Here is a 370,626-nt window from a genome sequence, read left to right on the forward strand (position 1 = left end):
AACAAGATGGCAGCGTCGAGCGGGTAACGGTCCAGCGGCTGCAGAGTCACCTCGGTGGCGTAGTCGACGTTGGTGGCCAGGCCCATGAAGCTGCCGGCTTTGGCGCGGGTGGCGCAGTACTCGGGCAGGTAGCGGCCGGCTTGGCGCATGAGCCAGACGGGGGTGTGGTCGGTGGCCTGGCGCAGGCAAGCGCGCAGGAAGGTGTCGTTTTGGAGGGGGGCGAAGGCGGATGACGCAGCAGAGGTGTTGGAAGCCATGAAAAAACCCAAAGTCAAGTGAGCCATTGTCTCAGGCTGTCGGGTCAGGGTCCAGCATTTCAAGCGCCATGCGTGACAGCGTGTGCCGCATCACAACAGGACGTGCCGCAGCAGACCGCACAACACACAGCCGCACAACACGCGCAGCACGCTGTCACCCCTCCAAACCAAGGCCCCAAGGGCGAGGAAGGTCAGCGCGATCGCGCTCAAGTCGGGCAACATGTGCCAGCCCCCGGGCAGCCAGGTCTGGCGCGCAAACACACCCGCCAGGTGCATCATCACGCCGATGACGGCCGCCGTGATCCCTTGCAGAGGACCTGTCAGAGAGGGCATGTGCCGTGTCGATTCGACGAGCGGGCCGCCCGCCAGAATGAAAACAAATGAAGGCAGGAAGGTGAACCAGGTCACCACGCAGGCGGCCACCACGCCGCCCAGCAAAGGGTCCCCGAGCAAGGCTTGGCTGTGTCCGCCCAGAAAGCCGACAAAGGCGACCACCATGATCAGCGGCCCGGGTGTGGTCTCCCCCAAGGCCAGGCCATCCATCATTTGCGCCGCCGAGAGCCAGCCGTATTGCACCACGGCCGCCTGGGTCACATAGGGCAAGACCGCGTAGGCGCCGCCAAAAGTGAGCAAGGCCGCTTGTGTGAAAAAGCCGCCCATGTGGGTCAAGGTGTGGTCCACGCCCAAGAGCGCAGCGATCAGGCCCAGACTCAGCGCCCACAAACCCAAGCCCACGGCCAGAGCACGCCACAGCCACTGGACACGGTGGTGGGTGTGTGCGGCGGGTGCTGTCTGCTCGTCGAGCCAGGCGGGCACCTCGGTGGAGGGCCTGGCATGGCGGGTCGAAGGGATGGGCTCAGGCACTTCAGGGCGCTGGCGAGAAAGGTAAAACCCCACGGCCGCCGCGCCCGCGATGAGCACCGGAAAGGGCAGTCCCCAAAGGGTGCCGACAAAGGACAAGGCGGCCAGAACCCACAGCCACCGGCCTGTGAGCGTGCGCTGGGCCATGCGGTGGGTGGCCTGCAGAACCAGCGCGGTCACCGCGGGCTTCAGGCCCCACAGCAAGGCTTGCCCCCAAGGGTGTTGGCCCCAGGCGGTGTAGGCCCAGCTCAGCACGATCAACAACAGGAGGGATGGCAATACAAAAAGTGCACCCGCCGCAAGACCTCCGCGCGTGCCGTGCATCAACCACCCCATGTAAGTGGCCAGTTGCTGTGCTTCGGGGCCGGGCAGCAGCATGCAGTAGTTCAGCGCGTGCAAGTAGCGTTTTTCAGAAATCCAGCGGCGGCGCACGACCAGCTCCTCGTGCATCAGGGCGATCTGGCCTGCCGGGCCGCCAAAGCTGACGCAGCCCAGCCACAGCCAGAACTTCAGGGCCTGCGCCAAACTGACCGGGGCGGGTGGCTGGGCGGTGTTCAAGGGGTGTGCCATTGCTCGCGAAAGGCGTGTGCAAATGCAGGGGTGCCGCTGATGCTCAGACTCAGGGCGATTTCCTCGGTGGCCGAGGCGGGGGGCGAGAGTTCGAGTTTTTCCTGCGTGCTGTGCCAAAGGCAATGCACCGGTCTGTTGCCGCCATGCACCTGCAGGTCAAAGTCCCAATCGGCGCCGTCCTCCAGAGGGCCTGGTGCTTGCGAGCTGAAGCGGTGCGCCCAAGCCAGCAAGAGCCGCACCTCTTCCAGCAGGGCGGGGGTGTGGCGTGCAGCGGGTTGGGCCAAGGCGTCCCAGCAGACCACGCCTTGGCTGTCTTCGCTGCAGTCAAATTCGAGAAATTGCAAATCCATGGGCCTCATCCATCCCGCCAAGCGGTTTTCTTGCGGGTTTCTGTGGGGTCTGCTGGATACATGAAGTGCATTATTCGCTTAAAAATTGAGCAAATTAAGGGGTTATTAGGGTTTTCTGTATACAGCGCGGGTGGTGAAGGTGGTTAAATCCAGCTTTTCACGCACACCCCCATGCCCGCATCCACTGTACATCTGCTCGATTCTGACGCCGAAGGCAGCTCGCAAGCTGTCAAGGCGCAGCAGCGTGTGCGCGAGCTGATCCTGGCCGGTGACCTGCCAGCCGGGTCGCGCATTGCCGAGTTGGCGCTGGTCGAGCGCCTGGGCATGTCGCGCACCCCCATTCGGGCGGCGCTGATGCGTCTTGGACAGGAAGGTTTGTTGGAAGCCTTGAGTGGTGGGGGCTATGCGGTACGCACTTTTTCCGAGCGCGAGGTGGCCGATGCCATCGAGCTGCGCGGCACACTCGAAGGCCTGGCCGCGCGGCTGGCGGCCGAGCGTGGCGCGCCGGCCGCCGTGATGGCCCAGGCCTGTGCTTGCTTGGATCAAATCGACCAGCTGCTGCGGCAAGCGGCCTTGGATGACGAAAGTTTTTCCAGCTATGTGGGTCTGAACGGGCGCTTTCACAAACTGTTGGCCGACATGGCCAACAGCGATGTTTTGGCCCGCGAAATTGAGCGGGCATCTCGCCTGCCTTTTGCTTCTGCTTCCGGTTTTGTGGGCGTTCAAGCCCATACGGCCGATGCGCGCGACATGCTGGTGGTCGCGCAGCACCAGCACCGGCAAGTGCTGGACGCCATCGTGCAACGGGAGGCCGGTCGCGCCGAGGCGCTGATGCGTGAGCATTCTCGGCTGGCACGTCACAACCTCGGCTTGGTCATGCAAAACCCGCAGCAGGTCGACATGCCCGGTGTGCAACTCATTCGAAACAAGGTCTGAAACATGTTCATCAAAAACACCTGGTATGTGGCCTGTGCCATGACCGAATTGGAGGCCTTGGGCGACAAGCCGCTGGGCCGCAAGATTTGCAATGAGTCCATGGCTTTTTTCAAAGGTCCCGACGGCAAAGTGGCGGCTGTGGAAGATTTTTGTCCGCACCGCGGTGCGCCTTTGTCGCTGGGCAAAGTGTGCGAGGGCAAATTGGTGTGCGGCTACCACGGCCTGGAGATGGGCTGCGAAGGCAAGACGGTGCACATGCCAGGCCAACGCGTGCGCGGTTTTCCGGCCATCAAGAGCTACGCCGTGGTCGAGCGCTACGGATTCGTTTGGGTCTGGCCTGGCGATCAGGCCAAGGCCGACGAAGCGCAAATGCCCCTCTTTGAGTTTTTTGACAACCCCGCCTGGGCTTATGGCGGCGGGCTCTACCACGTCAAGGCGGACTACCGCCTCATGATCGACAACCTGATGGACTTGACGCACGAGACCTATGTGCACGCCAACAGCATCGGTCAGCCGGAGATCGACGAGACGCCCTGCACCACCACGGTCGAGGGCGACCAAGTCATCTTGCAACGCCACATGGAGTGCATACAGGCACCGCCCTTTTGGCAAATGGCCATGGCTGCCAATGGCCTGGACCCCCAGGCCAAGGTCGATCGCTGGCAGATTTGCCGCTTCACGCCGCCCAGCCACATCATGATCGACGTGGGTGTGGCCCTGGCGGGCAAAGGGGGCTTCGATGCCGCGCCCGAGCACAAGGCTTACAGCGTGGTGGTGGACTTCATCACCCCCGAGACCGAAACCTCGCATTGGTACCACTGGGGCATGGCGCGCCAATTCAAGCCGCACGATGCGGCACTGACCGACAAGATTCGGATCGGGCAAGGCGGCATCTTCAACGAGGACATGGAAATGCTGCAATTGCAGCAAGCCAACATCAGCCAATGGCCGGACCGCAAACTGCTGATGCTCAACATCGATTCGGGTGGCGTGCAATCGCGCCGCATCATTGACCGTTGGCTGGCCTTGGAAAACACCACCGGAGTGAGCGCATGAACAGCACAGATTTGACCCAAACCCCCATTGCTGCAGATGGCAGCTTTGAAATCCAGTTGCAAAAAAGCGGCACCATTTTGCAGGTCGGCAAAGAGCAGTCCATTTTGAAAGCGCTCCAAGATGCGGGGCATGACGCGCCGTTCTCTTGCGCCGAAGGCATTTGCGGGACCTGCTTGACCACTGTGGTGGCGGGCACGCCCGACCACTGGGACAGTTACCTGACCCCCGAGGAGCAAGCCAAAGGCGACTGCATCATGCTGTGCTGTTCACGCAGCCAGACCGCGCGTTTGGTGCTGGACCTCTGACATGGCGAACACCACTCTGGTGCTGGTGCCGGGCCTGATGTGTGATCACGCGGTTTGGTCTGGCGTGATGGCGCATTTGGGGACGCAAGCCCATGGCGCGGTGGTGCCCGACCACGGACTGTGCGATGACATCGTGGGCATGGCGCAGCAAATTTTGGCGGCTGTCCCGGGCGCTTTGGCGGTAGCCGGGCATTCCATGGGGGGGCGGGTGGCGCTGGAGATGCGCCGTCTGGCGCCTCAACGGGTGCGGCGCTTGGCCTTGTTGGACACGGGTTACCTGGCTCGCCCACTGGGTGCTGAAGGCCAAGCCGAGGCGGCCAAACGTCAGTCCTTGCTGGATTTGGCGCAGAGCCAAGGCGTGCAGACCATGGCCCGCACTTGGGCGCAAGGCATGGTCAACCCTTCGCGTTTGAGCGACACCGCCCTGATGGACGACATCGTCGCCATGTTTGCCCGGCGCACGCCAGCGCATTTCGCTGCGCAGATTCGCGCCTTGTTGGCCAGGCCCGATGCCAGCCAAACCCTGCAAAGCACGGCAGGGCCGGTTTACCTGCTGTGTGGCGCGCAAGACAGTTGGTCCCCTTTGGCGCAACACCAAGCCATGGCCCACTTGTTGCCCCAAGCGGTTTTGACCGCGATCGAGTCAGCCGGTCACATGGCGCCGATGGAGCAGCCTGCGGCCGTGGCGCAGGTGTTGGCCGACTGGCTGGCGTCGACACCTTTGCCCATGGAGTCGGTGTGAGTCAGCCCACAATGGACGAGCCCGACCTGCTTTGGCGCACGGCGCACGAGCAAGCCATTCACGCGCTCATCGTCCGCGTGGGCTGGGCCATTGACCACAGTGATCTGGCCGATTTGGCGAACTGCTTGCACCCCGATGTGGTTTTCGTCAGGCCCGATGGCCAAGCGCTGCAAGGGCCACAGGCGGTGTGTGACGCCTATGCCCAGCGCCAGCCGGACCGCATGACCCGGCACCTTTTGTCCAATGTCCATCTGGTGTGGACCTCCCCCGATCGGGTGCAGTCCAAGGCCACGGTGCTGCTGTGGACAGGGCGCCTGAGCGACGACAAGACAGCCGCCGGTCGCCCGGCCGACCCTGTGCAAAAACTCGGTGAACACCTCGACGTCTGGGCTTTTGAGGCTGGGCGTTGGGCGTTACTGAGGCGACAGTCTGAGTTTGTGTTTTTCCGTTGAGCCTGTTTCACTTCAGGCCGTTTGTTTGTTTTTTTCGATCCCCCCAACCAACCAGGAGACTTTCATGACCATTAAAAACCGATGGATGCGCGGCGCCACCGCGCTGGCGCTGGCGGCTGCAGCATCTGCACAAGCCCAAGAAGTGGTGCTCAAAGTGCACCACATTTGGCCCACCATGGCCATTGGTCACAGCCGCGTGGTGGCCCCATGGTGTGAAGCCATTGCCAAAGATTCCAACAACCGCATGCGTTGCCAAATCCTGCCTGCCATGACCGGTGGCGGTACGCCCGCGCAGTTGGTGGACCGTGTCAAGGACGGCGTGGACGATTTGGTGGTGACTTTGCCTGGCTACACCCCCGGCCGCTTTCCGATCATGGAAGCGCTGGAGTTGCCCTTCATGACCAACACGGCCGAGTCGGCATCTGCCGCCGCCTGGGACTACTACAGCAAGTACGCCACCAAAGAATTCACAGGCACCAAAATCTTGGCCACCTGGGTTCACGACGAAGGCTTTGTCAGCACCTCCAGCAAATCCATCCGAACCATGGAAGACTTCAAGGGTTTGAAGATCCGTGCGGCCAGCCGCCAATCCACCAAACTCTTGGCCCGTTTGGGCGCAACCCCTGTGGGCATGCCCATTCCCCCTGTGGCCGACGCCATGACCAAAGGCACGATCGACGGCTTCATGACCGCCTGGGAAATCATCCCGGCCTTCAAGTTGCACGAAGTCAGCAAGTTTCACACCGAAATTGAACCCAGCCGTCCTTCCATGTTCACCGCGGGTTTCGTGATGGCGATGAACCAGGCCAAGTACGACAGCTTGCCGGCAGACCTCAAGAGCGTGATCGACAAAAACAGCGGTGCCAACCTGTCGCGCACCATCGGTCGTTATTGGGATGAAGCCACAGCCACTGGTCGCAATGCGGCTGTCGCCCGCGGCAACACCTTCAACAAGATCAGCGCTGCTGAGACTGACCGCTGGATCCAAGCCTCGGCCCCTTTGTATGACGAATGGGTGGCCGACATGGACAAGCGCGGTTTGCCCGGCAAGCAGATGCTGCAAGACGCCAAAGACCTGATCAAAAAATACAACAAGTGAGGGTCGGCCAGCCCCTCGGCCTGAGGGGCTGGTTTGGCTTTATTGAACTGGAAATCCATGATGTCGTCGTCAATGCTGTTAGCGCCCCTGTGCCGGGCTTTTGGAATGGTGGGTGCCGCCGTGGCGCTGGCCACGGGCTTCCTCACCTTGGTGAGTGTGATCATGCGTGCTGTTTGGTCTCAACCCATCCCCGGGGATGTGGAGATGACGCAAATGGGCATTGCATTTGCCATTTCCATGTGCCTGCCTTACTGCCAGTTGCAAAGAGGGAACATCATTGTGGATTTCTTCACCCAGTCCAGCTCAGAAGGCACCCGCAACAGACTCGATGCCCTGGGCAACTTGTCCTTGGTGTTGCTTTACGGTTTGTTGGCCTGGCGCACCAGCATCGGGGCCCTCTCGGTCCGCGAAGCCGGTGAGACCACCATGATCATCAGCTTGCCCATGTGGTGGGCCTATGCCTGTTTGGCACCGGGCTTGGCTTTGGCCGGTTGGGTGGCATTGGTGCAAGGCCTGTTCGGACCATCCCCATCCCAGCAAGAGGTGACCGCATGATGCAGTGGGCCCCCCAAATTGGCTTGGTGATGTTTGTGGCCATGATTGTGCTCATGGCCTTGCGCGTGCCCATCGCGGCGGCCATGTTCATTCCGGGTCTGGTCGGTTACGCCCTGATGAGCGACACGGCCACCATGCTGAACTTCCTCAAGGGCAGCGCCGTGGCGCGTTTGACGGTTTATGAGTTGAGCGTGATTCCTTTGTTTTTGCTGATGGGGCAATTCGCCACACAAGGCGGACTGAGCAGAGACCTCTTCAAAGCGGCAGCGGCATTGGTGGGGCATGTGCGTGGCGGTTTGGCCATGGCCTCTGTCTTGTCAGCGGGTGCATTCGGTGCGGTTTGCGGCTCTTCGGTGGCGACATCGGCCACCATCACCCAAGTGGCTTACCCCGAGATGCGACGCCATGGTTACCAAGGCCGTTTGTCCACAGCCTCATTGGCGGCGGGCGGTACTTTGGGCATTCTGATTCCCCCCTCTGTGCCACTGGTGGTGTATGCCATTTTGACCGAGCAAAACATTGCCAAGCTGTTTGCCGCGGCCATTGTCCCCGGCATCTTGGCCATGTTGGGTTACCTGTTGGTGATTGGCCTGTATGCCCGCGCACGGCCCGATATGGCGCCGCTGACCCCGGCACTGCCTTGGGCAGAAAAGTGGGCCGCTTTGCTGTCGATCTGGCCGATCGTGGCAGTTTTTGTGGTGGTTTTTGGGGGCATTTACGGCGGCTACTTTTCACCCACCGAGGGCGCGGGTGTGGGCGCTGTGTTGACTTTGTTGGTGGGTTTGGCCAAAAAAGAACTCAAGTCGGCAGGCATGAAAGCCGCATTGCTGAGCACCGCTGAGACCACGGCGATGGTGTTCATGATTTTTTTGGGCGCGGACATGATGAACGCCACCTTGGCGCTCACGGAAATGCCCAAAATGGTGGCTTTTTGGGTGTCGGGCTTGCCCGTGGCGCCTTTGGGCATTGTCACGGCGGTGCTGATTTTGTACATCGTTTTGGGCTGCGTGATGGACGAGTTGTCCATGCTGCTCTTGACCATCCCCGTGATTTTCCCGGCGGTCATGGCCCTCGATTTGTGGGGCTTGACCTATGAACTCAAGGCGCTGTGGTTTGGCATTTTGGTGTTGATGACGGTCAGCTTTGGCTTGATTGCGCCACCGGTGGGCTTGAACGTTTATGTGGTCAACAGCCTGGCGCGTGATGTGCCCATGAGCGAAACCTACAAAGGCCTGATGCCTTTCTTGGCCTGGGACATCGGCCGCTTGGTGGTCTTGTTGATGGTGCCGTCATTGAGTCTGTGGTTGGTCGGGCAACTGTTCACGCGTTGATGCAGGCTTCTTCCATGGGTGCGGCTTTGGAGATTTTGGGCATCACCGGCCCGATTTACTGCGCCATCGCGCTGGGCTACTGGGCGACACGTCAAGGCTTGTTCACTCAAAGCGACATGCAGGTTTTTGGCAAGTTCACCCTGAACCTGGCGCTGCCCGCCTTGTTGTTCAATGCGCTGTCGCAGCGCACGGTTGCAGAAATCCTCAATCCTGCCTACCTTTTGGCCTATGCCATGGGCGCCCTGGTGGTGACGGGGGGGGCGCTTTTGTGGGCCCGCAAAGTCAAAGGTCACAGCCTGAGCTTTGGCAGCATGATGGCCATGGGGATGTCTTGCCCCAACAGCGGTTTTGTGGGTTACCCGATCATGTTGCTCAGCTTTGGCCCGGTGGCAGGTGTGGCACTGGCCTTGAACATGGTGGTGGAGAACCTCTTGATGATCCCCCTCTTGCTGGCGGTGGCGGATTCAGACGGAGGTCTGGCGGGCCGTTGGCGGGGCTTGATTGGGCAAACCCTCAAAAACTTGGCACAGAACCCCATGATTTGGGGCATTGTGGGGGGCTTCTTGTTTTCGCTTTCAGGCTGGGTCATGCCCGCACCCTTGGGCCGAACGGTGGATTTGTTTGCGCAAGCCAGCGCGGCCTTGTCGCTCTTTGTCATTGGCGGCTCATTGGTCGGGCTCCAGGTCAATGGCTTGCAAGGCACGGTGGCCCAGATTGTGGTGGGCAAGTTGCTCATCAGCCCATTGGTCATGTGGGCTGTGCTCACGTGGGTGGTGCCGATTGCCGACCCTGCACTGCGTTCAGCGGTTTTGTTGACCAGCGCTTTGCCCATGATGGGCATTTACACGATTTTGAGTCAGCGCCATGGGCACGGCGCGGTCAGCGCGGCTGCCGCGCTGGTGACGACGGTGCTGTCTTTCTTCTCTCTCAGTGGTTTGCTCTGGGTGTTGCAGCACCACCCACTTTGAACCCTTAGCCAGCGCTCAGCCAAGCCCGAGAGATGTCGTTGATCAAGGCGAGCGTGGCTTGTTGGGTCAAGGTGGTGGGGCGCAAGGAACTGATGGCCGTTGTGAGCTGAATGTTCAAGGCCGGCGCTGAGACAGACCTGACGGTGTAGGCCGAGGGGCGAACCGATCGCACGACGGCGTTGCGCGGCAAGATGGCGTAGCCCGCGCCGTCGGCCACCAAGTCCAGAATGGCACTGACGCCATCGATCTCCAGCGCAATGAGCGGCCGGCAGCCGATGGCGGCCATTTCCGACTCCACATGCATGCGGATGGCGTTGGGGCGCGTGGGGATGACCAAGGGCAGGGCGGCGACCTCTTGCAAGCGGATGGCGGGTGGGGGCGGGTCTTCTTGCAAGCCGGGTGGGCGGGGCTGCACCAGCAACAGTTCTTCTTGAACCAGAGGGGTGTGCTCGATGCCTGGCATGGGGCTGGGGTTGTAGAGCACGGCGATGTCCAAGCGGCCGTTTTGGAGGTTTTCCTGCATCGCGCTCGACAGGCCCTCACTGATGGAGAGCTGGGCCTCGGGCATCTTGGCGCGAAAGGCGCGGGTCAAGGGGACCGTGAGCATCCGGGCCACGCTGGGCGGGAGCCCGAGCGCCACCCGACCCGTGAGCCCCGTGCGCACCCGCCCGAGTTCTTCGCGCGCCCGCTCGACTTGGTGCAAGATGCCCCTCCCGTGCTCGAGCAGCAGTTGCCCGGCCTGGGTGGGCGTGGCGCCCCGCCCGTTACGCACCAGCAGGTTTTGCCGCAACTCCACTTCGAGCAGCCGCACTTGGCGGCTCAGGGCCGGTTGAGCGATGTTCAGGGCTTGGGCGGCGCGGGTGAAACTGCCCAGTTCCGCCACGCGCACAAAATATTCCAGCTGTTTGAGGTCCATGGGGGTCTTGAGGGGCTATCGTTGCAGATCATTTTGTCATATCCGCATCTTGGCTATGCGTTTTTGATCTATCTGCTAGATGCCCATGGGGAGGCGCCGTCGCCAGGTGTCACGGCACAATCCAAACCAGCAAAGGTCACCTGAGGAAGCCACCATGAGCCAAACAAAACCCTTGATCATCGACGTGCACGGCCACTACACCACCGCCCCCAAGGCGCTGGAAGATTGGCGCAACCGCCAGATCGCCGGCATCAAGGACCCCGCGTCCATGCCCAAAGTGTCCGAGCTGAAGATCAGCGATGACGAACTGCGTGAGACCATCGAGACCAACCAGCTGGCCAAGATGAAAGAGCGTGGCTCGGACATCACCATCTTCAGCCCGCGGGCCAGTTTCATGGCCCACCACATCGGCGACTTCCATGTGTCGTCCACTTGGGCCGCGATCTGCAACGAGCTGTGCTACCGCGTGAGCCAGCTGTTCCCCGACCACTTTGTGCCTGCCGCCATGCTGCCCCAGTCGCCCGGCGTGGACCCGGCCACCTGCATTCCCGAGCTGGTCAAGTGCGTCGAGCAATACGGCAACGTGGGCATCAACCTCAACCCCGATCCCTCGGGCGGTCACTGGACATCGCCGCCCTTGAGCGACAAGGCCTGGTACCCCATTTACGAGAAGATGGTCGAGTACGACATCCCCGCGATGATCCACGTGAGCACCAGTTGCAACAGCTGTTTTCACACCACCGGTGCGCACTACCTGAACGCCGACACCACCGCCTTCATGCAGTGCCTGACCAGTGATTTGTTCAAGGACTTTCCGACGCTGAAGTTCTTGATCCCGCATGGCGGCGGCGCGGTGCCTTACCACTGGGGGCGCTTTCGCGGTTTGGCCCAAGAGCTGAAGAAGCCCTTGTTGTCCGAGCACCTGCTGAACAACATCTTCTTTGACACCTGCGTGTACCACCAGCCAGGCATCGACTTGCTGACCAAAGTGATCCCGGTCAAGAACATTTTGTTTGCTTCCGAGATGATCGGGGCGGTGCGCGGCATCGACCCCGAAACCGGCCACTACTACGACGACACCAAGCGCTATGTGCAAGCCACGGCCAACCTGAACGACCAAGAGCGTTACATGGTCTACGAAGGCAATGCGCGCCGCGTCTTCAAGCGTCTGGACGATCAGTTGACCGCCAAGGGCAAATAACACGTCTTTTGTGGGAGGCTGCCCCTGCAGCCGAATGGTCACTTGCATTCGGCCGCAGGGGCGACCTCCCACAACGCAAACCCCCTATCAGGAGATAAGCATGTACGAACTCGGCGTTGTTTACCGCAACATCACCCGCGCGGACCGCGCAGCCGCTGATGGCCTGGCGGCCCTTGGCTCCGCCACGGTGCATGAGGCCATGGGCCGCGTGGGCCTCATGAAGTCTTATATGCGCCCCATTTATCCCGGTGCGCAGGTGTCGGGCACGGCCGTGACGGTGCTCTTGCACCCCGGCGACAACTGGATGATGCACGTGGTGGCTGAACAGATTCAGCCGGGCGACATCGTGGTCGCGGCCATCACAGCCGACTGCACCGACGGTTACTTTGGTGACCTGTTGGCCACGTCCTTTCAGGCCCGTGGCGCGCGAGCCCTGATCATTGACGCCGGTGTGCGCGATGTGAAAGAGCTGCAAAAAATGAACTTTCCGGTGTGGAGCAAAGCCATCAGCAGCAAGGGCTGCATCAAGGCCACCATCGGCTCGGTCAACATCCCTGTGGTGTGCGCAGGCATGGTGGTGACGCCCGGCGACGTGGTCGTGGCCGATGACGATGGTGTGGTGTGCGTGCCGGCTGCCCGTGCCGTGCAAACGCTCGAAGCGGCGCAAAAACGCGAAAGCTTCGAAGGCGAAAAACGCGCCAAACTGGCCTCCGGTGTGCTGGGCCTCGATATGTACAAGATGCGCGAGCCGCTGGCGGCTGCGGGGCTGAAGTACATCGACTGACCGCCTGTAGGTCGGCACCTTCAGGTCCGACAGGTGCGGATTGACACAGGTTCATGTCGGGGCTAAAGCCGCCGACCTACCAATTAGACATGGATAAGGCTTTCACGATGACCAAACCCACAACAGGTGATTTCACCAAAACCGCTGGCTGGATGGACTGGTACACCGGTCCCAGCCAACCGACTTTCCAACTGCCCGCTGGCGCAGTGGACGCGCATTGCCACGTGTTCGGCCCCGGCGCCGAGTTTCCGTATGCACCTGAGCGCAAGTACACGCCCTGCGATGCGTCCAAGCACCAGCTGTATGCGCTGCGCGACCACCTTGGGTTTGAGCGCAACGTGGTGGTGCAGGCCACTTGCCACGGCGCGGACAACCGGGCCATGGTCGATGCCCTGGTCAACTCCGGCGGCAAGGCGCGTGGTGTGGCCACCGTCAAACGCAGCGTGACGGACGAAGAGATCCAGGCCATGCACGACGCGGGTGTGCGCGGCGTGCGCTTCAACTTCGTCAAGCGCCTGGTGGATTTCACGCCCAAGGACGAGTTGCTCGAGATCGCTGGCCGCATTCAAAAATGGGGCTGGCATGTGGTCATTTATTTCGAGGCGGTCGATCTGCCTGAGTTGTGGGACTTCTTCACCGCACTGCCCACCACCGTGGTGGTGGACCACATGGGCCGCCCCGATGTGTCTCTGCCCGTGGACGGCCCGCAGTTCGCGCTGTTCCAGAAGTTCATGCGCGAGCACCCCAATGTCTGGAGCAAGGTGTCTTGCCCCGAGCGTTTGTCGGTCACTGGCCCCAAGGCATTGAACGGCGAGCAAAACGCTTACCAGGACGTCATCCCCTTTGCCAAGCGCATCGTGGAGGCGTTTCCAGACCGCGTGTTGTGGGGCACCGACTGGCCTCACCCCAACTTGAAAGACCACATGCCCGACGATGGCCTGCTGGTGGACTTCATCCCGCACATCGCGCCCACATCAGAGCTGCAACGCAAGCTGTTGGTGGACAACCCGATGCGCCTGTACTGGCCCGAGGAGAACAACTGATGGCACTCGACAAACCCTACACCGACGTGCCCGGCACGATCATTTTTGACGCCGAGCAATCGCGCAAAGGTTACTGGATCAACCAGTTTTGCATGTCGCTGATGAAGGCGGAGAACCGCGAACGCTTCAAGGCCGACGAACGCGCCTACCTGGACGAGTGGCCCATGAGCGAGGAACAAAAACAAGCCGTGTTGGCGCGCGACCTGAACTGGTGCATGCGCACCGGCGGCAACATTTACTTCCTCGCCAAAATCGGTTCGACCGACGGCAAGAGCTTCCAACAAATGGCGGGCTCCATGACCGGTATGACCGAAGAGGAGTACCGCAACATGATGGTCCAAGGTGGCCGCAGCATCGAAGGCAACCGCTACATCGGGGAAGACGGCGATGCGCAGGCGCACCGCCAGCCCCAAGGGGCAGCGGGTCAAACCCAACGTGCACCAGGAAAGGCAGCATAAACATGGCCAAAATCACCGCATCCGTTTTCACCTCGCATGTCCCCGCCATTGGTGCGGCCATGGACCTGGGCAAGATCCAAGAAGACTACTGGAAACCCCTGTTTGCGGGCTACGAGTTTTCCAAGCAGTGGATGAAGGACAACCCACCCGACGTGATCATTTTGGTGTTCAACGACCACGCCACGGCCTTCAGCCTGGACATGATCCCGACGTTTGCCATCGGCACGGCGCCCGCGTACCAGCCCGCTGACGAGGGATGGGGTCCGCGCCCTGTGCCGGTCGTCAAGGGTCACCCGGAGCTGGCCTCGCACATCGCCCAATCGGTCATCCAGCAAGACTTTGACCTGACCATCGTCAACAAGATGGATGTGGACCACGGCCTCACGGTGCCCTTGTCCCTGATGTGCGGCGAGCTGGACCCTGTGAAGGACGCTTGGCCTTGCCCGGTGATTCCGTTTGCGGTGAACGTGGTGCAGTACCCTGTGCCCAGTGGCCAGCGCTGCTTCAAGTTGGGGCAAGCCATCCGCAAAGCGGTCGAGAGCTTTGACGAAGACCTGAATGTGCACATCTGGGGCACAGGCGGCATGAGCCACCAACTGCAGGGTGCGCGTGCCGGGCTCATCAACCGCGAATGGGACAACGCTTGGCTGGACCAGCTGATCCACGACCCGGTGGCCGCCGCCAACACACCGCACATCGACTACGTGCGCGAAGCCGGCAGCGAAGGCATTGAGCTGGTGATGTGGCTGATCGCGCGCGGCGCGATGAGCGATGTCCAGGACGGCCAAGTGACCGGTCAGGCGCCGAATCTTGCGCACCGCTTCTACCATGTGCCTGCCAGCAACACGGCGGTGGGCCACGCCATTCTTGAAAATACCTGAGAGAGTTCACCATGAGTCAAACCATCCGAGTCGCCCTGGCGGGCGCTGGCGCCTTCGGCATCAAACACCTTGACGGCATCCAAAACATCGACGGCGTGCAAGTCGTCTCTTTGATCGGCCGTGAGTTGGCCAAAACCCAAGAGGTGGCGGACAAATACGGCATTGCTCACGTCACCACCGACCTCCATGAGTCATTGGCTCTGAAAGAAGTCGACGCCGTCATCTTGTGCACACCCACACAAATGCACGCCAGCCAGACCCTGGCTTGCCTGCAGGCCGGTAAGCACGTGCAGGTTGAAATCCCGCTGTGCGATGTGTACCAGGAGGGCCAGGAAGTTTTGCGTGTCCAACAAGCAACAGGTCTCGTGGCCATGGTGGGCCACACCCGCCGCTTCAACCCCAGCCACCAGTGGGTGAACCAGAAAATCAAGGCCGGTGAATTCAACATCCAGCAAATGGATGTGCAGACCTACTTTTTCCGCCGCACCAACATGAACGCGCTGGGCCAGGCCCGCAGCTGGACCGACCACCTGCTTTGGCACCATGCCGCGCACACGGTGGATTTGTTCGCCTACCAGTGCGGCAGTCCCATTGTCAAAGCCCATGCGGTGCAAGGTCCGATCCACCCCACCCTGGGTATCGCCATGGACATGAGCATCCAGCTGCAAGCGGCCAATGGGGCGATTTGCACCCTGAGCCTGAGTTTCAACAACGACGGCCCACTGGGCACCTACTTCCGCTACATCGGTGACACCGGGACTTACCTGGCCCGTTATGACGATTTGTTCACGGGCAAGGAGGCGCAAATCGACGTGTCCCAGGTGGCCGTCTCGATGAACGGTATTGAATTGCAAGACCGCGAGTTTTTTGCCGCGATCCGTGAAGGCCGAGAGCCCAATTCCAGCATCGCGCAAGTCTTGCCGTGCTACCAGGTCTTGCATGACCTGGAGCAGCAATTGGCCTGACACCCAGCGCATGACCCCACTCACGCCACACCTCGAGAGCCAGTACCTGAAGGTCTTGGGCTTGGCGGGTTTTGCCAGCATGGCCGCCATGCGCATTGGCGATCCCATGCTGGTCGTGCTCAGCGAGGAGTTCCAGGTCAGTACGGGAGACGCCTCGGCGGTGGTCTCGGTGTATGCCGTGGTGTATGGGTTCTCTCAGCTGCTGTATGGCCCTTTGGGGGACCGCTTTGGCAAGCTGCGTGTGGTGTCTTGGGCGGTGTTGGCCTGTGCGCTGTTCAGCGCCATCACGTGCATGTCGGCGAATTTGCCCATGCTCGTCATCATGCGCGGTTTCATGGGCATGGCGGGCGCGGGCATCATTCCCTTGGCCATGGCCTGGGTGGGCGACCAAGTGCCCTACGAAAGGCGGCAGGAAACGCTGGCCAAAATCATGAGCGCCACCGTGATCGGCATGATGAGTGGCCTGTGGTTTGGTGGTTTTGCCGCCGACGCGCTGGGCTGGCGAAGCGCCTTTGTGGTTCTGTCGGTGTTGTTTTCGGTGGCCGCTGCCATGTTGTGGCGTTTGCTGCGCCGCCACCCGCTGGCCTCAGCTTGCGATGCGCCCGGTTTATGGGCCTCGCTGCGCACGACGGGGCAATTGTTGGGCATGCCACGGGTGCGCTGGGTGCTGAGCGTCACGGCCAGCGAAGGGGCTTTGGTCTTCGGCTCCATGGCCTTCATGCCCACACATTTGCACCAGCACTATGGTTTGAGTGTGGTGGCCGCAGGCTCGGTCATGATGCTGTACGGCGTAGGGGGCTTGTTTTACAGCCAGATGGCGCGGCGTTGGCTGGCTTGGCTGGGCGAGCGGGGGCTGGTGCGGACCGGTGCGGGCTTGATCGTTTCGGGCTTTTTGTTGTTGGCCTGGGGCAGCGCGGCTTGGCAAGGGATGCTGGCCTGCACCCTCACGGGTCTGGGCTTTTACATGTTGCACAACACCTTGCAAGTACAAGCCACGCAGATGGCGCCGGCAGCGCGGGGAACGGCGGTGACCCTGTTTGCCAGTTCGCTGTTTTTCGGTCAGTCCACGGGGGTGCTGCTCATGGCCCAAAGTGTGGACATGGGCTGGCTGGCCTATGCGTTCACGGCAGCGGCCGTGTGTGTCATCGCCTTGGGCGCCGTGGTCTACCGTTTGGTGGGGCGGCACTGAAGGTCCGGGCTCATGCCTTGAAGCCGAACAAGCGTTGCGGTGTGTCCCACAACACCTGGTGTCTGTCGGCCGCATCGGGCAGCCAATCTTTCAGCCAACGCTGAAGGGGCCCGTAATCGATTCGGGCTGGAGCCCGCAAGAAGGGCCAGTCCGAAGCCCACACCAAAGCTTTCGGTGTGAAGGATTCGATCAGCGCCGCCACATACGGTCTTGCATCGACCCAGGGACAGGGCAGGGCGGAAAACTTGGCACAGCCCGACAGTTTCACGCAGGCGCGCCCTGAGTCTGCCCATTTCAGCAGGGCTTGGAAGCCAGCCTGTTGCACACCGGCTTTGACTTCAGGGCGACCGCAGTGGTCAAAGAGCACGCGGGCGCCACTGTCTTGCAACAGGGGGTTCAGAGACACGAGTTGGTTGCCTTCGATTTGCACTTGCACCCACAGGTCAAGATCGCGCAACCGTTGCAAGAGCGGCGCCGTGTTGGCATAAAAGTCAGTGCCCAGCAATGCGGCATTGAACGCCACCCCCACCACGCCCGCGGCTTGGAGGTCTTGCAGTTCGCTCAGGCCCGTGTCGTTGGGAACGACAGCGATGCCTTTGTAGCGGCCACCGCCTTGTTTCAGGGTGTCAAGCAAGCAGCGGTTGTCCAAGCCATAGCCCGAGTTCGGTCCCACCAGCAAGGCATGCTTGACATGGTGGGCATCCAAAACTTGGGCGAGCATGGCCGGTGTTCCGGTTTCTGCGGGCGTGGGCACATACCACGTGTCACGGGCATAGGGAAAGCGCAGCGGGTCAAACACATGGACATGGCAGTCAATGGCAGGTTCACTCAGTGGCATGGGGCAATTGACAGAACAAAAAGGCATTGTGACCCGGTGTCAGCCATTTGGCGCTGTCGCGGCGATAAGATCGGCAGATTGTTTGCTGGAATTCCTTATGACAGACCGTTACGCCGTGATCGGCAACCCCATCGCGCAGAGCAAGTCGCCGCTCATCCACACCGCCTATGCCCAAGTCACCGGGCATGACATCGAATACACCAAGTTGTTGGCCCCATTGGGTGGCTTTGCCGCGGCCGTGGAAACATTTCGAGCCGCAGGGGGGCGGGGCATGAACGTGACCGCGCCCTTCAAGCTCGATGCCTTTGCCTATGCCACCGATCTGGCACCCAGCGCGCAGATGGCCGGGGCCGTCAACGCCTTGAAATTCGAGGGTGACAAAGTTCATGCCGAAAATTTCGACGGTGTGGGTCTGGTGCGTGATGTGGTGCACAACCTGGGCTGCCCGTTGCAAGGGCGACGGGTCTTGATTTTGGGCGCGGGCGGTGCGACCCGGGGGGCCTTGCTGCCCATCTTGGCCCAGAGGCCGGCCGAGTTGTGGGTCGTCAACCGCACCGTGGCCAAAGCCCAAGCGCTCGCTCAATTGGCGGGCCAGCACCAGACGGGCGCGGTGCCGGTTCGGGGGATCGGCTACGCCGATCTGGGCACAGCGGCGTTTGATGCGGTGTTCAATGCCACCTCGGCCAGTTTGACCGCCGAATTGCCGCCTTTGCCCACTTCGGCTTTTGCACCCGGGTGTCTGGCTTACGAACTGGCTTACGGCAAGGGCCTCACGCCCTTTCTGCGGCTCGCTCAGCAAGCCGGTGTGACGCAGCTGGCCGATGGCGTGGGCATGTTGGCAGAGCAAGCCGCGGAGGCTTTTGAGTGGTGGCGTGGCGTGCGCCCAGACACGGCTGCCGTCATTCAACAACTGACCGTGCCCTTGGTTTGACAAGGGCCAAGGGGCCCTCACCCTGGCCCTGGCCCTGGCCCGTTTTCGTGACCCTCAGGCCTTGAAGCAGGCCCCGTCCATGACCTTCAGGGGATGGGCCATCAGCGGCACGAACGCCATCTGGTCGAGCACATCGCGCTGCAGGTCGATGCCGGGGGCCAGCTCAAAGAGTTCGATGCCTTTGGGCGTGAGCCTGAAGCTGGCGCGCTCGGTCAGGTACAGCACTTCTTGTTGGCGCACCAAACCTTGCGGCCCTGAAAAGGTGATTTGGTCGACTTTTTTGACCAACTTTTTCACCGCACCTTGCGCGATCACGCGCATCTGCCCGTCGCCGGTTTCAAGCTGGACGCCCTTGGCCGCCAAGGTGCCACAGAACACCACTTTTTTCGCGTTTTGCGCGATGTCGATGAAGCCGCCGGGGCCGACCGTGACGCCCCCCAAGCGCGAGACGTTGACCGAGCCTTCTTCGTCGAATTCGCCAAAGCCCAAAAAGGCAATGTCCAGACCCCCGCCGCCATAAAAGTCGAACTGCGTCGCGGCGTCCAGCATGGCGGTGGCGTTGCGGGCGTAGCCAAACAACACGCCGTCCATGAGCGTGCCGCCATAGGTGCCGTGTTCGATGGTTTGGTAAATGCGGTGCTGCTCGTCGCGCGCCGCCATCAGTTTGGCCACCGCATCGGGCACGCCCACACCGTAGTTGATGACGGGCCGGGTTTTGCCGGTGTTGAACAACTCCTGGTAGGCCCGTCGCGCCACCGCCTGGCGCTCGCTGAAGGCTTCTTGCGCAGCCGCTACTTCGCGGGCGTGGTCTTGGGCTTCGCTGCTCAAGCGCGCGGGCCCCGTCAACTCGCCGCTGAAGGCCGGATCGAAAGGGATGGCGTAGCTGGTGGACTGCTGCGGATCCACGACGATGGCGTCCACCCAGGCCGAGGGGATGCGCACTTCACGGGCTTTGAGGGCGCCCTTGGGCAAGCGTTCTTTGACCTGCACGATGACTTTGCCCCCGCTGTTGCGGGCAGCCAAGGCCAAAGACTGCGCATCGAGGTTGGCCGCTTCGTGTTCAAAGCTGATGTTGCCGTCCTCGTCGGCGCTGCTGGCGCGCACGATGGCCACGTGCACGGGGAAGGGTTTGTAGCGCAGGTATTCGCGGCCATCGATTTGGATGACTTCGGCCAGGTCGTCTTGCGCGGCATCGTTCATGCGGCCACCGCCGTGGCGCGGGTCGCACACCGTGCCCAGACCCACGTGGCTGATGACGCCGGGGCGGCCCGCACCGATTTCGCGCAGGAGCTGGCTGCTCACACCACCGGGCAGGATGTAGGCCTCGATTTTGTTGGCCAAGGCCAGCTGCTGCATGGCGGGCGACCACACCCAGTGGCCGCCAATGACGCGTCGGACCAGACCTTCGTGCGCGAAGCAGTTCATGCCTTTGGTTTTTTTGTCGCCAATGCCCAGCGCGTGGACGACGGTGAGGTTCTGCGGTGTTTGTGTGCTGAGGAAGCGTTCTTGCACCGCTTCAAACACATGGGTCGCTTCCATCAAGCCGCCGCCGCCGCCCATGAGGCCCACGGTGTCACCGTCTTGGATGAGTTGTGCCGCTTGTGTGGCGGTCATGAATTTGCTTTGCATTTTTTGAGTCTCTTATGGCTTGTTGACTGGCAGATTTTGGGTGTGCTGCATCGGGTGTGGCGTGGGCTTGCTGAGACTTTGTAGGTCGGAGCTTCAGCTCCGACGTTGTGCTTCGTCCAATTGCCTGTGTCGGAGCTGAAGCTCCGACCTACGCAGGCAGTTGTGCTTCGTCCACTGTCCTATGTCGGTGCTGAAGCTGCGACCTGCGCAAGCATTGGGGGTGTTCATGTCCATGCAAACCCGATGAAAGGCCGGGATGGGCGGCCGACGATTTCTGGTACCCCAGTATGAGGAGGCCGCCCATCCCGGCCTTTCATCTTGCGCAAATACACAGCACGCAAGCAGACCCCTGATCAGCGGTTCACATCAAACAGCACGGCGCCTTTTTTCATCGCACTTTTCGCGATCACCCCTCGGTGGATCTCGCTGGTGCCGTCGTAGATGCGGTAAATGCGGGCGTCGCGGTAATAGCGCTCGATGGACAGCTCCTTGCAAAAGCCCATGCCGCCAAACACCTGCACCGCGCAGTCCACCACGCGGCCCAAAGTTTCTGCGGCGTGCACCTTGACCATGGCGATCTGCTCGCGCGCGTCCATGCCTTGGTCCAGCATCCAGGCGGCGTGGTAGACCATCCAGCGGGCGGCGTTGATCTCGATCACGCTGTCGGCGATCATCTGCTGCACCATCTGGAAGTCACCGATCTTGCTGCCGAACTGCTGGCGCTCCTGGGCCCAGTTCAGCATCAGCTCGCACACATGCGTGGCCTTGCCCACGGCGCGGGCGCCCACCTGGGCCAGACGCACCACATTGAGCGCGCCCATGGCCAGCTTGAAGCCTTGGCCCGCTTCGCCCAACAGGGCGGCGTCTTCGAGTTGCACGTTGTCAAAAAACAATTCCAGGTGCGGCGTGCCGCGCAGGCCCATCATTTTTTGGTCTTTGCCCACGGTGAAACCGGCCAGGCCTTTGTCGACCATGAACATGGAGATTTCTTTCTCGCCGGTCTTGGCCGACACCAAAAAGAAGTCGCTCCACTCGCCATCGCTGATGAAGTGCTTGGAGCCGTTCAGGACCCAACCTTGTGCGTTTTTCTTGGCGTTGGTTTTGATGCCTGCGGCGTCCGAGCCCGCGCCGGGTTCGGTGATGGTGATGGCGCAGGTGCGTGTGCCCGCCACAGAGGGTTTGAGCCAGCGCTCGATTTGCTCGCCCTTGCAGTGCAGCAGGGGTTCGTACACATTGCCAAAGGCGCGGCGGATCAGGATGTCGGTGGTGTGGCCGAACTGCTCTTCGCACAGGATGCGGTCCATGTTGGACAGGCCGCCACCGCCCAGCGCTGTGGGCATGTTCATGCCGTACAAGCCCAGGGCCTTGGCTTTGTCGTGGATGGCCTGTGCTTTGCTGTTGTCCAAAAAGCCTTGGTTCTCGACCTCGTCTTCGAGGGGCTGCAGTTCTTCGGCGATGAAACGGCGCACCGTTTCGATCATCATTTTTTGTTCGTCGTTGAGGGAAAAGTCCATGGTGATTCCTTGGTGTTTTTTGTGCGTCATGCTGGACTTGCTCCGGCATTCAGATTTTCATTTGTGCAGGTCGGCGCTTCAGCGCCGACACCCTGCGCCGCCGATGCTTGTCGGGGCTAAAGCCACCGACCTACAGGAGCAGTGCGCCAGTGATGCATGTCGGGGCTAAAGCCACCGACCTACCGCAGCAGACGGCGCTTTTCAAGCGCTGCTGAACCAACGTGCGCCAAAGAAGAAGGGCAGGCGGGAGAGTTGTTCAAAAGGGGTGGGCATCGCTTCAGACTTCCACAAACGGGCGGCTCTTGGCCAGACATTCGGCGGCCCAGTCTTGGACCGAGGTGTGGGCTTCGCGGCCCAGGTTCACCACCTCCACGCTCACGGGCAGGTCGGCAGGCAGGGCCTTGAAAATGCCTTGCACATCGATGGTGCCGTCGCCGGGCAAAAGACGTTCACAGCGGGCGGTGTGGACCATTTGCTCGGTCGTGAAATGCAAACCAGCCTCTGCATCGCAAATTTGCGCATAGTGGAGCCACTCACGCGGGATGGCGCGGATGTCTTCGAGTGTGGTGCGCGAGCGCCCCACGTGCAGCGCATCGACCAAGATGCCTGCATTGGCGGGGCTGCCAGCGCCTTGGACAATGCGCAGCGCCGCGTTGGCGTCTTTCACCGCCGTCCAGGGCATGAACTCCAAGTCGGCCGTCATGCCAAAAGGTTTCATGACTTCACACAGGCGGGCGTAGTGCTCGGTCAGGCGGGCTTCGTGCGTGTCGTCCCCGGCCACCAAAATGGCCTTGGCCTTCAGGGCCGCGCCCACGTCGTACAGCGCATCCCAGGTGTGCGGATCGAACTGCTCGCCGATGCGGATGATCTCCAGATCGAACACGCCCACGCCCGTGTCGGCTTGTGCCGCCAAGGTCTCGCGCAGCGCTGCTGGCTGGCCCAGCAGGTGCTGCTGCGGCGCGCCAGCGGCGTTGGGCCACAGGCGCAGACCGACAAAGCTGTAGCCCGTTTGCGCGGCCACCCGGATGGCTTCGGCCGGGGTGCAACGGTGTGAACTCAGGTAGGCGAGGGAGTAGGTGCGGGTCATGGGTGTTATTTCAAAGGCGACACGGCCGTGGGCATGGCGATGGTCGAGACCATGTTCGTCGTCAAGTGCGCGGGACCGCCTTTGGGCGGCCAGATGCCTTGGGCCACGGCTTCGGCGCGGATCTGGCTGCGGGCGTTCAGGCTGTCGTAGGCCCAGATGTTGGTGAAGCGCAGCGGCCCGTCCAGTGCCACCATGGCCACCACGCAAGGCGAGAGCTTGTCGCGTGCCGGCACGTACTGTTCCCACAGGTCGATGGTGGGCTGCACGCCACCGGTTCGGATGCCGTAGGTGCGGATCTCGTAGACCGGGCCGGTGATGCCGCTTTCCGCGCTGGGTCGCACCGGCTTCATCCAGGGAAAGCCTTTGTAGCTGTGTTGCTCCAGCGACTGGAAGATTTCGCCGCAGCCGAACGGGCTGGCGCTTTGCTGGGTGCGCTCGCGTTCGGCCTGCAAGGCCTCGAGCGTGGCAAAGCCGCGCAGCACGGTCATTTGGTTGAGCACGCCGATGTCGCTGAACCAGCAGCCCAGCAGTTCGCCCTGGGCCTCAGGTGCCGTGGCGAAGGCTTGCACCTGGGTGGCGGCTTGGCCTGCGGTGCCAAAAGGCAGGGTCATGGTGGCAAGTTCGTAGTACATGGTTGGGGCTTTCGAGGGGGGGCTTGACGTGTGGGGGATCGGGTATTCGCAGGTGGCCGCTGGATCGCGGCCTGCGGCGTGGTGGGCGGCGATGAAGCCAAAGGTCATGGCTGGCCCCAGCGTGATGCCGCCGGCAGGGTAGTGGCCGCCCATCATGCTGCTCAGGTCATTGCCACCGGCATACAGACCGGGGATGGCTTGGCCTTGGGCGTCGGTGACTTGGGCGTGGTCGTTCACACGCAAACCGGCGAAGGTGCCCAAGCTGCCCATGACGACTTTCACGGCATAAAACGGGCCGCGTTCGATGGGTCCCATGCAGGGGTTGCGCAGGCCGCGCCGTGTGGCGTTGATGGCGTCCCCTTGAATGCGGTTGTAGGGTGTTTCGCCTTTGCCAAAGTCGCGGTCTTGGCCGTCTTGGGCCATGGCGTTGTAGCGCTGCACCGTGGCTTGCAGGCTTGGGGCGGTTATGCCGCAAGCGTCGGCCAATGCTTTCAAGGTTTGACCGCGTTTCAGGTAGCCGTTGGCCAGCCAAGGGCCCAGCGGCATGGGGGCCGGCTTGACCGCGCCCAGGCCGTAGTCGCGCAGAAACACGTGGTCGCACACCAGCCAAGCCTCGGGCGGCTGACCGGCCGGTGTGGCGGCCAGCAGGTCTTGCATGAAGTCGTGGTACGAGTTGGCCTCGTTGCCAAAGCGCAGGCCTTGCGCCGTGACGGCGATCAGGCCAGGTTTGGCGCGTTCGATCAGGTGCGGGAAATGCGCCACGCTGCCGTCCTGGCGGGGCACCAAGGACACGGGGGCCAGCGCCGCCGCTTGCACCAAATCATTCGCCACCACGCCGCCTGCGGACTCGCCCAAGCGCAGGCCGTCGCCCGTGTTGCCGCGGTGGCCAGCCGACCAGTGCTCATGGCCCGTGGGGGCATGCGGCAGCAGTTGCTGTTTGCGCACCGGGTCGTGTGGAAAGCCGCCGGTGGCCAGCACCACGCCGCAGCGGGCGTGCAGGTGCACTTCGCCCTCGGGTGTGTGGACCACGGCACCCGTCACGCGGCCTTCGCTTTGCAGCAAACGCACAGCGGGGCTGTTCAGGCGAATGGGAACGCCCAGATCCATGGCCGATTGGGCCAGAGCGCCAACCAAGGCATTGCCATTGACCAGGTGCGTGCCGCGTCGGTGCAGCAGCAGGTCACGCCCGTGGCGCAGCAGCCGTTGGGCGACATGCCAGAACGATGCAGGCTGGTGCAGCGCGTTCAAAAAATGCCGCAGATCAGCCCCCGAGGCGATGCCCATGCCCCACAGCGTGGTCTCGTGCAGCGGGGGCTTGAGCTCGTGCAGGCGATTGCCCAGTTGGCGGCCATCAAAAGGGGCCGCGCAAATCGAGCGGCCACCCAGCGCCGCATCGGGGGTGAGGCCGTGAAAGTCTGGAATGGCGTTGCCATCGATGAACTGCAGCGCGGTGTGGCGGCGAAAGAACTCGACCATACGCGGGCCGTTGTTCAGGAAGGCCAGTGCGCGGGACTCGTCGAATTGCTCACCCAGTTCGCGGCGCAGGTAGGACAGCGGTTTTTCAATGCGCTCCAGCAGCCCCGCTTCGACCGCCAGCGGGTTGCGCGGCACCCACATCCAGCCGCCGGACCAAGCCGTGGTGCCGCCGAATTGCGCGTCTTTCTCGACCACGATGACTTTCAGGCCCAAGTGCGCCGCCGTGACGGCGGCCGACAGCGCGCCCGCGCCCGAGCCCACCACCAGCAGGTCGCAGTGTTCGGTGGCAGCTTGTGCAGCGTTCATCGGCGGGCTCGCATCACAGCGCGTAAATCGGTTTGCGCCCATCGGTGGGGGTGGCGCTGCCGGTCTCGGCCGTGAGACTGAAGAAGGGCGAAGCGCCACTGGAGGCGGCCAGCTGTTGCGCGGTGCTGAGCAACTCGGGCGCCAAGGCTTGCATTTTGTCGGGGGTGAAGCGCACTGTGGGGCCCGCGATGGTCAGCACACCGAAAGCGGCTTGCCCCGCAAAGCGCACGGGCGCGGACATGGCCGACAGGCCTGCGGTGTAGGTGTCGGTGGTCAGGCTGTAGCCCCGCTGGCGGGTTTGGGCCACGGCGTCCATCACGGCTTGCAAGCTGGTGGGGGCGTCGGGGCCAAATTGGGCCGGCAGGCCCAGACCTTGTTTGGCCACCAGGGCCAGGGCCGCGTCATCGCTCATGGTCGACAGCAAGGCCCAGCCCGAGGACGAGCACGACAGTCGCGCGTCGCTGCCCATGTCGGGGTCGTAGCGCAAGCCTTGGCGGGCACCTTGGGCGCGCGCCACCCAGGTCAGGCGCTCGCCGTCCACCACCGACAAGCGCACCAGCTCGCCCGAGACTTCGGCCAAGCGGTTGAGCAGGGGCTGCGCAATGTCGACGATGCCGCTGTTGCTCAGGTAGCTCAGGCCCATGGAGACCAGCTTGGTGGTCAGCAGGTAGTCGCCGTGGCCGCGTGTCTGGCGCACATAGCCCAGGCGCACCAGATCACTCAGCAGGCGGTGTGTGCCGCTGCGCGGGATGTCCAGCCGATCGGCAATCGCCGCCAGCTCCAGGCCTTCGCCGTGTTGCGAGAGCAATTCGAGGATGCTCAAAGTCCGTTCGAGAACGCCGCTCATGTGGGATTCCTTGAAGCCGTGAAGGCCGGGCAGGTTTGACGCTGACCGGAGCGTGCCGCTTGCAGCAAAGCCAAAGTGGCTTGCAAAGTGCGCCAGCCGTCTAGGGCCGAGCAGATTGGGGTTTCGCGCCGCTCGGCCACCGCGCGGAAGTGCCGCAATTGCTGAACGTACACGTCGATCTCGTGCGGGCTGCTTTGTTCGCGGGTCATCTCGCGGTGCCAATGGCGTTCTCCGGGGTAGCGCCACAACGCCAAATCGGGCAGCGACAGCGAGCCCTGCGTGCCCGACAAAAAGTGCGACTGCACGTGTTGGCGGGGGTATTGGCTTTGCTCGCCGGCACAAAAATCCCAGCACCAGGGCGAGACGGTGGTGTCGGACACCGTCATCACCGCTTGCGTGCCGCCCGCAAACTCCAACAAAGCCGCGCCGGTGTCTTCGACGTCAAAACCGCGCACCGCGCTGGACAGGCTGCCTTGCACGGCACGCACCTCGCCCAGCAGGTACACCAGCATGTCGATGTCGTGGATCAGGTTGATCAGCACCGGCCCGCCACCGGCTTGGCGGCGCCAGGCCACATCAAAGTAGGCCTCGGGCTTGTAAACGTTGGCCATCACGTTGGCGCTGAGCACCTGGCCCAGGCGACCCTCGGCCATGATTTGACGGGCCCTTTGCAAGATCGGGTTGTGACGGCGGTGGTGGCCCACCAGCACGGGCACACCGGTGCTCTGCTCGATCTGGACCAGCCGCTCGGCAGCGGCCAGCGTGTCGGCCACCGGTTTTTCAATCAGCACCGCGATGCCGCGCGCCATGCAGTCGGCGGCCACATCCACATGGGTGGGGTTGGGGGTGGCGATCACCACGCCTTGCGGCTGGGTGGCTTGCAGCAGCGCCTGGTGGTTTTCAAAGGTGGGGACGTTGCGCTCGGCGCACCACTGGCGACCGGCCGTGCCCGGCTCGGCCACGCCCACCAGAGTGAACTCGGGTGTTTTCAGGATCCGTTCGATGTGCGTGCGGCCTATCACACCAGCGCCAATCACGGCCAGAGGGAACTTGTGCATGGTTTGTTTGCGTGTGCAGTGGGGTGCGTCGATGGGGGAGTATATGGATTTTTGGAAATAAATTCAAAAGTGGAATCGAATTCCGTTTTTATGTATCATCGCGGCCATGAACCCGACACAGCCTTTGCACCTGGACGGCGCTTCGCGCATCCATTTCATCGTGGGCGACCCGATTGCCCAGGTCAAATCGCCCTCGGGCGTGAGCCAGGCTTTTCAGGATGCGGGGCTCAATGCGGTGTGCATCCCGGCCCATGTGGCCCCGGCCGATCTGGCGCGCTGGACGGCGGGTGTGTCGCTGTCCAAAAACGTGGACGGCATCATCGTCACCGTGCCGCACAAGTTCGCTTACTTTGATCTGTGCGCCACAACCTCGGACCGCGGCGCGTTTTTGAAGTCCATCAACACCTTGCGCCGCAACCCCGATGGCAGCTGGCATGGCGACATGTTCGATGGCCTGGGTTATGTGAAAGCCTTGGCGCTCAAGGGCTGCAGCTTGCAGGGCCAAAAAGCTTTGCTGGTGGGCGCAGGCGGGGCCGGTTCGGCCATCGCGTATTCGTTGGTCACCGGCGGCGTGCGCGAGCTGGCCATCCACGACGAAGACACGGCCCGGCGCGACGCGCTGGTGCAGCGCTTGGCCGCCTTGGGCCAGTGCACTGTGGTGGCGGGCAGCAGCGACCCCACAGGGTTTGACATCGCCATCAACGCGACGCCGATCGGCATGAAAGCGGGCGATCCGCATCCGATCGAATCGGCGAAATTCACGCCCGCCATGTTCGTGGGCTGCGTGATCACCGCGCCTGCCGTGACACCGATGGTCGCCGCTGCGCAGGCGCTGGGGTGCGGCACCCTCACGGGCACGGAGATGTTTGCGCAGGTGAAAGACCTGATGGTTGACTTTTTGCTGGGGGCCTGAGATGCAGGTGCTGAAAAACGGTTTGGCGGGTGGGCAGGACGGCAGCGAATTTGACCTGGTGGTCATCGGTGCGGGTGGTGCGGGCTTGTCTGCGGCGGTGTTTGCCGCCATCGACGGGGCCAAAGTGCTGGTGGTCGAGCGCACCGAGTACGTGGGCGGCACCACCGCCTGGTCGGCGGGCACCACCTGGGTGCCAGGCACCCACCATGCTTCAGCCGTCAACCCCAGCGACAACTTGGCCGCCGTGACGACTTACCTGAACCACGCGGTGGGCTCACAAGCGCCTGCTGCTTTGCGCGAAGCCTTTTTGAAAAACGGTGCACAAGCCGTGGCCCAAATCGAAGCGCACTCGTCGATGAAATACCGGCCTTACCCCAAGCACCCGGACTACATCAGCGATCTGCCGGGTTCGACCTTGAATGGCCGCGCTTTGGAGCCCCTGCCTTTTGATGGCCGCTTGCTGGGCGATCTGTTTGCCTTGCTGCGACCACCCATCCCCGAGTTCACCGTGCTCGGCGGCATGATGGTGGACCGCACCGACATCAACCACTTGCTGGCCATGACGAAGTCTTGGGCATCGCTCAAGCACGCGCTCAGCATCCTGGGGCGTCACCTGCGGGATCGCTTGACCCATGCCCGCGGCACCCGCTTGGTGATGGGCAACGCGCTGGTGGGCCGTTTGCTGCATTCTTTGTCGCAGCACGCCCACGCCACGCTGGCGCTGAAAACCTCGGTCGATGCGCTCGAGCGTGACGCGAGCGGCCGTGTGGTGGCGGTGCGCCTGAGCAGTGCCACCGGCAAGGCCCGCGTGTTGGCCAAGCATGGCGTGGTGTTGGCCAGTGGCGGCTTCAACCGCGACCCGGCCCTGCGTTCACACAAGTTGCCCGGCATTCCCGCCGAGTGGTGCCCCGGTGCACCCGGCCACACCGGCGAGGCGCAGGCTTTGGCGCGGGGCTTGGGCGCCGCCGAAGGGCAGGGCGCGCAAAGCCCGGCGTTTTGGGCGCCGGTGTCTTTGCGCCCACGCCCCGATGGCAGCACCGCCGTGTTCCCGCACTTTGTGATGGACCGCGCAAAGCCCGGCATGATCACCGTCAACCAGGCGGGCGAGCGCTTTGTCAACGAGAGCACCTCTTACCACCTGTTTGCCCTGGGCATGCAGGCGGCCCAGCAGGCCGTCCCCGCTTACATGGTGGCCGATGCCAAAGCCTTGCGCCAATACGGCATGGGCATGGTGCGCCCCGGTGGCAAGGGGCTGGCCCCGTTCTTGGCCGATGGCTACTTGACCGAAGGCGCCAGCCTGCAAGCGCTGGCGAACAAGCTGGGCATTTCGGCATCGGGTTTGGCCCAAGCGGTGGCCGACAACAACGCCTTTGCCCAAACCGGTGTGGACCCCCAGTTCCAGCGGGGCGTGACGGCTTACCAACAGAACATCGGTGACGCCGCCGCCGGTGGCCGCAACCCCAACTTGGGCGCGATCAGCGAAGGGCCGTATTACGCCGTCAAGCTCTACCCCGGTGACATTGGCGCGGCGCAAGGCTTGCAGACCAATGAACATGCGCAAGTGCTGAATGCAGACGCTCAGGCCATCGAGGGTTTGTACGCCGTGGGCAACGACATGAATTCCATCATGGGCGGGGTGTACCCGGCCCCGGGCATCACCCTTGGCCCGGGCTTGGTGTTTGCGTATTTGGCCGTTCGCCATCTGATGGCCGCAGCGCCTGTTTCTCAGGTCTAACCCCTAATATGTTCGATCATCGATCAATTTTGCGCGATCATCGCTCGGCGTGGCTGGAAATGCTGCCGACGCCGATGAGATTAGCCACTACATTGCAAGCTCCTGCCAAGTTTGTAAAACGTTTTTCAACCCCCCTGGCCGGGCATGCTGGCCTGATTCCACCAACGAGGAGACCTCTGTGAAAGCAACTCTGAAAACCCTGGCCGTCTGCGCTGCATTGGCCGTGACGGGCGTGACGCAAGCTCAAGACATCAAAATTGCCAATATTGTTGAACTGTCTGGCCCCGGCACCACCGCCGGCACCTTGTTCAAAAACGGTACCGAGTTGGCCATCAAAGAAATCAATGCCGCAGGCGGTATCTTGGGCAAGAAAATCAGCTACACCACCGAAGACACGCAGACCAACCCGGGTGTGGCCAAGGGCCTGACGCAAAAAGCGGTCGACAACGACGTGTTTGCCATTTTTGGCCCTGTGTATTCCGGCTCCATCATGGTCTCCATGGCCGAGTCCAAGCGTGGCGAAACGCCCAACTTCACAGGCGGTGAAGCCGCTGCGATCACCGCACAAGGCAACCCCTATGTGTTCCGTACAGCCTTCGGTCAGAGTGTGTCTTTCCCCAAGCTGGCCAAGTTCATCAACTCCAAAGCCAAGACCTTGGCCATTGTTTATGTGAACAACGACTTCGGCAAAGGCGGTCGTGACACCCTGACCAAGTTGCTGGAAGGCACGTCCACCAAGATCGTGGCCGACATCTCGACCGATGCGGGTCAGGTGGATTTCTCGGCGGCTGTTTTGAAGGCCAAGCAGACCGATGCCGATGCGATCTTCGTGTACACCAACGAAGAAGAGTCGGCCCGTGCCCTGCGCGAATTCCGCAAGCAAGGCGTTAAGAAAATGCTGATCGGCGAGACCACGCTGACGGGCCAAAAAGTGATCGAGCTGGCCGGTGAATCCGCCAACGGCGCACTGGCCCACGTGGGCCTGACAGTGGACGCCCCAGCGTTCAAAGCTTTCGGTGCAAAGTACAAGGCCGAATACAAGAGCGAATCGGACCACAACGGCATCAAGGGCTACACCGGCATGTACGTGCTCAAGGCCGCCATCGAGAAAGCCGGCAAGATCGACCGCAAAGCGGCTGCCGCAGCGATTCGCAACAGCTGCTTCAGCGCCAAGCAACACCCCGGCATCCTGATGGACGTGTGTTTTGACGACAAGGGCGATCTGGACCGTGAGAGCTTCCTGATCGAAGTCAAGGGCGGCCAGCCCGTGATCAACGCGACTTTGCCGCCACTGACCGCCAAGAAGTAATTGACGTGTTGAAAACAAAGCGGGCTCCTGTGGGGTCCGCTTTTTTTCAGGCCAATCGTGTGGATTGAGCCCGTGCAGGCGGCTTTTGATGCCTGCCTCCCCCGTTTTCGGAGTTCTCCCATGACCGACTTTTTACAACTCTTTTTCAGTGGCTTGGCCACGGGCAGCATTTATGCGCTGGTGGCTTTGGGCTTCACCTTGCTGTGGCAAGCGTCTGGCACCATCAATTTCGCGCAAGGCGAATTCGTGATGCTGCCCGCCTTCATGATGGTGATGCTGCTGGGCTCCGGTTTGTCGCTGTATTTCGCCTTTGCGCTGAGCATCGTCTTGTCGGTGGTGGTTTTGGGGTGGTTGTTCAAACGCGGTTTGGTGGACCCCTTGTTCAAGTACGGCATGATGCCCATCGTCGTGGCCACCATTGGCCTGTCGATCGCCATGCGCAACGGTGTGCGGGCAGGTTACAGCGCCGAACCTCACCCCTTTCCGCAGGTCTTCCCTGACCTTATTTTTGATGTCGCGGGTGTCACCTTTTCTGCCGGTGACGTCGGCACCTTCGTCTTCGCCATGGTGCTGGTGCTGGTGACGCAGGCATTTTTGAGCAAAACCGTCACGGGCCGCGCGATGCAAGCCGTCGCACAAAACACCGAGAGCGCTTCGGTCTTGGGCATCAATGTGCCGCGCATGATTTTCTACACCTTCGCCATCAACGCGATCCTGGCCGCAGCGGCGGCCTTGCTGGTGACCCCCACCTACCTGGCCAAGTTCGACATGGGCGAGGGCTTGGGCACCAAGGCCTTTTTTGCCGCCATCATCGGCGGCTTCACCAATTCACGCGGCGCGCTGGTCGGTGGTTTGCTGGTGGGCGTGAGTGAAAACTTGGCTGCGGCCTACATTTCTTCGGCTTACAAAGATGCCGTCGCTTTGGTCCTTTTCATGGTGGTGATCCTGTTCAAGCCACAAGGTTTGCTGGGCAAAAAAGAGGAGCGCAAAGTATGAAAAAGCTCAACCTGTTGTTCGCAGTGCTGGCGCTGGCCGCGCTGATCATCGCGCCGAGTTTTCTGAAGAACTACGGCATCCACATGTTCACCACCTGGCTGGTGTTCATCATCGCCACCATGGGCCTGAACCTCACCGTGGGTTATGCCGGGCAGAAATCGCTGGGTCATGCCGCCTTCTTTGGCATCGGGGCCTACACCGTGGCCATCTTTCTCAAGGCGGGCTTGAGCTTCTGGCTCGGCTTGCCGGTGGCTGCCTTGTTCTGCTTTGTGGTGGGTTTGGCCCTGGGGTTCCCGGCGCTGCGTGTGCAGACCATCTACCTGGCCTTTGCGACACTGGGCTTCAACACCGCTTTGTGGCTGGTGATGCGCAACGAAGAGTGGCTCACAGGCGGCACCTTTGGCATCAACAACATCGCACGGCCCAGCCTGGGCGGTATCAGCTTGGATGGGAACTTGGCGTATTACTACCTGGTCTTGGGTTTCACCATCGTGCTGGCGCTGCTCTTGTGGGGCTTGCTGCGCTCGCCCTGGGGCAAAGCGTTCACGGCGCTGCGCGACAACGCCATCCGCGCCGAGAGCCTGGGCATCGACACCCGCAGCTACACGCTGCTGAGCTTCGCGATCGGAGCCGTCTATGCCGGCGTGGCGGGCGGTCTGTATGCCTCGCAAGTGGGCTTCATTGACCCCGCACTCTTCACGGTCGGCGCCTCCATCATGATGTACCTGATGGTGGTGGTGGGCGGTCCGGGTTATTTTCTCGGCCCCATCCTCGGTTCGGCGGTGGGTGTGGTGTTGCCGGAATGGTTGCGCTTTGCCCAGGCGTGGTATTTGTTTGTGTTTGGCACGGCGGTCGTTCTGCTCATGATCTGGCTGCCCGATGGTTTGCTCAGCATTCCTGATCGCATCAAAGCCCGTCGCCAATCTCGCGCAGCGTCGGCCGATCGTGCCGCCGCAGGCCAAGGAGTCAAAGCATGACCGCGCCCGTCCTCAAAGTCACCCACATGAAGAAGGCCTACGGGGCCATCCAAGCCGTCGGTGGGGTCTCTTTTGAAGTCTACCCAGGCGAAATATTTGGCGTGATCGGCCCCAACGGTTCGGGCAAGACCACCTTGTTCAACAGCATGCTGGGCCAGATCACACCCGATGAGGGCAAGATCGAGCTGAACGGACAAGATGTGACCACACTCGGTCCGCTGGCCTTGAACCGTCTTGGCGTGGGCCGCACCTTTCAGACGCTGCAGGTGTTTGGCAAGATGACCGTGCGCGACAACCTGATCGTGGCCGCGCAAGAACACCAAGGCAGCATGTTCAGCCGCATGTTCGCCCCCAGCGACTCTGGGCTGGGGGACAAGGCGGACGCGCTGATCGACCAGTTCCACATCCGCCATGTGGCCGACAAAAAGGCGGGCGAACTGAGTTACGGCCAGCAAAAACTGGTGGACATTGCGATGGCCTTCATGAGTGAGCCTGACTTGGTCTTGCTCGACGAGCCCTGCGCTGGGGTGAACCCGTCCTTGGTGGGGGGGATCAGCACTTTGCTCAAGGACTTGAACCGCTCACGCCAGGGCAGTTTCGTGGTGATTGAGCACAACATGGACTTCGTGATGGACCTGTGTCACCGCATCATGGTGATGGTGGAGGGCCAGGTGTTGGCCATCGGAACACCCGATGAAATCCGGGCCAACAAACAGGTGCTCGACGCCTATTTGGGGAACTGACATGACAGCACACACCACCGATACCTGCATTGAATTCGCCGATGTGGTCGCAGGCTACAAGGATTTCATGATCCTGAACAACCTGTCCTTCAAAGTGCCCAAGGGCTCGATCACGCTGCTCATGGGCCCCAACGGCGCCGGCAAATCCACGGTTCTCAAGACGCTGTTCGGCTTGCTCAAACCCCGCCAAGGCAAGGTTTACCTCCATGGCAAAGACATCACGGGCGCTTCGCAAAAAGCCTTGTTGGCCGATGGCATCGCTTTTGTGCCCCAGGGCCGGAATTTGTTTGGCCAACTCAGCGTTTACGAAAACTTGGAACTGGGCGGCATCACCCTCGGGATGAAGACCACGCACGAACGCATTCCGGAGGTGTTGGATTTTTTCCCGCGTGTGAAGGAGCGCATGAATTCGCGTGCCTCGGCCTTGTCGGGTGGCGAGCAAAAGCAGCTGGAAATCGGCCGTGCCTTGCTGCTGCGCCCCAAGGTCTTGTTGATCGATGAACCGTCCATTGGCCTGTCGCCCATCGTGGTGCAAGATGTTTTCAAGTTGTTGCGCAAACTGGCCGACCAAGGCACCACCGTGCTGATGGTCGAGCAAAACGTCAAGAGCGCCCTCAAGTACTCCGACCACGCCATCGCCTTGGAGTCGGGGCGTTTGGTGCTCTACAAATCGGCTGCCGAGATTTTGGCCGATCCGCAGATGGAGCGTTTGTTCTTGGGCGGAGCGCACACCACCTCGGCGGCGACCCGCACGCCCTGAACCCTGGCCAGCACTTCACCTTTGGCCCTTTCCAGGCGATCAAAGGGAAGGGCCCCTGAGTGTTTTAAAGCAGCGGTCGCAGGCTGTGTGCGGCCTCTTGGAGCACCGGCAACACCCGGTTGAGGGCGTGGTCGGTTTCTTCTCGGTTGATCGGCATGGTGATGCTGATCGCACCGAGAACATGGTTTTGTCTGTCCAGAAGTGGCACGGCAATGCCTCTGAAGTTGAGCTCCAGCTGCTGCTCTGACACCGACCATCCTTGGCGTTTGAAGCCTGTCAGGGTCTCCCTCAATTCGGTCTTGCTGGACAAAGTGAACGAGGTGAAAGCCCGCAAGTCATAGGTCTTCATCCATTCATCGATGAAGGCTTCGTCGCTGTAGGCCAGCATGACCATGCCCGCTGCCGTCACCTGCGTGGGCACGCGGGTGCCGGTCATGTAACCGCTGGCCATGTGCCGCTGCAAGCCGCTGCGGGCAATGAAAATCGTGTCGCCACCATCGAGCACGCCCAGGTAAGCGATCTCCTCGGTGCCCGCCGTGATGCGCTGCAAAAAGGGCTGAACCAGGCGCGGCAAGCGTGCCGACTCCAGATAGGCATGGCCCAGCCGCAAGATGCGCGGCATCAGCCAGTACAGCTTGCCGTCTGTGCCGACATAGCCCAGATGGACCAGTGTTTTCAAGTACCGCCTGGCCGCCGTGCGGGTCATCCCGCAGCGCTCGCCCATTTCGGTGGCCGTCAGGCGCGGGTGCGCAGCGTCAAAGGCCTCGATGATGTGAAGACCTTTTTCAAGCCCTGCAATCCAGTCGCGTGGATCAAGGGCTTCTTGGGAGCTGGACATGGGGGCTTTCTGGTTCAAACACAAATCCATTCCAATATACCCAAACTTCTTACCCGTGGAGCTTTCGCGAAGTCAGCTGCGCGCTGATTCGCCCCTATACTCCCCAAATGAACCAATTGGTACATATCCCCGTGACAGATCTTCCAAACCCCGAGTCAGCCAAAGAATCCAGCCGCACCAATGACCCGGCCCGGACCATGGCCGAGATTTTGGCTGTGGCCACACACGAGTTCGCCGACAAGGGCCTGAGCGGGGCCCGCATCGATGCGATTGCGGCCGCCACGCGCACCAGCAAGCGCATGATCTATTACTACTTCGGCAGCAAGGACGGTTTGTACTTGGCGGTGCTGGAGGAGGCTTATCGGCGCATGCGGGCCATCGAGTCTGACTTGCATCTGGACGACTTGCCGCCCACCGATGCCTTGCAAAAGCTGGTGGAGTTCACGTATGACCACCACCGCGACAACGAAGACTTCATACGCTTGGTGATGAACGAAAACATCCAGCGGGGTGACTATTTACGCCAGAGCCAGAGCATCCAACAGCTCAACTCCAAGGCCATCGAGTCGGTGCGGGATGTTTACGATCGAGGCGTGGTTCAAGGCGTGTTCAGGGCCGGCCTGGACCCTGTGGACATCCATTCGGCCATCTCGGCGTTCACGTTTTTCAATGTCTCGAACCGCCACACCTTCGGCCTGATCTTCCAAGACCGTGCCAGCCAAGACAAGGCCACCACCCTCAAGCGGGGTCATGTGGTCGACTTGATCTTGCGCTTTGTCAGCCATTCCATCCCGGCATAACTGCTAGGCCTCTGGCGTGGGTTTGATCAGGGTTTTCCCTGTGATAAAAAAACTAACCAGTTCGTACATTAGTGGGTATCTACATGAGGAGCGGTGTGTTGATTCAAAAAATCATGGACAGTTTTTCCAGCCTCTTGCGCGTGGTCATGGCCGCTTGCTTGGCGGTGATGGTGGTTTTGGTGTTTGGCAATGTGGTCATGCGCTATGCCTTCAACTCGGGTCTGACCATGTCCGAAGAGTTGTCGCGCTGGTTGTTTGTTTGGATGACCTTTTTGGGCGCCATCGTGGCCCTGAAAGAGCGCGGCCACTTGGGCACAGACATGTTGGTGAGCAAGTTGGGTCCGGCGGGCAAGAAGTTCTGCTTGGCACTGTCCTATGTCTTGATGCTTTACATCTGCTGGCTCTTGTTCAAAGGCGCCTACCAGCAAACCTTGATCAACCTGGGCAGCACCAGTGCGGTGATGGAAGTGTCCATGGCCTGGGTCTATGCGCCCGGCGTGGTGTTTGCTGTATTGGGGGGCCTGATTTTGCTGGTCGAATTGCTGCGCTTGCTGACCGGTCAAGTGCGCGATGAGGACCTAGTGATGATCCAAGAAACCGAAGAATCGCCTCACAGCGGCCACAAAGCCTGAGTGCGACGGAGATAAAAATGACAATCGCAGTTTTTGTTTTATCCCTGCTCGGTGCCATGGCCATCGGGATTCCCATCGCATTTTCTTTGTTGTTGTGCGGTGTGGCCTTGATGTGGCACCTGAACATGTTTGACGCGCAGATCCTCGCTCAAAACTTGCTCGAAGGCGCCAACAGTTTCCCCTTGCTGGCCGTGCCATTTTTCATGTTGGCCGGAGAAGTGATGAACGCAGGCGGTTTGTCCCGCCGCATCGTGAACTTTGCGATGGCCTGCGTGGGCCACATCAAAGGCGGCTTGGGTTACGTGACCATCATGGCTGCGGTGATCATGGCGGCCTTGTCGGGCTCGGCCGTGGCCGATGCGGCGGCGCTGTCGGCCTTGCTCTTGCCCATGATGGTGGCAGCAGGGCATGACCGGGCCCGCTCGGCGGGTTTGATCGCATCGGCCGGCATCATCGCCCCAGTGATACCGCCCAGCATTGGTTTTGTGATTTTCGGTGTGGCGGGCAATGTGTCCATTTCCAAGTTGTTCATGGCCGGCATCGTGCCGGGCATCATGCTGGGGGCTTCGCTGTGGGTCACTTGGTGGTGGTTGGCGCGCCGCGAGGTGGTGCAGGTGCCTCCACGGAAAAACATGGGTGAGATTTTGGTGGCCATGCGCGAAGCCACCTGGGCCCTGGTGATGCCCCTCATCGTTGTCTTTGGCTTGAAGTTCGGGGTGTTCACCCCGACCGAGGCGGCGGTGGTGGCGGCGGTTTACGCCTTGTTCATTTCCACGGTCGTTTACCGCGAACTGAGCTTGAAAGACCTGTACCCGCTGTTTGTGAATTCGGCCAAGACGAGCGCGATTGTGATGTTTTTGGTCGCAGCGGCCATGGTTTCGGCTTGGCTCATCACGGTGGCCAATTTGCCTGCGCAACTGATCGAGTTGCTCCAGCCCCTGCTCGACAGCCCCCGCTTGCTGATGTTGACCATCATGGTCATCACCATGGTGGTGGGCACGGCCCTCGACATGACGCCAACCATTTTGTTGTTGACCCCCGTGCTGATGCCGGTCGTCAAAGCGGCGGGCATTGACCCGGTTTACTTCGGTGTGCTGTTCATCATCAACAACGCCATTGGCCTGATCACCCCGCCTGTGGGCACGGTGCTCAATGCGGTGGCGGGTGTGGGCAAAATCAGCATGGACGAAGTCACGCGCGGTGTGATGCCTTTCATGATCGCCCAGTTCATCATCATGTTTGCCATGGTGGCATTCCCGGCCTTGGTGATGGTGCCCGCGCGTTGGTTCTATTGATTCCCGGGTGTGGTTGTCTGATCGGGTACGCCTGACGACCATCCCTCTCATGCACAGCGTACGTCCTTCTTTTTTCTGGAGACCCTTCATGAAACGTGTATTCATCAAGTCCTTGATCGCCACCGTGGCGCTGGCCGCCATGGGTGTGGCCTCGGCGCAAGACAGGACCATCAAGTTCGCCAACCAGAACGCGCCGGGCCACCCCATCGTTCAGGGCATGGAGAAGTTCAAGGAGATCGTCGAGAAGCAATCCGGCGGCAAACTCAAGGTCAACCTGTTCCCCGCGGGCGCCTTGGGCAGTGACCAAGCCAACGTCTCGGCCATTCAGGGCGGCACTTTGGAGATGGCCTCGATGAATTCGGGCATCTTCGCCTCGCAGGTCAAAGACTTTGCCGTTTTCGATTTCCCCTTCATGTTCGCCAGCGGTCAAGAAGCGGATGCTGTGGTGGACGGCACCTTCGGCAAGAAGATGCATGCCAAGCTGGAAGAGAAGGGCTTGGTCGGTCTGGGCTACTACGAGCTGGGCTTTCGCAACTTGACCAATGGTCGCCGTGCCATCAACAAAGTGTCGGACATCGACGGTTTGAAATTGCGCGTCATCCCCAACCCCATCAACGTGGATTGGGTCAAGGCCTTGGGTGCCAACCCCACACCGCTGCCATTTCCTGAGCTGTACGCTGCACTGGAACAAAAAGCCGTGGACGGACAAGAAAACCCTGTGGCCACCATCAACGGTGCCAAGCTCTATGAAGTCCAAAAGCACCTGGCTCTGACGGGTCACCAGTACAACCCTCAGTCGGTGGTCATCAGCAAGAAGTTCTGGGACACCTTGTCCGCGGCCGAGAAGAAAATTGTCGCGGATGCGGTGACCGAGTCGTCCAAGTTTCAGCGTACCCAGGCCCGCGCCCAGGAAGCCAGTTTGTTGGACAACTTGAAGAAAAATGGCATGCAAGTGACCACCTTGCCGGCCGCCGAAGTGGCCATCTTGCGTGACAAGATGAAGCCTGTGATCGCCAAGCACGGTGAGCCGATCGCTGCCACCGTGGCCGAGTTGCAAACCGAGCTGGCCAAGTTGCGCAAATAATGGCCATGGGTCTCGGGTCCGGTTTGCCGGATTCAAGGCCCAACACACTCTGGGTCAAATGGTTTTGACCCAGAGTTTTTCTTCTATTGGAGTTCTCATGAAAGTCTTGATGTTGCATGGCGTGAACCACAACATGTTTGGGAAACGTGATCCCAAGCAATACGGCACCATCACGCTGGATGAAATCAACGCCAGCTTGCAAACACTGGGCCGCGAGTTGGGTGCGCAAGTCGAGTGCTACCAGACCAACCACGAAGGCGACATGTGCGAGCGCATCCACCAAGCCTATTTGGACAAAGTGGATGCCGTGCTGATCAACGCCGGTGCCTGGACCCACTACAGCTACGCCATCCGCGACGCATTGGCCGTGCTGACTTGCCCCATCGTGGAGTTGCACATGTCCAACATCCACGCCCGCGAAGCATTCCGTCACCATTCGGTCTTTGCCGAAATTGTGAAGGGCCAGATCTGCGGCTTTGGCGCGGACAGCTATTTGCTGGCGCTGCGTGCAGGCGTTTCAGCCGCCCAAACCAAATAATTGAATTTTTTGCCCCCATGATCAACGGCCACACCGAGCTCATCGCCCACATCGGCTACCCCACACACACGTTCAAGTCGCCGATGATTTACAACCCGTACTTTCAGGAGTCGGGTATCAACGCGGTGGTGGTGCCCATGGGTTGCAAAAGCGAGAACTATCCGACCTTTCTGAAGTCGGTGTTCACCTTGGAGAACATTCGGGGCGCTTTGATCACCATGCCGCACAAGGTCAGCACGGTGGATTTACTGGACGAGGTCACGGCCACGGTCCGTGTCGCCGGCGCCTGTAACGCGGTCAAGCGCTTGCCCGATGGCCGTCTGGTGGGTGACATGTTCGACGGTGCCGGTTTTGTGCGTGGGGTACAGCGCAAGGGGTTTGACCCCAGCGCCAAGCGCGTGCTGGTCGTGGGCACGGGCGGTGTGGGTTGCGCCATCGCCGCTTCACTGGCCGGTGCAGGCGTGGCCGCCATCAGCTTGTTCGATGTCAACGCCGTGGGCTGCGAGGCATTGGCCCAACGCCTCCAAACGCATTACCCGCAGATCGAGGTGCGCACGGGCAGCAACGATCCTGCAGACCACGATCTGGTGGTCAACGCCACGCCCATGGGCATGAATGAAGGTGACCCGCTGCCCATGGACGTGAGCCGTTTGTCACCCGACACCTTTGTGGGTGAAGTCGTCATGAAAGCCGAGACGACAGCGTTTTTGGCCGCAGCGCAGGCGCGTGGCTGCCGCACCCAAGTGGGCACGGACATGCTGTATGAACAAATACCGGCCTATCTGGAGTATTTCGGCCTGCCGACGACCACCGCCGATGTCTTGCGCCGCTTGGCCCGCTTGAGTTATTGAGCCTTGAATGTTGAATTGAGCGATGAACTGGAGCCCCGAGATGACCCTGAACAAAGTTGACCGCGAAGCTGTCCCGGAGATGCCCAACAGGTTGGGCATTGCAGGGATTGAATTCATCGAATACGCCACCAGCCGACCACAAGTCTTGGGGCAGGTGTTGGAGAGCATGGGCTTTCGTCCCATCGCCCGACACCGCTCTCGTGAAGTCACGCTCTACAGGCAAGGCGGCATGAACCTGGTGGTGAACGCCAGCCCCGATGACGCTCGGGTCAGCGCCACCGTGGACGGTCAGCCTGTGATTTCGGCGGTCGCCTTTCGGGTTCAAGACGCACTCAAGGCGCATACACGTTGTCTGGACCTGGGGGCATGGGGCGTTGACAGCCACGCCCAAGCCATGGAGTTACACATACCGGCCATCCACGGGCCTGGCGGCAGTCGTTTTTACTTTGTCGACCGCTGGCAAGAATTTTCGATCTACGACATTGACTTCAAACCGATTCCCACCGTGGACCCCCATCCACCCGCACTGGCGGGGATGAGCTACTTTGGCGTGGTGCAGTACATCGGTGCCGCGCGAAGTGCCGATTGGCAGACCTATTACGAACACATGTTCGATTTCACCGCCATCCCTGACGAAGAGCGCTTTGGCATCTTGCCCAAAGGCAAGCTGATGAAAAGTCCCTGCGGCAGTTTTCTGTGGCAATTGATTGAGCCAGAGCCCTGGATGGATGCCGACGACAGCCCTGAGTGCTTGCAGCGCATCGGCTTTGGTGTGGCCGATGTGGGCCAAGCCGTGGTGGCACTCAAGGCCAGGGGCGTGGAGTTTGTCGAGTCCACCCGCTTGCACCCGGAAGACCGGGGCGCATTGACCCGCGCCACTTTGGGCTCGGTGGCTTTTGAGCTCGTCCACCAGTGAGCCGCGCCATGAACTTGCTGGACGGTTACGGCATGGACACCATCACGATGGCCGGCACCTTGGAGGCCAAGCTGGCCGCCATGAAAGGGGCTGGTTTTTCTCAGGTGATGCTCATGGCCCGCGATTTGGTGACGCACCCGGGGGGGGTGACGGCAGCGGTGGACGCGGTGCGCCAAAGCGGCATGCGTCCCACCGGGTTTCAGGTGCTGCGTGACTTTGAAGGCTTGTCAGGTCACCTGCACAGCTACAAGTTGGACATCGCCAAGTCCATGCTCGAGATGTGCGCGGCCACGGGCAGCCAAGTCCTCTTGGCCTGCTCGTCCACGTCGCGCCACGCGACACAGGATTTGGACCTCATTGCGGCGGATCTGAAAAAACTGGCGATGCTGGCCGTGCCTTTGGGGATCAAGGTGGCTTACGAGGCCTTGTCTTGGGGGCGCACCGTCAACGAATTCCCCACCAGTTGGGACGTGGTGTGCCGCGCCGATTGTCCCAACCTAGGGATCGGCATCGATTCTTTTCACATCTTTGCAGCGAAAACGCCGCTCGATGCCATCGAAGAGCTCGACCCGGCCAAAATTTTCCTGGTCCAGCTGTCGGACTTCATGTGGCAAGAAACGCCGACTTTTGAAGAGCGCATGACGACGGCCCGAACCTTCCGCGTCTTCCCCGGCGAAGGCGTGCACAGCGAGCAACTGGCCGATCTGGTGCTGCGCCTCGATCGCATTGGCTACCGGGGCGACTACAGCTTCGAGGTGTTCAACGACGACTACCAGCAATTGCCATTGGAGACCGTGGCTGCGCGGGCAAGAAAAAGTGCCACATGGCTGCACCAGGACGTGCTGCACAAGTCGGCCCCGCTGCCTGCTTGGACCCGCCAACAGGGCTGAGCATCTTGAGCCTGTCAGGGGGGGCGCTGAAAGCGCCGCTGCCACGAGGTCTGCACACATGGGTTTGCTGGGTTTTCTGATCGAATTGAAGACCCGAACGGCTTGACTCGGTCGGGCTATGATGCAGCGCATGAAAAACCGTCAATTGGCCTCTTTTTCCGTCAGCGCCATCGGCCTGGGCTGCATGAACCTCAGCCATGCTTATGGCGCACCCGTACCGGCCGAACAAGCCGAGCGCGTGTTGTTGACCGCCCTGGACCAAGGCGTCACCTTTTTTGACACCGCCGCTTTGTATGGCTTTGGCGCCAACGAGACCTTGGTCGGCAAAGTCTTGAAGCCACACCGTCAACGGTTCACCTTGGCCAGCAAATGCGGCATGCAAGGGGTGGCGCAAAGCGATGGCAGCAAGGTCCGCGTGATCGACGGCCGTCCAGAGACGATTCAAAAGACATGCGAAGACGCACTGCGCCGTCTCCAGACCGATGTGATCGATTTGTACTACCTGCACCGCTGGGATAAACAAGTCCCCATCGAAGACAGCGTGGGCGCATTGAGCGATCTGGTGCGCCAAGGCAAGATCCAGACGATTGGTTTGTCCGAGGTGTCAGCGGGCACCTTGCGCAAAGCGCATGCGGTGCACCCGATTGCAGCGGTGCAGACCGAGTATTCGTTCTGGACGCGCAACCCCGAGATCGCGGTCTTGCAAGCCTGCCGTGAGTTGGGCGTGGCCTTTGTGGCTTTCAGCCCTGTGGCGAGAGGTTTTCTGTGCGGCGCTGCACTCGACATTGCGGGCTTCGATGCGAAAGACATCCGCCGCAGCATGCCCCGCTTCAACCCCGAAAATTACGCGGCCAACTTGAAACTGCTGCCCGCCTACCATGCGCTGGCCCAAGAGGCGGGCTGCAGCCCCTCTCAGTTGGCGCTGGCTTGGTTGCTGCACAAAGGGGATGACATCATTCCCATCCCCGGCACCACCTCGGTGGCGCATTTGCGCGATGACTTGGCCTCGGTCGATGTGAAGCTGGACGTGGCCGTCATGGCGCGATTGGAAGCCCTGATCAACCAGAACACGGTGGCGGGCGACCGCTACAACGCGCAGGCCAACAGCGAAGTCGATACCGAGACCTTCGCCTGATCGGACCACGTGCTTGTGGGCCCAGCGCCCGCGTCGTGTTCTGCCATTGAGGGGCGCAACGCCTGTTCAGGCATCGGGTTGCGCCAGGGGCGCTGCCTGCTTGAAGGCATCGAGTTCGCCGCAAGCGTGGTCGATGGCGCTGATCAGGGGCCAGCGGTTCATGTCCACGTTGAAGCGCCGTGCGCTTTCCACTTGGGGGATCAAATACACATCGGCCAGCGTGGGCGTGTCGCCAAAGCTGAAACGGCCGCGGCTGGGGTCGGCCGCGATCAAGGCTTCGTAGGCGTCAAACCCGTCGCTGATCCAAGTGCCACACCAGGCGTTGATCGCCGCTTCGTCGGCACCGAACTGCTTGCGCAAGGTTTGCAAAATGCGGCGGTTGTTGATCGGGTGGATGTCGCACCCCACCATGGCCGCCAGGGCCCGCACATGGGCCCGCGCGTCTGCGCCTGTGGGCAGCAAGGCGGGTGTGGGGTATTTTTCTTCCAGCCACTCGATGATGGCTGGGGACTGGATCATCACCTGCTCGCCGGTGTCCAAGGCCGGCACCAAGCCTTGCGGGTTGATGGCTTTGAAGGCCTCTTTTTGCTGCTCGTCGACCCGCAAATCCACGGCCACGTAGTCGGCGGCGATGCCTTTGAGGTTCAGGGCAATGCGCAGGCGGTGAGACGTGCCGCTTCGGAAAAAACTGTACAACTTCATGGTCTTACTCCGCAGCGCCGATGGTCAGGGTCAACTCGGCCACGCCTTGCACACGGCCGGTGATTTTGTCGCCCGTGACCACCGCGCCCACGCCTTCAGGGGTTCCGGTGTAAATCAGGTCGCCGGCTTGCAGGTGGTAGTAGGTGGAGAGGTCCGCGATGATTTCGCGGATGTTCCAGATCAGTTTGTCCACATCGGACGACTGCTTGGTGGTGCCGTTGACTTCGAGGGCAATGGCGCCGCGCTCGATGACCACGCCGGGCATGGGCACGATCTCGGAGCAGACCGAGCCTTGTTCGATGTCCTTGCCCGTGTCCCACGGGCGGCCCTTGTCACGCGCGACCAATTGCAGGTCGCGGCGCGTCATGTCCAGGCCTGCGGCGTAGCCATATACCAGTTCATGGGCCGAGGCTTCGCTCACGCGAAAGCCTGCTTTGCCAATGGCCAGCACCAGCTCCATTTCGAAGTGGTAATTGCTGGTGCGGGGTGGGTAAGCCACCACAGCGGCTGAATCTGCGCTGGTTTCGACCAAGGTTTGGGGCGACTTGGTGAAGTAGAAGGCCTGCTCGACGCTCTTGTCCACGGGGCGGCCCATTTCGACGGCATGGGCGTGGTAGTTGCGGCCCACACAGAAGATGCGGTTGACGGGGAAGCGTTCCTTTTGGCCGCGGATGGGCAGGGACTGAACGGCGGGGGGATTGAAGAGGTAAGAGGTCATGAAGGGACTCAAAGGGTGGAATGGCGAAAGGGTCTCGGTGTGGGAGCGCGCCCCTGCGCGCGAATGCCCGAATCACCCAGTCGTTTTGCAAAAGACTGGGCTGATTCACCATTCGGCAGCAGGGACAGCTTCCCGCAAAAATCGGGCATCAGCATGTCCTCATGGGCCATGTTGGCAGGTGCATCAGCCGCGGTTCTCGTAGACGCCCAGCTTGCGGTGCAGGGGCGACTCGTCGGCGATGAACACGAACGCAGGCTGAGCGGCGTTCAGATTGGTCAGCGTCACAGCCTCGTAACCAGGCGCGCAGCAGGTGTCGGCCTCGGCCAGCGTGAAGGTGCTGGCCACAATCTGCGCCTGCACCGCGCCTTCAATCACATGGAAGACCTGGGCGGGCGAGCGGGCGCTCAAGCGCAGCGTCTGGCCGGGGCGCAGCATCAGGGCATAAAAGCCCAAGATGTTTTCGGCATCGCCACCGGTTTCGGGGTTGGTGTACGTGACTTGCACCTGTTCCAAACCCGCATCGTCGGCGGCCAGCGATTCGAGCGCGGCTTTGGCGTCTTTCCAGGCGTAACGCAGCATGGGGTAAGCCTTCTTGCTGCGCTCAAACACATGCGAGGGCACCACACCGCCACGGGCGTATTGCTTGTCGCCTTGGCCGGGGACCACGGTCTGGCGGTCGCCGTTGATGTGGTAGCTGGCCTCCATGTAATAGACCAGCGGCAGGTCCAGCACGTCGAGCCAGATGACAGGCTCGCTGCCGTCGTGGCCGTGTTCATGCCACAGGCCCGTGGGTGTGAGGATCAGGTCGCCTCGGCTCATGGGGCATTTCTCGCCGTCCACGGTGGTCCACGCGCCTTCGCCTTCCACCACCATGCGCACCGCGTTGGGCGTGTGGCGGTGGCTGGGGGCCCATTCGCCAGGCATGAGCAGTTGCATGCCCAAATACATGGCAGCAGAAGCCTGCATTTTGTCCAGACCGTGCCCCGGGTTGGCCAGCACCAGCACGCGGCGTTCGGCTTTTTCGATGGGGGTCAGCTCGCCTGCTTTGAGCAGCAGCGGCTTGATGTCTTGGTACGCCCAGCAAGTCGGCTGGGTCTGGCGCGTGGGCACCTTGGGCGGCAGCACGCCGCGCAGGCTGGGCCACAGGGGCACCAGGTTCACTTGGCGCAGGTCTTGCACATAGTCTGGGGGCAGGTCTTCGATTCGGCCGAGGTCGTTCATGGTGTGTTTCCGGGCAATCAGGTGTGTTGAGCGGCATCGAGGCAGTTGCTGACGTTCCAACCGTACAGCCATGCCATCGCATCATAAAAGCGCTCGGCCCCTCGGCCACGCCAAAGGTCATTGCGAACCAAACGCTCCACGCCTTTGGCGTGGTAAATGCGGCCCATCTCTCGGCTAGAGAGCACGATGCGGGCCGTGCGGGCCACGCGGGCCCGTTGGTACATGTCCAGCGCTTGGGGCCAGTCGTTGTGGTGCGTGCGCAGGGCTTCGCCCAAAGTGACGGCGTCTTCCATGGCCATGCATGCGCCTTGCGCCATGTACTGCGTGGTGGGGTGTGCCGCGTCGCCCAGCAGGGTCACGCGGCCATAGGTCCATTGTCCAATCGGTTCGCGGTCGGCGGTGGCCCAGCGCTTCCAGCTCTTGGGCAGGTCGATCAATTGGCGGGCCTTGGGGCAGATGCCTTGGAAGTAGCTTTGCACCTCTTCCTTGCTGCCTTCGGTCACGCCCCATTCTTCTTGCTGACGGCTGTGGAAAGTCACGACCACGTTGTACTGATCGCCACCGCGCAGGGGGTAGTGCACCAGGTGGCAGTTGGGCCCGACCCAAATGGCCGCGGCGTTCCACTGCAGGTCTTGCGGAAAGTCTTTTTTGTCGACCACGGCGCGGTACACCACATGGCCGGTCACGCGGGCCGGGTCGCCCACAAACTGCTCGCGCACCACCGACTTCACACCATCGGCGCCGATCAGGGCGCAGCCTTTGAAGGCCTTGCCGTGTTGGTCCCACACGGTCACGCTGCTGTCGTCTTGCGCGATGCGCACCACGCGGGTGCTGGTGTGGAATTCAACCTGGCCGGTTTCTTGTGCACCTTCGAGCAGTGACAAATGCACATCGGCGCGGTGGATCACGGCGTAGGGGTTGCCAAAACGCTGACGGAATTGGTCGCCCGTGGGGATCTTGCCGACCTGGTATTCGTCGATGGCGTCGTGCATGACCATGTAGTCGGTGTACACGGCGCGGCCACGGGCTTTGTCGCCAATGCCCAAAGCGTCAAAGGCGTGGAAGGCGTTGGGGCCGAGCTGTATGCCTGCACCGATCTCGCCGATTTCGGGCGCTTGCTCCAGCACGGTGACCTGAAAGCCTTGTCGAACCAGTGCGAGCGCAGCCGCCAGGCCACCAATGCCGCCGCCCGCGACGATGACGGGGAGTTGAGACGATGCAGTGCCCATGGAAGCTCCAGCCAAGGAAGTTGAAAAGTGGCGATATTATATGCATGCATACTAATTTTGAAAAGCCCAGGCGTTTCACGGATGGATGTGCGCGGTAAACCGACTAAAATTTCCCGACCGCCCGGTTGGTTAATTCGACGCGACTGGGTTTGCACCTCACAGAAAGCGTCTTCCCATGACCCAAGTCCTGCAAAGTTTCATCGGTGGCCAGTGGATCGGCCAGCAAGGTGCGCAAAACCTGCGCAGCGCCATCAACGGTGCCACGGTATTTCAAACCCATGCCGAGGCGATTGATTTTGGAGACGCGGTGCACTACGCCCGCACCGTGGGCCTGCCCAATTTGCTCCAGCTGGATTTTCAAGAACGTGCCCAGCGCCTGAAGGCCCTGGCCAAGTACTTGGGCGAGCACAAGGAAACGCTTTACGCCATCTCGGCCCACACGGGCGCGACACGCGCAGACAGCTGGGTGGACATCGAAGGTGGTGCGGGCACGCTCTTCGCGTACTCGGGCATGGGCAGCAACGAGCTGCCCAGCGGTAATTTGATTCACGAAGGCCCGGCTTTTCCCTTGGGCAAGAAGGGCGGCTTTGCAGGCACGCACATCCTGGTGCCGCGTGGCGGCATCGCGGTGCACATCAACGCCTTCAACTTCCCCATCTGGGGCCTCTTGGAAAAGTTCGCGCCCAGCTTTTTGGCGGGCATGCCTTGCATTGGCAAACCCGCCTCGTCCACCAGCTACCTGACAGAAGCCATGGTGCGTTTGGTCGAGCAATCGGGCATCTTGCCTGCCGGCTCGCTCCAGCTGGTGATCGGCTCCACAGGCGACCTGCTCGACCGCCTGAACGGCCAGGACGTGGTCACTTTCACGGGCTCGGCCGACACCGCCGCCATGCTGCGCGTGCACCCCAATGTGATCAAGCACAGCATCCCCTTCAACGCCGAAGCCGATTCGCTCAACTGCGCCATCCTCGCGCCCGATGTCACGCCCGACGACGAAGAGTTTGACCTGTTTGTCAAAGAAGTCGCCCGCGAAATGACCGTCAAAGCCGGCCAAAAATGCACCGCGATCCGACGCGCCATCGTGCCGCGTCAGCACCTCGATGCGGTGGCCGAGAAGCTCCAAGCGCGTTTGGCCAAGGTGGTGGTGGGCGATCCGTCGGTGGAGGGCGTGAAGATGGGGGCCCTGGCCTCGCATTCGCAACAAGCCGATGTGGCCGCTCGTGTGGCCCTGCTGCGCCAAAGCGCCGAGCTGGTGTTTGGCGGCGGCGCTGGCTTCAACCCCGTGGGGCAGGGCGTCGAAGGCGGCGCCTTCTTCCAACCCACGTTATTGCTGTGCCAAAAGCCATTGCACACCGACAGCGTGCACGACGTCGAGGCTTTTGGCCCGGTCAGCACGCTCATGCCTTACGACAGCATGGACGAAGCGCTGCAACTGGCCGCGCGCGGCCAAGGCAGCCTGGTCGGCACGCTGGTCACCAAAGACCCGAAAATCGCGGCACGCATCATCCCGGTGGCGGCCGCCTTGCACGGCCGCTTGCACATTCTGGACCGCGAGTCGGCGGTGGAGTCGACGGGCCACGGCTCGCCGCTGCCGCCACTCAAGCATGGAGGCCCAGGCCGCGCAGGCGGCGGTGAAGAGCTCGGCGGCATCCGCGCCGTCAAGCACCTGATGCAGCGCACTGCGCTGCAAGGCTCGCCCACCATGATCGCCGCCGTCACGGGCGAGTACATGCGGGGCGCCAAGTTGATCGAGACCGAGGTCCACCCCTTCCGCCGCCACTTTGAAGAGCTGCAGATTGGCGAGAGCTTGCTCACCCACCGCCGCACCGTGGGCGAAGCCGACATCGTGGCCTTCGGCGGTTTGTCGGGCGACTATTTCTACATGCACTTCGACGAGATCGCCGCCAAGGATTCGCCGTTTGGCAAGCGCATCGCGCACGGTTACTTTGTCTTGTCGGCAGCGGCGGGCTTGTTCGTTTCACCCGCGCCCGGCCCGGTGCTGGCCAACTATGGCTTGGACACCTTGCGCTTTGTCAAGCCGGTGGGCATTGGCGACACCATCCAGGCGCGCCTGACGGCCAAACGCAAGATCGACCGCCACAAGAAAGATGCCAACGGCGTCGGCCAAGGCGTGGTGGCCTGGGACGTGGAAGTCACCAACCAGCTGGGAGAAGTCGTGGCCAGCTACGACATCCTGACGCTGGTGGCCAAGAAGGGCTGAGGCACATGCGGGGATAATCGCAGGCATGAGATCCCCCATTGCCGTTGTGGACGTTGACCGTTGCGAAACCTGGACCCGCTACAAAGCGGGTCTGTGCGACACCTGTGCGGCCAATTGCTGCACCATGCCGGTCGAGGTCAAGATGGCCGATTTGGTGCGCCTGGGCATGGTCGATCCGTTCGAGGCCGAGCACGATGACCCCAAGCAGATCGCCAAGCGCCTGAGCAAAGCGGGCTTGATTGACCACTTTAATTTTAAAAACAGCATCTTCAGTTTGGCGCGTCGCGCCAGTGGGGACTGCCATTTGCTCGACGCCAAGACGCGCCGCTGCACCGTGTACGACAAACGGCCCAACACCTGCCGCTTGCACCCCCAGGTGGGGCCTCGCCCCAACCATTGCCCCTACGGCAACAAAGCCCAATCGCGTTGAGGGCCTCTTTTAAAAGCCCCCCGCTTTGGCGCTGGTGTCCATGCGCAGTCTCTGGGCGCCGCTGCTTGGCGCACTTCCTGAGCCGCGCCTCTCTGGCAAAGCTAAAATGGCCCAAACTTCTTCAGGTAACAGACCCCATGGACCCACAACATTACATCTCCAAATGTCATGCTGAGCTGCAAAGCGCAGTGGCAGCTTTGGGTGGGGATTCTTCGTCGCCTCGCCTGGCGAGCATGGCTGACTTGATCATCCAGTCGATGACGGGGCCCTGGCGGTCTTTCCACACGCCAGAACACATCTTCGAAGTCGGCGCAGGTGGGACGCCCGTGGAAGTCGTTGCGGCCCTGTTCCATGACCTCGTGTATGCCCAAGTGGATTCCGGCATCCATGTGAACTTGGCACGCTATGTCGCACCTTACGTCCGTGAAAGCGACAAAGGCTTGGTGATCGATCCGATGGAGGACGCGCCAGCGCAAGACTTGGACATGGTGATGACCCTGTTTGGCTTCGCGAGAGGGCAAGTGTTGTCGCCCTTCGCGGGTCTCAATGAGTTCCTCAGCGCCTTGTTGGCCGTGCGTGTCTTGGAAGGCGTTTTGTCTAAACCGGTGTGCGCACAAATTGCCGCGTGCATTGAAGCGACCGTGCCGTTTCGCAGCCCGCAGCCCGATGGCACGAGCTGTTCACAACTTTTGCTCGAGCGCCTGAAACAGGCCAACCAAAACCATGCGCTGGGTTTGGACGATGCCGCCTGTTTGGAAACCATCCTGATGGGTGTGCGGGTGGCCAACCGTGACATTGGCAATTTCGCCAGTGAACACCCCTCCGAGTTCTTGAACAACACTTGGAACTTGATCCCCGAGACCAACCATGATTTGGTCAGCACCAACACGTACACCGTCAAGGGCTACCGCATTTCCTTGCAAAAGATGGAAGGCTTCTTGGGCTTTTTACAGCCGGCTGCCGTGTTCCGACAGTTTGCCGATGAGCCCTCGCCCGAAGTGCACCAGCGACGACTGGATTTGACCTTGCGCAACCTGGAAGTGGCGCGGCTTTATTTGCGTCTCAAATTGTTGTCCATCACCATGCTTGAAGCCTTGTCCCTGAGCTTGGGTGAAGAAGTTTCCCTGTCTTCCATCATGGGTAAATTGCCGGGCAAGATGGATTTCCCGATTCAATTTGAGAATTACCTCCCTCATATCGCCAATCCTTACCAAGCACGTGATCGCCAAGAGGAAATCGTGATGGATTTGCTGGAAACGGGGCGATCGGCCGACTCCGTTCACGATACGCGCCACTCACCCGTGGCCAGTTATTTGGTCAAATCCTTGGGCATACCGGCCAGCATGCAATTGCTCGATCATGCCCGTGCTTACTTTGCTGGGAAACTCACCGGAGAAGCCTTGCTGGCTCAAACAGACCCCCAGGTGGTTCAGGGCCTGCGCAAGGCCATGGTCGAAGTGTTTGAGCGACGGGCTGAAATGTTTCGCACGGTTTGAGTTGGGTGAAGCCCTGGATCAAAAGCCAGGCAAACAGGCCAAAAGCACTTTGAGCCTGAACAGATTTTGGGCATCAAAAAAGCCTCCTGGCTTTGCAGCCAGGAGGCTTTGTTTTGCGTTCACGGGTCACGTCGAACTGCTTGCCCACTTCTTCCGGTGGGTGGTCAGTGGACAGCTGGATGAAGAGGACAATCCTTTGATTGCCAATAACGTTAGAAGGCCTCAATACCAGCTGTTTCAAGGCGATGGATAAAATTAAACAACGATGAAGAAGCTTTTGAACTCGGCGCTTGTGTTGATCTTTTCCCTCTCCTTGTCTGGATGTGGAGGCGGTGGTTCTTCCGATGCACCTCGGACACTGAGCGTCAACCAAAGTCGGTTTGATGCATGGATTCAAGCCGGTGTTGCACCATCACTGAGTTGGTTATTGCGTTCGCCAAATCGCAGCCCTTCCGATTACCTGTTTGCAACCGTCATTTCGGCAACCGCATCGCCGAGGGATGGGCCGCAAGTTTTGAATTGGGCACGCTTCAACTTGACCGCCACCTTGGAGCTTCCAGACAACATCAACCGCAGTGCCCAAAGAGTTTTGCACAACGGCGCGATCCGATATCGTTTGATCGACTCTAAGATTCATGCCGCTTATGTTGACGATGTCATAGAGTCTCATTTTTACGATGTAGACGGTCGGACTGTGCTTTTTGTGGAGGTGGTGGACGATGTCAGTGCACCTGTTCGGCTGTCCGGCCCTGTTGGAAACAATGACATTTTTAACCGTCAGTACGACTTGTTTCAATTGCCAGTGGCTGCCGGGATTGACCCCAACACGAACTGGAACAATGAGGCCGCGTACACCTCCATCAAAAGCTATCACCGAGATCCGATGCTGGCGGTGGTCGATTGGTCTTCACCCACCTTCGATGCCCAAGTCAATGCTTACGCAGGGCCAGAATCAGCGGTTGAAAATTTTTTTGCCACCCATCCAATTTGGTCTTATGGCGGAAACAGTTACGGGCTGAACTCCGGAACCATCGTGACTGTTCAGGGCGCGCGAGCCTGGGTGGCGACGACACCTCTGCCATCCGCCAGTTACCCTACCACGGCATACCGAGCGATGATTGAACTGGGCCAAAGGCTCTATGTGGGTATTTATTACCCTGCCAATACCCGCCTTCGCTATCGCGATCAGATCGACCCTTCTCAACAGATCGACTACCGTGTTGTGCTCAATCCTGCTGCGTTGGTGAGCATGAAACAAGCAATGTCCTTTTGATTGGCCAAGAAAAAGCCTCCTGGCTTTGCAGCCAGGAGGCTTTGTTTTTGGGCAGACCGCTTGGCTTACATCGTGTCGATGAAACTGCGCAGTTTGTCCGAGCGGCTGGGGTGCTTGAGCTTGCGCAGCGCCTTGGCCTCGATCTGGCGGATGCGTTCGCGGGTCACGTCGAACTGCTTGCCCACTTCTTCCAAGGTGTGGTCGGTGGACATCTCGATGCCGAAACGCATGCGCAGCACTTTGGCTTCGCGGGGCGTGAGGCTGTCCAGGATGTCTTTGACCACGTCGCGCAAGCCAGCCTGCAGTGCCGCGTCGATGGGCGCTGTGTGCGTGCTGTCTTCGATGAAGTCGCCCAGGTGGCTGTCGTCGTCGTCACCGATCGGCGTTTCCATGGAGATGGGCTCTTTGGCGATCTTCATGATCTTGCGGATCTTGTCTTCCGGGATTTCCATCTTCTCGGCCAAGACGGACGCATCGGGCTCAAAGCCAAACTCCTGCAAGTGCTGACGCGAGATGCGGTTCATCTTGTTGATCGTCTCGATCATGTGCACCGGAATGCGGATGGTGCGGGCCTGGTCGGCGATCGAGCGGGTGATGGCCTGACGGATCCACCAAGTGGCGTAGGTGGAGAACTTGTAGCCGCGGCGGTATTCGAACTTGTCCACCGCCTTCATCAAACCAATGTTGCCTTCCTGGATCAAGTCAAGGAACTGCAGACCGCGGTTGGTGTACTTCTTGGCGATCGAGATCACCAGGCGCAAGTTGGCCTCGATCATCTCTTTCTTGGCATCGCGTGATGAGCGTTCACCGGCGTTCATGCGCTTGTTGATGTCTTTGAGTTCGTCCAAAGGCACCACCACCTGCGATTGCAGATCCATCAGCTTTTGCTGCAGGTCCTGCACGGGCGGGATGTTGCGGCCCATCACGGCGCTCCAGCTCTTGCCTGCAGCGGCCTGCTTTTCGATCCACTTGAGGTTGAGCAACTGCGATTCCACGCGTTTGCCGTTTTTGTCACGGCCGCTGAAATCGGCGATGAAGTTGTCTTGCGGGTAACCGCATTTGTCCACAATGATGCGGCGCAGCTCGCGCTCTTTTTTGCGCACATCGTCGACTTGGCCACGCACCATGTCGCACAGTTTTTCAATGGTTTTGGCCGTGAAGCGGATGGTCATCAGCTCCTCTGACAGAGCCGATTGCACTTTCACGTAAGCCGGGGTGCCCCAGCCTTCTTTGTCGTACACCTTGTGCACTTTTTCAAAGTATTCGGTGATGCGGTCAAAGCGTTCCAAGGCCTGGTTTTTCAGTTCTTCGAGCTTTTTGGTCAAAGCCTTGGAGCCGCCTTTGCCGTCGTCGTCGTCGGCTTCGTCGAACTCGTCAAAGTCTTCTTCGGCCACATAGTCGTCGGCTTCGTTCAGGTTGGCGAAACCGTCCACCACGGTGGAGATGACGACCTTGCCTTCACGGATTTCGTTGGCCATGCGCAAGATTTCGGCGATGGTGGCGGGTGACGCGCTGATCGCGGCCATCATGTCCATCAGGCCGCCTTCGATGCGCTTGGCAATTTCAATTTCACCTTCGCGGGTCAGCAATTCCACGGTGCCCATCTCGCGCATGTACATGCGCACCGGGTCGGTGGTGCGACCGAATTCGCTGTCCACGGTGGACAAAGCGGCTTCGGCGGCTTCTTCGGCTTCTTCTTCGGTGGAGCCCGTGGGGGCGTTGTCGGTGATGATCAAGCTCTCGGCGTCCGGCGTTTGCTCGTACACCGCGACACCCAGGTCGTTCAGGGTGGCAATCACCACTTCCAGGGTTTCGGCATCGACCAGTTTGTCGGGCAGGTGATCGCTGATTTCGCCGTTGGTGAGGTAGCCGCGGGTCTTGCCCAGTTTGATCAGGGCTTTGAGGCGGTCCCGGCGCTGCTTCATCTCGGCTTCTGTCAGGACGGTTTCGTCCAAGCCGAATTCCTTCATCAAGGCGCGCTCTTTGGCCTTGCTGATTTTCATGCGCAGTGGTTTGACCTTTTCGGTCGAATCCGAACCTGCGTCAACGACCGGTTCACCTTCCAGGTCGGCTTCTATTTCCAGTTCATCTTCGAGGCTGGGCTCGGCGATGCTGCCTTTTTTCTTGGGACCGCGCTTGGCCCCGGTCACGGCTTTTTTGGCCGCTGGTTTCTTGTCTTCGGCGGGGGCGGCTTTGGCGGCCTTGGCGGGTTTCTTCACTTCCACTTCGACGGCGGCTTCTTTGGCCTTGGCGGTGGATTTTTTATCGGCGACTTCAGATTTCTTGGCGGGCACAGATGCGGCTTTCTTCACGGGCTTGACAGGAGAGGCCGGGCTTTTCGTTGCGTTGACTTGGCTTGTGACCGCTTTTTCAGCAGGCTTGGCGGCAGCTTTCGGTGCCGTTTTGGCTGCAGCGGGTGCTGCTTTCTTGGCTGGCGCTTTGGCCGTGCTCACCACGGGGGCGGGCTTTTTGGCGGGGGCTTTGGCAGTCACAGGGCTGCTGGCCTTGGGCTTGGCGACGGGCGCGGGGGCTTTTTTGGCAACAGCGGTCTTGGCAACGGGTTTGGCTTTGGCAGCGGCCTGGGCAGGCTTCTTCGACTTTTGAGCAGGCATGAGCACCTCGGAACATCAAAACAGACAAGGAAACGGACACAGTCAGCGCCAAATACATCCCGGCGCGGGCGTGGGTTAAGACACAGATCAACACCCTAGATGGGCGTCAAATCTGCAATGGCAAGATGGAGGGCGAACATTTGGAGTGCAGTCCTTGCGGAACGGTGACCTGCCCACATGGGGGCATCGCGCTGATGGCGGTGGTCTAGCCGGAGGTGCTGCTGTCGCTCTTGCCGAAAAACGTGGATTATACCGAAGTGCGGCGCTGATCAACTCGCTTGCGAGGGCCGAATGGCTGTTTTGGGGCGGAACGCCTTGCAAACCTCGTCACGGGTTTCCATGTAGGGGCCCCCGATCAAATCGACGCAATAGGGGACGGCTGCAAAAATGCCGTGCACCACGGCTTGGCCATTGGCGTCTTTCAGGCCTTCCAGCGTTTCGGCAATCGATTTGGGCTGGCCGGGCAGGTTGATGATCAGGCTCTGGCCCCGGATGACCGCCACTTGACGCGACAAAATGGCCGTCGGCACAAATTTCAGGCTGATTTGGCGCATCTGCTCGCCAAAGCCGGGCATTTCCTTGTCGGCCACGGCCAAAGTGGCTTCAGGGGTCACGTCCCGCAGGGCAGGGCCAGTGCCCCCTGTGGTCAGCACCAGGCTGCAACCGGCATCCACCAGCTCGATCAGGGTGGCGCTGATGCGGTCTTTTTCGTCGGGGATCAGGCGCGGCTCGAAATGGATGGGGTTGTGCAGGGCGCGCGTCAGCCACGCTTGCAATGCGGGCAAGCCTTTGTCCTCGTACACACCCGTGCTGGCCCGGTCGCTGATGGACACGATGCCGATCTTGACCGGGTCAAACGTGGCGTCATTCATCTTCGGATTCCTCGTCGGGGGTGTGGTCACTTTCGCCGTTGGTCAGCACGCTGCGCACCAGCTTGAACAACTCGCGGTAAGCACGGCCCTGGCGCGGTGCCAAGCCTTGCGATACCGCCGCATTGGTGACCGGCACGGCGTCTTTGCGGGCCTGGCGCACCAAGGCGCGCAGCTGTTGGATGTCGGTTTGTGGATAGTGCGCAATCCATTCACCCACCGCCGCATCGTCGGCGATCAGGCGGTCGCGCCAGGCTTCTGCCAGGTGCAGGGCTTGGGTGTCTTTGGCGCTGCCCAGGCGCTGGATGTCGAGCGCTTCGCGCACGGCTTGAAGGGTTTCGGGGCTGAGCAAACGCATTTGCTTGCCGATGAACTGCATCTGGCGGCGTTTGCCTTCAAAGTTGGTGATGCGCTTGGCTTCGGCCAGGCCGTCGACCAGTTTGTCGGGCAGGGACAGGCCCTCCATCAGGTCGCGGCGCAGGGTCAGCAAATCGGTGCCCAGTTCTTGCAGTTCGGTACTTTCGCGCTTGAGTTCGGTGCGGCTGGGGCCATCGAAGCCACCTTTGAGCTCGCGCTTGTACTCCAGGTCGAGCTCGCTGCCTTCGGCAACAAACTGACCGCGGACGAAATAGCCTTTTTTGGGTTTACGGGACATGACTGGGGGAACTCGTTCTCTGGGACAGCGCAGGGGCTGGGTGGCAAGTATCATAGCGGCCACTGCGGGCCTGGCGCCCGCCATTTTTTTCGAGACCCCCTGCGTGAAAATTTCTGTGAAAAATTCCGTGACACCCAAGACACCGGCCACCGCCTCCCATGCGCAGCCGCACGATGGCTTCAGCTACTCGCGTGACCATTTTGAAGAGCTGGTCGATATCGCCTTGCACCACGCCAAAAAACTCGGCGCGACCAACGCCGGGGCCGAGGCGTCTGAAGGTTGCGGCCTGTCGGTCAGTGTACGCAAGGGCGAGCTCGAGAACGTGGAACGCAACCGCGACAAGTCCTTGGGCGTGACGGTCTATGTGGACCACCGCAGGGGCAATGCCAGCACGTCGGATTTCTCCAAAGCGGCCATTGAGCGCACCGTTCAAGCGGCCTATGACATCGCCCGTTTCACAGCCGAAGACCCGACCGCCGGGCTGCCGGATGAGGCCGACATCGAAACCCATCAGCGTGATCTGGACCTGTTCCACCCCTGGGCCATCAACAGCGAAGAAGCCGCCCGCATTGCATTGCAATGCGAAGCCGCCGCCCTGAAAACCAGCCGCCGCATCACCAACAGCGATGGTGCCGCCGTGTCGGCCCAGCAGAGCCATTTTTTCAGTGCCCACACGCACGGCTTTCGAGGCGGTTATGCCAGCTCGCGTCACAGCGTATCGGTCGCGCCCATTGCCAAGCTGCCCGGTCGCAACGCAGAAATGCAGCGCGATGCTTGGTACACCTCGATGCGCTCTGCCGATGAATTGGCCTCGGTCGAGGCGGTGGGGCGCTACGCCGCAGAGCGGGCTTTGTCGCGCTTGGGTGCGCGCAAGATCGCCACGACCGAGTGCCCCGTGTTGTTCGAGTCGCCCGTGGCCGCAGGCTTGTTGGGCGGTTTTGTGCAAGCGGTCAGCGGTGGGGCGCTGTACCGCAAGAGCAGTTTCTTGCTGGACTCCTTGGGTAAAAAAGTGTTCCCCAAGCACATCGACATCGAAGAGGACCCGTTTGTGCTGAGGGGCAAAGGCAGCTCACCTTTTGACGACGAGGGCGTGTGCTCGGCGCGTCGTCAGGTGGTCAAAGGTGGCCGCGTCGAAGGTTATTTTTTGAGCAGCTACTCGGCCCGCAAACTGGGCATGAAGACCACCGGTAACGCGGGCGGCTCCCACAACCTGACGCTGACTTCGCGCCTGACGCAGTCCACCGACGACTTGGATGCCATGCTGCAAAAGCTGGGCACGGGCCTGTTTGTGATCGAGTTGATGGGGCAGGGCGTGAATTACGTGACGGGTGACTATTCGCGCGGGGCCAGTGGGTTTTGGGTCGAAAACGGCCAGATCGCCTACCCGGTGCACGAGATCACCATCGCCGGCAACCTCAAAGACATGCTGATGGGCATCGAGGCGGTGGGCTCGGACACCTACAACATGGGGGCCAAATCGACGGGCTCCATTTTGGTCAACCGCATGAAACTGGCCGGCAGTTAAGGCCTGCCGCGCTGTGCAGGCTGAACTCTTGGCGGCGTTGGCCGCTTTGTCGTGGGCGGTGGGCAGTTTGTTTTCTGCCGCAGCGTCCAGCCGCATGGGCGCGTTTGCTTTCACGCGCTGGCGCTTGTTTTTTGCGCTCACCTTGCTGTGGGCGCTGGCGCTGTTCACGGGTCAATGGCGCAGCCTGGACGGCTCGAGCATCGGCTGGCTGGCCCTCTCGGGCTTGATTGGCATTTTCATTGGCGACACGGCCCTGTTTGCCTGCATGAACCGGCTGGGGCCTCGCCGCAGTGGCGTGCTGTTTGCCACGCATGCCATTTTTTCCACCCTGCTGGCCTGGCTGTTTTTGGGTGAAACCCTCTGGGGCTGGACCTTGCTGGGCGGCAGTTTGCTCGTCTCGGGCGTGATGGTGGCCATCGTGTGGGGCCGACGCGAGAGTGAAACCCATGCGTGGGAGAACACCCAAGGCACTTTGTTGACCGGCGTTTTGTTGGGCTTGCTGGCCGCCGTGTGCCAGTCGGTGGCCACCTTGATGATCAAACCCTTGATGGCTTCGGGCGTGGATGCCGTGGCGGCGTCCGCTGTGCGCACGAGTGCCAGCTTTTTGGCACATTTGGCCCTGCTGTGGACGGGGGCTCAGGTGGCGCGGGTGCAAAACCCCTTGAGCGCCAAAACCCTGCTCAACACTTGGGCCAGTGCCGCAGTGGCCATGGCCCTGGGCATGACCTTGATCTTGCAGGCCTTGCAGACCGGTCAGGCCAATTTGGTGGGCATTTTCTCCTCGCTCACCCCCATCTTGCTGCTGCCCTTGTTGTGGGGGGTGTACCGCCGCCGCCCGGCTTGGGGCGCCTGGGGAGGGGCGGTGATGGCGGTGGCCGGGGCGGCGCTGATCTTGCAGGCTTGATGGCCCGGCTGTGTCAGCCTGCGAGGGCCGCTTTGACCGCAGCCGACACCTGACCCATGTCGGCCTTGCCGGCCAGTTGGGCCTTCACAGCACCCATCACTTTGCCCATGTCGCCTGGGCCCACCTTCTTGCCCATTTCTTCACCCAGCTCGGCCACGATGGCCTGCACGGCGGCGCTGACTTCTTCGGCCGACATGCGCGCGGGCAGGTAGGCCAGCAGCACGGCCATTTCGGCCTTTTCTTTGTCGGCCAGGTCCTGGCGAGCGGCTTGTTCAAATGCCGCGATCGAGTCTTTGCGCTGTTTGATCAACTTGTCGACGATGGCCACGACGGCCACATCGTCGAGTTCAATGCGCTCGTCCACTTCCTTTTGCTTCATGGCCGACAGCAGCAAGCGGATGGTGCCCAGACGCTCGGCGTCTTTGGCCCGCATGGCGTTCTTCATGTCTTCGGTGATCTGGTCTTTCAGGCTCATGGGAGGCTCCTGGTGGGTGACAAAGAGGGGGGTAGAAACAACAAAGCCCGCCTGAGCGTCCTCCAGCGGGCTTGTTTGCAGACCTTTTCAGGTCATACAAAACAGAAGATCAATACATCTTCTTGGGCAACTGCATGCTGCGCACACGCTTGTAGTGGCGCTTGACAGCGGCCGATTTCTTGCGCTTGCGCTCGGTCGTTGGCTTTTCGTAGAACTCGCGGGCACGCAGGTCGGTCAGCAGGCCGAGTTTTTCGATGGTGCGCTTGAAGCGACGCAGGGCAACGTCAAACGGCTCGTTTTCTTTCACGCGGATGGTGGTCATTGAATCAAATTTTCCAAAAATGTGCCGGCTGCGCAAACAAGGGAGATCGGGCCCTTGAAAGCCAGTTTCGGCGGTTCCCCGTCACGAACTAGTATTTGGCAGACGGGGGATTTGCCAGCAAAGCCTGAGATTATAGCGCCTGTAAACCGCTTGCGGGCCTGATGTCGGTGATCCCGGTGGATCTAATGGGCTGCGGTGGGCAATGCCTGGGCGCAAGCATGGCCGCTGGCCCACGCCCACTGAAAGTTGTAGCCGCCCAGCCAGCCGGTCACGTCGACCACCTCGCCAATGAAGTAAAGGCCGGGCTGTTTGGACTCCATGGTCTGAGAGGACAGGTCGCGCGTGTCGACCCCGCCCAGCGTCACCTCGGCTTTTTTGTAGCCTTCGCTGCCTGTGGGGGTGAGCGTCCAGTTGGACAGCGCCTCGGCCAATTTGTTCAGGGCTTTGTCGGGCACTTCGGCCGAGCTGCGTTGCAAAGCCGGGTCCTGACTGACCCAGGCTTCTGCCAGTCGGCTGGGCACCAAGGTCGCCAGCTCGTTGCCCAGCCGTTTTTTGGAGCGCAGCTTGGCCTCTTGCAAACGTTCGGGCAGGTTCACCTCGGGCGCTAAATTCAGGCGGATGGGGCTGCCCTCTTGCCAATAGCTTGAAATTTGCAACACGCCCGGGCCTGACAAGCCCCGGTGGGTGAACAGCAGGTCTTCGTCAAACTGCATGCGGTCTTTTTTCTCGCCGGTGCTGATGCCGACGGGCAAGGCCAGGCCTGCCAGTTCGGCATAAGGTGACCAGGCGGCGCCGTCGAACGTCAAAGGCACCAAGCCCGCTCGGCGCTCGACCAGGCGCAGCCCAAATTGCGTGGCCACCTCATAACCCCAGCCTGTGGCCCCGATTTTGGGAATGGACAAGCCACCCGTGGCCACCACCAGTGAGCGTGTCTGCAACGGGCCTTGTGCCGTGTCCAGTTCATAGCGGCCATCGGCCAAGTGGCGAACGGCTTGCACGCCACAGCGGCTGCGCAGCGTTACGCCGCCTGCATCGCACTCGGCCAGCAACATCCGGATGATGTCCTCGGCCGAGTGGTCGCAAAACAACTGGCCTTTGTGCTTTTCGTGAAAGGCAATGCCGTGTTTTTGCACCAAGTCAATGAAGTCCTGCGGCGTGTAACGCGACAGGGCAGAGCGGCAAAAATGCGGGTTTTGGCCGATGAAGTGTTTTTGCGGTGCCGATGCGTCCAGCAAGCGGTTGGTGAAGTTGCAACGCCCTCCGCCCGAGATGCGGATCTTTTCGGCCAGTTTGTCGCTGTGGTCGAGCACCAGCACTTTCAGTCCGCGTTGACCTGCGACACCCGCACAAAACAAGCCAGCAGCCCCGGCACCCACGATCACCGCATCCCATGTATTCATGGGTCAGGAGTGTAAGGGGCGAGCGCCCACAGGGGGCATCAGGTCAAGCGATCCGCTGAGCCGCCGTGTGTGGCTCGGCCTTTTGCCAAGCGCGTGCACCTTGCACCACATCGCCCACCACGATGATGCAGGGGCTGTGCAGGTCTTGCCCTTGCACCGTAGCCACCAGTTCACCCAGCGTGGTCAGGACTTGGCGCTGTGTGGGCAAGCTGGCGTTTTGCACCACGGCCACGGGCGTGTGGGCAGGCAGACCGCTTTGCAAGCCCTGGCAGATGTGCGCCAGACTGCTCACGCCCATGTAGATCACCAGCGTCAGCTTGGCTTGGTGGGCGGTGTGGGCCAGCAGCACCCAGTCGGTGCCGGTGTCACCGGGTTTGGCGTGGCCCGTCACAAACACCACGCCGTGCGCGTGCTCGCGGTGCGTCAGCGGCGCGCCCAGACTGCTCATGCCCGCCAGGCCCGAGGTGATGCCGTTGACCACCTCCACCTCAATGCCTGCGGCACGCAGGTGCTCCAACTCTTCACCGCCCCGGCCAAAGATGAACGGGTCGCCCCCTTTGAGCCGCACGACGTGTTCACCTTCATGCACGGCGGTGATCATCAGCTTGTCGATGAAGGCCTGCGGTGTGCTTTTGCAGCCGCCGCGCTTGCCCACATGCACGATGCGTGCGGTGGGCGAGGCATGGGCCAGCACCGCGTCGTTGACCAGATCGTCCACCAGCAGCACGGTGGCGCTGGCTATCGCGCGGACGGCTTTGAGCGTGAGCAGCTCCGGGTCGCCCGGGCCTGCGCCGACCAGTGTGCAACGCCCTGGGGTTGGGGTGCTCATGCGCTCACCTCGTGCAAGATGTGCTGCACTTGCAGCGCCAAGGGGGCGGGCACGGGCCATTCACCGCGCACGACCTGCTGGATGTAGGCCGCCGTGGCCGCAGCGTCGGTGCCGGGCAAATCGGGCATTTGAGCCAAGGCGCCTTCTTGCTGGGCTTGCACGCGCCGGGTTTGGCCGCTTTTGAAAACGTCCATCGCCGGGGTGCGCCGGGCGTCGGCCACGGGCTCGCCCTCGGTGCCGCGCAGCAGCAGGGCGTGTTGCCCGGTCAGCGCAAACGTGGCCGACATGGACTGCAAATATTCGGGGTGCGTGTAGCTGCCCACCACCAGCGCTGGGCCATCGCAGGGGTTCATGAGTTTGACGAGGCTGTGCCCGGGGTTGCGCAGGCCCACCACGCGGCGAACGGAAAGCAGCCGCTCCAGCCCAGTGCTCAAAGTGCCCGTGGGCACAAACACCACTTCGCCTTTTTTCACCTGGGCCGATGCGCCGCATGCCGCCACACCCAGCTCGGCCAGCACCGCTTGGCTGCTCACCCGCTTGTCTTCGGTGGCCGTGCCGTGCACCACCACCGCCACACCCTCGCGGGCCAGCATCAGGGCCAGCAAAGGCGTGAGCACAGGCAGTTTGCGTGCGCCGTTGTAGCTGGGCAGCACCACGGTGGGGGCGTGATGGGTGTGGACCTTGTTCAGACGTGCGTGGGTGGCGTCCAGAAAACCCGCCATCTCTTCGGGCGTTTCGCCCTTGATGCGCATGGCCAGGCAAAACGCACCCAGCTCCAGGTCGCTCACTTCTTGGTCGAGGATCTGGCCCATCAAGTCGGCCGCCTGCGCGCGGCCGAGCGCCCGCGCGCCGTCTTTGCCGCGCCCGATGTCCTTGATGTAGTGCCCGATGCCCATGCCACGCATTGTGGAGGAGTCCATCTAACTGCTGGTTATATGGGTATGGGGCTCAGGCCGCAGCCATGCCGTGCTGGCGCTTGAGCGCGTCGCACGCGGGGGATTGCCAAAAAGCCAGCAGCGCACGCATGTCGTCTGGCTGGCTGCAGGTCGCGGCCACCGAGCCCGAGAACGTGGTGATGATCTCCACCTCGGGTGGCAGGCCGCCCACGATGGTGATGCCCGCCACACCCAGCATTTCGCTCAGCTGCTGAAAGCCCAGCGCCACCTCGCCTTGGGCCACCAGCGAGCCCACGGGCACACCGGGCTTGGCCTGCACGGTGCGCGGCGCGACGGTCTCGGCAATGCCCCAGGCCTCGAACTGTTTGGCCAGTTGCACGCCACTCGGACCGGTCGAATAGCCCAAGGTGGGGGCGGCCAGGATGGCGGCCTTGAGCGCCGCTTCGCTCGAGATGTCGGGCACGGGCTGGCCCGCGGGCACGGCCACCGCCACGCCCGAGCGCACCAGGTCGGCGCGGCTGCCCGCCTGCACATGGCCGCTGGCCAGCAGTTTGTCGATGGCGTCACTGGCCAGCACGACGCCGTCCAAGGCTTCGCTCGCCTGCACACGCTTGGCGGCATCCACACCGCCGACCGACTCCACTTGAATGTGCACGTCCGGGGCTTGCGCTTGGTACAGCGCCACCAGATCGGCCAGCAGCGGCTTGGTGGCCATGGAAGAAATCAGTCGGAGTGTGGTCATGGTCTGGGCTTTGAATGGGGGACGGTTGTGGGAGCGACGCCCTCGTTGCTCGCAGCAAGGATTATGGCCAAGGGCAGGGCCAGCGCCCATGCCCCGCTTAAACTACCTGCTATGCGAATTTTGGGTATCGAATCATCCTGCGACGAGACGGGCGTGGCCTTGGTGGAAACCACGGGCGATGCGCTGCCGCGCCTTTTGTCGCACGCGCTTTACAGCCAGATCGAGATGCACCAGGCCTATGGCGGCGTGGTGCCCGAGCTGGCCAGCCGCGACCACATCCGCCGGGTGTTGCCGCTCACGCGCCAGGTCATGAGCGAGGCCGGGGTCGGTTTGCGCGATGTCGATGTGGTGGCCTACACCCGTGGGCCGGGTCTGGCCGGGGCGCTCTTGGTGGGCTCGGGTGTGGCCTGTGCGCTGGCCGCGTCTTTGGGCAAGCCGGTGCTGGGCGTGCACCACCTCGAAGGGCATTTGCTCTCGCCGTTTTTGAGCGCCGACCCACCGCAATTTCCCTTCATCGCCTTGCTGGTGTCGGGTGGCCACACCCAGTTGATGCGGGTGGACGGTGTGGGTCGCTACGCGCTGCTGGGCGAGACGATCGACGACGCCGCAGGCGAGGCCTTTGACAAGTCGGCCAAGCTCATGGGCTTGCCTTACCCCGGTGGCCCGGGTCTGTCGCGCCTGGCCGAGCAAGGCAACCCGGCCGCCTACAAGTTGCCGCGTCCGCTGCTGCACAGCGGTGACTTTGATTTTTCTTTCGCGGGCCTGAAGACGGCCGTACTCACCCAAAGCCAAAAAATCGGCCCCGCCGCGCACACCGACGGCGCGCCCGAGCGGGCGGACTTGGCCGCATCGACCCAGGCGGCGATTGTGGAAGTGCTGGTCAAAAAATCCATGAACGCCCTCAAGGCCACCGGCATGAAACGCTTGGTGGTGGCCGGCGGCGTGGGGGCCAACCGCGAGCTGCGCGCCCAACTCAATGCCGCTTGCGCCAAAGCCAAAGTGCGTGTGCATTACCCCGAGCTGCACCTGTGCACCGACAACGGCGCCATGATCGCCATGGCCGCCGCCATGCGTTTGCAGTCCGGTGCACAAGTGGCCGAGGCCCGCTACAGCTTCGACGTCAAACCGCGCTGGCCCTTGCACGAGTTGGTTTGACGCTGGCCTTTTCCCGTGTGGGAGCGAGCCCCCGCTCGCGAAGGCCGGCAAGCCACTCGGCCTTTTCAAACCGCACGGCCAGCAGGCATTCGGCCGCAGGGGCGTCCTCCGACAAAAGCCTTTTGGCTCACGCGTCAAATACCGGCTCACACAGGGCAGTTACACTGCGCCCGCTTGTGCATTTACCCGTCTGATGAGGTTCTGTTTTCAATATGCGATCGTCGTTCATTTTTCGTCGTGCCCTGGTCTCGCTGGTGGCCAGCTTGGTGTTGACGCCCGCTGGGGCGCAATCGCCAGCCCCCCTCAAGCTGGCGCTGATCGAGGGCCTGAGTGGTCCCTTTGGCAACACGGGTGAGGCGGTGGTACGCAACATCGCTTGGGCGGTGGAGCGCGTCAATGCCCGCGGCGGCGTCAAGACCGCGCAGGGCACGCGCCCCATGGTGCTCGAGCGCTACGACAGCAAGGGGCAGAGCGAAGAGGCTTTGTCTGCCCTCAAGTCGGCCATCGACGACGGGGCGCAAGTGGTGCTGCAAGGCAACTCCTCGGCCAATGCCGCCGCCCTGATCGATGCCATCAACAAACACAACGAGCGCGAGCCGACCCAGCGTGTGCTGTTTCTGAACTACTCGGCGGTGGACCCGGCGCTGACGAACGAGAAGTGCAGTTTTTGGCATTTCCGCTTTGACGCCCACGCCGACATGCGCATGACCGCCCTCATGACCGTGTTGCGTGAAGACCAAAAAATCAAATCGGTGTACCTGATCGGGCAGGACTACAGCTTTGGCCAGGCTGTGCTGCGCGAAGCCAAACGCCAATTGGCCGAGCAACGCCCAGATGTGAAAGTGGTCGGCGATGAGCTGCACCCCATGGGCCGGGTGAAAGACTTTTTGCCCTACGCCACCAAGATCAAAGCCAGCGGGGCGCAAGCGGTCATCACCGGCAACTGGGGCAACGACCTCACGCTCTTGGTCAAGTCGGCCCGTGATGTGGGCTACGAAGGCAAGTTCTACACCTTTTATGGCAACGCGTTGGGCGCGCCTGCGGCCTTGGGGGATGCCGGTGTGGACCGCGTGATCGCCGTGGCCGACTGGCTGCCCAATGTGCCGGGCAAGGCCAGCGAGGCGTTTTATCAATCTTTTCGCCAACGCTTCAGCAAGCCTTCAGAGGACTATGTGCATGTGCGCATGCAGCTGATGGTCGAGGCCCTGGCCCAAGCCGTCGAAAAGGCGGGGAGCACCGAGCCCATGGCCCTGGCTTTGGCGCTTGAAAAAGCCCGCGTCAGCATGGCCGGGCAAACCGGCTTCATGCGCGCCGAAGACCACCAGTTTCAGCAGCCCTTGGTGGTGGGCGTGATGCAGCGCCAGGGCAGCCCGGGTGTGCCCTTCGATGTCGAGGGCTCGGGCTATGGCTTCAAGGTGGTGCGGCAGATCAAGGCCGAGCAAGCCCGTCTGCCCAGCAAATGCCAAATGGCGCGTCCGGGATTCTGAGCAGGTCAGCTCCCGGGGTCTCGCAGGGCGCTCTGTCCTAGGGTTTTCGTGGAGACTTGCTGCCGGACTGCTCATCCATACTTGATTGGATGCAGCTCACCCCGCAATCTCCAGACAATCCATACCCCGCTTTGTTTTCGCCTTTGCGCTTGGGTGGGGTAGCGCTCAAAAATCGGATCGTTCACGCCTCTATTTCGACACGTTTGGGTGCCCGTGGGGCTTTGGGCGAAGGCTACTTGCGTTACTGCGAGGCGCGCGCCCGGGGCGGTGCAGCCATGCTGGTCACAGAACCTGTGGGTCTGGGGCCTTGGCAAAACCCGATGCGTTTGTCAGCCTACGACGCGGTGCATGGCGTCGCTCTTGCGCGTTTGGCGGATGCCGTGGGGGCTCACCAGTGTCATTTGGTGGCTCAAATTCAGGATCCAGGGCGGGGGCGCCACATTCCAGGCCGTGGCAGCCAGGCATTGGCCCCCAGTGCCTTGCCCGACGACCTCAGTGGCACCATGCCGCGTGCCATGAGCACCCAAGAGGTTCAGGATTGGGTGGGCATGGTCGCTGAGCGGGCCTTGTTGTTGCAGCGGGCCGGTTTCTCTGGGGTCGAGTTGTCGGCCTGTCATGGGCATTTGTTTCACTTGTTTTTGTCGCCCAGGGCCAACCGCCGCGACGATGCGTATGGCGGTGACGCCACCGGCCGCACCCGCTGGCTGGCCGAGATGACGCGGGCGGTTCGGAAGGCTTGCGGTGAGCGCTTTGTGGTGGGCATCAAATTGCCGGCCGATGACGGCTTGGCCGACAGCATTGCACCTGAGCAGGCCATCGCCATCGTGCAAGCCTTGCTCCAGCAGTGCCGACCCGATTACCTGGCCTTTGCGCAAGGCGCGCACGCGCGCTCACTCGAGATGCATTTGCCTGACATTGCCGGCCCACGCATGCCCTACGGCCCATTGATTGAGCGACTGGCGGCCCATGCCCAAGGCGTGGCGGTGATGAGTCTGGGGCGCATCACCGATCCGGCCGAAGCCCAAGCGCTGCTGCAGGCAGATCGGGTTCAATTGATCGGTTTGGGCAGGCCTTTGATCACCGACCCGCAGTGGCCCGAGAAGGCTAGGCGGGGGAAAGCCGGACTCATCCGCTACTGCGTGTCGTGCAACACCTGCTGGAAAACCATCGTGCAAGACCGCCCCATTGCCTGCGACAACAACCCCAGACTGGCGGCGCAAACAGAGGGGCAAGCGCTGCCCCCCACCCGCCAGCCCCAAAAACTGTTGGTGATTGGTGCCGGCATCGCCGGTCTTGAAGCCGCCTGGACCGCTGCGGCGCGGGGGCATCAGGTGCGCGTGGTGGGGGCTTCGGCGCAGGTGGGTGGCAAAGCCCGCCGTCTGGCCAGTTTGCCCACGCAAGATGCTTTGTCCAGCATTTACGACTACCAATTCGAACGGGCGCAGGAACACGGCGTGCAGTTTGATCTGGGCCGCCGACTGGCGCCTGAGGAGGTGGCCCAGCAAGACTGCGACGCGTTCATATTGGCCACGGGGGGCACACCGGTGTGGCCGCTGGAGTTGCCCGAGTCCCTGCGTGAGCTGGGCTGGATTCCGGACCTGCCCACCTTGTGCGCCGATTTGCCGCGTTATGGCCAGCGGCAAAAAGGCACGGCGGTGATCTGGGACCTGGACCCGGTGGAGGGAACCTATGCGGTGGCCGAACGCCTGGCGGCCTTGTTTGAGCAGGTGGTGGTGTTGACGCCGCGAGAACAAATTGCGCTGGACTGCAGCCTGGTCACGCGCCAAAGCGTTTTGCGGCGCATGCACCAGGCTGGCGTCACGGTGCATGTGCTGAGCCAGTTGCACTGGGATGATGGTTTTGAGGCGCACGGGCGATTGGCGTTCGACAGCATTTATGGTGGTCTGCGCCGCGAGATCCACGACGTGGCGCTGCTCACTTATGCCACGCCGCGCCAACCCAACACCGAATTGCTGCAAGCCCTGCAGGCCAGTGGACAACCGTTTTACCGGGTCGGTGACTGCCTTGCCGCCGGGGAGACATTGTCAGCCACCGCTCAAGGTTATGGTGTGGGGGTGTCGGTATGACGCTGCGCCCGACCTGTTGGCCATCTGCACGAATGTCCTTTTCATCAACACGGAGACTCGCATGAACGCACTGAAAACCCGTCGCCTGGCATGGGCCTCGCTCGCCGCCTTGCCTTTCTTGTGGCCCTTGAGCAGTGGGGCCCAAACCACCGATTGGCCGACGCGCCCCGTCACCTGGGTGAACCCTTTCGCGGCAGGCTCGGCCGTGGATGTGGTGGCCAGAATCATCGCCAACAAAATGGCGGCCAACACCGCGCAAGGCATGAACGTGGACAACAAAACCGGTGCGAGCGGCAACATTGGCACCGACTTTGCGGCCCGAGCCAAGCCCGATGGCTACACCTTGCTGCTCGGCTCTCCCGGCACCATGGCCATCAACCCCTATTTGTTCGCCAAGTTGCCCTACGATGCCCTGAAGGACTTCACGGCGGTCACCCAGTTGGTGTCCTTTCCTCAGGTGGTTGTGACCAGTCCCAAGCAAAACTTCAAGACCTTGCCCGAGCTGATCGCTGCCGCCAAATCCCAGCCCGATAAATTGGCCCACGCCTCTTCCGGGCCGGGCACCACATCGCACTTGGTCATGGAATTGATCAAGGCCGACGCGGGCATCAAGCTCACGCATGTGGGCTACCGGGGCGGTGCTCCGGCGATGCAGGCGGTCATGGCCGGCGATGTTCAGGCCGGTGTTGAAGGCTTGCCCTCCTTGGTCGGTCAGATCAAGTCCGGCAACATTGTCCCCTTGGCGGTGACGTCCCTCAAACGCTCCCCCCAGCTGCCGCAGGTCCCTGCGATTTCCGAGTTCATTCCTGGATTTGATGCCACAGCCTGGATCGTTTTGATGGCCCCGGCGGGCACCCCGCCAGCCTTGGTCGCACGCATTCAGGCCGAGGTGAAAAAAGCCTTGGACGATCCGGGCGTGAAGCAGCAACTCGAAGCACAAGGCGCCACGGTGGTGGGCACCAGTGCCGCTGACACCCAAGCCTTTCACCGCAGCGAAATGGCCAAGTTCAAACGGGCGGTTGAGATCTCGGGTGCCAAGGCCGAATGAGCCAAGGCCCCGGTGTCTGGCTCAGGTCAAAGCCTGAGCCAGTCGCCAGCCCAACCCAAAAGCTTGGGCCAGCCCATTGCCCGGCAAGTACCCGTCAGCGCCACGCCCTGATAAACCGGCGGCGCAGCCCCCGACGGCAAACACGTTGGGGATGGCCTGGCCTTGTTGGTCCAACACTTTCCCATCCGCGCAGGTCAGCAAGCCACCCTGGGTGTGCGACAGCGCGCCGGTCACCCAAGAAGCCTTGAACGGCGGGGCCAACACCCGCGCAAAGACCTGGCGGCGCAGCGGGTCGTGTGCTTGACCCGTGGCAAAAGTCCCCACGGCCTCCAGCGTCCGCTCCAAGGTGGGCAAATCGATCTGGGTTTGCGCGGCAAGACTGGCCAAATCGGGCGCAGTGATGACTTGCCCTGCCTTGACCGCTTGCTGGTAGGCCCCGTGGTTGCCCAATTGGGCCTCGATGGCGGCATCAAAAACCTCCAGCGCGACGCCACCGGCTTGAGCCAGCACAGCGGGGGCGAGTGCCGAAGGGCCGATGTCTTCGGCTACAAAGCGCACACCTTGTCGGTTGGCCAGAAAGCCTCCCAGTGTCGGTATGGACATGCCCAGACGGGTCGCACCGCCGGGGTTGGTGTGGCCTTGGCCCTGGTAGCCGTCCATGCCCCAGAGCTGTGCACCCCACGCGATGCCCAGGGCCATGGTGCTGCCGTCTTGCGTGGGCGAGCCATTGTGCAGTGCACCGGCCATGCCGGGGATGAAGCGGGCCACCATCTCCGCGTTGGCCCCGAAACCCCCGCCAGCCAGCACGATTTGGCGGGCTTGGATGCGATCGCTGCCGACCCGCAACTCAAAACCCGGATCCAGGCGCTGCACTTGTGCGGGCTCGGTCAAGCACCGGATGCGAGGGTATTGCGCGCAGGCTTCGCGGAACCAGCCGTGCAAAGCGGCCCCCGAGGCGGGCACCACGCAGTGAAAGCGCAATTGGCTGTGACCGGGGGCGACCATGTCGGGCAAAAAATGCAAGGGCGCAGCGCATTGCTGGAGCAAAAAATCGGTGGCCAAAGGCAGGGCATGCGCCACAGCACTGGCAATGTTTTCATTGACCATGCCAGGGGCAAATTGGCGCAAATCGTCTAACCAGGCTTGAGGGCTGTCGGCGTTGCCAGCGGCACGCTGCAGTGACGAGCCCGCTGCTGGGAAAAGACCGCCGCTGATGGCGAAGTTGTTGAGCCGGTGCGCATGGGGATCGATCAAGGCGACCTGCAGGCCACGCGCCTGAGCGGCAAGGGCCACAAACATGCCCGCGGCCCCCGCGCCCAAAATGGCGACATCGAATTTCATTGCACTGCCTTGTTGATGAAAAGCCAAGGATTGGCCCTGCCCGGGAAGGATGGTCCATGGCATTGGAAGCGCATCACGGACGACCCAGTTTACTGAATCCTGCGTTCATGGCGGTGTCTCAGAGCATGTGGATGGGCATCAAGGTTTGACTGAGCATGGCCAAAGGCCGGGCGCTGATGATGTGGGTTTGCATCTTCAGTCGCCCGAGCAAAGGATCTCGGCTCCGCAAGGACTCGATGATGTCCCAATGTTGCTGATTGGATCGACGGATGTGCACCTCCCCGGGCCAGGTGTGCTGCTTCATGGTCACCAAAGGCAACTCGATCAAAGAGCGCGCCAGGGACTGCAGTCGTGGCGACCCACTCGCTTGCAGCAAGATGTCATGAAAGCGGGTGTTGCAGGTCTGAAAGCGGGTGTATCGGTCTTCTTCCGACAGTTCGGCTTGCGCCAGTTGGCGGTCGATTTCGGTGGCGACTTCGGCCAGAGCGTCCCAATGGTCTGGCTGCCCATGGATGGCGGCCAAGGAGGCCGCATGGCCTTCCAGGACGGCCCGAAGTTGAAAGATCTCATCCACCTCAGAACTGCTCAATTGCGCCACAAAGGTGCCGCGGTTGGACTCGGTGCGCACCAGCCCTTCGGCGCTCAGGCGTCTGAGCGCGTCACGAATGGAGGTGCGCGAAACGCCGACGCGCTGCGCCAACTCTTCCTCCAACAGGCGTTCGCCGGGCTGAAAACTGCCGCGGATGATCAGTTCACGGATGGTGTTGTGGGCAAGGCTGCTGGCACGCGTCATGGTCGGTGTGAAGGGGGAGTTGGGTTTAACTTGTGTACATTTTCAAAGGCGAATGGATGTCAAGCGCGTGTTTTGAGGTTTTATTTTTGGGGGTTGTGGGGTAATCCTGCTCATTTTGTAGGTGAATTCCCTGAATCTATGAATTTTGCCAACAGGTATGAATTGACTTTGTGTACAGTTTATCCAGAGTTGTCTCTTTGGGAAAACGAATGCGCGCACATGTGTTGATTGCTGGTGGAGGGCCTGTCGGCCTGGTCAGCGCTTTGGTACTCGGCCAGGCGGGCGTGGCGGTGACCTTGCTTGAATCGTCGGCTGAACTCAATCGGGACCTGCGGGCATCCACCTTTCACCCGCCTACGCTGGACATGCTCGCCCCCTTTGGTCTCACCGCCAAACTGGTGGAGCAAGGCTTGGTGGCCCGTTACACCCAACAGCGTGACCGCAAGGACGGTGTGATTGCGGAATTTGACTTGGATGTGCTCAAGGGACACACCGATCACCCCTTTCGTCTGCAATGCGAGCAATGGAAACTGGCCGACCTGATCAAACAGGAACTTGAGCGCTTGCCCCACGTCAAGTTGCTTTTTTCAACCCGGCTGGAATCGGTTGCACAAAGCGCCGATAAGGTCTCGGCCATGGTCAACACCGAGGGGCAAACCCACCCCATCGAAGCCGATTACATGATTGGTGCCGATGGTGCCTGGAGTGCCACGCGTCGGACCCTGGGCATCGATTTCGAAGGTCTGACCTATCCGGAGCGCTTTTTGGTCATCTCCACCGACTTCGATTACGCCAGTCACTTGCCGCGTTTGTCGTATGTCAATTACTGCTCTGACCCGCAGGAGTGGTGTGTTTTGTTGCGTGTGCCCACCCTTTGGCGCGTGCTTTTTCCCACCAAGGCGCAAGAATCGGACGAGGAGGTCATGACCGACGAAGCGGTACAGGCCCGTTTGCAAAGTTTGCTGCCGCAGCCCCAGCCCTACAACACCGTGCACCGCACGCTGTACAAAGTTCACCAGCGTGTTGCCAAGACCTTCATTCAGGGCCGTATCTTTTTGGCCGGTGATGCCGCGCACATCAACAACCCCCTGGGGGGCATGGGCATGAACGGCGGCGTGCATGACGCGATGAATTTGACTCAAAAATTGCTCCAGGTCATTCAACAGGGCGCAGACATGGCGGTCATGTCACGCTATGAGCGCCAGCGCCGCACCATTGCTATCGACTACATCAACGCCAGCACCGCGCGCAACAAGCGGGAGATTGAAGAGCGCGATCCGGTGGTGCGCCAGCGGGTGCAAGATGAGTTGAGAGCCACATGCGAAAACCCAGCCAAGGCGCTGGACTATCTTCGCAAGTCATCCATGATCGAAGCGCTGGAGCGCGCAGAGTCCATCGCATGATTCACCACGACCGGGATGGGGTCAAACCCCTGCGCAAAGTGACCAGAGGGCGGCGCTGACCATGGATAAATTCGCGATTTACCGACATCAAGGTTTGGGTGGCACCAGTGGCATCGGGCGTCGGTGCGCCTTGATCTTGGTGGACTTTGTCAATGGCTTTGTCGATGCCGATCAATTGGGTGGGGCGCACATTCAGGCCGCTGCAGACCAAACGGTGGCTTTGCTGGCTTATTTTCGGGCGCAGGGTCTGCCGATCGTTCACACCCGTGTGGTCTTCTCCAGCGATGGCTCGGACGTCAATATTTTTGCCCTTCGCATACCGCCTTTGCAAAAACTCACAGAAGAGGCGAATGCTTCGCAGATCGTGCCTCAACTCGAACCCCAGCAGGGTGAATGGGTGATTCGAAAACAGTCTGCCTCCGCCTTTTTTGAAACCGGCCTGGCGGGCTGGTTGTTGCAGCGTGGGGTCGATACCGTGGTCATCACGGGTTGCACCACCAGCGGTTGCGTGCGTGCCAGCGTGGTCGATGCCATGCAGCACAACTTGCGCACCCTGGTGATTTCGGATTGTGTGGGCGACCGTGCTTTGGAGCCACATGCCGCCAACCTTTTTGACATCCAACAAAAATACGCCGACGTGATGACGCGCGATGAGTTCATCACCCAACACCAAGCCGCCAAGGCTTGCATCTGATCTATGGACCACCTCGCATACCGTCAAAAACTGGGCACCTTGGGGCCCTCGACCAACACGATCGTTCAACCCGACTTTGATGACCTGAGGCCGGTGGGCGTCACCAACCATTACAGCCGCATCGCGATTCCCAATGACCCCGTCACCGACGATGCCAGCTTTGTCAAACTGGTCAACAGCATCAACCAGGCCACCATGGAGGCTGTGGACGTTTTGCGCACGTGCGAAATGGATTACCTGGTGATGGGCATGTCTGCGGCGACCTTCTGGAACGGTCGTCAAGGGGCCGGGCAATACCTGAAAATGATGCAGGACCGGGCGCAAGTGGGGGTCTCTTGTGGCTCTTTCGCGACCGAGGCCGCTTTGAATGTTTACAAGGCCAAGCGCATCGCCTTCATGTCCCCTTACTTTGAAGTGGCCAATGCCCAAGTGCGTCGTTTTTACGAAGACTGTGGCTTCACGGTGGTGCGCGATTTGTGTTTGCAGCGGCCCAGTCCGGTGCAGATCGCCCACACCACAGACGAGATGTGCCGCCAGGCGATCTTGCAGCTCGATGGAGACGACGTCGACGCGATCGTTCAGGTGGGCACCAATCTGTCCATGATTCGTTTGGCCGCAGCAGCAGAGTTGTTTTTGGGTAAGCCGGTCATCGCCATCAACACCGCCACCTACTGGCACGCTTTGCGGGCCCTGGGGGTGCAAGACAAAAAAGCCGGGTTTGGCTCTTTGATGGAATTTCACTGACGGGCGTGCGCAACGCTTTCGTCAGCTTCTTTGTTCGTTCATCACCGAAAGGATGGGTCTATGCGCCGTCGTGAATTGCTCGTTTCCTCTGCAAGTCTGATGCTCTCGGGTGTGGGTTTGCCCGCCTTGGCCCAAGGCCAGGCTTTTCCAAGCAAGACGGTGCGCATTGTGGTGCCCGCTTTGGTGGGGAGTGCCGATGTGTTTGCCCGCGCCATGGCCCAGCGCTTGGGGCCTGCCCTCGGCCAGTCGGTCATCGTCGAGCAAAAGCCCGGGGCCGGCACCAACATCGGCAACGACTTCGTGGCCAAATCTGCCCCAGATGGTCATACCTTGCTGATCAATGGCCTGCCACTGGTGACCAACCAGGCGCTTTACGCCTCACTGCCCTACAACACCATGCGTGACCTGGTGCCGGTGATCGAGGTGGCCGAGGTCACCAATGTCGTCACCGTGCACCCCAGTTTGGGGATCAACTCGCTGAGCGAGCTGGTGCAACAGGCGCGCAACGACCCCAACAAGTTCAACCACGGCACGCCAGGGGCCGGTAGCTCGGGCCACTTGGCTGCGGAGTTGCTGGGTGTCAAGACCGGTGCCAAGTTCACACATGTGCCCTATCAGGGCAATGCCCAAGCCACCAACGACCACTTGGGCGGTACTTTGCAAGTGGGTTTTGTCAATTTGCCCGTGGCGATGCAGTTCGTCAAAGCCGGACGGTTGAAAGCGCTGGCTGTGACCGGGTCCCGCCGCTCGGCCTTGCTGCCGGATGTGCCCACGGTGAACGAAGCATTGGGTCTGAACGACTACGAGCTGGTGGGCTGGTTCGGTATTTTGGCGCCCGCCAAAACGCCGCCAGAGGTCGTCCTTCGCCTGAACGCCGAGATCAACAAGCTGATGCGCGAGCCGAGCTTTTTGGAGGTCATCCGAGGAGCCGGCGGTGATCCCTTGGGGGGCACGCCTGCCCAGTTCGAAGCCCGGATGCGCCGTGACGAAGCCCGACTGTCTGAGGTGATCCGGATTTCAGGCGCCAAAGCCAATTGATGACCCGCATGGGGTCGGCGCGCGGCTGTGGCTGGCGCGCGGACCCGGCATGACCGCATCAGGGCTTTGTGGGCCAACAGACATCAAGGTCTAAAGGGTAGATCGGCCGCCGCAGGCGTTTGAATTGCAGTTCGCTGTAGTCCGAGGTGCAGGCCCCAGCCCCCGCGCACTCCACGGTGGCGCGGGCCAAGTGGCCCAAGCCCGCGCGCCAGTGCACCCGGCTTTTGAGCACCACAAAATCCTTTTGTGTCGGGTCAATCCCCAGACTCAGCAGGGCGTTCACATCAAAGGGCTCGACATGGCGCGAGATCAGCGCCACCTCCACATCGCCCGTGTCGATCACCACGGCTTGGCCCATGTTCTGGCGGGCACCTCGGCTCATGGGGCCTTTGTTGCGGTACTTGCCGTTCGAGATCAGTTTGACCACACCGCTCAAGGCGATGGGGGCGCTGCGGTGCGGCATGAGCGGCATGGCCATCTTGCCGCCCACTTGCAATCGCACCTGTGCGCCGATGCCTGCTGCGATGGCTTCTTGCACCGCCTGCGGGTCAAAAATCGCAAACACCGCCACGTTGCGCAAGCCTTGGCGCAGCACCTCGGCCAGCACGGCGGTGGTGTCCATGGTGCCACCCGAGGCCGCGTTGTCGTAATGGTCGAGCAACATGACCGGGAACTCGGTCAAGGTTTGCGCACGGGCCACCGACGTGGCCAGGGGTTCCACCTCGTACACCCATTGGGCGCGGCTGTCCCAGGCCATTTGCATCAACTCGTCACGCAGCCGCTGGGCCAGTGCCGGGTCGTTGTCGGTCACCACCACCACCGACATGCCCGCGTTCTCGATGTCGGCGTGTGGAAAACCGGTGAACACACTGGCGCACAAAGCGCCTTCTTTTTCCATTTGCTGGGCGCGGGCCTGGATGGCGCGGTTGGGCTCGTCCAGCGAGCTTTGCCGCATGATGTGCGGGATCATGGGCAAGCGCCCCCACGCGGTGGTGGGTTGGGCCTGGCCCCGCAGCAGCTTGAGCAAGGCCGAGCCTGCCCGCATGCCGGTGTCATACATGTCCACGTGCGGGTAGGTCTGATAGCCTGCCACGGTTTGTGCCAGCTCAACCATGTCGGCATGCACGTTGGCGTGCATGTCGTAGGCCACGCCGATGGGGGTTTGGGCGTCGATGGCGCGGATGCGGCGCAGCAACTCGCCTTCGCCGTCCTCGTGGCTTTCGCTCACCATGGCGCCATGCAAATCCAGCAAGATGCCGTCAAACCCACCGCGGGCGACGGCCTGCAAGATGGCTTCACTCATGGCCTCGTAGGCCGCATCCAACACCAGGCCGCTGGGCGCAGCGTGCGCACCCAGCGCCAGCTCAAACTCAGCCCCCGCCTGCTCGGCCAAGTCAATGAACGCCCCGGTGGCCGTGCCCGTGCCGCGAAATGCTGCCACGGCAGCATCGCCTCGCGGCGGCGCTTCACCCGGGCCGAGCGCAAAGCGCTGCAGGTCGGTGGGCACAGGCGAGAAGGTGTTGGTCTCGTGCATCATCATCGCGATCAGCAAACGCATAGGGCCTCCCGTTCAACATCTGGCCATGATGGCCCCGATGTCTGGCCTTGCACAGTCACCGAGGTGCCAAGCTGAGAGAAGATCTGCGTTGGCCCGGGTTGACAGCAAGCCGTGCAGGATTAAGACTGAAGCCCCTTGACGGAGATGGCGCATGTTTCCTTGCATCGACACTGTGGGTGCCGCATCGGCTTTTGAACGCGGCCAAATCTATGGCCGCGAGGCCAAAAACCGAATCCAGCACAGCGTGGTCACTTATGCCCGTTTGTTTGCCGCCTGTGGCATCGACTGGGTCAGCGCTTGCGATCGGGCCATGCGTTTTGAGGGCGTCATTGCCCAAGTCGACGCCGACCTGATGGCCGAGTTGCGCGGCATGGCCGATGGCAGCGGCCAAACGCTGGGCAGCCTGATGGCGCTGAACTGCCGCACCGAAATCCTGCCGCCCACCTTCTTGGCGGATGCCCCAGACTTGAAAGACGCCGCCCAAGCTGCGCTGGCCGCCAACCGCGCCGCAGGCCTGCCCGACTGGCTGGCGCGAGCCGTTTGGGACCAGGCCTTGCACGACGGCGAATGCACCGCCATGGGCGTGACCGCCGCCGCCAGCCGCACAGGCCAAGCTTGGCTCGCGCAGAACTGGGACTGGATGGGCCGCCAGCGCCAAGCCCTCGTGGTGCTGCACACCCAAGGCCCGAGCGGCCAAAGCATCACCACCCTGACCGAGGCGGGCATGCTGGCCAAGATCGGCATCAACCAATCGGGCTTTGCGCTGGGCCTGAACATCTTGCGCTCGGTGCGCGACGGCAGCCGCCTGGGTGTGCCCGTGCATGTGTTGCTGCGCCATTTGCTCGATGGCGACTCGGTGGCACACGCCCGCCAGCGTTTGACTGTCCTGCAATCCGAACTGGGTCTGGGCTTTGGCGCGGCCTCGAACGTGCCCTGTGCCGATGCCCAGGGCCAGACCGCGTGTTTCGAGGTCTCGCCCGCAGGCTGGGCCGAGGTCACGCCCACCGAGGGCGTGGTGCTGCACACCAACCATTTCGTGTGCGAATCGCTGCTGGCCGAGCAGGCCCCCATGGGCCCCGGTTTGTCGAGCCAAAGCCGCCTCATCACCGCCCATCAACACACTTTGCAGCGCCCCATTGGCCAAGCCGAGCTAGAGCACTTTTTGCGCGACGAGTCGGATGGATTTTTGTCCATTTGCCGCAGCCCCGACCCGAGCGTTCCGCCCGAAAGCCGCGTCGAAAGCGTGGCCGGTATCGTCATGCACACCCAACCGCCCGCCATGTGGGTGGCTTGCGACGTGCCCAGCCGAGTGGCGTTTGAGGCCGTGCCTTTGGCCCAACCCGCGCAGCGTTAAACAGGCCCGGCCAAAAGCCGTTCGGCAGGCACCTAGCGCTGTGGGCGATGCTTTGCAGCCTCAGGCCCCCAAATGCCGCACGGCGTCTGCAACACGCATGCCCAGCTGCAAGCCTTGCGCCAGCGCCAGAGCGTTCAGGCCATTGACCACACCGTTGTCCAGACCGTCTTGTGCCTCGCCGATGCGGGCCGAGGTGTGCGCATACAAAATGGCCAGCACCCCCACGGCCTGCAACTCGTGCAGCGCCACGCGCCCGGCATCGTCTTTGCCGCCCCCCGCATCGTTGAAAGCCACCGCAAAAGGCTTGAGGGTTTGCGCCGTCACGAAATGCGAGGCCGACAAACCGCCGTGCGAGCCCGACACGATCACCGCGCCGGCATGCGTGGCGTCGACCAGCGCAATCGAGTCCAGCAAAACCCGTTGGCGCTGGCTCATCGCGTTTCTTGCGCCACATCTTGCGCAAAACTGGCCTTGTGCAGCGGGTCGCTCTCGGCCATCCAGCCGCTGTAGACGGTTTTGAAATCGGCCACGATCTGCGGCAAAGGCATGTCATCGAAGGTGCCGCGCTGCTTCACGTACTCCATGTGCCGCTTGCCTGCCTTGTCAAAGGGGTGGTAGATCGAGTCGTTTCGCCCGTCAAACACCAGCGGCAGCAGGCCGAATTTGTCACACAGCTCGATGTTGAAAGCGGGCGTGGCCTTGACCCATTGGCCGTCCAGCCAGATGTCGGTATAGCCGTGCCAAATGAACACATCGGTCTGCATGGTTTGGCGCAAGCGCTCGGTGCTCAGGTGGTTGCGCACATCGGCGTAGCCCAGCCGAGCGTGCAAGCCTGCGGCGCGGCAGGCCGCCGCCATCAGCGCCGCTTTGGGCACACACCAGCCTGAGCCTTGGGCGATGACCGAGCTGGCCCGCATGCCTTGGGGCGACAGGTCGATGCGGTAAGGGTCGTAACGAAACTGGTCGCGCACCGCCAGGTACAGCGCCACCGCGCGCTCGCGCTCGGTGGCACCTTGCGCATGCTCGCGGGCCAAGGCGATCACGTCCGGGTGGTCGCTGTCGATCAAAGCGGTGGGGGCCAGGGTGGCGGGGGAGGGCAGGTCGGTCATGCGCTTGACTGTAGCGCGCGCGCCAGCACGGGGGTGTCACGCTGGCTATAGTGGCTTGTCGCGCCTTGGATGGGGCGCAGTTCAGGAAAGGAAGCCATGGCCTCGGTGTTGAATTTTGGTGCGGTCCGCGTGCACCTGGGTGAGAAGTCCGGCAAGTACCCCGACGGCAACCAGCTCATCGTGCAGGGGGGCGACACCCGGGTGGCCTTTGACACGCCCGAGGTGGCCAACCGCATCGGTCCCGAGCTGGACACGGTGGACTTGGTCATTCTGGGGCATGTGCACGAAGACCACATGGCCGGCCTGCACCGCCTGCCGCACGCCCGGGTGCAGGTGCACGAGGCCGACCTGGCCGCCGCCCAGTCGTGGCAGGGGATGTGCCACCACTACGGTTACCCGCCAGACGTGCTGGACGCGATGCTGGCCATCGTGCAAAAGGATTTCCATTACCAGCCCCGCCCCGACGCCACCGCTTACAGCGACGGCGCGCTGTGGGACTTGGGCGGCGGTGTGCGCGTGCGGGCCCACCACCTGCCCGGCCACACCGCAGGCCACTGCGCTTTGGTGGTCGAGAGCGAGGGCCTGGCCTTCATTGGCGACATCGACTTGAGCGGTTTTGGGCCGTACTACGGCGACGCCACCTCCAGTCTGAGGGATTTTCGGCAGACCCTGAAAAAAGTGGCCGAACTCGACGCGCGCATTTGGGCCACCTCGCACCACAAGGCGGTCATCACCGATCGGACGCAATTCATGGCCGACCTGGCCCGCTTTGCCAGCAAGATCGACGAGCGCAGCGCGCAGTTGCTGGGTTATTTGCAAACGCCTCACACGCTGGATGAACTCGTCAACCGCCGCCTGCTGTACCCCGCAGGCTACGACGTGCCTTTTGTGCCTTGTGCCGAACGTCACACCATCGCCATGCACCTGGATGAACTGCTGGCGCAGGGACAAGTGGCCAAGCAAGGCGATGGCCGGTATGTGGCGCTTTGAATGGGCGCAGGGGGCAGACGCCAAAAAAACGCCCCGGGCCGCAAAGACCGGGGCGTAAATCAACAAAACTGTCAGGCAACTGCAAAAAGCATGACAAGCTCAGTATACTGTAAATATAAACAGTACTTGGCAGAAAAAGCCGCAGCCAGAGTTCAACCCTGACCATGTTCGCCCTCGATACCCCACAAGCCTTGCCGCCCGGACCTTGGTGGTTGCAAGCCTTGCCCGCCAGCATTGCCGCAGGCTTTCCGTCGCCGGCCGAAGACCACCAGGTCGAGCGCATCGACCTCATGCAGCAATTGGTGAAACACCCTCAGGCCACGTTTTACATCCGTGTGCGCGGCGAGAGCATGCGCGACGCGGGCATCCTCGATGGCTCGGTGGTGTTGGTGGACCGCGCCATCACCCCGGCGGACGGACAAATCGTGTTGGCGGTGATCGACGGGGACTTCACCTGCAAAACGCTTCGCCTGCAAGGCGAGGGCATCCGTTTGCAAGCGGCCCACCCTGACTACCCCGACATTGTTCCCAAAGATGGGCAAAGTGTGGAAATTTGGGGCGTGGTGGTCGCGACCATTCACCAGCACCAAACCTGACCCAATCTGCCCTTCACCACTTTGACATGGCCTCCATTTCTCCACGCCACCGTCGCGATGACTTTGAAGCCAGCCGGGTCTACGCCTACCCGCAGCACTTGCGCGAAGCCATTGAAGACGCGCCCACCGGCGCAGGTGTGTACACCTTCCACGGCGCAGAAGGGGACTTGCCGCTGTACATCGGCAAAAGCATCAACATCCGCGCACGCTTGCTCTCGCATTTGCGCACCGAAGACGAAGCCCGCATGCTGCGCCAGACCCAACGCATCAGCCACATCCGCACGGCGGGTGAGATCGGCGCTTTGCTGTTAGAGGCCCAAATGATCAAGGCCCAGCACCCCCTCTTCAACCAGAAACTGCGCCGCAACAAACAACTGTGCAGCCTGCAAATGACGGGCGGTGTGCCCCGGGTGGTTGATGCCAAAGACATCGACTTTGCCACCCAGCCCGACCTGTATGGCCTGTACGCCAGCCGCCACGCGGCGCTCAATGCCCTGCGGGCCGTGGCCGACCAGCACAAACTTTGTTACGGCCCCTTGGGTCTGGAAAAGTTGCCGCCTGGCAAAGCCTGCTTTCGGGCGGCCATTCGCCAATGTGCGGGTGTGTGCCGGGGCGATGAAACCCCCGAGGCACACCGCGAGCGCTTGTTCAGCAGCCTGCTGGCGCTGCGCGTGGAATGCTGGCCCTACCCGGGCGCGGTGGGCCTGATTGAACGCGATGCCGAGTTCACGCAAATTCACGTGGTCAAGCATTGGTGCTATTTGGGCAGCGCCCCCAGCGCCGAGGCGGCCCAGGCGCTGAGCCAAACAGCCAGCCAAGCGGCCACCCATTTTGATGCCGACAGCTACAAAATTTTGTGCCGCCCGGTGCTCACGCAGAGCGTCGAGATGGTGTTGTTGTGAACCAACTGGCGCGCTTTCAGCGTCGGTCGTCTCGCATGCTTTGCAGTTGTGCGCCGTCGACCGCCAAACGCACCCCCAAAGAGCCACTGCCTGCGCGCACCGGGAATTTGCGCAAACCGATGTCGAGCGCCTCGATCGCGGGGTAAGCCGCGCAGGCCTGCACGATGCGCGTCATGAGCCGCTCTTGGGTGGCGTACAGCCCGTCGGCGGCCAGTCGCTCGATCTCGATCACCAAAGGGTCGTAATCGAACACATGGGCCATACCGTCTTGGGCAATCAGCACCCGATCAGCGTGGATCCACAGCGTCAAATCCAGCGCGTGGCCATCGGGCACGGTGTCGCCGGGGGCGTAGGTGCCGATGCGGGTGGTCAGACGAAAGTCTTTCAGTTCGATGCGGCTGGCGGTCGAGGTAGGCATGGTCATGGGCGTGGGCGGGCAGGTTTTGGGGATGTGGTTCTTTGGCTCAGCGCCTGCTTTTGAGCCGCTGGCTCTTGCGGCTTTTTTCAAAAAACGCATCGGGTTTGGTTTGCACCCAACGGATGAAGCGGACCATCTCTTCGGGCTGCTTCAGGGCTTCGACCGTGGCATAGGTCCGTGCCAATTCGGTCTCGGTGAACAGCGCGTGAATTTGGCGGTGGCAAATGCGGTGCAGCAACGCTGTTTGCACGCCGCCGCGCGACTTGGGCACCCAATGGTGCGCGTCTTGTTGACTGGGTGGAATGGGGCGTTCGCACAGCGGGCACAGCACGTCGCCGCCGCGCGGTGCGGGCAAGGCTTCAAGCAGGGCTTGAATGCGCTTTTGGCGAATGCGCCCCGTCACGGCAGCAAGACTGTGTTGACCATGACCCAAGGCTACAACAGACCACCTGCGGCACATGCCTGACCGGGCGATTGATCCCGATCGCTTTCAGGGCATCAGGTCGATCAGGATTTCGTTGCGGCGGTTCCAGGGCAGGGTGAACGGGTCGTCGTAGCGGGCCACTTGGGCGCTGGGGCTGAGCTGGAGGTTTTTGGTTTTTGCCCAAGCCCGCAAGCGCTCGGTTTGTTCTTGGATGCTCGATTGCGTCGTGAAACCGCCAAAACGCACCGACACCACATCGTGTTCGGCGATGGGGCGCAGCTGGATTTGCGGGTTCAGAGGCTGGGGCAAGCTTTGCACGCTTTCGGCGGACGGCATGACAAAGTGCACGCGCCAACCTTCATCCATGGGGGTGACGGTCACGGGGGCGGTCATCGAAATTTTGCGCTGTGCGCCCAGACCGGCTTGGAGGTTGTCGCCAAAGATGTAGGCGGCGATGCGCCGAAAGCCGCTGCGACTGGCCGCGTCAAAGTCGCCGCTGATTTGGGTTTGTGCCACGGTGAAAGCGGCGTAGCGGCGCACCTCAAAAGGCGGGTCTGAGACCAGCACGGTGTAACGCGGTTCTTCAACGGCCATGGCGGCTCCACAAAAAAGAAACAAAACAGCAATCAACCAACGCATAAACGCTCGCTTGCAAAAGGGGTTTGGTCAGACATTAAAGCAAATGGGAGGCGGGCCATCGGTCCGCTGGCGCACGCTTGTGGGTCCAGCTGGCGTGGATGGGTGCAAACACTCGAAACCGCTTGTTTTGTTTTAAAAAAATAAAATAGATACCTTCTAAAAATAAAATTTTGAGAGAAGAGCATTCGGACGTGAACATTTTTAAATTCATATCCACGGCCCTGCAACTCACCCCCACCAAGCCAAGTACATCGCGCACGACCTGACTCTGCAGCACGCAGGTGGCGGTGTTTGATGGCTTGTATGCGCGGCGCTTGGGGTTTGCTGCCGCTTAAAAATCGGAGCGCCAACAGCCCATAGATGATCCATGGATTTATTCTAAAACTGGAATATCATTGGAGGCTTCAAATGAAGATGCAACCCAAACAATTGCTTTGGCTTGGCGACAGTCTGGAAGGGCTGAAGGCGTTTTCTGATGAAGCCAGACGCTCAGCAGGTCACCAGTTGGGTTTGATTCAATGGGGGCTTGATCCGCTGGATTGGAAGCCAATGGACAACGTGGGTGCCGGGGTGAAAGAAGTTCGCATCCGAGCTGAGGCCTCGTACCGTGTTTTGTATGTGGCCAAGTTCAGTGAAGCCGTTTATGTGTTGCACGCCTTCATCAAGAAGACACCCCAAACGAGCAAGAAAGACATGGACCTGTCCATCGCCCGCTACAAGGCGCTCAGCAAGGAAAGGAGTTCCAAATGACAGACCTCAAAATCACCAAAGGCAGCGCCAACGTGTTTGCGGACCTTGGCTTTGGGCCTCAGGAGTCGCAAAACCTGCTGTTGCGTTCGCAAACCATGGTCGCATTGGTGCAGTGGTTCAAGGCCAGCGGCTTGACGCAAGCGGCCGCAGCCAAGACGCTGGGCGTGACGCAGCCGCGCTTGAATCAATTGCTCAAAGGCAAGATTGAAATTTTCAGTCTCGATGCCTTGGTCAACATGGCCACCAGCGCGGGCATGCGTGTGGGCCTGAGCATTCGGCCTCAGACATCCGTCAAGGTTCGGACCGCAGCCCCTGCAAAGCGCGCGTCAAACATCAAGCAAGGGCTTCGTGGATTGGGGTGATGGGTTTGCAGGTCTTTATACTGTTCATTTGTACAGTATTTGACCATGCCCCTCCCCATGCTCGCCCTGATCGACGGCAACAACTTCTACGTTTCTTGCGAACGCGTGTTCCAGCCCTGGCTGCAAGGCCGGCCGGTGGTCGTGCTGTCCAACAACGACGGTTGCGCCATTGCCCGCAGTGACGAGGCCAAGGCCCTGGGCATCAAGATGGGCGCGCCGTACTTTCAGCTGCGCGAGCTCGAGCGCGATGCCGGCCTGATCGCGCTGTCGGCCAACTTCGCCTTGTATGGCGACATGAGCGACCGCATGATGAGCCTGGCCGCAGGCCTGGGCCACCAGCAAGAGGTGTACTCCATCGACGAAAGCTTTGTGGACCTGAGCGGCATCCCCGGTGACCTGGTGCGCCGCGCCCGCACCATCCGCAGGCGCATCTTGAAGTGGATTGGCATCCCGACCTGCATCGGCATCGGCCCCACCAAGACGCTCGCCAAGCTAGCCAACGCCATTGCCAAAAGTGCCGAACGCAAACCCGGCAGCTACCCCGCGCACCACGCACAAATCTGCCACCTGGGGGTGTGCAGCCCGCACGAGTTGGCCGAGCTGCTGCAGGCCACCGAAGTGGGCGAGGTGTGGGGCGTGGGCCCGCGCATCGCCGCGCAACTGCGGGCGCAGGGCATCCACACAGCGCAAGACTTGGCCATGATGAGCCCGGCGGCTGCGCGGGCCATGCGCTCGGTGGTGCTGGAAAAAACCGTGCGCGAACTCAATGGCACGCCTTGCATCGAATTTGAAGACGAGCCGCCAGCCAAACAACAAATTGCCTGCACCCGCAGCTTCGGCCGCCCGGTGACCGAGCTGGCCGATTTGCAGCAGGCGGTGACCGAGTTCGCCTGCCGCGCCGCAGAAAAGTTGCGCAAGCAAAAGGGCCATGCGGCGCAGGTGCTGGTGTTCATCCGCACCAGCCCGTTCAGAAAGCAAGACGCGCAGTACAGCCGCAGCGCCTGCCTGCCGCTGCCCGTGCCCACCAGCGACAGTGCGCACATCACGCAGGCGGTGATGGCTTTGTTGGACCACATTTACCAGCCGGGGTTCTTGTATGCCAAAGCGGGTGTGATGCTGATGGGTTTGCAACCGGCCACGCGCCAACAGATGACGCTGGATTTGTCGCGCCACGCAGGCGATGCCCAGCCCGCCAACCGAACGCGTTTGATGCAAGCCATTGACCAGATCAACCACCGCCACGGCCGGGGCAGCCTGAAGCTGGGCAGCGCGGGCACTGGGCAGGCGGCGCAAATTTGGCACATGAAGCAAGATTTCAAAACGCCCGCTTACACCACCGATTGGGCCCATTTGCTCTGCGTGCAAATGGACACTGTCGCGGCGCCCAAACAGTGGCCCTGAGCGCAGGGCGGTTATTCAAAATGCCCCCACATGGCCACTGCTAGACTCGTGGCCTTGAAAAATGTCAAAGTAGATCTACCGAGCGACGGGCCCATCGATGTTGTTTATCTGTGGGTGGACGGCAACGACTCGACCTGGCGGGCCAAGCGGCAAGCCGCCCTGCAGCAACTCCCCAGCGATTCCAGCGCCGCGATGGCCCGCTACAGCAACGTCGAGGGCCGCTTCCGTGACAACCACGAGTTGCGCTACAGCCTGCGGGCGCTGGAGAAGTTCTTTCCCGAGCACGGCCACGTCTACATCGTCACCGATGCGCAAGCACCCGACTGGCTGCGACCTTCGGACCGGCTGACCTTGGTGGATCACCGCGACCTGATGCCCGAGGCGTCTTTGCCCACTTTTGATTCAGGCCACATCGAGTCTTGGATTCACCACATTCCCGGCTTGTCAGAGCGCTATTTCTATTTCAACGACGATGTGTTTTTTGGGGCCCCGGTGCAGCTGAGTGACTGGTTCAGCGACGATGGATTTCATGTCACTTGGTCGGATGAGCCGTGGGTCACCGACGAAGCCATGCGCGTGGACGCCACCTCGCTCGAAAACGCCTGCCGCTTGTCGATCCAGTGGCTGACAGACAAAGCCCGCTCGGGCACACCCGCGCTGCGCGAGCAAGACCCGCTGTACCAAAGCACTTTCCGCACATTTGCGCATTCGCCTCGGCCCATGCTCAAGTCGATCTTGCTGGAATTGGAGGACACGGCGCCCGAGTTGTTTGCCGCCGTGCGCTCGACGGTGTTTCGCAGCTGGGACAAGCCCACCATCGTGTCGGACTTTGTGTTGCGCTGGGCCTTGGCACATGGTTTGGCCAGCGTTCGGTCTTACCGTCACCGCCATGTCTCGACGGGCGAAGACGACCAAAAAACGCAGTTGCAGTCCTTGCAGGCCGAATTCGGGGCGCTCGATTTCTTCTGCATCAACGACACCACCGACGATGCACACACCCAAGACCCGAGGCTGCAAAACGTGCTGAGCGTCTTGCAAAGCATCTTGCCCAAGCCGTCGGCGTTTGAAAACGACCCGCTCACGGATGCTTGTGCCGCTCGGCAAACGCATTGGGCAAAGGCGCCCACACGCGACCATGCGCTGAACGCAGGCCAAGTGCCTGTCTCGCAAAAAAGGGCGTGAAGCTTCGGGGCTGTCGCCCCCGCGTTTCGGGCAGACTCAATTCAAAGCGTCACGTTTCACGTACGTGGTGCGCACGGGGAAGTCGACCTGGCCACTGTCCAGGGCTGCTGCCCAGTCGGGCGCACTGGCCTGAAGGCCAAGCGCTTGTTGGGCGTCTTGCTTGCTGCCGTGCTTGGCTGAGCGACCGCGCACGCGCATGCGCCAAACTCTGAACGAACGTGCTTTGAGTTGGTCACGCATCAATGCGATGACCTGAGCTTCGTTCAAACCGAATTGCAAGGCAATGGCTTCAAAGGGCGTGTCGTCAGACCAGGCCATGCCGATGATGCCGGAGACCTCTTCTTGAGACAGAGGGGGGAAATCGGTTTTGCTTGTTGGCATGGTGACACTTTAATGGCGGGTTGAACGGCGCGTTGGCAACGACGCGTGCGTGTCGGCTTGTTCAAGGCAACACAGACGTAGTTTCTTGTCTGAGCATGCGCAATATTTCTTGTGCGGCTGGAGAAAGGCTTCGGTTGCGTCTTGTGACCACGCCAAGGGGCCGCTGAATATCCGGCCCCTTGAGGCGGCGCGTGGCCACGCCACCTTGCTGGACAAAGGCTGCTGCCAACTCAGGCAGTGCGGCCACCCCTAACCCAGCTTTGACCATGGCGTGGATCGTGGCGATGTGCTCTACCTCATAGCGCGGCTGAAAAGCCATGCCATGCGTCATGAAGGCGGTGTTCGCGTATTGCCGCACGCTGGCCGGCAGCGGCATGGAGATGTGGGTCAATTCGGCCACGGCCAACCAGCTCAGGGGACTTTGGGTTTTGGCCAGAGGGTGTCCCAAGGGCATGAGCAGCACAAAGCCATCGGCCGACAAGGGGGTGTAGTCCAGGTCTGCGTAATCGGGGTTGGCGGCCGTCAAGGCCAAGTCCACCGTACCGGACCGCACCAGGTCAAATGCAGGCCCTGACAAGGTGTCGTGCAGTTGCAAGGCAATGTGCGGGTATTGGGCTGCAAAGCGCGCCATGACGCGTGGCACGACAGTCGCAGCCAGTGATGGCAAGGCGGCGATGGACACTTTGCCCGACTGCACTTGCGTGATCTGCTGCACCCGCTGAACGGCCTCAAGCGTTTGGGCGCTGAGCAGTTTGGCTTGCTCGACAAACACCTGACCTGCCACGGTCAGGTGCACGCTGCGGGTGGTACGGTCAAACAAACGTGTAGCCAGAGCTTCTTCTAGCCGGGCAATCACGCCGGACACGGCAGATTGCGACAAATGTGCCTGGGTGGCGGTGCGGCGAAAACTGCCGTTTTCGGCCAGCAGCAGAAAAATGTCCAGGTCGCGGGGCGTCCAGTTGAGTTGTGCATTGATTGGCATAACGAATCAGTTTATAGAAAAAAACGGCTAGACGAACCAATGCAGTGTTCCTAGACTTCGAGAATTCTCTTGGATACCCGTTCAACGCATGATCTCTTCCCATCCTTCTCAGTCGCGCACCGTGGTGGTCGGTGGAGGCACCATGGGCATGGACGTGGCCATCGTGCTGGCCCGTGGTGGCAGTCAGGTCATCGTTGTGGAGCCCGATGCGGCCAAGCGCCAAGCCTTGACCGCCCATGTGCGTCTCAACCTGGAGCCCCTGGGGATGGCGCACCGCACGGATCGCGTGCAGGCCGTGTCCGACTTGGCCGACATCACCTGGCCAGGGGTGTCTTTGCTGATTGAATGCATTCCCGAAAGATTGCCCATCAAGCAAGCCCTTTTTTTGAAGCTGTCGCAACTGGCTGCGCCAGAGACGCTTTTGTGCAGCAACAGCTCCAGTTTTCCGATCAGTGCCATCGCAGAGGGTTTGCAGACCGCCGAGCGCATGCTGGGTTTGCACTTTTTCATGCCTGCGCACTTGGTGCCGCTGGTAGAAGTGGTGCTTGGCCCCGCGTCAAATGTGCAAGAAGCTGAGCAACTGTGCGATTTCATGCGTGGCTGCGGCAGTGTGCCGGTGTTGGTGCGCAAGGACAAGCCAGGCTTTTTGGCCAACAGGATGCAGCACGCCTTGGCGCGTGAGGCCTTCGCACTGATCGATGAAGGTGTGGCCTCGCCGGAAGATGTGGATGCGGCCGTTCGATTTGGTTTTGGTTTTCGTTTTCTCGCGGCAGGCCCGGTCATGCAGCGTGACCATGCGGGCTTAGAGGTGCACACCGCTGCAGCCGCCAGCATGTACCCCAGTTTGGCGGTGAATACGGAACCTGCCCGCGTGTTGCAAGAGCGTGTCGCCAGAGGTGATTTGGGGATGAAGACCGGGCAGGGCTTTTTCAACTGGACGCCCGAGACCCAAAAGGCTGAGCGCGAACGTTACGACCGCTTGTTACGCCAAGGGCTGAATTTGCTGGCGGCTGAGTTGCCGCCTCTTGACGCCCAAGATGGATGACCACGAAGAACCAATGAGCAAGGCATAGACATGGCTGTTTTTTCACACCCTATTTTGATCACTGTGGCGCCCAACGGCGCCTACAAGCAACGGCCCGATCACTCAGCCTTGCCCATCACGACGGCTGAATTGGGGGAAACCGCCAAGTTGTGCCTCGATGCTGGCGCTGCCATGATCCACATGCACATACGGGATGCACAAGGTCGCCACAGTCTTGACGTGCAGGGCTATCGCGACGCGCAGCAGGCGGTCAAGGCTGCGGTGGGCGATGAAATGATCGTCCAAGTCACCAGCGAAGCGGCCCGCGTTTACAAAGCGCCAGAACAAATCGCGATGGTGACTGCGCTCAAACCTGAAGCCGTTTCCGTCGGCCTGCGGGAGGTCGACCAAGCTGAAATCGGTGAAGCAGGACTCGCCCAATTTTTTGGCTGGCTGGCCAAAGAGCGCGTGATGACCCAGGTCATCGTGTACGACGTGGCCGATCTCCAGCGCTGGCAAGCCCTGCAGGCACAAGGTGTGATTCCCGATGCGCCTTGGTCGCTGTTGTTCGTGTTGGGCCGTTATTCGGTGGGCCAGACTTCAGAGGCCAAAGACCTGTTGCCGTTTGTCATGGCTCACACAGGCAAAGAGCCATGGTCCATGTGTGCCTTTGGTGCAGGTGAACATGCTTGCGCCACCACGGCCGCTGCCTTAGGCGGACATGTGCGCGTGGGCTTTGAAAATAACCTCTTGCTCAAAAACGGGCAGATCGCTCCGGACAACGCCGCCTTGGTGCGCCAAGTGGCCGACTCGGCCAGCGTGCTGGGACGCAGCATCTACACGGCCCATCAGGCACGTGAAGCCTTTTGGGCCGCCTAATCCTTTCCATTTCCTCAGGAGACACAACATGAGACGCATCACTTTCGTTGCAACATTGACCACCGCCTTGCTTGCAGCCACGGCTTTGCCCGCGCTGGCACAGGACAACTATCCCAGCAAAAGCATCCGTTTTGTCGTGCCCTACCCCCCAGGTGGCCCCACAGACTTGATGGCCCGGATGCTGCAAAGCGAATTGACCACGCGTTTGGGCGTCACGGTGATCGTGGACAACAAAGGCGGTGCGGGTGGCAATCTCGGAAGTGCCGAAGTGGCCAAGCAATCACCCGCCGATGGTTACACCTTGCTGTTGGCTGCCAGCGGCCCTATGGCGGTCAACCCCACACTCTTTCGCAGTATGCCGTTTGTGCCCATGACCGATCTGACCCCCGTGATCCAGATTTCGGCTTTCCCGCTGGTGCTGGAAGTGCACCCGAGCGTGCCGGTCAACAACGTCAAGGAGTTGATCGCTCTGGCACAAAAGCCAGACAGCAAACTCTCGTTTGCTTCTGCTGGAAACGGCACGCCTCAGCACTTGGCCGGTGAGATATTCAACACGCAGATGAACACCAACATCTCGCACATCCCTTACCGCGGCGCAGGCCCTGCGCTCAACGACTTGATCGGTGGGCAGGTTCAGGTGATGTTTGACATTCTGGGCAGCTCATTGCCCCATATTCAGGGCGGTAAGCTCAAACCGTTGGCCGTGACATCGGCCAAGCGCCACCCTTCGCTGCCGAATGTGCCGACCATGATCGAGGCCGGAGTTCCCGGTTACGAGCTGACCGGCTGGCACGGTATTGCCGTGCGTGCAGGGACACCTGCGGCCGTCGTGCAAAAACTCAACACCACCCTGAATGCGATCTTCAATGATTCAGAATTCAAGAAAAAGTGGGAAGCCATTGGCACCCCAGTGATCGGCGGTACTTCCGCTCAGTTTGGGGAGCTGATCCGAAAAGAAACGATCCGTTTGGGCCAAGTGGTCAAGAGCGCGGGCGTGACGGTGGATTGATGGCTGTGTGACGCACACCCGGTCGTGAAACCGGGTGCCGCCATCAAACACCCCCTTGTGGGTGTGTGGGGTCGATCCAGAGCACGGTTTCTGGTTTTTCTGCGGGCTCAATGTCCATGTTGACGGCAACGGCCTGGCCATCGCTTCGGCACAAGACGCACTCCAAGGTCTCGTCTGCGCTGGCATTGATTTCCTGGTGCGGCACGTACGGCGGCACATAAATGAAATCACCTGGGCCGGCTTCAGCTGTGAATTCCAGCGCATTGCCCCAGCGCATGCGGGCACGGCCCTTGACCACATAGATGACGCTCTCCAAGGGCCCGTGGTGGTGTGCGCCTGTTTTGGCGTTGGGGTGGATGTGCACGGTGCCTGCCCAAAGTTTCTGGGCGCCCACCCGCGCAAAATTGATGGCGGCCTTGCGGTCCATGCCGGGTGTCGAGGGCACATTGCCATCCAGCTGGTCCCCTGGCACCACGCGCACACCATCGTGTTTCCAGTCGGTCGGCGGGTGATCGTGGGCTGTGGGCCCGTTGTGGTCGTGGTCGTGGTGGTCGTTGTGGGTCTGCGGCATGGCGGGTGTCCTGACTGAAACAGAGATTTTCACTTTAGCATGGGGGCATGCCAGATATTGTTCAGCGCCTGCGCTGGGCTCAACTAAACTCTGACCACTGGCTTCGAAACGCAGAATTTCTTTTCGAGACACGGCGCTGGTTTTTTCTACTTCTGAATCCCCATGAAATTCAAAATGTCCGAAAAGTCGCTGTTTGCGACTTTGTTACGCGCCCCGTGGTGGGTGAGCTTTTTGGTGATGTTGGCTGTGGCCTTGGTGGCTGGGGCTTTGCTGCCTGAGGCCTACAAAACAGCGGGCATGCTGGGCGCCTTTCCCTTTTTTGTGATCGGTGTCATGGCGGCTTGGCGACAAAGAAACGCCATCTCCCCCAACCGTATCCAGGAGTTGCTTGAGCAGGCACGGGGCATGGGCTGGCGAGATTTTTCGGTGTTGGTGGAAGAAGCTCTGCGACAGCAGGGTTTTGTCGTTTCCCGTTTGAACGAGGGCCCTGCCGATTTCCAAATTGAAAAAAATGGCCGCGTCACCCTGGTCAGTGCCAAGCGCTGGAAAGCGGCCACGGTGGGCGCCGAGCATTTGCGTGAACTGCTGGCGGTGCGTGAAAGCCGCGATGCTTTTTCGTGCACCTGCATGAGTTTGGGCGTCTTCAGCCAAGCCGCCATTGATTTGGCCAACGACAGCCCCATGCAGTTGCTGGGGGCGGCCAACATCGCGCAACTCATGCACGATGGGGCCCGTGCCCTCCAAGCCTGAAAACGGGCACATTTTTCCAGCCATTTTTTCGGCGCTCCAAGGACCTCCATGACCCGACCTCTTCTGGCCGAATCGGCCATCCATCCGGCCATCCGCCAACGCATTGCCGAGCACCACTTGCCCGTGATCCAACAAGTGCAAAACGCCACCGTCCAGCATGCGGTGGTGGTGGTCGGCTTGTCCGGTAACCCGTTTGTAGGCAAAGCCCGCAAAGCGCTGGACGCTGCGGGCGTGGCGCACGCATACATCGAACTGGGCAGCTATTTCTCGCAATGGCGCTTGCGCAATGCCCTGAAGATGTGGACCGGCTGGCCCACCTTTCCCATGGTCTTTGTGCGCGGCACGCTGGTCGGTGGGGCCGATGACCTGCGCCGCCTGATCGCCAGCGGCGAACTCAGCACCTTGCTCAAAGCCTGAGCAACATGGCCGCACAGGCAAAACCCGAGTTGTGGCGGACCGAGACGGCCGATGCGGTGGCCGTGCTGAACATTCCCGGCGCATTGAAGCGGCCTCGCACATTTGACATCGATGTGAGCTTGCTGGTGCGCGTGCCCGAAGACCCTTCACAAGCTTGGCACGCACTGACACTGGAGATCGACGGCAAGCGGCAGTGGCACCGCCGCATCGCCAGCAGCTGCCCGGGCCAAACCGATGGGCTCGATTACCACTGTCGCCTGGTGCTCGAAGCCGGTCCGGCCCTGCGCATCCGTGCCGTGGCCGGCAGCCGGGGGGCGGTGGTGCAGCGCTTGCAGATCGAAGCGCGAGAAGACCTTTAGCCTCAGCCGATCACCGCCAACTCGCGCAGCGGGCGCTTGTGCAACAGGCGTTCAAAGCCCAGTTCTTCGACGGCAATGGTGGTGGACTTTCCCCGCAGCATCCACTCGGCCAACGCCAGACCCGCGCCCGCTGCATGCTGCATGCCGTGGCCCGAAAACCCGTTGATGAAATACAGGTTGCCCAGCCCCGGGTGCGGGCCGATCACGGCGTTGTGGTCGAAGGTGTTCATCTCGTAATAACCCGCCCAGGCACGCTCCACCCGCAAGGCGGCCAATGCCGGGATGCGGTGCGCCAGACAAGCCCATTGTTCGTCGTTCCATTCGGCCCAATCGGGCTCCAGCGGCAGGCCGGGCGTTGTGTGCAAAGGCTCTGCGCCGCTGATGAAAAACCGGCCTTCGGGCCGCAGCCACCAGCCGCTCGGATCGATCAGCAAGGGGCACTGCGGCAGCGGCTCGGGGCATGACAAGACAAACACCGTGCGCCGCGCCGCTTCAATGGGCAACGGCACCCCAGCCATGGCCGCCACTTCGCCGGCCCAAGGCCCCGCGGCATTGACCACTTGGCCGCAGGGCAGGCTGCCACCACTGGCCAGCCGCACCGCACTGATGTGCGTGTCGTTGTGGTCCAAACCCACCACCCGGTCGTGCAGTCGTTGCACGCCTTGCGCCATGGCTTTATTCAAGAAGGCCTGGTGCAGGGCCGGGCCGTCAAACCAACCCTCACCGCTCAAGCCCAGGCTGCCCAAGGCCACATCGTCCACGTTCAGCCAGGGGTAGCGCTGGCGCAGGGCTTCAGGGTCCAGCAAGGTGACGTCGGCGCCCGCATGTTTTTGGATCTGGTGCGCCGTGCGCAGTGCGGTCGTTTGTTCGGGTTGCGCCAGGTACAGATAGCCGGGCTCTTGCAAACCCAGCGCCACAGGGTGGTCGGGCAGACCCAGATGCTGCTCGGCCTCGCGCAAAAACGCGATGCCGTACTGGCTCAGGCGGATGTTGACGGGGCAGGTGAACTGCTGCCGGATGGAGCTGGCCGAGAGCGATGAGGAGGCTTTTTCGTAGCGCGTGTCGGATTCGACCAGCGTGACGCGCAGGCCCGGTTGCAAGCGGGTCAGCCAATAGGCCGTGGCCGCGCCCATCACGCCACTGCCCACGATCACCACATCGGCAGGGCTCATGGGCGAGCGCCTTGAGCCAAAGCCGCGCGGTACACGAGCCGAGCCGCGACGGTGTCTTCCACCGCCTGGCCCAGTGATTTGAAAATGATGGTGGTGCCTGCCGGTGGGGGCGCCACGCGGCCGCACAACACTTCGCCTATTTCGGCGGCGACCCTGGCACCCGAGAGCATCACGTCGCCCGATTCTTTTTCGGCCGCTTCACGCTGGTCGGCCACCACCCAATGCTGCATGGCCGCATCGTCCAGCTCGCGCCAAGTGGGGCGGGGCGCACCCACCGCCGCCACAAAAGCACCGGGCTTGAGCCACGCGCCGTGCAGCACCGGTTCGCTGGCGTTGGTCACGGTGCACACGATGTCGGCGCCGCGCACGGCCGCTTCGGCGCTCGCGCAGGCCACGCCGCCCATGTCTTGTGCGCACTGCTGCGCGTTGGCCGCGTTGGGGCTCCACACGCGGATTTCGGACACCTCACGCACGGCCCGCAGCATTTGCGCGTGGCTGCGGGCCAGCACGCCACTGCCCAACATGGCCACCACCTGCGGGGTGCGTGGCACCAGCGCGTCGGCCGCCACGGCAGAGGCCGCTGCCGTGCGCATGGCGGTGATGGTGTTGCCCTCCATGACCGCCTGCGTCTGGCCCGTGGCCGGGTCCATCAGCACGATGGTGCTCAGCAGCGTGGGCAAGCCCTTTTGTGCGTTGGCGGGCACCAAGGTGATGAGCTTGGTGCTCAGGGCGTCGCCCAGCTGGGCGGGCTTCAAAAACAGCAAGCCATCGGCCGATGCCTCGCCGATGGGCATGACCATGCGCAGCGGTTGCACCACCTCGCCCAGCGTCAGCGCCACCAAGGCTTCGCGCACGCCCTGCAGCAAGTCGGGCACGTTCAGCAGTTGCTGCACGCGGGCTTCGTCAAAGTAGTGAACCATGGGAGGTCTCCAGAAAGCCAGAGGCGGCCAAGCTTTATACCGTGGCAATCGGCGTGGCCGGTGAGCCAATGGCCCCGGGCAAGCGCAAGGGTGGGGCGGTGAGCAAAAAACGGCTCCGATCGTTTTGGCGCAGCCACTGGGCCAAAGGCGTGAGGTGCCAAATTTCTCCCAGGTGTACGCCCAGTTTGAACAGGCAATGCTCATGCAAGGGAAGGGCCGCGCAGCGGCCAGGGCGGGGAGTGGCGGGCAAGCCTTCCACCGCGTAGTTGTCGGCGATCAGCGCCACCAGGCCTGAGTCGGTGATCCACTGCAGCAGCCGCTCGTCGCGTCCCTCCAGCACGGCGCACGAGTTTTCAACCGCATGGGGGTCGGGTTGTTTGTTCATCTCCAGCAGCATCTGCGCAAAGCCCGTGTGCAGGCACACCATGTCCCCGGGTTCCACCACCACCTGGTCTTTCTTCAGGATGTCCATCAGCAGGTCGTAGCCCACCCGCACCCGCTCGCGGCCCAGGTGGGCATGCAAGTCGATCATGACCGCGCGGCCCTGCACGCAGCGCTCGGACATTTTCTCGATGCCCAAGGCCTTGGCCGATGAGGTCGATTCGCGCGCGATCTCCGGAAAGCCAAAAATGCCAGCCCCCGAGCCACTGCTGGGCCCCACCACATCGGTGCCTGCGCGAAAGCCGTTGTAGTACACCGGCTCGGGCACGCCGTCGCCGTTGGCGTCAAACATCGAGCCCACATGCGCCAGGCTGTCCCACTGGGTGCTGTACTGCAAATGCAGGATCACCAGGTCGTCACACACCACATCGGTGCAGGCCGGTTCGTCGCACCACAGTTGGTAGTTCATATTGGCTTTGCCCTCGCGCAGGGTGGGGCGCAGCACAGGCGGTTGGCGCCGGGGGTTGAGCACGTTGCCGCCCGGGAAATCCAGCGGCAGGCTCAGGTTGAAGGTTTGCCCCGTGCGCACTTCTTGCATGCCCTGCAGCACTTTGTCGGGCGTCAACAGGTTCATGCGACCGAACTGGTCGTCAGGCCCAAAGTCGCCCCAGTTCGAGCCCGGGGGGCGGTGTTTCCAACGGGGAGAGGTAGACATGCCAGACTCCTGTGATGACGGACCCAGCCCAAGATGGGTGCTGTGCGAGCCTCGCATCTTGTGCGCAGGGCGGCTGGCTTTGTGTCACCGATCTGACTGCGGGCGGCGTGGCCCCGACCTGGCTTGGCTTGGCTTGGCTTGGCTTGGCTTGGCTTGATCCGGGGCGTTCAGTGCTCGCTGGGGCTCAACGGGCCCTGACCTTGAAACTCGCGCCACAACAAATACAAGCCGCTGCCCACCACCACCAAGGCCCCCAGCACCACAGCCAGATCGGGCACTTGGCCAAAGACCAGCCAGCCGAAGACGGTCATGTACAGGATCTGCTGGTACAAAAACGGCCCCAGCACAGCCGCCGAGGCATAACGGTGTGCCACGGCCACAAAGTAGTGGCCAATGCCTCCACACAAACCGGCCAGCGCCATCACCAACCACTCCAGCCAGGTGGCCGGTGGTTGCCACTGCCACAGCGCCACAGGCGTCAGCACCAAGGTGGCCACCAGCGCCGAGGTCAGCTGTGTCGTGGCCGGGTTTTCGCTGCTGGCCAGGTAGCGCGTCATCATGTTGAAGAGCGCGTACAAAATGGCATTGAGCGCTGACAACAGGATCGCCGGGTGAAAGCCCTGGCTGCCCGGCCGGATGATGACCAGCACGCCCGCAAAGCCCACCGCAATGGCCCCCCATCGCTTGACGTCCAGCCGCTCGCCCAGCCACCAGGCCGACAAGAGGGCAATCAAAATCGGGACGGAAAACTGCATGGCCCCGGTTTCGGCCAGCTGCAAATACTGCAAGGCCCAGAAGTTCAAGGCGGTCATGGACGCCAGCATCAAGCCGCGCAGCAGCTGCAATCGCGGGTGCCGCCAGCGCAGCAAATCGCCTTTGACCGATGGGGCAAACACCGCAATGGAAAACAGCGAATGGGTGAGAAAGCGCATCCACACCACCTGCATCACGGGCAGCGAGAGCACCAGCCACTTGGCCGAGGCATCGAGCACCGCAAACATCAAAGTGGTCACGGTCACCAGCGCGATGCCGATGCGGCGGTGCCGGGCGCTGTCACTGAAAAGTTGGCTCATCGTGCGGGGCTCAGCGCTTGGGCGCCGCCTCCAGGCCGCCTGTGTAGAAGCGGTTGAAGGTGGGGGAGATGACCAATTCGTTGATGCAGGTGCGAGCCGGCATCTGCGCGATAAACAAGATGGCCTGGCCCATGTCTTCGGCCTGCACCATGCGTTCGCGCTGCTCGGCAGACGGCGGCACGGGCCGCTTGTCCAAAATGGGCGTGGCCACTTCGCCCGGCAAGAGTGAAGTGGCGCGGATGCCGTTCGTGCACTCCTCCATGTTGATGGATTCGGTCAGGGCCAGCACGGCGCGTTTGGTGGCGTTGTAGGCCGGGCCCGTCAGCTTGGACGCGTACAGCCCCGCCCACGAGGACACGTTGATGATCAAGCCGCCTTGTTGCTGGCGCATGGCGGGCAGGACCGCATGCACGCAATAAAACAGGCCAGACAGGTTGATGGCCACCACATCGTCCCAAGCCTCGGGCGTGACCACGTCGAAGTTGCGTTGCGTGGCATTGGTGCCCGCACTGGTCACCAAGATGTCGATGCGCCCATGTTGGTCCAGAATATGTTGCGCGGCCGCCTTGACAGCATGCTTGTCGGCCACGTCCAGCAGCAGGGCCTCGGCGCTGCCCACGGCCTGCAGCGCCGCCAAAGCGCTGTCATTGGTGGCGGCGTTGCGGCCCGAAATCACCACATGGGCCCCAGCTTGGGCCAGCGCCATCGCGCCGGCCAGCCCGATGCCGCTGCCCCCGCCGGTGATCCATGCCACTTGTCCTGTGAGTGCTGCGTTCATGTCTGTGTCCTGTTGTGGGGGTTGGGATTTTTGGCCGACAGCTCATTTGGGCAGGTCGCGGGCACCGCTTTCGGGGCGGTACATCTTGAACAACTGCTCAGGGCCGATGGTGAAGTAATCAGCGGGGCCGCCGCCCCGCAAAATGTGGCCGGCATGGGCGGTGTCGTAAATGCCTTCAGGCACCAGCCGCTTGTCGATGTGCACGCCCACCACTTGGCCAAAAACCATCCAAGTTTGGAGCTTTTGGCCTTCCAGGTTTTCCATTTGCAGGATTTGTGTACAGCGGCACTCAAAGCTCACGGGGCTTTGCGCCACACGCGGCACGCCCACGATGCGCGAAGGCTCAGGCGTCAAGCCCGCCAGCGCAAATTCGTCCACCTCAGGGGGCACCGCCTCGCAGGTCTGGTTCATCACTTCGGCCAGCTCCCGCGTGACCAGGTTCCAGACAAATTCGCCGGTGGCCTCGATGTTGTTGAGCGAGTCTTTGCGTCCGATGCTCGAAAACCCGATCAGAGGCGGCACGTAGTTGAAGGCGCTGAAAAAACTGTAGGGTGCGAGATTCAAGACGCCGTCCGCGCTGCGGCTGGACACCCAGCCAATGGGACGAGGACCCACAATCGAATTGAACGGGTCGTGCTTGAGGCCGTGGCCCAGATGGGGTTCGTAAAAGTGCATAAGGCTCCACTCGTAAAAAAACCCCTCAAGAGGGGTTTGGCCTAAAGGTCAGGAAGTTTACTTCTTGACGCAAGCGGGGTTCTTTTCATTTTCTTTCTTGGAGCAGTCGACTTTTTTGTCGTCCATTTTGCCGCCGCCGTGCGAACCTGCGAAGGCGGGCAGGGACACCAACATGAAAGCGGAAACGAGAGCGGTCATCACGAATTTCATAAAAACACCTTGGAGGAGAGAGGTTGATAAAAGGGTCAAAAAAAGTGCGCCGATGTGAGCCAACGCACAGATGCATACTATCAAGCATCAAAGGCACATGAAAACCATGGACAAAACCCATCGCCACCGCTGTGATGTTTCCACGCCGCTTTCAGGCGCGATCCTGGCCACGTTTTGGGGCTTGCTGGTGGCCGTGTCACCTGTTTCAGCGCAAGAGCGTTTGAAGCCCGCAGCGTCTGCGGTGGTCTTGTCCACATCGGTGCACGCCGCCAGTGGCCGGCCCAGTGTTTTTCGGTCTTTGGACAAAGCCTGGCGCGCCCAGCCTCAACATATGCCCTCCGCACTGGCTTATGCCCGGGCGGTCTTCACGCTGGGCCTGAGCGAGGGTGATTTGCGTTGGTACGGCTCGGCCAAGGCGGCTTTGACGCCTTGGTGGACGGCTGACGATTTGCCGGCGGAGGCTTATTTTTTGCGGGGCTTGGTCAAGCAAGGCTTTCACGATTTCCAGGCGGGTTTGCAAGACATCAACCGAGCCATCGCGCTGGAGCCTGCACGGGCCGAATTTTGGTCTTGGCGGTTTGCCTTGCACCTGCTCTTGGCCGACATGGCGGCGGCCCAACAAGACATTGACGAAATGGTCCGCTTGTTGGGCCCAGAAGAAGCCCAGGTCTACCGCGCTGTGTGGCTTTACCGCACAGGCCAGCCATGGCCCGCGGTGGACATGCTGAGCGTGGCCATTCGCTCGGCCAACTACCAAGACGCCGGCTCGCAAGACTGGCTGGGCTTCCATTGGGGCGAGGCGTTGCGCGTGGCCGGGCAGCCTGCCCGCGCTCTGGCCGTTTGGGGGCAGCGCCTGCAAGCCAGCCCGCAGTCGCACCTGATCCGCTTGTCGCTCGCCGAGTTGCTCAACCAGCAAGGCCAGTACCGCCAAGCCCAAACCATCGCCATGGCCGCCAGTGGCAAGGGCGCCCCCAGCAGCACCGCCCCAATGAGTGATGCGCTCTTGATGCAGGCGGTGTTGGCCAGTCGCGGCCTGAAGGACCCAGACGAAGCCCGCTTGGCCAGCCAGTTGGAAGCGCGGCTCCAGTCGCAAGCCTTGCGGCAAGAGGCCTTGATCGAGCGGCCCCAACTGATTTACCAAATTGCCTATGGACGCGACCTGAAAGCGGGTCTGGCTTTGTCCATCGACAACTGGCAGCTGCAAAAAGAACCGCCCGATGCGGTCTTGTTTGTCCAGGCCGCGCTGGCCTTGGGCCAAGCCCGGGCCGCCGAGCCCGTGCTCAAGTGGGCAGAGAAAACCGGCTACACCGATCCGCAATTGACGCCTTTGCTGGCCAAGCTCAAGGCGCACCCCAGCTGGACAGGGGGGCGACCCTGATGACTTCTGTTCAAAAGCCTTTGGCGCAGCGCTGGTGGGTGGCTGCGGTTTCGACCTGGCTATGGGTTTGGCTCAACCTGTTCAGTGCGCCTGTGGCCCATGCGCACGCCAGCAGCAACAGCTACCTCACGCTCAGCACCTCTGGCCCCGCGTTGACGCTGCGGGCCGATGTCCACATGCGAGACCTGGACCTGATTTTTGACCTCGATGCCAACCGCGATGGCCAAGTCACTTGGGGCGAGACACAGGCGCGAAGCCCCGAGTTGAACGATTGGCTGGCGCAAGGCATCTCGCTCACCGCAGCGGTCCAAAAATGTGCCTTGGGGCCCGCAGACCTGCAAGCCAGCGAGCACGCCGATGGCACCTACCTGAGTGCTCAGTGGGCCGTGAACTGCCCGGGGCTGTCTGCGGCGGCAGACGCCAAAGATGCCCGATTGGCGCTGCGCTATGACTTGATTTTTGCGCAAGACAGTTTGCACCGCGGCTTGCTGAAAGTCGATTTTGGCGATGACACCTTCAGCGCCTTGCTCAGCCCGGAAAGGCCCGAGGCCCAGATCAGCCGCGCCGACAACAGCCCACTGAAGGTGTTCGGTCGCTACGTCCTTGAGGGCGTTTGGCACATCTGGATTGGCATGGACCACATCGTTTTCTTGCTGAGCTTGTTGGTGCTGGCCCCCTTGCTACCTTCTCGCCAAAGGGTGGTGCATTGGCCAGCGGCCCCGCGGGCCCGGCCTGTGGTGCTGGACGTGCTGGCGGTCGTCACGGCTTTCACGGTGGCGCACTCCATCACACTGGGCTTGACCATCACAGATTGGCTCACGCCACCTGCGGATTTTGTAGAGCCGGCCATTGCCATTTCGGTGGTGCTGGCCGCGCTGAACAATTTGCTGGGTTTCAGTGCGCTCAAGCGCTGGCGCCTGGCCTTTGTCTTCGGTTTGGTGCACGGCTTTGGCTTTGCCAGCGTGCTGCTGGATTTGGGTCTGCCCGCCAGCGCTTTGCTGGCCGCCTTGGGCGGCTTCAACCTGGGCGTGGAGCTGGGGCAACTGGCCATCGTGGGGGCGTTTTTGCCTGTGGCTTGGTGGCTGCGCCACACCCGCTTTTACCGCTGGGTGGTGGTGGCGGGTGGCTCTTCGGCCATCGTGGTGCTGGGCGTTTTTTGGACGCTTGAACGCCTGGGATGGTTGGCCTAAGCCGGGTCGTGCCAGTTGATGCACTGCAGGCCCGGGACCCGAGAAAACTCGCGCACGTTGCGCGTGATGAGCGCGGCTTGATGGCGCATGGCGGTGGCCGCTATCAAGGTGTCGTGTGGACCGATGGGCGTGCCTGCTGCTTCCAAAGCGATGCGAATCTTGGCGGCCTGCACAGCACATTCACCATCAAAGGGCAGCATTTGCAAAGGGCGAAGAAATTGGGCCAAGGCGACCAAGCGAGGCTCGGCTGCTTCTTTGGGTAAGCGCATCAGTCCGTAGCGCAACTCGTACGCCACAATGGCCGGAACGCCGAGCGTGCCCGGCCTCACGGCTTGCATGCGAGGCACCACCTGTGGGTCACCTCTGAAGTAATAGCTGATGGTGTTGCTGTCGAGGATCAACATGGCCTGGCATCAAAAAATCTGGCGCGGCACATCGGCGGGCAGGCTTTGGGGCGCGTCTTCTTGCAGAGGGAAGTCTGCAAAATGCCCCGCCAGCGCCAGGCAGTCCTGCGGCCAATCGTGCGCCGCATAAGTGCGGATGATGTCCGCCACCCATCGGCTTTTGGAAACCCCATTCGCTTTGGCGGCTTCATCGACCAAGGCTTGGGTGGCATCGTCCAAATACAGCGTGATTTGTGACATGGTTCAGCTCCAGCGTGGAAAGTATATGTGGAAGTATATGTGTTTTGTGTCTGGGTGCCAAATTCAGACGGGACAAGCCAGGCCCAACATGCCGGTCCTGCACAGCCGGGCGCCACCAGCTCACAGGAAGACATGACAGCAAAAAATTTGGATGGCCACTCGGCAGCGGGTGTGGTCACAGCCGTTTGGCACAAACCACTTCCTGCGCCTGCTGCGGGCTTTGCCGTCGGGCCAGCGGACTTTGCTGCAACCATTGGTGCAGGTCATGCAGGACTTCGCGGGTTTGCAGCTGGCGCGTCAACAGGTGCCAGCCTTCGGGGTAAACCACAAAGTCCAGCGCTGTGCCGGGGGCGCCTGCCGCGTTCAGTTGGGTGAGCCAGTCGCAGACCGGCAGGGGAGGAATGATGCGGTCGCGCAGACCATAAAGCACCAGGCTGCGCTGTGGTGGCAGGGTGTTCAGGTTTTGAGCGCGCCCCATGAGTGCGGTCACCCCGGCCAAGCTGCTGACGCGGGTGGCTTTGATGAAGAGCGGGTCGCGCCCAAGCTCGCGAGAGACTTCGATGTCGTTGGTGGGGGTGATGCCCAGCGACTGCACGCCCCGGCCTGTGAAGGTCATGTCGGGCGCCACGGCATTCATGAATTGAAGGCTGAGCCGTTGGTACCAGGGCATGCTTTGAGCCCCCCAGACGGCGGGCGCTTTGAGCACAAGGTGGTCCGCAGCCAAGCCAGGCGACTCACCTGCCGCGACCCACACCAAGGCGCCGCCCATGCTTTCGCCGATCACCGTGAGTGGTAAGCCCGGGTGCCGTTGGCGCAGTTGCTTCGCAATGTGGCGCAAATCGGCCAAAAGCGCCTGTGAGCCTGGCCAGATGCCGGGTTCAGGGTTGGCCCCAAAGCCACGTTGGTCATAGGCGTAAACCGTGGCACCGAGTTCGCCCGCCAGGTGCTGCGCCAATGGCTCGAAAGCCTTGCTGTAGTCGTTGAAGCCGTGCACGCCCAGCACAATGTGCCCAGGGGCAGGCGTGGCCCAGACCCGAGCGGCCAGGCTGTCGCCCCCGGGCAGATCAAAGCGCATGGGCGTGGCCGCCAGCCCTTGGGCTGGGGTGATTTTGTGGGGTGCCAGGGGTGTGTTCTGCGGTGTCGCAGGCGCGCTGCAGGCGGCCAAAAAAAGCCAAGCGAGGGTCGCAAGCAGCCGCTGGGCACCAAAGTGGTCAAGCTTGAAAGGGCGCATCTGGGGGCCTTGTAGGCACGGGGTCCAAAGTGACAGGGATCACACCAGGACCCATTGGCTGAGCCCACGGGGTCCATGCTACCTTGGGACGGCACCGATGCCCCGGCTGGGGCTTGTCCATCGCGCACAAAAGGGTGACTTTGGGGAAAGCCATCCCCCATGACCTTGCCCCCAAACCCCGTGCCCAAAGCTGTGGATAAGTCCTTGAACAAGCCGGCCAAGGCGCATGCCTGTTGGGCTGGCGGTGAGTGCCTAAAAAAGCAGCAGTTGCAGGGTTCGCTTCAGGCTCGACCCATGCGCCTGCAAGCGCTTGATTTGCGGCTATTCTTGTTGCTTTACGCGCGATTTCCAAGCTTGGTTTCCTGTCAGCTGCCTTGACCATTCCCGCATGACCTCCTCCTTGATCGCTCCCGGCTTCATTGCCCTGCACAGCCACCGCTCCGAGGTGCTGGCCGATACCCTCACGGGCTGGCTGCGCACGCACCCTTTGCTGCCGCTCGAGAGCGAAGTGGTGCTGGTGCAGAGCAACGGCATGGCCGAGTGGATCAAGATCGAGCTGGCGCGTCAGGGGGGGGTGTGCGCCGCCACGCGGGTGGAGCTGCCCTCGCGCTTTTTGTGGCGCACTTACCGGCAGGTGCTGGGCGCGCACAACGTGCCGCCCGACTCGCCGCTTGACAAACTGCCCATGACCTGGCGGCTGATGGCCTTGCTGCCGGGGTGTTTGGCAGACCCGGTGTTCCAACCCGTGGCGGGATTCTTGAGAGGCGACGAGCCCGACCGCCTGCTGCAACTGGCCAGCCGACTGGCCGATCTGTTTGACCAATACCAGATTTACCGCCCCGACTGGCTGCAAGACTGGGCCGCTGGGCGCCATGTGCTGCGCAAAGCCGCGGGCCAAGATGCGTTGGGTGAAGACCAACTTTGGCAGGCCGAGCTGTGGCGGCGCGTGCTCGCCACGCTCGACGAGACCCAGCGCCAGGCCACCCGTCCCGCCCTGCATGCGCGGGCACTGGCGCACCTGCAGTCGGGCCAGCCCCTGGCCAGCGCTGTGGCGCGGCGCGTGTCGGTGTTCGGCATGAGCCACATGCCGGGGCAGCTGCTCGAGATGCTGGCGGCGCTGGCCGCGCACAGCCAGGTGCTGCTGGCCGTGCCCAACCCGTGCCAGTACCACTGGGGCGACATCATCGATGGGCGCGAGTGGCTGCAGGCCGAGCGGCGACGTCACGGCTACCGTGGCGAGGCGCTGGCAGGCTTGCCGCTGGCGCAGATGCACCTGCACGCGCCCACGCTCTTGGCGGCATGGGGGCGGCAGGGGCGCGACTTTATCCGCCAGCTCGACGCCTTTGACGACCTGCAAGCCGCCCAACACATCACGCAGTGGCCACGCCTGGACTTTTTTGACGATGTGCCCGGCGAAGACGGCACGCGTTTGCTCGCGCAGCTGCAGCGGCGCATCCGCGACTTGGAGCCGTCGAGCGGTGGCGCCCCAGTCCAGCCTTTGCGCCAGGGCGACGCTTCGGTCACCTTCGGCGTGGCGCACAGCCCGGTGCGCGAACTCGAAGTGCTGCACGACCAGCTGCTGCAGTGGTTCCACACCCCACTGGGTGATCAGCCTTTGTCCCCGCGTGACGTGGTGGTCATGGTGCCCGACATCGAGCGCATGGCTGCGGCCATCCGCGCTGTGTTTGGCCAATACAAGCGCAGCGATGCGCGTTTCATTCCTTATGACATTGCCGACCTGGGTGCGCAGGCCATCAGTCCACTGATCCAAGCGGTCGAATGGTTGCTGGCCCTGCCGCAGCAGCGCAGCCGCATGAGCGAGCTGGTCGAGCTGCTCGAAGTGCCTGCGCTCGCGGCCCGCTTTGGTCTGAAAGACGAACACCTGCCCACGCTCACGCGCTGGATGGCGGGCTCGGGCATCCGCTGGGGCCTGACGGCCGAGCACCGCGCGGGCCTGGGGCTGGGCGTGTGCGGCGACGACAACTCGGCGCTGTTTGGCGTGCAGCGCATGCTCATGGGCTATGCCTGCGGGGCCGACCCTGTTGACTCAGAGGGCGCCGCATCGGGCGTGTCGCCTTATGCCGAAGTCGGCAGGCTGGACGCCGAACTGGCGGGGTCGCTGGCGCACCTGCTGCAGGCCCTGATCGACTGGTGGCAAATCGGCTCCCAAAGCGCCACGCCCGCACAGTGGGCCGAGCGCAGCCGCGCCATGCTGACGGCGCTGTTCAAGCCGCGCGACGACAACGACCGCCAGGCCCTGGCAGCGCTCGACCAAGCACTGAACGACTGGGTGCGGGCTTGCGACGAAGCGGGTTTCGTGGATGAAGTGCCGCTGGCCGTGGCCCGATCGGCTTGGCTCGAAGCGTTGAATGCTCCCCGGCTGGAGCAGCGTTTTCGCGCTGGCGGCGTGACGTTTTGCACGCTGATGCCGATGCGGGCGATCCCGTTCAAGGCGGTGTGTCTGCTGGGCATGAACGACGGCGACTACCCGCGCCGCAGTCCGCGTGCCGACTTTGACCTGATGGGCCTGCCGGGCATGGCACGCCCCGGCGACCGCTCGCGCCGCGACGACGACCGGCAGCTCATGCTCGAAGCGCTGCTGTCGGCACGGCAGGTGTTGTATGTGAGCTGGAGCGGCCGCAGTGTGCGCGACAACAGCGAGCAACCGCCCTCGGTGCTGGTGTCGCAGTTGCGCGACGAGATTGACCTGCTCTGGGGCCAAGACACGGCCCAAGGCCTGACCACCGTGCACCCGCTGCAACCGTTCAGCCGTGCTTACTTTGAAGAGGGCAGTGGTTTGCAGACCTATGCCAAAGAGTGGCGGGCGGCGCAGATGGACAGGCTTGCTCAGACAGATCATTTGTGGGAGGCCGCCCCCGCGGCCGAATGTCTCGCAGCATCAGATCCAACAGACATTCGCGAGCAGGGGCTCGCTCCCACAGAAGATGGCGCTGCGTTTTGGGGTGGGAGGCCGCCCCCGCGGCCGAATGCAGGCGGACCCGATGCGGACATTCGTGCGCAGAGGCGCGCTCCCACGGGAGATGGCGCTGCGTTTTGGGGTGGGAGGCCGCCCCTGCGGCCGAATGCAGGCGGACCCGATGCGGACATTCGCGCGCAGGGACTCGCTCCCACAGGGAATTCCGGTTTGTTGCCAGTATGGGAGTCCGCCAACGGCGTACCCGTCATCACCTTGCTGCAACTGGCCCGCCTCCTGCGCAAACCTGTGGCTGCGTTTTTCCGCGAGCGGCTGCAGGTGCATTTGGAGGACGAGCGCAGCGCGCTGCATGACGAAGAACTGTTTGGTTTAGGGGGGCTGGACTTGTACCAGCTGCTCGACCACGAACTGCAGCACGTGCCTGCGGATTTGAGCGCAGATGAACTGCCCAGCCATGCAGCGCGTGTGGTGCAGCAGCTGCGTCAGGCCGGCGCTTTGCCGCTGGCCGGTGTGGGCACGCTCGAAGCCCAAAAGCTCACCCACATGTTGCAGACCCAGCTGGCCGCTGCGCTGCGCGAGCGCGCGGCCTACCCCGAAGCGGGCGAGCGCGTGCTGATCGACCAAGCCTATCCGCCGATGCACCCTCAAGTGGGTTTGCAGGACGCGCTGGGCGGCGTGCTGGCGGGCGAAGGTGGGCAACTCCTTTTGAGTCTGCGCGCCAACGACGTGGCAGACCTCCAACCCAAAAAACCTTTGGCCAGACCTGAAAAACTCATCGACATCTGGCTGCAGTCGCTGGCCGCTGCCGCCATGGGGCATTCACTGCACTGCGTGGTGGTGGGCCGCAACGCCGTTGTGCGTGTGCCCCCGCAAGACCCCGATGCGGCGCGTGCCCAGTTGCAGACCCTGCTGGCCACCTGGGCCGAGGGCATGCGTTGGCCGCTGCCCCTGCCGCCCGGCGTCGCCTTGCAGTGGCTCAAAGACCCCCACAACCTCAATGCCTTGGCCGATGCCTACGAAGGCAGCGACTTCAAGAGCGCAGAAAAAGACAAAGACCCGGCCCTGGCCCGCACCTATCCCACGGTGCAAGACTTGCTGGCCACGGGCGCACTCGAGCGTTTGGCGCAGGCGGTGTATGCGCCCCTCAAGGACTGGGCGGCGCAGGCGCATGTCGAGCTCTTGCCCGGTGCGCCAGCAGACGATGAAGGGGACGAGGCATGAGTACGGCGCACGCGCTCAACCCCCACAGCTTTCCGCTGCGCGGCAGCCACCTGATCGAGGCGAGCGCCGGGACGGGCAAGACCTGGACGATTGCCGCGCTGTACGTGCGCCTGGTGCTGGGCCATGGCGATGCGGGCAGCGCACCCATGCGGCCCATGCTGCCGCAAGACGTGCTGGTCATGACCTTCACCCGCGCCGCCACCCGTGAGCTGTCAGACCGCATCCGCGCCCGCCTGACCGAGGCGGCGCAGGTGTTCCGAGGCATCGCCAAAACGGACGACGACTTTCTGAACCAACTCCAGAGCGAATACGGCGAAGGCGAGCCGCGCGAACAAGCGGCCTATCGGCTGGCACTGGCCGCGCAGGCCATGGACGACGCGGCCGTTTACACCATCGACGCCTGGTGCCAGCGCATGCTGCGCGAACACGCTTTTGACAGCGGCAGCCTGTTTGAAGAGCAGCTGGTCGGCGACGAAGCCGCGCTGCGCCTCCTAGCCGTGCAGGACTATTGGCGTCTGCAGCTCTACCCCATGGCCACAGCGCTGGTGGCGCAGGTGCAGCGCGTCTGGCGCGACGTGCCCGCGCTCGACAAGGACATGCGGGCCCTGATGGCGGTGCCGCTGCCCGACCCCGCACCCGGCACGCTGGCGCAGGCCTTCGGTGCGGCGCTGGCCGAGCGCGATGCGCAGCTGCCAGCGCTCAAGCAAGGCTGGGTTGAAAAGGCCGACCACTTGCTGGGCTGGATCGAGGGGCAGCTGGCCCCGAAAAAACACGGCTGGAATGGCACTCTTTTGCAGCTTGGCCGATCTCAGAAATGGCTGGAATCACTGAAGACATGGGCGCAAAGTGATGGTGATTTCAAAGCGCTGAAAGATGCGATGGGCAAAGGCTGGGACCGTTTCACGCCAGAAGGTCTTCTGGCGTGCCGGAAAAATGGCGATGAGGTGGCGTGGCCTCCAGAAAGCCCGGCCTATGCGCAACTTCTGGAAGGACTTCAGGCCTTGCCCGAACCCGCACAAGCCGCCCGCCTGCACGCCCGCACGCATGTGCTGCAGCGCCTGGCCGAGCTGAAGAAACGCAGTGGTCTGTTCGGCTTTGCCGACATGCTGCAGCGCCTCGATGTGGCGCTGGCCGATCCGGACTCGGGCGAGCGACTGGCGCAGCGCCTGCGCGAGCAGTTCCCGGTGGCCATGATCGACGAGTTCCAGGACACCTCGCCGCTGCAGTTCCGCATTTTTGACCGCATCTACCGCACAGCCGAGAACCGGCAAGACGCCGCCTTGTTGTTGATCGGTGACCCCAAGCAATCGATCTACGGTTTTCGCGGTGCCGACATCCACAGCTACATGGCCGCGCGCCGCGCCACCGCAGGCCGTCACCATGTGCTGGGCACCAATTACCGATCCACCCAAGCGGTGGTGGATGTGGTCAACCGCTGGTTCCAAATCTCTGACGATGCTTTTGCTTACCGTCAGGGCGTCGACGACCCGCTGCCTTTCCAGCCCGTCAAGGCCAAGGGCCGCAGCGAAGTGTTCACGACGCGTGGGGGTGCGGTCAAAGCCATGACCTTGGTGCACGACGTCACACTGCGCAGCCAGCGCGATGCGCAGACCCATTTGTCGGCCCTGTGTGCCGAGCAGATCGTGGCCTGGCTGGGTGACCCGCAGGCCCGCTTTGTGGATCCGAAAAAGGGCGATCAGCCGCTGCAGCCCAAAGACATTGCCGTGCTGGTGCGCACAGGCAAAGAGGCCGCTGCTGTGCGCGACGCCTTGCGCGTGCGGGGTGTGGCTTCGGTGTACCTGTCGGACCGCGACTCGGTGTTTGCCAGCGACGAAGCGCAGGACCTTTGCCTGTGGCTGCGCGGCGTGGCCGAGCCGCAAGACATGCGCCGCGTGCGCGCCGCTTTGGGCACGCGCACGGTGGGCCTGTCGCTGGCCGAGTTGCACGAACTGGCCACACACGATGAAGTGCTGGACCTGCGTTCCGAGCAAATGCGCGAGCTGCGCGGGGTTTGGCAAGGGCAGGGCGTTTTGGCCATGCTGCGCCAGTCGCTGCATGTGTTGCACCTGGCCGGACGCTGGCGCGGCCAGAGCGACGGCGAGCGCCGCCTGACCAATGTGCTGCACCTGGCCGAGCTGCTGCAAACCGCCAGCAGCCAGCAGGGTGGCGAGCAGGCCCTGATCCGCTGGCTGGCCCAGCAGATCGAGGAGGTCAAGGCGGGCGGTGCAGGCGACAGCGAAGACCAGACTGTGCGGCTGGAGAGCGACGAAGACCTGGTCAAGGTCATCACCATCCATGCCAGCAAAGGCTTGGAGTACCCGGTGGTGTGCCTGCCCTTTGCGCACAGCCACCGCATGATGGAAGCCCACAAAACCCCGGTGTTGCAGCGCGATGACGGCGCGGGCGAGCGGCCTTGGACTTTGGACTTTGACAAGAACGACACAGCGGCGGCCGACCGCGACCGACTGCGTGAAGACCTGCGCCTGTGGTACGTGGGGCTCACGCGGGCGCGGCATGCGCTGTGGGTGGGTTGGAGCCCGGTCACGCGGGGCTCGGGCAAAAGCTGCGTGAACCACGACAGCGCGGCTGGCCATTTGCTGGGTCAGGGCCAGGCATTCGAGGCCGCCGACTGGTTGCCTCAACTGGCAGCCCTTGAAACCGATGCGGATGCGCAGCGCTTGTCGGTGCAACGGGTGAGCGCGAGCGAAGCGGTGCCGATCACGGTCTGGCAGCGCGCCCCCCGCACCACCGGACTGCGCGATGCGCTGAGCTGCACCGCCCGCATTGACAAGTCGTGGACCATTGCGAGTTTCTCGCGCCTGACGCGTGACCTGTCTTCGCAAGCCCTCGCGCCCATGAGCATGCACCTGGCCGCGCCGCGCCCGGCCGATGACGAACCGCCCGAAGACGCACAGACGCTGCCCACGCCTGCAGCCCCTGCGGGCTCGGTGGCCCCTTGGCACGGCTTTGCCAAAGGCCCGAGCGCAGGCAACTTTTTGCACGACCAGCTCGAATGGTTGGCGGCCGATGGTTTTGTGCTCGACGCATCCAAGGCCGAGCGCCTGAAAAAACGCTGCGACAACGCAGGCTACAAAACCCAGGCCGACGACGTGGTGCAATGGCTCACCCGAGTGGTGGCGCAACCCTTGCGCGGGCCAGCTCGCCCGCTCAATGCGCTGGGCGCCTTGCTGCCCGAGATGGAGTTCTGGCTGCCTGCCGAGCGGCTGCACGCCCGCGAGGTGGACGCCCTGTGCCAGCAGTACCTTTTGCCCGGTGTGAGCCGCCCGCAACTGCCCGACGCGCAACTGCACGGCATGCTGATGGGCTTTGCCGACTTGGTGTTCGAGCACGGCGGGCGCTACTGGGTGCTCGACTACAAATCCAACCACTTGGGTGACGATGACGCGGCTTACACCGCGCAGGCGCTCGATGCCGCCATGGCCCATCACCGCTACGAGGTGCAGGCCGCGATTTACATGCTGGCGCTGCACCGCCTGCTGAGCGCTCGCCTGGGTGAGGCCTACGATCCGGCGCAGCAACTGGGCGGCGCGGTGTACCTGTTCTTGCGCGGCATCGACGGGCCGGCAGGCGGCTGCTGCACCTTGCCTGCGCCGCTCGAATTGCTCGACGGCCTAGACGCCATGCTCCATGCCGAGGTGAAAGCATGACTTTCAAAAAGCCCCTCAGAAGGGTGTCTGTGTCGAGCGCCCAAATGGATTGGCTGAGCGACTTGCCGGCCCAAGGCCTGAGCGCCGCGCAAACGCTGCAGTGGCTGCGGCTGTGGACCGAGCAAGGTCTGCTGCGCCACATCGACAGTGCCCTCGCAGCCCAACTGCTGCGGCTCGATGGCCAGGCCAGCCCCGCGCTGCTGGTGGCGGCAGCCATGCTCGCGCAAATGGAAGGGCGGGGTCACACCTGCCTGCCTTTGGCAGACCTGTGCACACCGCCTGCAGCGCTGTTGGGCTGGCCTGCCGTGGCGGTGGAGGGGCCGCAAGGCTTGCAAGCGCTTTGGGCGCAGCTGCCCGCCACGCTGGCCGACTGGCAAGCCGCTTTGCAAAGCAGTTCAGCCCGTGCCTGTTCGCGTCTGAGCGATGCACCCGACCAAGGTCAACCGCTGGTGCTGGGGGGCAGCGTTGATGCACCGCTCTTGTACCTGCGCCGCTATGCAGGCTACGAGCAGCGTGTGGGCCGGGGTCTGTTGCAACGGGCCAGCGAACCATCGCCTGTGCCCGAGGCAGTGGCCCGCCGCTGGCTCGACCGGTTCTTTGTGCCCAAGGCCGACACACCCGTTGACACCGACTGGCAAAAAGTGGCCTGCGCGGTGGCGCTGCGCGCGCGCCTGTCGGTCATCACAGGCGGGCCGGGCACGGGCAAGACCTACACTGCTGCACGCTTGCTGGCCTTGCTGCTGGCGCTGCACGAAGGCGACAGCCCGCTGCGTGTGGCGCTGGCTGCGCCCACGGGCAAGGCGGCGGCGCGGCTCAAGCAATCCATCGACAACGCACTGACCGGCCTGCAAGAGCAGGTGCCCGAGGGCAGCGGTCTGGACTTGAACACGCTGATCGCCCGCATGGGCCCGGCGCGCACGCTGCATTCGCTGCTCGGTGCGCGGCCCGACACGCGCCAGTTCAGACACCACACGGCCAACCCGCTCGATGTGGATGTGCTGATCGTGGACGAGGCCTCGATGGTGCATCTGGAGATGATGGACGCGTTGCTGCAGGCCCTGCCCCCCACGGCTCGGCTGGTGCTGCTGGGCGACAAGGACCAGCTGGCCTCGGTGGAAGCGGGCGCCGTGCTGGGCGACCTGTGTCGCGACGCCGCCGCAGGCCGCTACAGCGCGGACACGGCGCAGTTTGTGCAGAGCGTTGCCGGGCAGACCTTGCCAGCCCCATACCTGTGTGCGGGCGCTGCGCCCTTGCTCGCGCAACAAACCGTGATGCTGCGCCAAAGCCGCCGCTTCAAAGGCGCCATCGGCCAGCTCGCCCTGGCGGTGAATGGCGGGAACGCTTTGGCCGCCCGAGCGGCTTTCCTGAACCCTGTGGGAGCGAGCCCCCGCTCGCGCATGTCTGCCGAAGCCACGCCCCTTCATGAACCCAGCGCCCTTCTCGCCCTGCAACCCTCCAGCCCCCAAGTCGTCTGCGCTTTGGCCTTGAGCACCTCGGGCCAACCGTCTTACGCCCATTACCTGCGCCTCACGCAAGACGGCCCCGCAGGGCCGGGCACTGAAACGCACGCCGCTTGGGTGCGCAGCGTGCTCCAAGCTTTCGAGCGTTTTCGCATTTTGTGTGCCGTCCACCAGGGCGACTGGGGCACCCAGGGGCTCAATGCCGCCGTACAAAAAGCGCTGACCGACAAGGGCCTGCTCAAAGTCTCGGGCGAATGGTTCGCCGGGCGGCCGGTCATGGTCACGCGCAACGATGCGCAGTTGGGCGTGTTCAACGGCGACGTGGGCGTGGTGTTGCCCCATGTCGAGGGCGCGCTCAAGGTCTGGTTCCTCGACGGTGAGGCGCTGCGCTCTGTCAGCGTGATGCGCTTGGCGCAGGTTGAAACGGCTTTTGTCATGACCGTGCACAAAAGCCAGGGCTCGGAGTTCGAGCACACCGCGCTGGTGTTGCCGCCTGGCGGCGCAGAGGTGCTCAGCCGTGAGCTGGTCTACACGGGCATCACCCGGGCACGTGAACAGTTCACCCTGATCGAAGCCGAAGCGGGCTTGCTCGAAGCGGCCATCGACCGCCCAAACGTGCGGGCCAGCGGCTTGGCGCAGTGGTGGACGCTGAACTGAGTGCACGCCAGCCCCTGCTCGCGAAGACTTGCATTCCCACACCACGCATTCGGCCGCAGGGGCGGCCTCCCACATCAGGCATTCAGCCGCAGGGGCTGCCTCCCTCATCAAAGAGGGCTTGGCCTGCCGTGGGAGCGAGCCCCTGCTCGCGAAGACTTGCATTCCCACACCACACATTCGGCCGCAGGGGCGGCCCCCCACATCAGGCATTCGGCCGCAGGGGCGGCCTCCTACATCAAAGAGGGCTTGGCCTGCCGTGGGAGCGAGCCCCTGCTCGCGAAGGCTTGCACACACCAAGGCTCTTTGGGGTCCTCTAACTGGCAAACCCTTCGCAAGCCCCCGCATTGGTCTTGCCCCGACATTCGCGCAGCAGGCGCTTGTCGCGTTCGGCCTTGCTCTCGCCCGTGCTGGGGTTGGCGGGTGGTTTGGGGGCTTTGCTTGGTTTCGGTTTTTTGGCCTTGGCCGGTGTGTCGGCTGCAGAGACAGCGGTGAAGTTGTCCGCCGCATGGCTGGTGGGCGCTGTGGCCAGCCAGACAAGCCCCCAACCCACGCTGGCGAGCGCGGTCCTCCAATGCCGTGTGTTCATGGCCGTCTCCCTGATTGTTTTTAGGCTGTTCATGATAGGTATTTGCCGTGCTTGTGCAAGGGGTGACACTTGCAGGGCAGATCAGCCCTTACGATGAGGGCATGAACCCCAACACTGCTCCTTTCATGCGCCAGGCCGTCATGGACCTGGAAGAGTCCCGCATCCGCGAAGTGGCCAACGCGGGCATGGGCCGCCCCGATGTGCTGGCCTTCTGGTTTGGCGAGTCCGACGAGGTCACGCCCGATACCGTGCGCCAGGCGGCCATCGACTCGCTGCAAAAAGGCGAGACCTTTTATTCGCACAACCTGGGCCTGCCCGAGTTGCGCCAAGCCGTGTCCGACTACATGTCATCCTTGCACGGACCCGTTGGCGTAGAGCGTTTGGCCATCACCTCGGGCGGCGTGAACGCCTTGATGCTGGCCGCGCAAGCCTTGATCGATGCGGGCGACGAAGTGGTCGCCGTCACGCCTGTCTGGCCCAACCTCACGGCGCAGGCATTGGTGATGGGCGCCCATTTGAAATGTGTGTCGCTGCGTCCGGTGGGTGGTCAGTGGAAGTTGGACATGGTGGCGCTCAAAGCCGCGATCACGCCCGCCACCCGCATGCTGATCGTGAACTCGCCCAACAACCCCACCGGCTGGACACTCAGCCGCGCCGAGCAGGCCGAGATCTTGGCGCATTGCCGCAGCACCGGCACCTGGGTGCTGGCCGACGAGGTGTATGAGCGCCTGTATTACGAAACCGACACGGCCAATGGCTGCGCGCCGTCTTTTCTGGATGTGGCCGAGCCCGACGACCGCTTGGTCGTGGTGCACAGCTTTTCGAAAAGCTTTTTGATGACCGGCTGGCGACTGGGCTGGCTGGTCATGCCGGCCGCCATGACGCCCCACATGGGCAAATTGATCGAATTCAACACCTCGTGCGCTTCGGTGTTCACCCAAAAGGCGGGTGTGGTGGCCTTGCAAAACACCGCCGACATCACGCCGCGCGTGGTGGCGCACCTCAAAGCCTGCCGCGACACCCTGGTGCCGCTGCTGCAAGCCGTGCCTGGCGTTCAATTGGCGCCCGCCAAGGGCGGCATGTACGCATTTTTCAAGCTCGAAGGGCACCCGGACGCTGTGCAGACGGCCAAGCGGCTGGTGGCCGAAGCGGGTCTGGGGCTGGCCCCCGGCGAAGCCTTTGCCCCCGAAGCAGCGGGTTGGCTGCGCTGGTGTTTTGCCTCCAAAGACTTGTCCAGGTTGACCGAAGGTGTGGAGCGTCTCCAAAGCTGGTTGGCTAAAAATCAATGGGGATCTGACTCCCATTAATTGGGATCTGACCCCAATTAATGATTGGGATCTGACCCCAATTAATGACACCAATTAAGCAATTCATTTGAGGGGTGCTGATCCCCATTGTTGGCGTCTCCGAGCCGATCCTTGCATCGGGCAAATGCCGACTGCGGGTGAAAAGGGCGCGCTTTCGGGCTATAATCCGCCTGTTTTGCGATTTGCAAAGCGCACGCCATCCGCTTTTCCGGCAGTTGGCGCAAGTCATTCACCCGCTGATATTCCTCAAGAATCCAGCGAAAACAAGGAAATACCATGATTGCATCTTCAATCAAGGCCGAGGTCGTCAAGGCCAACGCACGTGCTGCCAACGACACTGGGTCCCCAGAAGTCCAAGTGGCTTTGCTGACAGCCCGTATCAACGAGCTGACACCTCACTTCAAAACACACGCCAAAGACCATCACGGTCGCCGTGGTTTGCTGCGCATGGTGAGCCGTCGCCGCAAACTGCTGGACTACCTCAAGTCCCGTGATGCTGACCGTTACGTTGCGCTGATCGCCAAGCTTGGCCTGCGTAAATAACCGTCTCTCCAGATGAAAAGCGCCTGAGTTAGTTCACTAGCTCAGGCGCTTTATTCTTTTTTTCAGTCGGAATTTGTCAGGGCGATCTCGCGCTGTGTCATTCCACAAGACTTTCAACCCAAGGTTTTGTGGAATGGCATCGAGTTCAGAGCGTCAATTTCCGGGCCCACAGTGCAGCCTCATGCGCTTTTGTTTTCAGGAGTTCTGAACATGTCCATTTTCAACAAAGTTACCAAAACATTCCAGTGGGGCCAGCACACGGTCAAGATGGAAACCGGCGAAGTCGCTCGCCAAGCCGGCGGCGCTGTGCTGCTCGACATGGAAGGCACTGTGGTGCTGGCCACCGTGGTGGGCTCCAAAATCGCCAAAGCCGGTCAAGACTTCTTCCCCCTGACGGTCGATTACATCGAGAAGACTTACGCCGCAGGCAAGATCCCCGGCAGCTTCTTCAAGCGTGAAGCCAAGCCCAGCGAGCACGAAACCCTGACCAGCCGCCTGATCGACCGCCCGATCCGCCCGCTGTTCCCCGAAGGTTTCTACAACGATGTGCACGTGGTCATCCACACCGTGTCCTTGAACCCTGAAGTCGATGCCGACATCGCGGCCATGATCGCCGTGTCTGCCGCTTTGTCCATCTCGGGCATCCCCTTCAACGGCCCCATCGGCGCCGCTCGCGTGGGCTACATCAACGGCGAATACGTGCTCAACCCCGGCCAGACCCAGCGCAAAGACAGCGTGATGGATCTGGTGGTGGCCGGTACCGAAGCCGCTGTGCTGATGGTCGAGTCCGAAGCCCTGCAACTGTCCGAAGAAATCATGTTGGGTGGTGTGGTGTACGGCCACGAGCAGTCGGCCATTGCGATCAACGCCATCCACGAGCTGGTGCGCGAAGCCGGCAAGCCCGTGTGGGACTGGCAAGCGCCTGCCCGCGACACGGCTTTTGAAGCCAAGCTGGCCACACTCGCTGAAGAAAAACTGCGCGCGGCCTACCAAATCCGCAACAAGCAAGCCCGCACACACGCGTGCCGCGAGGCCTACGCTTCGGTCAAAGTCGCTTTGGCAGAAGAAGGCGTGGCCTTCGACGGCGTCAAGCTCGACGGCCTGATGTTCGAAATCGAAGCGCGCATCGTGCGCAGCCAGATTTTGGCCGGTGAGCCCCGCATCGACGGCCGCGACACACGCACCGTGCGCCCCATCGAAATCCGCAACAGCGTGTTGCCCCGCACACACGGCTCGGCCCTTTTCACGCGTGGTGAAACCCAGGCTTTGGTGATCACCACCTTGGGCACCGAGCGCGATGCGCAGCGCATCGATGCGCTGGCTGGCGAGTTCGAAGACCGCTTCATGTTCCACTACAACATGCCTCCCTTTGCCACCGGCGAAGTGGGCCGCATGGGTTCGACCAAGCGCCGCGAAATCGGCCACGGCCGATTGGCCAAGCGTGCTTTGGCCGCGGTCTTGCCGAGCAAAGAAGAATTCCCCTACACCGTGCGTGTGGTGTCCGAGATCACCGAATCGAATGGTTCTTCGTCCATGGCTTCGGTCTGCGGCGGCTGCCTGTCGATGATGGATGCCGGTGTGCCGATGAAGGCCCACGTGGCCGGTATCGCCATGGGCCTGATCAAGGAAGACAACCGCTTTGCGGTGTTGACCGACATCTTGGGTGACGAAGATCACTTGGGCGACATGGACTTCAAAGTGGCCGGTACCACCAACGGCATCACTGCGCTGCAGATGGACATCAAGATCCAGGGCATCACCAAGGAAATCATGCAAGTCGCTTTGGCCCAGGCCAAAGAAGCGCGCATGCACATTCTGGGCAAGATGCAAGAAGCGATGAGCGAGGCCAACACCGAAGTGTCTGATTTCGCACCCAAGCTCTTCACCATGAAGATCAACCCCGAGAAAATCCGTGACGTGATCGGCAAAGGTGGCGCGACCATCCGTGCCCTGACCGAAGAAACCGGTTGCCAGATCAACATCTCCGAAGACGGCACGATCACCATCGCTGCAACCGATGGCGAGAAGGCCGAGATCGCCAAGAAACGCATCGAGCAGATCACGGCGGAAGTCGAAATCGGCAAGGTCTACGAAGGCCCCGTGACCAAGATCTTGGACTTCGGTGCCCTGATCAACCTGCTGCCCGGCAAAGACGGTCTGCTGCACATCAGCCAGATCGCCCACGAGCGCGTTGAAAAAGTGACCGACTACCTGAGCGAAGGCCAGATCGTCAAAGTCAAGGTCATGGAAACCGACGAAAAAGGCCGCATCAAACTGTCGATGAAGGCTTTGTTGGACCGTCCTGCTCAAGGCTAAATAACGCTGGTTTCGGGTGGTCGAGGACCACCCGGCATCGCGTGGATTCACCATGAACGTCATTGAAATCCAAAGCTACGGCGCCCCTGAGGTGCTGGTGCCCGCAACCCGTCCCGATCCTGTGACCGGGGCAGGGGAGTTGCTCATCCGCGTCTCGGCCAGCGGCATCAACCGCCCCGACGTGCTGCAACGCTTGGGCCATTACCCCGTGCCCCCCGGTGCCTCGGACATTCCGGGCCTGGAAGTCGCGGGTGTGGTGGTCTCTGGCGATGCCGCAGCCATGGCAGAGGCGGGCTTGGCGGTGGGTGACCGTGTGTGCGCTTTGGTGGCCGGTGGCGGTTATGCACAACTGTGTGTGGCGCCCGTGGCCCAGTGTTTGCCCGTGCCCAAGGGCCTGACGGACACCGAAGCCGCATCGCTGCCCGAGACGTTCTTCACGGTGTGGAGCAATGTGTTTGACCGTGGTCGTTTGCAAGCGGGTGAGACCCTGTTGATTCAGGGCGGCACCAGCGGCATCGGCGTGACCGCTATTCAGATGGCCAAAGCAGCCGGTGCGACGGTGATCGCCACGGCCGGGTCGGACGACAAATGCCAGGCTTGCCTGGCTTTGGGCGCAGACCACGCCATCAATTACAAGACCACCGATTTCGTGACCGAGGCCAAACGCCTCACCGGCGGTGTGGGTGTGAATGTGATTCTGGACATGGTCGCGGGTGACTATGTGGCGCGTGAAGTGGAAGCCTTGGCCGAAGATGGCCGCTTGGTCATCATCGCGGTGCAAGGCGGTATCCAGAGTGGTTTCAATGCGGGTTTGGTTCTGCGTCGCCGTTTGACGATCACGGGTTCCACCCTGCGGCCTCGTCCCGTGGCGTTCAAAGCCGCCATTGCCCAGTCCTTGCTCAAAACCGTGTGGCCCTGGATCGAGTCGGGCCGCATCAAGCCCGTGATCCACAGCGTGTTTGACGCCATGGCGGCGGGTGGCGGTTTGCCCTCGGGTGCTGCGCAAGCCCATGCCTTGATGGAAACCAACCAGCATGTCGGCAAATTGGTGGTGACTTGGTGACAACCATGGCAGCCAAGTTGATGGTGGGCAACTGGAAGATGAATGGCAGCTTGGCTGCCAATGCGTCTTTGTTGTCCGAGGTGTTGGGTGGCATGGGCGGTGTGACTTGCCGTGCTGCGGTGTGTGTGCCTTCGGTCTATCTGGCGCAAATGCAAAGTTTGCTCGCAGGCTCTGCCATGGCCTTGGGGGCGCAAGACGTGTCTGCCCATGAGGATGGGGCTTATACCGGCGAGGTGTCGGCCACCATGTTGCGTGACTTGGCGGTGCGCTACTGCATCGTGGGCCATTCGGAGCGGCGGCAACACCACGGCGAGTCGGATCTGGTGGTGGCCAGCAAGGCCCAACGTGCCTTGGCTGCAGGCATCACTCCCATTGTGTGCGTGGGTGAGAGTCTGGCCGAGCGCGAAGCGGGCCAGACCGAAGTGGTGGTCAAGCGCCAGTTGGCCGCGGTGATCCATGCGAATGGCCATTGCATCAGTGAAATCGTGCTGGCCTATGAGCCCGTCTGGGCGATTGGCACGGGATTGACGGCCACACCGGCGCAAGCTCAACAGGTGCACGCTGTGCTGCGGGCCCAGTTGCAAGCCGCGACGGCCCACGCTGAGCGCGTGTCGATCTTATATGGGGGCAGCATGAACGCGGCCAACGCTGCCGACTTGTTGGCCCAGAACGATGTGGACGGTGGTCTGATCGGTGGTGCGGCATTGAAAGCGCCTGACTTTTTGTCCATGCTGAAGACGGCTTCGCGCTGATTTTTTGGCTGAATTTTTGATTGATTTTTGGAGATAGAGATGAGCATGGTGTTGACTTTGATTTTGGTGGTGCAGATGTTGTCGGCTTTGGCCATGATTGGTTTGATCCTGATCCAGCACGGCAAAGGGGCTGACATGGGTGCGGCTTTTGGCAGTGGCGGTTCGGGCAGCCTGTTTGGTGCGACCGGGGGTGCCAACTTTCTGTCGCGGACCACGGCTGTTTTGGCCGCGGTCTTCTTTGTGTGCACTTTGTTGTTGGCTTACTTCAGCAACGTCCGTCCAGCGGCTCCTTCGGGCAGCGTTTTGGAAGGTGCTGCCGTCACCGCCCCTGCAGCGCCTGTGGACAGCAGCCCTGCCGCACAAATTCCGGGCAACGCGCCTGCCGCGAAATCCGACAACAGCGTGCCACCGGCACCCGCCAAGTAAGCTGGCATTCAGCTTTGTTGCTCTGCACAATTTTCCCGGTTTGCGAAAGGAAATTGCGGAGTTTTCAGAGTAAACTCAGTGATTGACCTGAGAGCCAACTGCGCCACGTGGTGCACCTCTTGCAATCGGGTCAAACGTATCCAGCCGTCGTGGTGAAATTGGTAGACACGCTATCTTGAGGGGGTAGTGGCGAAAGCTGTGCGAGTTCGAGTCTCGCCGACGGCACCAGATAAACAGAAAAACCCAATCCGAAAGGCTTGGGCAATTCATTCGGTGATACCGCAAGTTCCAAAATGAACCTCGATCAGTACCTCCCCATTCTCTTGTTCATTTTGGTCGGCATTGCTGTCGGCATCATTCCCCAGGTTTTGGGCTACGTCCTCGGCCCCAACAAACCCGACGCGGAAAAAAACTCCCCCTACGAATGCGGCTTCGAAGCTTTCGAAGACGCCCGCATGAAGTTCGATGTGCGCTACTACCTGGTCGCCATCTTGTTCATCTTGTTCGATTTGGAAATCGCTTTCCTGTTCCCTTGGGCTGTGGCGCTCAAGGAGGTGGGTCTGGCAGGCTTTGTGGCCGTGGTGATTTTCTTGGCCATCCTGGTCGTGGGCTTCGTCTACGAGTGGAAAAAAGGCGCCCTGGACTGGGAATGATTTTGTCGAACACAACACCATTCAGCCTGCTGAAGGACTCAAAATGATTGAAGGCGTGATGAAAGAAGGTTTCATCACCACGAGTTACGACTCGGTGGTGAATTGGGCCAAAACCGGTTCTCTCTGGCCCATGACCTTTGGTCTGGCTTGCTGCGCGGTGGAGATGATGCATTCGGCGACAGCCCGCTATGACTTGGCCCGCTTTGGCGCTGAAGTTTTCCGCGCCAGCCCACGCCAAGCCGATTTGATGATCGTGGCCGGAACCCTGTGCAACAAGATGGCCCCAGCCCTGCGCAAGGTGTATGACCAAATGTCCGAGCCGCGTTGGGTGATCTCCATGGGCTCTTGTGCCAATGGCGGTGGTTACTACCACTACAGCTACTCTGTGGTGCGCGGCTGCGACCGCATCGTGCCTGTGGACGTGTATGTGCCGGGTTGCCCACCCACCGCAGAAGCGCTGATCTACGGCATCATCCAGCTGCAGCAAAAAATCCGCCGCACGCACACCATCGCGCGCGCTTGAAGGGAATGACGATGACCCATTTCGCCATTCGCCCCGAAGACCTGCAAGACACCTTGGCTGCGGCCTTGGGGGACCGGGTTCAAAGTATTTCCATCGCCTTGGGTGAGGTTGCTGTTCATGTGAGCGCCGCCCACTACCTGAGTGTGATGCAGACCCTGCGCGACGCCGCGGGCTGTCAATTCGAGCAACTGATCGATCTGGCGGGTGTGGACTACTCCACCTACCGCGAGGTGGGCACCGAGGGCCCCCGCTTTGGCGTGACGGTGCATTTGCTCTCGGTCAGTCTGAACCAGCGCGTGCGCGTCAAGGTGCTGTGTCCGGATGACGATTTGCCCTTGGTGGCTTCGGTCAACGAACTCTGGAACTCGGCCAACTGGTACGAGCGTGAAGCTTTTGACCTGTACGGCATCGTGTTTGAAGGCCACAACGACCTGCGCCGCATCTTGACCGATTACGGTTTCATTGGCCATCCTTTCCGCAAAGACTTTCCGCTGTCGGGTCACGTCGAGATGCGTTACGACGCAGAGCGCAAACGCGTGATCTACGAGCCCGTGAGCATTGAGCCACGCGAAATCACGCCTCGCATCATCCGCGAAGAAAACTACGGAGGCCTGAACTGATATGGCCGAAATCAAGAATTACACGCTGAACTTCGGTCCACAGCACCCGGCCGCGCACGGTGTGCTGCGTCTGGTGCTCGAGCTGGACGGCGAGGTGGTGCAGCGCGCTGACCCGCACATCGGTTTGCTGCACCGTGCCACCGAAAAGCTGGCCGAGAGCAAAACCTACATCCAGTCGCTGCCCTACATGGACCGACTCGATTACGTCTCCATGATGTGCAACGAGCACGCCTACTGCCTGGCCATCGAGAAGATGCTGGGTCTGGAAGTGCCGATGCGGGCCCAGTACATCCGCGTGATGTTCTCGGAAATCACCCGCATCCTGAACCACCTCATGTGGCTCGGCTCGCACGGCAACGATTGCGGCAGCTCCACCATTCTGATCTACACCTTCCGCGAGCGTGAAGACCTGTTTGACATGTACGAAGCCGTCTCGGGCGCGCGCATGCATGCCGCTTACTTCCGCCCCGGTGGCGTGTACCGTGACTTGCCGGACAGCATGCCTCAGTACAAGGTCAGCAAAGTCAAAAACGCGAAAGCCATCGAGCAGCTGAACAGCAATCGCAATGGCTCGTTGCTCGATTTCATCGACGACTTCACGCAGCGCTTCCCCAAGTGTGTGGACGAATACGAAACCTTGCTCACCGACAACCGCATCTGGAAGCAGCGCACGGTGGGCGTGGGTGTGGTGGCGCCCGAGCGCGCCCTGAATCTGGGCATGACCGGCCCCATGCTGCGCGGCTCCGGTTTTGCCTGGGACTTGCGCAAGAAGCAGCCCTACGATGCCTACGACAAAGTCGATTTCGATGTGCCGGTGGGCAAAACCGGTGACAGTTACGACCGGTATTTGGTTCGGATGGCGGAGATGCGCGAATCCAACCGCATCATCGAGCAGTGCGTGGCCTGGTTGCGCGCCAACCCCGGCCCGGTCATCACCGACAACCACAAGATCGCACCACCTTCGCGCGAAGGCATGAAGTCCAACATGGAAGACTTGATTCACCATTTCAAGCTCTTCACCGAAGGTTTTCGTGTGCCCGAAGGCGAAGCCTACGCAGCGGTCGAGCACCCGAAAGGCGAGTTCGGCATTTACATGGTGAGCGACGGTGCCAACAAGCCCTACCGCCTCAAAATTCGCGCCCCGGGCTTCGCCCATCTGGCCACCCTCGATGAAATGGCCAGAGGCCATATGTTGGCCGATGCGGTCGCGATCATCGGGACCATGGACATCGTTTTTGGAGAGATTGACCGATGATCTCTGAGTCAACCAAAGCACGCTTTGCGCGTGAAGTTGCCAAGTTCCCCGCAGACCAAAAGCAGTCGGCCGTCATGGCTTGCCTGTCGATCGTGCAGCAGGAACAAGGTTGGGTCAGCCCCGACAGTGAACAAGTCGTGGCAGAAGTTTTGGGCATGCCCGTGATGGCCGTGCACGAAGTGACCACCTTCTACAACATGTACAACCAAAAGCCAGTGGGCAAGTTCAAGTTGAACGTTTGCACCAACTTGCCTTGCCAGTTGCGTGGCGGTGCTCAGGCGCTGGCGCATCTGGAGCATAAATTGGGTGTGCACGTCGGTGAAACCACTGCCGATGGCTTGTTCACTTTGCAGCCCAGCGAATGCCAAGGTGCTTGCGCAGATGCGCCGGTGCTCTTGGTCAACGATCGCCACATGTGCAGTTTCATGAGCCATGAAAAGCTCGATCAACTCGTCGACAGCCTGAAGAAAGCAGAGGCCGCCTGATGAAAGTCGAACAAATTCTCAGCCAATTCCAAGCCACGGGCGTGGAAACCTGCTTCCACGATCGACACATCAACCCGCAAATTTATGCCGGCTTGAATGGTCAGAACTGGGGCATCCAAGACTACGAAGCACGTGGCGGCTATGCGGCCTTGCGCAAAATTTTGGGCAAAGACGGCAGCGCACCGAACGCCGAAACCGGCGTGGCGGGCATGACCCAAGACCAAGTGATCGCCACCGTGAAAGAGTCCGGCCTGCGTGGTCGCGGCGGTGCGGGCTTCCCCACGGGCCTGAAGTGGAGCTTCATGCCCCGCCAGTTCCCGGGTCAAAAGTATTTGGTGTGCAACTCGGACGAAGGCGAGCCGGGCACATGCAAAGACCGCGACATCATGGAGTACAACCCGCACACGGTGATCGAAGGCATGATCATCGCGGCGTATGCCATGGGCATCAGCGTGGGTTACAACTACATCCACGGCGAAATTTTTCACACCTACGAGCGCTTTGAAGCAGCCCTCGAAGAGGCCCGTGCCGCAGGCTATCTGGGCAACAACATTTTGGGCAGCAGCTTCAGTTTCCAGTTGCATGCATCGCACGGTTTTGGCGCCTACATCTGCGGCGAAGAAACCGCTTTGCTCGAATCGCTGGAAGGCAAAAAAGGCCAGCCCCGCTTCAAACCCCCGTTCCCGGCCAGTTTTGGTTTGTACGGCAAGCCCACCACGATCAACAACACCGAAACCTTCGCGGCGGTGCCTTGGATCATCCGCAACGGTGGCCAGGCGTATCTGGAATGCGGCAAGCCCAACAATGGCGGCACCAAGATCTTCTCCGTCAGCGGTGACGTGGAACGGCCTGGCAACTACGAAGTGCCCATGGGCACACCGTTTGCCAAGCTGCTTGAACTCGCTGGTGGCGTGCGCGGTGGCCGCCAACTCAAAGCGGTGATCCCTGGCGGCTCATCGTCGCCCGTGATTCCTGCCGAGTTGATGATGAAGCTGACCATGGACTACGACAGCATTGCCAAAGAGGGCGGCTCCATGTTGGGTTCGGGCGCTGTGATCGTCATGGACGAGACGCGTTGCATGGTCAAGGCCTTGGCGCGTTTGTCCTACTTTTACTCACACGAATCTTGCGGCCAGTGCACGCCTTGCCGTGAAGGCACGGGTTGGCTGTGGCGCATGGTGGACCGCATTGAAAACGGCCAGGGCCGTGCCAGCGACATCGACATGCTCGACAGCGTGGCCGGCAACATCATGGGCCGCACGATTTGCGCCTTGGGCGACGCAGCGGCCATGCCCGTGCGCGGCATGCTCAAGCATTTCCGTCACGAATTTGTACACCTCATCGAGCACAAGACCTCCATGGTCGGCGCCGATGCAACAGCGGTGAAGACCCATGGTTGAAATAGAACTCGACGGTCAGAAAGTGGAAGTTGCCGAAGGCAGCATGGTAATGCATGCGGCTGAAAAAGCCGGCACCTACATTCCCCATTTCTGCTACCACAAGAAACTCTCCATCGCGGCCAACTGCCGCATGTGCCTGGTCGAGGTCGAAAAGGCCCCCAAGCCCATGCCCGCATGCGCCACGCCCGTGACGCAAGGCATGATCGTGCGCACCAAGAGCGACCGGGCCATTGCGGCTCAGAAGTCGGTCATGGAGTTTTTGCTGATCAACCACCCGCTCGACTGCCCCATCTGCGACCAAGGCGGTGAGTGCCAGTTGCAAGACTTGGCCGTGGGTTATGGGGGCAGCACCTCGCGTTACGAAGAAGAAAAACGTGTCGTCTTCCACAAGGAAGTCGGGCCGCTCATCTCCATGGAAGAAATGAGCCGCTGCATCCACTGCACACGCTGCGTGCGCTTCGGCCAAGAAGTCGCCGGCGCCATGGAGTTGGGCATGTCGCACCGCGGTGAGCATGCCGAGATTGAAACTTTCCTGGGCCAGACCATTGACTCCGAGTTGTCGGGCAACATGATTGACATCTGCCCCGTGGGGGCCTTGACCAGCAAGCCATTCCGCTACCACGCCCGCACTTGGGAGTTGTCGCGCCGCAAGTCGGTGGCTGCGCACGATTCGTCGGGTGCCAACCTGATCGTGCAGGTCAAGAACAACCAGGTCATGCGCGTGGTGCCTCTGGAGAACGAAGACGTCAACGAGTGCTGGATCGCTGACCGCGACCGTTTCTCTTACGAGGCCCTGAACGGCGCTGAGCGCTTGACCCAGCCCATGCTCAAGCAGGGCGGCGAGTGGAAAACCGTCGACTGGCAAACCGCTCTCGAATACGTGGCCAACGGCCTGCGCAACATCCAGCGTGACCATGGTGCGGGCAGCATCGGCGCTTTGGTCAGCCCGCACAGCACCGTCGAAGAGTTGTACCTGGCTGGCGCTTTGCTGCGTGGCCTGGGCTCTGACAACATCGACCACCGCCTGCGCCACGCCGAGTTTGCAGCAGCCGAAGGTGTGCGCACCTTGGGCACATCGATTGCATCGCTCAGCACCTTGCAGCGCGTGCTGGTCGTGGGTGCCAACCTGCGCAAAGACCATCCGCTGTTTGCGCTGCGCGTGCGCCATGCGGTGCGCCATGGCGCTCAGGTGAATGTGATCACAACACCTGCGGCTTTCAGCCACGCCGACGCCTGGGCCATGCCTGTGGCGCAGGCCGTGCTGTCCGATGCTTCAGGCTGGGCGCAAGCCCTGGCCGATGTGGCCGCAGCCATTGCCGCAGAGAAGGGCGTGAGCGCTCCCGTCTCCTTGAGCACCACAAGCGGTGCGGGCAACGTCACCGCCCAAGCGCAAGCCATCGCCAAGTCCTTGATCGGCGGCGAGCGCAAAGCGGTGTTGCTGGGCAACGCCGCAGCGCACGCTTCGAATGCGTCGAGTCTGTTGGCCTTGGCCAACTGGATTGGTGAGCACACGGGTGCAAGCGTCGGTTACCTGACCGAAGCGGCCAACACCGTGGGCGCCCAGTGGGTGGGTGCCCAACCGCAGACGGGTGGCAAGCACGCGGGTCAAATGTTGGCAGGGGGCCTCAAAGCCGCGATCTTGCTCAACACCGAACCTGAATTTGACAGCGCTGCAGGCGCTGCCGCTGCCCAAACGCTGGGCCAGGCCGACATGGTCGTGACACTCAGTCCGTTCAAAGCCAACATGGCTTACAGCGATGTGCTGCTGCCGATCGCACCGTTCACTGAAACATCGGGCAGCTTTGTCAACGCTGAAGGCCGTCTGCAAAGTTTCCACGCCGTGGTCAAGCCCCTGGCTGAAACCCGTCCCGCTTGGAAAGTGTTGCGGGTGTTGGCCAACTTGCTCGACATCCCGGGTGTGGCTTTTGAAACCTCACAAGAGGTCTTGGCCCGTGCCAGCGCACAGCCCCTGTCCGCATCGAACGCCACCCGTGCCGCGATCTCTTTGACCGCCACGACGAGCGCACCCGTGAGCGCTTCGATTTACCAACTCGACGGCATCGTTCGCCGCGCGCCGTCCTTGCAATTGACTGCAGACGCACGCCAGGAGGTGACGCCATGATTGACGCTCTGTACAACGGCGGCCTGAACTTGGTGGCAGCCAGCTGGTGGGCCACGTTGGTGTGGCCTGTGCTCTGGATCTTGCTCAAGATCGTGGCCATCCTCGCGCCGCTGATGGGCGCTGTGGCTTACCTGACGCTGTGGGAGCGCAAGCTGCTGGGCTTCATGCAAGTGCGTCACGGCCCCAACCGCGTGGGCCCCATGGGCTTGCTGCAACCGATTGCCGATGCGCTCAAACTCCTGACCAAGGAATTGATCAACCCCTCTGCCGCCAGCTTGGGCTTGTTCCGCTTGGGTCCGATCATGGCCATCATGCCGGCGTTGGCCGCATGGGTGGCGATTCCCTTCGGGCCAGAAGTGGCGCTCACCAACATCAACACGGGTTTGATGCTGGTGATGGCCATCACCTCGATCGAGGTGTACGGTGTGATCATTGCGGGTTGGGCCTCCAACTCCAAATATGCCTTTTTGGGTGCACTGCGTGCGTCGGCCCAGATGGTGAGCTATGAAATTGCCATGGGCTTTTGCTTCTTGGTGGTCTTGATGGTCTCGGGCAGCATGAACCTGACCGAAATCGTTTTGGCGCAAGGCCGCGGCACCGCGGCGCACATGGGCCTCGGCATCTTCTCCTGGAACTGGTTGCCTTTGCTGCCCATCTTCATCGTGTACCTGATCTCTGGTGTGGCCGAAACCAACCGCCACCCCTTTGACGTGGTCGAAGGTGAAGCCGAAATCGTGGCCGGTCACATGGTCGAGTACTCGGGCATGGGTTTTGCCATTTTCTTCTTGGCCGAATACGCCAGCATGTGGCTCGTGTCCATCTTGGCTGTGATCATGTTCTTGGGCGGCTGGTTGTCGCCCATCGACAGCGCTTTGTTCAATGCGATTCCTGGCTGGATCTGGCTGGGCCTCAAGACCTTCTTGGTCGTGTCCATGTTCATCTGGATCCGTGCCACTTTCCCGCGCTTCCGTTATGACCAAATCATGCGTTTGGGTTGGAAGATTTTCATCCCGGTCACATTGGTGTGGCTGCTGGTGGTGGGCGTTTGGCTCCACTCACCTTGGAACATCTGGAAATAAGCGGTGCACGACATGACCACAATGACTGCTTCCTCCTTTTCGATCAAGGATTTCTTCAAGAGCTTCATGCTCGTGGAGTTGATCAAGGGCATGGCCCTGACCGGACGCTACGCTTTCGCCCGCAAGGTGACGGTGCAGTTCCCGGAAGAAAAAACACCCCTGTCACCCCGTTTCCGTGGCCTGCATGCACTGCGCCGTTACGACAACGGTGAAGAGCGTTGCATTGCTTGCAAACTCTGCGAGGCCGTGTGCCCTGCGATGGCCATCACCATCGAAGCGGGTCAGCGCGAAGACGGGTCCCGGCGCACCACGCGTTACGACATCGACCTGACCAAGTGCATTTTTTGCGGTTTTTGCGAAGAAAGCTGCCCGGTGGATTCGATCGTCGAAACCCACATTTTCGAATACCACGGTGAAAAACGCGGTGACTTGTACTTCACGAAGGACATGTTGCTGGCCGTGGGCGACCGTTACGAAAAAGAGATCGCGGCTGCCAAGGCCGCTGATGCTCCTTACCGTTGAACGCCGCACAGTCCTGAACACTTAAAAAGACAGACCTATGGACGTCAAGACCGGTTTCTTTTACCTCTTCTCGGTGGTGCTGCTGTTTGCAGCCTTCCGGGTGGTGACCGCACGCAACCCCGTGCACGCGGTGCTGTACCTCATGCTGGCGTTTTCGCAAGCCTCTGCGGTGTGGTTCCTCCTCAACGCCGAATTCCTGGCCATCTTGCTGGTGCTGGTGTATCTGGGCGCTGTCATGGTGCTCTTCTTGTTCGTGGTGATGATGCTGGACATTGGCATGGACACGGTGCGCAAGGGGTTTTGGAAAAACTTCCCGCTCGCAGCGACGCTGGGTGCGGTGGTGGCCCTCGAGATGGCCGCGGTCTTGTTGTCGGGTTTCCGCTTGACAGAGGCCCCCGCCATGGCTGCAGGCGCAGTGCAGGTGGACAACGCCAAGGCGCTGGGGATCTTGCTGTACACCGAATACGTGATGCCCATTCAGATTGCGGCAGCCATTTTGTTGGTGGCCATGGTCGCGGCCATTGCCCTGACCTTGCGTGAGCGCAAAGACAGCAAGGCCATTGACCCCTCGGTTCAAGTTCGGGTTCGGGCTGCTGACCGCATGCAGTTGGTCAAGATGACGGCGACCCAAGTCGCACCTGAGCCTGCGCTGGCCAGCGAAACAGCCTCTGAAGAGGTGAAGAAATGATGACACTGACCCTCGGACACTTTCTGTCGCTTGGCGCCATGCTGTTTGCATTGGCGGTGATCGGCATCTTTTTGAACCGCAAAAACCTGATCGTTTTGCTCATGGCCATCGAGCTGATGTTGTTGGCCGTGAACATGAACTTTGTGGCCTTCTCTCACTACCTGGGTGACATGCACGGCCAAGTGTTTGTGTTCTTCATCCTCACGGTGGCTGCGGCCGAATCGGCCATTGGCTTGGCCATCCTGGTGCTGTTGTTCCGCAACAAGAACAACATCAACGTGGACGAACTCAATTCGCTCAAGGGTTAACAAGAATATGAGTCAAACCCTCAATGCCAGCACACTGCTGGCCGTGCCCCTCGCGCCCCTGGTGGGCGCTGTCCTGGCGGGTGTGCTCGGCACCCAATTCGGTGGCAATTGGATCGGCCGCCGCCTGACCCACACGCTGACCATTTTGGGCGTGCTGGTGGCCTTCATCTTGTCGGCCATGACGCTGAAAAACGTCATCGATGGTGCCCGCTTCAACGAAACCCTCTACACCTGGATGGTGGTGGGTGGCTTGAAGATGGAGATCGGCTTCTTGGTCGATGGCATCACTGCCATGATGATGTGCGTGGTGACCTTCGTGTCCCTGATGGTGCACATCTACACCATCGGCTACATGGAAGAGGACGAAGGCTACAACCGTTTCTTCGCCTACATCTCGCTGTTCACCTTCTCCATGTTGATGTTGGTGATGAGCAACAACCTGCTGCAACTGTTCTTCGGTTGGGAAGCCGTGGGTTTGGTGTCGTATTTGCTGATCGGTTTTTGGTACAACAAGCCGACCGCCATTTTTGCGAACATGAAGGCCTTCTTGGTCAACCGTGTGGGTGACTTCGGTTTCATTTTGGGCATCGGCCTGATCGTGGCCTACACCGGCACGCTCAACTACACCGAGTTGTTTGCCAAAGCGGGTGAGCTGGCCGCCATCGACTTCCCTTGGTATGTGTTTGGCATGGACGCCATGCTGATCACCGTGATCTGTATTTGCCTTTTCATCGGTGCCATGGGCAAGTCGGCGCAGTTCCCATTGCATGTGTGGCTGCCCGATTCGATGGAAGGCCCCACGCCGATCTCTGCGCTGATCCACGCTGCGACCATGGTCACGGCTGGCATTTTCATGGTCGCGCGCATGTCGCCCTTGTTTGAGTTGTCGGATGCAGCCCTCAACTTCATCATGGTGATCGGCTCGATCACGGCCTTGTTCATGGGCTTTTTGGGCATCATCCAAAACGACATCAAGCGCGTGGTGGCTTATTCCACCCTGTCGCAGTTGGGCTACATGACCGTGGCACTGGGGGCATCGGCTTACTCGGTGGCGGTGTTCCACCTGATGACGCACGCCTTCTTCAAGGCCTTGCTGTTCTTGGGTGCTGGCTCCGTCATCATGGGCATGCACCACAACCAGGACATCCGCTGGATGGGCGGCGTGCGCAAGTACATGCCCATCACTTGGATCACCTCTTTGCTGGGTTCGCTGGCCTTGATCGGAACGCCCTTGTTCTCGGGTTTTTACTCCAAGGACAGCATCATCGAAGCCGTGCATCTGAGCACCTTGCCTGCCGCCGGCTTTGCCAACTTCGCGGTTTTGGCCGGCGTGTTTGTCACGGCCTTCTATTCCTTCCGCATGTATTTCCTGGTCTTCCATGGCCAAGAGCGTTACGACCAGAACCCGGATGCGCACCATGGCCACGATGACCACCACGGTCACGATGACCATGGCCACGACAAGCCGCACGAATCGCCTTGGGTGGTCACTGTGCCCTTGGTCTTGTTGGCCATTCCTTCGGTGGTGATTGGTTTCATGACCATCCAGCCCATGCTGTACGGCGAGTTCTTCAAAGACGTGATCTTCATTGACGCGGTCAAGCACCCGGCCATGAAGCAATTGGGCGAGTTGTTCCACGGTCCCGTGGCCATGGCACTGCACAGCTTGAGCACCGCACCGTTCTGGTTGGCCTTGGCCGGCGTGGTCACGGCTTGGTACATGTACCTCGTCAACCCCAAAGTGCCGGCGTTCTTCGCCCGTGCTTTGCGCCCACTGATCGTGGTCTTGGAGCAGAAATACTTCATGGACTGGATCAACGAGAACATTTTGGCCAAGGGTGCGCGCGGCCTGGGCCTGGGCCTGTGGAAGGTGGGCGACCGCGCCATCATCGACGGGCTCTTGGTCAACGGTTCTTGGAAAGTCGTGGGCCTGGTGTCTGGTGTGGTGCGCTGGTTCCAGTCGGGCTTCCTGTACCACTATGCCCTGGTCATGATTTTGGGTGTGTTCGTGCTGATGACGTATTTCGTCTGGCTCGCTTAACGGTTTTGAGGACAAGATAAAAATGGGATTGTTAAGCCTTGCCATCTGGATGCCGATCGCTTTCGGCGTCGTCTTGCTGGCCCTCGGTCGTGACAGCCAAGCCCGCGCCGTGCGCTGGTTGGCTTTGGTCGGATCGATCGCCAGTTTCCTGGTCACACTGCCGCTTTACTCGGGCTTTCAGCTCGGTTCGTCGGCGATGCAATTTGTCGAGAAAGCCTCGTGGATCGAACGCTTCAATGTGCACTACCACTTGGGTGTGGACGGTATTTCGCTTTGGCTGGTGCTGCTGACCGCATTCATCAACGTGATCGTGGTGATCGCGGGCTGGGAAGTCATCACCCGCAAAGTCAACCAGTACATGGCCGCCTTCCTGATCCTGTCGGGCTTGATGATCGGCGTCTTCAGTGCGCTCGACGGCATCCTCTTCTATGTCTTTTTTGAAGCCACCTTGATCCCGATGTACCTGATCATCGGCATCTGGGGTGGCCCGAACAAGATTTATGCCGCGTTCAAGTTTTTCTTGTACACCTTGCTCGGCTCTTTGTTGATGCTGATCGCGCTGATTTACCTGTATGTGGCCTCCGGCGGCAGTTTCGATATCCTGACCTGGCACAAACTGCCTTTGGCTGGTTCGGTGCAAACCTTGCTGTTCTTTGCCTTCTTTGCCGCGTTTGCCGTCAAGGTGCCTATGTGGCCGGTGCACACTTGGTTGCCTGATGTGCACGTGGAAGCCCCCACCGGTGGCTCGGCTGTTTTGGCCGCCATCATGCTCAAGCTGGGTGCTTACGGTTTCCTGCGTTTCTCCATGCCCATCGCACCCGATGCAGCACGCGAGTGGGGCATGTTGATCATTGTCTTGTCCCTGGTGGCGGTGGTCTATGTGGGATTGGTGGCCATGGTGCAGCAAGACATGAAAAAGCTGGTGGCTTATTCATCGGTGGCGCACATGGGTTTTGTGACCTTGGGCTTTTTCATCTTCAATCCGCTGGGCGTGTCCGGCGGCATTGTGCAGATGATCGCGCACGGCTTTGTGTCCGCCGCCATGTTCTTGTCGATCGGTGTGTTGTACGACCGCGTGCATTCGCGTGAAATCGCCAGCTACGGCGGCGTGGTCAACACCATGCCCAAGTTTGCGGCATTTGCCCTGTTCTTCGCCATGGCCAACTGCGGCTTGCCAGGCACAGCCGGTTTTGTCGGTGAGTGGATGGTCATTCTGGGTGCCCTCAAGTTCAACTTCTGGGTGGGCCTGTTGTCCGCCTCGGCCTTGATCTTTGGTGCGGCTTACACCCTGTGGATGTTCAAGCGCGTGTACCTCGGGCCTGTGGCCAACGATGACGTGAAAGGCTTGACCGACATCAATGGCCGCGAATTTTTGGTGATGGCCTTGTTGGCTGCTGCCGTGCTCTACATGGGCGTCTATCCCAAGCCGTTCACCGATGTGATGGACAGCTCGGTGCTGGACCTGCTCAAACACGTGGCCCAGTCCAAACTGCCTTGAGCAGGGGATGGGTCTCGCATTGCCAGATTTGAAGAATTGAAAGAACACCCATGATGGACAACTCCAGTTGGATGACGGTTTATCCGGAGATCGTGTTGCTGGTCATGGCCTGCGTCATCGCGCTGGTCGACCTCTTCGTGAAAAGCCCCAAGCGCACTGCCACCTACGCTCTGACCTTGTTGTCATTGGGCGGTGTGGCTGCGCTGCATGCGCTGTATGCAGACGCTGGGCACACCGTGTATGGCTTTGGCCGCTTGGTGGTGAGTGACCCGATGGGGCATTGGCTGCGCTGCTTTGCCACGATCGCCGTGATGGTCACCTTGGTCTACTCGCGCCCTTATGCGTTTGATCGCGACATGTTGCGTGGCGGGGAGTTGTTCAGCCTGAGCATGTTCGCTTTGTTGGGCATGAGCTTCATGATCTCGGGTCAGAATTTCATCGTGATCTATCTGGGCCTGGAGCTCTTGACCTTGTCGAGCTATGCCTTGGTGGCCCTGCGCCGTGACCACACGCAAGCCACCGAAGCGGCCATGAAGTACTTTGTGCTGGGTGCCATGGCCTCGGGTTTCTTGCTCTACGGCATGTCCATGATGTATGGCGCGACCGGCAGCCTCGAGTTGTCCGAAGTCTTGAAGGCGATTGCCACCGGGCAAGTCAACCACCAGGTGCTGGTGTTCGGTCTGGTGTTCATCGTGTCGGGCTTGGCGTTCAAAATTGGCGCCGTGCCCTTCCACATGTGGATTCCCGACGTTTACCAAGGCGCGCCCACTGCCGCCACCTTGATGATCGGTGGTGCGCCCAAGTTGGCGGCTTTCGCCATCATGATCCGATTGCTGGTGGAAGGCTTGCTGCCCTTGGCGTTTGACTGGCAGCAGATGCTGTCGGTCTTGGCGATCGGCTCGCTCCTCATCGGTAACCTCGCGGCCATCGCGCAGACAAACCTCAAGCGCATGCTGGCCTATTCGACCATCGCCCAAATGGGTTTTGTCTTGCTGGGTTTTGTGGCTGGGGTCATCAACGGCCAAACCACTTTGGCGGCCAACGCGTACAGCTCGGCCATGTTCTACATCGTCTCTTACGTGTTGACCACCTTGGCCGCTTTCGGCGTGATCATGTTGCTGGCGCGTCAAGGTTTTGAGAGCGAAGAAATCACCGACTTGGCGGGCTTGAACCAGCGCAGCCCCTTGTATGCGGGCGTGATGGCGATCTGTCTGTTCTCCATGGCCGGCATCCCGCCCATGGTGGGTTTCTACGCCAAGCTGTCGGTCTTGCAGTCGCTCTTGGTTTCGGGCCAAAGCTTCTACATGGGCCTGGCCATCTTTGCCGTGCTCATGTCCTTGATCGGTGCTTTCTATTATTTGCGCGTGGTCAAAGTCATGTACTTCGACGAACCCGTCACCGCCACCACCGTGTCCGCCGACACCGATGTGCGTGTGGTGCTGTCCATCAACGGTTTGTTGGTGCTGGTTCTGGGCATCGTGCCGGGTGCTTTGATGGCGCTGTGCGCCAATTCGGTGGCCCGCATGTTGGCCATCTGACCTGACGGCCATGAGCACCTCTTCGCAAATTGTCATCTTGGTGTTGCTGGCTTTGCTGGCCGCCAATTTGCCTTTTGCCAACCAACGCATTTTGGTGGTCGGGCCTCACCGCGAGGCCAAACCCCTTGTGTGGCGGCTGGCCGAATTGGTGCTGCTGTATTTTGTGGTCGGTGGGGTGGGCTTGGCCCTCGAAAACCACGGCGGCCAAATCGCACCGCAAGGGTGGGAGTTTTATGCGGTGACAGGCACCATGTTTGTGACCTTGGCATTCCCCGGTTTTGTTTACCGCTACCTCATGCACCGTCCACATTGAGCGGGTATCGGCCTTCTCAGCCTGCGACATTGCCCATGACCGATGCCCATCTGATCGAGCGCCAGGTCAGCCAGGAAGAGTTGCTGCGTGGCCATTTTTTGCACGCGTTTCGAGACACCGTGCGCCTGCCCAACCAAGCGTTGGCCACCCGTGAATACGTGGTGCACCCCGGCGCCGTCATGGTCATTCCGCTGTTGGAGACGCCTGAGGGCCTGAAGCTGGTCCTGGAGCGGCAATACCGTTACCCGGTGGGCCAGGTGATGATCGAGTTTCCGGCGGGCAAGCGCGATGCCGGCGAAGACCCATGGCGGTGTGCACAGCGCGAACTGCAAGAGGAAACCGGTTACACCGCAGGCCAGTGGGCCAGGGCAGGGGTCCTGCACCCGGTGATCGCTTATTCCACCGAGGTCATTGAAATTTGGTTTGCCAAAGACTTGCGCTTGGGGGCGCGTCAACTCGATGCCGAAGAGTTTTTGGACGTGTTCACCGCAACGCCAGCGCAATTGATGGACTGGTGCAGGGATGGCCAGGTGAGCGACGCCAAAACCCTCACCGGTGCGCTTTGGTTGCAAAACACCTTGTCTGGGTCATGGCCCTTGGTTTGGCAAAGTTTGGACTGAGCGCGCGACCCCATGAAAGTGCTGGATCTTCAATGTGCGCAGGGCCACAGCTTTGAAGGCTGGTTTGGTTCCCAAGACGATTACGACAGCCAGCGCGCCAGGGGCTTGGTGACTTGTCCTGTGTGCAACGACAGCGACATCACCAAAATGCTCTCGGCGCCTCGCTTGAATTTGGGCCATGGCGCCCCGCCTGCGGCTGCCACCGCGCCCAATGATGCGGCGCCAGGAGGCCAGCACCTGCCTGCCCCAGCACCTGCCTCAGCACCTGCGCCTGAGCCGGGTTCTCCAGCCGCCGCTTCTGGCCTTGCGCTGAACCCAGAGACTTTGCGTCAGATGCAAGCGGCCATGATGAAGATGGTCCGCCACGTCATGGCCAACACCGAGGATGTGGGGTCGCAGTTTGCCGAGGAGGCCCGCAAAATTCATTACGGCGAGCGTGAGGAGCGCAACATCCGCGGCCAAGCGAGCCGTGAAGAAACCGAAGCTCTCATCGACGAAGGCATCGACGTCATGCCCCTTCCCGTGCCAGAAAACCTCAAAGGCCCGCTGCAGTGAGTGCCACGGCACACCTTGTGTCACGGTTTCACAGTGCCCCACTGTGCCCTTCTCTGCCCTTGTAGGCGCGAGCCCCCGCTCGCGAATGACTTTCTCGCCACAGCATTTGTTCGGCCGCAGGGGCGAGCGCCCACCAAGAAAAGGCTGCAACATGAAACACGCCCTGCACATCGACGATGCCGAAGTTGAACTCTCGGCCATTCGGGCGCAAGGCCCGGGCGGCCAAAACGTCAACAAAGTGTGCAGCGCCATCCAGCTGCGCTTCGATGTGGCCGGGTCTGCTTTGCCCGACGACGTCAAGCAGCGTTGGCTGCAATCCGGCGACAGCCGATTGACGCAAGAGGGTGTCTTCATCCTCAAAGCCCAAAAACACCGCACGCAAGAAGCCAACCGGGTGGACGCCTGGGCCAGGCTTTACGAAACGCTGGACCTGTACGCCAAGCCCCCCAAAACCCGAAAAGCCACCAAGCCGACGCATGGCTCAGTGAAAAGGCGGCTGCAAGGCAAAGCCATCCAGTCAAAGATCAAGGCATCGAGGCAGGGCAGGGACTGAGTTTTCATGGGGGTTGGCCATGGATATGCCCTGTGAAACACCGACGGGTGCTCACCGCGGCTTGATCGGCACCATGCTCACCAAGCTGCGGGCACTTTGTGTGTAGCCCTCGGGGGTGAGGTGCAGCAGGTCGGCTTGCATCCAGCCCTTGGCCCACCAGCGTTGTGCCGAGCCCGGCCCGCCCATGGCTTTTTGCCAGTGCCAATGGGCGCAGCCCTGGGCGATGGCCAGGCGGTATTGGCTGTCGTTGATCAAGCGAACGTGGGTGGATGACTTTTGGGCATCGGGCGGGCCCATCAAAACGCAGCGGGCCCGGGGGTAGGCGGCCTTGAGGCGGGAGAGGCTCGCGCTGATCTGTTGTTCGTACACAGCGACTTTGAAGTCCGGGTCCAGCGACTCGTTGGTGCCCGATTGCAGAATCACCACGTCATAGCCCTTGCCCAGCGGGTCTTCCCGGCGCAGGTATTCAGGGTTGACGGTGCGCCAGCCTTTGGCGGTGGCGCCGGGGATGCTGAACACATCCAGAATCACCCGGCTTGGGGCCTCGTACACAGGCGCAATGCCATCGATGCGAGCGCCCCCCGCCAAGACCCGCAATTGCAGTGTGGCCCAAGGCAAGTCGGCCTGTACGCGCAGGCGCGCAGGGCCGCCCGCTGGGACTTGGACAACCGATTCGGTGCCACCGTCGACGGTGATGCCCAAGGTCAAGCCCTTGTCGGTGCTGTCTTTGGTCAAGTGAATGTCGGCCCATTTCACACGCGTTTGCGGGCTGGGGTAGCGAAAGTCCAGCCACAGAAAAGCCCCGGCTTGGGCGGTCTGGAGGGCACTGAGTGACTTGGCATGGTTGTCAGGCCCCTCTTTGCTGGTGCGGTAGGCCAGGCTCAATTGCCAATCGTCGCTCAGGCAAACCCGCCGCAGGGGGTGGCGAACCCCCTTGAGACCCCAAGTCGGGGCCATGAAACTGGGGTGGGTTTGGGCCAAGGGCAGCCGAAGGGCCTCCAGCATGCTGTCGGCAAAGGTGCCTGAAGCCGTGTGGCTGTCACCCCAAAGCCCTATTTTGAGGGCGTTGGGCTGGGCGTTGGCCGGCGGTGTGGGCATCCAGGCCAATGGCGTGAAGACGGCTTGGGCCAGCCCAGTGGCTTCGGCGATGGGGCGGCTGGCCTGTTGCCGCGCTTTGGGCTGCGGGCATTGGAGTTCCCCCGGATCGCCCAGCCCGGCCACGCGCAGCACGGCCGTGTCGGCCGCGGCCAGGGTGCTGGCTGAGCCGAAGGCGGCCACGATGACCCAGGCCAGCGTGTATTTTGGAAGGATAGCGTTCAGAAAAAGGTCCCTGCAAGCGCGGTGAGCCATGGTTTTACCACTCAAATGGGAGGATCGGGCGGGTGGATGACACCCAAGTGGGCGAAGGCAGGCCGGAACTTGGGCCTGGAAATTGCTTGAATGGATCGAACTGTGGAATAACCGTCAATTTTGAGAGCCTGAACAACGCCATCACGGTGCCCCCCTGAAGCCATGACACTGCTTGCCACGCCATTTGCCCCTGCGGCGTCCGATGCCTCGGACCGCCTGGCGGGTGCGTCTGCGCGTTCAGGCCCTTTGCCTTCATCCACGGGTGCGCAGCAAGGCGTGGCCTTTTCGCAGGCTTTGTCCAAGCTCAAACCGACAGCGGACGTGGTCACCGTCCGCCCGGGCGACACCCTGAGTGGCCTCATCCAAAAGCAGTTGAAAGACACCCATTCACCCCTGCAGCTCTCGGGGGAGCAGTTGTACCGGGTGGCGCTGAAGGTGGCCGCGGACAATGGGATTGCCAACGCCAACTTGATTTATCCCGACCAGCGCATTGACTTGTCGTCGGCGCAGCCTTTGGCCTTGGCCGAAGCGCTGAACCCCGACCGTTCGGTTACCCCTTACGCCAAAGCCCAGTCCTCCGACTTGAACACTGCGGGCCCCCATCTGGGCGGCCAGGGTCATGCCGTGGGGCAGCGCGCCTTCTTGGCCCAACATGCGCAGGCGGCCCAGCAGGCCCAAGCCACCAGCGGCATTCCGGCCACATTCATGGTGGCCCAAGCCGCTTTGGAGACGGGCTGGGGGCAGCGTGAGATCCGCTTTGAAGATGGCCGCAGCTCGCACAACCTGTTTGGCATTCGTGCTGGGGGCAACTGGAAGGGGCCTGTGGCCGAGGTTTGGACCACCGAATTTGTGAACGGCAGCGCACAAAAAGTGCGGGGCCAATTTCGTGCTTACGGCAGTTACGAAGAGTCATTCAAGGACTATGCCCGGCTGATCAGCCAAAATCCGCGCTACGCGCCCGCCATGCGGCAACTGGACAACCCGCAAGCCTTTGCCTCTGCTTTGCAGCAAGCGGGTTACGCCACGGCACCCAACTACGCCAGCGTGTTGGCTTCCATGATCGAAAAAACGCAACGCCTACAAGGCACTGCGGCGCCCACCTTGGCGGGATTGAACGCGCCAGGCAGGGCTCAGCCCATGGGCGGCATGATGCCGACCACGGCGCAAATGCTCAGCATGCGGCAAGGCGGACAGGGCACCTCTGAAGCCGCCCTGGGGCTCATGAACAGCGCGCTCAACACTTTGCCTGGGGGGCAAGGTGCCACCTTGGTGGGACTTCGCCAGTGGCGCCAGTCGCCCTATGCCGAATTGAGCCTGCCCACCCCCACACCGAACCCCTTGAACACGCCCATCCCCATCCTTCGGCCCTGAGCGGAGGGGGTCACCCTCATTGCTCGGGTGGCTTGGGCTGAGTGCCCGATGGCGAGGGGCTTGGCGAAGCCGTTGACGCAGAGGGCTGTGCGCTTGCCCCGGGTGTGCTGGAAGTACCGGATGTGCCAGATGAACCGGATGTACCGGGTGGGTTGGGGCGCTCGCCCGCGGAAGGATCGGCGGGCATCCCCTCTGGGGCCGCGGGCGTGGCCGTTGCACCCGATGGCACCGCCGTTGGGGCAGGCGGGGGCAGTTGCGGGCGTTTGACTTGTCGAAGCGAAGGCCCTGACAGGGTCACTTCAGGTTGACCCAGAGCCATTCGGATCTGTTGGTAATAGGCATGAATACCGCTGCCCGAGAGGTGGATGCCGTCTTGCACAAAGTAAGCGGGGTTGCTTTGGCCCATCTCGTGCCAGTCCACCAAGCGCACGTTGTCAAACGCCTGGCTGACCTTGGCGATCAGCGCGTTGTTGGGGCCGGTCCAGCGCCGTGCGCCATAGACATTGAGCACCACCACCGTTTTGCGGTCGGCCAGTTGTTCCAGCAAAGCCCGAAACTGTTTTTCACTCAAATAGCCATTGGTGCCCAAGTGGATGACCGTGGCGTCCCCCAGCTGCGCTTCGCTTTTCAGGCTTTGCACCAGTTTCAGGCCCTCGCTGCCTTGGCGGCCCACTTTGGCTTCGATGCGGGCCGCAGGCAAATGGCGCAGCAAATAAGGACTGGCACCCAGCAAAACCGAGTCGCCCACCAGCGTGACCCGCTGGTAAGCCGAGCCTGCCGGGTTCGGCTGGGCTGAGGCCGCGGAGACGGCCGGCTTCGATGGGGTGGGCAAAGCCGTGCGGGGGTTGGGCACGGGGGTCGTGGCCTGCACGGCGGGGAGGGGGGACGTGGTGGGGGCACTGCCGCTGAGTGTGTGCATGAAACCCAAAACACCGACATTGACGCACACCAGCGCTGCGAGACCGATCCAAGTGCGGCGCCCCCAGGCCTTGCGAGAGCCGGCGACCCAAGGCTTTTCAACCCAGCGGTAGGAGGCTTCGGCACAGGCCAGCGTCAGTGCCAAGCGGGTAACAAGGACCCCGCTCAGCTCCAGCGCATTGGCCTGCGGGGAGGGTTTGAGCCAAATCACCACAGGCCAATGCCACAGGTACAGAGAATAAGAGCGGGCGCCGAGCCACAGCATCGGGCGGGTGGAGAGCATCCAAGCCACCCAAGTGCCTTCACGTGTGCTGGCCACAATCACCAGACCCGTGAGGACGGCGACCCCTAAAAATCCACCTTGGTAGAGCCCGGGCATGCCTTCGTGGGTTTCGGCCATGGCCCAGATCAGGGTGGCCAAGGCGGCTGTTCCGGCCAGGTTGAGCACTTCGTCGCTGGTGGCGGACGTCAGGCGAAGTTTCCAAGGGTTCCACCAGGCGGCCAAGGCCGATCCGGTCAACAAGCCCATCAAGTGGGTGTCGGTGCCCAGGTACACGCGGCTGGGATCGCCGCCGTCGATCTGCGTGAGGTACAGCCAAGCCATCCAAGCCGTGCTGGCCACTGCAATGCCGGCAGCCGCCAATCCCAAACCCGTTTTGCCTGTTTTGTTCAGCAGCCCCAAGGCCAGCAGCGGCCACAGCAGGTAGTACTGCTCTTCCACGGCCAATGACCACAAGTGCTGGAGCAGCCGGGGTTGTTCGATGGCCTCGAAGTAGGACTGTTGCGCCACAATTTGCCACCAGTTGGACAGGTAGAAAAATGCGGCGGGCAGGTCTTCCGCCAAGCGCGGCAGAGCCTCCGGCAGCACCATGGGCGTGATGGCCACCAGCCACAGCAGCATGACCAAGGCGGCCGGAAACAGGCGGCGTGCCCGGCGCAGGTAAAACGCTGCAAAGTCGATGCGACCGGCTCGCGCGTGTTCTTGCAACAACAGCGCGGTGATGATGAAACCCGACACCGTGAAGAAAATGTCCACCCCCAGAAAACCAGCGGGTAAAAAGTTGCCCAGATTCAGGTGGTAACCGACGACGGCCAGCACGGCCACACCGCGCAAACCATCGAGACCGGGCAATCGGGCCAATGCGCTCATGGCGAGGCCAGGCCGAAGTCGGCCATGAATCGGTTGGCCAGTTCGCGGTATCCGGCTGGGGTGAAGTGGATCAGGTCAGGGGCCATCAGGGGCGGATTTTTGCGGGCCCAAGCGTAGGCGCTGCCCACCCCCCCCATGGCTTCTTGCATGCTCCAAGCCAGACAACCGTGTTGCGCTGCCAACTCGGTTTGGATGTGCCCGATGTGCGCGTGGATGCGGCTGTACTTCAGCAATGGGGCCGCTGGTGCTGAAGGGCCAGACCGGGTGGATGGGGTATTTTGGGCCCCTTTGCTTGGGGGCTTGGCCCCTTTTCTGGGGCTGTTTTTGCTGGATTTGGTGGTTTTGGATTTGACCACCCGGATCCCTCGGTCACCCGGGCCGATCAGCAGGCACTGGGTTTGCGGAAACACTTGGCGGAAGTTGCCCAAGGCCTTGTTCAGCGTCTCCCGGTACGTCGTTTCATTGAAACGTGGGTCATTGCCCTCGTTGGTGCCAAAGGCGATCAGGGCCAGGTCATAGGGCTGGTCGGTGAACCATGAAGCCAGATAAGCCAAGTCGCTGCGCGCCCAGCCCCCCACGGTGGCCCCGGGGTAGGCGAACAGGTCCAGGTGCAGGGGGGGTGGCGTGGGCGCTTCCGGCAGTTTGATGCCCTGGAATCGGAACTGACCGCTGACCACACGAATTTGCAGGGTGGCCAAGGCCTGGCTGGTTTGCAGCACCAGCGCGTGTGGCCCTGCACGGTTGTCCAAGCTCACCTCGGTTTCGGTTTCGTCGTCCACTCGGATGGCCAACAGCGTGGACCCTAAACCTTCGCCGTGGTAGAGCAGTTGCAAGCTGTTGTGGCGCGGCTGGCCTTGGGCGTCGCGCAGGTCCATCGCCAGTGTGGCGCCGCTGCCTTTGGCCACCAAACTGGTCATGCCTGGCCCGGGGGCCGCAGCGGCGTCGGCATGGGCATAAGCCATTTCTCTGCCCCATTCCCCCGACAAACAGGTCTTGCGAACCAGGCCTCGCACGCCACCATGACCCACGCCCGATTGAACAAAACGGCTGCTGACCAGGGTGTCAACGGGCACCAGCTTGCGTGCCAGTTGGTCGCTGAAAAAAGCCGCCGCCATGTGGCTGTCTCCCCAAATGGCGAGGCGCCAGCCATGGGGTCGGGTCAGCAATGGCTGATGAATAAAGGGTTTGGCTGGCAGGTTCGCTGTTGCGTTGTTTGTTGCACTTTGCAAGGCCTCATTGACCGCGTCGTCACCCGGAATCTCAGACGGTTCTGCCGCAGGGGTCGGCGCTTTGGCCATTGCAGCGCCTTTGCGAGGACAAACCAATGCCACGTCACCGCGGCCCGTGTTGGGCATTTGAACGGTCTGCGACATCAGCCGCACAGGTATGGCCGGCTCCGCAGCCCACGCCATGGGGATCCACCCACACCACACCAAAATGAAAAAACGCATGTCTCGACTTCAAACGCACTTGCGATGCAAATGCCAAGAGTTTAACGATCGAGCCATGCGCTCAAACAGACCGGGTCGCTTTTACGCCGTTCGCTCAGAAATCACCACCAACACGCGCTGGTTGCCCAGTTGCATGATCACCTGCATGGGGAAGGCCCCGTCGGGTACGGCAGCCGCTTCAAAACGCAGGGCCTGCTCGTCTTCGTGGGCTACAGAGCCCATGGGGCATCGACGACGTCGGTGCACTCAAGCTTGATCAGTGGCAGGTCAGGCGCCCTGCAAACCACCGATCACTGGCGCAATGCCAGCGAGCAAAGCGAGCAAAAGGGGAACGGCCGAGATGGCTTCATTCAGATAGGCGGCCTTCAGGGCATCGTCTTCGGGATAGTCGTGTGCAAACCGATTGCGAATGACACGCAGCGCATGCCAATCGTCCAGCTTAGGCAAATAGCCTAATTTTTCGAGCCGGTGAAGTTTGTCGATCATGGGGCGGTCTTCGTAGGGCTCTTGCAGGTGTTCCAGTAAAGCCGGAAAAAGCCGGGCCCCCAATGTATCTTGCAACTTGGTGAACCTGAGAACGAACTGGTCCCAGTCCTGCACAGCTTCGTCGCTGAGTTGGGACAGGGCGTTGGCAGTCAATGGCAGTGTGGGTGTGATGGCTGACATGGCATGGGCCATGTGGTGTGCGTGGCGTTGGCATTGCTGCCAAGCGTCAAGCAAACGGACTGGCGCGGTGTGGGTCATAGCAAAATGCCCTCTTGAAGCGCCACTTTGAAAATCGGTGGATGCGAAAGGCGTCCTGGATAGTCGATCAGCACGTCCACTTTTTGTTCACCCAAACGGGTATAAATTTGGCTCAAAAAACGGGTGTGTGCTTTGGCAATATCGGCCGGATCGGTCATTGTGGATTCGATCAACAGGTCGATATCACCGCCTTTGCGCTGTTCGTCGGCTCGCGAACCAAACAAACGCAAACGAGTACCGTGGCCAAAACACGCCAAGGCAGCGTGTTTCAAGGTTTCTTTTTCATGTTCAGACAGACGCATGGCTCAACCTTTGAAAATCGGTGGGAAATCCTAGCATCAATCCCCGCTAAAGCGCTTTCAAGCCGTCAGCGCCTGCATGGCCATCTGTTTGACCTGATGCACCGCATCGCCCGCTCGGGCATCGACCACCACCCGCTCCGGCATGCTGCGCAGCCAAGTGATTTGGCGTTTGGCCAATTGGCGGGTGGCGATGATGCCGTGCTCACGGATCTTGGCTTCTGGCCAGCCTTCGTCCAGCCCTTGCCAGGCTTGGCGGTAGCCCACACAGCGCATCGAAGGCAGATCGGGGTGCAGGTCGCCGCGTGCCCGCAGGCCTTTGACCTCGTCCAAGAAGCCCGCTTCCATCATGTGGTCAAAGCGCAGCGCGATGCGCGCATGCAACCAAGCGCGGTCGGTGGGCTCTAGGCTGATGACCGGGATGTGCCAGTTGGGCGCATCCGGTTTGGCGCTTTGGTGAAACGAAGACAAGCTGCGCCCTGTGCTCGTCCAGACTTCCAGGGCGCGGCCGATGCGCTGGCTGTCGGCTGGGGCCAGGCGGGCGGCTGTGGCCGGGTCGACCTGCGCGAGTTCGGCATGCAGGGCGGGCCAGCCCAGCTGCTCGGCGCGTTGCGCAATGGCTGCGCGCACCTCGGGGTTGGCCGATGGGATGTCGTTCAAACCCTCGAGCAAGGCCTTGAGGTAAAGCATGGTGCCTCCCACCAGCAAGGGCGTTTTGCCCCGGGCCCGGATGTCCGCGATCAGGGGGGTGGCCTCTCGGGCAAAGTCGGCCGCGCTGTAGCTGTGCAGCGGCTCAAGGGTGTCGATCAGGTGGTGCGGCACAGCGTCCAGTTCTTGGCGGCTGGGTTTGGCGGTGCCGATGTCCATGCCGCGGTAAACCAGGGCCGAGTCCACGCTGATGATTTCTGCGCCGCCTTGGCCCTGCAGGCTGTCGGCCAAAGCCAGAGCCGCTGCCGTTTTGCCGCTGGCCGTGGGGCCAACGATGGCGATGGCGTCGATGGGGCGTTGTGTCATCTCGGGATCAGCGGGGTTGGGCCAACACGGCTGCAGGCTTGCCATGGCGCTGCACAGCCGTCCAAGCCACCGCAGTGATGACGAGCGCCCACAGCAACAGCCCGTGCGCAAGGGCCAAAACCGGTTGGTCCATGTGCGAGCCCAGCCAAGCACCCATGAAGAAAGCGCCCAACATCATCAAAAAACCATTCAGCGCCGAGGCCGTGCCCGCCCGGTGAGGGAAGGGCGCGACGGCGCCGCTTTGGCCACAAGGCTGGTGCACGCCGTGGCCCATCATGAAGATGTACATGGGCACCATCACGGCCCAGGCGCCATACCAGTCCTGACCTTGCCCCGCATAGGCCAGGACCGCCATGCTCACGCCGCCTGTGATCGTCAGGGCGGCCGCCATGCCCACGGTCCGGTGCACGCTGGTGCGCCGCAGCATCCAGCGGCACCAGAACGTGCCCACGATGTAAGACAGCGACATGCTGAGCATGAGAAAGCCATAGGCCGTTTTGCTGTACCCCATGAAGGTGACAAAGACAAATGAAGAGCTGGCCAAAAAGGTGAACAGCCCCAAATAAGAGCCTGCCGACAAGGCGCACCAAGTGAGAAACACCGGGTTGCGCAGGATCTCGAGGTTGGCCCGCAAGAGAGGCCCTGCCCGCAGCGCATGCGGGTCGGGGCGGGCCAAGCTTTCTTCAAAACGCCAGAGCAGCAAGGCCCATGTGGCAGCGCCGAACACGGCCAGTGCCAGCAGGGCGTAACGCCAGCCCAGTGTGTCGGTCAACATGCCGCCCAGTGGCGCGCAGGCGCAGGCGATGATGCCCAGGCCCGTCAAGCCTTGAGACATGACCGTGGCCCCCTGAAGCGGCTGATAAAGGTCGCGCACCACGGCGCGTGCGGCCATCACGGCCGCGCCCATGGCCACGCCTTGCACCGTGCGCCCTGCAATCAACCAGGCCATGTCGGGTGCCAAAGCGCAAGCGATGGATGCCAAGGTGTAAGCCCCCATGCCCACCAACAAGATGGGGCGGCGACCAAAGCGGTCCGACAGAGGCCCCCACACAAGTTGCGACAGGCCAAAGGCCAACAGCAAAGCGGTGAGTGTGAGCTGGGCCTGGCCCATGCCGGCCCCAAAACCTTGGGTGATGGCGGGCAGGGCGGGCAAATACAGGTCGGTGGTGACAGGCTGCAGGCCGAGCAGCAGCGCGAGGAGCAGGACGATCAGTTGGGGCGACATGGCGCGCATCACCGACCTCGCAAAAACAGCGCATCCAGGTCCCGCATCGTCATCTGACGCCAGGTGGGACGGCCGTGGTTGCATTGGTCGGAGCGCTCGGTCTCTTCCATTTGGCGCAGCAGGGCGTTCATTTCGTTCAGCGTCAGGCGGCGGTTGGCACGCACCGCACCGTGGCAGGCCATGGTGGCCAAAATCTCGTTTTGGGCGCGTTGCACCACCGTGCTGGCGTCGTGCTGGGCCAGCTCGGCCAACACGCTGCGGGCCAGCTCGACGGCATCGCCTTGCGCCAAACTCGTGGGCACGGCGCGCACGGCCAGGGTCTTGGCCGATAAGGGCGAAATTGCCAGACCCAACTGTTCCAGCGCTTCGGCGCAGGCCTCGGCCGTGGCGACTTCGGTGGGTGTGGCGGCAAAGGTGGCCGGGATCAACAGCGGTTGGCTCGCGATGCGCGGGCCTGCACCCTCGGCGGCGGTGAGCTGGTTTTTCAGGCGCTCGTAGACGATGCGCTCGTGGGCTGCGTGCATGTCCACCACCACCAAGCCTTGTTTGTTTTCGGCCAGGATGTAGACACCGTGCAGCTGCGCCACCGCCCGGCCCAGCGGCCAGTCGCCCTCGGGCATGGGCGATGCCGGCGTGGTGCTTTCTTGGTCGGAGCGAGCCCCTGCTCGCGAATCCCCTTCGTAGGAGCCCCCTGCTCGCGAATCCTCTTCGTGGGAGCGAGCCCCTGCTCGCGAAGGGCCTTCGGCTGCCGGGGCGGCCTCCCACATTCCTGCGGCCTCTGCGGCGTGCGGTGAGGGCTGCCACAGCGCCTTCAGGTCCGCCATGGCCTGCTCGCCATTGACCCGGGGACGCAAAAAATCTGCGGGTTTGAAGGCCGGCGCCTGGAAGATCGAGGGGCCGGGCCGTTCAAACGCCATGCCGCCTTGCTGCCAAGTGGCCGACTCGGGCAAGGCTTTGGCGGCGGGGGCTTTCAGGCCAAAGTCGCTGGCAGGTTCGCCAGCGTCACCGCTCAGGTTCTGCGAGCGGGGGGCGGCCAGCGCATGTTCCAGCGCATGCCGCACCGCCTGGTGGACGGCGCGGCTGTCGCGAAACCGCACTTCGATCTTGGTGGGGTGCACGTTCACATCCACCAAGGTCGGGTCGATCTGCATGAACAGCGCATAAGCGGGTTGTTTGTGGCCGTGCAACACGTCTTCGTAAGCGCTGCGGGCCCCGTGCATGACGACCTTGTCGCGCACAAAACGGCCATTGACATAAGCAAACTGGTGGTCTGGGCGCGAACGGGCGGCGTCGGGCAGGCCGGCGCGGCCGATCACCTGGAGCGGGCCGGCCTTGTATTCCACGGCGATGGACTGGCTCACGAACTCTTGGCCCAACACATCGGCCAGGCGCTGCTCCAAGCCCGCAGCACCGGGGTGGACCCGCCACTGCTCGACCAGCTTGCCTTCGTGCCAGATGGCAAAACCCACATCAGGGCGGGCCAGGGCATGGCGGCGCACCGCCTCGATGCAGTGGGCCAGCTCGGTGCTGTCACTTTTCAAAAACTTGCGGCGCGCGGGCGTGGAGAAAAACAGCTCTTTGACCTCCACCGTGGTGCCCACAGCGCGCGCGGCAGGGCGGATCTCGCCTGTGCGACCGTCCAGCGCAAAGGCGTTGGCTTGTCCGTCCATGCGCGAGAGCAAGGTGAGCTCAGACACCGAGTGGATGGCGGCCAGCGCTTCACCCCGAAAGCCCATGGTCATGACCGATTCCAGGTCATCCAGGTTGCCAATCTTGCTGGTGGCGTGGCGCTTCAAGGCGGTGGCCAGCTCGTCCGGTGCGATGCCGCCGCCGTCGTCCTCCACCGAGATCAGCCGGGTGCCGCCTCCCATCAGGCGCAGCGTGATGCTGCGTGCCCCTGCGTCCATGGCGTTGTCCACCAACTCGCGCACGACCGAAGCCGGGCGTTCGACCACCTCGCCGGCGGCGATTTGGCTGATCAGTTCATCGGGGAGTTCGCGAATGGGGCGGCGCGCGGTAGCCGGGGTCTGTTGGGAAGTCACCGCCTGATTTTAGGCCTTGCGGCCGTTCTGTTTATTTGTGGCCGGCTGCCCCTGCGGCCGAATGCCTTCTTGGATAATCGCGGTCATGGACATCCTTTTGCAACTCGTAGATTTCATCCTCCACGTCGACCGCTATCTGGAAGCCTTTGTGGGGCAATACGGCGCTTGGGTGTACGCCCTGTTGTTCCTCATCATTTTTGTGGAAACGGGCGTTGTGGTCATGCCGTTTTTACCCGGCGACTCGCTCTTGTTCATCGTGGGCGCCATGTGCGGTGCAGGTTTGATGAACTTGCCGCTGGTCATGGGCTTGCTGCTGGTGGCCGCTATATTGGGAGACCAGACCAACTACACGATCGGCCGCTACTTTGGCCCTCGGGTGTTCCAGTGGGAAGATTCGCGGTTTTTCAGCCGCAAAGGCTTTGACCAGGCCCATGCCTTCTACGAAAAATACGGCGGCATCACCATCATCCTGGCGCGCTTCATGCCGTTCATCCGCACCTTTGTGCCCTTTGTGGCGGGCGTGGCCGAGATGACCCGCAGCAAGTTCACCCTGTTCAATGTGGTGGGCGGCTTCATCTGGGTGGTGGGCCTGACCCTGGCCGGTTACCTGTTTGGCAACTTGCCCTTCGTGCAAACCCACTTGTCCAAAATCATCTGGGCTTTGATCATCGTGCCGGGCCTGATCGCCATGTTGGGCGCCTGGAAGGCTCGGCGCACGGTTTAGAACGCCAACAGTTCAGCGCGTGTGGGCGGCTGGCAGCCTTGTCGGGTGCAGTTGATGGCAGCCGCTTTCATGGCCAAGGCCAATGTGTCGGCCACACGCGCGCTGGCCGGTGATTCGTTGGCGGACCAGTCGGCCAATGCGTTTCCCCAAAAGGTGTCGCCTGCACCCACGGTATCGAGCACAGTGACCGAGGGCGCCGGCAGGCCATGGCTGTGGCCTTGCACATCCAGATAAGCGCCATCGCCGCCAAAGGTCAGGGCCACGCGGCTCAAGGTGCCCGGCGCGCCCGCGGCGCGCAACTCGCTCACCAAGCGGGGCGATTCACCGAGGCTCACGTCGGCCAAACCCATGGTTTTCAGGTCTTCGTCGCTGGCTTTGAGCCAGTCGCTCAGGCCGATCACTTCGCGCACAGCCGCCACATAGGGTGCCAAGTCGCCCGCCACTTGGGGGCGCAGGTTGATGTCGACGCTGACCGTCCAGCCCAAATCCCGCGCAGCTTGGAGAATGGCCACCACTTTGTGGTGCTCGGGTGGAATGAGCAGCAAAGACCCCGTGTGCAATATCCCGGGGACGGCTTGTTGACGCAACAGGTCCACGATGCCATCGACCGTGTAGTCGCGGTCGGCAATGCCCTCGCGGTAAAAGCCATAGCTGGGCTGGCCGTCGTACACTTGCACAACGGCCAAAGAGGTCGGGCGTGGGCTGGTGCCACCGGCCAGCGTGACGCCGTCTTGCTGCAGTTGTTTCACCATGCCTTGTCCGAACAGGTCTTTGGACAAGGGGTTGAGGTAGGCCACCTGGGCGCCCTGCAGTGCAGCGGCGCGGGCCAGGTTGAAGGGGCTGCCGCCCATCAGCGGGCGCAGTTGGCCATCGGCTTGAGCGATGCAGTCCATCAAGGCTTCGCCCAGCACCAAAATCGGGGATGTCATCTTCAAGCTCCGAGCGCTTATTTTTTGAGCAAGTGCTTGCGCCGAACCACGTCGATCCAGACCGCCAGGATGACGACGGCGCCGATGGCCATCATTTGCTTGAACTGGGAGACTTCCATCAGGTTCATGCCATTGCGGATCATGGTGATCAGCACCGCGCCCAGCAAACTGCCCCAAATGCTGCCACGCCCGCCAAACAAGGAGGTGCCGCCCAAGATGACCGCCGCAATGGCGTCCAACTCAAACATTTGCGCCATCTTGCCGCTCGAGGAATCCATGCGGGCCATGAGCACGATGGCCGCCAGGGCGCAGCACAGGCCAGAGATCACATAGACACCCAGCTTGTACCAGCGGATGTTGATGCCCACCTGGCGAGCACCCATTTCGTTGGAGCCCATGGCGTACACGTAGCGGCCCAGCTTGGTGCTTGACAGCACAAAGGCCATCACCACAAAGAAGATGCCGGTGATCAGCGTGGGCATGGGCACGCCCAGCACATCGCCGTAGCCAATGAAGGGCAGGGGGTCGGGCAAGCCTGCATGGTCAAAGCCGCCCGTCAAGTCAAAGGCCAGCCCTCGCCACAGCGTCAGGCCGCCCAGCGTGACGATGAAAGCGGGTATGCCGACAAAGGCCACCAGGTAGCCGTTGAACACGCCCACTGCCGCGCCAATGGCCAGCGCCATCAGCATGGCCAGATAAGGGTCCAGGCCCATTTTGACCATCATGTGACCGGCCACGGCACCGGCCAGGGCTGTGAGTGCCCCCACGGCCAGGTCGACGCCACCGGTCAAGATCACAAAAGTTTGACCACCCGCCAGCAAAGCGATGACCGACGCCTGCACCAAGATGTTGGACAGGTTGCCTGCGGTCAAAAAGTAGGGCGAGGCCAAAGTCAGCAAAGCGCCCAGCACAAGCACCGCTACCAAAGCGCCGTACCACTCTTGTCGGGTGATGGATTTCATAAATTTCTCAATATTCCAAAAAACAAGCCCGGACCCTCAGGTCCGGGCTGGCCCTGTCGGGGCCGTCCAGGTCACTTGGCTTTGACCCGCATGAACTGGCCCACGCCGGAGTCGGCCGCGAACTTGTCCACGTTGGCGGGCAGCACCAGGAATGAGCCGGTGTCAATCCGCGCTTCGACTTTTTTGCCCTGTGCGGCCGCGATGGCTGTTTCCACACCCACTTGGCCGATCTTGGCCAGCATTTGTGCGGCGTTGGCTTGTTGCCAACCTTGCTTCATCATGTCCAGCCCGCCTGGGGAGCCATCAAAACCCGCGATTTTCACGTCGCCGGGCTTCTTGCCAGCGGCCATCAAAGCCGCTTTGGCACCCAAGGCGCCGCCGTCCCAAGCGCAGGCGATCACCTTGGCGCCCGGGTTGGCACGCAAGGCGGCTTCCACGCCGTTTTGGGCCATGGTCTGGTCCCAGGTGGTGGCCACTTCAACGATTTTGATGTTTTTACGCCCAGCGTTCAAAGCATCCACAAAGCCTTTTTTGCGCTCTTGGCCCGTGGATTGACCCTGGTCGCCGGTCACATAGATCACGGTGTCGCCGTCTTTGATCTGTTCTGCCGCCCACTTGCCCTGCACGTTGGCCGCCTTGATGTTGTCAGTGGCCACATAAGACGTGATCTTGGAGCCGGTGATGCCGGTGTCCACAGCCACGACGGCGATGCCAGCGGCCAAGGCCTTGTTGATGGCGGGGGCGATGCCAGCTGAGTCCACAGGGGCAATGGCGATTGCGTTGACTTTGCGGGTGATCATGTCTTCAACGATGGCCAGTTGGCGCGACAACTCGCCCTTTTCAGCCGCCAATTCGATGAATTTCACGCCCTTGGCACTGCCCGCTTTTTTGGCACCACCGTTGATCAGCGTCCAGCCTTCGTTGGTGTTGCCGTTGGTGATGTAGGCGACGGTGATGTCTGCGGCCATGGCCGAGGTGAACAGGGTGGCTGCCGCTGCAGCGATGGCCAAGCGGACGAAAGTGCGTTTTGTGGTCATGGTGTGTGTCTCCGTGTTGGGTTGTACCGGGCAGCAATTCTGTTGTCTGACCGCGAACGCATTGGAAACGAAAAACAAGACTAAGTAAACCTAGTAGTTTTACTAATACGAATTCTCCGCCAATCCGCCATGATCGCGGCCATTCACAGTGAAAGTAGCGCCATGTCGACACCTGCTCCCGTTCTTGAAATCCAGCAACTGACCAAACACTATGGCGGTGTCAAAGCCCTGACCGATGCCCAGTTTCGCCTCATGCCTGGCGAGCATGCCGCCATCGTGGGCGACAACGGCGCGGGCAAAAGCACCTTTGTGCGCCTGATCACCGGGGCAGAGCAGCCCAATGCGGGCGACATCCTGTTGGATGGCCAAACAGTGCATTTCGAGTCGCCACTGGACGCCCGAGATCAGGGCATCGAAACCGTGTACCAGACGCTGGCGCTGGCCGAAGACCTGGACGTGCCCGCCAACATCTTTTTGGGCCGCGAAATCACGCGCCTGAACTTGGGGCCGCTGTCCATCCTCCACCACAAGGCCATGCGCGAGAAATCGGCCGCCATGCTGGCCACCACCGGCGTGCAGATCCAGGACATGTCCGAGAGCCTGCGCGGCATGTCGGGTGGTCAGCGCCAGTGCGTGGCCATTGCGCGCGCTGCAGGGTTTGCCAAAAAACTCATCATCCTCGACGAGCCCACGGCCGCCCTGGGCGTTCAGGAAACGGCCCGTGTGGAAGGCATCATCAAAGGGCTCAAAGAGCGCGGTGTGCCCTTGATCATCATCAGCCACAACCTGCGCCAGGTGTTTGACCTGGTGGACCGCATCTGGGTCTTTCGCCAAGGCCGCATCATCTGCAGCAGGCGCACCCGCGAGACCAGCCCCGAAGAAATCGTGGGCCTGATCACCGGCGCCATCGATCCGGCCAGCCTGCGCTCTGAAGAGACTGCCACATGCTGAAAGGGATAGACCCACTGCTCACACCCGAGCTGCTGATGCACCTGTGCGCCATGGGCCACGGCGAATGGGTGGCGGTGGTGGACGCCAACTTCACTGCCGACCATTTGAGCCAGGGCAAACCGGTAGTGCGCTTGCCTGGCCACAGCCTAGAGCGGGTGAGCCGAGCCGTGCTGTCGGTGTTCCCCCTGGCCACCGATGTGGCGCAGCCTGCGGCTTACATGCATGCTTGCCACAGTGCCCCTGATTTTCGAACCCCCGCCCAACAAGCGGTGCTGGACTTGGTGGTGGCCGAGGGATTCAAGCCTGAACAGGTCGAAGCGGTGGAGCGCTTTGCGTTTTACGAGAAAATCAAGGGGGCCAGCCTCATCGTGCAAAGTGGCGAGGGCTCGGGCTACGGCAACGCCGCATTTTGTAAGGGCGTGATTTTTTTCTGAATCAGAGCAACACCAACCATGAACTCCGCAACGCCCACTTCCGCCATGCGGGGCTCCAACCACGTGGGGATGCGCCAGTTCAATGAACGCATCGTGCTGCAGGCCATTCGCCACCACGGGGCGATCCCGAAGGCCGATCTGGCGCGGCTGACCCAGTTGTCCACCCAAACGGTGGCCATCATCGTGGGCCGTTTGCTGGACGACGGCTTGCTCCTCAAACAGGACCGCGTGCGCGGCAAGATCGGTCAGCCCTCGGTGCCCCTGTCGCTCAACCCGCAAGGGGCATTCAGCGTGGGCATTCAGGTGGGGCGCCGCAATCTGGAGTTGCTGGTGGCCGATTTCACGGGCCAGCCTGTGGCGCGCGTCGAAGTCCTCTACGACTATCCCGACCCGGATGTCTTGTTGGAGTCGATGGCGCAGGGTCTGCAAACCCTGAAAGAGCGCATGGGCGAGCTCTGGCACCGTACCGTGGGTGTGGGGCTGACAGCGCCGCTGTCCTTGCACAAATGGGCCGACCTGATGGGCGGTCAGGCCGCTCAAGCCTTGGCCCGCTGGGAGCACATCGACCTGACGGCCCAGGTGCAGCGCCTGACCGATTTGCCAGTGGTGTTTGCCAAAGACACCACGGCCGCGTGCGTGGCCGAATTGCTGCAAGGCCATGGCCGCAGCGTGCGCAGTTTTTTGTATGTGTTTGTGGGCACCTTCATCGGTGGCGGCTTGGTGCTGTCCGGTCACATCATGAACGGCGAACGAGGCAATGCCGGGGCGATTGGCTCCTTGCCAGTGGGTTGCGCTTCAAGCGGTTCGGGCATGCCGCCTCAACTCTTGCAAAAGGCTTCGGGCTGGCAGCTCGAACAAGCCTTGCTGGCCGCGGGACATGACCCTTTGCTGATTCACCAGGCCGCCATCATGGACAAGGCCTATGCCGGCCTCACGGCGCCTTGGCTCGCTCAGGCCAGCCAGGCCTTGGCCATGACGGTGGCGAGTTCCGCCGCCTTGCTCGATCTGGACGCCGTGGTGATGGACGGCTCGCTGGGCGCGCCGCTCATGACCGCGCTGATGGCGGCCACACAAGACGCCCTGAGCCAGTACCGCTTTGACGGCATGCACCAACCGCAGCTGCTGGCCGGGCAGGTGGGCGCCCACGCCCGTGCTTTGGGCGGGGCGCTGCTGCCGCTGCACAGCCAGTTTTTCCCGGACAAAGACATCTTTCTGAAGCAGGATGCCGCATGAAGTTCTACCTCGACTCGGCCCAAGCCCGCCAATGGACCTTGCCGGCGGGCTGTCCTCCCGTGCAGGGCGTCACCACCAACCCCACATTGGTCATGCAAGCCGGTTTGCCGGTCAGCCTGGCGGGCTATTTGCAGTTGGTGGCGCAAGCAGGAGAAGTGCGTATCCCGGAGCTGATGCTGCAATTGCCCCGCGCCGACGTGGGCGAAGCGGCCCAGTGGCTCGAAGTGCTGCTGCCTGCTGCGGTGCAGGCCCGTGTGCGCCTGACCATCAAGTTGCCCTGTCACCCCGACTGGCAGCCCGTGCTGCGCGAAGTTCAGGCCTGGGGCGTGCCCAGCTTGCTCACCGGGCTGTCCAATCCGATGCAGCTGCTTTGGGCGCGCGCCCAGGGAGCCCATTTTGTCGCGCCGTATGTGGGCCGATTGCAGGCCGATGGCCGCGATGTGTGGTCGCTGATCGAGGCGTGTGTGGCGGTGCAGGCCGACGGTTTGCAGCTGTTGGCCGCCAGCATCAAGTCGGCGGATGTGTTGTCGCGCTTGATCGCCTTGGGTGCCCATGCCGTCACGGTGCGCCCAGAATTCGCGGCCAGCTTGGCCACCGATGCCTTGACCTTGGCCGCGATGGCGCAATTTGACCAAGATGCGCGGACTGCTGAGCAGTTTGTCGCGTCCCTTTGACGCTCAGATTTTCCGGTTGCGCGCCAAGGGCGGGTTGCGCGAGAAGTACTGCACGATGCCGCGCATCAGCGCATCGGTGAGTTGCTGCTGGTAAGCCTCGCTGCGCAATTTTTCTTCTTCTTGTGGGTTGCTGATGAAAGCCGTCTCCACCAGCACACTGGGGATGTCGGGGGCTTTGAGGACGGCGAAACCCGCTTGCTCAACGCGGGGTTTGTGCAGGCGACCCACGCCACCGATTTCGCGCAACAAGCTGCTGCCCAACTGCAAGCTGTCTTTGATCTGTGCGGCCGTGCTCATGTCCAGCAGGGCGTGCTGCACTTGGGCGTCTTGGGTGCCTAAATTCAGCCCACCGATCAGGTCGGCCTTGTTTTCCTTTTGCGCCATCCAGCGCGCTGCGCTGCTCGATGCCGCGCCTTGGCTCAGAGCGAACACGCTGGCGCCGCTGGCCTGGGGCGTGAAAAACGCATCGGCATGGATGCTGACCAACAAATCGGCTTGGACGCGCCGGGCCTTTTGCACCCGCACATGAAGGGGCACAAAGAAGTCGGCGTCGCGGGTGAGGAATGCCCGCATGGGGCTGCCCTGAACGCTGCTGGCGTTGATGCGGTCGCGCAGCATTTTGGCGATCTTGAGCACCACGTCTTTCTCTCGTGTGCCAGCCGGGCCAATGGCGCCCGGGTCTTCGCCGCCGTGGCCGGGGTCCAGCGCGATCACGATCAAACGGTCGCTGTCCTGTGCGCCTTTTTCTGCGCGGGGCGGATGGTTGGGGCTGTCCATCGACACCGCAGAAGGGGGCCACAGGTCTTGTCGCCGGGTGGAGGGCGCGGGGGCAGAGGGCGCCGGATTCAAAGCGCCCCCAGCGGCAGCCCCGTTGCGCCGCGCGATCAGCTCACCCAAAGGGTCATTGACGCTGGTGCTGGTGGCGGGCAAACCCGAGGCCGGCGCGGGCACAGGTGCCGCCGCCGCACGCTCTTGTATCAGTTGCGCCAGCGGGTCCAGGCCGTCCTTCGGATACAGGTCCAGCACCAGCCTGTGGGCATAAGTGGCCACGGGTTGAAGGGTGAAGACTTGCGGCGCAATGGCCCGCTTGAGGTCAATCACCAAGCGCACCGTGCTGGGGTTGAACTGGCCCACCCGTATGCCCGCAATGTTGGGGTCAGAAGCCTGCACCTTGCCCACCAATTCACGCAAAGCGGCGTTGAGCTCCAAGCCTTCGATGTCGATGGCCAAGCGCGGGGGCGAGGCGATGAAGGTTTGCGTGGTTTTGAGGGGCGCGTCCGATTCGAGCGTGACCCGGCTGTAATCGGGCGCAGGCCAAATGCGCACGGCCAACATATTGGCCCCGCGTGCCAGCTGCGCTGCGCCCAGGCTCATCACCAGAAATCCGGCTTTGAGCCAGCGGCGGCGGTCAGAGCGCATCGGCGGCTCCCCCGTGGCCGGTGGTGGCCCAAGAGGCCAACCACGCTTGGCCTCGCTCTGTGCCCGCGCTGATGTGCACCCGGCGCTGGTCTTCGTCGATCGCCTCGAGCGCCATCACCCAGTCCGGTGCTGGCAGCTGCCCAGCCACTTTGTCAGGCCACTCCATGAGTTTGAGTCCCGGCCCCGCAAAAATGTCCCGAAAGCCAGCGTCTTCCCACTCTTGCGGATCGCTGAATCGGTAAAAATCAAAATGCCAAACAGGCCACGCCGAGTCGCCCGAGCCCGCCAAGTGCGGCTCGACCACGGCGTAAGTGGGGCTTTTGATCCGGCCTTGCACGCCCGCTGCGCGCAGCAAATGGCGCACCAAAGTCGTTTTGCCTGCTCCCAGGTTGCCGCGCAATTCAATGCACGCATCTCGCCCACCGGGCCAGCTTTGCAGGGCTGCGCTCAGCTGCTCGGCAAAGGCTTGTGTGGCCGCCTCGTTCGGCCACAGACCCTGCCAATGCGCTGGGGCAGTGGGGCTTTCTACAATCGGTGGGTGACTGCTCAACGTACTCAATTCGACCTTCTAGAACTGTGGCCCCAGATTCCGATCTGGGCGCGTGAGCTTGGATTGTCCCAAATTGGCGTGACAGGCATCGATTTGTCCTCGGCCGAGCCCGGATTACAAGCTTGGCTGGCCGCAGGTTTTCACGGCAGCATGGACTACATGGCCAGCCACGGCATGAAGCGGGCCCGGCCGGCCGAGCTTCACACAGGGACGGTGAGCATCATCACGGCCCGCATGGATTACTTGCCCTTGGGCACAGCACCCGACTGGTTGGCCCAAGAAACCGCTCGCAGCCTGCAGCCAGGCGAGGCGGTGGTCTCGCTCTATGCCCGGGGGCGCGATTACCACAAGGTCTTGCGCAGCCGCCTGCAAAAACTGCAAGAGCGCATCGCCCAAGCCATTGGCCCCTTTGGGCACCGCGTGTTCACCGACTCGGCGCCTGTGTTGGAGGCCGAGCTGGCCACGCGCAGCGGTCTGGGCTGGCGCGGCAAACACACCCTGGTCCTCAGCCGTGAGGCCGGCTCCATGTTCTTTCTGGGCGAGTTGTTCGTGGACTTTGCACTGCCTGAGACGCCGCAGGTCTCGGCGCACTGCGGTCAGTGCACCGCGTGCATGGACCTGTGCCCCACCCAAGCCATCGTGGGGCCCTACCAGTTGGATGCCCGGCGCTGCATTTCTTACCTGACCATTGAGCATGCCGGGCCCATCGACGAGGCGCTGCGTCCCTTGATCGGCAACCGCATTTACGGCTGCGACGATTGCCAGTTGGCCTGCCCTTGGAACAAATTCGCGCAAATCAGCAGCGTGCCCGATTGGCAGCCGCGCGAAGGTTTGGGGGCGTCCACCATCGCTGAACTGATGGCCTGGAGCGAGGCCGAATTCTTGCGCCGCACCGAAGGCAGTGCCATCCGCCGCATCGGCCACGCCCGCTGGCTGCGCAACCTGGCTTTGGCCGCCGGCAATGCCTTGGCTTCGCCGGCGTTGTCTGCAGGCGAGCGAGAGCGGGTGTTGCAGGGTTTGGCGGCCCACGCTGGGCATGCCGATCCGGTGGTTCAAGAGCAGGTGGCCTGGTCGCTGGCCAAAGCAGCTGCCCCTTTGTAGGAGGCCGCCCCTGCGGCCGGATGGTGGGGTGGGTCAAGGGGGCCTGGCGCCCCGTCAGCGCAGCACGCCCAGCGCAAAGGGCAAACTGAGCATGCCCGAGAGCGTGGACAGCGTGACCAGCCCCGCCACATAGGGCCCGTTGTAGCCCATGCGGGCGGCCAGCACGTAGCAAGTCGACGCGGTGGGCAGTGCAGAAAAGGCCAGCAGTATGGTCGTTTGCATGGCGGTCAGCCCAAACAATTGCGACATGCCCAGCGCCATCAAGGGCAGCAGCAGGTGCTTGACCAAGAGCACGCTCACGGCCAACAGCTGGCCTTGGCGCAGGGTGCGCAGCTCCATGCCCGCACCCGCAGCCATCAGCCCCAAGGCCAGGGAAGCGGCGCCGATGCGGCTGACGCTGGGGTCCATCCAGGCCGGAATGCTCAAACCCATCAAGTTGAAGGCCAGTCCGGAACTGGTGGCGATGATCAAGGGGTTGCGGACCAGTTCGCGCAAAAAACCGGTGTTGGCATGGCGTGCCATGGGCCAAACGGCGCCGATGTTGAACAGGGGCACGCAAAACCCGATCAACACCGAAATCAGCAGCAAGCCCTCTGCGCCCGCCAAGCGCTCGGCCAGGGCCAGCGCGATGAACGAATTGAAGCGAAAACCCACTTGGGCACTGGCCGCATGGTCCCGTTTGTCCAGCCGTTTGCCCAGAATCGGCCAGTAAGGCAAGCTGTAGGACAGGGCAATGGCGCAGACCCCCAAACTCAGGCCAGCGCCAATGAGGTTGGACGTGGCAGCCAGATCGAGCGGGCTTTTGACGATGGACCGGAACAGCAGCACCGGGAACAGGAACAGGTACACCAAACTGTCGACCTGTTGCCACACCGAGCGGTTCAGGGCGGTGTAGCGGCAAATCAGGTAGCCGCACAAAATCAGCGAAAAATCGGGGAAGAGGAGTTGGGCAAAGTTCACCCTGGGAGCATAACGGCTGCAAGCCGCCGTCATGCCGGCCGCTTGTCACCCTGGGGCAAGGGGCTGGGGGCGAAGGGATGGTGGCGGGGGGCTGGTGGCGAAGGGCTGGTAGCGAAGGGCTGGTAGCGGGTAATGCCCGGATTTTTGACGGATTTGTGGGTTTGTCCTCTCTCAAGTCGCCCTTTTTTTTGCATATCATGGGCACACTTTTTAGGAGTTTTGACATGAAACGTCGCAGTTTGGTTTCGGCAGCCGGTTGGGCTGTCACCGTTTTGGCCAGTGGTTCGGCATGGGCACAGGCCTACCCCAACAAACCCATCAAATTGCAGGTGCCTTTTGCGCCTGGCGGCACCACCGACATCGTGGCCCGCGTGATCTCCGAGCCCCTGAGCAAGGCCTTGGGCCAAAACGTGATCGTCGAGAACAAAGCCGGTGGCGGTGGCGTGGTGGGTGCCACAGAAACCACGCGTGCGGCGCCGGATGGCTACAACCTGGGCATGGCCACGGTGTCGACCACGGCCGCCAACCCGGCCATCAACCCCAAGATCCCGTACAACGTCTTGACCGACTTCACGCCCATCATCAACATTGCGGCCACGCCCAATGTGATCGCGGTGCACCCCAGCTTCCCGGCCAAAGATTACAAAGCCTTCCTGGCCGAGTTGAAGAAAAACCCGGGCAAATATTCCTATTCCTCTTCGGGCACGGGGGGCATCGGCCATCTGCAAACCGAATTGTGGAAAAGCTTGGCGGGTGTCTTCATCACCCACATTCCTTACCGTGGTGCAGGCCCTGCCCTGAACGACACCGTCGCAGGCCAAGTGCCCATCATTTTCGACAACCTGCCTTCGGCCTTGCCATTTATCCAAACGGGCAAGCTGATCCCGATCGTGGTGGCGGCTCCCCAGCGGCTGCCCCAGTTGCCCAATGTCCCGACCTTCAAGGAAATCGGTTTGGAGCCTGTCAACCGCATGGCTTACTACGGCATCTTGGGCCCCAAGAACCTGCCCAAAGAGGTGGTGGACAAGATCAGCGCGGGTGTGAAAAAAGCCCTGCAAGAGCCCGGTGTGACCAAACGCATCAACGACACGGGCTCTTTGGTCATCGCCAACACGCCCGAAGAGTTCAGCGCCCAGATCAAGGCCGAATTCGAGGTGTACAAGAAAGTGGTGGACCAGCAAAAACTCAAGCTGGACTGATCCTTCGTCCATGCACGAGGCCAGCCAGAACGCCATCGACCGCTTTGCCGAGGCCCTCTGGCTGGAGGACGGGCTGGCCGCCAACACCTTGGCGGCCTACCGCCTCGATTTGTCGCTTTACGCCACCTGGTTGTTTGTAACGCACAGGCTGGCGCTGGCGGCGAGCCAAGAACACCACCTGCAGTCGTACTTTGCTGAGCGGCATGGGCAGACCAAGGCCACCTCGGCCAACCGCCGGCTCACGGTGTTCAAGCGTTTTTTCAGATGGGCCTTGCGCGAGCGCCTCATCCAAGCCGATCCCACTTTGCGCATGCTGGCCGCCAAACAGGCCCTGCGCGTGCCCAAAACCTTGAGCGAGGCACAGGTCGATGCGTTGTTGTCCGCGCCCGATGTCAGCACGCCTTTGGGTTTGCGTGACCGCGCCATGCTGGAGTTGATGTACGCCAGCGGACTGCGTGTGAGCGAGTTGGTGAGCCTCAAAACCTTGCACGTCTCGCTCCACGAAGGCGTGCTGCGCATCATGGGCAAAGGCAGCAAAGAGCGTTTGGTGCCTTTTGGCGAAGAAGCGCGCGACTGGTTGCAGCGCTACATGGGCCAAGCCCGGTCGGCCATGCTGGGCCCACGCCAGACCGAAGACCTGTTTGTCACCACCAGTGGCACCACACCCGGCAGCGCCATGTCCCGCGTGATGTTTTGGAGCCTGGTCAAGCGCTACGCCATCGACGCTGGCATCACCGCCCCTTTGTCGCCCCACACCCTGCGCCACGCTTTTGCCACGCATTTGCTCAACCATGGGGCCGACTTGAGGGCGGTACAGATGCTGTTGGGGCATGCCGACATCTCCACCACCACCATTTACACCCATGTGGCCCGAGAGCGCCTGAAAACGCTGCACGCGCAGCACCACCCCAGAGGCTGATGCGTCTGCTTTCCATCTGGGAGGCCGCCCCTGTGGCCAAAGGATGGCTCAGTCTCAGCATGCATTCGCGAGCAGGGGCTCGCTCCCACATTGGAATGGGCCTGGGTATTTTGTGGGAGGCCGCCCCTGCGGCCGAAGGTGGGTTCACCTACAGGTTTCATTCGCGAGCAGGGGCTCGCTCCCACAAGGGGCACACTCCCTCAGGGGGTCATTTCCACAGGGGCTCATTCCCATAAGGGTTTCACTCCCAAAGTGGCCTGCTCCCACATTGGCATGGGCTTTGGTGTTGTGTGGGAGGCCGCCCCTGCGGCCGAAGGTGGGTTCACCTCCAGCTTTCATTCGCGAGCAGGGGCTCGCTCCCACAGAGGCACCCTCCCACAGTGGTTCACTCCAACAGAGGCCTGCTCCCACATTGGCATGGGCTTTGGTGTTGTGTGGGAGGCCGCCCCTGCGGCCGAATGTGGGTTCACCTACAGCTTTCATTCGCGAGCAGGGGCTCGCTCCCACAGAGGCACACTCCTACAGGGGCTCACTCCCACAAGAGATCGCTCACAAAGGGGTTCACTCCCACAGGCGCGGGTGTGCTCAGCTCAAAGCGGCCAACTCTGCTTCGTCAAAACCTGCCAGCCGCCGGGCGGCCATGTTGAAGGGCGGACGCAGTTTGGGGGCCTCGTATTGGGCGATCAATTCGGCATAGGTGCTGACCGGCTCCAAGCCGCGTTGTTCGCACACATGGCGGTACCAGCGGTTGCCAGCAGCCACGTGGCCAATTTCGTCTTGCAAAATGATGTCCAGGATTTCACCCGCTCTGTGGTCGCCCACACTGACCAGTTTGTTTTTCACGCCCGGTGAGGCGTCCAGGCCCCGCGCTTCCATGGTGCGCGGCACGATGCCGATGCGGGCCAGAATGTCGTTCTGGGTGCGCTCGGCCATGTCCCACAAGGTGTTGTGGGCAGGAAAGTCACCGTAGTCAAAGCCCAGGCTCAGCAGGTGTTGGCGCAGCAGGCCAAAGTGCTTGGCCTCCTCTTGGGCAATGCGCACCCAATCCGTGTAAAAAGCCTCGGGCATGCCCGCAAAGCGCCACACCACGTCGAGTGCCAGGTCGATGGCGTTGAGCTCGATGTGCGCGATCGAGTGCACCAGCATGGCCCGGCCCTCGGGCGTGGCCATGGATTTGGCTTTGAGCTGGGTGTGCGGCACCAGCAGCGGGCGTGCTGCACGGCCCGGGCCTGCAGAAGGGGCGCTCAGGTTCTCGAGCGCGCCCACGGGCAAGCTCAGGTCCAGGGCCAATGTGGCCTGGGCTTTCAGGTTCGGGTCGGTTTGCGCCCAGGGGATCAGGGCGGCGGAGCGCAAGGTGTGCATGGCGATCACTGGCTGCGCCCACAGCAGGGGGTGGGCATCCCTACAATTGTAGGTTTTCAAGAAAACCCAACCGACAGGAGACCGCCATGGCCATTTACCAATTGGATGATCAAACCCCCGATGTGGCCGACAGTGCCTGGGTGGCCGAGAACGCGCAGGTCATGGGCGCGGTCAAGATCTCGGCCGATGCCAGCATCTGGTTTGGCGTGACGGTGCGTGGTGACACCGAGACGATTGAGATCGGTGAGGGCAGCAACATCCAGGACGGCAGCGTCATGCACGCCGACCACGGCAAGCCAATCAAGGTCGGCAAACATGTGACGGTGGGCCACATGGTCATGCTGCACGGCTGCACCATCGGTGACGAGTCGCTGATCGGCATTGGCGCGGTGGTGCTCAATGGTGCCAAAATTGGCAAAAACTGCCTGGTGGGAGCGGGTTCGCTGGTGACCGAGGGCAAGGAATTTCCCGATGGCTCGATGATCATGGGCACCCCTGCCAAGGTGGTGCGCGCCTTGACCCCCGAGCAGATTGAGGGCCTGCGCCAAAGCGCCCAGCATTACGTCGAGAACGCCCGTCGTTTCAAAACAGGCTTGAAAGCCATTTCCTGAATGCGTTGTGGACCCTTTGTGGGTCCGCCGCGAACGTTTTAACCACCGAGGATCGGCCCTGTGGGGCTGTTGATTGAACTTTGTCCGAACTCCATAAATTCATTTTCGAAGGCCTGCCGGTGCGCGGCATGTTGGTGCGTCTGACCGATGCCTGGCAAGACATTCTGGCGCGCCGCGCTGCCAACTCCGAGACGGGCGCTTACCCTGCACCTGTGCGCCAGTTGCTCGGAGAGATGGCCGCAGCGGGCGTCTTGATGCAGGGCAACATCAAGTTCAATGGCGCTTTGGTGCTGCAGATTTTTGGGGATGGTCCGGTCAAGTTGGGTGTGGTCGAAGTCCAGCCCGACTTGAGCTTGCGGGCCACCTGCACCCAAGTGGGCGAGGTGGCCGACAACGCCACCCTGAGCCAGATGGTCAACGTGAACAACGAAGGGCGTTGCGCCATCACCCTGGACCCGCAAGACCGTTTGCCCGGCCAGCAGCCTTACCAAGGCGTGGTGCCGCTGTTTGGCGATCGGGGCGAAAAACTGGAAAACATCAGCGAGGTGTTGGAGCACTACATGTTGCAGTCCGAGCAACTCGACACCGTGTTGGTGCTGGCGGCCGACGACAAAGTGGCGGCGGGCTTGCTGATCCAGCGCCTGCCCATCGAAGGCGAGGGCAATCTGGCCGGTCAAACCGATTCATTCCTGCGCGAGTCGGTGCTGGGCCAGAGCGAAGATTTCAGCCGCATCTCGATCTTGACCAAGAGCCTCAAGCGCGAAGAGTTGTTGGGCTTGGACGCCGAAACCATCTTGCACCGTTTGTATTGGGAGGAGCCCCTCGCGCGGTTCGAGCCCTTCATCGGCGAGACTGGCCCGCGTTTTGCCTGCCGGTGCAACCGCGAGCGCGTGGGCAACATGATCCGCAGCCTCGGCACCGAAGAGGTGGAGGGCATCATCGCCGAACAAGGTCAGGTGGAAGTGGGCTGCGACTTTTGCGGTGCGCAATACCGTTTTGACCCGGTGGACGCGGCGGGCCTGTTCACAGGTTTGCCCGCTGACGTGCCCGGCGGCTCGGTCCACTGAATTCTGGTGGGAGCGAGCCCCTGCTCGCGAATGATCGCTCGGGTGCGACAAAGATTCGGCCGCAGGGGCGGCCTCCCACAAGGGGAGCCGCTGAGCGTCAACCGAATTCTGGTGGGAGCGAGCCCCTGCTCGCGAATGATCGCTCGGGTGCGACAAAGATTCGGCCGCAGGGGCGGCCTCCCACAAGGAGCGCCGCTCAGCGTCAACCAAATGCTTGTGGGAGCGAGCCCCTGCTCGTGAATGATCGCTCGGGTGCGACAAAGATTCGGCCGCAGGGGCGGCCTCCCACAAGGGGAGCCGCTCAGCGTCAACCGAATGCTTGTGGGAGCGAGCCCCTGCTCGTGAATGATCGCTCGGGTGCGACAAAGATTCGGCCGCAGGGGCGGCCTCCCACAAGGGGAGCCGCTCAGCGTCAACCGAATGCTTGTGGGAGCGAGCCCCTGCTCGCGAATGATCGCTCGGGTGCGACAAAGATTCGGCCGCAGGGGCGGCCTCCCACAAGGCGAGTCGCGCAGCGTCCACCGAATTCTTGTGGGAGCGAGCCCCTGCTCGCGAAGGATCGCGCTGCCGCAGCAGAGATTCGGCCGCAGGGGCGGCCTCCCACCAGGCGAGTCGCTCAGCGTCCACCGAATTCTGGTGGGAGCGAGCCCCTGCTCGCGAATGATCGCTCGGGTGCGACAAAGATTCGGCCGCAGGGGCGGCCTCCCACAAGGAGAGTCGTGGAGCGTCCACCGAATTCTGGTGGGAGCGAGCCCCTGCTCGCGAAGGATGGCGTCAGGTGGGGCGCTTGGCCAGCAGCCTGGTGAACAGTTGGTGTTCACAGACCGGGTCGCTGCACGCGTTGCATTGCCACACGGTGCGCCCCTCGTTGATGGCGAACTGGGCATTTTCCCTGGTCATGCGGGCTGCGTCGTCTTCGCCAGGCTGCCCCAGAGCCAGCAGGGCGTTGTTCAGCCGCTGCTGGCCTTGCCCGTAGACCACCCGGTAGGCAATGCCTGCACGCTCGAGCGCACGTCGCACCAGGGTGTCGACCGGGCCACGCACCTGCGGGCCGTCCCGTTGCCAGCCATCGGCCACCCAAGGCAAATCGAGGCCGGTCACCAAAGTCTTGTCGAAAAGCGCTTGGTGCGCCAATGCCATGGCGTAGAGACTTTCATCGCCAAACAAGAGGTGGCTGTAGACCGCTGTCATGAGGGGCGTGGTGTCTGAAATCACCACGCCTTGCCGGATGCGCATCACCGCTTGGGCCTGGGCCTGGGCAATGTCACTTTGTTCGTGGGCCAGCGGCGTTCGGCCTTCACGCGCACACCAGTGGCGCAACACCTCCTCGACCGCATGGACGGTGTGCCCACGCGAACGCATCACACCTGCCAAGGCCTGGGTCAAGCCAGATTTTCCGGTGCTCTCTGCGCCCAGAATGGCGATGCGCTCAATCGGGCTCATGCGAGCGATTCAGCCGCTTCGAGGGCCAGGCTTCGTCGCCAGGACCGCCAACCCCAAAGGCTCATGGCGGTGAACAGGGCGTACAAAACGCAGGTCAACCACAGGCCTTTGTGGGCAAACAAGGCCACGCTGATGGCATTGACCACCACCCAGACCAGCCAGTTTTCAAGGTATTTGCGCCCCAACAGGACTTGCCCGACCAAACTCAGGGCTGTGGGCAGTGCATCCCACCAGGCCACATCGCTGTCGGTGAAGCGTTGCAGCAGCACAGCCAGTGCAGGCCAAAGCGCGGCGCTGCAGACCAGCACCACCCCCCAGCCGCGCCAAGACAGGCGTTGAACAGCGATGGCCGCTTGGGCGTCATCTGTTCTGCGAAGCCACTGCCACCAACCCCACAGGGAAATGGCCACAAAAACCAGTTGCAGGCCCGCCTCGCCGTACAGCAAGCTGTCCTTGAACACAAAGAAATACAGAATGGCGCTGGCGATGGACAGTGGCCAGCCCCAATGCCACTGCTGGATGTTGCAAACCACCATGGCCAGGCCGAGGACAAAACCTGCGATCTCGACCGGGGACATCATTTGGCGATTTGAACGAAGATCTCGTTGGGTTTGACCATGCCCAGCTCATGCCTTGCACGTTCCTCGACCATGTTCAGGCCTTCCTTGAGGTCATTGACCTCGGCGCTGAGTTGGTCAATTTTGCGGTGGGCTTTTTCGTTCTCGGCCTTTTGCTCTTGCAAAGACCGCTCGAGCTCGGCAACGGTGGACACGCCGCCTTTGCCCAACCAAAGTTGGGCTTGGACGATCACCAGCAAGGCGACCAACACGATCGGAACGAGGCGGTTGCCCATGGCTGTGCCGGCTTAGCGTAGGTTGTAGAAGGCCGCGCGGCCAGGGTACACCGCCACTTCGCCCAAGTCTTCTTCGATGCGCAGCAGCTGGTTGTACTTGGCCATGCGGTCCGAGCGGCTCATCGAGCCGGTCTTGATCTGGCCCGCGTTCAAACCCACAGCGATGTCGGCGATGGTGCTGTCTTCGGTCTCGCCCGAGCGGTGTGAGATGACGGCGGTGTAACCGGCGCGCTTGGCCATTTCGATGGCTTCGAAGGTTTCGGTCAGGGTGCCGATCTGGTTGATCTTGATCAGGATCGAATTGGCGATGCCCTTGTCGATGCCTTCTTTGAAGATTTTGGTGTTGGTCACAAACAGGTCGTCACCGACGATTTGCACGTTCTTGGCCAAGCGGTCGGTCAGCACTTTCCAGCCGTCCCAGTCGCCTTCGGCCATGCCGTCTTCGATGCTGATGATGGGGTACTTGTCGCACCAAGTGGCCAGCATGTCGGTCCACTGCTCAGACGTCAGGCTGATGCCGCCTTCACCGGCCAGCACGTACTTGCCGTCTTTGTAGAACTCACTGGCGGCGCAGTCCAGGCCAATGGCGATTTGCTCGCCCGCGGTGTAACCGGCAGCAGCGATCGCGTCCAGCACCATCTGGATGGCCGCTTCGTGGCTGTCCACGTTGGGGGCAAAGCCGCCTTCGTCGCCCACGGCAATGCTCATGCCTTTGTCGTGGATGATTTTCTTGAGCGCATGGAACACTTCAGCGCCCCATCGCACCGCTTCGCGGAACGACGGTGCGCCCACGGGGATGATCATGAACTCTTGCAGGTCCAGGTTGTTGTTGGCGTGCGCGCCACCGTTGATGACGTTCATCATGGGCACGGGCAGCTGGTTGCCGTTCATGCCGCCAAAGTAGCGGTACAGCGGCAGGCCCGATTCTTCGGCCGCGGCGCGGGCCACGGCCATGGACACGGCCAGCATGGCGTTGGCACCCAAGCGGCTCTTGTTGTCGGTGCCGTCCAGGTCGATCAGGGTGCGGTCCAAAAAGGCCTGCTCGGAGGCGTCCAGGCCCAGCACGGCTTCGGAGATTTCGGTGTTGATGTGCTCGACCGCTTTGAGCACGCCTTTGCCCAGATACCGGCTCTTGTCGCCGTCACGCAGCTCGATCGCTTCGCGGCTGCCGGTGGAGGCGCCAGACGGCACAGCGGCGCGGCCCATCACGCCCGATTCCAACAGCACGTCGCATTCGACGGTGGGGTTGCCACGGCTGTCGAGGATTTCACGGCCGACGATGTCAACGATTGCACTCATGTTCAGACTCTCTCAAATTGAAAAATAAAAACCGGTTGGGGGTCCAAGGCGTCAAACACCTTCGACCACGACCATGCGCATGATGGCCGCACCTGCACGGGCCTCACGGGCTTTGAGGTACTCGGGCACTTCATAAAAGGCCTTGGCGGCTTCAAAGGTCGGAAATTTCAAAATCACGATGCGCTCGGGCGACCAGTCGCCCTCCAGCACTTCGACTTTTCCGCCACGCACGCAGACTTCAGCGCCCGTGGATTGCATGGCGGCGGTGGACCACTTTTTGTACTCTTCGTACTGGGTGGGGTTGGTCACTTGGACGTTGGCGATGATATAGCCGCTCATGCGAAGTTGTCCTCGAGGAAGGGGTTCTTTTTGGTGACGGCATCGAGCTGCACCAGCGTCTCGAGCAAGGCCTTCATTTGGCCCAGCGGCACGGCATTGGGGCCGTCAGACCAAGCCTCTGCGGGCTTGGGATGGGTTTCCATGAAGAGGCCCGCCACGCCCACGGCCACGCCTGCGCGGGCCAGCACCGGTACCATCTCGCGCGCTCCGCCGCTGCTGGTGCCTTGGCCACCGGGTTTTTGCACCGAGTGGGTCACGTCAAACACCACAGGCGCGCCGGTTTTGCGCATCTCGGCCAGGCTGGTCATGTCGGCCACCAGGTTGTTGTAGCCAAAGCTCACGCCGCGCTCACACGCCAGGAAATTGTCTTCGGGAAGACCGGCTTCACGGGCCGCGCTGCGGGCTTTGTCGATGACGTTCTTCATGTCCCAGGGCGCCAAAAATTGGCCCTTCTTGATGTTCACCGGCTTGCCCGATTGGGCCACGGCGCGGATGAAATCGGTCTGGCGGCACAAAAAGGCCGGGGTCTGCAGCACGTCAACCACGCTGGCCACGGTTTTGACCTGTGATTCGTCGTGCACATCGGTGAGGATGGGCACGCCGATCTGGCGGCGCACCTCCTGAAGGATTTTCAGGCCCGCATCCATGCCCACACCGCGCTGGGTGCTGCCCGACGAGCGGTTGGCTTTGTCGAACGAGCCTTTGTAGATGAGCGGGATGCCCAGGGCCGAGCAAGCCTCATGCAGGCGACCCGCCACTTCGATGGACATCTCCAGACCTTCGATGGAGCAGGTGCCCGCGATCAAAAAGAAGGGCTGGTTCAGGCCAACGTCAAATCCGCTAAGTTTCATGGCTGTCCTTCGTGCGGGTGTTTCAGGCGGCCGCTTTGTGCGAAATCGCCGCCTTGACGAAGGCATTGAACAGGGGGTGGCCATCCCAAGGGGTGGACTTGAACTCGGGGTGGAACTGAACGCCCACATACCAAGGGTGCACGGTTTGCGGCAGCTCGACGATTTCGGTCAGCTGCTCGCGCTGCGTGAGCGCCGAGATCACCAGGCCCGCTTTGCGCAGGTCGTCCAGGTAATTGACGTTGGCTTCATAGCGGTGGCGGTGGCGCTCGGTCACCACGTCGCCATAAATTTGGTGGGCCAAAGTGCCCTTGGCCACATCGGAGCTTTGTGCGCCCAAGCGCATGGTGCCGCCCAGGTCGGAGTTGGCATCGCGCACCTGGATGGAGCCATCTGCGTCTTTCCATTCGTTGATCAGGGCGATCACGGGGAAGGGCGTCTCGGGCTCGAACTCGGTGCTGTTGGCGTCCTTCATACCCGCCACGTGGCGCGCGTACTCGATGGTGGCGACCTGCATGCCCAAGCAAATGCCCAAGTAAGGCAGCTTTTGGGTCCGGGCGAATTGGGCGGTTTCGATCTTGCCCTCCACGCCGCGCTTGCCAAAACCACCGGGCACCAGCACGCCGTCGTAATGGGCCAGGCTGGCCACGGTCTCAGGGGTGATGGTTTCGGAGTCGATGTGCTCGATCTTCACGCGCACATGGTTGCGCATGCCGGCATGGCGCAGCGCTTCATTGACCGATTTGTAACTGTCCGACAACTCGACGTATTTGCCGACCATGGCAATGGTCACTTCGCCTTTGGGGTTGGCGGTCTCGTACACCAAATCGTCCCAGCGCTTGAGGCTGGCAGGCGGCGTGTTCAGGCGCAGCTTGTCGCAGATCAGGCCGTCCAGCCCTTGCTCGTGCAGCACGCGTGGCACTTTGTAGATGGTGTCCACATCGGGCATGGAGATCACGCCCCAGCTTTGCACGTTGGTGAACAGCGAAATTTTGTCGCGCTCGTCGTCCGGAATATAGCGGTCGGCACGGCACAGCAGGGCGTCGGGCTGGATGCCGATTTCGCGCAGTTTTTGCACCGTGTGCTGGGTCGGTTTGGTTTTGAGTTCGCCCGCCGTGGCAATCCAGGGCAGGTAGGTCAGGTGCACAAAGGCGGTGTTGTTGGGCCCCAAGCGCAGGCTGAGCTGGCGCACGGCTTCCAAAAAGGGCAAAGACTCGATGTCGCCCACGGTGCCGCCGATCTCGACGATGGCCACATCCACCGCTTCGGGGGTGCCAAAGCCGGCACCGCGCTTGACGAAGTCCTGGATCTCGTTGGTGACGTGGGGGATGACCTGCACGGTCTTGCCCAGGTAGTCACCACGGCGCTCTTTCTCGAGCACGCTCTTGTAGATCTGGCCGGTGGTGAAGTTGTTGGCCTTCTTCATCCGGGTGTTGATGAAGCGCTCGTAGTGGCCCAAATCGAGGTCGGTTTCTGCGCCGTCGTCGGTCACAAACACCTCGCCGTGCTGGATCGGGCTCATGGTGCCGGGGTCCACATTCAGGTAGGGATCGAGCTTGATGAGGGTGACGGAGAGGCCGCGCGATTCAAGGAGGGCGGCGAGCGATGCGGAGGCGATTCCCTTGCCCAGGGAAGACACCACACCGCCGGTGACGAAGACGAATTTGGTCATGTCCAAGACGGGAGCTTTCAGCCCCCGGTAGGTGGAAATCGTGATTATAGACAGTCACGTCTGCTACATTCCCCGGCATGAGCACATTGGCTGGAAAACACATCGTTCTGGGCTTGTCGGGCGGCATTGCGGCCTTCAAGTCGGCTGAACTCTGCCGCGCCTTGGTCAAGGCGGGCGTCACCGTACAGGTCGTGATGACCGAGGCCGCCGAACAATTCATGACGGCGGTCACCTTGCAAGCCCTGTCGGGCCGGCCGGTGTACACCTCGCAGTGGGACCCGCGTGAGGCCAACAACATGGCCCACATCAACCTGAGCCGCGAGGCCGACGCCATTGTGGTGGCCCCGGCCAGCGCCGACTTCATGGCCAAGTTGCTGCACGGCGGCGCCGACGAACTGCTCAGTCTAATGTGCCTGGCACGTCCACTGGAGAAGGTGCCGCTGATCGTGGCGCCGGCCATGAACCGCGAAATGTGGTCCAACCCCGCCACCCAGCGCAATGTGGCGCAACTCAAAGCCGACGGCATTCACGTGCTGGATGTGGGGCAGGGCGACCAAGCCTGCGGCGAAACCGGTGACGGGCGCATGCTCGAAGCCGAAGAAATCCTGGAAGAGCTCGAAGCGTTTTTCAGCCCGCAGGTGCTGGCGGGCCAGCAAGTGCTGGTCACGGCGGGCCCAACCTACGAAGCCATTGACCCGGTGCGCGGCATCACCAACTTGTCCAGCGGCAAGATGGGCTTTGCGATTGCCCGGGCGGCCCGCTTGGCTGGGGCCAATGTGACCTTGATCGCTGGCCCGGTGAGCCTGGCCACGCCGCGCGGCGTGCGGCGCGTGAACGTGCGCTCCGCCCGCGACATGCTTGAAGCCGTGCAAGGCCATGTGCCCGAGCGGGGCGTGTTCATCGCCACCGCGGCGGTGGCCGACTGGCGCCCGGCCAACGCGGCCGATCAAAAAATCAAGAAAGACGGTTCAGGGCAGACGCCCGAGCTGGCCTTTGTCGAGAACCCCGACATTTTGGCGACCGTGGCCCAGTCGGCTGCGGCGCAAAAAGGCGAGCTGTTTTGTGTGGGTTTTGCGGCAGAAAGCCACGACCTGCTGGCGCATGCCACGGCCAAGCGCGCGCGCAAACAGGTGCCGCTGCTGGTGGGCAACATCGGCCCGGCCACGTTCGGGCAAGACGACAACGCTTTGCTGCTGGTGGACGCCCAAGGCGCCCGAGAACTGCCGCATGCCAGCAAGCAGGTGCTGGCCATTCAACTCATTGAAGACATTGCCCGGCGGCTGGGCGGAGAACAAGCATGACCATGGACATTGACGTCAAGATCCTCGATGCGCGCATTGCCGCGCAAATGCCCACCTACGCCACGCCCGGCAGTGCGGGCTTGGACCTGCGCGCTTGCCTGGACGCGCCGCTGGTCTTGGCGCCCAACGCCTGGCAACTGGTGCCCACGGGCATGGCCATCCACCTCAAGGACCCTGGCTACGCGGCCATGCTCTTGCCGCGTTCGGGCTTGGGCCACAAGCACGGCATCGTCTTGGGCAATTTGGTGGGGCTGATCGACAGCGATTACCAAGGACAGCTCATGGTCAGCTGCTGGAACCGCAGCGAGGTGGCCTTCACCATCGAACCTTTGGAGCGCATCGCGCAGATGGTGATCGTGCCTGTGGTGCAAGCGCGCTTTCACGTCGTGAGCGAGTTCGGTGCTGCGACCGAGCGCGGTGAGGGCGGTTACGGCTCCACAGGCCAAAAATAAGCGCCTGGCAAGGCGCTGTCAAAGGGCTCAGTGCAGGGTGGGTCCAGCGGCTGAGCCTTCGTCGCCCACCTCGATTTTGAAAAAGCCGGTGCCGCAGCTGCCGCTGCCCACTTCGGCCTCGGTCGGCTCGCGCACCGATTCGACCTTCAGGTGCAGGCGCAGCGCAATGCCCGACAGTGGGTGGTTGGCGTCCAGCACCACGTGCTCGGGGTAGATTTCGGTCACGGTGTAGAGGGCGTTGCGCGGCGCGTCCGGGTTGCACCCCTCTGGCAAAGCAGTGCCTTCGATCGTGAGGCCGGGCTCGAGCCCTTCTGGGAACAGGGCCAGCGGCTCCAAAAACAGCAGGTTTTCATCGAAGTCGCCAAAGGCGTCTTCGGGCTCCAGGTGCAAATCGACCTTGGCGCCACGTTCGTGGCCTTGCAGGGCTTCTTCGATCTTGGGCAGCAGGTCTTGTCCGCCAATGAAAAATTCCACGGGTTCGTCCAGCGTGTCCAGAACTTCGCCCAGCGTGTCTTTGAGTGTCCAGGTCAGTGCGACCACAGAAGGTGTCTTGATTTCCATACGACAATTGTCGCAGTTTGGCGGCCACTTTTTGGCCGCTTTGGTTTTGAGATGCGAGAACCCGAGATGAACACAGAACAACCCTTGGCGCTGCTGGGCGGCTTGACACCCAGTCAATTCATGCAGCGCCATTGGCAGAAAAAGCCTTTGTTGGTGCGCCAAGCCATCCCCGGTTTTACGCCTTGCGTGGGGCGTTCAGAGTTGGTGGCTTTGGCAGGGCAGGAGGGGGTGGAATCGCGCTTGATCGTGGACTCTCCCAAGGGTTGGAAGATGAAGCATGGGCCATTTGCGAAGCGCAGTTTGCCGCCCTTCGCTCAGAAAAAATGGACTTTTTTGGTGCAGGGCGTGGACTTGCACCACGATGGCGTGCACGCGCTGATGCAGCAGTTCCGTTTTGTGCCCGATGCGCGCTTGGACGATGTGATGATCAGCTACGCCACCGATGGCGGTGGCGTGGGGCCACACTTTGACAGCTATGACGTGTTTTTGCTGCAGGCCCATGGCCAACGCCGTTGGCGCATTGGTCGCAACAGGGACTTGACGCTGCAATCGGGCGTGCCGCTCAAAATTTTGCAAAACTTCGAGGCCGAAGAAGAGTTTGTGCTGAACCCGGGGGACATGCTGTATTTGCCCCCCAAATACGCACACGACGGCGTGGCCGAGGGGGAGTGCATGACCTGGTCCATCGGTTTCAGGGCGCCCCAAGAAGGCGAGTTGGCGCGGGAGCTGCTGCTCGGCTTGGCCGATGAGGCGTTCGACGGTGTGGGGGAGGCCATTTACCGCGATCCTCGCCAGCCCGCAGTGATGTCTTCGGCGGCTATACCGCCCTCTTTGGCTCTCTTTGCACATCAAGTGGTCGATAAAGCGCTCAAAAATCCGGATTTGCTGGACAGTTTGCTGGGTGAGTACCTGACCGAGCCCAAAGCCCATGTGTGGTTTGAGGGGTCTGAAAACGCGCCTGATTTGTCAAAAGGGGTTCACCTCGATCGCAGAAGCAAAATGATGTACGACGAGCGGCATGTGTTCATCAATGGGGAAAGCTTTCGAGTGGGGGGCAGGGATGCCCGTTTTTTGCGTCAACTGGCTGATAACAGGTCTCTTTCTGCCTCATCTTGCGCTAAGTTGAGTGAATCTGCGCAAGAGGCATTGCGCGACTGGATGTCGGCGGATTGGTTGAAACCCGCTCAGGACTTACCCCAGTGAGGGGTTTTTTGAAGGTTTCGCGTCAGTTTGGTGCGTTTTGTTTCTAAGGGGCCTAGGGAAAACGATATAATCCAGCGCTGAGTGCAGAAGAGCTCGAGTGCTTTTGTCTCGGTTCAAGTTTTCTTGAATCAGAATTCGACAATTTCCGGAAATTGTTTTTTAACCCCTACAAGGAAAATCATCATGAACAAGTCCCTCGTTTTGGCCGCCATCATCGCTGCTGCTGCTTTGTCCGCTTGCGGCAAAAAAGAAGAAGCTGCTGCTCCAGCCGCTCCTGCTCCTGTGGCTGCTCCAGCACCTGCTGCTGACGCTTCTGCTGCTCCTGCAGCTCCAGCTGCTGACGCATCTGCCGCCAAGTAATATTTGGCCGCTTTCCCGGTCTTGGCCGGGACTGCAAGAAAAAACCCCGCATGGCGGGGTTTTTTTATTGGTCAGAGAGATGGCTCGGGTCAGCGCAACTCGTTGGCCAGCAATTTCAAAATGCGCTCGGCATTGCCGGATGTTTCGGGCTGGCCATTGGCGTCCAGCACACGAACCCAACTGGCATTGCCTTTTTCGGTCAAGGCGATGCGGTAGCGTGACAAAGCGGCTTCTTCTTTTTTGCTGCTGAAAATGCGGGCAAAAAAGCCCGGCTCTTGGCCAGCGGCGGTACCGGGCGCCACGTAGCGAACAAAGTAAATGCCTTTGGAGCGGTCGCGGTCTTCGACGGTGAAGCCCGTGCGGTCCAAGGCCACACCGGTTCGGCGCCAAGCGCGGTCCAGGCTGTCAGTGATCTGGATGGTGGGTTGGCCTTCGACCGTGGTCACGCTGGCTGTTTGCGCATGGGCAGCCGATGCCGTGGCGGATTTCGCCGCTTCAGGGGACGCGCCCAGCTTGACCATCAGACGGCGCAAGAATTCGATTTCGAGTTCAGGATCGCCGGCACGGGGTTGCCAGACGGTTTGGTCTTTTTGTGCGTTGGCGTAATTCTCGGCCATGCCGCGGTGTGTGATGTAGATCTCTACGCCGCCTTGCGCATGGCGTTCAACACGGGTGCGGAACTTGTCACGCTCACCCGAGGAATACAAGGAGTCCAGCACTTTGCCCAAGGTCTTGCGGATGAAATCTTGTGGAATTTTGGCCCGGTTTTCAGCCCAGTCCGTTTCCATGATGCCCACGTCAGGCGCGTCAGTGATCAGGACAAAACCGTTGCTGGTCCAGAATTCGCGCAGCGGTTCCCACACTTTGTCTGCTGGGCGTAACACCACCAACCAGCGTTGGTTGCCTTGGCGCTCCATGCGCACATCGCCCACAACGTTGGCCGCCGTGCCGGCGTCGGCCACCCGAGCGCCAGCACTTTGGAAACCCGAGGCGGTGGCCGAGTTGCTTTCGATGGCGTAGCGCGAGTCTTTGCGCAATTGCGTCAGGTCGGGAGGAATCTCCAAGGTGGGGGCCTTGGCGGCGCTTTTGTAGTCAATTTTGTCTTCTTCGAAAACAGAGCAAGCACTGACCAGCATGGCCAAAGCGGCGACCACCGCCGTGCGATGAACCGTTGTGGAAGACAGGGGGCGATGGGGCAATTTCACAGGCAATCCTTAGGTGGAAATCAAATCAGACCACTGGCCTTGAGCGCGGCCTCAACTGCTGGGTGCTGAGACTCGGACAGTTCGGTCATGGGCAAGCGCAGCTTGGGTCCGCACAGGCCCATGCGGTTCATGGCCCATTTCACGGGGATGGGGTTGGCTTCAACAAACAGGTTTTTGTGCACAGGCAACAACTGGAACTGGATGCGCATGGCTTCTTGGACTTGGCCTTGGGTGGCGGCCACGCACAATTCGTGCATGAGGCGTGGGGCCACATTGGCCGTCACGCTGATGTTGCCGGCACCGCCACACAACATGAGGGCCACGGCCGTGGCGTCATCGCCCGAGAACACCGCGAAGGACTTGGGCAGATCGCGGATCAGCCATTGGGCGCGTTCGATGTTGCTGGTGGCTTCCTTGATGCCGATGATGCCGGGCACTTGGGCCAGGCGCAAAACCGTGTCGTGCTGCAAATCGGCCACGGTGCGACCGGGCACGTTGTAGAGGATGACGGGCAAGCCAGGCACAGCTTCTGCAATGGCCTTGAAGTGCTGGTACAGGCCTTCTTGGGTGGGTTTGTTGTAGTAGGGCACCACCTGCAATTGGGCATCGGCCCCCACTTTTTGAGCAAACTGGGCCAATTCAATGGCTTCTGCCGTGGAATTGGCACCGCACCCTGCAATGATGGGAATGCGTTTGGCCGCTTGCTCCACTGAGACGCGAATGATCTCGCAATGCTCGTCCACCGTGACGGTGGGGGATTCGCCAGAGGTGCCGACGACCACAATCGCATCGGTGCCTTCGGCCACATGCCAGTCGATCAGTTTTCGCAAAGTGGGGTAATCCACTTGGCCGTCTTCGAGCATGGGGGTGATCAGGGCAGGGATGCTGCCTTGGATGGGGCGAGATTCGGAGGTCATTTCAGTGGTTTCTGAACATAAAACAACCATTCTAACGAGTGCGAACGGTTTTCAGGCTTTGGAATGGGCGGGAATGTGTCCCGATGTCACGGTGCCGCTTGCGTCAAGTCGGTCTGGGCTTTCAAGGCCCAGCGGGCTGCAACACCCGTGTCGTGGGGTCGAACAGCCACGATGCGCTGCACAAAGCGCTCTGGTGAGGCTTCGAACCCCTCTTCGTACGCCACCACATGCATGCCTTGGGTGACCCGGAGCAACTCGCCCGCTTGCAGCAAAAAGTCGGGCCGAGAGGGTTTGCCCACGGTCTCGTTGCCCGCTGCAAAGGTTTCGTAAATCAGCACGCCACCCGGGGCCACGCTTTGCACGATGACGGGCATCAGGTCGCGCCAAAGGTAATTTGTCACCACCACGCCGCCAAATGTCTGGCCGGGGAAGGGCCAAGGGCCGTTTTCTATGTCGGCGCAGCTGACGCTCCCATAGGCTTGGGCCATTGACACCGCATCGGGGTTGCGATCAACGCCCCAAGCGGTGTGTCCTTGTGCGGCCAAAAAACGCATGTGTCGGCCTGCCCCACAAGCCACATCCAAAACGTGGCTGTGGGGCGCGATCAAATGCGCCCAGCGTTGCAGCCAAGCTGAGGGGTTTTCGGTGCCGTGCATGGTTTTCCTCTTGAATTTAGAAACAAGCCCACAGTTGTTCGGCCAGCATGATCACCAGATCGGGCTGGGTATAAAGCCAGAAGGTGATGGCCAGCAGGAGAGCGGCCACGATGCCAAGCCCGGATTTTTTGTAAAGTGCTCTGGGGGCAGTCGCCCCTGCGGCCCAAGGGGGTGTCAGGCGAGAGGCTTGACAGGGCGTTGGAGCTTGGCTTGCATGCCCGAGCAGGGGCTCGCTCACACGGGTTGGGTGAGGCGGGCTGTCAGGCAGGTTGGCGCTCATGCTGCTTGGGGTGCGTGGCGCTGAATGGGGGCCTCGCGCACCGGCAGATTCACCAGCGCAGCCAACACGCCCAAAGCAATGGCCAGGTACCAGACGATGTCGTAGCTGCCGGTCTTGTCGTACAAATAGCCGCCCAGCCAGACGCCCATGAACGAGCCAATCTGGTGGCTGAAGAAAATGAAGCCGCTGAGCATGGACAGGTGTGAAATGCCAAAAATTTGGGCCACCGCCGCGTTGGTGACGGGCACCGTGGACAACCAAAGCATGCCCATGACCCCAGAGAAGAGGTAAACACTGGTGGGCGTGAGCGGGGCCAGCAAGAACAGCACAATCGCCACCGAGCGGGCGATGTAAATGAAAGCCAAGATGTTTTTCTTGGGCATTTTCTGACCCAAAGTGCCCGCGATGTACGTGCCAAACACGTTGAACAAGCCGATCAAGGCCAAAGCGTTGCTGGCCACCTGAGGCGCCAGGCCGTGGTCTTTCAGGTAGCTGGGCATGTGCACGCCAATGAACACCACTTGGAAGCCGCACACAAAATAACCGGCCATCAGCAGCTGAAAACTGGGGTACTTGAAGGCTTCTTTCAAAGCCTGGGCGATCGTTTGGTCTCGCTGGACTTGGCCGGGTGCGTTCAGAGCCGGTTCGCGCAGACCCCAAGCCAGCGGGATGATCAGCATGGCTGCGGCGGCCAAGATGACCAAGGCGGTTTGCCAGCCCATTTGGCTGATCAGCAAGCCCTCGACGGGCACCATCAAAAACTGGCCGAAACTGCCCGCCGCAGCCGCCACGCCCATGGCCCAAGAGCGGCGCTCGATGGGCACGTTGCGACCAATCACGCCGTAAATGACCGCGTAGGTGGTGCCCGCTTGGGCCGTGCCGATGATCACCCCGGTAAACAAGGCAAACATCCAAGGGTCGGTGGCCCAGGCCATGCCCAGCAGGCCCACGGCGTAGACCACGGCGCCCACGGCAATCACGCGGAAGGCACCGAACTTGTCGGCCACCATGCCCGCAAAAATGCCCATGAAGCCCCAGGAGAGGTTCTGAATGGCCATGGCAAAGCCGAACTCTTGGCGGCCCCATCCTTGGGCTTGGGTGATGGGCTGAAGCCACAGGCCAAAGCCGTGTCGAATGCCCATGGACAGGGTGACGATGGCCGCGCCGCAAAGCAGCACTTGGGTCAGAGAGAGGGGTTTGGGTTGCATCCCCTGACTTTAACCAATGTGTCAACAACGCCGGGTCGCTCACATGCCTGAACGCCGCGCAGATGGCGGCACTGTTTTTGTATCCAGTATTTGGCGTGAAATCCCACTACAATCCGCCACCATGGCCACCCAATCAACTGTCAAAACCTCCAACGAGTACTCTGAAGGCTCGATCCGCGTCTTGAAGGGCCTGGAGCCCGTCAAGCAACGCCCGGGCATGTACACCCGCACCGACAACCCCCTGCACATCATCCAAGAGGTGCTGGACAACGCCGCCGACGAGGCGCTGGCGGGGTACGGCAAAAAGATCAAAGTCATCTTGCACGCCGATGGATCGGTCAGCATCGAAGACGATGGCCGGGGCATTCCCTTTGGCCTGCACCCCGAAGAAAACGCCCCGGTGATCGAGCTGGTCTTCACCCGCTTGCATGCGGGCGGCAAATTCGACAAGGGCAAGGGCGGGGCGTACAGCTTCTCGGGCGGCCTGCATGGTGTCGGCGTGTCGGTGACCAACGCGCTGTCCAAACGCCTGGAAGCCACCAGCTACCGCGAAGGCCAAGTGGCCACCTTGGTGTTTTCGGGTGGCGACGTGAACGAGCCGCTGGTCAAACGCGGCGCAGCTGAGGGCGACCGCAAGCAAGGCACAACCGTGCGCGCCTGGCCCGACGCCAAATATTTCGAATCCAGCGCCCTTCCCATGAACGAGCTGACGCACCTGCTGCGCAGCAAAGCCGTGCTCATGCCGGGCGTGACCGTGACCTTGGTGAATGAAAAAACCAAGGAAACCCAGCAGTGGCAATACAAAGCCGGTCTGCGCGACTACCTGACGCAGACCCTGAACGGCGACCCGGTCATCCCCCTGTTTGAAGGCGAAGGCTTTGCCGACGCCCACCACGACAGTTTTGCCGAAGGCGAGGGCGCTTCGTGGGCCGTGGCCTTCACCGAAGACGGCGCGCCGGTGCGCGAGAGCTATGTGAATTTGATCCCCACCAGCGCGGGCGGCACGCACGACAGCGGCTTGCGCGACGGCTTGTTCACCGCCGTCAAAAGCTTCATCGAGCTGCATGGCTTGCTGCCCAAGGGCGTCAAGCTCATGCCCGAAGACGTGTTCGCCCGGGCCAGCTACGTGCTCTCCGCCAAAGTGCTTGACCCGCAGTTTCAGGGCCAGATCAAGGAGCGCCTGAATTCGCGCGACGCGGTGCGCTTGGTGTCCAGCTTTGTGCGCCCGGCCTTGGAGTTGTGGCTGAACGAGCATGTGGATTACGGCAAAAAACTGGCGGAACTCGCCATCAAAGCCGCGCAAACCCGCCAGAAAGCGGGCCAGAAGGTGGAAAAGCGCAAGAGCTCCGGCGTGGCCGTGCTGCCCGGCAAACTGACCGATTGCGAGAGCAAAGACATCTTGCACAACGAGGTGTTTTTGGTCGAGGGCGACTCGGCCGGGGGCAGCGCCAAAATGGGCCGCAACAAAGAAAGCCAGGCCATCTTGCCCCTGCGCGGCAAGGTGCTCAACACCTGGGAAGTGGACCGCGACCGCCTGTTTGCCAACAACGAAATCCACGACATTTCGGTGGCCATTGGCGTGGACCCGCACGGCCCCAACGACACGCCCGACATGAGCAACCTGCGCTACGGCAAGGTGTGCATCTTGTCGGACGCGGACGTGGACGGCTCGCACATCCAGGTGCTCTTGCTGACTTTGTTTTTCCGCCACTTCCCCAAGCTGATCGAAGCCGGGCACCTGTATGTGGCGCGGCCGCCGCTGTTCCGCGTCGATGCGCCGGCCCGCGGCAAAAAGCCCGCGTCCAAAGCCTACGCGCTGGACGATGGGGAGTTGAGCGCCATCATCGACAAGCTGCGCAAAGACGGTGTGAAAGAGGGCGGCTGGAGCATCAGCCGCTTCAAGGGATTGGGCGAGATGAGTGCCGAGCAGCTGTGGGACACCACGCTCAACCCCGACACGCGCCGCCTGCTGCCCATCGAGTTGGGCCCCTTGGACAACGCGGGCACTGAAAACCTCATGACCCAGCTCATGGGCAAAGGCGAAGCCGCCGCCCGCCGCGAGCTGATGGAACTGCACGGCGACAGCATCGACATCGACGTTTGAATTTCTTGTAGGTCGGAGCTTGAGCTCCGACAAATGTGTGCGCACCCCACGTCGGAGCTCAAGCTCCGACCTACAAAACCATTGACATGACCACTGAGCTCTTAACCCCCGAACCCACCGCCGCGCCTGAAGGCGACCACCTGGGCGCCTACGCCCAGCGCGCCTACCTGGAATACGCGCTGTCGGTCGTCAAAGGCCGCGCCTTGCCCGATGTGTGCGACGGCCAAAAGCCGGTGCAGCGGCGCATTTTGTATTCGATGGACCGCATGGGCTTGTCCTACAGCGGCCCGAACAACAACACCGCGGCCAAGCCGGTCAAAAGCGCCCGTGTGGTGGGCGATGTGCTGGGCCGCTACCACCCGCACGGCGACACGGCGGCGTACGACGCGCTGGTGCGCATGGCGCAAGACTTCTCGCAGCGCTATCCACTGATTGATGGGCAAGGCAATTTCGGCTCGCGCGACGGCGACGGCGCCGCCGCCATGCGTTACACCGAAGCGCGGCTGTCGCGCATCACCAGCTTGCTGCTGGACGAGATCGACATGGGCACGGTGGACTTCATCCCCAACTACGACGGCTCCACCGAAGAGCCGCGCCAGTTGCCCGCCCGATTGCCGTTCAGCCTGCTCAACGGTGCCAGCGGCATTGCCGTGGGCCTGGCCACCGAGATCCCCAGCCACAACCTGCGCGAAGTGGCCGACGCCTGCGTGGCCTTGATCAAAAACGACAAGCTGAGCGACAGCGAGCTGATGGCCATCCTCCCCGGCCCCGACTACCCCGGTGGCGGCCAGATCATCAGCCCGGCCAGCGACATCGCCGACGCTTACCGCACCGGGCGCGGCAGCCTCAAAGTGCGCGCCCGCTGGAAGATCGAAGACCTTGCCCGCGGGCAATGGCAACTGGTGGTGACCGAGCTGCCGCAGGGCGTGAGCTCGCAGCGCGTGCTCGAAGAAATCGAAGAACTCACCAACCCCAAGGTCAAGGCCGGCAAAAAAGCGCTCAGCGCCGATCAGGTCCTGCTCAAAGCCAGCATTCTGAATGTGCTGGACGTGGTGCGTGACGAGTCCAGCAAAGACGCGGCCGTGCGCCTGGTGTTCGAGCCCAAAACCAGCCGCATTGAACAGCAAGAACTCATCACTGCTTTGCTGGCCCACACCAGCCTGGAAACGTCTGCGCCGATCAACATGACCTCGGTGGGCATTGACGGCAAGCCCATCCAGAAGTCGCTGCGCCAGATGCTGGTGGAGTGGATCAGCTTCCGCCAGACCACCATCACCCGACGCAGCCAGCACCGCTTGAACAAGGTGCTGGACCGCATCCATATTTTGGAAGGCCGCCAGCTGGTCTTGCTCAACATCGACGAGGTGATCCGCATCATCCGCCACAGCGACGAGCCCAAGCCCGCGCTGATCGAGGCCTTCCAACTCAGCGACCGCCAAGCCGAAGACATCCTGGAGATTCGCCTGCGCCAACTGGCCCGGCTCGAAGCCATCAAGATCGAGCAAGAGCTGAGCGAACTGCGGGGTGAACAGGGCAAGCTCGAGGAGATTTTGGGCAGCCCCGCCGCGCTGCGCCGTCTGATGGTCAAGGAGATCGAACAGGATGCCAAAACCTTTGCCGACCCGCGCCGCACGCTGATCCAGGAAGAGAAAAAAGCCGTGGCCGAGGTCAAGGTGGTGGACGAGCCCGTGACGGTGGTCGTGTCTGAAAAGGGTTGGGTACGCGCCCGCACCGGCCACGGCCACGACGCCACCAGCTTCGCCTTCAAGGCGGGCGACGGTTTGTATGGCACCTTCGAATGCCGCACGGTAGATACGCTGCTGATTTTTGGCAGCAACGGGCGCATCTACAGCGTGCCCGTGGCCACACTGCCCGGCGCACGCGGTGACGGCCAGCCGGTGACCACGCTGATCGAGCTCGAACCCACCACGCAAATTGCCCATTACTTCGCAGGCCCGGCCCAAGCCACGCTGCTGTTGAGCGGCTCGGGCGGCTACGGCTTCTTGGCTTCGGTCGAGAACATGATTTCCCGCAACAAAGCAGGCAAGGCCTTCATCAGCCTGGGTGAGGGCGAAACCGTCTGCGCCCCCAGCCATGTGAGCGGCAGCAGTGCCACCGTGCCCGCGGACAAACAGCCCATGCCCGCCGCCAACAGTGTGTGCTGTGCCAGCACGGGCGGCCGTGTGCTGAGCTTTGAGATCGGTGAACTCAAAACCATGGAAAAAGGTGGCCGGGGCCTGATGCTCATTGACCTCGAAGCCAAAGACACCTTGGCCGGTGCTGCGGCCTACACGCGCAGCGTCAAGATCGCGGGCATCGGCCGCGGCGGCAAGGAGCGCGAAGAAACGCTGGAGATCCGCAGCCTGAACAACGCCAAAGTGGCGCGCGCCAAAAAGGGCAAAGTCGCCGATTTGGGCTTCAAGCCGAACCGGGTCTCGCGGGTGGAGTGATCCGGGTGGGGTGATGCTTTTTTCAGCACACCCCGCCAGCCCTTGCCGGGCGCGGCTTTGGGGGCTTGTCCCTGCACTTGTCCACAGCTTTGGGCACGGGGTTTGGGGACATTTGTGTCAATAAACCGCGTCGTGGTCACCCACATTGATGGGGATGATGGTCTGATCTTGAATCAGAAGCTCCAAAGTGATGCGGTAAGACAGGTTGATGGACACCGAATGCAGGCCGCTCAGTCGCCCTGACAGGGCATGCAAGCGCAGCGAGGGGTGTTGCGGGTTGAGCTCAAGCAAAGCCAAGGTTTTGGCGTACTGTGAACGAAGCTCGGGATGCCGCCTGATGAAACGCACAGCCCGGCGCATGTAGGCGTCGGTAAAGACCAGTGAGTAGGGCATGCCGTTTGAGCAGCTCGTCGTCTCAGTGCGATGGCTTGCGCAGCAGGGCGTCCAGACGGGCCATGTGGTCTTCGGCGCTTTCTTGTCGGGCTCGGCCAGCGGCCAGGTCGGCCCGGCTCTGCATCAAGGCGGCTTCCAACTCGCATTCGCGCAGGTAGTGGTACTGCGCCATGTCCATCACCACAAACCGGTCTTTGCCCCGCACCGAAATGGTGGCTTCGGTTTGCGCAGTCAAAGCCGACTCGATCGCAGCAATGCCGCGCACTTTGAGATCGTTGGCCGTCAGTTGGGACATGGTGGTGGGCGTGCGTTTTGAAAAAACGTTATTTTCAATGCGGTTAAGCGCATTGTCAATGGTGCGATTGAGGGTGTGCTCAACGATTGAGCACACCCCGCCAACCCTTGCCGGGCGCGGCTTTGGCGGCTTGTCCCTGCACTTGTCCACAGCTTTGGGCACGGGGTTTGGGGATTCTTTGGGTGTTGCCATATACTTATGTCATATCCCAAAATGAGGCCGCCATGACCATCACCACCGTCTTCACCAACAACCGTTCGCAAGCCATCCGACTGCCTGCGGATTTGCGCTTGCCTGAGGATGTCAAAAAGGTGGAGGTGCGTGCCCGAGGTGCCGACCGGATCATCTCGCCAGTGGGGCATTCGTGGGACCAATTCTTCTTGAATGGACCCCAGGTCAGCGAAGACTTTTTGGCAGAACGTGCCTCGCAAACTCAGCCTGAGCGTGAGTCGCTCTGATGTTGAAGTACCTGCTCGACACGAACATCGTGATCTACGTGGTCAAGCGTCGCCCTTTGGAAGTGTTGGCTCAGTTCAATGCCAACGCCGCTCGCATGGCGATTTCGGCGATCACTTTGTCAGAGCTCTACCACGGTGCTGAAAAAAGCGCCAAGGTCTCACAGAACCTGGAAGTGATCGAAGAGTTCGCCAGCCTGCTGGAGGTGCTGCCTTACACCGCCAAAGCTTCGCAGCATTACGGCGCTATCCGAAGCGACCTGGAAAAAGCAGGGCAGACCATTGGGGTCAACGATTTGCACATCGCAGCCCACGCCCGCAGCGAAGGGCTGGTGGTGGTGACCAACAACCTGTCCGAGTTCGCCCGCGTCCCGGGCTTGATGGTGGAGAACTGGGTGGGCTCGTTGAATTGAGGCCCAACCCAGAGCCTGTTTAGCCCTGCGCACCCAGCAGGTAATCGATCTTGCCCACCTCCACACCGTTGTGGCGCAGGATGGTGTAGGCCGTGGTGATGTGGAAGTACATATTGGGCAGCATCCAGCTGGTCAGGTAGTCCTGGCCTTGGAGGGTGCGGGTCTTGCCAGGGCCGGCGGGGAAAGTGATCTCTTTGTCCTCGGTGCCGTCGATGGCGGCGGCGGGAACGGTGGCGATGTAGGCCAGCGTTTTCTGGATGCGCTCTTGCAACTGGGCCAAGGTGGTTTCGGTGTCGTCGAACTTGGGCGCATCCACCCCGGACAGGCGGGCTACACCGTTCTTGACGGCGTCGCAGGCGATCAGCACCTGGCGCGTGAACGGGAACATATCGGGGGCAAGGCGGTAAGTGGTCAGCGCCGTGGGGTCAATCTTTTTGGCTTCGACAAACTGCTCGGCCTTGGCCAGGATGTGGCTCAGGTTGGTGAGCATGCGGGTGCAAACGGGCAAGCAGGCGCTGGACATGGAAATGTGCATGGGAGTCTCCGGTGGATACAGTGAAATTCAGCCGATTTCGGCGATCAATTCGATTTCGACACAAGCGCCCATCGGGATTTGGGCGACGCCAAAAGCACTGCGGGCATGCGCGCCGACTTGTGGGCCAAACACCTGGCCCAGCAGTTCGCTGCAGCCGTTGGTGACCAGGTGCTGCTCGGTGAAGTCGCCGGTCGAGTTGACCAGGCTCATCACTTTGACGATGCGCTTGACCTTGTTCAGATCGCCCACGGCCGCATGCAGCGAGCCCATCAGGTCGATGGCCACGGCGCGAGCGGCTTGTTGGCCTTCGGCGGTGTCGATGTTTTTGCCCAGTTGGCCCACCCAGACTTTGCCGTCTTTTTTGGCGATATGACCCGAGAGGAAAACCAAGTGGCCTGTTTGTACAAAAGGCACATAAGCCGCCGCGGGCACAGCCACAGGGGGCAGCTCAATGTTCAGGGATTTCAGGGTGTCGTAAACGCTCATGGTCAGGGTCCTCTGGGGTCAAAAGAGGCTCCACTGTAACGCCAACCTCGAGCGTGTGGGCGCCGCCGCCTTGCAGCACACCGCGCAGCGGTGACACATCGGCGAAGTCACGCCCCACAGCCAGCCGCACGTAATCCTCGCCGGGGCTGGCCCAACCGCTGCGGTTGTTGGTGGGGTCCAGATCCAGCCAGCCTTGGCAGGCGTGGGTGGCCAGCTCGGGCAGGTACACCGAAGCCCAGGCATGCGTGGCATCACTGCCCACCAGCCGAGGCTGACCGGGGGGCGGCTGGGTCAGCAGGTAGCCGCTCACGTAGCGGGCCGGCAAGCCCAGCGAGCGCAGGCAGGCCAGCAAGATGTGGGCAAAGTCTTGGCACACACCGCGTTGTGCTTGCAGGGCTTCAAGGGCCGGGGTGTTGATGTCGGTGCTGGCCGACTCGTAGCGCAATTCGCTGTGCATGCGCGCAGTGAGCTCTTGGGCCGCTTGCACCAAAGATCTGCCGGGCGTGAAGCTGCTTTGGGCATAGGCCAAAAATGCCTCGTGCACCGGCGCATGGTGCGAGCCGAACACGAAACCGCTGTGCACATCAGCCGCATGACCCCCTCGGTAACGGAAATGCTCGCGCACCGCCTCCCAGCTTTGGCCGGTGGTCGCCGCTTCGGTGGGGCGGGTGTCGATTTCGCTGTAGGCCCGGACCAGCAAGCCCTCGTGCGGGTTCGTCAGCGCCCAATAGGCACGGTGGTTCAGAAATGCGTCGATGTTGTGCTGCACCGTGGCGTTTGGCTCCACCTGCATCCAGTGGCGAAGGACCTTTTGGCAGGGCGTGTCAGCCGCTTGCAGATGGGCCACATGCTGCGCCGTTTGCACCGCAGGGCTGTAGCGGTAACGGGTGTCGTGGGTGATGGCCAAGCGCATGGGGTGTTTGCTCAAGCACTCACGCTGTAGCGGGCTTCGCCGCTGTGCGTGAAAAACAAGCCGCACAAATGGTCCGAGACTTCCCGGGCCGCGTTTTGGCAATCGGTCAGCGTGGCGAGCAAAGGCAAGGGGGCCGAGGAGTCGGTGCTGGGGCCCGGGCTGGGGTAGGGCCACAGCGCCTGGGGGGGCATGCCAATCAGTTGGGGCACGCCCTCGGCCAAAGACAAGGTGGCGCCATCGGCCAGCGTGCCCATGCGGCGCAAACGCCCACACAAGGTGTGCGCCACCCAACCGAGCGAACGCGGGTTGTCTGGGTCGGTCACCAGCAGGTCCATCAGGGCTTGCGGGGTGCGGCTTTGTTGGTGTTGGGCATGGAAACTGATGGTGCTGTCAAACAGGTCGAGCACGGCATCGAAGCCGGCTTGCTCAGCGATCAGTCCGAGCTGCACAGCTTGCGCCATGGCGTCCGACAAAAAGGCCAGGCGTTCAATGTGGCGGCCAATCGAGAGCAAGCGCCAGCCGTCGTCGCGGCTCATGCGGTCGGTTTGTGCGCCTGTGAGGGCGGCCAACATCTGGCTGGTGTCGGCCAGCAGGCTTTGCACGGTCATGGTGTCCAAGCCCGCCATGGCGGTGTGGGGCCCCAGGGGGTCTTCGCTGGGCTTGAAAAACCGGGACTCGGCTTGTTCCAGCAAGCGCCAGTGTTCGGGCGAGAGGCGTTCACGCACCGAGGCGGCGGCCAGTCGGACCGAGCGCAAATTGAAGCCCACGCTGGTGGCCAGTTCTTGGTCCCACAAACCCGAGATCAAGGAGCGCTCGAACACCCGGTGCGCTTGCCCTGCGGCGGGGACTTCGGCGCGCACCAAGCCGTGGCGCGTGGCCATGCGGGTGATGAAGTGGAGCAAGCAGGGCAGGTTCTGGTTTTCTCCGCTCAGGATCTCCAGGCTCAGCCGAACCAAGCGCAAGGTGTTTTCGGTGCGTTCGGTGTAGCGGCCCATCCAGAACAAATTTTCGGCTGCGCGGCTCGTCACCAAGCGCTGGCGCTGGGCCGTGGCGTCACTGGCGGCCGGGATGGTGCTGGCACTTGGGCTTTGCGCTGTTACGGGCGTTGACGGCTGTGACGAAGAGGGTGACTGCGACTGTGACTGTGACTGTGACTGTGACTGTGCGCCTAGGCTGCTCGGCTTGAACGCTTGGGGGGCGGGGCTTTGCACCCACACGTCGGCGCTGCTGCCGCCGCGCTGCATCGAGGCAATGCCTTCGCGGGTGCCGAGCCGGGCCAGACCGCCGGGCAAGACCTGCCAGCCGCCTTGCGCGTCGGTGACGGCAAAGACACGCAGGACCACCGGGCGCGACTCGATGCTGGACGGGCCATTGGGGTGGGTCTGCCAAGTCGGCTGGTGTGACAGCGGCAACCAGGACTGCAGGGTGTGCGCGTCGGGGTCGCGCAAAATGCGGCCCGCCCATTCGTTTTGTTCTTGGCGAGACAAGCGGTGGCCCAGCACCGGCTCAAAACTTTGGCGATCGGTGTGGTAGGGGTAGGTGGGCTTGATCACGCAGCTTTGGATGCGCGGCAGCACATCTTGCAGCGCCGCCGCTTCGCCGCACCACCAACTGGGGATGGCGGGCAGTTGCAAGGCTTGGCCCAGCAGCTCACGCGACAGCGCAGGCATGAAGCCCAGCAGCGCATTGGACTCCAAAAAACCCGAGCCGGGCGTGTTGGCCACCAGCACATGGCCACTGCGCACCGCTTGCAGCAAGCCGGGCACGCCCAGGGTGGATTCGGCCCGCAATTCCAGGGGGTCAAGCCAATCGTCGTCCACGCGTTTGAGCAAGCCGTGGACGGGCTTGAGCCCTTGCAAGGTTTTGAGGTACAGCTTTTCATCGCGCACCGTCAAATCGTTGCCCTGCACCAGGCTCAGGCCCAAATAGCGGGCCAGATAGGCGTGTTCAAAATAGGTTTCGTTGTAAGGGCCTGGCGTGAGCAGCGCAATATGGGCCGAAGAACCCGCTGGGCTTCGCGCTTTGATGCCGTCGATCAGCGTGCGGTAGGTCTCTGCCAGGCGTTGCACCGGCAAGGCCTCAAAAGCTTGCGGGAACTGGCGCGACACGATTTGCCGGTTTTCCAGCAAATAGCCCAAGCCTGAGGGGGCTTGGGTGCGCTGCGAGAGCAGCCACCACAGGCCGTCGGGGCCACGCGCCAAATCAAAAGCGGCCAAGGACAAATACCGCCCACCGACCGGTGCGACGCCGTGCATGGCCGGCAAATACGCGGGATGGCCTTGCACCAAGGCGGCCGGCAATTGGCCTTGCCGCACCAGTTGTTGCGGCCCATAAGCGTCGGCCATGATGCGTTCGAGCAATTGCATGCGCTGCATCACGCCCGCCTCGATCTGTTGCCAGTCGCCCGGCTCCAGCATGAGCGGAAACAAATCGAGTGACCAAGGGCGCTGCGGCTGGTCGGCGGCGGCGTACACGTTGTAAGTGATGCCGTTGTCGCGCACCTGCCGCTGCAAGTTGGCCATGCGCTTGTTCAGCTCCGCCTCGCGGGCCTTGGTCGCCTTGTCCAGCGGATCGATGAAACGCTGCCATGTGTCACGGATGGTGGGCGCTTGCGAGCTGGCCGATGGGGCCTTGAGTGGGCTGGCCTCGCCCCGCAGTTCGTCCCAGTGCCCGGCGGGCGCACGCTCTTGCTGCAGCGACAGCCAAGTCAAGGCTGGGGCTTCGCTGGCGTCGGTCACTGGGGGTGAAGGCTCATGCATCAGACCATTGTCGTTGATCCACTGCGCCTCAAGTCCAGCGTGTAGGGGAATTCGGGGCTTGCGTGCAACAAGGCATTGGGTGCCAGTGTGGGCAGGTGTTTCATGGCGCCGGGTGTGTGGCCCATGCGGAAGAAGCGCGCCATGCGCCGGCTCTCGGCCTCGTAGGCGTTGACCGGGAAACCCTCGTAATTGCGGCCACCGGGGTGCACCACATGGTATTGGCAGCCGCCCAGAGAGCGCTTCATCCAGGTGTCCACCAGGTCCAACGTCAGCGGCGCGTGCACACCGATGCTCGGGTGCAGCGACGAGGGCGGGTTCCAGGCCTTGTAGCGCACGCTGGCCACGTATGCACCCACCACGCCCGTCGGCTGCAAGGGCAGGGGACGGCCGTTCACCGTCACGGTGTGGCGCGCGGGGTTCATGCCCGTCACATGCACTTCGATGCGCTCGAGCGACGAATCCACGTAGCGCGCGGTGCCGCCGGCCCCGCTTTCTTCGCCCATGACGTGCCAGGGCTCCAGCGCATGGCGCAGCGTGAGCACCGCGCCGTCGACCTGGATTTGCCCCACCATCGGAAAGCGGAACTCAAAATGCGGTGCGAACCAGCTGGGGTCAAAACGAAAGCCTGCGTCGCCCAGCTCGGTGAGCACGTCGTCAAAATCTTGGTGGATCCAATGGGGCAGCATGAAGCGGTCGTGCAACTCGGTGCCCCAGCGGGTGACCGGCGCCGTGTAGGGGGCATTCCAGAACCGGGCCACCAAGGCCCGCAGCAGCAGTTGCTGCACGATGCTCATGCGCGCGTGCGGCGGCATCTCAAAGGCCCGCAGCTCCAGCAAGCCCAAACGCCCGGTGCTGCTGTCGGGCGAGTACATCTTGTCGATGCAGAACTCGCTGCGGTGCGTGTTGCCGGTCACGTCGATCAGGATGTTGCGCAAGGTGCGGTCCACGATCCACGGGGCCATGTCGGCGCCGAACTTTTTGCGATTGCGGGTGATCTCGCGCAGCGCGATTTCCAGTTCATAGACCTGGTCGTTGCGGGCCTCGTCCACACGCGGGGCCTGGCTGGTGGGGCCGATGAACATGCCGCTGAACAAATAGCTCAAACTGGGGTGGTTGTGCCAATACAGGATGAGGCTGGCCAGCAGTTCGGGTCGGCGCAAGAAAGGGCTGTCGGCGGGCGTGGCGCCCCCCATCACCATGTGGTTGCCGCCGCCTGTGCCCGTGTGGCGGCCATCGGTCATGAACTTTTCGGCGGACAGGCGCGTCTCGAAGGCGGCTTTGTACAAAAACTCGGTGTGCTCGACCAACTCGTTCCAGTTGTGCGCCGGGTGGATATTGACCTCGATCACGCCAGGGTCCGGGGTGACTTGCAAGAGTTTGAGCCTCGGGTCGCGCGGCGGTGGGTAGCCCTCTAAAACGATGTTCAAACCCAATTCTCGTGCAGTGCCCTCGACTTGGCTGAGCAGCGCCAGGTAGTCTTCCAGCCGCGCCAGGGGCGGCATGAAGACATACAGCACGCCGGCCTGTTCACCCTTGTTCATGGCCTCGGCTTCCACTTTGGGGCCGTTGGCGCGCTTCGGATCGCGCACCTCCACGCACAAGGCGGTGCGCACCACGGACGGGTCGGATTTGAATTTGGCGGGCGCGACCGATGCTGTCTGGGCTAGGGCATGGCGCGGCTGTGGGGTCACGGCGACTTGGGCGGGCAGGGCGCTGCGCTGCGCGAGATGGGGCGAAAACGGGTCTTGCGCGATCATGTGCCAGCGCTCGGTGGGCGCAGCCCAAGGCAGCGAGTCCAGCGGCAAACGCCAGCCCATGGGGGAGTCGCCGGGCATCAGGTACAGGCGTTCATCGCGGACAAACCAGCGGCCGGTTTGCCACTGCGTGCCCGTCAGCCCAGCCGAGGTCGGCTCGACGGCTTGAAGGGGCAGCACATAGCCCACGGCCTGGTCCAAGCCCTGGCTGAAGATGCGGCGCAAGCGGTTGCGTTCCATCTCGTCGTCCAGCCGCGCGTCAAACGGGTCCACATTGACCGGCAAACGGCGCTCGCGCCAGAGGTAATACCAGGTGTCCTCGTAACCGGGCAGCACGGTGTCGTTGGACAGCCCCAGTCTGGCCGTCAAGGTGTGCATGAAGCGCTGGGCATCGGCGCTGGTGCAGTGACTGGCCTCGCGTTCATCGGCAAAGACCGCAGGGTCTTGCCAGCAAGCTTGCCCGTCAGCCCGCCAGTAAATGCTGAGCGCCCAGCGTGGCAACTGCTCGCCCGGGTACCACTTGCCTTGGCCAAAGTGCAAAAAACCGCCTTGGCCGTATTGCTGGCGCAACTTGTGCACCAGCGCGGTGGCCAGGCCCCGCTTGGTGGGCCCCAAGGCGTCGGTGTTCCATTCGGCGCCATCGCGGTCTTGGGTGGCGACGAAGGTGGGTTCGCCCCCCATGGTCAGGCGCACATCATCGGCGAGCAACTGGGCATCCACCTCATCGCCCAGGCGCAGCACCTCGGCCCATTGGGCCTCGCTGTAGGGTTGGGTGACCCGCGGCGACTCGTGGATGCGCGTCACGCCCATCTCGTGGTGGAACTTGACCTCGGCTTCGTCCATCAGGCCTTCGATGGGCGCGGCCGCCGAGGGCTGGGGTGTGCAGGCCAGTGGAATATGCCCTTCGCCCGCCAGCAGGCCCGAGGTTGGGTCCAAGCCCACCCAGCCTGCACCGGGCAAATACACCTCGCACCAGGCGTGCAGATCGGTGAAGTCCACGTCGGTGCCGCTGGGGCCGTCGAGCGACTTCACGTCCGGGGTCAATTGAATCAAGTAGCCCGACACAAAGCGGGCGGCGATGTTCATGTGCCGAAACAGCTGCACCAAGAGCCAGGCCGAGTCGCGGCAGGAGCCGCTTTTCAGGCTCAGGGTTTCGTCGGGCGTTTGAACACCCGGCTCCATGCGGATGGTGTAGCGGATGTCCTGGTGCAAGCGCTGGTTGATGTGCACCAAAAAGTCGATGGTGCGTTGGCGCTGGCGGTCCATGCTGGCCAGGTATTTTTTGAACAGCGGGGTCTTGGGGTCTTTGTCCAAGTAAGACTGCAGCTCTTCCCGAACGGTGTCCGAGTACTTGAAAGGCACCTCTTCGGCCGAGGGCTCTAGAAAGAAGTCAAAGGGGTTGAACACCGCCATCTCGGTGACCACGTCCACCGTGACCTTGAAGGCGGTGGTTTTTTGGGGGAAGACCAAGCGCGCCTGGTAGTTGGCAAAAGCGTCTTGCTGCCAGTTGATGAAATGCTCTGCGGGTTCAACCTTGAGGCTGTAGCTCAGGATGCGGCTGCGGCTGTGCGGGGCAGGGCGCAGGCGAATGACTTGTGGGCCGAGCTGCACGGGGCGGTCGTATTCGTAATGGGTGACGTGGTGCAGGGCAACGTGTATCGACATATCTCGTTCAGCGCAACAGGGGCTGCACGGATGGCAAATGCAGCTTGGGCAGTTACAACTAGCAAGACACGCGCCAAGATTCACGCCCCCTGCCCTGCGAGGCCCGCACGGCGCAGGGCCATGCCAAGAGCGCCAGCGAAAAACAACAACCAGCCATTTCAGGGAGGCTGTCATGACACCATGCGGATGCGCCGTGTGGCGCGGGGCTGTGCGTCTCAACAGGGCGCGCAAGGCGCGCAAGACAGGCAAGGCATTTGGGGCCAAGGGGGCGCAGGCGTTGGCCTGGCGCGGCTGGGCATGATCGGCATGGGCTGGGCCCGTCACCTGTCTTGGAATTTGTTGGCCTGGTGCTTGGGGGTGGCGCTGCAATTGCAACAAGCCGCTTTGTGGCCATGGGCCAGCTATGCCAGCGTTTTGCTGGGGGTGGCGGCTTGCGCTTGGTGGCTGAAAAACGCACGCCCATGGCCAGCAGCAGGCTGGGCCGCGCCAATTTTGGCTTGGGCCTTAGTCTGGGCCGCTGCCGCTTTTTGCACCACGGGTTTGCACGCCTGGACACGGGCGCACACCATCGCCCCAGCGCTGGAAGGGCAAGACCTGGATGTGGTGGGCGTGGTGCAAGCCATGCCCCAGCGGCAAGATGTGGGCTGGCGCTTTCGCTTTCACATCGAGCAAGCCTGGGCTGTGGACGCGCAAGGAACCGCACAAGCAGTGCAGCTGGACGCTGACCTGCCCCGGCAGGTGTATTTGGGTTGGTATGGGCAAGACGGCTTGCAGGGCAGTGGCTGGAGCACGGCGGCCGTGCCCGAGCCGGTCAAAGCCGGGGAGCGTTGGCGTTTGCGGGTGCGCCTGAAAGCGCCCCACGGCCATTTGAACCCACGGGGTTTTGACTACGAGTTGTGGCTGTGGGAGCAGGGCATTGGCGCTGCGGGCTCTGTGCGCACAGGCCGCAAAGACCCGGTGCCTCTGCGCTTGGCCAGCACTTGGGCGCACCCGATAGAAGGCTGGCGGCAGTCGGTGCGCGAGCGCTTGTTGGCGCATTTGTCGCCCGCGGGCAGCCCTGCCGACGCCGCCAAGCGAGCGGGCATCGTGGCCGCCCTGGTCACGGGCGACCAAGCGGCGATTGACCGCAGCGATTGGGATGTCTTTCGGGCCACCGGTGTGTCCCACCTCATGAGCATTTCGGGTTTGCATGTGACCTTGTTCGCTTGGCTGGCCTCGGGCTTGGTGGCTTGGGGTTGGCGGCGCTCGGCCTTGTGGGGTTTTCAGGGGGCTTTGCGCTGGCCTGCACCCCCCGTGGGGGCTGTGTCGGGCTTGTTCTTGGCGGGTTTTTATGCCCTGTTCAGCGGCTGGGGTGTGCCTGCGCAACGCACCTTGTTGATGCTGTGTGTGGTGGTGGTGCTGCGCTTGTCGGCCCGCCAGTGGCCTGGTGCGCTGGTGTGGCTGACGGCGTGTGCCGTGGTGCTCACTTGGGACCCTTGGGCCCTGTTGCAGCCGGGTTTTTGGTTGAGTTTTGTGGCCGTCGGGGTGTTGATGGCCTCGGGTGCAACGCCCAGCGCTGCGCGAGGCGCCGAAGCGGTCACGTTGGCGTCGCCATTGCGCACCGATGTGGTGCGATCAGGCTTATGGCACCGATGGGGTGCATCCCAAGGCCCTATTTGGGGCTCTTGGGTTTGGCGCCGCGCCGCTGCTTTGCTGCGCGAGCAAGCGGTGGTCACCTTGGCTTTGGCCCCGCTCACGCTTTTGTTTTTTGGTCAGGTGTCGGTGGTGGGCTTGGTGGCCAATCTGTTGGCCATTCCTTGGGTGACCCTCATCGTGACCCCTTTGTCCCTCTTGGGTGTGCTCTGGTCCGATGCCTGGCAATGGGCCTCTTGGGCCCTGCAGCCCATGGCTTGGGTGCTGGCCCGCTTGGCCGCATGGCCTTGGGCCAGTGTGTCGACGGCCATGCCGCCTTGGTACTTGGCCGCGCTCGCGCTGGCCGGGGCTTGGGTGGCCGTGACGCCTTGGCCAGCTTCCTGGAAGTGGGCGGTTTTGCCCTTGTTTTGGCCGGTTTTGTTTTGGTCGCACCCACGCCCCGCACCCGGCACCTTTGAGCTGTTGGCCGCTGACGTGGGGCAAGGCAATGCGGTGCTGGTGCGCACCGCCACCCACAGTTTGTTGTACGACGCCGGGCCGCGCTATTCGGCGGAAAGCGACGCGGGTCACAGGGTGCTGGTGCCCCTGCTGGCGCAGATGGGTGAGCGCATCGACACCTTGATGCTCAGCCACCGAGACAGCGACCACACTGGGGGCGCGGCGGCGGTGTTGGCCATGCAAGGGCAGGCGGCGCTGTGGTCATCGTTGGAAGACCCGCACCCTTTGCACGCCTTGCGGCCCGCTTGGACACGCTGCCAGGCTGGGCAGGTTTGGGAGTGGGATGGCGTGCGCTTTGAGGTGCTGCACCCGCCGCCCCCTGCGGAAAATGGGCCCCCAATGCCCAAGCCCAATGCGCTCAGCTGTGTCCTGCGCATTGCCAGTCAGGCGCAGGGCATGACAGGCGGCCCTCAGGGCTCGGCCTTGTTGGCTGGCGACATCGAGGCCGCGCAAGAGCTGGCGCTGGTCCAGGCGGGCCTCAGCCCGGTCGATGTCTTGCTGGTGCCCCACCACGGCAGCAAAACGTCGTCCACCCGGGCATTTTTGGAGGCGCTCAGGCCCCGCTGGGGTTTGCTGCAAGCCGGTTACCGCAACCGCTACGGGCACCCGGCGCCCGAAGTGGTGGCTCGGTACCAAGCATGGGGCATCGCACTGGCCGACAGCCCCCGATGCGGCGCTGCCACGTGGCGCAGCAGCGCACCAGAGCTGGTCCGGTGTGAGCGCACGCAGCGACAACGCTACTGGCACCACCGCATTCCGCCCTGAAGCCCGTTTTGGGTATATATCTTGCTAATAGGTGTTGAGGAGTGAAGAGCCATGCGACAATTCGATGAAATGTACAGCCGCCTGCCTGCATCGGGCCAAGAGGGAGAAGTTCGAGAGCACTACCTGGCCTATGCCCGCTGGTTACAGGCCCAAGCCCCGCAGACCATGGCCGCCCGGCGCGAAGAGGCCGAGATGATTTTTCGCCGCGTGGGCATCACGTTCGCAGTGTATGGCGACAAAGACGAGGACGGCTCGGGGACTGAGCGATTGATCCCGTTTGACTTGATTCCCCGGGTGATCGCTGCCCAAGAGTGGAAAAGCATGGAGGCCGGGCTGGTGCAACGCGTCACGGCGCTCAACCGCTTCATCCACGATGTGTACCACGACCAAGACATCCTCAAGGCCGGCATCATCCCCCGCGAGCAGATCGAACACAACGCGCAGTTTCGCCCCGAGATGGTGGGGGTGGATGTGCCCAACAACATCTATTCGCACATCAGCGGCATCGACATCGTGCGCGCCCCCGACAGCGCCGGCAAGGGCGAGTACTACGTGCTCGAAGACAACCTGCGTGTGCCCAGCGGCGTGAGCTACATGCTCGAAGACCGCAAGATGATGATGCGGCTCTTTCCTGAGCTGTTCAGCCAACACCGCGTGGCCCCGGTGGCGCATTACCCCGACCTGCTGCTGGAGACCTTGCGCGCCAGCAGCCCCGCCACCACGGCCGAGCCCACGGTGGTGGTGCTCACCCCCGGCATGTACAACAGCGCTTATTTCGAGCACGCCTTTTTGGCGCAGCAAATGGGCGTGGAGTTGGTGGAGGGGCAAGACCTGTTCGTCAAAGACAAGTTTGTCTACATGCGCACCACACGCGGCCCCAAGCGCGTGGATGTGATCTACCGCCGGGTGGACGACGACTTTTTGGACCCCAATGTGTTCCGTCCCACCTCCACACTGGGCTGCGCGGGCCTGATGGAGGCCTACAAGGCCGGCCATGTGGCGATCTGCAACGCGGTGGGCACGGGCGTGGCCGACGACAAGTCGGTTTACCCCTATGTGCCCGACATGGTCCAGTTTTACCTGGGCGAGGAGCCCATCCTCAAGAATGTGCCCACATTTCAGTGCCGCAAGCCCGACGATCTGAAATACACCCTGGCCAACCTGAAAGACCTGGTGGTCAAGGAAGTGCACGGCGCAGGCGGCTACGGCATGCTGGTGGGACCGGCCTCCACCCAGGCCGAAATCGAGCGATTCCGCGGCGCACTGCTGGCCAACCCCGAGGGCTACATCGCCCAGCCCACGCTCAGTTTGTCCACGTGCCCGACTTACGTGGACAGCGGCATCGCACCGCGCCACATCGACCTGCGCCCCTTTGTGCTGAGCGGCCGCACGGTGCAGATGGTACCCGGCGGCTTGACCCGCGTGGCGCTGAAAGAAGGCTCTTTGGTGGTGAACTCGTCCCAAGGCGGCGGCACCAAAGACACCTGGATCTTGCAGGACTGAACAGGGGAGAACACACATGCTTTCAAGAACCGCCGATCACCTTTTCTGGATGTCCCGCTACATGGAGCGGGCGGAGAACACCGCCCGCATGCTCAATGTGAGCTACGAAACCTCCTTGCTGCCGCAATCGGCCGCCGCTGTCGAAGCCGGCTGGGAAGGCATTTTGTCCATCAGTGAATTGCTGCCCTCGTACCTGGCGCTCTACAAAACCATCACGCCACGCGATGTGATGGCGTTCATGGTGAAAGATGCCGACAACCCCTCGTCGATCATCTCCTGCCTGCGCGCCGCCCGTGAGAACGCCCGTGCCGTGCGCGGCACCCTGACCACCGAGGTGTGGGAGACGCAAAACCAGACCTGGCTCGAGGTCAACCGCATGCTCAAAAGCGGCGAGTTCGAGCGCGACCCGGGCCAGTTTTTTGAGTGGGTGAAGTTTCGCTCGCACCTCTCGCGCGGCGTGACGGTGGGCACCATGCTGATGGACGAGTCGCTGTACTTCATGCGCATGGGCACGTTTTTGGAGCGGGCCGACAACACCGCGCGTTTGGTGGATGTGAAGTTCCACGCCATGCAAAACGACTTTTTTGGCGCCCCGCAATACGGCGCGGCAGAGACCGAGAGTGCGCAGGAATACGACTTCTACCATTGGAGCGCCATCTTGCGCAGCGTCAGCGGTTTTGAGGTCTACCGCAAGGTTTACCGCGATGTGATCCGCCCTGAGCGCGTGGCGGAGTTGCTGATTCTGCGGCCCGACATGCCGCGTTCGCTGCACGCCAGCCTGAACGAAGTGGTGTCCAACCTCGCGCTGGTCTCGCATGACCGCGAAAGCGACACCTTGCGCCACGCCGGGCGTCTGCGCTCGGAGCTGGCCTTTGGCCGCATCGACGAGATTCTGGCGACCGGCCTGCACGCCTACCTGACCCAGTTCTTGGAGCGCGTCAACGTCCTGGGCGGCCGCATCAGCCGCGAATTTTTGATGCCACAGGCGGCCTGACCCGTTCGGAAGGTCTTTGTGGGAGGCCGCCCCCGCGGCCGAATCTTCACCCCTGTGGGAGGCCGCCCCCGCGGCCGAATGCTTGTTGACCCCCAACCCTCATTCGCGAGCAGGGGCTCGCTCCTACAAAGACAGACGGCTCAGGGGGCCAGGGTCAGCACCACGGGCGTGTGGTCGCTGGGGCGTTCGTTTTTGCGCGGGGCCCGGTCGATCACGCAGGCCGATGCTTTGGCTTTGAGCGCGTCTGAAATCAAAATGTGGTCGATGCGCAAACCCCGGTTTCGCCTGAACGCAAACTCCCGGTAGTCCCACCAGCTGTAGCTTTTTTCGGGCTGCTCAAACAGGCGAAAACTGTCGGCGAGGCCCAAGTCTGTCAAGGCTTGCAGTTTTTCACGCTCGGCCACTGTGCAGTGGATGGTGTCCTTCAGGCCCACCGGGTCCCACATGTCGAGTTCGTCGAAAGTGATGTTGAAGTCCCCTGTGAGCACCAGTTGCGGGTGGCGCGTCATTTCGCTGTGCACCCAATCGCGCAGCGCGTCGAGCCAGCGCATTTTGTAGACAAACTTGTCGCTGTCCGGGGCCTGGCCGTTTGGAAAGTAGGCCCCGATCACGCGCAGGCTGCCACCTGCGCCGTCGGGGTAGGTGGCCGCCAACACGCGTGACATGTCGTCTTCGAAACCGGGGATGTTTTTGACCACCTCGGTCCCCTCGGCCACAGATATCAGGGCCACGCCGTTGTAGGTTTTTTGGCCAAACCACTGCGCTTGGAAACCCGCCTCTTGGAAGGCCGCGATGGGGAATTTGTCGTCGGTCAGCTTGAGTTCTTGCAAGGCCAGCACGTCAATGCCGCCCGACTCTTTTTGAGCGGCCAACCAGTCCAGCACTTGGGGCAGGCGAACCGACAGTGAGTTGACGTTCCAGGTGGCGATTTTCATACGGGCCTCAAATGTGGAAGGCGGCCAATGCACCCACGCCCACGCCGATCACTCCCGCGCCGAACATCACGTACTCCAGCCATTTTTTGCGCGACAGCAAGGCAATCGCAGCCATGGCAATGGCCACTTGCAGCACGGTGGTGGCCTGGGCCCAGCGGTGGTGCTGGTGCATTTGTTCGTCCGACTGTTTGTCCCAGTGTTGGGATTCGGCTTCCAGCTTTTCGGCTGCGGCCTTGATCTCGGCTTTTTCGCCCTTGTAGCGTTTGATTTCGTCCTGGTAAAACTCTTTTTTGGACGGGGTCAATTCCATGGCCAACTCGCTCAGATTTTGCTTGCTGCTTTTGGCCTGGTAATAGTTCCACTGGTTGGAGGCTTCGGTCTTCTTGATCGCAGCGTTGTTTTTGTAGAGGCCCGCATTCGCTTGCGTGGCGCCACCCATGTAGCCGAACAGGGCGCCCACCGTGGCGATGATGGCGGTGAACATGGCAATGCTGTTGGTGTGGTTGCCGCCGTGGCCTTGCGCGGCGTGTTCGAGTTCGTGGTCGTGCGGGCCGTGCACATGAAATCCGTGTCCTGACATGGCTGTGTCCTCAAATGGCGTGTTGGAAGGTGACGAAGCTGAAGGGCAGGCCATTTGCCCCCACATGGGTTTCGCGGTGGATCTCTTGCCAGGCCGCCCCCAGCTCGGGTGCAAAAGCGTCGCCGTCAAAGTCGGCGTCGATCTCGGTGACGACCGCCGTGCTGGCCAGCGGTTCGGCTTGGCGGTAAATCTCGGCCCCGCCCATGATCCAGGCATCGGGCACATCGCCACACAGGCGCATCGCTTCTTCGATGGATGCCGCACGCGATGCGCCATCGGCGCTCCAGTCGGCCTGACGGGTGATGACGATGTTGGTGCGACCCGGCAGGGGCCTGAAGCGCGCGGGCAGTGAGTCCCAGGTCTTGCGGCCCATGATGACCGGCTGGCCCAGCGTGACGCGCTTGAAATGCGCCAGGTCTTCCGGCAGATGCCAGGGCATCTGCTGGTCTTTGCCAATCGTGCCGTTGCGGGCGCGGGCGTAAATCAGGTGCAGCTTCATCGGTCCCCGCCTCAGACAGCGACAGGCGCTTTGATGGCGGGGTGGCATTCGTAGCCCACGACCTCGAAGTCTTCAAACTCATAGTCGAAGATGGAAGCAGGCTTGCGCTTGATGTTGAGCGTGGGGTAGGCCATGGGCGCGCGGCTCAGTTGCAGTTCCACCTGATCGTGGTGGTTGCTGTAAATGTGGCAATCCCCACCTGTCCAGATGAAGTCGCCCACATCCATGTCGCACTGCTGCGCCACCATGTGGGTGAGCAGGGCATAGCTGGCGATGTTGAAGGGCACGCCCAAAAAGATGTCGGCGCTGCGCTGGTAGAGCTGGCAGCTGAGCTTGGGCTTGTCGCCCGCCTTTTGGGGCGGCGCCACATAAAACTGAAAGAAGGCATGGCAAGGCATCAGCGCCATCTGGTCGAGTTCGGCCACGTTCCAGGCGCTCACGATGATGCGGCGCGAGTCGGGGTTGTTTTTCAGCGTGTCCAAGACCTGCTGCATCTGGTCAATGTGGCCGCCGCCCGGCGTGGGCCAGCTGCGCCACTGCACGCCATAAACCGGGCCGAGCGAGCCGTCTTCGCGCGCCCATTCGTCCCAGATGGTGCAGCCGCGCTCTTGCAGCCACTTCACATTGCTGTCGCCGCGCAAAAACCACAGCAACTCCACGATGATGGCCCGCAAAAACACCTTCTTGGTGGTGACCAGCGGGAAGCCTTCGTTCAGGTCAAAGCGCATCTGATGGCCAAACACGCTGCGCGTGCCGGTGCCGGTGCGGTCCCCCTTTTGCACGCCCGTCGTGTAGACGTGGCGCATGAAATCTTCGTACTGGCTGCGGACAGGGCGCAGAGGGGGCTGGGCAGGGGTGTTCATGGTGCTTGAGTTTAAGCCACCCGCCCGCGGCACTCGGCGCAAGGATCGCTTCAGAGGGCGACATTGTTACCATTCTGCTTGTCCATCCCATCCTGTAATCCAAAAGAAAACATGTCCAGTCACCGCCCTTGGGGTTCTCTGCTGCAGCGCTGGGTGTGGGTGGTATCTATGCCGGCAGTGCCTTTTAACTCACTAAATAGTTAGCGCCAGACTTCACGTTCAATGTTGAGTCACTGTCGGCAACCAAATTGCTTTGGGTATAGACAGTCAGCAGGTTTTGAGTGTTCCGATGATGTTCACCCTGATGCGCCGCAGTGGCCAGCGGCTTACCAAGTGACCGTGCTCAAGCTGCCTCAAGACAATGAGGCGGGGGCGGTCCACATTGCGCTGCGCGAGGGCTGGGCGGATGCTGACATCCCACTGCCAGCGGCTTTGCAAAACTGGCTCCAGGCGGCGGGTGCGTCGCTCAGACTGCAAGGTGCACCAGATGGCGTGGCGCTGTCACCCCAGCGCGATGCCATTCGCCTGACGGATTCGGCGCTGCGCCGCTTCCCCTTGCAATGGGCCTTGCAAAGCGGTGAGCAGCGTGTCTCTTTCTGGATCGTCCAGCGTCCTTGATACGATAGATGGTCTATTTGTGATTTGTTGGAGTTCATTGTGAAAATTCGTTCTCAGTTTTGCTTGTCTGCATTGGGTCTTTCTGGTGCGCTGTGTTTTTCGGGTCTGGCTTTGTCGGCGGACGCCCCTGTGGCCGTGGTCAACGGCGTGTCCATCGCGGCCCGCCTGATGGACCGCAATGTCCAGGCCAATGTGGCCCAGGGCCAAAAAGACACGCCCGAGCTGCGTGCCGCGCTCAAGCAAGAGCTGGTGGCGCGTGAGCTGATGGCGCAAGAGGCGCAAAAGCGCGGCCTCGACAAACTGCCTGCCACGCAAGACGCGTTGGCGACGATGCGCCAAAACCTGCTGATCGAGTTGGTGCTGAACGACGAGTTCACCAAAAACCCGATCGCCGAGGCCGAGCTCAAAGCCGAGTACGAGCGCCAGGTCAAAGCCTTGAAGGCAGCCGGCGACCTGCAGCAGTTCCAGATTTCGACCATTGTGTTGTCCTCGGAGGCCGATGCCCGTTCGGTCATGACCGCCCTGCGCTCAGGGCAGGCTTTTGATGCGTTGGCCAAATCCCGCTCCATGGACCCGAGCAAAGACAAGGGCGGTGAACTGGGCTGGTTCTTGCCCGACCAAATTGCGCCGGCCATTTCCAATGTGGTGGTCAATTTGGCCTCAGGCGCGGTGTCGGCTGCACCCATTCAGGTGGGCCCTTACTGGCATGTGGTTAAGCTGACAGGCAAGCGCCCATACCAGGTGCCCGGCTTTGACGAGAGCAAAAACCTGCTGCAAGCCGCCGTGGTCCAAAACCGCCGCGCCGCCTTGCTCAAGAAATTGACCGATGCGGCTGTGGTGAAGTGAGCTTTTGACAGGGTGATTGAGCATCAGACCCCTCCTGGGTGAAGCGGGTGGGGCTTCAATAAATTTTACGAATTAAGTCGTATATTTATTTCATTTTAGGGTTTATATGGATTCAATCAGTGGCCGTGTCCTCAGCCATTGGAGTCCTTCATGCCCACCATCAGTTCCTTTTACGGTATCCTGATTCAAATGTACTTTAATGACCATGCACCACCGCATTTTCATGTGCAGTACGCTGAGTACAAAGCAACCGTAGACATTGCGATGCTCACAATTTCAGGTGGTGATTTGCCTCGAAGGGCGCAAGAATTGGTTCTGGATTGGGCTGAATTGCATCAGGAAGAATTGTTGGAAGATTGGCGTTTGTGCATGGAAAAGCAAGCGCCAAAACCGATCGCACCACTCAAATAAGGTCACACATGGATTGGGATGTTATCTCTGTCAAACCTGTGGCGCATTTGGCGCTCAAGGTTCAATTTGCAGATGGCACTGAAGGACGGGTACGGTTTGAACCCAGCCACCTGACGGGTGTGTTTGTAGCACTCCAAGACCCCTTGGTTTTTGCGCAGGCCTTTGTAGAAGGTGGCGCAGTCTCGTGGCCCGGGGACTTGGATTTGGCACCCGATGCGATGTACCAGGCCATCAAATCCCACGGTGAGTGGGTGTTGCGCTGACTTGCTCTTTCAGCCCAGCACCCGCCCTGGGTTGAGCAAGTTTTGCGGGTCCAAGGCTTTTTTCACCGCCCGCATCATGGCCAGGGCCGTGGGGTCTTTGTAAAGCGGCAGTTTGTGCACTTTTTGCTCGCCCACGCCGTGTTCGGCGCTGATGGAGCCGCCAAATTTTTTGACCTGGTCAAACACCCAGGTGTTCACCTTGTCTTCGAACGCGCGTAAGAAGGCTTGGCCATCGGCCCCTTCGGGCGCTTGCACGTTGTAGTGCAGGTTGCCGTCGCCCAAGTGCCCAAAGTCCACCATGCGCACGCCGGGCACTTCACGCGCCAGCAGGGCGTCGGTCTCGGCCACAAAGGCGGGGATGCGCGAGACCGGGATGCTGATGTCGTGTTTGATGTTCAGGCCCTCGGTGGCCTGCGCCATCGTGATGCTCTCGCGGATGTGCCACAAGCCTTTGGCCTGCGTCAGGTTTTCCGCCACCACCGCATCGGTCACGCAGCCCAGTTCCAGCGCGGCTTCGAGCAGGGCTTCGAACTGTCCGCGGGCGTGTGCTTCGCTTTCGCTGTCCGAGTTCTCGAGCAGCACACACCATGGCGTTTCTTGCCACAGCGGCACCCGCAGCTGCGGGTAGTGTTTGTCCACCAAGCTCAGCGCGAACTGGCCCATGACTTCAAAACCCGTCAGGCCCGGCCCCAGCCGCTGGTGGGCCAGGCCCAGCAGTTGCACGGCCGCTTCCATGCTGGGCACGGCGGCCCAGGCGGTCAGTTGCGCAGCGGGCTGGGGGTAAAGCTTCAGGGTGGCCGCGGTGATGATGCCCAGCGTGCCTTCGCTGCCGATCATCAGGTTGCGCAGGTCGTAGCCGGTGTTGTCTTTGCGCAGGCCGCTCAAGCCGTGCCAGACCTCGCCTTGGGCGTTCACCACTTCCAGGCCCAGGCACAGCTCGCGGGTGTTGCCGTAGCGCACCACCTGCGTGCCGCCCGCATTGGTGCCCAAGTTGCCGCCGATGGTGCAGCTGCCTTCGGCGCCCAAGCTCAGGGGGAACAGAAAACCCGCCGCTTCGGCGGCGGCCTGCAGGTTTTGCAGCACGCAACCGGCCTCGACCGTGATGGTGAGGTTGGCCGGGTCGATGGCCCGCACGGCGTTCATGCGGGTCATGCTCAGCACAATTTGTGTGCCCGAGCCGTTGGGCACGCCGCCCACCACCAGCCCGGTGTTGCCGCCTTGCGGCACGATGGGCGCGCCCACCGCGGCACAAGCTTTGACCACGGCGGCCACTTGTGCGGTGTCACCCGGACGCACCACGGCCAAGGCACGGCCTTTGACGCGTTTGCGCCAGTCTTGCTCCCAGGGGCTGAGGTCGGTGGCCGGGTCTTCGTGGGTGAGCACGTGGGCGGGGCCACAAATCTGGCGCAATTGATCTAACAAGGCAGCGGTCATGGCGTTCAGTCCCGGGGAACGGGCACAAAATGGCCTGTGGCTTTGGCGGCTTTGAAGCGGATGCGCACATGCAAAGCGCAGGCCACAAACAGGGTGGTGCACAGCAGGGTTTGCAGCCCGGCCAGCGCGTTGGACGGCCAGGCGTCGCCCCAGGCCCGCACCACACCCTCTACAAAATAAAGCCACACCAGCATGCTGACCCAGCGGTAGGTGTACATGCGGTTTTTGAGCAAACCTGCCAGCGGGATGCACAGCGGCAAAACCTTGATGGCCCACCAAGAGCCACCCGGGCGCAAGGGCGCCAGCCAAAGTTCCCATGCCAAGCCCAAAGCGATGAGGCCGAGCAAGCTGCCCACGGCCATCCAGCGGGTGAAATCGACGCCTGCGGGGTTGTTTTCTGTGTGTGTGTTCATTGCGGTGGCATCATACCGGGCATGCAATCTTCTCTGTCCAAGACCACTTTACGCGCCCATGCCGCTCTATGGTGGCAAGAGTTGTTGGTTTTTCCGTGGCGCCAAATGGCCGGCGTGTTGGCCGAGCGCTTTCGCGATGCCCGCTTGGGCGTGAGCGCCAGCTCGCTCACCTTCACCACCGTGCTGGCTTTGGTGCCTTTGTTTGCGGTCGGTTTGGCCGTGTTTGCGGCGTTTCCGGTGTTTGGCAAGTTCCAAGACACGATTCAGCGCTGGTTGATTGAAAGTCTGGTGCCCGAGAGCATTGCCCGCCAGGTGCTGAGTTATTTGACGCAGTTTTCGCGCAAAGCCAGCCGTCTGGGGTCGGTCGGTTTGGTGGCGGTGTTGATGTCGGCCGTGTTTTTGATGGTCACGATCGAGCGCACTTTGGGGCAGATTTGGGGCTTGCAGCGGCAGCGGCCTTTGGCGCAAAGGGTCTTGCTGTATTGGTCATCAATCACCTTGGGGCCTTTGTTTTTGGGGGCCAGCCTGGCCATCACCTCTTATGTGGTGACGGCTTCAAGCGATGTGGTCAATGTGCTGCCGGGCTCCATCCGGTGGTTGCTCGACAGTTTTGAGTTTTTGCTGCTCACCGCCTGTGTCAGTGGTTTGTATTTTTATGTGCCCTACACACGCGTGCGCTGGCGCCACGCCATCACGGCCGGCTTTTTTGTCGCTGGGGCCTTGGAGCTGGCCAAAAAAGGCATGGCGGTGTACCTGCTGCAAGTGCCCACTTATTCCTTGATTTACGGCGCCTTCGCGGCGCTGCCGATTTTGCTGGTCTGGATTTACGTGACTTGGCTGCTGGTGCTCTTGGGGGCCGTGTTGGCCGCCAGCTTGCCCGAGTTGGGCCGGCAAGAGTGGCGCAAACCCCAGGGGGCGGGCTGGTCCTTCAGGCTGGCTTTGGAGGTGTTGGGTGCGTTGAACGCGGCCAAGGCCTGCGAGCAGCGGGGCTGGAGCACCGACGAGTTGGCCCTGCGCTTGCGGGTGGAGTCGAGCGAGCTGCGGCATGTGCTGGAGGTATTGCGAAGCCTCGATTGGGTGGGCCGCCTGACGGAGCAAAACGACCAGGGCCAAGCCCGCCAGGTCTTGCTGGTGGACCCTGCGCTGGCGACGGTGGCCCCGCTGGCCGACCGCTTGCTGGTGCTGCGCGGGGCTGCAAGCGATCCGATTTGGCAGCAAACGGGTCTGGACCAGATCCGTTTGGCGCAGCTGCTGCCCAAGTGAGCGTTTAAAAGCTCACCCGGCCGCGCCACATGTCGCGGTACATGACCCAGTCGCCCATGAAGCTGTAGAGCGGGCGTTTGAAGCTGGCCGGCTTGTTTTTCTCAAACACAAAATGCCCGATCCAGGCGCAGGCGTAACCACACAGCAGGCCATACAAAAAGTACTGGGGCTTGCCGGTCACGGCCAACATGGCCAGGCACATCAGGCCCAAGGTGCTGCCCACAAAATGCATGCGCCGGCAGTTTCGGTTGCTGTGCTCGCTCAGGTAAAAAGGGTAGAAGTCGGCAAAGCAGGTGTGGCGAGGCGCGGGGGTTTCGGTGCTGTCCATGGTGTGTCTCCGGGTGCTTAGCAGGTTGAGAACGGCGCGTGCAAGAAGCCGCGAAACCGCGCTCGGCCCCCGCGCACGGGGGCTTGGCTGAGTTGGTAGTCGGGAAAGCGCTGCAAAAACCGCCCGATGGCGATGCGCCCCTCCAAGCGCGCCAAACTCAAACCCGCACACTGGTGCACGCCAAAGCCAAAGGCCAGGTGCTTGTTGCCGGTGCGGCGCAGGTTCAGTTGTTCGGGCTTGTCGTACACGGCAGGGTCGCGGTTGGCGGCGCCAATGCACAGCGTGACCAAGGCGCCGGCGGGCAAGTCCATGCCGTTGACCTGGGTGGCTTCAAGCGCGCGGCGGTTGCTCAGTTGGTTGGACGATTCAAAGCGCAAGAACTCGTCCACCGCAAGGCCCATGATCTGATCACGTTCTGCCTCAGTGGCCGCTTGCTTCAAGTCCGCCTGGAGCTGTTGGCGCTGCCCTGGCCATTCTTGCAATGAGATGAGCGCATTGCCGATCAGGTTGGTGGTGGTCTCGTGCCCGGCATTGAGCAAAAACACGCAGTTTTGCAGCAGCTCGACTTCGCTCAGGGCATCGACACCATTTTTGTCGTCTTTTTCGCCCTGAATCAAGCGGGTCAGCACGTCGCGCTCCGGGTCGCCGGGGTGCTGTCGGCGATCGGCCACCAAACGGCGCAGGTAAGCCAAAAATTCACTCACGCTGCGGTTGCCCAATGCTTCTTGCTCAGGGCTCAGGGTCGGCTCGAGCGCCCCCAAAATGGCCAGCGACCAGCCGCGCAAAGGCTCGCGCTCGGCGTGCGGCACGCCCAGCAAGTTGCCGATGATCTCCACCGGAATGGCCGAGGCAAAGTCTTCGATCAGGTCGCCGCCGCCTTGGGCCTGGAGCTTGTCCAGCAGGCTGTCCACCAGCAGCACCAGGCCAGGCTCCATGGCTTCAATGGCGCGGCGGGTGAGGGCGCCCATGATGAGCCGCCGCACCCGGGTGTGCAGTGGTGGGTCGTTGAAGACCAGGCTGCTGGTGTGGTGTTCGAACAGCGGGGCCAGGCCGCTCGCCGTGGCGAAGGGCGGCTGGTTGAAAGGCGCGTGGTTGTATTTGGGGCCGAACTCGACTTGTTTGTCAGAGCTGAAGACCTTGGCGTCGCGGTACACCGCCACCACATCGGCAAGGCGCGTGAGGAAATACGAGCCGTCGGGCATGCGCTTGAAGGGCTCGGACTCGCGCAGTGCGGCATAGACCGGGTAAGGGTTGTCCAAAAAGTCGCGCGGCAAGGCCCGCAGGTCGAGCGTCCGAGCGATCTCTTGCGCCCTGTCCGCCGACAGGGGCGGGGTGATGTGAGCAGTCAGTGTGTTCATGTCGTAGGCGCGAGCCCCCGCTCGCGAATGTCCACCAAAACGTGTTCCGTGGGAGCGAGCCCCTGCTCGCGAATGCCCCTCAAAACCCAAGCCGTCCTTCGGCTGCAGGGGCAGCCTCCCACAAAAGCCAAGTGCTTGCCGTGTTCCGTGGGAGCGAGCCCCTGCTCGCGAATGTCCCTCAAAACCCAAGCCGTCCTTCGGCTGCAGGGGCAGCCTCCCACAAAAGCCAGGTGCGAGCCGTGAAAAGCTGGGTGCTTGCGGTGTTCCGTGGGAGCGAGCCCCTGCTCGCGAATGTCCCTCAAAACCCAAGCCGTCCTTCGGCTGCAGGGGCAGCCTCCCACAAAAGCCAAGTGCTTGCCGTGTTCCGTGGGAGCGAGCCCCTGCTCGCGAATGTCCCTCAAAACCCAAGCCGTCCTTCGGCTGCAGGGGCAGCCTCCCACAAAAGCCAAGTGCTTGCCGTGTTCCGTGGGAGCGAGCCCCTGCTCGCGATGGCTTGTCATGCGCACGGTTTTAAAAAATCCTTGAGCGCCTGCAACACGCCCTCGGGCGCTTCGGTCATGAGCGAATGGCCTGCAGGCAGCGTCACCACTTGAGGCCTGGCACACAGCTCGATCAGGCTTTGTGCGGCTTTGGGCGGCGTCATCTGGTCGGCGCTGCCCAGCACCAACAGGGTGGGGCAGGCCACTTGCGGCATGGCCGACTCCGCTCCTCGGTAGTCGTCGCAGGCCTTGAAGCCGGTGTGGAACACGTTGACCTGGGTGTTGCTGGCCAGCACCCGGCGCATCAGCGCCTTGCTGCCGCCATACAGCCAGGTGCCGGGGCCCAAGGCCGAAGGCGGTGGAGCGAGTGTGGAATGCGAGAAGCTGTTGACCATGTCGATGGCTTTGAAGGGGGCGCTGACCGACAGTTCGAGCAAGGCGGGCGACACGCGCATCGGGTAGGCCGTGCCCACCATGACCAAGTGGCTCACGCGCCCGGGGTGGGCTGCCGCGTCGCGGGCCGCAGCCTCCAAGGCAATGAGCGAGCCAAAGCTGTGGCCGATCAGCGCGGCTTTTTCGATCTTGAGCGCATCGAGCAGCGCGATAACGGTGTCGGCGGCGGCTTCCACGCTTGGGGGCGGGGTGCCTGCGCTTTTGCAGTGCCCGGGCAGGTCGATGGCCAGCACGTTCCAGCCGTGGTGCGCCATGTAGCGGGTTTGCAAAATCCAGACGCTGTGGTCGTTGAGCACCCCGTGGATGAACACCGCAGTGGGCTGCTCGGGGTTGAAAGGCTTGCCACCGGTGTAGGCGTAAAGGTCATGGCCTTGAACGGAGATCTTCATGGTCAGGCTCCCGCTTTTTCGGCCGCTTTGAGCGCTTTTTTCAGGTCGTCGATCAGGTCAGCCGGGTCTTCCAAACCGATCGACAAACGGATGGTGCCGGGGCCGATGCCGCCTGCGGCCAGGGCTTCGTCCGTCATGCGGAAATGCGTGGTGCTGGCCGGGTGGATCACCAGGCTGCGGCAGTCGCCCACATTGGCCAGGTGGCTGAAGACCTTGAGGGTCTCGATGAACTTTTGGCCTTGGGCTCGAGAGCCCTTCATGTCGAAGCTGAACACCGAGCCCGCGCCGCGCGGCAAGAGCTTTTGCGCCAAGGCGTGCGAGGGGTGGCTGTCCAGCAGGGGGTGGCCCACGCGGCTGACCAGCGGGTGCGCGGCCAAAAACTCGACCACTTTGGCGGTGTTTTCCATGTGCCGGGCCATGCGCAAGGGCAGGGTTTCGATGCCTTGCAAAATCAGCCAGGCGGTGTGCGGGCTCATGCAGGCGCCAAAGTCACGCAGGCCCTCGCGCCGCGCCCGCAGCAAAAAGGCGCCCACGGTGCTCTCTTCACTGAAGACCATGTTGTGAAAGCCCGCGTAGGCTTGGCTCAGCTCGGCAAATTTGCCCGATCGGTCCCAGTCAAAACTGCCGCCATCGACCACCACACCGCCCACCACCGTGCCGTGCCCCGACAGGAACTTGGTGGCCGAGTGGTAAACGAGGTCGGCCCCGTGGTCAAAGGGCTTGATGAGCCAAGGCGAGGTGAGGGTGGAGTCCACCAGCAGCGGCACGCCTGCTTCGTGTGCGATGGCGCTCACGGCTTCGATGTCCAGCACGTCCATGCCGGGGTTGCCCACGGTTTCGCCAAAAAAGAGTTTGGTGTCGGGCTGCACGGCGGCCCGCCAGGCATCCAAGTCGCCGGGTTTGACAAAGGTGGTGCGGATGCCAAAGCGGCTCAGAGTGTAGTGCAGCAGGTTGTGCGAGCCGCCATACAGGGCCGACGAAGCCACGATGTGCGAGCCCGCGCCCATGAGGGTGGCGATGACCAGGTGCAGCGCGGCCTGGCCGCTGGATGTGGTGATGGCCCCAATGCCGCCCTCCAATGCCGAGATGCGCTGCTCCAGCACCGCGTTGGTGGGGTTGCTGATGCGGCTGTACACATGGCCTGGGCGCTCTAAATTGAAAAGGGCGGCGGCTTGGTCCGAAGACTCGAACACAAAGGAGGTGGTCAGGTGGATGGGCACAGCGCGTGCGCCCGTGCTCGGGTCGGGCGCCGCGCCTGCGTGCAGTGCCAAAGTGTCAAAACCGGGATCGCTGTAACCCGCCATGGGTGGTCTCCTCAAAAAGAAAGCTTGGGTGCGGCCTGGGCGCTGTCTTGAGCGTTCATTGTGGGCTATATTGACAACACCTCTAACCCGGATCGACCCTCAGGAGACACACCATGAAAGTCAGCGACATCCTCCGCGTCAAAGGCGGTACCCTGTTCACGGTCCAATCGGACGAGCTTTTGGGTCGCGCCATGACCGACATGGCCGAAAAAGACCTGGGGTCTTTGGTCGTGATGGCCAAAGGGGCCTTGGCGGGCATGCTTACTTTCCGGGAGGTGATCCTGCAAATCGTCAAAAACGGCGGTCAGGCCGGGGCCTCTTTGGTGAGCGATGCCATGGATGCCCAACCGCTGACCTGCACGGGTGAGACCGATATTGACGATGTGCGCCGCATGATGCTGGAGCACCATGCCCGCTACATGCCGGTCATGGAGGGCCACATGCTGATGGGTGTGATCAGCTTTTACGACGTGGCCAAAGCTGTGGTGGATGGCCAGAACTTCGAAAACAAGATGCTCAAAGCCTACATCCGCGACTGGCCCGAAGGCTCGGCCCCCGAGGCCGAAGACGTCAAACTCTGATTCTTTCCGCTGGCGGCCCCCCGCCCTCACTTAGTAGGAGCGAGCCCCTGCTCGCGAATGCTCGAACTGCCCAAGCGTGCACCAATTCGGCCGCAGGGGCGGCCTCCCACAAAATACCTTCTCCATCTGTGGGAGCGAGCCCCTGCTCGCGAATGCCCGAACTGGCCCAATGTGCGCAGATTCGGCCGCAGGGGCGACCTCCCACGGGGAACCAAGCGCGGGTCCATTCATTCTGTGGGAGCGAGCCCCTGCTCGCGAATGCTTGAACTGCCCCAGCGCGCACCAATTCGGCCTCCCACACAACACGAAGCGCCGCTCTGGGATAATGGCTTCATGAGCGGCAATACATTCGGACATCTTTTCTCGGTCACCAATTTTGGTGAATCCCACGGCCCGGCCATTGGCTGCGTGATCGACGGCTGCCCTCCGGGCATGCCCTTGAGTGAGGCCGACATCCAGCCCGATCTGGACCGACGCCGCCCTGGCACCAGCAAATACGTCACCCAGCGCAACGAGCCCGATGCGGTGCAAATCCTCTCAGGTGTGTACCAGGGCCTGACGACCGGCACCCCCATTTGCCTGCTGATCCAAAACACCGACCAGCGCAGCAAAGACTACGGCGACATCCTGCAAACCTTCCGCCCGGGCCATGCCGACTACACCTACTGGCGCAAATACGGCCTGCGCGACCCGCGAGGCGGTGGCCGCTCATCGGCTCGCCTGACCGCCCCCATGGTGGCTGCCGGCGCAGTGGCCAAGAAGTGGCTCAAGGAAAAGTTTGGCACCACCTTTGTGGGCTGCATGACCCAAATCGGCGATGTGCCGATCGGCTTTGAGAGCTGGGACCATGTGCCGAACAACCCGTTTTTTGCACCGGTGGCCGATGTGTCGGCGCTGGAGGACTACATGGGCGCCCTGCGCAAGTCGGGTGACTCGTGTGGGGCTCGGCTGCGGGTGGTGGCGCGAGGCGTGCCCGTCGGTTTGGGTCAGCCCTTGTTTGACAAGATCGACGCTGACATCGCTTTCGCCATGATGGGCATCAACGCGGTCAAGGGCGTGGAGATCGGTGCGGGTTTTGGCTGTGTCACGCAAAAGGGCAGCGCCGCAGGCGACACGCTCACGCCAGAAGGCTTTGTCGGCAACAACGCGGGTGGCGTGCTCGGCGGCATCAGCACCGGGCAAGACATTGAGGTGGCCATTGCCGTCAAGCCCACCAGTTCCATTTTGATCGCCCGTGAATCGATTGACTCAGCGGGCCAGCCGACCGAGGTCATCACCAAAGGCCGTCATGACCCGTGCGTGGGCATCCGTGCCACGCCCATTGCCGAGGCGATGCTGGCCCTGGTGGTCATGGAGCACGCTTTGCAGCACCGCGCGCAGTGCGGTGATGTGTCGCACGACCTGGCCCCGATTCCAGCGGCCAAGCCCTGATGCCTTTGTTTGTGGGCGCGAGCCCCTGCTCGCGAATGCTCGATCCCTTGCCCCGAGCGCAGATTCGGCTGCAGGGGCAGCCTGCTACAAGGGAAGCCTCCTACAGGGGCTGTGATGGTCTATGACTGAGCGGCGGCAGCTCTTGCCATTTGCCGCCTTGTCGGCGAGCTACTTTGCGCACATCGGGTTCTTCAACCCCTACTTGCCGCTGTGGTTGCAAGACATGGGGCTGAGCCTGCTGACCATCAGTGTGCTCACGGCTGTGCAAGCCACCACCCGTTTGTTTGCCCCTTACGCCTGGGGCGCTTTGAGCGACCGCACGGGCGAGCGTGTGAAGCTGCTGCGCATCGGCGCAGGGGTGGCGTTTGCCTCGGCTTGCCTGCTGTTTTGGGATTGGGGGCCTTTGGGCCTGGGCTTGGTGTTGTTGCTCATGTTCACCCACACCAGCGCCATGATGCCCATGAGCGAGGCGGCCATGGCCCACTTGGTCAGTCAGGGGGGTGCTTTTGACACCAAGCGCTATGGCCGAGTCAGGCTGTGGGGCTCCATGGGGTTTTTGATCACGGTGTTCGTTGCCGGGGCCTGGTTCGAGGCCTTTGGCATGCAGCATTTTCCAGCTTGGACGGTGTTGACTTTGGGGGCTGTTTTGCTCAGCGTGGGGTGGATGCCGGACGTGAAAGAGTCGAGCCACCATGCCCAAACCCATCTGCCTGTGCGGCCGGTGCTCAAGCAAAAACCGGTGCAATGGTTTTTTGCATCCACTTTTTTGCATGTGTTGTCGCACATTGGCATTTACGTGTTTTTTTCCCTGTACCTCGATTCATTGGGTTACAGCAAAACCATGATCGGCTTGCTGTGGGCGGTGTCGGTGGCGGTTGAAATTGTGTGGTTCTTCAGCCAATCGCGCTGGTTGCCGCGCATGCCCCTGACGGCTTGGCTGGTGCTGTGTTCGGCCACCATGCTGCTGCGCATGGGCATGACAGCGGCTTGGGCGGATGTGCTGTGGGTGCTGCTGTTGGCGCAAACGCTGCATGCCATCACATTCGCGACCCACCACACGGTCTGCATCGCTTTGATTTCGCACCATTTCCCGGGCCGTTTGCGTGGCCGGGGCCAAGCGCTCTACACCGTCATCGCTTACGGTTTTCCGGGCGTGATCGGCGCTTTGCTCGGCGGGCTCATCAGCGAGCATTGGGGTTTGCGCAGCGTGTTTGTGCTCAGCGTTGTCACCAGTGCCGTGGCCACGGCAGCCGCCTTCAAAGTCTGGCGCTTGCAGCACCCCCGGCTGCCTTGAGTCCGGTACCCCCAGATCGATCGGTCATGAGCCCACCCACGATTCATCCGGCGGATTTGCCCCATTTTTTGCCTGAGGCCTTGGCCCTGTCTTTGGCGGGTGCTCAGCGCTGCGTCAGCACACACCAGCAGGCCAAGACCGTCTGGCACGTGTGGGGCGATGCCTCGCAGCCGGTGGTGGTTTTGCTGCATGGCGGCAGCGGGAGCTGGACGCACTGGGTGCGCAACATCGCGCCTTTGCGCCATGCCGGTTACCGCGTGCTGGTGCCCGATTTGCCAGGGTTTGGCGACTCGGATCTGCCTGCAGGCTGCACCGATGTGGATCACTTGCCAGAGCATTTGCACGCGGGCTTGTTGCAGTTGCAAGGCGAGGGGATGTGCGGGCAAGGGGTCCATTTGGCGGGTTTTTCGTTTGGTGCCATGGCTGGGGCCTTGTGGCTGGCGCAATACCCGCAGGATGCCGAGCAACTGGTGTTGGTGGGTGCGCCCGGCATGGGCCTCACCGTCCCTGAGCGCGTGCGTCTCAAGGGTTGGCGGCATTTGCCCACCCTTGAGGCGCAAGTGCAAGTCCATCGCCACAACCTGATGGCCTTGATGCTGCAAAAGCCCGAGTCGCTGGACGGGCTGGCGCTGAGCCTGCACACGGCCAATGTGCAACGCGACCGTATGCCCCGCAGGCGCTTGTCGTCGACCGATATCCTGGCGCAAACTTTGCCGCGCATTCAGTCAAGGGTCAGCGCCATTTATGGCGAGCACGACGCTTTGTACCGAGGCCGATTGCCAGAACTGCAATCGGCCATGCCTGCTTTGTCTGCGAATTGGGGGGGCTGGCAGACCGTGGCCGATGCAGGGCATTGGGTGCCTTATGAAGCCGATGCAGCGTTCAATGCCGCCTTGCTCAAAGAGTTGTTGTTTTGAAGTGCCGCCCTTGCGGGGACTGGGTTTTTGCAGGGACAAGGGAGCAAATCCCAGCCGCTGCATAGAAAATGCCATCAATGCCTGACTGTGTGCAGGCGCCTTTTGCGGAAAGTCTGCGCATGACCCCCCTTTTGAAAATCGATTTTGTCTCTGACATTGCTTGCCCCTGGTGCGCTGTGGGGCTGGGCGCGCTGGAAAAAGCCTTGGAGCGGCTGGACGGCCAGGTCCAGGCCGAGCTGCACTTTCAGCCCTTTGAGCTGAACCCCCACATGCCAGCGGGGGGACAGGATTTGGGTGAACACCTGACCGAAAAATACGGCTCCACGCCCGAGCAGCAGGCGCAAATTCGCCAAAACATTGCCGCACGAGGGGCAGAGGTGGGTTTTGAGTTCCACCCCGGTGGTCGGGGGCGGGTGTACAACACCTTCAATGCCCACCGTTTGCTGCATTGGGCCGAGGCCCAAGGCGAGGGGGCTCAGCATGCCCTGAAAAAATCCTTCCTGCAGGCCTACCAAGGCCGCGCCGAGTGCATGGAAGACGCCGAAGTTTTGTTGGCCGCCGTGGCCAGCGCCGGGCTGGATGTGGCGGCTGCCCGCGCGGTGTTGGACAGCGATGCCCATGCAGCCGAAGTGCGCGAGCGCCAGCAGTTCTACACCCAAGCGGGCATCCGCTCGGTGCCGGCCATCATCATCAATGACAAGCACTTGATCTCTGGCGGGCAGCCGGTCGAGGTGTTTGAGCAAGCCCTGCGCCGCATCGCCTCTGGCGAAGTGGGTTGAGCCATGAACCGGCATGACTGGGATGGGCCCGCGCAGTGGCAACGGCGAAGCGCGCTGGCTGGCTTGGCGCTCGCGGTGTCCGCGCCCCTGTTGTCGCTGCTGCCCCGCCCGGTGGGGGCGCAAACGGGCAGCGCATTGACCGAATTGGCCACGCTTTGGCGCCGAGAGGGCGGGGTGCTGTTGGTGCGCCATGCCGTGACCGAAGCGGGTTTGGGCGATCCGCCCGAATTTGTTTTGGGCCAGTGCCGCACGCAGCGCAACTTGAGCCCAGAGGGGCAACGCGCCTCGCGGGCCATGGGCGAGTGGGCCCGCGCCCAGGGCTTGAAGCCCGATGCGGTGCGAACCAGCCAATGGTGCCGTTGCCAAGACACGGCGCGTTTGGCGTTTGGGCAGTACGAAGACTGGCCAGCGCTCAACAGCACCTTTGCAGGCCAAGGCAACCCGGCAGCGCAAATCCAGGCCTTGCGCGAGCGCTTGCTGGCCATGCCCGCCGGGCGCACCGAGGTGTGGGTGACCCACCAAGTCATCATGACCGCCTTGACCGGCGCCTACCCCGAGATGGGCGAAGGCTTTTGGGTCGATGCCCAAGGGCGTTTGCGCGCGCGTGCGCGGGTGGCGGCATGAACACCGCCGCCTACCCGATCTTGACGGTGTATTTCGATGGCTCGTGCCCCCTGTGCCGCGCCGAGATCGCCATTTACCGCCGTTTGCCCGAGTCACAGGCCATGACGTGGGTGGACGTGAGTGCCGGCCAAGACTTGGGCGGTCTGAGCTGCCAAGCGGCCATGGCCCGCTTCCATGTGCGCGACAGCCAGGGCCGCATGTTCAGTGGCGCGGCGGCGTTTTCGCAGATGTGGCGTTTGTTTGCGGGCTGGCGCTGGCTGGGCTGGTTGTCGGCTTGGCCGCCCCTGTCTTGGTGTTTTGAACTCGGTTACCGCATGTTTTTGAAGGTTCGCCCGCAAATGCAGAAATGGGTGCGGCGTTGGTCTGAAGGCTAAAGGGTTTGAACATGTTCAATCGCGTGATTTCCAGTGTTTGGCCTTGGGGCTCGCTGTGGGGTGCGGGCGCGCTGATCGCTGCTTGCACGAACCTGGCGTTCGCCCAAGTGGGTGAGAAGGTGGCTTTGGGCGATTGGGCCCTGGACCGCACCGAAGTCACCATTGGCCAGTTTGAGCGCTATGTGCGCGCGACCGGCACCGTGACCCGCGCCGAAAAAGAGGGCGGTGGTTTTGAGTACGTGGGCGGATGGGTACGCCGTCCCGGTTGGTCTTGGCGCCAACCGGATGGCGTTTCAGCGAGTGCCGATTTGCCTGCGGTGCATCTGGACTTTGCCGAGGCGCAGGCTTACTGCCGCTGGGCCGGCGGGCGCCTGCCCACCGGCGCGGAATGGCAAAAAGCCGGCTTCACCGAGTTGCGCGACAAGCCACCGGCGCCTTGGGTCAAAGGCAAAACGTATGCCTGGAGCACGGGTGACAGCCCGCAAGGCGCGAACACCAGCGACCCCGACCCTTGGCCCCGGGCAGCGCCCGCCGGTGCCACGCGCCAGGGCGTGAATGGCTTGTACGACATGGGTGCCAATGTGTGGGAGTGGACCACCGATGAGCAGGGTGGCCAGCGGCGCACCGTGGGCGGCTCGTGGTGGTACGGCGCTTACAACATGAAGGCCGATGTCCAGGCCTTCAAGCCGGCGGATGTGTATGTGGTGTACCTCGGCTTTCGCTGTGCCTACGACCTGCCGCTCAACAAACCCAAGCCGAGCAAGACCCCTTCATGATGCTGTCCCTGCCTGAGGGCTATCGCGCCCTGGTGATCGGTGCGAGCGGCGCCATCGGCCAAGCCTTGCTGCGGCAGCTGCAAAGCGACCCGCGCTGCGCTGGCGCTTTGGGCGTGTCGCGCCAAAGCGAGCCGGGTCTGGATCTGTTGAACGAAGCCAGCATCGCCCACTGCGCCCAGTCGCTGGCCGGGCAGGGGCCTTTCCATCTGGTGCTGGACGCGACGGGCGCACTCACATTGAACGGCCGCGGCCCTGAAAAACGGCTGGATGAGCTGGACGCGGCGCATTTGCTGGCAGCGCTCCAGACCAACGCCGTTGGGCCAGCCTTGGTGCTCAAACATGTCGCGCCCTTGTTGGCGACGGGCCAGCGCGTCATCTGGGGCAAGTTGTCGGCGCGGGTGGGCAGCATCGAAGACAACCGCAAAGGCGGCTGGTACGGCTACCGCGCGGCCAAAGCCGCGCTCAACATGCTGTTGCAAACCGCTGCCATTGAAATCGCGCGGCGCAGGCCGATGGCTGTGGTCGCCGCTTTGCAACCGGGCACGGTGCAGTCCGCATTGAGCCAACCCTTCGTGGGCGACGACGCCCTCCCGCCCGATGAAGCGGCCCGGCGCTTGCTGAGCGTGCTGGACCACTTGCAGCCCACCGGGCGAGCGCAGTTTGTGGACCACCTGGGGCGGCACATCCCCTGGTGAAGGGGGCGTCAACGCTTCTCTATCAGCCCAGCGCCTTGGCGATCTTGTGTCGGGGCACGGTGGTTTTGGGGCACTGGCCTTTGGGCAGCTCAAACCACTGGCGCACATCGGCCTCCACGCCCACGCCGTGCATGTAGTTGTAGATGGCTTTTTTCAGGCCCTGGCCCAGCAGGTCGTGGTCCACGCCCGCAGGCATGGGGGTGGGATCGGTGAAGCCCACATCGTTTTTGGCGAACGTGCCTTCGGGCAGGGGCAGCAACGACACGCCATAGGCCTCGGGGTTTTGGCCCACGGGCGAATGCACGGTGCAGACAAAGCGGTGGAAAAAGCCGCTGTGGATGCAGCCGTTTTCAAACAGCTGGCGCACGTATTCGAGCGCGTCCACCGTGTCCTGCACGGTTTGTGTGGGAAAGCCGTACATCAGGTAGGCGTGCACCAGCACGCCCGCATCGGCAAAGCCTTTGGTGACCTGCGCCACCTGCTCGACCGAGACGCCTTTTTTCATCAGCGCCAGCAAGCGGTCAGACGCGACTTCGAGCCCGCCCGACATGGCAATACACCCGCTTTGGGCCAGCAGCTCGCACAGCTCGGGCGTGAAGGTTTTCTCAAAGCGGATGTTGCCCCACCACGAGATTTGCACGCCCCGGCGCAGGATTTCCTCGGCCAGCGCCTTGAGGGCTTTGGGCGGCGCGGCTTCGTCCACAAAGTGAAAGCCGGTCTGGCCCGTTTCGGCCACGATTTGTTCGATGCGGTCCACCAGGGTGCTGGCCTGCGCGGTCTCGTAGCGGCTGATGTAGTCCAGGCTCACGTCGCAAAAGCTGCATTTCTTCCAGTAGCAGCCGTGCGCCACCGTGAGCTTGTTCCAGCGCCCGTCGCTCCACAGCCGGTTCATGGGGTTGAGCATGTCGAGCAGCGACAAATATTGGTGCAGCGGCAGGCCATCCCAAGTGGGTGTGCCCACGTCTTCAAAGGGGATGTCGGGCTCAGCCAAGTTGATGTACTGCACTAGGCCTGCGGCATTCTGGATGAAGGTGCGCTGCAGGCGCTGAGCGCTGCGCTGGCCTTGCAGGTGCTCGATCAGGCTCAGCAAAGGGCGCTCGCCGCCGTCCAAGGTCACGAAATCCACATGGTCAAAGACCCGGGCGTCTTGGAGCTCGCGCAGCTCGGTGTTCACAAAGCCGCCGCCCAGGGCCATGCGGATGTGCGGGTGCGAGCGCTTGATGCATTGGGCGATGCGAAACGCCGCGTAGACCGAGCCGGGGAAGGGCACCGACAGCAGCACCAATGTGGGCTGGTGCCGCGCCACGGCCTGCAGCGCCAGGCGCTCCAGCGTGCGGTCGATCAGGTTGGGCGGCTGCGCCAGCGCTTCGGCCAGCGCGTCAAAGCTCGGTTGGCTGGCGGCCAGGCGCTCGGCGTAGCGCACGAACTCAAAGCCTTCGTCCACCGCGTCACGCAGCACATCGGCCAGGTCATTCAGGTACAGCGTGGCCAGGTGCCGGGCGCGGTCGGTCTGGCCCAAAGCGCCAAAGGCCCAGCCAATCGGGTCGCCTGTGCCGTCGTCTTCGTAGGCGTCGAGCGCCGCAAAGCGCGGGCCTTCGGGTAAAAAGCCCCGGCCTGCAATGCGGTGGCTCAGGGTGCTGTCGCGCCCTTGCAAAAAGGCGATCACCGGCGCGATGCTGACCGCGTAGTCATGAAAGTGGTCAAGGAAAAAGTTCACCGGGCCCGAGCGGTCTTCGACGGGCAGAGCCAGCGCCGCGTCGCGCAAGTCCGTCAGCCCCTGGCGGTTGAGCAAGGCCAGCACGGTGGCCAGTGCCAAGTCTTCTTGCACCGCATCGAAACCCCGTGAACGCAAAAAACCCGTCAGGTAGGCCGTTGAAGGGTAGGGCGTGTTCAGCTGCGTCATCGGCGGGATGAGGCTGAGCACTTTGAATGGGGTGGGGCTGGGCATCAGGCGAGCGGTTTTCGGATCAGTGGGGGGATTATCGACGGTCAAGCCACCTTCCCCCCTTCGGCCGCAGGGGCGGCCTCCTACAAAAGCCAGGCAGCCCTCTGCACTGGGCAAGCAGTCAGCTTCCCTCAAGGACAGCCTTCCACAGGGGGTTAACATCCAGCAGCCCACAAGTCTCCGCTCTTTTTCCAAATGACCCCCTCGCCCGAAGCGCCTCTGGACGCTGCCTTGCCTTTGTCTGCCTTGATGGTGCAGGCATCGGCACAGGCCCCACTCACCGCCACTCAGCAGCGCTTCAACGACTTGTTGGCCAGGATTGAGCGCTTGTCGGGCCAGATCCAGCGGCTGGAAAGTTGGTCGGACCGGCACCGCTATGGGCACATTCAGGCCCTGCGTGAATGGGTGATGCAGGCGCAGGTGCACCGCAAAAGCTTGCTCCTGTTTGTGCACGAACGCTTGCAAACCAGCGACTTCACCGACCGCCAGCAGCGCATGGCCCGGGGGCTGGTGCGTGGCTTGATCGCGCAACTGTCGGCCAGCGCCGACCCGCAAGTGCAGGCTTTGTCCGAGCTGTACGTGAGCGAAGAAGACACGCAGGAAGCCGCCGAGGAGCAGGCCGAGGCGGCGCAGCTGCTGCGCGAGCGCATCGAAGAAGCGCTGGGCCAGCCGCTCAACAAACCCAGCCAATACCAAACACCTGAAGAGATGATGCAGGCGGGCATGCGCCAGTGGCAGCAGCAGCAAGAGGCGAACGAGGCGCGCAAAGCGGCCAAGCGTGCCGCCCGCAAAGCCCAAAAACAGGCGCAAAAGACAAGCGCAGCCTCTGAAAAAGGCGACGTGCCCCTCGCCGTGCTGCGCGAGCTGGACGCCAAAAGCGCCATCCGCACCATTTTTCGGCAACTGGCCAGCGCCCTTCACCCCGACCGCGAGCCCGATGCGCAAGAGCGCTTGCGCAAAACCGGTTGGATGAGCGAGGTCAACGCCGCCTATGAAAAAAACGACCTGAGCACCTTGCTTCGCCTGCAAATGCAGGTCACGCAGGGTGGCACCCAAAGTACGGCCCGCATGGCCGATGACAAATTGATGGCCATGTCGGTCTTGCTCAAAGAGCAAGTCGCCGCACTCGAAGACGATCTGGACCAACTGCAAAGCCGCTTGAGCCGGGAGTTGTGTGTGCCCGTGCGGGCCGACGCGGACGAGGCGGTGATGGCCCAGTCGCTGCAGCGCCTGCAGGCCGATCAGCGCCACATCGCGGAAAGCTTGGTATCGGATTTGCGCCGCATTGAGAACGATGCCGAACTCAAGCGCTGGCTGAAAGAGCAGTGGCAGCTGGCTAAAGCCACTTCTGCATGAAGCTGGCCTGGCCCGCCGCAGGGTCCAGGGCATAGGGCTCAAAACCAAAGCCGAGGTAACTCTTCAAGGCCCGCGTGTTGCCCGTCAGCACTTCCAGTGTGAGCTTGCAGCAGCCACGCGCTTGGGCGTGTTGCTCGGCCGCGGCCAGCAAAGCCTGACCGACCCCCGCACCTCGGTGGCCCGGCAGCACGGCGATGTCGTGGATGTTCATCAGGGGCTGCGCTTTGAAGGTCGAATACCCCTCGATGCAGTTGACCAGTCCCACAGGCGCATCGTCCAGCCAAGCGATGAAGCTGGCCGCATCGGTGCGCGCGGCCAAGTCATCGCACAGCCGCGCTTTCACATCCTGCGCCAGCGCTTCGCCCCCACCCATCGGGTCTTGGGCATAGGCGTCCAGCAGCATCACCAAGGCTTGGCGGTGTGCAGGGTTCTGGTAATCAACGGGCAGGATGTGAAGCGGCATGGTCAGGCGTGGGCAGGGGACAGGAAGGAGCGCCCATTGTCCTGCACAGAAGCCATCACATGGCCGGCCAATTGGTGCGCCGTGATGGCCGACAAGGTCCAGCCCAAGTGGCCGTGGCCGGTGTTGTAGAACACATTGGCTTTCTTGCCTGCCCCCACACGCGGCAACATGTTGGGCATCATGGGGCGCAGACCGGCCCAGGGCTCCACACGGCGGGTGTCCACACCGGGGAAGCATTGGTTGACCCAGTTGACCAGCGGCTTGATGCGGTCGGCGCGGATGTCCAGGTCAATGCCGTTGAACTCGGCGGTGCCCGCCACGCGGAAACGGTCTGTGCCCAAACGGCTGGTGACCAGCTTGGTTTCGTCGTCCAGCAGGCTCACCTGCGGTGCGGCGGCCTGGCTGGTGGCGTCGTTCAAGCCCACGGTGATCGAATAGCCTTTGACGGGGTAGATGTTCAAGCGGTCGCCCAGTTGCTCGGCCAGTTTGCGCCCATGCACGCCTGCGCAAATCACGATGCTGTCAAAGCTGAGGGTCTCGCTCTGGCCTTGGTGCTGCACCTGCACCGTCGCGGTTTGGCCATTGGACGCGACATTCAGCACCTGGTGCTCGGTCAGGATCTTCACCCCCAGGCGCTCGCAAGCTTTGGCCAAACCAAAGGTGAACTTGTGGATGTCGCCTGTCGAGTCGCTTTCGGTGAAGTAACCACCGTAGTACTGGCCTTGCAGGGTCGGCTCGATGGCTTTCATCTCGTCTGGCGTCACGGCGCGGCGGGGCAGGCCGCCTTGGGCCAGCAGTTTGGAGACTTCGCCTGCGTGGTCAAAGCCTTTTTTGTCGCGGTAGATGTGCAAGATGCCTTCGCGCTTGTGGTCAAAGTCGATGCCTTCTGCTTGGGCCCAGGCAAAGTGGTGCTCGCGCGATTGAATGGCCAACTGGGCGGTGGCAATGGTGTTGTCTTTGTACTTGGGAATGGCGGCCACGAACTCGGCCATCCAGCTGAGTTTGTGCCAAGTGGGCGCGGGGTTCATGAGCAAAGGGGCATCGCTCTTGAGCATCCATTTGAGGCCCTTGACGAGGGTGGACGGGTGGGTCCAGACCTCGGCGTTGGAGGCGGACAGCTGGCCGCCGTTGGCGTACGACGTCTCCATGCCGGGGTAGCGGTTTTTTTCGATCAGGGTGACTTGCAGGCCTTGCTGGGCCAGGGCGTAGGCGGAGGTGACGCCCGTGATACCGCCGCCCACAATAACGATATGTCTTTTGACAATGGGATTTTTCATCGGATTTTCTCTCAGTGAAACGTCTCAAACGGATGGACGCACCGCACACCGCATGTGTGCAGAACGACCCCCTCTGTTTGAAACCTGAGAGATTCACCCGGCAGCCACAAAGGCTGGGGGCTTGCTCCTGCGGTGTGCCGGGGGACGAATCCCGGCAGCTCTTCAGAGTGCTTTGTTCACCACGGTCCTTTTGCCTGAGAGTTTCCGGGGTGGTTGCTCCTTCGGCGTTGAGGGCTGTTGGCCCCCAAGCTCTCCCACAGTGAACGTCGGACTGGTTCCGACTCGGGGCAACGGTTGCAAAACCGGCGTCGCCCCTGTGTTGCAGATTCTACGGCCTGAATTCAAGTCTGGCAGGCCCAAGACAAAAAATCAGTCGGTGAACTTCTGGTAGCTGGCCTCGTCGTGCAAGGCGTCCAGGTCCGACAGCTGGGTCAGCTTGACCTTGAAGAACCAGCCGGCCCCCAAAGGGTCGGAGTTGGCCAAAGAGGGGTCGCCGCGCAGGGCTTCATTGACCTCGATGATTTCGCCTGCGGCAGGCATGTGCACGTCGGCCGCGGCTTTGACCGATTCCACCACCCCGGCCACTTCTCGCGCCGCAAAAGTTTTGCCGATGTCGGGCAAATCCACAAACACGATGTCGCCCAAAGTGTCTTGGGCATGGACGGTGATGCCCATGGTGGCGGTCAGGCCATCGTCATTGCGCTTTAGCCAGGTGTGGTCTTCGGAGTATTGGATGGACATGTTGAACCATAAAAAAGCCTGGCCCTCAAAGGGCCAGGCGGTGTGAGATTGCGGGAAATTCTAGCTTTATTTGGCGTAGACCAGATCCCGCAAAGTCAAGGACAGGGCCGGCACATAGGTCACCACCATCAGGCAAACCAGGATCACCAGCACAAAGGGGATCAAGTCCTTGATGATGCGGTCCAGCGAGATGCGCGCCACCGTACAAGCCGCAAAGAGGTTCACCCCAAAAGGCGGTGTGATCATGCCCAAAGCCAGGTTGACCACCATGACCAGACCAAAGTGAACCGGGTCAATGCCGAAGTGCATGGCCACAGGGGCCAAGATCGGGGCCAGCACGATGATGGCGGCGCTGGTCTCGATGAACATGCCAATGAGGAACAAAGCGGCGTTGACACCCAGCAAGAAGTAAGCAGGTGACTTGAGCACGTCTTGCAACCAGTGGCCAATCGCTTCGGGCACACCCGCGCGGGTGATGAGGAAAGCGAACAAGCCCGCGTTGGCAATGATGAACATGATCACCGCGCTGGACAGCACCGATTTGCGCATGATGATGGCCAAGTCTTTCAGCTTGATCTCACGGTAAATCACGGTGCCGACGATCAGGGCGTAGAACACCGCCACGGCTGAGGCCTCTGTCGGGGTGAACACCCCGCCGTAGATGCCGCCCAGAATGATCACAGGCATCATGAGCGCCCAACCGGCTTGCCATGAGGCTTTGCCAAAGCTCAGCCGGCCCTCGCCGTCGTTCTTGCCCCAGCCTTTGTATTTGCAATAGATCCAGACCCAGAACATCAGCGCCAAGCCAATGAACAGGCCAGGGCCGAAACCGGCAATGAACAATTCACCGATCGACACTTCGGCACTGACGCCGTACAAGATCATGGGGATCGAGGGCGGGATGATCACGCCCAACTCGGCCGACGTGGCTTGCAAAGAAGCCGCGTAAGTGGTGGGGTAGCCGTGCTTGATGAGGGCTGGGATCAGGATGGTGCCGATGGCAAAAGTGGTGGCCACCGACGAGCCCGAGACGGCCGCAAAGATCATGCAGGTCAGCACGCAGGTCATGGGCAAGCCGCCTTGCACGCCACCCACGATGCTCTTGGCGAACTCCACCAGGCGGCGGGAGATGCCACCGGTTTCCATGATGTTGCCCGCCAAAATGAAGAAGGGGATGGCGGCCAGCGGGAATTTGTTGATCGAATTGAACATCTCTTTGACGGAGATGAGCATGTTGGCGTTGCCAATTTGGATGCCGACAATCGCCGACAAACCAATGGACACGGCCACGGAGATGGTGAGTGCAAAGCACAGCACCATGGTGCAAAGCATGACGACGCTCATTGTGCGGTCTCCAATTCAAGGCGCTGGGGATCGAGCCAATTGCCGATGATGCTGATCACGCTGAAACAGGCGCCCACAGGCAAAGCCATGTAGGCCCAAAACATGGAGACGTCTTCCAAGCCAATCATGGACTGAACCTTGCCGCGATTGGCGTAGTCCCAGCCCCACCAAAGGATGATGCAGACCAAGGTGAGCGCGGCCAAAGCCACGGCGGTGTCGAGGACTTTTTTCATGCGCGGGCCGCTCCAGCGGTAAAGCACATCCACGCTGACCATCGCACCCTGGCGGAAAGCCATGGGGATGCCCATGAAGACCATCCAAATGAGGCTGAAGCGGATGAGCACTTCTGTCCACTCCACCGGAACTTCGAGCACAAAGCGGGTGAAAATTTGCAGCATGCCCAAGAGGGATGCCAGTGCCAACATCAAGCAGGCTACAAGCATGGAGAACCCAGTGGTCCACTTTTCCATGCTCAGATAGAGCGAGCGCATAAAAAATCCTTCACGACAAAATCAAAAAACGCCCGCCAATCTGGGATTGGTCGGGCGTTTGCACACACTTCAGATCACTTGGTGTTGCGGATGCGGTCCAGGTTGGCTTTGCCGAACTGCTTTTCAAACTCGGCAATGGCCGGGGCCATGGTGGCAATGAACTTGGTCTTGTCGACGTTCTCGATGATGTTCATGCCTTTTTTGCGCAGCTCAGCCACGCCGTTGGCATCGTCTTTGTCCACGCGTGCACGGTTGGCTTTGACTGCCTCTTTGGCTGCGTCGAGGAAGATTTGCTTGTCGGCAGCGCTGAGCTTGTCAAACGAGCCCTTGTTCATCAAGATCACCACGGGTGAGTAGACGTGGCCAGTCAGTGTCAGGTGCTTTTGCACTTGGTCAAAGTTGGAGGCCATGATCACCGACAGGGGGTTTTCTTGACCGTCCACAGTGCCTTGCTGCAAAGCGGTGAACACTTCAGGGAAGGCCATCGGTGTGGTCACAATGCCCAAGCTTTTGTAGGCCGCAACGTGCACGGGGTTTTCCATGGTGCGCATCTTCAGACCTTTGAGGTCATCGGGCAGGTTCACAGGGCGCTTGCTGTTGGTCATGTGGCGCACGCCGTTTTCACCCCAGGCCAAAGCCTTGAAGCCTTTGGAGTCGAACTTGGTCAGCAACTCTTGGCCAATGGGGCCATCGAGCACAGCGCGTGCGTGTGCTTTGTCACGGAACAAGAAGGGCACGTCCAGAATGCGCGCTTCGGGCACAAAGTTGGGGACCGGGCCGGTCGATGTGGTGGCCAATTCTTGGGTGCCCAATTGCACCGATTCAATGGACTCGCGCTCGCCGCCCAAAGAGCCGGAGTAGAAGTTCTGAATCTTGATGCGACCGTTGGTGCGCTTTTCGACTTCTTTGGACAGGGTGTCGATGGCTTCACCTTGGTGGGAGTTTTGGCCCACCGAAATGCTGTTGCGCATGACGGTTTGTGAAGATGCCGTGGACATGATGCCGATGGCCAAGCTCAGGCCCAACATCAATTTGCTCAATTTCATGGGATAACTCCTCGTGGGTGGGTGGATGACGACAAGCTGGACATCAACTTGTCATACAAATTTGATTATGGGGTCTGGGTGGCGCGCTGGGCCTACGGGTTTTCGCGGGGGTGCTGATGCCTAGGTGACGCACCCGCAGGGTGCGGGATCCACCCCCAAGAGGCCATTTTGGCCTCTGGAGGGGGATGGCGGCCTCACATGCCGGTGTAGTTGGGCCCGCCGCCGCCCTCGGGCGTGACCCAAACGATGTTTTGCGTCGGGTCTTTGATGTCGCAGGTTTTGCAGTGCACGCAGTTTTGCGCGTTGATCTGCAGGCGGTCCGAGTTGTCTTCGTTTTTCACGTACTCGTACACCCCCGCTGGGCAGTAGCGGCTCTCGGGGCCAGCGTATTTCGCCAGGTTGATGCCCACGGGCACCGACGCGTCTTTCAGCGTCAGGTGAGCCGGCTGGTTTTCTTCGTGGTTGGTGTTGCTGATGAAAACACTCGAGAGGCGGTCAAAGGTCAGCTTGCCATCGGGCTTGGGGTAGTCGATCTTGGGGCAATCGGCCGCTGGCTTCAAATAGGTGTGGTCGGCCTTGTCGCGGCGCAGTGTCCACGGAATGTGGCCGCGCAGCACGAACTGCTCGAAGCCGTTCATGAGTGTGGCCACCGTCAGGCCCTTCTTGAACCAGGTCTTGAAATTGCGGGACTTGTTGAGTTCGGTGTGCAGCCAGCTGGCTTCAAACGCTTCGGGGTAGGCGCTCAACTCATCATGCTGGCGACCGGCCACCACCGCGTCGTAAGCGGCTTCGGCGGCCAGCATGCCGGTCTTGATGGCGGCGTGGCTGCCTTTGATGCGGCTGACGTTCAGATAACCGGCGTCACACCCGACCAAGGCACCGCCTGGGAACACGGTCTTGGGCAGGCTCATCAGGCCGCCCGCCGTGATGGCGCGGGCGCCGTAGCCGATGCGCTTGGCATTGACTTCGCCTTGGGCGTTGGTGAAGTACCACTTGATGTTGTTGTGGGTTTTCCAGCGCTGGAATTCTTCAAAAGGGCTGAGCCAAGGGTTGGCGTAGTCCAGGCCCACCACATAGCCGATGGCGATTTTGTTGTCTTCCATGTGGTACATGAAAGCGCCGCCGTAGGTGTCGTTGTTCATGGGCCAGCCGGCGGTGTGCATGACAAAACCAGGGGTGTGGCGTGAGGGGTCGATTTCCCAAACTTCCTTGATGCCGATGCCGTAGGTCTGCGGGTCACGGCCTTCGTCGAGTTTGTATTTGGCGATCAGCTGCTTGCCCAGATGGCCGCGTGCGCCTTCGGCAAACACGGTGTACTTGGCGTGCAGTTCCATGCCCAGCTGGAAGTTGTCGGTGGGCTCGCCATCTTTGCCCACGCCCAGATTGCCGGTGGCCACGCCCTTTACCGAAGGTAAACCCCCGTTCGCGCTGCCGTCGTCGTTGTAGAGCACCTCGGCGGCGGTGAAGCCGGGGAAGATTTCCACGCCCAAATTCTCGGCCTGCTGGCCCAGCCAGCGGGTGAAATTACTCAGGCTGATGATGTAGTTGCCGTGGTTTTGTGCGCACTCGGGCAGAAAGATGCCGGGGGTGCGGGTGGCGCCGGTTTCGCTCAAAAAGCTCCAGGCGTCGTCGGTCACGGGCTGATTGAGCGGCGCGCCCAGTTCCTTCCAGTTGGGAAAGAGTTCGGTCAGGGCCTTGGGGTCCATGATCGCGCCGGACAAAATGTGCGCGCCGGGCTCGCCGCCTTTTTCCAGGACCACGACCGACACGTCCTGGCCTTTTTCAGCGGCCAGTTGTTTGAGCCGAATGGCTGTGGACAGGCCGCCAGGGCCGCCACCGACCACGACCACGTCGTATTCCATGGATTCGCGGGGGCCGTAAGTGCTCAGGATTTCTTCGGGGCTCATGAACGTCTCTTCTAGGGAAGGGTCAAAACAAATGTCCAGACACGGGGGGTGTCGGGCGTGTGACTCATTTTATGCGGCTCTTTTCCGCTTGCCCCGCACAATGGCGTCAGCAGTTTTGCCCCGCAGGGGTTTCCATCTTGAAGGAGTTGTCATGGCTTATGAAATCGATTTGTCGGGCCGCGTGGCTTTGGTCACCGGTGCTTCGGGTGGTTTGGGGGCGCAATTTGCCCGAACACTGGCCGCCGCAGGGGCGGGCGTGGTGTTGGCCAGTCGCCGCATGGACAAGCTCAAGGACCTGCGCGCCGAGATCGAAGCGGCGGGCGGCGACGCCCATGTGGTCGAGATGGATGTGACCGACCGCCACAGCATTGCCGCGGCCGTGGCGCACGCCGAAACCGAGATGGGCAGCATCGACATTCTGGTGAACAACTCGGGCGTGAGCACCACCCAGCGCATCCAGGACGTGACGGAAGAAGACTACGACTTCATCATGAACACCAATGTGCGCGGCGCGTTTTTTGTGGCGCAAGAGGTGGGCAAACGCATGCTGGCCAGGGCCAAGGGCTCGGCGCCGGGCAGCTTCACGGGCGGGCGCATCATCAACATCGCCTCGATGGCGGGCCTGAAGGTGCTGCCGCAAATCGGTGTGTACTGCATGAGCAAGGCCGCCGTGATCCAGATGACCAAGGCTTTTGCGGTGGAGTGGGGCAAATTTGGCATCAACGTGAACGCGATTTGCCCGGGCTACATCGACACCGAGATCAACCACCACCACTGGCAGACCGAGCAAGGCCAAAAGCTCATCAGCATGCTGCCGCGCAAGCGCGTGGGCCAGCCGCAAGACCTGGACGCTTTGCTGATGCTGCTGGCCAGCGACCAGAGCCACTTCATCAACGGTGCGGTGGTGTCGGCCGACGACGGCTTCGCGGTGTGAGGGCCAAGCCATGAAGCTGGAGCTGCCTGCGCACAAAAAGCAAGTGTTTGAGTTGGTGATCCCCATCCGCTGGGGCGATATGGACGCCATGGGCCATGTCAACAACACGGTGTACTTCCGCTACATGGAGACGCTGCGCATCGACTGGTTTGAGGCCATCGGTTGTCAGGTCAACCCGCAAGGGCAGGGCCCGGTCATCGTGAACGCGTTTTGCAATTTCTACAAACAGTTCGAGTTTCCGGGCGACATCTTGGCCAAGATGTTTGTGAGTGACCCGGGCCGCACCACCTTTGAGAGCTGGTGCACATTGGAGCGCACCGACCAGCCGGGAGTGATCTTTGCCGCCGGTGGCGCCACCACGATTTGGGTGGATTTCCCGAACCAAAAAGCCGTGACCCTGCCCGACTGGATGCGGGCCTTGGTCAGCGACTGAGCTGTCGCCCTGGTGTGGGAGTGCACCTCCGTGCGCGAAGGCCTCAAGCCGCAGTTGACGCCGTGCCGCCCACCGCACGCCACTGGTCGGCGTGCTGGTTCAGCCAGTCTTGTGACAGCGTCGCGCTGCCCACTTGCATGGGGTGGAAGTCTTTGCGGGTGTACGCCATGATGGGCTTGGCCACGCGCCAAACCATGCCGTGGCGACCGAACAAAAACTTGCCTGCCGACCACCAGGTGGACGGCTTGAACAGCGTCTTGTCGTGCCAGAGGTTGTTGACGGTTTGGCGCAGCACGTCGGTGCTGAACTGGATGGTCACGTACCAGAACCAGCGCATGCGCCAGGCGTGGTTGCCGCCCAAGCGCTGGTACAGGTCAAAGGCCACGCATTTGTGCTCGGACTCTTCTGCCGCGTGCCAGCGCCACAAGGTTTTGAGGGGCTCTTCGGCCCCGGCAAACCAGTCGCCTGGCTGGTCCAGGCGGTCCAGGGTCAGGTCACCAAAGATTGAGGTGTAGTGCTCAAAAGCGGCGGTGATCGCCAGCTCGTGCAAATAGCCTTTGTCGCTTTTGCTGAAAAATTCTTCGCGGCCTTGTTTCAGTCGCCGCTCCGCGCGGGGGCCCCAGTGGTTGACCAGCCCTTGTTTTTCCAGGTGGGCGTTGTACAGCGCGTGCAGGTGGCGGTGGGTCGCTTCCTGGCCCACAAAGCCCTTGGCGATCTGCTTGAGTTCGGCGTTTTCTGGCGTGTCCGGCAGGTTTTTCGCGCCCGCCTTGACCGCGTCAATGAAGGACTGCTCGCCCACGGGGAAGCTCATGGACAGGGCGTTGGCATAGGCGGTCAAAAACGCATTACCGCCGTTCCAGTGCCGAGAAAAACCTTGGCTCAGGTCCACGCTGAGTCGGCGAACGGTCAATTCGGTGGGGGCTGCAGGGTAGGTGCTCATGGGGTGTGCTTTGGGAGATCGGTCAGAATCTGAGCATTGTTCATGTTTTGCAAAGACCTTGCAACTCGCGATCTGCTCACATTTTGGAAGAGGTTTTTTCGATGCCCAGACCGAAACCCGATCAAGCAACAGCGCCGCTGCAAGGCCCACCGAGCCTCAGGCGCCAGCCTTCACAAGCCCGTGCCCAGCAAACCATGCAAACCTTGTTCAAGGCGGCTGCTCAGATTTTGGACAAGGACGGCGAGGCCGGTTTGACCACCAACAAAGTGGCCGCCGCTGCGGGTTTTTCAATTGGCACGCTGTACCAGTACTTTCCGAGCAAGGAGGTGCTGGTGCGGGCCATGGCGGCCAAAGGGCAAGACATGGTGTTGCAAGCCCTGGAACAATACTTGGCGGCGCTCGAGTTGCGGCCCGATGTGTCCCAGATGGATCCGCAAGACCTGCTGCGGCAAGCGATGCGCATCTTGCTGCAGGGCTTTGCCAGCGGTAAAGGCTTTAGCCAAAGCCTGATCCGCTTGGGCTGGGTGATGGAGCAACCCCAGGAGACGGCCAGCGTGGTGCGCCAAGTGGCCGATCGCTTGGCGATCTTCTTTGAGCGCATCAACCACCCGGCCTTGAAGTCACCATCGCCCGCACAGTTGTTTGTGCTCAGCCGCTCGGTGATCGGCACTTTGCGCAGCGCCAGCCTCGAAAAATCGCCGCTCTTGGGCGGAGCGGCGCTCGAAGACGCGCTGGTGCAGGTGGCCTGGGCCTTGTTGGCCCGGCCGGATCAGGCCGCGGGTTTGGCTTTGGGCGCACGGCCCATCAGATAAAACTCGGGGTTGGGCATCATGCCGCTGAAGCTGGCCATGCGGTTGGAGAGGCCAAAGAAGGCGGTGATCGCTGCGATGTCCCAGATGTCCTCGTCGTTGAAGCCGTGGGCGTGCAGGGCGGCAAAGTCGGCGTCTTCGACCTGGTCGGAGTGCTGGCAGACCTTCATCGCAAAGTCCAGCATGGCGCGCTGGCGCGGGCTGATGTCGGCCTTGCGGTGGTTGATGGCCACCTGATCGGCCACCAGCGGTTTCTTTTCGTAGATGCGCAGGATGGCGCCGTGCGCCACCACGCAATACAGGCAGTGGTTGGCCGCGCTGGTGGTGGTCACGATCATCTCGCGCTCGCCTTTGGTCAGGCCACTCTCGCGCCCCACCGACTCGGGCACCATCAGGGCGTCGTGGTAGGCAAAAAAAGCGCGCCACTCGGCCGGGCGGCGGGCCAAGGCCAGAAAGACGTTGGGCACAAAACCGGCTTTTTCTTGGACTTCGAGCACCTTGGCTTGGATGTCTTCGGGCAGGTCATGGATTTCGGGGGCGGGGTACCGCGGGGTGGGCGCTGTGCTCATGGTGTCTCCAGGTTGCAATGCTTTTGATTATGCTCACTCCACTTCAAGGAGCCTGACATGTCCAACACACCCGCACGTTCACCCATTGCGCAAGCCCGCGAGGCCCACCCTGATGACGCCGCCTTCCAGGCGGGCCTGACCACCCGCACCCAGGTCATGGGCCCCGAGTACGTGGACCGCGCCCTGGGCGCCGCCACCGACTACACCCTGCCCATGCAGGAATTCATCACGGCCAATGCCTGGGGCAATGTCTGGCAGCGCCCGGGTCTCGACATGAAAACCCGCAGCCTGATCACCGTGGCCATGCTCACGGCCCAGGGCAAGCAGCACGAGCTCAAAGCCCATGTGCGCGGCGCCATCAACAACGGCGCCACACCCGAAGAGTTGCGCGAAGTGATGCTGCACGCCACCGTGTACTGCGGCTTTCCGACCGCCATCGACGCCTTCCGTTCCGTCACCGAAGTGGTCGAGTCCATGGCCTGAGCGCGCTTGGGCCATGGCGGGGCGAGTAACGCAGGCAACAGGGCTGCATTGACGGCTTGGGGCTTTTCACCGATTCTCGGATGAGGAGACAAACCCCATGGAATTTTCAGAACTCATCAAGGCCCGAAAAAGCGTTCGCGGCTACCTGCCCAAACCCGTGCCCCGTGAGGTGATCGAAGAGATCATCGAGGTGGCCAAGTGGTCGCCCTCGTCCATGAACACCCAGCCTTGGTATGTGCATGTGGTCACGGGCGAGCCCTTGGACCGCATTCGCCGGGGCAACACCGAGAACATGGTCAAGGGCGTGCCGCCCAAGCGCGACTTTCCGATGAAAGAGTCCTATGAGGGCATCCACCGCAAGCGCCAAGTCGACATCGCCATCCAGCTGTTCGACGCCATGGGCATCGCCCGCGACGACAAAGAGCGGCGCACCGATTGGGTGATGCGCGGTTTTCGGCAGTTCGATGCGCCCGTGTCGCTGGTGCTGACCTACGACAAATACCTCGAGCCTGCGGCCATCAGCCAGTTTGACCTGGGCGCTTTGTCGCACGCCTTGGTGCTGGCCGCGTGGGAGCGAGGCCTGGGCAGCGTCATCAACGGCCAAGGCATCATGCAGTCGGCGGTGGTGCGCGAGCACGCGGGCATCCCCGACGACCAGAACATCATGATCTGCATCGCCATGGGTTACCCGGACGAAGACTTTGTGGCCAACAGCGTCAAGTCGGTGCGCGAAGACGCCGCCAACTTTGTGCGTTACGTCGGCTTCTGAACCTTTTTATTCATTGGCCATCGGGCGATGGCGACGGACGCTTGGAGTGAAGACCCCATGAACTTGAGCAAAGACGAGATGGCTTTTCGTGACGAGGTGCGAGCCTTTTTGGCGGCCGAGTTGACCGACGAGATTCGCTTGGGCGGGCACCGCACCTCGGGCATTTTTTCCGACTACGAAGTCGGGATCCCCTGGCAGCGGGTTCTGGCCAAGCGCGGCTGGGCTGCGCCACATTGGCCAGTCGAGTGGGGGGGCTGCGGCTGGACACCCCGGCAGCACGACATTTTTGCCAGCGAGATGGCGGCGGCCGATGCCCCCAAAGTCTCGCCCCTGGGGCTGGTGATGGCCGCGCCCGTGCTGGTGGCCTTTGGCACACAGGCCCAAAAAGAGCGTTGGCTCGCGGACATCCGCAACGGTGAGAGCTACTGGTGTCAGGGCTACAGCGAGCCGGGGTCGGGTTCGGACCTAGCATCGCTGCAATGCCGCGCCCGCCGCGAAGGCAACGAGTGGGTGATCAACGGCTCCAAAATCTGGACCACCCACGCCCACCGCGCCACGCACATGTTTTGCCTGGTGCGCACCGACAACAGCGGCAAGCCCCAGCAAGGCATCAGCTTTTTGATGTTCGAGTTGAACCAACCGGGTATCCAGATCCGGCCGATCATCAGCATCTCGGGCGACCACGAATTCAACCAGGTCTTTTTTGACGAAGCCCGTGTGCCCGCTGACGCGCTGATCGGCGAAGAGAACCAGGGCTGGACGATTGCCAAATTTTTGCTGGAGCATGAGCGGGGCGGCTCGTCTGCGCCGTTCCTGCGGGGCCGGCTGGCCCGCTTGCGCGAATCCTTGCAAGAGGCCTTTGCGCAAAGCGCGCCGGGCACCGAACACGAAGACATCGCCGTGAGCTTGGCCAACGCACAGTGCCGCATTGACGCCTTGCACGCTTGGGAGCAGCAGGTGCTGACCGCGCGCATTGGCGGCGGCACGCAGCCCAGCTGGATGCCGGCTGCGCCCTCCATGGGCAAGGTGCTGGCGACCGAGCTCAAGCAACACCTGACCGAGCTGGGCCTGGACATTGCGGGCCCCTATGGCAGCACCAGCCTGACCATCGAAGAAGCCACGGCCCACGCGCTGCCTGTGCCCGAAGAGTCGGTGTTCGCGACCCGGGCGTATTTGAACGACCGCGCCGCCTCGATTTATGGCGGCACCAACGAAGTGCAGCGCAACCTGATTGCCCGCCACATTCTGGGGGCCGAGGTGGTGGAGCCTGTGTTGCCGCTTGACGAGACGCAGGCCATGCTCGTGGACAGTCTGCAAGGTTGGTTGCAAGACAAATTACCGTTTGACCAACGCGCACCCATGATCGCCACACCAGAGGCGATGGGGCCGCTGTGGCAAGGCCTGGCGCACGAGTTGGGTCTCTTGGGCGCAGCGCTGCCGGAACATCTGGGCGGCATGGGCGGTGGTTTGCCCGAGCAGCTGCTGATCTGCCAGGCCCTGGGCGCGGCTTTGGTGGCCGAGCCCTACAGCAGCGCGGCCGTCTTGGGCGCCAACTTGCTGCAGGCGCTGGCCGACCCGGCGGCCGACGCGCTGCTGCAAGGCCTGGCCGAGGGCCAAGTGCGTGTGGCCGTGGCGGCTTTGGAGCCGGCAGGGCGCAGCGATTTGAGCCGCGTGCAGACCCGGTTGCACAACCTGAACGGCCAGTGGCGCATCAGTGGGCACAAAGCCATGGTGCGCGGCGCACCCGGGGCTACACACTGGCTGGTGAGCGCACGGGACGACGCAGGCCAGCTGCGCATCGCGCTGCTTGACCCCGCAGCCAGCGGCGTGCAGCGGCGCGATGTTCGGCTGATTGACGGCGCGTGGGCAGCTGAATTGGCGTTTGAGCAAACGCCCGTGCAGGCCATCATCGGCCAAGGCAATGCACTGTCAGCGCTCTCGCATGCTTGGGACTCGGCCACGCTGGCCGCAGGCGCCGAGGCCGTGGGCGTGATGCAAGCCTTGATGCGCGACATGCTGAACTACACCAGCCAGCGCAAACAGTTCGGCCAGCCCCTGGCGGCCTTCCAGGCTTTGCAACACCGCATGGCCGACATGTACATGGCGCTGGTGCAAGCCGCGGCGGCGGTGGGCGCTTGTGCCGATGTGCTGGGCGAGCGCCCCGAACGCCGCGCCGAGCGCGTGTCATCGGCCCATGTCACGGTGCTGCGTGCGGCGCGGCTGGTGGGGCAGGGCGCGGTGCAGTTGCATGGCGGCATGGGCATGACCGACGAGCTGGCCGTGGGCCACGGCTTCAAGCGGCTCACGGTCATCGAGCAGCAGTTTGGTGGGGTGGCGCAGCACCTGCGGCGGGTGGCGGCATCCACGATCCATTCAGAGGGGTAGACGCATTGGGGTGGGGTGTATATACTTCCCGTATATACATCGAATGGGGAGGCGCGAATGGCATTGGCTCGTATTTTTCAATCAGGCAACAGCCAAGCAGTTCGTCTGCCCAAAGAGTTTCGATTTGATGCCGACCAAGTTGAAATTTTTCGACAGGGCAATGACATCGTTTTGCGGCAAGTGCCTTCCCATGCCGCCGCCGTTTTTGACCTGTTGAGCAGTTTGCCTTCTGACTTTATGGCAGAAGGCAGACAAGACACTCCGCCGCAAGAACGCGAGGGGTTTTGACCTTGGCCATGGGCGCCCAACGCTATCTGTTGGACACCAACATTTGCATCTACATTGCCAAAGGCCAGCCATTGGCCGTACGCCACCGTTTTGAAAAGCAGCCGCTGCAGACGCTGGCCATGTCGACCATCACGGTGGGGGAGCTGCGTTTTGGCGCAGAAAAAAGCCAATTCCGTGATCGTGCTTTGGCGACCTTGGACCAGTTGGTTCAGATGATTCGCCCGAGTGCTTTGCCCATGGCTGCCGCAGAGCACTATGGAAATATCCGCGCGATCTTGCAACGGCAGGGCTTGCCGATTGGCAACAACGACTTGTGGCTGGCTGCCCACGCCTTGGCAGAGGACTGGACTTTGGTCACCAACAATACCCGGGAGTTCGAGCGTGTGCCGGGTTTGCGGGTCGAAAATTGGGCGCTTGCAGATTGATTTCACCCGATGTGGGCTCACCCCCGCATCAACTTCTGAATCAGATCCGCTGCCCCTGAGGCCTGGTATTTGCGCATCAACTTGACGCGGTAGATCTCGACCGTGCGGTGGCTGATGCCCAGGGCTTTGCCAATCTCTTTGCTGGTCAGGCCATCCATCAGGTGGGCGGCGACTTCGCGTTCGCGGGCGGTGAGCTCGGCTTTGACCGGTTTGCGGGCCGAGAGGTCTTCAAAGGTCCAGATGCCGGCTTCGTGTGGGGCGTCGCGGTTGAGCGCACGTCCCGTCACATGGCACCAAAAAGTCTCGCCCTTGAATCGGCCGTCCACGCGCTTCATCACCCGGTCGTCGGCGTACACGCCCTTGGCGTTCAGGATGGGGGTGATGCGCTGGCCGGTGCGCTCGTACTCGTCGGCGCTGGGGTAGAGCAGCTGGAAGGTCTGCCCAATCAGTTGTTCGCGGGGCACGCCAAACATCTCGCACACGCGCTGATTGCAGTCGACCATGGTGCGGTTGCGCGAAAGCACCATGCCGATGGGGGCGAGGTCAAAAGCGAGGCGGTAGTCGATGTCGGTGTTCATGGTGTTGCTGCGCCTCTGTGTGGGCGGTTACGCCCACGGCCGATTCAGGGTGGCTCAAAGACGCATCCTTGTAGGAGGCCGCCCCCGCGGCCGAATGAGATTGGTCCCAAAACGTATCCGTGTAGGAGGCCGCCCCCGCGGCCGAATGAGCTTGGCCCCAAAACGTATCCGTGTAGGAGGCCGCCCCCGCGACCGAATGAGATTGGTCCCAAAACATATCTTTGTAGGAGGCCGCCCCCGCGGCCGAATGAGGGTGGGCCCAAGACGTCGGCCTCAGGTCCAGCCACTACGAAAAACTACGTAATCCAATACGTAGTATCGTAGCGCTTTCATCTTCTACCGGAGACTGGCGTGAACAAGATTTTTCCTTCCGCAGCCGAGGCCTTGAAGGGCATCGTGGCTGACGGTCAACTCATCGGTGTGGGCGGTTTTGGCCTGTGCGGCATCCCCGAAGCCCTCATTGCTGCCCTGCGCGACAGCGGTGTGCAGAACCTGACCGCGATTTCCAACAACGCGGGTGTGGACGATTTCGGTTTGGGCTTGCTGCTGCAGACCCGCCAGATCAAGAAGATGATTTCGTCTTATGTGGGTGAGAACAAAGAGTTCGAGCGCCAGTACCTGGCGGGCGAGCTGGCCCTGGAATTCACCCCCCAAGGCACGCTGGCCGAGAAGCTGCGTGCGGGCGGTGCGGGCATCCCGGCCTTCTTCACCAAGACCGGTGTGGGCACCTTGGTGGCCGAAGGCAAAGAGCTGCGCGAGTTCGATGGCGAGACCTATGTGATGGAGCGTGCCTTGGTGCCCGATGTGGCGCTGGTCAAAGCGCACCGCGCCGACAAGTCCGGCAACCTGCAGTTCCGTTACACCTCGCGCAACTTCAACCCCGCCGTCGCCATGGCCGGCAAGATCTGCGTGGTCGAGGTCGAAGAGATTGTGGAAACCGGCGACATGCACCCCGACAGCGTGCACCTGCCCGGCATTTATGTGCACCGCATCGTGCTCAACACGAAACCTGAAAAGCGCATCGAGAAACGCACCATCACTGAAAAGGCGGGAGTCTGATATGAGCTGGAGTCAAGACCAAATGGCCGCCCGTGCGGCCCACGAACTGGAAGACGGTTTTTATGTGAACCTGGGCATCGGCATCCCCACGCTGGTGGCCAACTTTGTGCCCGCCGACAAGGAAGTCTGGCTGCAGAGCGAAAACGGCATGCTGGGCATTGGCCCGTTTCCGACCGAAGACGAGGTCGATGCCGACCTCATCAACGCGGGCAAGCAGACCGTGACGACCATCAAAGGCTCGTCCATCTTTGGCAGCGAGCAGTCCTTTGCCATGATCCGCGGCGGCAAGATCAACCTGTCCATCCTGGGCGCGATGCAAGTCACCGACAAGGGCGATCTGGCCAACTGGATGATCCCCGGCAAGATGGTCAAGGGCATGGGCGGCGCGATGGACTTGGTGGCGGGCGTCAAGCGCGTGATCATCCTGATGGAACACGTGGCCAAGAAGAAAGACGGCACCGAAGACATGAAGATCCTGCCCGAGTGCACACTGCCGCTGACCGGCAAGGGCGTGGTCGACCGCATCATCACCGACCTGGCCGTGATGGACGTGACCGACGCGGGCCTCAAGGTCGTCGAGCTGGCCCCGGGCGTGACGCCTGAGGCGCTGCAGGCCAAGACGGGTGTGAAGCTGATCTTCTGATCTGGTCTTCAAACTGCCAATGAAAAGGCCCCGTGAGGGGCCTTTTTGTTTGGAGCGGGTGATGGGAATCGAACCCACGTTATTTGCTTGGGAAGCAAGAGTCCTACCATTGAACGACACCCGCGAAGGTGTGGAGTTTACTTCAGGATGTCACCCATGCAGAGGTACTTGATTTCCACATAGTCGTCCATGCCGTGGTGTGAGCCTTCGCGGCCGAGGCCTGATTGCTTGACGCCGCCAAAGGGCACATGCTCGGTGGCCAAAATGCCCACGTTGATGCCCACCATGCCGTACTCCAGGGCTTCGCTCACGCGGAAGATGCGGCCCACATCGCGGCTGTAAAAGTAGCTGGCCAGACCAAACTCGGTGTTGTTGGCGGCAAAGATGGCGTCTTGCTCGGTCTTGAACTTGAAGATGGGCGCAAACGGACCAAAGGTTTCTTCTTTGGCGCAGACCATGTCGGCGGTTGCGTCGGCGATCACGGTGGGTTCAAAAAACTGCCCGTCCAGGCGCTTGCCCCCAGTGAGCACACGCCCGCCCTTGGCGATGGCGTCTTTCACATGGCGCTCGACCTTGTCAAGAGCCGAGGGCTCGATCAGCGGGCCTTGGTTCACGCCCTCGGCAAAGCCGTTGCCGACTTTGGCGGTGTTGACTTTGGCCGCGAACTTGCTGGTGAACTCTTCGTACACCGACTCCTGCACATAAAAGCGGTTGGTGCACACGCAGGTCTGGCCTGCATTGCGGTATTTGCTGGCGAATGCACCTTCCACAGCGCTGTCGATGTCGGCGTCGTCGAACACGATGAAGGGGGCGTTGCCACCCAGCTCCAGCGACATCTTCTTGACGGTGGGGGCTGATTGCGCCATCAGAATGCGACCCACTTCGGTGGAGCCGGTGAAGCTGATGTGGCGCACCACGTCGCTGGCGCACAGCACCTTGCCGATGGCGATGCTTTGCGGGCCATCGGCGGTGATGATGTTGAGCACCCCGGCCGGGATGCCGGCGCGGATCGCCAGCTCCGCCGCTGCCAAGGCTGTGAGTGGGGTTTGCTCGGCCGGTTTGATGACCACGGGGCAGCCGGCGGCCAGCGCGGGGGCCACTTTGCGGGTGATCATGGCCAGCGGGAAGTTCCAGGGCGTGATGGCCGCGCACACGCCAATAGGCTGCTTGAGCACCAAGAGGCGGCGGTTGTTGTCAAACTGCGGCAGGGTCTCGCCGTTGACGCGCTTGGCCTCTTCGGCAAACCACTCCACAAAACTGGCGCCATAGGCCACTTCGCCGCGAGACTCGGCGATGGGCTTGCCGTTTTCTGCGGTCATGAGGCGGGCCAGGTCTTCGGTGTTGGCGATCAAGAGATCAAACCACTTGCGCAAGATGATGCTGCGCTCTTTGGCGGTCTTGGTTTTCCAGGGGCCCCAGGCGGCGTTGGCCGCGGCAATGGCGGCTTCGGCTTCGGTCGCTCCGAGGTTGGCCACGTTGGCCAAATGCCCGCCCGTGGCCGGGTCGGTCACCTCAAACCGCTGGCTGCCCGTGACCCATTGGCCGTTGATCAGGGCGTCGGTTTTGAGCAAAGTGGGGTCGTTGAGCAAGGCAAGGGGGGAGGTGGTCATGGTGTTCAAGTTGAAATGAAAAGGCTCGGCAGCTTGGGGTTGGCTGGTTCAAACGTGAGCATAGCGGTCAACAAAGCGGCGCTGTGTCGCGCATTTAACGTCTGGATCCATGGCGCATGGTGGCCCATCCAGCCATTCATGGGCATGCTCGGTGCGCTCATCCAGTCCAGTCGAAGGGGTTGACCAATTTCACCCCGGCCAACATCTCCCCGTTGCCCATGTCCTCTGTGAGCAGCACCGAACACCCCGCAATGTGGGCGCTGGCCACGATGAGGGCATCCCAGTAACTCAAAGCGTGTTTTTGGTGCAAATCCAGTGCCATGTCGATGGTGTCTGGCGTGACGGCAGCGATGTCCAGCTGACGGTAGCAGTGCAGCTGTTCTCGAATGTGAACATGCGTCAGGCCCAGTTTGCGCAGGCCGACCTGGATGTATTCGTTGAGCACCTGTGTAGACAGCACGCCCAAACGCTCAAATCGGAGGTGGCGCAGCAAATCGATGGCGATGCGCTGTTTGCGGGGTTCATCGGTGCTGTCGGCATAGACCAGAACGTTGGTGTCGATGAAGCATCGGGCTTTGGGCAGGCTCAACAATGGGCCCCAAGGTGGCGTGGGCTCAGCTGCGATCATGCAGGGCGTCTCGGTCCAATGTGTAGCCCTGCAGACGTCCGCCACCGTTCAGGCAACGCTGCTCCCAAAGTTGCCATTCGGCGGCTTGTCGTTCTTGACCCGCCAGTTGTTCCAGATAGTCGCGCACAGCTTGGTTCAGACTTTTGCCCATCTTGCGGGCGGCTTCCCGAGCGGCTTGTGCGACGCGTTCGTCAACGGACAGGGTGATGTTCATGGCGGGCCTTTCTCAAGGGTTCAGAGGGGTGGACCCCACCGAATGGCAAATTCACACATATTATGTGCGAGCCGGTTGGGGGATGCAAATCAGCCCCGCCGAAAAGCCCATGGACCCAGAGGCCCCAAACTTATAATGCACGGTTGCACTTTGAGCGAAACACCCCATGAGCCAAGCCACTTTCTCCGTCTCCGACATCCGCAAGACCTTTTTGGACTTTTTTCAGTCCAAAGGCCACACCGTGGTGGCCTCCAGCCCCTTGGTGCCTGGCAACGACCCGACCCTGATGTTCACCAACTCGGGCATGGTCCAGTTCAAGGACGTGTTTTTGGGCTCGGACAAGCGCTCGTATGTGCGCGCCGCCTCTGTGCAAGCCTGCCTGCGCGCCGGCGGCAAGCACAACGACCTGGAAAACGTGGGTTACACCGCGCGCCACCACACCTTCTTCGAGATGCTGGGCAACTGGTCGTTTGGCGACTACTTCAAGCGCGAGTCGCTGGAGTGGGCCTGGGAGCTGCTCACCCAGGTCTACAAGCTGCCCGCCGACAAGCTCTACGCCACCGTCTACATGGAAGACGACGAGGCCCATGGCATTTGGGAAGGCATTTTTGTCAAAGCCGGTTGGACGCCTGAGCGCATCAAAGCCGAAAACCGCATCATCCGCATCGGCGACAACAAGGGTGGCCGCTACAAGTCTGACAACTTCTGGATGATGGCCGACACCGGCCCTTGCGGTCCTTGCTCCGAGATTTTTTACGACCACGGCGCGCACATTCCCGGCGGCCCACCCGGCAGCCCCGATGAAGATGGCGACCGCTTCATCGAGATCTGGAACAACGTGTTCATGCAGTTCAACATGGACGAAACCGGTGCCGTCACGCCGCTGCCCGCGCCTTGCGTGGACACGGGCATGGGCCTCGAGCGCTTGGCCGCCATCTTGCAGCACGTGCACAGCAACTACGAGATCGATATTTTTGACGCGCTGATCAAGGCCGCTGCCCGTGAGACCGGCTGCACCGACCTGAACAACAAGTCGCTGCGCGTGATCGCCGACCACATCCGCGCCACCGCCTTCTTGGTGAGCGACGGCGTGGTGCCGAGCAACGAAGGCCGGGGTTATGTGCAGCGCCGCATCGTGCGCCGCGCCATTCGCCACGGTTATTTGCTGGGCCAAAAGACCCCGTTCTTCCACAAGCTGGTGCCCGACTTGGTCCAACTCATGGGCGTGGCTTACCCCAACATGGCCGATCAGGCCGAGCGCATTGCCGACGTTTTGCGTGTGGAAGAAGAGCGCTTCTTTGAAACGCTGCAAAGCGGCATGCAAATTTTGGACGCGGCCCTCGACGGTGGCGTCAAAGTGCTGCCGGGCGAAGTGGCCTTCAAGCTGCACGACACCTATGGCTTCCCGCTCGATTTGTCCGCCGATGTGTGCCGCGAACGTGGTCTGAGCGTGGACGAAGCGGGTTTTGCCGCTGCCATGGAAAAGCAAAAAGCCCAGGCCCGTGCGGCGGGCAAGTTCAAGATGGACAAGGCGCTCGACTATGCGGGCGCGGGCAACGACTTTGTGGGCTATGAAGACCTGACGGCCCACGCCAAAGTGCTGGCCTTGTACGCCGATGGCAACGCCGTGAGCGAGCTCAAAGCTGGCCAATCCGGCGTGGTGGTGTTGGACACGACCCCGTTTTATGCCGAGTCCGGCGGTCAGGTGGGCGACCAGGGCATGGTCCACCACGCGGGCGGCCAGTTCAAGGTGTTGGATACGCTCAAGATCAAAGCCGATGTGTTTGGCCACCATGGCGAAATCCAATCCGGCAGCTTGAAGGTGGGCGATGCGGTGCAAGCCCATGTGGACATGGCTGTGCGCGCCGCCACCGTGCGCAACCACTCCGCCACCCACCTGATGCACAAAGCCCTGCGCGAAGTGCTGGGCAGCCATGTGCAGCAAAAGGGCAGCTTGGTGAACGCCGAGCGCACCCGCTTTGACTTTGCGCACAACGCCCCCGTGACCGATGCCGAGATCCGCCAAATCGAAGCCCAGGTGAACGCCGAGATTTTGGCCAACGCGGCGGCGCAAGCCCGCGTGATGGACATCGAAAGCGCCCAGAAAACCGGCGCCATGATGCTGTTTGGCGAGAAGTACGGCGAGACCGTGCGTGTTTTGGACATTGGCTCCAGCCGCGAGCTGTGCGGCGGCACCCACGTCAAAGCCACGGGCGACATCGGCCTGTTCAAGATCGTGGGCGAGGGCGGCGTGGCCGCCGGCGTGCGCCGCATCGAGGCGGTGACCGGGGCGAACGCCTTGGCTTACTTGCAGTCACTCGAAGACACCGTGAACCAAGCGGCCGGCACGCTCAAAGCCCAACCGGCCGAGTTGAACGCCCGCATTGCGCAGGTGCTCGACCAGGTCAAGGCGCTGGAGAAAGAACTGGCTGCAGCCAAAGGCAAGCTCGCGTCTGCCCAGGGCGATGAGCTGATGACGCAAGCCGTGGACATCCAAGGCGTCAAGCTCTTGGTGGCCAAGCTGGAGGGTGCAGACGCCAAGACCCTGCGCGACACCATGGACAAGCTCAAGGACAAGATGAAAACGGCCGTGATCGTGCTCACGGCGGTGGACGGCGAGAAGGTGCAGATTGCTGCGGGCGTGAGCGCCGACACCACAGGCAAAGTCAAGGCGGGCGAGCTGGCCAACTTTGTGGCCGCCCAAGTGGGTGGCAAAGGCGGTGGCAAGCCCGACATGGCCATGGCCGGTGGCACCAACCCTGCCGCCTTGCCTGCTGCGATGGCCAGTGTGCAGGCTTGGGTCGCCGAGCGGCTCTGATGCCGTCCCTGGAGGCCGCAGTGGGTTTGGATCCCGCGCCGATGTGGGAGCGAGCCCCTGCTCGCGAATGGTTCAAGAAATTCAAACGCCTGTGCTAAGCCACCCTTCGGCAGCAGGGGCTGCCTCCTACAAAACGACAGCAGGGGCTGCCTCCCACAAATCGGCAGCTGGGCCTGCCTCCTACAAACAGATTTTTTTTGGGGGTTTGCTGTGTGGCTTGCCGCTGCTGGCGCATGCCCAGTTTGACAAAACCCCCTGGCCCCGCGCGCAAGCCACGCCGGCCATCGATGTGGTGGACCTGCAGGGCCAGCGCTGGACCAGCGCTGCGCTGAAGGGCCGGGTGGTGGTGCTCAACTTCTGGGCCACGTGGTGCGCCCCTTGCCAAGAGGAGATGCCGTCCTTGCAGGCCTTGCACCAAGACCCCAAGCCGGGCCCCGGCGACGCGCGGCCAGCGGTCGTGATCGCCATCAATGTCAAAGAATCGCCCAGCACGGTGCGCCGATTCATGGCGGCCCACCAGCTGGATTTGCCGGTGGTGCTGGACGCTCAGGGCGATTTGACGCGCCAGTGGGGCGTGCGCATTTACCCGACCACGGTCTTGATCGGGCCCGAAGGCCGGGCGCGTTGGCGTGTGGTGGGCGAGCTGGATTGGAGCGGCCCCACCGCCCGGGCTTGGTTGAAGGATTTGCAAGCTCCGACAGCGACCGCCAAGTCCGCTGCCATGTCCACCGACAAGTCAACCGCCAAGCCAACCGCCCAGTAAGGCTCTGGGCCCCGCATCCGTTCAAGCAGGCCCAGGCGGTCGGTCATAATCGCCGGGCCCTGCGCGCTTTGTGCCGGGCGACCTGCCTTCGGGGCATTGGCGTTTTCTGCAACGCCTTGCATGTGCCGACAGGTCTCACCTCAATATCGGAGTTCTTTCCATGACCACCGCTCGCCGCTCTTTGCTCCAAGGAGGCGCCGCTCTGGGCGCCCTGTTCGCTGCACCCACTTGGTTGCACGCCCAAACCACGGCCCCGGCCGAACGCCGTTTTGCCCCCGAAGTGGGCACCTGGCGCACCTTTGAGGTGACCACCCGTGTGGAGATCGCCGACCCTCAGGGGGCGACCCGAGTCTGGTTGCCCGTGCCCAGCATGGACACCGCTTGGCAACAATCTTTGGACACCCGCTTCAGCAGCAACGGCGCGGCCCGCATGGGCAGCGATTTGGTGGAAGGCGCTCGTTTTGTGTCGGCCGAATTCGCCGCAGGTGTGCGCCCTGTGATCGAGGTCACCAGCCGCGTGAGAACACAGAACCGTGCTGCCGAATTGAGCGCGGGCCGCGTGTTCGTGGCCGAAAGCGCCGACACCTTGCGCCACTACACCCGCCCCACCCGTTTGCTGCCCACCGACGGCATCGTGCGCACCACGGCCTTGGCGGCCACCAAGGGCGCCAAGAGCGACGAGCAAAAAGCCCGTGCCATCTACGACTGGGTGGTGACCAACGCTTTCCGCGACCCCAAGACACGCGGTTGCGGCGAAGGCGACATCAAGACCATGCTGGAGACCGGCAACCTGGGCGGCAAGTGCGCCGACCTGAACGCCTTGTTTGTGGGCCTGTGCCGCGCGGTCGGTTTGCCTGCGCGCGATGTGTACGGCATCCGCCTGGCGCCATCGGCTTTTGGCTACAAGGAACTGTCGGGCAACCCGGTCAGCCTCAAGGGCGCGCAGCATTGCCGTGCCGAGGTGTATTTGCAAGCGCGTGGTTGGGTGGCGATGGACCCGGCCGACGTGGCCAAGGTCATGCGCCTGGAAACCGCCGAGTGGATCAAGAAGACCGATCACCCTGTGGTGGCCCCGGTGTACAAACACCTGTTTGGCGGCTGGGAAGGCAACTGGATGGCGTGGAACAGCGCACACGATGTGAATTTGCCGGGTGCCAAAGGCGGTGTGGCCAATTTCTTGATGTACCCCGTGGCCGAAACCGCCGAAGGCCGTTTGGACTCTTACACCCCCGACGCTTTCAAGTACACGATCACCGCCACCGAGATCAAGGCCTGATGGGACGGGCTGACCTTCAAGCCTGTCACAGCTTGAGGCTCAGCTGACTTTCAAACACACGGGCTTGGCCCGTGTGGGGGTCGGTGAAGGCGATCGATTGCGCCAGCAGTTGCAAGGGCCGGCTGAAGTCCTCGGGCGCATCCGGGCCGCGCAAAACGGTGGGGTAGAAGGGGTCGCCCTCAATCGGCAGCCCCAAGGCGCTCATGTGGACCCGCAGCTGGTGGCGTTTGCCGGTGACGGGTTCGAGTTGGTACAGCGCCCGCTCGCCTTGCGTCTTCAACACCCGGATGCGGGTTTCGCTGTTGGCGGGGCCTGCCACTTCCTTCGTTCTGAAAAATGGCTCGCCGGGCACCAAGCGGCTGGCGTACACCGCGGGCAAGGCCGAGTCACGCGGCGCAGCGGCGAGCGCGTGGTAAGTCTTGTGGATGTCTTTGTCGCGAAACAGCGCGTGGTAGGCATCGCGGTCGGGCAGGCGTTTGCCCAGCAGCACCAGACCTGCCGTTTCGCGGTCAATGCGGTGCAGCGGCACCAGCTCGGCGCAGCCCGTCAGGCGCTTGAGCTGCACCAACAGGCTTTGCTGCAAATAACGGCCCGAGGGCGTGACGGGCATGAAATGCGGTTTGTCGGCCACCAGCAAATGCGCGTCTTCAAACAGGATGTGCGCCTGAAACGGCAGGGCCGGCTCATCGGCCAGATGGCGGTAGTAATACAGGCGATGGCCGGGCGGGCAGCTGTGCTGGGGCAGGGCGGTTTGCCCGTCTTCGTGCAGCACCAGCCCATGGGCCAAGCGCTCGGCCCATTCGCTGCGCGAGATGCCAGGCATGCGCTGGGCCAAAAAATCGAGCACGTTGGCGGCGCCCTGGGGCAAGGAGACCACGCTGGCGCTCACGCCATCGCGCATGGGCAAGGGGACGGCGTGCCCTGCTGCGCGCATCTCAGACGCGGCGGAACACCAGGTCCCACACGCCGTGGCCGAGTTTCAGGCCCCGGTTTTCAAATTTGGTCAGGGGGCGGTAGTCGGGCTTGGCGGCAAAGCCATCGACGGCGTCGCTGGTGTTGACCAGCAAGGGCTCGGCACGCAGCACGCCCATCATTTGTTCGGAATAGGGCTGCCAGTCGGTGGCCAAGTGCAGGTAGCCGCCGGGTTGGATGTGTTGGGCCAAACGCTGGATGAAAGGGGACTGGATCAGGCGGCGTTTGTGGTGTCGGCTTTTGTGCCAAGGGTCCGGAAAGAAAATGTGCACGCCGTCCAGGCTGTTGGGGCCGAGCATGTGGTCCATGACCTCGATGGCATCGTGCTGGACGATGCGGATGTTGCCAATGCTTTCCTCGCCGCAGCGCTTGAGCAAGGCGCCCACGCCCGGCTCATGCACTTCGCAACACAAAAAGTTGTCGCCCGGGCGCACGTGGGCGATCTTGGCGGTGGCATCGCCCATGCCAAAACCGATTTCCAGAATCAGGGGGGCGCTGCGCCCAAAGGCGGCCGGCACATCCAGACGCGCTGCGCTGTAGGGGACCAAAAACTTCGGGCCGAACTGCTCAAACGCCCGCACCTGGCCCGAGCCCATGCGACCCGCGCGCAGCACATAGGTTTTGATTTGCCGCATGAAGGGCGTGTCTTGGGCCTCTTGGCCAACAGGTGCCGGGGCGGTGGTGGTGTCTTCAGGCATCGTCATGGGGGGAGCGGCTGGGTGGAGCAAAGACTGTGATTATCGGGGCGATCGGTCCTGTGTCGTCCAATTTTCGAGCGCTTGCGTGATGGCGGTGGATTCAGGCGCTGGCGGCAAACCCAGAACCCGCGCCGCGGCGTTGAGGGCGGTCAGGGCTGCGGCTGGCGTTTGCAAATCCAGCGCCAGCGCCCCGTTTTGTTTGCTGAGTTTTTCACCATTCGTGCCCAGCACCAGTGGCGTGTGCCAGTAATGCGGCGTGGGCAGGCCCAAGGCGGCTTGCAAAAGCATTTGCCGAGCGGTGTTGTCGGCCAGGTCTTCCCCGCGCACCACATGGGTGATGCCTTGGGCCGCGTCGTCCACCACCACGGCCAGTTGGTAAGCCCACAAGCCATCGGCGCGGCGAAGCACAAAGTCACCCACGTCCTGTTCTACGTTTTGCGCTTGCGGCCCCAATCTGCGGTCGAACCAAGGGGTCACGGCGGGCAAGCCCAAGGCGGTTTGAACGGCCAGTACATTCAGCCGCCAGGCGCGCGCCGTTTTGCCTGCCAGGCCATATCGGCAGGTGCCGGGGTAGATGGCCGCGCTGTGGCGGGCCACGGCTTGGGCCAATTCAATGTCTTTGCGCGAGCAGCCACAGGGGTAGGCCCAGCCTTGGTCTACCAAAGTCTGCAGGGCCGCGGCATAGGCGTCGCCGCGCGGGTGTTGGTAAAGAACGGGCCCATCGGGCACCATGCCACAAGCGGCCAGCTGCTGCACGATGGCCAGGTCGGCGCCGGCCACGCAGCGGGGGGTGTCGACGTCCTCGATTCGCACGAGCCACCGCCCACCTTGCGCGCGGGCATCGAGCCAGCTGGCCAAGGCCGCCACCAGCGAGCCGGCATGCAAAAGGCCGGTTGGCGAAGGCGCAAACCGGCCTGTGTAAACCTCGCTCATGCCGATTCAGCGCCGGGTGCTTATCGTTTTTTGAGCACCGCCAAAGCCAGCTCCAGGCCAGACACAAAAGCGTCTTCCACCCGGTGGCCCAAGCACCAGTCGCCGCACAGACCGATGCCTTGGTCTTTGGACCACAAGAAACTTTGGCCCAGAGGCTGTCCGGTTTTGGCGTACAGCCAGCGGTGCACTTCGGCATGTGCGGGCGTCACGCGGATGCCGGTGATTTCGGCAAAGGCCTTGATCAGCTTGCCTTTGACGCGCTCGGGCGTGTCGTTGATGTGCTCTGCTGACCAAGGGGCGCTGGCCTGCACGGTCCAGCGCTCGATGCGCTCACGCCCGGGCTTGGACGACTCACGCGCCATCCAGGCGATGCGGTGGTGTGTGCTGCGGGCCGCGTTCCATTGCGGGCCCAAGGTGATCAGGCCCGGTTGCACCGCTTGCGGGTAGGCCAGCATGAGGGTCCAGCAAGGATCGACGGTCACTTTCCCCAAAGGCTGCGCCAAGGCGCTTTGCCCTGAGGCTTTGAGCAAAGCGGTGGCTTGCTCGGGTGGAATGGCCAAAATCACTTTGTCAAAGCCCGCGTAAATGTGTTGCCCGCCATCTTCGGTTTCGGTTTGCAACTGCCAGCCGTTTTTCTTCAGGGGGTCGGCCATGATCTGCGTCACACGGGTGTGCAGTTGCACATTGCCGTCTTCGACCAAAGGCGTGGCCCAGGCTTTGACCAAAGCGTTCATGCCGGGTGCTGCCACCCAGTGGCGTTCGCCGCCGGGCAGGCCTGCCTCGATCACACGGCCATTGGGGTCGAGCACACGCACCGCGTTGGCGCTCCAGGGCTTGCACACGCCGGGCGCTGTGCCCATGGCCAGCTCAAAACGCGGATCGCGCACGGTGAAGTACTGGGCCCCGTGGTCAAAGCTGCCGAAAGCACTGGCGCGGGTGGACATGCGCCCGCCGAGGCCTCGGCTTTTTTCGAACAAGGTGACGTTGTGTCCGGCTTGGCGCAGGGTGCGTGCGCAAGTCACGCCGGCCATGCCGACTCCAATGATGGCGATGTGTTGTGTGGTCATGCTGCCACTTTAGCCCAGAAATGCGCGTGTTGATCGCTTGGGTGGGTTTGTCCCGATGCGGCTTGACCTCAGGGCTTGGATCCGAGCAGCGCCTCTCGCGTTCCTGCTTGTTGGAGCTGCGCGGTCCACCACAGCAGCGCGTGACCCGCGGGGCTCAGGCGGCTGTCGCGCCAAGCGGCGTGAACGCTGTTCAGCCTCGATTGTTCGGTGTTTTTGATCACCAACTCGCCTGTGGCCACGAAGGGTTGGGCCAAGCTCATGGGCAAGAACCCCGCGCCCAGGCCACGCAATTGCGCTTGCAGTTTGCTGGGCATGTCGGGCACCGTGAAAACGTCCTGTCCGCCTTGCAGGCCCACGGTGAGGCCGCTGCCGCGTTGGACCGAGTCGGCCACCGCCACCACCCGGTGCTGCATCAGCAGGGCATTGCTCAAAGGTTCTTGGGCCTGGGCCAAAGGGTGTTGCGGCGCGACGGCAAAGACAAATTGAACGTCGCCCAATGCAATGTGCTGGATGTCTGCGGTCAGGTGCTGGCCCAGCGCGACGCCCAAGGCCAAGTCGGCTTGCCCCGAGGTCAGCGCGGCCATGGTGCCCGACAACGCTTCGTGGCGAATCCGCAAACGGGTGGGGCTGTTCAGGGCCAAAAAGGCCTCGCACAAATCCATCACCACGTCGCGGGCCATGATGCTGTCCACCGCCACCGTGAGCACACCCTCCCAGCCGGTGGCCACACGTTTGACACGGTTGGCCACACTGTCGATGTCTTGCAGCAAACGCCCGGCCTCGCGCAGCAGTTCACGGCCAGCGGCCGTGGGACGGGCTTGCCGCGCACTGCGGTCAAACAGCAGCACATCCAGCGCGTCTTCGAGTTGTCTGACCCGGTAGGTCAGGGCGCTGGGCACCAGGCCTAACTGGCGTGCAGCGGCCGCAAAACTGCCTTGTTCGGCAATGGTTTGCAGCATGAACAGGGCGTCTGGCGTGAGCCAATCTTTGGGGCTTTGCATGGTTTGGCTATTTTATTTCAAATAATTTGAATGATGACGGCAAAACCATTGCACCGCAGGCTGGCTCTTTTTCCCTACAGTTCAGCTCTGTTTTGAGGAATCACCCATGTTGACCCTGCGCAAATCATCGGAACGTGGTTACGCCGACCACGGCTGGCTCAAGTCCTTCCACAGCTTTTCTTTTGCCAACTACTTTGACCCCGCCCACATGGGCTTTGGCAACCTGCGCGTCATCAACGAAGACCGGATCGACCCGGGCACCGGCTTTGGCACCCATGGCCACCGCGACATGGAAATCATCAGCTACGTGCTGTCGGGCAATTTGGCCCACCAAGACAGCATGGGCAATGTCAAAGGCATTCCGCCCGGCGACGTGCAGCGCATGAGCGCTGGCAGTGGGGTGCGCCACAGCGAGTTCAACCACGCCCAAGGCGAGCCCACCCACTTTTTGCAGATCTGGATCGAGCCGAATGTGACGGGCATCGACCCCGGCTACGAACAAAAAACCGTGCCTGAAAGTGCCAAGCGCGGTCAATTGGCCTTGGTGGCCGCACCCGCGGCCGACGCACAGTCGGCCCCGCACGCCGTGCAGATCCACGCCGATGCCCGCATGTTTGCCGGCCTCTTCCATGGTGCCGAGGCAGCCCAATTGCCGCTCGATCCCGCCCGCAAAGCCTATGTCTTTTTGGTGCGCGGCAGCTTGCAGGTCAACGGCCAAGCCTTGCGCGCAGGCGATGCCGCCATGCTGCAGGACGAATCGGCCCTGAGCTTGTCACAAGGCGAGAACGCCGAAGTGCTGGTGTTTGACTTGTCCGCTTGATTTTTTCTCAACCCCTAGGAGTTTTTCATGGCTAAAACAGTTGTTGTCTACCATTCCGGCTACGGCCATACCCAGCGCGTGGCGCAGTTCGTGGCCCAAGGCGCCAACGCGCAAGTGATCGCCATCGACGCCGACGGCAACATCACCGACGCCGATTGGACCGCATTGGACGCGGCCGACGCGATCATCTTTGGCTCGCCCACCTACATGGGCATGGCATCCTGGCAGTTCAAGAAGTTTGCCGACGCCTCGTCCAAGCGTTGGTTCACCGGCGCCTGGAAAGACAAAGTCGCAGGCGGTTTCACCATCTCGGCCAGCCCCAGCGGTGACAAACTGTCCACCCTCCAGTACTTCATCACCTTGTCGCAGCAGCAGGGCATGATTTGGGTGGGTCAGCCGGCCATGAACGACGGCACCATCAACCGCATCGGCTCCAACTCTGGCGTGATGGCCCAAGTGGGCCCAACCAGCCCTGCCGAAGACATCCCCCAGGGTGACCTCGACACCGCCAAAGCCTACGGCGAGCGCGTGGCAGCTGTCGCGGCCAAACTGCGCGGCTGATCCGCCTCCCTTGTGGGAGGCCGCCCCTGCGGCCGAAGGGGGTGGACCACCCCCCTTCATTCGCGAGCAGGGGCTCGCTCCCACTGGGGATCGCTCCCACAGGGGCAGTTGGTACAGGGGGAGTTGGTAGCGGGGCAATTGGTCTTGTGGGTGGTGGGTTCGATGGATCCGCCTTCCTTGTGGGAGGCCGCCCCTGCGGCCGAAGGGAGGCATGTCGGTTAGCATCGCAGCATGAAAATCATCACCATGCTGCCATGGGCCGATTGGCTGGCGCTGATCACTTTTTTTGCTTTGTGGGTCGGCTATGCATGGCTGGCCAAAGTGCGCGGTCTGCGTGACCAGAGTCTGATCGCCAACACCAACCGTTACCGCCAAATGTGGATGGTGCAGGCCACGCGGCGCGACCCGCGTGTGCTCGACGGTGTGATCACCCAAAACCTGTCGCAAACCCCGGCCTTTTTCTCCTCGACCAGCATCATCATCATCGGTGGTCTGTTCGCGCTTTTGGGCACCACCGACAAAGCCGCCGAGCTGGTGGGTGAAATTCCGTTTGCCGAGCCCACGCCTTTGTTGGTGTTTGAGCTCAAGATCCTGGTGATGGTGGGCATCTTTGTGTACGCCTTTTTCCGTTTCTCCTGGTCCATGCGCCAATACACCTTTGTGGCGCTGGTCATCGGCGCCATGCCGCCCCCCGAAGACTTTGATGCCCAGTTGTTCGACCGCCAGCACTTTGCCGAGCGGGCGGGCAATTTGGTCAGTGCCGCCGCCGAAACCTTCAACGACGGCTTGCGGGCCTACTACTTTTCATTCGCCGCCATGGCCTGGTTTTTTTCGCCCATGGCCCTGGTGCTGGCCACGGCTTTGGTGGTGCTGATCTTGTACGGGCGCGAGTTCCGCTCCGAGGTCCTGCACGTCTTGCGTGACTGAAAACGCACACCTTTTGCCGCAGGTTGACCTCCTACAATGACAGGCTATGTTTGTTCACCTGCGCCTTCACTCCGAATTCTCTGTCGTTGACTCGACTTGCCGCATCGACGATGTGGTCAAGATCGCGGCCAAAGACGCTCAGCCCGCGCTGGCCATCACCGACCTGAACAACCTGTTCGGGACGGTCAAGTTCTACAAAGAAGGCCGCGGCAAAGGCGTCAAACCCCTCATTGGCGCCGAGATCCATTTGGAAGGCCTGGGCGCCGATCTGAGCGCCACCAGCCGTGTGGTGCTCTTGGTGCAAAACCACCGGGGTTACCTGCACATTTGTGAGTTGTTGGCCCGCGCTTGGACCCAAAACGTGGTCAAAGGCGTGGCCGCCGTGAAATTGGCCTGGCTGCATGAACTCTCTGAGGGCTTGATCTTGCTGTCCGGCGCACAAGCCGGGCCGGTCGGTCAAGCTTTGGTGCAGGGTGACCACGACAAAGCGGCCGATGTCGCTTTGCAGCTGGCGTCCATCTTCCCCCACCGCTTTTACCTGGAACTGCAACGCGCAGGCCGCCCCGAAGACGAGCCCCAAGTGGCCGGCGCCGTGGCTTTGGCGGCCCGTTTGCACCTGCCTGTGGTGGCCACGCACCCGGTGCAGTTTCATGGGCCCGACGATTACGAAGCCCACGAAGCACGGGTGTGCATCTCCGAAGGCGAAATCCTGGCCAACCAGCGCCGCGTGCGCCGCTTCACCCGAGAGCAGTATTTCAAGTCGGCTGCACAAATGTGCGAGCTGTTTGCCGATGTGCCCAGCGCCATTGCCAACACCCTCGAAATTGCCAAACGCTGCAACCTGACCTTGGTGTTGGGCAAGCCCCAGTTGCCAGACTTCCCCATTCCACCCGTGAATGGCGTGGTCATGTCGGTGGAGGATTATTTCCGTCACGTTTCCTTTGAGGGCTTGGAGGCACGTTTGGTGCATCTGTACCCTGACCCAGCCCAACGCAGCGAGGAGCGTGCGCGCTATGTGGAGCGCTTGGAGTTTGAGCTCAACACCATCTTGAAGATGGGTTTTCCGGGTTATTTCCTGATCGTGGGTGATTTCATCCAATGGGCCAAGGGCAACGGTTGCCCTGTGGGGCCGGGCCGAGGCTCGGGCGCAGGCTCGCTCGTGGCGTATGCGCTCAAGATCACCGACCTCGACCCCCTGCAGTACAACTTGCTGTTCGAGCGGTTTTTGAACCCCGAGCGGGTGTCCATGCCCGACTTTGACATTGACTTTTGCCAGGGCAACCGTGACCGGGTGATCGACTATGTGAAGGACAAATACGGTCGCGAGGCGGTCAGCCAGATCGTGACCTTCGGCACCATGGCGGCGCGCGCGGCCATCCGTGACGTGGGCCGCGTGCTGGACATGAGTTACACCTTTTGCGACGGCATCAGCAAGCTCATTCCCAACAAGCCGGGCATGTCGGTCACGCTGCAGTACCCGCCCGCCACGCCCAAAGAAGGCGACAAGAACAACTATGCGATTGCCATGGAGCCCATCCTGGCCGAGCGCATCGAGCGCGAAGAGGATGTGAAGACCCTGATCGAGCTGGCGCAAAAGCTCGAAGGCATGACCCGCAACGTGGGCATGCACGCCGGAGGGGTGCTGATTGCACCGGGCAAACTGACCGACTTTTGCCCGCTCTACCAGCAGCCCGGCAGTGACTCGGCGGTGAGCCAGTACGACAAGGACGACGTGGAGGCGGCGGGCTTGGTGAAGTTCGACTTCTTGGGCCTGGCCACGCTGACCATTTTGGAGATCGCCCGCGAATTCATCATGAAGCGCCACAAAGGCCAGGAGAACTTCGCCTTTGAGAACATCCCGCTCGACGATGCGCAGACCTACAAGCTGTTTTCGGACGGCAAGACCGAGGCCGTGTTCCAGTTTGAAAGCCGCGGCATGCAGGGCATGCTGCGCGATGCGCGCCCGAGCCGCCTGGAAGACCTGATCGCGCTCAACGCTTTGTACCGCCCAGGCCCCATGGACCTGATCCCCAGCTTTGTGGCCCGCAAACACGGGCGCGAAGAGGTGGAGTACCCGCACCCTGCGGTGGCGCAGATGCTGTCGGAGACCTACGGCATCATGGTCTACCAAGAGCAGGTGATGCAGACGGCCCAGATTCTGGGGGGCTACTCGCTGGGCGGCGCCGACCTGCTGCGCCGTGCCATGGGCAAGAAGAAGGCCGAAGAAATGGCCGAGCACCGCGAGAAGTTCCGTGCGGGCGCCTTGGCCACCCACGGCATTGCGCAGGACAAGGCCGACGAAGTCTTTGACCTGATGGAAAAGTTCGCAGGCTACGGCTTCAACAAGTCGCACGCCGCCGCTTATTCGCTGCTGGCCTACCACACGGGTTGGCTCAAGGTGCACTACACCGCCGAGTTCTTCTGCGCCAACATGACGGTGGAAATGGACGACACCGACAAGCTCAAGGTGCTGCACGAAGATGCCCTGAAGTTCGGCATTCGCTTTGACCCGCCCGACGTGAACCGGGGCACGCACCGCTTTGAGCCTGTGACCGACAAAATCATCCGCTACGGTCTGGGTGCCATCAAGGGGACAGGTCAGCAGGCCATCGACGCCATCGTCGCCGCCCGCAACGAGGGGGGGCCTTTCAAGAGCTTGTTTGACTTTGCGGTGCGCGTGGACCGCACCAAAATCAACAAACGGACGGTGGACGCGCTGATCAAGGCCGGGGCTTTTGACTCGCTGCACATGAACCGCGCCGCCTTGTCGGCCAGCATTGAGCGCGCATTTGAATTCTCGAACGCCACCACCGCCAACGCCAACCAAGGCGGCCTGTTTGACATGCTCGGCGACGACTCGCACGGCTCGAGCACGCAAGAGCCTGAGCTGGTCGAAGTCATGCCCTGGGGCATCAAGGAGCGGTTGCTGCTCGAGAAAACGGCGGTGGGTTTTTTCCTGTCGGGCCATTTGTTCGATGCGGTCGAGCGCGAAGTGCGCCAGTTTGCCCGCCGCAAAATCGACGACCTGATCGACAGCCGCGAGTCCCTGGTGTTGGCCGGTATCGTGAGTGATTTGCGCATCATCAATGGTCAGCGTGGCAAGGTGGCGATTTTCAAGCTGGACGACAAATCGGGCATGTTGGAAGCCACGGCCGATGAAGCCTTGATCAACTCGGCCAAGCATTTGCTCAAAGACGATGAGCTGATCATTGTGACGGCCAAGATGCAGGCGGACCGTTTTTCGGGGGGCTTTCGCCTCAAGATCGAGCAGATCATGGACCTGGGCGCTGCCCGCTGCCGCTACGGCAAATACCTGCGCGTCGCTGTGAATGGCCGTGCGCCCGACATTGCCCGGATCGTCAAAGAGTTTCCCGCGCAGCGCGAGCAAACCGAGCACGGCGACCTGGTGCGCGGACTGCCCGTGCGCTTGGTGCTGGAGCGCAGCAACGCGCAACTGGCTGCCCGAGCCGAGCTGGCGCTGGGCGAAGCCGCCAAATTCTTCCCGACCGACGCGGCCCTGGCCAGCTGGATGGCCCAGGCCGATCAGGGGCAGGCGCGGATTGTTTACGACTGATCCTTTCAACTTTGAGGACCTCCCCATGAAAGCAGCCTGGTACACCCAAAACGGCGAAGCCCAAGACGTGATGCAGGTGGGTGAGCTGCCCACACCCACGCCGCAGGCGGGCGAAGTGCTGGTGCGCTTGGCTTGCTCGGGCGTGAATCCTTCGGACGTGAAATCGCGCCGGGCGCGGCCGTTGACCGACCCCTTGGTCGTGCCGCACAGCGATGGTGCGGGGGTCATCGAAGCCGTGGGCGAGGGTGTCCCGGCATCGCGTGTGGGTCAGCGCGTTTGGGTGTGGAATGGCCAGTGGCAGCGCCCCATGGGCACCTGCGCCCAATTCATCGCCTTGCCCGAGGTGCAGGCGGTGGCCCTGCCAGACGGCACCGACTTTGCCGCTGGCGCGTGCATGGGCATTCCGGGGCTGACGGCCGTGCAGGCGGTCATTCTGGCGGAGCGCTTGGCGGGTGATTTGCGTGGACAAACCGTTTTGGTGAGCGGCGCCTCATCGGCTGTGGGCCACTACATCACACAGATGGTGTGCTTGGCCGGCGGCCGGGTGATCGGCACGGTGGGCTCCGAAGCCAAAGCCGTGCACGCGAAATCGGCGGGCATGCAGGACGCCATTTTTTACAAAACAGAATCGGTCCCTGAACGCGTGAAAGCGCTCACGCAAGGGCGGGGCGCCGACGTCATCATCGACATGGATTTCTCGACCACCGCGCGATGGGCTGCCGAAGGCGCTTTGGCCGCGCACGGTCAAGTGGTGTGCTACGGCTCCAACGCCTTGGACGTCAACCTGCCGTTTCGCCCCTGGTTGTTCCAGTCCATTGGCGTCAAATTTTTTCTGGTCTACGAGCTGACCCCTGCTGACCGGAAGACCGCCGTCTCACGTCTTTCCAGCATGTTGGCGAACCACCAACTCCAGCACAGCATCGGTGCGCGTTTTCCTTTGGAACAAGTGGCCCATGCCCACCGCACCGTCGAAGCGGGGCAGACGGTGGGCAATGTGGTCATCGATCTCTGAGGTCCCTGGCTTGGGCCTGGGTGGCCGTCAATCCGAGGGCCTGAAGCCCAGCACGATCACAGGCGGGACGCGGCCGTCGCTGTCTTTGGGGAAGACTTCGGTTTTGTCGATGGCCCGCAGCACGGCCTCGTCCCAAGCTTTGTTGCCGCTCGACTGGACAATGCGGCGGCTTTGGATGCTGCCGTCCGGGCCGACTTTGACTTCCACCTCTGCGCGCGGGTTGCCCACCACATCACCGGGGTAGGTGATGTTGGGTTTGATGCGAGCGACCAAGCGGCCCGCATAACTGGCCGATGGGCCAGATGATTTGAGGGCAGTGCCCGTGGCATTCTCGCCACCCGAAGCGCCCGCCATGCCTTGCATGCGCTTGAGGTTCTCTTGGCGCATGGCATCGGCCCGGGCTGCATCGGCTTTTTCGGCCTTCTCTGCTTTTTCTGCCTTGGCTTTTTCAGCTGCTTTTTTCTTGTCGCGTTCTTTGTCTTCTTGCGCTTTTTTCTCTTTGTCCCGTTTTTCTTTTTCAGCTTTCAATGTCTCGGCTTTTTCGGCCTCTTTTTTCTTTTCCAGCTGTTTTTTCTTTTCCAGAGCAATCTGCGCATCGCGCGCCTCCAGTGCCGGATCGGGCGCGGGTGGGGGCGGTGGTACAGGTTTGGCTGGTGGCGTGGCTTGGGGCTCGGGCACCGGTTCGGGTTCTGGCTCGGGTGGCGGCTCTTGCAGGCGGGGCGCCGCCGCCGCAGGGACGGCGGACCACAATTCGGCCTCGGCTTGCACGGTTTGTGGTTGTGTTTTCCAGGCGGTCGCCAAGCCCAGGGCCAAGAACAGCAAGGCGTGCGCCACGCCCGCCAACACCCAGGCGCGGCCCGCACCCGGCTGAGCCGGTGGGGCAAATTCGAGGTGGAGCGTCGACTTGGGGTTCAAACCTGGGTTCCCTCAAGGTGCCAGTTGCACCGACAAGCCCACGCGGGCAATGCCTGCGCGTTGCAGGCTGTCCATGACTTTGACCACGGTCTCGTATTTGACGGAGCGGTCGGCGCTGATGACCACGGCGGTGTTGTCGCCGTCACCCACTGAAGCTTTGACGCTGGCGGCCACACTGCTGAGGGTGGCGCTGTCGGTTTTGCCATCGCTCACCAGCTCCAGCCGCTCGTCCTTTTGGATCACGATCTGAATGACTTTGTCGGGTTGCTTGGCCGCTTTGCCCACGCTGGGCAGGTCGACCACGCTGGGCGTGATCATGGGTGCGGTCACCATGAAGATGATCAGCAGCACCAACATCACGTCGATGAAGGGCACCATGTTGATTTCGGCAATGGTTCGGCGACCACGGCCACGGGATGACACTGCGGGCATGGCGTTCCTTTCAGTAGCCTGAAGCCGAGTTGTTGGCCGCGCCCAAGCTGCGCTGCAGGATGTTGGAAAACTCTTCGATGAAGGTTTCGAGCTTGATGGCGATGCGGTCCACGTCGTGCGAGAAGCGGTTGTAAGCCAGCACGGCCGGGATGGCCGCAAACAAGCCAATGGCGGTGGCCACCAGGGCTTCGGCAATGCCCGGGGCCACGGTGGCCAGGGTCACTTGCTGCAAGCTCGCCAAGCCGGTGAAGGCGTGCATGATGCCCCAGACCGTGCCAAACAAACCGACATAGGGCGAGATGGAGCCGACCGACGCGAGGAAGGCCAGCTGGGATTCGGCCACGTCCATCTCGCGCTGGAAGCTCGCTCGCATGGCGCGGCGTGCGCCGTCGAGCAGGGTGCCGGGGTCGCTGATTTGGCGCTCCCGCAGTTTTTGGTATTCGCGCATGCCGCTGGCAAAAATACGCTCCATGGGGCCGGACAGTTTGGCATTCTGGCTGGCGGCATGGAAGAGCTCGTTCAGGCTGGTGCCCGACCAAAACACGCGTTCGAACTCTTCGTTGAGGTTTTTGATGCGCTTGATGGCCGTGAGCTTGCGCACAATGGCGGCCCAGCTGGCCACCGAGATGCTCAGCAAAATGAGCACCACCAGTTGCACGACGAAACTGGCGTGCAGCAGCAGCGAGACGATGGACATGTCTTGGTTCATTTCAGGGCTTCCAGAACAGGGGCCGGGATGCGGCCGGGTTTCAAGGTGGTGCTGTCGACCCAGCCCAGGCGGATGGTGCCTTCGGCCAAGAGTCGGTCGCTTGTTGGGGAGGGGCCCGGTGTGCGCAGGTAGGCGCGCTGGGCAATGGTCAGGCTGGCTTTGCCCCCGTGCTGCAGTTCGGCCGTCACGATCAGGGTGTCGTCCAGCCGGGCGGGCGAGTGGTACTTGACGGCGGTTTCGGACACGACAAACATGCCGCCCGAGGCATCACGCAGCACCTGCTGGCCAAAGCCGAGCGCGCGCAGCCATTCGGTGCGGGCACGCTCAAAAAACTTGAGGTAGTTGGCGTAAAAAACGATGCCGCCCGCATCGGTGTCTTCCCAATAGATGCGGATGGGGTGCTCAAAAACGCTGGGGCTGACATGGCTGCTGTTCATGGCTGCAACCAGGCTTTCAGGCGGGCGATGGCCGTTTGCAATTCGGCCATCGAGTTGGCCGTGGAAAAGCGCACAAAGCGGGCGGTTTGGTCGGTGCCAAAGTCCCGCCCCGGCGTGATGGCCACATGCGCGTTTTCCAGCGCGGCAAAGGCAAACTCCCAGCTGTCTTTGAGGCCCAGCTTTTGGCAAGCCGCCGAGCAGTCGGCCCAGGCGTAAAACGCGCCGTCGGGGGCCACGGGCACCGTCAGGCCCAATTCGTTCAGCGCCGGGATGAAGACGTCGCGCCGCGCTTTGAACTCGGCGCGGCGGCGTTCGTATTCGGCCAGGCTGTCGGGCTCGAAGCAGGCCAGGGCCGCCTGTTGCGCCACACTGCTTGCACAGATGAACAGGTTTTGCGCCAGGCGCTCCAAGACGGGCGTGAGTGACTCAGGCACCACCAGCCAGCCCAGACGCCAGCCGGTCATGTTGAAGTATTTGCTGAAGCTGTTGATGCTGATGACGTCGTCGCCCAAGGCCAGGGCGCTTTGGCCGAATTGTTCGTCGTGGCTCAAGCCGAGGTAAATTTCGTCGATCAAGGTGATGCCGCCATGCGCGCGAACCACTTGCACGATGCGCGCCAATTCGGCCGGGTCAATCGAGGTGCCTGTGGGGTTGGAGGGCGAGGCCAGCAACACGCCACGGGTTTGGGGGCCCCAAGCGCTGGCCACTTTGGCTGCGCTCAGTTGAAAGCGTTCCTCGGCGGTGGTGGGCACCAGCACGGCTGTGCCCTCTGCGGCACTCACAAAGTGGCGGTTGCAGGGGTAGCTCGGGTCGGGCATGAGGATTTCATCGCCCTTGTCGACCAATGCCAAACACGCCAGTTGCAATGCTGCCGAGGCGCCCGCGGTGACCACAATGCGGCTGGCGGGCACCTGCACGCCAAAGCGCTGCGCGTACCAGCCGCTGATGGCTTGGCGCAGGGCGTCCAGGCCCAAAGCCGAGGTGTATTGGGTTTGGCCGGATGCGATGACCGCTTGCGCTGCGGCTTGAACGCGAGGCGGTGCGGTGAAGTCGGGTTCGCCAATGTTCAGAAACACCACGGGCCGGTCGGTGTGAGCGACTTCGCGGGCTTTTTGCGCGGCGGCCTTGGCCACCTCCATGACCCAAAAGGGCTCGATCCGCTCGGCTCGCTCAGAGATGCGCATGGCCTGGGCTTTTATTTGACGCGGCCGGACTGGCGGTCGGCCTGCACTTCTGCGCTGCGCAACTCAGGCGCCAGGCCGCCGAGCACGGCGTTCACATACTTGTGGCCGTCGGTGCCGCCAAAGTCCTTGGCCAGCTCAATGCATTCATTGAGCACCACGCGCCATGGCACGTCCAGGCAGTGCTGCATTTCGTAGACGCCGATCCACATGATGGCCCGCTCGATGGGCGAGATTTCGGCAAAGCTGCGGTCCAGCTTGGGCCCGATCAGGGCGTCCAGCGTTGGGGATTGCTCGACACAGCCATACAACAAAGCGTCGTAGTGGGCCGAGTCGGCTTTGTGAAAGCCGGACAAATCGCGCGTGAAGAGGTCGATGTCGGCGGCTTCGTTGCGGCCCACGATGTGCTGATAAAGCGCCTGCAAAGCAAACTCACGCGAGCGGCTGCGGGCAGGCTTGGCCGAGGATTTGCGCGTGCCCGCTGCGGCAGGTGCGGCGGCTTCGCTGGCGGTCTCGGGTGTGCTGGTCGAATCGGTCATCAGGCTGGATCTTCTTCGTCGAATTCGTCGGCCAGCTCAGCCATGTCGGCGGCCAGGTCATCCATGATGCAAGCCATCTCGACCGCCACGCGGGCCGCGTCGCGCCCTTTTTCGGTTTGGCGGGCCACGGCTTGCTCAAGGTTTTCGGTGGTCAAAATCGCATTGGCGATCGGCAGGTTGTAGTCCAGGGACACGCGGCTGACGCCTGCGCCCGACTCGTTGGCCACCAATTCAAAGTGGTACGTCTCTCCGCGGATGATGCAGCCCAGGGCAATCAAGGCGTCGTATTCGGCCCGCTCAGCCATGGCCTGCAGGGCCACGGGCACTTCCAGGGCGCCCGGCACCGAGACGTGATCGATGCTGGTGACGCCCAGCGCCTCGAGCTCTGCGATGCAGGCCTTGGCCAAGGCGTTGGTGATGTCTTCGTTGAAACGCGCCTGCACGATGCCGATATGCAGAAATTGGCCGTCAAGTTCTTCGGCCTGGCCTTTGTTGGCGTCTTGCATGTTCATTCCTTGGGGATGTAAGCGGTGATTTCGAGGCCGTAGCCGGTCATGCTGGGCATGCGGCGCGGCTTGCCCATGAGGCGCATTTTGTGCACGCCGCACTCGCGCAAAATTTGGGCACCCACACCGTAAGTGCGCAGGTCCATCTTGCCGCGCTCGGGCGCTTGGGCCGAGCGGGCGCGCCCTTCAAACTGGGCCAGCAACTGGTCGGCCGACTCGCCGCAGTTGAGCAGCACAGCCACGCCGCACCCTTGGGCGTTGATGTAGCTCAGGCTCGCGTCCAGGCCCCAGGAGTGCATGGCGCGGTTGACTTCCAAAGCATCGAGCACGGACAGCGGCTCGTGCACACGCACGGCCACTTCCGTGTCGGCCGACCATTGGCCTTTGACCAAGGCCAGGTGCACGGTTTGACTGGGTTGGTCGCGGAAGGCGTGGGCGGTGAATTCGCCGTGCGCGGTTTGCAGCGTGCGGCTGCCAATGCGCTCGACCAGAGATTCGTTGCGGCTGCGGTACTCGATCAAGTCGGCAATCGTGCCGATTTTCAGGCCGTGCTCGGCTGCAAACAGTTGCAAGTCGGGCAGGCGGGCCATGGTGCCGTCGTCTTTCATGATCTCGCAGATCACGGAGGAGGGGGCGCAACCGGCCATGGCGGCCAAGTCACACCCGGCTTCGGTGTGGCCCGCGCGCATGAGCACGCCGCCGTCCACGGCCTGCAAAGGGAAGATGTGACCCGGTTGCACCAGGTCGGTGGCTTGGCTGCTGCGCGCCACGGCCACTTGCACGGTTTTGGCGCGGTCGGCGGCCGAGATGCCGGTGGTCACGCCTTCGGCCGCTTCAATCGAGACGGTGAAGGCCGTGCTGTAAACAGTGCCGTTGCGCGCGGCCATGGGCGGCAGCTTCAAGAATTCGCAGCGCTCGCGGGTGAGCGTCAGGCAAATCAGGCCCCGGCCAAAGCGGGCCATGAAGTTGATGGCTTCGGGGGTGACATGGTCAGACGCGAGCACCAAGTCGCCTTCGTTCTCGCGGTCCTCTTCATCGACCAGGATCACGATGCGGCCGGCTTTCATCTCGGCCACGATCTCTTCGACAGGCGAGATCGCCACGGGTGTCGCTTGTGCTGGGGCGTTCATGCAGGGTCTTTCTGGGTCAGGCCAGCGCTGAGCATGCGCTCGACGTAGCGGGCCACGGTGTCGATTTCGAGGTTGACCCGGCTGCCCGCTTTCAGGCTGCCAAGGGCCGTGTTGTCCACGGTGTGGGGGATCAGGTTGATGCTGATTTCGCAGCCATCGGCCAGGTCGGCCACGCGGTTGACAGTGAGGCTGACGCCATTGACGGTGATCGAGCCTTTGTAGGCCAGGTATTTGGCCAGCGCGTGCGGGGCCAGGATGCGCAACTCCCAGCTTTCACCGATCTGCTCGAAATGGCTGATTTGCCCCACGCCGTCGACATGGCCAGACACAATGTGCCCACCCAAACGGTCGTTGGCGCGCAGCGCTTTTTCGAGGTTGACAGTGCCTTGCTGGTCCAAACCGCTGGTTTTGTCCAGCGATTCGGCCGAGATGTCGATGGTGAATTGACGGCGCTCGGGGTTGAAGGTGGTGACGGTCATGCAAGCGCCGTTGAGGGCGATGCTGTCGCCCAAGCCCACATCGTCAAGGTACCCGGCGGGGGCCTCGAGGGTGAGGCGCTTGCCGTGGTGTAAAGAGCGACCCAGGTCGTGGATGGCGACGATTCGCCCCACGCCGGTGATGATTCCGGTGAACATAGCCGTGTATTTTCGCAGGTAAAGAGGGTGAATCGGCTGGCGGCGCAAGAAAAATGCACGCATCCAGAGGGCAAAGCACAGGCCGGGCTCGCAAAAGCTCAGGGTTAACCAAGGCGACAAGGCCAGAAGTGTGTGCCTAGAATGTTGCATTGCAGCAGATTTTTCATGGGCTGCCTGTCACCAGGAGTTTTCTTTGCCTGCCAAGCCCTCAGCTCGGTCGAACACACCCGCCAAGACCGCCCGGTCCGTGAAGGTGCCCAGCCCGTCCGAAACCTCACCGTCGTCCGTTCGGACCATCAAAAAATACCCCAACCGGCGGCTGTATGACACGCAGACCTCGAGCTATGTGACTTTGTCCGAGCTCAAAAAGTTGGTCATGACTTCTTCGCCCTTGTTGGTGGTCGACGCCAAAACCGGTGAAGACCTGACGCGGTCCATCTTGTTGCAGATCATTTTGGAAGAGGAGTCGGCCGGGGTGCCCATGTTCAGTGAGGCCGTGCTGTCCAACATCATTCGCTTTTATGGACATGCCATGCAAGGCCACATGGGGTCTTATTTGGAGACCCATGTGCAGTCCTTCATGGATTGGCAGAGCAAGCTGGGCGAGTCCAGTCCCGCTTTGAGCCCAGAGGTGTGGTCTCAGTTCATGCAGTGGCAAACCCCCTTGATGCACAACATGTTTTCGGGGCTGGCCAATCCCTCCCAAAACGTCATGGCGCAGATGCAGGAGCAGATGCAAGCTCAAATTCAAAAGAACACCGAACAGCTTCTGGGCGTCATGGGTTTGAGGACTTGATGGGCGCAACATGCCCCTTTGTCACAAGGCGGTCGTTTTTGCGGGGACAATGGGGGCATGAGTGAAATGACCGCAACTGCCCCCCTCCCGACCCCCAAAGTGGGTTTTGTCAGCTTGGGCTGCCCCAAGGCGCTGACCGATTCCGAGCTGATCCTGACGCAACTGAGCGCCGAGGGTTACCAGACTTCCAAAACTTTTGAGGGCGCTGACTTGGTCATCGTCAACACCTGCGGCTTCATTGATGAAGCCATCAAGGAAAGCCTGGACACGATTGCCGAGGCGCTCAATACCAATGGCAAAGTGATCGTGACCGGTTGTCTCGGTGCCAAAACAGGCGAGGGCGGGGGCAATATGGTCCTGGAAACGCACCCCAGCGTTTTGGCCGTGACGGGCCCGCACGCGACGCAAGAGGTGATGGACGCCGTGCACACCCATTTGCCCAAGCCCCACGACCCGTTTCTGGACTTGGTGCCTGGCGGTTTTGGCGAGGCGGGCCTCAAACTCACGCCCCGCCACTATGCTTATTTGAAGATCAGCGAAGGCTGCAACCACCGCTGCACGTTTTGCATCATCCCGTCCATGCGCGGTGACTTGGTGTCGCGCCCCATCGGTGATGTGCTCAAAGAAGCCAAGGCCTTGTTTGAAGGCGGCGTGAAAGAGTTGCTGGTCATCAGCCAGGACACCTCGGCCTACGGTGTGGATGTGAAATACCGAACCGGGTTTTGGGATGGCAAACCGGTCAAGACCCGCATGCTGGAGTTGGTGCAAGCGCTGGGTGAGATGGCCCGCGAACACGACGCTTGGGTGCGGCTGCACTACGTCTACCCTTATCCGAGCGTGGACGACATCATTCCTCTCATGGCGCAGGGCTTGGTCTTGCCCTATCTGGATGTGCCTTTTCAGCACAGCCACCCCGATGTGCTCAAGCGCATGAAGCGTCCTGCCAGCGGCGAGAAAAACCTCGAGCGCATCCAGCGATGGCGCGAACTGTGCCCCGAGTTGGTGATTCGCAGCACCTTCATTGCTGGTTTTCCGGGAGAGACCGAAGAAGAGTTTGCGCACCTGCTGGACTTTTTGCGCGAAGCGCAAATCGACCGGGCCGGTTGCTTTGCCTACAGCCCCGTCCAAGGCGCCACGGCCAATGAGCTGCCGGGCATGTTGCCCGAGTCGCTGCGCGAAGAGCGCCGTGCCCGCTTCATGGCGGTGGCAGAAGAGGTCTCGATTGCCCGTTTGCAGCAGCGCGTGGGCATGACCATGCAGGTGTTGGTCGATTCTGCACCGGCGATGGGCCGGCGCGGTGGCGTGGGGCGTGGTTTTGGCGATGCCCCTGAGATCGATGGCGTGGTGCGCTTGTTGCCGCCCGAAAAGCTGAGCAAAACACTCAAGGTGGGGGAGTTCACCCGAGCCCGTATCGTGAGCGTGGAAGGTCACGACCTGGTGGGGGTGCCGGTTTGATGCGGGTGCCCGGGCGTGCAGGCAACAAAAAAGCCGTTGATCGGAAATCAACGGCTTGTGATGTTTTTAACTTATCGGGTTCGATAAGATTGGTGCCCAGAAGAGGACTCGAACCTCCACGATGTTACTCGCTAGTACCTGAAACTAGTGCGTCTACCAATTCCGCCATCTGGGCGCCTCAGGAATAAAAGGATTGTATATCAAAAAAGTAGCGCCACCCAGCGGCTTGCTGGAAGAAATCGAAGGCAGTGTCCAGGGACACCGTGACGGTCATGGCTTCTTGATCCGCGACAGCGGCGAGTCGGATATTTACCTCTCTCCCAATGAGATGCGTGCTGTTTTGCACAAGGACCGCGTGAAGGTTCGCATCGTGCGCCAGGACCGCAAAGGGCGACCCGAAGGCCGCATCGTTGAAATCGTGGAACGACCCGAGCAACCCATCATCGGGCGCTTGTTGCATGAAGGCGGCTTGTGGCTGGTCGCGCCCGAAGACAAACGTTACGGGCAAGATGTGATGATTCCCAAAGGGGCCATTGGCCCGGCCAAACCCGGTCAGGTGGTGGTGGTGGAGTTGACGGAGCCGCCGGCTTTGTTTGGCCAGCCTGTGGGCCGCGTCAAGGAAGTGCTGGGCGAGATTGACGACCCGGGCATGGAGATTGAAATCGCCGTGCGCAAGTACAGCGTCCCGCACGAGTTTTCTGCCGCCTGCGTCGATCAGGCCAAGGGCCTGCCCGACAAAGTGTTGGCCAAGGACCGCAAGGACCGGGTGGATTTGCGCGATGTGCCTTTGGTCACGATCGATGGCGAAGATGCCCGCGACTTTGACGATGCGGTGTATTGCGAGCCGGCCAAGGTGGGCCGTGGCAAGGGCTGGCGTTTGTTGGTCGCCATTGCCGACGTGAGCCACTATGTGCAAACCGGCAGCGCCATCGACATCGACGCTTATGACCGTGCCACCAGTGTGTATTTTCCGCGCCGTGTGATCCCCATGCTGCCCGAGAAATTGTCCAACGGCCTTTGCTCGCTCAACCCCGATGTGGACCGTTTGTGCATGGTGTGCGACATGCTGGTCAATGCCAAGGGCGATGTGCACGCGTACCAGTTCTACCCGGCCGTGATGCACAGCCACGCCCGCTTCACCTACACCGAGGTGGCGGCCATTTTGGCCAACACCCGTGGACCCGAAGCGGCCAAACGCAAAGCCCGTGTCACCGATCTGATGAATTTGCAGGATGTGTACAAAGCTTTGCTGGCGTCCCGTGCGGTGCGCGGTGCGGTCGATTTTGAAACCACGGAAACACAGATCGTTTGCGACGAGAGCGGCCGAATTGAAAAAATCGTGCCGCGCGTGCGCAATGAAGCCCACCGTTTGATCGAGGAGGCCATGCTGGCCGCCAACGTCTGCAGTGCTGACTTCATCCAGCAGGGCAAGCATCCCGGCTTGTTCCGCGTGCACGAAGGCCCGACGGCCGAGAAAAAAGACATCCTGCGCAATTACCTCAAGGCGCTGGGTCTGGGCATGGGCATCAGCGACGAGCCCCACACCAGCGAGTTCCAAAAAATTGCGCAAGCGACCAAAGACCGCCCGGATGCGCAGCAGATCCACACCATGCTGCTGCGCTCCATGCAGCAAGCCATTTACACCCCCGTCAACAGCGGGCACTTTGGTCTGGCCTACGAGGCCTACACCCACTTCACCAGCCCGATTCGTCGCTACCCGGACTTGCTGGTGCATCGGGTCATCAAATCGATTCTGCTTGGGCGCAAATACACCTTGCCCAGCTTGCCCGTGCCGGGCGAGGCCCATGCCAAACTCAGCAAGCGCCTGGAAAAAAGCCGCGCGGCCAAGGGCGATGCGCCCGAGTCGTCTGCGCCGCGGGTGCGCATGTCAGCCGCAGACCAACGTGCTTGGGAAGCTGCGGGACTGCACTGCAGCGCCAATGAGCGCCGCGCCGACGAGGCCAGCCGCGATGTGGAAGCCTGGCTCAAGTGCAAATACATGCGCGAGCACCTGGGAGAGGAGTACAGCGGTGTGGTCTCAGCCGCCACCAGCTTCGGCATCTTTGTGACCTTGGACACTTTGTATGTGGAAGGTCTGGTGCACATCACCGAGCTGGGGGGTGAATACTTCCGCTTTGACGAGTTGCGTCAGGAGTTGCGTGGCGAGCGCACAGGCATCCGCTATGCCATTGGCAGCCGTGTGCAGGTGCAGGTCAGTCGGGTGGATTTGGATGGACGCAAGATCGACTTCAGGCTGGTCAATGCGGCCGATGACTTGGTGCCTCGCGCCATGCGTGACAAAGGGGCCTCCATGCCCGCTGAGGGTGTGCGAGGGAAAAAGCAAGCCTCGAGCGATCGCAGGCAAGCCGATGCGGAACGCAACCGTTCACCGATTCAGGCGCTCAAAGCCTCGGTGAAAAAGGCGGCCAGTCAGAAAAAAGGGCCGCGAGGCACCAAGCCTCGGCGCTGATTCGCCTCAGCTCAGCCGCATGGCCAAGCCGCTGGCTGTCAGCGCTTGTCCAGCGGGCCACTGGTCGGCCACTTGGCCATGTTGTGCCACGGCCATGCATGCGGCCTCGAAAGCGGTGTAGCCCTGCGCCATGCGTGCACCGACCAGACCGGCCAGGACATCGCCCGTTCCACCCACGGCCAAACGGCCATTGCCCGTGGGGTTGATGCGCGGCGTTTGACCGGGTGAGGCGATGACCGTGCCCGAGCCTTTCAAGATCACGGTGCATTGGAACAAGTCCATGAGGGTTTGGGCCGCGGCGAGGCGCTCGCTTTGGACCTCTTGGGTGGAGGTCTTCAGCAGTCGGGCCGCTTCCAAGGGGTGTGGGGTCAGCACCGTGGCTTGCGTTGGCGCGCGTTGGCGCAGCAAAGCTTGAAGTTGAGGGACTTGTGACACGGCATTGAGCCCATCAGCGTCCAGCACCAATTGCATGGAGCGCTGCAAGACCGCTGGCAAAACCTGTTGGACAGATTGACCGCCTCCACAGCCGCACACCACATGCAGCTTTTCCAAATCCAAACTTTGCCAATCGCGTTGCATGAGGTCGGCTTGTGCTGAGTGGCTGGCTTGGCCTGACAGCAGACTCAAGATGACCCGTCCAGCACCTGCATGCAAGGCCGAAGTGGCCGCCAGCACGGCGGCACCCGTCATGCCCATGCCCCGCACGTCGGCCTCACCGCCAATCACCGCGACATCCCCGAAACTGCCTTTGTGACTGGCGTGGCTTTTGGCTGGGCGTGCTGACGCTGGGTTGAGCCAGGCAGCAGGTGCCGGGCCCAGAGCGGACGGTCTGAAGCCCAAATCGGCCAGCCAGAGATGCCCGCACACATCGCGCCCATGCCCCATGAACAATCCCGGTTTGGCGGCCATGAAGGTGAGGGTGTGTTGGGCTTTGATGCAGTGAGCGTCGTGGCGGGGCCCCAAAAACGCACCAGAGTCCGCGTCAAGTCCTGTCGGCGCATCAAGCGCCAGCACCATGGCCATGGAGGAGTTGATGGCCTGAACCCAGGACAGCAGGGCGCCGTCAAGAGGCCGCTTGCCGCCAATGCCCAGCAGGGCGTCCATGATCAGGTCATGCGGCCCCAAGTCTTTCAACCCGTCACTGGGCAGGCCGTGGGAGAGAGGAACCCCGGCCGTGTGCGCGCGTTGCCAAGCGGCACGGGCGTCTGTGGGCATCTCGTCGACTCGGCCCAAGAGCCCCACGGCCACATTTTTCCCCCATTGATGAAGGTGGACAGCGGCTTCAAGCCCGTCACCCCCGTTGTTGCCTGGGCCGGCTGCCACCCAAATGCGCTGTGCATGGGGCGCCACGGCCATGGCCAGCTGGGCCGCGGCCAACCCCGCTTGCTGCATCAGTGGCACTGGGTTTGGGGCTTGCAGCAAGGCTTCCAAAGCCCGTATGCCATCTCTGCCATAGATTGGCCATGCACGGTCAGAGGAGAGGCTTTGTAAAGTGCTCATGCGGCTTTCAGCAAAGGCTCCAGCAACAAGGAGAGTTGCAAAATGGTGTCGTCGTGCATCGCGGTGTGCCAAGCCATCAATCCCACAGGCAGCTCGCCGGGCGCATGGCAGGGCAGCGATATGGCGCAGCCATCGAGCGTGTTGATGGCGCTGGGGTTGCGCAGCAGCAGGGCATTGATTCTGAAAAATTCAGCATCGCGCTCAGAGCCGGGGGCAACTTGGCTGATCAAGGGCGCGGTGATGGGCGTGGTGGGGGACAACACCGCGTCAAAGCGCTGCAACTGCTTTTCCATGCGGGCCACCCAGTGGGCACGGGCTTGAACCAAATGGATGTATTCGTGCGCAGACATGGGTGCCCCCCGCAGGATCCGCTGTGCAACGCGTGGGTCGTATTGGTCGGCATATTGGGTGATCAAATCCCGATGCCATGCGTAACTTTCGGCAGGACTGAAGCCGCCCGTGGCCATCATGGGGGCGAGTTCCAGCAGTTCTGCCAAAGGGATTTCTTCAATGTGGGCGCCAGCGGCACGCAAATTTTGCAAACTGCGCTCAAAAGCCCGAGCCACGCCGCTGTCCATGCCGTCTTGCATCAGGTTTTTTGCCACAGCGAGTCGGTAATCAGACAATGGCCTGTTGGAGACGGGCACCTTTCTGGCGGACAACACTTCATGGGCCAACACGGCATCTCTGACCGAGCGGGTCATAGCGCAAACGGTGTCCAAGGTCGTGGACAGGGGCAGTGCCCCTTGCGTGGGGACCCGTCGGGCGGTGTTTTTGAAGCCCACAATGCCATTGAGTGCAGCCGGTATGCGAATGGAGCCCCCCGTATCGGAGCCCAGACCGATGAAGGCCGCTCCCGTGGCCACCGAAACCGCGGCCCCCGAACTCGAGCCCCCTGGGGCGTGGGCATGGGCGGGCGATCCTGCCGGGGTGTCGGTCAAGGCGTCCCAAGCGGCGGGCGTGCCGTGGTGTGGGTTGACGCCTACACCAGAGAAGGCAAACTCGACCATGTGGGTGCGGCCAATGAAGCCTGCGCCTGCAGCGCGCAAACGGGCGATGGCCAAGGCATCAACTTGGGCCGGGGGCTGGTTTTGCAGGACGATGGAGCCCGCCGCCGTGGTTTGCCCCTGCACGTCAAACAGGTCTTTCACCGACACCGCCAAGCCCGCAAGGGGCTGGGTGGCCGGGGTTTGGGTCGCTTCACTCTTGAAACTGTCGGCGGTGATTTGCCGAAAGACATGCTGGCAAGCCTGGCTTTGCGCCATCTCCAGGCAGCTTTCGGCCACTCCCAAGGCTTGTTGGTGGCCACTGAGCAGTGCTTGGCGTGTGGCGGTCAGATCTTGTTTCATAGGAGGTCGCCTCAAAAAGGGGTGTCGGGATGCTACAATCCTAAGGCTTTGTGCAGAGCGATCTGTGTCTTTTGGGTGTCAAATTCCAAATGCCGATGACCATCTGCCTAAGTCAACTCGCAAACCTGTCCCATCAAGGTGTTTGGCGCGGTTTTTCAAACCTGCTGAATCAGTGGACTGGTTTTAGACACAACCTTTGGAGTATCAATATGTCCGTTACCATGCGCGAAATGCTGGAAGCCGGTGTCCACTTCGGTCATCAAACCCGCTTCTGGAACCCCAAGATGGCCCCCTTCATCTTCGGCCACCGCAACAAAATTCACATCATCAACCTGGAAAAATCGCTGCCGATGTTCCAGGACGCGATCAAGTTTGCCAAGCAGTTGTCTGCCAACCGCGGCACCATCCTGATGGTCGGCACCAAGCGTCAAGCCCGTGAGATGGTCGCTTCCGAAGCCCAGCGCGCTGGCGTGCCTTTCGTCGACCAGCGTTGGTTGGGCGGCATGCTGACCAACTTCAAGACCGTCAAGACCTCCATCAAACGTCTCAAGGACATGAAGGCCCAGCAAGAAGTCGGCCTCGACAGCCTGAGCAAAAAAGAACAGCTGATGTTCAAGCGCGAGATGGAAAAGCTCGAAAAAGACATCGGCGGTATCCAGGACATGGCGGCTTTGCCGGATGCGATTTTCGTGATCGACGTCGGTTACCACAAAATTGCCATCTCGGAAGCCAAGAAATTGGGCATCCCATTGATCGGTGTGGTGGACTCCAACCACTCGCCTGAAGGCATCGACTACATCATCCCCGGCAACGACGACTCGGCCAAGGCCGTGGCTTTGTACGCCCGTGGTATCGCTGACGCGATCATCGAAGGCCGCGCCAATGCGGTCAACGACGTGGTCAAAGCAGTGACCGAAGGCGCTGACGAATTCGTCGAAGAAGCCAACGCTTCTGCCTGAGTTACCCAGACTCGATGAAAGGGGCTTTGTGGCCCCTTTTTTTTAATTTAACTTTTAGACTGAATACGGAGAAATCAAATGGCTGCAATTACCGCAAGCATGGTCGCTGAACTGCGCGCAAAAACCGACGCCCCCATGATGGAGTGCAAAAAAGCCCTGACCGAAGCCGAAGGCGACATGGCCAAAGCCGAAGAATTGCTGCGCGTCAAGCTGGGCACCAAGGCCGGTAAGGCCGCTTCCCGCGTGACCGCCGAAGGTGTGGTGACCAGTTTTGTCAATGGCACCACGGCCGCCATGATCGAAGTCAACTGCGAAACCGACTTTGTGACCAAGAACGACAGCTTCTTGGCTTTGGCCAACGCCGCAGCCAAATTGGTGGCCGAGCACAACCCCGCCGACATCGCTGCATTGGGTGCCTTGCCCTACAGCCAAGACGGTTTTGGCCCCACCCTGGAAGAAGTGCGCAAAGGCCTGATTGGCAAAATCGGCGAGAACATGAGCTTCCGTCGCTTCAAGCGTGCGGCTGGCGGCGCCAAAATTGCGAATTACTTGCACGGCACCCGCATCGGCGTGTTGGTGGAGTTCGACGGTGACGAGACCGCCGCCAAAGATGTGGCCATGCATGTGGCCGCCATGAAGCCTGTGTCTTTGACCAGCGCCGAAGTGCCAGCCGAGTTGATCGAAAAGGAGCGCTCGGTCGCTGCCGCCAAGGCCGCCGAGTCGGGCAAGCCTGCGGACATCGTGACCAAGATGGTCGAAGGTTCTGTTCAGAAATACCTCAAGGAAGTGTCTCTGTTCAACCAATCTTTCGTTAAAAATGACAAGCAAACCGTCGAGCAAATGCTCAAGGCTGCTGGCACCACGGTGAAGGCATTCACTTTGTATGTGGTGGGTGAGGGCATTGAGAAGAAGGTTGACGACTTCGCCGCTGAAGTGGCTGCCCAAGTGGCTGCAGCTCAAGGCGCAGCCTGAGTCCATTGCCCTGTTGAGTTGCCTTTCCACCATTCACATTGAACCTCAAGGAGCCCACCATGTCCTCTGCTAAGCCAGCCTACAAGCGCATTTTGCTCAAGCTGTCCGGCGAGGCCTTGATGGGCGAGGATGCTTTTGGCATCAACCGAGCCACCATCGTGCGCATGGCCGAAGAGATCGCTGAGATCAACCGGCTGGGCGTGCAGGTGGCGGTGGTCATTGGCGGCGGCAATATCTTCAGGGGTGTGGCGGGTGGCTCGGTCGGCATGGACCGCGCGACCGCCGACTACATGGGCATGCTGGCCACGGTCATGAACTCTTTGGCCTTGGCGGATGCTTTGGACAAGGCGGGTTTGACAGCCCGTGTGATGTCGGCCATCGGCATCGATCAAGTGGTGGAGCCTTACGTTCGACCCAAGGCTTTGCAGTACCTTGAAGAGGGCAAAGTGGTGGTGTTCGCGGCGGGCACGGGCAATCCTTTTTTCACCACCGACACCGCTGCTGCCTTGCGCGGCGCCGAAATCGGGGCGGAGATGGTGCTCAAAGCCACCAAGGTGGATGGTGTTTATTCCGCCGATCCGAAAAAAGACCCCCATGCCACGCGCTACAGTGAAATCAGCTTCGATGAAGCCATTTCACGCAACCTGGGCATCATGGACGCCACAGCGTTTGCTTTGTGTCGCGACCAAAAATTGCCAATCAAAGTGTTTTCCATCATCAAAAACGGCGCTTTGAAGCGTGTGGTTTTGGGTGAGGACGAAGGCACTTTGGTGCATGCTTGAGACTGTTCTGACGAGGAGAACCCGATGACCATTCCAGAGATCAAGAAAACCTGCGAAGCCAAGATGGAGCAATCCATCGCAGCGTTCAAAAACAACCTGACCCGTATCCGCACGGGCCGGGCCAATCCCGCGCTGCTCGACACCATCCACGTTGATTACTACGGCTCGCTGGTGCCTCTGTCCCAAGTTGCCAACGTGTCATTGATGGACGCGCGCACGATCAGCGTGCAGCCTTGGGAAAAAAGCATGGCCGCCAAAATCGAAAAAGCCATCCGAGAGAGTGAGTTGGGCTTGAACCCCGCTTCTTTGGGTGAGTTGATCCGTGTGCCCATGCCCGCCATGAGCGAAGAGCGGCGCAAGGAAATGACCAAATTGGCCCGCACCGAAGGTGAAAACGCCAAAATTGCGATCCGCAATTTGCGCCGTGATGCCAATGAATCGGTGAAAAAACTGGTCAAGGACAAAGAAGCTTCCGAAGACGATCAAAAGCGTGCCGAAGCCGATGTCCAAAAACTGACCGACAAGCGCATGACAGAGATTGACCAATTGGTGACTGCCAAAGAACAAGAGATCATGGCCGTTTGAGTTTGAATCCCATGCCGTGGCTTCCACGGCCTGACAGGCCGCCCCCTTGGCGGCCTTTTTTTCTGGAGAAACCATGCTCAAGCAAAGAGTGATCACCGCGCTGGTCTTGTTGGCCCTCTTGTTGCCAGCCTTGTTCGCCTCGAACCCTTGGCCTTTCATGGCCTTGACCATGGTCTTGATTGCGGCTGGCGCCTGGGAGTGGGGGCGTTTGAATGGCGTGCCTGCTGGGGTGTCTTGGGCCGGCGCCTTGTTGAGTTTGGGGGCTTGCGCCTTGGCCGAGCAAGTGGGCTGGGTGCAGCGCACGCCTCTTGCCGTGTGGTTGTTTGCGGGCGCTTTTTGGGTGTTGCTGGGTGGCTGGATGATCCAGCGGGGCGTGGCAGGCTGGGCCCTGTGGTCGCGCTCATGGCGCTGGTTGGTGGGTTTGGTGTTGCTGGTGTTGGCCTGGGTCGCCATGGCGCAAGCGCACCAGCGGGGGGTGAACTTTTTGCTGTCGGTGTTGGTGCTGGTGTGGGCGGCCGACGTGTTCGCCTATTTCGTGGGCAAGGCCGTCGGCGGTCGCTGGATCAAAACAAAGCTGGCGGCCAGCATCAGCCCGGGCAAAAGCTGGGAGGGCGTTTTGGGCGGCATGCTCGGCGTCTTGTTGGTGGCCTGGATGTGGGTTGAAATCGACCGCAGATGGGCCTGGCCCGATCTGAGTTTTTACTCTTTGTTGTTTGCCAAAGGGTGGTGGTTGGCCTTGCCTGCTTTGCTGTTCATGTCCGCCATGAGTGTGGTGGGCGATTTGGTGGAGTCATTGGTCAAGCGCAGTGCGGGCATGAAAGACAGCTCGGGTTTGCTGCCAGGCCATGGCGGCGTACTTGACCGCGTCGACGCCTTGCTGCCAACCTTGCCTTTGGCGATGATGTTGGTTTTTTGGATTTGATAGAAGGCGCTGAACATGCAAACTACCCAACGCATCACCATTCTGGGCTCCACGGGATCGATTGGCAAAAGCACCTTGGATGTCTTGCAACGTCACCCTGATCGTTTTTCCGTGTTCGCCCTGACGGCGTCCACCCAAGTCGACTTGATGCTGGCGCAATGCGCGCAATTCAAACCCGAAGTGGCGGTGATGGTCGACGAAGTCGCGGCCCGAACATTGGCCGACAAAATCAAGGCCGAAGGTTTGAAGACCCAGGTTCGGTGGGGTGCCGCGGCGCTGGATGAGGTCGCTTGTGCGCCCCAGGTGGACGCGGTCATGGCCGCGATTGTGGGGGCGGCGGGTTTGTCCCCCTGTTTGGCGGCTGCACGCGCAGGCAAAAGGCTGCTGCTGGCCAACAAAGAGGCTTTGGTTGTCGGTGGGGAGGTCTTTTTGGCGGCTGTGCGCGAGGGCGGGGCGGTGCTTTTGCCCATTGACAGCGAGCATTCCGCCATTTTTCAATCACTGCCCGAAGTTCCTGCCACCTGGGCGCGTCGGGTTGACAAAATCATATTGACCGCTTCCGGTGGGCCTTTTCGCAGCCGCGAGCCCTCCACATTGAAAGAGGTCACCCCCGAGCAGGCATGCGCTCACCCCAATTGGGTGATGGGGCGAAAAATTTCGGTGGACTCGGCCACCATGATGAACAAAGCCTTGGAAGTGATTGAGGCGCGTTACCTTTTTGGCCTGGATCCGGACCAACTCACCGTGGTGATTCACCCCCAAAGCGTGATCCATTCGATGGTCCAATTCAAAGACAACTCGGTGCTGGCTCAACTGGGTACCCCCGATATGCGGGTGCCCATCGCTTATGGCCTGAGTTGGCCCGAGCGCATCGAGTCGGGCGCCGCCGCCCTGGACTTTCATACGCTGGCGGCCATGACCTTTGAAGCCATGGATGGCCATGGCCATCCTGAGCGATTTCCGGGTTTGAGACTGGCATGGGCGACCTTGAAAGCTGAACCGGGCAGTTGCGCTGTACTCAATGCCGCCAACGAGATCGCTGTCGAGGCCTTTCTGAATCGGCAAATCCGCTTTGACCAAATCCACCACGTCAACGATGCCACTTTGAACTCGGTGAGTGCTGTCCGCCCTGCAAATTTGGCCGACTTGTTGGACATTGACCGCCGCAGCCGAGAGGCTGCAAGGCTGTCTGTCGCCAAGTTCGGATAAGGCATTGGGCACAGGGCCAGCGCACAGTCGTCACGGTCATGGACCTGATGGTCAGGTGTATTATCGAGACTTCGCACCGGGCAACGTTTTGACCCGTTCATCCGGTGTGAACATGCCGAATTGACCGTGACGGTGCAGGCGTTTTGCTGTGTTTGCAAACAGGGCAACAACGATGCTTTGTTTCGGTCCATTTGCCTCAGACCTTTGAATGGTTGTTCCATGAATTTTTTGAACATTCGATCACGCCTTCAACCCGCTGCAGTCACTTTCGCAGCGACTTTGGTGGCGTGCCTGCCCGCTTGGGCTGTTGATCCTTTCACTGTTCGCGACATCCGGGTGGAGGGCTTGCAACGGATTGAGTCTGGAACCGTGTTCGCTTCCTTGCCTTTGCGGGTCGGTGATCAGTATTCTGACGACAAGGGGGCTGCTGCCATTCGGGCCTTGTTTGCCTTGGGACTGTTCAAAGATGTGCGCCTGGAAACCCAGGGCGATATCTTGGTGGTGGTGGTGGAAGAGCGCCCCTCGGTGGCCATGGTCGAGTTCATCGGCCTCAAAGAGTTCGACAAGGATGTGTTGGTCAAAGCGCTCAGAGAAGTCGGTTTGGCGGAAGGGCGTCCTTACGACAAAGCATTGGCTGACAAGGCAGAGCAAGAACTCAAGCGGCAGTACATCAGCCGCAGTTTGTATGGTGCAGAGGTGGTCAGCACGGCCACGCCCGTGGACCGCAACCGTGTGAACTTGAGCTTCACCATCACCGAAGGTGGACCCGCCAAAATCAAACAAATTCAGATCGTGGGCAACAAGGCTTTCACCGAATCCGATCTGCGTGACCAGTTCAATTTGGACACAGGCGGCTGGATGAGTTGGTACACCAAGTCGGACCGCTATGCCCGCACCAAACTCAATGCCGATCTGGAAGCGTTGCGCTCCTTCTATCTGTCTCGAGGCTTCTTGGAGTTTCGGATTGACTCGACCCAAGTGGCGATCTCTCCCGACAAGCAGGAAATGGCCATCACGATCAATGTGACCGAGGGCGAGCGCTTCGTCGTGTCGGGCGTCAAGTTGGAAGGCAATTACCTCAACAAGGACGATGAATTCAAAGCCCTGGTCAAGATTGATCTGGGAAAGCCGTACAACGCGGAGACTGTGGCCGAGACGACCAAAGCTTTCACGGATTACTTTGGCACCTTCGGTTTCGCTTTTGCCCGAGTGGAGGTCAAACCTGAAATTGACCGAACAAACAACCGCGTGCAGTTTGTCCTTCAAGCAGAACCTTCGCGCCGTGCCTACGTTCGGCGCATTTTGATCGCTGGAAACAACCGCACCCGCGACGAAGTGATCCGCAGGGAGTTCCGTCAGTATGAGGCGGCTTGGTACGACGGCGACAAGATCCGTCTTTCGCGTGACCGTGTTGACCGTTTGGGCTTTTTCACCAGCGTCAATGTGGAGACCGTTGAAATACCCGGTACACCCGATCAGGTGGATCTGGCCTTCACGGTGACGGAAAAGCCAACCGGTAGCATTTCACTTGGCGCTGGTTTTTCCACGGCCGAAAAAGTCACTTTGAGCTTCGGCATTCGACAAGAGAATGCTTTTGGTTCGGGTAACTATTTGGCCATGGAGGTCAACACCAGCAAATACAACCGCAATTTGGTATTGAGCACCACCGATCCTTATTTCACGCAGAACGGTATCTCGCGCACCATTGACCTGTTCCAACGCACGACGCGCCCCTATTTGGGTGATCTCGACTCTTACAGTTTGGTCAACTCGGGTGTGGGCCTGCGTTTTGGTTTGCCCGTGACCGAGACCGACACCGTTTTTGTGGGGGCCAATGTGGAGCAGACCCAAATCAAGGCAGGCACGGGTTTGCCTTACCCGTATCAAAAGTATGCAGATGACTTTGGTGCGACCAGTTCAGCTATTCCATTGACTTTGGGGTGGGCGAGAGATGGTCGAGACAGTGCCTTGGTGCCTTCCAAGGGTGTTTATCAGCGTTTGAACGCAGATCTCAGCCTCGCCGGTGATGTCCGTTATTTCCGCAGCAATTACCAGTACCAGCAGTATTTTCCATTGAGTAAAAAATACACGCTTGCACTCAATGCTGATTTTGGGGCGGGTAAGGGCTTGAATGGTCAGCAGTTTCCGCTGTTTAAAAACTTTTATGTCGGCGGTTTAGGTAGCGTTCGTGGATTTGAGCAATCCACACTCGGACCCGCGACTCAAAGCATTCAAAACAACAGCAGTTCGGCACTTGTTTATCTCGGTGGCTCCAAAAAAGTGGTTTTGAATGCCGAACTCATGATGCCATTCCCAGGCGCCGGCAACGACAAAACCCTTCGGCTTTATGGCTTTACCGACGTTGGCAGCGCCTTTGGGGATTCGGAGAAGGTGTCTCTGAATGCATTGCGTGCGTCTGCCGGTATTGGTCTGAGCTGGATCTCTCCAATGGGCCCTTTGCGCTTTTCTTATGCGACGCCTGTACGCCAGTTGACAGGCGATAAAATACAGAGACTTCAATTCCAAATCGGAACCTCCTTCTAATGAAAACGATCCGCAAGAACCTTCTCGTCGCTTTGGTGGCTGTTGCATCGACATGGGCATGCATGGCGCAAGCGCAAGATTTCAAAATCGGTATCGTCAACACCGACCGCATTTTGCGCGACTCCAATGTGGCCAAAAATGCCCAGGCCAAGCTGGAGTCTGAGTTTTTGAAGCGCGAAAAAGATTTGAACGAGGCCATCAGCGCATTCAAGACCGCGGCCGAAAAATTTGAGCGCGATGCGCCCACTTTGTCTGAGGCGCAGCGTTTGGCCAAGCAAAAACAATTGGTCGATCAAGACCGTGATTTGAAGCGTCGCCAGCGCGAATTCCAAGAAGACCTGGGTGCCCGTAAGAACGAAGAAAACCAGATGTTGTTCGAAAAAGCAGGCCGCGCCGTCAAGCAAGTGGCTGAGACTGAAAAATACGATTTGGTTTTGCAGGATGCTGCTTACTTCAACGCCAAGCACGACATCACTGAAAAAGTCATCAAAGTTCTCAACGCCTCGGTGGGCAAATAACAGGCCTTGGCCTGTTCGATACCGTGTCTTTGACGCTTGGCGCGATCGTTGAGGCTCTGGGCGGGCGCTTGTTGGGCGCACCTGACCAGGTCATCACGGGTTTGGCGCCTTTGCGGAGTGCGCAGCACGGCCAGATCAGTTTTCTGAGCCAAGCGCGCTACCAAAGCCAGTTGGCGGACAGTCTGGCGAGCTGTGTGATCGTGAGCCCGGCTTTTGAGGTCCAGGTGGCCCAGCGTCCCGCGGCCATCATCACCGATGACCCGTATGGGTACTTTGCCCGATTGACCCAGTTGTGGAAGCGTTCGCTCCCGCGCTCTAAAGTTCCCAACATCCACCCCAGTGCGGTGATCGACCCCGAGGCCCTCATCGCCGCAGATGCCGTCATTGGTCCTTTGTGTGTGGTGGAGCGTGGCGCCGAAGTCGGTCCCGGAACCTGGCTGAAGTCTCGCGTGACGGTGGGTGAAGATTGCAAAATCGGAGCCCGTTGTCTGGTGCATTCTGGGGTTGTGATTGGTGCCGACGGGTTTGGGTTTGCGCCGCACCAAGGCCAGTGGGAAAAAATTGAGCAGCTGGGCGCGGTGCGCATCGGCAACGATGTTGAAATCGGCGCCAACACCTGCATCGACCGAGGCGCCTTAGAGGACACGGTCATCGAGGACGGTGTCAAACTCGACAACCTGATTCAGATTGGCCACAACGTGCAGGTGGGCAAGCACACGGCCATGGCCGGTTGCGTTGGCGTGGCAGGAAGTGCCAAGATTGGCGCCCATTGCACCGTGGGCGGCGGTGCTGTGGTGCTGGGGCACCTGAGCGTGGCGGACCATGTGCACATTTCTGCCGCCTCGGTGGTCACGCGATCCATCTCGCAGCCCGGGCACTACACCGGCATGTTTCCTCTGGACACCAATGCCCATTGGGAAAAAAACGCCGCCAGCCTCAAACAATTGTCCCGCTTGCGCGAACGCATCAAAGCCCTCGAGGCGGACATTCAAAACAACAAGGAAAACCGACCATGATGGACATTCACAAGATTCTCAAGCAGTTGCCGCACCGTTACCCCTTTTTGCTGGTGGACCGCGTGCTCGAGCTCGAAAAGGGCGTGCGCATCAAGGCTTTGAAGAATGTCACGATCAACGAACCCTTTTTTACGGGCCATTTCCCGCACCGGCCCGTCATGCCCGGTGTGCTGATGCTCGAAGCACTGGCCCAGGCGGCAGCTTTGCTTTCTTTCGACACCTTGGATGCGGCCCCGGACGAAAATACGGTTTATTACTTCGCGGGCATTGATGGGGCACGCTTCAAGCGGCCCGTGGAGCCGGGTGATCAGTTGACCTTGGAAGTGCAACTGGACCGCATGAAGGCGGGTATTTTTAAATTCAAAGCCCAAGCCAAAGTGGGAGACGAATTGGCTTGTGAGGCGGAGTTGATGTGCACGATGCGCAAAATTGCGTGAGGATTTATGGCCACTATTCATTCAACCGCTTTGGTCGATCCGGCCGCCCAGCTCGATGCCTCCGTCACCGTCGGTCCCTACACCATCATTGGCCCCAACGTGGTGGTGGGCGCCGGCTCTTCGGTGGGTTCGCATTGCACGATTGAGGGGCACACCACCATCGGGCAAAACAACCACATCCACAGTTACACATCCTTAGGCGCTGCGCCGCAGGACAAGAAATACGCGGGTGAACCGACCCGCTTGGTGATCGGCCATGGCAACACCATCCGTGAGTTTTGCACCTTCAACGCCGGCACCGTGAACGGTGGCGGTGTGACCCAAGTGGGTGACGACAACCTGTTCATGGCGTATGTCCATTTGGCGCACGATTGCCAGGTGGGCAGCCACACGATTTTTGCCAACAACTCCCAGCTGGCGGGACATGTCGTGGTGGGCGACTGGGTCATTTTGGGCGGCTTCACGGTGGTGCGTCAGTTCTTGCGTCTGGGGGCGCACAGCTTCACGGCCATGTGCACTTTGTTGTTTGCCGACCTGCCGCCTTACATGACGTGCCAGGGCCAGCCCGCTGCTGCCCGAACTGTGAATGCCGAAGGTTTGCGTCGGCGCGGTTATTCGCCTGACCGAATCACGGCCGTTCGGGCCATGCACAAAGCCCTGTACCGAGAAAACCTCACATTCGAAGCGTCCAAAGAACGCATCTTGCAAATCGCCAAGTCCAAACCCGAGGTCCAGCCCGATGTGGACATGATGCTGGACTTTTTGTCCGGTGTTTCTCCCAAAGTGGGCATCGTTCGTTCGCGTCGCCGTTCGGTCGATTGAACAAACCCAGGGCCAGCGTTTGCTTGGCCCGAGCATGAAAGGAGGGCCCTGTGGCCCTGTTGCGTTGCGCCGTGATCGGCGTTGGTTATCTGGGCAAATTCCATGCTCAAAAGTACGCCAAAATCCCCGAGTGTCAGCTCGTGGCGGTGGTGGACAGCCGTCAAGAACAGGCCGAAGCGGTTGCAGGTCCTTTGGGGTGTGCGGCGCTGACGGATTACCGTGCTCTGATCGGTCAGGTCGACGCGGTTTCCATCGTGGTGCCCACACAGGGGCATTACGAGGTCTGTGCCGAATTTCTTCGGGCCGGTGTGCACGTTTTGGTCGAAAAGCCCATGACCACCACCTTGGAGCAGGCCGATGAACTGATCCGCTTGGCCAAAGAGAACAACTGCGTCTTGGCCGTGGGGCATTTGGAGCGCTTCAACCCTGCGGCTTTGGCCTTGGAGCCTTTGTTGTCGAACCCCCGCTTCATCGACAGTTCGCGCCTGGCCCCGTTCAAGCCACGCGCCACCGATGTGAGTGTGCTGCTCGATCTGATGATCCACGATGTGGATTTGATTTTGTCGCTGGTCGACAGCGAGCTGGAAAGTGTGGAGTGTTCGGGTGCCCGCGTGTTGACCACCGACATTGACATTGCCAACGCCCGCATTCGTTTTGCCAATGGTTGTGTGGCCAACGTCACCGCCAGCCGCGTGAGCGCCAAAAGCGAGCGAAAAATGCGTGTTTTTCAAGAGAAAGCCTGTCACTCTCTGGATTTTCAGGCCCGTACATTGACCACTTACAAAGGCGCCACCGCGCTCTTGGCCGATACCGAGTTGGCCATTGAGCGTCACGAGCAGTCGTTTGGCGAGGCCGATCCCTTGTTTTCTGAAATCCTCGACTTTGTCGAGAGCATTCGCGCTGGCCGCCCACCCAAGGTGAGTGGTGAGGCTGGGCGCCGTGCGCTGGAAGCTGTTCAGCGCATCACCGAAGCCACCCGTCTGATTTCCTAATGATTTTGCCTGTTTGAAAGGTACGCCATGCCCATCCCAATGGTCGATCTGGTCGCGCAATACCGCGATCTCCAACCCCAGCTGGAACCTGCGTTGTTGAAAGCCTTGACGGCTGCGCAATTTATTTTGGGCCCCAATGTCCAAGCCTTTGAGAAAGAGGCGGCCGAGTACCTCGGTGTGGCCCATGCCATCACTTGTGCCAACGGCACCGATGCATTGCACCTGGCCTTGTTGGCTGCGGGTATTGGGCCTGGCGACGAGGTGATCACCACGCCTTTCACATTCATTGCGACCGCAGAGGCCATTGCCTATGTGGGGGCCAAAGCCGTGTTTGTTGACATCGATCCCTGCACCTTCAATATCGACGTGGCGCAGGCCCAGCGCGCCATCACCGCCAAGACCAAGGCCTTGTTGCCGGTGCATTTGTTTGGACAGCCCGCCAATTTGGCGCCTTTGATGGCCCTGGCCAAAGAACACGGGCTTCAATTGGTGGAGGACTGCGCCCAATCTTTTGGTGCCGATATCGGTGGCATCCAGACTGGCGCGATGGGGGATGTGGCCGCTTTCAGCTTTTTCCCCAGTAAAAATTTGGGCTGCTTTGGTGACGGCGGCATGGTCACAACGCAGTCGGACGAGATGGCGCAAACCCTGCGCATGCTTCGTAACCACGGCAGCAAGGTGCGTTATTACCACGACATCGTGGGTTACAACAGCCGACTGGATGAATTGCAGGCCGTGGTGCTGCGGGCCAAGTTGCCCTTGATTGACCATTACAACCAAGAGCGTCGCCGTGTGGCTCACCGCTATAACGCTGGCTTGTGTTTGCTGAACTTGCAAACGCCCTGCGAAGATGGCGTGGGCTTGCATGTGTTTCACCAGTACACCTTGCTGACCGATGACCGTGCGGCCATCCAACAGGCTTTGACCGAGCACAACATCGCCAGCGCTGTCTATTACCCCGTGCCTTTGCATCAGCAAAAGGTATTTGCCGACATTTCCGCAGGAGCCCATTTCCCGGTCACCGAGTCGGTTGCGCAGCGCTGTTTGTCGCTCCCCATCTATCCAGAGCTGAGCAACGAAGCCATCGACGAAGTGTGCGGCGTGATTCGCCAGGCTTTGAAGGCGTGATGGCGGACGCAGGGCCAGCTTCGACCCGCGCCACTGCAGACTTGCGGGTGTGCATGGTGGCGGCCGAGCGTTCGGGCGACATGCTCGCGGCCTTGTTGTTGCAAGGCATGCAAAAAACCTGGCCGCTCATGCAAGCTTCGGGCATTGGCGGGCCGCGTATGGATGCGACGGGTTTCGCATCGCGCTGGTCGTGTGACGAGTTGTCGGTGCGCGGCTTGGTGGAGGCGCTTTGGCGCTACCGCCACATCAACGGCATCCGGCAGACCTTGATCCAGGATTTGCTGGCCGCCCCCCCCAGCCTCTATGTGGGCATCGATGCCTCCGACTTCAACTTGCCCGTGGAGCGTTTGCTGCGGCAAAAAGGTGTGCCGACGGTTCAGTTGGTGTGTCCCTCTATTTGGGCCTGGCGTCCTGAGCGGGTGCAAAAAATCCGCGAAAGCGTGGACCATGTGCTGTGTATTTACCCGTTCGAGCCGGATTTGTTGGCCCAGCATGGCATCGATGGCACTTTTGTGGGCCATCCCGTCGCCGATGTCATTGCGCTGGAGCCTGACCGCTTGAAGGCAAGGGCCGCTCTGGGTTTGCCACCCGAGGCCCCCATCGTGGCTTTGTTGCCAGGCAGCCGGCCTTCTGAGGTGAAAGGTTTGGCCTTGCCGTTTTTGCAGGCGGCGCAGTGGATGCGTCAGCAAAGGCCTGAATTGAAATTTGTGTTGCCCACGCTTGAGCTTTTGAAGCCCGTGATCGATGCCGCCATTGCCCAGACGGGTTTGCAGTCACATGTGCAGGTGGTGCTGGGCCAATCGCACGAGGTGCAGGCGGCTTGCGATGTGGCCCTGGTGGCCAGTGGTACGGCCACTTTGGAGACCGCTTTGCACAAGCGCCCCATGGTCATCGCTTACAAAATGCAGTGGCTGTCTTGGCAGATCGCCAACCGTCAGCGCTTGCTTCCGTGGGTCGGCTTGCCCAATATTTTGTGCAACGACAGCTTGGTGCCCGAATTTTTGCAAGAGCAAGTGCGGCCCAAAGCGCTGGCACAGGCGGTCCTGCGTTGGCTGGAAGATCCTGTCGCTGTGGCCCACCTTCAGGGGCGGTTCACAGATTTGCACCATCAACTGCGTCAGGACATGCCGACGCTGGCGACCCATGCGATCCAAAAAGTCATTGCTGCTTGAGCAAAAAACCTTGAATTGGGATACCGATGGCCTGGTGGCCGGGGTAGACGAGGCTGGGAGAGGCCCATTGGCTGGCCCCGTGGTTGCCGCGGCGGTGATCTTGGACGATTTGAACCCCATTCGTGGATTGAACGATTCCAAAAAACTCACCGCCAAGAGACGCGAGGCCTTATTTGACGAAATTCGGGCGCGCGCCCTGTGTTTCGCCATTGCCGAAGCCAGTGTGCAAGAAATTGACCAAATCAACATCTTGCAAGCCACATTGTTGGCCATGAAACGGGCCGTTGAAGCGTTGCGACTGCCCCCTAAATTGGTCTTGGTCGACGGCAACCGCTTGCCCACTTTGGCCATTCGGGCTGAAGCCATTGTGCAAGGCGATGCTTTGGTGCCGGCCATTTCAGCGGCTTCTATTTTGGCGAAGGTGCACCGCGACCGCTTGTGTCAAGCGATGCACCTGCGCTACCCTGTGTATGGATTTGACCAACACAAAGGCTATGGCACGGCCCAACACTTGGCTGCCCTGCAAGCCCATGGCCCGGCAGATTGCCACAGATTGACATTTGCCCCGGTGGCCAGGAGCGTGCGGTGAAGCCGATCACGTCGCGAGACAACCCCCATGTGAAACTTTGGCGGCGTTTGGCCCAAGAGACCACGGCCTACCGCAAAGTGGAACAATTTTGGCTGGAAGGCGATCACCTCTGCCGCGCGGCTCTCGAGCGTGGTGTGCGACCCCTGCAGGTGGTGATGACCGAGACCTTTCAACGCGAACAGGGTGAAAAGTGGATGGGTTTGACCGATCAAGTCTTTGTCTTGCCCGATGCCTTGTTTGACAGCTTGAGTGGTTTGGAGTCACCGGCCCGCATGGGCTTTGTGGTGGCCTGGGGTGCTGAAACACAGGTTTTGCCCGATCAGCCGACCGTGGTGCTGGACCGCTTGCAAGATGCCGGCAATGTGGGGGCCATTTTGCGATGCGCTTCGGCTTTTGGATACCGACAGGTTTTGGCGGTCAAAGGCACCGCAGCCCTGTGGTCCCCCAAGGTCCTCAGAGCCGGTATGGGCGCGCATTTTGGTCTGAAATTGGTCGAATCGGTCAGCGAGGCGCACGTGGCGGCTTTGCAAGTGCCCATTTTGACGACCAGTTCGCACGAAGGGCCTTTCTTGCATGACGTGCTTCGCCGAGGTGACTTGCCCAGTCCTTGCGCTTGGGTTTTTGGGCACGAAGGGCAGGGTGTGAGCGAGGCCCTGATGGCCATGGCTCGGCATTCCGTTCGCATCGCTCAGCCCGGTGGTGAAGAGTCCTTGAACGTGGCCACGGCTGCGGCCATTTGTTTGCATGCCAGTGCGACCGTGGCACTGTGATACTTTTGCCCGTTGTGCGAGGGTTTTGAGGGCCGATTTGTCAGGGTTTTCAAGTAGTCCTCAGCTATAATGGTGGGCTTTCCCGCATCAACCTGTACGCCACAGTCCATCCCAGGCCCAATCCTCGAACAAGCAGCCAAAAAGAGATCGCATCTCTGGTGAGTGCTGAGGCGTACCCGAACTATTCCGGAGAACCCAGTGCTTTTGTCTCTTCAGGGAACCTTCCCGCCCGCCATCTTGGCGCTCGCAGACGGCACGGTCTTTATCGGCAACTCGATTGGAGCCACGGGCTCCACAGTCGGCGAAGTGGTGTTCAACACCTCGCTCACCGGCTACCAAGAAATCCTCACCGACCCCAGCTACTGCCAGCAGATCGTCACCTTGACGTACCCGCACATCGGTAACTATGGCGTCAACGTGGAAGACATCGAGGCTGACAAAGTCCATGCTGCTGGTTTGATCATCAAAGATTTGCCTTTGGTCGCCAGCAACTTTCGCTCGAGCCAAACCCTCTCTTCTTACCTTGTGGGTGCCGGCACCGTCGCCATCGCCAACATCGATACCCGTCAACTGACCCGTATTTTGCGCACCAAGGGCGCGCAAAACGGTGCCATTGTGGGCCTGGCCAAAGGCCAAGAAGTCACGCAAGCGTTGATCGACCAAGCCGTCTCTGCAGCCCAAGGCGCGCCCCATATGGCGGGCCTCGATTTGGCGCAAAAAGTCACCGTGTCCAAGCCGTATGAGTGGACACAAACCGAGTGGACATTGGGCGAAGGCTACGGCAACTTGACCGCACCGAAGTTCCATGTGGTCGCTTATGACTTTGGCGTGAAGAAAAACATTTTGCGCATGCTGGCCGAGCGCGGCTGCAAGGTGACCGTGGTCCCTGCCAAGACGCCAGCCGCTGAAGTGCTCAAGCACAAGCCTGACGGCATCTTCCTGTCCAACGGCCCTGGCGACCCCCAGCCTTGCGACTACGCGATCGCTGCGGCCGCTGAGTTGATCGAAACCGGTATCCCCACCTTTGGCATTTGCTTGGGCCACCAGATCATGGCCTTGGCCAGCGGTGCCAAGACTTTCAAGATGAAGTTTGGCCACCACGGCGCGAACCATCCTGTGAAAGACCTTGACTCAGGCCGTGTCTCCATCACCAGCCAAAACCACGGTTTTGCAGTGGATGAGAAGTCATTGCCCGCCAACTTGCGTGCCACGCATGTGTCTTTGTTTGACGGCACTTTGCAGGGCTTGGCCCGCACCGACAAGCCTGCTTTCTGCTTCCAAGGCCACCCTGAGGCCTCGCCCGGCCCGCACGACATTGCTTACCTCTTTGACCGCTTCATCCATTTGATGGAGGCGAAATAATCATGCCCAAGCGCACCGACCTCAAAAGCATCCTCATCATTGGCGCAGGCCCGATCATCATTGGTCAGGCGTGCGAGTTCGATTACTCCGGCGTGCAAGCTTGTAAAGCTTTGCGTGAAGAGGGCTACAAAGTCATCCTGATCAACAGCAACCCTGCCACGATCATGACCGACCCCGCCACGGCAGATGTCACTTACATCGAGCCCATCACTTGGCAAACGGTTGAAAAGATCATTGCCAAAGAGCGCCCTGATGCGATCTTGCCCACCATGGGTGGACAGACCGCGCTGAACTGCGCTTTGGACTTGTGGCACCAAGGCGTGCTTGACAAGTACAAGGTCGAGTTGATTGGCGCGACGCCTGAAGCCATCGACAAAGCCGAAGACCGCTTGAAGTTCAAAGACGCCATGACCAAGATTGGTCTGGGCTCTGCGCGCTCGGGGATTGCCCACAGCATGGAAGAAGCATGGGATGTACAAAAGACATTGGGTTTCCCCACCGTCATTCGCCCCAGCTTCACTTTGGGTGGCACGGGCGGCGGCATTGCCTACAACCCTGAGGAGTTTGAAGTCATCTGCAAACGCGGTCTGGAGGCTTCGCCGACGACCGAGTTGCTGATTGAAGAGTCTTTGCTCGGTTGGAAAGAGTACGAGATGGAAGTGGTGCGCGACAAAGCGGACAACTGCATCATCATTTGCTCGATCGAGAACTTGGACCCCATGGGCGTGCACACCGGTGACTCCATCACCGTGGCGCCCGCCCAAACCTTGACCGACAAGGAATACCAGATTCTGCGTAACGCCTCGTTGGCCGTGCTCCGCGAAATCGGGGTGGACACAGGCGGCTCCAACGTGCAGTTCTCGATCAACCCCAAAGACGGCCGCATGGTCGTGATCGAGATGAACCCCCGCGTGTCGCGTTCGTCTGCCTTGGCGTCCAAAGCCACGGGTTTCCCGATTGCGAAAGTCGCGGCCAAGCTGGCGGTGGGTTACACCCTGGATGAGTTGCGCAACGAAATCACAGGCGGTGCCACACCGGCTTCGTTTGAGCCCTCGATCGACTACGTGGTCACCAAGATCCCACGTTTCGCATTTGAAAAATTCCCAACGGCAGACAGCCGCTTGACCACCCAAATGAAATCGGTGGGCGAGGTCATGGCCATGGGACGCACCTTCCAAGAGTCATTCCAGAAAGCCTTGCGCGGTCTGGAAGTGGGCGTGGACGGCATGAATGAAAAAACCCAGGACCGCGAAGTTCTGGAAAAAGAACTGGGCGAGCCCGGTCCCGAGCGCATTTGGTACGTCGGCGATGCCTTCGCCATGGGCTTGAGCGTGGACGAGGTTTTTGCCTTGACCAAGATTGATCCTTGGTTCCTGGTGCAAATTGAAGAGATCGTGAAGATCGAGCTGGAACTTGAAACCACCACACTCGAGGCCATCACCGCGGACGAGTTGCGTGCACTCAAGAAGAAAGGCTTCTCGGACCGTCGCCTGGCCAAATTGCTCAAAACCACCGAGCACGTGGTGCGCGCGCGCCGGCACGCCCTGAACATCCGGCCCGTTTACAAGCGTGTGGACACCTGCGCAGCCGAGTTCTCGACCGACACCGCCTACATGTACTCGTGTTACGAAGGCCATGGCGACGGTGAGTGCGAAGCCGAGCCCACAGCCAACAAGAAAATCATGGTGCTGGGCGGTGGCCCCAACCGCATCGGCCAAGGCATCGAATTTGACTATTGCTGCGTGCACGCCGCGCTCGCCATGCGTGAAGATGGTTACGAAACCATCATGGTCAACTGCAACCCTGAAACCGTGTCCACCGACTACGACACCTCGGACCGTTTGTACTTTGAACCCGTCACTTTGGAAGACGTGCTCGAAATCGTCGACAAAGAAAAACCCACCGGCGTCATTGTTCAGTACGGTGGCCAAACCCCTTTGAAATTGGCGCTTGACCTGGAAGCGGCTGGCGTGCCGATCATCGGCACCAGCCCTGACATGATCGACGCGGCCGAAGACCGTGAGCGCTTCCAGAAACTGTTGCAAGACCTGGGTCTGCGCCAACCGCCCAATGCCACGGCGCGTACCGAGCCGGAAGCTTTGGAAAAAGCCGCTGCCTTGGGTTACCCCTTGGTGGTTCGCCCCAGCTATGTGCTGGGTGGTCGCGCCATGGAGATCGTGCACGAGCAGCGTGACCTAGAGCGCTACATGCGCGAAGCGGTCAAGGTGTCGCACGATTCGCCGGTGTTGCTTGACCGTTTCTTGAACGATGCGATCGAGTGCGATGTGGACTGTTTGCGCGACCCCGAAGGCAAGACCTTCATCGGTGGCGTGATGGAGCACATCGAGCAAGCGGGCGTGCACAGCGGTGACTCGGCTTGCTCTTTGCCGCCGTACTCTTTGTCGGGCGCCACGGTGAACGAACTCAAACGCCAATCTGCCGCGATGGCAGGTGCTTTGAATGTGGTGGGTTTGATGAACGTGCAGTTCGCGATTCAAAACATCGACGGCCAAGATGTGATCTACGTGCTGGAAGTCAATCCGCGCGCTTCACGCACGGTGCCTTATGTGTCCAAAGCCACAGGCATTCAGCTGGCCAAGGTGGCCGCGCGCTGCATGGCGGGCCAGAGCTTGGCCTCGCAAGGCATCACCAAAGAAGTCACGCCGCCGTATTTCAGCGTGAAAGAAGCGGTGTTCCCATTCGTGAAGTTCCCGGGCGTGGACACCATCCTCGGCCCTGAGATGAAGTCCACGGGTGAAGTCATGGGCGTGGGCAAGACCTTTGGCGAGGCTTTTGTGAAGAGCCAGTTGGGCGCCGGCACCAAACTGCCGCGCCCCCACAAAGCCGACGGCAAGCCTTCCGGCAAGGTGTTCATCTCGGTCAAGAACAACGACAAAGCGCGTGTCATTGAAGTGGCGCGTCAACTGGCCGCGCAGGGCTTTGCCTTGGTGGCCACCAAAGGCACGGCCAATGCCATCACCGAAGCTGGGGTGGCTTGTGCCCTTGTCAACAAAGTCACCGAGGGACGCCCGCACATTGTGGACATGATCAAGAACAACGAGATTGTCCTGGTCATCAACACGGTGGAAGAGCGGCGCAATGCGATTGCCGATTCGCGCCACATTCGCACATCGGCCTTGCTCAACCGCGTGACCACCTTCACCACCATCGCTGGCGCCGAAGCGGCGGTGGAGGGCATGAAGTACATGGACAAGTTGGATGTCATCTCTGTGCAGGAAATGCATGCACAGTTGCTGGCCTGACCCCTTGTCATTCGAATCACCCTGTCGATGGGGCAGGGCATAATGCAGCGTATGACCGCCGAGTTTCAACACTCGGCGGTTTGTTTTTGGAGAACCTCACATGTCCACCATCCCGATCACCAAGCGCGGTGCAGAAAAACTCAAAGACGAGTTGCATCGCCTCAAAACCGTTGACCGTCCAGGTGTGATCCAAGCCATTGCCGAGGCGCGTGCGCAGGGCGATCTCAGTGAAAACGCTGAATACGACGCGGCCAAAGACCGCCAAGGCTTTGTGGAAGGCCGTATTCAGGAAATTGAGGGCAAGTTGTCCGCTGCGCAGATCATCGACCCCGCATCGGTGGATGCCGGAGGCCGCGTGGTGTTTGGCAGCACCGTGGCGCTGGAAGATGAGGGCTCAGGTGAGTCGGTGACCTACCAAATCGTGGGTGAAGACGAGGCCGATCTGAAGTTGGGCTTGATCAACATCAGCAGTCCGATTGCGCGGGCTTTGATTGGCAAAGAGGAGGGTGATGTGGCCGAGGTCCAGGCACCCGGTGGCGTTCGCCGCTATGAAATTGTGGGTGTTTCCTACATTTGAGGCATGAAAAAAGGCCATTGAAACATGGCCTTTTGGCGCAGCGCAGACGCCTTGAAGGGGTGGTCCACTCAGTCGTGGCGGCCCTTTTTCACCGATTTTTGTTTGGGCTTGGCCCGCTTGATCTGACCACCAGCGGCCAAACGTTGGTTGCCCAGCACGCGAACGGTTTTGACTTCAGGGCGTTGACCGCCGCGTGAGCTGTATTTCAAGATTTTGAAATCGCGAGGGCCTGCTTTGCGGTCTTCGTCGGTTTCCTTGATCTTCTCAGGCTGTGGCCGCCAGATGATCAGCAACTTGCCGATGTGCTGGATAGGCGCAGCACTGAGTTGGTCGGCGAGTTGGGCGAACATGGCTTCTCGAGCGGCACGGTCATCGCCCAGCACACGGATTTTGATCAATCCATGGGCATTCAAGGCGGCTTCGGTTTCCTTGATGACGGCGGGGGTCAAACCATCACCGCCGATCATGACGACCGGATCCAGGTGATGGGCATCGGCGCGAAAAACTTTGCGCTCGGCAGGTGTGAGTTGTATTTGGGGCATCCCCGTATTATCCCCGCAAGGACGCAGAAGAATGAAAGTCAAAACCAAAAGTAAAAAAGTCAATAAAGCGTGGTTGAACGACCACGTCAACGACACCTACGTGAAACTGGCCTTGAAAGAGGGTTACCGGGCGAGGGCGGCGTACAAACTCAAAGAAATCGATGAAACCTTGGGCTTGATACGGCCAGGCGATTTGGTGGTGGACTTGGGCTCGGCGCCCGGGGCATGGAGCCAATACCTGCGCCGCCGTTTGTCACCCGATGGCGCGGCCGTGGGCGAACTCAATGGCAGCATCATCGCGCTGGACATTTTGCCCATGGCCCCGGTGGAGGGGGTTCACTTCATCCAGGGGGATTTCCGGGAAAACGAAGTGGCCGCTTTGCTGCAAGCTGCATTGCAAGGGCGTCAAGCCGACGTGGTGGTGTCAGACATGGCGCCCAACCTGTCGGGTATCGAGTCCTCCGACGCGGCCCGAATCCAGCATTTGATTGAATTGGCCGTGGAATTTGCGCAAAACCACATGAAACCGCAGGGGGCTTTGGTGGTCAAGGTTTTCCATGGCAGCGGCTACAGCCAGATTGTCAAGATGTTCAAAGAGACCTTCAAAGTCGTCAAACCCATCAAGCCCAAGTCCTCGCGCGACAAGTCCTCTGAGACATTTTTGGTGGGCATGGGTCTGATTCACGCCACTTGAGCCCTTAATTCCTCCCTTTTCGAGGGCCAAACTGTCATTTGTTGCCGCCAAGGGCTGGCTGCAGGCCTAAAATAAGTTCAGTCATTTTTTTCGATTGGAGCCTCTCTTGAATAACCCTTGGTTTTCCAAAATTGCCGTTTGGATGGTGATTGCCATGGTGCTGTTCACCTTGTTCAAGCAATTTGACAACCGTGGTGTCGCAGGCGCGAATGCCATTGGTTATTCGGATTTTCTCGAAGAGGTTCGCGGTAACCGGATCAAGAGTGCCACCATTTCCGAGAGCCCTGGAGGCACCGAGATCTTGGCCATCACCAACGATGACCGTCGCATCAAGACCACCGCGACCTACCTGGATCGCGGCCTGGTGGGTGACCTGATCAACAGCGGCGTCAAGTTTGACGTCAAGCCCCGCGAAGAAGGCTCATTGCTCATGACCTTGCTGGTCAGCTGGGGCCCCATGCTGTTGCTGATTGGTGTTTGGGTGTATTTCATGCGCCAGATGCAAGGTGGTGGCAAGGGCGGCGCCTTCAGTTTTGGCAAGTCCAAGGCCCGCATGATGGACGAAAACAACAACAACACCACTTTTGCCGATGTGGCCGGTTGTGACGAAGCCAAAGAAGAAGTCAAAGAGGTGGTGGATTTCCTCAAGGACCCTCAACGCTTTCAAAAATTGGGCGGCCGCATTCCCCGCGGTTTGCTTTTGGTCGGGCCTCCTGGAACCGGCAAGACCCTGTTGGCCAAAAGCATCGCTGGTGAGGCCAAAGTGCCGTTCTTCAGCATTTCTGGTTCTGATTTCGTCGAAATGTTTGTGGGTGTGGGTGCTTCCCGTGTTCGTGACATGTTCGAGAATGCCAAAAAGAACGCACCGTGCATCATTTTCATTGACGAAATCGACGCGGTCGGCCGCCAACGTGGCGCAGGCCTGGGCGGCGGCAACGACGAGCGCGAGCAAACCCTCAACCAGATGTTGGTCGAGATGGATGGCTTCGAAACCAATCTGGGTGTGATCGTTGTGGCGGCCACCAACCGCCCAGACATTCTGGACGCTGCTTTGTTGCGCCCCGGCCGTTTTGACCGTCAGGTGTATGTGACCTTGCCCGACATCCGTGGTCGCGAGCAAATCCTGAATGTGCACATGCGCAAAGTGCCGATCGGCCAGGACGTGAATGCGGCGGTGATCGCCCGCGGCACACCTGGCATGAGCGGCGCGGATCTGGCCAACCTGTGCAACGAAGCGGCTTTGATGGCCGCGCGTCGCAATGCCCGTGTGGTCGAGATGGTCGACTTTGAAAAAGCCAAGGACAAGATCCTGATGGGCCCCGAGCGCAAGAGCATGGTCATGCCCGAGGAAGAGCGCCGCAACACGGCCTACCACGAAGCAGGGCACGCCCTCATCGGCAATTTGCTGCCCAAGTGCGATCCGGTGCACAAGGTCACCATCATTCCCCGTGGCCGCGCCCTGGGTGTGACCATGAGCCTGCCTGAGAAGGACCGCTACAGCTACGACAAGGAGTTCATGCTCAACCAGATCAGCATGCTGTTTGGTGGGCGGATTGCCGAAGAGGTCTTCATGAACCAGATGACCACAGGGGCCAGCAACGACTTCGAGCGCGCCACCTCCATTGCCCGCGACATGGTCATGCGTTATGGCATGACCGATGCCCTGGGCCCGATGGTCTATGCCGAAAACGAAGGCGAAGTGTTCTTGGGCCGTTCGGTCACCAAGACCACGAACATGAGCGAGTCCACCATGCAAAAGGTGGACATGGAAGTGCGCCGCATCATTGATGAGCAGTACAGCGAGGCTCGGCGTTTGATCGAGGAGCACAGCTCGCAGATGCACGCCATGGCCAAGGCTTTGCTCGAATGGGAAACCATCGACAAAGATCAGATTGCCGACATCATGGCGGGCCGTGATCCTTTGCCTCCCAAGGACTGGACGCCCCGCACGCCGCCCTCCGGTGGCAGCAGCGGTGGCGGCACACCGGACGTGCAGCCTGAACCAGCGGCCACTGCGGCTTGATTTTTAAGTTCGGTGTGCAAAAAGCGGGGCCTCTGGCCCCGTTTTTCATGGAAAAACTTTGATGCCTCCCTCTCTTTCCACAACACAAGCGGCCCCGTATTGGCAAACCGCACGTTTTGAACTGGATTTGGCCAAGCCCCTGGTCATGGGCATTGTCAATGTCACGCCAGACTCCTTTTCCGATGGCGGACAGCATGCCGAAACTTCACAAGCCTTACGCCATGCCGAACAACTGCTGCGCGAGGGGGCGGACATCTTGGACATTGGTGCGGAGTCCACCCGGCCAGGGGCTGAGGTGGTGCCCCTGGCCAAGGAGTTGGCACGTCTAGAGCCTTTTGTGCGCGAAGCGGTCCGTTGGCAAGTGCCCCTGTCCGTCGATACGTACAAACCCGAAGTGATGCAGGCCTGCCTCGATTGGGGGGTCGACATCGTCAACGATGTTTGGGCACTGCGCCAAGCCGGTGCGGCGCAAGTGGTGGCGGGCCACCCCCGATGCGGGGTGTGTCTGATGCACATGCACCGTGACCCCCAAACCATGCAAATAGAGCCCATGACCGGGGATGTGTTGACCGAGGTGGCGGCCTTTTTGCAAGGTCGTGTGCACGCTTTGTTTGACAGCGGCGTATCGGCTTCCCGGGTGGTGCTGGATCCGGGGATTGGCTTTGGCAAAACCGTGGCGCAGAATTTTCAACTGCTGGCCCGTCAAACCGACTTGCTGCAGCTGGGTTTTCCACTCTTGGCCGGTTGGTCTCGCAAATCGGCTCTGGGGGCTGCTCTGGCGCAAGACGGACAGGTGCCAGAACCCGCGCAAAGGCAATTCGCCAGTGTGGCAGCCGCTTTGATGGCGGTGGAGCGAGGGGCGTCAGTCCTGAGGGTGCACGACGTCAAGGGCACGGTCGATGCGCTCAAAGTGTGGCGAGCCGTGCAGCAGCAAGTCCCCATGGCTTGACTCGCCCAGCCCATCGCTGGGCTTTTGGCTGTCATGGGACGGCTAAAATTCTTTCATTCATAACAAAAATCAGGATCGTTCACATGGCGCGACAATACTTTGGCACAGACGGCATTCGCGGCACTGTGGGACAAAGCCCCATCACACCCGACTTCATCTTGCGCTTGGCGCATGCGGTGGGCCGCGTGTTGAAGGCCAAAGAAGCCCACCCGACGGTCTTGATTGGCAAGGACACACGCATATCGGGCTACATGCTGGAAAGTGCTTTGGAGTCGGGTTTCAATTCCGCAGGGGTCGATGTGGTGCTTCTGGGGCCTGTTCCGACGCCTGCTGTGGCTTACCTGACCCGCGCGCAACGCGCCTCTCTGGGCGTTGTCATCAGCGCCAGCCACAACCCTTTTGCCGACAACGGCATCAAATTTTTCAGTGCCCAAGGCAAGAAGCTGTCGGACGCGTGGGAAGCGTCCGTGGAGGCTACCTTGCTGGAGGACCCGGTTTGGGCCGATTCTGCCGCTCTGGGCAAAACCCGCCGCCTGGACGATGCGGCTGGCCGCTACATTGAGTTTTGCAAGAGCACTTTCTCGAACGATTTGACCCTCAAGGGCCTGAAGATCGTGGTGGATGCTGCGCACGGCGCCGCCTACCAAATCGCCCCCAAAGTGTTTCATGAATTGGGTGCAGAGGTCATCGCCATGGGTTGTTCACCCGATGGACTCAACATCAACAAAGGCGTGGGCGCGACCCATCCTCAGGCCTTGGTCGAGGCGGTCAAGGACCACAAGGCCGATTACGGCATTGCTCTGGATGGTGATGCCGACCGCTTGCAGTTCGTGGACGCGGGTGGGCGTTTGTTCAACGGTGATGAGCTTTTGTATCTGATGGTGGCGGACCGATTGGCCCGCGACGAAGCTGTGCCGGGTGCTGTGGGCACCTTGATGACCAATATGGCCATTGAGGTTGCACTCAAGCAGCGGGGCGTGCAATTTGTCCGTGCCAAAGTGGGTGACCGCTATGTGCTGGAGGTCCTGCACGAAAAAGGCTGGTTGTTGGGCGGGGAGGGTTCAGGCCATTTGTTGGCCCTGGACAAGCACACCACGGGCGATGGTCTGGTCAGTGCCTTGCAGGTGCTGCAGGCGTGTGTGGGCAGCGGCAAGACCATGGCGCAATTGCTCGAGGGCATCACACTTTTCCCTCAAACCCTCATCAATGTGCGCTTGACCCCCGGATTTGACTGGCAAGGTCACCCAGCGCTGTGGGAGGCCACGCGCGCAGCCGAAGCGAAGCTGGGCGATGCCGGACGGGTCTTGATTCGCGCCAGTGGCACTGAGCCGCTGGTTCGGGTCATGGTCGAGGCGCGTGATGCGGGACAAGCACGCGCGTGTGCTGAAAGCATCGCTGCGACGCTGAGTTGAAGATGGCTGGCAAATGCCGAGCCAGTCTTCAGTAAATCAAGCGCTCTGGCTTGATTTCCTGAAGGATCGTGGTGGCGATTTCTTCGATCGATTTTGTGGTGGTGGACAGCCAGCGGATGCCAGAGCGGCGCATCATGGCTTCGGCTTCTGAGACCTCCATGCGGCAGTTCTCAATGCTGGCGTATCGCGAGTTGGGACGGCGTTCGGCGCGGATTTCGGCCAAGCGGTCCGGGTGAATGCTCAGCCCGAAGATTTTTTGACGGTGTGGCACCAGGGCTGGGGGCAATTGCCTGCGGTCGAAGTCCTCTGGAATGAGCGGGTAGTTGGCCGCCTTCAGACCGTGCTGCATGGCCAGGTACAAGCTGGTTGGCGTTTTTCCGCTGCGACTGACACCCACCAAAATCACATCCGACGATTCCAGATCCCGGTTGGATTGGCCATCGTCATGGGCCAGTGAGAAGTTGATGGCTTCGATGCGGTCGTGGTATTCCTTGCTTTTGCTCACATCCGAAAAGCGCCCAACCCGGTGGTGGGACTTGATGCCCAGCTCGGCTTCCAGTGGGTTGACGAAGGTGCCGAACATGTCCAGCAGCATTCCTTTGCAGTGCTCTTGCAGCACCTTGAGCACGTCCATGTTCACCAAGGTGGTGAACACGATGGGCTTGTTGCCTTCGGTCTCGGCGCTGTGGTTGATCTGACGGACCGCTTGGTGGGCCTTGTCGATGGTGTCGGTGAAGGGCAAACGGACATGGCGCGATTTCATGTCGAACTGGGCCAGTATCGCGTTGCCAAAAGTCTCAGCCGTGATGCCCGTGCCATCCGATACAAAGAAAACGGTTCGTTTTGACATGCTTGTAATTTATTTCAAAGGCCGAGGTCAACAAGACCCCTAAAATCAGTCGATTATCCATCGCAGTCGGCTTGGGGTTCTATGCCAAGAACAAGAAAAACCCCCAGCTGTGCACTGGAGCCAGGTTTTAACTTTGGAGCTTTGCATGTCTGATCTTTTCAGTGAGACCGCTTTGGTCGTTCCCTTCGAGCTTTTGCGCATGACCGATGTCGAGTCGGTCGGCGGTAAAAACGCCAGCCTAGGGGAGATGATTTCCCAGCTGCCTTCGGGGGTTCGTGTGCCCACGGGTTTTGCCACCACGGCCCACGCGTTCCGTCAGTTTTTGGCGTTTGGCGGCTTGACTGAGCGCATCAACGCCCGATTGGATGCCTTGGACACCGAAGATGTGCGTGCCTTGGCGGCGGCGGGGGCAGAAATTCGGGCCATGGTTGAGGCCCAGCCATTCCCTGAGGATTTGGCCCAAGCCATTCGTGAGGCGTTTTTGCGCCTGCAGGGCGGCCATCCGGAGGCCTCTTTTGCGGTCCGCTCTTCGGCCACAGCCGAAGACCTGCCAGACGCTTCTTTTGCCGGTCAGCAGGAAACCTTTCTCAACGTGGTGGGCATCGAGGACGTGCTGCACAAGATGAAAGAGGTGTTTGCCTCCTTGTACAACGACCGCGCCATCAGCTACCGAGTGCACAAGGGTTTTGCCCATGCCGACGTGGCCTTGTCAGCGGGTGTGCAGCGCATGGTGCGCTCCGATCTGGGTGCGGCGGGCGTCATGTTCACCATCGACACCGAGTCGGGTTTTGAAGATGTGGTGTTCATCACCTCCAGTTATGGCTTGGGCGAGACGGTGGTTCAGGGGGCCGTGAACCCCGACGAGTTCTATGTCCACAAACCCATGTTGGCCGCTGGCCACCGCAGCGTGATACGCCGCAACCTGGGCTCCAAGCTGATCGAGATGGTGTTTGCCACCCCCGAAGAGAAAGCCTCTTCGGGCAAGCTGGTCAAAACCACCGATGTGCCCACCGAACTGCGCAACCGCTACAGCCTGACCGATGACGAGGTCGAGCAATTGGCCCGCTACGCGGTGGTGATCGAGCAGCACTATGGCCGCCCGATGGACATCGAGTGGGGCAAAGACGGCTCCGATGGTTTGCTGTACATCTTGCAGGCTCGCCCCGAGACCGTGAAAAGCCAGGCCAAAGGCACGCCCGAGCTGCGTTACAAGCTCAAAGGAAAAAGCACCATCCTGGCCGAAGGCCGCGCCATTGGGCAAAAGATTGGCACGGGTCCGGTGCGCTTGGTGCACAACATCAGCGAGATGGACAAGGTCCAGCCCGGTGATGTGCTGGTGACCGACATGACCGACCCGAACTGGGAGCCGGTGATGAAGCGTGCCAGCGCCATCGTCACCAACCGAGGCGGTCGCACCTGCCATGCGGCCATCATCGCCCGTGAATTGGGCATTCCAGCGGTGGTGGGTTGCGGCAACGCCACCGAGCAACTGAGCGAAGGCACGTTGGTCACCGTCAGCTGCGCCGAGGGCGATACCGGCCACATTTACGATGGTTTGCTGGAGACGGAGGTCAGTGAGATCCAACGCGGCGTGCTGCCTGAGATCAAAACCAAAATCATGATGAACGTGGGCAACCCTCAGCTGGCTTTTGACTTCGCCCAGTTGCCCAACGCCGGTGTCGGCTTGGCGCGTTTGGAGTTCATCATCAACAACAACATCGGCGTGCACCCCAAGGCCATACTCGATTACCCCGCCATCGACGCTGACTTGAAGAAAGCCGTGGAATCTGTGGCCCGGGGCCACGCCTCCCCCCGCGCTTTTTATGTCGACAAGGTCGCCGAGGGCGTGGCCAGCATCGCCGCCGCTTTCTGGCCCAAGCCGGTCATCGTGCGTTTGTCCGATTTCAAGAGCAACGAATACCGCAAACTGATCGGTGGCAGCCGTTATGAACCCGAAGAAGAAAACCCCATGCTGGGTTTTCGGGGCGCTGCGCGTTACCTCAGTGAAGACTTTGGCGAAGCCTTCGCCATGGAGTGTGAAGCCCTCAAACGGGTGCGCGGTGAGATGGGCCTGACCAATGTGCAGATCATGGTGCCTTTTGTGCGCACCTTGGGGCAAGCCGAGAAGGTCACCCAACTGCTGGCGAGCCAAGGCTTGCGCCGTGGTGAAAACGACCTCAAGGTCATCATGATGTGTGAGGTTCCCAGCAATGCCATTTTGGCTGAGCAGTTCCTTGAGTTCTTTGACGGTTTTTCGATCGGCTCCAACGATTTGACCCAACTCACCTTGGGTTTGGACCGTGACTCGGGCATGACCTTGTTGGCGGCTGATTTTGACGAGCGTGACCCGGCCGTCACGGCCTTGATCTCGCAAGCCATTCGGGCTTGTTTGGCCCAGGGCAAGTACATTGGCATTTGCGGACAAGGCCCTTCTGATCACCCTGACTTCGCCCATTGGTTGATGGCGCAGGGCATCAGTTCGATCTCCCTGAACCCGGACACCGTCATCGAAACCTGGACCAATCTGGGCAGCTGATGCTGGCGTTGAAGGCCTTGCGATGAAACCGGCAGCAACCACCTCTTCGTCCTACCACTGGCGGATTCATCGCAATGTGCTGATTTACATGGCCATCCTCGTCTGTTTGATGGGGGCCATGGCCTCGGCTGAGCGATGGGGTTTGTCGCGCAACCTCATCGGTCCGATCTTCTTGTTCAGCACGGTGATGATTTATGCCTTGATCGGCATTTCCAGTCGCACCACCGATGAAGACGAGTATTACGTGGCCGGACGGCGCATCCCGGCCATGTACAACGGGATGGCCACGGCCGCCGATTGGATGAGTGCGGCCTCCTTCATCAGTTTGGCGGGGGCCCTGTACTTGCAAGGCTTTTCTGGCAGCGGGCAGCAGCCCGGTGGATTGGCCTACGTGATGGGCTGGACGGGCGGTTTTTGCTTGGTGGCTTTGCTGATTGCGCCCCAGTTGCGGGCCATGAAGCTCTACACCTTGCCAGACTATTTTGACCAGCGTTACGGGGGCCGCTGGCCGCGCATCATTGCCGCTTTGGCATCGGTGTTGTGCTCGTTCACCTATGTGGTGGCGCAGATTTATGGCATTGGCTTGATTGCCTCGCGTCTGACCGGCGTGCAGTTTGAAATTGGCATTTTGCTGGGCTTGGGCGGTGTCTTGCTGTGTTCTTTTTTGGGCGGCATGCGGGCCATCACCTGGACCCAAGTGGCGCAATACATCATGTTGTTGATGGCCTTCATGATTCCTGTGTCATGGCTGGCCTACAAACAACTGGGAACGCCCCTGGCGCCTTTGGCCTATGGGCAGCAATTGTCCCAAATTGAGGCGATTGAAAAGAGGTTGATGAACGACCCCGCTGAAATTGAAGTTCGGCAAGCTTTTGCTCGGCGGGCCCAGGTCTATGAAGAACGTCTTCAAAATGTGGATGGCGCCATGGTGGCCTTGCGCCAAGAGTTGGAAGAGAAAATCCGCCTGCTCAAATCACAATCGGCCGATTTCGCCGCCATTGCGCAAGTCCGGCGCGAACTTTTGGCCGTGCCGCGTGATGCCACCGAGGCACGCGAGCAGTGGACGCGGGCCATGCTCGACAACCGAGAACGCGCCAAGCCCTTGGGCGGTATGCCCCCGCACGCCCAGGCTTTTGCGGGCAAGCCCGATGGCACCCCGGAAGAGGCGAAATTGTTTGGCGAGTCGCGTTTGAATTTCTTGGCCTTGGTTTTTTGCCTCATGGTCGGGACCGCGGGTTTGCCGCATTTGTTGACCCGCTTTTACACGGTGCCCTCGGTGGCCGAGGCCCGCACTTCGGTCGCTTGGTCCCTGTTTTTCATCGGCTTGATTTATGTGAGCGTTCCTGCGCTGGCCGTGATGGTCAAGTTCGAAGTGCTCAACAATTTGGTGGGGAGCAGTTTTGAGGACTTGCCCAGTTGGATGGCCCAGTGGGCCCGATTGGATTCGGGGCTTTTGGCCTTCTCAGACGTCAATGGCGACCGAATTTTGCAGTTGGGGGAATTGAAGTTGGGGGCCGACATGGTCATGTTGGCCACGCCCGAGATGGGTGGCATGCCTTTCGTGGTGTCAGGTTTGGTGGCGGCAGGGGGCTTGGCGGCGGCCTTGTCAACAGCCGATGGTTTGTTGTTGACCATCAGCAACGCGCTGGTGCACGACATTGGCCCCGGTCGCGATCGAAAACCCAAGTCAGCCGAAGGCCGTGTCATTTTGTCCAAGTTTGCGCTGTTGGCGGTGGCCATGTTGGCCGCCGTTGTCGCCGCTTTCAAACCGGCCGAAATTTTGGCTTTGGTGTCCACGTCATTTTCCTTGGCCGCGGCGGCATTTTTCCCCGGCATGGTCTTGGGCATGGTCTGGCCCAAAGTCCATCGCCCGGCGGTCGTGGCGGGCATGCTGGCGGGTTTGGGTGTCACGCTGTACTACATGGTGGTCAACGCCCCTGGTTTCCGTCACCTCTTGGGGCTGACCCCCGGTGAGGGCTTGTGGTACGGCATCCAGCCTCTGTCGGCAGGCGTTTTTGGTGTTCCAGTTGGTTTTTTGGTGATGGTGGTCTTGACCTGGGTCTTGCCCAACTCTTGGGTGGTGCGCCGTGTGCCTCCCGCAATCCCGGTTGCCAGGGTTCAAAGCGAGTATCCAGGGCTCTGAAATCGAGCTATAATCTGAGGCTTCGCCTTGCCGCACCCCGACAGACGCTGGGGGCGGCTTTTCCAACCTTTTGGGTTAACCGCAAGGAGTCTCAATGCGTCATTACGAAATCATTTTGCTGATCCATCCCGATCAGTCCGAACAAGTTCCAGCCATGCTGGAGCGTTACAAAGGCATGATCGTTGCCGGCGGTGGTGCTATCCACCGTGTTGAAGACTGGGGCCGCCGCCAGCTGGCATACCAGATCAACAAGTTGGGCAAAGCCCACTACCTGTGCGTGAACATCGAAGCCGATCAGGCTGTGATGGCCGAACTCGAGCACGCGTTCAAGTTCAACGACGCTGTTCTGCGTCACCTGACGGTGCTGAAGAAAAAAGCCGACACCGGTCCTTCGTCCATGATGAAGACGGTCGAGCGCGAAGAAGCCCGCAAGTCACAACAAGCCGAATTCGCCGCTTGACACGTGTCTGTTGAGGAGTGAACCGTACCGAACTGAGTGCCTGTATTGCCGAGCAAGCCGCTTTGCGATATACCCCCGCTGGTTTGCCAGCTCTGGATTTGATTCTGGAGCACGCCTCTGAAATGGAAGAGGCAGGGCAAATTCGCAAAGTCCAGTTGAAGCTTCGTGCCTTGGCCTTCGGGTCGCTGGCCGAAAGACTGGTCAAGCAAGCGGTTGGCAGTGTTTGGACGTTCAAAGGCTTTTTGGCCACCCCTCGACAAGGCAAAAGTGTCGTGTTGCACATTCAAGAGTTTCAGCAAGATTAATTTCAGGAGGCCCCATGGCCACGTTCAAAAAATTCAACAAAGACAAGCGCCCAAAGCGCAACACCCAGTCACTGCTGTTCAAGCGCAAGCGTTTCTGCCGCTTCACAGTCACTGGCGTCGAAGAAATCGACTACAAAGATGTGGACACCTTGCGTGACTTCATCGCCGAAAACGGCAAGATCATCCCTGCACGCTTGACTGGCACCCGTGCCATTTTCCAGCGTCAGCTCAACACCGCCATCAAGCGCGCCCGCTTCTTGGCCATGTTGCCCTACACCGACCAGCACAAAGTCTAAGGAGTCCAACCATGCAAATCATTCTGCTCGAAAAGGTTGTGAACCTGGGTAATCTGGGCGATATCGTCAAAGTCAAAGACGGTTATGCCCGTAACTTCCTGATCCCTCAAGGCCGCGCACGCCGCGCCACAGAAACCAACAAGGCCGAGTTCGAAGCTCGCCGCGTTGAACTGGAAAAAGCCGCAGCTGCCAAATTGGCCGAAGCCCAAGCCCAAGGCGAAAAGCTGTCCGGCACGGTGGTCAAGTTGTCGCAAAAAGCCGGTGTGGATGGCCGCTTGTTTGGTTCCGTGACCAACAACGACATTGCCGAAGCGCTGAACAAGCAAGGCTACAAACTGCTCAAGTCCCAGATCCGCATGCCTTTGGGCCCGATCAAGACGGTCAGCGAGTCCACCGTGGCTGTGGCATTGCACACCGACGTGGTGGTTGATGTGACCGTGACCGTGCTGGGCGAAACAGCCTGATACGGCCTGACCTCGTCAGACACTTCGAAAAACCGCAGGGCCAACACCCTGCGGTTTTTTTTCGTCTGCCATCAGCGACGGCGGCTCGAACCCAGCAGGCCACCCAGCACGCCGCGCACGATTTCACGGCCAATGGCCGAACCCACGGTGCGTACGGCGCTTTTGACCACCATCTGGGCCACACCATCGCGTTGACCACCTCGAGGCCCGGAACTGCCAAATAACAGGTCTGACAGACCACCCATCAAGCCGCTGCTCGCGGTCTCTGTTGGGGCAGTCGCTTGGCCCGGCAAACCGGCACCACTTGCAGCGGTGGCTGTGTTGCCTGCGTTTGAAGCTCGGATTTTTTCAAACGCTGACTCGCGGTCTTGGCTTTGTTCGTACACCCCGGCCACCAAAGAGCCTTGAAGCAGTGTTTGGCGTTGCGCTGGGGTGATCGGACCCAGTTGGCTGCCGGGTGGCAGCACAAACACCCGCTCGGTTTCACAGGGTCGGCCTTTGGCATCTAAAAAGCTGACCAAGGCCTCGCCCACGGCCAACTCGGTGATGGCCGCCTCGATGTTCAGCCCCGCCTTGGGGCGCATGGTTTGTGCCGTTGACGCCACCGCTTTTTGGTCGCGCGGTGTGAAGGCCCTCAAGGCATGCTGCACCCGGTGACCCAACTGGCCCAGCACACTGTCGGGAATGTCCAGCGGGTTTTGGGTCACGAAATAAACGCCCACCCCTTTGGAGCGCACCAATCGGACCACCAACTCGATGCGCTCGACCAACACAGTGGGCGCGTCTTTGAAGAGCAAGTGGGCTTCATCAAAGAAAAACACCAGCTTGGGTTGTTCAGGGTCGCCGATTTCGGGCAGCACCTCGAACAACTCGGACAGCATCCACAGCAAAAAGGTGGCGTACAGGCGCGGCGAGTTCATGAGTTTGTCGGCGGCCAGGATGTTCACCACCCCCTGGCCCTGCGCATCGGTTTGCATGAAATCTTCGATGTTGAGCATCGGCTCGCCAAAGAATTGGTCACCCCCTTGGCTGTCGATCTGCAGCAAACCACGCTGGATGGCGCCAATGCTGGCAGCGCTGATGTTGCCGTACTCGGTGGTGAACTGTTTGGCATGGTCCCCCACGAACTGCAGCATGGCCCGCAGGTCTTTCATGTCCAGCAGCAGCAAACCGTTGTCGTCGGCGATCTTGAACACCAGGTTCAACACCCCCGCCTGTGTCTCGTTCAGGCCCAGCATGCGTGTCAGCAGCAAAGGCCCCATGTCGGAGATGGTGGCCCGCACCGGGTGGCCTTGCTCGCCAAAGACGTCCCACAAGGTCGTGGGGCAGGCCCGTGGTTCGGGCATGTCCATGCCGCGTTCTTTCAGCACCGCCGCGAGTTTTTCGCCGATTTTCCCGCGCTGGCTGATGCCGGTGAGGTCACCTTTCACGTCGGCCATGAAAACCGGGACACCCAGCCGGGAAAAGTTTTCAGCCAAGGTTTGCAAGGTCACCGTTTTGCCGGTCCCGGTCGCGCCCGTGATCAAGCCGTGTCGGTTGGCCAAGTTCGGCAGCAGGTGACATTGCGCCTGTGAGTTGCGTGCAATCAGCATCGGATCGGCCATGTTGCTTTTTCTCCTGTCGGTGAAAAGTAAAATCCAGGCTCTAGGTTAAATCAACATTCAAGGAATTCCCGATGGCTGGCCACAGTAAATGGGCAAATATTCAGCACCGCAAGGGGCGGCAGGACGAAAAACGCCAGCGCATCTGGACCCGGGTGGTGCGTGAAATCATGGTCGCGGCCCGCACAGGGGGGGGTGATGTCAGCGCCAACCCGCGCTTGCGCCTGGCCATCGAAAAAGCCAAAGCGGCGAACATGCCGGCCGACACCATCAAGCGCAACGTTGACAAGGCCACTGGCAACCTGGAGGGGGTGAGCTACGAAGAAATCCGATACGAAGGCTATGGCATCGGTGGCGCGGCCATCATCTTGGACACCATGACCGACAACCGGGTGCGCACGGTGGCCGAAGTGCGGCATGCTTTGAGCAAGCATGGGGGCAATTTGGGCACTGAGGGATCGGTCGCGTTCCAGTTCAAGCACTGCGGACAATTGGTCTTCGCGCCAGGCACCGATGAAGACCAGCTCATGACCGTGGCGCTCGAAGCGGGCGCGGAGGATGTGATCACGGACGCTGACGGCGCCATCGAGGTGCTCACCGCGTACACGGATTTTGAGGCGGTCAAAAATGCCTTGGAAGCGGCCGGCTTGGTGGCCGAGGTGGCCGAAGTGACCATGCGCCCAGAGAACAGTGTGACTTTGTCCGGTGATGATGCTGCCAAAATGCAAAAATTGCTGGATGTGTTGGAAGATCTGGATGACGTTCAAAACGTGTTCCACAACGCCGAATTTGAAGATTAAGGAAGTTGGATGAAAGTATTGGTCGTCGGCAGTGGGGGGCGTGAACATGCCATGGCGTGGAAACTGGCGCAGTCGCTCAAAGTGCAGCAGGTGTATGTGGCACCCGGCAACGGTGGCACGGCCCAAGACAAAAACCTGGTCAATGTACCGATCACCGATGGGGCCGCTTTGCGCCAGTGGGCAATGGACAATGGCATTGGCCTGACCCTGGTCGGCCCAGAAGCCCCATTGGCTGCGGGCATCGTCGACGATTTTCGGGCGCATGGCCTGCGCATCTTCGGCCCTACGCAAGCGGCTGCGCAGTTGGAGAGCTCCAAGGCTTTTTCCAAGGCTTTCATGCAACGCCATGGCATTCCGACGGCCGAGTTTGAGACCTTCACCGACGCAGCGCTTGCCCACGCTTACGTGGACCGCAAGGGTGCGCCCATCGTGGTCAAGGCCGACGGCTTGGCTGCGGGTAAAGGCGTGGTGGTGGCCATGACGCTGGTGGAGGCCCACGCGGCGATCGACTTCATGCTGCTGGACAACACCCTGGGTGTGTCGCATAACGCGGGTGGCGCGCGGGTGGTGATTGAAGAATTTTTGCAAGGCGAAGAAGCCAGCTTCATGGTGCTGTGCGATGGCAAGCATGTGGCCGCCTTGGCCACCAGCCAAGATCACAAACGGCTGTTGGACGGCGATGAAGGCCCCAATACCGGCGGCATGGGGGCGTATTCGCCCGCACCCGTGGTCTCGGCCGAGGTGCATGCCCGCGCGATGCGCGAGGTCATCTTGCCCACCATCCGCGGCATGGACAAAGACGGCATCAACTACACCGGGTTTTTGTACGCGGGTTTGATGATCGATCCACAAGGCCGCATCAAGACCCTGGAATTCAACTGCCGCATGGGCGATCCTGAAACCCAGCCCATCCTGATGCGGCTCAAGTCAGACCTGTTGGATGTGTTGTTGGCCGCGACCTCAGAGGGTTTGGACACCTTCGAGATGGAATGGGACCGCCGCGTGGCCTTGGGTGTGGTCATGGCTGCGGCCGGTTACCCGATGAACCCCCGCAAAGGCGATGCCATCACCCACTTGCCCAAGGACCAGGACGATGCCATGGTGTTCCATGCAGGCACCTGTGAAAAAGACGGTCAAATTTTGACTTCGGGCGGGCGCGTGCTGTGCGTCACGGCGCTGGCCGACTCGGTCAAGCAGGCCCAACAAAAGGCCTACCAAACTGCAGGCCCGATTGCCTTTGACGGCATGCAAATGCGCACGGACATTGGTTACCGCGCCATCAAAAATTGAAGTGCCGCCAGCCCTCATGCGCACCCCAATCTCCCATCCCGTGACCTTCAAGGGCTCCCGTTTGGCCCGTTGGATTTTGAAAATGCTGGGATGGCGCTTGGACTTCGACGGTTTTCCAAGCCGGCAGGGGGTGGCCATTGTGTACCCCCACACCAGCAATTGGGATTTCCCCATCGGCATGCTGGCCAAATGGGCGCTGGGGATTCCGGCCCACTTTTGGGGCAAGGATGCCTTGTTCAAGTTTCCTTTGGTCGGTGCCTGGATGCGCTGGGTCGGTGGCATCCCGATTGACCGCAGTTCCTCGCGCGGTGTGGTCGGGCAGATGGTCCATGTGTTCGAGCAGCACAAGCAAAACGACCAGTTGCTCTGGTTGGGCTTGGCGCCAGAGGGCACCCGAAGTCTCACACCCGGATGGCGCAGCGGTTTTTACCAGTTGGCCTTGGGGGCGAAAGTGCCCTTGGCGCTCGTCAAGCTCGACTGGGGGCAACGCCGCTTCAGCGTGGTTGATTTTTACGATCTCTCAGGTCAAATCGAGCAGGATTACGCCCACATGGCCCACGTTTTTGAAGGCGTGCAGGGTTTTCATGCACACCAGATGGGCCCGATTCTTCCGTGGAGTCCGGGCCAGCCAAGGCCATCGACCGCTTCAGAAACCAAGACCCCTTCCTGAAACCTTTCAACGTCCCTACCCACCATGAGCAACAGCTTCGAACTCGGCACGGTCAAACAATATCTGGTGGGCCTGCAGTCCCGCATCACGGGGGCCTTGACCGACCTCGATGGCACACCTTTCCTGACCGATGTCTGGCAGAAAGACCCGGGGGACAAACTCCAGGGCAATGGCATCACCCAGATTCTGGAAGGGGGGCCGATTTTTGAACGTGCTGGTTGCGGGTTTTCTCACGTGAGCGGGCCGCAATTGCCTCCCTCGGCCACCCAACACCGCCCCGAACTGGCGGGGTCGGCCTTTGAGGCCATGGGCGTGTCGCTGGTGTTTCACCCGCGCAATCCTTATGTGCCGACGGTGCACATGAACGTGCGCATGATCGCCGCCAAGCCCGAGGGCAGGGCGCCAGTGGCCTGGTTTGGCGGCGGCATGGACCTGACGCCCTATTACGGTTTTGACGAAGACGCGGTGCATTTTCACCAGACCTGCAAAGATGCGCTGACCCCCTTTGGTGAGGGCTTGCACCCGCGCTTTAAAGCCTGGTGTGACGATTATTTCTGCAACAAACACCGCCACGAACAACGCGGTGTGGGTGGCATTTTCTTTGACGATTTTTCCGAATTGGGCATGGACCAGAGCTTTGCCATGATGCAAAGCGTGGGCAATGCCTTGTTGGCCGCCTACATGCCCATTGTGCTGCGCCGCAAGGACACACCGTATGGCGAGCGCGAGCGCGACTTCCAACTCTACCGCCGTGGTCGCTATGTGGAATTCAACCTGGTTTGGGACCGGGGAACGCATTTCGGCTTGCAGTCTGGGGGCCGCACCGAATCGATCTTGCTGTCCATGCCGCCCGAGGTTCGTTGGTCCTACCAGCGCCAGGACGAGGCGGGCTCACCCGAGGCGCGTTTGCTCAGTCACTTTTTGGTGCCCAAGGCCTGGGTTTGAATCTGCCTCTGAACGCCACTTCCAGCCCAGAGGCCGTCCAACGTCTGGGTGTTTTCGGAGGGTCTTTTGACCCCCCACACCCGGCCCATGTGGCCTTGGTCGAGTCGGCTTTGGACCAACTGTGCCTGGACCGTGTGCACGTGGTGCCGACCGGGCAGGCCTGGCATAAAACAAGGGCATTGACCGATGCCCGGCATCGGGTGGCCATGGCCCGTTTGGCTTTTGCGCATTGCCCGCAGGTGGTGGTGGACGAGCGTGAAGTGCGCCGCGCAGGCCCCAGCTACACCGTGGACACTTTGAAAGCGCTGCAATCCGAATACCCGCAGGCCCAAATCTATTTGTTGCTGGGTGATGACCAACGCCGGTCTTTGCCAGCGTGGCACCAAATCGATGAAATTGGTCGCATCGCTATAATCTGCGCCGCAGGCCGTGATGTGGCCGTGCGGGCCTGGAATGAAAATTTGGACTTGCCCGCCTCACCAGCAAAGCTTACCGACACGCTGCAAGCGCGCATCCTGACGCTGAACATGCCGCTGATGCCCCACAGTGCCACGGACATCCGTGTGCAGGCGGCCCAGGAGCAGACCTTGACCGGTCTGGTCACCCCCGCCATTGAGCGCTATATTCACGACCACCACCTCTACAGGCCCCTTTGATGACCGAAAACGCAGCCAAAAAAGACATCCAGAAACTCCAGAGGGCCATCGTCGATGCCTTGGAGGACGTCAAGGCCCAAGAAATCCAGGTGTTTGACACCGAGCATCTCTCTTCCTTGTTTGAGCGGGTCATCATCGCGTCGGGCACATCGAACCGTCAGACCAAGGCGCTGGCCGCCAGCGTGCGCGACAAAGTGCGCAACGCCGGTTTTGGCAAGCCCCGCATCGAAGGCGAAGACAACGGCGAATGGATCATTGTGGACTGCGGCCCTGCCGTGGTGCACATCATGCAGCCGACCATCCGCACCTATTACAACCTGGAAGAAATTTGGGGCGGTACACCTGTTCGGTTGAAATTCGGTGCCCCCAAACCCGTCTCGACAGGCGAGGTCAAAGGCCACATCAAGAACGCTGTGGCCAAAAAAGCCAGCGTCAAAACCCCTGCAGCCAAAACCACCGCCGCCAAGTCGGCTTCGGTCAAACCCGCAGCGAAGGCCAAGCCTGCCTTGAAAGCCCCGGTGAAGTCGAGCCGGCCGGCCACCAAGACGGCGGCCAAAACAGCGACCAAGACGCCAGCCAAGACAACAGGCGCATTGGCCGCCAAGAAGTCGACCCCGTCTGCTGCCAAAACGCCCGTGAAAACCGTGGGCAAACCTGCCGCCAAGGCTGCGGCTAAACCGGCGGCCAAAAAGGCCCCGGCCCGCAAGGCCGTTCAAGCCGCCACCCGCCGCAAAGCCGATTGATCCTGCATGAAGCTGCTGATCGTTGCGGTCGGCCTGCGTGTGCCCGACTGGGCCCAGACGGCCTGGGACGACTACGCCAAACGTTTTCCGCCTGAGCTCAAAGTCGAGCTCAAGGCGGTGAAAACCGAGCCCCGCGGCTCCAAAACCCTCACCACGCTGTATGCCGCGGAGCGCCAACGCATCGAGGCGGCTGTTCCTCGCGGCACCCGCATGGTGGTGCTCGACGAACGCGGCACCCCTCTGACCACCCAGGCTTTGGCCACACGTCTGACCAGCTGGCAGCTGGGTGGCGGCGATGTGGCCTTGGTCATTGGCGGCCCCGACGGGCTCGAGCCCGAGTTCCGCCAAGCCGCGCGTGAACGCATCCGCTTGTCTGACATGACTTTGCCCCACGCCATGGCCAGGGTGCTTTTGATCGAGCAGCTCTACCGCGCCTGGTCCATCAACGCCAACCACCCCTACCACCGCGAATGAGTGATTTCATTTACCTGGCCTCCCAAAGTCCCCGGCGCAGTCAGCTGCTGGACCAAATTGGCGTGGCCCACCAGCTGCTCTTGGCCGGACCTGACGAAGATGCCGAATCTTTGGAGGACATCCATGGCGCGGAAGCGCCGTCGCGCTATGTGGCCAGGGTCACGGGCCTCAAACTCGATGCGGCTGTGCAGCGGCTGCAACGTCAGGGCCTGCCTGCAGCGCCTGTGCTGTGTGCCGACACCACCGTGTGCATGGGGCGTGACATTTTGGGCAAACCGGCCGACGAAGCCGATGCCGTGCGCATTTTGCAGCGGCTGGCGGGCCACTCGCATCGGGTCTTGACGGCCGTGGCCGTTCAAAAGGGCCGCCAACGTGTTTCAGCGGTTTCAGAGTCCTGGGTGCGTTTTGCGCCCATGACCGCCGCACACATTCGTGCCTATGTGGCCACGGGTGAGCCCATGGGCAAAGCCGGGGCTTATGGGGTGCAGGGCAGAGCGGCTGCTCATATTGAACAGATCCGGGGCAGTTATTCAGGCATCATGGGTTTGCCGCTGTTCGAGACCGCCACTTTGCTGCGTGCGATCGGCGTGCGCTGTTGAGGCCTGGCGCCAAGTGCTGTGCTGAAGGTGCTGTGCCTTTGTCTGTTTTGTTTTCACCTCTCCCCACCTGATGCTCTCCATGCAACAAGATATTTTGGTCAATTGGTCACCCCAGGAAACCCGTGTCGCCGTGGTGGAGTTTGCCGCAGTCCAAGAATTGCACGTGGAGCGAACGCTCGAGCGGGGCTTGGTTGGCAATGTCTATTTGGGCAAAGTGGCCCGCGTCCTGCCCGGCATGCAATCGGCCTTCATTGACATTGGCCTGGACAAAGCGGCTTTTTTGCACGTGGCCGATGTCTGGCAAAAGCATGCGGAAGGGGAGGCGGCGGCTGCACGCACAGGGCAGCCGCTGGTGCCGATCGAGAAGCAGGTGTTCGAAGGCCGGGCCATCATGGTGCAGGTCATCAAGGACCCCATGGGCACCAAGGGGGCCCGGTTGTCCACGCAAATCAGCATCGCGGGCCGGCATTTGGTGTTCTTGCCGCAAGACGACCACATTGGGGTGTCCCAAAAAATACCGGCCGTCCAGCGTGATGCGCTGCGCCTGAGGCTGCAGGCCTTGGTGGGACCGGCTGGGGGCGGCTTCATTTTGCGCACCAACGCCGAAGATTCCAGCGATGAAGAGTTGAGCGACGACATCGCCTACTTGCGCAAGACCTGGGCCCGCATCAAAGAAGCCTCCATGCGCTTGCCACCCGCGTCCTTGCTGCACCAGGACCTGACGCTCTTGCAGCGGGTTCTGCGCGATTTGGTGGGCGAAGCGACGCAAAGCATCCGCATCGATTCGCAAGAGCAGTTTGCCCAGTTGCAGGCATTTGGCCAGGAATTCATGCCCAAAGCGGCCGAGCGCCTGCAGCTGTACAAAGGCGAACGGCCGATTTTTGACTTGTATGCCATTGACGAGGAAATCGCCAAGGCGCTGGGCCGCCGGGTGGAGCTCAAATCGGGCGGCTATCTGATCATTGACCAGACCGAGGCACTCACCACGGTGGATGTGAACACGGGGGGTTACGTCGGGGCCCGTAATTTTGAGGACACGATTTTCAAGACCAACTTGGAGGCGGCCCAAGCCATTGCCCGTCAATTGCGCTTGCGCAACTTGGGCGGTATCGTGATTGCCGATTTCATCGACATGTCCCGCACCGAACACCAGGAGGCCGTGCTGGCCGAATTCCGCAAACAACTGGCCCGTGACCGTGTCAAAACCATGGCCGGCGGATTTTCATCGCTGGGTTTGTTGGAGATGACACGCAAACGCACACGCGAGTCCTTGGCGCACATGCTGTGCGAACCTTGCCCCAGTTGCCAAGGCAAGGGCATTGTCAAGACGCCGCGCTCGGTGGTTTACGACATCTTGCGCGAAATTTTGCGCGAAGCGCGTCAGTTCAACCCGCGCGAGTTCCGCATCGTGGCGGCTTCGGCGGTCATCGATTTGCTGTTGGACGAAGAAAGCCAGCACCTGGCGGGTTTGTCGGACTTCATCGCCAAGCCCATTTCCTTGCAAGTCGAGTCCGCCATGGGGCCCGAGCAGTACGACATCGTGCTGCTATGACCCTTTTCAGGCCAGTGGCGGGGTCTGATCGGCGTCTTCGCTGGCCCACTCGCCCCGGTGGTGCAGCCGTGCATAAGCGCCGCCTTGGGCCAGCAATTGGGCGGGCACCCCTTGTTCGACAATTTGCCCCTTTTCCATCACCACGACCCGATCGGCGTGCTCAATGGTGGAGAGTCGGTGCGCCACGATCAATGTGGTGCGTCCTTGCATGAGTTTTTGCAGGGCGTCTTGAACCAAGCGCTCGGACTCGTTGTCCAGTGCCGAGGTGGCCTCGTCCAGAATCAAAATGGGCGCATCTTTGTAAAGGGCGCGGGCAATGGCCAAACGCTGGCGCTGTCCGCCAGAGAGCTGGCTGGCGTTGTGACCCAAAAGCGTGTCCATGCCTTGTGGCATGAGCGAGACGTGGGCCCACAGATTGGCAGCTTCCAGGCAGGCCTGAATGCGCTGCGGGTCGGCACCGTGTCCCAGACTCACATTGGCCGCCACGCTGTCGTTGAGCATGACCACATCTTGGCTGACCATGGCGATCTGGCGTCGCAAACTGTCCAGACGCCAATGCTGGACGGGCACGCCATCGATCAGGACTTCGCCAGAGGTGGCCTGGACAAAGCGCGGGAGCAATTGGATCAAGGTGGTTTTGCCGGCGCCCGATGTGCCAACCAAAGCCACCGTTTCGCCTGGTTTGACTTGGAGGCAAACGCCCGACAAGGCCGCTTGGCCATCGGGGCTGAACTGCAAATGCACATCGCGCCATTCAACAGCGCCTTCGGCGCGGGGGCGGGTGTGGGTGCCTTGCGCTTCCTCTTGTGCCTCGTGCATGAGGGTCAGGCCTCTTTCGAGCGCAGCCAGGCCACGCGTGATGGGGCTGGAGATTTCAGCCAAGCGCTTGATGGGGGCGATCAACATCAGCATGGCGGTGATGAAGGCCACAAACCCGCCCACCGTGGCCCCTGAAGCCCCATTTTGGCTTTGGTAGAGGGCGATCACCAGCACCATGGACAAGGACAAAGCGGCCATGACTTGTGTCAGCGGCGACATGGCGGCCGAGGCCACGGTGGTTTTCAAGGCCAAACGGCGCAACACCTTGGCCAATTGGTCAAAACGATCCATTTGGTGCGCTTGGCCGCCTTGCAGACGCACCACGCGGTGGGCCAGCACGTTTTCCTCGACCACATAGGCCAAGTCGTCGGTTGCGCTTTGCGTTTCTTTGGTCAGTTTGTAGAGCCGACGAGAAAGCGCCTTCATGATCCAGCTCAAGCCTGGGGCCACGGTAAAGACCACCAAGGTGAGCTTCCAGTTGAGCCACATCAGGTAACTGAGCAGGGCGATCAGGGTGAAACCATCTCGCGCCAGGGCAATGACTGCAGAGACCAATTGGGAGGCGCCGTTTTGCACCTCGTACACGATGGTGTTGGACAAAGTGCTGGCCGATTGTTTGGAGAACAGCGACAAATCGGCTTTCATGAGCCGCTCAAACAACTCAGAGCGGAGTTTTTCCATGCCATCGTTGGTCAGCCTGGACAAGGCGTACTGAGAAATGAAGTTGGCCAGACCTCGCACCGAGAACAGGCCCACCACAGCCACGGGAATCGCCCAAAGTGGCAGTTTGTTTTCGGCAAAACCTTGGTCCAAAAGGGGTTGAAACAAGGCGGGGATCATCGGCTCGGTCAAGGCGCCCATCAAAGTGGCCAAAATGGCCACCACCCAAATGCCTTTTTGGTCGCCAAAATAGGGTGCCAATTTGCGCATTCTTTGGGGAATGCTCAAGGGCGAAGGGGTAGGGGGCTGTGGCTCACGCATCCGTCTGATTGTAAGGACTTGGGCTTTTGAGCCTCGTAAAAACGCGTTTCTACGGTGTACGATCACGGCTTTCCCATCACCAACGATCTTTTGCCCCTCATGAAGCCTGTTTTTTTGCGCATGGGCCTGCTGTCCAGCTGGATTCCATGGCTGTTTTTTAGCCTCGTGACCCTGCCTGCTTGGGCGCAGTTTCGCGTCGAAGTGACGGGCGTGGGCATGACCCAGTTGCCGGTGGTGATGGTTCCCTTCAAAGGCGAGGCGGCTGCACCGCAAAAGTTGGCCAGCATTGTCCAAGCCGACTTGGAGCGCAGTGGCCAGTTCAAGGGTTTGCCGGCTGGCGCGGCCGTGATGGACGAGTCGAGCCGACCCGATTGGTCCACTTGGCGGCAACTGTCCGCTGAAGCGCTGTTGGCCGGTTCGGTCACGCGTTTGGCCGACGGTCGTTATGACGTGCGAGCCCGCTTGTGGGACGCGGTCAAGGGCCAGGACAAAGGCGATTTCAAGGACACCGTCACGGCCGCCGATCTGCGTTTGTCAGCCCACCGGATTGCCGATTGGGTCTATCTGCAGTTGACAGGGACGCCGGGTGCCTTTGCCTCGCGCATCAGTTATGTGACCAAGTCGGGTGGGCGCTACGCTTTGTGGATTGCCGACTCCGATGGCGAGAACGCCCAATCGGCCCTGACGAGCCCTGAGCCCATCATTTCACCTTCTTGGTCCCCCAGCGGCAGCCAGTTGGCCTATGTGTCGTTTGAACAGCGCAAACCGGTGGTGTATGTGCACGAATTGGCCACTGGGCAACGCCGTGCTGTGGCCAATTTCAAGGGCTCCAACAGCGCTCCGGCTTGGAGTGCTGACGGCAAATCCTTGGTGGCCACACTCAGCCGTGATGGCGGCTCCCAGTTGTTTCGCATCGACTTGCAAGGTGGAGAGCCTCGCCGCTTGACCCAGTCGGGCAGCATCAACACCGAACCCGCTTTTTCGCCGGACGGCAGTGCGCTGTTTTTTGTCAGTGACCGGGGCGGTAGCCCTCAGATCTACCGCATGCCTGCCCAAGGCGGCCCAGCGGAGCGGGTCACCTTTTCCGGCACCTACAATATTTCCCCTGCGCTCAGCCCCGATGGCCGTTGGTTGGCCTATGTATCGCGCATGGGCGGTGGCTACCGTCTGCACCTGATGGACTTGTCCTCTGGACAAGTCACCGCCTTGACCGACACCAACGCCGATGAGCGCCCCAGTTTTGCCCCCAACAGCCGCCTGCTGGTCTACGCTTCCATTGTTCAGGGGCGTGAATCCTTGATGACCACCACGCTCGATGGCCGTGTCAAAGCCCGATTGGCGGGGCAGGGCGGCGACATTCGGGAACCCCATTGGGGCCCGGTGCGCAAATGATTTTGGAATTTTTTTTAGTAATGGGATGAGGTAAAACATGAAGACTCAATTTTTGGCCAGTGCTTTGATGGTGGCTCTTTTGGCAGGTTGCGCATCGGGCGTGAAGTTGGACGATGTGCCGGTGGAAGACAAGTCGGCCTCTTCCTCGGGTGTTTCGACGCAAGGCATTGGCAGCAACCAAAGTGGTGCACAAACAGGCGTGGCCAGCGTGGTGGTCGAGAAGTCGGGCACAGGCATCGGTCCTGCGGGTGTGGCCCATGTGGTCTTTTTTGACTACGACAGCTTTGTGGTGCGTGCTGAAGCCCGTCCTGTGATCGAGAGCCATGCCCGTTTCTTGCAGGCCAACAAGCAACGCAAAGCCAATTTGGAAGGCCATACCGATGAGCGCGGCGGCCGTGAATACAACCTGGCTTTGGGTCAAAAGCGCGCAGAAGCCGTCCGTCAAGCCTTGAGTTTGATGGGTGTGCCCGAGAGCCAGCTTGAAGCCGTGAGTTACGGCAAGGAAAAACCTGCAGCCCAAGGCTCCGCAGAAGCCGATTTGGCGAAAAACCGCCGTGTTGAAATCCGGTATTGAACCGCATGAGCTCGCGTACCATGTCCGCATTGACCTGTTCAAAATGGGTGTTCGTGTGGGGCCTGTTCGCTTGGATGGGCGCCGCCCAGGCCGGTCTTTTTGAAGACGATGAGGCCCGCAAAGCCATTTTGGATTTGCGTCAGCGGGTGGAGCAGTCGAACGCCGCCATCAAAGCTTTGGCGGACGAAAATGCCCAGTTGCGCCGAGGCTTGTTCGATTTTCAAGGCCAGATTGAAGGCCTGAAATCCGAGTTGTCGCAAAGCCGGGGTGCCCAAGAGCAATCGATGCGTGCCCAGGCGGAATTGGCCCGAGCCTTGTCTGAGTCGCAGATTCGCCAAAAAGACTTGGTCCAGGGCGTGGAAGACCGCTTGCGACGCTTCGATCCTGTGAAGGTGACTTTGGAAGGGGTCGAGTTCATGGCGGAGCCCGCTGAAAAGCGTGACTACGATGCCGCCATGGAGACCTTCCGCAAAGGGGATTTTGCGGCCGCTCAAGTGGCCTTGAGTGGCTTCATTCAGCGCTACACCACCAGTGGTTACAAGGACTCGGCTTTGTTTTGGCTGGGCAACGCCCAATACGCCAACAAGGACTACAAAGAGTCGATGGCGAACTTTCAGAAGCTGTTGAAATCGGCGCCGAACCACCCCAGAGCCTCCGAGGCGATGCTGGCTGTGGCCAACGTTCAAATCGAATTGAAGGACCTCAAAGCTGCCCGCAAAACGATGGAAGAGTTGGTCAAAACCTATCCTGCCTCCGAAACTGCGGCCACGGCACGCGACCGCTTGACGCGTTTGCGCTGAAGTGCGGGGCCCCCGGTGATCAGCCTCGAACAGTTGCAGTTACAAACTGACGGGGTGTTGGGGCTGACCTTTTTGTTGGCCACCTTGGCCGGGGCGCTGTTTCACCGCAGTCACTTTTGCACCATGGGCGCGATCAGTGACTGGTTTCTCATGGGGAACACCCACCGCGCCAAGCAATGGGCCGTGGCGGTTGCCGTGGCCGTTTTGGGCTTTGGCCTGCTGTCCTGGCATGGAGCGATCAGTCCCCTCAACACCATTTATGCCAATCCACAGCTGAGTTGGCTTTCTCTCCTGTTGGGTGGTTTTTTATTCGGTGTTGGCATGGTGATCGGCTCAGGTTGTGCCAGCAAGTCCTTGGTGCGATTGGGTGGGGGCAATCTGAAGTCCTTGGTGGTCTTGATGGCGATGGGCATCTCAGCCCTGGCCACACTGCGTGGCCTCACGGCTGTGTGGCGCGTGAATGTATTGGACCCCGTGAGCATCGGTACCGGCCCCGGCCCCTTTGTTGGGCAATGGTTGGCCAGTGTCACCGAATGGGGCACGCCGGTGTCTATTTTTGTGGCCGCTTGCGGGGTGTTCGCCGCGGTCATGTTCTGGGTTTTCAAAGACCGTGAATCGGTCCCATGGCCCGAAGTCATTTCGGGTGCAGCCATTGGCGTTTTGGTGGTGGGGCTGTGGTGGGTGAGTGGGGTCATGGGCTTTGTGTCAGAGCATCCGGAGACCTTGGAGTCCGTTTTCTTGGCCACCTCCAGTGGTCGCATGGAATCCATGAGCTTGACAGCACCCGTGGCGTATGGGTGGGATGCTTTGATGTATTTCAGTGATGGCAGCAAAAAACTGTCGCTGGGCATGGTCTCTGCCCTGGGCTTGTTCTTGGGCGCTTGGGCCCATGCTTTTTGGCAGGGTCAATTCCGCTGGGAAGGCTTCCAACAGACGGAAGATTTGGTGCTGCATTTGCTGGGCGGAGCCTTGATGGGTATGGGGGGCGTTTTGGCCATGGGTTGCACCATCGGCCAAGGCTTGTCGGGTCTGTCCACCCTGAGTTTGGGCAGTTTTCTCGCTGTCTTTGGGATCGTGGTGGGGGCTGTGGCTGCACTGAGCTGGCAGCTGCGCCGAGCGGAGGCCTCTTTATGACCACGGGGCAGGATGCGTGGGAAGCCGACGCACGCCGTTTTGGGGGACTGCAACGTTTGTATGGCATGCCAGGGGCGCAACGCATTCGCCAAGCCCATGTGGTGGTGGTGGGTATCGGCGGTGTGGGCTCTTGGGTGGCCGAGGCACTGGCCCGCAGTGGTGTGGCCCGTTTGAGCTTGATCGACATGGACCACATTGCCGAGTCCAACATCAACCGCCAAATCCATGCCTTGAGCACCACCACAGGTCAAGCCAAAGTGCAGGCCATGCGCGATCGCATTGCCCTGATCCATGCCGATTGCCAAGTCGATGCGATCGACGAATTTGTCACGCCCGACAACTGGCCTTCGCTCTTGCGGGGTCAACCCGATGCCCTCATCGATGCCTGTGACCAGGTCAGTGCCAAAGTGGCCATGGCGCATTGGGCCCTGCAAAACAAGGTGGGCTTCATCACCGTGGGTGCGGCGGGGGGCAAGCGTTTGGCGCACAAAGTCGATGTGGACGATTTGTCCAAAATCACCCACGACCCTTTGCTGGCGCAATTGCGCTACCGCTTGCGCAAGCACCATGGCGCAGCCCGAGGTGACAAACGCATGGGCATTCAGGGCGTGTTCAGCCGTGAAGCGGTGGCGCCGCCCGATGCCAGTTGTGCGGTCGAAGGCGATGGCTCACTCAATTGCCATGGCTATGGATCGGTGGTCAGCGTCACGGCCACTTTCGGCATGTGCGCCGCTTCAGAAATTTTGAACTTTTTGGCCGCCGCCGATCTGAAGCCCCAAAAATAAGGCTATAATTCAAGGCTTGCTGCAGTGCACTACACGGCAGCAAAGGGACCATAGCTCAGTTGGTAGAGCAGCGGACTTTTAATCCGTTTGTCGTGGGTTCGACCCCCGCTGGTCCCACCAAAAAACCAAAAAAGCACTTTGTACTTCGGTACAAAGTGCTTTTTTCATGGTCGCGTTCAAGGTGGCCCGAATCCTCCCCCGAAAGAGCCTTTGATGACCGATTCCCTAACCCCCCCTGACACCCCAACCTCGGCGCTGTGTGAGCCTTGTTCGGGGATTCAGCGCAACTGGCGGCGAGCGCCTGGCCATGCCGAACTCGTGCAAGGGGCTAACCGCAAAGAGCAGCGCGCGTCTGGTCCAGCGACCATCACCGCTTATCGGTGTGACCGTTGTGGCTCTGCGTGGGAATACGAAAACAACAAAGCCGACCAGCACGTTGGCTGGTCGGTGGTGCGCCAGAACCGGCCTTAAACGCTGGCTTCGAGCTGCTGGGTCAGTTCGAGCCAGCGCTCCTCAAGCCGGGCCACTTCGTCGGCCAAGGCTTTCAGGCGTCGACCTGCATCGGCCATGTCCGAAGGGGAGATGGCCGTCGTCAGCAACTGTTCCAACTGGCTCTTTTCGATTTCGATGCTGGCCATGCGCTGCTCGTTTTGCTCCAACTCCCGCTTCAAGGGACGGGTTTGGGCGGCCAGTTGTTGGCGTTTTTGGGCATCGACTTTGCGTTGCTCGGCGCTGCTCAGCGCCGGCGTTGGGGGCGCAAGGGTTGCGTGACGCACTTCGGCTACAGGCGCCAAAGGTTCTGCCGCCACGCTTGGAATGGGCGTGGCCGTGTCGCGGGATGCGTTTTTGGCCACCTCACGCAGGCGCTTGGATTCTTCCAGCAAATACTTCTGGTAATCGTCCAGGTCGCCATCAAAGGGCTCGACTTTGCCCCGTCCCACCATCCAGAACTCATCACACACCGCGCGCAGCAAAGCGCGGTCGTGGCTGACCAGCATGACGGTGCCTTCGAACTCGTTGAGCGCCATCGACAGCGCTTCGCGCGTGGCCAAATCCAAGTGGTTGGTGGGTTCGTCCAGCAGCAGCAAATTGGGGCGCTGCCACACGATCATGGCCAGCACCAGGCGTGCCTTTTCGCCGCCGCTCATGGTGCCCACGGCCTGCTTGACCATGTCACCCGTGAAGTTGAAGGTGCCCAGGTAGTTGCGCAGGTCTTGCTCGCGGCTGGGCTCGCCGCTGTTGGGGCCCAGCTCTTTGGCCAGGCGGATCATGTGCTCGAGCGGGTTGTCCTGAGGGTGCAGCACATCGAGCTCTTGCTGGGCAAAGTAACCGATGTTCAGACCCTTGCCTTCGGTCAGTGTGCCCGCCAACAGCGGCATGGTGCGGGCAATGGTTTTGACCAAGGTGGACTTGCCCTGGCCGTTGGCGCCCAAAATGCCGATGCGTTGCCCGGCCAACACCGATTTGCTCACACCTTGCAAAATGGATTTGGGCTGTTCATCGACCACGTAGCCAAAACTGGCTTCGCTGATGGCCAGCATCGGGTTGGGCAGGTTGTTGGGCTCCTTGAAACCAAAGGTGAACTCGGCGTCGGCCAGCAGCGGCGCCACTTTTTCCATGCGCTCGAGTGCCTTGACCCGGCTTTGGGCTTGCTTGGCCTTGCTGGCCTGCGCCTTGAAGCGGGTGATGAACTTTTGCAGGTGCGCGATTTTGTCTTGTTGCTTGGCAAATGAAGCCTGTTGCAGCTCCATTTGTTGGGCGCGCAGAATTTCAAATGCGCTGTAGTTGCCGCCATAGCGGGTCAGCTTGGCGTGGTCGATGTGCAAGGTGACGTTGGTGACCGCGTCCAAAAATTCGCGGTCATGGCTGATCACGATCATGGTGCCCGCATAGCGCTGCAGCCAAGCTTCCAGCCACACGAGCGCGTCCAAGTCCAGGTGGTTGGTGGGTTCGTCCAGAATCAGAATGTCCGATGGGCACATGAGGGCCCGGGCCAGTTGCAAACGCATGCGCCAGCCACCAGAAAAGCTGTTGACCGGGTGGTTCAATTCGTCCACCCGAAAGCCCAAACCCAGAATCAAGGCCTCGGCACGGGGCAGCGCGTCGTGGTCGCCTGCATCGGCGAGGTCGGTGTAAACGTGTGCCATCTCCATGCCGTCACCACTGGCTTCGGCGGCGACCAGGCGCTGACGCAGCTCGGCCAAGCGGGTGTCGCCTTCCAGCACGAAGTCAGAGGCGGGCTGGTCGGTTTCGGGCATGTTTTGAGCAACCTGGCCCATGCGCCACTGGCGAGGCATCTCAAAGTCACCGCCGTCTTCGGTCAAGCTGCCGTTGAACAGGGCAAACAGGGTGGATTTGCCCGCGCCGTTGCGTCCGACCAGACCGACTTTCTCTCCGGGATTGAGGGTGACCGAGGCTTGGTCCAGCAGCACCTTGGTGCCTCGGCGGAGGGTGACGTTTTTGAGGTTGATCATGAAAAAGCAGTGACCGGACAGGTTCCGGCAAGAGGGGGCTCAGTCAGCGTCTGGGCTGATGTCAAAGGGCGTAACCCGCCATTTTCGCCGAAGTGGGTGTCGGTGAGAGGGCGCGCACGAAGTTTTGCTGTTTCCCCCCAGGGACAGGGGAGGCCATTCAGCGCTTGAGAAGGGCTTCGCGGGTGATCACAAGCACCTGATCATCCCCGGCACTGGTGTCCAGCCATGCGGCTTCGAGCTCGGGAAAGGCCGCGGCGAAGTGGGCCACTTCGTTGCCAATTTCCAGCACCAAGACCGCGTGTTCCGTCATGCAAGATGGCGCATCCTTGAACAGCTGGCGCACAAAGTCCATGCCGTCGTCGCCGCCTGCCAGGGCCAGCGCCGGTTCTGCCCGGTACTCGGCGGGCAGGGCGTCCATGCTGGCTTGGCACACATAAGGCGGGTTGCACAGGATCAGATCGAAGGGGCCATGTGCAGGAGGGGGCAGGGCCTTCAGGCCATCGCTGTGCACCAGTGTCACGCGCTCTTGCAGGTCGTGTCGCTGCACGTTGATGGTGGCCACCGCCAGCGCGTCATCGGAAATGTCGGCGCCGGTGACTTGTACCTCGGGCCAGGCCAGCGCGGCCAACACGGCCAAGCTGCCGTTGCCCGTGCACAGGTCCAGGACCTGTTGGGTCTGGTCGCTCAGCCAAGCGTCAATGGTGCCGTCGGCCAGCACCTCGGCGATCAGGCTGCGCGGCACGATGGCCCGCTCGTCGATGTAAAAGGACACGCCTTGCAACCAGGCCTCTCGGGTGAGGTAGGCGGCCGGTTTGCGGGTGCTGATGCGCTCTTCGATCAGCGCGGCGCAATCGGCTTGCTGCGTTGGGGTCACGGTTTGCTGCGCCACACCGTCCAACTCGGTGTCGAGCGGCAAGCCCAAGCGCCACAGCACCAGCCAGACGGCTTCGTCAAAGGCGCTCTGGGTGCCGTGGCCAAAGGCCACGCCCGCCGCTTGCAGCCGTTGGTCGGCTTGCGCGATCAGCGCAGACAGGGTCAGGGCACTCATGCCGACAAACCTGCGTTGAGGTTCTCCAGCGTGCGGCGGTAAATGGCTTTGAGCGGCGCGATATCGGCCAGCGCCACATGCTCGTTGACTTTGTGGATGGTCGCGTTGGGCGGGCCGAACTCGATCACCTGGGGGCAGATCTGCGCGATGAAGCGCCCATCGCTGGTGCCGCCTGTGGTGGACAGCTCGGTCGTCAAACCGGTTTCATCGCTGATGGCTTGTTCCATGGCTTTGACCAAAGTGCCGGGCGTGGTGAGGAAGGGGCGTCCACCGAGCGTCCATTTCAGCGCGTACTTCAGGCCGTGCTGCTCGAGCACCGCTTGCAGGCGCTGCTGCAGGCTCTCGGGTGTGGACTCGGTGCAAAAACGGAAGTTGAAATCGACCACGCAGTCACCCGGGATCACGTTGCTCGCACCCGTGCCTGCGTGGATGTTGCTCACTTGCCAGCTGGTGGGCGGGAAAAAGGCATTGCCTTCGTCCCAGCGAATGCTGACCAGCTCGGCCAGGGCTGGGGCCAAGCGGTGGATCGGGTTGTCGGCCAAGTGCGGGTAAGCGATGTGGCCCTGCACCCCCTGGACGGTCAGTTTGCCGCTCAGGGTGCCGCGTCGGCCGTTCTTGATCATGTCGCCCGTCTGCTGCACCGAAGTGGGCTCGCCCACAATGCAAAACTGCGGCGCGTCACCACGGGCTTGCAGCTTTTCGCAGACCACCACGGTGCCGTCAAGCGCCGGGCCTTCCTCATCGCTGGTCAGCAAAAAGGCGATGCCCAAGGCCGGATGGGGGTGGGTGGCCAGAAATTCCTGCACCGCGACCACCATGGCCGCGAGCGAGGTTTTCATGTCGCTGGCGCCGCGCCCGAACAGCTTGCCGTCTTTGTGGGTGGGGGTGAAGGGGTCGCTGTCCCATTGCGCGAGCGGACCGGTGGGCACCACGTCGGTGTGCCCCGCAAAGGCCAAGGTCTGGCCCGATGTGCCTGCGCGTTTGGCCCAAAGGTTGCGCACACGGAAGGTGTCGGGCCCGGCGTCCATGAACTCGCAGACAAAACCCAGAGGTTTCAAAGCCTCGCTGATCAGGTCCAAACAGCCTGCGTCCTCGGGCGTGACAGAGGGGCGCGAGATCAGCTGCTCGGCCAGGCGCAGGGTGTCGTGGCAAACAGTCGGGGCGGTGGTGGCGTTCATGGCTCAGACCTTGTTCGGGTGGGCGCGCACAAAGCGGGCGATGCGCTCGGCCGCTTCCAGGCATTCGGCGGTTTCGGCGACCAGGGCCATGCGGATGCGGCCCCGGCCAGGGTTGCCGCCATTGAAGTCACGCGCCAAGTAGCTGCCGGGCAGCACGGTGACGTGCTCGTGTTCGTACAGCGCTTTGGCGAATGAGGCGTCGTCACCTTGCCAACCGGTGGGCACGCCTGCCCACAGGTAAAAGCTGGCGTCGGGCAATTTCACATCCAGCACTTGTGCCAGCACGGGGGTGACCTGGGCGAACTTGGTGCGGTACTGGTTGCGGTTGTCCACCACATGGGCTTCGTCGCCCCAAGCGGCCACGCTGGCAGCTTGCACCACGGGGCTCATGGCGCTGCCGTGGTAGGTGCGGTAAAGCAGGAACTGTTTGATGATGGCCGCGTCACCCGCCACAAAGCCACTGCGCAGGCCGGGCACATTGCTGCGCTTGCTGAGGCTGGTGAAGGCGATCAGGCGTTGGAAGTCGGTGCGCCCGAGTTGGTGGGCGGCTTCCAAACCACCCAAGGGGGCTTCTTCGCGGAAATAAATCTCGCTGTAACACTCGTCTGACGCGATCACAAAACCATGCTGGTCGGACAGGGCAAACAGCTTTTCCCACTCGGCCAGGGGCATGACCGCGCCCGTGGGATTGCCGGGCGAGCAAACGAACAACAGCTGGGTGCGGGCCCAGACCTCGGCGGGCACACTGTCCCAGTCGTTGCCAAAGTTGCGCGCGGGGTCGCTGGGCACGTAATACGGCTCGGCACCCGACAACAAGGCCGCGCCTTCGTAGATTTGGTAGAAAGGGTTGGGGCTGACCACCGTGGCACCGGGCCGGGTCGGGTCGACCACGGTTTGGGTCAGGGCAAACAGGGCTTCGCGCGAACCGTTCACCGGCAGCACCTGTGTGGCCGGGTTCAGGCTCAGCTTGTAGCGGGTTTGCAGCCAAGCGGCGCAGGCTTGGCGAAGGCTGGGCTCGCCGGCCGTGGCCGGGTAGGCCGACAAGCCTGTCGCCACTGCGTTTTTGAGCGCTTCTTGGATGAAGGCGGGCGTGGCGTGCTTGGGCTCGCCAATGCCCAAACTGATGTGGCCCAGGGTGGGCTTGGGCGTGACGCTGGCGAACAGCTGCTTGAGCCGTTCAAAGGGATAGGGTTGCAGCTTGGCAAGAAGGGGATTCATCCCTCGATTATCCGGGAAGCCCGGTCTGAATTTGTGGCGGGGGCTTTTGGGGCTGCGAGGACCGATCCCAGGTCTTTTGGCCATCCCTGTCAGTTAATATTGACGTTTTGCGGTGTGTTGGCCTTTTGGGCTGGCCCATTGCGCCGATCTCCAACCGATCTGACACCGATTCGATACCGCCGTGCGCCTCAATTCCATCAAGCTTTCCGGCTTCAAGTCGTTTGCCGAACCGACCAACTTCCTGCTGCCCGGGCAGTTGGTGGGGGTGGTGGGGCCCAACGGTTGCGGCAAATCCAACATCATGGACGCGGTGCGCTGGGTCTTGGGCGAATCCAAAGCGTCTGAATTGCGTGGCGAGTCCATGCAGGACGTCATCTTCAACGGCACCAACACCCGCAAACCCGCCAGTCGCGCCAGCGTCGAGTTGGTCTTTGACAATGCCGACCACCGCGCAGGCGGCCAGTGGGGGCAGTTTGCAGAAATCGCCGTCAAACGCGTGCTGACGCGCGACGGCAACAGCAGCTACTACATCAACAACCAGCCCGTGCGCCGCCGCGATGTGCAAGACGTGTTTTTGGGCACGGGCCTGGGCCCTCGCGCCTACGCCATCATCGGTCAAGGCACCATCAGCCGGATCATCGAGTCGCGCCCGGAAGAGCTGCGCTTGTTTCTGGAAGAGGCCGCGGGCGTGTCCAAGTACAAGGAACGCCGCCGCGAGACCGAAAACCGCCTGTCGGACACCCGCGAAAATCTGACCCGGGTCGACGACATCCTGCGCGAGCTCAACACCAACTTGGAAAAGCTCGAAAAGCAGGCCGAGGTGGCCCAGCGCTACAACACCCTGCAAGCCGACAGCACTCTGAAGCAGCACCAGCTGTGGTTTTTGAAGCGCCGCGACGCCGAGGCCGACCAAGGCCGCATGAAGTCGGATGTGGACCAAGCGGTCAATGCGCTGGAGTCGCGCATGGCCGATTTGCGCCACGTCGAGGCCGATCTGGAGACCATTCGACAGGCGCATTACGCCGCAGGCGACCAGGTCAATCAGGCGCAAGGTGCTTTGTACGAAGCCAGTGCCGAGGTGGGCCGCTTGGAAGCCGAAATCCGCTTTGTGGTGGAGGGCCGTCAACGCGCCGAGCAGCGTCTGCAACAATTGGTGGAGCAAACCGCGCAATGGGGCACGCGCAGCCAAGATGCCCAAACCGAGCTCGAAACGCTGGCCGAGCAGGCCGCTTTGGCCGAAGACCAGAGCATGACACTGGCCGCCCAAGTGGAAGACCAGGCCATGGCTTTGCCCGACCTGGAAGAAGCCCTGCGCAAAACCCAAAACGACGCCACCGCCCAACGCGCCACGGTGGTGCAGGTGCAGCAGCAAATCGGTGTGCTGGCGGCCGACCAGCGCAACGTCGAAGAACAATCGCGCCAGCTCGAGAGCCGCCGCGAACGCCTGCTGAGCGACCGCAACGCCCTGGCCGCACCCGATGAGGCCCGGCTGAGCCATTTGCAAGAACAACTGGCCGAGGCCGAGGCGCTCTCATCGGAATCGGAAGCGCGCTTGCAAGACTTGCAAAGCCAAGTGCCCGCTCTGGACGAAGACCGACGCACCCGCCAAATCGCCGTGAACCAAGAGTCGTCCAAACTGGCCGACCTGAGCGCCCGCATCGACGCGCTCAAGGCCTTGCAAGAAAAAGTGCGCACCGACGGCAAGCTCAAACCTTGGCTGGCCAAGCACGGCATGGACGGGCTCGAAGGCCTGTGGAGCCGCATCCACATCGAGCCTGGCTGGGAAAATGCGCTCGAATCTGCTCTGCGAGAACGCCTGTCGGCCCTGGAAGTCTCCCGTTTGGACATGGTCCGTGCCTTTGCCAACGACGCGCCACCTGCCAAGCTGAGCTTTTTCAGCCCCCCACTGGCCACCCAAGCGGCCCCCCGCAGTGGCCTGCCCGCAGGCTGCAAGCCTCTGGCCGACTTGCTGCGTGTGCACGATGCGGGCTTGTCAGCCCTGCTGGCCGACTGGCTGCAAGGCTGCTACACCGCGCCCACTCTGGAAGACGCACTGTCTTGGCGCCCTCAGCTGCAAGCGGGTGAAACCTTGTTCGTGCAGGCGGGCCACGCCGTGGACCGCAACAGCGTGGTGTTTTACGCTCAAGACTCTGAACAAGCCGGTCTGCTGGGCCGTGCCCAAGAGATCGACAACCTGGAAAAGCAGTTGCGCGCCCAGACCCTGATTGCCGAGGAAAGCCGCAGTGCCCTGGTGCGGGCCGAAGCGGCTTACGCCGACGCTTCGCAGCGTTTGATCTCGGTGCGCCGCGAAGCCAGCGAGAGCCAGTCGCGCACGCACGCGCTGCAGGTCGAGACCCTGCGTCTGTCGCAATTGGTGGCCCAAACCCGCGCGCGCAGTGAACAAATCAACACCGATTTGACCGAGGTCGAAGCCTTGCTGGACGATCTGCAAGAGCGGCGCGTGACGGCCGAAGCCCGCTTTGAAGAGCTGGACATGCAATTGGCCGATACCCAAGAGCGCCACGCCCAGCTGGACGAGCGCGTGATCGAGGCCGAGCGCAAGCTGGCCGAATGCCGCGAGCAGCAGCGCAGCCTGGAGCGCCGTGCCCAAGAAGCCCAGTTCTCGCAGCGCAGCCTAGACGCCCGCCGTGCCGAACTGCAACGCACGATTGAAACCGCGCAGCAGCAGGTCAGCAGCATCGACGCCGAGATGCAGCGCGCCCGCGACGAACTCAGCCGCCTGACCGATGCCGCTGCCCAAGCGGGTTTGCAAAATGTGCTGGCCGTCAAACTCGAGCGCGAGCAAGCCTTGGGGGCTTGCCGCAGCGCCTACGACGACCTGACCGCCAAACTTCGGGCCAGTGACGAGCGCCGCGTGAGCTTCGAGCGCGAACTCGATCCGCTGCGCCAACGCATCACCGATTTGCAGCTCAAGGAACAAGCCGCGCGCTTGGGCCTTGAGCAATACACCCAGCTGCTGGCCGATGCCCAGGCGGACCTGCAAGCCGTGGCCGATTCCATTGAAGCAGGCCAGGTGCGTGTCACGGGCCTGCAAGGCGAGATTGACCGCATCCACCGCGAAATCACGGCGCTCGGCCCGGTCAACCTGGCCGCGCTGGAAGAGCTGAGCACGTCGCGCGAACGCAAGGTGTTCCTGGACTCGCAGTGCGCTGACCTGACCGATGCCATGAACACGCTGGAAGACGCGATCCGCAAGATCGACGCCGAAACCCGAGAGCTGCTGGGCGGCACATTCAAGATCGTCAACGAGCACTTCAGCCGCATGTTCCCAGAGCTCTTTGGCGGTGGCAATGCCCGCCTGGTGATGACTGGCGACGAAATTCTGGATGCGGGTGTTCAGGTGCTGGCGCAGCCGCCTGGCAAGAAAAACCAGACCATCCATTTGCTCTCGGGCGGCGAAAAAGCCCTCACGGCGATTGCGCTGGTGTTTGCGATTTTCCAGCTCAACCCCGCACCGTTTTGCTTGCTGGACGAGGTGGACGCGCCCCTGGACGACGCCAACACCGAACGCTACGCCAAGCTGGTGGCGGGGATGGGCAAAGAAACCCAATTCCTGTTCATCAGCCACAACAAAATCGCCATGGAAATGGCCGAGCAGTTGATCGGGGTGACCATGCAAGAGCAGGGCGTCTCGCGCATTGTGGCCGTGGACATGGAGTCTGCCGTTTCTATGGCCGACATGGCCTGAGGACCTTATGTTGGAATCAATGAGTTCTTTGCAGTTGAGTTTGGCCGCGGTGGGTGCCCTCACCCTGGGTGCTGTGGTGTTGTTCAATTACTGGACATCGCGCAAGAACGCGCCCAAACAGGCGGAGCCACAGATGGAGCCTTTGGGTGAACCCGTCGGCAGCTTGTCTGGCCCCGTCGAGCAGACCGAACCGGTGTTGACCGATGACTTCGCCCGATTGCCGCAACCTGAACGCAAACCACAACTCGATGCCTTGATCGATGTGATCGCCACGATTGAAGTTGACCACCCCGTCTCGGGTGATGCGGCCTTGGCCGCCTTGCCCACCACCCGCCGGGTGGGCACCAAGCCCTTCCATGTGGAAGGGTGCAGCGATGAAAACGGTGAATGGGAGGCCTTGGCTGCGGGCCGTCGTTACTCTGCTTTCCAAGCAGGGGTGCAATTGGCCAACCGGGTGGGTGCACTCAACAACATCGAGTTTTCTGAATTTGTGGTCAAAACCCAGGCCTTCGCCGATGCGGTGGGCGGCAGCCCCATCTTCAGCGACATGTTGGAGGAGGTGGCTCGGGCCCGTGAATTGGACCAATTCGCCAGCGCCCACGATGCCCAGCTGAGCTTCACGATCTGCGCCCGGGCTTCGGCTTGGAGTCCCGGTTACATCCAACAGCATGCCGCCCGTTTAGGCTTTGTGGCGGGGGTGATTCCAGGACGCATGGTCATCCCGGCTGCGGTGGTCGGTTGGCCACCCATTTTGTCCCTGACCTTCGACACCCAAGCGGCCATGGCGGACGACCCGGCCTTGTCCGCCATTCGCGAATTTTCGCTCAGCCTGGATGTGCCCCAGATCGCCCGCGAAGACCAACCCTTTCAGCGTTTGCGCGAATGCGCCCGTTTGCTGGCCCAGAACATGGACGGCGTCGTGACCGATGGCAATGACCAAATGCTGGGTGACGAGGTGCTGGACCAGATTGCGAGCGATCTGCAGCAGTTGTACGACGCATTGGCATCTCGCGAGTTGTCGGCGGGTTCGGCACAAGCCCGTCGGCTGTTCTCCTGAGCCGGCTCGTTGACCATGTCGCATCCGGATTTGTTTGGCGACCTGCCTGCGGGTGGGCCTGCCGACGCACAGCGCGCCGCTGACCTTCGCAGCCTCTTGCACCGCTACGGCCACGCGTACTACACGCTCGACACCCCCGAGGTGCCCGATGCCGAATACGACCGCTTGTTTCGCGAGCTCCAGGCCTTGGAGCTGGCCCACCCCGAACTCTTGAGTCCCGATTCGCCCACGCAGCGGGTCGGTGGCGCGGTGCTCGCCGCTTTTGAGCAGGTCAAGCACCGCGTGTCCATGCTCAGCATACGCACCGAAACCGACACCGAGCCCAGCGGCGCAGAAGCTTTTGATGCCCGCATGCGCAAGGAGTTGGGCCTGGGTGAATCCGATGCGCCGGTCACATATGTGGGCGAGCTGAAATTTGACGGCTTGGCCATGAGCTTGCGCTACGAGCGCGGCGTGCTGGTGCAGGCCGCCACCCGGGGCGATGGCGAAACGGGCGAAGAGGTCACCGCCAACATCCGCACCATCGGTCAGATCCCCTTGCGCTTGCCGCCCCATGCGCCGGATGTGCTGGAAGTGCGCGGCGAGGTGTACATGCGCCGCGACGCTTTTGAAGCCCTGAACGAGCGCCAACGCCAGCGCATCGCCGCGGGTATCAAGGGTGAAAAAACCTTCGTCAACCCGCGCAATGCGGCCGCAGGCGCGGTGCGTCAACTGGATTCGGGCATTGCCGCCGAGCGGCCCTTGAGCTTTTTCGCCTACGGACTGGGCGACATCACCCCGGCAACAGAAGGCGGCCCGCACTGGGCCAGTCACTTCGACATGCTCATGCAGCTCAAGGCTTGGGGTTTGCCGGTGGCCGAGCAAACCGCTTGCGTTCAAGGTGCGCTCGGTCTGGTGGCCTTTCACCAGCGCATCGCGGCCGAACGCGACGCCTTGCCCTATGACATCGATGGCGTGGTCTACAAAGTCAACGACCTGGCGCTGCAAGCCCGACTGGGCTTTGTGACCCGTGAGCCGCGTTGGGCCGTGGCCCACAAATACCCTGCGCAAGAAGAAATGACCACGGTGCAGGCCATCGACGTGCAGGTGGGCCGAACGGGCAAACTCACGCCCGTGGCCAAACTGGCCCCTGTTTTTGTGGGCGGCGTCACGGTCACCAACGCCACGCTGCACAACGAACTCGAAGCCCGCCGCAAGGATGTGCGGGTCGGCGACACCGTGATCGTGCGACGTGCCGGGGATGTGATTCCCGAAGTGGTGTCGGTCGTGCTGGACCGCCGCCCGCAGGGTGCGCCGCCCTTCACCATGATGGACCATTGCCCCGTGTGCGGGAGTTTGGCTGAGCGGGAAGAGGGCGAGGCCGATCACCGCTGCACGGGTGGGCTGTTCTGCAGCGCCCAGCGCAAGCAGGCCATTTGGCACTTTGCCCACCGCCGAGCCATGGACGTGGATGGCTTGGGTGACAAACTGGTCGACCAGCTGGTGGATGCCGGACATGTGACAACGCTGGCGGATCTCTACCACCTGAAACCCGAGACGCTCTCCAACATGGCGCGCATGGCTGAGAAGTCGGCGGTCAACCTCCTCGAGGCGCTCGAAAAATCCAAAAGCACCACCTTGGCTCGCTTTTTGTTCAGCCTGGGCATCCGCCATGTGGGCGAGGCCACGGCCAAAGAACTGGCACGGCATTTCGGACAGCTCGATGCGGTCATGGCCGCCAGCGAGGACGCCTTGCTGCAAGTGGCCGATGTGGGCCCGGTGGTGGCGCACAGCATCCACACCTTCTTTGCCCAGCCACACCACAGCGAGGTGGTGCAGGCACTGCGCGACGCAGGCGTGACTTGGCCCGAAGGCGATGCGCTGGCTCCGACCGAAATGCCCTTGGCCGGCACCACGGTGGTCTTGACGGGCACCTTGCACAGCATGGGCCGCGACGAAGCCAAAGAAAAACTGGAAGCCTTGGGGGCCAAAGTGGCCGGATCGGTCAGCAAAAAAACCGATTACGTGGTGGCTGGGGCCGAGGCGGGCAGCAAACTTGAGAAGGCCCAAGCCTTGGGTGTGCCCGTGTTGGACGACACGGGTTTGGCGATGTTGTTGGCGGGAGAAAAACCATGAGCGTGCGTGACATCCTCAAAATGGGCGATGCCCGACTGTTGCGTGTGGCCGAGCCTGTCGCGGCTTTTGATACCCCTGAGTTGCATGCGCTGATCGCCGACATGCGCGACACGATGGCTGCCGTCAACGGTGCAGGCTTGGCTGCGCCGCAAATTGGCGTGAATGCGCAGGTGGTGATTTTTGGCAGCACCGCGCGTAACCCGCGCTATCCCGACCGCCCTGTGGTGCCGCCCACGGTGCTGGTCAACCCGGTCATCACGCCTTTGGGTGCGCAGGAAGAGGAAGATTGGGAAGGGTGTTTGTCCGTTCCCGGCCTGCGGGGCGTGGTGCCGCGCTGGTCACGGATTCATTACAGCGGTCACGACGAGAAGGGCCAGCCGATCGAGCGCACCGTGGAGGGTTTCCATGCCCGGGTGGTGCAACACGAATGCGATCACCTGCTGGGCAAGCTGTACCCGATGCGGGTGCGCGACTTCACGCGCTTTGGGTTCACCGAGGTGCTGTTCCCTGAAATCAACGCTGCCGAAGACGACTGAGGCGCTGCCGCAGCAACCGTTTCGGTGCCGTGCGGGCAGGCGCGTGCCCTGCACAACCCAAGTCAAAGACCCTTGAGCTTGTCCAGTGCGGCCTGCAGGGTTTCGTCCTTCTTGGCGAAACAAAAGCGGATGACCTTCTGGTCAAAACCGTCGCCATAAAAAGCCGACAGCGGTATCGCGGCCACCCCGATGTCGGTGGTCAGCCACTTGCAAAAATCGGCATCGCTCAGATTTTTCTCGGGCACTTTCAAACCTGAAATGTCCACGCACTGGAAATAAGTGCCTTCGCCTGGCAGCAGCTTGAACTGGGTTTGCGCCAAGCCTTGGCGAAACAGGTCACGCTTTCTTTGGTAGAAAGCGGGTAGCTCCATATACGGTGCGGGCTGTGCCATGAACCGGGCCAAAGCGTGTTGCATCGGCGTGTTGACGGTGAACACGTTGAACTGGTGCACCTTGCGAAACTCTGCGGTGTAAGCCGCAGGCGCCGCCACAGTGCCGATTTTCCAACCGGTGACATGGAAGCTTTTGCCAAAACTGGAGACGATGAAGGCCCGAGCCGCCAAGCCCTCAAAGTGGGCAGCACTCCAATGCTGGTTGGGTGCGTAGACCATGTGCTCGTACACCTCGTCGCTGATCAGCACGATGTTGGTCGGGGCCAAGATCTCTTGCAAGGTCAGCATGTCTTGCTTGGACCAAATCATGCCGCTGGGGTTGTGCGGTGAGTTGATCAAGATGGCGCGGGTCTTGGGGCTGATGGCGGCGCGAATTTTGTCGAAGTCGGGGCGGAATGTGCCGGGGGTGAGCGGCACGCGGACGACCACGCCGCCCGCCAGCTCGATGTTGGGGACATAGCTGTCGTAGCAAGGCTCCAGCACCATCACTTCGTCGCCTGGGTGAACGATGGCCAGCACGATGGTCAGGATGGCTTGGGTGGCCCCGGCGGTGACGGTGATCTCGCTCACCGGGTCATAGTGTCGACCGTACAGGGTTTCAATTTTGCGCGACACCACCTCACGCAGTGGCGCTACACCGGTCATGGGCGGGTATTGGTTCAGGCCCTCACGCATGGCATCGTTGACCAAATCGAGCAGCTGGGGGTCGCACGGAAAATCCGGGAAACCTTGACCCAGATTGACCGCATTTTTTTCGGTGGCCAGGGCCGACATGACCGTGAAAATCGTGGTGCCCATGTGGGGCGCTTTGGAGACGAGGTGGGGGGTGCGAGCGTTCATGGCGGTGAGGAGGGAATTGAAATCAGCAGCTAAGTGGTGAGCGATCACAGTTCGTAATCGTTGACGTGGCCTGTCATGGCCTTGGTGATCAGCGGGGCCGTCAAACGGTCGCTCAACAGCTCGGCGAAGTGGTACACAAATTGGCGCAAGTAAGCGCCGCGCTTGAAGGCGACGCGCGCCACATTTTTGCCCAGCAATTGGCCCAAAGGTCGAATCGCGAGGTCTTTGACGGGATCGTCTTGGATGGCCATCTCGGCCACAATGCCAATCCCCAAGCCCAGGCGGACATAGGTTTTGATGACGTCCGAGTCGATGGCTTCCAGCGCAATTCGCGGGTGCAGTTTTTTGGCGGCAAAGGCCTGGTCGATGCGCCCACGGCCTGTGAATGAGGGGTGGTAGGTGATCAGGGGCTCGCTGGCGATGTCCTCCAGCGACAAATGCGCTTTGCGGGCCAAAGGGTGATCCAAAGGCAGTACCAAGACGTGTTGCCATTCATAGCAAGGCAAGGTCACCAACTCTTCGTAGGCCGACAAGGATTCGGTTGCAATGCCGATTTCGGCGGTATCGTCCAAGAGCATTTTGGCCACTTGGTCCGGCGCACCTTGGTGCAGGCTGATGTTCACCTTGGGGTATTTTTCACGCAGCTTGGCGACAGGCTGAGGCAGCACATAGCGCGCTTGCGTGTGCGTTGTGGCAATCGACAGGGTGCCGTTGTCTTGTGCGCTGTATTGCTCGCCGATTTTGCGCAAATTGCCCACTTCCCGCAGGATGAGTTCGATGCTCTGCAGCACATGCTGGCCGGGTTCTGTGATGCGTTTGAGACGTTTGCCGTGGCGGGCAAAAATCTCGATGCCCAGCTCTTCTTCCAGCTCAATGATGGCTTTGGAGACGCCCGGCTGTGAGGTGTGCAGCGCTTTGGCCGTTTCAGTGAGGTTCAGGTTGCGGCGAGCAGCCTCTTGGACAAAACGAAACTGATGAAGGTTCATACATTAAATGCCATATTGACTGACGTCATTATGCTTTATCGGGTCTATGCGCAGCGGGGGCATGGGCGGCTATTTGGGCCATGAGTTGCGTCATGGCGGGGTGTTCACCGATGGAGGGCAGCAATTCAAACTGCATTTGGGGGTAGGCTTGCACCAAGTCGTCCACCAATTTCGGTAAATCTTCTCGCGCGTGCCGGCCCACACCCAAAAACATGGGCACGATGCGCAAATGGGTTTTGCCTTGCATCATCAAGTGCTCAACCGTGGTGGGCAAGTCCGGCGCGGTCAGTTCTAAAAAGGCGCAGGCGACAGACAGGTGCGGCCATTGCCGGGTCATTTCGAGGGCCACAGCGTCGATGGGCAGGCGCCAAAGCGGGTCGCGAGAACCGTGGGCGAACAAAATCACGGCCGTTTCAGGCTTCAAGTCCGTCGTCATCGTCGCAACACCATCCACCAAAAACCCATCAAAGAAATGGCACTGTAAATCAAGGAAGGTGCCGCTGCAGTGAGCCAAGGCTGCCAGTTTTGCAAGTTGCCTGCGTGGCCAAATAAATTGTTCAACAGTGCAAAACTGATGCCGACCAAAACACCGCCAAAGACATGCCCAGAAATTTGACCGGAACGAAAGTGCACGTAAGCAAAAGGCAGTGCCATCACCAACATGACCAGGCAGCTCAAGGGGTAAAACACTTTGCGCCAGAACTCGATTTCGTAGCGCTGAGCATTTTGGTTGTTGTTGGACAAATGCCGCATGTAATTGAACAGTTCCCAAGTCCTCATGCGCTCTGGACTGAGCACGGCAGCGGTCACCATGTCGGCGCTGATGCCCGTGGGCCAAGCCAATTGGGCATGTTCCCGTAACTGGTATCGGGTTGTGTTGTCGGCCGCGTTGTTCTTCAAGGACGTTTCCTCTGCCTGCTGCAGCAGCCATTGCCCCTCGCCAAAATCAGCTTGGGGCGCTGAAATGATGGCCAGCAGTTGGCCGTCTTCGTTGAATTCGTGAATTCGGACGTTTTGCATGCGGCGGATGCCGTCAAAACTGCGCACGTTCACCGCAAAGTGACGCTTGTCCTGCCGTTCTTTGAGCCAGGCGCCCGTTCGGCCCACAGTCAAGTTGCCTTGGAAGGGGGCTTTGACCAGCACCCCTTGGCGGTCTGCCCAGGGCGCCACATAGTCCCCGATCAAAAAGGTCATGAACACAAAAACCAAGCCCAGCTGGAGCAAAGTGCTCAAGGCTTTCAAAGGGGCCAAGCCCCCCGTGCGCAGGATCGTGAACTCGGAGCTTTGGGCCAGCCGTGCCATGACAAAAATGCAGCCGATCAGCACCGAAATGGGCATCAACTCATAAATGTGAGAGGGTGTTTTGAAAGCCACAAACAAAAGCGCATGGTGCAATTTGTAGCCTTGGCTGGCCAATTGGGCCAAGTTCTGGAGTTCATCGACGACGTCAAAAAACAGGAACAAAGCCAGAAAGCCCACCAACACAAAGCCCACCGCCCGAAGGATTTCGCCATGCAGCAATCGGCGAACGGTTTTCATGGCATGTCCTTGATGGCCGCTTGGCGAGTCGGGAGGAGGAAACGCCAGGACCAGTTGGCGTGGCGAATGCCGAGCCACAGCATCGCCAACATGAAAACACCGCCGTGTACGACCAGCATGAATGTCCCAAAGCCAACCCGGCCCGTGCTGATCCAGCTTTGTCCCACATTGAGCATGTTGTAGTAAGCGATGAACACAAACAAGGCCATGGCCAAGTGGTAACTGCGCCCGCCTCTGGGGTTGACAGCGGAAACGGCCAAAGCGATCAAGAGCAAGTTGATCCCTGCGAGCCCCAGTCCGAAGCGCCAAGACAATTCGGCCCAGCTTTCAGGACTGGGGGTTTGGATTAAGCGCCATGTCGTGGACAGGCGACTGGACGCATTCAAGGAAGGCAGGTTCACATCTTCGTCGATCAACAATTCGTAATGCTCAAATTGGGTCAGCCGTGTTTCGCCCGTTTGCAAATGGGTATGCCATTCTTGGCCTTTGTCCAAAATCAAGAAGCGATCGTTGCCTGTCAGCTCAATGCGGCCTTGTTGGGCGGTGGTGACACTTTCCGTGAAACCGTCTTGGCTGGAGATGAACACATGGCGGCCGAAACGGTTGTCTGGCGTGTCCTTGTCGATGAAGAAAACCCGTTGTCCTCCAGAGGATTCCTGGAATTGACCGGGTGAAACACGCTCGATGTCGTTGCGTTTTTCAAAACGCTGTTTCAGGTCCTGAATCTGTTGATTGCCCCAGGGCCAAGCAAAAATGGCCAGCAAAGACACGATCAACAAAATAGGCCACGCAAATCCAAACAAGGGCCGAATGAATTGCCCCAAACCTTGACCACTGGAAAACCAGATGACCATTTCACTGTCGCTGTACATCCTTGACAAAGTGGCCACCACCGCGATGAACAGGCTCAAGGTGATGATGGTGGTCAGTTGGCTGAGCACACTGAATCCCATCACCAGCAGGACTTCTGAGGGGTTGACACTGCCTCGGCTGGCTTGACCCAATGTTCGGATCAAGATGATGGTGATCACGATGGTGATCAAAACCACCAGCGTGGCCCCGAAATTTCGGGCCAGGTCTTTGCGTAAAGAAGAATGGAATAACATCGGCACGAAGGAAAAGCTGAATTATGAACTTCGAAATCCAAAAACGCGCTCTCTCCACGGTGATTCGTGACGATCTGGATGCCTTGGTGGTCTTGTGGCCGACCCAAGACGCCGAGCTCTTGGCCAGCAAAGACCCCATCGCAGCCTTGGTCAAGTCGGCCCTCCAGCACGGTGATTTTGAGCACAAAGCGGGTTCTGCGCTGACCTTGTATGCCCAAGCGGGCGTCAAAACCAGGCACCTGGTGATCGTGTCGGTGGCCGATGGCAGCCCGTCCCAAGTTCGCACGGCGGTGAACGCGGCTTGGTCGGTTTTGAAGTCCGTCAAAGTCAAGCGCATGGGTGTTCACGCCCCATTTGACTTGACGGCCAAAACCCTGCAAGTGGCGGCCAGCACATTGGCGCAAGCCAGTTACAGCTACACCACCACCTTGAGTCAAGCCAAACCCCGCTCTCTCAAATGGGTGGTTTTCAGCACCCCACAAGTCCTTGCCGAGCAGCGCGCGGCAGTGGCCCACGCGCAGGCCTTGGTGTCCGGCATTGAAGTGGCCAAAGAGTGGGCCAACCGACCCGCGAACCATGCCACGCCTGCCATGTTGGCCGATGCAGCCAAGTCCATCGCCAAAGGGGCGTCCTTCAAATGCGAGGTGTTGGGGCCCAAAGAGGTGAGCAAGCTGGGTATGGGGGCGTTCTTGGCCGTGGCTCGGGGGTCTGTGGAGCCCTTGCGCTTCATCGTCATGCGCTACAACGGGGCTTCTTCGACGCAAGCGCCTGTGGTGCTGGTGGGCAAGGGCATCACCTTCGACACGGGTGGCATCTCCATGAAGCCTGCGCCTGAAATGGACGAAATGAAGTTTGACATGTGCGGGGCCGCCAGCGTTTTGGGCGTGTTCAAAGCTTTGGGTGAACTCAAGCCCAACATCAATGTGGTGGGTTTGATTCCCGCCACTGAAAACATGCCCGATGGATCCGCGGTCAAGCCAGGCGATGTGGTGACCAGCATGAGCGGCCAGACGATCGAAATTTTGAACACCGATGCCGAAGGTCGCTTGGTGTTGTGCGATGCCTTGACCTATGCAGAACGCTTCAAGCCGCGCGCTGTGATCGACATCGCTACCTTGACGGGCGCTTGCGTGATTGCCTTGGGTGGGGTTCGTTCCGGTCTTTTCACCGCGGACAATGCCCTCGCTGAAATGATCCATTTGGCCGGTGAATCATCGGGCGACACTTGCTGGCGCATGCCGCTGGACGATGATTACGCGGAAGGCCTGAAGTCCCGTTTCGCCGATGTGGCCAACGTGGCGGGCCGGCAAGCCGGTGCGGTCACTGCCGCCAAGTTTTTGCAGCGCTTTGCTTCGAATTACCCCTGGGCACACCTGGACATCGCCGGTACCGCTTGGCGCAGCGGCGCCGCCAAGGGGGCGACGGGCAGGCCCGTCTCCTTGCTCCTGAGTTACTTGTTGATCCAGGCGGAACAAAAAACACTCAAATTGGCAGCCAGCCATCGGAAGTGATGGGCTTGATGACCCAGATTGAGTTCCATTTCAACACCACGGAGCGCTTGCAGTACACCTGCCGGCTCTTGCGCAAAGCCCATGCCCGAGAACTTCGGGTGGGCGTGGTGGGTTCTGAGGCCAGTCTTCGACAACTCGATGCGGCGCTGTGGTCGTTTTCTGAGACTGATTTTTTACCGCACAGCAGCGCTGCCGATGGTCTTGAAGTGCAAGATGCATCGCCCATTCGCTTGCACATGGACCCTGCCCAGCTGAGCGGCATGGACGTGTTGGTGAATCTGGGCGACGAGGTGCCCCAAGGTTTTGAATCATTTGGGCGACTCATTGAGATCGTGGCCACGGATGACCATGGGCGCATGACCGCGCGCCAGCGCTGGCGCCACTACAGCGCTCAAGGCTATGCCCTGAAACAACACGATTTGTCCAAGGCGGTGGCCGGATGACCCCCTCGAACGCGACGGCCGACATGGTTTCATCTCCACCGGGCATGCCGACAGGAAGTATTCCGGTGTTGACCACGGTGGTGCCGGAGGCGGCCGTATCCCAAGCCCTGCGGGCTGCGCTCGATGCGCAGGCTCAAAAAAAGATGGATTGGATGTCCTTGGAGTCGGATTTGCTCCTGGCTTTGCGCCCTGAAATGGAGCGTTTGACCACTGAGTTGGTGCGAGTCGGCCTTCGAGAGGCCTGGCGCAAGCACACAGGTGGCATGGCTTGACCGCCGCGTACAAAACCACCCACAGTTTTTCTGAGATTTTGGTTTTCCCTAGCTGCAAAAGGCCTTGTTTTGCAGTATCTTTGCAGCTTGCTTGATTGAAGCAATTTATTTTTCGGAGTTTCCATGAAATTTTCTGGTACGCGTACTTTGACTTTGGTGTCTGTGGCTGTTGCTGCAGTCGTGTTGGCAGCTTGCGGCAAAAAAGACGCCGCTTCCGATGCCCAAGTGATCAAAATCGGTCACGTGGGTCCTGTCAGTGGCGCCATCGCCCACTTGGGCAAAGACAACGAAAACGGTGCCCGCATGGCCATTGAAGAACTCAATGCAGCCGGTCTGAAGTTCGGCGACAAAGCCGTCAAATTCGAATTGTTGGCAGAAGACGATGCAGCCGATCCCAAGCAAGGTACTGCAGCGGCTCAAAAGCTGGTCGACGCCAAAGTCAACGGCGTGATCGGTCACTTGAACTCCGGCACCACCATTCCCGCTTCCCAGCTGTACAACACCGCTGGCATCCCCCAGATCTCCCCATCGGCCACCAACCCCAAGTACACCCGTCAGGGTTACGCTGGTGCCTTCCGCGTCGTGGCTGACGATGTGCACTTGGGTGGCACATTGGGCAAGTACGCTGTGGAAACCCTCAAGGGCAAAAACATCGCCGTGATCGATGACCGCACGGCTTACGGCCAAGGCGTGGCAGAAGAATTCAAAAAGGGCGCCACTGCCGCGGGTGGCACCATCGTGGGTCACGAGTTCACCACCGACAAAGCCTCTGACTTCAACGCCATCTTGACCACCTTGAAGGCCAAGAAGCCTGACGTCGTGTTCTTCGGCGGTATGGACGCTGTGGCCGGTCCCATGTTGCGTCAAATGAAATCTTTGGGCATCCAAGCCAAGTTCATGGGCGGTGACGGCATCTGCACTTCCGAGTTGGCCAAGTTGGCTGGCGACGCCATGAAGGACGAAGGCGTGGTGTGCGCTGAAGCCGGCGGCGTGGAAGGCGAGCAAAAAGTGGGCATGGACAAGTTCCGTGCAGACTTCAAGGCCAAGTACAACGCTGACGTCCAGGTCTATGCACCTTACGTTTATGACGCTGTCAAAGTCATGGCCACCGCCATGGTGACCGCCGGCTCCGCCGATCCAGCCAAGTACCTGCCTGTGTTGAAAGCCATCAACTACAAGGGCGTGACAGGCAACATCGCTTTTGACGAAAAAGGCGACATCAAGAACGGCGCTTTGACCTTGTACACCTACAAGGGTGGCGAGCGTTCACAGATCGCTGTGGTCCGCTGATCTGACTGCCCCCGATGTTTCGGGGGCACTTTCACCCGATGCCCAAAGGTGTCGGGTAAACAGAACAGACGAAAAAAAGCCTGCACATGTGCAGGCTTTTTTTGGTTTTGGCGGAGCAGGCGGGATTCGAACCCGCGGTGGGCTATTAACCCACACACGCTTTCCAGGCGTGCGACTTAAACCACTCATCCACCGCTCCGAAGGGGGCAATTGTAGCAGGGGAAAAACAGCAAATTGGGGCCCCTGTTGAATTCTTGTCACACGGCTGCCTTATGCTGACCGAGGTGGTTTCTGGACGATTTCTTTTGCTTGCAGCGCAAGCGCGTCTTTTTGTCCTTAAACTTCGCCTCTTCACGAATTCCTTTGTCCCTTTATTGGCGCACAGCCCGACAAGCCCATGAAATTTCGCTTCCCCATCGTCATCATCGACGAAGACTACCGCTCCGAAAATACTTCGGGTCTGGGCATTCGCGCTTTGGCAGACGCCATCGTCAGCGAGGGACTGGAGGTCTTGGGTGTGACCAGTTATGGTGACTTGTCGCAATTCGCTCAACAGCAAAGCCGTGCGAGTGCTTTCATTTTGTCGATCGACGATGAAGAGTTCTCACCCGGTCCGGATCTGGATCCAGCCGTCATCAACTTGCGCGCTTTCATTGACGAAGTGCGGCGCAAAAATGCCGACGTGCCGATTTACATTTACGGCGAAACCAAAACTTCGCGCCACCTGCCCAACGACATCCTGCGCGAGTTGCACGGCTTCATCCACATGTTTGAAGACACGCCCGAGTTCGTGGCGCGTCACATCATCCGCGAAGCCAAAAGCTACTTGGAGGGGGTGCAACCGCCGTTCTTCAAGGCGCTGCTCGATTACGCCGAAGACGGCTCTTATTCTTGGCATTGCCCGGGCCACTCGGGTGGCGTGGCTTTCCTCAAGAGCCCGGTGGGCCAGATGTACCACCAGTTTTATGGCGAGAACATGTTGCGCGCCGACGTGTGCAACGCGGTGGAGGAGTTGGGCCAGCTGCTGGATCACAACGGCGCCATTGGCGAGAGCGAGCGCAATGCCGCGCGCATCTTCAATGCCGACCACTGTTTCTTTGTGACCAACGGCACCAGCACTTCCAACAAGATCGTTTGGCACCACACCGTGGCCCCGGGCGATGTCGTGGTGGTGGACCGCAATTGCCACAAGTCCATCTTGCACGCCATCATCATGACCGGCGCGGTGCCCGTGTTCATGAAGCCCACACGCAACCATTTCGGCATCATCGGCCCCATCCCCAAAAGCGAGTTCGAGCCTGCGGCCATCATGGCCAAGATCAAGGCCAACCCTTTGCTCAAAGGCGTGGACCCGAAAAAGGTCAAGCCACGCGTGATGGCACTCACCCAGTCGACCTACGACGGCGTGCTCTACAACACCGAAACCATCAAGAGCATGCTCGATGGTTATGTGGAAAACCTGCACTTCGACGAGGCCTGGTTGCCGCACGCCGCTTTTCACCCGTTTTATGGTCCCTACCATGCTATGGGCAAAAAACGTGCACGACCCAAAGAGTCGATGGTCTACGCCACGCAGTCCATCCACAAATTGCTGGCTGGTATCAGTCAGGCCAGCCATGTGCTGGTGCAGGACGCGCAAAGCGTCAAACTCGACAGGCCACTCTTCAACGAGGCCTACCTGATGCACACCTCGACTTCGCCGCAGTACAGCATCATTGCCAGCTGCGACGTGGCCGCCGCCATGATGGAGCCGCCCGGCGGCACCGCCTTGGTGGAAGAGAGCATTGCCGAAGCCTTGGATTTCCGTCGCGCCATGCGCAAGATCGACGGGGAGTATGGCAAAGACTGGTGGTTCAAGGTCTGGGGGCCGGAGAAGTTTGCCGAAGAGGGGATTGGCCGCGCCGACGACTGGATCTTGCGCAACGACCCGCGCAAAAAAGCCAGTAAGTGGCATGGCTTTGGTCAGCAGTTGGCCGATGGCTTCAACATGCTGGACCCGATCAAGTCGACCATCGTCACGCCGGGTTTGGACCTGGATGGCAAGTTCGACAAGACCGGTATTCCCGCGTCCATCGTCAGCAAATTTCTGACCGAGCACGGTGTGGTGGTGGAGAAAACGGGTCTGTACAGCTTTTTCATCATGTTCACCATCGGCATCACCAAGGGCCGCTGGAACAGTTTGCTCACGGCTTTGCAGCAATTCAAAGACGAGTACGCCAAGAACCAGCCGATGTGGAAAATCATGCCGGAGTTCTGCCAGAAGCACCCCCGCTACGAACGCATGGGTTTGCGCGATCTGTGCCAGCATGTGCACGAGATGTACGCCAAGTACGACATCGCCATTTTGACGACAGACATGTATTTGTCGGACTTGGCACCGGCCATGCGTCCGTCCGATGCCTACGCCCACATTGCCCAACGCAAAACCGAGCGCGTCGAAATCGACCACCTGGAAGGCCGCATCACCGTGGGTCTGGTCACGCCTTACCCACCCGGCATTCCCTTGTTGATTCCCGGCGAAGTTTTCAACAAGAAGATCGTGGATTACCTCAAGTTCGCCCGTGAGTTCAATGAGAAGTGCCCTGGCTTTGAGACAGACATCCACGGCTTGGTGGAGACCGTGGACGACGAAGGCAAGAAACGTTATTTTGCGGATTGCGTGAAGGCGTAACCGTGAGTGGCATGTGAGTTGGGCCCCTGTGCGTAGGCTCAGAGGCGCTTCGCTTTGCCACATCGCCTCCGCACAGGGCCCCAACTCACCCGCGGGGAGACATGAAAAAAGCGGCCTGGGCCGTTTTTTCATGTCGGGATGGGACCCCTCAAGCGGCCGGAGTAGGCTCCGCAATGCCGCCGACCACTTGGCTGAAACCACCATCCACATAGGTGATTTCGGCGGTCACACCCGCAGCCAAATCGCTCAACATGAAGGCCGCCACGTTGCCGACGTCCTCGATGGTCACATTGCGGCGAATGGGTGAGGCTTCGGCCACCACCGACAAAATCTTGCCAAAGCCCTTGATGCCGCTGGCGGCCAATGTTTTGATGGGGCCCGCCGAGATGCCGTTGGCCCGCAGGCCCCGGTTTTGGCTGCCGAGCGACTCGGCCAGGTAGCGCACCGACGCTTCCAAGCTCGCTTTGGCCAGACCCATGGTGTTGTAGTTGGGCACGGTGCGGATCGCGCCCAAATAGGTCAGGGTCAGCACGGCCGATTTGTCGTTCAGGTAGGGCAGGGCGGCTTTGGCCATGGCGGGAAAGCTGTAGGCGCTGATGTCGTGGGCGATTTTGAAGCCTTCGCGGGACAAGCCGTCCAGAAAGTCGCCCGCAATGGCTTCTCGTGGCGCATAACCAATGGCGTGCACAAAACCGTCGAACTTGGGCCAGGTGGCCGACAGATCGGTGAACAGTTTTTCAATCTGCTCGTCACTGCCCACATCGCAATCAAAAATCAGTTTGGAGTCAAAGTCGGCAGCGAATTCGGTGATGCGGTCCTTGAAGCGCTCACCCACGTAGCTGAACGCCAGCTCGGCGCCTTGTGCGTGACAGGCCTTGGCAATGCCATAGGCGATCGAGCGGTTGGACAGCACGCCGGTGATCAGCAGCTTTTTTCCCGAGAGAAATCCTGTTTTTGTTGTCATGTCTTCAACTCCTCAAAAATGTGTGCAGAATTGTCGCATGCGAAGACCCCTGGCCCGAATCTGGACACACTGCTTGCTGGCCCTTGGGCTTTGCACCACGGGTCATGCGTGGGCTGCACATGCCTATGCGCAGTTTGGCGACATCCGCTACCCCGCAGGTTTTGCCCATTTCGCCTACGTCAATCCTGCCGCCCCCAAGGGGGGCGAGATCGTGTTGGTGCCCCCCACTCGGCAAACCAACTTCGACAAGTACAACCCCTTCACACTCAAAGGCAGTGCACCGCCTGCCCTGTTGAACATGATGTTCGACACCTTGCTGGTGAGCAATATGGACGAGCCGACCACGGCCTATGGTTTGCTGGCCTCCGACATCCAGGTCGCCGCCGACCGCATGTCGGTGGTCTTTCAGATTCACCCGCAAGCCCGGTTCCACAACGGTGACCCGGTGTTGGCGGCCGACGTTCACCATGCCTTTGTGCGCCTCACCAGCAAGCAGGCTGCGCCCCAGTACCGCACCTATTTTGGCGAGGTCAAAAGTGCGACGGTGCTGGCTGAACGCGCTGTTCGGTTTGATTTTTTACGTCCCAACAGTGAGCTGCCCTTGATCGTGGGCGCGATGCCCGTTTTCAGTCGCAAGTGGGGTTTGCAGGGCGATGCGCACAAAGCCTTTGACCAAATGGTCATGGACATGCCCATCGCCTCGGGTCCCTACCGCATCGGCCCGGTGCAGTTTGGCAAAGACATCACCTATGTGCGGGACCCGGCCTATTGGGCCCGAGATCTGAATGTGCGCAAGGGGCAGTTCAACTTTGACCGCATCACCTACAAAATTTACAAGGACAGCACCGCCCAACTCGAAGCGTTCAAGGCCGGCGAGTTCGATTACATGCAGTCCTTTGTGGCCCGTGAATGGGCCCGTGCTTTCACGGGCCGGGCGTTTGACCGTGGGGCATTGATCAAGGCCGAGTTGCCGCATGGCAATGCGGGCGACTTCCAGGGTTTTCAATTCAATTTGCGCCGAGAGCACTTCAAAGATGTGCGGGTGCGCCAAGCGATCGCCTTGGCCATGGATTTTGAATGGCTCAACCGCCAGTTGTTCTACAACGCTTACAGCCGGGTGCGTGGTTTTTTTGTGGCCAGCGATTTCGAGGCCAAGGGTTTGCCAGGCCCTGACGAGTTGCGGTTGCTGGAGCCCTTGCGAGCGCAACTTCCGCCCGCCGTGTTTGAGCAAGCCGTGCCCCAGCCGCCGCAAACTGCGCTCGACCCCGCATCGGGCCATACCCTGCGCGACCATTTGCGCCAAGCCCGGGACTTGCTTGAAGCTGCAGGCTGGCGCTACCGCGATGGCGCCTTGCGCAATGCCAAGGGGCAGCCCTTGAGCATCGAATTTTTGGACAGTTCTGGCTCCATGGGGCGGGTGGTCACGCCCTTTGCCAAGAACCTGGAAAAATTGGGCATTCAGGTCCGCTACAAAGTGATCGACTTTGCACTGCTGCAAAAGCGCATGGACGTCTTTGACTTTGACATCGTGAGCAACCGCACCGTGGGCAGCGAGGCGCCAGGCACGGAGCTGATCGAGCGCTTTGGCTCCAAATCGGCTGACGTGGAGGGGTCTGGCAACATTCTGGGCCTCAAAGACCCTGCCGTGGACGCATTGCTCGACAAGGCTGTGAGCGCCACCACCCGTGCTGAACTCGTCCCGCGCCTGCGGGCACTTGACCGCGTGTTGCGTCATGGCCACCATGTGGTGCCGCATTGGTACGGCGCGGTGCACCGGGTGTCGTGGCGTGCTGCCGCCTTCGACAGACCGCCTGAACTGCCCAGGTTTTACCAGCCTGAGAAACTCGTGACTTCGGTGTGGTGGTCGCCTACTGCAACACCACCCAAAGTGGCCTCATCAGCCCTGCAGAAAGCGCCCTGACCCATGTTGGCCTACATCTTCAAACGCTTGCTGTTGATGGTCCCGACCTTGTTCGGGGTTTTGTTGATGACCTTTGTGGTGATCCAGTTTGTACCCGGTGGCCCGGTGGAGCAAATGGTGGCGCAATTGCAGGGGCGAGACACCGGCGGGGAGGGCGCTGCGGCAGCGGGCAGCGGCTACCGCGGCCGACAAGGCGTGGATGCCGCCCGCATTGCCGAAATCAAAACACTCTACGGCTTTGACAAGCCACCCGTCGAGCGGTTTTGGATGATGCTCCAACAGTTTGCCCAATTCGATCTGGGTCAAAGCTTTTTTTATCCCAAGGATGTCTGGAGCCTGATTCAGGAAAAACTGCCTGTGTCCATCAGTTTGGGCTTGTGGACGTTTTTTCTGAGTTACTTGATCTCGGTGCCTTTGGGCATTGCCAAGGCGGTGCGTGCCGGCACGCGTTTTGACACCCTGACCAGCTTGCTGGTGTTGGTGGGTTATGCCATTCCGGGCTTTGTCTTGGGCGTGGCATTGCTGGTGGTCTTTGGCGGGCAACTGCAATGGTTTCCTTTGCGCGGCCTGACCTCGTCCAATTGGGATCAACTCAGTTGGGGGGCTCAAGTGGTGGACTATTTATGGCACATCGCCTTGCCGGTCACAGCCAGTGTGCTGGGCTCTTTTGCGGTGATCACCATGCTGACCAAAAATGCCTTTTTGGAAGAAATACGCAAGCAGTACGTGCTGACCGCACGTGCCAAAGGCCTGAGCGAAAACCGCGTGTTGTACCGCCATGTCATGCGCAACGCCTTGATTCCCCTGGTCACTGGTTTTCCTGCGGCGTTCATCGGTGCTTTTTTCACTGGTTCTTTGCTGATCGAAACCTTGTTTTCGCTCGATGGTCTGGGCTTGCTCAGCTATGAGGCTGTGATTCGGCGGGACTACCCCGTGGTGTTGGGCACTTTGTATTTGTTCACGCTGATCGGGTTGGTGACCAAGCTCATCAGCGATCTTTGCTATCTGTGGGTAGACCCTCGCGTGAAGTTTGATGCATGAACACACACCTGCAGGTCTCACACGACATGTCCAACGTTTCTCAAACAGCTGCGCCGATGTCACCAGCGCAGCTCTCTCCCTCGGCGCGGGCTTGGCAGCGCTTTCGTCGCAACCGCTTGGGCTTTGGGAGCCTGATCGTTTTTGTCACGCTGTTTTTGCTGAGTTTGGGCGCTGAATTTTTGTCCAATGACAAGCCTTTGCTCGTGCGGTTTGATGGGCATTGGTATTTCCCCGTTGTGCAAACCCTGCCAGAGAAAGTGTTTGGTGGCGATTTTGAAACGCCCGCCGATTACCTGGACCCGTTCATACAGCAGCAACTGAATAAAAATGGCAACTGGGCTTTGCAAGCGCCCAACCCCTACCACCACAGCACGCTCGATTATTTTGCGCCCCTGCCCAACCCGGCACCACCGACAAGCCGCAACTGGCTGGGCACCGATGACCGGGGGCGCGATGTCTTGGCGCGTTTGATTTATGGCTTTCGTGTCTCGGTCTTGTTTGCCATGGCGCTGACGCTGTTTGGTGTGTTGCTGGGCGTCCTGACAGGGGCTGTGCAAGGCTTTTTCGTGGGCAAGACCGACCTGGTGTTTCAGCGCTTCATTGAAATCTGGAGTGCCATGCCGGAGTTGTATTTGCTCATCATTTTTTCAGCGGTGTTTGAACCCAGTGTCGGTCTGTTGTTGGTACTTCTGAGTTTGTTTGGCTGGATGGGTTTGTCGGACTATGTGCGGGCCGAATTTTTGCGCAACCGCCAACTCGATTACGTCAAGTCGGCCCGTGCGCTGGGTTTGGGACACTGGGCCATCATCTGGCGACATGTTTTGCCCAACAGCATGACCCCGGTCGTCACTTTTTTACCTTTCCGAATGAGTGGCGCCATCCTGGCACTGACTTCGCTTGATTTTCTGGGTTTGGGTGTTCCACCGGGCACGCCTTCACTGGGCGAGTTGTTGGCGCAAGGCAAAAACAACATCGATGCTTGGTGGATCTCTTTGTCCACTTTCGCTGTGCTGGTGGTGACCTTGCTGCTGCTGACCTTCATGGGGGACGCGCTGCGCGATGCGTTAGATCCTCGAAAGGCCCAAGCATGAGCACCCCCCAACCCCTGTTGGCCTTGAAAGACCTGCGCATCGCTTTCGGCGCTCAGGCCGTCGTGCACGGTCTCAATTTGTCCATCCAAGCGGGCGAGCGGGTGGCCTTGGTGGGCGAGTCTGGCTCGGGTAAATCGGTCACCGCTTTGTCGGTGTTGCGTTTGCTGGAATCTGCGCAGTTGACGGGTCAGGTGCTTTGGCGGGGTGAAGATCTGCTGCTGCGCTCAGCCAACGCGATGCAAAGCATCCGTGGCGACGAGATCGCGATGATCTTCCAAGAGCCGATGACGGCGCTCAACCCGCTGATGACGGTGGGCCAGCAAATCTCAGAAGTTTTACAGCTCAAAAAGTTGTTGACCCACCGCGAAGCCGATGTCCGTGCCGTGCAATGGCTGGCCGATACCGGCATCGACGATCCAGAGCGGCGTTTCTCGGCCTATCCCCACCAGTTGTCTGGCGGACAACGCCAACGCGCCATGATGGCCATGGCGCTGGCCTCTGAGCCCCAACTGTTGCTGGCCGATGAGCCGACGACGGCGCTGGATGCCAGTTTGCGATTGCAGATGCTCCAGCTGCTGGCCGAGCTGCAACAAAAAACCGGCATGGCTGTCCTCTTGATCACCCACGATTTGTCTTTGGTGCGTCATTTCGCGGACCGTGTGGCGGTCATGGAAAAGGGGCAATTGGTTGAGCAGGGGACCTTGTCGGAGGTGTTCACCCGTCCGCAACACCCGTACACCCAAAAGTTGCTGGACAGTCGACCCAGCCGGGAGGGTTTGGCAGACGCCAGTCTGGATGTGCCTCAGGCTTTGCCTTTGCTGGAGGCCCAAAACCTTCAGGTGCGCTATCCCATGGCCACAGCTGGATTTCGTCATTGGTTCCGGAAAAGTGAATTCACCGCCTTGCAGGGCGCAGACTTCAGCATCAGACCGGGCACAACCTTGGGGGTGATGGGCGAGTCCGGTTCCGGTAAATCCAGTTTGGCGCAAGCGGTGCTTGGCTTGATTCCCTTTGCGGGGACTTTGTCCTTTGGCGGCGAAACATGGCGCCATGCACCCGCCCAAGACAAAGCCTTGCGCCAAAAGGTCCAAGTGGTGTTCCAGGACCCGTATGGCAGTTTGTCGCCTCGCATGACGGTCGGGGAAATCGTCTCGGAAGGTTTGCGCTGGCATGCCCCCCAGCTGTCCGAGCCACAAATTCAGGCCAAGGTGTACAGCACCTTGGCCGAGGTGGGTTTGTCTGTGGCGGAGTTTCCTGATTTGCTCAACCGTTACCCCCATGCCTTTTCAGGCGGTCAAAGACAGCGCATCGCTTTGGCGCGCGCCTTGGTGATGGAACCCCTTTTGCTTGTTTTGGATGAGCCGACCAGTGCTTTGGATGTCACTGTGCAAAAGCAAATCCTGCAATTGCTGCAGACCTTGCAAACCCAACGCGGGATGGCCTACTTGTTGATCACCCATGACATCGATGTGTTGAAGGCCATGTCACATCAGGTCTTGGTGTTGAAGGCCGGGCAGGTGGTGGAGGCGGGAGATGCCCTTCAGGTCTTGAGCGATCCGGCCCACGCCTACACCCGCCGTTTGCTCGAAGCCTTTACCTGATGGGCTGCATCCACCCTCCGTTCGCTCTGTGTTTTCCTTCAAAATCACGCACTTAGCACGTTTTTGAGCTAGAATATTGGCTTCACGACCAAACGGGCGGGTTTTCACCGCCCGTTTTTTTTGGGTCTTTCTTTTTTAACGTTGAAATTTCGAAGCTCTGTGGCATTGCAGCAAATTGTTCAAGAAACCGTGACCGGCCTGGGCTATGACCTGGTCGAAATTGACCGCACAGCGGGCGGTTTGTTGCGCATCACCATCGATTTTCCCTGGCAAGCAGGCACTGAGCTGTTCATCAATGTGGAAGACTGCGAAAAAGTCAATCGGCAACTTCAGTTTGCCCTTGAAGTCGATGGCGTCACTTACAACCGGCTGGAGGTGTCCTCTCCCGGCATCGACCGCCCATTGCGCCATGAACAAGATTTTGAACGCTTTGCCGGTGAATTGATCGACATCACCCTCAAGGCGCCCATGGGTGAGAACGCTGTGGGTTTGGTCAGTGCCAGCCGCAAAAAATTCCGGGGCGCGCTGGAGCGAACAGCGGACAACACGGGTTGGCAAATCGTCTGGAGCGATGAGCCCGTCGGCAAACCCGGTCAAAGAATCAGTAAAAAACGGATCCCGGCGCCTTTGAACGCGTTGGGCTTCACATTGGACGAATTGCGCGAGGCCCGATTGGCCCCCGTGGTGGATTTCAAAGGGCGCAAGCCAAAGGTTGAAGCCTGACCGGGTGTCGGGTTTCGAGCATTTATATCGGGTCTGAATCACGGACCCAGTGGAACAGGAGAGTCATTCATGAATCGCGAAATGTTGATGTTGGTTGAAGCCATCTCACGTGAAAAGAACGTTGAGCGCGACGTGGTGTTTGGTGCTGTGGAGGCCGCACTGGCCCAAGCCACCAAAAAGTTGTATTCGGGCGAAGTGGACATCCGCGTCTCTGTCGACCGCGACCACGGCAATTACGAAACTTTCCGCCGCTGGCATGTGGTTCCCGATGAGGCGGGTCTGCAGTTGCCCGAGCAGGAAATCTTGTTGTTCGAAGCCAAAGAGCAAATTCCGGACATTGAGGTCGACGAGTACATCGAAGAGCCGATCGAGTCTTTGCCGATTGGCCGCATTGGTGCCATGGCCGCCAAACAGGTCATCTTGCAAAAAATCCGCGATGCAGAGCGCGAAATGCTGCTCAACGACTTCATGTCGCGTGGCGAGAAGATTTTTGTCGGTACCGTCAAACGCATGGACAAGGGCGACATCATCTGTGAGTCTGGCCGCATCGAAGGCCGCCTGCGTCGCAGCGAGATGATCCCCAAGGAAAACCTGCGCAGCGGTGACCGTGTTCGCGCCATGATCATGGAAGTGGACTTGACCTTGCGTGGCGCCCCGATCTTGTTGTCGCGTTCGGCGCCGGAGTTCATGATCGAGCTCTTCCGTCAGGAAGTGCCCGAGATCGAGCAAGGTCTGCTTGAAATCAAAACCTGCGCCCGTGATCCTGGATCGCGCGCCAAGATCGCTGTGTTGTCCCACGACAAACGTGTGGACCCCATTGGCACCTGTGTCGGTGTGCGCGGCACCCGTGTGAATGCCGTCACCAACGAGTTGGCGGGCGAGCGCGTCGACATCGTGTTGTGGAGTGAAGACCCCGCCCAGTTCGTGATCGGTGCCTTGGCGCCTGCCAATGTGCAGTCCATCGTGGTGGACGAAGAGAAGCACGCCATGGACGTGGTGGTGGACGAAGAGAACCTCGCGATCGCGATTGGCCGTGGTGGTCAAAACGTGCGTTTGGCTTCTGACCTCACGGGTTGGAAAATCAACATCATGGACGCTGCCGAATCGGCCCAAAAGCAGGCCGAAGAAACCACAGGCATCCGCCAGTTGTTCATGGAAAAGCTCGATGTGGACCAAGAAATTGCAGACATCCTGATCGGCGAAGGTTTCACAAGCCTCGAAGAAGTGGCCTATGTGCCGATCCAGGAAATGCTGGAAATCGAGAGCTTCGACGAAGACACCATCAACGAGTTGCGCACGCGCGCCAAAGACGCGCTCTTGACCCTCGAAATTGCACGCGAAGAAAGCGTTGAAGACGTGTCGCAAGACCTCCGTGACCTGCCAGGCCTCACGCCTGAGCTGATTTCCAAGCTGGTTGAAGCGGGCATCCACACCCGTGACGATTTGGCTGACTTGGCCACCGACGAACTGACTGACATCACTGCTCAGACTGCTGAAGAGGCGACCGCCCTGATCATGAAAGCCCGCGAACATTGGTTCGCAGGCCAGGCCTGAAGCTATGGAGGCTTGAACACAATATGTCCAGTACCACTGTTGCCGAGTTCGCCAATGAACTCAAAAAATCTGCCGATGTTTTGCTCGATCAATTGCGATCGGCTGGCGTCGTCAAAAGCGCTGTCAGCGACACGCTGACCGACGCTGACAAGCAAAAATTGCTCAGTTATTTGCAAGCCAGTCACGGCACCGTGACCGCTGATCGCAAAAAAATCACCCTGGTCAAAAAGTCCACCAGCGAGATCAAACAAGCCGATGCATCGGGCAAGGCCCGCACCATCCAGGTGGAAGTGCGCAAAAAACGCACCTTGATCAAACGCGATGACGAGCCTGTGCAAGAAGCGCCCGCTTTAGAACCACAAGAGCCCGTGATCGACCACGCCGACTTGGCCCGCCGCGAAGAAGAGGCCCGCCGACAAGCCGAATTGATCCGACGTCAAGAAGAAGAGTTGGCTGAAAAGCGCCGTCTGCGTGAAGCGCAAGAAGCCCAACAGCGCAGCGAATTGCAGGCCCAAGAAGCCCAGGCTCGCGCTGAGGTTCAATCGCTTGCCGACGCTGCGGCTGTGGCGGCGGGTCAAGCTGTGCCTGCCAAGCCGACCTTGAGCCGCGACGAGCGTCAAGAGCTGGCCCGCGCCGAAGCGGCCAGCATCAATGCCGCCTCTCAGGTCAAGTCTGCACCTGCAGCGCCAACGATTTCCGCTGAAACTGTGGCGGCTGCCAAGGCCATTGAAGCGGCCGAAGCGGCTGTGGCCAAAGCCAAAACCGATCAAGAAGCGCGCGAAGCTGTGGCCTTGAAGGCGGCTGCCGATTCGAAGGCCAAAGCCGACGAAGACACGGCGCGTGCCGCTGATTTGGATTCACGCCGCCGCAAGGCATTGGCCGAAGCCGAAGCCATCCGCTCCATGATGAATGCCCCTAAAAAGGTGTTGGTTGCCAAGAAAGAAGAGCCCAAGGTTGAGGCCAAAGCGGCGGTCAAAGGCACTTTGCACAAACCCGCAGGCACGCCTGCGCCCGGTGCACGTGCCGCTGCCGCTCAAAATGCCGCACCTGCTGCGCCCGGTGGCAACAAAGAAGTCAAATCTGCCAAGCTGTCTTCCAGCTGGGCAGGGGATCCGGCCAAGAAGAAAGCCATTCCAACCCGTGGTGACACCAGCGGTGGTGTGGGCCGCAACAACTGGCGCACAGGCCCCCGTGGTCGCCGTGGCAATGAGCGCGACCGTGACGAAGGTCACAGCCAGCAAGCGCCCGCGGAAGTGCGCGTCTTGGAAGTGCACGTTCCCGAAACCATCACCGTGGCCGAGTTGGCGCACAAGATGGCGATCAAGGCTTCGGAGGTCATCAAGCACCTGATGAAGCTGGGCCAAATGGCCACGATGAACCAACCTTTGGACCAAGACACCGCCATGATCGTGGTGGAAGAAATGGGTCACAAAGCGGTGATTGCTGCCCTGGATGACCCAGAAGCTTTCACTGACGACGAAGTGTTGGATCAACATGCAGAAGCCTTGCCGCGCGCCCCTGTGGTGACCGTCATGGGTCACGTTGACCACGGTAAAACCTCGCTGCTCGATTACATCCGCCGAGCCAAAGTGGCTTCGGGTGAAGCCGGCGGCATCACGCAGCACATTGGCGCTTACCACGTCGAAACGCCTCGCGGCATGATCTCTTTCCTGGACACGCCCGGTCACGAGGCTTTCACGGCCATGCGTGCCCGTGGTGCCCAAGCCACCGACATCGTCATCTTGGTGGTGGCGGGTGACGACGGCGTCATGCCCCAGACCAAAGAAGCCATCAAACACGCCAAAGCGGCGGGTGTGCCGATCGTGGTTGCCATCAACAAGATGGACAAGCCCGACGCCAACATTGAGCGCGTGCGCAGTGAATTGATCGCCGAAGAAGTCGTGCCCGAAGAGTTCGGTGGCGATGCCCCCTTCGTGTCCGTCTCCGCCAAAACAGGCATGGGCATCGACGACCTGCTGGAGCAAGTGCTCTTGCAAGCCGAGGTGTTGGAACTCAAAGCGCCGGTGCAAGCCGCTGCCAAGGGTCTGGTCATCGAAGCCCGTTTGGACAAAGGCCGCGGTCCTGTGGCCACTATCCTGGTGCAATCGGGTACGTTGAACACGGGCGATGTGGTGCTGGCGGGTCAGACATTTGGCCGCGTGCGCGCCATGTTGGATGAAAACGGCGCCGCCATCAAGTCTGCAGGACCATCGATCCCGGTGGAAATTCAAGGCTTGACCGAAGTGCCACAAGCTGGCGACGAATTCATGGTCATGGGCGATGAACGCCGTGCCCGCGAAATCGCCACTTACCGTGCCGGCAAGTTCCGCAACACCAAACTGGCCAAGCAACAAGCGGCCAAGCTCGAGAACATGTTCACCGACATGTCGGCGGGCGAGGTCAAGATGCTGCCCATCATCATCAAGGCCGATGTGCAAGGCTCGCAAGAAGCCTTGGGCGCCTCCTTGCTCAAGTTGTCCAACGAAGAGGTCAAAGTCCAGTTGGTCTACTCCGGCGTGGGCGGTATCAGTGAATCGGACATCAACTTGGCGATCGCTTCCAAAGCCATCGTGATCGGATTCAACGTGCGTGCCGATGCCGGTGCGCGCAAATTGGCCGAAGGCAATGGCGTTGACTTGCATTACTACAACATCATTTATGACGCTGTGGACGAACTCAAGGCGGCGATGTCGGGCATGTTGGCCCCAGAGCAACGCGAAGAAATCATGGGTATGGCCGAAATTCGGACCGTTTTCGTGGCTTCCAAGATCGGTACGGTGGCCGGTTGTATGGTCACCTCCGGTCAGGTCACCCGCAGTGCCAAGTTCCGTTTGTTGCGCGACAACGTGGTCATCTACACCGGTGAGCTCGACTCGCTCAAACGCCTCAAGGACGACGTGCGCGAAGTCAAAGAAGGCTTCGAGTGCGGTATCAAACTCAAAAATTACAACGACATCAAAGAAGGCGATTACCTCGAATTCTTCGACGTCAAGGAAATTGCGAGAACGCTGTAAATGGCGCGCAAAAAGCAGTCCTCTGTGCCCAACCGCGGTTTCCGCGTGGCCGACCAGATCCAGCGGGATCTGGCCGAGTTGATTGCGCGCGAGTTGAAGGATCCGCGTGTGGGCATGGTCACGATCAATGCGATCGAGGTCACGCCTGACTACGCGCACGCCAAGGTCTATTTCAGTGTTTTGACGGGTAACCCCGATGAGGCCACAGAGGGCTTGAACGCCGCAGCGGGGTTTCTGCGCAATGGTTTGTTCAAGCGTTTGCACATCCACACCGTGCCGACTTTGCACTTCTTGTTTGACCGCACCACCGAGCGTGCTTCCGACATGAATGCACTGATCGCCAAGGCCGTGTCGTCTCGCGCCCAGGAGGACTGAGCATGAACGCGCCACGCACCAGGGTGCAGCGGCGCCCTGTGCACGGGGTGCTTTTGCTCGACAAACCGCTGGGACTCTCCAGCAACCAAGCTTTGCAAAAAGCCAAATGGTTGTTGCGGGCTGAAAAAGCAGGCCACACGGGCACGCTGGACCCTTTGGCCACGGGGGTTTTGCCCCTGTGCTTCGGAGCTGCCACCAAATTCAGCCAGCAGCATCTGGATGCCGACAAGACTTACGAAACCACGGTTCGTTTGGGTTTGAAAACCAGCACGGCTGATGCCGAAGGCGAAGTGATCGCTGTCCGAGAAGTGTCATGTACAGCGGGTAGGGTGGTGGAAGTGCTCGATCGGTTCATGGGGCCCATCAGCCAAGTGCCGCCCATGTACAGCGCCCTGAAGAAGGACGGTAAGGCCTTGTACGAATATGCCCGAGAGGGCGAAACCGTTGAGCGCGAAGCGCGCAACGTGGTGATCCATGATCTGGAGCTGCTGGACATGCAACTGCAGGGCGATGCGCCTTTTTTGCGTTTGCGTGTGCGTTGCAGCAAAGGCACATACATCCGAACCTTGGGCGAAGACATCGCTGAAGCTTTGGGTTGTGGCGGCCACTTGAGCGCCTTGCGCCGCGTGGTGACAGGCCCTTTTGCCGAAGCCGCCTGTGTGTCATTGGTGCAACTGGAAGCCATGGACGAGTGCGACCGATTGGCTGCATTGCAGGCTGTGGATGTCTTGTTGCCGGGTTACACCGAGGTGCAGCTGGACAAAGACAGTGCAGATCGATTTTTGAATGGGGTGCGCAGACGCGGCCCTTGGGGTGATTGTGATCAAGTAGCCGTGTATGGAGAACATCCTCGTGCCTTGCTGGGAACAGCGGTTGTGCATGGCGGCGAATTGATTCCGGGTCGATTGTTGAGCCCGATGGAAATTCAACAGATTTTAGAAAGTTCACCTGCCACCGCGCCGTTGCTGGCCGAGCAGGTTTAAAGGAAGAGAAAGCATGACCAAGCAAATTCGCAACATCGCCATCATCGCCCACGTTGACCATGGCAAAACCACCATGGTGGACCAACTGCTTCGCCAGTCGGGCACCTTCGCTGACCACGAGAAAATCGTGGACACCGTGATGGACAACAACGCCATCGAACGCGAGCGTGGCATCACCATTTTGGCCAAGAACTGCGCCGTGAGCTGGGAAGGCACCCACATCAACATCGTCGACACCCCCGGTCACGCGGACTTCGGCGGTGAAGTGGAACGCGCCTTGTCCATGGTGGACGGTGTGGTTTTGCTGATCGATGCGCAAGAAGGCCCCATGCCTCAAACCCGTTTCGTGACCAAGAAAGCCCTGGCTTTGGGCCTCAAGCCCATCGTGGTGGTCAACAAGGTCGACAAGCCCGGTGCCAACCCCGACAAAGTGGTGAACGCTGCTTTTGATTTGTTCGACAAACTCGGCGCGAACGACGAGCAACTCGACTTCCCCGTGGTCTACGCCTCCGGCATCAACGGCTGGACATCTCTGGATGAAGGCGCGCCTGGCGAGCAGTGGGGTCCTGACATGTCGGCCCTGTTCAACACCGTGCTCAAGCACGTCAAGCCCAATGCGGGTGACCCAGCAGCCCCTTTGCAGCTGCAAATTTCCGCGCTCGACTTTTCCACTTTTGTGGGCCGCATCGGCGTGGGCCGCATCAGCCAAGGCACGGTCAAGCCCAACATGGACGTGGTCGTCATGGAAGGCGCCGACGGCTCAAGCATCAAGGGGCGCGTCAACCAAGTGCTGACCTTCCAAGGTCTGGACCGTGTGCAAGTGACCGAAGCCGGTCCTGGCGACATCGTGTTGATCAACGGCATTGCCGACCTGAACATTGGCGTGACGGTCACCGACCCTGCCAACCCGATGCCATTGCCGATGCTCAAGGTGGACGAGCCCACACTGACCATGAACTTCTGCGTGAACACCTCGCCTTTGGCAGGCCGTGAAGGCAAGTTCGTGACCAGCCGCCAGATTTGGGACCGTCTGCAAAAAGAACTGCAACACAACGTGGCGCTGCGCGTCAAAGAAACCGATGAAGACGGTATTTTTGAAGTCGCTGGCCGCGGTGAATTGCACTTGACCATCTTGTTGGAAAACATGCGCCGCGAAGGCTATGAATTGGCGGTGTCCAAGCCACGTGTGCTTTACCGTGACATCGATGGCGAGCGCCATGAGCCGATCGAATTGGTGACAGCCGATATCGAAGAAACCCACCAAGGTGGTGTGATGCAAGCCCTGGGCGAGCGCAAGGGCGAGTTGGTCAATATGGAACCCGATGGCCGTGGTCGCGTCCGTTTGGAATACCGCATCCCAGCCCGTGGCCTGATCGGTTTCACCAACGAATTTCTGAACTTGACCCGTGGTTCCGGTCTGATCTCCAACATTTTTGACGGCTACGAGCCGCACAAGGGCGAAATCGGTGGCCGCAAGAACGGTGTGCTGATTTCCATGGACGATGGCGAAATTTTCACCTACGCCTTGGGCAAGTTGGACGACCGTGGCCGCATGTTTGTCAAGGCGAACGATCCGGTGTACGAAGGCATGATTGTCGGTATCCACAGCCGTGACAACGACTTGGTGGTGAACGCCACCCGCACCAAGCAGCTGACCAACTTCCGTGTGTCCGGCAAGGAAGACGCGATCAAGATCACGCCCCCGATCGACTTGACGCTGGAATACGGTGTCGAGTTCATCGAAGACGACGAGTTGGTCGAAATCACGCCCAAGAGCGTGCGTCTGCGCAAGCGCTTCCTGAAGGAAAGCGACCGCAAGCGCAACAAGTGATCGGCTGACGATCATGCGTTTCACCCACGGCCTGGCCGTTTGGACCATGGTGGGCTGCACCGCCCTGTGGTCCATGGCTGGGGTGGTGACGCGGCACCTGGAGCAAGCCCGCAGCTTTGAAGTGACCTTCTGGCGCAGCTTCTTCACGGTGCTGTCATTGGTGGTCATCTTGCCCTTGTGGCAAGGCCGCGGTGTTTGGTCACGGTTGCCCTGGCGGAGCCCCTATTTTTGGTACTCCGGCGTTTGCTGGAGTGTCATGTTCACGGCCTTCATGGTGGCGCTCACCTTGACGGCGGTGGCCAATGTCTTGATCACCATGGCGGTGGGCCCTTTGCTCACGGCGCTGATCACGCGGATTTTTTTGGGCCACCGATTGCCGGCCCGAACTTGGCTGTCCATTGTGCTGGCGGGCATTGGCATTGGCTGGATGTATGGTTCTCAGCTGAGCTTGGGTGATCCGAATTTCCTGATGGGCTCTTTGGTGGCCCTGTGTGTGCCCATCGCGGCCTCCGTGCAATGGACCTTGGTGCAAAAAAGTCAAAGCGAAGGCCAAAATTTGGATTTGGTGCCCTCGGTCATGCTTGGCGCCTTGATCTCCACCTTGTTGACTTGGCCTTTGTCTTTCCCGTTTCAGGCTTCGGCGCATGATGTGGGTCTGCTCGGCCTGTTGGGTTTGTTCCAACTGGCCATTCCCTGCGCTTTGTCGGTGGTGTGTGCCCGGGTCCTCCAGGCACCCGAGGTGTCCTTGCTGGCCTTGCTCGAAATTGTCTTTGGCATTGCTTTGGCGTGGTGGGGTGCGAATGAAGCGCCTCAGCTGAGTGTGCTTTTCGGGGGAGGCCTTGTCTTGGGGGCCTTGCTTCTCAATGAATGGTTAGGCTGGAGGCAAAACAATGTCTGATGTCGTTGCGCAAGTTGAAGGCCGTATCGGCTGCATCACACTGAACCGCCCCAAGGCGCTGAACGCCTTGTCGCTCGACATGGTGAGGTCCCTGACCCAAGCCCTGCTGGCATGGCAGAGCGATCCGCAAGTGTTGGCCGTGGCCATCCGCGGGACGGGCAAAGAGGGCCCCTTTGGCGCTTTTTGCGCGGGCGGTGATATCCGATTTTTTCACCAAGCCGCCCATGCGGGTGACGCCAGTTTGGGGGACTTTTTCACCGAAGAGTACCGCCTCAATCACCTGATCCACACCTACAGCAAGCCCTACATTGCCTTCATGGATGGCATCGTGATGGGCGGCGGCATGGGCATCAGCCAGGGTGCCAGCGTTCGCGTGGTGACCGAGCGCACCAAGATGGCCATGCCCGAAACCCACATCGGCCTGTTCCCGGATGTGGGCGGTGGCTATTTCCTCAGCCGTTGTCCGGGGCGTCTGGGTGAGTACCTGGCCTTGACAGGGCAGATGCTGAGCGGGGCACAGGCCGTGGCCGCCAAGTTGGCCGACATCGCATTGCCCAGCGGCATGATGGAGCCCATCTGGCAAACCTTGGTCAGCAGCCCCTTTGAGAACGCCGAATCGGTGGAGCGCTGGGTCTTGGCCCAAGCCGGTGCCCTGACCCCAGAAAAGCTCAGCCCTCAGCCGCAAATTGACGAAGTGTTTGGTTTGCCTGCGGTGGCCGACATCTTGAGCCGCTTGGAGTCGGCGTCTGATGAGTGGAGCCAGAAAACGGCCCACGCTTTGCGCCAGCGCTCCCCATTGATGCTGCATGTGTCGTTGGAACAAATTCGCCGCGCCCGCCAAATGAGCCTGGCCGACGACCTTCGGATGGAGCGGGACATGGTGCACCACTGTTTCCATCTGCGCTCGGTGGCGGACAGTGAAACGGTGGAAGGCATCCGGGCCTTGGCGGTCGACAAAGACCACACCCCGCAGTGGAGACCAGCCCGGGTGGAAGAGGTGGATGGGTCAGAAGCGGCACGCTTCTTTGCCAGCCCGTGGCCCTCTGAGCACCACCCCCTGCGCGATTTAACGTAGGAGCGAACCCCCGCTCGCGAATGCCTGATCTGCCGCTGTGCGAGCAGATTCGGCCGCAGGGGCGGCCTCCCAAAAATACCAAGCGCTTGCTCCTACAGAAATTCAGCGGTGTCGGCTCTTCATGGCGCGTTCCACTTCGCGCTTGCCTTCGCGGTCCTTGATGGTGTCGCGTTTGTCGTGCTCGGCCTTGCCTTTGGCCAGCGCAATGTCGCATTTGACCTTGCCTGATTTCCAGTGCAAATTGATCGGCACCAGGGTGTAACCCTTTTGCTCGATCTTGCCGATCAAGCGCTTGATCTCTTCTTTGTTCAGCAGCAGTTTGCGCGTTCGTGCGGCTTCGGGGTTGATGTGGGTGGACGCGGTTTTGAGGGGGTTGATCAGGCAACCGATGATGAACAACTCGCCGTTGCGGATCACCACATAACCATCGGTCAGTTGCACCTTGCCTTCGCGAATCGCTTTGACTTCCCAGCCTTCCAGCACCATGCCCGCCTCGTAGCGCTCTTCAAAAAAATAGTCGAAGGACGCTTTTTTGTTCTCGGCGATCTTGGCAAAAACGGGAGCAGCAGGAGACTTTTTGGTGGTGGCCATGAGGAGCAAATAAGGGCTGCACTGCCGTTCGCAAGGGCGTGCTTTTTGGCGGTCAGCCAACAGTCGGATCGGAAAACTACAATCGGTGCATTGTATGAAGAATATCCACAAGTCCGTTCTCATCTGGTACACACCAGAGGAAATGTTTCGCCTCGTGACCGACGTGGCGCGTTACCCTGAATTTTTGCCTTGGTGTGACCGTGCCAGCGTGCTTGAAAACGATGCGCAAGGCATGGTCGCCGAGGTCGGCATCAGCTTGGGCGGCATTGAGCAAACCTTCACCACCCGCAACACCCATGAAGAGGGGCGCTCGGTCAGGATGAGCCTGGTCAAAGGCCCTTTTTCTAACCTGAGCGGCATGTGGCGCTTCACGCCCGTGGGCGACGGGACGCAGCGTGCGTGCAAAGTGGAGCTGGATCTGCAATACGGCTTTTCCAGCAAAACCTTGGCGGCGCTGGTGGGCCCTGTCTTTGACAAGATCGCGGCCAGCTTGGTCGATGCTTTTGTGAAACGTGCCGAAGCGGTCTATGGCTGAGCAACTGATGGGTGTCACACTCTGCTGGAGCCTGTCGGCCCGGCATGTCCATGAGATGCGTTTGCAAGTGCCCGTCGGCAGTACCGTTCAAGATGTGCTGGAGCAGGGCATCGCTTTGTGTTTGCAAAATCAGACTTCCAGCGACGGCGTCTCTTTGTCATCCCTGCAGTTTCAACAACCCGGCATTTGGGGTAAAAAAGTGCCTTGGTCACAGCGGGTGAACGTTGACGATCGGATTGAGCTGTGCCGCCCTCTCAAGGTGGATCCCAAGGTCGCCCGCCGACAGCGCTTCAAAGGCCAAGGCAAAGGGCGTACCGGTCTTTTTGCCAAGCGCAAGGCCGGCTCTGCGGCCGGTTATTGAGCCAGCCAAGATGCAAGCACTTTTGGATGCCATCGCCCAGATGGACAAGGCCGCTGACGCGCATCGGGTCTTCCACGGCCGCGGCGGCATGTACCCCGGCTGTGAGCATTGGACCTTGGACTGGTTTGCACCCGTGTGGGTGTTGACCAGCTTCAAAGCCGTGCGCGAGGACGAGCTGGCCCAATGTCACCAGGCACTGGCCCAGCGCTGGGAAACCCTGGCCCCCGGCGAGCCGCTCAATTGGGTGTTCCAGTGCCGTGCCCAAGGCCAAGCGCAAACCCGTCTCATGGCTGGCTGCGTGCCCGAGCCGCATGTGGTGACCGAGCAAGGTGCGCGCTACTTGGTTCATGTGATGCGGGGTCAGAACCATGGCTTGTTTTTGGACATGGCCAAGGGCCGTGAATGGCTCCGGCGCCATGCCAAGCACGAAAACATCCTCAACCTGTTTGCCTACACCTGCGCATTTTCTGTGGTGGCCTTGCAGGGTGAGGCGGCGCAGGTGGTCAATCTGGACATGAGCCAAGGCGCCTTGGCTGTGGGCCAGCAAAACCACCGCCTCAACAAGCTGCCCACCAAAGCCCGTTTTTTGGGCCACGACATCTTCAAGACCTGGGGCAAGATCAGCAAAATGGGGCCGTATGGCGTGATCGTGATCGACCCGCCCAGTTACCAAAAGGGCAGCTTCATCGCCACCAAGGACTACATCAAGCTGATCCGCCGCGTTCCCGACCTCTTGGAGCCTCAGGGCCACGTCTTGCTCTGCCTGAATGCGCCCGAGTTGGACACGGCTTTTTTGCACGCCCAGGTGGCCGAAGCAGCCCCTGGCCTTCGGTTTGTGGAGCGGCTGGCCAACCCTCCAGCGTTTGCCGACAGGGACCCGGAAAAGTCGCTCAAGGTGCTGCATTACCAAAACGCCTGAGCCAGCGGGGGAGGGCCGGCCTTGGCTGGCCCTGTTGGGGGCCAAAAATCAGGGAAACCCCTTGTTCTACACGGGTACAATCCATTTTTTGGAGCCTCAGCTTATGCGCCTACTCGGTAAAGCCCTGACTTTTGACGACGTTCTCCTCGTCCCCGCGTACTCCCAGGTCCTGCCCAAGGACACGTCCCTTGCCACGCAATTCACCCGCAACATCCGCCTGAACTTGCCCCTGGTGTCTGCCGCCATGGACACCGTGACCGAAGCGCGCTTGGCCATCGCCATCGCCCAAGAAGGCGGCATTGGCATCGTCCACAAAAACCTCACAGCCCAAGAGCAAGCCGCCCAGGTGGCCAAGGTCAAGCGTTATGAATCGGGCGTGCTGCGCGACCCGGTCGTCATCACCCCCGACACCACCGTGCGCCAGGTCATGGCCCTGAGCGATGAATTGGGCGTGTCGGGCTTTCCGGTCTGCGATGGCGGCAAGGTGGTCGGCATTGTGACCGGACGCGACCTGCGTTTTGAAACCCGCTACGACCAAAAAGTCAGTGAAATCATGACGCCACGCGAGCGCCTGGTCACCGTGCCCGAAGGCACCACGCCCGAGCAAGCCAAGCATTTGCTCAACAAACACAAACTCGAACGCCTGCTGGTCGTGAATGACGCCTTTGAGCTCAAGGGCCTGATCACCGTCAAAGACATCACCAAGCAGCTCAATTTCCCCAATGCCGCGCGTGACACCGCTGGCAAACTGCGCGTGGGCGCTGCCGTGGGTGTGGGCGAGGGCACGGAAGAGCGTGTGGAGGCCTTGTCGCGCGCAGGCGTTGACGCCATCGTGGTCGACACCGCCCACGGCCACAGCAAAGGCGTGCTCGACCGTGTGCGCTGGGTCAAGCAAAACTACCCGCACATCGAAGTCATTGGCGGCAACATCGCCACAGGCGCTGCGGCTTTGGCTTTGGTTGACGCCGGCGCTGACGGCGTCAAAGTGGGCATTGGCCCAGGTTCCATTTGCACCACCCGCATCGTGGCGGGCGTGGGCGTGCCGCAAATCATGGCGGTGGACTCGGTGGCCACGGCCCTCCAAGGCACGGGCGTGCCCCTCATCGCCGACGGCGGTATCCGTTACAGCGGCGACATCGCCAAAGCCATTGCCGCTGGTGCGGGCACCGTCATGATGGGCGGCATGTTCGCGGGCACCGAAGAAGCCCCCGGAGAAATCGTGTTGTTCCAGGGCCGCAGCTACAAGAGCTACCGCGGCATGGGCTCCATTGGTGCCATGCAGCAGGGCAGCGCAGACCGCTACTTCCAAGAGTCCAGCACCGGCAACCCCAACGCCGACAAACTGGTGCCCGAAGGCATTGAAGGCCGCGTGCCTTACAAAGGCTCGGTGGTGTCCATCATTTACCAGATGGCCGGCGGCTTGCGGGCCAGCATGGGCTACTGCGGTTGCGCGACGATCGAGGCCATGCACAACGAATCCCAGTTTGTGGAAATCACCGCAGCGGGCATCCGCGAAAGCCATGTGCACGACGTGCAGATCACCAAGGAAGCCCCGAACTACCGGGCTGAGTAAAATCGCGCCTTGACCTCCAAGGCGTCTGCAACCCAGACGCCTTTTCATTTCTTTAATACGGCGCCTGCCATGCAGCACTCCAAAATCCTGATCCTCGACTTCGGATCGCAAGTCACCCAGCTCATCGCCCGTCGCGTGCGCGAAGCGCATGTGTTTTGCGAGGTGCACCCCTGCGACGTGAGCAGCGACTGGGTGCGCGAGTACGCCAAGGACGGCAACCTCAAAGGTGTGATCCTCTCGGGCAGCCACGCCAGCGTCTACGAAGTCGACGACCGCGCACCGGATGCCGTGTTTGAGTTGGGCATCCCCGTGCTGGGCATTTGCTACGGCATGCAAACCATGGCGCAGCAGTTGGGCGGCAAAGTGGAGGCGGGCACGACACGCGAATTTGGTTACGCCGAAGTCCGCGCCCACGGCCACACCGAACTGCTCCAAGGCATCGAAGACTTCGCCACGCCAGAAGGCCACGGCATGCTCAAGGTTTGGATGAGCCATGGCGACAAAGTCACCGCCATGCCGCCCGGCTTCAAGGTCATGGCCTCCACCCCGGCTTGTCCGATCGCCGGCATGGCCGATGAGTCCCGCCACTTCTATGCGGTGCAGTTCCACCCCGAAGTCACGCACACCGTGCAGGGCCAGGCGCTGCTCAACCGTTTTGTGCTCGACATTTGCAAGGCCCGCCAAGACTGGATCATGGGCGACTACATCGAAGAAGCCGTGGCCAAAATCCGCGAACAAGTGGGTGACGAAGAGGTCATTCTGGGCCTGTCGGGCGGTGTCGATTCGTCGGTGGCCGCCGCCTTGATCCACCGCGCCATTGGCGACCAGCTGACCTGTGTGTTTGTGGACCACGGCTTGCTGCGCCTGAATGAAGGCGACATGGTCATGGAAATGTTCGTGGGCAAGTTGCACGCCAAAGTGATCCGCGTCGATGCGAGCGACTTGTTCCTCGGCAAGTTGGCGGGGGTGAGCGAGCCCGAAGCCAAGCGCAAGATCATTGGTGGCTTGTTTGTGGACGTGTTCAAAGAGCAAGCCGCCCAATTGAAAGCTGCCGACGGCGGCAAAGAGGGCCATGAGGGCCGACCAGCCGTCAAAGGCGCGACCTTCCTCGCCCAAGGCACCATCTACCCCGATGTGATCGAGTCCGGTGGCGCCAAGAGCAAGAAAGCGGTGACCATCAAGAGCCACCACAACGTGGGCGGCTTGCCCGAGCAACTGGGCCTGAAACTCTTAGAGCCTTTGCGCGAGCTGTTCAAAGACGAAGTGCGCGAACTCGGCGTGGCGCTGGGCCTGCCGCGTGAAATGGTCTACCGCCACCCCTTCCCAGGCCCAGGCTTGGGTGTGCGCATCTTGGGCGAAGTTAAAAAAGAATACGCCGACCTTTTGCGCCGTGCGGACGCGATTTTCATCGAAGAGCTGCGCAACTTCACCGATGAAACGGGCAAGTCCTGGTATGACCTGACCAGCCAGGCCTTCACCGTGTTCTTGCCCGTGAAAAGTGTGGGGGTGATGGGCGACGGCCGCACTTACGATTACGTGGTGGCCCTGCGCGCGGTGCAAACCAGCGACTTCATGACGGCGGATTGGGCCGAGCTGCCTTACGCGCTGCTCAAAAAGGTGTCAGGACGCATCATCAACGAAGTGCGCGGCATCAACCGGGTCACCTACGACGTGAGCTCCAAACCACCAGCGACCATCGAGTGGGAGTGATTGGTTGTTTGTAAGTTGTTGATTTATAAAGAAAAACAACTTACAAACTTGTTGCAGACTTTTGGGAAATGCGTTATAAATCAAGCATTTACAAATTTTACTGTGACAAATGTTGCGAACACGAATTACCGCTGTTGACAATGATGCTGATGTGCAAATCAAGCGTCTCAACAAGAATCAAAAACAAGTGCGAATGCACGATGTTCTTGAAATCTATGATGGCGAAGTCAGAATTTTTCGGACCACACACAGCGGTGATGTGTGGCAATTACGAATGTGGATCTCGCAAGAGAAGAAGTACATTCGCAAATCTCTCAAGACAAGAGACAAACTAATTGCAATTGAAATTGCAAAGGCTGAGTACATTCAGTACAAAGCAAGACTATTGAATGGTGAGAAATTATTCTCACTGACAGCGTCAGATTTGCGGAACAAGTATCTTGAGCATGTCACTGAATTGGTTGAAGGTGGTCAAATCAGTGCAGGTCGTCTGACGAACATAAAGACATACACAAAGCATTATCAAGATTTCGTTGGCAAAGAAGCGAAGATTCAGAACATTGCTGAAGACTTCTTTGATGGTTATCGTGCATTCAGACAAACCAAAGTTAAAGGTATCACGATGACTGTGGTTGTGAATGAGTCAATCACAATCAA

Annotated in this window: 355 protein-coding genes, 5 tRNA genes, 2 pseudogenes and 1 riboswitch; of the genes and pseudogenes, 221 read left to right on the plus strand and 141 right to left on the minus strand. The window is 61.0% G+C overall.

Translation table 11 applies throughout. The features are described 5' to 3' along the window. From B9Z31_RS10295 to B9Z31_RS10305, 3 genes are all read right to left on the minus strand, one after another. The coding region (locus B9Z31_RS10295; RefSeq protein ID WP_304441710.1) for a uroporphyrinogen decarboxylase family protein at positions 1-257 on the minus strand (257 nt) is incomplete at its 3' end. A 90-nt stretch (positions 258-347) separates the two neighbouring features. Further along, the gene (gene chrA, locus B9Z31_RS10300) at positions 348-1,688 is read right to left on the minus strand and encodes a chromate efflux transporter (protein ID WP_100119493.1); all 1,341 of its coding nucleotides are present in this window, start codon (positions 1,686-1,688) and stop codon (positions 348-350) included. Then, on the minus strand, positions 1,673-2,038 hold the full coding sequence (locus tag B9Z31_RS10305; RefSeq protein ID WP_100119494.1) for a hypothetical protein: 366 nt from the start codon (positions 2,036-2,038) through the stop codon (positions 1,673-1,675). Before B9Z31_RS10305 ends, chrA begins: the two co-directional genes overlap by 16 nt. Before the next feature lie 171 nt (positions 2,039-2,209). On the opposite strand from B9Z31_RS10305, the gene B9Z31_RS10310 reads away from it, so the two are divergent. The 9 genes from B9Z31_RS10310 (at position 2,210) to B9Z31_RS10350 (ending at position 9,482) form a co-directional block, all read left to right on the plus strand. Further along, the gene (locus tag B9Z31_RS10310) at positions 2,210-2,974 is read left to right on the plus strand and encodes a GntR family transcriptional regulator (protein WP_100119495.1); all 765 of its coding nucleotides are present in this window, start codon (positions 2,210-2,212) and stop codon (positions 2,972-2,974) included. A 3-nt stretch (positions 2,975-2,977) separates the two neighbouring features. Continuing rightward, positions 2,978-4,030, plus strand: coding sequence for an aromatic ring-hydroxylating dioxygenase subunit alpha (locus B9Z31_RS10315; protein WP_100119496.1), 1,053 nt, complete (start codon positions 2,978-2,980; stop codon positions 4,028-4,030). Then, on the plus strand, positions 4,027-4,335 hold the full coding sequence (locus B9Z31_RS10320; protein ID WP_100119497.1) for a 2Fe-2S iron-sulfur cluster binding domain-containing protein: 309 nt from the start codon (positions 4,027-4,029) through the stop codon (positions 4,333-4,335). The genes B9Z31_RS10315 and B9Z31_RS10320 overlap by 4 nt, the downstream gene beginning before the upstream one ends. Before the next feature lies 1 nt (position 4,336). Beyond that, positions 4,337-5,077, plus strand: a complete 741-nt coding sequence (locus tag B9Z31_RS10325) for an alpha/beta fold hydrolase (RefSeq protein WP_100119498.1) — start codon at positions 4,337-4,339, stop codon at positions 5,075-5,077. Continuing rightward, positions 5,074-5,529 (plus strand): nuclear transport factor 2 family protein, encoded by a 456-nt coding sequence (locus B9Z31_RS10330; RefSeq protein ID WP_143473841.1) that lies wholly within the window; start codon positions 5,074-5,076, stop codon positions 5,527-5,529. Before B9Z31_RS10325 ends, B9Z31_RS10330 begins: the two co-directional genes overlap by 4 nt. Before the next feature lie 64 nt (positions 5,530-5,593). Continuing rightward, on the plus strand, positions 5,594-6,628 hold the full coding sequence (locus B9Z31_RS10335) for a TRAP transporter substrate-binding protein (protein ID WP_100119794.1): 1,035 nt from the start codon (positions 5,594-5,596) through the stop codon (positions 6,626-6,628). Positions 6,629-6,700: 72 nt separating this feature from the next. Next, positions 6,701-7,183 (plus strand): TRAP transporter small permease, encoded by a 483-nt coding sequence (locus tag B9Z31_RS10340; RefSeq protein WP_100119500.1) that lies wholly within the window; start codon positions 6,701-6,703, stop codon positions 7,181-7,183. Then, positions 7,180-8,514 carry a TRAP transporter large permease gene (locus B9Z31_RS10345; RefSeq protein WP_233200905.1) on the plus strand — a complete coding sequence of 445 codons (1,335 nt, stop codon included), beginning with the start codon at positions 7,180-7,182 and terminating at the stop codon, positions 8,512-8,514. Before B9Z31_RS10340 ends, B9Z31_RS10345 begins: the two co-directional genes overlap by 4 nt. A 14-nt stretch (positions 8,515-8,528) precedes the next feature. Further along, complete coding sequence (locus B9Z31_RS10350; protein WP_100119796.1) at positions 8,529-9,482, plus strand: AEC family transporter; 954 nt, start codon at positions 8,529-8,531, stop codon at positions 9,480-9,482. 4 nt (positions 9,483-9,486) lie between these two features. Here B9Z31_RS10350 and B9Z31_RS10355 read toward each other — a convergent pair whose 3' ends face one another. Next, on the minus strand, positions 9,487-10,398 hold the full coding sequence (locus B9Z31_RS10355) for a LysR substrate-binding domain-containing protein (protein WP_100119501.1): 912 nt from the start codon (positions 10,396-10,398) through the stop codon (positions 9,487-9,489). A 172-nt stretch (positions 10,399-10,570) separates the two neighbouring features. On the opposite strand from B9Z31_RS10355, the gene B9Z31_RS10360 reads away from it, so the two are divergent. The 7 genes from B9Z31_RS10360 to B9Z31_RS10390 all read left to right on the plus strand — a co-directional run bounded on the left by B9Z31_RS10360 (position 10,571) and on the right by B9Z31_RS10390 (position 16,919). Beyond that, positions 10,571-11,599, plus strand: coding sequence for an amidohydrolase family protein (locus B9Z31_RS10360; protein WP_100119797.1), 1,029 nt, complete (start codon positions 10,571-10,573; stop codon positions 11,597-11,599). Positions 11,600-11,699: 100 nt separating this feature from the next. Then, on the plus strand, positions 11,700-12,383 hold the full coding sequence (gene ligK, locus B9Z31_RS10365) for a 4-carboxy-4-hydroxy-2-oxoadipate aldolase/oxaloacetate decarboxylase (RefSeq protein WP_100119502.1): 684 nt from the start codon (positions 11,700-11,702) through the stop codon (positions 12,381-12,383). A 107-nt stretch (positions 12,384-12,490) separates the two neighbouring features. Further along, positions 12,491-13,426 carry an amidohydrolase family protein gene (locus B9Z31_RS10370; protein WP_100119503.1) on the plus strand — a complete coding sequence of 312 codons (936 nt, stop codon included), beginning with the start codon at positions 12,491-12,493 and terminating at the stop codon, positions 13,424-13,426. Further along, on the plus strand, positions 13,426-13,884 hold the full coding sequence (ligA, locus tag B9Z31_RS10375) for a protocatechuate 4,5-dioxygenase subunit alpha (protein ID WP_100119504.1): 459 nt from the start codon (positions 13,426-13,428) through the stop codon (positions 13,882-13,884). The genes B9Z31_RS10370 and ligA (B9Z31_RS10375) overlap by 1 nt, the downstream gene beginning before the upstream one ends. Positions 13,885-13,886: 2 nt before the next feature. Further along, the gene (locus tag B9Z31_RS10380) at positions 13,887-14,765 is read left to right on the plus strand and encodes a class III extradiol dioxygenase subunit beta (protein WP_100119505.1); all 879 of its coding nucleotides are present in this window, start codon (positions 13,887-13,889) and stop codon (positions 14,763-14,765) included. Positions 14,766-14,776: 11 nt separating this feature from the next. After that, a complete protein-coding gene (locus tag B9Z31_RS10385; RefSeq protein ID WP_100119506.1) occupies positions 14,777-15,730 on the plus strand; it encodes a Gfo/Idh/MocA family oxidoreductase in 954 nt (317 codons plus the stop codon). A gap of 10 nt (positions 15,731-15,740) precedes the next feature. Further along, on the plus strand, positions 15,741-16,919 hold the full coding sequence (locus B9Z31_RS10390; RefSeq protein WP_100119798.1) for an MFS transporter: 1,179 nt from the start codon (positions 15,741-15,743) through the stop codon (positions 16,917-16,919). Positions 16,920-16,929: 10 nt separating this feature from the next. On the opposite strand, the gene B9Z31_RS10395 is transcribed toward B9Z31_RS10390, so the two are convergent. Further along, positions 16,930-17,757 (minus strand): amidohydrolase, encoded by an 828-nt coding sequence (locus B9Z31_RS10395; protein ID WP_100119507.1) that lies wholly within the window; start codon positions 17,755-17,757, stop codon positions 16,930-16,932. A gap of 97 nt (positions 17,758-17,854) precedes the next feature. Here B9Z31_RS10395 and aroE point away from each other — a divergent pair, with 97 nt between their 5' ends. Next, entirely contained in the window at positions 17,855-18,688 is an 834-nt protein-coding gene (aroE, locus tag B9Z31_RS10400; RefSeq protein WP_100119508.1) for a shikimate dehydrogenase, read from the plus strand. Positions 18,689-18,742: 54 nt separating this feature from the next. On the opposite strand, the gene B9Z31_RS10405 is transcribed toward aroE, so the two are convergent. The 7 genes and pseudogenes from B9Z31_RS10405 to B9Z31_RS10430 form a co-directional block, all read right to left on the minus strand. Next, positions 18,743-20,317 (minus strand): acyl CoA:acetate/3-ketoacid CoA transferase, encoded by a 1,575-nt coding sequence (locus B9Z31_RS10405; protein WP_100119509.1) that lies wholly within the window; start codon positions 20,315-20,317, stop codon positions 18,743-18,745. A 353-nt stretch (positions 20,318-20,670) separates the two neighbouring features. Further along, complete coding sequence (locus B9Z31_RS10410; protein WP_100119799.1) at positions 20,671-21,831, minus strand: acyl-CoA dehydrogenase family protein; 1,161 nt, start codon at positions 21,829-21,831, stop codon at positions 20,671-20,673. A 277-nt stretch (positions 21,832-22,108) separates the two neighbouring features. Then, positions 22,109-22,918 (minus strand): sugar phosphate isomerase/epimerase, encoded by an 810-nt coding sequence (locus tag B9Z31_RS10415; protein ID WP_100119510.1) that lies wholly within the window; start codon positions 22,916-22,918, stop codon positions 22,109-22,111. Positions 22,919-22,923: 5 nt separating this feature from the next. After that, positions 22,924-23,550: an NIPSNAP family protein gene (locus B9Z31_RS15735; RefSeq protein WP_369804697.1), complete on the minus strand. Its 627-nt coding sequence runs from the start codon at positions 23,548-23,550 to the stop codon at positions 22,924-22,926. A gap of 63 nt (positions 23,551-23,613) precedes the next feature. Next, positions 23,614-25,332: pseudogene (locus B9Z31_RS10420) on the minus strand (FAD-dependent oxidoreductase); the annotation flags it as partial. A 13-nt stretch (positions 25,333-25,345) separates the two neighbouring features. Continuing rightward, positions 25,346-26,179 (minus strand): IclR family transcriptional regulator, encoded by an 834-nt coding sequence (locus B9Z31_RS10425; protein ID WP_100119512.1) that lies wholly within the window; start codon positions 26,177-26,179, stop codon positions 25,346-25,348. Further along, entirely contained in the window at positions 26,176-27,237 is a 1,062-nt protein-coding gene (locus B9Z31_RS10430) for a Gfo/Idh/MocA family protein (protein WP_100119513.1), read from the minus strand. Before B9Z31_RS10430 ends, B9Z31_RS10425 begins: the two co-directional genes overlap by 4 nt. A gap of 106 nt (positions 27,238-27,343) precedes the next feature. On the opposite strand from B9Z31_RS10430, the gene B9Z31_RS10435 reads away from it, so the two are divergent. The 7 genes from B9Z31_RS10435 to B9Z31_RS10465 all read left to right on the plus strand — a co-directional run bounded on the left by B9Z31_RS10435 (position 27,344) and on the right by B9Z31_RS10465 (position 34,670). Next, positions 27,344-28,150 carry a shikimate dehydrogenase gene (locus tag B9Z31_RS10435; RefSeq protein WP_100119514.1) on the plus strand — a complete coding sequence of 269 codons (807 nt, stop codon included), beginning with the start codon at positions 27,344-27,346 and terminating at the stop codon, positions 28,148-28,150. 1 nt (position 28,151) lies between these two features. Beyond that, positions 28,152-29,885, plus strand: a complete 1,734-nt coding sequence (locus tag B9Z31_RS10440; protein ID WP_100119515.1) for an FAD-dependent oxidoreductase — start codon at positions 28,152-28,154, stop codon at positions 29,883-29,885. 178 nt (positions 29,886-30,063) lie between these two features. After that, on the plus strand, positions 30,064-31,194 hold the full coding sequence (locus B9Z31_RS10445; protein ID WP_100119516.1) for an ABC transporter substrate-binding protein: 1,131 nt from the start codon (positions 30,064-30,066) through the stop codon (positions 31,192-31,194). A gap of 120 nt (positions 31,195-31,314) precedes the next feature. After that, entirely contained in the window at positions 31,315-32,190 is an 876-nt protein-coding gene (locus B9Z31_RS10450) for a branched-chain amino acid ABC transporter permease (protein WP_100119517.1), read from the plus strand. Further along, complete coding sequence (locus tag B9Z31_RS10455) at positions 32,187-33,167, plus strand: branched-chain amino acid ABC transporter permease (RefSeq protein WP_100119518.1); 981 nt, start codon at positions 32,187-32,189, stop codon at positions 33,165-33,167. The genes B9Z31_RS10450 and B9Z31_RS10455 overlap by 4 nt, the downstream gene beginning before the upstream one ends. Next, complete coding sequence (locus B9Z31_RS10460; RefSeq protein ID WP_100119519.1) at positions 33,164-33,910, plus strand: ABC transporter ATP-binding protein; 747 nt, start codon at positions 33,164-33,166, stop codon at positions 33,908-33,910. Before B9Z31_RS10455 ends, B9Z31_RS10460 begins: the two co-directional genes overlap by 4 nt. 1 nt (position 33,911) lies before the next feature. Beyond that, the gene (locus B9Z31_RS10465) at positions 33,912-34,670 is read left to right on the plus strand and encodes an ABC transporter ATP-binding protein (protein ID WP_100119520.1); all 759 of its coding nucleotides are present in this window, start codon (positions 33,912-33,914) and stop codon (positions 34,668-34,670) included. Between the two features lie 64 nt (positions 34,671-34,734). Here B9Z31_RS10465 and B9Z31_RS10470 read toward each other — a convergent pair whose 3' ends face one another. After that, positions 34,735-35,508 carry an IclR family transcriptional regulator C-terminal domain-containing protein gene (locus B9Z31_RS10470; RefSeq protein ID WP_100119800.1) on the minus strand — a complete coding sequence of 258 codons (774 nt, stop codon included), beginning with the start codon at positions 35,506-35,508 and terminating at the stop codon, positions 34,735-34,737. Positions 35,509-35,615: 107 nt separating this feature from the next. Between B9Z31_RS10470 and B9Z31_RS10475 the strand changes: the two genes are divergently transcribed. The 9 genes from B9Z31_RS10475 (at position 35,616) to B9Z31_RS10515 (ending at position 43,649) form a co-directional block, all read left to right on the plus strand. Further along, positions 35,616-36,308 carry a TetR/AcrR family transcriptional regulator gene (locus B9Z31_RS10475; protein WP_100119521.1) on the plus strand — a complete coding sequence of 231 codons (693 nt, stop codon included), beginning with the start codon at positions 35,616-35,618 and terminating at the stop codon, positions 36,306-36,308. A 113-nt stretch (positions 36,309-36,421) separates the two neighbouring features. Then, the gene (locus B9Z31_RS10480) at positions 36,422-36,940 is read left to right on the plus strand and encodes a TRAP transporter small permease (RefSeq protein ID WP_100119801.1); all 519 of its coding nucleotides are present in this window, start codon (positions 36,422-36,424) and stop codon (positions 36,938-36,940) included. Between the two features lie 17 nt (positions 36,941-36,957). Continuing rightward, on the plus strand, positions 36,958-38,235 hold the full coding sequence (locus B9Z31_RS10485; RefSeq protein ID WP_100119522.1) for a TRAP transporter large permease subunit: 1,278 nt from the start codon (positions 36,958-36,960) through the stop codon (positions 38,233-38,235). An 88-nt stretch (positions 38,236-38,323) separates the two neighbouring features. Beyond that, positions 38,324-39,319, plus strand: coding sequence for a TRAP transporter substrate-binding protein (locus tag B9Z31_RS10490; RefSeq protein ID WP_100119523.1), 996 nt, complete (start codon positions 38,324-38,326; stop codon positions 39,317-39,319). A 97-nt stretch (positions 39,320-39,416) separates the two neighbouring features. Then, positions 39,417-39,857 carry a type II 3-dehydroquinate dehydratase gene (gene aroQ / locus B9Z31_RS10495; protein ID WP_100119524.1) on the plus strand — a complete coding sequence of 147 codons (441 nt, stop codon included), beginning with the start codon at positions 39,417-39,419 and terminating at the stop codon, positions 39,855-39,857. A 17-nt stretch (positions 39,858-39,874) separates the two neighbouring features. Further along, positions 39,875-40,708 (plus strand): shikimate dehydrogenase, encoded by an 834-nt coding sequence (locus B9Z31_RS10500; protein WP_100119525.1) that lies wholly within the window; start codon positions 39,875-39,877, stop codon positions 40,706-40,708. Positions 40,709-40,748: 40 nt separating this feature from the next. After that, complete coding sequence (locus B9Z31_RS10505) at positions 40,749-41,624, plus strand: 4-hydroxyphenylpyruvate dioxygenase (RefSeq protein ID WP_100119802.1); 876 nt, start codon at positions 40,749-40,751, stop codon at positions 41,622-41,624. Positions 41,625-41,632: 8 nt separating this feature from the next. After that, complete coding sequence (locus tag B9Z31_RS10510; protein ID WP_100119803.1) at positions 41,633-42,514, plus strand: sugar phosphate isomerase/epimerase; 882 nt, start codon at positions 41,633-41,635, stop codon at positions 42,512-42,514. Positions 42,515-42,644: 130 nt separating this feature from the next. Then, positions 42,645-43,649, plus strand: a complete 1,005-nt coding sequence (locus B9Z31_RS10515; RefSeq protein ID WP_100119804.1) for an aldo/keto reductase — start codon at positions 42,645-42,647, stop codon at positions 43,647-43,649. 66 nt (positions 43,650-43,715) lie between these two features. Here the strand turns inward: B9Z31_RS10515 and maiA are convergent, their stop codons facing one another. The 4 genes from maiA to B9Z31_RS10535 form a co-directional block, all read right to left on the minus strand. Beyond that, entirely contained in the window at positions 43,716-44,351 is a 636-nt protein-coding gene (gene maiA / locus B9Z31_RS10520; protein ID WP_100119526.1) for a maleylacetoacetate isomerase, read from the minus strand. A gap of 4 nt (positions 44,352-44,355) precedes the next feature. Further along, a complete protein-coding gene (locus B9Z31_RS10525) occupies positions 44,356-45,069 on the minus strand; it encodes a fumarylacetoacetate hydrolase family protein (RefSeq protein ID WP_100119527.1) in 714 nt (237 codons plus the stop codon). A gap of 183 nt (positions 45,070-45,252) precedes the next feature. Then, positions 45,253-46,290 carry a cupin domain-containing protein gene (locus B9Z31_RS10530; protein WP_100119528.1) on the minus strand — a complete coding sequence of 346 codons (1,038 nt, stop codon included), beginning with the start codon at positions 46,288-46,290 and terminating at the stop codon, positions 45,253-45,255. A gap of 17 nt (positions 46,291-46,307) precedes the next feature. Further along, complete coding sequence (locus B9Z31_RS10535; RefSeq protein ID WP_100119529.1) at positions 46,308-47,519, minus strand: 3-hydroxybenzoate 6-monooxygenase; 1,212 nt, start codon at positions 47,517-47,519, stop codon at positions 46,308-46,310. A gap of 175 nt (positions 47,520-47,694) precedes the next feature. Here B9Z31_RS10535 and paaZ point away from each other — a divergent pair, with 175 nt between their 5' ends. From paaZ to B9Z31_RS10560, 4 genes are all read left to right on the plus strand, one after another. Further along, positions 47,695-49,740, plus strand: coding sequence for a phenylacetic acid degradation bifunctional protein PaaZ (gene paaZ, locus B9Z31_RS10540; protein WP_100119530.1), 2,046 nt, complete (start codon positions 47,695-47,697; stop codon positions 49,738-49,740). Between the two features lie 25 nt (positions 49,741-49,765). Next, on the plus strand, positions 49,766-50,170 hold the full coding sequence (locus B9Z31_RS10545) for a YkgJ family cysteine cluster protein (RefSeq protein WP_019426986.1): 405 nt from the start codon (positions 49,766-49,768) through the stop codon (positions 50,168-50,170). Positions 50,171-50,403: 233 nt separating this feature from the next. Next, the gene (locus B9Z31_RS10550) at positions 50,404-51,666 is read left to right on the plus strand and encodes a hypothetical protein (protein ID WP_143473842.1); all 1,263 of its coding nucleotides are present in this window, start codon (positions 50,404-50,406) and stop codon (positions 51,664-51,666) included. A 265-nt stretch (positions 51,667-51,931) separates the two neighbouring features. Further along, positions 51,932-52,939 (plus strand): hypothetical protein, encoded by a 1,008-nt coding sequence (locus B9Z31_RS10560; protein ID WP_143473843.1) that lies wholly within the window; start codon positions 51,932-51,934, stop codon positions 52,937-52,939. Between the two features lie 65 nt (positions 52,940-53,004). Here B9Z31_RS10560 and rpoD read toward each other — a convergent pair whose 3' ends face one another. From rpoD to yjgA, 3 genes are all read right to left on the minus strand, one after another. Then, on the minus strand, positions 53,005-55,551 hold the full coding sequence (rpoD, locus tag B9Z31_RS10565) for an RNA polymerase sigma factor RpoD (RefSeq protein WP_199174480.1): 2,547 nt from the start codon (positions 55,549-55,551) through the stop codon (positions 53,005-53,007). A gap of 269 nt (positions 55,552-55,820) precedes the next feature. Then, positions 55,821-56,423, minus strand: a complete 603-nt coding sequence (gene mog / locus B9Z31_RS10570; RefSeq protein WP_100119534.1) for a molybdopterin adenylyltransferase — start codon at positions 56,421-56,423, stop codon at positions 55,821-55,823. After that, a complete protein-coding gene (gene yjgA / locus B9Z31_RS10575; RefSeq protein ID WP_100119535.1) occupies positions 56,416-57,075 on the minus strand; it encodes a ribosome biogenesis factor YjgA in 660 nt (219 codons plus the stop codon). Before yjgA ends, mog begins: the two co-directional genes overlap by 8 nt. On the opposite strand from yjgA, the gene pmbA reads away from it, so the two are divergent. Next, positions 57,074-58,600 (plus strand): metalloprotease PmbA, encoded by a 1,527-nt coding sequence (gene pmbA, locus B9Z31_RS10580; RefSeq protein ID WP_100119536.1) that lies wholly within the window; start codon positions 57,074-57,076, stop codon positions 58,598-58,600. The two genes, yjgA and pmbA, sit on opposite strands and share 2 nt — an antisense overlap. Positions 58,601-58,613: 13 nt before the next feature. Then, complete coding sequence (locus B9Z31_RS10585; RefSeq protein ID WP_100119537.1) at positions 58,614-59,504, plus strand: DMT family transporter; 891 nt, start codon at positions 58,614-58,616, stop codon at positions 59,502-59,504. 13 nt (positions 59,505-59,517) lie between these two features. Here the strand turns inward: B9Z31_RS10585 and B9Z31_RS10590 are convergent, their stop codons facing one another. The 6 genes from B9Z31_RS10590 to B9Z31_RS10615 all read right to left on the minus strand — a co-directional run bounded on the left by B9Z31_RS10590 (position 59,518) and on the right by B9Z31_RS10615 (position 64,168). Next, positions 59,518-59,979 (minus strand): GatB/YqeY domain-containing protein, encoded by a 462-nt coding sequence (locus B9Z31_RS10590; protein WP_100119538.1) that lies wholly within the window; start codon positions 59,977-59,979, stop codon positions 59,518-59,520. Positions 59,980-60,088: 109 nt separating this feature from the next. Next, the gene (gene rpsU / locus B9Z31_RS10595; protein ID WP_019428257.1) at positions 60,089-60,301 is read right to left on the minus strand and encodes a 30S ribosomal protein S21; all 213 of its coding nucleotides are present in this window, start codon (positions 60,299-60,301) and stop codon (positions 60,089-60,091) included. A 182-nt stretch (positions 60,302-60,483) separates the two neighbouring features. Further along, positions 60,484-61,701 carry an NAD(P)/FAD-dependent oxidoreductase gene (locus B9Z31_RS10600; RefSeq protein WP_100119539.1) on the minus strand — a complete coding sequence of 406 codons (1,218 nt, stop codon included), beginning with the start codon at positions 61,699-61,701 and terminating at the stop codon, positions 60,484-60,486. A gap of 43 nt (positions 61,702-61,744) precedes the next feature. Then, complete coding sequence (gene cobA, locus B9Z31_RS10605; RefSeq protein WP_100119540.1) at positions 61,745-62,530, minus strand: uroporphyrinogen-III C-methyltransferase; 786 nt, start codon at positions 62,528-62,530, stop codon at positions 61,745-61,747. Next, positions 62,527-63,426, minus strand: coding sequence for a DNA-binding protein YbiB (gene ybiB, locus B9Z31_RS10610; RefSeq protein WP_100119806.1), 900 nt, complete (start codon positions 63,424-63,426; stop codon positions 62,527-62,529). Before ybiB ends, cobA begins: the two co-directional genes overlap by 4 nt. A gap of 52 nt (positions 63,427-63,478) precedes the next feature. After that, positions 63,479-64,168, minus strand: a complete 690-nt coding sequence (locus B9Z31_RS10615; protein WP_100119541.1) for a substrate-binding domain-containing protein — start codon at positions 64,166-64,168, stop codon at positions 63,479-63,481. A 111-nt stretch (positions 64,169-64,279) separates the two neighbouring features. Here B9Z31_RS10615 and tsaD point away from each other — a divergent pair, with 111 nt between their 5' ends. From tsaD to B9Z31_RS10635, 4 genes are all read left to right on the plus strand, one after another. Continuing rightward, on the plus strand, positions 64,280-65,323 hold the full coding sequence (gene tsaD, locus B9Z31_RS10620) for a tRNA (adenosine(37)-N6)-threonylcarbamoyltransferase complex transferase subunit TsaD (RefSeq protein ID WP_100119542.1): 1,044 nt from the start codon (positions 64,280-64,282) through the stop codon (positions 65,321-65,323). Between the two features lie 212 nt (positions 65,324-65,535). Next, the gene (locus tag B9Z31_RS10625) at positions 65,536-66,810 is read left to right on the plus strand and encodes a branched-chain amino acid ABC transporter substrate-binding protein (RefSeq protein ID WP_100119543.1); all 1,275 of its coding nucleotides are present in this window, start codon (positions 65,536-65,538) and stop codon (positions 66,808-66,810) included. Between the two features lie 89 nt (positions 66,811-66,899). Next, on the plus strand, positions 66,900-68,897 hold the full coding sequence (locus B9Z31_RS10630; RefSeq protein ID WP_100119544.1) for an FAD-dependent oxidoreductase: 1,998 nt from the start codon (positions 66,900-66,902) through the stop codon (positions 68,895-68,897). Between the two features lie 61 nt (positions 68,898-68,958). After that, positions 68,959-69,945, plus strand: coding sequence for a tripartite tricarboxylate transporter substrate binding protein (locus B9Z31_RS10635; RefSeq protein WP_158235677.1), 987 nt, complete (start codon positions 68,959-68,961; stop codon positions 69,943-69,945). Between the two features lie 21 nt (positions 69,946-69,966). Here B9Z31_RS10635 and B9Z31_RS10640 read toward each other — a convergent pair whose 3' ends face one another. After that, complete coding sequence (locus tag B9Z31_RS10640; protein WP_158235678.1) at positions 69,967-71,286, minus strand: FAD-binding protein; 1,320 nt, start codon at positions 71,284-71,286, stop codon at positions 69,967-69,969. Positions 71,287-71,404: 118 nt separating this feature from the next. Further along, positions 71,405-72,079 carry a GntR family transcriptional regulator gene (locus tag B9Z31_RS10645; RefSeq protein WP_100119547.1) on the minus strand — a complete coding sequence of 225 codons (675 nt, stop codon included), beginning with the start codon at positions 72,077-72,079 and terminating at the stop codon, positions 71,405-71,407. Positions 72,080-72,288: 209 nt separating this feature from the next. Between B9Z31_RS10645 and B9Z31_RS10650 the strand changes: the two genes are divergently transcribed. From B9Z31_RS10650 to B9Z31_RS10665, 4 genes are all read left to right on the plus strand, one after another. Continuing rightward, positions 72,289-73,482: an NAD(P)/FAD-dependent oxidoreductase gene (locus B9Z31_RS10650; protein ID WP_100119548.1), complete on the plus strand. Its 1,194-nt coding sequence runs from the start codon at positions 72,289-72,291 to the stop codon at positions 73,480-73,482. A 61-nt stretch (positions 73,483-73,543) separates the two neighbouring features. Further along, positions 73,544-74,176: an isochorismatase family protein gene (locus B9Z31_RS10655; protein WP_100119549.1), complete on the plus strand. Its 633-nt coding sequence runs from the start codon at positions 73,544-73,546 to the stop codon at positions 74,174-74,176. 3 nt (positions 74,177-74,179) lie between these two features. Then, positions 74,180-74,920 carry an arylmalonate decarboxylase gene (locus tag B9Z31_RS10660; protein WP_100119550.1) on the plus strand — a complete coding sequence of 247 codons (741 nt, stop codon included), beginning with the start codon at positions 74,180-74,182 and terminating at the stop codon, positions 74,918-74,920. Positions 74,921-74,980: 60 nt separating this feature from the next. Further along, on the plus strand, positions 74,981-75,958 hold the full coding sequence (locus B9Z31_RS10665; protein ID WP_100119551.1) for a tripartite tricarboxylate transporter substrate binding protein: 978 nt from the start codon (positions 74,981-74,983) through the stop codon (positions 75,956-75,958). Positions 75,959-76,016: 58 nt separating this feature from the next. Here the strand turns inward: B9Z31_RS10665 and B9Z31_RS10670 are convergent, their stop codons facing one another. Then, positions 76,017-77,516, minus strand: coding sequence for a M81 family metallopeptidase (locus B9Z31_RS10670; RefSeq protein ID WP_100119552.1), 1,500 nt, complete (start codon positions 77,514-77,516; stop codon positions 76,017-76,019). Between the two features lie 151 nt (positions 77,517-77,667). Between B9Z31_RS10670 and B9Z31_RS10675 the strand changes: the two genes are divergently transcribed. Next, positions 77,668-78,870, plus strand: coding sequence for a C45 family peptidase (locus tag B9Z31_RS10675; RefSeq protein WP_100119553.1), 1,203 nt, complete (start codon positions 77,668-77,670; stop codon positions 78,868-78,870). A gap of 60 nt (positions 78,871-78,930) precedes the next feature. Here B9Z31_RS10675 and B9Z31_RS10680 read toward each other — a convergent pair whose 3' ends face one another. Then, positions 78,931-79,305, minus strand: a complete 375-nt coding sequence (locus B9Z31_RS10680) for a hypothetical protein (protein WP_100119554.1) — start codon at positions 79,303-79,305, stop codon at positions 78,931-78,933. Further along, the gene (locus B9Z31_RS10685; protein ID WP_100119555.1) at positions 79,302-79,979 is read right to left on the minus strand and encodes a transglutaminase family protein; all 678 of its coding nucleotides are present in this window, start codon (positions 79,977-79,979) and stop codon (positions 79,302-79,304) included. The genes B9Z31_RS10680 and B9Z31_RS10685 overlap by 4 nt, the downstream gene beginning before the upstream one ends. A gap of 96 nt (positions 79,980-80,075) precedes the next feature. On the opposite strand from B9Z31_RS10685, the gene B9Z31_RS10690 reads away from it, so the two are divergent. From B9Z31_RS10690 to cho, 3 genes are all read left to right on the plus strand, one after another. Next, complete coding sequence (locus B9Z31_RS10690) at positions 80,076-80,969, plus strand: MBL fold metallo-hydrolase (RefSeq protein ID WP_100119556.1); 894 nt, start codon at positions 80,076-80,078, stop codon at positions 80,967-80,969. Between the two features lie 164 nt (positions 80,970-81,133). Beyond that, positions 81,134-81,565 (plus strand): LexA family transcriptional regulator, encoded by a 432-nt coding sequence (locus tag B9Z31_RS10695; RefSeq protein WP_100119557.1) that lies wholly within the window; start codon positions 81,134-81,136, stop codon positions 81,563-81,565. A gap of 26 nt (positions 81,566-81,591) precedes the next feature. After that, entirely contained in the window at positions 81,592-82,467 is an 876-nt protein-coding gene (cho, locus tag B9Z31_RS10700; RefSeq protein ID WP_100119558.1) for an excinuclease Cho, read from the plus strand. Between the two features lie 16 nt (positions 82,468-82,483). Here the strand turns inward: cho and B9Z31_RS10705 are convergent, their stop codons facing one another. The 3 genes from B9Z31_RS10705 to B9Z31_RS10715 form a co-directional block, all read right to left on the minus strand. Further along, positions 82,484-82,885 (minus strand): dihydroneopterin aldolase, encoded by a 402-nt coding sequence (locus tag B9Z31_RS10705; protein WP_100119807.1) that lies wholly within the window; start codon positions 82,883-82,885, stop codon positions 82,484-82,486. A 46-nt stretch (positions 82,886-82,931) separates the two neighbouring features. Then, positions 82,932-83,288, minus strand: coding sequence for an HNH endonuclease signature motif containing protein (locus B9Z31_RS10710; protein ID WP_233200909.1), 357 nt, complete (start codon positions 83,286-83,288; stop codon positions 82,932-82,934). Between the two features lie 87 nt (positions 83,289-83,375). Further along, positions 83,376-83,903, minus strand: coding sequence for a heme-binding protein (locus B9Z31_RS10715; protein WP_158235679.1), 528 nt, complete (start codon positions 83,901-83,903; stop codon positions 83,376-83,378). A gap of 405 nt (positions 83,904-84,308) precedes the next feature. On the opposite strand from B9Z31_RS10715, the gene B9Z31_RS10720 reads away from it, so the two are divergent. Genes B9Z31_RS10720 through B9Z31_RS10735 form a run of 4 tightly spaced genes read left to right on the plus strand, consistent with a single transcriptional unit; the run spans position 84,309 to position 87,643 of the window. Next, the gene (locus B9Z31_RS10720; RefSeq protein WP_233200911.1) at positions 84,309-84,698 is read left to right on the plus strand and encodes a type II toxin-antitoxin system RelE/ParE family toxin; all 390 of its coding nucleotides are present in this window, start codon (positions 84,309-84,311) and stop codon (positions 84,696-84,698) included. Further along, entirely contained in the window at positions 84,695-85,060 is a 366-nt protein-coding gene (locus tag B9Z31_RS10725; RefSeq protein ID WP_100119560.1) for a helix-turn-helix domain-containing protein, read from the plus strand. Before B9Z31_RS10720 ends, B9Z31_RS10725 begins: the two co-directional genes overlap by 4 nt. Positions 85,061-85,117: 57 nt before the next feature. Next, positions 85,118-86,461 carry a Y-family DNA polymerase gene (locus B9Z31_RS10730; RefSeq protein ID WP_100119561.1) on the plus strand — a complete coding sequence of 448 codons (1,344 nt, stop codon included), beginning with the start codon at positions 85,118-85,120 and terminating at the stop codon, positions 86,459-86,461. 54 nt (positions 86,462-86,515) lie between these two features. After that, the gene (locus tag B9Z31_RS10735; RefSeq protein WP_233200912.1) at positions 86,516-87,643 is read left to right on the plus strand and encodes a Stealth CR1 domain-containing protein; all 1,128 of its coding nucleotides are present in this window, start codon (positions 86,516-86,518) and stop codon (positions 87,641-87,643) included. A 36-nt stretch (positions 87,644-87,679) separates the two neighbouring features. Here B9Z31_RS10735 and B9Z31_RS10740 read toward each other — a convergent pair whose 3' ends face one another. Both B9Z31_RS10740 and B9Z31_RS10745 read right to left on the minus strand, forming a co-directional pair. After that, positions 87,680-88,024, minus strand: coding sequence for a TIGR03643 family protein (locus tag B9Z31_RS10740; protein ID WP_100119563.1), 345 nt, complete (start codon positions 88,022-88,024; stop codon positions 87,680-87,682). 61 nt (positions 88,025-88,085) lie between these two features. Continuing rightward, positions 88,086-89,006 carry a LysR family transcriptional regulator gene (locus B9Z31_RS10745; protein WP_100119564.1) on the minus strand — a complete coding sequence of 307 codons (921 nt, stop codon included), beginning with the start codon at positions 89,004-89,006 and terminating at the stop codon, positions 88,086-88,088. A gap of 88 nt (positions 89,007-89,094) precedes the next feature. On the opposite strand from B9Z31_RS10745, the gene B9Z31_RS10750 reads away from it, so the two are divergent. From B9Z31_RS10750 to B9Z31_RS10760, 3 genes are read left to right on the plus strand one after another with little or no spacing between them, the layout of a single operon-like run. Continuing rightward, positions 89,095-90,051 (plus strand): 3-hydroxyacyl-CoA dehydrogenase family protein, encoded by a 957-nt coding sequence (locus B9Z31_RS10750; protein WP_100119565.1) that lies wholly within the window; start codon positions 89,095-89,097, stop codon positions 90,049-90,051. A 30-nt stretch (positions 90,052-90,081) separates the two neighbouring features. Beyond that, a complete protein-coding gene (locus B9Z31_RS10755; RefSeq protein WP_100119566.1) occupies positions 90,082-90,909 on the plus strand; it encodes a 3-keto-5-aminohexanoate cleavage protein in 828 nt (275 codons plus the stop codon). 28 nt (positions 90,910-90,937) lie between these two features. Next, positions 90,938-91,918 carry a tripartite tricarboxylate transporter substrate binding protein gene (locus B9Z31_RS10760; protein ID WP_100119567.1) on the plus strand — a complete coding sequence of 327 codons (981 nt, stop codon included), beginning with the start codon at positions 90,938-90,940 and terminating at the stop codon, positions 91,916-91,918. A gap of 43 nt (positions 91,919-91,961) precedes the next feature. Here B9Z31_RS10760 and B9Z31_RS10765 read toward each other — a convergent pair whose 3' ends face one another. Further along, complete coding sequence (locus B9Z31_RS10765) at positions 91,962-92,489, minus strand: cupin domain-containing protein (RefSeq protein ID WP_100119568.1); 528 nt, start codon at positions 92,487-92,489, stop codon at positions 91,962-91,964. A gap of 162 nt (positions 92,490-92,651) precedes the next feature. Here B9Z31_RS10765 and B9Z31_RS10770 point away from each other — a divergent pair, with 162 nt between their 5' ends. Genes B9Z31_RS10770 through B9Z31_RS10780 form a run of 3 tightly spaced genes read left to right on the plus strand, consistent with a single transcriptional unit; the run spans position 92,652 to position 94,015 of the window. Next, complete coding sequence (locus tag B9Z31_RS10770; RefSeq protein WP_100119569.1) at positions 92,652-93,239, plus strand: restriction endonuclease; 588 nt, start codon at positions 92,652-92,654, stop codon at positions 93,237-93,239. A 48-nt stretch (positions 93,240-93,287) separates the two neighbouring features. Then, positions 93,288-93,656, plus strand: a complete 369-nt coding sequence (locus B9Z31_RS10775; protein WP_100119570.1) for a glutaredoxin domain-containing protein — start codon at positions 93,288-93,290, stop codon at positions 93,654-93,656. Between the two features lie 5 nt (positions 93,657-93,661). Then, positions 93,662-94,015, plus strand: coding sequence for a hypothetical protein (locus B9Z31_RS10780; protein ID WP_100119571.1), 354 nt, complete (start codon positions 93,662-93,664; stop codon positions 94,013-94,015). A gap of 2 nt (positions 94,016-94,017) precedes the next feature. Here the strand turns inward: B9Z31_RS10780 and B9Z31_RS10785 are convergent, their stop codons facing one another. The 7 genes from B9Z31_RS10785 to B9Z31_RS15495 form a co-directional block, all read right to left on the minus strand. Then, the gene (locus B9Z31_RS10785) at positions 94,018-95,187 is read right to left on the minus strand and encodes an FAD-binding oxidoreductase (protein ID WP_100119572.1); all 1,170 of its coding nucleotides are present in this window, start codon (positions 95,185-95,187) and stop codon (positions 94,018-94,020) included. Further along, positions 95,184-96,107 (minus strand): ornithine cyclodeaminase family protein, encoded by a 924-nt coding sequence (locus B9Z31_RS10790; protein WP_100119573.1) that lies wholly within the window; start codon positions 96,105-96,107, stop codon positions 95,184-95,186. Before B9Z31_RS10790 ends, B9Z31_RS10785 begins: the two co-directional genes overlap by 4 nt. 34 nt (positions 96,108-96,141) lie before the next feature. Then, a complete protein-coding gene (locus tag B9Z31_RS10795) occupies positions 96,142-97,203 on the minus strand; it encodes a cyclase family protein (protein WP_100119574.1) in 1,062 nt (353 codons plus the stop codon). Positions 97,204-97,370: 167 nt separating this feature from the next. Then, positions 97,371-98,276 carry a DMT family transporter gene (locus tag B9Z31_RS10800; protein WP_100119575.1) on the minus strand — a complete coding sequence of 302 codons (906 nt, stop codon included), beginning with the start codon at positions 98,274-98,276 and terminating at the stop codon, positions 97,371-97,373. Between the two features lie 10 nt (positions 98,277-98,286). Continuing rightward, the gene (locus B9Z31_RS10805; protein WP_100119576.1) at positions 98,287-99,054 is read right to left on the minus strand and encodes an SDR family oxidoreductase; all 768 of its coding nucleotides are present in this window, start codon (positions 99,052-99,054) and stop codon (positions 98,287-98,289) included. 42 nt (positions 99,055-99,096) lie between these two features. Beyond that, positions 99,097-99,729 carry a flavin reductase family protein gene (locus B9Z31_RS10810; protein WP_100119577.1) on the minus strand — a complete coding sequence of 211 codons (633 nt, stop codon included), beginning with the start codon at positions 99,727-99,729 and terminating at the stop codon, positions 99,097-99,099. Positions 99,730-99,786: 57 nt separating this feature from the next. After that, complete coding sequence (locus B9Z31_RS15495) at positions 99,787-99,927, minus strand: hypothetical protein (protein WP_158235680.1); 141 nt, start codon at positions 99,925-99,927, stop codon at positions 99,787-99,789. A gap of 118 nt (positions 99,928-100,045) precedes the next feature. On the opposite strand from B9Z31_RS15495, the gene B9Z31_RS10815 reads away from it, so the two are divergent. Both B9Z31_RS10815 and B9Z31_RS10820 read left to right on the plus strand, forming a co-directional pair. Further along, positions 100,046-101,317 (plus strand): tetratricopeptide repeat protein, encoded by a 1,272-nt coding sequence (locus B9Z31_RS10815; RefSeq protein WP_143473844.1) that lies wholly within the window; start codon positions 100,046-100,048, stop codon positions 101,315-101,317. Beyond that, positions 101,317-102,507: a HupE/UreJ family protein gene (locus B9Z31_RS10820; protein WP_100119579.1), complete on the plus strand. Its 1,191-nt coding sequence runs from the start codon at positions 101,317-101,319 to the stop codon at positions 102,505-102,507. Before B9Z31_RS10815 ends, B9Z31_RS10820 begins: the two co-directional genes overlap by 1 nt. Here B9Z31_RS10820 and B9Z31_RS10825 read toward each other — a convergent pair. The 3 genes from B9Z31_RS10825 to B9Z31_RS10835 form a co-directional block, all read right to left on the minus strand. Continuing rightward, on the minus strand, positions 102,504-102,911 hold the full coding sequence (locus tag B9Z31_RS10825; RefSeq protein WP_100119580.1) for a type II toxin-antitoxin system VapC family toxin: 408 nt from the start codon (positions 102,909-102,911) through the stop codon (positions 102,504-102,506). The genes B9Z31_RS10820 and B9Z31_RS10825 overlap by 4 nt on opposite strands. A 9-nt stretch (positions 102,912-102,920) precedes the next feature. Next, complete coding sequence (locus tag B9Z31_RS10830) at positions 102,921-103,151, minus strand: CopG family transcriptional regulator (protein ID WP_100119581.1); 231 nt, start codon at positions 103,149-103,151, stop codon at positions 102,921-102,923. A 175-nt stretch (positions 103,152-103,326) separates the two neighbouring features. Further along, a complete protein-coding gene (locus tag B9Z31_RS10835; protein ID WP_100119582.1) occupies positions 103,327-104,382 on the minus strand; it encodes an alpha/beta fold hydrolase in 1,056 nt (351 codons plus the stop codon). Between the two features lie 388 nt (positions 104,383-104,770). On the opposite strand from B9Z31_RS10835, the gene recC reads away from it, so the two are divergent. From recC to recD, 3 genes are read left to right on the plus strand one after another with little or no spacing between them, the layout of a single operon-like run. After that, positions 104,771-108,538: an exodeoxyribonuclease V subunit gamma gene (gene recC / locus B9Z31_RS15630; RefSeq protein ID WP_233200914.1), complete on the plus strand. Its 3,768-nt coding sequence runs from the start codon at positions 104,771-104,773 to the stop codon at positions 108,536-108,538. Then, entirely contained in the window at positions 108,535-112,206 is a 3,672-nt protein-coding gene (recB, locus tag B9Z31_RS10855) for an exodeoxyribonuclease V subunit beta (protein WP_100119584.1), read from the plus strand. The genes recC and recB overlap by 4 nt, the downstream gene beginning before the upstream one ends. A 44-nt stretch (positions 112,207-112,250) precedes the next feature. Beyond that, positions 112,251-114,323: an exodeoxyribonuclease V subunit alpha gene (recD, locus tag B9Z31_RS10860; protein ID WP_369804698.1), complete on the plus strand. Its 2,073-nt coding sequence runs from the start codon at positions 112,251-112,253 to the stop codon at positions 114,321-114,323. Between the two features lie 313 nt (positions 114,324-114,636). On the opposite strand, the gene B9Z31_RS10865 is transcribed toward recD, so the two are convergent. Beyond that, complete coding sequence (locus B9Z31_RS10865) at positions 114,637-114,909, minus strand: hypothetical protein (protein ID WP_233200916.1); 273 nt, start codon at positions 114,907-114,909, stop codon at positions 114,637-114,639. Positions 114,910-115,010: 101 nt separating this feature from the next. Here B9Z31_RS10865 and B9Z31_RS10870 point away from each other — a divergent pair, with 101 nt between their 5' ends. The 25 genes from B9Z31_RS10870 (at position 115,011) to arfB (ending at position 138,089) form a co-directional block, all read left to right on the plus strand. After that, on the plus strand, positions 115,011-116,216 hold the full coding sequence (locus B9Z31_RS10870; protein WP_255408655.1) for a pyridoxal phosphate-dependent aminotransferase: 1,206 nt from the start codon (positions 115,011-115,013) through the stop codon (positions 116,214-116,216). Between the two features lie 276 nt (positions 116,217-116,492). Continuing rightward, positions 116,493-116,759, plus strand: a complete 267-nt coding sequence (gene rpsO / locus B9Z31_RS10875; protein ID WP_019428565.1) for a 30S ribosomal protein S15 — start codon at positions 116,493-116,495, stop codon at positions 116,757-116,759. 210 nt (positions 116,760-116,969) lie between these two features. Then, the gene (gene pnp / locus B9Z31_RS10880; protein WP_100119587.1) at positions 116,970-119,075 is read left to right on the plus strand and encodes a polyribonucleotide nucleotidyltransferase; all 2,106 of its coding nucleotides are present in this window, start codon (positions 116,970-116,972) and stop codon (positions 119,073-119,075) included. 52 nt (positions 119,076-119,127) lie between these two features. Continuing rightward, entirely contained in the window at positions 119,128-120,138 is a 1,011-nt protein-coding gene (locus tag B9Z31_RS10885) for an NAD(P)H-quinone oxidoreductase (protein WP_100119588.1), read from the plus strand. A gap of 5 nt (positions 120,139-120,143) precedes the next feature. Further along, the gene (gene tpiA / locus B9Z31_RS10890) at positions 120,144-120,890 is read left to right on the plus strand and encodes a triose-phosphate isomerase (RefSeq protein WP_100119589.1); all 747 of its coding nucleotides are present in this window, start codon (positions 120,144-120,146) and stop codon (positions 120,888-120,890) included. Positions 120,891-120,929: 39 nt separating this feature from the next. After that, positions 120,930-121,316 carry a preprotein translocase subunit SecG gene (secG, locus tag B9Z31_RS10895; protein WP_100119590.1) on the plus strand — a complete coding sequence of 129 codons (387 nt, stop codon included), beginning with the start codon at positions 120,930-120,932 and terminating at the stop codon, positions 121,314-121,316. A gap of 143 nt (positions 121,317-121,459) precedes the next feature. Then, a tRNA-Leu gene (locus B9Z31_RS10900) sits at positions 121,460-121,544 on the plus strand. Between the two features lie 65 nt (positions 121,545-121,609). Continuing rightward, positions 121,610-121,969 (plus strand): NADH-quinone oxidoreductase subunit A, encoded by a 360-nt coding sequence (locus B9Z31_RS10905; protein ID WP_100119591.1) that lies wholly within the window; start codon positions 121,610-121,612, stop codon positions 121,967-121,969. 43 nt (positions 121,970-122,012) lie between these two features. After that, positions 122,013-122,492 (plus strand): NADH-quinone oxidoreductase subunit B family protein, encoded by a 480-nt coding sequence (locus B9Z31_RS10910; RefSeq protein WP_019428571.1) that lies wholly within the window; start codon positions 122,013-122,015, stop codon positions 122,490-122,492. Between the two features lie 11 nt (positions 122,493-122,503). Beyond that, on the plus strand, positions 122,504-123,112 hold the full coding sequence (locus B9Z31_RS10915) for an NADH-quinone oxidoreductase subunit C (RefSeq protein WP_100119592.1): 609 nt from the start codon (positions 122,504-122,506) through the stop codon (positions 123,110-123,112). Position 123,113: 1 nt separating this feature from the next. Beyond that, on the plus strand, positions 123,114-124,367 hold the full coding sequence (locus B9Z31_RS10920; RefSeq protein WP_100119593.1) for an NADH-quinone oxidoreductase subunit D: 1,254 nt from the start codon (positions 123,114-123,116) through the stop codon (positions 124,365-124,367). Continuing rightward, the gene (nuoE, locus tag B9Z31_RS10925) at positions 124,364-124,852 is read left to right on the plus strand and encodes an NADH-quinone oxidoreductase subunit NuoE (protein ID WP_100119594.1); all 489 of its coding nucleotides are present in this window, start codon (positions 124,364-124,366) and stop codon (positions 124,850-124,852) included. Before B9Z31_RS10920 ends, nuoE begins: the two co-directional genes overlap by 4 nt. Continuing rightward, positions 124,852-126,252, plus strand: coding sequence for an NADH-quinone oxidoreductase subunit NuoF (gene nuoF, locus B9Z31_RS10930; protein WP_100119595.1), 1,401 nt, complete (start codon positions 124,852-124,854; stop codon positions 126,250-126,252). Before nuoE ends, nuoF begins: the two co-directional genes overlap by 1 nt. After that, a complete protein-coding gene (gene nuoG, locus B9Z31_RS10935; protein ID WP_100119596.1) occupies positions 126,245-128,374 on the plus strand; it encodes an NADH-quinone oxidoreductase subunit NuoG in 2,130 nt (709 codons plus the stop codon). Before nuoF ends, nuoG begins: the two co-directional genes overlap by 8 nt. Continuing rightward, a complete protein-coding gene (nuoH, locus tag B9Z31_RS10940) occupies positions 128,371-129,453 on the plus strand; it encodes an NADH-quinone oxidoreductase subunit NuoH (RefSeq protein WP_100119597.1) in 1,083 nt (360 codons plus the stop codon). Before nuoG ends, nuoH begins: the two co-directional genes overlap by 4 nt. A 12-nt stretch (positions 129,454-129,465) precedes the next feature. Next, positions 129,466-129,975, plus strand: coding sequence for an NADH-quinone oxidoreductase subunit NuoI (gene nuoI, locus B9Z31_RS10945; protein ID WP_100119598.1), 510 nt, complete (start codon positions 129,466-129,468; stop codon positions 129,973-129,975). Positions 129,976-130,012: 37 nt separating this feature from the next. Further along, complete coding sequence (locus B9Z31_RS10950; protein ID WP_100119599.1) at positions 130,013-130,663, plus strand: NADH-quinone oxidoreductase subunit J; 651 nt, start codon at positions 130,013-130,015, stop codon at positions 130,661-130,663. After that, positions 130,663-130,971 (plus strand): NADH-quinone oxidoreductase subunit NuoK, encoded by a 309-nt coding sequence (gene nuoK / locus B9Z31_RS10955; RefSeq protein ID WP_100119811.1) that lies wholly within the window; start codon positions 130,663-130,665, stop codon positions 130,969-130,971. The genes B9Z31_RS10950 and nuoK overlap by 1 nt, the downstream gene beginning before the upstream one ends. 7 nt (positions 130,972-130,978) lie before the next feature. Then, positions 130,979-133,012 (plus strand): NADH-quinone oxidoreductase subunit L, encoded by a 2,034-nt coding sequence (nuoL, locus tag B9Z31_RS10960; protein ID WP_100119600.1) that lies wholly within the window; start codon positions 130,979-130,981, stop codon positions 133,010-133,012. Between the two features lie 22 nt (positions 133,013-133,034). Next, positions 133,035-134,510 carry an NADH-quinone oxidoreductase subunit M gene (locus tag B9Z31_RS10965; protein WP_100119601.1) on the plus strand — a complete coding sequence of 492 codons (1,476 nt, stop codon included), beginning with the start codon at positions 133,035-133,037 and terminating at the stop codon, positions 134,508-134,510. A gap of 50 nt (positions 134,511-134,560) precedes the next feature. Further along, on the plus strand, positions 134,561-136,048 hold the full coding sequence (gene nuoN, locus B9Z31_RS10970) for an NADH-quinone oxidoreductase subunit NuoN (RefSeq protein WP_100119602.1): 1,488 nt from the start codon (positions 134,561-134,563) through the stop codon (positions 136,046-136,048). A gap of 10 nt (positions 136,049-136,058) precedes the next feature. After that, a complete protein-coding gene (locus B9Z31_RS10975; RefSeq protein WP_100119603.1) occupies positions 136,059-136,361 on the plus strand; it encodes a DUF2818 family protein in 303 nt (100 codons plus the stop codon). Positions 136,362-136,396: 35 nt separating this feature from the next. Beyond that, on the plus strand, positions 136,397-136,981 hold the full coding sequence (locus tag B9Z31_RS10980) for an NUDIX domain-containing protein (protein WP_100119604.1): 585 nt from the start codon (positions 136,397-136,399) through the stop codon (positions 136,979-136,981). Positions 136,982-136,993: 12 nt separating this feature from the next. Then, the gene (locus B9Z31_RS10985) at positions 136,994-137,536 is read left to right on the plus strand and encodes a DUF1178 family protein (protein ID WP_100119605.1); all 543 of its coding nucleotides are present in this window, start codon (positions 136,994-136,996) and stop codon (positions 137,534-137,536) included. Positions 137,537-137,687: 151 nt separating this feature from the next. Further along, entirely contained in the window at positions 137,688-138,089 is a 402-nt protein-coding gene (arfB, locus tag B9Z31_RS10990; protein ID WP_100119812.1) for an alternative ribosome rescue aminoacyl-tRNA hydrolase ArfB, read from the plus strand. A 51-nt stretch (positions 138,090-138,140) separates the two neighbouring features. Here the strand turns inward: arfB and B9Z31_RS10995 are convergent, their stop codons facing one another. Continuing rightward, positions 138,141-139,439: a GDSL-type esterase/lipase family protein gene (locus B9Z31_RS10995; RefSeq protein ID WP_100119606.1), complete on the minus strand. Its 1,299-nt coding sequence runs from the start codon at positions 139,437-139,439 to the stop codon at positions 138,141-138,143. A 162-nt stretch (positions 139,440-139,601) separates the two neighbouring features. On the opposite strand from B9Z31_RS10995, the gene flgJ reads away from it, so the two are divergent. Further along, a complete protein-coding gene (gene flgJ / locus B9Z31_RS11000; RefSeq protein ID WP_100119607.1) occupies positions 139,602-140,810 on the plus strand; it encodes a flagellar assembly peptidoglycan hydrolase FlgJ in 1,209 nt (402 codons plus the stop codon). A 16-nt stretch (positions 140,811-140,826) separates the two neighbouring features. Here flgJ and B9Z31_RS11005 read toward each other — a convergent pair whose 3' ends face one another. The 8 genes from B9Z31_RS11005 to mutL all read right to left on the minus strand — a co-directional run bounded on the left by B9Z31_RS11005 (position 140,827) and on the right by mutL (position 149,653). Continuing rightward, a complete protein-coding gene (locus B9Z31_RS11005) occupies positions 140,827-142,878 on the minus strand; it encodes an acyltransferase family protein (RefSeq protein WP_100119608.1) in 2,052 nt (683 codons plus the stop codon). After that, on the minus strand, positions 142,875-144,329 hold the full coding sequence (locus B9Z31_RS11010) for a hypothetical protein (protein WP_100119609.1): 1,455 nt from the start codon (positions 144,327-144,329) through the stop codon (positions 142,875-142,877). The genes B9Z31_RS11005 and B9Z31_RS11010 overlap by 4 nt, the downstream gene beginning before the upstream one ends. 81 nt (positions 144,330-144,410) lie before the next feature. After that, positions 144,411-144,551 (minus strand): hypothetical protein, encoded by a 141-nt coding sequence (locus B9Z31_RS15500; protein ID WP_158235681.1) that lies wholly within the window; start codon positions 144,549-144,551, stop codon positions 144,411-144,413. 45 nt (positions 144,552-144,596) lie between these two features. Beyond that, positions 144,597-145,073: a hypothetical protein gene (locus B9Z31_RS11015; protein WP_199174482.1), complete on the minus strand. Its 477-nt coding sequence runs from the start codon at positions 145,071-145,073 to the stop codon at positions 144,597-144,599. Further along, entirely contained in the window at positions 145,070-145,375 is a 306-nt protein-coding gene (locus tag B9Z31_RS11020; RefSeq protein WP_100119610.1) for a nucleotidyltransferase domain-containing protein, read from the minus strand. Before B9Z31_RS11020 ends, B9Z31_RS11015 begins: the two co-directional genes overlap by 4 nt. 57 nt (positions 145,376-145,432) lie before the next feature. After that, positions 145,433-146,386 (minus strand): tRNA (adenosine(37)-N6)-dimethylallyltransferase MiaA, encoded by a 954-nt coding sequence (gene miaA / locus B9Z31_RS11025; RefSeq protein WP_100119814.1) that lies wholly within the window; start codon positions 146,384-146,386, stop codon positions 145,433-145,435. Between the two features lie 7 nt (positions 146,387-146,393). Continuing rightward, a complete protein-coding gene (locus B9Z31_RS11030) occupies positions 146,394-147,611 on the minus strand; it encodes an MFS transporter (protein ID WP_100119815.1) in 1,218 nt (405 codons plus the stop codon). An 8-nt stretch (positions 147,612-147,619) separates the two neighbouring features. Next, positions 147,620-149,653, minus strand: a complete 2,034-nt coding sequence (gene mutL, locus B9Z31_RS11035; RefSeq protein WP_100119611.1) for a DNA mismatch repair endonuclease MutL — start codon at positions 149,651-149,653, stop codon at positions 147,620-147,622. Between the two features lie 85 nt (positions 149,654-149,738). On the opposite strand from mutL, the gene B9Z31_RS11040 reads away from it, so the two are divergent. Then, entirely contained in the window at positions 149,739-150,377 is a 639-nt protein-coding gene (locus tag B9Z31_RS11040) for a DedA family protein (RefSeq protein ID WP_100119612.1), read from the plus strand. On the opposite strand, the gene B9Z31_RS11045 is transcribed toward B9Z31_RS11040, so the two are convergent. From B9Z31_RS11045 to B9Z31_RS11055, 3 genes are all read right to left on the minus strand, one after another. Then, positions 150,374-151,306, minus strand: a complete 933-nt coding sequence (locus tag B9Z31_RS11045; protein ID WP_100119613.1) for a carbohydrate kinase family protein — start codon at positions 151,304-151,306, stop codon at positions 150,374-150,376. The genes B9Z31_RS11040 and B9Z31_RS11045 overlap by 4 nt on opposite strands. Before the next feature lie 17 nt (positions 151,307-151,323). After that, positions 151,324-152,268: an ABC transporter permease gene (locus tag B9Z31_RS11050; RefSeq protein ID WP_100119614.1), complete on the minus strand. Its 945-nt coding sequence runs from the start codon at positions 152,266-152,268 to the stop codon at positions 151,324-151,326. A 71-nt stretch (positions 152,269-152,339) separates the two neighbouring features. After that, positions 152,340-153,305 (minus strand): sugar ABC transporter substrate-binding protein, encoded by a 966-nt coding sequence (locus tag B9Z31_RS11055; RefSeq protein WP_100119615.1) that lies wholly within the window; start codon positions 153,303-153,305, stop codon positions 152,340-152,342. 162 nt (positions 153,306-153,467) lie between these two features. Here B9Z31_RS11055 and B9Z31_RS11060 point away from each other — a divergent pair, with 162 nt between their 5' ends. Genes B9Z31_RS11060 through B9Z31_RS11075 form a run of 4 tightly spaced genes read left to right on the plus strand, consistent with a single transcriptional unit; the run spans position 153,468 to position 156,597 of the window. After that, entirely contained in the window at positions 153,468-154,256 is a 789-nt protein-coding gene (locus B9Z31_RS11060; RefSeq protein WP_233200918.1) for an ATP-binding cassette domain-containing protein, read from the plus strand. Continuing rightward, positions 154,250-154,690, plus strand: coding sequence for an RbsD/FucU family protein (locus tag B9Z31_RS11065; protein WP_100119617.1), 441 nt, complete (start codon positions 154,250-154,252; stop codon positions 154,688-154,690). Before B9Z31_RS11060 ends, B9Z31_RS11065 begins: the two co-directional genes overlap by 7 nt. Before the next feature lie 18 nt (positions 154,691-154,708). Then, positions 154,709-155,923, plus strand: a complete 1,215-nt coding sequence (locus tag B9Z31_RS11070) for an ROK family protein (protein WP_100119618.1) — start codon at positions 154,709-154,711, stop codon at positions 155,921-155,923. Continuing rightward, positions 155,920-156,597: a transaldolase family protein gene (locus B9Z31_RS11075; RefSeq protein ID WP_100119619.1), complete on the plus strand. Its 678-nt coding sequence runs from the start codon at positions 155,920-155,922 to the stop codon at positions 156,595-156,597. The genes B9Z31_RS11070 and B9Z31_RS11075 overlap by 4 nt, the downstream gene beginning before the upstream one ends. A gap of 3 nt (positions 156,598-156,600) precedes the next feature. Here B9Z31_RS11075 and B9Z31_RS11080 read toward each other — a convergent pair whose 3' ends face one another. After that, complete coding sequence (locus B9Z31_RS11080) at positions 156,601-158,016, minus strand: N-acetylmuramoyl-L-alanine amidase (RefSeq protein WP_100119620.1); 1,416 nt, start codon at positions 158,014-158,016, stop codon at positions 156,601-156,603. Then, on the minus strand, positions 158,006-158,575 hold the full coding sequence (gene tsaE, locus B9Z31_RS11085; RefSeq protein ID WP_100119816.1) for a tRNA (adenosine(37)-N6)-threonylcarbamoyltransferase complex ATPase subunit type 1 TsaE: 570 nt from the start codon (positions 158,573-158,575) through the stop codon (positions 158,006-158,008). Before tsaE ends, B9Z31_RS11080 begins: the two co-directional genes overlap by 11 nt. Here tsaE and queG point away from each other — a divergent pair. Next, the gene (gene queG / locus B9Z31_RS11090; protein ID WP_233200923.1) at positions 158,555-159,667 is read left to right on the plus strand and encodes a tRNA epoxyqueuosine(34) reductase QueG; all 1,113 of its coding nucleotides are present in this window, start codon (positions 158,555-158,557) and stop codon (positions 159,665-159,667) included. The genes tsaE and queG overlap by 21 nt on opposite strands. 54 nt (positions 159,668-159,721) lie before the next feature. On the opposite strand, the gene B9Z31_RS11095 is transcribed toward queG, so the two are convergent. Beyond that, positions 159,722-160,627, minus strand: coding sequence for an AEC family transporter (locus B9Z31_RS11095; protein ID WP_100119818.1), 906 nt, complete (start codon positions 160,625-160,627; stop codon positions 159,722-159,724). A 224-nt stretch (positions 160,628-160,851) separates the two neighbouring features. On the opposite strand from B9Z31_RS11095, the gene B9Z31_RS11100 reads away from it, so the two are divergent. Both B9Z31_RS11100 and xerD read left to right on the plus strand, forming a co-directional pair. Continuing rightward, entirely contained in the window at positions 160,852-161,826 is a 975-nt protein-coding gene (locus B9Z31_RS11100; protein WP_100119621.1) for a tripartite tricarboxylate transporter substrate binding protein BugE, read from the plus strand. Between the two features lie 10 nt (positions 161,827-161,836). After that, positions 161,837-162,745 (plus strand): site-specific tyrosine recombinase XerD, encoded by a 909-nt coding sequence (gene xerD, locus B9Z31_RS11105; protein ID WP_100119622.1) that lies wholly within the window; start codon positions 161,837-161,839, stop codon positions 162,743-162,745. A 585-nt stretch (positions 162,746-163,330) separates the two neighbouring features. On the opposite strand, the gene B9Z31_RS11110 is transcribed toward xerD, so the two are convergent. Beyond that, positions 163,331-164,107, minus strand: a complete 777-nt coding sequence (locus tag B9Z31_RS11110) for a ferritin-like domain-containing protein (RefSeq protein WP_100119819.1) — start codon at positions 164,105-164,107, stop codon at positions 163,331-163,333. Between the two features lie 86 nt (positions 164,108-164,193). Between B9Z31_RS11110 and B9Z31_RS11115 the strand changes: the two genes are divergently transcribed. After that, on the plus strand, positions 164,194-164,718 hold the full coding sequence (locus tag B9Z31_RS11115; protein ID WP_100119623.1) for a gamma carbonic anhydrase family protein: 525 nt from the start codon (positions 164,194-164,196) through the stop codon (positions 164,716-164,718). A gap of 80 nt (positions 164,719-164,798) precedes the next feature. Next, positions 164,799-165,785 (plus strand): Hsp33 family molecular chaperone HslO, encoded by a 987-nt coding sequence (locus B9Z31_RS11120; protein WP_100119624.1) that lies wholly within the window; start codon positions 164,799-164,801, stop codon positions 165,783-165,785. Positions 165,786-166,559: 774 nt separating this feature from the next. Here the strand turns inward: B9Z31_RS11120 and B9Z31_RS11125 are convergent. Genes B9Z31_RS11125 through B9Z31_RS11155 form a run of 7 tightly spaced genes read right to left on the minus strand, consistent with a single transcriptional unit; the run spans position 166,560 to position 172,239 of the window. Continuing rightward, positions 166,560-167,228, minus strand: coding sequence for an AAA family ATPase (locus tag B9Z31_RS11125; RefSeq protein ID WP_100119625.1), 669 nt, complete (start codon positions 167,226-167,228; stop codon positions 166,560-166,562). Then, positions 167,225-167,809: a nicotinamide riboside transporter PnuC gene (gene pnuC, locus B9Z31_RS11130; RefSeq protein WP_100119626.1), complete on the minus strand. Its 585-nt coding sequence runs from the start codon at positions 167,807-167,809 to the stop codon at positions 167,225-167,227. The genes B9Z31_RS11125 and pnuC overlap by 4 nt, the downstream gene beginning before the upstream one ends. Further along, a complete protein-coding gene (gene ftsB, locus B9Z31_RS11135; protein WP_100119627.1) occupies positions 167,806-168,081 on the minus strand; it encodes a cell division protein FtsB in 276 nt (91 codons plus the stop codon). Before ftsB ends, pnuC begins: the two co-directional genes overlap by 4 nt. A 12-nt stretch (positions 168,082-168,093) precedes the next feature. Then, positions 168,094-169,380, minus strand: coding sequence for a phosphopyruvate hydratase (gene eno, locus B9Z31_RS11140; protein WP_100119628.1), 1,287 nt, complete (start codon positions 169,378-169,380; stop codon positions 168,094-168,096). Between the two features lie 51 nt (positions 169,381-169,431). Next, positions 169,432-169,719 (minus strand): DUF1330 domain-containing protein, encoded by a 288-nt coding sequence (locus B9Z31_RS11145; protein WP_100119629.1) that lies wholly within the window; start codon positions 169,717-169,719, stop codon positions 169,432-169,434. Next, complete coding sequence (gene kdsA / locus B9Z31_RS11150; RefSeq protein WP_100119630.1) at positions 169,716-170,570, minus strand: 3-deoxy-8-phosphooctulonate synthase; 855 nt, start codon at positions 170,568-170,570, stop codon at positions 169,716-169,718. The genes B9Z31_RS11145 and kdsA overlap by 4 nt, the downstream gene beginning before the upstream one ends. Before the next feature lie 22 nt (positions 170,571-170,592). Further along, on the minus strand, positions 170,593-172,239 hold the full coding sequence (locus tag B9Z31_RS11155; protein ID WP_100119631.1) for a CTP synthase: 1,647 nt from the start codon (positions 172,237-172,239) through the stop codon (positions 170,593-170,595). 77 nt (positions 172,240-172,316) lie between these two features. On the opposite strand from B9Z31_RS11155, the gene coaBC reads away from it, so the two are divergent. Both coaBC and dut read left to right on the plus strand, forming a co-directional pair. Next, complete coding sequence (gene coaBC, locus B9Z31_RS11160) at positions 172,317-173,540, plus strand: bifunctional phosphopantothenoylcysteine decarboxylase/phosphopantothenate--cysteine ligase CoaBC (protein ID WP_100119632.1); 1,224 nt, start codon at positions 172,317-172,319, stop codon at positions 173,538-173,540. A 2-nt stretch (positions 173,541-173,542) separates the two neighbouring features. Further along, complete coding sequence (gene dut / locus B9Z31_RS11165; protein WP_100119820.1) at positions 173,543-173,992, plus strand: dUTP diphosphatase; 450 nt, start codon at positions 173,543-173,545, stop codon at positions 173,990-173,992. Positions 173,993-174,019: 27 nt separating this feature from the next. On the opposite strand, the gene B9Z31_RS11170 is transcribed toward dut, so the two are convergent. Further along, on the minus strand, positions 174,020-174,553 hold the full coding sequence (locus B9Z31_RS11170) for a peptidylprolyl isomerase (RefSeq protein ID WP_100119633.1): 534 nt from the start codon (positions 174,551-174,553) through the stop codon (positions 174,020-174,022). Positions 174,554-174,619: 66 nt separating this feature from the next. On the opposite strand from B9Z31_RS11170, the gene B9Z31_RS11175 reads away from it, so the two are divergent. Both B9Z31_RS11175 and B9Z31_RS15550 read left to right on the plus strand, forming a co-directional pair. After that, on the plus strand, positions 174,620-175,756 hold the full coding sequence (locus B9Z31_RS11175; RefSeq protein WP_100119634.1) for a JmjC domain-containing protein: 1,137 nt from the start codon (positions 174,620-174,622) through the stop codon (positions 175,754-175,756). Between the two features lie 183 nt (positions 175,757-175,939). After that, positions 175,940-176,116, plus strand: coding sequence for a hypothetical protein (locus B9Z31_RS15550; RefSeq protein ID WP_199174483.1), 177 nt, complete (start codon positions 175,940-175,942; stop codon positions 176,114-176,116). Between the two features lie 89 nt (positions 176,117-176,205). On the opposite strand, the gene bamC is transcribed toward B9Z31_RS15550, so the two are convergent. The 4 genes from bamC to B9Z31_RS11200 form a co-directional block, all read right to left on the minus strand. Then, positions 176,206-177,252: an outer membrane protein assembly factor BamC gene (gene bamC / locus B9Z31_RS11180; protein WP_199174491.1), complete on the minus strand. Its 1,047-nt coding sequence runs from the start codon at positions 177,250-177,252 to the stop codon at positions 176,206-176,208. 89 nt (positions 177,253-177,341) lie between these two features. After that, positions 177,342-178,238 carry a 4-hydroxy-tetrahydrodipicolinate synthase gene (gene dapA / locus B9Z31_RS11185; RefSeq protein WP_100119635.1) on the minus strand — a complete coding sequence of 299 codons (897 nt, stop codon included), beginning with the start codon at positions 178,236-178,238 and terminating at the stop codon, positions 177,342-177,344. Between the two features lie 86 nt (positions 178,239-178,324). Next, positions 178,325-178,894 (minus strand): bifunctional 2-polyprenyl-6-hydroxyphenol methylase/3-demethylubiquinol 3-O-methyltransferase UbiG, encoded by a 570-nt coding sequence (locus tag B9Z31_RS11190; RefSeq protein ID WP_100119636.1) that lies wholly within the window; start codon positions 178,892-178,894, stop codon positions 178,325-178,327. A 276-nt stretch (positions 178,895-179,170) separates the two neighbouring features. Continuing rightward, a complete protein-coding gene (locus tag B9Z31_RS11200; protein ID WP_100119638.1) occupies positions 179,171-180,382 on the minus strand; it encodes an MFS transporter in 1,212 nt (403 codons plus the stop codon). 121 nt (positions 180,383-180,503) lie between these two features. On the opposite strand from B9Z31_RS11200, the gene B9Z31_RS11205 reads away from it, so the two are divergent. Both B9Z31_RS11205 and parC read left to right on the plus strand, forming a co-directional pair. Beyond that, positions 180,504-182,486 (plus strand): DNA topoisomerase IV subunit B, encoded by a 1,983-nt coding sequence (locus B9Z31_RS11205; RefSeq protein ID WP_100119639.1) that lies wholly within the window; start codon positions 180,504-180,506, stop codon positions 182,484-182,486. Between the two features lie 86 nt (positions 182,487-182,572). Continuing rightward, positions 182,573-184,936 carry a DNA topoisomerase IV subunit A gene (parC, locus tag B9Z31_RS11210; RefSeq protein ID WP_100119640.1) on the plus strand — a complete coding sequence of 788 codons (2,364 nt, stop codon included), beginning with the start codon at positions 182,573-182,575 and terminating at the stop codon, positions 184,934-184,936. Positions 184,937-185,053: 117 nt separating this feature from the next. Here parC and B9Z31_RS11215 read toward each other — a convergent pair whose 3' ends face one another. After that, positions 185,054-185,329, minus strand: coding sequence for a plasmid stabilization protein (locus B9Z31_RS11215; RefSeq protein ID WP_100119641.1), 276 nt, complete (start codon positions 185,327-185,329; stop codon positions 185,054-185,056). 22 nt (positions 185,330-185,351) lie between these two features. Then, positions 185,352-185,624 (minus strand): prevent-host-death protein, encoded by a 273-nt coding sequence (locus B9Z31_RS11220; protein WP_100119642.1) that lies wholly within the window; start codon positions 185,622-185,624, stop codon positions 185,352-185,354. Between the two features lie 224 nt (positions 185,625-185,848). Between B9Z31_RS11220 and vapB the strand changes: the two genes are divergently transcribed. Together vapB and B9Z31_RS11230 are read left to right on the plus strand one after the other, a co-directional pair. Beyond that, entirely contained in the window at positions 185,849-186,082 is a 234-nt protein-coding gene (gene vapB / locus B9Z31_RS11225) for a type II toxin-antitoxin system VapB family antitoxin (RefSeq protein ID WP_100119643.1), read from the plus strand. Further along, positions 186,082-186,492, plus strand: coding sequence for a type II toxin-antitoxin system VapC family toxin (locus B9Z31_RS11230; RefSeq protein ID WP_100119644.1), 411 nt, complete (start codon positions 186,082-186,084; stop codon positions 186,490-186,492). The genes vapB and B9Z31_RS11230 overlap by 1 nt, the downstream gene beginning before the upstream one ends. A gap of 19 nt (positions 186,493-186,511) precedes the next feature. On the opposite strand, the gene B9Z31_RS11235 is transcribed toward B9Z31_RS11230, so the two are convergent. The 5 genes from B9Z31_RS11235 to B9Z31_RS11255 are packed head-to-tail and all read right to left on the minus strand — an operon-like array spanning position 186,512 to position 194,604. Beyond that, positions 186,512-187,027 (minus strand): DUF1993 family protein, encoded by a 516-nt coding sequence (locus B9Z31_RS11235; protein ID WP_100119645.1) that lies wholly within the window; start codon positions 187,025-187,027, stop codon positions 186,512-186,514. Positions 187,028-187,054: 27 nt separating this feature from the next. Beyond that, positions 187,055-187,513, minus strand: a complete 459-nt coding sequence (locus B9Z31_RS11240) for a RidA family protein (protein WP_100119646.1) — start codon at positions 187,511-187,513, stop codon at positions 187,055-187,057. Next, on the minus strand, positions 187,476-188,441 hold the full coding sequence (locus B9Z31_RS11245; protein WP_369804693.1) for a transglutaminase domain-containing protein: 966 nt from the start codon (positions 188,439-188,441) through the stop codon (positions 187,476-187,478). The genes B9Z31_RS11240 and B9Z31_RS11245 overlap by 38 nt, the downstream gene beginning before the upstream one ends. Beyond that, positions 188,438-191,185: a circularly permuted type 2 ATP-grasp protein gene (locus B9Z31_RS11250; RefSeq protein ID WP_100119648.1), complete on the minus strand. Its 2,748-nt coding sequence runs from the start codon at positions 191,183-191,185 to the stop codon at positions 188,438-188,440. The genes B9Z31_RS11245 and B9Z31_RS11250 overlap by 4 nt, the downstream gene beginning before the upstream one ends. Continuing rightward, the gene (locus B9Z31_RS11255; protein WP_100119649.1) at positions 191,185-194,604 is read right to left on the minus strand and encodes a DUF2126 domain-containing protein; all 3,420 of its coding nucleotides are present in this window, start codon (positions 194,602-194,604) and stop codon (positions 191,185-191,187) included. Before B9Z31_RS11255 ends, B9Z31_RS11250 begins: the two co-directional genes overlap by 1 nt. A gap of 297 nt (positions 194,605-194,901) precedes the next feature. On the opposite strand from B9Z31_RS11255, the gene B9Z31_RS11260 reads away from it, so the two are divergent. From B9Z31_RS11260 to B9Z31_RS11270, 3 genes are read left to right on the plus strand one after another with little or no spacing between them, the layout of a single operon-like run. Then, positions 194,902-197,499 carry a DNA internalization-related competence protein ComEC/Rec2 gene (locus tag B9Z31_RS11260; RefSeq protein ID WP_100119822.1) on the plus strand — a complete coding sequence of 866 codons (2,598 nt, stop codon included), beginning with the start codon at positions 194,902-194,904 and terminating at the stop codon, positions 197,497-197,499. 51 nt (positions 197,500-197,550) lie between these two features. After that, positions 197,551-199,002 (plus strand): circularly permuted type 2 ATP-grasp protein, encoded by a 1,452-nt coding sequence (locus tag B9Z31_RS11265; RefSeq protein ID WP_100119650.1) that lies wholly within the window; start codon positions 197,551-197,553, stop codon positions 199,000-199,002. A 16-nt stretch (positions 199,003-199,018) separates the two neighbouring features. Beyond that, positions 199,019-199,996, plus strand: a complete 978-nt coding sequence (locus tag B9Z31_RS11270; protein WP_100119651.1) for an alpha-E domain-containing protein — start codon at positions 199,019-199,021, stop codon at positions 199,994-199,996. A 140-nt stretch (positions 199,997-200,136) separates the two neighbouring features. Here B9Z31_RS11270 and xth read toward each other — a convergent pair whose 3' ends face one another. From xth to B9Z31_RS11290, 4 genes are read right to left on the minus strand one after another with little or no spacing between them, the layout of a single operon-like run. Then, entirely contained in the window at positions 200,137-200,931 is a 795-nt protein-coding gene (gene xth / locus B9Z31_RS11275; RefSeq protein WP_100119652.1) for an exodeoxyribonuclease III, read from the minus strand. 7 nt (positions 200,932-200,938) lie between these two features. Beyond that, the gene (locus tag B9Z31_RS11280; RefSeq protein WP_100119653.1) at positions 200,939-201,511 is read right to left on the minus strand and encodes a DUF4337 domain-containing protein; all 573 of its coding nucleotides are present in this window, start codon (positions 201,509-201,511) and stop codon (positions 200,939-200,941) included. 10 nt (positions 201,512-201,521) lie between these two features. Further along, positions 201,522-202,010: a dihydrofolate reductase gene (locus B9Z31_RS11285; protein ID WP_100119654.1), complete on the minus strand. Its 489-nt coding sequence runs from the start codon at positions 202,008-202,010 to the stop codon at positions 201,522-201,524. Between the two features lie 11 nt (positions 202,011-202,021). Continuing rightward, on the minus strand, positions 202,022-202,873 hold the full coding sequence (locus tag B9Z31_RS11290; RefSeq protein ID WP_100119655.1) for a thymidylate synthase: 852 nt from the start codon (positions 202,871-202,873) through the stop codon (positions 202,022-202,024). 339 nt (positions 202,874-203,212) lie between these two features. Between B9Z31_RS11290 and B9Z31_RS11295 the strand changes: the two genes are divergently transcribed. The 4 genes from B9Z31_RS11295 (at position 203,213) to B9Z31_RS11310 (ending at position 205,011) form a co-directional block, all read left to right on the plus strand. Further along, complete coding sequence (locus B9Z31_RS11295; protein ID WP_143473845.1) at positions 203,213-203,491, plus strand: hypothetical protein; 279 nt, start codon at positions 203,213-203,215, stop codon at positions 203,489-203,491. 39 nt (positions 203,492-203,530) lie between these two features. Next, a complete protein-coding gene (locus B9Z31_RS11300; RefSeq protein WP_143473846.1) occupies positions 203,531-204,337 on the plus strand; it encodes a peptidylprolyl isomerase in 807 nt (268 codons plus the stop codon). Positions 204,338-204,487: 150 nt separating this feature from the next. Then, positions 204,488-204,748, plus strand: coding sequence for a DUF4160 domain-containing protein (locus B9Z31_RS11305; RefSeq protein ID WP_100119658.1), 261 nt, complete (start codon positions 204,488-204,490; stop codon positions 204,746-204,748). 8 nt (positions 204,749-204,756) lie between these two features. Continuing rightward, on the plus strand, positions 204,757-205,011 hold the full coding sequence (locus B9Z31_RS11310; protein WP_100119659.1) for a DUF2442 domain-containing protein: 255 nt from the start codon (positions 204,757-204,759) through the stop codon (positions 205,009-205,011). 9 nt (positions 205,012-205,020) lie between these two features. Here B9Z31_RS11310 and B9Z31_RS11315 read toward each other — a convergent pair whose 3' ends face one another. Both B9Z31_RS11315 and B9Z31_RS11320 read right to left on the minus strand, forming a co-directional pair. Continuing rightward, positions 205,021-206,445, minus strand: a complete 1,425-nt coding sequence (locus tag B9Z31_RS11315; RefSeq protein WP_100119660.1) for an FAD-binding oxidoreductase — start codon at positions 206,443-206,445, stop codon at positions 205,021-205,023. Positions 206,446-206,450: 5 nt separating this feature from the next. Continuing rightward, a complete protein-coding gene (locus tag B9Z31_RS11320) occupies positions 206,451-206,858 on the minus strand; it encodes a DUF2069 domain-containing protein (protein WP_100119661.1) in 408 nt (135 codons plus the stop codon). Positions 206,859-206,879: 21 nt separating this feature from the next. Here B9Z31_RS11320 and B9Z31_RS11325 point away from each other — a divergent pair, with 21 nt between their 5' ends. Then, positions 206,880-208,121 carry a YihY family inner membrane protein gene (locus tag B9Z31_RS11325; protein ID WP_100119662.1) on the plus strand — a complete coding sequence of 414 codons (1,242 nt, stop codon included), beginning with the start codon at positions 206,880-206,882 and terminating at the stop codon, positions 208,119-208,121. Between the two features lie 4 nt (positions 208,122-208,125). On the opposite strand, the gene B9Z31_RS11330 is transcribed toward B9Z31_RS11325, so the two are convergent. From B9Z31_RS11330 to B9Z31_RS11350, 4 genes are all read right to left on the minus strand, one after another. After that, positions 208,126-208,449, minus strand: coding sequence for a DUF962 domain-containing protein (locus B9Z31_RS11330; RefSeq protein ID WP_100119663.1), 324 nt, complete (start codon positions 208,447-208,449; stop codon positions 208,126-208,128). 17 nt (positions 208,450-208,466) lie between these two features. Further along, a complete protein-coding gene (locus B9Z31_RS11335) occupies positions 208,467-209,807 on the minus strand; it encodes a cytochrome P450 (protein WP_100119664.1) in 1,341 nt (446 codons plus the stop codon). A 496-nt stretch (positions 209,808-210,303) separates the two neighbouring features. Further along, positions 210,304-211,128: an alpha/beta fold hydrolase gene (locus B9Z31_RS11345; protein WP_100119666.1), complete on the minus strand. Its 825-nt coding sequence runs from the start codon at positions 211,126-211,128 to the stop codon at positions 210,304-210,306. 2 nt (positions 211,129-211,130) lie between these two features. Then, positions 211,131-212,432 (minus strand): O-acetylhomoserine aminocarboxypropyltransferase, encoded by a 1,302-nt coding sequence (locus tag B9Z31_RS11350; RefSeq protein WP_100119667.1) that lies wholly within the window; start codon positions 212,430-212,432, stop codon positions 211,131-211,133. 113 nt (positions 212,433-212,545) lie between these two features. Here B9Z31_RS11350 and B9Z31_RS11355 point away from each other — a divergent pair, with 113 nt between their 5' ends. The 9 genes from B9Z31_RS11355 (at position 212,546) to B9Z31_RS11395 (ending at position 219,903) form a co-directional block, all read left to right on the plus strand. Further along, positions 212,546-213,013: a CBS domain-containing protein gene (locus B9Z31_RS11355; RefSeq protein ID WP_100119668.1), complete on the plus strand. Its 468-nt coding sequence runs from the start codon at positions 212,546-212,548 to the stop codon at positions 213,011-213,013. Positions 213,014-213,346: 333 nt separating this feature from the next. After that, entirely contained in the window at positions 213,347-214,444 is a 1,098-nt protein-coding gene (aroC, locus tag B9Z31_RS11360) for a chorismate synthase (protein WP_100119669.1), read from the plus strand. 121 nt (positions 214,445-214,565) lie between these two features. Beyond that, entirely contained in the window at positions 214,566-215,738 is a 1,173-nt protein-coding gene (locus B9Z31_RS11365) for an MFS transporter (RefSeq protein ID WP_100119670.1), read from the plus strand. A 26-nt stretch (positions 215,739-215,764) separates the two neighbouring features. Further along, positions 215,765-216,655, plus strand: a complete 891-nt coding sequence (locus B9Z31_RS11370; protein WP_100119671.1) for an alpha/beta fold hydrolase — start codon at positions 215,765-215,767, stop codon at positions 216,653-216,655. Positions 216,656-216,774: 119 nt separating this feature from the next. Then, entirely contained in the window at positions 216,775-217,434 is a 660-nt protein-coding gene (locus tag B9Z31_RS11375) for a DsbA family oxidoreductase (protein WP_100119672.1), read from the plus strand. 3 nt (positions 217,435-217,437) lie between these two features. After that, on the plus strand, positions 217,438-218,058 hold the full coding sequence (locus tag B9Z31_RS11380; RefSeq protein ID WP_100119673.1) for a histidine phosphatase family protein: 621 nt from the start codon (positions 217,438-217,440) through the stop codon (positions 218,056-218,058). Then, positions 218,055-218,432, plus strand: coding sequence for a thiol-disulfide oxidoreductase DCC family protein (locus B9Z31_RS11385; RefSeq protein WP_100119674.1), 378 nt, complete (start codon positions 218,055-218,057; stop codon positions 218,430-218,432). The genes B9Z31_RS11380 and B9Z31_RS11385 overlap by 4 nt, the downstream gene beginning before the upstream one ends. Positions 218,433-218,443: 11 nt before the next feature. Beyond that, complete coding sequence (locus tag B9Z31_RS11390) at positions 218,444-219,208, plus strand: formylglycine-generating enzyme family protein (RefSeq protein ID WP_100119675.1); 765 nt, start codon at positions 218,444-218,446, stop codon at positions 219,206-219,208. Beyond that, positions 219,208-219,903, plus strand: coding sequence for an SDR family NAD(P)-dependent oxidoreductase (locus tag B9Z31_RS11395; protein WP_100119676.1), 696 nt, complete (start codon positions 219,208-219,210; stop codon positions 219,901-219,903). Before B9Z31_RS11390 ends, B9Z31_RS11395 begins: the two co-directional genes overlap by 1 nt. A gap of 22 nt (positions 219,904-219,925) precedes the next feature. On the opposite strand, the gene B9Z31_RS11400 is transcribed toward B9Z31_RS11395, so the two are convergent. Continuing rightward, positions 219,926-221,851, minus strand: coding sequence for a radical SAM protein (locus B9Z31_RS11400; RefSeq protein WP_100119677.1), 1,926 nt, complete (start codon positions 221,849-221,851; stop codon positions 219,926-219,928). Positions 221,852-222,043: 192 nt separating this feature from the next. Between B9Z31_RS11400 and B9Z31_RS11405 the strand changes: the two genes are divergently transcribed. After that, the gene (locus tag B9Z31_RS11405; protein WP_100119678.1) at positions 222,044-223,204 is read left to right on the plus strand and encodes a J domain-containing protein; all 1,161 of its coding nucleotides are present in this window, start codon (positions 222,044-222,046) and stop codon (positions 223,202-223,204) included. Here the strand turns inward: B9Z31_RS11405 and B9Z31_RS11410 are convergent. From B9Z31_RS11410 to B9Z31_RS11440, 7 genes are all read right to left on the minus strand, one after another. Then, complete coding sequence (locus tag B9Z31_RS11410; RefSeq protein WP_100119679.1) at positions 223,185-223,667, minus strand: GNAT family N-acetyltransferase; 483 nt, start codon at positions 223,665-223,667, stop codon at positions 223,185-223,187. The genes B9Z31_RS11405 and B9Z31_RS11410 overlap by 20 nt on opposite strands. Positions 223,668-223,669: 2 nt before the next feature. Further along, a complete protein-coding gene (locus B9Z31_RS11415) occupies positions 223,670-224,944 on the minus strand; it encodes a D-amino acid dehydrogenase (protein WP_100119680.1) in 1,275 nt (424 codons plus the stop codon). A gap of 172 nt (positions 224,945-225,116) precedes the next feature. Continuing rightward, positions 225,117-225,211: riboswitch (glycine riboswitch) on the minus strand. A 102-nt stretch (positions 225,212-225,313) separates the two neighbouring features. Further along, a complete protein-coding gene (gene gcvH / locus B9Z31_RS11420) occupies positions 225,314-225,685 on the minus strand; it encodes a glycine cleavage system protein GcvH (protein WP_100119681.1) in 372 nt (123 codons plus the stop codon). A gap of 66 nt (positions 225,686-225,751) precedes the next feature. After that, the gene (locus B9Z31_RS11425; protein WP_100119682.1) at positions 225,752-227,029 is read right to left on the minus strand and encodes a TRAP transporter large permease; all 1,278 of its coding nucleotides are present in this window, start codon (positions 227,027-227,029) and stop codon (positions 225,752-225,754) included. After that, the gene (locus B9Z31_RS11430; protein WP_100119683.1) at positions 227,026-227,520 is read right to left on the minus strand and encodes a TRAP transporter small permease; all 495 of its coding nucleotides are present in this window, start codon (positions 227,518-227,520) and stop codon (positions 227,026-227,028) included. The genes B9Z31_RS11425 and B9Z31_RS11430 overlap by 4 nt, the downstream gene beginning before the upstream one ends. Positions 227,521-227,594: 74 nt before the next feature. Beyond that, positions 227,595-228,566, minus strand: a complete 972-nt coding sequence (locus B9Z31_RS11435; protein ID WP_100119684.1) for a TRAP transporter substrate-binding protein — start codon at positions 228,564-228,566, stop codon at positions 227,595-227,597. A gap of 194 nt (positions 228,567-228,760) precedes the next feature. After that, positions 228,761-230,473, minus strand: a complete 1,713-nt coding sequence (locus tag B9Z31_RS11440) for an electron transfer flavoprotein-ubiquinone oxidoreductase (RefSeq protein WP_100119685.1) — start codon at positions 230,471-230,473, stop codon at positions 228,761-228,763. Between the two features lie 151 nt (positions 230,474-230,624). On the opposite strand from B9Z31_RS11440, the gene B9Z31_RS11445 reads away from it, so the two are divergent. Further along, positions 230,625-231,407, plus strand: a complete 783-nt coding sequence (locus B9Z31_RS11445) for an SDR family oxidoreductase (protein WP_100119686.1) — start codon at positions 230,625-230,627, stop codon at positions 231,405-231,407. 10 nt (positions 231,408-231,417) lie between these two features. Continuing rightward, positions 231,418-231,840 (plus strand): thioesterase family protein, encoded by a 423-nt coding sequence (locus B9Z31_RS11450; protein WP_100119687.1) that lies wholly within the window; start codon positions 231,418-231,420, stop codon positions 231,838-231,840. A gap of 43 nt (positions 231,841-231,883) precedes the next feature. Here B9Z31_RS11450 and B9Z31_RS11455 read toward each other — a convergent pair whose 3' ends face one another. After that, positions 231,884-232,780, minus strand: a complete 897-nt coding sequence (locus B9Z31_RS11455; RefSeq protein WP_100119688.1) for a metal-dependent hydrolase — start codon at positions 232,778-232,780, stop codon at positions 231,884-231,886. 101 nt (positions 232,781-232,881) lie between these two features. Between B9Z31_RS11455 and B9Z31_RS11460 the strand changes: the two genes are divergently transcribed. After that, the gene (locus tag B9Z31_RS11460) at positions 232,882-233,592 is read left to right on the plus strand and encodes a TetR/AcrR family transcriptional regulator (RefSeq protein ID WP_233200926.1); all 711 of its coding nucleotides are present in this window, start codon (positions 232,882-232,884) and stop codon (positions 233,590-233,592) included. Here the strand turns inward: B9Z31_RS11460 and B9Z31_RS11465 are convergent. Then, positions 233,550-234,158, minus strand: a complete 609-nt coding sequence (locus B9Z31_RS11465) for a peroxidase-related enzyme (protein ID WP_100119689.1) — start codon at positions 234,156-234,158, stop codon at positions 233,550-233,552. The genes B9Z31_RS11460 and B9Z31_RS11465 overlap by 43 nt on opposite strands. A 57-nt stretch (positions 234,159-234,215) precedes the next feature. On the opposite strand from B9Z31_RS11465, the gene B9Z31_RS11470 reads away from it, so the two are divergent. The 5 genes from B9Z31_RS11470 (at position 234,216) to B9Z31_RS11490 (ending at position 238,508) form a co-directional block, all read left to right on the plus strand. Continuing rightward, entirely contained in the window at positions 234,216-234,641 is a 426-nt protein-coding gene (locus B9Z31_RS11470) for a carboxymuconolactone decarboxylase family protein (RefSeq protein ID WP_100119690.1), read from the plus strand. A 97-nt stretch (positions 234,642-234,738) separates the two neighbouring features. Continuing rightward, positions 234,739-235,410 carry a nitroreductase gene (locus tag B9Z31_RS11475; RefSeq protein WP_100119691.1) on the plus strand — a complete coding sequence of 224 codons (672 nt, stop codon included), beginning with the start codon at positions 234,739-234,741 and terminating at the stop codon, positions 235,408-235,410. A 57-nt stretch (positions 235,411-235,467) separates the two neighbouring features. Continuing rightward, entirely contained in the window at positions 235,468-237,795 is a 2,328-nt protein-coding gene (locus B9Z31_RS15635) for an acyl-CoA dehydrogenase family protein (RefSeq protein WP_143473847.1), read from the plus strand. A 57-nt stretch (positions 237,796-237,852) separates the two neighbouring features. Next, the gene (locus B9Z31_RS11485; RefSeq protein WP_100119693.1) at positions 237,853-238,083 is read left to right on the plus strand and encodes an antitoxin; all 231 of its coding nucleotides are present in this window, start codon (positions 237,853-237,855) and stop codon (positions 238,081-238,083) included. A gap of 8 nt (positions 238,084-238,091) precedes the next feature. Continuing rightward, on the plus strand, positions 238,092-238,508 hold the full coding sequence (locus B9Z31_RS11490) for a type II toxin-antitoxin system VapC family toxin (RefSeq protein ID WP_100119823.1): 417 nt from the start codon (positions 238,092-238,094) through the stop codon (positions 238,506-238,508). 17 nt (positions 238,509-238,525) lie between these two features. Here B9Z31_RS11490 and B9Z31_RS11495 read toward each other — a convergent pair whose 3' ends face one another. Next, on the minus strand, positions 238,526-239,086 hold the full coding sequence (locus B9Z31_RS11495; protein WP_100119694.1) for a PAS and helix-turn-helix domain-containing protein: 561 nt from the start codon (positions 239,084-239,086) through the stop codon (positions 238,526-238,528). Between the two features lie 351 nt (positions 239,087-239,437). On the opposite strand from B9Z31_RS11495, the gene B9Z31_RS11500 reads away from it, so the two are divergent. Next, complete coding sequence (locus B9Z31_RS11500; protein WP_100119695.1) at positions 239,438-240,145, plus strand: CoA transferase subunit A; 708 nt, start codon at positions 239,438-239,440, stop codon at positions 240,143-240,145. A 1-nt stretch (position 240,146) separates the two neighbouring features. Then, positions 240,147-240,788, plus strand: coding sequence for a 3-oxoacid CoA-transferase subunit B (locus B9Z31_RS11505; protein ID WP_100119696.1), 642 nt, complete (start codon positions 240,147-240,149; stop codon positions 240,786-240,788). 50 nt (positions 240,789-240,838) lie between these two features. Here B9Z31_RS11505 and B9Z31_RS11510 read toward each other — a convergent pair. The 4 genes from B9Z31_RS11510 to B9Z31_RS11525 all read right to left on the minus strand — a co-directional run bounded on the left by B9Z31_RS11510 (position 240,839) and on the right by B9Z31_RS11525 (position 243,240). Beyond that, positions 240,839-240,912: transfer RNA gene (locus B9Z31_RS11510), tRNA-Gly, on the minus strand. A 13-nt stretch (positions 240,913-240,925) separates the two neighbouring features. Continuing rightward, positions 240,926-242,398 carry an NAD-dependent succinate-semialdehyde dehydrogenase gene (locus B9Z31_RS11515; protein ID WP_100119697.1) on the minus strand — a complete coding sequence of 491 codons (1,473 nt, stop codon included), beginning with the start codon at positions 242,396-242,398 and terminating at the stop codon, positions 240,926-240,928. Positions 242,399-242,555: 157 nt separating this feature from the next. Continuing rightward, positions 242,556-243,026, minus strand: coding sequence for a PIN domain-containing protein (locus tag B9Z31_RS11520; protein WP_100119698.1), 471 nt, complete (start codon positions 243,024-243,026; stop codon positions 242,556-242,558). Continuing rightward, positions 243,013-243,240 (minus strand): DUF6364 family protein, encoded by a 228-nt coding sequence (locus B9Z31_RS11525; RefSeq protein ID WP_100119699.1) that lies wholly within the window; start codon positions 243,238-243,240, stop codon positions 243,013-243,015. Before B9Z31_RS11525 ends, B9Z31_RS11520 begins: the two co-directional genes overlap by 14 nt. A 166-nt stretch (positions 243,241-243,406) precedes the next feature. Between B9Z31_RS11525 and alaS the strand changes: the two genes are divergently transcribed. The 3 genes from alaS to B9Z31_RS11540 all read left to right on the plus strand — a co-directional run bounded on the left by alaS (position 243,407) and on the right by B9Z31_RS11540 (position 248,097). Next, the gene (gene alaS / locus B9Z31_RS11530; RefSeq protein WP_100119700.1) at positions 243,407-246,058 is read left to right on the plus strand and encodes an alanine--tRNA ligase; all 2,652 of its coding nucleotides are present in this window, start codon (positions 243,407-243,409) and stop codon (positions 246,056-246,058) included. A gap of 217 nt (positions 246,059-246,275) precedes the next feature. Next, positions 246,276-246,821 (plus strand): TlpA disulfide reductase family protein, encoded by a 546-nt coding sequence (locus B9Z31_RS11535; protein WP_158235682.1) that lies wholly within the window; start codon positions 246,276-246,278, stop codon positions 246,819-246,821. A gap of 160 nt (positions 246,822-246,981) precedes the next feature. Further along, a complete protein-coding gene (locus tag B9Z31_RS11540; protein WP_100119702.1) occupies positions 246,982-248,097 on the plus strand; it encodes a transglutaminase-like domain-containing protein in 1,116 nt (371 codons plus the stop codon). A 25-nt stretch (positions 248,098-248,122) separates the two neighbouring features. Here B9Z31_RS11540 and B9Z31_RS11545 read toward each other — a convergent pair whose 3' ends face one another. The 5 genes from B9Z31_RS11545 to B9Z31_RS11565 all read right to left on the minus strand — a co-directional run bounded on the left by B9Z31_RS11545 (position 248,123) and on the right by B9Z31_RS11565 (position 252,768). Then, a complete protein-coding gene (locus B9Z31_RS11545; RefSeq protein ID WP_233200928.1) occupies positions 248,123-249,031 on the minus strand; it encodes a pseudouridine synthase in 909 nt (302 codons plus the stop codon). 1 nt (position 249,032) lies between these two features. Next, positions 249,033-249,773: a tRNA (guanosine(46)-N7)-methyltransferase TrmB gene (gene trmB / locus B9Z31_RS11550; RefSeq protein ID WP_100119703.1), complete on the minus strand. Its 741-nt coding sequence runs from the start codon at positions 249,771-249,773 to the stop codon at positions 249,033-249,035. Between the two features lie 33 nt (positions 249,774-249,806). After that, entirely contained in the window at positions 249,807-250,700 is an 894-nt protein-coding gene (gluQRS, locus tag B9Z31_RS11555) for a tRNA glutamyl-Q(34) synthetase GluQRS (protein WP_100119704.1), read from the minus strand. Between the two features lie 20 nt (positions 250,701-250,720). Next, the gene (locus tag B9Z31_RS11560; RefSeq protein WP_100119705.1) at positions 250,721-251,767 is read right to left on the minus strand and encodes an NAD(P)/FAD-dependent oxidoreductase; all 1,047 of its coding nucleotides are present in this window, start codon (positions 251,765-251,767) and stop codon (positions 250,721-250,723) included. 68 nt (positions 251,768-251,835) lie between these two features. Further along, entirely contained in the window at positions 251,836-252,768 is a 933-nt protein-coding gene (locus B9Z31_RS11565; protein ID WP_100119706.1) for a LysR family transcriptional regulator, read from the minus strand. Between the two features lie 106 nt (positions 252,769-252,874). On the opposite strand from B9Z31_RS11565, the gene B9Z31_RS11570 reads away from it, so the two are divergent. The 5 genes from B9Z31_RS11570 (at position 252,875) to B9Z31_RS11590 (ending at position 259,662) form a co-directional block, all read left to right on the plus strand. Next, entirely contained in the window at positions 252,875-253,588 is a 714-nt protein-coding gene (locus tag B9Z31_RS11570) for a pirin family protein (RefSeq protein ID WP_100119707.1), read from the plus strand. Positions 253,589-253,615: 27 nt separating this feature from the next. Beyond that, on the plus strand, positions 253,616-254,149 hold the full coding sequence (locus tag B9Z31_RS11575; protein ID WP_100119708.1) for a flavodoxin family protein: 534 nt from the start codon (positions 253,616-253,618) through the stop codon (positions 254,147-254,149). A gap of 231 nt (positions 254,150-254,380) precedes the next feature. Continuing rightward, positions 254,381-255,076: a DUF599 domain-containing protein gene (locus B9Z31_RS11580; RefSeq protein WP_100119709.1), complete on the plus strand. Its 696-nt coding sequence runs from the start codon at positions 254,381-254,383 to the stop codon at positions 255,074-255,076. 46 nt (positions 255,077-255,122) lie between these two features. Further along, positions 255,123-258,650: a DNA polymerase III subunit alpha gene (dnaE, locus tag B9Z31_RS11585; protein WP_100119710.1), complete on the plus strand. Its 3,528-nt coding sequence runs from the start codon at positions 255,123-255,125 to the stop codon at positions 258,648-258,650. Between the two features lie 25 nt (positions 258,651-258,675). After that, entirely contained in the window at positions 258,676-259,662 is a 987-nt protein-coding gene (locus B9Z31_RS11590) for an NADPH:quinone reductase (protein ID WP_100119711.1), read from the plus strand. 27 nt (positions 259,663-259,689) lie between these two features. Here B9Z31_RS11590 and tolA read toward each other — a convergent pair whose 3' ends face one another. Genes tolA through B9Z31_RS11635 form a run of 9 tightly spaced genes read right to left on the minus strand, consistent with a single transcriptional unit; the run spans position 259,690 to position 266,146 of the window. Further along, positions 259,690-260,577 carry a cell envelope integrity protein TolA gene (gene tolA, locus B9Z31_RS11595; RefSeq protein ID WP_100119712.1) on the minus strand — a complete coding sequence of 296 codons (888 nt, stop codon included), beginning with the start codon at positions 260,575-260,577 and terminating at the stop codon, positions 259,690-259,692. 12 nt (positions 260,578-260,589) lie between these two features. Beyond that, positions 260,590-261,009, minus strand: coding sequence for a biopolymer transporter ExbD (locus B9Z31_RS11600; protein ID WP_100119713.1), 420 nt, complete (start codon positions 261,007-261,009; stop codon positions 260,590-260,592). Positions 261,010-261,019: 10 nt separating this feature from the next. After that, on the minus strand, positions 261,020-261,718 hold the full coding sequence (gene tolQ / locus B9Z31_RS11605; RefSeq protein ID WP_100119714.1) for a protein TolQ: 699 nt from the start codon (positions 261,716-261,718) through the stop codon (positions 261,020-261,022). After that, positions 261,715-262,155: a YbgC/FadM family acyl-CoA thioesterase gene (locus B9Z31_RS11610; RefSeq protein WP_100119715.1), complete on the minus strand. Its 441-nt coding sequence runs from the start codon at positions 262,153-262,155 to the stop codon at positions 261,715-261,717. Before B9Z31_RS11610 ends, tolQ begins: the two co-directional genes overlap by 4 nt. Next, positions 262,152-263,339 (minus strand): pyridoxal phosphate-dependent aminotransferase, encoded by a 1,188-nt coding sequence (locus tag B9Z31_RS11615; protein WP_100119716.1) that lies wholly within the window; start codon positions 263,337-263,339, stop codon positions 262,152-262,154. The genes B9Z31_RS11610 and B9Z31_RS11615 overlap by 4 nt, the downstream gene beginning before the upstream one ends. Positions 263,340-263,350: 11 nt before the next feature. Continuing rightward, a complete protein-coding gene (nusB, locus tag B9Z31_RS11620) occupies positions 263,351-263,875 on the minus strand; it encodes a transcription antitermination factor NusB (RefSeq protein ID WP_100119717.1) in 525 nt (174 codons plus the stop codon). Then, positions 263,875-264,381: a 6,7-dimethyl-8-ribityllumazine synthase gene (gene ribH / locus B9Z31_RS11625; RefSeq protein WP_100119825.1), complete on the minus strand. Its 507-nt coding sequence runs from the start codon at positions 264,379-264,381 to the stop codon at positions 263,875-263,877. Before ribH ends, nusB begins: the two co-directional genes overlap by 1 nt. Positions 264,382-264,383: 2 nt before the next feature. Beyond that, a complete protein-coding gene (gene ribBA / locus B9Z31_RS11630) occupies positions 264,384-265,511 on the minus strand; it encodes a bifunctional 3,4-dihydroxy-2-butanone-4-phosphate synthase/GTP cyclohydrolase II (protein ID WP_100119718.1) in 1,128 nt (375 codons plus the stop codon). After that, positions 265,508-266,146, minus strand: coding sequence for a riboflavin synthase (locus B9Z31_RS11635; protein WP_100119719.1), 639 nt, complete (start codon positions 266,144-266,146; stop codon positions 265,508-265,510). The genes ribBA and B9Z31_RS11635 overlap by 4 nt, the downstream gene beginning before the upstream one ends. A 247-nt stretch (positions 266,147-266,393) precedes the next feature. On the opposite strand from B9Z31_RS11635, the gene phaR reads away from it, so the two are divergent. Next, positions 266,394-266,942 carry a polyhydroxyalkanoate synthesis repressor PhaR gene (gene phaR, locus B9Z31_RS11640; RefSeq protein ID WP_233200930.1) on the plus strand — a complete coding sequence of 183 codons (549 nt, stop codon included), beginning with the start codon at positions 266,394-266,396 and terminating at the stop codon, positions 266,940-266,942. Positions 266,943-266,999: 57 nt separating this feature from the next. After that, entirely contained in the window at positions 267,000-268,397 is a 1,398-nt protein-coding gene (gene rimO / locus B9Z31_RS11645; RefSeq protein WP_100119720.1) for a 30S ribosomal protein S12 methylthiotransferase RimO, read from the plus strand. A 90-nt stretch (positions 268,398-268,487) separates the two neighbouring features. Here rimO and B9Z31_RS11650 read toward each other — a convergent pair. Next, positions 268,488-268,572, minus strand: a tRNA-Leu gene (locus tag B9Z31_RS11650). An 18-nt stretch (positions 268,573-268,590) separates the two neighbouring features. Between B9Z31_RS11650 and rnr the strand changes: the two genes are divergently transcribed. Then, positions 268,591-270,867, plus strand: a complete 2,277-nt coding sequence (gene rnr, locus B9Z31_RS11655) for a ribonuclease R (protein ID WP_100119721.1) — start codon at positions 268,591-268,593, stop codon at positions 270,865-270,867. Positions 270,868-270,873: 6 nt separating this feature from the next. On the opposite strand, the gene B9Z31_RS11660 is transcribed toward rnr, so the two are convergent. Then, positions 270,874-272,367 carry an NAD(P)H-hydrate dehydratase gene (locus B9Z31_RS11660; protein WP_100119722.1) on the minus strand — a complete coding sequence of 498 codons (1,494 nt, stop codon included), beginning with the start codon at positions 272,365-272,367 and terminating at the stop codon, positions 270,874-270,876. Beyond that, positions 272,364-273,716 carry an amidase gene (locus tag B9Z31_RS11665; protein ID WP_100119723.1) on the minus strand — a complete coding sequence of 451 codons (1,353 nt, stop codon included), beginning with the start codon at positions 273,714-273,716 and terminating at the stop codon, positions 272,364-272,366. Before B9Z31_RS11665 ends, B9Z31_RS11660 begins: the two co-directional genes overlap by 4 nt. 209 nt (positions 273,717-273,925) lie before the next feature. Here B9Z31_RS11665 and rpsB point away from each other — a divergent pair, with 209 nt between their 5' ends. The 19 genes from rpsB to greA all read left to right on the plus strand — a co-directional run bounded on the left by rpsB (position 273,926) and on the right by greA (position 294,335). Continuing rightward, entirely contained in the window at positions 273,926-274,675 is a 750-nt protein-coding gene (gene rpsB / locus B9Z31_RS11670) for a 30S ribosomal protein S2 (protein ID WP_100119724.1), read from the plus strand. Positions 274,676-274,753: 78 nt separating this feature from the next. Beyond that, the gene (gene tsf / locus B9Z31_RS11675; protein ID WP_100119725.1) at positions 274,754-275,647 is read left to right on the plus strand and encodes a translation elongation factor Ts; all 894 of its coding nucleotides are present in this window, start codon (positions 274,754-274,756) and stop codon (positions 275,645-275,647) included. A gap of 59 nt (positions 275,648-275,706) precedes the next feature. After that, positions 275,707-276,429 carry a UMP kinase gene (gene pyrH / locus B9Z31_RS11680; RefSeq protein ID WP_100119827.1) on the plus strand — a complete coding sequence of 241 codons (723 nt, stop codon included), beginning with the start codon at positions 275,707-275,709 and terminating at the stop codon, positions 276,427-276,429. Between the two features lie 24 nt (positions 276,430-276,453). Continuing rightward, positions 276,454-277,014, plus strand: a complete 561-nt coding sequence (gene frr / locus B9Z31_RS11685) for a ribosome recycling factor (RefSeq protein ID WP_100119726.1) — start codon at positions 276,454-276,456, stop codon at positions 277,012-277,014. 73 nt (positions 277,015-277,087) lie between these two features. Continuing rightward, the gene (locus B9Z31_RS11690; protein WP_100119727.1) at positions 277,088-277,936 is read left to right on the plus strand and encodes a phosphatidate cytidylyltransferase; all 849 of its coding nucleotides are present in this window, start codon (positions 277,088-277,090) and stop codon (positions 277,934-277,936) included. Positions 277,937-277,951: 15 nt separating this feature from the next. Beyond that, positions 277,952-279,145 (plus strand): 1-deoxy-D-xylulose-5-phosphate reductoisomerase, encoded by a 1,194-nt coding sequence (gene ispC, locus B9Z31_RS11695; protein ID WP_100119728.1) that lies wholly within the window; start codon positions 277,952-277,954, stop codon positions 279,143-279,145. Between the two features lie 219 nt (positions 279,146-279,364). Continuing rightward, the gene (bamA, locus tag B9Z31_RS11700) at positions 279,365-281,689 is read left to right on the plus strand and encodes an outer membrane protein assembly factor BamA (protein WP_100119828.1); all 2,325 of its coding nucleotides are present in this window, start codon (positions 279,365-279,367) and stop codon (positions 281,687-281,689) included. Continuing rightward, positions 281,689-282,207: an OmpH family outer membrane protein gene (locus B9Z31_RS11705; RefSeq protein ID WP_100119729.1), complete on the plus strand. Its 519-nt coding sequence runs from the start codon at positions 281,689-281,691 to the stop codon at positions 282,205-282,207. The genes bamA and B9Z31_RS11705 overlap by 1 nt, the downstream gene beginning before the upstream one ends. Before the next feature lie 23 nt (positions 282,208-282,230). Continuing rightward, positions 282,231-283,223: a UDP-3-O-(3-hydroxymyristoyl)glucosamine N-acyltransferase gene (lpxD, locus tag B9Z31_RS11710; RefSeq protein ID WP_100119730.1), complete on the plus strand. Its 993-nt coding sequence runs from the start codon at positions 282,231-282,233 to the stop codon at positions 283,221-283,223. Next, positions 283,220-283,660 (plus strand): 3-hydroxyacyl-ACP dehydratase FabZ, encoded by a 441-nt coding sequence (gene fabZ, locus B9Z31_RS11715; RefSeq protein ID WP_100119731.1) that lies wholly within the window; start codon positions 283,220-283,222, stop codon positions 283,658-283,660. Before lpxD ends, fabZ begins: the two co-directional genes overlap by 4 nt. A 6-nt stretch (positions 283,661-283,666) precedes the next feature. After that, positions 283,667-284,482, plus strand: a complete 816-nt coding sequence (gene lpxA, locus B9Z31_RS11720; RefSeq protein ID WP_100119732.1) for an acyl-ACP--UDP-N-acetylglucosamine O-acyltransferase — start codon at positions 283,667-283,669, stop codon at positions 284,480-284,482. A gap of 50 nt (positions 284,483-284,532) precedes the next feature. Continuing rightward, on the plus strand, positions 284,533-285,474 hold the full coding sequence (locus B9Z31_RS11725) for a Gfo/Idh/MocA family protein (protein WP_100119733.1): 942 nt from the start codon (positions 284,533-284,535) through the stop codon (positions 285,472-285,474). A gap of 27 nt (positions 285,475-285,501) precedes the next feature. Next, positions 285,502-286,602: a DegT/DnrJ/EryC1/StrS aminotransferase family protein gene (locus B9Z31_RS11730; protein ID WP_100119734.1), complete on the plus strand. Its 1,101-nt coding sequence runs from the start codon at positions 285,502-285,504 to the stop codon at positions 286,600-286,602. Further along, positions 286,602-287,774 (plus strand): lipid-A-disaccharide synthase, encoded by a 1,173-nt coding sequence (gene lpxB, locus B9Z31_RS11735; RefSeq protein WP_100119735.1) that lies wholly within the window; start codon positions 286,602-286,604, stop codon positions 287,772-287,774. Before B9Z31_RS11730 ends, lpxB begins: the two co-directional genes overlap by 1 nt. Continuing rightward, positions 287,746-288,363, plus strand: a complete 618-nt coding sequence (rnhB, locus tag B9Z31_RS11740) for a ribonuclease HII (protein ID WP_100119736.1) — start codon at positions 287,746-287,748, stop codon at positions 288,361-288,363. Before lpxB ends, rnhB begins: the two co-directional genes overlap by 29 nt. Continuing rightward, positions 288,360-289,133 (plus strand): RNA methyltransferase, encoded by a 774-nt coding sequence (locus tag B9Z31_RS11745; RefSeq protein ID WP_100119737.1) that lies wholly within the window; start codon positions 288,360-288,362, stop codon positions 289,131-289,133. Before rnhB ends, B9Z31_RS11745 begins: the two co-directional genes overlap by 4 nt. Before the next feature lie 198 nt (positions 289,134-289,331). After that, a complete protein-coding gene (carA, locus tag B9Z31_RS11750) occupies positions 289,332-290,495 on the plus strand; it encodes a glutamine-hydrolyzing carbamoyl-phosphate synthase small subunit (RefSeq protein WP_199174485.1) in 1,164 nt (387 codons plus the stop codon). 2 nt (positions 290,496-290,497) lie between these two features. Beyond that, a complete protein-coding gene (gene carB / locus B9Z31_RS11755; RefSeq protein WP_100119738.1) occupies positions 290,498-293,758 on the plus strand; it encodes a carbamoyl-phosphate synthase large subunit in 3,261 nt (1,086 codons plus the stop codon). A gap of 100 nt (positions 293,759-293,858) precedes the next feature. Further along, positions 293,859-294,335 carry a transcription elongation factor GreA gene (greA, locus tag B9Z31_RS11760; RefSeq protein ID WP_100119739.1) on the plus strand — a complete coding sequence of 159 codons (477 nt, stop codon included), beginning with the start codon at positions 293,859-293,861 and terminating at the stop codon, positions 294,333-294,335. 68 nt (positions 294,336-294,403) lie between these two features. Here greA and B9Z31_RS11765 read toward each other — a convergent pair whose 3' ends face one another. Continuing rightward, positions 294,404-294,877 carry a YhbY family RNA-binding protein gene (locus B9Z31_RS11765; RefSeq protein ID WP_100119740.1) on the minus strand — a complete coding sequence of 158 codons (474 nt, stop codon included), beginning with the start codon at positions 294,875-294,877 and terminating at the stop codon, positions 294,404-294,406. 31 nt (positions 294,878-294,908) lie between these two features. On the opposite strand from B9Z31_RS11765, the gene B9Z31_RS11770 reads away from it, so the two are divergent. The 4 genes from B9Z31_RS11770 (at position 294,909) to glmM (ending at position 299,955) form a co-directional block, all read left to right on the plus strand. Continuing rightward, complete coding sequence (locus tag B9Z31_RS11770) at positions 294,909-295,571, plus strand: RlmE family RNA methyltransferase (RefSeq protein ID WP_100119741.1); 663 nt, start codon at positions 294,909-294,911, stop codon at positions 295,569-295,571. A gap of 106 nt (positions 295,572-295,677) precedes the next feature. Continuing rightward, positions 295,678-297,594: an ATP-dependent zinc metalloprotease FtsH gene (ftsH, locus tag B9Z31_RS11775; RefSeq protein WP_100119742.1), complete on the plus strand. Its 1,917-nt coding sequence runs from the start codon at positions 295,678-295,680 to the stop codon at positions 297,592-297,594. A gap of 61 nt (positions 297,595-297,655) precedes the next feature. Further along, positions 297,656-298,543, plus strand: a complete 888-nt coding sequence (gene folP, locus B9Z31_RS11780) for a dihydropteroate synthase (protein WP_100119743.1) — start codon at positions 297,656-297,658, stop codon at positions 298,541-298,543. Between the two features lie 83 nt (positions 298,544-298,626). Next, positions 298,627-299,955 (plus strand): phosphoglucosamine mutase, encoded by a 1,329-nt coding sequence (gene glmM / locus B9Z31_RS11785; protein ID WP_100119744.1) that lies wholly within the window; start codon positions 298,627-298,629, stop codon positions 299,953-299,955. A 28-nt stretch (positions 299,956-299,983) separates the two neighbouring features. Here the strand turns inward: glmM and B9Z31_RS11790 are convergent, their stop codons facing one another. Continuing rightward, entirely contained in the window at positions 299,984-300,805 is an 822-nt protein-coding gene (locus B9Z31_RS11790) for a pyruvate, water dikinase regulatory protein (RefSeq protein ID WP_100119745.1), read from the minus strand. Positions 300,806-300,950: 145 nt separating this feature from the next. Between B9Z31_RS11790 and ppsA the strand changes: the two genes are divergently transcribed. From ppsA to rplI, 6 genes are all read left to right on the plus strand, one after another. Continuing rightward, positions 300,951-303,341 carry a phosphoenolpyruvate synthase gene (gene ppsA / locus B9Z31_RS11795; RefSeq protein WP_100119746.1) on the plus strand — a complete coding sequence of 797 codons (2,391 nt, stop codon included), beginning with the start codon at positions 300,951-300,953 and terminating at the stop codon, positions 303,339-303,341. A 22-nt stretch (positions 303,342-303,363) separates the two neighbouring features. Further along, the gene (locus B9Z31_RS11800; protein WP_100119747.1) at positions 303,364-305,484 is read left to right on the plus strand and encodes a VC_2705 family sodium/solute symporter; all 2,121 of its coding nucleotides are present in this window, start codon (positions 303,364-303,366) and stop codon (positions 305,482-305,484) included. Between the two features lie 94 nt (positions 305,485-305,578). After that, entirely contained in the window at positions 305,579-305,944 is a 366-nt protein-coding gene (gene rpsF / locus B9Z31_RS11805) for a 30S ribosomal protein S6 (RefSeq protein ID WP_089958179.1), read from the plus strand. 17 nt (positions 305,945-305,961) lie between these two features. Then, positions 305,962-306,249, plus strand: a complete 288-nt coding sequence (priB, locus tag B9Z31_RS11810; protein WP_100119748.1) for a primosomal replication protein N — start codon at positions 305,962-305,964, stop codon at positions 306,247-306,249. A 14-nt stretch (positions 306,250-306,263) separates the two neighbouring features. After that, entirely contained in the window at positions 306,264-306,545 is a 282-nt protein-coding gene (gene rpsR / locus B9Z31_RS11815; protein WP_019427495.1) for a 30S ribosomal protein S18, read from the plus strand. An 11-nt stretch (positions 306,546-306,556) separates the two neighbouring features. Beyond that, a complete protein-coding gene (rplI, locus tag B9Z31_RS11820) occupies positions 306,557-307,009 on the plus strand; it encodes a 50S ribosomal protein L9 (RefSeq protein WP_100119749.1) in 453 nt (150 codons plus the stop codon). Positions 307,010-307,080: 71 nt separating this feature from the next. On the opposite strand, the gene B9Z31_RS11825 is transcribed toward rplI, so the two are convergent. Then, the gene (locus B9Z31_RS11825; protein ID WP_100119750.1) at positions 307,081-308,613 is read right to left on the minus strand and encodes a helicase HerA-like C-terminal domain-containing protein; all 1,533 of its coding nucleotides are present in this window, start codon (positions 308,611-308,613) and stop codon (positions 307,081-307,083) included. A gap of 71 nt (positions 308,614-308,684) precedes the next feature. Here B9Z31_RS11825 and B9Z31_RS11830 point away from each other — a divergent pair, with 71 nt between their 5' ends. From B9Z31_RS11830 to rng, 9 genes are all read left to right on the plus strand, one after another. Further along, on the plus strand, positions 308,685-309,410 hold the full coding sequence (locus B9Z31_RS11830; protein WP_100119751.1) for a YebC/PmpR family DNA-binding transcriptional regulator: 726 nt from the start codon (positions 308,685-308,687) through the stop codon (positions 309,408-309,410). A 9-nt stretch (positions 309,411-309,419) separates the two neighbouring features. Then, complete coding sequence (gene purD / locus B9Z31_RS11835) at positions 309,420-310,700, plus strand: phosphoribosylamine--glycine ligase (RefSeq protein ID WP_100119752.1); 1,281 nt, start codon at positions 309,420-309,422, stop codon at positions 310,698-310,700. A 16-nt stretch (positions 310,701-310,716) separates the two neighbouring features. Beyond that, the gene (locus B9Z31_RS11840) at positions 310,717-311,370 is read left to right on the plus strand and encodes a 1-acyl-sn-glycerol-3-phosphate acyltransferase (protein WP_233200932.1); all 654 of its coding nucleotides are present in this window, start codon (positions 310,717-310,719) and stop codon (positions 311,368-311,370) included. Positions 311,371-311,394: 24 nt separating this feature from the next. Continuing rightward, a complete protein-coding gene (hemF, locus tag B9Z31_RS11845) occupies positions 311,395-312,315 on the plus strand; it encodes an oxygen-dependent coproporphyrinogen oxidase (RefSeq protein WP_100119753.1) in 921 nt (306 codons plus the stop codon). After that, positions 312,306-312,971, plus strand: a complete 666-nt coding sequence (gene nadD, locus B9Z31_RS11850; protein WP_369804700.1) for a nicotinate (nicotinamide) nucleotide adenylyltransferase — start codon at positions 312,306-312,308, stop codon at positions 312,969-312,971. Before hemF ends, nadD begins: the two co-directional genes overlap by 10 nt. Beyond that, positions 312,971-313,714: a ribosome silencing factor gene (gene rsfS / locus B9Z31_RS11855; RefSeq protein ID WP_199174486.1), complete on the plus strand. Its 744-nt coding sequence runs from the start codon at positions 312,971-312,973 to the stop codon at positions 313,712-313,714. The genes nadD and rsfS overlap by 1 nt, the downstream gene beginning before the upstream one ends. 6 nt (positions 313,715-313,720) lie before the next feature. Further along, positions 313,721-314,188: a 23S rRNA (pseudouridine(1915)-N(3))-methyltransferase RlmH gene (gene rlmH / locus B9Z31_RS11860; RefSeq protein ID WP_100119756.1), complete on the plus strand. Its 468-nt coding sequence runs from the start codon at positions 313,721-313,723 to the stop codon at positions 314,186-314,188. Beyond that, a complete protein-coding gene (locus B9Z31_RS11865) occupies positions 314,185-314,787 on the plus strand; it encodes a nucleoside triphosphate pyrophosphatase (RefSeq protein ID WP_100119757.1) in 603 nt (200 codons plus the stop codon). The genes rlmH and B9Z31_RS11865 overlap by 4 nt, the downstream gene beginning before the upstream one ends. Before the next feature lie 79 nt (positions 314,788-314,866). Beyond that, positions 314,867-316,339: a ribonuclease G gene (gene rng, locus B9Z31_RS11870; RefSeq protein ID WP_100119831.1), complete on the plus strand. Its 1,473-nt coding sequence runs from the start codon at positions 314,867-314,869 to the stop codon at positions 316,337-316,339. A gap of 6 nt (positions 316,340-316,345) precedes the next feature. On the opposite strand, the gene msbA is transcribed toward rng, so the two are convergent. Next, the gene (gene msbA, locus B9Z31_RS11875; RefSeq protein WP_100119758.1) at positions 316,346-318,139 is read right to left on the minus strand and encodes a lipid A export permease/ATP-binding protein MsbA; all 1,794 of its coding nucleotides are present in this window, start codon (positions 318,137-318,139) and stop codon (positions 316,346-316,348) included. A 99-nt stretch (positions 318,140-318,238) separates the two neighbouring features. On the opposite strand from msbA, the gene tolB reads away from it, so the two are divergent. The 7 genes from tolB (at position 318,239) to B9Z31_RS11910 (ending at position 323,295) form a co-directional block, all read left to right on the plus strand. Next, positions 318,239-319,531 carry a Tol-Pal system beta propeller repeat protein TolB gene (gene tolB / locus B9Z31_RS11880; protein WP_100119832.1) on the plus strand — a complete coding sequence of 431 codons (1,293 nt, stop codon included), beginning with the start codon at positions 318,239-318,241 and terminating at the stop codon, positions 319,529-319,531. Positions 319,532-319,568: 37 nt separating this feature from the next. Beyond that, the gene (gene pal, locus B9Z31_RS11885; RefSeq protein ID WP_100119759.1) at positions 319,569-320,105 is read left to right on the plus strand and encodes a peptidoglycan-associated lipoprotein Pal; all 537 of its coding nucleotides are present in this window, start codon (positions 319,569-319,571) and stop codon (positions 320,103-320,105) included. A 20-nt stretch (positions 320,106-320,125) separates the two neighbouring features. Further along, entirely contained in the window at positions 320,126-320,905 is a 780-nt protein-coding gene (gene ybgF, locus B9Z31_RS11890) for a tol-pal system protein YbgF (protein ID WP_233200934.1), read from the plus strand. A 15-nt stretch (positions 320,906-320,920) separates the two neighbouring features. Next, the gene (locus B9Z31_RS11895; RefSeq protein WP_369804694.1) at positions 320,921-322,039 is read left to right on the plus strand and encodes a YeeE/YedE family protein; all 1,119 of its coding nucleotides are present in this window, start codon (positions 320,921-320,923) and stop codon (positions 322,037-322,039) included. Then, on the plus strand, positions 322,036-322,824 hold the full coding sequence (locus B9Z31_RS11900; protein ID WP_100119760.1) for a ThiF family adenylyltransferase: 789 nt from the start codon (positions 322,036-322,038) through the stop codon (positions 322,822-322,824). The genes B9Z31_RS11895 and B9Z31_RS11900 overlap by 4 nt, the downstream gene beginning before the upstream one ends. 44 nt (positions 322,825-322,868) lie before the next feature. Further along, a tRNA-Lys gene (locus B9Z31_RS11905) sits at positions 322,869-322,944 on the plus strand. A 93-nt stretch (positions 322,945-323,037) separates the two neighbouring features. Continuing rightward, positions 323,038-323,295: a hypothetical protein gene (locus B9Z31_RS11910; protein ID WP_100119761.1), complete on the plus strand. Its 258-nt coding sequence runs from the start codon at positions 323,038-323,040 to the stop codon at positions 323,293-323,295. Here the strand turns inward: B9Z31_RS11910 and B9Z31_RS11915 are convergent. From B9Z31_RS11915 to dapC, 4 genes are all read right to left on the minus strand, one after another. Then, a complete protein-coding gene (locus tag B9Z31_RS11915; RefSeq protein WP_100119762.1) occupies positions 323,292-325,298 on the minus strand; it encodes an ABC-F family ATP-binding cassette domain-containing protein in 2,007 nt (668 codons plus the stop codon). The genes B9Z31_RS11910 and B9Z31_RS11915 overlap by 4 nt on opposite strands. A 157-nt stretch (positions 325,299-325,455) precedes the next feature. Then, complete coding sequence (gene prmB, locus B9Z31_RS11920; RefSeq protein WP_100119763.1) at positions 325,456-326,346, minus strand: 50S ribosomal protein L3 N(5)-glutamine methyltransferase; 891 nt, start codon at positions 326,344-326,346, stop codon at positions 325,456-325,458. Further along, a complete protein-coding gene (gene dapE, locus B9Z31_RS11925) occupies positions 326,343-327,524 on the minus strand; it encodes a succinyl-diaminopimelate desuccinylase (protein ID WP_100119764.1) in 1,182 nt (393 codons plus the stop codon). Before dapE ends, prmB begins: the two co-directional genes overlap by 4 nt. A 3-nt stretch (positions 327,525-327,527) precedes the next feature. Further along, a complete protein-coding gene (gene dapC / locus B9Z31_RS11930) occupies positions 327,528-328,742 on the minus strand; it encodes a succinyldiaminopimelate transaminase (RefSeq protein WP_100119765.1) in 1,215 nt (404 codons plus the stop codon). Positions 328,743-328,923: 181 nt separating this feature from the next. Between dapC and smc the strand changes: the two genes are divergently transcribed. The 4 genes from smc to def are packed head-to-tail and all read left to right on the plus strand — an operon-like array spanning position 328,924 to position 336,159. Further along, positions 328,924-332,451 carry a chromosome segregation protein SMC gene (gene smc / locus B9Z31_RS11935; RefSeq protein WP_100119766.1) on the plus strand — a complete coding sequence of 1,176 codons (3,528 nt, stop codon included), beginning with the start codon at positions 328,924-328,926 and terminating at the stop codon, positions 332,449-332,451. A gap of 19 nt (positions 332,452-332,470) precedes the next feature. Further along, positions 332,471-333,508 carry a cell division protein ZipA C-terminal FtsZ-binding domain-containing protein gene (locus B9Z31_RS11940; protein ID WP_100119835.1) on the plus strand — a complete coding sequence of 346 codons (1,038 nt, stop codon included), beginning with the start codon at positions 332,471-332,473 and terminating at the stop codon, positions 333,506-333,508. Positions 333,509-333,523: 15 nt separating this feature from the next. Beyond that, a complete protein-coding gene (ligA, locus tag B9Z31_RS11945; protein WP_100119767.1) occupies positions 333,524-335,623 on the plus strand; it encodes an NAD-dependent DNA ligase LigA in 2,100 nt (699 codons plus the stop codon). Continuing rightward, positions 335,620-336,159 carry a peptide deformylase gene (gene def / locus B9Z31_RS11950; RefSeq protein WP_100119768.1) on the plus strand — a complete coding sequence of 180 codons (540 nt, stop codon included), beginning with the start codon at positions 335,620-335,622 and terminating at the stop codon, positions 336,157-336,159. Before ligA (B9Z31_RS11945) ends, def begins: the two co-directional genes overlap by 4 nt. Before the next feature lie 62 nt (positions 336,160-336,221). Here the strand turns inward: def and B9Z31_RS11955 are convergent, their stop codons facing one another. Genes B9Z31_RS11955 through lptF form a run of 5 tightly spaced genes read right to left on the minus strand, consistent with a single transcriptional unit; the run spans position 336,222 to position 341,022 of the window. Continuing rightward, positions 336,222-337,391: a pyridoxal phosphate-dependent aminotransferase gene (locus B9Z31_RS11955; RefSeq protein ID WP_100119769.1), complete on the minus strand. Its 1,170-nt coding sequence runs from the start codon at positions 337,389-337,391 to the stop codon at positions 336,222-336,224. 44 nt (positions 337,392-337,435) lie between these two features. Further along, on the minus strand, positions 337,436-338,377 hold the full coding sequence (locus B9Z31_RS11960) for a CysB family HTH-type transcriptional regulator (protein WP_100119770.1): 942 nt from the start codon (positions 338,375-338,377) through the stop codon (positions 337,436-337,438). A 28-nt stretch (positions 338,378-338,405) separates the two neighbouring features. Continuing rightward, positions 338,406-338,813 (minus strand): sirohydrochlorin chelatase, encoded by a 408-nt coding sequence (locus B9Z31_RS11965; protein ID WP_100119771.1) that lies wholly within the window; start codon positions 338,811-338,813, stop codon positions 338,406-338,408. Further along, positions 338,810-339,916: an LPS export ABC transporter permease LptG gene (gene lptG, locus B9Z31_RS11970; RefSeq protein ID WP_100119772.1), complete on the minus strand. Its 1,107-nt coding sequence runs from the start codon at positions 339,914-339,916 to the stop codon at positions 338,810-338,812. Before lptG ends, B9Z31_RS11965 begins: the two co-directional genes overlap by 4 nt. Beyond that, complete coding sequence (lptF, locus tag B9Z31_RS11975; protein ID WP_100119773.1) at positions 339,913-341,022, minus strand: LPS export ABC transporter permease LptF; 1,110 nt, start codon at positions 341,020-341,022, stop codon at positions 339,913-339,915. Before lptF ends, lptG begins: the two co-directional genes overlap by 4 nt. 23 nt (positions 341,023-341,045) lie before the next feature. Here lptF and B9Z31_RS11980 point away from each other — a divergent pair, with 23 nt between their 5' ends. The 4 genes from B9Z31_RS11980 to B9Z31_RS11995 all read left to right on the plus strand — a co-directional run bounded on the left by B9Z31_RS11980 (position 341,046) and on the right by B9Z31_RS11995 (position 344,538). After that, a complete protein-coding gene (locus B9Z31_RS11980) occupies positions 341,046-342,533 on the plus strand; it encodes a leucyl aminopeptidase (RefSeq protein ID WP_100119774.1) in 1,488 nt (495 codons plus the stop codon). Positions 342,534-342,541: 8 nt separating this feature from the next. Then, positions 342,542-342,976 carry a DNA polymerase III subunit chi gene (locus B9Z31_RS11985; RefSeq protein WP_100119836.1) on the plus strand — a complete coding sequence of 145 codons (435 nt, stop codon included), beginning with the start codon at positions 342,542-342,544 and terminating at the stop codon, positions 342,974-342,976. Next, the gene (locus B9Z31_RS11990; protein ID WP_143473848.1) at positions 342,973-343,248 is read left to right on the plus strand and encodes a hypothetical protein; all 276 of its coding nucleotides are present in this window, start codon (positions 342,973-342,975) and stop codon (positions 343,246-343,248) included. Before B9Z31_RS11985 ends, B9Z31_RS11990 begins: the two co-directional genes overlap by 4 nt. Before the next feature lie 123 nt (positions 343,249-343,371). Then, positions 343,372-344,538: a branched-chain amino acid ABC transporter substrate-binding protein gene (locus B9Z31_RS11995; protein WP_100119776.1), complete on the plus strand. Its 1,167-nt coding sequence runs from the start codon at positions 343,372-343,374 to the stop codon at positions 344,536-344,538. Positions 344,539-344,646: 108 nt separating this feature from the next. Here the strand turns inward: B9Z31_RS11995 and B9Z31_RS12000 are convergent. Beyond that, positions 344,647-344,737: transfer RNA gene (locus B9Z31_RS12000), tRNA-Ser, on the minus strand. 198 nt (positions 344,738-344,935) lie between these two features. Here B9Z31_RS12000 and B9Z31_RS12005 point away from each other — a divergent pair. Continuing rightward, the gene (locus B9Z31_RS12005) at positions 344,936-347,209 is read left to right on the plus strand and encodes an arginine/lysine/ornithine decarboxylase (protein WP_100119777.1); all 2,274 of its coding nucleotides are present in this window, start codon (positions 344,936-344,938) and stop codon (positions 347,207-347,209) included. Between the two features lie 148 nt (positions 347,210-347,357). On the opposite strand, the gene fabI is transcribed toward B9Z31_RS12005, so the two are convergent. After that, positions 347,358-348,173: an enoyl-ACP reductase FabI gene (gene fabI / locus B9Z31_RS12010; RefSeq protein ID WP_100119778.1), complete on the minus strand. Its 816-nt coding sequence runs from the start codon at positions 348,171-348,173 to the stop codon at positions 347,358-347,360. A 37-nt stretch (positions 348,174-348,210) separates the two neighbouring features. On the opposite strand from fabI, the gene B9Z31_RS12015 reads away from it, so the two are divergent. From B9Z31_RS12015 to B9Z31_RS12070, 12 genes are all read left to right on the plus strand, one after another. Further along, entirely contained in the window at positions 348,211-350,094 is a 1,884-nt protein-coding gene (locus B9Z31_RS12015; protein ID WP_100119779.1) for an extracellular solute-binding protein, read from the plus strand. 3 nt (positions 350,095-350,097) lie between these two features. Beyond that, the gene (locus tag B9Z31_RS12020) at positions 350,098-351,135 is read left to right on the plus strand and encodes a microcin C ABC transporter permease YejB (RefSeq protein WP_100119780.1); all 1,038 of its coding nucleotides are present in this window, start codon (positions 350,098-350,100) and stop codon (positions 351,133-351,135) included. Between the two features lie 56 nt (positions 351,136-351,191). Then, positions 351,192-352,226: an ABC transporter permease gene (locus tag B9Z31_RS12025; RefSeq protein WP_369804701.1), complete on the plus strand. Its 1,035-nt coding sequence runs from the start codon at positions 351,192-351,194 to the stop codon at positions 352,224-352,226. Further along, positions 352,223-353,827, plus strand: a complete 1,605-nt coding sequence (locus B9Z31_RS12030) for an ABC transporter ATP-binding protein (RefSeq protein WP_100119781.1) — start codon at positions 352,223-352,225, stop codon at positions 353,825-353,827. The genes B9Z31_RS12025 and B9Z31_RS12030 overlap by 4 nt, the downstream gene beginning before the upstream one ends. Positions 353,828-353,986: 159 nt before the next feature. After that, a complete protein-coding gene (rimP, locus tag B9Z31_RS12035; protein WP_100119838.1) occupies positions 353,987-354,550 on the plus strand; it encodes a ribosome maturation factor RimP in 564 nt (187 codons plus the stop codon). Positions 354,551-354,619: 69 nt separating this feature from the next. Next, entirely contained in the window at positions 354,620-356,104 is a 1,485-nt protein-coding gene (nusA, locus tag B9Z31_RS12040) for a transcription termination factor NusA (RefSeq protein WP_100119782.1), read from the plus strand. A gap of 23 nt (positions 356,105-356,127) precedes the next feature. Beyond that, the gene (gene infB, locus B9Z31_RS12045) at positions 356,128-359,118 is read left to right on the plus strand and encodes a translation initiation factor IF-2 (protein ID WP_100119783.1); all 2,991 of its coding nucleotides are present in this window, start codon (positions 356,128-356,130) and stop codon (positions 359,116-359,118) included. Further along, the gene (gene rbfA, locus B9Z31_RS12050; protein WP_100119784.1) at positions 359,119-359,493 is read left to right on the plus strand and encodes a 30S ribosome-binding factor RbfA; all 375 of its coding nucleotides are present in this window, start codon (positions 359,119-359,121) and stop codon (positions 359,491-359,493) included. Positions 359,494-359,495: 2 nt separating this feature from the next. Beyond that, the gene (gene truB, locus B9Z31_RS12055; RefSeq protein WP_100119785.1) at positions 359,496-360,476 is read left to right on the plus strand and encodes a tRNA pseudouridine(55) synthase TruB; all 981 of its coding nucleotides are present in this window, start codon (positions 359,496-359,498) and stop codon (positions 360,474-360,476) included. Positions 360,477-360,489: 13 nt separating this feature from the next. Further along, the gene (gene typA, locus B9Z31_RS12060) at positions 360,490-362,307 is read left to right on the plus strand and encodes a translational GTPase TypA (RefSeq protein WP_100119786.1); all 1,818 of its coding nucleotides are present in this window, start codon (positions 360,490-360,492) and stop codon (positions 362,305-362,307) included. 13 nt (positions 362,308-362,320) lie between these two features. Further along, a complete protein-coding gene (locus B9Z31_RS12065) occupies positions 362,321-363,205 on the plus strand; it encodes a DMT family transporter (RefSeq protein WP_100119787.1) in 885 nt (294 codons plus the stop codon). Continuing rightward, a complete protein-coding gene (locus tag B9Z31_RS12070) occupies positions 363,198-364,280 on the plus strand; it encodes an enoyl-CoA hydratase/isomerase family protein (RefSeq protein WP_100119788.1) in 1,083 nt (360 codons plus the stop codon). Before B9Z31_RS12065 ends, B9Z31_RS12070 begins: the two co-directional genes overlap by 8 nt. Before the next feature lie 102 nt (positions 364,281-364,382). Here B9Z31_RS12070 and smpB read toward each other — a convergent pair whose 3' ends face one another. Continuing rightward, on the minus strand, positions 364,383-364,871 hold the full coding sequence (smpB, locus tag B9Z31_RS12075) for an SsrA-binding protein SmpB (RefSeq protein WP_100119839.1): 489 nt from the start codon (positions 364,869-364,871) through the stop codon (positions 364,383-364,385). A gap of 94 nt (positions 364,872-364,965) precedes the next feature. Between smpB and B9Z31_RS12080 the strand changes: the two genes are divergently transcribed. From B9Z31_RS12080 to B9Z31_RS12105, 6 genes and pseudogenes are all read left to right on the plus strand, one after another. Further along, on the plus strand, positions 364,966-365,406 hold the full coding sequence (locus tag B9Z31_RS12080; RefSeq protein WP_100119789.1) for a type II toxin-antitoxin system RatA family toxin: 441 nt from the start codon (positions 364,966-364,968) through the stop codon (positions 365,404-365,406). Beyond that, positions 365,399-365,767 (plus strand): RnfH family protein, encoded by a 369-nt coding sequence (locus B9Z31_RS12085; protein ID WP_100119790.1) that lies wholly within the window; start codon positions 365,399-365,401, stop codon positions 365,765-365,767. The genes B9Z31_RS12080 and B9Z31_RS12085 overlap by 8 nt, the downstream gene beginning before the upstream one ends. 10 nt (positions 365,768-365,777) lie before the next feature. Next, the gene (locus B9Z31_RS12090) at positions 365,778-366,686 is read left to right on the plus strand and encodes a class I SAM-dependent methyltransferase (protein WP_100119791.1); all 909 of its coding nucleotides are present in this window, start codon (positions 365,778-365,780) and stop codon (positions 366,684-366,686) included. 103 nt (positions 366,687-366,789) lie between these two features. After that, a complete protein-coding gene (guaB, locus tag B9Z31_RS12095) occupies positions 366,790-368,259 on the plus strand; it encodes an IMP dehydrogenase (protein ID WP_100119792.1) in 1,470 nt (489 codons plus the stop codon). 69 nt (positions 368,260-368,328) lie between these two features. After that, positions 368,329-369,969 (plus strand): glutamine-hydrolyzing GMP synthase, encoded by a 1,641-nt coding sequence (gene guaA / locus B9Z31_RS12100; protein ID WP_100119793.1) that lies wholly within the window; start codon positions 368,329-368,331, stop codon positions 369,967-369,969. A 109-nt stretch (positions 369,970-370,078) separates the two neighbouring features. Further along, positions 370,079-370,626: pseudogene (locus B9Z31_RS12105) on the plus strand (hypothetical protein); the annotation flags it as partial.

Source organism: Limnohabitans sp. G3-2, from assembly GCF_002778275.1.
Taxonomy (GTDB): Bacteria; Pseudomonadota; Gammaproteobacteria; order Burkholderiales; family Burkholderiaceae_C; genus Limnohabitans_A.

Coding starts and splice junctions, on each gene's coding strand:
- parC (WP_100119640.1), top strand. CDS start 182,573: ATGACCACTGAGCTCTTAACCCCCGAACCCACCGCCGCGCCTGAAGGC.
- B9Z31_RS12015 (WP_100119779.1), top strand. CDS start 348,211: ATGCGAAGACCCCTGGCCCGAATCTGGACACACTGCTTGCTGGCCCTT.
- B9Z31_RS10885 (WP_100119588.1), top strand. CDS start 119,128: ATGAACGTCATTGAAATCCAAAGCTACGGCGCCCCTGAGGTGCTGGTG.
- nuoH (WP_100119597.1), top strand. CDS start 128,371: ATGATTGACGCTCTGTACAACGGCGGCCTGAACTTGGTGGCAGCCAGC.
- rplI (WP_100119749.1), top strand. CDS start 306,557: ATGCAAATCATTCTGCTCGAAAAGGTTGTGAACCTGGGTAATCTGGGC.
- B9Z31_RS10795 (WP_100119574.1), bottom strand. CDS start 97,203: ATGTCTACCTCTCCCCGTTGGAAACACCGCCCCCCGGGCTCGAACTGG.
- B9Z31_RS10350 (WP_100119796.1), top strand. CDS start 8,529: ATGGGTGCGGCTTTGGAGATTTTGGGCATCACCGGCCCGATTTACTGC.
- fabZ (WP_100119731.1), top strand. CDS start 283,220: ATGATGGACATTCACAAGATTCTCAAGCAGTTGCCGCACCGTTACCCC.
- tpiA (WP_100119589.1), top strand. CDS start 120,144: ATGGCAGCCAAGTTGATGGTGGGCAACTGGAAGATGAATGGCAGCTTG.
- B9Z31_RS10740 (WP_100119563.1), bottom strand. CDS start 88,024: ATGCCAACAAGCAAAACCGATTTCCCCCCTCTGTCTCAAGAAGAGGTC.
- pyrH (WP_100119827.1), top strand. CDS start 275,707: ATGTCCTCTGCTAAGCCAGCCTACAAGCGCATTTTGCTCAAGCTGTCC.
- greA (WP_100119739.1), top strand. CDS start 293,859: ATGTCCACCATCCCGATCACCAAGCGCGGTGCAGAAAAACTCAAAGAC.
- B9Z31_RS11520 (WP_100119698.1), bottom strand. CDS start 243,026: ATGATCGCAGCTGAGCCCACGCCACCTTGGGGCCCATTGTTGAGCCTG.
- B9Z31_RS11415 (WP_100119680.1), bottom strand. CDS start 224,944: ATGAAAAATCCCATTGTCAAAAGACATATCGTTATTGTGGGCGGCGGT.
- B9Z31_RS11380 (WP_100119673.1), top strand. CDS start 217,438: ATGAACCGGCATGACTGGGATGGGCCCGCGCAGTGGCAACGGCGAAGC.
- B9Z31_RS10760 (WP_100119567.1), top strand. CDS start 90,938: ATGAGACGCATCACTTTCGTTGCAACATTGACCACCGCCTTGCTTGCA.
- B9Z31_RS10635 (WP_158235677.1), top strand. CDS start 68,959: ATGAACGCACTGAAAACCCGTCGCCTGGCATGGGCCTCGCTCGCCGCC.
- tolB (WP_100119832.1), top strand. CDS start 318,239: ATGAAGCCTGTTTTTTTGCGCATGGGCCTGCTGTCCAGCTGGATTCCA.
- B9Z31_RS10490 (WP_100119523.1), top strand. CDS start 38,324: ATGAAACGTGTATTCATCAAGTCCTTGATCGCCACCGTGGCGCTGGCC.
- B9Z31_RS11055 (WP_100119615.1), bottom strand. CDS start 153,305: ATGACCACAAAACGCACTTTCGTCCGCTTGGCCATCGCTGCAGCGGCA.
- dapC (WP_100119765.1), bottom strand. CDS start 328,742: ATGAATCCCCTTCTTGCCAAGCTGCAACCCTATCCCTTTGAACGGCTC.
- B9Z31_RS10695 (WP_100119557.1), top strand. CDS start 81,134: ATGTTCGCCCTCGATACCCCACAAGCCTTGCCGCCCGGACCTTGGTGG.
- B9Z31_RS10790 (WP_100119573.1), bottom strand. CDS start 96,107: ATGGTTCACTACTTTGACGAAGCCCGCGTGCAGCAACTGCTGAACGTG.
- B9Z31_RS10820 (WP_100119579.1), top strand. CDS start 101,317: ATGACTTCTGTTCAAAAGCCTTTGGCGCAGCGCTGGTGGGTGGCTGCG.
- B9Z31_RS10530 (WP_100119528.1), bottom strand. CDS start 46,290: ATGAACGACCTCGGCCGAATCGAAGACCTGCCCCCAGACTATGTGCAA.
- B9Z31_RS10810 (WP_100119577.1), bottom strand. CDS start 99,729: ATGCACTTTTACGAACCCCATCTGGGCCACGGCCTCAAGCACGACCCG.
- B9Z31_RS11765 (WP_100119740.1), bottom strand. CDS start 294,877: ATGCCCCAAATACAACTCACACCTGCCGAGCGCAAAGTTTTTCGCGCC.
- B9Z31_RS11155 (WP_100119631.1), bottom strand. CDS start 172,239: ATGACCAAATTCGTCTTCGTCACCGGCGGTGTGGTGTCTTCCCTGGGC.
- B9Z31_RS10510 (WP_100119803.1), top strand. CDS start 41,633: ATGAACTTGCTGGACGGTTACGGCATGGACACCATCACGATGGCCGGC.
- B9Z31_RS11505 (WP_100119696.1), top strand. CDS start 240,147: ATGAGCTGGAGTCAAGACCAAATGGCCGCCCGTGCGGCCCACGAACTG.
- B9Z31_RS11900 (WP_100119760.1), top strand. CDS start 322,036: ATGACCACGGGGCAGGATGCGTGGGAAGCCGACGCACGCCGTTTTGGG.
- B9Z31_RS10835 (WP_100119582.1), bottom strand. CDS start 104,382: ATGCGCCCTTTCAAGCTTGACCACTTTGGTGCCCAGCGGCTGCTTGCG.
- B9Z31_RS10650 (WP_100119548.1), top strand. CDS start 72,289: ATGCGCGCACATGTGTTGATTGCTGGTGGAGGGCCTGTCGGCCTGGTC.
- B9Z31_RS10340 (WP_100119500.1), top strand. CDS start 6,701: ATGCTGTTAGCGCCCCTGTGCCGGGCTTTTGGAATGGTGGGTGCCGCC.
- B9Z31_RS11100 (WP_100119621.1), top strand. CDS start 160,852: ATGAAACGTCGCAGTTTGGTTTCGGCAGCCGGTTGGGCTGTCACCGTT.
- B9Z31_RS10705 (WP_100119807.1), bottom strand. CDS start 82,885: ATGCCTACCTCGACCGCCAGCCGCATCGAACTGAAAGACTTTCGTCTG.
- B9Z31_RS11305 (WP_100119658.1), top strand. CDS start 204,488: ATGCCCACCATCAGTTCCTTTTACGGTATCCTGATTCAAATGTACTTT.
- B9Z31_RS11590 (WP_100119711.1), top strand. CDS start 258,676: ATGAAAGCAGCCTGGTACACCCAAAACGGCGAAGCCCAAGACGTGATG.
- B9Z31_RS10370 (WP_100119503.1), top strand. CDS start 12,491: ATGACCAAACCCACAACAGGTGATTTCACCAAAACCGCTGGCTGGATG.
- B9Z31_RS10750 (WP_100119565.1), top strand. CDS start 89,095: ATGATCTCTTCCCATCCTTCTCAGTCGCGCACCGTGGTGGTCGGTGGA.
- secG (WP_100119590.1), top strand. CDS start 120,930: ATGAGCATGGTGTTGACTTTGATTTTGGTGGTGCAGATGTTGTCGGCT.
- B9Z31_RS10720 (WP_233200911.1), top strand. CDS start 84,309: ATGATCCATGGATTTATTCTAAAACTGGAATATCATTGGAGGCTTCAA.
- miaA (WP_100119814.1), bottom strand. CDS start 146,386: ATGACACAACGCCCCATCGACGCCATCGCCATCGTTGGCCCCACGGCC.
- ribH (WP_100119825.1), bottom strand. CDS start 264,381: ATGCAAGACGCCAACAAAGGCCAGGCCGAAGAACTTGACGGCCAATTT.
- purD (WP_100119752.1), top strand. CDS start 309,420: ATGAAAGTATTGGTCGTCGGCAGTGGGGGGCGTGAACATGCCATGGCG.
- B9Z31_RS11355 (WP_100119668.1), top strand. CDS start 212,546: ATGAAAGTCAGCGACATCCTCCGCGTCAAAGGCGGTACCCTGTTCACG.
- nusA (WP_100119782.1), top strand. CDS start 354,620: ATGAATCGCGAAATGTTGATGTTGGTTGAAGCCATCTCACGTGAAAAG.
- rpsO (WP_019428565.1), top strand. CDS start 116,493: ATGATTGCATCTTCAATCAAGGCCGAGGTCGTCAAGGCCAACGCACGT.
- B9Z31_RS11125 (WP_100119625.1), bottom strand. CDS start 167,228: ATGAGCCCGATTGAGCGCATCGCCATTCTGGGCGCAGAGAGCACCGGA.
- B9Z31_RS10775 (WP_100119570.1), top strand. CDS start 93,288: ATGACCCGACCTCTTCTGGCCGAATCGGCCATCCATCCGGCCATCCGC.
- B9Z31_RS10345 (WP_233200905.1), top strand. CDS start 7,180: ATGATGCAGTGGGCCCCCCAAATTGGCTTGGTGATGTTTGTGGCCATG.
- B9Z31_RS12005 (WP_100119777.1), top strand. CDS start 344,936: ATGAAATTTCGCTTCCCCATCGTCATCATCGACGAAGACTACCGCTCC.
- B9Z31_RS11830 (WP_100119751.1), top strand. CDS start 308,685: ATGGCTGGCCACAGTAAATGGGCAAATATTCAGCACCGCAAGGGGCGG.
- B9Z31_RS11990 (WP_143473848.1), top strand. CDS start 342,973: ATGACCCCCTCGAACGCGACGGCCGACATGGTTTCATCTCCACCGGGC.
- B9Z31_RS11215 (WP_100119641.1), bottom strand. CDS start 185,329: ATGCCCTACTCACTGGTCTTTACCGACGCCTACATGCGCCGGGCTGTG.
- B9Z31_RS11690 (WP_100119727.1), top strand. CDS start 277,088: ATGCTCAAGCAAAGAGTGATCACCGCGCTGGTCTTGTTGGCCCTCTTG.
- rlmH (WP_100119756.1), top strand. CDS start 313,721: ATGAAGCTGCTGATCGTTGCGGTCGGCCTGCGTGTGCCCGACTGGGCC.
- B9Z31_RS11575 (WP_100119708.1), top strand. CDS start 253,616: ATGGCTAAAACAGTTGTTGTCTACCATTCCGGCTACGGCCATACCCAG.
- B9Z31_RS10770 (WP_100119569.1), top strand. CDS start 92,652: ATGAAATTCAAAATGTCCGAAAAGTCGCTGTTTGCGACTTTGTTACGC.
- B9Z31_RS10800 (WP_100119575.1), bottom strand. CDS start 98,276: ATGAGCCAACTTTTCAGTGACAGCGCCCGGCACCGCCGCATCGGCATC.
- B9Z31_RS11960 (WP_100119770.1), bottom strand. CDS start 338,377: ATGAACCTTCATCAGTTTCGTTTTGTCCAAGAGGCTGCTCGCCGCAAC.
- chrA (WP_100119493.1), bottom strand. CDS start 1,688: ATGGCACACCCCTTGAACACCGCCCAGCCACCCGCCCCGGTCAGTTTG.
- rng (WP_100119831.1), top strand. CDS start 314,867: ATGCAACAAGATATTTTGGTCAATTGGTCACCCCAGGAAACCCGTGTC.
- B9Z31_RS11440 (WP_100119685.1), bottom strand. CDS start 230,473: ATGAGCCCCGAAGAAATCCTGAGCACTTACGGCCCCCGCGAATCCATG.
- B9Z31_RS11330 (WP_100119663.1), bottom strand. CDS start 208,449: ATGGACAGCACCGAAACCCCCGCGCCTCGCCACACCTGCTTTGCCGAC.
- B9Z31_RS10985 (WP_100119605.1), top strand. CDS start 136,994: ATGAAAGTGCTGGATCTTCAATGTGCGCAGGGCCACAGCTTTGAAGGC.
- B9Z31_RS10730 (WP_100119561.1), top strand. CDS start 85,118: ATGCTCGCCCTGATCGACGGCAACAACTTCTACGTTTCTTGCGAACGC.
- nuoF (WP_100119595.1), top strand. CDS start 124,852: ATGAAAGTCGAACAAATTCTCAGCCAATTCCAAGCCACGGGCGTGGAA.
- B9Z31_RS11435 (WP_100119684.1), bottom strand. CDS start 228,566: ATGAAATTGAGCAAATTGATGTTGGGCCTGAGCTTGGCCATCGGCATC.
- B9Z31_RS10615 (WP_100119541.1), bottom strand. CDS start 64,168: ATGACCACACTCCGACTGATTTCTTCCATGGCCACCAAGCCGCTGCTG.
- B9Z31_RS12090 (WP_100119791.1), top strand. CDS start 365,778: ATGCAAGCACTTTTGGATGCCATCGCCCAGATGGACAAGGCCGCTGAC.
- def (WP_100119768.1), top strand. CDS start 335,620: ATGAGCGTGCGTGACATCCTCAAAATGGGCGATGCCCGACTGTTGCGT.
- nuoG (WP_100119596.1), top strand. CDS start 126,245: ATGGTTGAAATAGAACTCGACGGTCAGAAAGTGGAAGTTGCCGAAGGC.
- B9Z31_RS10415 (WP_100119510.1), bottom strand. CDS start 22,918: ATGACCCGCACCTACTCCCTCGCCTACCTGAGTTCACACCGTTGCACC.
- B9Z31_RS10590 (WP_100119538.1), bottom strand. CDS start 59,979: ATGAGCCTGAAAGACCAGATCACCGAAGACATGAAGAACGCCATGCGG.
- B9Z31_RS10315 (WP_100119496.1), top strand. CDS start 2,978: ATGTTCATCAAAAACACCTGGTATGTGGCCTGTGCCATGACCGAATTG.
- B9Z31_RS12080 (WP_100119789.1), top strand. CDS start 364,966: ATGAAGAATATCCACAAGTCCGTTCTCATCTGGTACACACCAGAGGAA.
- xerD (WP_100119622.1), top strand. CDS start 161,837: ATGCACGAGGCCAGCCAGAACGCCATCGACCGCTTTGCCGAGGCCCTC.
- B9Z31_RS12025 (WP_369804701.1), top strand. CDS start 351,192: ATGTCACCAGCGCAGCTCTCTCCCTCGGCGCGGGCTTGGCAGCGCTTT.
- trmB (WP_100119703.1), bottom strand. CDS start 249,773: ATGACGATGCCTGAAGACACCACCACCGCCCCGGCACCTGTTGGCCAA.
- ppsA (WP_100119746.1), top strand. CDS start 300,951: ATGTCTGATCTTTTCAGTGAGACCGCTTTGGTCGTTCCCTTCGAGCTT.
- B9Z31_RS10905 (WP_100119591.1), top strand. CDS start 121,610: ATGAACCTCGATCAGTACCTCCCCATTCTCTTGTTCATTTTGGTCGGC.
- B9Z31_RS10455 (WP_100119518.1), top strand. CDS start 32,187: ATGAAAAAGCTCAACCTGTTGTTCGCAGTGCTGGCGCTGGCCGCGCTG.
- bamC (WP_199174491.1), bottom strand. CDS start 177,252: ATGCTGGTCAGTGCTTGCTCTGTTTTCGAAGAAGACAAAATTGACTAC.
- B9Z31_RS11190 (WP_100119636.1), bottom strand. CDS start 178,894: ATGCACGGCACCGAAAACCCCTCAGCTTGGCTGCAACGCTGGGCGCAT.
- hemF (WP_100119753.1), top strand. CDS start 311,395: ATGAGCAACAGCTTCGAACTCGGCACGGTCAAACAATATCTGGTGGGC.
- lpxB (WP_100119735.1), top strand. CDS start 286,602: ATGGCGGACGCAGGGCCAGCTTCGACCCGCGCCACTGCAGACTTGCGG.
- B9Z31_RS11565 (WP_100119706.1), bottom strand. CDS start 252,768: ATGCAAAGCCCCAAAGATTGGCTCACGCCAGACGCCCTGTTCATGCTG.
- B9Z31_RS10465 (WP_100119520.1), top strand. CDS start 33,912: ATGACAGCACACACCACCGATACCTGCATTGAATTCGCCGATGTGGTC.
- arfB (WP_100119812.1), top strand. CDS start 137,688: ATGAAACACGCCCTGCACATCGACGATGCCGAAGTTGAACTCTCGGCC.
- B9Z31_RS11955 (WP_100119769.1), bottom strand. CDS start 337,391: ATGAACGCTCGCACCCCCCACCTCGTCTCCAAAGCGCCCCACATGGGC.
- vapB (WP_100119643.1), top strand. CDS start 185,849: ATGACCATCACCACCGTCTTCACCAACAACCGTTCGCAAGCCATCCGA.
- B9Z31_RS10500 (WP_100119525.1), top strand. CDS start 39,875: ATGATCAACGGCCACACCGAGCTCATCGCCCACATCGGCTACCCCACA.
- carB (WP_100119738.1), top strand. CDS start 290,498: ATGCCCAAGCGCACCGACCTCAAAAGCATCCTCATCATTGGCGCAGGC.
- B9Z31_RS11430 (WP_100119683.1), bottom strand. CDS start 227,520: ATGCGCTCGCTCTATCTGAGCATGGAAAAGTGGACCACTGGGTTCTCC.
- ispC (WP_100119728.1), top strand. CDS start 277,952: ATGCAAACTACCCAACGCATCACCATTCTGGGCTCCACGGGATCGATT.
- dapE (WP_100119764.1), bottom strand. CDS start 327,524: ATGAACGCCACCACCGCCCCGACTGTTTGCCACGACACCCTGCGCCTG.
- pmbA (WP_100119536.1), top strand. CDS start 57,074: ATGACTGGGGGAACTCGTTCTCTGGGACAGCGCAGGGGCTGGGTGGCA.
- B9Z31_RS11730 (WP_100119734.1), top strand. CDS start 285,502: ATGCCCATCCCAATGGTCGATCTGGTCGCGCAATACCGCGATCTCCAA.
- B9Z31_RS11635 (WP_100119719.1), bottom strand. CDS start 266,146: ATGTTCACCGGAATCATCACCGGCGTGGGGCGAATCGTCGCCATCCAC.
- kdsA (WP_100119630.1), bottom strand. CDS start 170,570: ATGAAACTTAGCGGATTTGACGTTGGCCTGAACCAGCCCTTCTTTTTG.
- B9Z31_RS10630 (WP_100119544.1), top strand. CDS start 66,900: ATGCAGCTCACCCCGCAATCTCCAGACAATCCATACCCCGCTTTGTTT.
- mog (WP_100119534.1), bottom strand. CDS start 56,423: ATGAATGACGCCACGTTTGACCCGGTCAAGATCGGCATCGTGTCCATC.
- B9Z31_RS11580 (WP_100119709.1), top strand. CDS start 254,381: ATGAAAATCATCACCATGCTGCCATGGGCCGATTGGCTGGCGCTGATC.
- B9Z31_RS10655 (WP_100119549.1), top strand. CDS start 73,544: ATGGATAAATTCGCGATTTACCGACATCAAGGTTTGGGTGGCACCAGT.
- B9Z31_RS10715 (WP_158235679.1), bottom strand. CDS start 83,903: ATGGCCGTTGAAGAACCGCGTTACACCGTGCTGGTCTCAGACCCGCCT.
- B9Z31_RS12070 (WP_100119788.1), top strand. CDS start 363,198: ATGTCTGATGTCGTTGCGCAAGTTGAAGGCCGTATCGGCTGCATCACA.
- B9Z31_RS11465 (WP_100119689.1), bottom strand. CDS start 234,158: ATGAGCACAGCGCCCACCCCGCGGTACCCCGCCCCCGAAATCCATGAC.
- yjgA (WP_100119535.1), bottom strand. CDS start 57,075: ATGTCCCGTAAACCCAAAAAAGGCTATTTCGTCCGCGGTCAGTTTGTT.
- B9Z31_RS11450 (WP_100119687.1), top strand. CDS start 231,418: ATGAAGCTGGAGCTGCCTGCGCACAAAAAGCAAGTGTTTGAGTTGGTG.
- B9Z31_RS10785 (WP_100119572.1), bottom strand. CDS start 95,187: ATGAGCCCTGCCGATGTGGTGATCGTGGGCAGTGGCGTGATGGGCGCG.
- nuoN (WP_100119602.1), top strand. CDS start 134,561: ATGATGGACAACTCCAGTTGGATGACGGTTTATCCGGAGATCGTGTTG.
- B9Z31_RS10480 (WP_100119801.1), top strand. CDS start 36,422: ATGGACAGTTTTTCCAGCCTCTTGCGCGTGGTCATGGCCGCTTGCTTG.
- B9Z31_RS11660 (WP_100119722.1), bottom strand. CDS start 272,367: ATGAGCACTTTACAAAGCCTCTCCTCTGACCGTGCATGGCCAATCTAT.
- B9Z31_RS11235 (WP_100119645.1), bottom strand. CDS start 187,027: ATGCACATTTCCATGTCCAGCGCCTGCTTGCCCGTTTGCACCCGCATG.
- nuoI (WP_100119598.1), top strand. CDS start 129,466: ATGACCACAATGACTGCTTCCTCCTTTTCGATCAAGGATTTCTTCAAG.
- B9Z31_RS11910 (WP_100119761.1), top strand. CDS start 323,038: ATGACCGATTCCCTAACCCCCCCTGACACCCCAACCTCGGCGCTGTGT.
- rimO (WP_100119720.1), top strand. CDS start 267,000: ATGAGTGAAATGACCGCAACTGCCCCCCTCCCGACCCCCAAAGTGGGT.
- aroC (WP_100119669.1), top strand. CDS start 213,347: ATGAGCGGCAATACATTCGGACATCTTTTCTCGGTCACCAATTTTGGT.
- B9Z31_RS10320 (WP_100119497.1), top strand. CDS start 4,027: ATGAACAGCACAGATTTGACCCAAACCCCCATTGCTGCAGATGGCAGC.
- B9Z31_RS10505 (WP_100119802.1), top strand. CDS start 40,749: ATGACCCTGAACAAAGTTGACCGCGAAGCTGTCCCGGAGATGCCCAAC.
- B9Z31_RS10385 (WP_100119506.1), top strand. CDS start 14,777: ATGAGTCAAACCATCCGAGTCGCCCTGGCGGGCGCTGGCGCCTTCGGC.
- cobA (WP_100119540.1), bottom strand. CDS start 62,530: ATGAGCACCCCAACCCCAGGGCGTTGCACACTGGTCGGCGCAGGCCCG.
- B9Z31_RS10780 (WP_100119571.1), top strand. CDS start 93,662: ATGGCCGCACAGGCAAAACCCGAGTTGTGGCGGACCGAGACGGCCGAT.
- B9Z31_RS10815 (WP_143473844.1), top strand. CDS start 100,046: ATGGACAAAACCCATCGCCACCGCTGTGATGTTTCCACGCCGCTTTCA.
- xth (WP_100119652.1), bottom strand. CDS start 200,931: ATGAAAATCGCCACCTGGAACGTCAACTCACTGTCGGTTCGCCTGCCC.
- B9Z31_RS11395 (WP_100119676.1), top strand. CDS start 219,208: ATGCTGTCCCTGCCTGAGGGCTATCGCGCCCTGGTGATCGGTGCGAGC.
- folP (WP_100119743.1), top strand. CDS start 297,656: ATGCCTCCCTCTCTTTCCACAACACAAGCGGCCCCGTATTGGCAAACC.
- B9Z31_RS11545 (WP_233200928.1), bottom strand. CDS start 249,031: ATGCGCGCAGCAGGGCACGCCGTCCCCTTGCCCATGCGCGATGGCGTG.
- gcvH (WP_100119681.1), bottom strand. CDS start 225,685: ATGTCCATCCAATACTCCGAAGACCACACCTGGCTAAAGCGCAATGAC.
- B9Z31_RS11455 (WP_100119688.1), bottom strand. CDS start 232,780: ATGAGCACCTACCCTGCAGCCCCCACCGAATTGACCGTTCGCCGACTC.
- B9Z31_RS11525 (WP_100119699.1), bottom strand. CDS start 243,240: ATGAACATCACCCTGTCCGTTGACGAACGCGTCGCACAAGCCGCTCGG.
- B9Z31_RS11315 (WP_100119660.1), bottom strand. CDS start 206,445: ATGACCGCTGCCTTGTTAGATCAATTGCGCCAGATTTGTGGCCCCGCC.
- aroQ (WP_100119524.1), top strand. CDS start 39,417: ATGAAAGTCTTGATGTTGCATGGCGTGAACCACAACATGTTTGGGAAA.
- rpsU (WP_019428257.1), bottom strand. CDS start 60,301: ATGACCACCATCCGCGTGAAAGAAAACGAGCCGTTTGACGTTGCCCTG.
- B9Z31_RS10550 (WP_143473842.1), top strand. CDS start 50,404: ATGGCTGACTTGATCATCCAGTCGATGACGGGGCCCTGGCGGTCTTTC.
- B9Z31_RS11965 (WP_100119771.1), bottom strand. CDS start 338,813: ATGACGACGGACTTGAAGCCTGAAACGGCCGTGATTTTGTTCGCCCAC.
- B9Z31_RS10665 (WP_100119551.1), top strand. CDS start 74,981: ATGCGCCGTCGTGAATTGCTCGTTTCCTCTGCAAGTCTGATGCTCTCG.
- B9Z31_RS11200 (WP_100119638.1), bottom strand. CDS start 180,382: ATGCAACCCAAACCCCTCTCTCTGACCCAAGTGCTGCTTTGCGGCGCG.
- B9Z31_RS10980 (WP_100119604.1), top strand. CDS start 136,397: ATGACCGATGCCCATCTGATCGAGCGCCAGGTCAGCCAGGAAGAGTTG.
- ligA (WP_100119767.1), top strand. CDS start 333,524: ATGTCGCATCCGGATTTGTTTGGCGACCTGCCTGCGGGTGGGCCTGCC.
- nuoK (WP_100119811.1), top strand. CDS start 130,663: ATGACACTGACCCTCGGACACTTTCTGTCGCTTGGCGCCATGCTGTTT.
- B9Z31_RS11515 (WP_100119697.1), bottom strand. CDS start 242,398: ATGACCACCTCCCCCCTTGCCTTGCTCAACGACCCCACTTTGCTCAAA.
- B9Z31_RS10640 (WP_158235678.1), bottom strand. CDS start 71,286: ATGAAATTCGATGTCGCCATTTTGGGCGCGGGGGCCGCGGGCATGTTT.
- B9Z31_RS10525 (WP_100119527.1), bottom strand. CDS start 45,069: ATGACCTCTTACCTCTTCAATCCCCCCGCCGTTCAGTCCCTGCCCATC.
- B9Z31_RS10745 (WP_100119564.1), bottom strand. CDS start 89,006: ATGCCAATCAATGCACAACTCAACTGGACGCCCCGCGACCTGGACATT.
- B9Z31_RS10830 (WP_100119581.1), bottom strand. CDS start 103,151: ATGTCACAAATCACGCTGTATTTGGACGATGCCACCCAAGCCTTGGTC.
- B9Z31_RS15500 (WP_158235681.1), bottom strand. CDS start 144,551: ATGGGCTCTGTAGCCCACGAAGACGAGCAGGCCCTGCGTTTTGAAGCG.
- recD (WP_369804698.1), top strand. CDS start 112,251: ATGGATTGGCTGAGCGACTTGCCGGCCCAAGGCCTGAGCGCCGCGCAA.
- B9Z31_RS11010 (WP_100119609.1), bottom strand. CDS start 144,329: ATGCGTTTTTTCATTTTGGTGTGGTGTGGGTGGATCCCCATGGCGTGG.
- B9Z31_RS11220 (WP_100119642.1), bottom strand. CDS start 185,624: ATGTCCCAACTGACGGCCAACGATCTCAAAGTGCGCGGCATTGCTGCG.
- B9Z31_RS10325 (WP_100119498.1), top strand. CDS start 4,337: ATGGCGAACACCACTCTGGTGCTGGTGCCGGGCCTGATGTGTGATCAC.
- B9Z31_RS10675 (WP_100119553.1), top strand. CDS start 77,668: ATGTTTCCTTGCATCGACACTGTGGGTGCCGCATCGGCTTTTGAACGC.
- fabI (WP_100119778.1), bottom strand. CDS start 348,173: ATGACAACAAAAACAGGATTTCTCTCGGGAAAAAAGCTGCTGATCACC.
- flgJ (WP_100119607.1), top strand. CDS start 139,602: ATGACACTGCTTGCCACGCCATTTGCCCCTGCGGCGTCCGATGCCTCG.
- infB (WP_100119783.1), top strand. CDS start 356,128: ATGTCCAGTACCACTGTTGCCGAGTTCGCCAATGAACTCAAAAAATCT.
- B9Z31_RS11070 (WP_100119618.1), top strand. CDS start 154,709: ATGAACTCCGCAACGCCCACTTCCGCCATGCGGGGCTCCAACCACGTG.
- B9Z31_RS15550 (WP_199174483.1), top strand. CDS start 175,940: ATGAACAAGTCCCTCGTTTTGGCCGCCATCATCGCTGCTGCTGCTTTG.
- B9Z31_RS10395 (WP_100119507.1), bottom strand. CDS start 17,757: ATGCCACTGAGTGAACCTGCCATTGACTGCCATGTCCATGTGTTTGAC.
- B9Z31_RS11045 (WP_100119613.1), bottom strand. CDS start 151,306: ATGACATCCCCGATTTTGGTGCTGGGCGAAGCCTTGATGGACTGCATC.
- B9Z31_RS10975 (WP_100119603.1), top strand. CDS start 136,059: ATGAGCACCTCTTCGCAAATTGTCATCTTGGTGTTGCTGGCTTTGCTG.
- rpsR (WP_019427495.1), top strand. CDS start 306,264: ATGGCCACGTTCAAAAAATTCAACAAAGACAAGCGCCCAAAGCGCAAC.
- B9Z31_RS10965 (WP_100119601.1), top strand. CDS start 133,035: ATGGGATTGTTAAGCCTTGCCATCTGGATGCCGATCGCTTTCGGCGTC.
- B9Z31_RS11460 (WP_233200926.1), top strand. CDS start 232,882: ATGCCCAGACCGAAACCCGATCAAGCAACAGCGCCGCTGCAAGGCCCA.
- B9Z31_RS10950 (WP_100119599.1), top strand. CDS start 130,013: ATGGACGTCAAGACCGGTTTCTTTTACCTCTTCTCGGTGGTGCTGCTG.
- B9Z31_RS10920 (WP_100119593.1), top strand. CDS start 123,114: ATGGCCGAAATCAAGAATTACACGCTGAACTTCGGTCCACAGCACCCG.
- B9Z31_RS11485 (WP_100119693.1), top strand. CDS start 237,853: ATGGCATTGGCTCGTATTTTTCAATCAGGCAACAGCCAAGCAGTTCGT.
- gluQRS (WP_100119704.1), bottom strand. CDS start 250,700: ATGAGCGAGGTTTACACAGGCCGGTTTGCGCCTTCGCCAACCGGCCTT.
- B9Z31_RS11980 (WP_100119774.1), top strand. CDS start 341,046: ATGAACTTCGAAATCCAAAAACGCGCTCTCTCCACGGTGATTCGTGAC.
- B9Z31_RS11255 (WP_100119649.1), bottom strand. CDS start 194,604: ATGTCGATACACGTTGCCCTGCACCACGTCACCCATTACGAATACGAC.
- B9Z31_RS11175 (WP_100119634.1), top strand. CDS start 174,620: ATGAACACAGAACAACCCTTGGCGCTGCTGGGCGGCTTGACACCCAGT.
- tsaD (WP_100119542.1), top strand. CDS start 64,280: ATGCGAATTTTGGGTATCGAATCATCCTGCGACGAGACGGGCGTGGCC.
- B9Z31_RS10805 (WP_100119576.1), bottom strand. CDS start 99,054: ATGAACGCAGCACTCACAGGACAAGTGGCATGGATCACCGGCGGGGGC.
- B9Z31_RS10440 (WP_100119515.1), top strand. CDS start 28,152: ATGCAGGTGCTGAAAAACGGTTTGGCGGGTGGGCAGGACGGCAGCGAA.
- B9Z31_RS10515 (WP_100119804.1), top strand. CDS start 42,645: ATGAAAAACCGTCAATTGGCCTCTTTTTCCGTCAGCGCCATCGGCCTG.
- B9Z31_RS10910 (WP_019428571.1), top strand. CDS start 122,013: ATGATTGAAGGCGTGATGAAAGAAGGTTTCATCACCACGAGTTACGAC.
- B9Z31_RS10355 (WP_100119501.1), bottom strand. CDS start 10,398: ATGGACCTCAAACAGCTGGAATATTTTGTGCGCGTGGCGGAACTGGGC.
- guaB (WP_100119792.1), top strand. CDS start 366,790: ATGCGCCTACTCGGTAAAGCCCTGACTTTTGACGACGTTCTCCTCGTC.
- B9Z31_RS11350 (WP_100119667.1), bottom strand. CDS start 212,432: ATGGCGGGTTACAGCGATCCCGGTTTTGACACTTTGGCACTGCACGCA.
- B9Z31_RS10450 (WP_100119517.1), top strand. CDS start 31,315: ATGACCGACTTTTTACAACTCTTTTTCAGTGGCTTGGCCACGGGCAGC.
- pal (WP_100119759.1), top strand. CDS start 319,569: ATGAAGACTCAATTTTTGGCCAGTGCTTTGATGGTGGCTCTTTTGGCA.
- rpsF (WP_089958179.1), top strand. CDS start 305,579: ATGCGTCATTACGAAATCATTTTGCTGATCCATCCCGATCAGTCCGAA.
- B9Z31_RS11495 (WP_100119694.1), bottom strand. CDS start 239,086: ATGAACACCGACATCGACTACCGCCTCGCTTTTGACCTCGCCCCCATC.
- B9Z31_RS11665 (WP_100119723.1), bottom strand. CDS start 273,716: ATGAAACAAGATCTGACCGCCACACGCCAAGCACTGCTCAGTGGCCAC.
- rsfS (WP_199174486.1), top strand. CDS start 312,971: ATGACCGAAAACGCAGCCAAAAAAGACATCCAGAAACTCCAGAGGGCC.
- B9Z31_RS10380 (WP_100119505.1), top strand. CDS start 13,887: ATGGCCAAAATCACCGCATCCGTTTTCACCTCGCATGTCCCCGCCATT.
- B9Z31_RS10645 (WP_100119547.1), bottom strand. CDS start 72,079: ATGACGCGTGCCAGCAGCCTTGCCCACAACACCATCCGTGAACTGATC.
- B9Z31_RS10685 (WP_100119555.1), bottom strand. CDS start 79,979: ATGACCGACCTGCCCTCCCCCGCCACCCTGGCCCCCACCGCTTTGATC.
- B9Z31_RS11840 (WP_233200932.1), top strand. CDS start 310,717: ATGCGCACCCCAATCTCCCATCCCGTGACCTTCAAGGGCTCCCGTTTG.
- B9Z31_RS11400 (WP_100119677.1), bottom strand. CDS start 221,851: ATGCCCAGCCCCACCCCATTCAAAGTGCTCAGCCTCATCCCGCCGATG.
- B9Z31_RS11310 (WP_100119659.1), top strand. CDS start 204,757: ATGGATTGGGATGTTATCTCTGTCAAACCTGTGGCGCATTTGGCGCTC.
- recC (WP_233200914.1), top strand. CDS start 104,771: ATGACCTCCTCCTTGATCGCTCCCGGCTTCATTGCCCTGCACAGCCAC.
- B9Z31_RS10485 (WP_100119522.1), top strand. CDS start 36,958: ATGACAATCGCAGTTTTTGTTTTATCCCTGCTCGGTGCCATGGCCATC.
- ligK (WP_100119502.1), top strand. CDS start 11,700: ATGTACGAACTCGGCGTTGTTTACCGCAACATCACCCGCGCGGACCGC.
- B9Z31_RS11065 (WP_100119617.1), top strand. CDS start 154,250: ATGCTGAAAGGGATAGACCCACTGCTCACACCCGAGCTGCTGATGCAC.
- B9Z31_RS10435 (WP_100119514.1), top strand. CDS start 27,344: ATGAACCCGACACAGCCTTTGCACCTGGACGGCGCTTCGCGCATCCAT.
- B9Z31_RS12030 (WP_100119781.1), top strand. CDS start 352,223: ATGAGCACCCCCCAACCCCTGTTGGCCTTGAAAGACCTGCGCATCGCT.
- B9Z31_RS10670 (WP_100119552.1), bottom strand. CDS start 77,516: ATGCGTTTGCTGATCGCGATGATGATGCACGAGACCAACACCTTCTCG.
- B9Z31_RS10310 (WP_100119495.1), top strand. CDS start 2,210: ATGCCCGCATCCACTGTACATCTGCTCGATTCTGACGCCGAAGGCAGC.
- B9Z31_RS11290 (WP_100119655.1), bottom strand. CDS start 202,873: ATGAACACCCCTGCCCAGCCCCCTCTGCGCCCTGTCCGCAGCCAGTAC.
- B9Z31_RS11320 (WP_100119661.1), bottom strand. CDS start 206,858: ATGAACACACACACAGAAAACAACCCCGCAGGCGTCGATTTCACCCGC.
- B9Z31_RS11280 (WP_100119653.1), bottom strand. CDS start 201,511: ATGTCAGGACACGGATTTCATGTGCACGGCCCGCACGACCACGAACTC.
- B9Z31_RS11075 (WP_100119619.1), top strand. CDS start 155,920: ATGAAGTTCTACCTCGACTCGGCCCAAGCCCGCCAATGGACCTTGCCG.
- ribBA (WP_100119718.1), bottom strand. CDS start 265,511: ATGAACGCCCCAGCACAAGCGACACCCGTGGCGATCTCGCCTGTCGAA.
- B9Z31_RS11285 (WP_100119654.1), bottom strand. CDS start 202,010: ATGAAGCTGCACCTGATTTACGCCCGCGCCCGCAACGGCACGATTGGC.
- B9Z31_RS11230 (WP_100119644.1), top strand. CDS start 186,082: ATGTTGAAGTACCTGCTCGACACGAACATCGTGATCTACGTGGTCAAG.
- B9Z31_RS10915 (WP_100119592.1), top strand. CDS start 122,504: ATGACCCATTTCGCCATTCGCCCCGAAGACCTGCAAGACACCTTGGCT.
- B9Z31_RS11015 (WP_199174482.1), bottom strand. CDS start 145,073: ATGACCCACACCGCGCCAGTCCGTTTGCTTGACGCTTGGCAGCAATGC.
- B9Z31_RS10545 (WP_019426986.1), top strand. CDS start 49,766: ATGAGATCCCCCATTGCCGTTGTGGACGTTGACCGTTGCGAAACCTGG.
- B9Z31_RS12085 (WP_100119790.1), top strand. CDS start 365,399: ATGGCTGAGCAACTGATGGGTGTCACACTCTGCTGGAGCCTGTCGGCC.
- B9Z31_RS11145 (WP_100119629.1), bottom strand. CDS start 169,719: ATGAGCGGCTATATCATCGCCAACGTCCAAGTGACCAACCCCACCCAG.
- B9Z31_RS10425 (WP_100119512.1), bottom strand. CDS start 26,179: ATGAGCGGCGTTCTCGAACGGACTTTGAGCATCCTCGAATTGCTCTCG.
- B9Z31_RS11825 (WP_100119750.1), bottom strand. CDS start 308,613: ATGGCCGATCCGATGCTGATTGCACGCAACTCACAGGCGCAATGTCAC.
- B9Z31_RS11020 (WP_100119610.1), bottom strand. CDS start 145,375: ATGCGTCTGTCTGAACATGAAAAAGAAACCTTGAAACACGCTGCCTTG.
- nusB (WP_100119717.1), bottom strand. CDS start 263,875: ATGACCGATTCGACCAGCACACCCGAGACCGCCAGCGAAGCCGCCGCA.
- B9Z31_RS10755 (WP_100119566.1), top strand. CDS start 90,082: ATGGCTGTTTTTTCACACCCTATTTTGATCACTGTGGCGCCCAACGGC.
- B9Z31_RS11250 (WP_100119648.1), bottom strand. CDS start 191,185: ATGCATGAGCCTTCACCCCCAGTGACCGACGCCAGCGAAGCCCCAGCC.
- ybiB (WP_100119806.1), bottom strand. CDS start 63,426: ATGGGCATCGGGCACTACATCAAGGACATCGGGCGCGGCAAAGACGGC.
- B9Z31_RS11030 (WP_100119815.1), bottom strand. CDS start 147,611: ATGTCGCCCCAACTGATCGTCCTGCTCCTCGCGCTGCTGCTCGGCCTG.
- alaS (WP_100119700.1), top strand. CDS start 243,407: ATGAGCCAAGCCACTTTCTCCGTCTCCGACATCCGCAAGACCTTTTTG.
- B9Z31_RS11365 (WP_100119670.1), top strand. CDS start 214,566: ATGACTGAGCGGCGGCAGCTCTTGCCATTTGCCGCCTTGTCGGCGAGC.
- B9Z31_RS11940 (WP_100119835.1), top strand. CDS start 332,471: ATGAGTTCTTTGCAGTTGAGTTTGGCCGCGGTGGGTGCCCTCACCCTG.
- B9Z31_RS10305 (WP_100119494.1), bottom strand. CDS start 2,038: ATGGATTTGCAATTTCTCGAATTTGACTGCAGCGAAGACAGCCAAGGC.
- ligA (WP_100119504.1), top strand. CDS start 13,426: ATGGCACTCGACAAACCCTACACCGACGTGCCCGGCACGATCATTTTT.
- B9Z31_RS11110 (WP_100119819.1), bottom strand. CDS start 164,107: ATGCACACCTTGCGCTCCGCCGCCCTGATCCCCTGGGCGCAAACCGAC.
- B9Z31_RS11405 (WP_100119678.1), top strand. CDS start 222,044: ATGACCCCCTCGCCCGAAGCGCCTCTGGACGCTGCCTTGCCTTTGTCT.
- B9Z31_RS10765 (WP_100119568.1), bottom strand. CDS start 92,489: ATGCCGCAGACCCACAACGACCACCACGACCACGACCACAACGGGCCC.
- tolQ (WP_100119714.1), bottom strand. CDS start 261,718: ATGAACCAAGACATGTCCATCGTCTCGCTGCTGCTGCACGCCAGTTTC.
- typA (WP_100119786.1), top strand. CDS start 360,490: ATGACCAAGCAAATTCGCAACATCGCCATCATCGCCCACGTTGACCAT.
- nuoL (WP_100119600.1), top strand. CDS start 130,979: ATGAGTCAAACCCTCAATGCCAGCACACTGCTGGCCGTGCCCCTCGCG.
- B9Z31_RS11610 (WP_100119715.1), bottom strand. CDS start 262,155: ATGAACAGCAGCCATGTCAGCCCCAGCGTTTTTGAGCACCCCATCCGC.
- B9Z31_RS11385 (WP_100119674.1), top strand. CDS start 218,055: ATGAACACCGCCGCCTACCCGATCTTGACGGTGTATTTCGATGGCTCG.
- cho (WP_100119558.1), top strand. CDS start 81,592: ATGGCCTCCATTTCTCCACGCCACCGTCGCGATGACTTTGAAGCCAGC.
- lptF (WP_100119773.1), bottom strand. CDS start 341,022: ATGTTATTCCATTCTTCTTTACGCAAAGACCTGGCCCGAAATTTCGGG.
- B9Z31_RS10535 (WP_100119529.1), bottom strand. CDS start 47,519: ATGGGCACTGCATCGTCTCAACTCCCCGTCATCGTCGCGGGCGGCGGC.
- dnaE (WP_100119710.1), top strand. CDS start 255,123: ATGTTTGTTCACCTGCGCCTTCACTCCGAATTCTCTGTCGTTGACTCG.
- B9Z31_RS11040 (WP_100119612.1), top strand. CDS start 149,739: ATGGACATCCTTTTGCAACTCGTAGATTTCATCCTCCACGTCGACCGC.
- B9Z31_RS10390 (WP_100119798.1), top strand. CDS start 15,741: ATGACCCCACTCACGCCACACCTCGAGAGCCAGTACCTGAAGGTCTTG.
- B9Z31_RS10405 (WP_100119509.1), bottom strand. CDS start 20,317: ATGCAAAGCAAATTCATGACCGCCACACAAGCGGCACAACTCATCCAA.
- B9Z31_RS10335 (WP_100119794.1), top strand. CDS start 5,594: ATGACCATTAAAAACCGATGGATGCGCGGCGCCACCGCGCTGGCGCTG.
- pnuC (WP_100119626.1), bottom strand. CDS start 167,809: ATGATGTCCCCGGTCGAGATCGCAGGTTTTGTCCTCGGCCTGGCCATG.
- B9Z31_RS10430 (WP_100119513.1), bottom strand. CDS start 27,237: ATGCACAAGTTCCCTCTGGCCGTGATTGGCGCTGGTGTGATAGGCCGC.
- aroE (WP_100119508.1), top strand. CDS start 17,855: ATGACAGACCGTTACGCCGTGATCGGCAACCCCATCGCGCAGAGCAAG.
- B9Z31_RS11240 (WP_100119646.1), bottom strand. CDS start 187,513: ATGAGCGTTTACGACACCCTGAAATCCCTGAACATTGAGCTGCCCCCT.
- B9Z31_RS11170 (WP_100119633.1), bottom strand. CDS start 174,553: ATGGAAATCAAGACACCTTCTGTGGTCGCACTGACCTGGACACTCAAA.
- B9Z31_RS11470 (WP_100119690.1), top strand. CDS start 234,216: ATGTCCAACACACCCGCACGTTCACCCATTGCGCAAGCCCGCGAGGCC.
- rbfA (WP_100119784.1), top strand. CDS start 359,119: ATGGCGCGCAAAAAGCAGTCCTCTGTGCCCAACCGCGGTTTCCGCGTG.
- frr (WP_100119726.1), top strand. CDS start 276,454: ATGACCATTCCAGAGATCAAGAAAACCTGCGAAGCCAAGATGGAGCAA.
- dut (WP_100119820.1), top strand. CDS start 173,543: ATGGACATTGACGTCAAGATCCTCGATGCGCGCATTGCCGCGCAAATG.
- B9Z31_RS10470 (WP_100119800.1), bottom strand. CDS start 35,508: ATGTCCAGCTCCCAAGAAGCCCTTGATCCACGCGACTGGATTGCAGGG.
- eno (WP_100119628.1), bottom strand. CDS start 169,380: ATGAGTGCAATCGTTGACATCGTCGGCCGTGAAATCCTCGACAGCCGT.
- B9Z31_RS10625 (WP_100119543.1), top strand. CDS start 65,536: ATGCGATCGTCGTTCATTTTTCGTCGTGCCCTGGTCTCGCTGGTGGCC.
- B9Z31_RS11325 (WP_100119662.1), top strand. CDS start 206,880: ATGCAATCTTCTCTGTCCAAGACCACTTTACGCGCCCATGCCGCTCTA.
- dapA (WP_100119635.1), bottom strand. CDS start 178,238: ATGACCTCCGAATCTCGCCCCATCCAAGGCAGCATCCCTGCCCTGATC.
- truB (WP_100119785.1), top strand. CDS start 359,496: ATGAACGCGCCACGCACCAGGGTGCAGCGGCGCCCTGTGCACGGGGTG.
- ftsB (WP_100119627.1), bottom strand. CDS start 168,081: ATGGGCAACCGCCTCGTTCCGATCGTGTTGGTCGCCTTGCTGGTGATC.
- B9Z31_RS10865 (WP_233200916.1), bottom strand. CDS start 114,909: ATGAACACACGGCATTGGAGGACCGCGCTCGCCAGCGTGGGTTGGGGG.
- B9Z31_RS10870 (WP_255408655.1), top strand. CDS start 115,011: ATGAACCCCAACACTGCTCCTTTCATGCGCCAGGCCGTCATGGACCTG.
- B9Z31_RS11370 (WP_100119671.1), top strand. CDS start 215,765: ATGAGCCCACCCACGATTCATCCGGCGGATTTGCCCCATTTTTTGCCT.
- B9Z31_RS11865 (WP_100119757.1), top strand. CDS start 314,185: ATGAGTGATTTCATTTACCTGGCCTCCCAAAGTCCCCGGCGCAGTCAG.
- B9Z31_RS11265 (WP_100119650.1), top strand. CDS start 197,551: ATGCGACAATTCGATGAAATGTACAGCCGCCTGCCTGCATCGGGCCAA.
- paaZ (WP_100119530.1), top strand. CDS start 47,695: ATGACCCAAGTCCTGCAAAGTTTCATCGGTGGCCAGTGGATCGGCCAG.
- B9Z31_RS11345 (WP_100119666.1), bottom strand. CDS start 211,128: ATGAAGATCTCCGTTCAAGGCCATGACCTTTACGCCTACACCGGTGGC.
- B9Z31_RS10680 (WP_100119554.1), bottom strand. CDS start 79,305: ATGAGCCAGCGCCAACGGGTTTTGCTGGACTCGATTGCGCTGGTCGAC.
- B9Z31_RS11560 (WP_100119705.1), bottom strand. CDS start 251,767: ATGACCACACAACACATCGCCATCATTGGAGTCGGCATGGCCGGCGTG.
- rnhB (WP_100119736.1), top strand. CDS start 287,746: ATGCGATCCAAAAAGTCATTGCTGCTTGAGCAAAAAACCTTGAATTGG.
- B9Z31_RS11080 (WP_100119620.1), bottom strand. CDS start 158,016: ATGCGCTCTGACCGCCGCCGCTGGCTCAAAGCCGGATTTCTGGTGATG.
- B9Z31_RS10660 (WP_100119550.1), top strand. CDS start 74,180: ATGGACCACCTCGCATACCGTCAAAAACTGGGCACCTTGGGGCCCTCG.
- lpxA (WP_100119732.1), top strand. CDS start 283,667: ATGGCCACTATTCATTCAACCGCTTTGGTCGATCCGGCCGCCCAGCTC.
- B9Z31_RS11410 (WP_100119679.1), bottom strand. CDS start 223,667: ATGCCGCTTCACATCCTGCCCGTTGATTACCAGAACCCTGCACACCGC.
- maiA (WP_100119526.1), bottom strand. CDS start 44,351: ATGAAGTTGTACAGTTTTTTCCGAAGCGGCACGTCTCACCGCCTGCGC.
- lptG (WP_100119772.1), bottom strand. CDS start 339,916: ATGAAAACCGTTCGCCGATTGCTGCATGGCGAAATCCTTCGGGCGGTG.
- B9Z31_RS11445 (WP_100119686.1), top strand. CDS start 230,625: ATGGCTTATGAAATCGATTTGTCGGGCCGCGTGGCTTTGGTCACCGGT.
- B9Z31_RS15495 (WP_158235680.1), bottom strand. CDS start 99,927: ATGACCGCTCTCGTTTCCGCTTTCATGTTGGTGTCCCTGCCCGCCTTC.
- rpsB (WP_100119724.1), top strand. CDS start 273,926: ATGTCCGTTACCATGCGCGAAATGCTGGAAGCCGGTGTCCACTTCGGT.
- B9Z31_RS10825 (WP_100119580.1), bottom strand. CDS start 102,911: ATGTTGATCCTCGACAGCAACACCATCAGCTATTACTTCAGAGGTGAC.
- B9Z31_RS11425 (WP_100119682.1), bottom strand. CDS start 227,029: ATGAGCGTCGTCATGCTTTGCACCATGGTGCTGTGCTTTGCACTCACC.
- B9Z31_RS11705 (WP_100119729.1), top strand. CDS start 281,689: ATGAAAACGATCCGCAAGAACCTTCTCGTCGCTTTGGTGGCTGTTGCA.
- B9Z31_RS10600 (WP_100119539.1), bottom strand. CDS start 61,701: ATGAATACATGGGATGCGGTGATCGTGGGTGCCGGGGCTGCTGGCTTG.
- ybgF (WP_233200934.1), top strand. CDS start 320,126: ATGTCCGCATTGACCTGTTCAAAATGGGTGTTCGTGTGGGGCCTGTTC.
- recB (WP_100119584.1), top strand. CDS start 108,535: ATGAGTACGGCGCACGCGCTCAACCCCCACAGCTTTCCGCTGCGCGGC.
- smpB (WP_100119839.1), bottom strand. CDS start 364,871: ATGGCCACCACCAAAAAGTCTCCTGCTGCTCCCGTTTTTGCCAAGATC.
- B9Z31_RS12065 (WP_100119787.1), top strand. CDS start 362,321: ATGCGTTTCACCCACGGCCTGGCCGTTTGGACCATGGTGGGCTGCACC.
- tsf (WP_100119725.1), top strand. CDS start 274,754: ATGGCTGCAATTACCGCAAGCATGGTCGCTGAACTGCGCGCAAAAACC.
- B9Z31_RS11060 (WP_233200918.1), top strand. CDS start 153,468: ATGTCGACACCTGCTCCCGTTCTTGAAATCCAGCAACTGACCAAACAC.
- B9Z31_RS11115 (WP_100119623.1), top strand. CDS start 164,194: ATGGCCATTTACCAATTGGATGATCAAACCCCCGATGTGGCCGACAGT.
- B9Z31_RS11490 (WP_100119823.1), top strand. CDS start 238,092: ATGGGCGCCCAACGCTATCTGTTGGACACCAACATTTGCATCTACATT.
- B9Z31_RS10460 (WP_100119519.1), top strand. CDS start 33,164: ATGACCGCGCCCGTCCTCAAAGTCACCCACATGAAGAAGGCCTACGGG.
- B9Z31_RS11205 (WP_100119639.1), top strand. CDS start 180,504: ATGGCCACCCAATCAACTGTCAAAACCTCCAACGAGTACTCTGAAGGC.
- B9Z31_RS12020 (WP_100119780.1), top strand. CDS start 350,098: ATGTTGGCCTACATCTTCAAACGCTTGCTGTTGATGGTCCCGACCTTG.
- rpoD (WP_199174480.1), bottom strand. CDS start 55,551: ATGCCTGCTCAAAAGTCGAAGAAGCCTGCCCAGGCCGCTGCCAAAGCC.
- guaA (WP_100119793.1), top strand. CDS start 368,329: ATGCAGCACTCCAAAATCCTGATCCTCGACTTCGGATCGCAAGTCACC.
- glmM (WP_100119744.1), top strand. CDS start 298,627: ATGGCGCGACAATACTTTGGCACAGACGGCATTCGCGGCACTGTGGGA.
- B9Z31_RS11050 (WP_100119614.1), bottom strand. CDS start 152,268: ATGAAATCCATCACCCGACAAGAGTGGTACGGCGCTTTGGTAGCGGTG.
- B9Z31_RS11335 (WP_100119664.1), bottom strand. CDS start 209,807: ATGAACACACTGACTGCTCACATCACCCCGCCCCTGTCGGCGGACAGG.
- prmB (WP_100119763.1), bottom strand. CDS start 326,346: ATGAGTGCCCTGACCCTGTCTGCGCTGATCGCGCAAGCCGACCAACGG.
- B9Z31_RS11770 (WP_100119741.1), top strand. CDS start 294,909: ATGAAAGTCAAAACCAAAAGTAAAAAAGTCAATAAAGCGTGGTTGAAC.
- B9Z31_RS15735 (WP_369804697.1), bottom strand. CDS start 23,550: ATGTACTACGAACTTGCCACCATGACCCTGCCTTTTGGCACCGCAGGC.
- bamA (WP_100119828.1), top strand. CDS start 279,365: ATGAATTTTTTGAACATTCGATCACGCCTTCAACCCGCTGCAGTCACT.
- B9Z31_RS11995 (WP_100119776.1), top strand. CDS start 343,372: ATGAAATTTTCTGGTACGCGTACTTTGACTTTGGTGTCTGTGGCTGTT.
- coaBC (WP_100119632.1), top strand. CDS start 172,317: ATGAGCACATTGGCTGGAAAACACATCGTTCTGGGCTTGTCGGGCGGC.
- B9Z31_RS11375 (WP_100119672.1), top strand. CDS start 216,775: ATGACCCCCCTTTTGAAAATCGATTTTGTCTCTGACATTGCTTGCCCC.
- pnp (WP_100119587.1), top strand. CDS start 116,970: ATGTCCATTTTCAACAAAGTTACCAAAACATTCCAGTGGGGCCAGCAC.
- B9Z31_RS11005 (WP_100119608.1), bottom strand. CDS start 142,878: ATGAGCGCATTGGCCCGATTGCCCGGTCTCGATGGTTTGCGCGGTGTG.
- B9Z31_RS10725 (WP_100119560.1), top strand. CDS start 84,695: ATGACAGACCTCAAAATCACCAAAGGCAGCGCCAACGTGTTTGCGGAC.
- B9Z31_RS15635 (WP_143473847.1), top strand. CDS start 235,468: ATGAACTTGAGCAAAGACGAGATGGCTTTTCGTGACGAGGTGCGAGCC.
- B9Z31_RS11600 (WP_100119713.1), bottom strand. CDS start 261,009: ATGCCCGCAGTGTCATCCCGTGGCCGTGGTCGCCGAACCATTGCCGAA.
- B9Z31_RS10475 (WP_100119521.1), top strand. CDS start 35,616: ATGAACCAATTGGTACATATCCCCGTGACAGATCTTCCAAACCCCGAG.
- B9Z31_RS11985 (WP_100119836.1), top strand. CDS start 342,542: ATGACCCAGATTGAGTTCCATTTCAACACCACGGAGCGCTTGCAGTAC.
- msbA (WP_100119758.1), bottom strand. CDS start 318,139: ATGCGTGAGCCACAGCCCCCTACCCCTTCGCCCTTGAGCATTCCCCAA.
- B9Z31_RS10690 (WP_100119556.1), top strand. CDS start 80,076: ATGGCCTCGGTGTTGAATTTTGGTGCGGTCCGCGTGCACCTGGGTGAG.
- B9Z31_RS11540 (WP_100119702.1), top strand. CDS start 246,982: ATGACCACCGCTCGCCGCTCTTTGCTCCAAGGAGGCGCCGCTCTGGGC.
- B9Z31_RS11390 (WP_100119675.1), top strand. CDS start 218,444: ATGTTCAATCGCGTGATTTCCAGTGTTTGGCCTTGGGGCTCGCTGTGG.
- B9Z31_RS10995 (WP_100119606.1), bottom strand. CDS start 139,439: ATGGCTCACCGCGCTTGCAGGGACCTTTTTCTGAACGCTATCCTTCCA.
- B9Z31_RS11615 (WP_100119716.1), bottom strand. CDS start 263,339: ATGCGCATCTCTGAGCGAGCCGAGCGGATCGAGCCCTTTTGGGTCATG.
- nuoE (WP_100119594.1), top strand. CDS start 124,364: ATGATCTCTGAGTCAACCAAAGCACGCTTTGCGCGTGAAGTTGCCAAG.
- B9Z31_RS11475 (WP_100119691.1), top strand. CDS start 234,739: ATGGAATTTTCAGAACTCATCAAGGCCCGAAAAAGCGTTCGCGGCTAC.
- B9Z31_RS11270 (WP_100119651.1), top strand. CDS start 199,019: ATGCTTTCAAGAACCGCCGATCACCTTTTCTGGATGTCCCGCTACATG.
- B9Z31_RS11915 (WP_100119762.1), bottom strand. CDS start 325,298: ATGATCAACCTCAAAAACGTCACCCTCCGCCGAGGCACCAAGGTGCTG.
- B9Z31_RS10560 (WP_143473843.1), top strand. CDS start 51,932: ATGAAGAAGCTTTTGAACTCGGCGCTTGTGTTGATCTTTTCCCTCTCC.
- B9Z31_RS11570 (WP_100119707.1), top strand. CDS start 252,875: ATGTTGACCCTGCGCAAATCATCGGAACGTGGTTACGCCGACCACGGC.
- B9Z31_RS11800 (WP_100119747.1), top strand. CDS start 303,364: ATGAAACCGGCAGCAACCACCTCTTCGTCCTACCACTGGCGGATTCAT.
- B9Z31_RS11260 (WP_100119822.1), top strand. CDS start 194,902: ATGATCGGCATGGGCTGGGCCCGTCACCTGTCTTGGAATTTGTTGGCC.
- B9Z31_RS11790 (WP_100119745.1), bottom strand. CDS start 300,805: ATGTCAAAACGAACCGTTTTCTTTGTATCGGATGGCACGGGCATCACG.
- B9Z31_RS10410 (WP_100119799.1), bottom strand. CDS start 21,831: ATGGACTTTTCCCTCAACGACGAACAAAAAATGATGATCGAAACGGTG.